The organism is Pseudomonas sp. LBUM1666 (assembly GCF_059695775.1).
On record NZ_CP166789.1, the window covers coordinates 760,001 to 1,221,373 of the forward strand.

The 461,373-nt window shown below is 58.6% G+C and carries 403 protein-coding genes, 4 tRNA genes, 2 rRNA genes, 1 other RNA gene and 11 pseudogenes (2 of these 421 only partly in view); 231 read left to right on the top strand and 190 right to left on the bottom strand.

Annotated features, from left to right (window positions below; translation table 11 throughout):
• From ACA056_RS03310 to recD, 5 genes are all read left to right on the top strand, one after another.
• A 23S ribosomal RNA gene (locus ACA056_RS03310) occupies positions 1 to 1,817 on the top strand (it extends 1,075 nt beyond the left edge of the window).
• Positions 1,818 to 1,971: 154 nt separating this feature from the next.
• Positions 1,972 to 2,087 (top strand): 5S ribosomal RNA (gene rrf, locus ACA056_RS03315).
• A 163-nt stretch (positions 2,088 to 2,250) separates the two neighbouring features.
• The gene (gene recC, locus ACA056_RS03320; protein WP_497270481.1) at positions 2,251 to 5,703 is read left to right on the top strand and encodes an exodeoxyribonuclease V subunit gamma; all 3,453 of its coding nucleotides are present in this window, start codon (positions 2,251 to 2,253) and stop codon (positions 5,701 to 5,703) included.
• Positions 5,700 to 9,386 (top strand): exodeoxyribonuclease V subunit beta, encoded by a 3,687-nt coding sequence (gene recB / locus ACA056_RS03325; protein WP_497270483.1) that lies wholly within the window; start codon positions 5,700 to 5,702, stop codon positions 9,384 to 9,386. The genes recC and recB overlap by 4 nt, the downstream gene beginning before the upstream one ends.
• Positions 9,383 to 11,485, top strand: coding sequence for an exodeoxyribonuclease V subunit alpha (gene recD / locus ACA056_RS03330; protein WP_497270485.1), 2,103 nt, complete (start codon positions 9,383 to 9,385; stop codon positions 11,483 to 11,485). The genes recB and recD overlap by 4 nt, the downstream gene beginning before the upstream one ends.
• Here the strand turns inward: recD and ACA056_RS03335 are convergent.
• Positions 11,482 to 12,429, bottom strand: coding sequence for a LysR family transcriptional regulator (locus ACA056_RS03335; RefSeq protein WP_123365149.1), 948 nt, complete (start codon positions 12,427 to 12,429; stop codon positions 11,482 to 11,484). The two genes, recD and ACA056_RS03335, sit on opposite strands and share 4 nt — an antisense overlap.
• 163 nt (positions 12,430 to 12,592) lie before the next feature.
• Between ACA056_RS03335 and ACA056_RS03340 the strand changes: the two genes are divergently transcribed.
• Positions 12,593 to 14,119, top strand: a complete 1,527-nt coding sequence (locus tag ACA056_RS03340) for a CoA-acylating methylmalonate-semialdehyde dehydrogenase (RefSeq protein ID WP_046055588.1) — start codon at positions 12,593 to 12,595, stop codon at positions 14,117 to 14,119.
• Between the two features lie 10 nt (positions 14,120 to 14,129).
• Positions 14,130 to 15,017, top strand: coding sequence for a 3-hydroxyisobutyrate dehydrogenase (gene mmsB, locus ACA056_RS03345; RefSeq protein WP_497270488.1), 888 nt, complete (start codon positions 14,130 to 14,132; stop codon positions 15,015 to 15,017).
• A 170-nt stretch (positions 15,018 to 15,187) separates the two neighbouring features.
• Here mmsB and ACA056_RS03350 read toward each other — a convergent pair whose 3' ends face one another.
• The 4 genes from ACA056_RS03350 to ACA056_RS03365 form a co-directional block, all read right to left on the bottom strand.
• Positions 15,188 to 15,532, bottom strand: coding sequence for a cupin domain-containing protein (locus ACA056_RS03350; protein ID WP_007946320.1), 345 nt, complete (start codon positions 15,530 to 15,532; stop codon positions 15,188 to 15,190).
• Positions 15,533 to 15,641: 109 nt separating this feature from the next.
• Positions 15,642 to 16,013: a MerR family transcriptional regulator gene (locus ACA056_RS03355; RefSeq protein ID WP_150658680.1), complete on the bottom strand. Its 372-nt coding sequence runs from the start codon at positions 16,011 to 16,013 to the stop codon at positions 15,642 to 15,644.
• A gap of 46 nt (positions 16,014 to 16,059) precedes the next feature.
• On the bottom strand, positions 16,060 to 16,635 hold the full coding sequence (locus ACA056_RS03360; protein ID WP_497270491.1) for an NAD(P)H-dependent oxidoreductase: 576 nt from the start codon (positions 16,633 to 16,635) through the stop codon (positions 16,060 to 16,062).
• Between the two features lie 45 nt (positions 16,636 to 16,680).
• On the bottom strand, positions 16,681 to 17,565 hold the full coding sequence (locus tag ACA056_RS03365; protein ID WP_497270493.1) for a LysR family transcriptional regulator: 885 nt from the start codon (positions 17,563 to 17,565) through the stop codon (positions 16,681 to 16,683).
• A gap of 223 nt (positions 17,566 to 17,788) precedes the next feature.
• Here ACA056_RS03365 and ACA056_RS03370 point away from each other — a divergent pair, with 223 nt between their 5' ends.
• Positions 17,789 to 18,553, top strand: coding sequence for a sulfite exporter TauE/SafE family protein (locus tag ACA056_RS03370; RefSeq protein WP_497270495.1), 765 nt, complete (start codon positions 17,789 to 17,791; stop codon positions 18,551 to 18,553).
• On the opposite strand, the gene ACA056_RS03375 is transcribed toward ACA056_RS03370, so the two are convergent.
• Positions 18,543 to 18,857, bottom strand: coding sequence for a putative quinol monooxygenase (locus tag ACA056_RS03375; RefSeq protein WP_008149093.1), 315 nt, complete (start codon positions 18,855 to 18,857; stop codon positions 18,543 to 18,545). The genes ACA056_RS03370 and ACA056_RS03375 overlap by 11 nt on opposite strands.
• Before the next feature lie 160 nt (positions 18,858 to 19,017).
• Between ACA056_RS03375 and mdaB the strand changes: the two genes are divergently transcribed.
• From mdaB to ACA056_RS03415, 8 genes are all read left to right on the top strand, one after another.
• A complete protein-coding gene (gene mdaB, locus ACA056_RS03380; RefSeq protein WP_223433126.1) occupies positions 19,018 to 19,608 on the top strand; it encodes an NADPH:quinone oxidoreductase MdaB in 591 nt (196 codons plus the stop codon).
• Between the two features lie 57 nt (positions 19,609 to 19,665).
• Positions 19,666 to 20,577, top strand: coding sequence for a LysR substrate-binding domain-containing protein (locus ACA056_RS03385; RefSeq protein ID WP_497270498.1), 912 nt, complete (start codon positions 19,666 to 19,668; stop codon positions 20,575 to 20,577).
• A 103-nt stretch (positions 20,578 to 20,680) separates the two neighbouring features.
• Positions 20,681 to 21,574, top strand: a complete 894-nt coding sequence (locus ACA056_RS03390) for an NAD-dependent epimerase/dehydratase family protein (RefSeq protein ID WP_497270500.1) — start codon at positions 20,681 to 20,683, stop codon at positions 21,572 to 21,574.
• A 208-nt stretch (positions 21,575 to 21,782) separates the two neighbouring features.
• On the top strand, positions 21,783 to 23,228 hold the full coding sequence (locus ACA056_RS03395; RefSeq protein WP_497270502.1) for a SulP family inorganic anion transporter: 1,446 nt from the start codon (positions 21,783 to 21,785) through the stop codon (positions 23,226 to 23,228).
• Between the two features lie 185 nt (positions 23,229 to 23,413).
• Positions 23,414 to 24,763: a GntP family permease gene (locus tag ACA056_RS03400; RefSeq protein ID WP_497270504.1), complete on the top strand. Its 1,350-nt coding sequence runs from the start codon at positions 23,414 to 23,416 to the stop codon at positions 24,761 to 24,763.
• 15 nt (positions 24,764 to 24,778) lie between these two features.
• The gene (locus ACA056_RS03405) at positions 24,779 to 25,639 is read left to right on the top strand and encodes a MurR/RpiR family transcriptional regulator (RefSeq protein WP_008149080.1); all 861 of its coding nucleotides are present in this window, start codon (positions 24,779 to 24,781) and stop codon (positions 25,637 to 25,639) included.
• A gap of 1 nt (position 25,640) precedes the next feature.
• Entirely contained in the window at positions 25,641 to 27,098 is a 1,458-nt protein-coding gene (locus ACA056_RS03410; RefSeq protein WP_497270506.1) for an N-acyl-D-amino-acid deacylase family protein, read from the top strand.
• A gap of 120 nt (positions 27,099 to 27,218) precedes the next feature.
• Positions 27,219 to 27,587, top strand: a complete 369-nt coding sequence (locus ACA056_RS03415) for a glyoxalase superfamily protein (protein ID WP_415758021.1) — start codon at positions 27,219 to 27,221, stop codon at positions 27,585 to 27,587.
• Positions 27,588 to 27,752: 165 nt separating this feature from the next.
• Here ACA056_RS03415 and ACA056_RS03420 read toward each other — a convergent pair whose 3' ends face one another.
• Both ACA056_RS03420 and ACA056_RS03425 read right to left on the bottom strand, forming a co-directional pair.
• Positions 27,753 to 28,616: a methyl-accepting chemotaxis protein gene (locus ACA056_RS03420; RefSeq protein ID WP_497273487.1), complete on the bottom strand. Its 864-nt coding sequence runs from the start codon at positions 28,614 to 28,616 to the stop codon at positions 27,753 to 27,755.
• Positions 28,617 to 28,658: 42 nt separating this feature from the next.
• Positions 28,659 to 29,672 (bottom strand): annotated as a pseudogene (locus ACA056_RS03425) (methyl-accepting chemotaxis protein); the annotation flags it as partial.
• 261 nt (positions 29,673 to 29,933) lie between these two features.
• On the opposite strand from ACA056_RS03425, the gene pmrG reads away from it, so the two are divergent.
• A complete protein-coding gene (pmrG, locus tag ACA056_RS03430; RefSeq protein WP_497270509.1) occupies positions 29,934 to 30,605 on the top strand; it encodes a lipopolysaccharide core heptose(II)-phosphate phosphatase PmrG in 672 nt (223 codons plus the stop codon).
• 26 nt (positions 30,606 to 30,631) lie between these two features.
• Complete coding sequence (locus tag ACA056_RS03435) at positions 30,632 to 31,468, top strand: phosphatase PAP2 family protein (RefSeq protein ID WP_497270511.1); 837 nt, start codon at positions 30,632 to 30,634, stop codon at positions 31,466 to 31,468.
• On the opposite strand, the gene rimJ is transcribed toward ACA056_RS03435, so the two are convergent.
• From rimJ to ACA056_RS03455, 4 genes are read right to left on the bottom strand one after another with little or no spacing between them, the layout of a single operon-like run.
• Complete coding sequence (rimJ, locus tag ACA056_RS03440; RefSeq protein ID WP_497270513.1) at positions 31,381 to 31,983, bottom strand: ribosomal protein S5-alanine N-acetyltransferase; 603 nt, start codon at positions 31,981 to 31,983, stop codon at positions 31,381 to 31,383. The genes ACA056_RS03435 and rimJ overlap by 88 nt on opposite strands.
• A gap of 57 nt (positions 31,984 to 32,040) precedes the next feature.
• On the bottom strand, positions 32,041 to 33,063 hold the full coding sequence (locus ACA056_RS03445) for a sensor histidine kinase (RefSeq protein WP_497270515.1): 1,023 nt from the start codon (positions 33,061 to 33,063) through the stop codon (positions 32,041 to 32,043).
• A gap of 9 nt (positions 33,064 to 33,072) precedes the next feature.
• The gene (locus ACA056_RS03450) at positions 33,073 to 34,533 is read right to left on the bottom strand and encodes an ATPase domain-containing protein (protein WP_497270517.1); all 1,461 of its coding nucleotides are present in this window, start codon (positions 34,531 to 34,533) and stop codon (positions 33,073 to 33,075) included.
• Positions 34,530 to 34,967, bottom strand: a complete 438-nt coding sequence (locus ACA056_RS03455) for a hypothetical protein (protein ID WP_497270519.1) — start codon at positions 34,965 to 34,967, stop codon at positions 34,530 to 34,532. Before ACA056_RS03455 ends, ACA056_RS03450 begins: the two co-directional genes overlap by 4 nt.
• Positions 34,968 to 35,160: 193 nt before the next feature.
• Between ACA056_RS03455 and ACA056_RS03460 the strand changes: the two genes are divergently transcribed.
• A complete protein-coding gene (locus tag ACA056_RS03460) occupies positions 35,161 to 35,751 on the top strand; it encodes a GNAT family N-acetyltransferase (protein WP_497270521.1) in 591 nt (196 codons plus the stop codon).
• 94 nt (positions 35,752 to 35,845) lie between these two features.
• Here the strand turns inward: ACA056_RS03460 and ACA056_RS03465 are convergent, their stop codons facing one another.
• A complete protein-coding gene (locus ACA056_RS03465) occupies positions 35,846 to 37,252 on the bottom strand; it encodes a DUF2252 domain-containing protein (RefSeq protein ID WP_497270523.1) in 1,407 nt (468 codons plus the stop codon).
• Between the two features lie 187 nt (positions 37,253 to 37,439).
• Between ACA056_RS03465 and abiEi the strand changes: the two genes are divergently transcribed.
• The gene (gene abiEi, locus ACA056_RS03470) at positions 37,440 to 38,009 is read left to right on the top strand and encodes a type IV toxin-antitoxin system AbiEi family antitoxin (protein WP_497270525.1); all 570 of its coding nucleotides are present in this window, start codon (positions 37,440 to 37,442) and stop codon (positions 38,007 to 38,009) included.
• Positions 37,996 to 38,898, top strand: a complete 903-nt coding sequence (locus tag ACA056_RS03475; protein WP_497270527.1) for a nucleotidyl transferase AbiEii/AbiGii toxin family protein — start codon at positions 37,996 to 37,998, stop codon at positions 38,896 to 38,898. Before abiEi ends, ACA056_RS03475 begins: the two co-directional genes overlap by 14 nt.
• Positions 38,899 to 39,153: 255 nt before the next feature.
• Here the strand turns inward: ACA056_RS03475 and ACA056_RS03480 are convergent, their stop codons facing one another.
• The 4 genes and pseudogenes from ACA056_RS03480 to ACA056_RS03495 all read right to left on the bottom strand — a co-directional run bounded on the left by ACA056_RS03480 (position 39,154) and on the right by ACA056_RS03495 (position 41,413).
• Positions 39,154 to 40,074, bottom strand: coding sequence for a hypothetical protein (locus ACA056_RS03480; protein ID WP_497270529.1), 921 nt, complete (start codon positions 40,072 to 40,074; stop codon positions 39,154 to 39,156).
• Between the two features lie 136 nt (positions 40,075 to 40,210).
• Positions 40,211 to 40,538: pseudogene (locus ACA056_RS03485) on the bottom strand (hypothetical protein).
• Between the two features lie 107 nt (positions 40,539 to 40,645).
• Positions 40,646 to 41,039: a transfer-messenger RNA gene (ssrA, locus tag ACA056_RS03490) on the bottom strand.
• Positions 41,040 to 41,134: 95 nt separating this feature from the next.
• Positions 41,135 to 41,413: a PA2433 domain-containing protein gene (locus tag ACA056_RS03495; RefSeq protein ID WP_309675962.1), complete on the bottom strand. Its 279-nt coding sequence runs from the start codon at positions 41,411 to 41,413 to the stop codon at positions 41,135 to 41,137.
• A 285-nt stretch (positions 41,414 to 41,698) separates the two neighbouring features.
• Between ACA056_RS03495 and ACA056_RS03500 the strand changes: the two genes are divergently transcribed.
• Positions 41,699 to 42,313, top strand: coding sequence for a transposase domain-containing protein (locus tag ACA056_RS03500; RefSeq protein ID WP_497270531.1), 615 nt, complete (start codon positions 41,699 to 41,701; stop codon positions 42,311 to 42,313).
• A gap of 267 nt (positions 42,314 to 42,580) precedes the next feature.
• Here the strand turns inward: ACA056_RS03500 and ACA056_RS03505 are convergent, their stop codons facing one another.
• The 6 genes from ACA056_RS03505 to ACA056_RS03530 form a co-directional block, all read right to left on the bottom strand.
• Entirely contained in the window at positions 42,581 to 42,856 is a 276-nt protein-coding gene (locus tag ACA056_RS03505) for a PA2433 domain-containing protein (protein WP_497270533.1), read from the bottom strand.
• Positions 42,857 to 43,061: 205 nt separating this feature from the next.
• Complete coding sequence (locus ACA056_RS03510; RefSeq protein WP_497270535.1) at positions 43,062 to 45,872, bottom strand: FAD-binding and (Fe-S)-binding domain-containing protein; 2,811 nt, start codon at positions 45,870 to 45,872, stop codon at positions 43,062 to 43,064.
• Positions 45,869 to 46,540 (bottom strand): LutC/YkgG family protein, encoded by a 672-nt coding sequence (locus ACA056_RS03515; RefSeq protein WP_497270537.1) that lies wholly within the window; start codon positions 46,538 to 46,540, stop codon positions 45,869 to 45,871. Before ACA056_RS03515 ends, ACA056_RS03510 begins: the two co-directional genes overlap by 4 nt.
• Positions 46,540 to 47,994, bottom strand: coding sequence for a LutB/LldF family L-lactate oxidation iron-sulfur protein (locus ACA056_RS03520; RefSeq protein ID WP_497270539.1), 1,455 nt, complete (start codon positions 47,992 to 47,994; stop codon positions 46,540 to 46,542). Before ACA056_RS03520 ends, ACA056_RS03515 begins: the two co-directional genes overlap by 1 nt.
• Positions 47,991 to 48,815 carry a (Fe-S)-binding protein gene (locus tag ACA056_RS03525; RefSeq protein ID WP_497270541.1) on the bottom strand — a complete coding sequence of 275 codons (825 nt, stop codon included), beginning with the start codon at positions 48,813 to 48,815 and terminating at the stop codon, positions 47,991 to 47,993. The genes ACA056_RS03520 and ACA056_RS03525 overlap by 4 nt, the downstream gene beginning before the upstream one ends.
• 151 nt (positions 48,816 to 48,966) lie before the next feature.
• Positions 48,967 to 50,661: a lactate permease LctP family transporter gene (locus ACA056_RS03530; protein ID WP_497270543.1), complete on the bottom strand. Its 1,695-nt coding sequence runs from the start codon at positions 50,659 to 50,661 to the stop codon at positions 48,967 to 48,969.
• A gap of 262 nt (positions 50,662 to 50,923) precedes the next feature.
• Here ACA056_RS03530 and ACA056_RS03535 point away from each other — a divergent pair, with 262 nt between their 5' ends.
• Positions 50,924 to 51,691: a GntR family transcriptional regulator gene (locus tag ACA056_RS03535; protein WP_008149047.1), complete on the top strand. Its 768-nt coding sequence runs from the start codon at positions 50,924 to 50,926 to the stop codon at positions 51,689 to 51,691.
• Between the two features lie 56 nt (positions 51,692 to 51,747).
• Here ACA056_RS03535 and smpB read toward each other — a convergent pair whose 3' ends face one another.
• Entirely contained in the window at positions 51,748 to 52,230 is a 483-nt protein-coding gene (smpB, locus tag ACA056_RS03540; protein ID WP_008149046.1) for an SsrA-binding protein SmpB, read from the bottom strand.
• Between the two features lie 118 nt (positions 52,231 to 52,348).
• Here smpB and ACA056_RS03545 point away from each other — a divergent pair, with 118 nt between their 5' ends.
• Genes ACA056_RS03545 through ACA056_RS03555 form a run of 3 tightly spaced genes read left to right on the top strand, consistent with a single transcriptional unit; the run spans position 52,349 to position 54,501 of the window.
• Complete coding sequence (locus ACA056_RS03545) at positions 52,349 to 53,752, top strand: sodium-dependent transporter (protein WP_497270546.1); 1,404 nt, start codon at positions 52,349 to 52,351, stop codon at positions 53,750 to 53,752.
• Positions 53,753 to 53,759: 7 nt separating this feature from the next.
• Positions 53,760 to 54,194: a type II toxin-antitoxin system RatA family toxin gene (locus tag ACA056_RS03550; RefSeq protein WP_497270548.1), complete on the top strand. Its 435-nt coding sequence runs from the start codon at positions 53,760 to 53,762 to the stop codon at positions 54,192 to 54,194.
• The gene (locus tag ACA056_RS03555) at positions 54,187 to 54,501 is read left to right on the top strand and encodes an RnfH family protein (RefSeq protein ID WP_489265678.1); all 315 of its coding nucleotides are present in this window, start codon (positions 54,187 to 54,189) and stop codon (positions 54,499 to 54,501) included. The genes ACA056_RS03550 and ACA056_RS03555 overlap by 8 nt, the downstream gene beginning before the upstream one ends.
• A gap of 61 nt (positions 54,502 to 54,562) precedes the next feature.
• On the opposite strand, the gene ACA056_RS03560 is transcribed toward ACA056_RS03555, so the two are convergent.
• Positions 54,563 to 55,090 (bottom strand): outer membrane protein assembly factor BamE, encoded by a 528-nt coding sequence (locus ACA056_RS03560; protein WP_008149042.1) that lies wholly within the window; start codon positions 55,088 to 55,090, stop codon positions 54,563 to 54,565.
• A 97-nt stretch (positions 55,091 to 55,187) separates the two neighbouring features.
• On the opposite strand from ACA056_RS03560, the gene fur reads away from it, so the two are divergent.
• Positions 55,188 to 55,592, top strand: a complete 405-nt coding sequence (gene fur, locus ACA056_RS03565; protein ID WP_003197684.1) for a ferric iron uptake transcriptional regulator — start codon at positions 55,188 to 55,190, stop codon at positions 55,590 to 55,592.
• Positions 55,593 to 55,667: 75 nt separating this feature from the next.
• On the opposite strand, the gene recN is transcribed toward fur, so the two are convergent.
• On the bottom strand, positions 55,668 to 57,341 hold the full coding sequence (recN, locus tag ACA056_RS03570) for a DNA repair protein RecN (protein ID WP_461961405.1): 1,674 nt from the start codon (positions 57,339 to 57,341) through the stop codon (positions 55,668 to 55,670).
• A 241-nt stretch (positions 57,342 to 57,582) separates the two neighbouring features.
• Here recN and grpE point away from each other — a divergent pair, with 241 nt between their 5' ends.
• From grpE to ACA056_RS03610, 8 genes are all read left to right on the top strand, one after another.
• Positions 57,583 to 58,149 carry a nucleotide exchange factor GrpE gene (gene grpE / locus ACA056_RS03575; protein ID WP_033058135.1) on the top strand — a complete coding sequence of 189 codons (567 nt, stop codon included), beginning with the start codon at positions 57,583 to 57,585 and terminating at the stop codon, positions 58,147 to 58,149.
• 102 nt (positions 58,150 to 58,251) lie between these two features.
• Positions 58,252 to 60,168, top strand: a complete 1,917-nt coding sequence (gene dnaK / locus ACA056_RS03580; protein ID WP_008149038.1) for a molecular chaperone DnaK — start codon at positions 58,252 to 58,254, stop codon at positions 60,166 to 60,168.
• Between the two features lie 297 nt (positions 60,169 to 60,465).
• Complete coding sequence (gene dnaJ, locus ACA056_RS03585) at positions 60,466 to 61,590, top strand: molecular chaperone DnaJ (protein ID WP_008149037.1); 1,125 nt, start codon at positions 60,466 to 60,468, stop codon at positions 61,588 to 61,590.
• Between the two features lie 9 nt (positions 61,591 to 61,599).
• Complete coding sequence (gene dapB, locus ACA056_RS03590) at positions 61,600 to 62,406, top strand: 4-hydroxy-tetrahydrodipicolinate reductase (RefSeq protein WP_497270553.1); 807 nt, start codon at positions 61,600 to 61,602, stop codon at positions 62,404 to 62,406.
• A 259-nt stretch (positions 62,407 to 62,665) separates the two neighbouring features.
• Positions 62,666 to 63,802 (top strand): glutamine-hydrolyzing carbamoyl-phosphate synthase small subunit, encoded by a 1,137-nt coding sequence (carA, locus tag ACA056_RS03595; RefSeq protein WP_046045784.1) that lies wholly within the window; start codon positions 62,666 to 62,668, stop codon positions 63,800 to 63,802.
• 119 nt (positions 63,803 to 63,921) lie between these two features.
• Entirely contained in the window at positions 63,922 to 67,143 is a 3,222-nt protein-coding gene (gene carB, locus ACA056_RS03600) for a carbamoyl-phosphate synthase large subunit (RefSeq protein ID WP_415773201.1), read from the top strand.
• On the top strand, positions 67,140 to 67,616 hold the full coding sequence (greA, locus tag ACA056_RS03605; RefSeq protein WP_046045786.1) for a transcription elongation factor GreA: 477 nt from the start codon (positions 67,140 to 67,142) through the stop codon (positions 67,614 to 67,616). Before carB ends, greA begins: the two co-directional genes overlap by 4 nt.
• Positions 67,617 to 67,644: 28 nt before the next feature.
• A complete protein-coding gene (locus ACA056_RS03610) occupies positions 67,645 to 68,049 on the top strand; it encodes an MFS transporter (protein ID WP_497270556.1) in 405 nt (134 codons plus the stop codon).
• Between the two features lie 9 nt (positions 68,050 to 68,058).
• Here ACA056_RS03610 and ACA056_RS03615 read toward each other — a convergent pair whose 3' ends face one another.
• Positions 68,059 to 68,367 (bottom strand): YhbY family RNA-binding protein, encoded by a 309-nt coding sequence (locus ACA056_RS03615; protein WP_429528765.1) that lies wholly within the window; start codon positions 68,365 to 68,367, stop codon positions 68,059 to 68,061.
• 101 nt (positions 68,368 to 68,468) lie between these two features.
• Here ACA056_RS03615 and rlmE point away from each other — a divergent pair, with 101 nt between their 5' ends.
• The 17 genes from rlmE (at position 68,469) to ACA056_RS03700 (ending at position 84,428) form a co-directional block, all read left to right on the top strand.
• Positions 68,469 to 69,098: a 23S rRNA (uridine(2552)-2'-O)-methyltransferase RlmE gene (gene rlmE / locus ACA056_RS03620; RefSeq protein ID WP_007900501.1), complete on the top strand. Its 630-nt coding sequence runs from the start codon at positions 68,469 to 68,471 to the stop codon at positions 69,096 to 69,098.
• 202 nt (positions 69,099 to 69,300) lie between these two features.
• Positions 69,301 to 71,211 (top strand): ATP-dependent zinc metalloprotease FtsH, encoded by a 1,911-nt coding sequence (gene ftsH, locus ACA056_RS03625; RefSeq protein ID WP_033053619.1) that lies wholly within the window; start codon positions 69,301 to 69,303, stop codon positions 71,209 to 71,211.
• An 8-nt stretch (positions 71,212 to 71,219) separates the two neighbouring features.
• Positions 71,220 to 72,071 carry a dihydropteroate synthase gene (folP, locus tag ACA056_RS03630; RefSeq protein WP_497270559.1) on the top strand — a complete coding sequence of 284 codons (852 nt, stop codon included), beginning with the start codon at positions 71,220 to 71,222 and terminating at the stop codon, positions 72,069 to 72,071.
• 16 nt (positions 72,072 to 72,087) lie between these two features.
• Positions 72,088 to 73,425 (top strand): phosphoglucosamine mutase, encoded by a 1,338-nt coding sequence (glmM, locus tag ACA056_RS03635; protein ID WP_497270561.1) that lies wholly within the window; start codon positions 72,088 to 72,090, stop codon positions 73,423 to 73,425.
• 66 nt (positions 73,426 to 73,491) lie between these two features.
• Positions 73,492 to 74,247, top strand: coding sequence for a triose-phosphate isomerase (gene tpiA, locus ACA056_RS03640; protein ID WP_497270563.1), 756 nt, complete (start codon positions 73,492 to 73,494; stop codon positions 74,245 to 74,247).
• Positions 74,248 to 74,251: 4 nt separating this feature from the next.
• A complete protein-coding gene (secG, locus tag ACA056_RS03645) occupies positions 74,252 to 74,635 on the top strand; it encodes a preprotein translocase subunit SecG (protein WP_017336473.1) in 384 nt (127 codons plus the stop codon).
• A 22-nt stretch (positions 74,636 to 74,657) separates the two neighbouring features.
• A tRNA-Leu gene (locus ACA056_RS03650) sits at positions 74,658 to 74,743 on the top strand.
• Between the two features lie 96 nt (positions 74,744 to 74,839).
• Positions 74,840 to 74,916, top strand: a tRNA-Met gene (locus ACA056_RS03655).
• A 138-nt stretch (positions 74,917 to 75,054) separates the two neighbouring features.
• On the top strand, positions 75,055 to 75,513 hold the full coding sequence (rimP, locus tag ACA056_RS03660; protein ID WP_010463487.1) for a ribosome maturation factor RimP: 459 nt from the start codon (positions 75,055 to 75,057) through the stop codon (positions 75,511 to 75,513).
• 47 nt (positions 75,514 to 75,560) lie between these two features.
• Positions 75,561 to 77,042 carry a transcription termination factor NusA gene (gene nusA / locus ACA056_RS03665; RefSeq protein WP_008024459.1) on the top strand — a complete coding sequence of 494 codons (1,482 nt, stop codon included), beginning with the start codon at positions 75,561 to 75,563 and terminating at the stop codon, positions 77,040 to 77,042.
• 27 nt (positions 77,043 to 77,069) lie between these two features.
• Entirely contained in the window at positions 77,070 to 79,601 is a 2,532-nt protein-coding gene (gene infB / locus ACA056_RS03670; RefSeq protein WP_497270566.1) for a translation initiation factor IF-2, read from the top strand.
• 159 nt (positions 79,602 to 79,760) lie between these two features.
• On the top strand, positions 79,761 to 80,162 hold the full coding sequence (gene rbfA, locus ACA056_RS03675; RefSeq protein ID WP_008149016.1) for a 30S ribosome-binding factor RbfA: 402 nt from the start codon (positions 79,761 to 79,763) through the stop codon (positions 80,160 to 80,162).
• A 3-nt stretch (positions 80,163 to 80,165) separates the two neighbouring features.
• Entirely contained in the window at positions 80,166 to 81,083 is a 918-nt protein-coding gene (gene truB, locus ACA056_RS03680) for a tRNA pseudouridine(55) synthase TruB (RefSeq protein ID WP_497270568.1), read from the top strand.
• Between the two features lie 117 nt (positions 81,084 to 81,200).
• Complete coding sequence (gene rpsO / locus ACA056_RS03685; protein ID WP_140681637.1) at positions 81,201 to 81,470, top strand: 30S ribosomal protein S15; 270 nt, start codon at positions 81,201 to 81,203, stop codon at positions 81,468 to 81,470.
• Positions 81,471 to 81,667: 197 nt separating this feature from the next.
• The gene (gene pnp, locus ACA056_RS03690) at positions 81,668 to 83,773 is read left to right on the top strand and encodes a polyribonucleotide nucleotidyltransferase (protein WP_007942868.1); all 2,106 of its coding nucleotides are present in this window, start codon (positions 81,668 to 81,670) and stop codon (positions 83,771 to 83,773) included.
• 139 nt (positions 83,774 to 83,912) lie between these two features.
• Positions 83,913 to 83,985: transfer RNA gene (locus ACA056_RS03695), tRNA-Thr, on the top strand.
• Between the two features lie 137 nt (positions 83,986 to 84,122).
• Positions 84,123 to 84,428, top strand: a complete 306-nt coding sequence (locus tag ACA056_RS03700; protein WP_111450461.1) for a DUF6388 family protein — start codon at positions 84,123 to 84,125, stop codon at positions 84,426 to 84,428.
• Between the two features lie 50 nt (positions 84,429 to 84,478).
• Here ACA056_RS03700 and nadC read toward each other — a convergent pair whose 3' ends face one another.
• Positions 84,479 to 85,327, bottom strand: a complete 849-nt coding sequence (gene nadC, locus ACA056_RS03705; protein ID WP_497270571.1) for a carboxylating nicotinate-nucleotide diphosphorylase — start codon at positions 85,325 to 85,327, stop codon at positions 84,479 to 84,481.
• Between the two features lie 283 nt (positions 85,328 to 85,610).
• On the opposite strand from nadC, the gene ACA056_RS03710 reads away from it, so the two are divergent.
• The 4 genes from ACA056_RS03710 to ACA056_RS03725 all read left to right on the top strand — a co-directional run bounded on the left by ACA056_RS03710 (position 85,611) and on the right by ACA056_RS03725 (position 91,605).
• Positions 85,611 to 87,821: a DUF1631 domain-containing protein gene (locus tag ACA056_RS03710; RefSeq protein ID WP_497270573.1), complete on the top strand. Its 2,211-nt coding sequence runs from the start codon at positions 85,611 to 85,613 to the stop codon at positions 87,819 to 87,821.
• Between the two features lie 64 nt (positions 87,822 to 87,885).
• Positions 87,886 to 88,446 carry a 1,6-anhydro-N-acetylmuramyl-L-alanine amidase AmpD gene (gene ampD, locus ACA056_RS03715; RefSeq protein WP_008149001.1) on the top strand — a complete coding sequence of 187 codons (561 nt, stop codon included), beginning with the start codon at positions 87,886 to 87,888 and terminating at the stop codon, positions 88,444 to 88,446.
• Entirely contained in the window at positions 88,443 to 89,279 is an 837-nt protein-coding gene (gene ampE / locus ACA056_RS03720; protein ID WP_497270575.1) for a regulatory signaling modulator protein AmpE, read from the top strand. Before ampD ends, ampE begins: the two co-directional genes overlap by 4 nt.
• A gap of 295 nt (positions 89,280 to 89,574) precedes the next feature.
• Positions 89,575 to 91,605 carry a methyl-accepting chemotaxis protein gene (locus tag ACA056_RS03725; protein WP_497270577.1) on the top strand — a complete coding sequence of 677 codons (2,031 nt, stop codon included), beginning with the start codon at positions 89,575 to 89,577 and terminating at the stop codon, positions 91,603 to 91,605.
• Between the two features lie 128 nt (positions 91,606 to 91,733).
• Here ACA056_RS03725 and ACA056_RS03730 read toward each other — a convergent pair whose 3' ends face one another.
• The gene (locus ACA056_RS03730) at positions 91,734 to 92,510 is read right to left on the bottom strand and encodes a TatD family hydrolase (protein ID WP_497270579.1); all 777 of its coding nucleotides are present in this window, start codon (positions 92,508 to 92,510) and stop codon (positions 91,734 to 91,736) included.
• A gap of 3 nt (positions 92,511 to 92,513) precedes the next feature.
• On the bottom strand, positions 92,514 to 93,509 hold the full coding sequence (cra, locus tag ACA056_RS03735; protein WP_497270581.1) for a catabolite repressor/activator: 996 nt from the start codon (positions 93,507 to 93,509) through the stop codon (positions 92,514 to 92,516).
• 301 nt (positions 93,510 to 93,810) lie between these two features.
• Here cra and ptsP (ACA056_RS03740) point away from each other — a divergent pair, with 301 nt between their 5' ends.
• The 4 genes from ptsP (ACA056_RS03740) (at position 93,811) to ACA056_RS03755 (ending at position 101,089) form a co-directional block, all read left to right on the top strand.
• On the top strand, positions 93,811 to 96,672 hold the full coding sequence (gene ptsP / locus ACA056_RS03740) for a phosphoenolpyruvate--protein phosphotransferase (RefSeq protein WP_497270583.1): 2,862 nt from the start codon (positions 93,811 to 93,813) through the stop codon (positions 96,670 to 96,672).
• Positions 96,672 to 97,613: a 1-phosphofructokinase gene (gene pfkB / locus ACA056_RS03745; RefSeq protein WP_497270585.1), complete on the top strand. Its 942-nt coding sequence runs from the start codon at positions 96,672 to 96,674 to the stop codon at positions 97,611 to 97,613. Before ptsP (ACA056_RS03740) ends, pfkB begins: the two co-directional genes overlap by 1 nt.
• An 11-nt stretch (positions 97,614 to 97,624) precedes the next feature.
• Positions 97,625 to 99,364, top strand: a complete 1,740-nt coding sequence (locus ACA056_RS03750) for a PTS fructose-like transporter subunit IIB (protein ID WP_497270587.1) — start codon at positions 97,625 to 97,627, stop codon at positions 99,362 to 99,364.
• A gap of 183 nt (positions 99,365 to 99,547) precedes the next feature.
• The gene (locus ACA056_RS03755; RefSeq protein WP_497270589.1) at positions 99,548 to 101,089 is read left to right on the top strand and encodes an alkaline phosphatase D family protein; all 1,542 of its coding nucleotides are present in this window, start codon (positions 99,548 to 99,550) and stop codon (positions 101,087 to 101,089) included.
• Between the two features lie 184 nt (positions 101,090 to 101,273).
• Here the strand turns inward: ACA056_RS03755 and ACA056_RS03760 are convergent, their stop codons facing one another.
• From ACA056_RS03760 to ACA056_RS03770, 3 genes are all read right to left on the bottom strand, one after another.
• Entirely contained in the window at positions 101,274 to 101,639 is a 366-nt protein-coding gene (locus tag ACA056_RS03760; RefSeq protein WP_497270591.1) for an endonuclease domain-containing protein, read from the bottom strand.
• Positions 101,640 to 101,868: 229 nt separating this feature from the next.
• On the bottom strand, positions 101,869 to 104,397 hold the full coding sequence (locus ACA056_RS03765; RefSeq protein ID WP_497270593.1) for a PepSY domain-containing protein: 2,529 nt from the start codon (positions 104,395 to 104,397) through the stop codon (positions 101,869 to 101,871).
• Between the two features lie 132 nt (positions 104,398 to 104,529).
• On the bottom strand, positions 104,530 to 106,791 hold the full coding sequence (locus ACA056_RS03770; RefSeq protein WP_497270595.1) for a TonB-dependent receptor: 2,262 nt from the start codon (positions 106,789 to 106,791) through the stop codon (positions 104,530 to 104,532).
• A 207-nt stretch (positions 106,792 to 106,998) separates the two neighbouring features.
• Here ACA056_RS03770 and ACA056_RS03775 point away from each other — a divergent pair, with 207 nt between their 5' ends.
• Genes ACA056_RS03775 through ACA056_RS03790 form a run of 4 tightly spaced genes read left to right on the top strand, consistent with a single transcriptional unit; the run spans position 106,999 to position 109,057 of the window.
• Entirely contained in the window at positions 106,999 to 107,679 is a 681-nt protein-coding gene (locus ACA056_RS03775) for a Fe2+-dependent dioxygenase (RefSeq protein ID WP_497270597.1), read from the top strand.
• Positions 107,676 to 108,461, top strand: a complete 786-nt coding sequence (locus ACA056_RS03780) for a tetratricopeptide repeat protein (RefSeq protein WP_497270599.1) — start codon at positions 107,676 to 107,678, stop codon at positions 108,459 to 108,461. Before ACA056_RS03775 ends, ACA056_RS03780 begins: the two co-directional genes overlap by 4 nt.
• Positions 108,462 to 108,518: 57 nt before the next feature.
• A complete protein-coding gene (locus ACA056_RS03785) occupies positions 108,519 to 108,782 on the top strand; it encodes a CopG family ribbon-helix-helix protein (protein ID WP_095055156.1) in 264 nt (87 codons plus the stop codon).
• A complete protein-coding gene (locus tag ACA056_RS03790) occupies positions 108,782 to 109,057 on the top strand; it encodes a type II toxin-antitoxin system RelE/ParE family toxin (RefSeq protein WP_497270601.1) in 276 nt (91 codons plus the stop codon). The genes ACA056_RS03785 and ACA056_RS03790 overlap by 1 nt, the downstream gene beginning before the upstream one ends.
• An 80-nt stretch (positions 109,058 to 109,137) precedes the next feature.
• Here ACA056_RS03790 and ACA056_RS03795 read toward each other — a convergent pair whose 3' ends face one another.
• The 5 genes from ACA056_RS03795 to ACA056_RS03815 all read right to left on the bottom strand — a co-directional run bounded on the left by ACA056_RS03795 (position 109,138) and on the right by ACA056_RS03815 (position 114,130).
• The gene (locus tag ACA056_RS03795) at positions 109,138 to 110,301 is read right to left on the bottom strand and encodes a type III PLP-dependent enzyme (protein ID WP_059403206.1); all 1,164 of its coding nucleotides are present in this window, start codon (positions 110,299 to 110,301) and stop codon (positions 109,138 to 109,140) included.
• Between the two features lie 366 nt (positions 110,302 to 110,667).
• A complete protein-coding gene (locus ACA056_RS03800; RefSeq protein ID WP_497270603.1) occupies positions 110,668 to 111,837 on the bottom strand; it encodes an osmoprotectant ABC transporter ATP-binding protein OsmV in 1,170 nt (389 codons plus the stop codon).
• A complete protein-coding gene (locus ACA056_RS03805; protein ID WP_008148960.1) occupies positions 111,834 to 112,487 on the bottom strand; it encodes an ABC transporter permease in 654 nt (217 codons plus the stop codon). Before ACA056_RS03805 ends, ACA056_RS03800 begins: the two co-directional genes overlap by 4 nt.
• 12 nt (positions 112,488 to 112,499) lie before the next feature.
• Positions 112,500 to 113,393, bottom strand: coding sequence for a glycine betaine ABC transporter substrate-binding protein (locus ACA056_RS03810; protein WP_497270606.1), 894 nt, complete (start codon positions 113,391 to 113,393; stop codon positions 112,500 to 112,502).
• 20 nt (positions 113,394 to 113,413) lie between these two features.
• The gene (locus ACA056_RS03815; RefSeq protein ID WP_008148956.1) at positions 113,414 to 114,130 is read right to left on the bottom strand and encodes an ABC transporter permease; all 717 of its coding nucleotides are present in this window, start codon (positions 114,128 to 114,130) and stop codon (positions 113,414 to 113,416) included.
• 363 nt (positions 114,131 to 114,493) lie between these two features.
• Here ACA056_RS03815 and ACA056_RS03820 point away from each other — a divergent pair, with 363 nt between their 5' ends.
• Both ACA056_RS03820 and ACA056_RS03825 read left to right on the top strand, forming a co-directional pair.
• Positions 114,494 to 116,077, top strand: coding sequence for a peptide chain release factor 3 (locus ACA056_RS03820; RefSeq protein WP_201194379.1), 1,584 nt, complete (start codon positions 114,494 to 114,496; stop codon positions 116,075 to 116,077).
• A gap of 279 nt (positions 116,078 to 116,356) precedes the next feature.
• Positions 116,357 to 116,602, top strand: a complete 246-nt coding sequence (locus tag ACA056_RS03825) for a hypothetical protein (RefSeq protein WP_497270609.1) — start codon at positions 116,357 to 116,359, stop codon at positions 116,600 to 116,602.
• A gap of 84 nt (positions 116,603 to 116,686) precedes the next feature.
• Here the strand turns inward: ACA056_RS03825 and ACA056_RS03830 are convergent.
• From ACA056_RS03830 to ACA056_RS03875, 10 genes and pseudogenes are all read right to left on the bottom strand, one after another.
• Positions 116,687 to 117,181, bottom strand: a pseudogene (locus ACA056_RS03830) (oligopeptide/dipeptide ABC transporter ATP-binding protein); the annotation flags it as partial.
• 857 nt (positions 117,182 to 118,038) lie between these two features.
• On the bottom strand, positions 118,039 to 119,019 hold the full coding sequence (locus ACA056_RS03835; protein ID WP_497270611.1) for a peptide ABC transporter ATP-binding protein: 981 nt from the start codon (positions 119,017 to 119,019) through the stop codon (positions 118,039 to 118,041).
• On the bottom strand, positions 119,019 to 119,987 hold the full coding sequence (locus tag ACA056_RS03840; RefSeq protein ID WP_497270613.1) for an ABC transporter ATP-binding protein: 969 nt from the start codon (positions 119,985 to 119,987) through the stop codon (positions 119,019 to 119,021). The genes ACA056_RS03835 and ACA056_RS03840 overlap by 1 nt, the downstream gene beginning before the upstream one ends.
• 10 nt (positions 119,988 to 119,997) lie before the next feature.
• Complete coding sequence (locus ACA056_RS03845; RefSeq protein ID WP_150658847.1) at positions 119,998 to 120,909, bottom strand: ABC transporter permease subunit; 912 nt, start codon at positions 120,907 to 120,909, stop codon at positions 119,998 to 120,000.
• Between the two features lie 13 nt (positions 120,910 to 120,922).
• On the bottom strand, positions 120,923 to 121,933 hold the full coding sequence (locus ACA056_RS03850; protein WP_007900379.1) for an ABC transporter permease subunit: 1,011 nt from the start codon (positions 121,931 to 121,933) through the stop codon (positions 120,923 to 120,925).
• Positions 121,934 to 122,005: 72 nt separating this feature from the next.
• Positions 122,006 to 123,601 carry an ABC transporter substrate-binding protein gene (locus tag ACA056_RS03855; protein ID WP_497270616.1) on the bottom strand — a complete coding sequence of 532 codons (1,596 nt, stop codon included), beginning with the start codon at positions 123,599 to 123,601 and terminating at the stop codon, positions 122,006 to 122,008.
• 80 nt (positions 123,602 to 123,681) lie between these two features.
• Positions 123,682 to 125,055 carry an OprD family porin gene (locus tag ACA056_RS03860; protein ID WP_497270618.1) on the bottom strand — a complete coding sequence of 458 codons (1,374 nt, stop codon included), beginning with the start codon at positions 125,053 to 125,055 and terminating at the stop codon, positions 123,682 to 123,684.
• Positions 125,056 to 125,228: 173 nt separating this feature from the next.
• Complete coding sequence (locus ACA056_RS03865; RefSeq protein ID WP_497270620.1) at positions 125,229 to 126,830, bottom strand: ABC transporter substrate-binding protein; 1,602 nt, start codon at positions 126,828 to 126,830, stop codon at positions 125,229 to 125,231.
• Between the two features lie 309 nt (positions 126,831 to 127,139).
• Positions 127,140 to 128,765 carry an ABC transporter substrate-binding protein gene (locus ACA056_RS03870; protein ID WP_497270622.1) on the bottom strand — a complete coding sequence of 542 codons (1,626 nt, stop codon included), beginning with the start codon at positions 128,763 to 128,765 and terminating at the stop codon, positions 127,140 to 127,142.
• 730 nt (positions 128,766 to 129,495) lie between these two features.
• A complete protein-coding gene (locus ACA056_RS03875; RefSeq protein WP_497270624.1) occupies positions 129,496 to 130,212 on the bottom strand; it encodes an SIMPL domain-containing protein in 717 nt (238 codons plus the stop codon).
• 209 nt (positions 130,213 to 130,421) lie between these two features.
• Here ACA056_RS03875 and ACA056_RS03880 point away from each other — a divergent pair, with 209 nt between their 5' ends.
• The 4 genes from ACA056_RS03880 to ACA056_RS03895 all read left to right on the top strand — a co-directional run bounded on the left by ACA056_RS03880 (position 130,422) and on the right by ACA056_RS03895 (position 135,013).
• On the top strand, positions 130,422 to 131,684 hold the full coding sequence (locus ACA056_RS03880) for an ATP-binding protein (RefSeq protein WP_095129467.1): 1,263 nt from the start codon (positions 130,422 to 130,424) through the stop codon (positions 131,682 to 131,684).
• On the top strand, positions 131,677 to 132,243 hold the full coding sequence (locus ACA056_RS03885; protein ID WP_008148925.1) for a response regulator transcription factor: 567 nt from the start codon (positions 131,677 to 131,679) through the stop codon (positions 132,241 to 132,243). Before ACA056_RS03880 ends, ACA056_RS03885 begins: the two co-directional genes overlap by 8 nt.
• A gap of 97 nt (positions 132,244 to 132,340) precedes the next feature.
• Positions 132,341 to 134,068: an ABC transporter ATP-binding protein/permease gene (locus tag ACA056_RS03890; RefSeq protein ID WP_497270627.1), complete on the top strand. Its 1,728-nt coding sequence runs from the start codon at positions 132,341 to 132,343 to the stop codon at positions 134,066 to 134,068.
• A 195-nt stretch (positions 134,069 to 134,263) separates the two neighbouring features.
• Positions 134,264 to 135,013, top strand: coding sequence for a FadR/GntR family transcriptional regulator (locus ACA056_RS03895; RefSeq protein WP_046045828.1), 750 nt, complete (start codon positions 134,264 to 134,266; stop codon positions 135,011 to 135,013).
• On the opposite strand, the gene ACA056_RS03900 is transcribed toward ACA056_RS03895, so the two are convergent.
• From ACA056_RS03900 to ACA056_RS03910, 3 genes are all read right to left on the bottom strand, one after another.
• The gene (locus ACA056_RS03900) at positions 135,010 to 135,234 is read right to left on the bottom strand and encodes a hypothetical protein (RefSeq protein WP_497270629.1); all 225 of its coding nucleotides are present in this window, start codon (positions 135,232 to 135,234) and stop codon (positions 135,010 to 135,012) included. The two genes, ACA056_RS03895 and ACA056_RS03900, sit on opposite strands and share 4 nt — an antisense overlap.
• 167 nt (positions 135,235 to 135,401) lie before the next feature.
• Positions 135,402 to 135,593 carry a hypothetical protein gene (locus ACA056_RS03905; protein WP_056742915.1) on the bottom strand — a complete coding sequence of 64 codons (192 nt, stop codon included), beginning with the start codon at positions 135,591 to 135,593 and terminating at the stop codon, positions 135,402 to 135,404.
• A gap of 14 nt (positions 135,594 to 135,607) precedes the next feature.
• On the bottom strand, positions 135,608 to 136,936 hold the full coding sequence (locus ACA056_RS03910) for a phospholipase (protein ID WP_497270631.1): 1,329 nt from the start codon (positions 136,934 to 136,936) through the stop codon (positions 135,608 to 135,610).
• A gap of 231 nt (positions 136,937 to 137,167) precedes the next feature.
• Here ACA056_RS03910 and kdgD point away from each other — a divergent pair, with 231 nt between their 5' ends.
• From kdgD to ACA056_RS03935, 5 genes are all read left to right on the top strand, one after another.
• Entirely contained in the window at positions 137,168 to 138,079 is a 912-nt protein-coding gene (gene kdgD, locus ACA056_RS03915; protein WP_046045831.1) for a 5-dehydro-4-deoxyglucarate dehydratase, read from the top strand.
• 60 nt (positions 138,080 to 138,139) lie between these two features.
• On the top strand, positions 138,140 to 139,585 hold the full coding sequence (locus tag ACA056_RS03920; protein ID WP_497270633.1) for an aldehyde dehydrogenase family protein: 1,446 nt from the start codon (positions 138,140 to 138,142) through the stop codon (positions 139,583 to 139,585).
• A 197-nt stretch (positions 139,586 to 139,782) separates the two neighbouring features.
• Positions 139,783 to 141,150 (top strand): MFS transporter, encoded by a 1,368-nt coding sequence (locus ACA056_RS03925; protein WP_497270635.1) that lies wholly within the window; start codon positions 139,783 to 139,785, stop codon positions 141,148 to 141,150.
• An 11-nt stretch (positions 141,151 to 141,161) separates the two neighbouring features.
• Complete coding sequence (gene garD, locus ACA056_RS03930; RefSeq protein WP_497270637.1) at positions 141,162 to 142,715, top strand: galactarate dehydratase; 1,554 nt, start codon at positions 141,162 to 141,164, stop codon at positions 142,713 to 142,715.
• A 295-nt stretch (positions 142,716 to 143,010) separates the two neighbouring features.
• Positions 143,011 to 143,952, top strand: a complete 942-nt coding sequence (locus ACA056_RS03935; protein WP_497270639.1) for an AEC family transporter — start codon at positions 143,011 to 143,013, stop codon at positions 143,950 to 143,952.
• A gap of 129 nt (positions 143,953 to 144,081) precedes the next feature.
• On the opposite strand, the gene ACA056_RS03940 is transcribed toward ACA056_RS03935, so the two are convergent.
• The 6 genes from ACA056_RS03940 to gatC form a co-directional block, all read right to left on the bottom strand.
• Positions 144,082 to 144,462, bottom strand: a complete 381-nt coding sequence (locus ACA056_RS03940) for a carboxymuconolactone decarboxylase family protein (RefSeq protein ID WP_134096699.1) — start codon at positions 144,460 to 144,462, stop codon at positions 144,082 to 144,084.
• Entirely contained in the window at positions 144,459 to 145,520 is a 1,062-nt protein-coding gene (locus ACA056_RS03945; RefSeq protein WP_497270642.1) for a calcium/sodium antiporter, read from the bottom strand. Before ACA056_RS03945 ends, ACA056_RS03940 begins: the two co-directional genes overlap by 4 nt.
• Before the next feature lie 50 nt (positions 145,521 to 145,570).
• A complete protein-coding gene (locus tag ACA056_RS03950) occupies positions 145,571 to 145,945 on the bottom strand; it encodes a septal ring lytic transglycosylase RlpA family protein (protein ID WP_497270644.1) in 375 nt (124 codons plus the stop codon).
• A gap of 148 nt (positions 145,946 to 146,093) precedes the next feature.
• On the bottom strand, positions 146,094 to 147,539 hold the full coding sequence (gene gatB, locus ACA056_RS03955; RefSeq protein ID WP_033058030.1) for an Asp-tRNA(Asn)/Glu-tRNA(Gln) amidotransferase subunit GatB: 1,446 nt from the start codon (positions 147,537 to 147,539) through the stop codon (positions 146,094 to 146,096).
• A 10-nt stretch (positions 147,540 to 147,549) separates the two neighbouring features.
• Positions 147,550 to 149,001: an Asp-tRNA(Asn)/Glu-tRNA(Gln) amidotransferase subunit GatA gene (gatA, locus tag ACA056_RS03960; RefSeq protein WP_497270646.1), complete on the bottom strand. Its 1,452-nt coding sequence runs from the start codon at positions 148,999 to 149,001 to the stop codon at positions 147,550 to 147,552.
• Between the two features lie 16 nt (positions 149,002 to 149,017).
• Positions 149,018 to 149,305: an Asp-tRNA(Asn)/Glu-tRNA(Gln) amidotransferase subunit GatC gene (gene gatC, locus ACA056_RS03965; RefSeq protein WP_008026876.1), complete on the bottom strand. Its 288-nt coding sequence runs from the start codon at positions 149,303 to 149,305 to the stop codon at positions 149,018 to 149,020.
• Between the two features lie 214 nt (positions 149,306 to 149,519).
• Between gatC and mreB the strand changes: the two genes are divergently transcribed.
• From mreB to tldD, 8 genes are all read left to right on the top strand, one after another.
• Complete coding sequence (gene mreB, locus ACA056_RS03970; protein ID WP_002555108.1) at positions 149,520 to 150,557, top strand: rod shape-determining protein MreB; 1,038 nt, start codon at positions 149,520 to 149,522, stop codon at positions 150,555 to 150,557.
• A gap of 143 nt (positions 150,558 to 150,700) precedes the next feature.
• A complete protein-coding gene (gene mreC / locus ACA056_RS03975) occupies positions 150,701 to 151,858 on the top strand; it encodes a rod shape-determining protein MreC (protein WP_497273488.1) in 1,158 nt (385 codons plus the stop codon).
• Positions 151,858 to 152,349, top strand: coding sequence for a rod shape-determining protein MreD (mreD, locus tag ACA056_RS03980; RefSeq protein WP_497270649.1), 492 nt, complete (start codon positions 151,858 to 151,860; stop codon positions 152,347 to 152,349). The genes mreC and mreD overlap by 1 nt, the downstream gene beginning before the upstream one ends.
• 44 nt (positions 152,350 to 152,393) lie before the next feature.
• Entirely contained in the window at positions 152,394 to 152,990 is a 597-nt protein-coding gene (locus ACA056_RS03985) for a Maf family protein (RefSeq protein WP_497270651.1), read from the top strand.
• A 57-nt stretch (positions 152,991 to 153,047) separates the two neighbouring features.
• Positions 153,048 to 154,505: a ribonuclease G gene (rng, locus tag ACA056_RS03990; protein WP_033058026.1), complete on the top strand. Its 1,458-nt coding sequence runs from the start codon at positions 153,048 to 153,050 to the stop codon at positions 154,503 to 154,505.
• Positions 154,506 to 154,580: 75 nt separating this feature from the next.
• A complete protein-coding gene (locus ACA056_RS03995; RefSeq protein WP_497270653.1) occupies positions 154,581 to 158,384 on the top strand; it encodes a YhdP family protein in 3,804 nt (1,267 codons plus the stop codon).
• Positions 158,385 to 158,466: 82 nt separating this feature from the next.
• Positions 158,467 to 159,315 carry a carbon-nitrogen hydrolase family protein gene (locus tag ACA056_RS04000; protein ID WP_497270655.1) on the top strand — a complete coding sequence of 283 codons (849 nt, stop codon included), beginning with the start codon at positions 158,467 to 158,469 and terminating at the stop codon, positions 159,313 to 159,315.
• A gap of 18 nt (positions 159,316 to 159,333) precedes the next feature.
• Positions 159,334 to 160,776 (top strand): metalloprotease TldD, encoded by a 1,443-nt coding sequence (gene tldD, locus ACA056_RS04005; protein WP_008148876.1) that lies wholly within the window; start codon positions 159,334 to 159,336, stop codon positions 160,774 to 160,776.
• Between the two features lie 48 nt (positions 160,777 to 160,824).
• On the opposite strand, the gene yjgA is transcribed toward tldD, so the two are convergent.
• Complete coding sequence (gene yjgA, locus ACA056_RS04010; RefSeq protein WP_347803536.1) at positions 160,825 to 161,349, bottom strand: ribosome biogenesis factor YjgA; 525 nt, start codon at positions 161,347 to 161,349, stop codon at positions 160,825 to 160,827.
• Positions 161,350 to 161,457: 108 nt separating this feature from the next.
• Between yjgA and pmbA the strand changes: the two genes are divergently transcribed.
• The 6 genes from pmbA to ACA056_RS04040 all read left to right on the top strand — a co-directional run bounded on the left by pmbA (position 161,458) and on the right by ACA056_RS04040 (position 166,808).
• Positions 161,458 to 162,804 (top strand): metalloprotease PmbA, encoded by a 1,347-nt coding sequence (pmbA, locus tag ACA056_RS04015; RefSeq protein ID WP_046045848.1) that lies wholly within the window; start codon positions 161,458 to 161,460, stop codon positions 162,802 to 162,804.
• A 246-nt stretch (positions 162,805 to 163,050) separates the two neighbouring features.
• On the top strand, positions 163,051 to 163,458 hold the full coding sequence (locus tag ACA056_RS04020) for a FagA protein (protein ID WP_497270658.1): 408 nt from the start codon (positions 163,051 to 163,053) through the stop codon (positions 163,456 to 163,458).
• On the top strand, positions 163,439 to 164,815 hold the full coding sequence (locus tag ACA056_RS04025) for a class II fumarate hydratase (RefSeq protein ID WP_497270660.1): 1,377 nt from the start codon (positions 163,439 to 163,441) through the stop codon (positions 164,813 to 164,815). Before ACA056_RS04020 ends, ACA056_RS04025 begins: the two co-directional genes overlap by 20 nt.
• Positions 164,816 to 164,842: 27 nt before the next feature.
• The gene (locus ACA056_RS04030; RefSeq protein ID WP_497270662.1) at positions 164,843 to 165,271 is read left to right on the top strand and encodes a DUF2753 family protein; all 429 of its coding nucleotides are present in this window, start codon (positions 164,843 to 164,845) and stop codon (positions 165,269 to 165,271) included.
• 1 nt (position 165,272) lies between these two features.
• Complete coding sequence (locus ACA056_RS04035) at positions 165,273 to 165,884, top strand: superoxide dismutase (protein ID WP_415766520.1); 612 nt, start codon at positions 165,273 to 165,275, stop codon at positions 165,882 to 165,884.
• A gap of 30 nt (positions 165,885 to 165,914) precedes the next feature.
• Positions 165,915 to 166,808 (top strand): ZIP family metal transporter, encoded by an 894-nt coding sequence (locus tag ACA056_RS04040; protein WP_497270665.1) that lies wholly within the window; start codon positions 165,915 to 165,917, stop codon positions 166,806 to 166,808.
• Between the two features lie 184 nt (positions 166,809 to 166,992).
• Here the strand turns inward: ACA056_RS04040 and ACA056_RS04045 are convergent, their stop codons facing one another.
• From ACA056_RS04045 to ACA056_RS04090, 10 genes are all read right to left on the bottom strand, one after another.
• Complete coding sequence (locus ACA056_RS04045; protein ID WP_497270667.1) at positions 166,993 to 167,268, bottom strand: HPr family phosphocarrier protein; 276 nt, start codon at positions 167,266 to 167,268, stop codon at positions 166,993 to 166,995.
• A gap of 15 nt (positions 167,269 to 167,283) precedes the next feature.
• A complete protein-coding gene (gene rapZ / locus ACA056_RS04050) occupies positions 167,284 to 168,141 on the bottom strand; it encodes an RNase adapter RapZ (RefSeq protein ID WP_497270669.1) in 858 nt (285 codons plus the stop codon).
• A gap of 2 nt (positions 168,142 to 168,143) precedes the next feature.
• Positions 168,144 to 168,608, bottom strand: coding sequence for a PTS IIA-like nitrogen regulatory protein PtsN (ptsN, locus tag ACA056_RS04055; protein WP_497270671.1), 465 nt, complete (start codon positions 168,606 to 168,608; stop codon positions 168,144 to 168,146).
• Positions 168,609 to 168,620: 12 nt separating this feature from the next.
• The gene (hpf, locus tag ACA056_RS04060) at positions 168,621 to 168,929 is read right to left on the bottom strand and encodes a ribosome hibernation-promoting factor, HPF/YfiA family (RefSeq protein ID WP_007941242.1); all 309 of its coding nucleotides are present in this window, start codon (positions 168,927 to 168,929) and stop codon (positions 168,621 to 168,623) included.
• Positions 168,930 to 169,003: 74 nt separating this feature from the next.
• Complete coding sequence (locus ACA056_RS04065; RefSeq protein ID WP_033053633.1) at positions 169,004 to 170,497, bottom strand: RNA polymerase factor sigma-54; 1,494 nt, start codon at positions 170,495 to 170,497, stop codon at positions 169,004 to 169,006.
• A 184-nt stretch (positions 170,498 to 170,681) separates the two neighbouring features.
• A complete protein-coding gene (gene lptB, locus ACA056_RS04070) occupies positions 170,682 to 171,407 on the bottom strand; it encodes an LPS export ABC transporter ATP-binding protein (protein WP_027924532.1) in 726 nt (241 codons plus the stop codon).
• Positions 171,407 to 171,955 (bottom strand): lipopolysaccharide transport periplasmic protein LptA, encoded by a 549-nt coding sequence (gene lptA / locus ACA056_RS04075; protein ID WP_497270674.1) that lies wholly within the window; start codon positions 171,953 to 171,955, stop codon positions 171,407 to 171,409. The genes lptB and lptA overlap by 1 nt, the downstream gene beginning before the upstream one ends.
• Positions 171,942 to 172,514, bottom strand: a complete 573-nt coding sequence (lptC, locus tag ACA056_RS04080; protein WP_150658803.1) for an LPS export ABC transporter periplasmic protein LptC — start codon at positions 172,512 to 172,514, stop codon at positions 171,942 to 171,944. Before lptC ends, lptA begins: the two co-directional genes overlap by 14 nt.
• Positions 172,515 to 172,521: 7 nt before the next feature.
• Positions 172,522 to 173,046 carry a KdsC family phosphatase gene (locus tag ACA056_RS04085; protein WP_497270676.1) on the bottom strand — a complete coding sequence of 175 codons (525 nt, stop codon included), beginning with the start codon at positions 173,044 to 173,046 and terminating at the stop codon, positions 172,522 to 172,524.
• A complete protein-coding gene (locus ACA056_RS04090; RefSeq protein WP_497270678.1) occupies positions 173,046 to 174,020 on the bottom strand; it encodes a KpsF/GutQ family sugar-phosphate isomerase in 975 nt (324 codons plus the stop codon). Before ACA056_RS04090 ends, ACA056_RS04085 begins: the two co-directional genes overlap by 1 nt.
• Before the next feature lie 276 nt (positions 174,021 to 174,296).
• Between ACA056_RS04090 and ACA056_RS04095 the strand changes: the two genes are divergently transcribed.
• From ACA056_RS04095 to hisC, 10 genes are all read left to right on the top strand, one after another.
• A complete protein-coding gene (locus ACA056_RS04095) occupies positions 174,297 to 175,106 on the top strand; it encodes an ATP-binding cassette domain-containing protein (protein WP_046045860.1) in 810 nt (269 codons plus the stop codon).
• Positions 175,106 to 175,903 (top strand): lipid asymmetry maintenance ABC transporter permease subunit MlaE, encoded by a 798-nt coding sequence (mlaE, locus tag ACA056_RS04100; RefSeq protein ID WP_008150745.1) that lies wholly within the window; start codon positions 175,106 to 175,108, stop codon positions 175,901 to 175,903. The genes ACA056_RS04095 and mlaE overlap by 1 nt, the downstream gene beginning before the upstream one ends.
• The gene (gene mlaD, locus ACA056_RS04105) at positions 175,903 to 176,370 is read left to right on the top strand and encodes an outer membrane lipid asymmetry maintenance protein MlaD (protein WP_046045861.1); all 468 of its coding nucleotides are present in this window, start codon (positions 175,903 to 175,905) and stop codon (positions 176,368 to 176,370) included. The genes mlaE and mlaD overlap by 1 nt, the downstream gene beginning before the upstream one ends.
• 11 nt (positions 176,371 to 176,381) lie before the next feature.
• Positions 176,382 to 177,038: an MlaC/ttg2D family ABC transporter substrate-binding protein gene (locus ACA056_RS04110; protein ID WP_497270681.1), complete on the top strand. Its 657-nt coding sequence runs from the start codon at positions 176,382 to 176,384 to the stop codon at positions 177,036 to 177,038.
• Positions 177,035 to 177,340 (top strand): STAS domain-containing protein, encoded by a 306-nt coding sequence (locus ACA056_RS04115; RefSeq protein WP_497270683.1) that lies wholly within the window; start codon positions 177,035 to 177,037, stop codon positions 177,338 to 177,340. Before ACA056_RS04110 ends, ACA056_RS04115 begins: the two co-directional genes overlap by 4 nt.
• A gap of 113 nt (positions 177,341 to 177,453) precedes the next feature.
• Positions 177,454 to 177,693 (top strand): BolA family protein, encoded by a 240-nt coding sequence (locus ACA056_RS04120; protein WP_007912386.1) that lies wholly within the window; start codon positions 177,454 to 177,456, stop codon positions 177,691 to 177,693.
• Between the two features lie 22 nt (positions 177,694 to 177,715).
• Positions 177,716 to 178,981, top strand: coding sequence for a UDP-N-acetylglucosamine 1-carboxyvinyltransferase (gene murA / locus ACA056_RS04125; RefSeq protein WP_415773255.1), 1,266 nt, complete (start codon positions 177,716 to 177,718; stop codon positions 178,979 to 178,981).
• 143 nt (positions 178,982 to 179,124) lie between these two features.
• Complete coding sequence (gene hisG / locus ACA056_RS04130) at positions 179,125 to 179,760, top strand: ATP phosphoribosyltransferase (RefSeq protein ID WP_007901570.1); 636 nt, start codon at positions 179,125 to 179,127, stop codon at positions 179,758 to 179,760.
• 126 nt (positions 179,761 to 179,886) lie between these two features.
• A complete protein-coding gene (gene hisD, locus ACA056_RS04135; RefSeq protein WP_497270686.1) occupies positions 179,887 to 181,212 on the top strand; it encodes a histidinol dehydrogenase in 1,326 nt (441 codons plus the stop codon).
• Between the two features lie 2 nt (positions 181,213 to 181,214).
• On the top strand, positions 181,215 to 182,267 hold the full coding sequence (gene hisC / locus ACA056_RS04140) for a histidinol-phosphate transaminase (protein ID WP_497270688.1): 1,053 nt from the start codon (positions 181,215 to 181,217) through the stop codon (positions 182,265 to 182,267).
• A gap of 103 nt (positions 182,268 to 182,370) precedes the next feature.
• Here hisC and ACA056_RS04145 read toward each other — a convergent pair whose 3' ends face one another.
• The 3 genes from ACA056_RS04145 to algW all read right to left on the bottom strand — a co-directional run bounded on the left by ACA056_RS04145 (position 182,371) and on the right by algW (position 186,491).
• Complete coding sequence (locus ACA056_RS04145; protein ID WP_497270690.1) at positions 182,371 to 183,102, bottom strand: DUF4198 domain-containing protein; 732 nt, start codon at positions 183,100 to 183,102, stop codon at positions 182,371 to 182,373.
• Positions 183,103 to 183,114: 12 nt separating this feature from the next.
• Entirely contained in the window at positions 183,115 to 185,220 is a 2,106-nt protein-coding gene (locus ACA056_RS04150; RefSeq protein WP_497270692.1) for a TonB-dependent siderophore receptor, read from the bottom strand.
• A 110-nt stretch (positions 185,221 to 185,330) separates the two neighbouring features.
• The gene (gene algW, locus ACA056_RS04155; RefSeq protein WP_497270694.1) at positions 185,331 to 186,491 is read right to left on the bottom strand and encodes a Do family serine endopeptidase AlgW; all 1,161 of its coding nucleotides are present in this window, start codon (positions 186,489 to 186,491) and stop codon (positions 185,331 to 185,333) included.
• Between the two features lie 102 nt (positions 186,492 to 186,593).
• On the opposite strand from algW, the gene ACA056_RS04160 reads away from it, so the two are divergent.
• From ACA056_RS04160 to cysN, 3 genes are all read left to right on the top strand, one after another.
• On the top strand, positions 186,594 to 187,352 hold the full coding sequence (locus ACA056_RS04160; RefSeq protein ID WP_497270696.1) for a Nif3-like dinuclear metal center hexameric protein: 759 nt from the start codon (positions 186,594 to 186,596) through the stop codon (positions 187,350 to 187,352).
• Between the two features lie 251 nt (positions 187,353 to 187,603).
• The gene (gene cysD / locus ACA056_RS04165; protein WP_008008639.1) at positions 187,604 to 188,521 is read left to right on the top strand and encodes a sulfate adenylyltransferase subunit CysD; all 918 of its coding nucleotides are present in this window, start codon (positions 187,604 to 187,606) and stop codon (positions 188,519 to 188,521) included.
• 9 nt (positions 188,522 to 188,530) lie between these two features.
• Positions 188,531 to 190,429, top strand: coding sequence for a sulfate adenylyltransferase subunit CysN (cysN, locus tag ACA056_RS04170; RefSeq protein ID WP_497270698.1), 1,899 nt, complete (start codon positions 188,531 to 188,533; stop codon positions 190,427 to 190,429).
• A gap of 162 nt (positions 190,430 to 190,591) precedes the next feature.
• Here cysN and yihG read toward each other — a convergent pair whose 3' ends face one another.
• The 3 genes from yihG to ACA056_RS04185 all read right to left on the bottom strand — a co-directional run bounded on the left by yihG (position 190,592) and on the right by ACA056_RS04185 (position 194,157).
• The gene (gene yihG, locus ACA056_RS04175) at positions 190,592 to 191,500 is read right to left on the bottom strand and encodes a 1-acylglycerol-3-phosphate O-acyltransferase, YihG family (protein WP_497270700.1); all 909 of its coding nucleotides are present in this window, start codon (positions 191,498 to 191,500) and stop codon (positions 190,592 to 190,594) included.
• Positions 191,501 to 193,600: a phosphate acetyltransferase gene (gene pta, locus ACA056_RS04180; protein WP_497270702.1), complete on the bottom strand. Its 2,100-nt coding sequence runs from the start codon at positions 193,598 to 193,600 to the stop codon at positions 191,501 to 191,503. It lies immediately after the preceding gene.
• A 218-nt stretch (positions 193,601 to 193,818) separates the two neighbouring features.
• Positions 193,819 to 194,157, bottom strand: a complete 339-nt coding sequence (locus ACA056_RS04185) for a DUF3565 domain-containing protein (protein WP_497270704.1) — start codon at positions 194,155 to 194,157, stop codon at positions 193,819 to 193,821.
• On the opposite strand from ACA056_RS04185, the gene ACA056_RS04190 reads away from it, so the two are divergent.
• The 3 genes from ACA056_RS04190 to ACA056_RS04200 all read left to right on the top strand — a co-directional run bounded on the left by ACA056_RS04190 (position 194,126) and on the right by ACA056_RS04200 (position 196,478).
• A complete protein-coding gene (locus ACA056_RS04190; RefSeq protein ID WP_007901600.1) occupies positions 194,126 to 194,611 on the top strand; it encodes an FKBP-type peptidyl-prolyl cis-trans isomerase in 486 nt (161 codons plus the stop codon). The genes ACA056_RS04185 and ACA056_RS04190 overlap by 32 nt on opposite strands.
• Positions 194,612 to 194,735: 124 nt before the next feature.
• Positions 194,736 to 195,218 carry a glutathione peroxidase gene (locus tag ACA056_RS04195; RefSeq protein ID WP_134421995.1) on the top strand — a complete coding sequence of 161 codons (483 nt, stop codon included), beginning with the start codon at positions 194,736 to 194,738 and terminating at the stop codon, positions 195,216 to 195,218.
• A gap of 156 nt (positions 195,219 to 195,374) precedes the next feature.
• Positions 195,375 to 196,478 (top strand): NADH:flavin oxidoreductase, encoded by a 1,104-nt coding sequence (locus tag ACA056_RS04200; RefSeq protein WP_076028629.1) that lies wholly within the window; start codon positions 195,375 to 195,377, stop codon positions 196,476 to 196,478.
• Positions 196,479 to 196,597: 119 nt separating this feature from the next.
• On the opposite strand, the gene ACA056_RS04205 is transcribed toward ACA056_RS04200, so the two are convergent.
• Complete coding sequence (locus ACA056_RS04205) at positions 196,598 to 197,797, bottom strand: glycosyltransferase family 4 protein (RefSeq protein ID WP_497270707.1); 1,200 nt, start codon at positions 197,795 to 197,797, stop codon at positions 196,598 to 196,600.
• 40 nt (positions 197,798 to 197,837) lie between these two features.
• A complete protein-coding gene (gene cysZ, locus ACA056_RS04210) occupies positions 197,838 to 198,590 on the bottom strand; it encodes a sulfate transporter CysZ (RefSeq protein ID WP_415757910.1) in 753 nt (250 codons plus the stop codon).
• Between the two features lie 316 nt (positions 198,591 to 198,906).
• Between cysZ and trxB the strand changes: the two genes are divergently transcribed.
• Positions 198,907 to 199,869, top strand: coding sequence for a thioredoxin-disulfide reductase (gene trxB, locus ACA056_RS04215; protein ID WP_123365291.1), 963 nt, complete (start codon positions 198,907 to 198,909; stop codon positions 199,867 to 199,869).
• A gap of 134 nt (positions 199,870 to 200,003) precedes the next feature.
• Here the strand turns inward: trxB and ACA056_RS04220 are convergent, their stop codons facing one another.
• From ACA056_RS04220 to ACA056_RS04250, 7 genes are all read right to left on the bottom strand, one after another.
• The gene (locus ACA056_RS04220) at positions 200,004 to 201,254 is read right to left on the bottom strand and encodes a 2-aminoadipate transaminase (protein WP_497270710.1); all 1,251 of its coding nucleotides are present in this window, start codon (positions 201,252 to 201,254) and stop codon (positions 200,004 to 200,006) included.
• Between the two features lie 122 nt (positions 201,255 to 201,376).
• Positions 201,377 to 201,715: a HopJ type III effector protein gene (locus tag ACA056_RS04225; protein ID WP_497270712.1), complete on the bottom strand. Its 339-nt coding sequence runs from the start codon at positions 201,713 to 201,715 to the stop codon at positions 201,377 to 201,379.
• Positions 201,708 to 202,004 carry a DUF1244 domain-containing protein gene (locus ACA056_RS04230; protein ID WP_008150700.1) on the bottom strand — a complete coding sequence of 99 codons (297 nt, stop codon included), beginning with the start codon at positions 202,002 to 202,004 and terminating at the stop codon, positions 201,708 to 201,710. The genes ACA056_RS04225 and ACA056_RS04230 overlap by 8 nt, the downstream gene beginning before the upstream one ends.
• A gap of 68 nt (positions 202,005 to 202,072) precedes the next feature.
• On the bottom strand, positions 202,073 to 202,444 hold the full coding sequence (gene folX, locus ACA056_RS04235) for a dihydroneopterin triphosphate 2'-epimerase (protein ID WP_497270714.1): 372 nt from the start codon (positions 202,442 to 202,444) through the stop codon (positions 202,073 to 202,075).
• A gap of 2 nt (positions 202,445 to 202,446) precedes the next feature.
• A complete protein-coding gene (folE, locus tag ACA056_RS04240) occupies positions 202,447 to 203,022 on the bottom strand; it encodes a GTP cyclohydrolase I FolE (protein WP_414908472.1) in 576 nt (191 codons plus the stop codon).
• Between the two features lie 22 nt (positions 203,023 to 203,044).
• Positions 203,045 to 203,755, bottom strand: coding sequence for a dihydromonapterin reductase (folM, locus tag ACA056_RS04245; protein WP_497270716.1), 711 nt, complete (start codon positions 203,753 to 203,755; stop codon positions 203,045 to 203,047).
• 169 nt (positions 203,756 to 203,924) lie between these two features.
• Positions 203,925 to 204,494, bottom strand: coding sequence for an antibiotic biosynthesis monooxygenase (locus ACA056_RS04250; protein WP_497270718.1), 570 nt, complete (start codon positions 204,492 to 204,494; stop codon positions 203,925 to 203,927).
• Positions 204,495 to 204,705: 211 nt separating this feature from the next.
• Between ACA056_RS04250 and ACA056_RS04255 the strand changes: the two genes are divergently transcribed.
• A complete protein-coding gene (locus ACA056_RS04255; protein ID WP_497270720.1) occupies positions 204,706 to 205,665 on the top strand; it encodes a MerR family transcriptional regulator in 960 nt (319 codons plus the stop codon).
• Between the two features lies 1 nt (position 205,666).
• Here the strand turns inward: ACA056_RS04255 and ACA056_RS04260 are convergent, their stop codons facing one another.
• Positions 205,667 to 206,272 carry a hypothetical protein gene (locus ACA056_RS04260; protein ID WP_497270722.1) on the bottom strand — a complete coding sequence of 202 codons (606 nt, stop codon included), beginning with the start codon at positions 206,270 to 206,272 and terminating at the stop codon, positions 205,667 to 205,669.
• 54 nt (positions 206,273 to 206,326) lie between these two features.
• A complete protein-coding gene (locus ACA056_RS04265; RefSeq protein ID WP_497270724.1) occupies positions 206,327 to 206,803 on the bottom strand; it encodes a PAS domain-containing protein in 477 nt (158 codons plus the stop codon).
• 154 nt (positions 206,804 to 206,957) lie between these two features.
• Here ACA056_RS04265 and ACA056_RS04270 point away from each other — a divergent pair, with 154 nt between their 5' ends.
• On the top strand, positions 206,958 to 207,413 hold the full coding sequence (locus ACA056_RS04270; protein WP_497270726.1) for a flavodoxin: 456 nt from the start codon (positions 206,958 to 206,960) through the stop codon (positions 207,411 to 207,413).
• Here ACA056_RS04270 and ACA056_RS04275 read toward each other — a convergent pair.
• A complete protein-coding gene (locus ACA056_RS04275; RefSeq protein ID WP_497270728.1) occupies positions 207,394 to 208,290 on the bottom strand; it encodes a LysR family transcriptional regulator in 897 nt (298 codons plus the stop codon). The two genes, ACA056_RS04270 and ACA056_RS04275, sit on opposite strands and share 20 nt — an antisense overlap.
• A gap of 96 nt (positions 208,291 to 208,386) precedes the next feature.
• Between ACA056_RS04275 and ACA056_RS04280 the strand changes: the two genes are divergently transcribed.
• The 5 genes from ACA056_RS04280 (at position 208,387) to ACA056_RS04300 (ending at position 212,288) form a co-directional block, all read left to right on the top strand.
• Entirely contained in the window at positions 208,387 to 208,773 is a 387-nt protein-coding gene (locus ACA056_RS04280; RefSeq protein ID WP_033057893.1) for a CidA/LrgA family protein, read from the top strand.
• Positions 208,763 to 209,449, top strand: coding sequence for an LrgB family protein (locus ACA056_RS04285; RefSeq protein ID WP_056743013.1), 687 nt, complete (start codon positions 208,763 to 208,765; stop codon positions 209,447 to 209,449). The genes ACA056_RS04280 and ACA056_RS04285 overlap by 11 nt, the downstream gene beginning before the upstream one ends.
• Positions 209,450 to 209,580: 131 nt before the next feature.
• Positions 209,581 to 210,363 carry a class II aldolase/adducin family protein gene (locus ACA056_RS04290; RefSeq protein ID WP_462004040.1) on the top strand — a complete coding sequence of 261 codons (783 nt, stop codon included), beginning with the start codon at positions 209,581 to 209,583 and terminating at the stop codon, positions 210,361 to 210,363.
• Entirely contained in the window at positions 210,363 to 211,265 is a 903-nt protein-coding gene (locus ACA056_RS04295; protein ID WP_497270731.1) for an alpha/beta fold hydrolase, read from the top strand. Before ACA056_RS04290 ends, ACA056_RS04295 begins: the two co-directional genes overlap by 1 nt.
• A gap of 111 nt (positions 211,266 to 211,376) precedes the next feature.
• Entirely contained in the window at positions 211,377 to 212,288 is a 912-nt protein-coding gene (locus ACA056_RS04300) for an SDR family oxidoreductase (protein ID WP_497270733.1), read from the top strand.
• 77 nt (positions 212,289 to 212,365) lie between these two features.
• Here ACA056_RS04300 and ACA056_RS04305 read toward each other — a convergent pair whose 3' ends face one another.
• Positions 212,366 to 213,133 carry an N-acetylmuramoyl-L-alanine amidase gene (locus ACA056_RS04305; protein ID WP_497270735.1) on the bottom strand — a complete coding sequence of 256 codons (768 nt, stop codon included), beginning with the start codon at positions 213,131 to 213,133 and terminating at the stop codon, positions 212,366 to 212,368.
• A 667-nt stretch (positions 213,134 to 213,800) separates the two neighbouring features.
• On the opposite strand from ACA056_RS04305, the gene ACA056_RS04310 reads away from it, so the two are divergent.
• The 4 genes from ACA056_RS04310 (at position 213,801) to ACA056_RS04325 (ending at position 223,360) form a co-directional block, all read left to right on the top strand.
• Positions 213,801 to 215,594 (top strand): DUF1302 domain-containing protein, encoded by a 1,794-nt coding sequence (locus ACA056_RS04310; protein ID WP_497270737.1) that lies wholly within the window; start codon positions 213,801 to 213,803, stop codon positions 215,592 to 215,594.
• A 23-nt stretch (positions 215,595 to 215,617) separates the two neighbouring features.
• Complete coding sequence (locus ACA056_RS04315; protein ID WP_497270739.1) at positions 215,618 to 216,985, top strand: DUF1329 domain-containing protein; 1,368 nt, start codon at positions 215,618 to 215,620, stop codon at positions 216,983 to 216,985.
• 140 nt (positions 216,986 to 217,125) lie between these two features.
• Positions 217,126 to 219,681, top strand: a complete 2,556-nt coding sequence (locus ACA056_RS04320; RefSeq protein WP_497270741.1) for a LuxR C-terminal-related transcriptional regulator — start codon at positions 217,126 to 217,128, stop codon at positions 219,679 to 219,681.
• 163 nt (positions 219,682 to 219,844) lie between these two features.
• Positions 219,845 to 223,360, top strand: a complete 3,516-nt coding sequence (locus tag ACA056_RS04325) for a dermonecrotic toxin domain-containing protein (RefSeq protein WP_497270743.1) — start codon at positions 219,845 to 219,847, stop codon at positions 223,358 to 223,360.
• Positions 223,361 to 223,412: 52 nt separating this feature from the next.
• Here ACA056_RS04325 and ACA056_RS04330 read toward each other — a convergent pair whose 3' ends face one another.
• Entirely contained in the window at positions 223,413 to 224,207 is a 795-nt protein-coding gene (locus ACA056_RS04330) for an IclR family transcriptional regulator (protein WP_497270745.1), read from the bottom strand.
• A gap of 164 nt (positions 224,208 to 224,371) precedes the next feature.
• Between ACA056_RS04330 and hmgA the strand changes: the two genes are divergently transcribed.
• The 3 genes from hmgA to maiA are packed head-to-tail and all read left to right on the top strand — an operon-like array spanning position 224,372 to position 227,632.
• The gene (hmgA, locus tag ACA056_RS04335; RefSeq protein WP_497270747.1) at positions 224,372 to 225,676 is read left to right on the top strand and encodes a homogentisate 1,2-dioxygenase; all 1,305 of its coding nucleotides are present in this window, start codon (positions 224,372 to 224,374) and stop codon (positions 225,674 to 225,676) included.
• A gap of 3 nt (positions 225,677 to 225,679) precedes the next feature.
• On the top strand, positions 225,680 to 226,984 hold the full coding sequence (gene fahA / locus ACA056_RS04340; protein ID WP_497270749.1) for a fumarylacetoacetase: 1,305 nt from the start codon (positions 225,680 to 225,682) through the stop codon (positions 226,982 to 226,984).
• A 12-nt stretch (positions 226,985 to 226,996) separates the two neighbouring features.
• Complete coding sequence (maiA, locus tag ACA056_RS04345; protein WP_497270751.1) at positions 226,997 to 227,632, top strand: maleylacetoacetate isomerase; 636 nt, start codon at positions 226,997 to 226,999, stop codon at positions 227,630 to 227,632.
• Between the two features lie 112 nt (positions 227,633 to 227,744).
• Here the strand turns inward: maiA and ACA056_RS04350 are convergent, their stop codons facing one another.
• Positions 227,745 to 228,548 (bottom strand): SirB1 family protein, encoded by an 804-nt coding sequence (locus tag ACA056_RS04350; RefSeq protein ID WP_497270753.1) that lies wholly within the window; start codon positions 228,546 to 228,548, stop codon positions 227,745 to 227,747.
• A gap of 183 nt (positions 228,549 to 228,731) precedes the next feature.
• Here ACA056_RS04350 and ACA056_RS04355 point away from each other — a divergent pair, with 183 nt between their 5' ends.
• The 6 genes and pseudogenes from ACA056_RS04355 to ACA056_RS04380 all read left to right on the top strand — a co-directional run bounded on the left by ACA056_RS04355 (position 228,732) and on the right by ACA056_RS04380 (position 234,412).
• Positions 228,732 to 229,751, top strand: coding sequence for a Glu/Leu/Phe/Val dehydrogenase family protein (locus tag ACA056_RS04355; protein ID WP_282479929.1), 1,020 nt, complete (start codon positions 228,732 to 228,734; stop codon positions 229,749 to 229,751).
• Between the two features lie 101 nt (positions 229,752 to 229,852).
• Positions 229,853 to 230,947: a pyruvate dehydrogenase (acetyl-transferring) E1 component subunit alpha gene (pdhA, locus tag ACA056_RS04360; RefSeq protein ID WP_497270755.1), complete on the top strand. Its 1,095-nt coding sequence runs from the start codon at positions 229,853 to 229,855 to the stop codon at positions 230,945 to 230,947.
• Positions 230,940 to 231,926, top strand: coding sequence for an alpha-ketoacid dehydrogenase subunit beta (locus tag ACA056_RS04365; RefSeq protein ID WP_497270757.1), 987 nt, complete (start codon positions 230,940 to 230,942; stop codon positions 231,924 to 231,926). Before pdhA ends, ACA056_RS04365 begins: the two co-directional genes overlap by 8 nt.
• A 16-nt stretch (positions 231,927 to 231,942) precedes the next feature.
• A complete protein-coding gene (locus tag ACA056_RS04370) occupies positions 231,943 to 233,043 on the top strand; it encodes a dihydrolipoamide acetyltransferase family protein (protein ID WP_497270759.1) in 1,101 nt (366 codons plus the stop codon).
• Positions 233,044 to 233,530: 487 nt separating this feature from the next.
• Positions 233,531 to 233,750, top strand: a pseudogene (locus ACA056_RS04375) (transposase domain-containing protein); the annotation flags it as partial.
• 56 nt (positions 233,751 to 233,806) lie between these two features.
• Positions 233,807 to 234,412, top strand: coding sequence for a hypothetical protein (locus ACA056_RS04380; protein WP_497270761.1), 606 nt, complete (start codon positions 233,807 to 233,809; stop codon positions 234,410 to 234,412).
• A gap of 282 nt (positions 234,413 to 234,694) precedes the next feature.
• Here ACA056_RS04380 and ACA056_RS04385 read toward each other — a convergent pair.
• A pseudogene (locus ACA056_RS04385) lies at positions 234,695 to 234,949 on the bottom strand (YebG family protein); the annotation flags it as partial.
• Between the two features lie 291 nt (positions 234,950 to 235,240).
• Here ACA056_RS04385 and ACA056_RS04390 point away from each other — a divergent pair.
• Positions 235,241 to 235,741 (top strand): phosphate-starvation-inducible protein PsiE, encoded by a 501-nt coding sequence (locus ACA056_RS04390; RefSeq protein ID WP_283183010.1) that lies wholly within the window; start codon positions 235,241 to 235,243, stop codon positions 235,739 to 235,741.
• On the opposite strand, the gene ACA056_RS04395 is transcribed toward ACA056_RS04390, so the two are convergent.
• The 3 genes from ACA056_RS04395 to ACA056_RS04405 form a co-directional block, all read right to left on the bottom strand.
• Positions 235,738 to 236,055: a DUF3509 domain-containing protein gene (locus ACA056_RS04395; protein WP_497270763.1), complete on the bottom strand. Its 318-nt coding sequence runs from the start codon at positions 236,053 to 236,055 to the stop codon at positions 235,738 to 235,740. The two genes, ACA056_RS04390 and ACA056_RS04395, sit on opposite strands and share 4 nt — an antisense overlap.
• A 217-nt stretch (positions 236,056 to 236,272) precedes the next feature.
• Entirely contained in the window at positions 236,273 to 237,574 is a 1,302-nt protein-coding gene (locus ACA056_RS04400) for a serine/threonine transporter (protein WP_497270765.1), read from the bottom strand.
• Between the two features lie 229 nt (positions 237,575 to 237,803).
• The gene (locus ACA056_RS04405; protein WP_497270767.1) at positions 237,804 to 239,180 is read right to left on the bottom strand and encodes an L-serine ammonia-lyase; all 1,377 of its coding nucleotides are present in this window, start codon (positions 239,178 to 239,180) and stop codon (positions 237,804 to 237,806) included.
• 135 nt (positions 239,181 to 239,315) lie between these two features.
• Between ACA056_RS04405 and ACA056_RS04410 the strand changes: the two genes are divergently transcribed.
• The 8 genes from ACA056_RS04410 (at position 239,316) to ACA056_RS04445 (ending at position 247,575) form a co-directional block, all read left to right on the top strand.
• Positions 239,316 to 240,263: a LysR substrate-binding domain-containing protein gene (locus tag ACA056_RS04410; RefSeq protein ID WP_008150625.1), complete on the top strand. Its 948-nt coding sequence runs from the start codon at positions 239,316 to 239,318 to the stop codon at positions 240,261 to 240,263.
• A gap of 213 nt (positions 240,264 to 240,476) precedes the next feature.
• On the top strand, positions 240,477 to 240,884 hold the full coding sequence (locus ACA056_RS04415) for an HPF/RaiA family ribosome-associated protein (RefSeq protein WP_008150614.1): 408 nt from the start codon (positions 240,477 to 240,479) through the stop codon (positions 240,882 to 240,884).
• A gap of 281 nt (positions 240,885 to 241,165) precedes the next feature.
• Positions 241,166 to 241,471 carry a DUF3649 domain-containing protein gene (locus ACA056_RS04420; RefSeq protein ID WP_497270770.1) on the top strand — a complete coding sequence of 102 codons (306 nt, stop codon included), beginning with the start codon at positions 241,166 to 241,168 and terminating at the stop codon, positions 241,469 to 241,471.
• Positions 241,468 to 243,048, top strand: a complete 1,581-nt coding sequence (locus ACA056_RS04425; protein WP_497270771.1) for a PepSY-associated TM helix domain-containing protein — start codon at positions 241,468 to 241,470, stop codon at positions 243,046 to 243,048. Before ACA056_RS04420 ends, ACA056_RS04425 begins: the two co-directional genes overlap by 4 nt.
• Positions 243,049 to 243,375, top strand: a complete 327-nt coding sequence (locus ACA056_RS04430; protein ID WP_134096652.1) for a DUF3325 domain-containing protein — start codon at positions 243,049 to 243,051, stop codon at positions 243,373 to 243,375.
• A 4-nt stretch (positions 243,376 to 243,379) separates the two neighbouring features.
• Positions 243,380 to 243,943, top strand: coding sequence for an RNA polymerase sigma factor (locus tag ACA056_RS04435; protein WP_095129391.1), 564 nt, complete (start codon positions 243,380 to 243,382; stop codon positions 243,941 to 243,943).
• Positions 243,940 to 244,929 carry a FecR family protein gene (locus tag ACA056_RS04440; RefSeq protein WP_497270773.1) on the top strand — a complete coding sequence of 330 codons (990 nt, stop codon included), beginning with the start codon at positions 243,940 to 243,942 and terminating at the stop codon, positions 244,927 to 244,929. The genes ACA056_RS04435 and ACA056_RS04440 overlap by 4 nt, the downstream gene beginning before the upstream one ends.
• A 216-nt stretch (positions 244,930 to 245,145) precedes the next feature.
• On the top strand, positions 245,146 to 247,575 hold the full coding sequence (locus ACA056_RS04445; protein ID WP_497270775.1) for a TonB-dependent siderophore receptor: 2,430 nt from the start codon (positions 245,146 to 245,148) through the stop codon (positions 247,573 to 247,575).
• A 209-nt stretch (positions 247,576 to 247,784) separates the two neighbouring features.
• On the opposite strand, the gene ACA056_RS04450 is transcribed toward ACA056_RS04445, so the two are convergent.
• Complete coding sequence (locus ACA056_RS04450; RefSeq protein WP_497270777.1) at positions 247,785 to 248,660, bottom strand: helix-turn-helix domain-containing protein; 876 nt, start codon at positions 248,658 to 248,660, stop codon at positions 247,785 to 247,787.
• Between the two features lie 138 nt (positions 248,661 to 248,798).
• Between ACA056_RS04450 and ACA056_RS04455 the strand changes: the two genes are divergently transcribed.
• Entirely contained in the window at positions 248,799 to 249,701 is a 903-nt protein-coding gene (locus ACA056_RS04455; protein WP_497270779.1) for a DMT family transporter, read from the top strand.
• A gap of 27 nt (positions 249,702 to 249,728) precedes the next feature.
• On the opposite strand, the gene ACA056_RS04460 is transcribed toward ACA056_RS04455, so the two are convergent.
• From ACA056_RS04460 to ACA056_RS04470, 3 genes are all read right to left on the bottom strand, one after another.
• Positions 249,729 to 250,238: a DUF2165 family protein gene (locus ACA056_RS04460; protein ID WP_497270781.1), complete on the bottom strand. Its 510-nt coding sequence runs from the start codon at positions 250,236 to 250,238 to the stop codon at positions 249,729 to 249,731.
• Positions 250,239 to 250,378: 140 nt separating this feature from the next.
• Complete coding sequence (locus ACA056_RS04465) at positions 250,379 to 251,353, bottom strand: 2-hydroxyacid dehydrogenase (protein ID WP_497270783.1); 975 nt, start codon at positions 251,351 to 251,353, stop codon at positions 250,379 to 250,381.
• A gap of 143 nt (positions 251,354 to 251,496) precedes the next feature.
• Positions 251,497 to 252,465 (bottom strand): LysR family transcriptional regulator, encoded by a 969-nt coding sequence (locus tag ACA056_RS04470; RefSeq protein ID WP_074873867.1) that lies wholly within the window; start codon positions 252,463 to 252,465, stop codon positions 251,497 to 251,499.
• Positions 252,466 to 252,657: 192 nt separating this feature from the next.
• Here ACA056_RS04470 and ACA056_RS04475 point away from each other — a divergent pair, with 192 nt between their 5' ends.
• The 4 genes from ACA056_RS04475 to ACA056_RS04490 all read left to right on the top strand — a co-directional run bounded on the left by ACA056_RS04475 (position 252,658) and on the right by ACA056_RS04490 (position 257,591).
• On the top strand, positions 252,658 to 254,169 hold the full coding sequence (locus tag ACA056_RS04475; protein WP_497270785.1) for an efflux transporter outer membrane subunit: 1,512 nt from the start codon (positions 252,658 to 252,660) through the stop codon (positions 254,167 to 254,169).
• A 139-nt stretch (positions 254,170 to 254,308) separates the two neighbouring features.
• Positions 254,309 to 256,513 carry an FUSC family protein gene (locus tag ACA056_RS04480; protein ID WP_497270787.1) on the top strand — a complete coding sequence of 735 codons (2,205 nt, stop codon included), beginning with the start codon at positions 254,309 to 254,311 and terminating at the stop codon, positions 256,511 to 256,513.
• Positions 256,503 to 256,703: a DUF1656 domain-containing protein gene (locus ACA056_RS04485; protein WP_007896379.1), complete on the top strand. Its 201-nt coding sequence runs from the start codon at positions 256,503 to 256,505 to the stop codon at positions 256,701 to 256,703. Before ACA056_RS04480 ends, ACA056_RS04485 begins: the two co-directional genes overlap by 11 nt.
• Positions 256,704 to 256,742: 39 nt before the next feature.
• Positions 256,743 to 257,591 (top strand): efflux RND transporter periplasmic adaptor subunit, encoded by an 849-nt coding sequence (locus ACA056_RS04490; protein ID WP_497270790.1) that lies wholly within the window; start codon positions 256,743 to 256,745, stop codon positions 257,589 to 257,591.
• 128 nt (positions 257,592 to 257,719) lie between these two features.
• On the opposite strand, the gene ACA056_RS04495 is transcribed toward ACA056_RS04490, so the two are convergent.
• The 18 genes from ACA056_RS04495 to ACA056_RS04580 form a co-directional block, all read right to left on the bottom strand.
• The gene (locus ACA056_RS04495; RefSeq protein ID WP_497270792.1) at positions 257,720 to 258,118 is read right to left on the bottom strand and encodes a DUF4440 domain-containing protein; all 399 of its coding nucleotides are present in this window, start codon (positions 258,116 to 258,118) and stop codon (positions 257,720 to 257,722) included.
• A 148-nt stretch (positions 258,119 to 258,266) separates the two neighbouring features.
• Entirely contained in the window at positions 258,267 to 259,091 is an 825-nt protein-coding gene (locus ACA056_RS04500; protein WP_497270794.1) for an SDR family oxidoreductase, read from the bottom strand.
• A 29-nt stretch (positions 259,092 to 259,120) separates the two neighbouring features.
• The gene (locus ACA056_RS04505) at positions 259,121 to 259,585 is read right to left on the bottom strand and encodes a multidrug transporter (RefSeq protein WP_497270796.1); all 465 of its coding nucleotides are present in this window, start codon (positions 259,583 to 259,585) and stop codon (positions 259,121 to 259,123) included.
• A gap of 265 nt (positions 259,586 to 259,850) precedes the next feature.
• A complete protein-coding gene (locus ACA056_RS04510; RefSeq protein WP_497270798.1) occupies positions 259,851 to 261,302 on the bottom strand; it encodes a mannose-1-phosphate guanylyltransferase/mannose-6-phosphate isomerase in 1,452 nt (483 codons plus the stop codon).
• 106 nt (positions 261,303 to 261,408) lie between these two features.
• On the bottom strand, positions 261,409 to 262,062 hold the full coding sequence (locus ACA056_RS04515) for an alginate O-acetyltransferase AlgF (protein WP_497270800.1): 654 nt from the start codon (positions 262,060 to 262,062) through the stop codon (positions 261,409 to 261,411).
• 17 nt (positions 262,063 to 262,079) lie between these two features.
• Positions 262,080 to 263,258, bottom strand: a complete 1,179-nt coding sequence (locus ACA056_RS04520; protein WP_497270802.1) for an alginate O-acetyltransferase — start codon at positions 263,256 to 263,258, stop codon at positions 262,080 to 262,082.
• 11 nt (positions 263,259 to 263,269) lie between these two features.
• The gene (locus ACA056_RS04525) at positions 263,270 to 264,835 is read right to left on the bottom strand and encodes an MBOAT family O-acyltransferase (protein ID WP_497270804.1); all 1,566 of its coding nucleotides are present in this window, start codon (positions 264,833 to 264,835) and stop codon (positions 263,270 to 263,272) included.
• Between the two features lie 291 nt (positions 264,836 to 265,126).
• Entirely contained in the window at positions 265,127 to 266,251 is a 1,125-nt protein-coding gene (locus ACA056_RS04530; RefSeq protein WP_497270806.1) for a mannuronate-specific alginate lyase, read from the bottom strand.
• A 7-nt stretch (positions 266,252 to 266,258) separates the two neighbouring features.
• Positions 266,259 to 267,707, bottom strand: coding sequence for an alginate O-acetyltransferase (locus ACA056_RS04535; RefSeq protein WP_497270808.1), 1,449 nt, complete (start codon positions 267,705 to 267,707; stop codon positions 266,259 to 266,261).
• Positions 267,708 to 267,717: 10 nt separating this feature from the next.
• On the bottom strand, positions 267,718 to 269,307 hold the full coding sequence (gene algG, locus ACA056_RS04540) for a mannuronan 5-epimerase AlgG (RefSeq protein ID WP_497270810.1): 1,590 nt from the start codon (positions 269,305 to 269,307) through the stop codon (positions 267,718 to 267,720).
• A 26-nt stretch (positions 269,308 to 269,333) separates the two neighbouring features.
• On the bottom strand, positions 269,334 to 270,821 hold the full coding sequence (locus tag ACA056_RS04545) for an alginate export family protein (protein WP_497270812.1): 1,488 nt from the start codon (positions 270,819 to 270,821) through the stop codon (positions 269,334 to 269,336).
• A complete protein-coding gene (algK, locus tag ACA056_RS04550; protein WP_497270814.1) occupies positions 270,818 to 272,224 on the bottom strand; it encodes an alginate biosynthesis TPR repeat lipoprotein AlgK in 1,407 nt (468 codons plus the stop codon). Before algK ends, ACA056_RS04545 begins: the two co-directional genes overlap by 4 nt.
• A 12-nt stretch (positions 272,225 to 272,236) precedes the next feature.
• A complete protein-coding gene (locus ACA056_RS04555; protein WP_497270816.1) occupies positions 272,237 to 273,406 on the bottom strand; it encodes an alginate biosynthesis protein Alg44 in 1,170 nt (389 codons plus the stop codon).
• Between the two features lie 35 nt (positions 273,407 to 273,441).
• Complete coding sequence (gene alg8, locus ACA056_RS04560; protein WP_497270818.1) at positions 273,442 to 274,923, bottom strand: mannuronan synthase; 1,482 nt, start codon at positions 274,921 to 274,923, stop codon at positions 273,442 to 273,444.
• Positions 274,924 to 275,045: 122 nt separating this feature from the next.
• Entirely contained in the window at positions 275,046 to 276,362 is a 1,317-nt protein-coding gene (locus ACA056_RS04565; RefSeq protein ID WP_497270820.1) for a nucleotide sugar dehydrogenase, read from the bottom strand.
• An 807-nt stretch (positions 276,363 to 277,169) separates the two neighbouring features.
• Positions 277,170 to 277,949, bottom strand: coding sequence for a peroxide stress protein YaaA (gene yaaA, locus ACA056_RS04570; protein ID WP_033061022.1), 780 nt, complete (start codon positions 277,947 to 277,949; stop codon positions 277,170 to 277,172).
• Positions 277,950 to 278,164: 215 nt separating this feature from the next.
• On the bottom strand, positions 278,165 to 279,001 hold the full coding sequence (locus ACA056_RS04575; RefSeq protein WP_497273489.1) for an IS3 family transposase: 837 nt from the start codon (positions 278,999 to 279,001) through the stop codon (positions 278,165 to 278,167).
• Entirely contained in the window at positions 278,998 to 279,306 is a 309-nt protein-coding gene (locus ACA056_RS04580) for a transposase (RefSeq protein ID WP_497266314.1), read from the bottom strand. Before ACA056_RS04580 ends, ACA056_RS04575 begins: the two co-directional genes overlap by 4 nt.
• Positions 279,307 to 279,463: 157 nt before the next feature.
• On the opposite strand from ACA056_RS04580, the gene ACA056_RS04585 reads away from it, so the two are divergent.
• The 14 genes from ACA056_RS04585 to cyoE all read left to right on the top strand — a co-directional run bounded on the left by ACA056_RS04585 (position 279,464) and on the right by cyoE (position 292,441).
• A complete protein-coding gene (locus ACA056_RS04585; RefSeq protein WP_497270822.1) occupies positions 279,464 to 280,588 on the top strand; it encodes a polysaccharide deacetylase family protein in 1,125 nt (374 codons plus the stop codon).
• Positions 280,589 to 280,936: 348 nt separating this feature from the next.
• Positions 280,937 to 282,331: a PhoH family protein gene (locus tag ACA056_RS04590; protein WP_129438280.1), complete on the top strand. Its 1,395-nt coding sequence runs from the start codon at positions 280,937 to 280,939 to the stop codon at positions 282,329 to 282,331.
• Positions 282,332 to 282,537: 206 nt separating this feature from the next.
• Positions 282,538 to 282,846: a transposase gene (locus tag ACA056_RS04595; RefSeq protein WP_231987638.1), complete on the top strand. Its 309-nt coding sequence runs from the start codon at positions 282,538 to 282,540 to the stop codon at positions 282,844 to 282,846.
• A 26-nt stretch (positions 282,847 to 282,872) separates the two neighbouring features.
• Positions 282,873 to 283,679: an IS3 family transposase gene (locus ACA056_RS04600; protein ID WP_403108674.1), complete on the top strand. Its 807-nt coding sequence runs from the start codon at positions 282,873 to 282,875 to the stop codon at positions 283,677 to 283,679.
• 137 nt (positions 283,680 to 283,816) lie between these two features.
• Positions 283,817 to 284,290, top strand: coding sequence for a cyclic pyranopterin monophosphate synthase MoaC (gene moaC, locus ACA056_RS04605; RefSeq protein WP_033061025.1), 474 nt, complete (start codon positions 283,817 to 283,819; stop codon positions 284,288 to 284,290).
• Positions 284,287 to 284,529: a molybdopterin converting factor subunit 1 gene (gene moaD / locus ACA056_RS04610; protein ID WP_415757845.1), complete on the top strand. Its 243-nt coding sequence runs from the start codon at positions 284,287 to 284,289 to the stop codon at positions 284,527 to 284,529. The genes moaC and moaD overlap by 4 nt, the downstream gene beginning before the upstream one ends.
• A gap of 3 nt (positions 284,530 to 284,532) precedes the next feature.
• Complete coding sequence (gene moaE, locus ACA056_RS04615; protein WP_497270825.1) at positions 284,533 to 284,982, top strand: molybdopterin synthase catalytic subunit MoaE; 450 nt, start codon at positions 284,533 to 284,535, stop codon at positions 284,980 to 284,982.
• A gap of 310 nt (positions 284,983 to 285,292) precedes the next feature.
• Positions 285,293 to 286,069, top strand: a complete 777-nt coding sequence (locus ACA056_RS04620; RefSeq protein ID WP_497270827.1) for an ABC transporter substrate-binding protein — start codon at positions 285,293 to 285,295, stop codon at positions 286,067 to 286,069.
• Between the two features lie 190 nt (positions 286,070 to 286,259).
• Positions 286,260 to 286,769, top strand: a complete 510-nt coding sequence (locus ACA056_RS04625; RefSeq protein ID WP_497270829.1) for a disulfide bond formation protein B — start codon at positions 286,260 to 286,262, stop codon at positions 286,767 to 286,769.
• An 828-nt stretch (positions 286,770 to 287,597) separates the two neighbouring features.
• Positions 287,598 to 288,542, top strand: a complete 945-nt coding sequence (gene cyoA, locus ACA056_RS04630; RefSeq protein ID WP_283183047.1) for a ubiquinol oxidase subunit II — start codon at positions 287,598 to 287,600, stop codon at positions 288,540 to 288,542.
• 3 nt (positions 288,543 to 288,545) lie between these two features.
• Positions 288,546 to 290,576 (top strand): cytochrome o ubiquinol oxidase subunit I, encoded by a 2,031-nt coding sequence (gene cyoB, locus ACA056_RS04635; protein ID WP_497270831.1) that lies wholly within the window; start codon positions 288,546 to 288,548, stop codon positions 290,574 to 290,576.
• 3 nt (positions 290,577 to 290,579) lie between these two features.
• Entirely contained in the window at positions 290,580 to 291,206 is a 627-nt protein-coding gene (locus ACA056_RS04640) for a cytochrome o ubiquinol oxidase subunit III (protein WP_074873898.1), read from the top strand.
• Complete coding sequence (gene cyoD / locus ACA056_RS04645; protein WP_497270833.1) at positions 291,207 to 291,542, top strand: cytochrome o ubiquinol oxidase subunit IV; 336 nt, start codon at positions 291,207 to 291,209, stop codon at positions 291,540 to 291,542. It abuts the gene before it with no gap.
• 11 nt (positions 291,543 to 291,553) lie between these two features.
• A complete protein-coding gene (cyoE, locus tag ACA056_RS04650) occupies positions 291,554 to 292,441 on the top strand; it encodes a heme o synthase (protein WP_095132943.1) in 888 nt (295 codons plus the stop codon).
• A gap of 65 nt (positions 292,442 to 292,506) precedes the next feature.
• Here cyoE and ACA056_RS04655 read toward each other — a convergent pair.
• Positions 292,507 to 292,727 (bottom strand): annotated as a pseudogene (locus ACA056_RS04655) (GntR family transcriptional regulator); the annotation flags it as partial.
• Between ACA056_RS04655 and ACA056_RS04660 the strand changes: the two are divergent.
• Together ACA056_RS04660 and ACA056_RS04665 are read left to right on the top strand one after the other, a co-directional pair.
• The gene (locus ACA056_RS04660) at positions 292,711 to 292,902 is read left to right on the top strand and encodes a DUF3077 domain-containing protein (RefSeq protein ID WP_497273490.1); all 192 of its coding nucleotides are present in this window, start codon (positions 292,711 to 292,713) and stop codon (positions 292,900 to 292,902) included. The pseudogene ACA056_RS04655 and the gene ACA056_RS04660 sit on opposite strands and share 17 nt — an antisense overlap.
• Positions 292,903 to 293,009: 107 nt before the next feature.
• Entirely contained in the window at positions 293,010 to 293,504 is a 495-nt protein-coding gene (locus tag ACA056_RS04665) for a RidA family protein (protein ID WP_497270835.1), read from the top strand.
• Between the two features lie 74 nt (positions 293,505 to 293,578).
• Here the strand turns inward: ACA056_RS04665 and ACA056_RS04670 are convergent, their stop codons facing one another.
• From ACA056_RS04670 to ACA056_RS04680, 3 genes are all read right to left on the bottom strand, one after another.
• Positions 293,579 to 294,283 (bottom strand): hypothetical protein, encoded by a 705-nt coding sequence (locus ACA056_RS04670; protein ID WP_497270837.1) that lies wholly within the window; start codon positions 294,281 to 294,283, stop codon positions 293,579 to 293,581.
• A 189-nt stretch (positions 294,284 to 294,472) separates the two neighbouring features.
• The gene (locus ACA056_RS04675; protein WP_497270839.1) at positions 294,473 to 295,990 is read right to left on the bottom strand and encodes a sensor histidine kinase; all 1,518 of its coding nucleotides are present in this window, start codon (positions 295,988 to 295,990) and stop codon (positions 294,473 to 294,475) included.
• The gene (locus tag ACA056_RS04680; protein WP_123365373.1) at positions 295,987 to 296,703 is read right to left on the bottom strand and encodes a response regulator transcription factor; all 717 of its coding nucleotides are present in this window, start codon (positions 296,701 to 296,703) and stop codon (positions 295,987 to 295,989) included. The genes ACA056_RS04675 and ACA056_RS04680 overlap by 4 nt, the downstream gene beginning before the upstream one ends.
• A 151-nt stretch (positions 296,704 to 296,854) precedes the next feature.
• On the opposite strand from ACA056_RS04680, the gene msrB reads away from it, so the two are divergent.
• Complete coding sequence (msrB, locus tag ACA056_RS04685; RefSeq protein WP_497270841.1) at positions 296,855 to 297,376, top strand: peptide-methionine (R)-S-oxide reductase MsrB; 522 nt, start codon at positions 296,855 to 296,857, stop codon at positions 297,374 to 297,376.
• A gap of 40 nt (positions 297,377 to 297,416) precedes the next feature.
• Complete coding sequence (gene msrA / locus ACA056_RS04690) at positions 297,417 to 298,124, top strand: peptide-methionine (S)-S-oxide reductase MsrA (RefSeq protein WP_497270843.1); 708 nt, start codon at positions 297,417 to 297,419, stop codon at positions 298,122 to 298,124.
• A gap of 12 nt (positions 298,125 to 298,136) precedes the next feature.
• On the opposite strand, the gene ACA056_RS04695 is transcribed toward msrA, so the two are convergent.
• The 3 genes from ACA056_RS04695 to ACA056_RS04705 all read right to left on the bottom strand — a co-directional run bounded on the left by ACA056_RS04695 (position 298,137) and on the right by ACA056_RS04705 (position 300,532).
• Entirely contained in the window at positions 298,137 to 298,541 is a 405-nt protein-coding gene (locus tag ACA056_RS04695; protein WP_497270844.1) for a GNAT family N-acetyltransferase, read from the bottom strand.
• On the bottom strand, positions 298,538 to 299,551 hold the full coding sequence (locus tag ACA056_RS04700) for a sensor domain-containing diguanylate cyclase (protein ID WP_497270846.1): 1,014 nt from the start codon (positions 299,549 to 299,551) through the stop codon (positions 298,538 to 298,540). The genes ACA056_RS04695 and ACA056_RS04700 overlap by 4 nt, the downstream gene beginning before the upstream one ends.
• A gap of 75 nt (positions 299,552 to 299,626) precedes the next feature.
• Positions 299,627 to 300,532: a LysR family transcriptional regulator gene (locus ACA056_RS04705; RefSeq protein WP_497270848.1), complete on the bottom strand. Its 906-nt coding sequence runs from the start codon at positions 300,530 to 300,532 to the stop codon at positions 299,627 to 299,629.
• 102 nt (positions 300,533 to 300,634) lie between these two features.
• Here ACA056_RS04705 and ACA056_RS04710 point away from each other — a divergent pair, with 102 nt between their 5' ends.
• Positions 300,635 to 301,810 carry an aspartate aminotransferase family protein gene (locus tag ACA056_RS04710; RefSeq protein ID WP_497270850.1) on the top strand — a complete coding sequence of 392 codons (1,176 nt, stop codon included), beginning with the start codon at positions 300,635 to 300,637 and terminating at the stop codon, positions 301,808 to 301,810.
• A 56-nt stretch (positions 301,811 to 301,866) separates the two neighbouring features.
• On the opposite strand, the gene ACA056_RS04715 is transcribed toward ACA056_RS04710, so the two are convergent.
• The 4 genes from ACA056_RS04715 to ACA056_RS04730 form a co-directional block, all read right to left on the bottom strand.
• Positions 301,867 to 302,370 carry a P-loop NTPase family protein gene (locus ACA056_RS04715; protein WP_497270853.1) on the bottom strand — a complete coding sequence of 168 codons (504 nt, stop codon included), beginning with the start codon at positions 302,368 to 302,370 and terminating at the stop codon, positions 301,867 to 301,869.
• A gap of 35 nt (positions 302,371 to 302,405) precedes the next feature.
• The gene (locus tag ACA056_RS04720; RefSeq protein ID WP_497270855.1) at positions 302,406 to 304,328 is read right to left on the bottom strand and encodes an alkaline phosphatase D family protein; all 1,923 of its coding nucleotides are present in this window, start codon (positions 304,326 to 304,328) and stop codon (positions 302,406 to 302,408) included.
• Between the two features lie 78 nt (positions 304,329 to 304,406).
• Positions 304,407 to 304,670, bottom strand: a complete 264-nt coding sequence (locus ACA056_RS04725) for a hypothetical protein (RefSeq protein ID WP_497270857.1) — start codon at positions 304,668 to 304,670, stop codon at positions 304,407 to 304,409.
• Positions 304,660 to 305,448 (bottom strand): MlaA family lipoprotein, encoded by a 789-nt coding sequence (locus ACA056_RS04730; protein ID WP_497270859.1) that lies wholly within the window; start codon positions 305,446 to 305,448, stop codon positions 304,660 to 304,662. The genes ACA056_RS04725 and ACA056_RS04730 overlap by 11 nt, the downstream gene beginning before the upstream one ends.
• A gap of 167 nt (positions 305,449 to 305,615) precedes the next feature.
• Between ACA056_RS04730 and ACA056_RS04735 the strand changes: the two genes are divergently transcribed.
• Positions 305,616 to 306,326, top strand: coding sequence for a response regulator (locus ACA056_RS04735; protein WP_497270861.1), 711 nt, complete (start codon positions 305,616 to 305,618; stop codon positions 306,324 to 306,326).
• Positions 306,323 to 307,696, top strand: coding sequence for a sensor histidine kinase (locus ACA056_RS04740; protein WP_497270863.1), 1,374 nt, complete (start codon positions 306,323 to 306,325; stop codon positions 307,694 to 307,696). The genes ACA056_RS04735 and ACA056_RS04740 overlap by 4 nt, the downstream gene beginning before the upstream one ends.
• A 133-nt stretch (positions 307,697 to 307,829) precedes the next feature.
• Here ACA056_RS04740 and ACA056_RS04745 read toward each other — a convergent pair whose 3' ends face one another.
• The 4 genes from ACA056_RS04745 to ACA056_RS04760 are packed head-to-tail and all read right to left on the bottom strand — an operon-like array spanning position 307,830 to position 312,962.
• Positions 307,830 to 308,051 (bottom strand): formate dehydrogenase subunit delta, encoded by a 222-nt coding sequence (locus ACA056_RS04745; protein ID WP_497270865.1) that lies wholly within the window; start codon positions 308,049 to 308,051, stop codon positions 307,830 to 307,832.
• A complete protein-coding gene (fdhF, locus tag ACA056_RS04750) occupies positions 308,048 to 310,930 on the bottom strand; it encodes a formate dehydrogenase subunit alpha (protein ID WP_497270867.1) in 2,883 nt (960 codons plus the stop codon). The genes ACA056_RS04745 and fdhF overlap by 4 nt, the downstream gene beginning before the upstream one ends.
• On the bottom strand, positions 310,927 to 312,489 hold the full coding sequence (locus tag ACA056_RS04755; RefSeq protein ID WP_497270869.1) for a formate dehydrogenase beta subunit: 1,563 nt from the start codon (positions 312,487 to 312,489) through the stop codon (positions 310,927 to 310,929). The genes fdhF and ACA056_RS04755 overlap by 4 nt, the downstream gene beginning before the upstream one ends.
• Positions 312,486 to 312,962 (bottom strand): formate dehydrogenase subunit gamma, encoded by a 477-nt coding sequence (locus tag ACA056_RS04760; protein ID WP_497270871.1) that lies wholly within the window; start codon positions 312,960 to 312,962, stop codon positions 312,486 to 312,488. The genes ACA056_RS04755 and ACA056_RS04760 overlap by 4 nt, the downstream gene beginning before the upstream one ends.
• A 416-nt stretch (positions 312,963 to 313,378) precedes the next feature.
• Here ACA056_RS04760 and ACA056_RS04765 point away from each other — a divergent pair, with 416 nt between their 5' ends.
• On the top strand, positions 313,379 to 313,720 hold the full coding sequence (locus ACA056_RS04765) for a potassium channel family protein (RefSeq protein ID WP_497270873.1): 342 nt from the start codon (positions 313,379 to 313,381) through the stop codon (positions 313,718 to 313,720).
• 79 nt (positions 313,721 to 313,799) lie between these two features.
• Here the strand turns inward: ACA056_RS04765 and tnpC (ACA056_RS04770) are convergent.
• Positions 313,800 to 314,455 (bottom strand): annotated as a pseudogene (gene tnpC, locus ACA056_RS04770) (IS66 family transposase); the annotation flags it as partial.
• Between the two features lie 137 nt (positions 314,456 to 314,592).
• On the opposite strand from tnpC (ACA056_RS04770), the pseudogene ACA056_RS04775 reads away from it, so the two are divergent.
• A pseudogene (locus tag ACA056_RS04775) lies at positions 314,593 to 314,717 on the top strand (IS630 family transposase); the annotation flags it as partial.
• 48 nt (positions 314,718 to 314,765) lie between these two features.
• Here ACA056_RS04775 and ACA056_RS04780 read toward each other — a convergent pair.
• From ACA056_RS04780 to ACA056_RS04795, 4 genes and pseudogenes are all read right to left on the bottom strand, one after another.
• Positions 314,766 to 318,509, bottom strand: coding sequence for a hypothetical protein (locus ACA056_RS04780; protein ID WP_497270875.1), 3,744 nt, complete (start codon positions 318,507 to 318,509; stop codon positions 314,766 to 314,768).
• Between the two features lie 444 nt (positions 318,510 to 318,953).
• A pseudogene (locus ACA056_RS04785) lies at positions 318,954 to 319,360 on the bottom strand (transposase); the annotation flags it as partial.
• A 141-nt stretch (positions 319,361 to 319,501) separates the two neighbouring features.
• Entirely contained in the window at positions 319,502 to 319,831 is a 330-nt protein-coding gene (locus tag ACA056_RS04790) for a hypothetical protein (protein WP_497270877.1), read from the bottom strand.
• Between the two features lie 300 nt (positions 319,832 to 320,131).
• Positions 320,132 to 321,043, bottom strand: a complete 912-nt coding sequence (locus tag ACA056_RS04795) for a hypothetical protein (RefSeq protein WP_497270879.1) — start codon at positions 321,041 to 321,043, stop codon at positions 320,132 to 320,134.
• 841 nt (positions 321,044 to 321,884) lie between these two features.
• On the opposite strand from ACA056_RS04795, the gene ACA056_RS04800 reads away from it, so the two are divergent.
• From ACA056_RS04800 to ACA056_RS04815, 4 genes are all read left to right on the top strand, one after another.
• Positions 321,885 to 323,702, top strand: a complete 1,818-nt coding sequence (locus tag ACA056_RS04800; RefSeq protein WP_497270881.1) for an ATP-dependent nuclease — start codon at positions 321,885 to 321,887, stop codon at positions 323,700 to 323,702.
• Entirely contained in the window at positions 323,699 to 325,459 is a 1,761-nt protein-coding gene (locus ACA056_RS04805) for a UvrD-helicase domain-containing protein (protein ID WP_497270883.1), read from the top strand. Before ACA056_RS04800 ends, ACA056_RS04805 begins: the two co-directional genes overlap by 4 nt.
• Before the next feature lie 338 nt (positions 325,460 to 325,797).
• The gene (locus ACA056_RS04810) at positions 325,798 to 327,108 is read left to right on the top strand and encodes an AAA family ATPase (protein WP_497270885.1); all 1,311 of its coding nucleotides are present in this window, start codon (positions 325,798 to 325,800) and stop codon (positions 327,106 to 327,108) included.
• A 4-nt stretch (positions 327,109 to 327,112) separates the two neighbouring features.
• On the top strand, positions 327,113 to 327,997 hold the full coding sequence (locus ACA056_RS04815; RefSeq protein WP_497270887.1) for a DUF4435 domain-containing protein: 885 nt from the start codon (positions 327,113 to 327,115) through the stop codon (positions 327,995 to 327,997).
• Between the two features lie 123 nt (positions 327,998 to 328,120).
• Here the strand turns inward: ACA056_RS04815 and ACA056_RS04820 are convergent, their stop codons facing one another.
• The 15 genes from ACA056_RS04820 to ACA056_RS04890 all read right to left on the bottom strand — a co-directional run bounded on the left by ACA056_RS04820 (position 328,121) and on the right by ACA056_RS04890 (position 340,660).
• Positions 328,121 to 328,309: a hypothetical protein gene (locus tag ACA056_RS04820; RefSeq protein WP_497270889.1), complete on the bottom strand. Its 189-nt coding sequence runs from the start codon at positions 328,307 to 328,309 to the stop codon at positions 328,121 to 328,123.
• Positions 328,310 to 328,373: 64 nt separating this feature from the next.
• Positions 328,374 to 329,216 (bottom strand): chromosome segregation protein SMC, encoded by an 843-nt coding sequence (locus ACA056_RS04825; protein WP_497270891.1) that lies wholly within the window; start codon positions 329,214 to 329,216, stop codon positions 328,374 to 328,376.
• A gap of 85 nt (positions 329,217 to 329,301) precedes the next feature.
• Positions 329,302 to 332,193, bottom strand: a complete 2,892-nt coding sequence (locus ACA056_RS04830; protein ID WP_497270893.1) for a DUF927 domain-containing protein — start codon at positions 332,191 to 332,193, stop codon at positions 329,302 to 329,304.
• On the bottom strand, positions 332,190 to 332,474 hold the full coding sequence (locus tag ACA056_RS04835) for a DUF3077 domain-containing protein (RefSeq protein ID WP_497270895.1): 285 nt from the start codon (positions 332,472 to 332,474) through the stop codon (positions 332,190 to 332,192). The genes ACA056_RS04830 and ACA056_RS04835 overlap by 4 nt, the downstream gene beginning before the upstream one ends.
• The gene (locus ACA056_RS04840; protein ID WP_497270897.1) at positions 332,471 to 332,752 is read right to left on the bottom strand and encodes a hypothetical protein; all 282 of its coding nucleotides are present in this window, start codon (positions 332,750 to 332,752) and stop codon (positions 332,471 to 332,473) included. The genes ACA056_RS04835 and ACA056_RS04840 overlap by 4 nt, the downstream gene beginning before the upstream one ends.
• Positions 332,749 to 332,907, bottom strand: coding sequence for a hypothetical protein (locus ACA056_RS04845; RefSeq protein WP_497270899.1), 159 nt, complete (start codon positions 332,905 to 332,907; stop codon positions 332,749 to 332,751). Before ACA056_RS04845 ends, ACA056_RS04840 begins: the two co-directional genes overlap by 4 nt.
• Before the next feature lie 374 nt (positions 332,908 to 333,281).
• The gene (locus ACA056_RS04850; RefSeq protein ID WP_497270901.1) at positions 333,282 to 333,623 is read right to left on the bottom strand and encodes a hypothetical protein; all 342 of its coding nucleotides are present in this window, start codon (positions 333,621 to 333,623) and stop codon (positions 333,282 to 333,284) included.
• Positions 333,620 to 334,228 (bottom strand): hypothetical protein, encoded by a 609-nt coding sequence (locus ACA056_RS04855; RefSeq protein ID WP_497270903.1) that lies wholly within the window; start codon positions 334,226 to 334,228, stop codon positions 333,620 to 333,622. The genes ACA056_RS04850 and ACA056_RS04855 overlap by 4 nt, the downstream gene beginning before the upstream one ends.
• Positions 334,225 to 334,491 carry a helix-turn-helix transcriptional regulator gene (locus ACA056_RS04860; RefSeq protein ID WP_497270905.1) on the bottom strand — a complete coding sequence of 89 codons (267 nt, stop codon included), beginning with the start codon at positions 334,489 to 334,491 and terminating at the stop codon, positions 334,225 to 334,227. Before ACA056_RS04860 ends, ACA056_RS04855 begins: the two co-directional genes overlap by 4 nt.
• Before the next feature lie 1,272 nt (positions 334,492 to 335,763).
• Entirely contained in the window at positions 335,764 to 337,311 is a 1,548-nt protein-coding gene (tnpC, locus tag ACA056_RS04865; protein ID WP_497270907.1) for an IS66 family transposase, read from the bottom strand.
• An 81-nt stretch (positions 337,312 to 337,392) separates the two neighbouring features.
• Positions 337,393 to 337,728: an IS66 family insertion sequence element accessory protein TnpB gene (gene tnpB / locus ACA056_RS04870; protein WP_497270909.1), complete on the bottom strand. Its 336-nt coding sequence runs from the start codon at positions 337,726 to 337,728 to the stop codon at positions 337,393 to 337,395.
• Entirely contained in the window at positions 337,725 to 338,057 is a 333-nt protein-coding gene (tnpA, locus tag ACA056_RS04875) for an IS66-like element accessory protein TnpA (RefSeq protein ID WP_207203826.1), read from the bottom strand. The genes tnpB and tnpA overlap by 4 nt, the downstream gene beginning before the upstream one ends.
• Positions 338,058 to 338,093: 36 nt before the next feature.
• Positions 338,094 to 338,924: a hypothetical protein gene (locus ACA056_RS04880; protein WP_497270911.1), complete on the bottom strand. Its 831-nt coding sequence runs from the start codon at positions 338,922 to 338,924 to the stop codon at positions 338,094 to 338,096.
• A 244-nt stretch (positions 338,925 to 339,168) separates the two neighbouring features.
• Positions 339,169 to 340,410 carry a tyrosine-type recombinase/integrase gene (locus ACA056_RS04885; RefSeq protein WP_497270913.1) on the bottom strand — a complete coding sequence of 414 codons (1,242 nt, stop codon included), beginning with the start codon at positions 340,408 to 340,410 and terminating at the stop codon, positions 339,169 to 339,171.
• A gap of 165 nt (positions 340,411 to 340,575) precedes the next feature.
• Positions 340,576 to 340,660: transfer RNA gene (locus tag ACA056_RS04890), tRNA-Leu, on the bottom strand.
• Between the two features lie 107 nt (positions 340,661 to 340,767).
• Between ACA056_RS04890 and queA the strand changes: the two genes are divergently transcribed.
• The 6 genes from queA (at position 340,768) to ACA056_RS04920 (ending at position 346,857) form a co-directional block, all read left to right on the top strand.
• Positions 340,768 to 341,817 carry a tRNA preQ1(34) S-adenosylmethionine ribosyltransferase-isomerase QueA gene (gene queA / locus ACA056_RS04895; RefSeq protein WP_497270915.1) on the top strand — a complete coding sequence of 350 codons (1,050 nt, stop codon included), beginning with the start codon at positions 340,768 to 340,770 and terminating at the stop codon, positions 341,815 to 341,817.
• Positions 341,818 to 341,831: 14 nt separating this feature from the next.
• Entirely contained in the window at positions 341,832 to 342,947 is a 1,116-nt protein-coding gene (tgt, locus tag ACA056_RS04900) for a tRNA guanosine(34) transglycosylase Tgt (RefSeq protein ID WP_497273491.1), read from the top strand.
• Positions 342,948 to 342,990: 43 nt separating this feature from the next.
• The gene (gene yajC, locus ACA056_RS04905) at positions 342,991 to 343,326 is read left to right on the top strand and encodes a preprotein translocase subunit YajC (protein ID WP_008147715.1); all 336 of its coding nucleotides are present in this window, start codon (positions 342,991 to 342,993) and stop codon (positions 343,324 to 343,326) included.
• 63 nt (positions 343,327 to 343,389) lie between these two features.
• Positions 343,390 to 345,258, top strand: coding sequence for a protein translocase subunit SecD (gene secD / locus ACA056_RS04910; RefSeq protein WP_497270917.1), 1,869 nt, complete (start codon positions 343,390 to 343,392; stop codon positions 345,256 to 345,258).
• A 9-nt stretch (positions 345,259 to 345,267) separates the two neighbouring features.
• Positions 345,268 to 346,182 (top strand): protein translocase subunit SecF, encoded by a 915-nt coding sequence (gene secF, locus ACA056_RS04915; RefSeq protein ID WP_046046025.1) that lies wholly within the window; start codon positions 345,268 to 345,270, stop codon positions 346,180 to 346,182.
• Positions 346,183 to 346,302: 120 nt separating this feature from the next.
• Positions 346,303 to 346,857, top strand: a complete 555-nt coding sequence (locus ACA056_RS04920; RefSeq protein WP_497270919.1) for a glycine zipper 2TM domain-containing protein — start codon at positions 346,303 to 346,305, stop codon at positions 346,855 to 346,857.
• 251 nt (positions 346,858 to 347,108) lie between these two features.
• Here the strand turns inward: ACA056_RS04920 and suhB are convergent, their stop codons facing one another.
• Positions 347,109 to 347,924 carry a type III secretion system regulator SuhB gene (suhB, locus tag ACA056_RS04925; protein ID WP_008147729.1) on the bottom strand — a complete coding sequence of 272 codons (816 nt, stop codon included), beginning with the start codon at positions 347,922 to 347,924 and terminating at the stop codon, positions 347,109 to 347,111.
• 145 nt (positions 347,925 to 348,069) lie between these two features.
• On the opposite strand from suhB, the gene trmJ reads away from it, so the two are divergent.
• The 21 genes from trmJ (at position 348,070) to ACA056_RS05030 (ending at position 366,794) form a co-directional block, all read left to right on the top strand.
• A complete protein-coding gene (trmJ, locus tag ACA056_RS04930; RefSeq protein WP_347803668.1) occupies positions 348,070 to 348,840 on the top strand; it encodes a tRNA (cytosine(32)/uridine(32)-2'-O)-methyltransferase TrmJ in 771 nt (256 codons plus the stop codon).
• A gap of 2 nt (positions 348,841 to 348,842) precedes the next feature.
• Positions 348,843 to 349,619 (top strand): serine O-acetyltransferase, encoded by a 777-nt coding sequence (gene cysE, locus ACA056_RS04935; RefSeq protein ID WP_347803669.1) that lies wholly within the window; start codon positions 348,843 to 348,845, stop codon positions 349,617 to 349,619.
• Positions 349,620 to 349,788: 169 nt separating this feature from the next.
• Positions 349,789 to 350,280: a Fe-S cluster assembly transcriptional regulator IscR gene (gene iscR, locus ACA056_RS04940; protein WP_007974010.1), complete on the top strand. Its 492-nt coding sequence runs from the start codon at positions 349,789 to 349,791 to the stop codon at positions 350,278 to 350,280.
• Positions 350,281 to 350,330: 50 nt separating this feature from the next.
• Positions 350,331 to 351,545, top strand: coding sequence for an IscS subfamily cysteine desulfurase (locus tag ACA056_RS04945; protein WP_497270923.1), 1,215 nt, complete (start codon positions 350,331 to 350,333; stop codon positions 351,543 to 351,545).
• Between the two features lie 84 nt (positions 351,546 to 351,629).
• The gene (iscU, locus tag ACA056_RS04950) at positions 351,630 to 352,016 is read left to right on the top strand and encodes a Fe-S cluster assembly scaffold IscU (RefSeq protein ID WP_003443374.1); all 387 of its coding nucleotides are present in this window, start codon (positions 351,630 to 351,632) and stop codon (positions 352,014 to 352,016) included.
• 34 nt (positions 352,017 to 352,050) lie between these two features.
• Complete coding sequence (gene iscA / locus ACA056_RS04955) at positions 352,051 to 352,374, top strand: iron-sulfur cluster assembly protein IscA (protein ID WP_007903589.1); 324 nt, start codon at positions 352,051 to 352,053, stop codon at positions 352,372 to 352,374.
• A gap of 8 nt (positions 352,375 to 352,382) precedes the next feature.
• Entirely contained in the window at positions 352,383 to 352,904 is a 522-nt protein-coding gene (hscB, locus tag ACA056_RS04960; protein WP_008070981.1) for a co-chaperone HscB, read from the top strand.
• Between the two features lie 51 nt (positions 352,905 to 352,955).
• Complete coding sequence (gene hscA, locus ACA056_RS04965) at positions 352,956 to 354,818, top strand: Fe-S protein assembly chaperone HscA (protein WP_497270926.1); 1,863 nt, start codon at positions 352,956 to 352,958, stop codon at positions 354,816 to 354,818.
• A gap of 2 nt (positions 354,819 to 354,820) precedes the next feature.
• Complete coding sequence (gene fdx / locus ACA056_RS04970) at positions 354,821 to 355,162, top strand: ISC system 2Fe-2S type ferredoxin (RefSeq protein ID WP_415757793.1); 342 nt, start codon at positions 354,821 to 354,823, stop codon at positions 355,160 to 355,162.
• Between the two features lie 14 nt (positions 355,163 to 355,176).
• On the top strand, positions 355,177 to 355,377 hold the full coding sequence (gene iscX / locus ACA056_RS04975) for a Fe-S cluster assembly protein IscX (RefSeq protein WP_497270928.1): 201 nt from the start codon (positions 355,177 to 355,179) through the stop codon (positions 355,375 to 355,377).
• Positions 355,378 to 355,469: 92 nt separating this feature from the next.
• On the top strand, positions 355,470 to 355,895 hold the full coding sequence (ndk, locus tag ACA056_RS04980) for a nucleoside-diphosphate kinase (protein WP_007916882.1): 426 nt from the start codon (positions 355,470 to 355,472) through the stop codon (positions 355,893 to 355,895).
• Between the two features lie 28 nt (positions 355,896 to 355,923).
• On the top strand, positions 355,924 to 357,072 hold the full coding sequence (gene rlmN, locus ACA056_RS04985; protein WP_059403385.1) for a dual-specificity RNA methyltransferase RlmN: 1,149 nt from the start codon (positions 355,924 to 355,926) through the stop codon (positions 357,070 to 357,072).
• Between the two features lie 12 nt (positions 357,073 to 357,084).
• Positions 357,085 to 357,843 (top strand): type IV pilus biogenesis/stability protein PilW, encoded by a 759-nt coding sequence (pilW, locus tag ACA056_RS04990; RefSeq protein ID WP_046046033.1) that lies wholly within the window; start codon positions 357,085 to 357,087, stop codon positions 357,841 to 357,843.
• Positions 357,843 to 358,868, top strand: coding sequence for a RodZ domain-containing protein (locus ACA056_RS04995; RefSeq protein ID WP_497270931.1), 1,026 nt, complete (start codon positions 357,843 to 357,845; stop codon positions 358,866 to 358,868). The genes pilW and ACA056_RS04995 overlap by 1 nt, the downstream gene beginning before the upstream one ends.
• Before the next feature lie 3 nt (positions 358,869 to 358,871).
• On the top strand, positions 358,872 to 359,981 hold the full coding sequence (gene ispG, locus ACA056_RS05000) for a flavodoxin-dependent (E)-4-hydroxy-3-methylbut-2-enyl-diphosphate synthase (RefSeq protein ID WP_149418278.1): 1,110 nt from the start codon (positions 358,872 to 358,874) through the stop codon (positions 359,979 to 359,981).
• Between the two features lie 37 nt (positions 359,982 to 360,018).
• Complete coding sequence (hisS, locus tag ACA056_RS05005) at positions 360,019 to 361,308, top strand: histidine--tRNA ligase (RefSeq protein ID WP_497270933.1); 1,290 nt, start codon at positions 360,019 to 360,021, stop codon at positions 361,306 to 361,308.
• 40 nt (positions 361,309 to 361,348) lie between these two features.
• Complete coding sequence (locus ACA056_RS05010) at positions 361,349 to 361,990, top strand: tetratricopeptide repeat protein (RefSeq protein ID WP_497270935.1); 642 nt, start codon at positions 361,349 to 361,351, stop codon at positions 361,988 to 361,990.
• Positions 361,983 to 363,134 (top strand): outer membrane protein assembly factor BamB, encoded by a 1,152-nt coding sequence (gene bamB / locus ACA056_RS05015; protein ID WP_497270937.1) that lies wholly within the window; start codon positions 361,983 to 361,985, stop codon positions 363,132 to 363,134. The genes ACA056_RS05010 and bamB overlap by 8 nt, the downstream gene beginning before the upstream one ends.
• Positions 363,135 to 363,273: 139 nt before the next feature.
• Positions 363,274 to 364,743 (top strand): ribosome biogenesis GTPase Der, encoded by a 1,470-nt coding sequence (der, locus tag ACA056_RS05020; RefSeq protein ID WP_309675049.1) that lies wholly within the window; start codon positions 363,274 to 363,276, stop codon positions 364,741 to 364,743.
• A 123-nt stretch (positions 364,744 to 364,866) separates the two neighbouring features.
• Complete coding sequence (locus ACA056_RS05025; RefSeq protein ID WP_497270940.1) at positions 364,867 to 366,015, top strand: pyridoxal phosphate-dependent aminotransferase; 1,149 nt, start codon at positions 364,867 to 364,869, stop codon at positions 366,013 to 366,015.
• Positions 366,003 to 366,794, top strand: a complete 792-nt coding sequence (locus ACA056_RS05030; protein ID WP_497270942.1) for an amidohydrolase — start codon at positions 366,003 to 366,005, stop codon at positions 366,792 to 366,794. The genes ACA056_RS05025 and ACA056_RS05030 overlap by 13 nt, the downstream gene beginning before the upstream one ends.
• A 141-nt stretch (positions 366,795 to 366,935) precedes the next feature.
• On the opposite strand, the gene leuA is transcribed toward ACA056_RS05030, so the two are convergent.
• The gene (leuA, locus tag ACA056_RS05035; RefSeq protein ID WP_008147766.1) at positions 366,936 to 368,615 is read right to left on the bottom strand and encodes a 2-isopropylmalate synthase; all 1,680 of its coding nucleotides are present in this window, start codon (positions 368,613 to 368,615) and stop codon (positions 366,936 to 366,938) included.
• Positions 368,616 to 369,011: 396 nt separating this feature from the next.
• Here leuA and ACA056_RS05040 point away from each other — a divergent pair, with 396 nt between their 5' ends.
• Positions 369,012 to 369,368 (top strand): hypothetical protein, encoded by a 357-nt coding sequence (locus tag ACA056_RS05040; RefSeq protein ID WP_497270944.1) that lies wholly within the window; start codon positions 369,012 to 369,014, stop codon positions 369,366 to 369,368.
• A 139-nt stretch (positions 369,369 to 369,507) separates the two neighbouring features.
• Here ACA056_RS05040 and ACA056_RS05045 read toward each other — a convergent pair whose 3' ends face one another.
• The 3 genes from ACA056_RS05045 to ACA056_RS05055 are packed head-to-tail and all read right to left on the bottom strand — an operon-like array spanning position 369,508 to position 372,651.
• On the bottom strand, positions 369,508 to 370,329 hold the full coding sequence (locus ACA056_RS05045) for a peptidoglycan DD-metalloendopeptidase family protein (protein ID WP_348131208.1): 822 nt from the start codon (positions 370,327 to 370,329) through the stop codon (positions 369,508 to 369,510).
• Positions 370,330 to 370,332: 3 nt separating this feature from the next.
• Positions 370,333 to 371,712 carry an exodeoxyribonuclease VII large subunit gene (xseA, locus tag ACA056_RS05050; RefSeq protein WP_033061484.1) on the bottom strand — a complete coding sequence of 460 codons (1,380 nt, stop codon included), beginning with the start codon at positions 371,710 to 371,712 and terminating at the stop codon, positions 370,333 to 370,335.
• Positions 371,713 to 371,739: 27 nt separating this feature from the next.
• Complete coding sequence (locus tag ACA056_RS05055; RefSeq protein WP_497270947.1) at positions 371,740 to 372,651, bottom strand: LysR family transcriptional regulator; 912 nt, start codon at positions 372,649 to 372,651, stop codon at positions 371,740 to 371,742.
• A 100-nt stretch (positions 372,652 to 372,751) separates the two neighbouring features.
• Between ACA056_RS05055 and ACA056_RS05060 the strand changes: the two genes are divergently transcribed.
• The 4 genes from ACA056_RS05060 to guaA all read left to right on the top strand — a co-directional run bounded on the left by ACA056_RS05060 (position 372,752) and on the right by guaA (position 377,503).
• Entirely contained in the window at positions 372,752 to 373,519 is a 768-nt protein-coding gene (locus ACA056_RS05060; protein ID WP_497270949.1) for a sulfite exporter TauE/SafE family protein, read from the top strand.
• A gap of 176 nt (positions 373,520 to 373,695) precedes the next feature.
• Positions 373,696 to 374,244 carry a sugar ABC transporter ATPase gene (locus ACA056_RS05065; RefSeq protein WP_497270951.1) on the top strand — a complete coding sequence of 183 codons (549 nt, stop codon included), beginning with the start codon at positions 373,696 to 373,698 and terminating at the stop codon, positions 374,242 to 374,244.
• A gap of 117 nt (positions 374,245 to 374,361) precedes the next feature.
• Positions 374,362 to 375,831, top strand: coding sequence for an IMP dehydrogenase (guaB, locus tag ACA056_RS05070; protein ID WP_123368331.1), 1,470 nt, complete (start codon positions 374,362 to 374,364; stop codon positions 375,829 to 375,831).
• Between the two features lie 94 nt (positions 375,832 to 375,925).
• Positions 375,926 to 377,503 (top strand): glutamine-hydrolyzing GMP synthase, encoded by a 1,578-nt coding sequence (guaA, locus tag ACA056_RS05075; RefSeq protein WP_046046047.1) that lies wholly within the window; start codon positions 375,926 to 375,928, stop codon positions 377,501 to 377,503.
• A 79-nt stretch (positions 377,504 to 377,582) separates the two neighbouring features.
• Here guaA and ACA056_RS05080 read toward each other — a convergent pair whose 3' ends face one another.
• Both ACA056_RS05080 and treR read right to left on the bottom strand, forming a co-directional pair.
• On the bottom strand, positions 377,583 to 380,642 hold the full coding sequence (locus ACA056_RS05080) for a membrane-targeted effector domain-containing toxin (RefSeq protein WP_497270953.1): 3,060 nt from the start codon (positions 380,640 to 380,642) through the stop codon (positions 377,583 to 377,585).
• Between the two features lie 137 nt (positions 380,643 to 380,779).
• Positions 380,780 to 381,484, bottom strand: coding sequence for a trehalose operon repressor (gene treR / locus ACA056_RS05085; protein WP_415773386.1), 705 nt, complete (start codon positions 381,482 to 381,484; stop codon positions 380,780 to 380,782).
• Between the two features lie 237 nt (positions 381,485 to 381,721).
• On the opposite strand from treR, the gene treP reads away from it, so the two are divergent.
• The 7 genes from treP (at position 381,722) to tadA (ending at position 391,334) form a co-directional block, all read left to right on the top strand.
• Complete coding sequence (treP, locus tag ACA056_RS05090) at positions 381,722 to 383,164, top strand: PTS system trehalose-specific EIIBC component (RefSeq protein ID WP_497270955.1); 1,443 nt, start codon at positions 381,722 to 381,724, stop codon at positions 383,162 to 383,164.
• Positions 383,165 to 383,296: 132 nt separating this feature from the next.
• Positions 383,297 to 384,946: an alpha,alpha-phosphotrehalase gene (gene treC, locus ACA056_RS05095; protein WP_497270957.1), complete on the top strand. Its 1,650-nt coding sequence runs from the start codon at positions 383,297 to 383,299 to the stop codon at positions 384,944 to 384,946.
• Positions 384,947 to 385,041: 95 nt separating this feature from the next.
• Positions 385,042 to 386,265 (top strand): maltoporin, encoded by a 1,224-nt coding sequence (locus tag ACA056_RS05100; protein ID WP_497270959.1) that lies wholly within the window; start codon positions 385,042 to 385,044, stop codon positions 386,263 to 386,265.
• A 62-nt stretch (positions 386,266 to 386,327) separates the two neighbouring features.
• Entirely contained in the window at positions 386,328 to 388,856 is a 2,529-nt protein-coding gene (ptsP, locus tag ACA056_RS05105) for a phosphoenolpyruvate--protein phosphotransferase (protein WP_497270961.1), read from the top strand.
• Positions 388,857 to 388,858: 2 nt separating this feature from the next.
• Complete coding sequence (locus ACA056_RS05110) at positions 388,859 to 389,158, top strand: PTS sugar transporter subunit IIB (protein WP_497270963.1); 300 nt, start codon at positions 388,859 to 388,861, stop codon at positions 389,156 to 389,158.
• A gap of 302 nt (positions 389,159 to 389,460) precedes the next feature.
• A complete protein-coding gene (locus tag ACA056_RS05115; protein ID WP_497270965.1) occupies positions 389,461 to 390,837 on the top strand; it encodes a multicopper oxidase family protein in 1,377 nt (458 codons plus the stop codon).
• The gene (tadA, locus tag ACA056_RS05120; RefSeq protein WP_497270967.1) at positions 390,837 to 391,334 is read left to right on the top strand and encodes a tRNA adenosine(34) deaminase TadA; all 498 of its coding nucleotides are present in this window, start codon (positions 390,837 to 390,839) and stop codon (positions 391,332 to 391,334) included. Before ACA056_RS05115 ends, tadA begins: the two co-directional genes overlap by 1 nt.
• A gap of 131 nt (positions 391,335 to 391,465) precedes the next feature.
• Here tadA and cmoB read toward each other — a convergent pair whose 3' ends face one another.
• The 10 genes from cmoB to ACA056_RS05170 all read right to left on the bottom strand — a co-directional run bounded on the left by cmoB (position 391,466) and on the right by ACA056_RS05170 (position 404,649).
• Positions 391,466 to 392,422 carry a tRNA 5-methoxyuridine(34)/uridine 5-oxyacetic acid(34) synthase CmoB gene (gene cmoB, locus ACA056_RS05125; protein ID WP_497270968.1) on the bottom strand — a complete coding sequence of 319 codons (957 nt, stop codon included), beginning with the start codon at positions 392,420 to 392,422 and terminating at the stop codon, positions 391,466 to 391,468.
• Positions 392,419 to 393,198 (bottom strand): carboxy-S-adenosyl-L-methionine synthase CmoA, encoded by a 780-nt coding sequence (gene cmoA, locus ACA056_RS05130; RefSeq protein ID WP_497270970.1) that lies wholly within the window; start codon positions 393,196 to 393,198, stop codon positions 392,419 to 392,421. The genes cmoB and cmoA overlap by 4 nt, the downstream gene beginning before the upstream one ends.
• Before the next feature lie 170 nt (positions 393,199 to 393,368).
• Positions 393,369 to 393,857, bottom strand: a complete 489-nt coding sequence (locus ACA056_RS05135) for a hypothetical protein (RefSeq protein WP_497270972.1) — start codon at positions 393,855 to 393,857, stop codon at positions 393,369 to 393,371.
• Positions 393,858 to 394,012: 155 nt separating this feature from the next.
• A complete protein-coding gene (locus ACA056_RS05140; RefSeq protein ID WP_497273492.1) occupies positions 394,013 to 394,654 on the bottom strand; it encodes a lysoplasmalogenase in 642 nt (213 codons plus the stop codon).
• Between the two features lie 2 nt (positions 394,655 to 394,656).
• The gene (locus tag ACA056_RS05145; protein ID WP_497270974.1) at positions 394,657 to 395,049 is read right to left on the bottom strand and encodes a protease inhibitor I42 family protein; all 393 of its coding nucleotides are present in this window, start codon (positions 395,047 to 395,049) and stop codon (positions 394,657 to 394,659) included.
• 149 nt (positions 395,050 to 395,198) lie between these two features.
• Positions 395,199 to 395,627: a hypothetical protein gene (locus ACA056_RS05150; protein ID WP_497270976.1), complete on the bottom strand. Its 429-nt coding sequence runs from the start codon at positions 395,625 to 395,627 to the stop codon at positions 395,199 to 395,201.
• A 182-nt stretch (positions 395,628 to 395,809) separates the two neighbouring features.
• Positions 395,810 to 398,227, bottom strand: a complete 2,418-nt coding sequence (lon, locus tag ACA056_RS05155; RefSeq protein ID WP_497270978.1) for an endopeptidase La — start codon at positions 398,225 to 398,227, stop codon at positions 395,810 to 395,812.
• A gap of 262 nt (positions 398,228 to 398,489) precedes the next feature.
• Positions 398,490 to 400,027, bottom strand: a protein-coding gene (locus ACA056_RS05160) for an IS3 family transposase (RefSeq protein ID WP_497266439.1) whose coding sequence is annotated in 2 segments (ribosomal slippage) — positions 398,490 to 399,559 and positions 399,559 to 400,027 — 1,539 coding nt in all. Because the reading frame shifts where the segments join, the coding sequence is not laid out codon by codon here.
• 613 nt (positions 400,028 to 400,640) lie between these two features.
• Complete coding sequence (locus ACA056_RS05165; RefSeq protein ID WP_497270980.1) at positions 400,641 to 403,052, bottom strand: glucose/quinate/shikimate family membrane-bound PQQ-dependent dehydrogenase; 2,412 nt, start codon at positions 403,050 to 403,052, stop codon at positions 400,641 to 400,643.
• Positions 403,053 to 403,266: 214 nt separating this feature from the next.
• Positions 403,267 to 404,649, bottom strand: coding sequence for a carbohydrate porin (locus tag ACA056_RS05170; protein WP_497270982.1), 1,383 nt, complete (start codon positions 404,647 to 404,649; stop codon positions 403,267 to 403,269).
• Between the two features lie 468 nt (positions 404,650 to 405,117).
• Here ACA056_RS05170 and ACA056_RS05175 point away from each other — a divergent pair, with 468 nt between their 5' ends.
• The 3 genes from ACA056_RS05175 (at position 405,118) to ACA056_RS05185 (ending at position 407,182) form a co-directional block, all read left to right on the top strand.
• Positions 405,118 to 406,113 carry an IS110 family RNA-guided transposase gene (locus tag ACA056_RS05175; RefSeq protein ID WP_497265786.1) on the top strand — a complete coding sequence of 332 codons (996 nt, stop codon included), beginning with the start codon at positions 405,118 to 405,120 and terminating at the stop codon, positions 406,111 to 406,113.
• Positions 406,114 to 406,292: 179 nt separating this feature from the next.
• Entirely contained in the window at positions 406,293 to 406,523 is a 231-nt protein-coding gene (locus ACA056_RS05180) for a VF530 family protein (protein WP_007944895.1), read from the top strand.
• Positions 406,524 to 406,525: 2 nt separating this feature from the next.
• Positions 406,526 to 407,182, top strand: coding sequence for a Pr6Pr family membrane protein (locus ACA056_RS05185; RefSeq protein WP_497270985.1), 657 nt, complete (start codon positions 406,526 to 406,528; stop codon positions 407,180 to 407,182).
• Between the two features lie 146 nt (positions 407,183 to 407,328).
• Here the strand turns inward: ACA056_RS05185 and ACA056_RS05190 are convergent, their stop codons facing one another.
• Both ACA056_RS05190 and ACA056_RS05195 read right to left on the bottom strand, forming a co-directional pair.
• Positions 407,329 to 408,114: a siderophore-interacting protein gene (locus ACA056_RS05190; RefSeq protein WP_497270987.1), complete on the bottom strand. Its 786-nt coding sequence runs from the start codon at positions 408,112 to 408,114 to the stop codon at positions 407,329 to 407,331.
• Positions 408,111 to 408,689: a PadR family transcriptional regulator gene (locus tag ACA056_RS05195; protein WP_497270989.1), complete on the bottom strand. Its 579-nt coding sequence runs from the start codon at positions 408,687 to 408,689 to the stop codon at positions 408,111 to 408,113. The genes ACA056_RS05190 and ACA056_RS05195 overlap by 4 nt, the downstream gene beginning before the upstream one ends.
• Before the next feature lie 506 nt (positions 408,690 to 409,195).
• On the opposite strand from ACA056_RS05195, the gene ACA056_RS05200 reads away from it, so the two are divergent.
• The 7 genes from ACA056_RS05200 (at position 409,196) to ACA056_RS05230 (ending at position 417,446) form a co-directional block, all read left to right on the top strand.
• Positions 409,196 to 409,678 carry a CS1 type fimbrial major subunit gene (locus ACA056_RS05200; protein WP_497270991.1) on the top strand — a complete coding sequence of 161 codons (483 nt, stop codon included), beginning with the start codon at positions 409,196 to 409,198 and terminating at the stop codon, positions 409,676 to 409,678.
• A 107-nt stretch (positions 409,679 to 409,785) separates the two neighbouring features.
• The gene (locus ACA056_RS05205; RefSeq protein WP_497270993.1) at positions 409,786 to 412,308 is read left to right on the top strand and encodes a CS1-pili formation C-terminal domain-containing protein; all 2,523 of its coding nucleotides are present in this window, start codon (positions 409,786 to 409,788) and stop codon (positions 412,306 to 412,308) included.
• 15 nt (positions 412,309 to 412,323) lie between these two features.
• A complete protein-coding gene (locus tag ACA056_RS05210) occupies positions 412,324 to 413,550 on the top strand; it encodes a hypothetical protein (RefSeq protein ID WP_497270995.1) in 1,227 nt (408 codons plus the stop codon).
• 89 nt (positions 413,551 to 413,639) lie between these two features.
• Positions 413,640 to 414,920 (top strand): hypothetical protein, encoded by a 1,281-nt coding sequence (locus ACA056_RS05215; protein WP_497270997.1) that lies wholly within the window; start codon positions 413,640 to 413,642, stop codon positions 414,918 to 414,920.
• A gap of 53 nt (positions 414,921 to 414,973) precedes the next feature.
• Positions 414,974 to 415,714 (top strand): molecular chaperone, encoded by a 741-nt coding sequence (locus ACA056_RS05220; protein ID WP_497270999.1) that lies wholly within the window; start codon positions 414,974 to 414,976, stop codon positions 415,712 to 415,714.
• Between the two features lie 23 nt (positions 415,715 to 415,737).
• A complete protein-coding gene (locus ACA056_RS05225) occupies positions 415,738 to 416,205 on the top strand; it encodes a CS1 type fimbrial major subunit (RefSeq protein ID WP_497271001.1) in 468 nt (155 codons plus the stop codon).
• Positions 416,202 to 417,446 (top strand): hypothetical protein, encoded by a 1,245-nt coding sequence (locus tag ACA056_RS05230; protein WP_497271003.1) that lies wholly within the window; start codon positions 416,202 to 416,204, stop codon positions 417,444 to 417,446. Before ACA056_RS05225 ends, ACA056_RS05230 begins: the two co-directional genes overlap by 4 nt.
• Here ACA056_RS05230 and ACA056_RS05235 read toward each other — a convergent pair.
• Positions 417,443 to 420,556, bottom strand: coding sequence for a transglycosylase domain-containing protein (locus ACA056_RS05235; RefSeq protein WP_497271005.1), 3,114 nt, complete (start codon positions 420,554 to 420,556; stop codon positions 417,443 to 417,445). The genes ACA056_RS05230 and ACA056_RS05235 overlap by 4 nt on opposite strands.
• Before the next feature lie 327 nt (positions 420,557 to 420,883).
• Entirely contained in the window at positions 420,884 to 421,342 is a 459-nt protein-coding gene (locus tag ACA056_RS05240) for an REP-associated tyrosine transposase (protein ID WP_497271007.1), read from the bottom strand.
• A 639-nt stretch (positions 421,343 to 421,981) separates the two neighbouring features.
• Between ACA056_RS05240 and ACA056_RS05245 the strand changes: the two genes are divergently transcribed.
• Complete coding sequence (locus ACA056_RS05245; RefSeq protein WP_497271009.1) at positions 421,982 to 423,400, top strand: amino acid permease; 1,419 nt, start codon at positions 421,982 to 421,984, stop codon at positions 423,398 to 423,400.
• A 54-nt stretch (positions 423,401 to 423,454) separates the two neighbouring features.
• On the opposite strand, the gene ACA056_RS05250 is transcribed toward ACA056_RS05245, so the two are convergent.
• On the bottom strand, positions 423,455 to 424,579 hold the full coding sequence (locus ACA056_RS05250; protein WP_497271011.1) for an OpgC family protein: 1,125 nt from the start codon (positions 424,577 to 424,579) through the stop codon (positions 423,455 to 423,457).
• A 239-nt stretch (positions 424,580 to 424,818) separates the two neighbouring features.
• On the opposite strand from ACA056_RS05250, the gene ACA056_RS05255 reads away from it, so the two are divergent.
• From ACA056_RS05255 to ACA056_RS05270, 4 genes are all read left to right on the top strand, one after another.
• Positions 424,819 to 425,193: a GtrA family protein gene (locus ACA056_RS05255; RefSeq protein ID WP_497271013.1), complete on the top strand. Its 375-nt coding sequence runs from the start codon at positions 424,819 to 424,821 to the stop codon at positions 425,191 to 425,193.
• On the top strand, positions 425,190 to 426,131 hold the full coding sequence (locus ACA056_RS05260; protein WP_497271015.1) for a glycosyltransferase family 2 protein: 942 nt from the start codon (positions 425,190 to 425,192) through the stop codon (positions 426,129 to 426,131). Before ACA056_RS05255 ends, ACA056_RS05260 begins: the two co-directional genes overlap by 4 nt.
• A 1-nt stretch (position 426,132) precedes the next feature.
• Entirely contained in the window at positions 426,133 to 427,647 is a 1,515-nt protein-coding gene (locus tag ACA056_RS05265; RefSeq protein WP_497271017.1) for a glucosyltransferase domain-containing protein, read from the top strand.
• Positions 427,648 to 427,774: 127 nt separating this feature from the next.
• Complete coding sequence (locus ACA056_RS05270; RefSeq protein ID WP_497271019.1) at positions 427,775 to 428,149, top strand: GtrA family protein; 375 nt, start codon at positions 427,775 to 427,777, stop codon at positions 428,147 to 428,149.
• Positions 428,150 to 428,205: 56 nt separating this feature from the next.
• On the opposite strand, the gene ACA056_RS05275 is transcribed toward ACA056_RS05270, so the two are convergent.
• The 3 genes from ACA056_RS05275 to ACA056_RS05285 form a co-directional block, all read right to left on the bottom strand.
• Entirely contained in the window at positions 428,206 to 428,490 is a 285-nt protein-coding gene (locus ACA056_RS05275) for a putative quinol monooxygenase (RefSeq protein WP_497271021.1), read from the bottom strand.
• 57 nt (positions 428,491 to 428,547) lie between these two features.
• Complete coding sequence (locus tag ACA056_RS05280; protein ID WP_497271023.1) at positions 428,548 to 430,167, bottom strand: FMN-binding glutamate synthase family protein; 1,620 nt, start codon at positions 430,165 to 430,167, stop codon at positions 428,548 to 428,550.
• 178 nt (positions 430,168 to 430,345) lie between these two features.
• The gene (locus ACA056_RS05285) at positions 430,346 to 431,146 is read right to left on the bottom strand and encodes a helix-turn-helix transcriptional regulator (RefSeq protein ID WP_008147857.1); all 801 of its coding nucleotides are present in this window, start codon (positions 431,144 to 431,146) and stop codon (positions 430,346 to 430,348) included.
• 125 nt (positions 431,147 to 431,271) lie between these two features.
• On the opposite strand from ACA056_RS05285, the gene ACA056_RS05290 reads away from it, so the two are divergent.
• Both ACA056_RS05290 and ACA056_RS05295 read left to right on the top strand, forming a co-directional pair.
• Complete coding sequence (locus ACA056_RS05290) at positions 431,272 to 432,093, top strand: carbon-nitrogen hydrolase family protein (RefSeq protein ID WP_497271025.1); 822 nt, start codon at positions 431,272 to 431,274, stop codon at positions 432,091 to 432,093.
• Between the two features lie 273 nt (positions 432,094 to 432,366).
• Complete coding sequence (locus tag ACA056_RS05295) at positions 432,367 to 433,692, top strand: APC family permease (RefSeq protein WP_497271027.1); 1,326 nt, start codon at positions 432,367 to 432,369, stop codon at positions 433,690 to 433,692.
• A gap of 11 nt (positions 433,693 to 433,703) precedes the next feature.
• Here the strand turns inward: ACA056_RS05295 and ACA056_RS05300 are convergent, their stop codons facing one another.
• From ACA056_RS05300 to ACA056_RS05325, 6 genes and pseudogenes are all read right to left on the bottom strand, one after another.
• Entirely contained in the window at positions 433,704 to 434,390 is a 687-nt protein-coding gene (locus tag ACA056_RS05300) for an ATP-binding protein (RefSeq protein WP_497273493.1), read from the bottom strand.
• 57 nt (positions 434,391 to 434,447) lie between these two features.
• A pseudogene (locus ACA056_RS05305) lies at positions 434,448 to 434,534 on the bottom strand (hypothetical protein); the annotation flags it as partial.
• A 590-nt stretch (positions 434,535 to 435,124) separates the two neighbouring features.
• Positions 435,125 to 436,936, bottom strand: coding sequence for a DAHL domain-containing sensor histidine kinase (locus ACA056_RS05310; RefSeq protein WP_497271029.1), 1,812 nt, complete (start codon positions 436,934 to 436,936; stop codon positions 435,125 to 435,127).
• Positions 436,933 to 437,892 carry a cytochrome-c peroxidase gene (locus ACA056_RS05315; RefSeq protein ID WP_497271031.1) on the bottom strand — a complete coding sequence of 320 codons (960 nt, stop codon included), beginning with the start codon at positions 437,890 to 437,892 and terminating at the stop codon, positions 436,933 to 436,935. The genes ACA056_RS05310 and ACA056_RS05315 overlap by 4 nt, the downstream gene beginning before the upstream one ends.
• Positions 437,893 to 437,936: 44 nt before the next feature.
• The gene (locus ACA056_RS05320) at positions 437,937 to 439,826 is read right to left on the bottom strand and encodes a putative bifunctional diguanylate cyclase/phosphodiesterase (protein WP_497271033.1); all 1,890 of its coding nucleotides are present in this window, start codon (positions 439,824 to 439,826) and stop codon (positions 437,937 to 437,939) included.
• Positions 439,823 to 442,129, bottom strand: a complete 2,307-nt coding sequence (locus ACA056_RS05325) for an EAL domain-containing protein (protein WP_497271035.1) — start codon at positions 442,127 to 442,129, stop codon at positions 439,823 to 439,825. The genes ACA056_RS05320 and ACA056_RS05325 overlap by 4 nt, the downstream gene beginning before the upstream one ends.
• Before the next feature lie 259 nt (positions 442,130 to 442,388).
• On the opposite strand from ACA056_RS05325, the gene nosR reads away from it, so the two are divergent.
• The 4 genes from nosR (at position 442,389) to ACA056_RS05345 (ending at position 445,540) form a co-directional block, all read left to right on the top strand.
• Positions 442,389 to 443,741 carry a response regulator c-di-GMP phosphodiesterase, NosR family gene (gene nosR / locus ACA056_RS05330; protein ID WP_497271037.1) on the top strand — a complete coding sequence of 451 codons (1,353 nt, stop codon included), beginning with the start codon at positions 442,389 to 442,391 and terminating at the stop codon, positions 443,739 to 443,741.
• Positions 443,742 to 443,939: 198 nt separating this feature from the next.
• A complete protein-coding gene (locus ACA056_RS05335; RefSeq protein ID WP_497271039.1) occupies positions 443,940 to 444,374 on the top strand; it encodes an NUDIX hydrolase in 435 nt (144 codons plus the stop codon).
• Positions 444,375 to 444,398: 24 nt separating this feature from the next.
• A complete protein-coding gene (locus tag ACA056_RS05340) occupies positions 444,399 to 445,037 on the top strand; it encodes a LysE family translocator (protein WP_497271041.1) in 639 nt (212 codons plus the stop codon).
• Positions 445,038 to 445,039: 2 nt separating this feature from the next.
• Positions 445,040 to 445,540 (top strand): GNAT family N-acetyltransferase, encoded by a 501-nt coding sequence (locus tag ACA056_RS05345; protein ID WP_497271043.1) that lies wholly within the window; start codon positions 445,040 to 445,042, stop codon positions 445,538 to 445,540.
• On the opposite strand, the gene metR is transcribed toward ACA056_RS05345, so the two are convergent.
• Positions 445,537 to 446,454 carry a transcriptional regulator MetR gene (metR, locus tag ACA056_RS05350; protein ID WP_131060908.1) on the bottom strand — a complete coding sequence of 306 codons (918 nt, stop codon included), beginning with the start codon at positions 446,452 to 446,454 and terminating at the stop codon, positions 445,537 to 445,539. The two genes, ACA056_RS05345 and metR, sit on opposite strands and share 4 nt — an antisense overlap.
• A gap of 119 nt (positions 446,455 to 446,573) precedes the next feature.
• Between metR and metE the strand changes: the two genes are divergently transcribed.
• Together metE and ACA056_RS05360 are read left to right on the top strand one after the other, a co-directional pair.
• Positions 446,574 to 448,886, top strand: a complete 2,313-nt coding sequence (metE, locus tag ACA056_RS05355; RefSeq protein WP_497271045.1) for a 5-methyltetrahydropteroyltriglutamate--homocysteine S-methyltransferase — start codon at positions 446,574 to 446,576, stop codon at positions 448,884 to 448,886.
• A 248-nt stretch (positions 448,887 to 449,134) separates the two neighbouring features.
• Positions 449,135 to 450,169 (top strand): alpha/beta fold hydrolase, encoded by a 1,035-nt coding sequence (locus ACA056_RS05360; RefSeq protein ID WP_497271047.1) that lies wholly within the window; start codon positions 449,135 to 449,137, stop codon positions 450,167 to 450,169.
• Positions 450,170 to 450,295: 126 nt separating this feature from the next.
• Here the strand turns inward: ACA056_RS05360 and ACA056_RS05365 are convergent, their stop codons facing one another.
• Positions 450,296 to 453,229, bottom strand: a complete 2,934-nt coding sequence (locus ACA056_RS05365; RefSeq protein WP_497271049.1) for a carboxypeptidase-like regulatory domain-containing protein — start codon at positions 453,227 to 453,229, stop codon at positions 450,296 to 450,298.
• Between the two features lie 34 nt (positions 453,230 to 453,263).
• Entirely contained in the window at positions 453,264 to 454,376 is a 1,113-nt protein-coding gene (locus tag ACA056_RS05370) for a hypothetical protein (RefSeq protein WP_497271051.1), read from the bottom strand.
• A 147-nt stretch (positions 454,377 to 454,523) separates the two neighbouring features.
• Here ACA056_RS05370 and ACA056_RS05375 point away from each other — a divergent pair.
• Positions 454,524 to 454,730, top strand: a pseudogene (locus ACA056_RS05375) (hypothetical protein); the annotation flags it as partial.
• Positions 454,731 to 454,816: 86 nt separating this feature from the next.
• Complete coding sequence (locus tag ACA056_RS05380; RefSeq protein ID WP_497271053.1) at positions 454,817 to 455,485, top strand: DsbA family oxidoreductase; 669 nt, start codon at positions 454,817 to 454,819, stop codon at positions 455,483 to 455,485.
• Between the two features lie 224 nt (positions 455,486 to 455,709).
• On the opposite strand, the gene ACA056_RS05385 is transcribed toward ACA056_RS05380, so the two are convergent.
• The 6 genes from ACA056_RS05385 to ACA056_RS05410 all read right to left on the bottom strand — a co-directional run.
• Positions 455,710 to 456,039 (bottom strand): GlpM family protein, encoded by a 330-nt coding sequence (locus ACA056_RS05385; RefSeq protein ID WP_177327890.1) that lies wholly within the window; start codon positions 456,037 to 456,039, stop codon positions 455,710 to 455,712.
• Between the two features lie 8 nt (positions 456,040 to 456,047).
• On the bottom strand, positions 456,048 to 457,376 hold the full coding sequence (aauR, locus tag ACA056_RS05390; protein WP_008155247.1) for a two-component response regulator AauR: 1,329 nt from the start codon (positions 457,374 to 457,376) through the stop codon (positions 456,048 to 456,050).
• Entirely contained in the window at positions 457,373 to 459,274 is a 1,902-nt protein-coding gene (gene aauS / locus ACA056_RS05395; RefSeq protein WP_497271054.1) for a two-component sensor histidine kinase AauS, read from the bottom strand. Before aauS ends, aauR begins: the two co-directional genes overlap by 4 nt.
• Before the next feature lie 235 nt (positions 459,275 to 459,509).
• The gene (locus ACA056_RS05400; protein ID WP_109634476.1) at positions 459,510 to 460,244 is read right to left on the bottom strand and encodes an amino acid ABC transporter ATP-binding protein; all 735 of its coding nucleotides are present in this window, start codon (positions 460,242 to 460,244) and stop codon (positions 459,510 to 459,512) included.
• Positions 460,241 to 460,912, bottom strand: coding sequence for an amino acid ABC transporter permease (locus tag ACA056_RS05405; protein ID WP_461979602.1), 672 nt, complete (start codon positions 460,910 to 460,912; stop codon positions 460,241 to 460,243). Before ACA056_RS05405 ends, ACA056_RS05400 begins: the two co-directional genes overlap by 4 nt.
• Positions 460,912 to 461,373: the 3' portion of an amino acid ABC transporter permease gene (locus ACA056_RS05410; protein ID WP_497271056.1), read on the bottom strand. The gene runs 285 nt beyond the window's last position; only the last 462 of its 747 coding nucleotides appear in the window; the start codon falls outside the window, past its right edge; it ends in the stop codon at positions 460,912 to 460,914. The genes ACA056_RS05405 and ACA056_RS05410 overlap by 1 nt, the downstream gene beginning before the upstream one ends.

Here is a 461,373-nt window from a genome sequence, read left to right on the forward strand (position 1 = left end):
AAGAAAGCGTAATAGCTCACTAGTCGAGTCGGCCTGCGCGGAAGATGTAACGGGGCTCAAACCATACACCGAAGCTACGGGTATCACTTAGGTGATGCGGTAGAGGAGCGTTCTGTAAGCCTGTGAAGGTGAGTTGAGAAGCTTGCTGGAGGTATCAGAAGTGCGAATGCTGACATGAGTAACGACAATGGGTGTGAAAAACACCCACGCCGAAAGACCAAGGTTTCCTGCGCAACGTTAATCGACGCAGGGTTAGTCGGTCCCTAAGGCGAGGCTGAAAAGCGTAGTCGATGGAAAACAGGTTAATATTCCTGTACTTCTGGTTATTGCGATGGAGGGACGGAGAAGGCTAGGCCAGCTTGGCGTTGGTTGTCCAAGTTTAAGGTGGTAGGCTGGAATCTTAGGTAAATCCGGGATTCTAAGGCCGAGAGCTGATGACGAGTTACCCTTTGGGTGACGAAGTGGTTGATGCCATGCTTCCAAGAAAAGCTTCTAAGCTTCAGGTAACCAGGAACCGTACCCCAAACCGACACAGGTGGTTGGGTAGAGAATACCAAGGCGCTTGAGAGAACTCGGGTGAAGGAACTAGGCAAAATGGCACCGTAACTTCGGGAGAAGGTGCGCCGGTGAGGGTGAAGCATTTACTGCGTAAGCCCATGCCGGTCGAAGATACCAGGCCGCTGCGACTGTTTATTAAAAACACAGCACTCTGCAAACACGAAAGTGGACGTATAGGGTGTGACGCCTGCCCGGTGCCGGAAGGTTAATTGATGGGGTTAGCTAACGCGAAGCTCTTGATCGAAGCCCCGGTAAACGGCGGCCGTAACTATAACGGTCCTAAGGTAGCGAAATTCCTTGTCGGGTAAGTTCCGACCTGCACGAATGGCGTAACGATGGCGGCGCTGTCTCCACCCGAGACTCAGTGAAATTGAAATCGCTGTGAAGATGCAGTGTATCCGCGGCTAGACGGAAAGACCCCGTGAACCTTTACTATAGCTTTGCACTGGACTTTGAATTTGCTTGTGTAGGATAGGTGGGAGGCTTTGAAGCGTGGACGCCAGTTCGCGTGGAGCCAACCTTGAAATACCACCCTGGCAACTTTGAGGTTCTAACTCAGGTCCGTTATCCGGATCGAGGACAGTGTATGGTGGGTAGTTTGACTGGGGCGGTCTCCTCCTAAAGAGTAACGGAGGAGTACGAAGGTGCGCTCAGACCGGTCGGAAATCGGTCGTAGAGTATAAAGGCAAAAGCGCGCTTGACTGCGAGACAGACACGTCGAGCAGGTACGAAAGTAGGTCTTAGTGATCCGGTGGTTCTGTATGGAAGGGCCATCGCTCAACGGATAAAAGGTACTCCGGGGATAACAGGCTGATACCGCCCAAGAGTTCATATCGACGGCGGTGTTTGGCACCTCGATGTCGGCTCATCACATCCTGGGGCTGAAGCCGGTCCCAAGGGTATGGCTGTTCGCCATTTAAAGTGGTACGCGAGCTGGGTTTAGAACGTCGTGAGACAGTTCGGTCCCTATCTGCCGTGGACGTTTGAGATTTGAGAGGGGCTGCTCCTAGTACGAGAGGACCGGAGTGGACGAACCTCTGGTGTTCCGGTTGTCACGCCAGTGGCATTGCCGGGTAGCTATGTTCGGAATAGATAACCGCTGAAAGCATCTAAGCGGGAAACTAGCCTCAAGATGAGATCTCACTGGGACCTTGAGTCCCCTGAAGGGCCGTCGAAGACTACGACGTTGATAGGTTGGGTGTGTAAGCGCTGTGAGGCGTTGAGCTAACCAATACTAATTGCCCGTGAGGCTTGACCATATAACACCCAAGCAATTTGCTGACCTGAAGAGGCACAAGATTGCGGTGTGTGAAGACGACACAAGTCGAAAATTCGCAACGCAACACACAAATCTATCGCATACCCATTCGCTGGCGCGTGATCCGCAAGGAGAACGAGCTGGCTACCGAATTTCTTGACGACCATAGAGCATTGGAACCACCTGATCCCATCCCGAACTCAGCAGTGAAACGATGCATCGCCGATGGTAGTGTGGGGTTTCCCCATGTGAGAGTAGGTCATCGTCAAGATTAAATTCCGAAACCCCTATCTGCGTATGCAGGTAGGGGTTTTGTTTTGTCCGCAGGAAAGTTCGCACAGCATTACCGGACGGCTCCCGGCTCCCGGCTGTCACCGTCTCCCGACAATGCTAAGGTTCGGCCCTAGCTTTTGTATTTTCCCAAGGAAGCCTTTATGCCGGACGCGACGTCCCTCAGTGCTGGTTTTATGGTGGTTCACGGCAACCGCCTGGACGAGTTGCGCAGCCTGGTGGTCAGCTGGATGCGGCGTTACCCGTTGGCTCCCTTGGAAAATGAAATTGCCCTGGTTCAGAGCAACGGCATCGCCCAATGGCTGAAGCTGGCACTGGCAGAAGACCCTGAAGACGATGATATGGGCGGCTGCGGAATTGCAGCAGCCATCGACGTGCAGTTACCAGGTAGCTTCATGTGGCAGCTCTATCGTATGGTGCTTGGGCGTGACGAAATCCCGGTCAAATCCCTGCTCGATAAAGCTCCCTTGACCTGGCGTCTGATGCGCCTGCTTCCGCAGTTGATCAACCAACCGCACTTCGAACCCCTGCAGCGCTTCCTTACGAATGACACAGACTTACGTAAACGCTATCAATTGGCGGAGCGACTGGCGGACCTGTTCGACCAATATCAGGTGTACAGGGCCGATTGGCTCGAAGACTGGGCAGAAGGTCGTCATCAATTACGAAATGGCAGAGGCGAAACCAAGCCTCTGACCCCGGCAAACTGCTGGCAGGCAGAGTTGTGGCGTGCGCTGTTGCTGGATGTGGGTGAACAAGGTATGGCGCAAAGCCGAGCCGGCGTCCATCAGCGGTTTATCGAGCGCATCAACAGCCTCGACGTCGCCCCCAGCGGATTGCCTTCACGGGTGATCGTTTTCGGGATTTCTTCACTGCCCGCTCAAGCCCTGGAAGCACTGGCGGGGCTGGCCCGGTTCAGCCAGGTTCTGCTCTGCGTGCACAATCCGTGTCGTCACCATTGGGCAGACATCGTCGCCGATAAAGACCTGTTGCGGCATCAATACAAGCGTCAGGCTCGCAAGAGCGGAATGCCGGTTGTGCTCGACCCGCAAACCCTTCACCAGCATGCCCATCCACTACTGGCGGCATGGGGCAAGCAGGGGCGGGACTACATCAATCTGCTCGACAGCTACGACGATCCCAACAGCTATCGCTCGGCATTCCGCGATGGCCGTATCGACCTGTTCAGCGATAGCCTGCCGCAGAACATGCTCAATCAATTGCAGGACGACATTCTTGAGTTGCGTCCCTTGAACGAGACTCGCGAGCGCTGGCCAGCGGTCGATCCGGCAAAGGACGAGTCGATCCGTTTTCACATTGCCCATAGCGCCCAGCGCGAAGTGGAGATCCTCCACGACCAGTTGCTCGCACGCTTCAGTGCTGATCCGGAATTAAGGCCTCGCGATGTGATCGTGATGGTTCCGGACATCGACAGCTACGCACCGCATATTCGTGCGGTATTTTCCCAGCTTGAACGTCACGATCAGCGTTTCATCCCCTTCACACTCGCCGATCAAGGCCAACGTGGCCGTGATCCGCTACTGATTGCTATCGAGCATCTGCTCAAACTGCCCGACAGCCGTTTCCCAGTGAGCGAGATCCTCGATCTGCTGGATGTTCCTGCACTACGCGCTCGCTTCGGTGTAGAGGAACGTGATCTGCCGACCCTGCACCGTTGGATCGAAGGCGCAGGCATCCGCTGGGGCATGAATGCCGAGCAGCGCGCGGGTCTCGGTTTGCCGCTGGAGCTGGAACAAAACAGTTGGCGTTTCGGCCTGCGACGGATGCTGCTCGGTTATGCCGTGGGCAGTGCCAATGCCTGCGAGGGTATCGAGCCCTACGACGAGATCGGTGGTCTGGATGCCGCGCTCATTGGGCCTTTGGTCGCGCTGCTGGATGCATTGGAGATTGCCCATCAGGAACTCTCTCAACCCGCTGCGCCCAAACAATGGGGCTTTCGATTGCACGCACTGGTTCAGTTGTTCTTCCTGGCCAGTAACGAGCATGACGACTACGTGTTGGCCCAACTCGAAGAGCTGCGTGAAACCTGGCTTGAGACCTGCGAGTCAGTTGGCTTGCATGATGAACTGCCGTTGACCGTCGTCCGTGAAGCCTGGCTTGCCGGTCTAGATCAAGGTCGCTTATCCCAGCGTTTTCTGGCCGGTGCGGTTAACTTCTGCACCTTGATGCCCATGCGAGCGATCCCGTTCAAACTGGTCTGCCTGCTGGGCATGAATGACGGGGACTACCCGCGCGCGCAACCGCCACTGGACTTCGACCTCATGGGCAGTGATTACCGTCCTGGTGATCGCTCCCGACGCGAAGATGACCGCTATCTACTGTTGGAAGCCCTGTTGTCGGCACGTGACCAACTCTATATCAGCTGGGTCGGTCGCAGCATTCGCGATAACAGTGAGCGCCCCGCGTCGGTACTGATTGGCCAATTGCGAGATCATCTGGCCAGCGGCTGGCGACTGCATGATGTCGACGAAGATCTGCTTGAGGCCATCACTCAGGAACATCCACTCCAGCCCTTTAGCGCCCGCTACTTCCATGAAGGCGATGACCTGTTCAGCTACGCGAATGAATGGCAGGTGCTGCATCAAACCATTGGGCCGTCGACTGATACCGAGGTCCTTGATCCCTACGTTCAGGAGGAGCCGCTGAGTCTCGGTCAACTGCAGGACTTCCTGCGTAATCCTGTGCGACATTTCTTCAGTCAACGACTGAAGGTGTACTTCGAAGCGGCTGAAGTGCCCTTGGCGGACGAAGAGCCATTTGTACTCGACGCGTTGCAACGTTACAGCCTCAGCGACAGCTTGCTCGAAGCGGCGTTGGGACATCTGGATAGCACCGACCAGATACTGGAAGCACAGGCAAAACGTCTGCAAAACAGTGGGCTTCTGCCCATGGCCGGATTCGGCGAATGCCTTCAGCGAGAGTTGATCGAACCGTTGCCGGATCTGTTGCAGCGTTACCAACAGCTTTTGGCGTTATGGCCAACGCCGCTCACCAACGCTCTGCCAGTGAATCTGGAGTTGCAGGGGCTGCGCCTGGAAGGTTGGCTCAACGGCCTGCATCAGCGTGCGGACGGTGGTTTGCTATCAGTCACTACAATCCCCAACAGCATCGGCTCAATCAAGTCGCGCAAATGGCATCGCCTGACACGGCCATGGGTCAATCATCTGGTTGCCTGCGCCAGCGGCATGGCGATGACCACCGCGTTGGTGGCCAGTGACGACAGTTTGCTGCTCGGTCCGATGGCGGAGGATGCAGCGTTGCGGATTCTGGGCGACCTGTTAATGGCTTGGCAAACCGGCATGCGTCAACCACTGCCGATTGCGGTGAAGACCGGCTTCGCATGGCTTGGTCAAACGGATCCGGTGAAAGCCCAAGCCGCAGCCCGCAAGGCCTATGAAGGCGATGGCCTGACCACCGACGGCGAGCGTCGCGAAAGCCCGGCACTCGCCCGGCAGTTCGCCGACTTCGACTCGCTTACCGCAGACGAAACGTTTCCGGATTGGTGCAACGCGTTGTACCGGCCGCTGCTTGAAGCGCCTTGGCGTTCATTGAGCAGCGAGGAGGCGCGCGCATGACCATAAAACCTCTGGCCTTGGCATTTCCCCTGCGCGGCAGCCAACTGATCGAAGCGAGCGCCGGGACCGGCAAGACCTTCACCATTTCCGCGCTTTATCTGCGCCTGGTCCTTGGCCACGGCGCAGAGTCGAGCGGCTTCGGACGTGAACTGTTGCCGCCGCAAATCCTTGTTGTGACGTTCACCGATGCGGCAACCAAAGAATTACGCGAACGTATCCGCACACGTCTTGCTGAAGCAGCGCGATTTTTTCGCGATGAAACACCGGCGCCCGATAGCCTTATCGCGGAGCTTCGTGAGGAGTACCTTCCCGAGCAGTGGTCCGGATGCGCGAACCGCCTGGACATCGCCGCGCAGTGGATGGACGAAGCAGCAGTTTCAACTATCCACAGTTGGTGCCAGCGCATGTTGCGCGAACACGCGTTCGACAGTGGCAGTCTGTTTACACAGACCCTGGAAACTGATCACAGCGATTTGCTGGGCGAAGTCCTGCGCGATTACTGGCGACTGTTTTGCTACCCGATGCAAGGTGATGCGCTGAACTGGGTGCGCGGTAACTGGGGCGGCCCAGCGGCTTTACTGCCGCGAGTGCGTGGTTTGTTCGCCAGTGAGCGAGACAGCGTTGAAGGTAAAGAGCCTGCCGAGCTGATCTCGGAGTGTCTGCAAGAGCGACGGGCAGCCTTGCTCGAACTCAAGATGCCCTGGCGTCAGTGGGCAGACGAATTGCTTGCCATCTGTCACCAGGGTGTTGCGAGCAAGAGCGTCGACGGTCGCAAGATGCAGGCGCGTTATTTCGAACCCTGGTTCGAAAAGATCAGGGCCTGGGCTGAAGACGAATCCCTTGAGCAACTGGATATCGGCACCGGATTCACGCGCCTGACTCCCGAGGGTATGGCTGAAGCCTGGAAAGGCGAAGTACCCCGTCATCCTGGGCTGGATGCCATGCCTGGCCTCAAGGCCAGTCTCGATGGATTGCCGACTCCTGATGCTGCCGTGCTGCAACACGCCGCCCAGTGGGTCGGTGCACGGTTCGAGGAAGAAAAACGTCGCCGTGCAGAGATGGGCTTCGATGACATGCTGTTGCGCCTCGATGCAGCGTTGCAGTCCGATGGCGGTGAGCGGCTGGCGACCCTGATTCGTGAGCAGTTTCCGGTGGCGTTGATCGATGAATTCCAGGACACCGACCCGGTGCAGTACCGGATCTTCGAGAGCATCTATCGCATCGAAGACAACAATCCCGAATGCGGTCTGTTCCTGATCGGCGACCCCAAGCAAGCGATCTACGCGTTCCGCGGTGCCGACATCTACACCTACTTGCGTGCCCGCCAGGCCACCGCTGGCCGATTGCATACCCTGGGTACGAATTTCCGTTCCAGCCATGGCATGGTCCGAGCGGTCAACCATGTGTTCGAGCGTGCCGAGTCTCGCGAGACCGGGCGAGGAGCGTTCCTGTTTCGTGAAAAGAACGGTGAGAACCCGGTACCGTTCCTGCCCGTCGAATCCCAAGGGCGCAAAGAAGTTCTGCACATCGACGGCCAGGTCGTGCCCGCCCTGAACATCTGGCACCTGTCCGCCGATCAGCCGCAGTCCGGCGCGGTGTACCGACAACAACTCGCCGCCGCCTGCGCCAGTGAAATCACCGCTTTGCTCAATGGCGGCCAACAAGGTCGCGCGGGATTCATACAGGACGGCAAGGACTTCAGGGGGCTGCTGCCAGCGGATATCGCGATCCTGGTCCGCGACGGTAAAGAGGCCCAGGCTGTGCGCGGCGAACTCTCCGCCCGTGGCGTGCGCAGCGTCTATCTGTCGGACAAGGACTCGGTGTTCGCTGCCCAGGAAGCCCACGATCTGCTCACCTGGCTCAAGGCTTGTGCCGAGCCGGATGTCGAGCGCCCGCTGCGGGCCGCGTTGGCCTGCATCACGCTGAACCTGTCACTGGCTGAACTGGAGCGGCTCAATCAGGACGAGCTGGCCTGGGAAGCGCGGGTCATGCAGTTCCGCCATTATCGCGAGCTCTGGCGCAAGCAGGGCGTGTTGCCCATGCTGCGACGATTGCTGCATGACTTCCAGCTACCTCAGACATTGATCGTGCGCAGTGACGGCGAGCGGGTGCTGACCAATTTGCTGCACTTGTCCGAATTGCTGCAACAGGCAGCCGCCGAACTCGATGGTGAGCAAGCGCTGATCCGTCATTTGTCCGAGCATCTGGCGTTGTCCGGTCAGGCCGGCGAAGAGCAGATCCTGCGTCTGGAGAGTGACGAACAACTGGTCAAAGTCGTGACCATTCACAAATCCAAGGGGCTTGAGTATCCCTTGGTGTTCCTGCCATTCATTTGCTCGGCGAAACCGGTGGATGGCAGTCGTCTGCCGCTGCATTACCACGACGAAAGCGGCAAGGCTCAAGTGACCTTGAGGCCGACGGCCGAGTTGATTGTTCAGGCGGATGATGAGCGTCTTGCCGAGGATCTGCGCTTGCTTTACGTAGCCCTGACCCGGGCGCAACACGCCTGCTGGCTCGGAGTGACGGATCTCAAACGCGGCAGTAACAACAGCTCGGTGCTGCATCTTTCAGCATTGGGTTATCTGCTGGGCGGCGGAGCGCCATTGGCCGAGTCGGCAGGCTTGAAGCGTTGGCTGGAAGACCTGCAGCAGGACTGTCCTGCGCTGAGCTACGGTGAAATGCCTGAAGTGACTGCCGAGCACTACCATCCGCCACACAACGATGCGACGTTGCTTGCTCCGCTGATCCCCAAACGCAAGGCCAGCGAAAACTGGTGGATTGCCTCCTACAGTGCCCTGCGCATTGGCGAAAGCATGAGCGTGGGCACTGATGAAGCGCCGGAGAGCCCGCAGGCGCAAAAGCTATTCGACGACGAACGCCTCGATCCGCAAGCACCACGAGAAGTGGTGGCCGGTGGTGCTGACATCCATCGATTCCCTCGTGGTCCGAACCCCGGCACCTTTCTCCATGGTTTGCTCGAATGGGCCGGTGACGAAGGTTTTGCCGCCACGCCGCAAGCGGTGGAAGACGCCATTGCCCGTCGTTGCAATCGTCGTGGTTGGGAGGGCTGGATAACTGCCCTGAGCGATTGGTTGCAGCATCTGCTTACGTCCCCGCTGCATATCGGCGGCGGGCAGGCCCCCGTGGTATTCGAGCAATTGACCCAGTACCGAGTCGAGATGGAATTCTGGTTCGCCAGTCATAAGGTCGATGTGCTCAAGCTCGATGAACTGGTGCGTCAATACACCCACAACGGCGTGGCCCGGGTGGCTGCCGAGCCGGTGTTGCTTAATGGGATGTTCAAAGGCTTCATCGACCTGACGTTCGAGCACGACGGCCGCTACTACGTCGCCGACTACAAATCCAACTGGCTGGGCGTTGATGACGCGGCCTACACCGAGCAGGCCATGGAGCAGTCGATTCTAGACAACCGTTACGACCTGCAATACGTGCTGTATCTGTTGGCCCTGCATCGCCAGCTCAAGGCGCGACTTGCCGATTACGATTACGACCGGCATGTCGGTGGTGCGCTGTACCTGTTCCTGCGCGGTACGCGCGCGTCCAGCCAGGGCGTGTATTTCGCCCGTCCTCCAAGAGCGCTGATCGAGCGTCTGGACCGGCTGTTCCAGGGCAAGCCAGAGCCCAAGGCCGAACCCGACTGGGTACAGGGAGTTTTGCTATGAGTCGCACCTTCGCTGATTTGCTGCCCACTTCGTTGACTGCCGAAAGCCTGGCGGATCTGGCACCGTTGAGTCGCGCCGATGACTTGCTGTTGTTGCTGACGCGCTGGGTCGAGCGCGGCTGGCTGCGAGCGCTGGACAAAGCCTTCGTCGCTTTTCTTCATGATCTCGCTCCCGGCGATGATCCACTGGTGCTGCTGGCCGCTGCGTTGGCCAGTCATCAACTGGGCCACGGTCATGTGTGCCTGGATGTGTTCGAGACGCTCAAGGAACCGGACTTCGCCCTGTCGCTACCACCGGAAGGTGATGTGCAAAGTGGCGCGATGTTGTTGCCGTCGCAATTGCTTGAGGCGCTGGACGGTGCCCATTGGTGCAAGGTCCTGGCCTCCAGCAGTCTGGTCGCTTTGGCGGTCGACGGCCGCGAGGCGGCGGAGCATCGGCCATTGGTGTTATCGGGAAAACGCCTGTACTTGCGTCGTTACTGGGCTTACGAACGGCGTATCGACACCTCGCTGCGTCAACGCCTGGTCGAACACGAATCCACGCCGGATGATTTGTCCCAACGCCTCACCCGTTTGTTCGGCCCAGCCCAGCCCGGCGAAGTGATTGACTGGCAGAAACTCGCCTGTGCTCTCGCAACCCGCAGCGCATTCAGCATCGTTACCGGTGGCCCGGGGACCGGCAAGACGACGACGGTCGTGCGTTTGCTGGCGTTGCTCCAGGCGCCGGCAGTGGAGGCGGGCAAGCCGTTGCGCATTCGTCTCGCGGCACCCACCGGCAAGGCTGCAGCCCGACTGACGGAGTCCATCAGTCAGCAGGTCAGAACCCTGGAAGTCGATGAAACCGTACGCGTGAAGATCCCGTCAGACGTCACCACCGTGCACCGTCTGCTCGGCAGTCGTCCCGGTACTCGACACTTCCGACACCACGCAGGTAATCGCTTGCCGCTGGATGTCTTGGTGGTGGACGAAGCCTCGATGATCGATCTGGAGATGATGGCCAACCTGCTCGATGCGTTGCCGGCCCATGCCCGTCTGGTGCTGCTCGGCGACAAGGATCAACTGGCATCGGTGGAGGCCGGCGCCGTGCTGGGCGACCTGTGCCGCGACGCCGAGGCCGGTTGGTACAGTCCACAGACTCGCCTGTGGCTGCAAGCGGTCAGTGGTGAAAGCCTGGATGCCAGCGGTTTGCAGGAAGACACCCAGGGCACTCATCCCCTGGCCCAGCAAGTTGTGATGCTGCGTCATTCACGCCGGTTCGGCGAGGGCAGCGGCATCGGCCAACTGGCTCGTTGGGTCAACCAGCAGCAACCTGAGGAAGCCCGCAAGTTGTTGGCGGCTCGAAGCCATGACGACGTGTTTTCCCTGCCCCTCAAGGGGGAGCAGGACCGGGCACTGGAACGCTTGCTGCTTGAGGGCCATGGCGATGGACCGCAGGGTTATCGGCATTACCTGAGTCTCTTGCGCAGCCTGCGGCCACCGCTCGACAGCACGCTTGATGATCCCTGCTGGACCGATTGGGCCCGGCAGGTGTTGCAAGCCTTCGACGCCTTCCAATTGTTGTGCGCCGTACGCAAAGGGCCGTGGGGCGTGGAAGGTTTGAATCAACGCGTGACCGCCGCGCTGCTTAAAGCCCGGCTGATCGACAGCGACCAGCAGTGGTACGAAGGTCGGCCGGTGCTGATGACCCGCAATGACTATGGTCTGGGTTTGATGAACGGCGACATCGGCATTGCCCTCAGGCTACCGGAACGTGATGGGCCTGAGGCAGGGAAGCAGGTGTTGCGTGTGGCTTTCCCGCGTAATGATGGTCAGGGCGGCGTACGTTTTGTACTGCCGAGCCGGCTCAATGATGTCGAAACCGTGTACGCGATGACGGTGCACAAATCCCAGGGCTCGGAATTTGCCCATACGGCGTTGATTCTGCCGGATGCCCTGAACCCTGTACTCACCAAGGAATTGATCTATACCGGGATTACCCGGGCCAAAAACTGGTTCACCCTGATCGAGCCGCGTCCCGGCTTATTCGAAGAGGCGGTGCGGCGCAAGGTCAAGCGCTTGAGCGGGTTGATGCTGGAGTTGGATGAGGTGAGCGCCGACTAATCGGCGAACAGCATCTCCCGACTTTCGCCCATCAACAGACTCTGATTCTGCTCAGTGACCGAACGGATGTAATCCCACAACAGGGTAATCCGCTTGAGCTTGCGCAGGTCCTCGCGGCAGTACATCCAGAACTGCCGTGTGATGTTGATCTCTTCCGGTAACACCGGCAGTAACCGCGGATCCTGGGCCGCCAGAAAGCACGGCAGAATCGCCAGCGACCGCCCTTGCTGCGCGGCCACGAATTGCGCAATCACACTGGTGCTGCGCAGGTTGGCACTGGCGCCGGGCAACACGTTCGCCAGGTACAACAGCTCCGAACTGAACGCCAGGTCGTCGACGTAACTAATGAATGAATGCTTACCCAAGTCCGCCGGGCGGCGGATCGGTGGGTGCTTGTCGAGATAATCCTGAGTCGCGTAGAGCTGTAATTTGTAGTCGCAGAGTTTGCAGCAGACGTACGGACCATGCTCCGGGCGTTCCAGGGCGATGACGATGTCCGCCTCGCGCTTGGACAGGCTGATGAAGTGCGGCAGCGGCAGGATGTCCACGGAGATCGCCGGGTAGGCGTCGACGAAATGGCTCAGCTGCGGAGTGATGAAAAAGCTGCCGAAGCCTTCGGTGCAACCCATGCGCACATGCCCGGATAATGCGACCCCGGACCCGGAAACCTGCTCGCAGGCCATGTGCAGCGTGCTTTCAATCGACTCGGCGTAACCGAGCAACCGTTGGCCTTCGGCGGTCAGAACAAAACCGCTGGTCCGGGATTTCTCGAACAACAAAGTGCCCAACGCCGCTTCCAGCGAGCTGATGCGCCGCGATACGGTGGTGTAGTCGACCGCCAGGCGCTTCGCCGCGGTGCTGGCCTTGCGGGTGCGGGCGACTTCAAGGAAAAACTTGAGGTCATCCCAGTTCAACGAGCCTAAGGACGTGATGTTTTTTTGCATGATGGACCGGCTTTTATGTGCGTTCTTATTAGAAGTTTGCACATCTATACTCCAAAAACAGTCCGACAACCAATTCGCGACACACGCCTCATCTCAAGGCGACATTCTCGCCTTGGCTCCCTAGATAGCTCTCTAAATAAGAACAACGTCCCGGAGACCCAACATGAACGCATCGCTCACGCCAAACGAAACCACTGTCCAAACGGTAAAGCTGTTGATCGACGGCGAGTGGGTCGAGTCCCAGACCACCGAGTGGCACGACATCGTCAACCCGGCGACCCAGCAAGTGCTGGCGAAAGTGCCGTTCGCGACCGCGCAGGAAGTCGACGCGGCGATCAGCGCCGCTCATCGCGCCTTCCAGACCTGGAAGCTGACGCCGATCGGCGCGCGGATGCGCATCATGCTCAAGCTCCAGGCGTTAATTCGCGAACACTCCAAGCGCATCGCCGTGGTGCTGAGCAACGAGCAAGGCAAAACCATCGCCGACGCTGAAGGCGATATCTTCCGCGGCCTGGAAGTGGTCGAACACGCCTGCTCCATCGGTAGCCTGCAAATGGGCGAGTTCGCCGAGAACGTTGCTGGCGGCGTCGATACCTACACCCTGCGTCAGCCAATCGGCGTTTGCGCCGGCATCACGCCGTTCAACTTCCCTGCGATGATTCCGCTGTGGATGTTCCCGATGGCCATCGCCTGCGGCAACACCTTCGTGCTCAAACCGTCCGAACAGGACCCGATGTCGACCATGCTGCTGGTGGAACTGGCGATCGAGGCCGGTGTTCCGGCGGGCGTGCTCAACGTCGTTCATGGCGGTAAAGACGTGGTGGATGCGCTCTGCACCCACAAGGACATCAAGGCTGTTTCCTTCGTCGGTTCGACCGCCGTCGGCACTCACGTCTACGACCTGGCCGGTAAACACGGCAAGCGCGTGCAATCGATGATGGGCGCGAAGAACCACGCCGTTGTGCTGCCGGATGCCAACCGCGAACAAGCGCTCAACGCGTTGGTCGGTGCCGGTTTCGGTGCAGCCGGGCAACGCTGCATGGCCACATCCGTCGTGGTGCTGGTGGGCGCGGCCAAGCAATGGCTGCCAGACCTGAAGGCGCTGGCGCAGAAACTCAAAGTGAATGCCGGCAGTGAGCCGGGCACTGATGTCGGTCCGGTGATTTCCAAAAAGGCCAAGGCGCGGATTCTGGATCTGATCGAGAGCGGCATCAAGGAAGGCGCCAAGCTGGAACTGGACGGTCGCGAGATCACGGTTCCAGGCTTCGAGAAGGGCAACTTTGTCGGCCCGACCCTGTTCTCCGGCGTAACCCCCGAGATGCAGATCTACACCCAGGAAATCTTCGGTCCGGTGCTGGTGGTGCTGGAAGTCGATACCCTTGATGAGGCCATCGCACTGGTCAACGCCAATCCGTTCGGCAACGGCACGGGCCTGTTCACCCAAAGCGGTGCGGCGGCGCGTAAATTCCAGACGGAAATCGACGTCGGCCAGGTTGGCATCAACATCCCGATTCCGGTGCCGGTTCCGTTTTTCAGCTTCACCGGTTCGCGCGGGTCCAAACTCGGCGACCTCGGTCCGTATGGCAAGCAAGTGGTGCAGTTCTACACTCAGACCAAGACTGTCACCAGTCGCTGGTTCGATGACAACAGCGTCAACGACGGTGTGAACACCACCATCAACTTGCGTTAAGGAGCCGGACATGAAAATCGCTTTTATCGGTCTCGGCAACATGGGCGCGCCGATGGCGCGCAACCTGATCAAGGCCGGCCATTCGCTACGGCTGGTCGACCTGAACAAAACCGTTCTGGCGGAGCTGGAGCAACTGGGCGGCAGCATCAGCGCTTCGGCACGTGAAGCCGCTCAAGGCGCAGAACTGGTGATCACCATGCTGCCCGCCGCTGTGCATGTGCGCAGCGTGTGGCTGGGTGAAGACGGCGTGCTGGCGGGGATTGGCAAGGGCGTTCCGGCAGTCGATTGCAGCACCATCGATCCGCAGACGGCGCGTGAAGTTGCTGCGGCTGCGGCCAAGCAAGGCGTGGCCATGGCGGATGCACCTGTGTCGGGCGGTACTGGCGGTGCGGCAGCCGGGACCCTGACGTTTATGGTCGGCGCTACCCCTGAGCTGTTCGCCACCCTGCAACCAGTGCTGGCGCAAATGGGCCGCAACATCGTCCATTGCGGTGAAGTCGGCACCGGGCAAATTGCCAAGATCTGCAACAACTTGCTGCTGGCGATCTCCATGGTCGGTGTCAGCGAAGCCATGGCGCTGGGCGATGCTCTCGGGATCGACACAACAGTGTTGGCCGGGATCATCAACAGTTCCACCGGCCGTTGCTGGAGTTCGGAGATGTACAACCCGTGGCCGGGTATCGTCGAAACGGCGCCGGCCTCGCGCGGCTATACCGGCGGTTTCGGTGCCGAACTGATGCTCAAGGATCTGGGGCTGGCCACGGAAGCGGCGCGTCAAGCGCACCAACCGGTGGTGCTCGGCGCGGTGGCCCAGCAGTTGTATCAGGCGATGAGCCAGCGTGGGGAAGGTGGCAAGGACTTCTCGGCGATCATCAACAGCTATCGCAAACCTCAGTAATAGGGCTGGAAACCTGTGGGAGCGAGCCTGCTCGCGAATAGGGAATAACATTCAACAGGGATGTTGATTGAGCCACCGCTTTCGCGAGCAGGCTCGCTCCCACAATGGCTGCATGTTCCTATCGACATTTACCGGGAGATCACGTCGGGTGATCTCCCGGTTTTTTTGCCTCAGGCAAACACGAAATATTTGCGCACGGTTTCAACCACTTCCCACGTGCCTTTCATGCCCGGCTCAATGACGAAAATATCACCGGCGCGCAGATGGATCGGCTCCTTTCCCTCTGGGGTGATGATGCAGTACCCCTCGCGGAAATCGCAGTATTCCCACTTCACGTATTCCACATACCACTTGCCCGGCGTGCAGATCCAGGTGCCCATGATTTTGCTGCCGTCTTCGCTGGTGTAGGCGTTGAGGTTGACGGTGTGCGGGTCGCCTTCGAGTTTTTCCCATTTGCAGGCGTCGAGCACCGGCAGTGGGTGGGTATCGCGAAGAACGGTAATAGGTGCGGTCATGTGGACTCCGGGGCAGTGGACTAGAGAACTGAAGTCGCACCCTATAGCGCCCGTCCACCGGTCAGTTGTCTGTGCTCGACATTGAGCTGTCCAGAAACGCGCATAACCCTCAAAGACTGTTCAGCGGGCAATCGAACCGGCTCTGTTCGAGGCTGGCTTCGAACTCGACCAATTGCGAATGTTGCTGCGACAGCGCAGCGATCCGCTCGCTGATTTCCTGCTTCTTGGCGGCGATGACCTGATGGGCCAGTTCCCACGGCATTTGCGGCCCTTGATGTCCGGCGAAGATCGACTGCAATTCCTTGAGCCTGAAACCCAGCTGCTGCGCGCACTTGATGAAGATCAGCAGGTCAACGCTTTGCTGGTCGTAGACGCGGTATTTTCCCAGCCGCTGAGCGGCAGGCAGCAGGCCGATCGACTCGTAATGGCGGATGCTCTTGATCGTGGTTCCGGAGCGTTGCGCGGCTTGGCCGATGTACATGGAAAGTCCCTTTTCGCCGTGGTAGCCCGGTGCATTATCGGCAGACTCAGCGGCTGGCGATAGCCTGGGCCTGCAGCAACCAGGTTTCACGCTGATCAGCGCTGGAACCGAGAATCGGGCCGAACGTGAGCGTTCGCTGAGGTTCGATGCCGCAGAAGGCCAAGGTGGTTTTGCGTACCTGATGCAGTCCAGGCATGCGATAGACCCAGCGGTAATACCAGGGTGGCGTGTCCATGGTCACCAGCAAATGCGCGCTGCGGCCGTGCAGGAGTTTGTCGGGGAAGGCTTTGCCTTCGCGGTATTTGAACGCGAAACCCGGCAGGAACACTCGATCGAAAAAGCCCTTGAGCAATGCAGGAATTCCGCCCCACCAGATCGGATAAACCAGCGTCAGGTGCTCGGCCCATAGGATGTCGGTCTGCGCCTGACGCAAATCGGCTTCCAGCGGCTGGATCTGTTGATAACCTTCACGCAGCACCGGGTCAAAGTCCATTGCGCCCAGAAACAACTGGCGCACCTCATGCCCGGCGCGCACCGCTGACTGGGCGTAACGCTCGGCGAGTGCGCCGCAGAAACTGTTGCTCGCCGGATGACCCAGAATCACCAGAATTCGTTTGCCCATCGTCTCTGTCCTTGAAGATGAAAACTCAAGGGTAAAGTCTGCCCCTCAGGGGAGAGTCAAGGCGTGCAGCAAGGCCTTGGCATAACCTGGCAGCGTCTCAAAGTCCCGCGCACAGAGCAGGAGTTTGCGTTGAGCCCAAGATTCTTGCAGGGCGAGACTCTTGAAGGATTGTTCACCACGCCAGCGCTCAACCGCCGCGAGGGGCACGATCGCCAGCCCGGCCCCCCGAGCGACCATGCGCATCACACCCTCAAAGCCGTCGGCGCGGATGCGGATTTGCATGCGCGACCCGGTGTGCAGCGCCTGCTCCTCCAGGTACACCGCCAACGCGCTGTTGGCGTTCAGACCGACATAGTCGTGGTGCAAGGTGTCGCTGAAGCTCACGACATCTGCGTGTGCCAAAGGATGGTCGCGGGGCATGATCAGAACCAGCGGATCGTCGCGAAACGGGCGAGTCTGCAGGTCATCGGTGTCCACCGCGTCAGAGACGATGCCCAGGTCTGCTGCACCTTGGCGCAAGGCGTGGGTGATGCGCGCACTGGGCAGTTCTTGCAGATCGATGTCGAGGTTGGGGTGGTCGCGAAGAAAGTCCGCGAGCAACTCCGGCAGGTATTCGGTGATCGCCGTGGTATTGCACAACAGTCGGACCTGGCCTTTGACGCCATTAGCGTATTCGGCCAGGTCCTGCTGCATGCGTTCAGCCTGTTGCAGCAGGACGCGGGCATGTTGCGCCAACGCCTTGCCAGCAGGTGTGGGCGTGACGCCGCGACGACCGCGGTCCAGGAATTCGATACCCAACGAAGCCTCCATGGCGCGGATGCGCGCACTCGCCGCCGCCAGGGACAGATGACTGCGAGCCGCGCCGGCGGTGATGTTGCCGCTGTCGAGGATGTTCAGATAGAGGCGCAGGTCGGTCAGGTCGAAGTGCATCGCAACAAGCCCGGAATATTTGTTGTCTGAAAGGGCGCTTTCGCGAGCAGGCTCGCTCCCACAGTAGACCGAGTCAGCCCGGACGACGCGGTCACCTGTGGGAGCGAGCCTGCTCGCGAAGGCGTCAGTAAAAACGACGAAGCCTTCAGCCTCTTGTTAAACAATAGGCTGCCTCAGTATATGGCAGATTTTCAAGCAGCCAATCCAGGCCCACGATAGCGCCATGAATACTCTCGCCGCGTTCTATCAAAACCTCGGTTTGGCCCTTTCCTTGATGGTCATCGCGACCTTTCTGCTGGCCGGCATGATCAAGGGCGTGATTGGCCTCGGTCTGCCGACCATCGCAATGGGCCTGCTCGGTCTGGCTATGGCGCCGTCACAGGCTGCCGCGCTGCTGATCATCCCCGCAACGCTCACCAATGTCTGGCAACTGGCATTCGGCGGGCATCTGCGGGGGTTGATCAAACGGTTGTGGCCGATGTTGCTGGCGATTTTCATCGGCACCGGAGCCGGCACGTTGTGGATCGGCATGGCCGGTGGTCATTGGGTCGTGCGGGGATTGGGCGCGGCGCTGTTGCTCTATGCGTTGAGCGGGTTGTTTCTGCCGACCTTGCGTGTCGGCCCTCACACCGAGCGTTGGCTCGGTCCGCTTGGCGGCCTGTTGACGGGCGTCATCACCTCGGCCACCGGCGTCTTCGTGATTCCGGCAGTGCCTTATCTGCAAGCCTTGGGCTTGAGCAAGGATGAACTGGTGCAGGCGCTGGGTCTGTCGTTCACCGTCTCGACCCTGGCCCTGGCCGCCGGCCTGTTATGGCGCGGCGCACTCGGCGGTGGCGAGTTAAGTGCGTCGTTGCTGGCGCTGATCCCGGCGGTGCTCGGCATGTTGCTGGGGCAATGGCTGCGCCAGCGGATCAGCGCCGTGCTGTTCAAGCGCGTGTTCTTCATCGGCCTGGGCGTGCTCGGCGGCCACTTGTTGATCAGCGGGTAGCGGAGGACGGGCTGAGCATGTCGATGGCGCGGATATCGAAATCCCGTTCCAGGTACTCATCGCGCTGCTCGAGGAATTGCTTCATGTGCGGCAGGTTCGAGTGCACGTCCAAGTGAGCCTGGGACTGCCAGATCTCGTAGAAGATAAACAGCGTCGGGTCCTGTTTGTCGCGCAACATGTGGTACTCGATGCAACCGGGTTCGGCGCGGCTCGCTTCCACATAACCGCTGAAAAACGCTTCAAAGGCGTCAGATTTTTCCGGGCGGGTCTTGGCGTGCAGGATGAAGCCTTGCATTTCACTCATCAGAAATCTCCTCAAGTTCAGAATCGGCGCAAGTTTATGGCAACAATCGCCTGTCGATTCGTGCGTATTGGTCAAATGAATTTTGTGAATTCAGCGCTTATTCCGCGCGAGGCAGATCGCTACTCTGCCGCCATCGAATTCCAACCTTCCGAGACTTCCCATGAAAAAAGTCCTGTTGCTCAATGGCGGCAAAAAATTTGCCCACTCCGATGGCCGCTACAACGCCACCCTGCATGAAGCCGCGCTGAGCGTGCTGGATCGCGGCGGCGTCGACGTGAAAGCCACCTTCATCGACGAGGGTTACGACGTCGCCGAAGAAGTCGCCAAATTCCTCTGGGCCGACGTGATCATTTATCAGATGCCCGGCTGGTGGATGGGCGCGCCCTGGACCGTCAAGAAGTACATCGACGAAGTGTTCACCGAAGGCCACGGCAGCCTGTACGCCAGTGACGGCCGCACCCGTTCCGATGCCTCGCAAAAGTACGGCAGCGGTGGTCTGTTGCAGGGCAAGCAATACATGTTGTCCCTGACCTGGAACGCGCCGCAGCAAGCCTTCGACGACCCGACCGATTTCTTCGAAGCCAAGGGCGTGGACGCGGTGTACTTCCCGTTCCACAAGGCCAATGAATTCCTCGGCATGACCGGTTTACCGACCTTCCTGGCGGTCGATGTGATGAAGCGTCCAAATGTCGAAGCCGATGTGGCGCGCTATGAGCAGCATTTGACCGAGGTGTTCGGTCTGCCGGCGTAAGGTTCCTTTTGCCCCGCATCCAGCTACTATCAAGCCTGTTTTGAATGAGGGGCATCCGTGAAAGCCAGATCCGATGAGTTGCAGATTTTCGTCTGCGTGATTGAGTGCGGATCGATTTCCGCTGCGGCCGAACAGGTCGGGCAAACGCCTTCAGCGGTCAGCCGTACGCTGTCGCGGCTGGAGGCGAAACTCGATACCACGCTGATCAACCGCACCACGCGGCGCATGGACCTGACCGAAGAGGGCAAGTACTTCTTCGAGCACGCCAAGCTGATTCTCGATCAGATGGACGAGCTCGAAGAGCGCCTGACCTCACGTCAGCAAACGCCGTCCGGGCGTCTGCGGATCAACGCCGCATCGCCGTTCATGCTGCACGCCATCGTGCCGTACATCGACGAGTTCCGCCGGCTCTATCCGGACATCCAGCTGGAGCTCAACAGCAACGATTTGATCATCGATTTGCTCGAGCAAAGCACCGACATCGCCATTCGTATCGGGACGCTGGCCGACTCGACTTTGCATGCCCGCTCCCTGGGATGCAGTCCGCTGCACATCGTCGCCAGCCCGGCGTATCTTGAAATACACGGCATACCGGCTGAAGTGGCGGATTTGTCCGGGCACACGCTGCTGGGCTTTACCCACAACGAAGGCCTTAACCAATGGCCGTTGCGTTATGTGCATGGTGATCGCTGGCCGATTCAGGCTTCAATCAGCGCCTCCAGCGGCGAGACGATCAGACATCTGGCGCTGGAAGGTCAGGGCATTGCCTGTCTGTCGCATTTCATGACGATTGATGACATCCGCGCCGGACGTTTGCAGGTGCTGCTGGCGGATTTCAACAGCGGCTATCGCCAGCCGATTAACGCGGTGTACTACCGTAACTCGCAACTTGCGCTACGGATTCAATGCTTCCTGGACTTCATCCAGGGCAAATTGGCGGCTTACGCGAACGCGGATTTCAAGGGCTGATTCGTGACCCCTGCGCAAGAGTGAATTGGGCAACGCTGTCTGTTTCCACAAGCATCGGTCCTCGATACTGGCTGCATCACTTATTAACGCAGGGAGATTCTCCATGAACGTATTCATTACCGGCGCCGCGGGTTTTATCGGCGGCTCCATTGCCACGGGTCTGGTCCGCGCCGGCCACAAGGTCACCGGCCTGGTTCGCAGTACCGAACAAGCCAATGAACTGAGTGCTCTGGGCATCACCCCGGTGCTCGGCACGCTTGACGACAGCGCACTACTGGCCGAGCAGGCCCGCGCTGCCGATGCCGTGATCAACGCCGCCAGCAGCGACCATCGCGGTGCGGTTGATGCTTTGCTCGATGCACTTCGCGGTTCCAACAAAGTGTTCCTGCACACCAGCGGTTCAAGCATTGTTGGCGATGCGTCGGGCGGCAAATCCAGCGACGTTATCTATTTCGAAGACAACCTGCCGGCACCTACCGTCGACAAGGCGGCGCGCGTGGCCATCGACAACCTGATCCTCGCCGCAGCGAAGGACGGGGTGAACTCGGCAGTGATCTGCAACACCCTGATCTACGGCCACAGCCTGGGTGTGAATCGTGACAGCGTGCAACTGCCGCGTTTGCTGAAACAGGCGCGTAAAAGTGGTGTGGTCCGGCATGTCGGTACCGGCCAGAACATCTGGTCCAACGTGCACATCGAAGACGTGGTTTCCCTGTACCTGCTGGCGCTGACCAACAACGTACCGGGCACCTTCTACTTCGTCGAAAGCGGTGAAGCGTCGTTCATCGACATGACCACTGCGATTGCCCAAGCGCTGAATCTGGGTGAGCCACAAGACTGGCCGCTGAAAGATGCCGAAGCCGAGTGGGGTTATGAAATGGCCAACTATGGCCTGGGCTCCAACAGCCGGGTTCGCGGCAAGCATGCGCGTGAGTTGCTGGGCTGGGCGCCGAAGCGGACATCGGTGATTGAATGGATTCGTGACGAGATGGTTTGAGTTCACTCTAAACCGAGTCATCGTTCATCGCGAGCAAGCTCGCTCCCACAGTGGATCTTCGTCGTACACAAAATCTGTGTCGGGTGGAGATCAAATGTGGGAGCGAGATTGCTCGCGATTGCGTTTCCGGTGCCCCAACAACTGGCCGGGCCGCCCTCAATTCCGTAACATCCGCCCCCTCTTTTCCCGCCTGTATTTTAGGTCAGCCATGAAACCCCAACGTCTGCGCGCCGATACCCTGGCCGGACTCACCACGTCTTTCGCCCTGCTACCCGAATGCATCGCCTTCGCGCTAGTTGCTCACCTCAATCCATTGATGGGGCTTTACGGCGCTTTCATCATTTGCACTTTGACCGCGCTCTTCGGCGGCCGGCCGGGAATGGTGTCTGGCGCTGCCGGATCGATGGCCGTGGTGATCGTCGCGCTGGTGGTGCAGCACGACGTGCAGTATTTGCTGGCCACGGTGCTGCTGGGTGGGTTGATCATGCTGGCGTTCGGGTTGCTGAAACTGGGCAAGCTGGTGCGCATGGTGCCGCACCCGGTGATGCTCGGCTTCGTCAACGGCCTGGCGATCATCATTGCCCTGGCGCAGTTGGAACACTTCAAGAGCGGTGACGTCTGGCTCAGCGGCACGCCGCTGTACCTGATGGCAGGGCTGGTTGCCGTAACGATGGCCATCGTCTACGTGCTGCCGCGCCTGACACGCGCCGTGCCGCCAGCGCTGGTGGCGATTCTGGGTGTTGGTTTGGCGGTTTATCTGCTCGGTCTGCCGACCCGCACCTTGGGTGACATGGCGCACATCGCCGGTGGCTTGCCGACCTTTGCGCTGCCAGACATCCCCTGGAGCCTGGAAACCCTGCGCATCATCGCTCCCTACGCGATATTGATGGCGTTGGTCGGTCTGCTGGAAACCCTGCTGACCCTGAACCTCACCGATGAAATCACTGAGAGCCGTGGCTACCCGGATCGCGAATGCGTGGCGCTGGGCGCGGCCAACATGGTCTCCGGTGTGTTTGGCGGCATGGGCGGCTGCGCCATGATCGGCCAGACCGTGATCAACCTCAGCTCTGGCGGTCGCGGTCGGCTGTCCGGTGTAGTGGCCGGAGTGATGATTTTGCTGTTCATCCTCTTCCTCTCGCCGCTGATCGAGCGCATTCCGCTGGCCGCATTGGTCGGGGTGATGTTCGTGGTGTCGCAGCAGACCTTCGCCTGGGCCTCGCTTCGGGTGTTGAACAAAGTGCCGCTGAACGACGTTTTGGTGATCATCGCGGTAACGGTGATTACGGTGTTCACCGATCTGGCCACCGCCGTGCTCTGCGGGATCATCATTGCGGCGCTCAACTTTGCTTGGCAGCAGGCCCGCCAGCTTTACGCCGACAGTCATCTGGAGACCGACGGCAGCAAGCTTTACCGCGTGCATGGCACCTTGTTCTTTGCCTCAACCACGGCCTTCCTCCGACAGTTCGATCACGCCAACGACCCGGTCCAGGTGACTCTGGACTGTCGCCACCTGAGCTTCGTCGACTACTCGGCCATCGCCGCGCTGAATGCGCTGCGAGAGCGCTACACCAAGGCCGGCAAGCACCTGCGCGTGCTGCACTTGTCCGAACGCTGCAAAAAGCTGCTCAAACGCGCTCGCGTAAATCACGACTGACGCCCAGCCGGCAGGTGTGATGAAAATCCGCCTGCCCGATTTTCATATCCGGCGACCGCTCATACCTCTGCGCGACAACCCTTATCCCTCCACGAAAATTACTTTCACCTCGTTTGAAAATCACACCTCGAAATGTTTTATGAGTTTCACAACCCATTCGACGTGACCCTTTCGAGGAGTACCGCATGACACCGTCCTTCGGCTATTGGCTGCTGGTTTACGCCGCCATCGCCATCATCGCGCTGATCGTTCTGATCGCCCGTTACCGACTCAATCCGTTCATTGTCATCACCCTGGTGTCCATCGGCCTGGCGCTGCTGGCCGGGATGCCACCGTCGGGCGTGGTGGGGGCGTACGAAGCGGGCGTCGGCAAGACGCTGGGCCATATCGCGCTGGTGGTCGCGCTGGGCACGATGCTCGGCAAGATGATGGCCGAGTCCGGCGGCGCCGAGCAGATGGCGCGTACGCTGATTGATCGCTTCGGTGAGAAAAATGCCCACTGGGCGATGGTTTGCATCGCTTTCCTTGTAGGACTGCCGCTGTTCTTCGAGGTCGGTTTTGTACTGCTGGTGCCGATTGCTTTCACCGTGGCGCGGCGCGTGGGCGTTTCGATTCTGATGGTCGGTTTACCGATGGTCGCCGGGCTCTCGGTGGTCCACGCCCTGGTGCCGCCACACCCGGCGGCGATGCTGGCGGTGCAGGCTTATCAGGCATCGGTGGGGCAGACCTTGCTCTACGCGATCCTGATCGGGATTCCGACCGCGATCATCGCCGGTCCCCTGTACGCCAAGTTCATCGTGCCGCGCATTCAACTGCCGGACGATAATCCGATGGAGCGTCAGTTCCTTGAGCGCGAACCGCGCGACAGCCTGCCGGGTTTCGGCATCACCATGGCGACCATTCTGCTGCCCGTGGTGCTGATGCTGGTCGGTGGCTGGGCCAATCTGATTTCCACGCCGGGCAGCGGCTTCAATCAGTTTCTGTTGTTCATCGGCAATTCGGTGATCGCCTTGCTGCTGGCGACCTTGCTGAGCTTCTGGACGCTTGGCCTGGCCCAAGGCTTCAACCGCGAATCGATCCTCAAATTCACCAACGAATGCCTGGCACCGACCGCCAGCATCACCTTGCTGGTCGGCGCGGGCGGTGGCTTGAACCGGATTCTGGTGGACGCTGGCGTCACCGACCAGATCGTCAGCCTGGCCCAGGTATTCCACCTGTCGCCGCTGTTGATGGGTTGGTTGTTCGCTGCACTGATGCGCATCGCCACCGGTTCTGCCACGGTGGCCATGACCACCGCGTCGGGTATCGTCGCGCCGGTGGCCATTGGTCTGGGTTATCCCCATCCGGAGCTGTTGGTGCTGGCGACGGGCGCGGGGTCGGTTATCTTTTCCCACGTCAATGACGGCGGCTTCTGGTTGATCAAGGAATACTTCAACATGACCGTCGCCCAGACTTTCAAGACCTGGACAGTGCTGGAGACCATTATCTCGGTCGTCGCCTTCGGTCTGACCGTGGGTCTTTCTTATCTGCTTTAGCCGGAGCCGCCTGCCATGGACATCCTCTACCAGATCCGCGCCCGTCAGGATTCCTTCAGCGCGGGCGAAGGACGCATCGCTCGGCTGATGCTCGACGACGTAGGATTTGCCTCCGCCGCCAGCCTCGATGAACTGGCGCTGAGAGCGGAAGTCAGCACCGCCACGCTCTCGCGTTTTGCGCGCACCGTTGGCTGTCGGGACTTGCGCGACCTGCGCCTGCAACTGGCCCAGGCCAGCGGCGTTGGCAGTCGGTTCCTCGACCCGGCGGGCACGCCCGAGCAGTCGGCGTTTTATGGGCAGATCGTTGGCGATATCGAATCGACCCTGCGCCAGCATCTGTCGGCGTTCGACGAGTCGCGTTTCGCCGATGCGGTGAAACTGCTGGGCAAGGCGCGGATGATTCATGCGTTCGGCATGGGCGGTTGCTCGACTTTGTGCAGCGATGAACTGCAAGTGCGGCTGGTGCGGTTCGGCTACCCGATTGCGGTGTGCCACGACCCGGTGATGATGCGTGTCACCGCCGCCAGCCTTGATGCCGAACGCGCAGTCATTGCCTGTTCGCTGACCGGCATCACCCCCGAACTGCTCGAGGCCGTCGAGCTGGCGCGCAGCTACGGTGCGAGAATTCTTGCCATCACACGGGCCGACTCGCCGCTGGCGCAATTGGCTGATGTGCTGCTGCCGCTGCAAGGCGTCGAAACCTCCTTCATCTACAAACCCACGGCGGCGCGCTACGGCATGTTGCTCGCCATCGACGTGCTCGCCACCGAGCTGGCGCTGGCCAATCCTGAAGACAATCAAGAGCGTCTGCGGCGGATCAAACTCGCCCTCGACGATTACCGCGGCGGCGACGATCACCTGCCGCTGGGAGACTGACATGATGTACGACACGCTGATCCGCAACGCCCTGATTATCGACGGCAGCAACGTGCCCGGTTATCCCGCCGACGTGGCGATTCTGAACGGCCGCATCGAGCGTATCGGCAACTTGCACGATTCCAACGCCACCGAAGAAATTGACGCCGCCGGCCGCGTATTGGCGCCAGGTTTCATCGACGTGCACACCCACGACGACACCGTGGTGATCCGCCAGCCGCAAATGCTGCCCAAGCTCAGCCAGGGCGTGACCACAGTGATTGTCGGCAACTGCGGGATCAGCGCTTCGCCGGTGAGTTTGCGCGGCGATCCTCCCGACCCGATGAACCTGCTCGGCACCGCAGCCGCGTTCGTTTATCCGAGGTTCAGCGACTACCGAGCAGCCGTCGAAGCGGCAAACACCACGCTGAACGTGGCCGCACTGGTCGGCCACACGGCGCTGCGCAGCAACCACCTCGATGACCTGTTTCGCACTGCCACTGCGGATGAAATTTGCGCGATGCGCGAGCAACTGCGCGACAGTCTTGAGGCCGGCGCGTTGGGCTTATCAACCGGTTTGGCCTACGCCAGCGCGTTCTCGGCTTCCACCGATGAAGTGATGCAACTGACCGAAGAGCTGACCGCCTTCGGCGCGGTCTACACCACCCATTTGCGCAGCGAATTCGAGCCGGTGCTGGAGGCCATGGATGAGGCGTTCCAGATCGGTCGTCATGCGAAAACACCGGTGATCATTTCCCACCTCAAATGTGCCGGCGCCGGTAACTGGGGGCGCAGTCCGCAACTGCTAGCGTCCCTCGAACACGCGGCGAAAACCCACCCGGTAGGCTGCGACTGTTATCCCTACGCGGCGAGTTCATCGACGCTGGACCTCAAGCAAGTCACCGACGCACATCGCATCACCATCACCTGGTCAACGCCGCACCCTGAAGTGGGGGGCCGGGATCTGATGGACATCGCCGCCGAGTGGGGCGTGCCGCTAGTTGATGCCGCTCGACACCTGCAACCGGCCGGCGCGGTGTATTACGGAATGGACGAGGCGGACGTACGAAGAATCCTCGCGCATCCGCTGTCGATGGTCGGCTCTGACGGATTGCCGGAAGACCCGTTTCCGCATCCACGCTTGTGGGGCGCATTCCCACGCGTGCTCGGACATTTCAGTCGCGACGTGGGGCTGTTTCCACTGCACACCGCCGTGCACAAGATGACCGGGTTGTCGGCGGCGCGATTTGGCTTGAAGGAGCGTGGCGAAATCCGTGAAGGACATTGGGCGGATCTGGTGTTGTTCGATCCTGTGACGATTCGTGATGTGGCGGATTTCAATGATCCGCAACGGGCGGCGGAAGGTATCGATGGGGTTTGGGTCAACGGTGTCTTGAGTTACAGCGAAGGCCAGGCGAACGGAAGACGGGAAGGGCGGTTTCTGGCACGGCAAGGGGACTTGCGTGATGGATTTCAGTAAACATTCCGAGTGCTGCGTCACAGTGATGGCACATTGAGACTAAAGAAAGCCATTGCCAAGCCGAAGCGCTGACATCTCGCCCGACTACACTCTGGGCCTTATCAGTCTGGGAGCAACTCCATGAGCTTCGGCAAAACCACCCCGATCCTGCGGATTTTCGATGAAATCAAGGCCGTGGAGTTCTACGTCGACTTCCTGGGATTCAAGATCGACTGGCAGCATCGTTTCGAGCCCAACTTTCCGTTGTACCTGCAGGTTTCCCGTGGTGAATGCGTATTGCACTTGTCCGAGCACCACGGCGACAGCACACCGGGATCGGCATTGCGGATTGAAACTGATGAGTTGGAAGTGTTCCAGCAGCAGTTGCTGGCTAAGGAATATCAGTTCGCGCACCCACAGATCCAGGCCATGCCTTGGGGCAGCCAGGACATGACGATCAGCGATCCGTTCGGCAATCGGTTGGTGTTTACCAATGCGATCAGTGTTTGAGAATGGGGTTAACAGCGAATCTCTCGGTTGTTTGTTAGATAGCCATCGCGAGCAAGCTCGCTCCCACAATGGTTTGCGTCGTTCCACGGTTAAGTGGTCGACGCCGATCAAATGTGGGAGCGAGCTTGCTCGCGATTGGTTCTTTCATTCACCGCAAGGTAAGCGTCAAACCCGGAAGTGGCTCACCATCTGCTGCAACTGACTGCCCAACCGCGCCAGTTCAACACTGGAAGCAGCCGTTTCGTCGCTGGCGGCGGCGGTCTGTTCGGACGCGTCGCGCACGTTGATGATGCTGCGGCTGATCTCTTCGGCCACGGCGCTTTGCTGCTCGGCGGCGGCGGCGATCTGCTGGTTCATCGACTGGATGTTGGACACCGTGCGGGTGATGTTTTCCAGTGACACACCAGCCTTGCGAGTCAGCGCGACACTGCTGTCGGTCAGGGCGCGACTGTTGTTCATCACGGCGGACACTTGTTGTGTGCCGTTCTGCAGACCGGCCACCAGGCCTTCGATTTCTTCGGTGGACTTCTGAGTGCGCTGAGCCAGGCCACGGACTTCGTCGGCAACCACGGCAAAACCACGACCGGCTTCTCCGGCACGGGCCGCTTCGATGGCGGCGTTGAGCGCCAGCAGGTTGGTCTGTTCGGCCACGGCCTTGATCACGTCCATGACGCTGCCGATCTTGTCGCTTTCCTGTTGCAGCACGCTCATGGCTTCGGTCGAGCGCGCCACTTCGGTGGCCAGACGTTCGATCTGGGCGATTGCTTCGTTGACCACCTTGTCGCCTTCGCGTGCTTCGCCGTCAGCAGCGGCGGCGGCCTGAGAGGCTTCTTCGGCGTTGCGCGCGACTTCCTGCACGGTGGCGGTCATCTCGTGCATGGCGGTCGCCACTTGATCGGTTTCGATCTTCTGGCTGTTAACGCCGGCGCTGGTTTGCTCGGTCACGGCGGACAGTTCTTCGGCAGCGCTGGCGATCTGGGTGACGCCGTCGCGGATGCCGCTGATCAAGTCGCGCAGGGTCACACCCATGCGAGCGATGCCTTGTTGCAACACGCCGAGTTCGTCGCGGCGAGTCACTTTGACGTCCTGGGACAGGTCGCCGCTGGCGATGCGTTCAACCACGGCCAAAGTGTCACGCAGCGGGCCGGTAATCTGACGGGTGATGATCACGGCAGCAATGATGCCCACCAGCAACGCCAGCAAGGTGCTAATCAGTTGCAGGGTGCGAGCCTGGGCGCTTTCGGCGTCACGACGGTCGAGCTGGATCTGATACAGCTGATCGCTCAGGGTCACGATGGCGGCGCCCTGCTCGGTCATTTCCTTGCGCGCCTGCACCGCATCGCTGTTGGCCGCTTTATAAGCCTGCAAGGCGCTGCGGTAGTTGGTCAGTGCGGTTTCCAGCTGACGCAGGGCGTCTTGTTGAGTATCGGCGAAATGCACGTTGAGGGGTTTCAGGCTGGCGATGGCCACGTCCAGTTGGCCGATGGCTTTTTGCTCGGTCTCGGCGTTGGTGGTCGCGGTGTAGCCGCGCACTTCGTAGCGGGCCAGCAAGAAGGCTTCCTTGGCCGCCGTGATCGCCTGGAATTGTTCGACGCGTTGGTCGCTCAGAGGCATTTGCTGCACGTGGGTGTTGATGGCGTTGATCAGCGTGTTCGCGGTGTCGGCATTGGCGCCCATGGTGTCGCGCGCGCTGTTACCGGTGCGGTAGGCGCTGCGCATTTTATTCAGGGACATCTTGTAGGCGTCGATGACGGCGCCCTGCTCTTTGAGCAGTTTGAGGTTTTCCGGGCTCTTGAATTTCGCCAGCAGCGCTTGTTGCTGAGCGGAGAACGCCTCGAGCGTGGTCTGGACGTTCTGTGCGGCGGTTTCGTCGCCGTTGGTCAGCATGTATTGCAGGCGAACCACACGCAGCTTGGTCAGGCCGGCATTGAGCTGGGTGATGTCGCTCATCCAGTTGCTGCGGTCAATCAACCCGCCCAGGCTTGTCCAGCCGGTCAGGGCGAGGACGCAGGTCAGGGCCAGGACCAGACCGAATCCCAGGCCCAGCTTCATGTTCACGCTGATATTGCCGAACCAGCTATTCATCAATAGTCCTCCAGGAACGTTGTGCTTCTTGATCGTCGGTTGGCTGGAAGATTGTTGTTTTTGGTCGCCAGCAAGGTGTGTTGCAGGTGTATATCGGCAGCAATTGCGAGAGCTGAATGGTTTCTGTAGGACAGATGTGTAACAAGGCCTTTGTGCAGGTCTTAAGCTTTTTTTCACATGACTTTCACCAGCTGCCGACGCCAGCCTCTCTACCCTCGCGGCATCGAATGAAATTGATGCGTGCCGGCGAGGCGGCTTGATGTGGAATTGAGACTGAGTCTGTTCGGGGTAAAACGCTCGATTGATTTGAGCCGTTTTGCCCGCTATCGCAATGCGGCTGTCGTGCTCGCCTCGGCGCTGTTGGTCATTCCGCTGACGGTGTGGCTGTTGCATCCGGCCGCTGTACCGGACCTGGCCCACGGTAATGTGGCCGGCGCCCGGGCGTTGGCGGCCGGTTGGGCCAAGGGCGACGTGATCGTGCTGGTGCGTCACGTCGAACGCTGCGATCACTCCAGCGCAGCCTGCCTGAACGGTAACGATGGCATTACCGATCGCTCTCGCAGCGTCGCGGTGAGTGTTGGTGCGCAGTTCGAACAACTGGGGCTGAACAAGGCTGATATCTACAACAGCCCCATGATCCGTACAGCGCAGACCGCTGGCTACATGTTCAACAAGGTCGGGGTCGGTGAAGAATGGTTGATCAATTGCAAGGGCACGATGCTGCGTGACGCTTTGGCGCACAAGGTGGCCGGGCGAAACCTGATTCTGGTGACTCACAGCGAATGCATGTCGCAACTTGAGAAAGACCTCAAGTTGCCGGCCTCTACCCTCGGTTATGGCGCGTCTTTGTTTATCTCGGCCGAAACGCCTCAGGCACCACGGATGCTCGGTTTCATCGAAGCCTCGGACTGGCGCTCGGTGACCGCCGAATGAATTCACTTTCTGGATCAGGACGCACAATGCTGATTTCTTCCCGCTACCGCTTTTACTGGGTGAACTTCGGCATTCCGCTGGCCTGTGCGGTCGTGGTTTTCCTGCTGTTCGACCTGACCAAAATCGACATCGCGTTCAATGATCTTTTTTATGACCCGGTCACGCAGACGTTTCCGCTGGATCATGTGCATCTGTTCGAAAAAATCACCCATAAATGGGCGCGGATCATCCCGAACTGGACCGGAGAGTTAGCGATCGTCGGCGCCTTGTTGTCGTTTCTCTGGCCGCGTCTGAAGGCCGAAAAGCATTCGAAAATCATCGCATTCCTGGAAAAAATCAAAGTCGCACCGGTGCTTAGGTTTGCGAGCAAGCACCGTCGGGACTTTCTCTATGTTGTGTTCGCGTTCTCCATCAGCACCGGTGTGATCCACTACCTCAAGGGGCACACCAGCGTGTACTGCCCGGTCGAAACGACCCAGTACGGCGGGAAAATCGAGCACAAGGAGTGGTATGAGAATTTTGATCTGCTGAAAGTCGCGGGGGCAGGTCGCTGCTGGCCAGGCGGCCATGCCTCGGGCGGCTTCACCATGCTGGCGTTGTACTTCGTGGCGCGTCGTTACCGCTGGCGCTATTCCAAAGCGGTGATGTACGGCTCGCTGCTGCTCGGTTTCGTCTACGGCACGACGCGGGTTCTGCAAGGCTGGCACTACATGTCCCACACCTTTTGGGCCGGGATTTTCGTATGGCTGGCGTGTTTGCTGACAGCGCTGGCGTTCTATGGGCGAGCGCGGTTGGAGCAACCGTTGGACCAGCGCTGTTCCGGTGCTTCAAAGCGATCATTGATCAGCGCCGTCAGCACATGATCCTGCCAGCGCCCGGCGATACTCAGGTAGGCCTTGGCGTAGCCCTCACGTTCAAATCCCAGGCGCTCCAGCAGCCGCGCACTGCGTTCATTGCCGGGGATGTAATTGGCCATGATCCGGTGCAGCTTCTGCTCATCGAACATGAAGCCGATTCCCGCTTCCAGTGCTTCCTGCATCAAGCCCCGGCCTTGATGAGATTCGTCGATGTGGTAACCGAGATAGCAGGCCTGAAACGCCCCGCGAGTAATGCCGCTGAAGTTGCAGGCGCCGATCATCTGGCCGTTGTCCGGATCCAGCAACGCGAAATGCACCGCCAGACCGGCCTGGAAAGCGCTGGCTTGCACCTCAAGGCGTGGGCGGATGTTTTCAGGGCTGTGGTAATCGGCGGGGCGAATCGGCGACCACCGGGCGAGATGCCTCAGGTTGCGCCGGTAGAAGTCGCTTTCCAGGGCCGCCTGTTCAGGGTCTAGCACTGCCAGCGTCAAGCGTTTACAGGGCAGGGACAACAGCGGCATAGGGCGCTCCGGTTCGCGGGGATCGTCGCGCAAGCATTGTGTGGCCAGCGGGAAAACTCAAATCGCCAGCGGCAATGTCACGATGAAAGTGCTGCCTTTGCCGTCGCCGTCGCTCATGCCGATCACCGTGCCGCCATGGGCTTCCACCAGTTCGCGAACCACCGTCAGGCCAATGCCAAGGCCTGCACCGTTGAAGCCGACGGCGTGAACATCCTGCACAAAGGGCTCAAAGATAAACGGCAGCGCCTTGGCGGAAATACCGATGCCGTTATCGCAAATGCTCATCTCCAGCACGTCGGCTTCAGCGGTCACCGACAGCGTGACATTGCCGTGCACCGGTGTGTATTTGGCCGCGTTGCCCAGCAGGTTGCCGAGAATCTGCGAGAGGCGCACCGGGTCACCATTCACCGACAATGCGCACTCGGGCAGTTCAGCGGTGAAGTGCAAATGGTGATCAATCATCACCGGGCTGCACACTTCGATGGCCTGATGGATGATCTGCACCATGTCCACGATGCGGCAATCGAGGCGTAACTTGCCGGTGCTGGCGCGGGACACGTCGAGTAAATCGTCCACCAGCCGCGACATGTGCTGCACCTGGCCTTCGATCAGCGCCTGCATGCGCGGCAGTTCCTCACTGGGCACGCGCACCAGGCGGCCGGCGATCATGCTGATGGGCGTCAGCGGGTTGCGCAGTTCGTGGGCCACCAGGGTGAGGATGTTGCGTTGTTGTTCCAGGGTGTGTTCGGCCGTGGCTTGCAGGTCTTGCGCGCTCAGGGCCGCGATCACCAATTGCGCGTTGGCTTCACGCATCTCCAGGAACAGTCGTTGTTCTTCCTGCGTGCGTTTTGGTGTTTCTGCATCGGACTGCGCCAGCAAGATCGCCAGTACCAATTGCTGATTGGCCTCGATCAGTTGCTCGACCTGCTGGCTATCGACCAGCCGGGTGTTGGCGTCGCTCAGCTCTTTTTGCAGCGCCGCCAGCACCGCCCGCGCTTCAACAGTCTTCTGGCCGAGCAGGAACAGTTCGCGAGCGGCGGTGGCCATCGCTTGCTCGTTCTTGCCATTGGCCTCACTCATGATTTTTACTCATCCGTCGTCTTTGCTCAAACGCTGCCGGGTAGGCCGGCCACCGAGTAAGCCTTCCTGGTCTGGCAACATCTCGCCGATTTGCAGGCCGTTCTCGTCGATGTGGTACTGGCGCAACTCATCGGAATGGGCGCTGGCCCGCACCTTGACCACGGCCATGATGCGCAGCAAACGGCTCTGCACTTCAATGTAGCGCTGAACGATGATTGCGTCGGTGAGAAATGCCGTGCCGTAAGGGCTGAAACGCAGGTCGGTGTAGCGGTCTTCCAGCTCTGAGGTCATCAACACGCTGACCCCGGCGCTCGTCAAAGCAGTGACCATGCGCGACAGCGACTCGCGAAAGTCTTCGCGGAAGGTCGGCGCCAGCGCCAGTTCGAAGCCCGACAACGAATCGATCACCACGCGGGTGGCTTTCAGTCGGCTGATCTCGCTGAGCAGCAACTGGACGATTTCGTCGATGGACAGGTCCGGGGCGCGGCTGTCCACCAGACTGACCTGTCCGCTCTGGATCAGCCCCGCAAGGGTGGCGTTCTGGGAGTGATTAGGCCGTTGTTCAAACACCGCGATCACACCGGTTTCACCATTTCTCGCGCCTTCGGCCAGGAAGGTGGACGCCAGAATGCTTTTGCCCGAGCCCGATGGCCCGGCCACCAGCAAGGAGTAACCACGAGGCAGACCGCCGCCGAGCATCTCGTCGAGCTGCGGCACACCCATTTTCAGGCGTTTGATCGGGAACTCCAGCGGCGCTTCACCCGGGTTGAATGCCGCTGGTGCAAAGACCTTGATCCCCGACGTCGCGATGCGGAAGGTGTGCAGTCCCGGCAGCGTCGGCTGGCCGCGCATCTTCATGATTTCCATCTTGCGCACCATGGAATTGCGCTGAACGCTCTGGCGCAGCCAGATCAGGCCATCGGCCACGGTGAAAATCGGGTTGGTATCGGTTTCGGTGAAGTATTCGCCAATCAGGAAGGTCGTCGCCTGCCAGGTGGTCATCAACATGCCCAGTTGCTGAACGAACTGCGGCAGATTGTTGTTGGGGTTGTCCTGGGTCTGGCTGGCCAGCACTACCGAACGGAACGAGTCGACGAACACCAGCGACGGAGAGTGAGCCTCTACCTCGCAAACGATACGCCGTAGCACTTCATCCAGATTCCCGGCCAGGGTGTCGTCAGCCAGGTTGACGTAGCGGATCGACTGGTTGATCGCTTCGCTGTCGAAAAAGTCGAATTGCTGCTGATAACGCAGCATCTTCAGCGGCGGCTCGCCGAGCACGGTAAAGAACAGCGCCGGGCGTTCGGGTGTCGCCAGGGCGAACATCATCTGATGCGCCAGGGTGGTTTTGCCACAGCCAGGCGGACCTGCGATCAGGTTGAACGAAAACTCCGGCAAACCTCCGCCCAGCACCTCGTCCAGTCCTGGCACGCCGGTGGCCAGGCGGTTGATAGTCACTTTGGTGCTCATGGCGAAATTTCCTGCGAAGGGGTGTCGCTCAAAGAAGGTTCCCACACGCCACGAAGCAAACGTGCGGTGAGCGAGGGCCCGATCAGCGTGGTCAGCAGCTCGTAAAACGTGGTCAACAACACGTCACCGAAAAACAGCGCATCGGTTTCGCTTTGCTCGACGAGTACGGACTTGAGGGAAGTCAGATCCAGGGAGGCCGCCTGCACACTGTCATAGGTGCCGGTCAGGCGCGGATGCCTGGAGGCGCACAGATGAAGGCTGCGGCGATAAAGCGCGACAACCCCTTGCTGGCCAATGATGGGCGTGAGGGCTGCGTCCATATCCTGCAATATTGATGCGATCGCTTGCGCGACTGTTGCAATGTCAGCGTTGGGGCCAACGCGGTGCACCAGAGAAGCTACGATCTGGCGGCTCTCTTCGCTTAGCGTGGACATGGCTAACTGATATCTGGTGGACAGTGTTTGATGGTACACCCTATGGAGGTGTCGGGAGTGATTTGCGTCAGGGGATTGCGGCAGGGCCTGGCTCTTACTAGCGCATGGCTCTATAAAGACCCCCAGTTTGCTGCACAAACAAGGAAACATCGTTTTTTTTGGCGAACATGGAATTTTACTTCAAGGACGATGCATGGAACTTTCGTTACCCCTGCAATTGCACTCAATGAACTTGAGGGCGCCCGACCCCAGCCTGTGTAAACCGCTTCAGGAGGCCCTGAATGCCAGTTATGTCGCCCACTGCGAGTTTCTGCCGTGGGCCAGGCCCCACACGTCCGAGGACGAAGCACGCGCGTTTTTGCTGCGGGCGGCCGATGATTTCAACAGCGAAACAGGCGAGCGGCGCCTGTTTATCGTGGCCGATGACGGGCAGGCGGTCATTGGCTGTATTGGGTTGAAACCCCGCCGACGCAATCGCTATGTCGTGGGTTACTGGGCCAATACGGAGTACTCGGGGAAAGGTTACATGCGACGGGCGCTTGAGCTATTAGTCAAAAGCCTGCCCGGTTGTACGTTTTACCTGACGACCTCCTCGGCCAATGGGGCGAGTCAGCACCTGGCCGAAGCGTCCGGGTTTGAACTGATCCGAATGGCCAGGCAAGCTCGGCATTCGGAACGCCATGGCATCCAGGACACGTGTTTGTATCGTTTGAAGCTTCCGCAGGAAACAAAACAGCAGGCAAAAAAAAGCCCGCGGGAGGGCGGGCAAACCGTAGTTTCTTGAATGAGCGAGCGCAATGTACCCGTTGGTGAGAGGTCGTGGGGTGAAGAAAAATTCATGTCGATGAGTGCCCGCTGCTTCACGCCCTGAGACATGCCTAAGGCAAATGATCCGCCGCAAAGTCCGCTTCCGAGCGCGCCCGCAGACGGCCCTTGCGGCAGGCTTGCTGGAATCGTTCGAAGTCGCGCTCATTCTGCGCGGTGTAGCTTTGCGCATACTTGAACAACGCGTCGGCCAGCGCATCGCTTTTGCCGATGTAGCCGCTGATGTGTGCGGCGTTCCCGGACGATTTGGCGTGAGCGCGGGCCAACGCGCGACCACAAACGCGTCCGTAGGCGGCGAAGGTGTCCGCATCGAACGTCTCGAGTTCAGCCGAGACTTTCATGTCGCGCAACTGGCGCACATAGAAGTGTCGACCGCTGGGGCCGGTGGTCCAGCCGAGGAACAGGTCACTGGCCGATTGCATCAACCGTTGGCCATCGACCACGCGCTGACCGTTATGCCGCACCCGCGATTTAGTCTTCACATAATCGGCAAGCACCGAACGACGTGCCTCCTTGAACTGCAGGAACAGCGGGAATTCCTGATCATCAGTCAGCAGGGTCACCAGGCAACGAGTCCCGACGCTGCCCACACCGACCACTTTGAACGCCATGTCCTGAACGTGAAAACGCGCCAACAGTTCACGACGGTCGGCTTGCAGTGTGCCGGGATAGTCGCGCATGAACGCGTCGTAAAGCGGACGCCAGTCCGACAGGCGCAGCCAGTCGTCGTCGGCATCCAGCAGCGTGGTGTTTTCGTGTAAATGGAAAATTTCCGGCAGGTCATCGCGAATGATCAGTCGGCCATGTGCGTCACGTTCACTGATTTTCGGTAGCAGTTCAGCATGGGTGCGACGTTCAGCTTTTTCGATGGCGCGCTCTACATGCTCCAGTGTCGCTTTGCTCGCCTGCTGCCGCAGATCGCGGTAACTGATGGACTCGTACCAGGTTTCCATGGCGCTTTGTTCGGCGCATTCGAGCATGGTCTGCTGGTAGGCGCCGACCACCTGGCGGCAGACAGTTTCTTCGACCGTGTCGCCATGGCGCAGGTCGCGCGCTGCCACCACGAAACTTGCCACCAGCCGTTTCAAGTCCCACTCCCAAGGGCCGGGATGGGCTTCGTCGAAGTCGTTGACGCTGAACAGCAGATTGCGTTCCGGCGTTGCAAAACCGCCGAAGTTCATCAGGTGACTGTCGCCGCAGATGGGCGATATCAGGCCCATGCTGGATGTTCCGGCCAGGTCGTGGGCGTGCAGCAGCGCGTTGCCGCGATAGAAGGTGAACGGCGAGACCAGCATGCGGCCGTAGCGCAACTCGACCAGTGACTTGATGCGGCCTTCACTGGACGTTTTGATCAGCGGCACCGGGTCGCGATTTATTTTTCCCATGGCCGCCTGCGAACCGCGGGAGCAGTTCTTGCGAGCGTCCTTGCCTTGCTTCAAGCGGTCTTTGAGGGTGGGCATGTGGGTTCTTTTGGTCGGGAGGCATGCGGATTGAGTGTAGAAGGGCTTCGCGTCGTTATCCGAGGAATGTATGGCGATTGGGTCATTGAAAGTGGGAGCTTGACGGTACGCGGGGAAAAGACCATTGGCTTTTGAATGGCTCTACAGTAAGTTACATTAAGTGAAACTTTCTGTTGAGTAATTGCTCATGCAGCCACACTCGAAATCCACCCAGCCGATGGGGCGTCTCCTCCGGAAACTGAGCCACCTGGCCAGTGATGAGCGCTATCTGTACACCCCGGACGATCTCAGGGCTTTGGTACCAGATATTTCCGAAGGAGCCTATAAAACATTGTTGAGTCGTGCGGCTTCTGACGGTCATCTGACACGAGTGTGCCGAGGGCTCTACTTGTTTGACGCGGTCAAACCGTCTAGTGGGCTGGTGCTGTTTCACGCGGCCGCCCGGCTGCGTGCCATGCAGTTCAATTACATCAGCCTTGAAACGGCGTTGAGTGATTGCGGGGTCATCTCGCAAATCCCCATCAACTGGATCACGCTGATGTCATCCGGGCGCAGCAGCACTATTTCATGCGGCCACTGGGGCACCATCGAGTTCGTACACACACGCCAGAAGCCTCAGGACCTCGTTGGCCAGGTTCACTATGACGCTCGTTGCCGGCTATGGCGTGCGACACCGCAACAAGCATTGCGAGACATGAAGGCAGCGAAACGAAATATGGACTTGATCGATTGGAGCGTTGCCAATGAGTTTGTTTGATGAGCTTGTAAATGAAGCATTAAAAAACAAACAGGATCTCGCGCCCTTGCGGGTCGTCGTGGAAAAGGAATTACTGCATCACGACATCATGCTGGCGCTGAGTTCGGCCGGTATGCTCGCCAAACTTACCTTCATCGGCGACACCTGTTTGCGCACCTGCTACGGGTCCAACCGTTTGAGCGAGGACCTGGATTTTACCGGGGGCGCAGATTTCAATCGCGAGAGCCTGACTGAGCTCGCCCAAGTATTAGTCACCACACTAAAAACCAAATATGGTCTTGAGGTCGAAGTCGGTGAGCCAGTTCGTGAGGAGGGAAATGTCGATACCTGGAAGTTAAAGGTCCAAACCCGGGCAGGCCGCAAGGATCTACCGGCACAGCGCATTAATATCGATGTGTGTTCCATTCCAAGTTATCAGCCGCAGCCTATGCAGTTGCTTAATCCTTATGGTGTCGACATGGGCACGAGTGGCCTGATTTTACAGGCTGAAACTCGCGAAGAAATTTATGCCGACAAGATCGTGGCTTTTGCTCTGTGTCCCAACCGAATCAAGAACCGTGATCTCTGGGATATGGTTTGGCTGCGTCAGCTGGGCATAACGCCACAACTGGATTTGATCGCGATGAAGCTGGGCGATCATCACTGCGAGCAGGATGATTTCTTGAGGCAGTTCAAAGAGCGTTCCGCACAGCTTGAGGCCGATCCGAAAGTTGTCATTGAGTTTCGCAAGGAAATGAGTCGGTTTCTACCGGGTGAGTTGGTAGCGCAAACCGTGAATGAGCCTGCGTTCTGGACATTCTTGGTTGGTCATATACGTGATTTGTATGTGACGACAGAGAAAGCGCTGAGCGGCCATGAAAGCGTTCAGGGCTCGGGCTTCAAAATGTAATACCGCAGGAATAGGTGGTGGCAGTCAAAAAAATGGGCGAACTCAATGAGGTCGCCCATTTTGATTTCCTACACCGAAACTTGCATCTGCAATCGCCGCCCCACTACAGCCATCAAACCACAGCCATCGCGCAGCGATGTCACCAGCACCCGCGCCAGTTCATGGAAGACGATACGTTTCGCGGGAAATTTCCTAGGACTGGATTTCCATGCTTGCCGCAGAGCCAACGGGAGCCACTTCGCCAACGAGCACCCTTCAATAGTCAGTCGTCCCCAAAGCCCTCAAAACCCACCCGGCCTCACCAGGCATCAACGTGTACTGAACCTGCCGAATTTTTCCCGTCCTGCCCGCATCGGCATCCGTGCTGTCATAAACCGGGAACCGCTGCACCAACGCATTTTCCACCACCGCAAACTCATCCTCGCCCTGGTAGCCCACCGCTGTTTTAGGGTTCTCGCTGACAGGTGGCAGATAAACCTCGCTCAGCGACTTCTTGCGGTTGGCAGCGTAAGCAATGAGCTCGCCCGGCATCCCGCGTCCCGGTGACCTGATGAAGACGTAAATCTCTGGAGAGCCATTGCGATCAAGGTCGGCGACCTCCGCTCGGACGAGGGTGCCGGTGAGGGGGCGTACGATCGCTGAGTTATCGATTTCCAGACCTTGGGGTGCAATGCGTAGAGCACGATTTCCATCGACCGACACGCTCGTCACGTGAAAGCCAATGCCCTGCAATTCAAGTGTCTGGTCGAACGGCTGGTTGCTATCCGTCGCATCACCCGAGAGGCTTAATGAAAGGCTGTAGTTGGCCACTTCATTGCGCCGTGCGGCGTTGCGCATCAGGTACACCTGAACCGTATATTCGCCATCGGCGGGCAGTGGTCCCAGAAAGTGATTGCCCATGATCGATCCGTTAAACAACGCATAGTTCGCACCTTTCGCGGTGATGTTGAAGTAGGCAGAGGCGTTGGAAGACTTGAAGTCTACGGTCATCATTTGGCCGGCCTTCGCGTTTAGACGGTACTGCGCGGTGAGCGGGCCTTTGATGGATCGGGCGAACCTGGCGGTGTCGGAGTCCTTTTTGAAGGTGACCTGCTCGACACGAGGAGCGATCTCTGTGGCGGCGTGTACAGGCACAGAAACCATGGCGGCCAGAACGGCTGCGATCCATACGTTCATTTTGATCTTCCTGAGTGCGTTGGTTGCTCAAACGGTTGCAGGTAAACCCCGCAGCATAGGTCCTGTTGCGTTGAATCGCCGACCCATACGTTGATTACAGCTCACTCGATTTGAGCGTGTGCTTGAAATGATGCTTCTAAAGCCTGACACCCAACTCTCCTGTCCGATCCAGCGATGACCCCACCGTCAGATCCGTAATCAACGTCGGCTGCAACCCCGCATCAAACAACGCAAACCCTGCCGCCAGGCAGCAGGTCTCGGTCTGAAGGCCGCAGACGTGGTGCGGGGTGCCAGCCGAGTGTCTTGGATTCGTCGTGGCGCTCGACCGTGGCGACGCTGGGCAGCGTACCGATGAGTGTCTGAATACAATCGATGAGCCATTGGGGTGGGGCGAAGCTGGGCTGGACGTCGATGATGAGGAGGGCTTGGCCGCGGGTGTTTTGTGGTGGTCTTGCGAGCCTCATCGCGGGCAGGCCTGCTCTTGCGGGAGATGGCGATGTTGCCTGCAAAAATGACCATACCCCAGATGTAACAAAACCCGCACTTGGCGGGTTTTGTTTTGCTTCGTATTTGGTGGAGCCGGGGGGATTTGAACCCCCGTCCGCCAGTACTCCGCTGTCGGTACTACATGCGTAGCCGTGTCTATTAAGTTAACCCTCAGCGACCCGACGGGCAGGGTGCTTTGGGCGAGTTGTGTAAGTTTTAGCCGCTTCGTCCACAACGTACTGCACGGCGATTCTGTTCTATATGACAATCACTTTGGGTTTACAGACATCCCCTGATGATTGCTGGACCCGAAGGTACCAGGAGGGAAGGGCTAAGGCTGCTTACGCAGCGAGAGCGTATTCCCCGTAGGTTTCGTCATTGGCAACTATAGAAAGTTGCAACAGTGGATTTACGAGTTCTGTTACCAACTCGGCATGCACCTAAAGTTTCGCAACCGGCGTCGAATCCTAAACGGCCCCGAGCCTGTTGCTCGGTGAATCAAAGTGAGCAACAAGCCTGCGCAGTGTACGCCAACGTGGCTCAGAAGGCCAACCCGAAGGTTGGCCACCGCAGATTATGGGTTGGCTTGGTTGCTCTGATTGTTCGCGAGTGCCAATGCCTGGGTGGCCTCGGTGACGCATTTTTTGTCGTCCCCGGAGGCTTTTGAAGCTTCGGCGCTGGACAGCAGCCTTTTGATCTCCATTGTGGTGTTTGCGGAGGTCGCTGGCAGTGAAGTCACTTTGTTTTTTAGCTCTTGTAGCTTGCTCGTACAAAGGTCGTTGTCCGCAGCAAATACGGGAGAGGCCAACATTGCAGCAGAAATGAACAGACCAGCGAGTGCGGTACGTTTCATGGATATCTCCTTGAACTGATGGTCTCGGTGCTGCCGTATGAGCGGGCGGCTCGGGCGATTCCGAAAAATAAGCCACGATTGATGGGGGCCTATCTAAAAAGACTACGACGCCACGCAGAAATTCGTTTTTTCAGAAAAGCTATGAAAAAACTATTTGATAGTCGATAGGAGCAGTGGCACTAAAAAGGGGGGCAATTGCCTAATGCCGATCAGTTAAGCCTTCTCGCTTGATCTTTGACCGCAAGAAATCAAAATCCGATGCCTGTACTGGCATCGGATTTTTTTATGCGTCTCGCTCGGGCACTGGAACTGACTCACAGCATCGCCTCTACCCCCAACGCCATCGAGGGATTGGATTCCTTGCTCGATCCTTCTTTGGTCGAGCAGGCGCTTGAACAGGCCGGTGTGGCGACGCTGCCCAAACGCCGTTTGCCGCTGGAAATGATGCTCTGGCGCGTGATCTCCATGGCGTTCTTCCGGCGCATATCGGCCTGGGATGTGGTCAGTCGCATGAACATCATGCTGCCGGGCCAACGTCCGTTGGTGGCGCCCAGCGCGGTAGTCCAGGCCCGCCAGAGATTAGGCAGCGAAGCTGTACGACAAGTCTTCGATCTGACCCAGAAAAGCTGGCATGAGGCAGTCGGTCATCCGACTTGGGCCGGTCTGCGTTTGTTGGGCGTCGATGGCGTTGTCTGGCGCACGCCCGACACGCCGGAAAATCGGGCGCGCTATGACTCCGCCAGCAACCAGCATGGCGATACCGGTTTTCCTCAGGTGCGCAGGGTCTGCCAAATGGAGTTGACCAGCCATTTGCTGATTGGCAGCGCGTTTGACGGCTATCGCAGCAACGAAATGAAACTGGCGGAGCAACTGTCGAAACCACCCCCGATCACTCGCTGACGCTGTTTGATCGTGGTTTTTACTCGTTAGGTTTACTGCATCAGTGGCAGCAAGCAGGCATCGAGCGCCACTGGCTGATGCCGCTGAAAAAAGGCTCGCAGTACGAGGTAATCCAGCGGCCGAGCTTCATGCTTCAGCGCTGCACTACGTGCTGCCGCATCGGCCCGGAGCCTGTTGCTCTGTGATTCAAAGTGAGCAACAAGCCTGCGCTGTGTACGCGACCGCAGTGGATAAGGCCAACCCGAAGGTTGGCCTGGTCAGACGGGATTACTTGTTGGTTGGGTTGCGGAGTTGAATTTTCTCCAGCAAACCGGTAGTTATTCCAATGCACCCCTTGTCGTCCCCTTTGGCTTGGGCTGTTTTTGCTTTGTCCAGGCCGGCTTTTATGTTGTCCTCGGCGTTTTCTGATGTGGCGGGATCAGAATCCAGTGTCTGCTGAATTTGGTTTATGTTTTGTTTGCAAAGGTCTTTATCTGCCGCAAACACCGGCGAGGCCAACAGTGCGGCGGTGATGAACAATCCAGCAATTGCAGAGTGCTTCATGGGTATCTCCTTGCGCATGAGGGCTCGGTGCTGCCGGTGGAGTAGGCTGCTGGCCGAGGTGGTTATAAGCCCGTTCACAGGGCCTAGCTAAATGACTATAGCCGCATGCTGGAGTTCGGTTTTTTTTTGAAGGAATGTCGAGAAGATTGGCGCAACAGCAGTGCAAAAAAAGGGGCGAAATCGCCCCATTTTCACCCAAGTACCCTCAAGCCGGGCGCACTTGCGTCACACGATCCACCAGGTAAACCAGACCGTGATAGTCGATCCCGCCATGTTGGCTCAGGCCGATTTCGCAGGTGCGGCTGGTGGAAATGCCTTCTCCGCAGAACTGCACGGCGTCTTTCAGGCTGCGCAGTGAGTGAGCGTTCAGTTCGGGGGTGGTGAAGCCCTTGTCACCGGCAAACCCGCAGCAATGAATGCCTTCGGGGATGACCACGCTTTTGCTGCATTTACGCACCAGATCGATCAGCGCCTGACTCTCGCCAAGGTGCTGGGTGCTACAAGTGACGTGCACCGCGATCGGCGTGTCCTGAGGCGTGAAGTCAAGGCGATCCATCAGGTGAGTGCGGATGAAACGCACCGGGTCGTACAGGTCCAGTCGAACATCGCCAAGGTCCTGAACCAGGCGCAAGGTGCAGGGGCTGGTGTCGCAATAGATTGGATCGAGTCCACCACGACTGGCGTGGAGCAATGCGCCGATCAACTCCTGGCGTTTGTGTTCGGCTTGTTCGGCATAGCCCTTGGAAGCGAACGGCTGGCCGCAGCAGAGGTTGTCCAGGTTGTCCGGAAACACCACCTGATAACCGGCTTTTTCCAGCAGGCCACGGGTTTTGTCATACAGCGACATTTGTTCCTTGTCGCCAGCCGCCGGTCCCATGGCGCGTGAGACGCAGGCAGCCAGGTACACCACTCGCGGGCGCTCATCAGTCGACGCCGGGCTGAAGCGGATTGCCCGTTCAGGCTGCGGCATGGCGCTGGTCCACTGTGGGATTTGCCCTTTGGTCAGTCGGGTCAGCGTAGCGGAAAGTTTTGCCAGTCGCGGAGCGCCCAGCAGCATCCGCGCACCGTTGGCCACGTGCAGGGTGAAACGCGCGCCTCGCAGCGCGGTGGCGAAATTACCTTCCAGCCAATTGGCAGTTTTTGTATGAGTTGCCTTACGACTGCGGAGCTTTTTCACCAGCTCGCCGGTGTTGATTCCTACAGGGCAACGTTGTGCGCAGAGGCCGGTGGCGGCGCAGGTGTCGATGCCTTGGTATTCGTACGCGGCTTCGAGTTCGGTGGTGTCCACGCCAGCGCGTTTCTTTGCCTGAATGTCACGCCAGATCACGATGCGCTGGCGCGGGCTCAGGGTAAGGCCTTTCGACGGGCAGACCGGTTCACAGAAACCGCACTCGATGCACTTATCCACAATCTCATCGGCGGCCGGCAACGGCTTCAGGTGCTTGAGGTGGATCTGCGGATCCTCGCTGAGCACCACGTCCGGGTTGAGAATGCCGTTGGGGTCGAGCAGGCGTTTAAGCTGCCACATCAACTGGTAGGCATCGCTGCCCCATTCCAGTTCGACAAAGGGTGCCATGTTGCGCCCGGTGCCGTGTTCGGCTTTCAGCGAACCGCCGAACTCCACCGCTACCAGTTGCGCCACGTCGTCCATGAACGCCTGATAGCGTGCGACTTCTTCCGGGTTGTTGAAGCCTTGGGTGAAGACGAAATGCAGATTGCCTTCCAGCGCGTGTCCGAAAAGGATCGCTTCGTCGTAGTGATGTTTGTCGAACAGCTCGATCAGGCGATTTACGCCGATGGCCAGTTGCTCAACCGGGAAGGTGACATCTTCGATGATCACCGTGGTGCCGGTTTTGCGCACGGCGCCCACGGCGGGGAAGGTGTCTTTGCGGATCGCCCAGAGCCGAGCGTTTTCCACCGGGTCTTCGGTGAAGTCGACTTGTTGTTCCACCGGGAAAGAAGTCAACGACGCCATAATGTGCGCCAGTTGTTCCTGTAGCAAAGTGGACGATGCGGCGCGGGATTCGATCAGCAAGGCGCAGGCATTGTTCGACAGCTGTTGTACGAAAGCGGGCATGCCGGGTTTGTCCTGCACCGAACGCAGACTGCGCCGGTCCAGCAGTTCGACGGCCGACACCGGTTGGCTTTTCAGCACGGTGACGGCGTTGCAGCAGGTCTCCACGTCCGGAAATACGATCAGCGCCGAAGCCTTGTTCGGATGGTCGATCACCGTGTCGTAAGTTACCGCGCTGATGAAACCGAGGGTGCCTTCGGAGCCCACCAGCAAGTGGCTCAAGATATCCACAGGCTCGTCGAAATCCACCAGCGCATTGAGTGACAGCCCGGTGGTATTTTTCAGACGGTATTTGTGGCGAATTCTCGCCGCCAGCTCGGCATTGGCACGGGTTTCGCGGCCCAACGTTGCCAGGCGTTCAAGCAGCGTAGCGTGGCTCTCACGAAATGCCGCAACACTCGCCGCATCTTCGGTATCGAGACGGCTGCCGTCGGCCAGCACCAGACGAATGCCAGCCAACGTGTGATAGGTGTTTTGCGCCGTGCCGCAGCACATGCCGCTGGCATTATTGGCGACGATGCCACCGATTTTACAGGCATTGATCGACGCCGGGTCCGGACCGATCTTGCGCCCGAACGGTGCCAGCCATGCGTTGGCCTGTGCGCCGATCACACCCGGTTGCAGACGGATTTGCTTGCCTTGGCCACGGATCTCGCGACCGTTCCAGTTATCCCCCAGGACGATCAACACCGAGTCACTGATGGCCTGGCCGGACAGGCTGGTGCCGGCGGCGCGGAAGGTCACCGGGACTAGATCCCGCTGCGCCAGTTTCAGCAGCGCGACTACTTCATCTTCCGACTCGACACGAATCACCAGTTTTGGAATCAGCCGGTAGAAACTGGCGTCAGTGCCAAAGGCCAACGTCGACAGCGGATCGTCGAAACGTCGCTCCTGAGGAATCAGTTGCTGCGCATCTCGCAGGAAAGCGGTGGGTAGATTCATTGGTCCTCCAGGATCATGACCACGAGGTCTTTCGGACCGTGAGCGCCGTAGGCCAGGACCTGCTCGATATCGGCGGTTTTCGACGGGCCGGACACCAGCAGGGCGTTGGTCGGCATGCCTTGGGCCCACTCGAATTCCTGCTGCACCTGATAGAAGTTGTCGCGGATTTCACTGGCTTTGAGCAGGGCGAAATGCACTGGCGGCACCAGGCTCATCAGGCGCGGTTCTTCCCGCGTCGGCCAGAGAATCAGGCTACCTGTGGCGGCGATTGCACCGAGGGTGCCGGTCAGGCTGGCCGGCGTGTCGTTGAACAATTCGGTCTTCCATTCTTCAACCGGACGGTCGTAGGATTTGAGCGTTGGCAGATCAGGATTTTCCGCCCAGTGCTGAGTGACGCGTTGCCCGTGAGGCGTAGTCGGTGCGATCAACAAGCTCGGCAACTGACGGTCCCGCAACAACTGAGCAAGCAACGAAGGCCAGCCTTCGCCGGACGTCAGATGGATTTCGGTGTGCACCGCTTCCATCAGTTTGCGCAGCTGCGGGATGCGTTGCTCGGCGGTGTACGTGTAGGGCGCTGTCACCAGTTCGACGTCGAACTCGTCAGGCACTGGGGTGGTGCCCGTCAGACTTTTCCGTAACTTGGCGAGGATATTTTGCTTGGCGCTCATCAGCGATCTCCCTGTTTGGCCAGATGCTCGCGGGCCATGTCATGCAGTGAGCGGGCAGCGGGTTTCGGTGCGCTGTGGTTTTGCGTCCAGGGGCCGACGTTGCTAGGTGCCAGTGCTCGCAAGCGAGTAGCGAAGAAGCCGAACATTCGATAAAGCGTGGGTGAACTGTTGAGCTTCGCCCAGGCATTCCAGATAAACCGTTCCTTACGCGAGTACTTGCTGCCCTGGCCGCGCATCACTTGATGAGGGCTGTCCGGGGCTTTGACGTTCTCTTCCCGTAGGCGACGCAGCAGCGCCGGAATCGGAATTTTTACCGGACAGACTTCACCGCAGGCGCCACACAGCGACGAGGCGCTCGGGTGGTCCGGGACTTTCGCCAGACCGACCATGTGCGGGGTGATGATTTTTCCGATAGGCCCAGGGTAAACCTCCCCATAGGCGTGACCGCCGATTCGAGTGTAGACCGGGCAATGATTCATACAGGCGCCGCAGCGGATGCAGTTCAGGGTCTGGCGCAATTCGCTGTCGGCGAAGGCCTGGCTGCGACCATTGTCGAGCAATACCAGGTGCACTTCCTGAGGGCCGTCGAGTTCATGCTCCTTGCGCGGGCCGGAGATCATGTTGACGTAGGTGGTGATCGGTTGGCCGAGGGCTGAACGGGTCAGCAGTGATAGCAACGGCACCACATCGCGCAGGTTTTCCACGACTTTTTCGATGCCGGTGACGGCGATGTGCACCGGCGGCACCGTGGTGGTCATGCGTCCGTTGCCTTCGTTTTCCACCAGCAGCAAGGTGCCGGTTTCGGCCACGGCGAAGTTGACGCCGGAGACGCCGATGTCCGTTTCGAAGAATTTCTGCCGCAAGACTTTGCGACCGATCTGAATGAGTTGGTCAACGTCCTTGGTGTATTCCACGCCAAGTTTGTCGTGGAACAAGGACGCGACCTGACCGGCATTCTTGTGGATCGCCGGCATAATAATGTGTGAAGGCTTCTCGTGGTCGAGCTGGACGATGTACTCGCCCATGTCCGATTCCAGGCATTCAATGCCCTGTTCAGCGAGGAAATGATTCATTTCCATCTCTTCGCTGACCATCGATTTGCCCTTGATCACTTGCCGCCCCTCGTGAGCGCGGATGATCGACAAGACGATGCCATTGGCCTCGTCCACCGTTTCCGCCCAGTGCACTGTCACACCGTTGCGGGTCAGGTTCTGTTCAAGCTGCTCGAGCAGGTCGGGCAACTTGGATAAAGCACGGGCACGGACAGCATTGCCCAGCACTCGCAAATGTTCTCTTTCGTGGGCATCGCTGAAGGACGCTGCCCGTTTTGTCATCAGCGAATCCATCGCAGTGCGAAAGTTGTTTCGCAGTTGCTTGTCATCCAACGCCTTGTGAGCCCGGGTGCGAAAATCTTCTTCCACGGCAACCGTAGGAATAATCGCGGAAGCGTTCATAGAACACCTCCGGTTCGCTGCCAAAGGAAGCTGGCCAGGTGTTGGCCGCGCAGCGCTTCCTTCTGTTTCTCCAGCGAGCCATTGATGTTCATCAGGCAACCGCAGTCGGCACTCAGTACCTTGTGCGCGCCGGATTCCTTCAACGAGCGGGTCTTGTCAGCCACCATCGCGCCGGAAATGTCTGGCATACGGACGCTGAAAGTCCCACCGAAGCCACAGCATTCACTTTCGTGGCTGTGGTCGACTCGCTCCACGTTACGGAGCTGCGCCAACAACTCGCGGCCATGCAAGTGGGTGTTCATCTCACGGCGTGCCGAGCACGACGTGTGCAACGCTACTTTGACTGGTTCGCCGCTGTCCTTGAGCTGCACCTTGCAGACAAACAACAGAAACTCGGCCAGTTCATAAGTCCGGGCAGCCAGCGCCTGAACCTGTTTCAGCGTGTCCGGCTCGTCCTTGAACAAGTCGGCGTAGTGTTCGCGCAACATCCCGGCACACGATCCCGATGGCACCACCACCGGATAGTCCCCGGCAAATTGCGCCAGTTGCGAGCGTGCAACGGTCCTCGCCTGATCGGTGTAACCCGAGGTGTAGGCCGGTTGCCCGCAGCAGCTTTGCCCCTGTGGATACTCGACACGAATGCCTTCGCGTTCCAGCAAGTGAATCGCGTCCATCCCGGCTTCGGGGTAGAACAAATCCACCACGCAAGTTCCGAACAGGTAAACCCGTGACGGTTTCTCGCTGGGGTATTGCCGAGGCTCTGGCAGTGGCGGGGCGACGCGGGTCGCATTCGGCACGGCGTTGTAAAAAAGCTCGCTCATCAGGCGTGTCTCCGGGTGGTCCCGGTTATCCGTCTGTTGAGGCAGCTGAATATAGAGAGGCAAGCTTTCAGCAGCCTTACAGACCGGGTTGTGAATAGCTGACGCCGGAATCGTGATCCGGCGTCGGTTTTTGCTTTTTATCGTGTAGTACTTAGTGCACCAGCATGCCGGTGAACCAGTAGGCTTGGGCGTAGGTGATCAGGCCAACGATCGTTGCAAAGAACAGGCTGTGCTTGAGGGTGAAGCGGAACAGGTCCGATTCCTTGCCCACCAGACCGGTTGCGGCGCAGGCCACAGCGATCGATTGAGGCGAGATCATCTTGCCGGTCACGCCACCGCTGGTGTTCGCGGCCACCAGTAAGGTGTCGCTGACGCCGATCTGGTGCGCGGTGGTCGCTTGCAACGAACTGAACAGCGCGTTGGACGAGGTATCGGAACCGGTCAGGAACACACCCAGCCAGCCGAGGAACGGCGAGAAGAACGGGAATGCTGCGCCGGTGCCTGCCAGAACCAGCGCCATGGTCGAGGACATGCCCGAGTAGTTAGTGACGAAGGCAAAGGCGAGCACCATACCGATGGACAGAATCGGCCAGCGCAGTTCGAAGAAGGTCTCCTTTAAAGTGGTCAGACCAGTTCTGGCATTGATATTCAGCACCAGCATCGAGATCAGCGCCGAGAAGAAAATCGCTGTACCGGTCGCGGAAATCGGGTCGAGTTTGAACACCGCCGGGATAGCGGTCGGGGCGGTCACGATCGGTGCAACCTTGATCACCAATTGATCGAGGTGCGGGATGGCGATGTTAAACACCCAGCTGTACATCGAGCCGCCAGCGGCGAACATTGCCTTGAACGGTTTCAATGTCCAGATGGTGACCAGCACGGTGAGAATCAGGAATGGTGACCAGGCTTTGAGAATTTCACCGAAGCTGTACGGCGAAGCCACGGTGCTGCGCGGCTGGCCGAAACCGCCAGCGCTGGCGCTCACCACGGAAGCCGAGACGGCACCGACGATATGTTGGCCTGCGGCGCGTTTCGGTTGCCAGACTTTCAGGAACAGCGTCAGGGAAATCAGGCTGGCCAGGGCCGAGGTGATATCCGGCAGTTCCGGGCCGATGAAGTTCGACGTGAAGTATTGGGTGATGGCAAAGCTCAAACCGGCTACCAGTGCTGCCGGCCAGGTTTCCCGCACGCCGCGCAGGCCATCCATCATGAACACCAGCCAGAACGGCACGAACAGTGACAGCAACGGCAGTTGGCGACCCGTCATGGCGCCGATCTTGAAGGCGTCGATACCGGTGACTTGGCCGGCAACGATGATCGGAATCCCCAGGGCGCCGAAGGCAACCGGTGCGGTGTTGGCGATCAGGCACAGGCCCGCGGCGTACAACGGGTTGAAGCCCAGCCCTACAAGCAGAGCGGCAGTAATCGCTACCGGCGCACCGAAACCGGCTGCACCTTCCAGGAACGCACCGAAGCAGAAGCCGATCAGCAGCACTTGCAGGCGCTGGTCGTCGGTGATCGACAACACCGAGCTGCGGATCACTTCGAACTGACCACTCTTGACCGTCAGTTTGTAGAGGAACACCGCGGCTACGATGATCCAGGCAATCGGCCACAGGCCGTAGGCGAAGCCATAGCCGGCGGCGGCGAAGGCCATGTCGACCGGCATCTGGAAGGCGAAGATCGCCACGGCAATGGACAAGGCCAGCGTAATGCTGCCGGCCACGTGCCCTTTGAGTCGGAACACGGCCAATGCCAGGAAGAAAAACACGATGGGGATAACGGCCGCGAGCGCGGACACGCCGAGACTGCCGAGCGGGGAATAGAGCTGTTGCCAGGTTTGCATATGGGGTGGCCCCTAATTGTTGTTGGTCAGGCACTGGTCAGCGTTTTTGGATAATTGGTAATACCAATTTACAATCGCTGTTGGCTAGAGTAAAAGCCTTGTAAGCGGCGTGTCAATTTGCCGCCCTAAAACTTTTGTCGAATGCGCGGTGAAGAAGTCATCTGATCCGCTCGACAAAATGCCGTCTGACAGGTGCTGGTGCAGCCCTGATAGGCCAGAATAGAGACCCCGGCGAGCCGTCGGGATCGTGGAGAAATGAGTTATGGGGTTTGATCAAATTCGTCAGCGCCGTTTGTCTGACGATATTGTCGAGCAGCTCGAGGGGATGATTCTCGAGGGCACGCTGAAGGCGGGTGAGCGCTTGCCGGCCGAACGTGCGTTGGCCGAGCAGTTTGGCGTGTCACGCCCTTCGTTGCGCGAAGCGATTCAGAAGCTGGCGGCCAAGGGCTTGCTGGTCAGTCGCCAGGGTGGCGGCAATTATGTGGTGGAGTCGCTGGGGTCAACCTTCAGCGATCCGCTGCTGCATCTGCTGGAAAGCAACCCTGAAGCGCAGCGCGATCTGCTGGAATTTCGTCACACCCTGGAAGCCTCCTGCGCCTATTACGCAGCCATGCGTGCTACGGACGTTGATCGCGAGCGATTGACCGCGGCCTTCAACGAATTGCAGGACTGCTATACGCGTCACGACGAGGTGAGCCGGGCGGAAGAGGGGGCGGCGGATGCGAAATTCCACCTGGCAATTGCTGAAGCCAGTCACAACGCGGTGTTGCTGCACACCATTCGCGGGTTGTTCGATCTGCTCAAGCGTAACGTGGTGACCAACATCGGTGGTATGTACAAGCAGCGTACGGAAACCCGCGACATGCTGATCACACAGCACCGGGAGTTGTACCTGGCGATTATTGAAGGAAGGGCCGAGCAGGCGCGGGAAGTCTCCAGCCGACACATTTTGTATGTGCAGGAAGTGCTGGAAGAAGTGCGTCAGGAAGTACAGCGCATGGCTCGGGCGGAGCGGCGCAAGGGGATGTAGTCAGTAGGTTTGATCGTTCCCACGCAGAGCGTGGGAGCGATCATCAGGCCGAAAGATTAATCTTCCTTGCCCTTGTTGCGCACCGCACGCTGCAACTCGCGACCGGCGTCGCGTTCGCGTTCGGTATCACGCTTGTCGTATTCCTTCTTGCCCTTGCCCAGAGCGATCTCGCACTTGACCATGTGCTTGCTCCAGTACCAGGACAGGCACACGCAGGCGTAACCTTTTTGCTGCACGGCCGTGGCCAGCTTTTCCAGCTCGCGCCGGTTGAGCAGCAATTTTCGGGTGCGGGTCGGATCAGCGATGACGTGGGTGCTGGCGGTCATCAGTGGCGTAATGTGGCTGCCGAGCAACCAGGCTTCGCCATCCTTGAGCAGGACGTAACTGTCAACCAGTTGCAGCTTGCTTGCCCGCAGGCTTTTTACTTCCCAGCCGGCCAGGACCAGACCAGCCTCGAACTTGTGCTCGATGAAGTAATCGTGTCGCGCCTTTTTGTTTTGCGCGATGGTCCCTGTTGGGTGTTTCTTCTGTTTAGCCATAGGGGCGGCATTATAGGGAGTTGCACGCGAGTCGGCTACGGTATCGCTACGTGCTTGAGCAGGTTGATTGAATCCCGGACAATGCGGCCTCTTTTTTGAACGCTTGGGCGTGATAACGATGTCGACAGACAAGGTTTCTGTCCACGGCAGTTGGGCTAGCCGCTGGGTCTTCATACTCGCCGCGACCGGTTCGGCCGTGGGTCTGGGTAGTATCTGGAAATTCCCGTACATGGTCGGCGTTTATGGCGGCGGCGCCTTCGTGCTGATGTTCCTGGCCTGTATCGCGCTGATCGGTGTGCCGGTCATGCTGGCCGAAACCCTGATCGGCCGCCGTGCACGGCAGAGCCCGGCCAACGCCCTGAAGGTATTGGCGCTGGAAGCCGGGCACTCGGGTAAATGGTCCTGGGGCGCATTCGCCGGGATGATCACGGCATTGCTGATCCTGTCTTTCTATAGTGTGGTTGGCGGCTGGTCGCTGGATTACATCATCGACATGGGCCGTGGCGACTTCCAGGGTGCAACGCCCGACCAGGTCGGCGCGTACTTTGGCAATGTCATTGCTGATCCGTGGCGCCTGACACTTTGGCACACGATTTTCATGCTGCTATCGGCCGTGGTGATCGCCAAAGGCGTGGTTGCAGGGTTGGAGCGCAGCTTGCGGATCATGATGCCGCTGCTGTTTGTGATGGTGATTGTTCTGCTGGGTTACAGCATGACTACCGGGCATTTCATGGAAGGCGTGCATTTCATGTTCGACTTCCACCCGGAAAAAGTACTCGACGGCTTGCTGCCCGCCATGGGGCACGCGTTTTTTTCCCTGAGCGTGGGCGTCGGTTCGATCATGATTTACGGCGCTTATATGCCAAAGAACTCGTCGATTTCAGGCACCATCGTCGGCGTGGCACTGCTCGATACCTTCGTTTCCCTGGTGGCCGGTCTGGCATTGTTTCCGATTGTGTTTGCCGCGGGCCTGAACCCGAGCGAGGGCCCTGGCCTGATGTTCGTAAGCCTGCCATTTGCATTTGGTAACGTAGCGTTTGGCCAGTTGATGGGCGTAGTGTTCTTCGTGCTCGTAGCGATTGCAGCCTGGAGTTCGGCGATTTCCCTGCTTGAGCCGATGGTGGCTTACCTGGTCGAGCGCACGAAAGTCAGCCGCGCCTGGGTTACTTTTTGGCTGGCCTTCATTTGCTGGTTTGTTGGTCTGGGCACGGTGTTCTCCTTCAATATCTGGAAGGAGGCCAAATTTTTCGTGAACGAAGGCGGGATGTTCCATCTCTATCAATGGGGTGCGGCCGGTGGCCTGGACTTCTTTGGTGTGATCGATTTCTTCACCTCGCGGATCATGTTGCCACTCGGTGGTTTGTGTTTCGTGGTGTTTGCAGGCTGGGTGATGGGGCGTGAAGCGGTACGCGACGAATTGTCGATCCGCAACCCTGTGTTGTTCGCCCTGTCCCTGTTCTTGATGCGCTATGTGGCGCCCATCGGCATTCTCGTAGTGTTTGCCGCCCAGCTGTGGAAGTGACGCTGACATGACGACACACATTCAACGTTCGGCCCTGCTGCCGTACCCGGCACAAGCGCTGTATGACCTGGTCAACGACGTGGCCCGTTATCCGGAATTCCTGCCGTGGTGCTCATCGGCCGAAGTCTTGGAGAGTTCTCCTGAGCATATGCGCGCTAGCGTCGGCGTGGCCAAGGGCGGTCTCAGCCAGCATTTCGTAACGCGCAACATACTGGTGCCTGGGCATTCGATCGAGATGAACCTCGAGGAAGGCCCGTTCAATCAATTGCATGGCGTCTGGGTGTTCAAGCCGTTGGGCGAGAAAGCCTGCAAGATCAGCCTGGACCTGTCGTTCGATTACGCCGGGCCGATTATCCGCGCGACCCTGGGGCCGTTGTTCAATCAGGCGGCCAATACGCTGGTGGATGCCTTCTGCCAGCGCGCCAAGCAGATGCATGGTTGAGGCCGTGATCGACGTTGAGGTGGTGTATGCCGCCATTGACCGTCAGGTGCTCCTGTCAGTGTCGGTACCGGCAGGAACAACCGTGCGGGCGGCTTTGTTGATGTCAGGTGTCGGCGAGGCGTTTTCCGAGCTGGATCTGGCCAGTTGCCCGGTGGGGATCTTCGGTAAAGTGATCGCTGATCCGGACAAGCATCCTGTCCAGGCTGGAGATCGCATCGAGATATACCGGCCATTGCTGGCTGATCCGAAAGAAGTTCGTCGGTTGCGCGCAGCCAAGGCTGCTGAGGCCAAAACCCGGAATCAGTGATTCGCTCAAATGCTGGACAATAAAAAACCCGGACATGCCGGGTTTTTTATTGCGTCGCAAATTATTGCGGCGAGGTTTCCAGAGGTTCTGGAGTCGGGACTGGAACGGTTTCTACACCGTCGACATCCTTCTGGATCTGGTCCAGCAACGAACCTGGCTTGACCGGTTTTTCTGGTTTCGGCTTCTCGGCGTTTTCTGCAGGCGCAGCAACTGTAGTGCCGCTGTCCTTGCCGAGAATGGCTTCGTCGCGGCTCACGCCTGGCATGAAATCACCAGAGAGGCTGACAAGTTGGTCATTTGGGTTGAAGATAACGCTAATGCGTTCCTGTTGGCGTTCACCGCCACCCGGTTGCAGGCTGTACAGATAATCCCAGCGATCGGCATGGAACGTGTCGGTCAACAGAGGGTTGCCCATGATAAACCGTACTTGCTTGCGGGTCATTCCCGGGCGTAACTGGTCTATCATGTCCTGCGTGACGACATTGCCCTGCTGGATGTCGATTTTGTAAACCCCGGGGAATGAACAACCGGCGAGTGCGAGCAGTCCCACAAAGGTGAAACTGGTTAGCAAGAGCTTGGTGTTTTGCATCGGTGGGCGACTTCCACTATCTTGGCTGGGACAACGTAAACGCCGATCATACCCGCATTAAGAGAAGCTGCGAAGCAGCATCGCGAGAAAGCTGACCATGGTTGAAAATAGCGAACTACGCAAAGCCGGCCTCAAAGTGACCCTTCCACGGGTCAAAATTCTGCAAATGCTCGATTCCGCCGAGCAACGCCACATGAGTGCCGAGGACGTCTACAAGGCGCTGATGGAGGCTGGTGAGGACGTCGGTCTGGCCACGGTTTACCGTGTCCTGACCCAGTTCGAGGCAGCTGGCCTTGTGGTGCGGCACAACTTCGACGGGGGCCACGCGGTCTTCGAGCTGGACGACGGCAAGCATCACGACCATATGGTCAACGTCGAGACCAGTGAAGTGATCGAATTCTTCGACGAAGAAATCGAGCGACTGCAGAAGGCAATCGTCGACAAGTATGGCTTCGAGATGGTTGATCACAACCTTGTGCTGTACGTACGCAAGAAAAAGTAAGCATGTCGCGCGAACTTAAGGTTCGCGAAACGAGCGAAGGCGACCCCAGGGTCGCCTTCGTGCTTTCTGCCGGTCTTAAATTTTCGCGGTGACGACCATTTTCCTGGCGTGAGCCAGGGATTCCTTGGTGAGGTCGATGCCTCCCAGCATCCGTGCCACTTCTTCGACACGATCGTTCTTGCTCAGCTTGGAGACAGCTGTGTGAGTGGCATCTTCGCCACGCACTTTGTGTACGAATAGATGTTGATGTCCCTGCGCTGCTACTTGCGGCAAGTGAGTTACCGTCAATACCTGTCCGCGCTCCCCAAGTCGACGCAGCAATTGGCCCACGATTTCGGCGGTCGGGCCGCCGATGCCTACGTCCACTTCGTCGAACACCAGGGTCGGTACGCGGGAGGTCTGCGCGGTGATCACTTGAATCGCCAGGCTGATCCGTGACAATTCGCCGCCGGATGCCACTTTTGCCAGGGCTTTCAGCGGTTGCCCTGGGTTGGCGCTCACGAGCAGTTCTACCTGCTCAAGTCCATTTGGCAGGAGTTCATCGCTGCCGTTGGGGCGCAGCTCGATAGTGAAGCGCCCACCAGGCATGCCCAGTCGCTGGATTTCCTGCTCCACGGCGCTGGCCAGGCTGTTCGATGCCTGATGGCGCAAATCGCTCAGCTCACGAGCCTTTTCCTGATAATGACGGGCATAGGAGGCCAGTTCATCGCTCAGTCGCTCGATGGATTCGTCGTTGGCATTCAGGGTTTCGATTTCATCCAGCAAGCGCTGCTGCATCTCGGCCACTTCGGTCGGCTGGATGCGGTGTTTGCGCGCCATGGTATAGATCGCATCAAGGCGTTCCTCCAGGTACTGAAGGCGCGCTGGATCGGCATCGAAGTTATCAAGGAAGCGGTTCAGTTCTCCCACGGCTTCTTCGACCTGGATCTGTGCACTGGTCAGCAGGCTGCTGGCTTCACCCAGGGCCCCAATCGAATTGTTGACGCTCGAAAGGCGATTGAGGCTGGCAGTGAGGGCGTTCAGCACATTCCCGGAATCACTTTCGCTGCATTGTTCGACCACTTGCCGGCAAATGCCCAGCAGGGTTTCGGCGTTGGTCAGGTTCTTGTGTTCCTGTTCCAGCTGCTCCAGCTCGTTTTCGCCGAGGCCGAGGTTTTCCAGCTCTTCGAGTTGATAACTGAGCAATTGATGGCGAGCGCGCTGCTCATCGCCGGAATTGGAAAGGCGTTCCAGCTCCTGGCGGGTCTGGCGCCAGCGTTGGGCGGCCAGGTGTACCTGGCGGGCAAGGTCCGTTGCACCAGCGTACTCGTCGAGCAGGCGGCGGTGCGTGTCGGTCTTGAGCAGGGATTGATGTTCATGTTGGCTGTGGATATCAATCAGCAGTTCACCCAGGGCTTTGAGGTCGCCGAGGGGGCAGGGCGTGCCGTTGATGTAGCCCCGCGAGCGCCCTTCAGCGGTGATCACCCGGCGCAGAATGCACGGGCCGTCGCTCTCCAGGTCACGCTCGGCCAGCCAAGCACTGGCTTCTGGAATATCGACCAGATCGAAGGTTGCCAGGATATCGGCCTTGTCGGCGCCGGGGCGGACCACGCCGCTGTCGGCGCGATCGCCCAGGGTCAGGCCGAGGGCGTCGAGCATGATCGACTTGCCGGCGCCGGTTTCTCCAGTGATCACGCTCATCCCGCGATCGAGTTCGAGATCGAGATGTTCAACGATGGCGTAGTTATGTACGGACAGGTGCACCAGCATAAAGGCCGCTCCCAGGCTTTAGGTCTGGTTATTTATACAGTGTTTTGTTTCTGGCTGACAATGCCATCCCTTAGCTCGATTTGCTTGATCCGACGAAATCCTTAGTGCGCCCGGGAATGACAATGCAGTTGTTTTTTGTAGGGTTAATAAATAAGCGCCCCTTGAAGCTGAATTTTGCGGCCCCATATAGCTGGGCAGAAGCGCGAGTTGAGCTCGCGGACGATATTGAAAGGAGAAATCTATGGCTGACGAACAGACAGTGGATACGCAAAATCTAGACGCCGATCAGGCTGCCCAGGATTCGGGTGATGAACTGGCGGCTCGTGTTCAAGTGCTCGAAGAGCAATTGGCTGGTGCTCATGATCAGGCTTTGCGTGTAGCGGCTGATCTGCAGAACGTCCGCCGTCGCGCCGAGCAGGATGTCGAAAAGGCACACAAATTCGCACTGGAGAAATTCGCCGGTGACTTGTTGCCGATCATCGACAGCCTGGAGCGTGGTCTGGAGTTGTCCAGCCCGGACGACGAAAGCATTCGTCCAATGCGCGAAGGCATCGAGCTGACCCTGAAAATGTTCCAGGACACCCTGAAACGTTATCAGCTGGAAGCGATCGATCCGCATGGCGAACCGTTCAACGCCGTTCAGCATCAGGCAATGGCCATGCAGGAAAGCGCCGACGTCGAGCCGAACAGCGTGCTCAAGGTGTTCCAGAAGGGCTATCAGCTCAACGGTCGCCTGCTGCGCCCGGCCATGGTCGTGGTCAGCAAGGCTCCGGCACCGGTTTCGCCTTCGATTGACGAGCAGGCTTGAAATTAGCCGCAAGGCCCCCATTTAGAAGTCAAGCGTTTAAGTGCTACCGCAGTTAGCCACCACTGCTGCGGCAACCAAATCCAAAGTTTCGGGAGAGTGAACATGGGCAAAATTATCGGTATTGACCTGGGGACTACCAACTCCTGCGTCTCCGTGCTTGAAAACGGCGTAGCCAAAGTTATTGAAAACGCTGAAGGCACGCGTACCACGCCGTCGATCATCGCTTACGCCAACGATGGTGAAATCCTCGTTGGTCAATCGGCCAAGCGTCAGGCTGTGACCAATCCGCACAACACCCTGTATGCGGTGAAGCGTCTGATCGGTCGTAAGTTCGACGAAGAAGTCGTACAGAAAGACATCAAGATGGTCCCGTACAAAATCGCCAAGGCTGATAACGGCGATGCGTGGGTTGAAGTGAACGGCCAGAAAATGTCGCCGCCACAAATCTCGGCTGAAATTCTGAAGAAAATGAAGAAGACCGCCGAAGACTACCTCGGCGAGCCAGTGACCGAAGCGGTGATCACTGTTCCGGCCTACTTCAACGACAGCCAGCGTCAAGCCACCAAAGACGCCGGCCGCATCGCGGGCCTGGACGTAAAACGTATCATCAACGAACCAACCGCAGCCGCTCTGGCTTACGGTATGGACAAGGCGAAGGGCGATCACACCGTGATCGTTTACGACTTGGGCGGCGGTACTTTCGACGTTTCCGTGATCGAAATCGCTGAAGTCGATGGCGAGCACCAGTTCGAAGTATTGGCCACCAACGGTGACACGTTCCTGGGTGGTGAAGACTTTGACATTCGTCTGATCGACTACCTCGTTGACGAATTCAAGAAAGAAAGCGGCATGAACCTTAAAGGTGACCCGCTGGCCATGCAGCGCCTGAAAGAAGCCGCTGAAAAAGCCAAGATCGAACTGTCTTCGAGCAATTCGACCGACGTGAACCTGCCGTACATCACTGCAGACGCCACCGGTCCTAAGCACTTGAACGTGAAAATCTCCCGCGCCAAGCTCGAAGCGCTGGTAGAAGACCTGGTTCAACGCACCATCGAACCTTGCCGCATCGCTCTGAAAGACTCCGGTATCGACATTGGCGCGATCAATGACGTGATCCTGGTCGGCGGTCAGACCCGTATGCCACTGGTTCAGAAGCTGGTAACCGAGTTCTTCGGTAAAGAAGCACGTAAAGACGTGAACCCCGACGAAGCTGTTGCCATGGGTGCTGCTATCCAGGGCGCAGTATTGGCCGGTGACGTGAAAGACGTTCTGCTGCTGGACGTTAGCCCGCTGACCCTGGGTATCGAAACCATGGGTGGCGTGATGACCGCGCTGATCGAGAAAAACACCACGATTCCTACCAAGAAATCGCAAGTGTTCTCGACTGCCGACGACAACCAGGGCGCTGTGACCATTCACGTGCTGCAAGGTGAGCGTAAGCAAGCCGCTCAGAACAAGTCTTTGGGCAAGTTCGACCTGGCCGAGATTCCACCAGCACCACGTGGCGTGCCACAAATCGAAGTGACCTTCGACATCGACGCCAACGGCATTCTGCACGTAGGCGCCAAAGACAAGGCTACCGGCAAGACTCAGTCGATCGTGATCAAGGCCAACTCCGGTCTGTCCGAGGAAGAGATTCAGCAGATGATTCGCGATGCTGAAGCCAACGTCGACGCAGATCGCCAGTTCGAAGAGCTGGCAACCGCTCGCAACCAGGGCGATGCGCTGGTTCACTCGACTCGCAAAATGGTCGCAGACGCTGGCGATAAAGTGACTGCTGAAGAGAAGACTGCAATCGAAGCTGCTGTTGTTGCCCTGGAAGCCGCTGTCAAAGGCGACGACAAGGCCGCGATCGAAGCCAAGGTTGAAGAGCTGTCGAAAGTCTCCGCTCCAGTGGCGCAGAAGATGTACGCCGAGCAGGCTCAACCTGCTGAAGGTGCTGCACCGCAAGGCGAATCGGCTGAGAAGGCTGACGACGTCGTCGACGCTGAGTTCGAAGAAGTCAAAGACCACAAGTAAGTTGTTGGTCGGCCGGTTGACTGCCTTTAGGCAGTGACTGGTAGGATGTCGCCGCGCGGGGGCTTGCTCCCGCGTTGGCGTGTCTGGAGTTAGCGAATTTTTACAGCATGCGACAAGGCTCGTGTGTTGGCGGTATGGCCGGGAATGCTCCTGCTTTTCGAGCCGAAAGTACCGCATCGAATCAAAGACCAGGATCGTTGAATTGACGTGAGTTGGGTCCGGGCCTGTATTGGGGCTCAACGAGTTTGGCAAGGCTCAGGAGAGGTTTGCCGAACGTCCTTAAGAGTGCAAAGACTTATGGCAAAGCGTGACTATTACGAAGTATTGGGTGTTGAGCGCGGCTCAAGCGAAGCAGACCTGAAAAAGGCCTACCGTCGCCTGGCGATGAAGCACCACCCGGACCGTAATCCCGATGACAAAGCGTCGGAAGATATGTTCAAGGAGGCCAACGAGGCCTACGAAGTCCTGTCCGATTCCAGCAAGCGCGCGGCCTACGACCAGTACGGTCATGCCGGTGTCGATCCGAGCATGGGCGGCGGCGGTGCCGGGTTTGGCGGTCAGAACTTCTCCGACATCTTTGGTGATGTCTTCAGTGATTTCTTCGGCGGCGGTCGCGGCGGTTCTCGTGGCGGCGCTCAGCGCGGCAGCGACCTGCGCTACACCCTGGAACTGAATCTGGAAGAAGCGGTGCGCGGTACAACCGTGAATATCCGTGTTCCGACATTGGTCAACTGCAAGCCGTGCGACGGTTCGGGTGCCAAGAAAGGCTCCTCGCCGATCACTTGCCCGACTTGCGGCGGTATCGGTCAAGTCCGTATGCAGCAGGGCTTTTTCTCGGTACAGCAGACGTGCCCGCGCTGCCATGGCCAGGGCAAGATCATTTCCGATCCGTGCGACTCGTGCGACGGTCAAGGTCGTGTCGAAGAGTACAAAACCCTCTCGGTGAAAGTGCCGGCCGGTGTCGATACCGGTGACCGCATTCGTCTGTCCGGCGAAGGCGAGGCGGGGGCTCAGGGTGGTCCGACTGGCGACCTGTACGTGGTGATCAACGTGCGTGAGCACGCGATCTTCCAGCGCGACGGCAAGCACCTGTTCTGCGAAGTGCCAATCAGCTTTGTCGATGCTGCGCTGGGTGGTGAGCTGGAGATTCCGACCCTTGATGGTCGAGTCAAACTGAAAATCCCTGAAGGGACTCAGACCGGCAAGCAGTTCCGTGTTCGCGGCAAGGGCGTTGCGCCAGTGCGCGGCGGCGGTGCTGGTGACTTGATGTGCCGAGTGGCGGTCGAAACCCCTGTCAATCTGGGACGTCGTCAGCGCGAACTGCTGGAAGAATTCCGTAGCTCGCTGGCAGATGACAACAGCCATTCGCCTAAAACCACTGGTTGGTTCGAAGGCGTGAAGCGCTTCTTCGGCGATTTGTAAGGAGTCGGCATGCGACGTATAGCTGTGATGGGCGCTGCCGGGCGCATGGGCAAGATTCTGGTCGAGGCGGTGCAGCAACGCGCGCCGCTGACCGGGCTGACGGCAGCCATCGTGCGCCCCGGCAGTACGCTGATTGGCGTGGATGCTGGTGAACTGGCCTCGCTGGGGCGTATCGGCGTTCCACTGTCCGGCAATCTGGACGCGGTGGCTGATGAATTCGACGTGCTGATCGACTTTACGCTCCCGGAAGTCATGCTGAAAAACCTGGCGTTCTGCCGTAAGGCGGGCAAGGCCATGGTGATCGGCACGACAGGGCTGGACGCCGCACAGAAGCAGTTGCTGGCCGAGGCCGGCAAGGATATTCCGATCGTGTTCGCGGCCAATTTCAGTGTCGGTGTAAACCTGTCGCTGAAGCTGCTCGACATGGCTGCTCGTGTGCTGGGTGATGAGGCGGATATCGAGATCATCGAGGCTCATCATCGGCACAAGATCGATGCGCCTTCAGGTACGGCTCTGCGCATGGGCGAAGTCATCGCAAATGCCCTGGATCGTGATCTGCAGAAGGTTGCGGTGTATGGGCGTGAAGGCCATACCGGTGCTCGCGAGCGTGAAACGATCGGATTTGCCACTGTTCGCGGTGGTGATGTAGTCGGCGATCATACGGTTCTGTTCGCCTGTGAGGGTGAGCGACTGGAGATCACGCATAAAGCTTCCAGTCGCATGACCTTCGCCAAGGGCGCGGTACGTGCTGCGTTGTGGTTGGGCGGTCGTGAGCCGGGTCTTTACGACATGCAAGACGTACTCGAACTGCGTTAAGATGCGCCCGAAATCGGGTTCAAATAGTATGTTTGAGCCCGGTTTTACTCCGTCAAGCGACGTCCTGTCGCATTCCCCGGCCTTTAAGGCTCATTGATGGTAGACCAAAAATGCCTTTTTCTGTAAGCTACAGCTTTAGTGTGTCCACTAAAAGCGCGCAGAATTATTCGGTGAAGAAGCGGGGTGACGTGTCCATACGTCACTCCGCTTTTTTACAACCTGCGATCGCCCTTTCAGGCTTTATTTACGGGAGGTCTTCTTGACTAAGCCAGCCATACTCGCCCTTGCTGATGGCAGCATTTTTCGCGGCGAAGCCATTGGAGCCGACGGTCAAACCGTTGGTGAGGTGGTGTTCAACACCGCAATGACCGGCTATCAGGAAATTCTTACCGATCCTTCCTACGCCCAACAGATTGTTACCCTGACTTACCCGCACATCGGCAACACCGGCACCACGCCGGAAGACGCCGAGTCCGACCGCGTCTGGTCCGCGGGTCTGGTTATCCGTGACCTGCCACTGGTTGCGAGCAACTGGCGTAACACGATGTCTCTGTCCGACTACCTGAAAGCCAACAACGTTGTGGCAATCGCCGGTATTGACACTCGCCGCCTGACGCGCATCCTGCGTGAAAAAGGCGCGCAGAACGGCTGCATCATGGCCGGTGACAACATTTCCGAAGAAGCCGCCATCGCCGCAGCTCAGGGTTTCCCTGGCCTCAAAGGCATGGACCTGGCAAAAGTCGTCAGCACCAAAGAGAAATACGAGTGGCGCTCGACTGTCTGGGATTTGAAAACCGACAGCCACGCGACCATCGAAGCCTCTGAGCTGCCGTACCACGTGGTTGCCTACGACTACGGCGTCAAACTGAACATCCTGCGCATGCTGGTCGAGCGCGGTTGTCGCGTGACCGTGGTGCCGGCACAGACACCCGCTGCTGAAGCGCTGGCATTGAAGCCGGACGGCGTGTTCCTGTCCAACGGCCCTGGCGATCCGGAGCCTTGCGACTACGCGATCCAGGCGATCAAGGATGTGCTGGAAACCGAAATTCCGGTCTTCGGTATCTGCCTTGGTCACCAACTGCTGGCCCTGGCCTCCGGTGCCAAGACCCTGAAAATGGGTCACGGCCACCACGGTGCCAACCACCCGGTCCAGGATCTGGATACTGGTGTGGTGATGATCACCAGCCAGAACCACGGTTTTGCGGTAGACGAAACGACCCTGCCAGCCAACGTCCGCGCGATCCACAAATCGCTGTTCGACGGCACCCTGCAAGGTATCGAGCGTACCGACAAGAGCGCCTTCAGCTTCCAGGGTCACCCGGAAGCCAGCCCTGGCCCGAACGACGTAGCACCACTGTTTGATCGCTTCATCAACGAAATGGCCAAGCGACGCTGATCGCTCGCCTTGATGTAGCAAAGCTTGAGGGCGGTCCCGACACACGGTGGCCCCCTCAAGTCTTCAAAGATTGAACAAGACGGCTTGCCGACTGACCTGCGGATTTGAGTGACAAACCCATGCCAAAACGTACAGACATTAAAAGCATCCTGATTCTCGGCGCTGGCCCGATCGTGATCGGCCAGGCCTGCGAATTCGACTACTCCGGCGCCCAGGCCTGTAAAGCCCTGCGCGAGGAGGGTTACCGCGTCATCCTGGTGAACTCCAACCCAGCGACCATCATGACCGACCCGGACATGGCTGACGCCACGTACATCGAGCCGATCAAGTGGCAGACCGTTGCCAAGATCATCGAGAAAGAGCGTCCGGACGCGCTGCTGCCGACCATGGGTGGCCAGACCGCTCTGAACTGCGCACTGGATCTGGAGCGCGAAGGCGTTCTGGAGAAGTTCGGCGTAGAGATGATCGGCGCCAACGCTGACACCATCGACAAGGCTGAAGACCGTTCGCGCTTCGACAAGGCGATGAAATCCATCGGCCTGGACTGCCCGCGTTCGGGTATCGCCCACAGCATGGAAGAGGCCAACGCGGTCCTCGAAAAGCTCGGCTTCCCGTGCATCATCCGTCCGTCCTTCACCATGGGCGGCACCGGTGGCGGTATCGCTTACAACCGTGAAGAGTTCGAAGAAATCTGCGCCCGCGGCCTCGACCTGTCGCCGACCAAAGAGCTGCTGATCGACGAATCCCTGATCGGCTGGAAAGAATACGAGATGGAGGTTGTCCGCGATAAGAAGGACAACTGCATCATCGTCTGCTCCATCGAAAACTTTGACCCGATGGGCGTGCACACCGGTGACTCGATCACCGTTGCTCCGGCACAAACCCTGACGGACAAGGAATACCAGATCATGCGTAACGCCTCGTTGGCGGTACTGCGTGAGATCGGCGTGGAAACCGGCGGCTCCAACGTTCAGTTTGGCATCTGCCCCGACACTGGCCGTATGGTCGTGATCGAGATGAACCCGCGAGTATCCCGCTCTTCGGCACTGGCCTCGAAAGCCACTGGTTTCCCGATTGCGCGTATCGCTGCCAAGCTGGCGATCGGCTACACCCTGGACGAGCTGCAGAACGAAATTACCGGCGGCGCTACTCCTGCATCCTTCGAGCCGTCCATCGACTACGTCGTGACCAAGCTGCCACGCTTCGCCTTCGAGAAATTCCCGAAAGCCGACGCGCGCCTGACCACTCAAATGAAGTCGGTCGGTGAAGTCATGGCAATTGGCCGGACTTTCCAGGAATCCCTGCAGAAAGCCCTGCGCGGTCTGGAAGTGGGCGTTTGCGGTCTGGACGAGAAGCTCGACCTGAGCAATCCGGAAAGCATGAGCGTGCTTAAGCGCGAACTGACCGTGCCGGGTGCCGAGCGTATCTGGTACGTGGCTGACGCCTTCCGCGCCGGCCTGTCGGTCGAAGACATCTTCGGCATGAACATGATTGACCCGTGGTTCCTGGTGCAGATCGAAGATCTGATCAAGGAAGAAGAGAAGGTCAAGACCCTGGGTCTGGCCAGCATCGACCGCGACTTGATGTTCCGCCTCAAGCGCAAAGGCTTCTCCGACATGCGTCTGGCCAAGTTGCTGGGCGTAACCGAGAAGGCTCTGCGTCGCCACCGTCACAAGCTGGAGATCTTCCCGGTCTACAAGCGCGTTGACACCTGCGCGGCCGAGTTCGCCACCGACACCGCTTACCTCTACTCGACGTACGAGGAAGAGTGCGAAGCCGCGCCGTCGGGCCGCGACAAGATCATGATCCTCGGCGGCGGTCCTAACCGTATCGGCCAGGGCATCGAGTTCGACTACTGCTGTGTGCACGCGGCGCTGGCCCTGCGCGAAGACGGTTACGAGACCATCATGGTCAACTGCAACCCGGAAACCGTTTCCACCGACTACGACACCTCCGATCGCCTGTACTTCGAACCAGTGACCCTGGAAGACGTACTGGAAATCTGCCGAGTCGAGAAGCCTAAAGGCGTGATCGTCCAGTACGGCGGCCAGACCCCGCTGAAACTGGCTCGTGCCCTGGAAGAAGCCGGTGTGCCGATCATCGGCACCAGCCCTGACGCCATCGACCGTGCTGAAGACCGCGAGCGCTTCCAGCAGATGGTCGAGCGCCTGAACCTGCGTCAGCCGCCAAACGCCACCGTGCGCAGCGAAGACGAAGCGATTCGTGCCGCTGCCAAGATCGGTTATCCGCTGGTGGTTCGTCCGTCCTACGTACTGGGCGGCCGCGCGATGGAAATCGTTTACGAAGAAGAAGAGCTCAAGCGCTACCTGCGTGATGCGGTGAAAGTGTCCAACGACAGCCCGGTGCTGCTCGACCACTTCCTCAACTGCGCCATCGAAATGGACGTGGATGCGGTCTGCGACGGCACCGACGTGGTGATCGGCGCGATCATGCAGCACATCGAGCAGGCTGGCGTTCATTCCGGTGACTCCGCGTGCTCCCTGCCGCCGTACTCGCTGCCTGCGCATATCCAGGACGAGATGCGCGAACAGGTCAAGAAAATGGCCCTGGAGCTGGGCGTTGTCGGCCTGATGAACGTTCAGTTGGCGCTGCAAGGCGAAGACATCTACGTCATCGAAGTCAACCCGCGCGCTTCCCGTACCGTACCGTTCGTGTCCAAGTGCATCGGTGTTTCCCTGGCAATGATCGCGGCTCGCGTGATGGCCGGTAAAACCCTGAAGGAAATCGGTTTCACCAAAGAAATCATTCCGAACTTCTACAGTGTGAAAGAGGCGGTCTTCCCCTTCGCCAAATTCCCTGGTGTGGACCCGATCCTGGGCCCAGAGATGAAGTCCACTGGTGAAGTGATGGGCGTGGGCGACACCTTCGGCGAAGCGTTTGCCAAAGCCCAAATGGGCGCCAGCGAAGTGCTGCCGACTGGCGGTACCGCCTTCATCAGCGTGCGTGATGACGACAAACCACTGGTTGCAGGCGTGGCCCGTGATCTGATCAACTTGGGCTTCGAAGTGGTTGCCACTGCCGGTACTGCCAAGCTGATCGAAGCCGCAGGCCTGAAAGTGCGTCGTGTGAACAAGGTGACCGAAGGTCGTCCGCACGTGGTCGACATGATCAAGAATGACGAAGTCACCCTGATCATCAACACCACCGAAGGTCGTCAGTCGATCGCTGATTCGTACTCCATTCGTCGTAATGCCTTGCAGCACAAGATCTACTGCACCACCACCATTGCTGCTGGCGAAGCCATCTGCGAAGCGCTGAAGTTCGGTCCCGAGAAGACCGTGCGCCGCTTGCAGGATCTACACGCAGGATTGAAGGCATGATCAAATACCCAATGACCGTCAAGGGCGCAAAAGCCCTGGAAGAAGAACACGCTCATCTGACCAAGGTCGTCCGTCCGAAGCTCAGCCAGGACATCGGTACGGCTCGCGAGTTGGGTGACTTGAAAGAAAACGCCGAGTACCACGCTGCTCGCGAGCAGCAAGGTATGGTCGAGGCGCGGATCCGCGACATCGAAGGCCGCATGCAAAACGCGGTGATCATCGATGTCACGACCATTCCTCACACCGGCAAAGTGATCTTCGGCACCACCGTTGAAATCGCCAACGTCGAGACGGATGAAAGCGTCACTTACCACATCGTTGGTGAGGATGAGGCTGACTTCAAGCTCGGCAAGATTTCGGTCGGTTCGCCATTGGCCCGCGCCTTGATTGCCAAGGAAGAGGGTGATGTGGTTGCCGTGAAAACGCCTGGCGGCGTTATCGAGTACGAGATTGTCGAAGTTCGCCACATCTAAGCGCAGGCGCCCACTACTTGCGGGCGCCATGCTTTGGCAACTGACTCAGGTGTTGTGGGTTGGTGGTCTGTGGCTGTTGCACATCGGTCTGCTGCCGGTGCTGGGCAAAATTGGCCTGGCGCCGCTGCTGATCGACGAAATCGCAGGCATGCTTGATGCGCTGATGGTGGGGTTCGCCGCGGCGTGTGTGATTTTTCAGGCTTTGGTGCTGGTTCAGGCCGAGGGCCTTGCCAGTCTATGGCGCGATATTCGCGGGCAACTGCTGCTGATGGCGCTGTATGCGTGTGCGATGTATGTCGCGGTGCGTATCGGCTGGCCGGATGCCGTGCGTTGGCAGGTGTTCAGCTATCTTGTTCTGGGCTTTTCCGGGCTGGTGCTGGTGTTGCAGCCGGTGCCTGGATGGAGTGGCAGGGTGCGCGAAGCACACCCTTGACCCTTGTCATCACTTGAAGCGATGGATGTTCGACAGCTGCTTGTTGACGCTGAAGTTCTTGCGGTAAATCAGTGCCATCTTGCCGATGACCTGAACCAGGTCCGCTTTGCCGACCTTGCACAGTTCTGCAATGTTCGCCAGGCGCGACTCGCGATCGAGGATGTTGAGCTTGATTTTAATCAGCTCGTGATCCGCCAAAGCGCGTTCAAGTTCGGCTAACACACCTTCAGTCAAACCGTTGTCAGCCACAGTCAAAACTGGTTTCAGATGGTGGCCAATGGATTTGTACTGTTTCTTCTGCTCTTGAGTGAGCGGCATAATCTGACCCTTTAGTCTGGATTCTGTAAAATGGCGGCCATTTTACCCGAGGGTTCGTGGATCCGCCCAATTAATCACGACCCTTATCATCGAGGTGCCCAATGGCGCGTTCCAAGACAAGCCTTGGTTGGCTGAAAAGACATGTCAATGATCCCTATGTGAAGCAGGCGCAGAAGGATGGTTACCGCTCGCGTGCGAGTTACAAGCTTCTGGAGGTCCAGGAGAAATACAAGCTGATCCGTCCGGGTATGAGCGTTGTCGACCTGGGTGCGGCGCCCGGCGGCTGGTCGCAGGTCACTAGTCGGCTGATCGGTGGTCAGGGGCGTCTGATCGCCTCGGACATCCTGGAAATGGACAGCATTCCGGACGTGACTTTCATCCAGGGTGACTTCACCCAGGACGAAGTGCTCGCTCAGATCCTTGAAGCCGTGGGTAATTCGCAGGTGGACCTTGTGATTTCCGATATGGCCCCCAATATGAGTGGTACGCCTGAGGTGGACATGCCAAAAGCCATGTTCTTATGTGAGCTGGCTCTTGATCTGGCGGCTCGGATACTCAAGCCGGGTGGTAATTTCGTGATCAAGGTGTTTCAGGGCGAAGGGTTTGATGCTTATGTGAAGGACGCTCGTCAGAAATTCGACAAGGTCCAGATGATCAAGCCCGACTCTTCCCGTGGCAGTTCCCGCGAGCAATACATGCTGGCTTGGGGCTACCGCGGCCGTAGTGAGTAAATCGAGGTTTTTTTGCGGGTCGATAGGATTTTCGTATTTCGCCCTGTGGGGAATAGCGAATATTGTGTAGAAAGTGTTTCACAAAGGGTTACAGACGGCGCCTGCCAGAGCCGTAGGTAATGTAGTAAGTTAGGCCGGTGAATATCATGCGAAGCGCGCGCCATTAGCGGAGCTTGCTTCAGAGGGTAGTTAATTGAACGATATGGCAAAGAATCTGATCCTGTGGTTGATCATCGCGGCTGTCCTGGTGACAGTGATGAACAACTTCTCCAGCCCTAACGAGCCGCAGACCCTCAACTATTCCGACTTCATCCAGCAGGTCAAGGATGGAAAGGTCGAGCGCGTAGCGGTTGACGGCTACGTGATTACCGGCAAACGCAACGATGGCGACAGCTTCAAGACCATTCGTCCGGCAATCCAGGACAACGGTCTGATCGGCGACCTCGTGGACAACCATGTCGTAGTCGAAGGCAAACAGCCTGAACAGCAAAGCATCTGGACTCAGCTCCTGGTTGCAAGCTTCCCGATCCTGGTGATCATCGCCGTGTTCATGTTCTTCATGCGGCAGATGCAGGGCGGCGCCGGTGGCAAGGGCGGACCAATGAGCTTCGGTAAGAGCAAGGCGCGCCTGCTCTCCGAAGATCAGGTGAAAACCACCTTGGGTGACGTTGCCGGTTGTGACGAAGCCAAGGAAGAAGTCGGCGAGTTGGTCGAGTTCCTGCGTGATCCGGGCAAGTTCCAGCGTCTGGGCGGCCGCATTCCACGCGGCGTGCTGATGGTGGGACCTCCAGGTACCGGTAAAACATTGCTGGCCAAAGCGATTGCCGGCGAAGCAAAAGTACCGTTCTTCACCATTTCCGGTTCCGATTTTGTCGAAATGTTCGTCGGTGTCGGTGCCAGCCGTGTTCGTGACATGTTCGAGCAGGCCAAGAAGCACGCGCCATGCATCATCTTCATCGATGAAATCGACGCCGTCGGTCGCCACCGTGGTGCCGGTATGGGCGGCGGTCATGACGAGCGCGAGCAGACTCTCAACCAGTTGCTGGTAGAGATGGACGGCTTCGAAATGAACGACGGCATCATCGTCATCGCTGCAACCAACCGTCCGGACGTACTGGACCCTGCGTTGCTGCGTCCGGGCCGTTTCGACCGTCAGGTTGTCGTCGGTCTGCCGGATATCCGTGGTCGCGAACAGATTCTCAAGGTTCACATGCGAAAAGTGCCAATGGGTGACGATGTCGCTCCGGCCGTGATCGCTCGTGGTACCCCTGGTTTCTCTGGTGCCGACCTGGCTAACCTGGTGAACGAAGCGTCGTTGTTCGCGGCCCGTGCCGGCAAACGCATCGTCGAGATGAAAGAGTTCGAATTGGCCAAAGACAAGATCATGATGGGCGCCGAGCGCAAATCCATGGTCATGTCCGAGAAAGAGAAGCAGAACACCGCTTACCACGAGGCAGGTCACGCTATTGTTGGCCGCGTTGTGCCTGAGCATGACCCGGTCTACAAGGTGTCGATCATCCCGCGCGGTCGTGCGCTGGGTGTAACCATGTTCCTGCCGGAAGAAGATCGCTACAGCCTGTCCAAGCGTGCATTGATCAGTCAGATCTGCTCGTTGTACGGCGGCCGTATTGCTGAAGAAATGACCCTGGGCTTCGACGGCGTCACCACTGGTGCGTCAAACGACATCATGCGTGCCAGCCAGATTGCACGAAACATGGTGACCAAGTGGGGCTTGTCGGAAAAACTCGGCCCGTTGATGTACGCAGAAGAAGAGGGCGAAGTGTTCCTCGGTCGCGGCGGTGGCGGTCAGGGTGCAAGCTTCTCCGGTGAGACAGCCAAGCTGATCGACTCCGAAGTGCGCAGCATCATTGATCAGTGCTACGGCACGGCCAAGCAGATCCTCACCGATAACCGTGACAAGCTCGACGCCATGGCTGATGCCTTGATGAAGTACGAAACGATCGATGCTGATCAGATCGACGACATCATGGCGGGTCGTACGCCTCGCGAACCTCGCGACTGGTCAGGCGGCACCGGTACCTCCGGAACTCCTCCGGTGGCACAGGATCCGCGTCCGGAAACACCGATCGGCGGTCCGGCTGCTGACGTTTAAGGTTTGAAATGACTTCTGTTCAGTCCTCGACCCGGTTGCCTTGCGGCAACCGGGTTCTTGATTTGTCCCTGACGCACGTCATGGGTATTCTCAATGTCACTCCCGATTCCTTCTCTGACGGCGGCCAATATAGTCAGCTCGATGCGGCCTTGCGCCACGCTGAGGCTATGGTGGCGGCCGGCGCGACGTTGATCGATGTCGGTGGCGAATCGACCCGGCCGGGTGCCAGGGTGGTTTCACCGCTGGAAGAGCTTGAGCGCGTAGCTCCGGTCGTCGAGCGAATACACCGCGAGCTGGATGTCATTATCTCGGTCGACACTTCCACGCCAGCTGTCATGCGCGAAGCCGCACGACTTGGCGCGGGGTTGATCAATGACGTGCGTTCGCTGCGGCGCGATGGCGCTCTGGATGCGGCCGCGGCCACTGGCCTGCCGGTCTGTCTGATGCATATGCTCGGTGAGCCGGGAGACATGCAGGACAATCCGCAATATCAGGACGTCACGAAAGAGGTGGGCGAGTTTCTCGCCGAGCGCATGGCTCAGTGTGCGTCGGTAGGAATTACAGCGGACCGGATCATCCTTGATCCGGGCTTTGGCTTCGCAAAAACCTTGCAGCACAATCTAAGCTTGTTCAAACATATGGAGGCCCTGCATGCCTTGGGGCGGCCCCTGTTGGTCGGGGTTTCGCGAAAGAGCATGATAGGTCAGGCATTGAATCGTCCGGTTGGAGAGCGTCTGCATGGTGGTCTGGCACTCGCAGCGCTGGCTTCGGTCAAGGGGGCGCGTATATTGCGCGTCCATGATGTGGCCGAAACCGTCGATGTGGTGCGAATGATCGCCGCAGTAGAATCAGCGGAATAAGAATGATGGAGCACTTATGACTAAGAAATACTTTGGTACCGACGGCATTCGTGGTCGGGTTGGCGAATATCCGATTACTCCTGACTTCATGCTCAAGCTCGGCTGGGCTGCTGGTATGGCGTTCCGCAAAATGGGCGCCTGCAAGGTATTGGTGGGCAAGGACACCCGGATCTCCGGCTATATGTTCGAATCTGCGCTCGAGGCCGGGCTCACTTCGGCAGGTGCTGATGTCATGCTCCTGGGCCCGATGCCGACACCGGCCATCGCCTACCTGACGCGTACCTTCCAGGCCGAAGCGGGCATCGTGATCAGTGCCTCGCACAACCCTCACGATGACAATGGCATCAAGTTTTTCTCCGGGAAGGGCACCAAGCTTCCTGATGAAGTCGAGCATATGATCGAAGAGTTGCTCGACACCCCGATGACCGTGGTTGAGTCGAGCAAGATCGGCAAGGTATCGCGCATTAACGATGCTTCAGGCCGCTATATCGAATTCTGCAAAAGCAGCGTCCCGACTGGCACCAGCTTCGCGGGCCTGAAGATCGTGATCGACTGCGCCCACGGCGCGACCTACAAGGTGGCGCCTAGTGTATTCCGTGAGCTGGGGGCTGATGTCGTTGTACTTTCTGCTCATCCTAACGGCCTGAACATCAATGAAAATTGCGGTTCGACCCATATGGGTCCGCTGCAAGCTGCTGTATTGGCCGAGCATGCTGATTTGGGTATCGCCTTTGACGGTGATGGTGACCGGGTTCAGATGGTTGATCATACCGGTGCTGTTGTCGACGGTGATGAGTTGTTGTTTATCATTGCTCGCGACCTGCATGAGCAGGGCAAGTTGCAGGGCGGTGTGGTCGGTACGCTGATGAGTAACCTGGGGTTGGAATTGGCCCTGGCGGATCTGGCAATTCCTTTTGTGCGGGCCAATGTTGGCGACCGTTACGTAATCTCCGAGTTGCTGGAGCGCAATTGGCTGGTGGGTGGTGAAAATTCGGGGCACATCGTCTGCTTCAACCACACCACCACCGGTGACGCGATCATTGCCGCATTGCAGGTATTGATGGCGCTGAAGACCCGCTCCGAGGGGCTGGCGCAATCGCGTCAGGCGCTGCGCAAGTGCCCTCAGGTGCTGATCAATGTACGATTCGGCGGTGGTGCGAGCCCTCTTGATCATCCGTCCGTCAAAGAGGCAAGTGAGCGTGTTACCAAGGCTATGGCTGGTCGTGGGCGCGTGCTGTTGCGCAAGTCCGGGACGGAGCCGTTGGTGCGGGTCATGGTCGAAGGTGAGGATGAAACACAGGTTCGCGGCTACGCCGAAGAGCTGGCAAAACTGGTTACTGAAGTTTCTGCCTGATTTCGGCTTGCCAGCCATGATTGTGTTGGGTAACATCTGCGCCCACTTTGACCGACGAGGTACAGCATGCGTCGCCCTATGGTAGCTGGTAACTGGAAGATGCACGGTACCCGCGCCAGCGTCGCTGAGCTGATCAATGGCCTTCGTCATCTGGCCTTGCCGAGCGATGTTGATGTAGCGGTATTCCCGCCTTGCTTGCATATCAATCAAGTGATTGATGGCTTGAAGGAAAAGTCGATTTCGGTCGGCTCGCAGAACTCTGCGGTGGAATCCATGCAAGGTGCGTTGACCGGTGAAGTTGCGCCGAGTCAGTTGGTGGATGCAGGTTGTTCCCTGGTGCTTGTCGGGCACTCCGAGCGCCGCCAGATAATGGGTGAGCATGACGGAATGCTGATTCGCAAGTTCGCAGCGGCACAGGCATGTGGCTTGATTCCGGTGTTGTGCGTAGGGGAAACCCTTGAAGAGCGCGAAGCTGGAAAAACTCTTGAGGTTGTCGGGCGTCAGCTAGGCAGTATCATAGAGGAGCTCGGTGTTGGTGCTTTTGCAAAGGCAGTAATCGCTTACGAGCCGGTCTGGGCTATTGGTACCGGGCTGACTGCTTCGCCGCAACAGGCGCAGGATGTGCATGCAGCCATTCGCGCTCAGTTGGCGGCAGAGAATTCTGAGGTCGCGCAAGGTGTGCGGCTTCTATACGGCGGCAGCGTGAAGGCGGCCAATGCGGTCGAACTGTTCGGCATGCCGGATATCGATGGGGGGCTCATTGGTGGAGCGTCCCTGAATGCAGATGAGTTCGGTGCGATTTGTCGCGCCGCGGGAAACTGAAAAAATGCTGGAAACAGTCGTAGTCGTTTTTCATCTGCTGGGTGCATTGGGCGTAGTTGCTCTGGTATTGCTGCAGCAGGGTAAAGGTGCGGATGCTGGCGCGTCTTTCGGAGCAGGTGCTTCAAATACTGTGTTCGGAAGCCAAGGTTCCTCTACCTTTCTTAGTAAGTTTACTGCTATACTTGCCGCCGGTTTCTTCATAACCAGCTTAGGGTTAGGTTACTTTGCTAAAGAGAAGGCTCACCAGCTGACTCAAGTAGGTTTGCCAAACCCAGCGGTATTGGAAGTTCCAAAGCAACAACCGGCTTCTGATGATGTACCGGTGCTTCAAGAGCAAAAGTCGGCTACTCCAGCGACTGACGTACCTCCAGCTCAAGAGCAAAAGTAAGAAGGGTTTCAAACGTAGTATTGCCGAGGTGGTGGAATTGGTAGACACGCAACCTTGAGGTGGTTGTGCCCATAGGGTGTAGGGGTTCGAGTCCCCTTCTCGGTACCAATTATCAGGAGAGCCCGCTGTTGCGGGCTTTCTTGTAGGTGGAAGGTTACATTGACCCTGTCAGGGATCGGTCGTATACTTCCGCCCCAGCTTTGTCGCGGGGTGGAGCAGTCTGGTAGCTCGTCGGGCTCATAACCCGAAGGTCGTCGGTTCAAATCCGGCCCCCGCAACCAGTTTAAGGAGCCCCTTTTAAGGGGCTTTTTGTTAGCTGGACACTTTCAACGCCGCTGTTCGACGGCGTTTCAAGGATGGGCGTTTCGCCCATTTTTTTATTTTGCACAGCATGCACATACATGCACGAGGGGGTTCAGGTGTCGAGCAAGCTAGAAGAGTTGCAGGCCTTGCTGGCCCCGGTGGTCGTGGCCCTAGGCTATGAATGCTGGGGTATTGAGTTTTCGGCTCAAGGTCGCCACTCAATGTTGCGCGTTTATATCGATAAAGAGGGCGGCGTGCTGGTGGACGATTGTGCCATTGTCAGTCGTCAGATCAGCGGTGTTCTGGATGTTGAAGATCCAATCGCCGTTGAATACACCCTTGAAGTTTCCTCGCCTGGCATGGAACGCCCGCTGTTCACTATTGAGCAGTTTGCAAAATTTGCCGGTGAACAAGTGAAGATCAAGCTGCGCTCGCCTTTTGAAGGCCGACGCAACTTTCAGGGCCTTCTGCGCGGTGTAGAAGAGCAGGACGTCGTGGTGCAGGTAGAAGACCATGAGTTCCTGTTGCCGATCGATATGATCGACAAGGCCAACATTATTCCCAGTTTTGACTGAGACGCGGATCCCGCGGATCCAATGGCTTGCGAAAGGCGAGGCGTACGATGAGCAAAGAAGTACTGCTGGTTGTTGAGTCGGTATCCAATGAAAAGGGCGTACCGGCAAACGTAATTTTTGAAGCGCTGGAGCTGGCTCTGGCCACTGCTACCAAAAAACGTTTCGAGGACGAAGTCGATCTGCGTGTGGAAATCAATCGCCACACCGGTGCTTACGAGACATTCCGTCGCTGGACTGTCGTCGAAGAAGCAGACCTGGACGATCCGGCCATCGAAACCTGGCCGAGCAAGGTTGCAGAAACGCATCCTGGTGCTCAGGTTGGTGATGTAGTCGAAGAAAAGATCGAGTCCATTGAGTTCGGCCGCATCGCTGCACAGACTGCCAAGCAAGTCATCGTGCAGAAAGTTCGCGAAGCCGAGCGCGCTCAAGTCGTTGATGCCTATCGCGAGCGCCTGGGAGAAATCATCTCCGGCACCGTGAAGAAAGTGACCCGCGACAACGTGATCGTCGACCTGGGTAACAACGCCGAAGCGTTGCTGGCTCGTGAAGACATCATTTCTCGCGAAACCTTCCGGGTTGGCGTGCGTCTGCGTGCGCTGCTCAAGGAAATCCGCACCGAGAACCGCGGCCCGCAGTTGATCCTGTCGCGTACTGCGCCGGAAATGCTGATCGAGTTGTTCCGCATCGAAGTGCCGGAAATCGCTGAAGGCCTGATCGAAGTAATGGCTGCGTCCCGTGATCCGGGTTCGCGCGCCAAGATCGCGGTCCGCTCCAAGGACAAACGCATCGACCCGCAAGGCGCTTGCATCGGTATGCGCGGTTCGCGCGTCCAGGCAGTGTCGGGTGAGTTGGGCGGTGAGCGTGTGGACATCGTCCTGTGGGACGACAACCCGGCTCAGTTTGTGATCAATGCAATGTCGCCGGCTGAAGTGGCGGCAATTATCGTTGACGAAGATGCCCATGCAATGGACATCGCCGTTGGCGCAGACAATCTGGCTCAGGCCATCGGTCGGGGTGGTCAGAACGTGCGTCTGGCTAGCCAGTTGACTGGCTGGACCCTGAACGTGATGACCGAATCGGACATCCAGGCTAAGCAGCAAGCAGAAACCGGCGACATCCTGCGCAACTTCATCGACGAGCTGGAAGTCGACGAAGACCTGGCACAGGTGCTGGTAGATGAAGGCTTTACCAGCCTGGAAGAGATTGCCTACGTACCGTTGGAAGAAATGCTCAACATCGACGGCTTTGACGAAGAAACCGTCAACGAGCTTCGCGCTCGCGCCAAGGATCGTTTGTTGACCAAAGCCATCGCTACTGAGGAAAAGCTGGCAGACGCCCATCCGGCCGAAGACCTGCTCTCGCTTGAGGGTATGGACAAGGATTTGGCGATGGAACTGGCGGTGCGCGGCGTAATTACCCGCGAAGACCTGGCCGAGCAGTCTATTGACGATCTGCTCGACATCGACGGCATTGACGATGATCGTGCCGGCAAGTTGATCATGGCCGCCCGAGCCCACTGGTTCGAGTAATTAGGCGCGGCCTGAGGAGAGAAGTGCATGACGCAAGTCACGGTGAAACAACTGGCCGATGAGGTCAAAACACCGGTAGAGCGCCTGTTGCAGCAGATGCGTGAGGCAGGTCTGCCGCACACCGCCGCCGATGAAGGTGTGAGCGATAGTGAGAAGCAGTCTTTGCTGACTCACTTGAAGAGCAGCCACAAGGCGAAAGTGGAAGAACCGCGCAAGATTACATTGCAGCGCAAAACCACCAGCACCCTGCGTGTTGCTGGCAGCAAAAGCATCAGCGTTGAAGTACGCAAGAAGAAAGTCTTCGTACAGCGCAGCCCGGAAGAAATCGAAGCCGAGCGCAAACGCGAACTGGAAGAACGTCGCGCAGTCGAAAATGCTGCACGTCAGAAGGCTGAAGAAGAAGCCAAGCGTCGCGCCGAAGAAGAAGCGCGTCGCCAGCCTGCTGCTGCGCAATCCGCTACTAACGACGCCGTTGCAGCACCTGCTGCAGTTGCCGAGCCAGTACGTGAAAGCGCGCCGGTTGTGGCGGCTGCACCAGCGCCGTCTGCCGACGTTCGTAACAAGCCGAACGAACAGCGCCGTCCGGATAAACCACGTGCCGACGATAACAATCGTCGCAGCGGTGGCGGCGACGGCGAGCGCAAAAACGCTCCGCATCGTGCCTCGGTCAAAGAGAAAGCGCCTGCTCCACGCGTTGCCCCACGTACTACCGACGAAGAAAGCGATAGCTTCCGTCGTGGTGGTCGCGGCAAGGCCAAGCTGAAAAAACGCAACGCCCACGGTTTCCAGAGCCCAACCGGCCCTGTCGTGCGTGATGTGCAGATCGGCGAGACCATCACTGTTGGCGATCTCGCGAATCAGATGTCGGTCAAGGCTGCTGAAATCATCAAGTTCATGTTCAAACTGGGTACTCCAGCGACCATCAACCAGGTGCTTGATCAGGAAACTGCTCAACTGGTAGCCGAAGAACTGGGCCACAAAGTGACCCTGGTCAGCGACACCGCCCTGGAAGATTCCCTGGCCGAGTCCCTGAAGTTTGAAGGTGAGACGTTCTCCCGTGCGCCAGTCGTGACCGTAATGGGCCACGTTGACCACGGTAAGACGTCGCTGCTCGACTATATCCGTCGTGCCAAGGTAGCTGCTGGCGAAGCCGGCGGTATCACCCAGCACATCGGTGCGTACCACGTTGAAACTGATCGCGGCATGGTCACTTTCCTCGACACCCCTGGTCACGCCGCGTTTACCGCAATGCGTGCCCGTGGTGCCAAGGCGACTGACATCGTGATCCTGGTCGTTGCAGCGGACGACGGCGTGATGCCGCAGACCATTGAAGCGGTCCAGCACGCAAAGGCTGCCGGTGTTCCACTGGTTGTTGCCGTGAACAAAATCGACAAGCCGGGCGCTGATCTTGATCGCATCCGTAGCGAACTGTCGGTTCACGGCGTGACTTCGGAAGAGTGGGGCGGCGACACCCCGTTCGTATCGGTTTCGGCGAAAGTCGGTACTGGCGTGGACGAGTTGCTCGAAGCTGTTCTGCTGCAAGCTGAAGTTCTGGAACTGAAAGCGACTCCTTCGGCTCCTGGCCGTGGCGTCGTGGTTGAATCGCGTCTCGACAAAGGTCGTGGCCCGGTTGCTACCGTTCTGGTTCAAGACGGTACCCTGCGCCAAGGCGACATGGTGCTGGTCGGTTCGAACTATGGCCGTGTACGTGCCATGCTCGACGAGAACGGCAAGCCAATCAAGGAAGCTGGTCCTTCCATCCCTGTCGAGATCCTCGGCCTGGACGGTACCCCGGACGCTGGCGACGAGATGAGCGTGCTGTCGGACGAGAAGAAAGCCCGTGAAGTGGCTCTGTTCCGTCAAGGCAAGTTCCGCGAAGTCAAACTGGCTCGCGCTCACGCCGGCAAGCTGGAAAACATCTTCGAAAACATGGGTCAGGCAGAGAAGAAGACGCTCAACATCGTCCTCAAATCCGACGTCCGTGGTTCGCTGGAAGCGTTGAACGGTGCCTTGAACGGCCTGGGTAACGACGAAGTGCAAGTGCGTGTTGTCGGTGGCGGTGTCGGTGGTATCACCGAGTCCGACGCCAACCTGGCACTGGCCTCCAACGCTGTACTGTTCGGCTTCAACGTGCGTGCCGATGCTGGCGCTCGCAAGATCGTCGAGCAGGAAGGTCTGGATATGCGTTACTACAACGTGATCTACGACATCATCGAAGACGTCAAGAAAGCCCTCACCGGTATGCTGGGCAGCGATGTTCGCGAGAACATCCTGGGTACTGCTGAAGTGCGTGACGTGTTCCGTTCGCCGAAGTTTGGCGCGATCGCCGGTTGCATGGTTATCGAAGGTGTTGTTCACCGTAACCGTCCAATCCGTGTACTGCGTGAAGACATCGTTATCTTCGAAGGCGAGCTGGAATCCCTGCGTCGCTTCAAGGATGACGCTTCCGAAGTACGTGCCGGCATGGAATGCGGTATCGGCGTCAAGAGCTACAACGACGTCAAAGCTGGCGACAAGATCGAAGTCTACGAGAAGGTACAGGTTGCTCGCAGCCTCTAACTCGCGCACTTCAAGGGCCACGGCGAGCCGCCGCATGCAAGTGCGCGGCACGGCGTCAGGACTCTAAACGCAACGCCCGGTCTGGCTTTTGTCAGGCCGGGCGTTTGCCGCTTTCAGACCCCACGGGTTTCACCGTGTGGCAGTAACAGGTAACAAGACATGGCAAAAGAGTATAGCCGTACCCAACGTATCGGCGATCAGATGCAGCGTGAGCTGGCACAGCTGATCCGTCGTGAAGTCAAAGACCCGCGCGTCGGCCTGGTCACCATTACCGCTGTTGAAGTCAGTCGTGACGTCGGTCACGCCAAGATCTTCATCACCGTGATGGGGCAGGACAACGCCGAAGACATCGCGCAAAGCATCAAGGTGCTCAACTCTGCCGCCGGCTTCCTGCGCATGCAGTTGGCCCGCGAAATGAAGTTGCGCAGCGTTCCACAGCTGCACTTCCACTACGACGAAAGCGTCGTGCGTGGCGCGCATCTGTCGGCCCTGATCGAGCGTGCGGTGGCTGAAGACAATCAGCACCCGGTTGCGGCAGAAGCCGAAGACACCAAGGAGTAATCGGTGGCTCAGGTCAAACGTATCCGTCGTAATGTCAGCGGCATCATCCTGCTCGACAAGCCGCTGGGGTTCACCTCCAACGCAGCGTTGCAGAAGGTCCGCTGGCTGCTGAACGCCGAGAAGGCCGGGCACACCGGCAGTCTCGATCCGCTGGCCACCGGCGTGCTGCCGTTGTGCTTCGGTGAGGCCACCAAGTTTTCGCAATACCTGCTCGATTCTGACAAGGCTTATGAAACCCTGGCGCAACTGGGCAAGACCACCACCACGGCCGATGCCGAGGGTGATGTTTTGCTGGAGCGCCCGGTGACCGTTGGTCGCGCCGATGTCGAAGCAGTACTGCCGAAATTTCGTGGGCAAATCAGTCAGATACCGCCCATGTACTCGGCGCTCAAACGTGATGGCCAGCCGTTGTACAAGCTGGCCCGAGCAGGTGAAGTAGTGGAGCGCGAACCGCGTTCTGTTACTATTACGCGCTTGGAATTACTGGCCTTTGAAGGTGATACTGCGCGGCTTGCAGTGGATTGCACCAAAGGTACCTATATCCGCACCCTGGTGGAGGATATCGGTGAGCAACTCGGTTGTGGCGCATACGTTGCTGAATTGCGACGTACCCAGGCCGGACCTTTCACGCTGGCCCAGACAGTCACGCTGGAAGAGTTGGAAGCGGTACATGCCGAAGGAGGCAACGAAGCGGTCGACCGCTTTTTGATGCCCTCGGACAGCGGCCTGCTGGATTGGCCACTGTTGCAGTTCTCGGAGCACAGCTCGTTCTACTGGCTTAACGGCCAACCGGTACGAGCCCCGGATGCACCGAAGTTCGGCATGGTACGGGTACAGGATCACAATGGTCGCTTCATCGGTATCGGTGAAGTGAGCGAAGACGGGCGCATCGCGCCACGTCGACTAATTCGGTCAGAATGACCGGACGAGGGTGGCTGTTAACAGGCACGGTCACTCCTCATTTTTAGATACAGGGATTTGTCCCTGGCCTGTTGAAGCTGTTTCTTTGAAACAGTTTCCTGATAAAAGGATTGCCTCATGGCTCTCGACGTTCAAGAAAAAGCTCAAATCGTAGCTGACTACCAGCAAGCTGTTGGTGACACTGGTTCGCCAGAAGTGCAAGTTGCACTGCTGACCCACAACATCAACAAGCTGCAAGGTCACTTCAAGATCAACGGTAAAGATCACCACTCCCGTCGTGGTCTGATCCGCATGGTAAACCAGCGTCGTAAGCTGCTGGACTACCTGAAAGGCAAGGATCTGGGTCGTTACCAGGCTCTGATCGGTCGCCTGGGTCTGCGTCGCTAATAAGCGATTGCGCTAGAGGTTGGTTGTCTGTCGTACGTCAGTGGGTTTCCCGCTGGCGCATGGCAGGCTCCCAGCCTCAAGTTTTATCTGGATGCCTGCTTTACCTGGACAATGACAGTCGGGCCGATTCCCGGCGTTGCCCAAGAATTTCGCAAGAAGACAAGTTCCCCAAGAGCCACAAAAGAAGGTAGGACACCGTGAACCCGGTAATCAAAAAATTCCAGTTCGGTCAGTCGACCGTTACCCTCGAGACTGGCCGTATCGCCCGTCAGGCCTCCGGCGCAGTATTGGTCACCGTTGACGACGACGTCAGCGTGTTGGTGACTGTGGTCGGCGCCAAACAAGCCGATCCAGGCAAGGGCTTCTTCCCTCTGTCTGTTCACTACCAGGAAAAAACTTACGCTGCCGGTAAGATCCCTGGCGGTTTCTTCAAGCGTGAAGGCCGTCCTTCCGAGAAAGAAACCCTGACTTCCCGACTGATCGACCGTCCGATCCGTCCGCTGTTCCCAGAAGGCTTCATGAACGAAGTGCAGGTTGTCTGCACCGTCGTTTCCACCAGCAAGAAGACCGATCCGGACATCGCTGCGATGATCGGTACCTCGGCTGCGCTGGCGATCTCCGGCATTCCTTTCGATGGCCCGATCGGCGCTGCCCGCGTTGCGTTCCACGAAAGCACCGGCTACCTGCTGAACCCGACTTACGAACAACAGAAAGCTTCGAGCCTGGACATGGTCGTTGCCGGTACTTCGGAAGCCGTGTTGATGGTTGAATCGGAAGCCAAAGAGCTGACCGAAGACCAGATGCTGGGCGCGGTACTGTTTGCTCACGACGAGTTCCAGGTGGTGATCAACGCCGTCAAAGAACTGGCCGCTGAAGCTGCCAAGCCGACCTGGACCTGGGCTCCACAGCCAGAAGCCACCGCTCTGCTGGGCGCTATCCGTGCCGAGTTCGGCGACGCGATCTCCCAGGCTTACACCATCACCATCAAGGCCGACCGTTACGCTCGCCTGGGTGAGTTGAAAGACCAGGTTGTTGCCAAGCTGTCCGGTGAAGAAGGCCAGCCTTCTTCCAGCGAAGTCAAAGCAGCATTCGGCGAAATCGAATACCGCACCGTTCGCGAAAACATCGTCAATGGCAAGCCACGTATCGACGGCCGCGACACCAAGACCGTACGTCCGCTGAACATCGAAGTTGGTGTTCTGCCCAAGACCCACGGTTCGGCTCTGTTCACCCGTGGCGAAACCCAGGCTCTGGTTGTTGCAACACTGGGCACCGCCCGTGACGCACAGCTGCTGGACACCCTGGAAGGCGAGAAAAAAGACCCGTTCATGCTGCACTACAACTTCCCTCCGTTCTCGGTAGGTGAGTGTGGTCGCATGGGTGGCGCTGGTCGTCGCGAAATCGGTCACGGCCGTCTGGCCCGTCGTTCGATTGCAGCCATGCTGCCTGCTGCCGACGTGTTCCCGTACACCATCCGTGTTGTGTCGGAAATCACCGAGTCCAACGGTTCGAGCTCCATGGCTTCGGTCTGCGGCGCGTCCCTGGCTCTGATGGATGCTGGCGTTCCGATGAAGGCACCAGTTGCCGGTATCGCCATGGGCCTGGTTAAAGAAGGCGAGAAGTTCGCCATCCTGACCGACATCCTGGGTGACGAAGACCACTTGGGCGACATGGACTTCAAAGTAGCCGGTACCGCCAAAGGTGTGACCGCGCTGCAGATGGACATCAAGATCAAAGGCATCACCGAAGAAATCATGGAAATCGCTCTGGGCCAAGCCCTGGAAGCGCGCCTGAACATCCTCGGTCAGATGAACCAGATCATTGGTCAGTCCCGCACCGAACTGTCGGAAAATGCTCCGACCATGATCGCGATGAAAATCGACACCGACAAAATCCGTGATGTCATCGGTAAAGGCGGCGCGACCATTCGTGCGATCTGTGAAGAGACCAAGGCTTCGATCGACATCGAAGACGACGGCTCGATCAAGATCTTCGGCGAAACCAAGGAAGCTGCTGAAGCTGCACGTCAGCGCGTTCTGGGCATCACCGCAGAAGCTGAAATCGGCAAGATCTACGTCGGTAAGGTTGAGCGCATCGTCGACTTCGGCGCATTCGTCAACATCCTGCCGGGCAAGGACGGTCTGGTTCACATCTCCATGTTGAGCGACGCTCGCGTTGAGAAAGTGACCGACATCCTGAAAGAAGGCCAGGAAGTGGAAGTACTGGTACTGGACGTGGACAACCGCGGCCGTATCAAGCTGTCCATCAAAGACGTAGCAGCAGCCAAGGCTTCGGGCGTTTAATCACTCCCCACGCCTGACCGCTTCAACGTTATAAAAAATGCCCCACAGTGAAAGCTGCGGGGCATTTTTTTGCCTGCGAAAAAATGAGACGAGCCATGAAGTTGCCTGACCCCAAAGTCAGTGCTAGGTTTAGCCCACTGCCCGTGTAGCTCAGTTGGTAGAGCAGCGCACTCGTAACGCGAAGGTCGCAGGTTCGATTCCTGTCTCGGGCACGAGCGACACGTTGTTTTCAGATGATCCCGAATGGTTCTGAAGGCCAGACAAACCGGGCTTCGAACGGTTTTTTTGCGTCAGAGAGATCCTTGATGATCCAGATCCATCTTCCATTCCCCAGATCAAAGAGAACGCCATGACCGTTAAAGAATTGACCCAAGAAGCCAGACACGCAGAAGCGCTGAAGAAGTACTTGCTGGATTCGCCCCAGCTAGCCGAAGAGATCAAGGACTTGCCCGCCGACGATCAGAAAGACCAGATCCAGTGGGCATTCGAGGATGAGGCAGAGTCTCAGGGCTTGCAGCCGTGGGAGCTGACGCTCAAGTACACCTCAACCCCTGAAGAGTTCGAGGCTGCGCGCCTTGTTCTGCACAAGGAGGCTGCCGAGGTGTTGGGCGTCGAGTGGGAAGAGTACTGCGAGATGAATAATCTGGTGGTCTGATAAAAGCGCCAGCCTCGCGAGGCTGGCGTTTTTCATTCACACAGGCGTTATCAAAGGCTCAGACGCATCGACAGATCGACAGCCTTCACATCCTTGGTCATCGCACCAATCGAGATGTAATCAACCCCGGTTTCGGCGATCGGTAGCAGCGTGCTTTCGTTGATACCGCCGCTGGCCTCCAGTTTCGCCTTGCCGCCGTTCAGGCGCACGGCTTCGCGCATGTCATCCAGACTCAACTCATCGAGCATGACGATGTCAGCATCGGCCGCCAGGGCTTCCTTCAGCTCCTCCAGGCTTTCCACTTCGATCTCCACCGGTTTGCCTGGGGCAATCTTGTGCGCGGCTTTGATGGCTTCCGGGATGCCACCGCAGGCGGCAATATGGTTTTCCTTGATCAGGAAGGCGTCGTACAGGCCGATGCGGTGGTTATGGCACCCGCCGCAGGTCACGGCGTACTTCTGCGCCAGACGCAGCCCCGGCAAGGTTTTACGAGTGTCGAGCAACTTCACCTGAGTCTTGGCAACGTAATCAGCCAGGTACTGCGCGCGTGTGGCCACGCCAGAAAGCAACTGCAGGAAGTTCAGTGCACTGCGTTCGCCCGTCAGTAGCGAGCGCGCCGGGCCTTCGAGGTGGAACAGCACCTGATTGGGTTTCACCCGCTCGCCATCGCGCACCTCCCAGTGCACCGCAACACGTGGGTCCAGCTGCCGAAACACTGCATCAACCCAGGCTGTGCCGCAGATAACGGCAGCGTCGCGGGTGATGATCGTGGCTTTGGCCAGGCGTTCGGCTGGGATCAGCTGTGCGGTGATGTCGCCGCTGCCGATGTCTTCGAGCAACGCACGGCGCACGTTGGCTTCGATTTCGGCGGTCAAATCGGCGAGACGTAGATTCGGCATAACGGACTCCACAAACAAAGTGGCCCGATTATAGGGCCATGGCGCTGGGCAACCCAAGGCATCAGAGGCGTTTCCATCGCTCTGAAACCTGCATTTGGTCGATTCGCCTGAGCAATCGGCACTAAGTCGGCGTCTGTCATAAGCGTCTATTTCAATGGGAAACGCAGAGTCTGCTGGTAGAGGGGACATCTTTTGCAAGATAATCCGCCTTGCTTTTGACGTCATGGCTTTGACGTGGATTTGGATTGACGACTTCGAAGACTCACCGTTTCAGGAGGCCTGAATGCACAACGACGGGAATGTAGTGCCTTTGCACAAGGTTGCTACCGACCAGGCGACTCACTCGCCGCTCGCCCGCCTGCCTGTGATTCTGCTTCAGGTTCGCGACAAGGCCGCCCAACAGCTCAGGCATGGTTTGCAGGAACTATTCGATAACGCCGACGACACGCTGTTCGAAATGGCCGACCGGGCCCGCAATGACGTCGAACAGAACCTCTTCTTCGAAGCCATGCGCGACTTGCGCCTCAAGCGCAAAAACATCGAACGCGGTTTTCTCGAACAATTCTTCGCGGCTTTTGTCAGCCTCACCCAGTACGAAATCACTCAGTCTGCCTCGCCCCAGGCGTTGGTCTTCGACGCTTCGGTGGCGCTGCCCGATGACGACATGGAGCGTAGCGTGGCGGTGGAGGCGATGGTCAGCAAAGTGCTGAACCGCGACGGATTCGCCCTGGACCAACTGACCGCCCGACTCAGCGCACTGCTGGGCAGGGAACTGCTCGATCTGCACAACCCCATGGGGCCGGCGATGCTCTGCGAGTACTTTTTGCAGGCCGGGCGCAACCTGGGGGTAGAGATCAAGGTCAAGCTGATCATCCTCAAACTGTTCGAGCGCTATGTGCTCAGGGATGCCAATCAGCTCTACGCCGAAGCCAATCAGTTGCTGGTCGCCACCGGTGTGCTGCCCGACCTTAAGCCCGCCCCTGCGCGTCGGGTCATGGATCGTGCGGCGGCCAGCGTCGGAGCTGAATCCGCGCCGGCCAACACTCGCGTCGGTGGCCCGCCGATCGACGACAGTGTGCAGGAAGTCTTCGCGGCGTTGCAGGAGTTGCTGTTTCACGTGCGTGGAAGTGTCGCGCCAACCCTTGAAGCCAGTGCCCAGACACAGCCGATTTCCACCCGCGACCTGCTGCGCCTGCTCTCGCACTTGCAGCAATACGTGCCAGCGCCGGCAGCCCAGGACGACTTCGATCTGCGAAACCAGCTCGAACAACTGCTGACCCGGGTTAGCGTCAAAAGTGGCAAGTCACGCGTGGTCGGGGTGGCTGACGAAGACGTGATCAACCTGATCGCCATGCTCTTCGAATGCATCCTCGATGACCGCAACCTGCCGGACTCGCTCAAGGCGTTGATCGGCCGTTTGCAGATACCGATGCTGAAAGTGGCGGTGCTCGACAAGAGCTTCTTCAGCCGCAGCAGTCACCCGGCCCGACGCCTGCTCAATGAAATCGCCACCGCAGCCATGGGCTGGGGCGAGTGCGATGACCATGAGCGCGACAGCCTGTATCTGCGTATCGAACAAGTGGTGCAACGGTTGCTGAACGATTTTGTCGATGATCCGGCGGTCTTTTCCGAATTGCTCGCGGATTTTCTCGCCTTCACCAGCGACGAGCGCCGTCGCAGTGAACTGCTGGAGCAACGTACCCGTGACGCCGAAGAAGGCCGCGCCAGGACTGAACTGGCCCGTCAGCACGTCGAAGAGGTACTAAATCAGGCCTTGTTGGGCAAAGTATTGCCGCAGCGGGTGGTGGCGTTTGTCCAGGAAGCGTGGAGCCAGGTGCTGCTGCTGACCTGTCTCAAACACGGCGATCAGTCGACCGAGTGGCACGCCGATGTGCAGTCCATGGAGCAATTGATCTGGAGCGTGCAACGTCATGATGAATCCGATGCGAGCCTGCGCTTGTTGGCGCTGGTGCCTGGATTGCTCAAGTCGTTGCGCGACGGGCTGAGCAGTTCGGCCTTCGATCCGTTCGCCACCAGCGAATTTTTCAGTGAGCTGGAAGCCTTGCACGTTCAGCTGTTCGAACGTCCTGGGACAATGTTTGAACGGCCTGTCGATACTCCGGTAATGGTCCAAGTGCTGCAGGAAATCGTCCTGCGAACCGCGGACGAAGGGCCGGTCGAAACGGCGTCAGTGCGCTTGCCGGAGGACGATGCCGGTCTGCTTCAGGTCGATCAACTGCGGTTGGGGTGCTGGGTCGAGTTTCAGGAAGACGAGGAAAACACCCTTCGCTGTAAGCTCGCGGCGATCATTGAAGCCACCGGCAAGTACATTTTCGTCAATCGCACCGGGATGAAAGTGCTGGAGCGCAGCCGCACCGGTCTGGCGCTGGAATTCCGTCGTGGCGCGGTGCGCGCGCTGGACGACACCTTGCTGTTCGACCGGGCGCTGGAGTCGGTGATCGGCAACCTGCGGCGCCTCAATCGCGGCAAGTGATCGCGCCCCGAGGGTCTATCGCGGCATACTGGGCGCCTACACAGTCGTCGTTGAAGGAACCTGTATGCAGTTGGACCCCGCGAGCGGTTGGTGTCAGGGCGTAGATATTTGCCCCTCGCCCAACTTCAATGCGCGCCCCTCGGACGAAATTTCCCTGCTGGTGATCCACAACATCAGTCTGCCGCCTGCGCAATTCGCCACCGGCAAGGTGCAGGAATTTTTCCAGAATCGTCTGGATGTCACGGAGCATCCCTACTTTGAAGGGATCGCCGACCTGCGTGTGTCTGCGCACTTTCTGATCGAACGTGACGGCACCGTCACTCAGTTTGTCTCTTGTCTTGAGCGTGCCTGGCATGCCGGCGTCTCGAGTTTCGAAGGGCGGGAAACCTGTAACGATTTTTCCGTGGGCATTGAACTTGAAGGCACGGATGATCTGCCGTTCACCGACGCTCAGTATCAAGCGTTGACGACCCTGACCCGGCAGCTGCAAAGCGCGTTCACGGCCATCACCGCACAGCGCATTTGCGGGCATAGCGACATCGCACCCGGGCGTAAAACCGATCCTGGGCCTGCGTTCGACTGGGCACGCTATCGCGCCGCCCTGGCTAAAGAGGAACAACAATGAGTTTTCTGGTGTTGCTGTTGGCGGTCTGGATCGAGAAGTTCTCGGCCCTGCGTCATCGGATTCAGCGCGATGGTGGATGGGTTCGTGAGCTGAACAAGCTTGAGGTCAGTCCGCGTCTGGCGAAAAGTCCGTGGCTGATCCTGGTCATACTGGTGTTGTTGCCAGTGGCACTGCTGGGTTTGCTGCTGCTGGTACTGGACCCGGTGGCTTACGGTCTGCTGGCGTTGCCGGTGCATCTGCTGGTGGTGATTTACAGTCTCGGCCGCGGTGATCTGCTGGCCGGTCTCGGGCCGTTTCGCGATGCCTGGCGCCGGGAAGACCTGCAAGCGGCCGCTCATGTAGCGGACCGCGATGTGGGTATCTGCGCCGATAGCGGCGAACAACTGCTGGAACGGGTCGAAGGGCATCTGCTGTGGGAGGCTTATCAGAGCTTTTTCGCGGTGATTTTCTGGTATTTCCTGCTGGGTCCGGTCGCAGCCCTGAGCTATCGACTGCTGGCCCTGGCCGAAGAACACGGGCAGAACCCGGCCGTGGTCCTGCGCGCAGCACAACTGCGTCACGCGTTCGACTGGGTGCCGGTGCGCTTGTTGGCGGCGAGTTTTGCGTTGGTCGGCAACTTTGTCGCGGTCGGCCGAGTGATGCTGCACGAACTGCTGAACTGGAACATCAGCGCCGCGCAATTGATCGAGAAGGTCGGGCTGGTGGCCGGTGAAATTCCAGCGCCGGTGGTCGGGCCCGACGGCATCAACAGCCTCGACCGGATCTGGGAACTGCTGCTGCGCGCGGCGGTGCTCTGGTACGCAGGTTTTGCGTTGTGGACAGTCCTTCCTTAGCTCTGAAGTGGACTCCATTGTGGCGAGGGGGCTTGCCCCCGTTGGGTCGCGAAGCGGCCCCCAGCGTTCGTTCATACAGACCGAGTTCTCTGGATTTACGACTGCTTCGCAGCCGAACGGGGGCAAGCCCCCTCGCCACAGGGATATCAATCGTCCCAAGTGCGCATCCCTCCGTTAACCTTAAGTTACAAAACCTCCCGCCGATTTAAGCTATACAGAGACAGCGCCGAATAGTGGCTATCTGCTGTCGACCCGCGCCTGCCAATAAAAATAAGAAATCAAAGGGAGACTTCCAGTGAAGAGCTTGCTCTATCCCGCCGTCGCGCTGATGAATCGCCTGAGCTTTGGCATGAAGTTCAGCTTGATCAGCGTGCTGTTCCTTGTGCCGATGCTGGTGACTAACTTCTATCTGGTGCGCGATTCTTATCGAGAATTCCAGGGCACACGGGTCGAGCTGCAGAGCCTTGATCTACTGGGCAGCAGCCTGACGTTACGGCGCGATCTGGAAACCCTGAACAACCTGGTGCAGATCAACGTCACCCTCGGTCAGTCCGGCAAGGCCGGCAATGTCGAGTCGCAGATCACTACCCTGGGGCAAAGTGTGCTGACCCGTTTGCAAGGGCTGACGGCGATGACCGCTGACCCGGAGCAGATCACGGTTTTCGATGCTAAACGCGATGAAATGATCGCCGCGTTCAAGGCCCAGCAAGCGGAAAACTCCCTGCAAAGCAAAAGCGCGATGATCGGCAAGTTGCTCGGCAACGCGCAGATTTTCAGCCAGATCATCGCCAGTCAGGCCGGCCTCAGCCGCGACACTCAGAGCGACATGCGCCAACTGAGCGAACTCATCACCAATGTCACGCCGCCCGTGACCCAGCTTCTGGGTGAAGGTCGGGCGATGGGCTCTTTTTCGCTGGGGCAGGGTTTTCTCAACTCGGCATCGAGTACCCGTTTTGATGAGTTGCTGGCGCAGATCGAAAAACTGCAGGCCGAATATGCCCTGAAGTTGCAGGACGCGCTGGGCTCAAGCAAAGCGGCTCGGGAAACCCTGGCCGCTCAGGCCGATAGCAGCAAGGCGTCGTTGAAAAAGGCCAGTGAACTGTTCGAAGAGCAGGTGGTGATGGCCGACACGCTGGATGCGCCGTGGCAGGGCTTTTACGATCAGGTCACGGGCCTGATGGACCAGACCTACCAACTCAATGAAGCCACCTTGGAGTTTCTCGACACCCAACTGCAACAGCGACTGGAGCAGAACCGCACCCATATGGTCTTGCAGGCCGTGGCGCTGTCGGTGGTGTTTGTGTTGATTTTTTACCTCTATGGCGGCTTCTACGCCTCGACCCGCACCACCCTCAAGCGTCTTGGCGCGGTGATGGATAAGGTCGCGGCCGGCGACATGACGGTGACCTTCAGCGCCAACAGCCGCGATGAACTGGGCGAGTTGGGCGAGGTGTTCAACGGCACCGTGAAGAAAATCCACGACCTGATCGAGCGGGTCGGCCAGACCGTCAGTGAGGTCGAGCGCCAGGCCGGGCAGGTGGAGAACGTTTCCGCTCAAAGCAACCAGGCGGTGGCGGGACAGCGCACGCAGATCGAGCAGGTCGCCACGGCCATGAACCAGATGTCGGCCACGTCCCTTGAGGTAGCACGCAGTGCCGCGGCAGCGGTCAGCAGCGCCCATAGCGTCAACGACGAGACCATCAGCGGGCGCGGGCTGGTGGCGTCTCAGCAAGGCAGCATCGCAGCCCTTGCCACTGAGATCGATCAGTCGGTGCTGGTGATCAATCAATTGGCCAGCGACAGCCAGTCCATCAGTCGCGTGCTGGAGGTGATCAAGAGCATCGCCGAACAGACCAACCTTCTGGCCCTCAACGCCGCCATTGAAGCCGCTCGGGCCGGTGAACAGGGGCGTGGTTTTGCGGTGGTGGCGGACGAGGTCCGGACACTGGCCAAGCGCACTCAGCAATCGACCGAGGAAATCGAGCAGATGATCGCCAAGCTGCACAGCGGTGTCGGCGCTGCTGTGAAGGCGATGGGTACCAGTCATCAGATGGCCAACGGCACGGTGGGGCAGTCGGAAAAGGTTCAGCAAGCGCTGGAAAACATCCTCGGTGCCGTCGGCATGATCGTCGATCAGAACCAGCAAATCGCCGCCGCGGTAGAGCAGCAGACCGCCGTAGCCCATGACATCGACCAGAATATTGTCGAGATCAACCGCGCCGGTGAGCGTACCGCCGAAGGTGCACACCAGACCGAGGACGCCAGTCGCGCGTTGTCGGCTCAGGTGGTGGAGTTGAAGCAGCTGATCAGCGCGTTCCGGGTTTAAAGCCTGGAACCGGTTCCCCTGTGGGAGCGAGCTTGCTCGCGATGGCTGCCTGGCAGTCGATATTGATGTCGCCTGACACACCGCTATCGCGAGCAAGCTCGCTCCCACAGGGGATGTGCGGCGATTGACTACCAGTTGAACAGCTCACAAGCATTGGCAGTGCTGGCGGCGGCCAATTGCTCAGGGCTGATCGCCATGATCCCGGCCAGTGCCGAGCAGATCGCCGGCAGATGCGCCGGGCTGTTGCGTTGGCCGGGGAACATGGCGGGCGCCATGTCCGGGGAATCGGTTTCCAGTACCACCGATTCAAGCGGCAATTCGGCCAGCACACGATGCATGCGCAGGGCCTGAGGCCAGGTCGCGGCACCGCCCAGGCCCAGTTTGAAACCGAGCTTGATGTACTCGCGAGCCTCTTCCTTGCTGCCGGCGAAGGCATGAATGATCCCCGCGCGTTTCAACTTCAACCGTTTGAGCGTGGCAATCACCGCCGCATGACTGCGTCGCACATGAATCAGCGCTGGCAGATTGAAGTCAGCCGCCAGTTGCAGCTGCGCATCGAACAGTACCTGTTGACGTTCACGGTCCAGGGTTTCGATAAAGTAATCCAGACCGATCTCGCCCACCGCGCACAACTGTCGATGACCCGCCAACCGAGTCAGCCAATCACCCAGGTCGTGTAAATCTTCAGGGCGATGATCATCCAGATACACCGGATGCAAACCGAACGCCGCATACAGGTCGGGATCGCTTTGCACCAGATCCCAGACGCGCTGCCAGTTGCCCTGATAAACCCCCAGCACCACCATCCGCCGCACGCCGAGTGCGCGGCTCTCGGCCAACAACGCCGTGCGATCCTCGTCGAAGTCGGGAAAATCCAGATGAGTGTGGCTGTCGATCAGCTCCACGGTTCAGTCCTGGCGAATACGCTGCTTGAAGGTCCGCGCGATGGCCTGCACGCCGGGTTGGTAATCCGATTGCTCGATGGCGGCCAAGGCCAGTTCCAGTGCTTTGTCGGCGATGAGCTGATGCTGCTGGGCCATGGCGTTGACCGGCAGCGGCAGGAAATCCAACAGCTGCGTGTCGCCGAATGTACCGAGGCGCAGCGGACGGGTTTTGAGCGGGAAGTCGTGCAAGGCATCGAATACGCCCTGAAGCAGCACGTAGGACGTGGTCACCAACGCATCCGGCAAATGGCCCAGGCGCTGTAGCAGTTCTTCCATCAACTGTTTGCCGCACTCACGGCTGAACGATTCGCCGTGCTCGATCAGCACCTCGCCTTTGAACCCGTCCAACGCATCTTTGAAACCGCCCGCCCGCTCCTGGCTGATGCTCAGTTCGGGGCGTGCGCCGATCAGTGCGATCTGCTTGGGCAGCGGGTCCAGTAGACTGCGGGTCAGTTGCAGGCTGGCCTCGCGGTCATCACTGATCACCGAACAGAAATGCTCAGGCTCCATGACCCGGTCGATCGCGATGATCGGAATGCCCTTGGCCTGCAATTGGCGATAGCTGTCATCGCCGGCCGGCAGGCAACTGGCAACGATCAATGCATCGCAGCGCCGGGCCCGGAACAGTTTCAGCAATTGCCGTTCGCTGTCCGGTGCATCGTCGGAACTGGCGATCAGCAGCTGATAGCCGCGAGCCCGGGCGCCTTGTTCCAGCAGTTTGGCGATTCGCGCGTAACTGGGGTTTTCCAGGTCCGGCAGAATGAAACCCAAGGTGCGGGTGTGCCGACTGCGCAGCCCGGCGGCCTGAGGATTGGGCGTAAAGCCATGTTGTTCGACGACCGCGCGCACGCGCTCGACGGTGGCACTGCTGATACGTTGTTGTTCTGCCTTGCCATTGATGACATAGCTGGCGGTGGTAACGGACACACCGGCCAACTGGGCGATATCACTGAGTTTCAACCCGGGTTTTCCTTGTTTTTTCGAGCTTGCCTCGACATTTTCGCCAATCCTACCCGATTAAGGCAGACGACCATCGTCGCGACGCATCCGACAATCGGACTTCAAGGATGAGACATTATCGAGTAACGTGCCAATCATTCTAGATTAAACGTTTCAGCAGGCGTATTTTCTACGTTATAGGCTCCTTTGCCGGTTCTGCCGCGAAACCGCCAAAACTGCCCCTGAAAAGGTGTGCCTAAGAGCCTAAGCTGAATCATTCAAAACAATACCTGGCGTCACAAGACGCCAAAAAGGAGAAAGCATGCTCGAGCTCACCATAGAGCAGATATCCATGGGCCAGTCGGCTGTGGATAAGTCCGCAGCGTTGCACCTGCTGGCGCAGCATCTGGTCACCGATGGCCTGGTGGCCGAGGGTTATCTCGCCGGGTTGCAGGCGCGCGAAGCCCAGGGCTCGACCTTTCTCGGTCAAGGTATTGCCATCCCCCACGGTACGCCGGAAACCCGCGATCTGGTGTTCACCACCGGCGTGCGGCTGATGCAGTTCCCTGAAGGCGTGGACTGGGGCGACGGTCAGATCGTCTACCTGGCGATTGGTATTGCGGCCAAATCCGACGAACACCTGCGTCTGTTGCAACTGCTGACCCGAGCCCTCGGCGAAACCGACCTCGGCCAGGCGCTGCGCCGCGCCAGTTCCGCCGAAGCCTTGCTGAAACTGTTGCAAGGCGCGCCGCAAGAATTGGCGCTGGATGCACAGATGATCGGCCTCGGTGTGTCCGCCGATGACTTCGAAGAGCTGGTCTGGCGCGGTGCACGTTTGCTGCGTCAGGCCGACTGTGTGAGCAATGGTTTCTCGGCCGTGTTGCAACAAGTCGATGCGCTGCCATTGGGCGATGGCCTGTGGTGGTTGCACAGCGAGCAAACGGTCAAGCGTCCGGGCCTGGCCTTCGTCACGCCGGACAAACCCATGCGTTACCTCGGCCAGCCGCTCAGCGGTCTGTTCTGCTTGGCCAGCCTCGGTGAAGCCCATCAAGCCTTGCTCGAACGCCTTTGTGCGTTGCTGATCGAAGGTCGCGGCCACGAATTGGGGCGCGCCACCAGCAGCCGTAAAGTCCTCGAAGTCCTTGGCGGTGAGCTGCCGGCCGATTGGCCGAGCGCTCGCATCGCGCTGGCCAATGCGCACGGCTTGCACGCGCGTCCGGCGAAGATTCTCGCGCAACTGGCGAAAAGTTTTGAAGGTGAAATCCGCGTACGCATCGTCGATGGTCAGGACAGCGCCGTGTCGGTGAAGAGCTTGAGCAAACTGCTCAGCCTCGGCGCCCGTCGCGGCCAGGTGCTGGAATTTGTCGCCGAACCGAGCATCGCCGCCGATGCCTTGCCAGCCTTGCTGGCCGCCATCGAAGAAGGCCTCGGTGAAGAAGTCGAGCCGCTGCCAGCCGTGAGCCAACAGCGCGAAGTGATCGCCGATGTGGCCGAAGTGGTCCTCGCGCCAGCCTCCGGCAGTCTGGTTCAGGCCATCGCCGCCGCACCGGGCATCGCCATCGGCCCGGCGCACATTCAAGTGCTGCAAACCATTGATTACCCGCTGCGCGGTGAGTCTGCCGCGATCGAGCGAGAGCGTCTCCAGCAGGCGTTGGCGGACGTGCGTCGCGACATCGAAGGCTTGATCGAACGCAGCAAGTCCAAGGCCATTCGCGAGATTTTCATCACCCACCAGGAAATGCTCGACGACCCGGAATTGACCGACGAAGTCGACACCCGTCTCAAGCAAGGCGAAAGCGCCGAAGCGGCGTGGATGGCGGTGATTGAAGCGGCGGCCAAACAACAGGAATCGCTGCAGGACGCCTTACTCGCCGAGCGCGCCGCCGACTTGCGTGATATCGGCCGTCGAGTGTTGGCGCAACTGAGTGGCGTCGAAACCCCGAGCGAGCCGGAGCAACCGTACATTCTGGTGATGGATGAAGTCGGTCCATCCGATGTCGCCCGCCTGGATCCGGCACGCGTCGCCGGCATCCTCACCGCCCGTGGCGGCGCCACTGCACACAGTGCAATTGTCGCCCGAGCCCTTGGTATTCCGGCACTGGTCGGCGCCGGCCCGGCGGTGTTGCTGCTGGCGCCGGGCACGCCGTTGCTGATCGATGGTCAGCGCGGCCGCCTGCACGTGGACGCCGACGCGGCGACCTTGCAGCGCGCCACCGAAGAGCGCGACACCCGCGAGCAACGTTTGAAAGCGGCCGCCGAACAACGTCATCAACCGGCACTGACCACTGACGGCCATGCAGTCGAAGTGTTCGCCAACATCGGCGAAAGCGCCGGCGTGACCAGCGCGGTGGAGCAGGGCGCCGAAGGCATTGGCCTGCTGCGCACCGAACTGATTTTCATGGCCCACTCGCAAGCGCCGGACGAGGCGACCCAGGAAGTCGAATACCGTCGAGTTCTCGATGGCCTGGCCGGTCGGCCGCTGGTGGTGCGCACCCTCGACGTTGGCGGTGACAAACCGCTGCCGTATTGGCCGATCGCCAAAGAAGAAAACCCGTTCCTCGGCGTGCGCGGTATTCGCCTGACCCTGCAACGTCCGCACATCATGGAAGCGCAATTGCGCGCGTTGCTGCGTGCGGCGGACAACCGTCCACTGCGGATCATGTTTCCCATGGTCGGCAGTGTCGATGAATGGCGCCAGGCCCGGGACATGACCGAACGTCTGCGTCTGGAAATTCCGGTTGCCGACCTGCAACTGGGGATCATGATTGAAGTGCCGTCGGCTGCATTGCTGGCGCCGGTGCTGGCCAAAGAGGTCGACTTCTTCAGCGTCGGCACCAATGACCTGACCCAATACACCCTGGCCATCGACCGCGGTCATCCGACCTTGTCGGCCCAGGCTGACGGCTTGCACCCGGCGGTGCTGCAACTGATCGACATCACCGTGCGTGCGGCGCATGCCAACGGCAAGTGGGTCGGCGTGTGCGGCGAGTTGGCGGCCGATCCGCTGGCGGTGCCGGTGCTGGTCGGTCTGGGTGTGGATGAGCTCAGTGTGTCGGGTCGCAGCATTGCCGAGGTCAAGGCGCGGGTTCGCGAACTCAGCCTGGCCCAGACCCAAATCCTTGCCCAACAGGCCCTGGCCGTGGGCAGCGCCAATGAAGTGCGCGCATTAGTGGAGGCCCTGTAATGGCCAAGATCCTGACCCTGACCCTCAACCCGGCGCTGGACCTCACGGTCCAGTTGCCGCTACTTGTCCCCGGCCAAGTCAACCGTAGCGACGAGATGCACACACATGCCGCCGGTAAAGGCGTGAACGTGGCACAAGTGCTGGCGGACCTCGGGCATCAGCTCACGGTCAGCGGTTTCCTCGGGGAGGACAACCTTCAAGCGTTCGAAACCCTATTCGCCAAACGCGGTTTTGTCGACGCATTCATCCGTGTTCCGGGTGAGACTCGCAGCAACATCAAACTGGCGGAAAGCGATGGGCGCATCACCGACATCAACGGTCCCGGACCCTTGGTGAGTGAAGCCGCGCAGCAGGCGTTGCTTGATCGACTTGATCAGATTGCACCCGGTCATGACGCGGTCGTCGTTGCCGGCAGCCTGCCTCAAGGCATCAGTCCGCAGTGGTTGCAGGCGTTGATTGTGCGTTTGAAAAATCTCGGTCTGAACGTGGCGCTGGACACCAGTGGCGAAGCCTTGCGGGCCGCGCTCAATGCCGGTCCGTGGCTGATCAAGCCGAATACCGAAGAACTGGCCGATGTGCTGGGCTGCGAGGTGGTTTCGGTGGCGGCGCAAGCGCAAGCCGCGAGCCGCTTACACGCTCAAGGCATCGAGCACGTGGTGATCTCCGACGGCGCCGATGGCGTGAACTGGTTCAGTGTCGGCTCTGCGATGCATGCCACGCCGCCCAAGGTCAGCGTCGTCAGCACCGTGGGCGCAGGCGATTCGTTACTGGCCGGCATGCTCCACGGTTTGCTCAGCGCCGACACGCCTGAACAGACCTTGCGCACCGCCACGGCGATTGCCGCGATGGCGGTCACCCAGATCGGTTTTGGTATTGGCGACGCCACGCAGTTGGCGCGGCTCGAACAGGGCGTGCGTATGCGCACCCTGACAGAACAATAAGAGGGTTTGTCATGAAGTTAGCCATTGTTACGGCCTGCCCGAACGGCATGGTCACCAGTGTGCTGTGCGCCCGTTTGCTCGATGCAGCGGCCCAGCGTCAGGGCTGGAGCACCAGTGTCGAAGTCAATGATGCCGCGCACCCGGAACGTCAACTATCGGCGGCCACGATCGAGGCGGCCGAGTGGGTATTGCTGGTGACCAGCGCGCCGGTGGATATGTCGCGATTCGTCGGCAAGCGGGTGTTCCAGAGTACTCCGGCGCAAGCCCTGCAAGATGTTGAAGCGGTGTTGCGTCGCGGTGCTGAAGAGGCTCAGGTTTACGTCGCCCCCGAAGCCGTGGCCGAGCCTGCCGCCCTCGTAAAAAACGCCCCGCGTTTGGTCGCGATTACCGCGTGTCCGACCGGCGTCGCTCACACCTTCATGGCCGCTGAAGCCTTGCAGCAAGCGGCCAAGCGTCTGGGCTACGATCTGCAAGTGGAAACCCAGGGCTCGGTCGGTGCGCGCAATCCGTTGAGTGCAGCGGCGATTGCCGATGCGGACGTAGTGCTGCTGGCCTGCGATATCGAAGTCGCCACCGAGCGTTTCGCCGGCAAGAAGATTTACCGTTGCGGCACCGGCATCGCCCTCAAACAAGCCGAAGCGACGCTGAACAAAGCGTTGGCCGAAGGCACGCAAGAAACCGCATCGACTGGCGCCAAAGGCCCGGCCAAGCAAGAGAAAAGTGGCGTCTACAAACACCTGCTGACCGGCGTGTCGTTCATGCTGCCGATGGTGGTGGCGGGCGGTCTGATGATCGCCTTGTCGTTCGTGTTCGGCATCACTGCGTTCAAGGAACCGGGCACGCTCGCGGCGGCGCTGATGCAGATCGGCGGCGAGACCGCGTTCAAGTTGATGGTGCCGCTGTTGGCGGGTTACATCGCCTACTCGATCGCCGACCGTCCGGGCCTGGCGCCGGGGATGATTGGCGGCCTGCTGGCAAGCACCCTGGGCGCCGGTTTTATCGGCGGGATCATTGCCGGTTTCATCGCCGGTTACGCGGCGCAGGCGATCAATCGTTATGCACGCTTGCCGCAAAGTCTTGAGGCGCTGAAACCGATCCTGATCATCCCGTTGCTGGCGAGTTTGTTCACCGGTCTGGTGATGATCTACGTGGTGGGCAAGCCGGTGGCCGGGATGCTCGAAGGCCTCACGCACTTCCTCGACAGCATGGGCACCACCAACGCGATTCTGCTCGGTGTATTGCTGGGCGGGATGATGTGCGTCGACCTTGGCGGGCCGATCAACAAAGCCGCGTATGCGTTCTCGGTGGGGCTGCTGGCGTCGCAAAGTTATGCACCAATGGCCGCGACCATGGCGGCCGGCATGGTGCCGCCGATTGGCTTGGGCATCGCTACGTTTATTGCGCGGCGCAAGTTTGCTCAGGCTGAACGCGAAGCCGGTAAAGCGGCGTTGGTGTTGGGGCTGTGCTTCATCTCCGAAGGCGCGATTCCGTTTGCCGCGAAAGACCCGCTGCGGGTAATCCCGGCGAGCATTGCCGGTGGTGCACTGACCGGTGCGTTGTCGATGTATTTCGGCTGCAAACTGATGGCGCCGCACGGCGGATTGTTCGTGCTGGCGATCCCGAATGCGATCAACCATGCGCTGTTGTATCTGCTGGCGATTGTCGCCGGGAGTTTGCTGACGGCAGTGGCGTATGCGGTGCTCAAGCGGCCGGAAGTCGTTGAGCTGGCAATAGAGCCTGTCAGCGCCTGACACCTACCCCTGTGGGAGCGAGCTTGCTCGCGATGGCGGTGTATCAGCCACCATTTTCGGTGAATGTTAAACCGTAATCGCGAGCAAGCTCGCTCCCACAGGGATTTGCGGTGTTGGCTGATTTCTGTGTCATGTCTGAGTCATCCAGCCGTGTTTAAGTTTTTCCTTTTCAGGGAGAACACCATGAGCGAATTCGACCTCGGCCGCCGTCGTGTCATACAAGCCGTCGGTGCCGGGCTGTTGTTGCCAGGCCTGGCGCCGGCGGTCATTGCCTCGGTCAAGGATCGGCCGCAACTCACCGATGGCGTGCAGTCCGGCGATGTGCTGGGCGACCGGGCGATGATCTGGAGCCGATGTGATCGCCCGGCGCGGATGGTGGTGGAATGGGACACCCGTAGCCTGTTCAGTAACCCTCGTCGTTTTGTCTCGCCATTAGCCGATTCCAATACCGATTTCACTGCCCGCGTCGAACTCACTGGCCTGCCCGCCGACCAGGCGATTTTCTACCGCGTGCACTTCGAAGACGCCCAGAGCGGCGTCACTAGCGAACCGTGGTTCGGCCATCTGCGCAGCGTGCCGCAAACCCGTCGCGACCTCCGTTTCGTCTGGAGTGGCGACACCGCCGGTCAGGGCTTCGGCATCAACCCGGACATCGGCGGCATGCGCATCTACGAAGCGATGCGTTTGCGCCTGCCAGACTTCTTTATCCACAGCGGCGACACCATCTATGCCGACGGTCCCATACCTGCGCAGCTCACAACAGAGAGCGGCCGCGTGTGGCGCAACATCACCACTGAAGCCAAGAGCAAAGTCGCCGAAACCCTCGACGACTATCGAGGCAATTACCGTTACAACCTGATGGACGAAAACATCCGCCGCTTCAACGCCGAGGTCCCGCAGATCTGGCAGTGGGACGATCATGAAGTGGTGAACAACTGGTCGCCGGGCAAACAGTTGGATGATCGCTACAAGAGCAAAGATATCCACAGCCTGGTCGGTCGCGCGCGTCAGGCCTGGCTCGAATACGCACCGGTGCGGTTGCAGAGTGCGGATGGCGGCGGGCGAATTTATCGCAAGCTCGGTTATGGTCCGTTGCTCGATGTGTTCGTGCTTGATATGCGCAGCTATCGCGGGGCGAATGACGACAACCTGGGTGCCGCTAAACCGTTTCTCGGACGTGAACAGCTGGACTGGCTGAAGGCTTCGTTGAAAGCCTCCAGTGCGCAATGGAAAGTCATTGCCGCCGACATGCCCATCGGCCTGGGCGTATCGGACGGTGAAAGCAGCCCCGGTGTGGCGCGCTGGGAAGCCGTGGCCAATGGCGATCCAGGGCCGGCCCAGGGGCGTGAACTGGAAATCGCCGAATTGTTGGGTTTTCTGCGGGCGCAGCAGGTGCGCAATTTTGTCTGGCTGACGGCGGACGTGCATTACTGCGCCGCGCATCATTACCACCCGGACCGTGCGGCGTTTCAGGATTTCGAACCGTTCTGGGAGTTTGTCGCCGGGCCTTTGAATGCGGGGAGTTTCGGGCCTGATTCGCTGGATAAGACCTTTGGTCCCGAGGTGGTGTTCGAGAAAGCACCACCGGCACAGAACACCTCGCCGTTTGCCGGGTTTCAGTTTTTTGGTGAGGTGAATATTGATGGGCAGACGGGGGAGATGAGTGTGGTGTTGCGGGATCTGGATGGGGTTGGGGTGTTTGAGCGGAAGTTGCAGCCAGTCTGATAGATCCACCCCTCACTCCAGCCCTCTCCCCACGGGGGAGAGGGGGGAAGGGGGTCGATCTTCACCGTTTTTGAAGCCTGAGTTCGACGCGGAATTTCAGGTCGCAGAATGTCTAAAGAAACTCACGGTCAGTCCCCTCTCCCTCCGGGAGAGGGTTAGGGTGAGGGGGGATTCGGGATCAGAATCACGACGTTCGATCCGCGGAAAATCTCAGGATCTGCTCAAGCACTTCACTCATCCGCTCAATTACCTCCAGATTGCTAAACCGCACAACCTCAATACCTTGCTGCTGAAGGTAAAGCGTTCGACGCTGGTCATGTATTTTTGCCGCCGTCTCGTAATGCTGACCACCATCCAGTTCGATGGCCAACTTCAGTTCCACGCAATAAAAATCCAGGATGTACGGCGGGCATGGAAACTGCCGACGGAATTTCAGATTGGCGATTTGCCGAGAACGAAGTTTTTGCCAGAGCAGCAGTTCGCAGTCAGTTTGGTTGGTGCGTAGATGGCGGGCGAATTGGCGTTGGTTGAGGGTGGGGCGGGTGGGCATGCTTCACGTCCGTGTGAAGGGGGATGGAGGTTTTACTGTAGCTGAGGTTTTGCGATTCATCTTGAAATCGACCTCTCACCCCAGCCCTCTCCCCAGAGGGGAGAGGGGGCTAATCGGGGGATTTTCAGAGCCTGAGTTCGACGCGGAATTTCAGGTCGCAAAATTTCTAAAGAAACCCACGGTCAGTCCCCTCGCCCCTTGGGGAGAGGGCTAGGGTGAGGGGGCTCTTTCAGTAGACGTCGCGGCGGTAGCGACCTTGCTCGATCAGGCGATCAACCTCCGCAATCCCAAGCACTTCGTTAAGCACGTGATCCACCCCCGACGCCATTCCCTGCAAGCTGCCGCAGATGTAAATGACCGCACCCTCAGCCAGCCACTTCTTCAACTCACCCGCCGACTCCCGCAGTCGATCCTGCACATAAATCTTCTCGGCCTGATCCCGCGAGAACGCCAGGTCCAGCCGCTCCAGATCGCCCGAAATCAACCATTCTTCCAGCTCGTCGCGACACAGATAGTCATGCTCGCGATTGCGTTCGCCGAACAACAGCCAATGACGTTGCTGCCCATCGGCGATCCGCGCCTTGAGCAAACTGCGCAGCCCGGCCAGGCCGGTGCCATTGCCCAGCAGGATCATCGGTACCGGTTCGGCCGGCAGGTGGAAACCGCTGTTGCGCCGCACGCGCAAACTGATGGTGCCGCCCACCGGGGCGTGTTCGGTCAGCCAGCCGGAGCCGACGCCCAGGCTGCCGTCAGGATGCAGCTCCTGACGCACGATCAGTTCGAGGATGCCATCGGCGGCGATCGAGGCGATGGAGTATTCGCGCATGGCCAAGGGCACCAGCGCATCCACCAGCGCCTGGGCATGCAGGCCGACCAGGTGAGTTCTGTTTTCGGGCAGTTGTCGACTGGCTAGGGCTTGCTCCAGAGGTTGCGACAGGCCATCGAGCGCAACCGTGGCCCGACCGTCAATGCCCAGGCCATCGAGGAAATGTTCGATCGCCCACGGACAATTGCGCGGCAACACTTCCACCAGGTCACCGGCCAGCCAGCTGCTGGTGGTGGGGGCGGTGAGGCCGAGCAAGTAAACGCCCGAACCGCTGCTGTCAGGGTTGAGTAACTCACGGCGGGTCAGCGTCCAGTTGTCATAGCGGGGAGCTTGCCAGGCGTCCACGGGCGCCTGTCCGGTCAGCAGACCCAGTTGCTGCTGCCAGTGACGCAAGGCGTAAGGGTCGCCGCTGTCGACCTCCACCGGCGCGAACAGGGTCTTGCCGCCGTGCTGGCCCAGCCACGTGTGCAAGCGTCGGGCGAACCCGCAGAAGTGCTGATACTGCCGATCACCGAGGCCGAGCACGGCGTAGTTCAGGCTTTCCAGGCTCAACGTCCGGGCCAGCACTTTGCGTTCAAAACCCCGGGCGCTGTCCGGCGCTTCACCGTCGCCGAAGGTGCTGACCACGAACAACGCATTGCTGGAATCACGCAAGTCTTGCTCGCTGACGTCCGCCAGCGGCTGAACCTTCACCGGCAGCCCCGCAGCCTGCAATTGCCCGGCGGTCTGCCACGCCAGTTGCTCGGCAAAGCCGCTCTGGCTGGCGAAACCGATCAACCATTTGGGGGCATCGCTACCCGGTTGTGCGAGGCCTTTGCGGGCATCCTTGATTTGCTTTTTCTTGCGTCGGCGATCGAGGTACAACAACCAGCCAGTGACGAAAAACAGCGGCATCGTCAGCGCACTAATCGTCAGGATAATCCGCCCGATGATTCCGAAATAGCTGCCGACGTGCAGCGCGTAAATGCTGGTCAGCAGTTGCGCCTTGAGGCTCTTGTCGCTGTAGCGATCATGCCGCGCGACGATGCCGGTCGCCGGGTCCAGCGTGATCTGATTCAGTGCGCGGTCGTGAGGTGAGGTGTTCAACAGGTAGAACACGGTGGCCGGCTGCCCGGCCACGGGCGGCATACGGATGTTGTAGGCACTCAGTGCCGGGCCGGCAGCGCTGTAGATGCTGCTCCACATCACTGCGTAATCGGCGGTGGGCGCCGGGCCGCTCGGTGCAGGGCCGCGACCGCTGCGGACGCGCTCGTTCTGTGGTGAGTCGGAAAGCAATCGGGTCAGGCCCTTGTTGTACCACTCATAGGACCAGGACAACCCGGTGAGCGCTGCCAGGAGGTAAAACACCAGGCACCAGGTACCGGCCACCGAGTGCAAATCCCAGTTGAAGCTGCGGCCCTTTTTCTTCCAGTCGAGGGTCAGCCAGGCGCGCCAGCTTTTCCACTGACGCGGCCAGCGCAGGTAAAGACCGGACAGGCAGAAGAACACCAGGATCAGCGTGCACGCGCCGGTGATTTGCCGACCGCTATCGCCCATGGCGAGGAAGCGGTGCAGTTGCAGCATCAGGCCGAAAAAGTCCTGGCCGGTGGCGTCGCCCATGAACTCGGCGGTGTACGGGTCGAAGTAGCGCATTTCGCCGCGGCGCTCACCCGGTGGCGGGGTAAAGGACACCCGCGCGGCGATGCCGCTGTCGGTCTCGACCCAGAGCATCGCGACTTTCTTGCCGGATGCGCCCTCGATCTTCTCCACCAGCTCAACGGGCGGCAGGACGCCAGCGACCTGCTTCTCGACCTGCAGCACAGAGGGGTTCAGTGCGCGCAGGATTTCATCCTGAAACGACACCGTCGCCCCGGTGATGCCCATCAGGGCCAGGACCAGTCCGGCGCTGATGCCGAAAAACCAGTGCAACTGGAACAGGGTTTTCTTCAACACGTCGCTCGCCTTGTTCGTTCGGAAATAATCATCACGGCGCGCATTATGCCGTGGGTTGTCGAGAAACATTCTTTATTACGCACAAAAGCCCCGTTCACCTGGATGAACGGGGCCTTGGTCTTCACGCTTCTATCAGAAGTGGAAGTTGGCGCTCAGCAGGGCGGTACGACCCGCCGCCACGTGGGCGTAGTGGTTCTGCAGTATCTGATCGAAGTAACGCTTGTCGGTCAGGTTCTGCACGTTGAGTTGCAGGTCGACGTTCTTGGTCAGGCGATAGCTGGCCATCGCGTCGTAGCGCCAGTAGGACGGGATTTCCACCGAGTTGGCGACGTTACCGAACTGCGAGTCGACGAACGTGGTGCCGGCGCCGACGGTCAACTTGTCCGGCACCAGGTCGTAGGTCGACCAGAACGTGAAGTTGTTCCGTGGGGTGCTTGGCATGTGGTTGCCTTCATCGGCGGCGAGGGTGGTTTTGACCACTTCGCTTTCCATGTAGGTGTAGCCGCCGAAGACCCTCCAGTTACGGGTCAGCTTGCCGCTGTAGCTCAGTTCCACACCATTGACCTGCTGTTCGCCGTCCAGCACTTGCGTGGTGCCACCGTCCGGATCGTTGATACGCGCGTTGGTTTTTTCGGTGCGGAACAGTGCGGCGGTCAGCGACAGGTCGTCACCGAAGAAGTCCCACTTGGTGCCGATCTCGTAGTTGCGGTTCTTTTCCGGGTCCAGGTCGGTGTTGTTCGCCGCCAGTTCCAGGCCACCGTTGCCGCTGGTTTCACCGGACGGGTTGCTGGAGGTGGAATAGGCCGCATAGATGCTGCCGTTAGGCAACACGTTGTAGACCACGCCGATCTGGTAGTTGACCAGGTCGCTGGTGTTCTCACGGGAGAAGTCGTTCGCTGGAGCGGTGCTGCTAGCGTTGGCGTGGCCGCTGGATTGGACCTGGTAGTTGTCGTAACGCAGGCCCAGGTTCAGGGACCATTGTTCGTTGAACTTCAGCGTGTCGAACACGTAGGCCGCAGCGGTTTTGGTGTCGGTGTCGGTGAACGCGGCACTGTCGGTGATCGAGCCGTTCCAGTTATCCCCAGGCGTCGGGTTTTGCAGACTGGTGCAGTCGCCGGAGTTGAAGAGGGCGCGGTTGCAGCGGGTGCCGCTGGCGGTCGAGGTCAGGATGTACGGGCGGTTGTGGGTGTCTTGATAGGAAAACTCAAGACCGGTGACCAGGCTGTGCTCGATGGCGCCGGTGTTGAACCTGGCGCTCAGGTCGGTCTGGTTGATCCAGCCGCTGGACGTCGAGTTACGGCTTTTCGCGCCGCGATACACGCTGCCAAGCGCCGCGTTGCCCTTGCTGTCGTCCGGGTTGGTGACGATGTAGTCGAGCGTCGAACGGGACATGCGGAAGCTGTTCGAAACGGTCAGGTCATCATTCAGATCGTGTTCGATCGTGATGGTGCCGCTGTCATTACTGGTCTGGCGATAGTCGCGACTGGTGAGGCCGTAGAAGTTGTCGCGATCGACATGCACAGGTTTATCGACGTTGTACTTGCTGCGGTTGGGGCTCAAGGTCAATGGGAGGCCGTAGTCGGGCATGTCGTCGGTTTCGACGTGGTAGTAGCCGACGGTCAGGCGGGTGTCGGTACCCAGGCCGAACGCGAAGGAAGGTGCCACGCCCCAACGGCTGACGTCCACGGCATCACGGCCGGCGACGTTGGCTTCGTGCTTCATCAGGTTCAGGCGGAAGGCCGAGGTGTCGGTCATCTGCTGGTTCAGGTCGAGGGTGGTGCGCTTGGTCTGGTCCGAGCCCCAGGTGAAACCGCCGTTATAAGAATTGCCCAGTTTGGCGGTCTTGCTCACCAGGTTCAGGCTGCCACCGGTGGAACCGGCGCCGGTGAAGGCTGATCCCGGGCCCTTGCTGACTTCGATCGATTCTACGTTGAAGATCTCGCGGCTCTGGGAGGCCGGGTCGCGCATGCCGTCGATGAACACGTCGCTTTCCGCGTTGAAGCCGCGAATGATCGGGCGATCGCCGGCCGGGTTGCCGCCTTCACCGGCACCGAACGTGATACCCGGTGTGGTCCGCAGCGCGTCGACCAGGCTGGTGGCGCCCGTGTCGCGAATCACTTGTTGCGGAATCACGGTGACGCTTTTCGGCGTTTCACGCAGCGGCGCGGTGTATTTCTTGTTGGCCGAGGTATCAGTCTTGTAGGAGGTCTCGTCCTGGGCTTCGCCGGTGACAGCGGTAGCGCCCAGGGAAATCACGTTGCTCGGTGCTTTTTCCTCGGTCTGTTCAGCCGCGAAAGCCATGTGGCCCGCAGAGCTGGCAGTGATCGCCACGCCAATTGCAGACGCGAGCAAGCGCGGTGAACTGACCGGTAATTGTAATTGTTGGCGTGACATGAGAATTCCCCTCCCCAAGGATTTGAGGCCGCGGAATATAGGGTAAACAGGTATTTGTATCAATTGCGAAACGTTACTATTCGCGAGGAATTTACATTCTTTACAATTTACCCTTACGGTTTTTGGTGTTTCGTTCGTCATGGGGGGTTTTACACGGGCAATAAGAATCAATACCATTGCCGCCTCTTTGTCTTCAGGTGTCATCCCATGCTGCTGCACATTCCCGGCGTGTTCGCGAAAGAAGAAGTGCAGCGCATCCGCGAGGCCCTGGAGCAGGCAGATTGGGCTGACGGCAAGATCACCGCCGGCTACCAGTCGGCCAAAGCCAAGCACAATCTGCAGCTGCCTGAAGGTCATCCGCTGGCCAAGGAAGTCGGCGCGGCGATGCTGGAACGGCTGTGGAAACATCCGCTGTTCATGTCGGCGGCGTTACCGCACAAGGTTTTCCCCCCGTTGCTGAACTGTTACACGGCCGGCGGCAGTTTCGATTTTCACATCGACAACGCCGTGCGCCAGCCCAAGGGCAGCATCGAACGGGTGCGCACCGATTTGTCGGCCACTCTGTTTTTCAGCGAACCGGACGATTACGACGGCGGCGAACTGGAAATCCAGGACACCTTCGGCACCCAACGGGTGAAGTTACCGGCCGGCGATATGGTTCTGTACCCCGGCACCAGCCTGCACAAGGTCAACGCCGTGACGCGCGGCACTCGCTACGCCTCGTTCTTCTGGACCCAAAGCCTGGTCCGCGAAGACAGCCAGCGCGCCTTGCTGTTCGAGATGGACGGGGCGATCCAGCAGCTGACCCAAGACATGCCCGACCACCCTTCGCTGATTCGCCTCACTGGCACTTATCACAACCTGTTGCGTCGCTGGGTTGAGGTATGAGTTATCAACTGCGCCGCGAGGAAGTGCTCGACGGTGACCGGCTCAAAGCCATGCTGGAAGAAAGTCCTGCACGTGCCGCCCAGGCGATTCTGATCGCCGCCCGCGAAGGTGTACTCGATGCTCAGGCGTTGCTCGGGCAGATTCTGCTGGACGGGCAGGGTATCGAGCAGGATCAGCCGCTGGCCGTGCGCTGGTTCGAGATCGCCGCCCAGGGCGGACACTTGATGGCGCGCAACATGCTCGGTCGTTGTCATGAACATGGCTGGGGTTGCGTTGCCGATGCTTCGATGGCCGCAGGGCATTATCGTGTTGCCGCTGAAGCCGGACTGGATTGGGCGATGTACAACTACGCCAATCTGTTGGCCACTGGACGCGGGGTGATCGAGGATCAGGTGCAAGCACTGAATCTGTATCGGCTGGCAGCTGAATTGGGCCACGCGAAGTCGATGAACCTGCTGGGGCGTTATCTGGAAGAGGGGCGGTTTTGCCCGGCAGATCCGCAAGCTGCCCGTGACTGGTATCGACGCTCGGCGGTCGGCGGGGATTTTCGTGGGCAGTTCAGTTATGCAGCGGTGTTGGCGGATGAGGAAAACATCGACGAAGCCTTGGTCTGGCTGCGTAAGGCCCTAGACGGCGGGAATCTGAACTTTTTGCGCGTGGCGAGCAAAGCACTGCTTAACGCAGATAATCTACAAATTCGGGAAATGGCAACCCTCTATCATCAACTCGTCGTTCAGATGAGCGATGAACGGAGCGTATCAGGGGTTGTTGAGTTGGTTTAAATCACTATGATTGAAAACTAATCAAATCTCGTCAAATTGCTTCCTGGAGACTAAATCATGGCTGCAACCAAAGTCCTGACTGCCCATGTACCCATGGAGCTTGCTGATAAAGTCGATCAGATGGCTGCGAGGATGGAGCGCTCACGGGGCTGGATCGTGAAGCAGGCGCTTGCCGACTGGGTAGATCTGGAAGAAGAACGAAGCCGACTTACCCGCGAGGCAATGGCTGACGTTGATGCTGGGCGGGTGATCGATCATCAGTCTGTCCAGGCTTGGGCAGACAGTTTGAGTACCGATAAGCCGTTGCCGGTACCTTACTGATGGAGTTGAAGTGGACGAGCAAAGCGTTATCGGATCTCGCACGACTTTTTGAGTTTCTTGCGGTGGTCAATCGTCCTGCGGCAGCGCGTACTGTGCAATCTCTCACTCAGGCCCCCACATCCTTGCTCAGCAATCCGCGAATCGGAGAGCGAGTCGACGAGTTCGCGCCGCGAGATGTGCGACGACTTTTGGTCGGTCATTATGAGATGCGGTATGAGATTCAAGGCTCCACGCTCTACATCCTTCGTCTGTGGCATGTACGAGAAGACCGATAACAGCTGCCCCGACAGCCTGGAACGTCAGACACAAAAAAGCCCATGACACGTCATGGGCTTTTTGATTTCTGCGTGCAGTTTTACACGTAAAACGACTTCAGCGGCGGGAAGCCATTGAACTCTACCGCGCTGTAACTGGTGGTATACGCACCGGTCGACAACCAGTACAAACGATCACCAATCGCCAGGTTCAGCGGTAAACCGTACTTGTAGTTTTCGTACATGATGTCGGCGCTGTCGCAGGTCGGGCCGGCGATGACCACTTCTTCCATCTCGCCTTTCTTCTCGGTCCAGATCGGGAACTTGATGGCTTCGTCCATGGTTTCGATCAGGCCGGAGAACTTGCCCACATCCGTGTACACCCATCGCTCTACCGCGGTACGGGATTTACGGGCGACCAGCACCACTTCGCTGACCAGGATGCCGGCGTTGGCGATCAACGAACGGCCTGGTTCCAGGATGATTTCCGGCAGTTCGTCACCGAAGTCTTCCTTGAGGAAACGGATGATTTCTTCAGCGTAGGTTTCCAGGCTGTTGGTGCGGGTGATGTAGTTGGCCGGGAAGCCACCGCCCATGTTGATCAGCTTCAGGTGAATGCCGTCTTCTTCTTTCAGGCGTTCGAAGATCACTTTGACCTTGGCAATCGCCGCGTCCCAGACGCTGATGTCGCGCTGTTGCGAGCCGACGTGGAACGAGATGCCGTACGGCACCAGGCCCAGGTCGCGAGCGAGGATCAGCAGGTCCATGGCCATGTCGGTCTGGCAGCCGAATTTGCGCGACAAAGGCCAGTCAGCGGTGGTCGAGCCTTCGGTGAGGATGCGCACGTAGACTTTCGAGCCCGGCGCTGCCTTGGCGATGTTGCGCAGGTCGGCTTCGGAGTCGGTGGCATACAGACGCACGCCCTTCTCGTAGAAGTAACGAATGTCTTTGGATTTCTTGATGGTGTTGCCGTAGCTGATGCGATCCGGGCCGACGCCCTGGTTCATCACTTTGTCGAGCTCGTAGATCGAAGCGATGTCGAAGTTCGAGCCTTTCTCTTTGAGCAGGTCGATGATTTCGACGGCCGGGTTGGCCTTGACCGCGTAGTAGACCTTGGCGAAATCGAAACCGGCGCGCAGGTCGTCATAGGCCTGGCTGATCATCGCGGTGTCGATCACCACGAACGGGGTTTCTTGTTTGTCGGCGAAGGCCTTCATTTTGTTGAAGGTATCGCGCGCGAAATAGTCTTCGACGTTGATCGACATGCTGGGAACTCCTACTGGCAAACTGAAATTAACAATGGGTGCAAATGAACGTCCTCCGTATCCCCACTTTGGTTCGCCTACTTCCCAAGGCATGTCGCCGAAAGCAAAAAGGCCATGGGAAGCGGTGCTTTCCCTTGGCCTTGCTGTCTCGTCGTCAGTACTTGAGCCGGATGGATCGTTTCCAGCATGGACGTTCGGCGCGAACTTTAGGGCGTGAGGCGCTTGAGATCAACAAAAAATGTCGCGTTTTTGCACGCATCCGTCGTGCGGTCCCGGACAGCTACTGATGTAACCGACCTGCATGACAGTGTGATGTTCCCTTCAATGATCGTTCCCACGCAGAGTGGGAACGATCAGTAGGAGGCGTCAGGCCGTTGCGGCCTGTTCAGCCACTTCAGCAGGCGAAACAATACTGGTCTTGCCCCCACGGGACTTGCCGGAGCTCAAATACTCGGCAATCGATTCCTGAGTCACTTCACCCAGGAACACCCGATCCGCATCCATCACCGGCAACCACGAGCGGTTGAACTCGTACATGCGCGACAGCAGGATGCGCAAATGTTCGTCATAAACGGCGGTGGCGTTGAACTCGCGCAGGTATTGCGCGCAAGTACCGGTCTGACGGTGCAGGTCGCGACGTCGTACATAGCCGAGCGCCTTGTTCTCACCATCAGTGACCACCACATAACGACGGTCCAGTTCGTCCATCAACTCCAGGGCCTCGGCCACCGGGGTTTCCGGGCTCACCGACGGCGCGTTGTCCGCTGCATCTTCGGCTTTCACCAACAACAGACGCTTGAGGGTGCTGTCCTGGCCGACGAAGTTGCTGACAAAGTCATCTGCCGGGTGCGCAAGCAAGGTGTCCGGATGGTCGATCTGCAACAGCTTGCCCGCACGGAAAATCGCGATCTTATCGCCCAGCTTGATGGCTTCGTCGATGTCGTGGCTGACCATGATCACGGTCTTGTTCAGCGCGCGCTGCATTTCGAAGAACTCGTTCTGGATCATCTCGCGGTTGATCGGGTCGACCGCGCCGAACGGCTCATCCATCAGCAACAACGGCGCATCCGCCGCCAACGCACGAATCACGCCGATCCGCTGCTGTTGACCACCGGACAATTCACGCGGGTAGCGAGTCAGGTATTGCTTGGGTTCAAGCTTGATCATGCTCATTAATTCGCGGGCGCGATCGTGGCATTTCTGTTTGTCCCAGCCCAGCAGGCGCGGGACGATGGTGATGTTTTCCTCGATGGTCATGTTCGGGAACAGACCGATCTGCTGGATCACATAACCGATGTTGCGGCGCAGGGTCACGGCGTCGAGGTCGGTGGTGTCTTCGCCGTTGATCAGGATCTTGCCGGAGGTCGGCTTGATCAGGCGGTTGATCATTTTCAGCGTGGTGCTTTTGCCGCAACCCGATGGCCCGAGGAACACACAGATCTCGCCTTCATTGACGGTCAGGCTTACCGAGTCCACGGCTTTCACATCTTTGCCGTTGCTTTGGAAGGTCTTGCTGAGGTTTTGAAGTTCGATCATTTCAGGAGTCCTTTTGGAGTCAGCGTGCGTTGCAGCCATTGCAGAAGCAGGTCGGCGAAGATGGCCAGGAGACTGACCAGCACGGCGCCGACGATCAGCATCGACATGTCGCTGCGGCTGATTGAAGCGAGAATAAGTACACCGAGGCCACCGGCGCCGATGGTGGCGGCGATGGTCATGACACCAATGTTCATGACCACGGCGGTGCGCACACCGGCGAGGATCACCGGCACCGCGATCGGCAGCTCGACCATGCGCAGGCGCTGGCCGAAGGTCATGCCGATGCCGCGGGCGGCTTCGCGGATGCCGGGGTCGACGCCGGTCAGGGCGAGGTAGGTGTTACGCATGATCGGCAGCAGCGAGTACAGAAACACCGCGGTGATCGCCGGCATCGGGCCCAGGCCCTGGCCAAATTTGGAGTAGAACGGCAGCAGCAGGCCGAACAGTGCAATCGACGGCACCGTCAGCAGCACCGTGGCGCTGGCTTGCAAAGGGCCGGCGAGTGTCGGGAAGCGTGTCATCAGTATGCCCAGCGGCACGCCGACCAGAATCGCCAGGGTCACGGCAATGCCGACCAGGGTGATGTGCTGCCCGGTCAGTTGCAGGACCAACGGCCAGTCGAGATGGGAAAAGGCGTTCAGAAATTCCATGTCTTTTCCTCCTTATTTGATTGGATGCTGGCGCAGGAAATCGGCGGCAACGGATGAAGGGCTTTCGTGATCGACATCGACCCGCGCGTTGAGCTGGCGCATGGTGACGTCGTCGAACAGTTCGGCCAGCGGCTTGAGTTCTTCGGCGAGTTTCGGATGGGCGTCGAGATAGACCTGACGCACTACAGGCGCTGCGGTGTAGTCCGGGAAGTAATGCTTGTCGTCTTCCAGCAGTTTCAGCTTGAAGGCGTTCAAACGACCGTCCGTGGTGTAGACCAGACCGGCAAACACCTGACCATTGCGCAGGGCGGTGTAGACCAGCCCGGCGTCCATCTGGCGGATGTTTTTGCGGTTCAGGTTCATGCCGTAGAGGTTCACCATGCCGTCCAGACCATCGGAGCGGTTGGCGAACTCGGTGTCCAGCGCCACCAGGTGATTGGTCTTCGCCTCAGCCTGCAGCACCGTGTTCAGCTCGCTGATGGTGTTGATCTGCGGATACGCCTTTGCGGTGTTTTCCGGCAGGGCCAGGGCGTAGGTGTTGCTGAACTTCGACGGGGTGAGCCAGACCAGGCCTTTTTTCGCGTCGAGTTCTTTCACCTTGGCGTAGGACTGAGCGCTGTCGAGCTTGTCAGTGATGTGGTTGTAAGCCACCAGCGACACGCCGGTGTATTCCCACATCAAATCCAGCTGACCACTTTCGTGGGCGCTACGGGCCAGGGTGCTGCCCAGACCGCCGGTCACCTGGGTGTCGTAACCCTTGGTGTTCAGGTACTGGGACGTGATTTCCGCGAGCAGGGTTTGTTCGGTGAACACCCGGGCGCCGATGCGGATCACCGGTTTTTCTGCGGCTTGGGCGATTCCTGCGAACAGCAGGGCGCAGCCTAAAAATAAGCATACTTTTTTCATGAATATTCCTTTGCCGAGGCTTAAGACGGGCGGAGGCCGCGTTCGAGCCAGAGGCGGCTGGCGAGTGTCACCAGACCGTCGAGCAGCAAGGCCAGCAGGGCGGTGCAGGCCGCGCCGAGCAGCAGTTGCGGCTGATTGTTCAGGGCGATGCCAGGGAAAATCAGGCTGCCCAGACTGTTGGCGCCGATCAGGAACGCCAGCGGTGCTGTACCGACGTTGATCGCCAGCGCCACGCGCACGCCACCGATGATGATCGGCACGGCGTTTGGCAGTTCGACCCGCCACAACACCTGAGTCGGTGTCATGCCGATGCCGACGGCCGCTTCCTTGAGCGATCCCTGGACGTTTTTCAGGCCTTCATAGGTGTTGCGCACAATCGGCAACAACGAGGCGAGGAACAGGGCGAAAATCGCAGGGCCGCTGCCGATGCCGAGGATCCCCAGGGCGATGGCCAGTACGGCAAGAGGCGGCACGGTGTTGCCGATGTTGAAGATCTGCATGAAGCGTTCAGCGCGGCCCACCATGGTCGGGCGGCTGAGGAAGATACCGGCGGGTATGCCCACAACAAGGGCGGCTAGCATGGAAGCGAGGACGAGAATCAAATGGGCTTGCAGGTAAAACAACAAATCGTCGCGGTAATGTTCGATCGTGTTGATGCCAATCCAGTGGACCAGCAGGGCCAGAAGGGCGACGACAACCGCACCTCCTATCAGCCCTTTGCCATAGCGAATAGCCACAGGCAGACTCCTTTTTCTTTGTCGGCGAACGCAGTCCCGTGGGGCATGCCATTCCTGGCTGCCGGGATTATCAACGTTCGCGAGAAGCAGCTCTTCATGCTGATAAAACCGCATGAGATCGAGCCATAAGCGCAGCCTCGTCAGGCTAACTTGCAGGTTTTTCAAACCCTGCTACGAGAGCTGTAACAGGGGAGTGGACGCCTCCACCTTTTAAAAGGTTCCATAATTAACAGCATTTAGCCACCCTTGATCACCCTTCGGGCCCGTCAATTGCCATTGGCGACAGGGCGAGCGGTGGTCCGTAAGGCTCGGTTTGCGCTATACTCGCCGCCCTTTTTTGAATCACCTGCCAGGCGATTTCCCATGACCAAACAGGCCGCCGAAGTCGCGAAACGCCGCACTTTCGCCATTATTTCCCACCCCGATGCCGGTAAAACCACCATCACCGAGAAGCTCTTGCTGATGGGCAAGGCGATTGCGATTGCTGGCACGGTGAAATCTCGCAAATCCGACCGCCATGCCACCTCCGACTGGATGGAAATGGAAAAACAACGGGGAATTTCCATTACCACGTCGGTCATGCAGTTCCCGTATCGCGACCACATGATCAACCTGCTCGACACCCCGGGCCACGAAGACTTCTCCGAAGATACCTACCGCACCCTGACGGCGGTTGACTCTGCATTGATGGTTCTCGACGGCGGTAAGGGTGTAGAGCCACGAACCATCGCGCTGATGGACGTCTGCCGTCTGCGTGACACGCCGATTGTCAGCTTTATCAACAAACTCGACCGTGACATCCGCGACCCGATCGAACTGCTCGACGAAATCGAAGCGGTCCTGAAGATCAAGGCGGCGCCGATCACCTGGCCGATCGGTTGCTACCGCGATTTCAAGGGCGTTTATCACCTCGCCGACGACTACATCATCGTGTACACCGCTGGCCACGGCCACGAGCGCACCGATGTGAAAATCATCGAGAAGCTCGACTCCGATGAAGCCCGCGCACACTTGGGCGACGAGTACGATCGCTTCGTCGATCAGTTGGAACTGGTGCAGGGCGCCTGTCACGAATTCAATCAACAGGAATTCCTCGACGGCCAACTGACCCCGGTGTTCTTCGGTACTGCACTGGGCAACTTCGGTGTCGATCACGTGCTCGACGCCGTGGTCAACTGGGCGCCGAAACCCCTGGCCCGTGTCGCCAACGAACGTACCGTGGAACCGGTTGAAGAGAAATTCGCCGGCTTCGTGTTCAAGATCCAGGCGAACATGGACCCCAAACACCGCGACCGTATCGCCTTCATGCGTATCTGCTCCGGCAAGTACGAAAAAGGCATGAAGATGCGCCACGTGCGCACCGGCAAAGACGTGCGGATCGGCGATGCGCTGACCTTCTTCTCCTCCGAGCGTGAGCAACTGGAAGAAGCGTTTGCCGGCGACATCATCGGCTTGCACAACCACGGCACCATCCAGATCGGCGACACCTTTACCGAAGGCGAAGTCCTGGGCTTCACCGGTATCCCGCACTTTGCCCCGGAACTGTTCCGTCGCGTGCGCCTGCGCGATCCGCTGAAATCCAAGCAACTGCGTCAGGGTCTGCAGCAACTGGCGGAAGAGGGCGCGACCCAAGTGTTCTTCCCGACGCGCAGCAACGACATCATCCTCGGCGCTGTCGGTGTGCTGCAGTTCGATGTGGTCGCCAGTCGTTTGAAAGAGGAATACAAGGTCGAGTGCTCTTATGAGCCGATTACGGTCTATTCCGCGCGCTGGATCGATTGCAGCGATAAGAAGAAGCTCGAAGAATTCCAGGTCAAGGCTGTGGAAAACCTCGCCATCGATGGCGGCGGTCACCTGACCTACCTGGCCCCGACGCGGGTGAACCTGGCTCTGATGGAAGAGCGCTGGCCGGACGTGAAATTCCGTGCGACGCGTGAGCATCATTAAGCGCTGAGCTGAGAAACCGGAAACCCCGATGCGTGAGCCTCGGGTTTTTTTTGTGCCCGACGCAAGCCCCTGTGGGAGCGAGCAAGCTCGCTCCCACAGGGGCTTCGTCAGTCTCGAAATAACCATTCGTCCTAACCCCTATTCAAAACCAATCTCCCCACAAACGGCATTCCGTCCATTCGTTAGCGTCCTATCTGGAGAACCTGGCTGATCGGAACTAAATTTCACTTGGCGCCAGTCAGGCACTTCAGTTTCACCTGCGAAAGGATGGAATCGGCTATGAACAGGTTGCTACGCGTTGTATTGCTATTGAAGGTGTTGGTGATGCTGTCTCTCGGCAGTACGGCGGCCTTGGCCGAGTGTGAGGATCACGATACGCAGGCGTTGAGCGGGCAGGGTGGGCACGGCGAACTGATGATCGCCCAATCCGAATCGGAGCCCGGTAATCAGGGGCAGGGCGGCAGCGCAGACGATGACGACTCGACCACCGATGAACCGGACACCGACGAAGATGAAGGGGCTTAAATGACAGCCAAAAGAAAACCCCTTCTGCCGGACTGATGCGCAGCCCGGGCAGAAGAGGTTCGGTTAACTCTACAAAAGCGCGCCTCAGTGACACAGGCGCGTTTTTTTATGCCGCGCCGTCGAGAAAAACTGCTCGGCGTAGTGGCAAGCCACCTGGCGGCTGTCGAGCAGGCGCAGGGCCGGCTCTTCGGTGCTGCAGCGCTCGGTCGCGTATGGGCAGCGCTTGTGGAACGCACAGCCGGACGGCGGGTTCAGCGGGTTGGGCAATTCGCCGACGATCTTGATTTTCGGCTTGTTCGGATCCGGGTGAATGGTCGGGGTGGCCGACAGCAGCGCCTGGGTGTACGGGTGCAGAGGACGCTCGTAGATGTCGTTCTTCGGGCCCATTTCCACAGATCCGCTGGCGCTGACCGCCAGAGAACATGTGCGGATAACGCTGGTGGTGCTCAGGACGCAAACCGATCTGCTTCATCATCGCCTGAACTTTTCACGGCGTTCGGCCGCAGAAAACTTGGTGTCTATCAGCAAGGGTTCGGCCAGTTGATCGCCGATTTTCTGCTGTGGGTTGAGCGAGGTGTAAGACATTACTTATTAATACACTGACTAGGATGCGGACAGGGAGTTGATCCATATACCGATATAACAGCCGTAATGCTAATGACAAAAACAACTATTAAACTGTCATTTCTAACAGGTTATATTTCTGCATTTGTACTGTGTAATTTGACCCTGATCAAACGTCACTCGCAGACAGCACATTAACTATGCAGGAGCATCATTATGTCAGTGCACAACGAGTCACCACACCGTCAGTTCTCAGACCCGAAGACAAGTTCAAGTAAGGCCACTGGGACGCTGACCGGCACAATTACCAACCTTGCTAACGGGACTACATACCCAGCGCTGGCTAATTTTTATCGACGATTTGGTGGGACTTCTCGTTATCCTGGTATAGATATATCGGGTTTCGATCCTGAAGGAATTGGGGAGTCTTTCCAGATTTCTGTACAATTCGATACTGCCGAACCACCTTCCGGAACCTACACGGTGGGCAGTCCTGGCTGGGGAGGGTGTTCGTACTCTCGGTGGCCAGACGAAGAGTTTTTGTTTGCGGCGTCGGGAAAATTACAGCTGTTAAACTTTGAAAGTTCGAGCCATCTCGAGGGTGAGCTTATATTTGATACTAGAGTCGGTTCTGAAGGACGGCAGTATAGGGTTAATGTGAAATTCAATATTATTGGGTGGTAGCGTTGCGTGCCGCTGTTTATGGCGAAATAGTTAATAAAAATGAGGGGCATTAAAGTTGATGCCTTTCACTTACCGGCTGGTCGATCCCTTATGAAGAAACCCCCTCCTCCCGGTCTGATGCGCAGCCCGGGAAGAAGAGGTTCGGTTAACTCTACAAAAGCGCGCCTCAGTGACACAGGCGCGTTTTTTTATGCCGCGCCGTCGAGGAATTGCTCGGCGTAGTGGCAAGCCACCTGACGGCTGTCGAGCAGACGCAGTGCCGGCTCTTCAGTGCTGCAACGCTCGGTCGCGTACGGGCAGCGCTTGTGGAACGCGCAGCCGGACGGCGGGTTCAGCGGGTTGGGCAATTCGCCGACGATCTTGATTTTCGGCTTGTTCGGATCCGGGTGAATGGTCGGGGTGGCCGACAGCAACGCCTGGGTGTACGGGTGCAGAGGACGCTCGTAGATGTCGTTCTTCGGGCCCATTTCCACCGGGCGGCCGAGGTACATCACCATCACGTCATCGGCGACGTGTTGCACCACCGCCAGGTTGTGAGAGATGAACACGTACGCGGTGTTGAACTCTTGCTGCAAGTCCATGAACAGGTTCAGCACCTGCGCCTGAATCGACACGTCCAGCGCCGAAGTCGGTTCGTCCGCCACCAGCACTTTCGGTTGCAGCATCATTGCGCGAGCGAGGGCGATCCGCTGGCGCTGGCCGCCGGAGAACATGTGCGGATAACGCTGGTAGTGCTCGGGACGCAAGCCCACTTGCTTCATCATCGCCTGAACTTTCTCGCGACGTTCGGCCGCGCTCAGGCTGGTGTTGATCAGCAATGGCTCGGCCAGTTGATCACCGACTTTCTGCCGTGGGTTCAACGACGCGTAAGGGCTCTGGAACACCATCTGCACGTCTTTGCGCAGTTGCTTGCGCTGAGCCTTGTCGGCGCCGGTGACTTCCTGCCCGGCGATTTTCAAGGAGCCGGAGGACGGCTCTTCGATCAGGGTCAGGGCACGGGCCAGGGTGGATTTTCCGCAACCCGATTCGCCGACGACAGCGAGGGTCTTGCCGGCTTCCAGTTCGAACGACACACCGTTCAGGGCGCGCACGGTCGCATGGCCCTTGAACAGGCCGCGGGACACTTCGTAGTGACGGGTCAGGTCGCGGGCGGTAAGTACGACGGCCATTACGCCACCTCCTGATTCAGCGGGTAGAAGCAGCGGGCGAGGCTGTTGCTTTTCGGGTCAAGGGTCGGACGCTGCACGCGGCAGTTGTCCTGCACGTACGGGCAACGCGGCGACAGCAGGCAACCCTGCGGACGGTCATAACGACCGGGAACGATGCCCGGCAGCGTGGCCAGGCGGGTGGCGCCCAGGCTGTGTTCCGGAATCGCCTTGAGCAGCGCTTCGCTGTACGGGTGTGCCGGAATGTCGAACAGCTGGGGCACTTGACCGACTTCGACCGCTTGCCCGGCGTACATCACGCACACGCGCTGGGCGGTTTCGGCCACGACCGCTAGGTCGTGAGTGATCAGCACCAGGCCCATGTTCTGCTCTTTCTGCAACGCCAGCAGCAGGTCCATGATCTGCGCCTGGATCGTTACGTCCAGGGCAGTGGTCGGTTCGTCGGCGATCAGCAATTTCGGTTCGCCGGCAATCGCCATGGCGATCGCGACACGCTGGCTCATACCGCCGGACAGTTGATGCGGATAGGCATCCATACGGCTGGCGGCGCCCGGGATTTCAACTTTTTCCAGCAACTCGATAGCGCGTGCGCGGGCTTGCTTGCCGGACATTTTCAGGTGCAGGCGCAGCACTTCTTCGATCTGGAAACCGACGGTGTAGCTCGGGTTCAGCGCGGTCATCGGGTCCTGGAAGACCATGGCCAGGTCTTTGCCGACAATCTGCCGACGCTGACGGTTGCTCAGTTTGAGCATGTTCTTGCCGTCGAAATTCAGCGCGTCGGCGGTGACGATCCCCGGATGTTCGATCAGGCCCATCAGCGCCATCATGGTCACGGACTTGCCGGAACCCGATTCGCCAACGATGGCCAGAACTTCGCCCTTGTCCACGGTAATGTCGAGACCGTCGACCACCGGAACAGCGTTCTTGTCGCCGAAGCGAACGTTGAGATTCTTGATTTCTAACAGTGACATTTGAATCTCCTCAGGCGGCGTTCTTGAGTTTCGGGTCCAGCGCATCGCGCAGGCCGTCGCCCATCAAGTTGATTGCCAGCACGCTGAGCAAAATGGTCAAACCAGGCAGACTTACCACCCACCAGGCGCGTTCGATGTAGTCGCGAGCCGAAGCCAGCATGGTGCCCCACTCAGGGGTTGGCGGTTGTACGCCAAGGCCGAGGAAGCCCAGTGCTGCGGCATCGAGAATCGCCGAAGAGAAACTCAAGGTGGCCTGAACGATCAGTGGCGCCATGCAGTTAGGCAGCACGGTGACGAACATCAGGCGTGGCAGACCGGCACCGGCCAGGCGCGCGGCGGTCACGTAGTCGCGGTTCAATTCGCCCATCACCGCGGCGCGGGTCAGACGAACATAGGACGGCAACGAAACCACGGCGATGGCAATAATGGTGTTGATCAGGCCAGGGCCGAGGATGGCGACAATCGCCACTGCCAGCAGCAGGGACGGCAGGGCCAGCATGATGTCCATCAGACGCATGATGGTCGGGCCGAGCAAGCGCGGGAAGAACCCGGCGAACAGACCCAAAAGGATGCCCGGAATCAGCGACATCACCACCGACGACAAGCCGATCAGCAGGGACAGGCGCGAACCGTGGATCAGCCGCGACAGCAGGTCGCGACCCAGTTCATCGGTGCCGAGCAGGAACTGGATTTGCCCACCTTCCAGCCAGGACGGCGGGGTCAGCAGGAAGTCGCGGTACTGCTCGCTCGGGTTATGCGGCGCGACCCAAGGGGCGAACAGGGCGCAGAAAATCACCAGCAGCATGAACATCAGGCCGGCGACGGCGCCTTTGTTCTTGGAGAACGCTTGCCAGAATTCTTTGTACGGGGACGGATACAGCAGGCTTTGATCGACTGCTACCGCTGGAATTGAAGTGGTCATGGTCATAATGATCTCAGCGCTGGTGACGAATGCGTGGGTTGGCAAAGCCGTAGAGGATGTCCACCACGAAGTTGACCAGAATCACCAGGCAGGCGATTAACAGGATGCCGTTTTGCACCACGGGATAGTCCCGTGCGCCAATGGCTTCGATCAGCCATTTGCCGATGCCGGGCCAGGAGAAGATGGTTTCGGTCAGGACCGCACCGGCCAGCAATGTGCCGACTTGCAGGCCGACCACGGTCAATACCGGAATCAGCGCGTTACGCAGACCGTGAACGAACACCACGCGCGACGGCGACAGGCCTTTGGCGCGGGCGGTACGGATGTAGTCTTCACGCAGCACTTCGAGCATCGAAGAGCGGGTCATCCGCGCGATCACCGCCAGCGGAATGGTGCCGAGCACAATGGCCGGCAGAATCAGGTGATGCAGCGCATCGAAGAACGCACCGACGTCATCGGCCAGCAGCGTGTCGATAAGCATGAAGCCGGTGCGCGGCTCGATGTCATAGAGCAGGTCGATCCGCCCGGACACCGGGGTCCAGCCCAGGGACACCGAGAAGAACATGATCAGGATCAGGCCCCACCAGAAGATCGGCATCGAGTATCCCGCCAGGGAGATGCCCATCACCCCGTGGTCGAACAGGGATCCTCGCTTGAGTGCCGCGATCACCCCGGCCAGCAGGCCCAGGATGCCAGCGAACAACAGGGCGGCCATGGACAGTTCCAGGGTCGCGGGGAATAGAGAGCTGAACTCGGTCCAGACACTTTCACGGGTACGCAGGGATTCGCCAAGGTCGCCGTGGGCCAACTTGCCGATGTAGTCCAGGTACTGGGCATACAGCGGTTTGTTCAGGCCAAGGCGTTCCATTGCCTGAGCGTGCATTTCGGGGTCGACCCGACGTTCGCCCATCATCACTTCCACGGGGTCGCCAGGAATCATGCGAATCAACGCGAAAGTCAGCAAGGTGATGCCGAAGAATGTGGGGATCAATAACCCCAATCGGCGGGCAATAAAACTAAACATCTTGTGTGGTACCTCATCAGCCGGTTAGGCGTGCCCGGCATTCCTGGGTCAGGAATGCCGGTAGTTTCTTATCTACTTCACCTGAGTGGTGGCGAAGTTGTTAGTCGTCAAAGGGCTCTGGTGGAAACCCTCGACGTTTTTACGCATGGCGGTGAACATTTTCGGATAAGCCATTGGAATCCACGGCTGGTCTTTGTCGAAAACGTCCAGCGCTTGTTCATAAATTGCCGCCCGTGCAGCCGGTTCAGTGCCGCCGCGGGCCTTGTCGATCAATGCTTGAAACTCCTTGTTGCACCAGCGGGCGTAGTTTTCGCCGTTTTGTGCTGCGTCGCAACTCAGGTTTGGCGTCAGGAAGTTATCCGGGTCGCCGTTGTCGCCGGCCCAGCCTGCCGACACCATGTCGTGTTCGCCATTCTTGGCGCGTTTGAGCATTTCGCCCCATTCCATGACGCGGATGTCGAGCTTGAGCCCGATCTGTGCCAGGTCCGATTGCATCATTTGCGCACCGAGCAGCGGATTAGGGTTGGTCGGGCCGCCGCCGTTGCGAGTGAACAGGGTGATCACAGTGCCTTCCGGTACCCCGGCTTCCTTGAGCAGTTCGCGGGCCTTGGCGAGGTCACGCGGCGGATTTTTCAGGTTGTCGTTAAAGCCTAGCAGGGTCGGTGGATAAGGCCCGGTGCCGATCACCGCGTTGCCTTTGCCATACAGGCTGTTGACGTAGGTCTGCTTGTCGAAAGCGATGTTGATCGCTTGACGCACGCGTACGTCGCTCATGTATTTGCGAGTGGTATTCATCGCGGTGTAGCTGGTGGTCATCGCGGCCAGCTCATCGACCTTCAGGTTCGGGTCGGCCTTGATGCTCGGGACGTCATCGGGTTTAGGGTACAGCGCGATCTGGCACTCGTTGGCCTTGAGCTTTTGCAGGCGCACGTTGTTGTCGGTGGTGATCGCGAATATCAGTGTGTCGGCCGGCGGCTTGCCGCGGAAGTACTCAGGGTTGGCCTTGAAGCGTACCTGCGCGTCTTTGTTATAGCGGGTGAAAATAAACGGGCCCGTGCCGATCGGCTTGCTGTTGAGGTCGGCCGTTTTGTCGGCCTTGAGCAGTTGATCGGCATATTCGGCGGAGTAGATCGCCGAAAACGGCATGGCGATGTCGGCCAGGAACGGTGCTTCACGACGCGTGAGGGTGAACACGATGGTGTTGTCGTCGGTTTTTTCGACGCTTTTGAGCAGGTCCTTGAAGCCCATGCTTTCAAAGTACGGGAAGCCCACGCTCGACTTGTTGTGCCACGGGTGTTTCGGGTCCAGCTGACGCTGGAAGCTCCAAAGCACATCGTCGGCGTTCAAGTCGCGGGTCGGCTTGAAGTAATCGGTGGTGTGAAACTTGATGCCTTTACGCAGGTGAAAGGTGTAGCTCAGGCCGTCCTCGCTGATTTCCCAGGACTGCGCCAGTGCAGGAACCACTTCAGTGGTACCGGGCTTGAAATCCACCAGGCGATTGAACACTGTTTCGGCCACTGCATCGGCCGTGACTGCAGTTGTGTACTGAACGATATCGAAACCTTCCGGACTGGCTTCGGAGCAAACCACCAAGGGTTTGGCCGAGGCGCCAACAGCGGCACTCAGCAACGCGGCCGCGATGGCCGCACGTAGGGGAAGCATTTTCATTAAAGAACCCTCTGCAATCGGTTAGAAGGACAAAAGCCGAACGGCTGATTCGTCACTGAATCAGCCGTTCGGCAGGTGCATTACAGAATGTTGAACGGGATGGTGGTCACGAGACGGAACTCGTTGATCTTGCCGTCGAGTTGATTTCGGCTGGAACGGTGCTGGGTGTAGGTCGCGCGAATTGCGGTCGCTTTCAGTGGGCCACTTTGAACGGCGTAGGAAGTTCCAACACCCGTTTCATAGTGGTTCTCGTCGTCCAGGCCTTTCACGTCATAGGCGGTGCCGGTGTAGTGAGTACCGTCAATGCCCCAGCCGCGAGCGCGGTAGACGTTGAACTTCAGGCCAGGTACGCCGTACTCGGCCATGTTGATGCCGTAGGCAACCTGGAAGGACTTCTCGTTCGGGCCGTTGAAGTCGGACAACAGGGAGTTGGCCAGGTAAATGCCGTTGGTTTCGTGCAGGTAGTCGAAGTACTCGTTACCGTTAACTTCCTGGTACGAGAAGGTGAGGCTGTGAGCCTGATGAGTCAGGCCCAGCGACAGGGAGTAGGTGTCGTTGTCGATCTCCCCCATCTTCTTTTTGCCTTCATCGACGGTTTTGTAGTAGTTCAGGCCGGTGGTCAGGCTCAGCACCGAGCTGTCGCCCAGTTCATGAGTTGCGCCGAAGTAGTACTGGTTCCAGAAGTCTTCGACGTTGGCAGCATAAAGGCTGGTTTTCAGGCTTTTCAGCGGCTGGTAGTTCAGGCCGGCAGTGTGGACGTGATCAGTTTCAGCGGTGTTGTCGGTGTACTCGGAACGGAATTTCGACAGGCTCTGCTCGGTACGTGGCGATACGCGGTCGAAAGTGCCGAGGTCGAACGACAGATTGTCGAATTCTTCGCTGTGCAAACTCACACCTTCGAAGCTCGAAGGCAGCGGACGGTTGCCGATCACGTCGACAATCGGCGTGCTGAAATTCTGGCGGCCGGCTGTCAGGGTGGTGTTGGAGATACGGGCCTTGACGTTGGCCAGGCCCAGTTTGCTCCACTGGTCTACGGCGTCGCCGTTGTTTTCGGCCAGGGTACGGTTGCCACCGTTGGCGATGTCTTTGCGGCTGCGGTCCAGAACCAGCGCGTTGTAGGCCGCGACTTCAGTGCTGAAACCTACAGTCCCTTGGGTAAAGCCCGAGGTGTAGTTGAGGATGGTGCCCTGGACCCAGTTGATACGGCGCGAGGTGTTTTGGAATTCGCCGTGCTTCTGGTAGCGGAAGTTGCCACGCTTCAGTTGTTCGTTGGCATACCAGTTACGGGTAGTACCCGACAGGCTCTGACCATCGATGAAGCCTTTGGCGTCCGATTGGGCGCTGGTGCTTGCCAGCTGGGTCGGAACGAAGTCTTGGCTGACGCTCTCGGCATGGGCCCCCGCGGTGATGCTGCTAATGGCCAAAGCCAATAAAGCGGTGCTGCTCAGTTTCATGGGTGAAGCTCCTTTCTTTCTTTTTTTTAATGCCGGTCTTTTTTGGTGATCCGGCTATTTGGTTTAGAACTCATACAAGGCATCGCAAACGTTTGCTGTAGGCCGGATTGACGAATTACGGCAATACGCTTGCGTGAGGGCGGAATCCGCCCCCAGCGTTTCTGGCTAATCGGTTATTTTTCTATGCTGACGCCCGAGAACACGTTACGACCGAAAGGACTCACCTTGAATCCTTCGATTTTGGCGCTCAACGGCTGGTTAACCGTCGAGTGGGCGACTGGCGTAATCGGCACCTGCTGCTTGAGGTACTGTTGCGCCTGTTTGTAGAGCACGGTGCGCTGGTCGCGGTCGGTGACGACCTTGGCCTGCTTGATCAGCTTGTCGTAAGCCGGATCACACCACATGGAGTAGTTATTGCCACCAATGGCGTCGCAGCTGTAAAGCGTGCCGAGCCAGTTGTCCGGGTCCCCGTTGTCACCGGTCCAGCCGATCAGGCTGACGTCGTGTTCGCCGTTCTTGGTGCGCTTGATGTACTCGCCCCATTCATAGCTGACGATCTTCACTTTGAGGCCGATTTTTGCCCAGTCCGCCTGAAGCATTTCGGCCATCAATTTGGCGTTGGGGTTGTAAGGGCGCTGAACGGGCATCGCCCACAAAGTAATTTCAGTGCCTTCCTTCACGCCGGCAGCCTTGAGCAGTTCCTTGGCTTTTTCCGGGTTGTAGGCGGCGTCTTTGATGGTCTCGTCGTAGGACCATTGGGTCGGTGGCATGGCGTTGACCGCCAGTTGACCGGCACCTTGATAGACGGCGTTGAGAATCCCTTGCTTGTTCACCGCCATGTCCAGCGCCTGGCGCACTTCGAGCTGGTCGAAAGGCTTGTGGCGCACGTTATAGGCAATGTAACCGAGGTTGAAGCCGGGCTTCTCGATGAGCTTGAGCGTCGGGTCGTTCTTCAGCGCGGTCACGTCGGCAGGGCGCGGGTGCAGGGTGATCTGGCACTCGTTGGCCTTGAGCTTCTGCACCCGCACCGAGGCGTCGGTGTTGATGGCGAAAATCAGGTTCTCAAGCTTGACCCGGCTCGGGTCCCAGTACTGCTTGTTGCCGCTGTAACGGATGTTGGAATCTTTCTGATAGCTCTTGAACACGAACGGCCCGGTGCCGATCGGCTTCTGGTTGATGTCGCTCGGCTTGCCCTCGGCCAGCAGTTTGTCGGCGTATTCGGCGGACAGGATGGCGGCGAAGCTCATGGCGATGTTCTGGATGAACGCGGCGTCCACGCTGTTGAGCGTCATCACCACGGTCAAAGGCCCGGTCTTCTCGACCTTGGCGATGTTCTTGTTGAGGCTCATCCCGTTGAAATACGGGAACTCGGTCGGATAAGCCTTACGGAAAGGTTGCTGCGGATCGAGCATGCGATTGAACGTGAACAGCACGTCATCGGCGTTGAAATCACGGGTCGGCGTGAAGTATTTGGTGGTGTGAAATTTCACCCCTTCGCGCAGGTGAAAAGTGTACTTGAGGCCGTCTTCGGAAATATCCCAGCGAGTGGCCAGGCCAGGTACGACGTTGGTGGCGCCTTTTTCGAACTCTGCCAGTCGGTTGTACAACGGCTCGGCGGCGTCGTTATCGGTCGCGGTCGTGTACTGCGCAGTGTCGAAGCCAGCCGGGCTGCCTTCGGAGCAGAACACCAGGCTGTTATTGGCGGCCTGGCTGATGGAAGTGGCGGCCAATAGGCCAGTGCCCAGCAATGCGGATAAAACCAAGGTATGGCGCATGACGCTCCCTTTTCTCGTTCTCTAAGTGTTTTTCAATGACCCGCCGCCTCGTCCGGGGACGTGGAGGCATCACTGATCTCAAACCATGACAGGCAGCAATAACCGAAAGCCCACGCACGAACTGGTCAGATCCCGACGGTATGGGCCGTGGGTCTGGCAGTAAATGCGTAGAGTCCTAAAGACTCGTAGGAAATGGCAACGCGTCCGACGCCGCTGCTGTAATACTCAGCGGAATTGGATGTAGGTGGTTTCCTACTTTCTCGGCAGATAAAGCAACGGCGACGTCAAAAACGTCGCCGTTGCAAAACCTTATTTGCTGACGCTGACGCCGTAGAAGGAGTTCAAGCCAAACGGGCTGATCTTGAAGTCCTGCACGTTGTCGCGCATGGGTTGGAACACCGTCGAGTGAGCGATAGGTGTCATTGGAACGGCATCTTTGAGGACGTGTTGCGCCTGTTTGTACAGTTCGGTGCGCTTGGACTGATCGGTCGTACGCTTGGCTTCTTTCACGATGCCGTCAAACTTCTTGTCGCACCACTTGGAGAAGTTGTTGCCTTGCAGCGAGTCGCAGCCGAACAGCACGTTCAGCCAGTTGTCCGGGTCACCGTTGTCGCCGCTCCAGCCAATCAGCATCGCGCCGTTTTCGCCGCCTTTGGAGCGCTTGATGTACTCGCCCCACTCGTAGGTCACGATCTTGGCCTTGATACCGACCTTGGCCCAGTCGGACTGCAGCATTTCAGCCATCAGTTTGGCGTTCGGGTTGTACGGACGCTGCACCGGCATCGCCCACAGGTTGATCTCGGTGCCTTCCTTGACGCCGGCTTCCTTGAGCAGCTCTTTGGCTTTCTCAGGGTTGTACGGCGCATCCTTGATGGTGGTGTCGTAAGACCACTGGGTTGGCGGCATGGCGTTGACGGCCAGTTGACCAGCACCTTGGTAAACGGAGTCGATGATCTGCTGTTTGTTGACGGCCATGTCCAGTGCCTGACGCACTTTCAGTTGAGCCATCGGGTTTGGCTGATCGCTGCCCTTGATCTTGTCCATCACGTTGTAGGCGATGTAACCCAGGTTGAAACCAGCCTGGTTAGGCACCTTCAAAGTCTTGTCTTCTTGCAGCGCCTTCAGGTCGGCCGGACGTGGGAACAGAGTGATCTGGCACTCGTTCTTCTTCAGCTTCTGGATACGTACCGACGGGTCGGTGGTGATGGCGAAGATCAGGTTGTCGATCTTGACGTCGTCAGGCTTCCAGTAGTCCTTGTTCCCGGTGTAGCGGATGTTGGAGTCTTTCTGGTAGCTCTTGAACACGAACGGACCAGTGCCGACCGGCTTCTGGTTGATGTCGGCGGCTTTGCCTTCTTTCAGCAGCTGGGCAGCGTACTCGGCAGACTGGATCGAGGCGAAGCTCATGGCCATGTTCTGGATGAACGCGGCGTCGACTTCTTTCAGGGTGAACTTGACAGTTTTGTCGTCGACTTTATCGATCTTGGTGATGTTGGTGTCCATCCCCATGTCGGTGAAGTACGGGAATTCGGTTGGGTACGCTTTGCGGAACGGGTCGTTCTTGTCAATCATGCGATTGAAGGTGAACAGCACGTCGTCGGCGTTGAACTCACGAGTCGGCTTGAAGTACGGGGTGGTGTGGAACTTGACGCCTTCACGCAGGTGGAAGGTGTAAGTCAGGCCATCATCGGAGATGTCCCATTTGGTCGCCAAACCAGGAATAACGGCGGTGCCGCCGCGCTCGAACTGAGTCAGACGGTTGAACATGGTTTCTGCAGAGGCGTCGAAGTCGGTTCCGGTGGTGTACTGACCAGGATCAAAACCGGCCGGGCTCCCTTCGGAGCAAAACACCAGGTTAGTCGCCGCTTGGGCGAAAGGTGCGCTAGCTAACAAGCCTGCGCCGACTAAAAACGGAATGACCGCGTGTTTAAGCATGGTGGCCTCATGATTTGTTGTCATTTTTGGAATTAGAGGACGACCTCGTGAGTCGTGCCTGCGGATACTTATGCAGGGGCCATACCCAATGCAAGATCCAGAGCGGCTACGGGCCTTAAACAGTGGCACGAACGTACCTTAATGTCGCATTTGTATAAACTCAGGCGCATTTGACCGTTTGCGCAGGTTTTTTTCAGTGCATATGGCGCACCTGCGCGGGGCGATCTGGACGTCTTGCGCACCCGATTGGAGCGCGGTGTTACTTATTTATACCCATCATTGAGGGGTGTGAATGGGGAGGGCGGGCGTGAATGAGATTGAGTTCTAATTTGATGGCTAGGTGTTTGTTGTTTAAAGGGTTGTTGTGTCTGCGGGGACAGATTGTTCCGTTACTGTTTGTCAGTGGACATCTGGGGGTAATGCTTTGGATTTGGGATTTGGTGAGGGGCTGCGTGGGCGTGTTGGTGGTACCGGGGGTGCAACCTTTGCTGCTTGCGGTAGCGCTTTTGGCTTTTTTCCAGGTGTTGAGTGTCTCCCACAGGGTGCAATGTTGTTCACGAATTCGGCGTACGAGACGATTCAACTGTGTGAGCGGGCTTGGTCCGGGCGGCGTTCCGACGATGGCGTCGGTTCACTCTCCACACCTCTAACGGGTCCGATTTGGCTTTGCGCAGGCAATAAAAAACGGCGATCACTTCGGTGATCGCCGTTTTGTGTACGGGTTATCGAATCAAGGCATCAACACTTCAATCGACCCATCCGCCGTCATGCTCACCTGGCTGGTGCCCGCCTCAACTTCCGGCGTAACCGGCGCACCGTCCATGCTCGCCGCTTTCATCATCATCGGCCCACGCATGTACGGTTGTGGATAACCGTTGCTGTTCAAGTTCAGGTTAACGATTTTGTACCCCTTGCCGCCCAACGCATCGGTAGCCAATTGCGCACGGGCTTTAAATGCGGAGACAGCGTCTTTAAGCAGCGCATCTTCACTGGCCTTGCGGGTTGGCGTCGCAATGGCGAAGTCCATGCCGCCCATTTTCAGGTCGGTGAGCAGTTCGCCGGTCAGTTTCGACAGCGCGGCGAAGTCCGGGCTTTCCAGGCGCAGTTCGGCGCGTTCGCGCCAGCCGGTGATTTTCTGGCCCTTGGTGTCGTAGATCGGGTAACTGTTGCGGCTGCCCTGGCGCAGGGTGACTTCCTTGACCTGTTTGGCCTGGGCCAGCGCTTTGTTCATGGTGGTGCTGACGTCGGCGGCGAGTTTGGCCGGGTCGGTGTTTTGTTCTTCGGTGTAGAGGGTCACGATCATCAGGTCGCGGGCCACTTCCTGACTGACTTCGGCGCGCAGGGCGATCTGGTTGTAATGAAGTTCGTCGGCGGCCAGGGCCGGGAGGCTGGCGACGGTGCCAACGCTAAGGGCAAGAAGGGCGGCGCTGCGGCTGAAACTGTGCATGAAAACTCCTTGGACGGTGCGCAGGGGTTAAGGTCCGAGCCTGCGTGAAACCATCAGACTCTAGCTTTTATGATCCGGTTCGCACAGTTACAACTTCTATTCAGATGATCCGGTCCGACCCTGTGGCCGTTTGCCGCACTTTTGCCTGCCAGCCTCCGTGCTTGGTTATACTCCGTGCGATCCGCCTGGAGCGCTCATCAGGAGAGCTCATGCTCGCCCCCGTTCAAATCACTTCCGCTACTCGCCAGAATCTCTGGCGGCTGACGTTCATCCGTACATTGGTGTTGGCCGCTCAGGCCGGTTCCGTGGGCCTGGCCTACTGGCTCGACTTACTGCCGCTGCCTTGGTTTCAACTGGCCGCGACCCTCGGTTGCTCGATGCTGCTGTGCGCGTTCACGGCTATTCGCTTGCGCACCTCATGGCCGGTTACCGAACTCGAATACGCCGTGCAACTGGCCTGCGACCTGTTTATCCACAGTGCCTTGCTGTATTTCTCCGGCGGCTCGACCAACCCCTTCGTCTCTTATTACCTAGTGCCGCTGACCATCGCCGCCGTGACGTTGCCGTGGCGTTATTCGGTGATTCTGTCCGGTATCGCGTTGACGATGTACACCCTGCTGCTGGCGCGCTTCTACCCGCTGCAAACCTTCCCGATCGCTCGGGAAAACCTGCAGGTTTACGGGATGTGGCTGAGTTTCGCCCTGGCCGCGGCGGTTATCACCTTCTTCGCCGCGCGCATGGCCGAAGAGCTGCGCCGTCAGGAAGAACTGCGCGCCATCCGTCGCGAAGAGGGCCTGCGTGATCAGCAACTGCTGGCCGTCGCTACCCAGGCCGCCGGTGCTGCCCATGAACTGGGCACGCCGCTGGCGACCATGAGCGTGTTGCTCAAGGAAATGCGTCAGGACCATCACGACCCGATGTTGCAGGACGACCTGAGCGTGCTGCAGGATCAGGTCAAACTCTGCAAGGAAACCTTGCAGCAACTGGTGCGCGCCGCCGAGGCCAATCGCCGTTTGGCGGTGGAAATGCAGGATGTCACCGACTGGCTCGACGAAGCCCTGAATCGCTGGCACCTGATGCGCCCGGAAGCCAGTTATCGCTTCCAGCGACTGGGCCAAGGCACCGTGCCGCGCATGGCGCCGCCACCAGACCTGACCCAGGCGCTGCTGAATTTGCTCAACAATGCCGCCGACGCTTGCCCCGAAGGGTTGCAAGTGACGCTGGACTGGAATGCCGAGGACTTGACCATCAGCATCCGCGACCACGGCGCCGGTGTGCCGCTGGCCATCGCCGAGCAGATCGGCAAGCCGTTTTTTACCACCAAGGGCAAAGGTTTCGGCCTGGGCCTGTTTTTGAGCAAGGCCAGCGTGACACGCGCCGGCGGCTCAGTGAAACTCTACAGTCATGAGGAAGGCGGCACGCTCACCGAGCTGCGCCTGCCCCGTGTCGCCCGAGGAGACGAACATGAGTGACGAGATCCAAGTCGAAGGCGAAGGCGAAGAACTGCCGCATTTGCTGCTGGTAGACGACGACGCAACTTTTACCCGGGTGATGGCCCGTGCCATGGCCCGTCGCGGTTTTCGCGTCAGCACCGCCGGTTCCGCCGAAGAAGGCCTGACCATCGCTCAGGCCGACCTGCCAGACTACGCCGCACTGGACCTGAAAATGGACGGTGATTCCGGCCTGGTGCTGTTGCCCAAGCTCCTTGAGCTGGACCCGGAAATGCGCGTGGTGATCCTCACCGGTTACTCGAGCATTGCCACCGCCGTCGAGGCGATCAAGCGCGGCGCCTGCAATTACCTGTGCAAACCGGCGGATGCCGATGACGTGCTGGCCGCGCTGCTCTCCGAGCATGCCGACCTCGACACGCTGGTGCCGGAAAACCCGATGTCGGTGGATCGCCTGCAGTGGGAACACATCCAGCGCGTGCTGACCGAACACGAAGGCAACATCTCCGCCACTGCCCGCGCCCTGGGCATGCACCGCCGCACGCTGCAGCGCAAACTGCAGAAGCGTCCCGTTCGTCGCTGAACCTGCGCTGAACGAATGCGGGCCGCTCCTCGCGACAAACCGAACCGATCCTCTATGATCGGTTCGTGTGTGTTCTTTTCTTTATCGAGCCTTATCCATGAATCAGAACGCTGAATATTCCGCGGTCAACGATACTGTGCGCGGGCAGTTTTTTCGCAAAGTCTGGGCGATGACCACGCCTTACTGGCGCAGTGAAGAGAAGGGCAAAGCCTGGACGTTGCTGATCGCCGTGATTGCGCTGTCGCTGTTCAGCGTGGCGATTTCGGTATGGGTCAACAGCTGGTACAAGGACTTCTACAACGCCTTGCAGAAAAAGGACGAAGCGGCTTTCTGGCAGCTGATCCTGTATTTCTGCGGCATCGCGGCGGTTGCGATTCTTGGCGCGGTGTATCGGCTCTACCTGACGCAGATGCTGACGATTCGCTGGCGCGCCTGGCTCACCGAGAAGCACTTCACCCGTTGGCTCGACAACAAGAATTACTACCAGCTGGAGCAGGGCGGTTACACCGATAACCCGGACCAGCGGATTTCCGAAGACCTCAATAAATTCACCACCAACACGTTGGGCCTGGGGCTCGGGTTGATTCGCAACATCGTCAGCCTCGTATCGTTCTCGATCATTCTGTGGGGCGTTTCGGGCAGTATCGAAGTGTTCGGTTTCACGATTCCCGGTTACATGTTCTGGTGTGCGCTGGTTTACGCCGCCGTCGCCAGTTGGCTGACGCATTTGATTGGCCGCCGCCTGATCGGCCTTAACAACAACCAGCAACGCTTCGAAGCCGACCTGCGTTTCTCCATGGTGCGGGTTCGCGAAAATGCCGAAAGCATTGCGTTGTACAACGGCGAGCCGAATGAGAACCGCCGCTTGAGCAGCCGCTTCGGGATGGTTTGGCACAACTATTGGGACATCATGAAAGTGTCCAAGCGCCTGACCTTCTTTACTTCCGGTTATGAGCAGATTGCAGTCATCTTTCCGTTCATGGTCGCCGCGCCGCGTTACTTCACCGGCAAGATCGAACTGGGTGAGCTGATGCAAATCAACTCGGCGTTCGCTAACGTCCAGGATAACTTCAGCTGGTTCATCACTGCGTACCAGGACCTCGCCGAATGGCGCGCTACTTGTGATCGTCTGCTGAGTTTCCGTCAGGCTATGACCGACAACGAAGAGCGTGCGCCGGCCATCGATGTGCAAAACCAGGGCTCGGCGTTGAAGGTGCATAACCTTGGCCTCGATCTGGCTGACGGTCGTCACCTGCTGAGCAACGCCGACATGACCGTGGAGGAAGGCGAGCGCGTCATGCTCAGCGGCCGTTCCGGCAGCGGCAAGTCCACCTTGCTGCGGGCGATGGGGCATTTGTGGCCGGCTGGTCACGGCAGTATTCGTCTGCCTGCGGCGCGTTATTTGTTCCTGCCGCAAAAACCCTATCTGCCGATTGGCACGTTGCGTGAAGCGCTGAGTTATCCACAGTCTGGCGATACGTATCCGCACGAGCGCTACGTTCATGTACTGGAAACCTGCCGTTTGCCGCACCTCGTTGCCCGTCTTGATGAAGCCAATCACTGGCAGCGCCTGTTGTCGCCGGGTGAGCAGCAACGTCTGGCGTTTGCCCGTGCGCTGCTGTATGCACCGCAATGGCTGTACATGGACGAAGCGACCTCGGCGATGGACGAGGAGGACGAAGCGTCGCTGTATCAGGCCTTGATCGATGAGATACCGGGATTGAGCATTGTCAGCGTCGGGCATCGCAGCAGCCTGAAGCGCTTTCATCCACGGCATGTTCGTATCGAGAATGGGCACCTGGTGGATCAGACCGTGACCGCATAAACCCCACAACCCCTCCTGTGGGAGCGAGCCTGCTCGCGAAAGCGGTCTGACATTCAGGCTTGGGGTGTCTGACACTCCGCTTTCGCGAGCAGGCTCGCTCCCACAAGGGGAATGGTGTTCACCCCGACGGTGATCGTACAACCGCGTTGAGCTATGATGCGGTTTCAGCCGCAACTTTCGAGAAAGACGTTCACCATGGAAAACCCGATCGACGCACCACGCCTCCCTCGCAAGCGCCGCAGCCTCGCTCAGGAACTGGTGACGGTGCTGTCTGAGCAGATCCGCGACGGTCACCTCAAGCGTGGCGACAAGTTGCCCACCGAGTCGGCGATCATGGATGCCCATGGCGTCAGCCGCACCGTGGTGCGCGAAGCGATTTCCCGTTTGCAGGCGGCAGGGCAAGTGGAAACCCGCCACGGCATCGGCACCTTCGTGCTCGATACCCCGAGCCCGAGTGGCTTCCGTATCGACCCGGCGACCGTGGTCACGCTGCGAGATGTACTGGCGATTCTGGAACTGCGCATCAGCCTCGAAGTGGAATCCGCCGGCCTCGCCGCGCAACGCCGCAGCCCCGAGCAGCTGGCGTTGATGCGCGCGGCGCTGGACGCGTTGAATGAAAGTGTTTCCCATGCCAGCGATGCCGTGGCGTCCGACTTCCAGTTCCACCTGCAAATCGCCCTGGCGACCGGCAACCGCTATTTCACCGACATCATGACCCACCTGGGCACCAGCATCATTCCGCGTACGCGCCTCAATTCCGCGCGCCTGGCCCATGACGACCAACAGCACTACATGAATCGTCTGAGCCGTGAGCACGAAGAGATTTACGATGCGATTGCGCGCCAGGATTCGGATGCGGCGCGGGCGGCGATGCGGTTGCATCTGACGAATAGCCGGGAGCGGCTGCGCCATGCGCATGAAGAGGCGGAGGCGCAGCGCGGCTAGGGGTAAGGATTTTCTACCTCGACCGTTTTGTAATCGACATACTCAACGGTGTTGTTCAGCAACACCTTGAATATCTTCAGTTTGATTTTCCAGTACTGACCGGGCAGTGTTTCAAACTCGACGATGTTGTCCACGCTCACATTCAGGTCAAAATCTGATGGCAGCTCTAGAGCTGCATTTTTTGTTTTGGCCGGAAAGTTAAACCGGTGGATTGTGCTCATGAAGTATTCGCCTATGCAGTGATTGACTGCCCGATTAAGCCTCGGAGGCAGAGGGTTCGAAACTGTAAGAAATACCAGTTTCGATGAACGGTCAGTGTCAGTCTGCACCTTCCGCTGTGATGTAGAACGTTCCCACGCAGAGCGTGAGAACGATCAGGTGCGGGGAATCAGCCAGTCCTGAGAATAGAACGATCCACCCTCACGGCCCACTCAGAAGCCCCAGCCTTGGCATCGAATGCCACATGCCCATGCTCATCAACCACCGCCCGAGCAATCGGCACTCCTTTGGCCAACAACTCCAACGGCGCGCCCTTCAGCGATTGCCCCGAAGCCAATTCCAGTTTCAATTTGATAGTCATCATCGATCTCCTTATCAGGCAATGTTGCCAGTGGGTTTGTAATCCTTGAGCAGCAAATAAGTGCTCCAGCCCCACCAGTCATCGACGGTGGCATTGTCGTTCAGGTTGTTGACGTCCTTGCGCCGCAGCACCTTGTTGCCCTCGATCCTGAACAGCGGCGAGAAGTTGGTCGCCAGGTTCAGTACCGCTTGCAGATCAGGCATCTTTTTCAAGGCGCCGAATTGGCCGGGTGACGGGGCGATGCCACTTAGATAAGCCGCGAACACTTCATCCGCAGACACCTGAACCGCTTGATTCACTTGCGCGAGATTGGCGCTGGAGAGGGCGTCGAAGTAACGTTTGTCCCCATACGCGCGCCATTGATCGCCGGTGCCGTTGCGCACATTGAGGCCGAACTTGCTGTCTTCGTCGTGCATGAAGCGCGTGATCAACGAACCCAGATCGCTGGGCGTGACCACCGCTGCCAATTGTTTGCGCGGCACTCGCAGGTGGCCGGCGGAAAACAGGTCAGTCAGGTAATGATCGGCAAAAGCGTTCATCGCATAGGCCAGCTCCAGCTGCTTCTCATCGCCGCTGGTGTGGGCCAGCACGGCTTGTTGCACTGCTGCGGTGTGCCCGGCGATATAGGCCAGCAGCGCCCATTCGGCGAAGTGATCGGCATTGTTGGCGGCCAGTTTCAGGTAGCGGCCGAATGGAAACAGCGCCGAGACGACACTGCCGCCGCCGGTGATCCTGTTCCACTCTTCCGATAACGTATCACCGAGGGCGTCATAAGCCTCGTGAGGTTGTTTACCGTCCTTGATCGCCTGCTTGATCGCCTGCTTGATCGCGGCGATTTCCTTTTGCATCACGCCGAGAATCAACTTGGCCTCAGCGTTAGAAGCAGGCAGCACGGCCAGCGAGTTGAAGGCATTGGTAAAACGCTGGATTCGGTCTGCGGCTGTCGCGCCTTCGCTGATCGGTTGATCGGGAACTCCATAGAAATCACCCCCCAGCGCAACGACCTGGCCGTAGGTCAGTGCCAGCCCATTGGGTAAATGCAGCTCTACCTGTGAGGCCGGGATAGCGGGCGCATCCTTGACGAAACGCAGCAGCGTGCTGTCGCCGATGGCGGTGTGTTCGCCACCCTCGAACCTCAGCTGTGGCCTGCCTTTCAGGGCCTTGCCGGAGGCAGTGGGCAGAGGCGTGGGAAGGGGAGTCGTAGAGCTGTGATGATCAGCAATCTGCAAGACCACGTGCAGGTTATCCCCGATGAGGGGGATGCCATGCTCGGTAAAAAGATCATCCAGTTCGGCAATGACCTGTTTCGGTTTTTCCTTCGGTTGTGCGTGTAGACCTGACATTTCTATCTCCTTGATATGTCGTCGGTACGATCAAAATAACTGTATGCATATACAGCTGCCTGAATCATAGATGAGAAATTTCCTACGTCAAGAAAATACCTTTCCGATCCAAATTCTGCGGTTGGCGATGAAATGCAGTTGACGGCTATTATTTAAGTTGTACGATGACATACAACTTCGGCGCAGGCTGAACGGTTTTCTCACATACGTTGCTACCAGGGTGTTCGAATAATGAATCCACAAGAACTGAAGTCCATCCTCTCTTCCGGTCTGCTGTCTTTCCCGGTTACCGATTTCAATGCTCAGGGCGACTTCCATCGCGCGGGCTACATCAAGCGTCTCGAATGGCTGGCCCCATACGGCGCCTCGGCATTGTTCGCCGCGGGCGGCACCGGTGAGTTCTTCTCTCTGGCGGCCAGCGAATATTCGGAAATCATCAAGACTGCCGTCGACACTTGCGAAACCAGCGTGCCAATTCTGGCCGGCGTTGGTGGTTCGACTCGTCAAGCCATCGAATACGCACAGGAAGCCGAGCGTCTGGGCGCCAAAGGCTTGTTGCTGCTGCCGCACTACCTGACCGAAGCCAGCCAGGACGGCGTTGCCGCCCACGTTGAAGCCGTGTGCAAATCGGTGAAAATCGGCGTGGTGGTTTACAACCGCAACGTCTGCCGCCTGACCGCGCCGCTGCTGGAACGTCTGGCCGAGCGCTGCCCGAACCTGATCGGCTACAAGGATGGCCTGGGCGATATCGAGTTGATGGTGTCGATCCGTCGCCGCCTCGGTGATCGCTTCAGCTACCTGGGTGGTTTGCCGACCGCCGAAGTCTACGCCGCTGCTTACAAGGCCCTGGGCGTACCGGTTTACTCCTCGGCGGTGTTCAACTTCATCCCGAAAACCGCGATGGATTTCTACCACGCCATTGCCCGCGAAGATCACGCCACCGTTGGCAAGATCATCGACGACTTCTTCCTGCCGTACCTGGACATCCGTAACCGCAAAGCCGGTTACGCGGTGAGCATCGTCAAGGCCGGGGCAAAAATTGTCGGCTATGACGCAGGTCCTGTACGTGCGCCGCTGACCGATCTGACGGGCGAAGAGTACGAAATGCTCGCCGCGCTGATCGACAAGCAAGGTGCGCAGTAACAACCCTATTAAACAAGGCCGCTGAGTGATCAGCGGCTTTTTGCGTGAGGAGAACATCTCGTGGCAGATGCAAAGCGTTTCGATAACTACATCGGTGGCCAATGGGTTGCCGGCGCCGACTACTCCACCAACATCAACCCGTCGGAGTTGACCGATACCATCGGCGAATACGCCAAGGCCGATCTGGCCCAGGTTCACGCCGCCATCGACGCTGCTCGCGCCGCGTTCCCGGCCTGGTCCGCGTCGGGCATCCAGGCTCGCCACGATTCGCTGGATAAAGTCGGCACTGAAATCCTCGCTCGCCGTGAAGAACTCGGCACCTTGCTGGCCCGGGAAGAGGGCAAGACCCTGCCCGAAGCCATCGGCGAAGTGACCCGCGCCGGTAACATCTTCAAGTTCTTCGCCGGTGAATGCCTGCGCCTGTCCGGCGACTACCTGCCGTCCGTGCGTCCGGGTGTGAACGTTGAAGTGACTCGCGAAGCGCTGGGCGTGGTCGGTCTGATCACACCATGGAACTTCCCGATCGCGATCCCCGCGTGGAAAATCGCCCCGGCCCTGGCCTATGGCAACTGCGTCGTGCTGAAACCGGCCGATCTGGTGCCGGGTTGCGCCTGGGCGCTGGCCGAAATCATCTCCCGCGCAGGTTTCCCCGCCGGCGTGTTCAACCTGGTAATGGGCAGCGGTCGAGTGGTTGGCGATGCGCTGGTTCAGAGCCCGAAAGTCGACGGCATCAGCTTCACCGGTTCCGTGGGCGTCGGTCGCCAGATCGCCGTTAACTGTGTGTCGCGTCAGGCCAAGGTTCAGCTGGAAATGGGCGGCAAGAACCCGCAGATCATTCTCGACGACGCCGACCTCAAGCAAGCGGTCGAGCTGTCAGTACAGAGCGCGTTCTACTCCACCGGCCAGCGTTGCACTGCCTCGAGCCGCTTCATCGTCACTGCCGGGATTCACGACAAGTTCGTCGAAGCCGTGGCTGAGCGCATGAAGTCGATCAAGGTCGGTCATGCGTTGAAAACCGGCACCGACATTGGCCCTGTCGTCTCGCAAGCGCAGCTTGAACAGGACATGAAGTACATCGACATTGGTCAGTCCGAAGGTGCACGTCTGGTCAGCGGCGGCGGTCTGGTGACCTGCGATACCGAAGGCTACTACCTTGCGCCAACCCTGTTTGCCGACAGCGAAGCTGCGATGCGTATCAGCCGCGAAGAGATCTTCGGCCCGGTGGCCAACGTGGTTCGCGTCGCGGATTACGAGGCCGCGCTGGCCATGGCCAACGACACCGAATTCGGTCTGTCGGCGGGCATCGCCACCACGTCGTTGAAGTACGCCAACCACTTCAAACGCCACTCCCAGGCCGGGATGGTGATGGTCAACCTGCCAACTGCCGGCGTGGATTACCACGTGCCGTTTGGTGGGCGTAAAGGTTCATCCTATGGGTCCCGCGAGCAAGGTCGCTACGCGCAAGAGTTCTACACGGTCGTGAAAACGTCCTACATAGGATCGTAACCCGCTGCACCGCGGTATCGGCATCGATACCGCAACCCCTGCTGGACTGTAGGAGCTGTCGAGTGAAACGAGGCTGCGATCTTTGTTTTTAAGATAAAAAGATCGCAGCCTCGTTTCACTCGACAGCTCCTACAGCCCTACAGGGGGCACACCAAGCTTCACCCGCGCATAAAAATAATCAGTGGGAGTACATCTACATGCAAGCGACCAAGCCGACCCACGTCCGCTATTTGATTTTGCTCATGCTTTTTCTGGTGACCACGATCAACTATGCCGACCGGGCTACCATCGCCATCGCGGGCTCCAGCCTGCAAAAAGACCTCGGCATCGACGCGGTCACCCTCGGTTACATCTTCTCTGCATTCGGTTGGGCCTACGTGGCCGGGCAAATTCCCGGTGGCTGGCTGCTGGACCGTTTCGGCTCGAAAAAAATCTACGCGCTCAGCATTTTCACCTGGTCGCTGTTCACCGTGCTGCAGGGTTATGTCGGTGAGTTCGGCATGTCCACGGCGGTGGTTGCATTGTTCATGCTGCGCTTCCTGGTGGGCCTGGCCGAAGCGCCATCCTTCCCCGGTAACGCGCGCATCGTTGCGGCCTGGTTTCCGACCGCTGAACGCGGTACGGCGTCTGCGATTTTCAACTCGGCGCAATACTTCGCCACCGTGTTGTTTGCGCCGCTGATGGGCTGGATCGTCTACAGCTTCGGCTGGCAGCACGTGTTCATCGTCATGGGCGTGATCGGCATCATCTTCTCGGGGATCTGGCTGAAGGTGATCTACAGCCCGCGCCAGCATCCGATGATCAACGACGCCGAGTTCAAGCACATCGCCGACAACGGCGGCATGGTCGACATGGACCAGGACAAAGGCAAAGGCACCAAGGTTGACGGCCCGAAGTGGGACTACATTCGCCAGTTGCTGACCAACCGCATGATGCTTGGCGTGTATCTGGGCCAGTACTGCATCAACGGCATCACCTACTTCTTCCTGACCTGGTTCCCGGTGTACCTGGTGCAAGAGCGCGGCATGACCATCCTCAAGGCCGGTTTCATTGCCTCGTTGCCGGCGATCTGCGGCTTCATTGGCGGCGTGCTCGGCGGGGTGATTTCCGACTACCTGCTGCGCAAAGGCCATTCCCTGACCTTCGCCCGCAAGGCGCCGATCATTGCTGGCTTGCTGGTCTCCAGCAGCATCGTGGCCTGCAACTACGTTGACGTTGAATGGATGGTCGTCGGCTTCATGGCCCTGGCATTCTTCGGCAAAGGCGTGGGTGCGCTGGGTTGGGCCGTGGTGTCTGACACCTCGCCCAAACAGATCGCCGGTCTCAGCGGTGGCTTGTTCAACACCTTCGGCAACATCGCTTCGATCACGACTCCGATTGTCATCGGTTACATCATCAGCTCCACCGGCTCGTTCAAATGGGCGCTGGTGTTTGTCGGTTGCAACGCACTGGTCGCAGTGTTCAGTTACCTGGTGATCGTCGGTCCGATCAAGCGTGTGGTGCTCAAAGAGCCGCCCGTCAGCGGTCCTGAAACCAATAACAAATTGTCTCAAGCGCATTCCTGAGGAGCGGCGTCATGCAGTTGATTGAACATTCCGACTCGCCGCGCTACATCCGCCTGCACGAGCGGGACAACGTAGTAATTGTGGTCAATGACCAAGGCGTGCCGGCCGGCACCGAGTTTCCGGACGGGCTGGTCACCGTGGACTTCGTGCCACAGAGCCACAAGGTCACCCTGGAAGACATTCCCGAGGGCGGCCAGGTGATTCGTTACGGCCAGACCATCGGCTACGCGTTGCAGCCGATTCCGCGTGGTAGCTGGGTCAAGGAAGATCAACTGCGCATGCCCACCGCGCCACCACTGGACAGCTTGCCGCTGTCCACCGAAGTGCCGGCGGCGCAGGCACCGCTGGAAGGCTTCACATTCGAGGGCTATCGCAACGCCGACGGCACCGTCGGCACGCGCAACATTCTGGGGATTACCACGACTGTTCAGTGCGTCACCGGCGTGCTGGACCATGCGGTCAAGCGCATCAAGGATGAATTGCTGCCGCTATATCCGAATGTCGATGACGTGGTGGCGTTGACCCACAGTTACGGCTGTGGCGTGGCGATTACCGCGACTGACGCGTACATCCCGATCCGTACCGTGCGCAACCTGGCGCGCAACCCGAACCTGGGTGGCGAGGCGCTGGTGATCAGCCTGGGCTGCGAGAAATTGCAGGCCGGGCAGGTGATGCACGAGAACGACAGCTCGGTGGATTTGAGTGATCCGTGGTTGTACCGCTTGCAGGATTCGAGTCACGGTTTCACCGAGATGATCGAGCAGATCATGGCGTTGGCCGAAACCCGTTTGAAGAAGCTCAATCAGCGTCGCCGGGAAACCGTGCCGGCGTCTGAGCTGATTCTGGGCATGCAGTGCGGCGGCAGCGATGCGTTTTCCGGCATCACCGCCAACCCGGCGCTGGGCTATGCCTCGGACCTTTTATTGCGCGCGGGGGCGACGGTGATGTTTTCCGAAGTCACCGAAGTGCGCGATGCGATTTATTTGCTGACTTCACGTGCGGAAACTGAGGAAGTCGCTCAGGAACTGGTGCGCGAGATGGACTGGTACGACCGTTACCTGGCCAAGGGCGAAGCGGATCGCAGCGCCAACACCACGCCGGGCAACAAGAAAGGCGGGTTGTCGAACATTGTCGAGAAGTCGTTGGGCTCGATCGTCAAATCAGGCAGCAGCGCGATCAACGGGGTGCTGGGCCCTGGCGAGCGCTTCAAGCGCAAAGGGCTGATCTTCTGTGCGACCCCTGCCAGTGATTTTGTCTGCGGGACGTTGCAATTGGCGGCGGGGATGAACCTGCACGTGTTCACTACCGGGCGTGGCACGCCTTACGGGTTGGCCATGGCGCCGGTGGTGAAGGTGTCGACCCGGACCGAGCTGGCGCAGCGTTGGCCGGATTTGATCGACATCGATGCCGGACGGATTGCGACCGGGCGGGCCTCGATTGAGGACCTTGGCTGGGAGTTGTTTCACTACTATCTGGATGTGGCCAGCGGCAAGAAGCAGACCTGGGCTGAGAAGCACAAGCTGCATAACGACATTACGTTGTTTAACCCGGCGCCGATTACTTGAGTTAGGTGTTGGATTCAAAGTCCACCCCTCACCCCAACCCTCTCCCCAGAGGGGAGAGGGGGAAAGGGAGCAAATCTCCATGCTTTTCAAGTCCTGAGTTCGGCTCGGACTTTCAGGTCGATGTAACTTGAACAATCACCTCGGTCAGTCCCCTCTACCCCTTGGGGCGGTCCGACGTTTCGGGAGGGTTAGGGTGAGGGGTGTTTTTCCCAGACGCCCACATCAATGCGGCTTTAGCGCCATGGGTGGCTTATCATTAGCCCCCTAACGACGCTCACCCAAGGTTACCCCCGGCATGCTGGCTATCTTCCTCGAAACCCTGAACATCACCGCGCCGGTGTTTGCCATGCTGTTTCTGGGTGTGCTGCTCAAGCGCATCGACTGGATCAACGACAACTTCATCCACACTGCGTCGGCCCTGGTGTTCAACGTCACCATGCCAGCGTTGTTGTTTCTGGGCATCCTGCATGCCGACCTGCACGCCGCGTTGCAACCGGCACTGCTGATCTATTTCTCGCTGGCGACGCTGGTGTGTTTCGCCATCGCCTGGGGCTGGGCGATCTGGAAGTGCCCGCGGGAAGACCGGGGGATTTACACCCAAGGCGCCTTTCGCGGCAACAACGGGGTGATCGGCCTGGCGCTGGCAGCGAGCATGTACGGCGACTACGGGATTTCCCTCGGGGCGATTCTCGCGGCGTTGGTGATCCTGTTCTACAACACGCTCTCGACCATTGTGCTGGCGGTGTACAGCCCGGTGATCAAGTCCGACCCCTGGAGCATCTGCAAAAGCGTGATGGTCAATCCGCTGATCATCAGCGTGTTTGCCGCGGCGCCGTTTGCCTACTTCAAGATCAGCTTGCCGGGATGGCTGGAGACGTCCGGTCAATACCTGGCGCAAACCACCTTGCCGTTGGCGCTGATCTGCATTGGCGGCACGCTGTCGCTGGCGGCACTGCGCAAAAGCGGCAACATGGCGTTGAGCTCAAGCCTGGTGAAGATGATCGGCCTGCCGGTGCTGGCGACGCTGGGTGCGTGGCTCTGGGGCTTTCGTGGTGCGGAGTTGGGGATTCTGTTCCTGTACTTCGGCAGCCCGACCGCCGCGGCCAGTTTTGTCATGGCCCGTCAGGCCAATGGCAATCATGAACTGGCGGCAGCGATCATCGTGATCACCACGTTGATGGCGGCGGTCACCACCAACCTCGGGATCTTCCTGTTGCAGTGGGGCGGGTGGATCTAGTCGAAGGTTTTGTGCTGTTCTTCAGGGCCTCATCGCGAGCAAGCTCGCTCCCACATTTGGAATGCATTCCCCTGTGGGAGCGAGCTTGCTCGCGATGGCGGCGGAACAGACACCACAACTGTTGAATAATTATTCCGGCTTCTGATAGCTATCAATCACTTCTTGTGCCGCCCGAAACGCATCGATGGCCGCCGGGACACCGGCATACACCGCGCAATGCAGCAGCGCTTCGCGAATCTCTTCCACGGTGCAGCCATTGTTCAGCGCGCCACGCACGTGACCTTTCAATTCCTGCGGGCACTTCAACGCGGTCAGCGCGGCGAGGGTGATCAGGCTGCGGGTTTTCAATGGCAAACCTTCGCGGTTCCAGACGCCGCCCCAGGCGTGCTCGTTGACGAAATCCTGCAGCGGTTGCGTGAACTCGGTGGCATTGCCCAGCGCGCGGTCGACGAAGGCGTCGCCCATCACTTGGCGGCGGACTTCAACCCCAGGCTTTTTATCATCGGTCATGGCAATTCCTTATTGTGGTGTTGGCGGCGCCAGGCGCGCAGCGACGTGAACAGCAAAAACGCCACCAGAGCCGGCAGGGCAAAAAACAGCATCAGGTGTTCAAGCTTACCGGCCAGCGGCATGCCGGTGGTGAACGACACCACATGCAGACCGTAAGCCAGATACAAACCCAAAAACATCAGACCTTCGGCGCGGGTCACCCGGTAACCGGAATAGAACACCGGCAGACACAACACCGCGACGCCGAGCATCACCGGCAAGTCGAAGTCCAGGGCGTTGGGTGATACCGACAGCGGCGATGGCGCGATCAACGCGGTGACGCCCAGCACGCCCAAGAGGTTGAACAGGTTGCTGCCGATCACGTTGCCCACGGCGATGTCGCGTTGACCGCGCAAGGCGGCGATCAATGAGGTGGCCAGTTCCGGCAGGGAGGTGCTGACGGCGACGATGGTCAGACCGATGATCCGCTCCGACAACCCCAGATCGGTCGCGACCGAAACCGCAGCGCCCAACAGCAAGTGCCCGGCGTAGACCAGCATCGCCAATCCCGCGACGATCATCAGCAGACTGCTGAACCATGGCGCTTGCGGGACTTCGTGGGTCGTCGATTGCGGGCGGGTCGAGTGCCGCGACTGGCGCAGCAGCAGGCCCAGATACAGCGCCATCGCCGCGAGCAGCATCACGCCATCGGCGCGGGTCAGTTCTTCGTTCCACGCCAATACGAACACCAGCAGGCTGGCGCCGATCATCAGCGGGATATCCAGGCGCACCAGTTGCCGTGAAACCCGCAGTGGGATGATCAGCGCCGAGAGCCCGAGTGTGACGAGGATGTTGAAGATGCTACTGCCGATCACGCTGCCGACGGCGATGTCGGCGTTCTGCGCCAGGGTCGCTTGCAGGCTGACCGCCATCTGCGGTGCGCTGCTGCCGAGGGCGACGATGGTCAGGCCGATAATCAGCGGTCGTACATGCAGGCGCGCGGCGAGGCGCACGGCGGCGCGCACCATCAGCTCGGCGCCGGCGATCAGCAACAGCAAGCCGCTGAGCAATTCAATCACGCTGATCAGGGGTAAATCGGCAAGTCCGAAAATGGTCAGCGCTCCGTCTATCAGTCGTCGAGGGCTTGCACGCGAACCTTCGCGGTGCCACTGCGCAGCATGCCCAACTGTTCGGCCGCTTCACGTGACACATCGATCAGGCGCCCACGAGAGTACGGCCCGCGGTCGTTGATGCGCACTACGCAGGACCTGTCGTTATTCAGGTTGGTAATCTTCACCCGGGTGCCGAACGGCAACTGGCGATGGGCGGCGGTCAGGGAATTCTTGTTGAAACGCTCGCCACTGGCGGTGCGTTTGCCATGGTGTTTAGCGCCGTAGTACGAGGCAACGCCGGTCTTGTCGTAGCCGTGTGGATCGATGGCATCGGTGCTGGCGCAACCGACCAGCAGAGAGAGCAGGGCACAGGTACTGAGGAAGCGTTTCATTCGAAGGTTTCCACATACAAATGTGGGAGCGAGCTTGCTCGCGATAGCGGCTCGGCATTCAACACTGAGTTGACTGTCCGGACGCTATCGCGAGCAAGCTCGCTCCCACAGGGATCAGAGCCAGTTTTGAGTGCTGGCTCCATTCTCATCAGCCTTCGAGCTTGCTTTTCAGCAGTTCGTTAACCTGTTGCGGGTTGGCCTTGCCTTTGGAGGCTTTCATGGCCTGGCCGACGAAGAAGCCGAACATCTTGCCGCGTTTGGCTTCGTCTGCCGCGCGGTATTGTTCAACCTGCTCGGCGTTGGCCGCGAGCATCTCGTCCAGCACTGCAGAGATGGCGCCCGTGTCGGTTACTTGCTTCAAGCCGCGCTTGTCGATGATCTCGTCCGCGCTGCCTTCGCCGTTGGCCATGGCTTCAAACACGACCTTGGCGATTTTGCCGGAGATGGTGTTGTCGGTGATGCGCAGCAGCATGCCGCCCAGTTGCTCGGCGGAAACCGGCGACTGATCGATGTCCAGGCCCTGTTTGTTCAACAGGCTGCCCAATTCAACCATCACCCAGTTGGCCGCCAGCTTGGCGTCGCCGCCGATGCTCACGACTTTCTCGAAGTAATCGGCTTGCTCGCGGCTGGTGGCCAGGACGCTGGCGTCGTAGACCGACAGACCGAACTGCGCCTGGAAGCGTTCGCGTTTCTGCGGTGGCAATTCCGGCAGGGTGGCGCGCACGTCGTCGAGGAACGAGTTCTCGATGACCACCGGCAGCAAGTCCGGATCGGGGAAGTAACGGTAGTCGTTGGCTTCCTCTTTGCTGCGCATCGGACGGGTTTCGTCCTTGTTCGGATCGTACAGACGGGTCTGCTGGATCACCCTGCCGCCGTCTTCGATCAGTTCGATCTGACGCTGCACTTCGGTGTTGATCGCCTTCTCGATGAAGCGGAACGAGTTGACGTTCTTGATCTCGCAGCGCGTGCCGAATTCAACCTGGCCTTTCGGACGGATCGACACGTTGCAGTCGCAACGCAGCGAACCTTCGGCCATGTTGCCGTCGCAAATGCCCAGGTAGCGGACCAGCGCGTGGACAGCCTTGACGTAAGCCACGGCTTCCTTGGCGCTGCGCATGTCCGGCTCGGAAACGATTTCCAGCAGCGGTGTGCCGGCACGGTTCAGGTCGATGCCGGTGGCGCCGCTGAATTCTTCGTGCAGACTTTTACCGGCGTCTTCTTCCAGGTGCGCGCGGGTGATGCCGACGCGCTTGACCGTGCCGTCTTCCAGCGCGATGTCCAAGTGGCCTTTGCCAACGATCGGCAATTCCATCTGGCTGATCTGGTAGCCCTTCGGCAGGTCCGGGTAGAAATAGTTTTTACGGGCGAACACGTTGTGCTGGCCGATCTCGGCATCAATTGCCAGACCGAACATCACCGCCATGCGCACCGCTTCCTGGTTCAGCACCGGCAATACGCCGGGCATACCGAGGTCAACCAGGCTGGCCTGGGTGTTCGGCTCGGAACCGAATGTGGTGGAGCTACCGGAAAAGATTTTCGACCGAGTGGTGAGCTGGGTATGAATCTCCAGCCCGATCACGACTTCCCATTGCATGTGTTTCTCCTCAGAAGCCGGTTGGGGTGCGGGTGTGCCAGTCAGTGTTCAACTGATACTGGTGGGCAACGTTCAACAGGCGACCTTCCTGGAAATACGGGGCGAGCAATTGCACGCCGACCGGCAGGCCGTCGACAAAACCGGCCGGCATCGACAAGCCCGGCAGACCGGCGAGGTTGGCGGTGATGGTGTAGACGTCTTCCAGGTACGCAGCAACCGGGTCGCTGCTCTTGGCGCCAAGCTTCCAGGCCGGGTTTGGCGTGGTTGGGCCGAGGATGATGTCGACCTCATTGAAGGCCGCCATGAAGTCGTTCTTCACCAAACGGCGAATCTTCTGCGCCTTCAGGTAGTAGGCGTCGTAGTAGCCGGCTGACAGCGCGTAGGCGCCGACCATGATCCGGCGCTGCACTTCCGGGCCGAAACCTTCGCCACGGGAGCGCTTGTACAGGTCTTCGAGGTTCTTTGGATCTGCGCAGCGATGGCCGAAACGCACGCCGTCGAAACGCGACAGGTTGGAAGAGGCTTCTGCCGGAGCGATCACGTAGTACGCAGGGATCGCGTGTTGCATGTTCGGCAGGCTGATTTCCTTGATCACGGCACCGAGCTTTTCCAGCTCCTTGATGCTGTTGTGGATCAGCTCGGCAATGCGCGGGTCGAGACCGGCGCTGAAATATTCCTTCGGCACACCGATGCGCAGGCCTTTCAGCGAATCGTTGAGGCTGGCGCTGTAATCCGGCACGGGCTCGTCGATGCTGGTGGAGTCTTGCGGGTCGAAACCGGCCATGCCTTGCAGCAGGATCGCGCAGTCTTCGGCGGTGCGGGCCAGAGGGCCGCCCTGATCGAGGCTGGAGGCGTAGGCGATCATGCCCCAGCGTGAAACGCGACCGTACGTCGGTTTCAGACCGGTCAGGTTGGTAAACGCGGCCGGCTGGCGGATCGAGCCGCCGGTGTCGGTCGCCGTGGCGGCCGGCAACAGACGAGCGGCAACGGCCGCGGCCGAACCACCGGACGAACCGCCGGGCACGTGTTCCAGGTTCCACGGGTTTTTCACTGCGCCGTAGTAGCTCGACTCGTTGGCGGAACCCATGGCGAATTCGTCCATGTTGGTCTTGCCCAGCGTCACGGCACCAGCGGCGGCCAGCTTGGCAACGACCGTGGCGTCGTACGGCGCTTTAAAGTTGTCGAGCATCTTCGAGCCGCAGCTGGTGCGGATGCCTTGGGTGCAGAACAGGTCTTTGTGGGCGATCGGCGCACCGAGCAGGGCGCCGCTCTCACCATTGGCGCGGCGTGCGTCAGCGGCTTTCGCCTGCTGGAGCGCCAGGTCTTCGGTGAGGCTGATGAAACTGTTGAGCTGTGGATCGAGCTGGGCGATGCGCGCCAGCAAGACTTTGGTCAGCTCTTCGGAGGAAAACTTTTTATCGGCGAGTCCGCGGGCGATCTCGGCCAGAGTCAATTGATGCATTGCAGGCTCTTTCCCTTTAGTCGATGACTTTCGGAACCAGGTACAGGCCGTTTTCGACCGCTGGTGCGATGGACTGATAGGCCTCGCGATGATTGGTCTCGGTCACGACGTCTGCACGCAGGCGCTGGCTGGCTTCCAGTGGGTGGGCGAGCGGCTCGATACCGTCGGTATTGACCGCCTGCATTTCGTCGACCAGCCCCAGAATGCTGTTCAGGGCCGAAGTGATGTGTGGAAGATCGGCATCATTAAGGCCAAGACAGGCCAGATGAGCGATTTTTTCCACGTCGGAGCGTTCAAGCGTCATGGGATTCTCCAGTGGAAGGAAAACAGAACGGATGCTATCCGTGTGTTAGATTGTCGGAACACTACCGCATTTCTACGGTCATAAGGCCGCGATTGTGGGGGTTGGTGCACAGAAAAGCGGCCAATTTAACATATTGGCGCCTTGCCCAAAATCCCTGTCGTTGTTAGAGTTTGCCGCACTTTTTTACCCACGCGTTGCCTAGGGTCCTTTCCCCATGTTCAAGAAACTGCGTGGCATGTTTTCCAGCGATCTTTCCATTGACCTGGGCACTGCCAACACCCTTATTTACGTGCGCGAGCGCGGTATCGTCCTGAATGAGCCCTCGGTTGTGGCTATTCGGACACACGGTAACCAGAAAAGTGTCGTTGCTGTCGGCACCGAGGCCAAGCGCATGCTCGGCCGTACGCCGGGCAACATTGCTGCCATTCGTCCGATGAAGGATGGCGTGATCGCCGACTTCAGCGTTTGCGAAAAGATGCTGCAGTACTTTATCAACAAGGTTCACGAAAACAGCTTCCTGCAGCCTAGCCCTCGTGTGTTGATCTGCGTTCCGTGCAAATCCACCCAGGTTGAGCGTCGTGCCATCCGTGAATCGGCCCTCGGTGCCGGTGCCCGTGAAGTATTCCTGATCGAAGAGCCAATGGCTGCTGCGATCGGTGCCGGCCTGCCGGTTGAAGAAGCTCGCGGCTCGATGGTTGTCGATATCGGTGGTGGTACCACTGAAATCGCACTGATCTCCCTGAACGGTGTGGTTTACGCTGAATCCGTACGGGTTGGCGGCGACCGCTTCGACGAAGCGATCATCACTTACGTGCGTCGCAACTACGGCAGCCTGATCGGCGAATCCACTGCCGAGCGCATCAAGCAGGAAATCGGTACTGCCTACCCGGGTGGCGAAGTTCGCGAAGTCGACGTTCGCGGCCGTAACCTGGCCGAAGGCGTTCCACGCGCATTCACCCTGAACTCCAATGAAGTGCTGGAAGCTCTGCAAGAGTCTCTGGCAACCATCGTTCAGGCTGTGAAAAGTGCGCTGGAGCAATCGCCTCCGGAACTGGCTTCCGACATCGCCGAGCGTGGTCTGGTACTGACCGGTGGTGGTGCCTTGCTGCGTGACCTCGACAAGTTGCTGGCCCAGGAAACCGGTCTGCCGGTAATCGTTGCCGAAGACCCTCTGACCTGTGTTGCTCGCGGCGGTGGCCGTGCGTTGGAAATGATGGATAAACACACCATGGACCTGCTGTCGAGCGAGTGATCTCGCCCTACGCATCTATGCTGTTGAGCGCGCAGGCAGCACTTTGCAGTGCTGCCTGTTGGCGTTTATCTTCTGTCAGTCTGCATCCAGGCCGGTTTGATGCCGTATGAATAAAGAGAACATTTGCCTGGGAGGAGCGGCTTATTAAACCGCTTTTCACCAAAGGGCCTTCACTGGGCGTGCGCTTGTTGGTGCTGGTCGTGCTATCGGTCGCGCTGATGGTGGTCGATGCCCGCTTCACACTGCTCAAGCCAGTGCGTAGCCAAATGTCGCTGGTGCTGATGCAGTCTTACTGGATCACCGACCTGCCGCAGCGGCTATGGCAGGGTGTGGCCAGCCAATTTGGCAGCCGTACCGAACTCGTCGCCGAAAACGAAAAACTCAAAACCGAAAACCTGTTGTTGCAGGGCCGCATGCAAAAGCTTGCCGCCCTCACCGAGCAGAACGTTCGGCTGCGCGAGTTGCTCAACTCCTCCGCGCTGGTCAACGAGAAGGTCGAAGTGGCCGAGCTGATCGGCATGGACCCGAACCCCTTCACCCACCGCATCATCATCAATAAAGGTGAGCGCGACGGTGTTGTCCTCGGTCAGCCGGTGCTCGATGCCCGCGGCCTGATGGGCCAGGTGGTCGAGTTGATGCCGTACACCTCTCGTGTGCTGTTGCTGACCGACACCACTCACAGCATTCCGGTGCAGGTGAACCGCAACGGTCTGCGGGCGATTGCCAGCGGCACCGGCAATCCGGAACGCCTGGAGCTGCGTCATGTGGCCGATACCGCCGACATTAAAGAAGGCGATCTGCTGGTCAGCTCGGGTCTGGGGCAGCGGTTCCCGGCGGGTTACCCAGTGGCGACGGTCAAGGAAGTGATTCACGATTCCGGTCAACCGTTCGCTATTGTGCGCGCCGTGCCAACCGCCGCCTTGAACCGCAGCCGTTACCTGTTGCTGGTGTTCACCGACGGCCGCACAGCCGAAGAGCGCGCCAACGAAGCTGCCCAGGCTCAAGAAGCCTTGGACCAGCACGGCGGTGGACCGATCATTCCAGCGACAGTACCGAAACCTGCCATCGTCCCGGCTGCTGTTGCCGCGCCCGTGACTCCGGTTGCACCGGCGACTGCCCCTGCTGCCACAACCCCGCCCAAACCTGTGGCAACTCATCCCGCTCCTGCGAAACCTGCCGCCAGCAAGCCGCCCGCGACGCAACCTGCGGCCGCTAAACCGCCGGCCACGCCACCCGCTGCCGTGAAGCCGGCAGCCAAACCGCCTGTCTCTGCGCCGGCTACCACTGGGGGACGAGAATAATGGTTGGTGCTACTGCCTCCCGAAATGACTGGATGGTCTGGCTGACATTCGCCATAGGCATGCTGCTCAGCGTTTCGCCGCTGCCACAATTCATGGAAATCCTCCGTCCGCTGTGGCTGGCCCTGTTGCTGGCGTTCTGGGCGTTGGCCATGCCGCAGAAAGTCGGGATGGTCACCGCGTGGTGCCTGGGCCTGGCCGAAGACGTGCTTTATGGCACGCTGCTGGGCCAGAACGCATTGATCCTGACGCTGATCACGTACCTGGTGCTGGCGCTGCAACAACGCCTGCGCATGTTCCCGATGTGGCAACAGAGCCTGGTGATCCTGGTGATCTTCGGCCTCGCGCAGCTTGTTCAACTATGGCTCAGCGCCCTGACCGGCAATCGTCAGCCGACGCTGGCGCTGGTCTTGCCGGCACTGGTCAGCGCATTGCTCTGGCCATGGGTCAGCTACGGTTTGCGCGGTTTGCGTCGACGCTACAAAATCAATTAATTCGGTCAGGCATTTGCCCGCACCTCGACAAGGGAGATGTCTTGATGAAATTGTTGTACCTCGCCTCAGGCTCGCCGCGTCGGCGTGAACTGCTCACGCAGATCGGCGTGCCGTTCTCCGCCATCAGCGCGGACATCGATGAAACCCCTTTTGAAGATGAATCCCCGTCGGCCTATGTCGAGCGCCTGGCGCGTGGCAAAGCCGAGGCTGGGCGCGGGACTGTCGTGTCCGACGCAGATTTTTGCGTGCTGGGCGCCGATACCGCCGTGGTGCTGGACGGAAAAATTCTTGGCAAGCCGGTTGATGAAGCCGAGGCATGCGCCATGCTTATGATGTTGTCCGGGTGTGAACATGAAGTCCTGACGGCGATTGCGGTGCGAGAGGGTGAGCGTTGCGAGTCTCGGGTCGTGCGCAGTCTGGTGCGTTTTCGCAACATCAGTCGCGATGAAGCGATAGCCTACTGGGCCAGCGGCGAACCGCAGGACAAGGCCGGCGGCTACGGCATTCAAGGGCTCGGCGCGGTGTTCGTCGCCGGGCTCAATGGCAGTTACTCGGCGGTGGTCGGGTTACCGCTGTGCGAAACCGCTGAGCTGCTTGGCCATTTCGGCATACCCTGTTGGCAAACCCTTAACGCGCGTTGAGCGTCGTACTGACAAGATGCGGCCATTATCGTGAACATGCCTGAACGAGACCCTGCCATGAGTGAAGAGATCCTGATCAACATCACGCCGATGGAATCGCGCGTGGCGGTGGTTGAAAACGGTGTCCTGCAAGAGGTCCACGTCGAGCGTACGCAAAAGCGCGGGATCGTCGGCAACATCTATAAAGGCAAAGTCGTGCGGGTATTGCCGGGCATGCAAGCGGCATTCGTCGACATTGGTCTGGACCGCGCGGCGTTCATTCACGCCTCGGAAATTTCCCTGCGCGAAGGCCCGGCGGTCGAGAGCATCAGCGCTCTGGTTCACGAGGGGCAGAGCCTGGTGGTGCAAGTCACCAAGGATCCGATCGGTTCAAAAGGCGCACGCCTGACGACTCAGTTGTCGATTCCATCGCGTTATCTGGTGTACATGCCGCGCACCGCGCACGTTGGCATTTCGTTGAAGATCGAAGACGAAGCCGAGCGCGAACGTCTCAAACAAGTGGTCACCGATTGCGTGGCCAAAGAAGGCATCCAGGAGGCCGGTGGCTTCATCCTGCGTACCGCTGCCGAAGGTGCCGGTGCCGATGAAATCCTCATGGACATCCGCTACCTGCGCCGGCTTTGGGATCAAATCAACGAACAGATCAAAACCATCAGCGCGCCGAGTGTGATCTACGAAGACCTCGGCCTGGCGCTGCGCACCTTGCGTGATCTGGTGAGTCCGAAGATCGAGAAGATCCGCATCGACTCCCGGGAAACCTTCCAGAAAACCACACAGTTCGTCGCCGAGCTGATGCCAGAAATCGCCGATCGTCTGGAGCATTACCCGGGCGAACGGCCGATCTTCGACCTGTACGGCGTCGAAGACGAAATCCAGAAGGCCCTGGAGCGCAAAGTCCCGCTGAAGTCTGGCGGTTATCTGGTGGTCGATCCGGCGGAAGCCATGAGCACCATCGACGTCAACACCGGGGCGTTCGTCGGTCATCGCAACCTCGAAGAAACCATTTTCAAGACCAACCTCGAAGCCGCGACCGCCATCGCTCGTCAGCTGCGCCTGCGCAATCTGGGCGGGATCATCATCATCGACTTCATCGACATGGAAGATGAAGAACACCAGCGTCAGGTGCTGCGCACTCTCGAGAAGCAACTGGAGCGCGATCACGCCAAGACCAACATCATCGGCATCACCGAGTTGGGCCTGGTGCAGATGACTCGCAAGCGCACCCGTGAAAGTCTCGAACAAGTGTTGTGCGAACCGTGCAGCAGCTGCCAGGGCCGCGGCAAGCTCAAGACGCCGGAAACCGTTTGCTACGAGATTTTCCGCGAAATCCTCCGAGAAGCTCGCGCCTATCAGGCGGAAGGCTATCGTGTATTGGCAAACCAGAAAGTGGTCGACCGTTTGCTCGATGAAGAATCGGGCAATGTCGCCGAGCTCGAAGGTTTTATCGGACGCACCATCCGGTTCCAGGTGGAAACCATGTATTCCCAGGAACAATACGACGTGGTGCTGCTCTGAATCGCTGTATTTCAACCCTGTTAGAACGGCTGGCCTCAGCTTTTTGCAGCATTTTTGCCATGGGAGCCAACTGACATGGAACGTCTGACACGCATTTTGGCCGCACTGACCCGCTGGGGTCTGGGGCTGTGTGCGTTGGTGTTGGTGTTGTTGGCGTTATACGTCAGCCTCGGCCGAGAGCTGACCCCGCTGGTGGCCGAGTACCGTACCGAAGTCGAAGCCAAAGCCAGTGCTGCCTTGGGCATGCCGCTGAATATCGGCGAACTGGAAGGTAACTGGAGCGGCTTTGCTCCGATTATGCTGGCTCACGACGTGATGGTCGGCGAGGGCGCCAATGCCCTGCGTCTGGATCAGGTGCGCGCGGTACCGGATCTTTGGGCCAGTCTGATGGCTCGTGAAGTGCGCATCGCTCACCTGGAACTCAGCGGCCTGAAGATCAGCCTCAAGGAAAGCGAGGACGGTCATTGGGCGCTGGAAGGCTTGCCGGTGCAGCAGGATCAGCCGCTGGATCCTGAGCAATTGCTCAATCGCATGCAGATGGTTCAGCAACTGTCGGTACTCGATAGCCAGGTCACTTTGCAGCCACTGCAAGAGCAGCCGCTGACCCTGACTTACGTCGGGCTGAATCTGAAAACCGGCGTCTCCCGCCAGCGACTCGACGCCCGTTTGACCCTGCCCGACGGACAACCGGTGGCCATCAGTCTGCGTACCCGTCTGCGCGCCAGCGAATGGAAAGACGGCGAGGCCGAAGCTTATTTGAGCCTGCCGCAAAGCGACTGGTCGAAATGGTTGCCTGAGCGCTTGACCCAACAATGGAATTTCTCCGAGTTCAAGGCCGGCGGCGAGCTTTGGGTGAACTGGAACAAGGGCGCCCTGCAGAGTGCGGCGATTCGCTTGAACGCGCCGCAACTCAAGGGCGCGTACGGCGAGCGCAAGCCGATCCAGATCAACAATCTGGCGCTCAATGGCTATTTTCAGCGCAGCTCCGAAGGCATGCTGGTAACCCTGGATTCGCTGGCCATGAACCTTGGCGAGACCCGTTGGGAATCGCATCTGCAACTCAAACAAAACGCGGCGACCGACAAGACTGAAGAGCTTTGGCATCTGCAAGCCGACCGCCTCGATCTCACCCCGATCACCCCGATACTGAATGCCTTGGGGCCGCTGCCCGAAGGCATTGCCACCGCCGTCGAGCGACTCAAAGTGACCGGCGGCCTGCGCAACGTGCTGATCGACTTCCGGCCTAATGCCACCGACGACAGCAAGTTCAGCTTTGCCGCCAACCTGGACCGGGTCGGCTTCGATGCCTATCGCGGCGCTCCGGCGGCACGAAATGTCAGTGGCAGCATCAGCGGTGATCTGGGCGGTGGTGAGCTGCGCATGGACAGCAAGGATTTTTCCCTGCACCTGGACCCGATCTTCGCCAAGCCATGGCAGTACATTCAGGCCAATGCCCGACTGACCTGGAAACTCGATAAAGAAGCCTTCACCTTGATCGCGCCGTACCTGAAGGTGCTGGGCGAAGAAGGCAAGATTGCTGGCGACTTTCTGATCCGCCTGCATTTCGACCACACCCAGGAAGACTACATGGACCTGCGGGTCGGTCTGGTGGACGGCGACGGGCGTTACACCGCCAAGTACTTGCCGACAATGCTCAGCCCTGGGCTGGACGAATGGCTGCGTACGGCAATTCTCAAAGGTGCGGTGGACGAAGGCTTCTTCCAGTACCAGGGTTCGCTGAACCACGGTGCCGCCGAGACTGCCCGCAGCATCAGCCTGTTCTTCAAGGTTCACGATGCCGAACTGGCCTTCCAGCCAGGCTGGCCACATGTCAGCAAAGTCACGGGTGACGTGTTTGTTGAAGACAGTGGTGTGCGGATCCTGGCCAGCAAGGGGCAGTTGCTCAATACCCAGGTCAGCGACATTTACGTCAATATTCCTCATGTGCCATCGGGGCAAAACGTCCATCTGTTCCTCGACGGTGGATTCGCTGGCGGGTTGGGTGATGGCCTGAAAATTCTCCAGGAAGCGCCGATCGGCACCGCAGCCACCTTTGCCGGTTGGGAAGGCGAGGGCGATTTGCGGGGCAAACTGAAACTGGACATTCCATTGGTCAAAGGCGAGCAGCCGAAGATCCTCGTCGACTTCAAGACCGCCAAGGCCCGTCTGAAACTGGCCGAGCCAACCCTGGAGCTGACTCAGCTCAAGGGCGATTTCCGTTTCGACAGCGCCAAGGGTTTGAGCGGGCAAAACATCACCGCGCGCGCCTTTGATAAACCGGTTACCGCACAGATTTTCGCCGATGGCAGTCCCGGCAACCTCAAGACTCGCGTCGCCGCCTCGGGCCAGGTCGAGGTCAAGAAACTGACTGACTGGCTGAGTGTTACGCAGTCGTTGCCAGTGTCCGGTGTGATCCCTTATCAGCTGCAACTGAACCTTGATGGGGCCGACAGTCAATTGATGGTCAGCTCCAACCTCAAGGGCGTAGCAATCGATTTGCCGGCGCCGTTCGGCATGGCGCCCGACGTCGGCCGCGACACCACGTTCCGCATGACCCTGCAGGGAGCGGAGCGGCGCTACTGGGTCAACTACGGTGAGCTGGCGAACTTCACGTTTGCGGCACCGCCCGGCAATTTTGCCGACGGTCGTGGCGAGTTGTTCCTGGGTGGCGGTAATGCCGTGCTACCCGGCGCCAAAGGCCTGCGGGTGCGCGGTGTGCTGTCGGAACTGGACGTTGGCCCTTGGAAGGACCTGGTAGACAAATACGCCGGACAGGATCCGGGCGGCAACGCCAAACAGTTGCTCAGCAGCGCGGATTTCAAGATTGGCAAGCTCAGCGGTGTTGGCACTACGCTCGATCAGGCTTCCGTACAGTTGAATCGCAAACCTGCCGCGTGGGCCTTGCAACTCGACAGTCAGCAGGTCAAGGGCAGCGCCAGCATCCCCGATGCGAAAGCCGCGCCGGTTGCGATCAATCTGCAATACGTGCGTTTGCCGGCGCCAGACCCGACGGTCCTGGCCGACGAAAACTCGCCAGATCCGCTGGCCTCGGTGGATCCGACGAAGATCCCGGCACTGGATATCACCATCAATCAGCTGTTCCAGGGCAAGGACCTCGTCGGGGCCTGGTATCTGAAAGTCCGTCCGACCGCCAAGGGCATTGCGTTTAATACGCTGGATCTGGGCCTCAAGGGCATCCTCCTGCAGGGCAGCGGCGGTTGGGAAGGCGTGCCCGGTTCCAGCAGCAGTTGGTACAAGGGCCGGATCAGCGGCAAGAATCTTGCCGATGTACTGAAGGGCTGGGGCTTTGCTCCGAGTGTCACCAGCGAAGATTTTCATATGGATGTCGATGGTCGCTGGCCCGGTTCGCCGGCCTGGCTGGCCACCAAGCGTTTCTCTGGAACCCTCGATGCTTCGCTGAATAAAGGCCAGTTCGTTGAAGTTGAGGGCAGCGCCCAGGCGTTGCGCGTGTTTGGCTTGCTGAACTTCAACTCCATCGGCCGCCGGCTGCGTCTGGACTTCTCCGACCTGTTCGGCAAAGGCTTGAGTTACGACCGGGTCAAAGGCCTGCTGGTCGCGACCAACGGCGTATACGTGACGCGTGAGCCGATCCTGTTGACCGGTCCGTCGAGCAACATCGAACTCAACGGGACGCTAGACCTGGTGGGCGATAAGGTCGATGCCAAGTTGCTGGTGACGTTGCCTGTGACCAATAACCTGCCGATTGCCGCGCTGATCGTCGGTGCACCGGCTATCGGTGGCGCGCTGTTCCTGATCGATAAGCTGATCGGTGACCGTGTGGCGCGTTTCGCCAGCGTCCAATACACCGTCAAGGGACCGTGGAAAGAGCCGAAAATTACCTTCGACAAGCCTTTTTGACAAACTTTTTGAAAACGCACTCCCCAAGCCTATGGAGTAGCATGGCGGCCTGCCCTTATAAAAAGCGATGAAGGAGCGCGCCATGTCTGTAGCGGTGATTCAAATGGTCAGCCAGAGTGATGTGCTGGCCAATCTGGCCCAGGCCCGTCGGCTGCTCGAGCAAGCGGCGACCAGTGGTGCGCAGCTTGCCGTACTGCCGGAAAACTTCGCCGCCATGGGCCGTCGCGACACTGCCGACATCGGTCGCGCCGAGGCATTGGGCGAAGGCCCGATCCTGCCATGGTTGAAACAGACCGCCCGCGACCTCAAGTTATGGATAGTGGCCGGTACATTGCCGTTGCCGCCGGTGGATCAACCGACGGCCAAAGTGCATGCCTGCTCGCTGCTGGTGGATGACCACGGCGAAACCGTTGCACGGTATGACAAGTTGCACCTTTTCGACGTCGATGTGGCGGACAATCGCGGGCGTTATCGCGAATCCGATGACTATGCTTATGGCAGTGGGGTAGTCGTGGCGGACACGCCCGTCGGTCGAGTCGGGCTGACGGTGTGTTACGACCTGCGCTTCCCGGAGTTGTACAGCGAATTACGCGCTGCCGGGGCGGAGTTGATTACCGCGCCGTCGGCCTTTACCGCGGTGACCGGCGCGGCGCATTGGGAGGTATTGATTCGCGCGCGGGCCATCGAAACTCAATGTTATGTGCTCGCGGCTGCCCAGGGTGGGACGCATCCGGGGCCGCGGGAAACCTTTGGCCATGCCGCGATTATCGACCCGTGGGGACGTGTGCTGGCGCAACAGGATCAAGGCGAGGCCGTGCTGCTGGCCGAACGCGATAGCAGCGAACAGGCGTCCATCAGGGCGCGGATGCCGGTGTCCAGTCACCGGCGCTTTTTCTCGCAGGGCGCCCGGCGACCTGCCTCAGAACGATGAATTTAAGGCGTAAAGCATATGAGCGAGTTGTTGTCCTCAGTCAGTGAACATCTCCTGGCGCCCGGCGGCGTAACAATCGAGAGCCTGCAAGGTGTCCTCGGCGATCTGGCCGGCCCGGGCATTGATGCTGCCGACCTGTATTTCCAGGGGCAGATTTCCGAGTCCTGGGCGCTGGAAGACGGGATCGTCAAGGAAGGCAGCTTCAATCTCGACCAAGGTGTCGGCGTGCGAGCGCAATCGGGTGAGAAAACCGGTTTTGCCTACAGCAATGCCATTACTCTCGAAGCCCTCGGTGCCGCAGCCCGTGCGGCGCGTTCGATCTCCCGCGCCGGTCAGAACGGCACGGTGCAAGCCTTCACGACTCAGGATGTCGCCCAGTTGTACGGGCCGGACAACCCGCTGGAAGTGATGACCCGTGCCGAGAAGGTCGAATTGCTCAAGCGTATCGACGTCGCGACTCGCGCCCTCGACCCGCGTATCCAGCAAGTCACCGTGAGCATGGCTGGCGTCTGGGAGCGAATCCTCGTGGCTTCCACCGACGGCGGTCTGGCCGCCGATGTACGGCCGTTGGTGCGCTTCAACGTCAGCGTGATCGTCGAGCAGAACGGTCGCCGTGAGCGCGGCGGTCATGGTGGTGGCGGTCGTACCGATTACCGTTATTTCCTCAGCGATGACCGCGCCATGAGCTATGCCCGTGAAGCGCTGCGTCAGGCGTTGGTGAATCTGGAAGCCATTCCTGCGCCGGCCGGTACGTTGCCGGTGGTACTGGGTTCGGGCTGGTCCGGCGTATTGCTGCACGAAGCGGTCGGCCACGGTCTGGAAGGCGACTTCAACCGCAAGGGCAGTTCGGCCTACAGCGGGCGCATGGGCGAGATGGTTGCGTCCAAGCTTTGCACCATCGTTGATGACGGCACGCTAGCCGGGCGTCGCGGTTCCCTGAGCGTCGATGATGAAGGCACCCCGACCGAGTGCACGACACTGATCGAAAACGGCGTACTCAAAGGCTATATGCAGGACAAGCTCAACGCCCGTCTGATGGGCGTGGCCCGTACCGGTAACGGTCGCCGTGAATCCTACGCGCACCTGCCGATGCCGCGCATGACCAACACCTACATGCTGGCGGGCGAAAGCGACCCTGCAGAAATCATCGCCTCGGTGAAGCGCGGCATCTACTGCGCCAACCTCGGCGGCGGTCAGGTGGACATCACCAGCGGCAAATTCGTGTTCTCCACCAGCGAGGCGTACCTGATCGAAGACGGTAAGATTACGGCCCCGGTCAAAGGCGCGACGTTGATCGGCAACGGGCCGGAAGCCATGAGCAAAGTGTCGATGGTCGGTAACGACCTGGCGCTGGACAGCGGCGTGGGGACGTGTGGCAAGGATGGGCAGTCGGTGCCGGTGGGTGTCGGCCAGCCAACGCTGAAAATCGATGCGATCACTGTGGGTGGCACAGGATCTTGAGGGATGGAGCTTCGGGTGAACCGCGTAGCGACTCACCCGATTCGAGATTTAACGCAGACCGCGTTGAGTCTCGTCCAGCTCACGGATGTACTTGAAGATTTTACGGCTCGATGCCGGTGGCTTGTTGGTCGCCAGTTCGTGCTGGGCCTGACGGATCAGGGAGCGCAATTGCTGACGATCAGCCTCCGGGTAGTCGACCACGAACTTCTCCAGGACCGCATCGTCGCCCGCGATCAAGCGATCGCGCCAGCGTTCCAGGCCATGGAAACGTTCGTTGTACTGCCGGGTGGAGGCATCGAGTTGATCGAGCAACGTCAGAATGGCGTCAGTGTCCTGATCGCGCATCAGTTTGCCGATGAACATAAGGTGCCGTTTACGCGCGATATTCGCGGTGTGCTTGGAGGCATCGCCCAAAGCCCGGCGCAAAGCGTCGGTCAACGGCAGTTTTGCCAGCAAGTCAGGCTTGAGCGTTGTAAGGCGCTCGCCAAGGTCAACCAGAGCATGAAGCTCGCGTTTAACCTGGGATTTGCTTTTTTCTCCCGTATCGAGGGAGTCGTCGTAAGAATCAACCATGGTGGCCGTCCGCAAAGAAACGCCGCCATGATAACCAGTCGGGGGCCGCTTGTCCGGCCCGGTCGCTCGAAGGCCCCAGCCGAAAGCAGAATTTGAGTGGAGAACAGCATGAGTGCAGTTGAAAGCGTCGGCCCACAAGCGTTGCCGGCACTGCAAGAACAAGTCGAGCAGATCATCGCTGAAGCCAAGCGTCAGGGTGCCAGTGCCTGTGAAGTGGCGGTGTCCCTGGAGCAGGGCCTGTCGACCTCGGTGCGTCAGCGTGAAGTCGAAACCGTCGAATTCAACCGCGATCAGGGCTTCGGCATCACCTTGTACGTTGGCCAGCGCAAGGGCTCGGCCAGCACGTCCGCCAGCGGTCCGGAGGCGATTCGCGAAACCGTCGCCGCCGCACTCGCCATCGCCAAGCACACCTCGGAAGACGAAGCTTCGGGGCTGGCAGACGCCGCGCTGATGGCCAAGGATCTGCAGGACTTCGACCTGTTCCACCAATGGGACATCACCCCGGAGCAAGCCATCGAGCAGGCCCTGGCCTGTGAAGCGGCGGCGTTTGCCACCGACAGCCGGATCAAGAACGCCGACGGCACCACCCTCAGCACCCACCAGGGCTGCCGTGTTTATGGTAACAGCCATGGTTTTATCGGCGGCTACGCGTCGACCCGGCACAGCCTGAGCTGCGTGATGATCGCCGAGGCCGACGGCCAGATGCAGCGCGATTACTGGTACGACGTGAACCGTCAGGGCAATTTGCTGGCCTCTCCGGAGAGCATCGGTCAACGTGCCGCGCAACGGGCGGCGAGCCGTCTGGGCGCGCGTCCGGTACCGACCTGCGAAGTGCCGGTGCTGTTTTCCGCGGAACTGGCCGGCGGTTTGTTCGGCAGTTTCCTCTCGGCGATTTCCGGCGGCAGTCTGTATCGCAAATCCTCGTTCCTTGAAGGCACGCTGGGGCAGAAACTGTTCCCGGAATGGCTGACCATCGATGAGCGTCCGCACCTGATGCGGGCCATGGGCAGTTCGGCGTTCGATGGTGATGGTTTGGCCACTTACGCCAAACCGTTCGTCGAAAAGGGCGAGTTGGTCTCGTACATTCTCGGCACGTACTCCGGCCGTAAGCTCGGGATGCCGAGCACCGCCAACGCTGGTGGTGTGCACAACCTGTTCGTCACCCATGGCGACGAAGACCAGGCAGCCTTGCTGCGTCGCATGGGGCGCGGCCTGCTGGTGACTGAATTGATGGGCCAGGGCCTGAACATGGTCACTGGCGATTATTCCCGTGGCGCGGCGGGTTACTGGGTCGAGAATGGTGAAATCCAGTTTGCGGTCCAGGAAGTCACCATCGCCGGCAACATGCGTGACATGTTCAAACAGATCGTTGCGGTGGGTAATGACCTGGAATTGCGCAGCAACATTCGCACAGGTTCGGTGCTGATCGAGCGGATGACGGTAGCCGGCAGCTAACGCTTAACCGTTACACAAAAAGGCGCGCCACCCATCAGGTGGCGCGCCTTTTTTTATGCGCCATGCACCGTCCCTGTGGGAGCGAGCTTGCTCGCGATGGCGGTTTAACATTCAACATTGATTTTGACTGACACGACGCTATCGCGAGCAAGCTCGCTCCCACAATGACCCTATGCATTTCATTGGGGTTGTTTTGGTTATCATTATCATCTAATAATAAATCTCATTACCGAATGAGCCCGGATTATGAGTTCTGCCTTGCACGAGCAGCCTTACCTCGAAAGCTGGCGCTGGATGAGTCGCCAGATTCGTTGCGCGATAGACCCTGACGAGCCTCGCCTGATCGAACATTACCTGGCCGAAGGCCGGTATCTCGTCTGCTGCACCGCATCGTCTCCCTGGACCATCGCCGAAACTTCATTCCGTCTGCTACTCGATACTGCCGCCGATGTCGCGCTGCCCTGGCACTGGCGAACCCTTTGTCTGGACCAGGCTTGGCGGCCGTTGCGCGATCTGGAACGCCTCTCATTGTGCAAATGCCGCCTCAAGCGCTGGCAGAGCTACACCTGGCAACTGGCGACCTGCGAGTTGCAGCCTTCCATTCCCCTTATCGAACTGGTGCAAGGATTTACAGATGACCAAGACTCGTATTGAGCGCGACAGCATGGGCGAGCTTCAAGTGCCGGTGGACGCCCTCTACGGCGCACAGACCCAGCGTGCGGTAGACAACTTCCCCATCAGCGGCAAACCGATGCCTGTGCAGTTCATCCGTGCGCTGATCCTGGCCAAGGCTGCCGCTGCCCGAGCCAACGTCGAGCTCGAACAAATCAGCGAATCCCAGGGCAAAGCCATCGTCGATGCGGCACTGGGCCTGCTTCAAAGCGACTTCATGCAGCATTTTCCGGTGGATATCTTCCAGACCGGTTCCGGCACCAGTTCGAACATGAACGCCAATGAAGTGATCGCCACCCTGGCCAGCCGCCTGCTCGGCGAACCGGTGAACCCCAACGATCACCTCAATTGCGGCCAAAGCAGCAACGACATCATCCCGACCACCATCCACGTCAGTGCTGCGTTAGCGTTGCACGAGCAATTGTTGCCGGCGCTGGTGCGTCTGGTTCAGGTGATCGAGCGCAAGGCCGAAGAGGTCCATCACCACGTCAAAACCGGCCGCACTCACTTGATGGACGCCATGCCGGTGCGCATGAGCCAGGTGCTCAACGGTTGGGCGCAGCAGCTCAAGGCCAACATCGGTCATCTGCAGGATCTGCTGCCGAGTCTGCAATCCCTGGCTCAGGGCGGCACGGCAGTGGGCACTGGAATCAACGCTCATCCGCAATTCGCGGCGCGTTTCTGTGAACAACTGAGCAAGCTGACCCAAGTGCAATTCCAACCGGGTGAGGATCTGTTTGCGCTGATCGGCTCTCAGGACACGGCGGTCAGTGTTTCCGGTCAGCTCAAGGCCACGGCCGTTTCGCTGATGAAAATCGCCAACGACCTGCGCTGGATGAACTCCGGCCCGCTTGCCGGTCTTGGTGAAATCGAGCTCGAAGCCTTGCAGCCGGGTTCTTCGATCATGCCTGGCAAGGTCAATCCGGTGATCCCGGAAGCGACCGCCATGGTCGCCGCTCAGGTCATCGGCAATGACACGGTTATCACCATCGCCGGTCAGTCGGGCAATTTCGAGCTGAACGTGATGCTGCCGATCATCGCGCAGAACCTGCTGAGCAGCATCGAGTTGCTGGCCAACTCCAGCCATCTGCTGGGTGAAAAGGCCATCGCCAGCTTCAAGGTCAACGAAGCCAGGCTCAAGGAAGCGCTGTCGCGTAACCCGATCCTGGTCACCGCACTCAACCCGATCATTGGTTACCAAAAAGCTGCAGAGATCGCCAAGAAGGCCTATCAACAGGGCCGTCCGGTGATCGATGTCGCTCTGGAACACACCGACCTGACACGCAGCCAGCTTGAGGTTTTGCTGGACCCGGAAAAACTCACCGCAGGCGGCGTGTAACCACCGCAACCGCTTTGGAGGCTCACCATGGAGCACTGGAAACGCACGATCGAAAGGGCTAATCGCTGTTTCATGCTGGGCGAACTGGTCGATGCCCGCGAGGCTTACTTGCAAGCATTGGCCCTGGCCCAGGTGTTGTTCGAGCGCTGGGCGGATGCCGACGAAGCGGTGGCGGCCTGCGTGATTTCCCACCACAACCTGGCGGATCTGCATTTGCGTCTGAACCAGCCTGAGGAGAGCGCCGAGTACCTGTGCGCCATCCATCAGCGATTGTTGCAGACCATGCAGGACCCACGACTGGCGCCGGCCCTGCGTGAAGCAGCGTTGCGCCAGAGCAGTAAAACCTACGTCGAGCTGCTGAATTTCATCAGCGAACACGGCGAATACCCGCGTACGCATCGATTGCTGCACATCGATGCTGCCTCGCCTGCGTCCCTACATCATGGAGTTCATTGAAATGGCTTTTACCTTGCCTGCCTTGCCCTACGCCTACGACGCCCTGGAACCGCACATCGATGCGCAGACCATGGAAATCCACTATACCAAGCATCACCAGACCTACATCAACAACCTCAACGCTGCGGTGGAAGGCACCGAGTTTGCCGAGTGGCCGGTGGAGAAACTGGTGTCAGCTGTCCAGCAACTGCCGGAGAAGCTGCGCGCGGCGGTGATCAATCAGGGCGGCGGGCATGCCAACCATTCTTTGTTCTGGGAAGTGATGGCGCCCAACGGCGGCGGCAATCCTGAAGGCTCCTTGGCTGAGGCGATCGATGAGCAACTGGGCGGTCTGAGCAGTTTCAAGGAGGCCTTCACCAAAGCCGCGCTGACTCGTTTCGGCAGCGGCTGGGCGTGGCTCAGTGTGACGCCGCAAAAGACGCTGGTCGTTGAAAGCAGCGGCAATCAGGACAGTCCATTGATGAACGGCAATACGCCAATCCTCGGCCTGGATGTCTGGGAGCACGCGTATTACCTGCAATACCAGAACCGTCGCCCGGAATACATCAACGCGTTCTACAACGTGATCAATTGGCCTGAAGTCGCTGCGCGCTATCAGGCTGCACTGGTTTAAGACTTCTGCAAAAACACTCCAAGGCTGGCTATGGGCACTGAAACACTGGCGATCGGAAGTGGACGACTATTTCGTTACGCATTCGGATCGCTGTTACTGCTGGCAGGCATCACGTTATTGGTTGCCCAAGGCTTGGCGTGGCTGGACCTCGAGCCGAAACTGCTGCGCGCGCTGCAAGGCGGGGCGATCTGCGCTTTGGGCACTGCCTTGGGAGCGGTGCCCGTGTTGGTGATTCGACGGATGCCCCAGACGGTCAGCGATACGCTGCTCGGCTTCGGGGCCGGGGTAATGCTCGCGGCGACAGCGTTTTCGTTGATCGTTCCGGGGATCTCTGCCGCTGAAAACCTGGGGCTGACGCCTTGGGCGGCCAGCGGCCTGATCAGTTTCGGCATCATGTTGGGTGCGTTTGGATTGTTCCTGGTTGATCGCAAGGTGTCAGGTGCGTCGCCGGAAACGCTCGTAGGCACGCTGGAGCGACCGGTCATCCCGCCGCGAATCTGGTTGTTTGTGTTTGCGATCATTGCCCACAACATCCCCGAAGGCATGGCGGTCGGTGTGTCGGCGGGGGGTGGCATGCCTGACGCCGATAGCCTGGCCATGGGCATCGCGTTGCAGGACGTGCCGGAAGGTCTGGTGATCGCGCTGGTGCTGGCCGGGGCAGGGATGTCGCGGGTCAAGGCGTTCCTGATTGGTGCTGCGTCAGGTCTGGTCGAGCCGGTCTTCGCGTTGTTGTGCGCCTGGCTAGTGAGCCTGGCCGAATTGTTGTTGCCCTTGGGGTTGGCACTGGCGGCCGGGGCAATGTTGCTGGTGGTCACCCATGAAGTCATCCCCGAGTCGCGCCGCAATGGTCACGACAAGCTTGCAAGTCTTGGGTTGCTAATCGGGTTTTGCTTGATGATGGTGATGGATACCGCATTGGCTTAGCGGCTGAGCACGAACTTTGTAGCAGTTGGCGAAGCCTGCGTTCGGCTCGGTCCGCGCTCGGGCGCAGCAGTCGTGAACTCAACACACGCGGTTTATCTGAAGCCCGCAAATACCGAAATGACGACTGCTTCGTCCGAACGCGGCCCGAACCGAACGCAGCCTTCGGCAGCTGCTAGGGCGAGGATTATTCGCCTTCGCCGAAGTAGTCATTGATCAAATTCACCAATGCCTGCAGCGCCTCATCAGCTTGTTCACCTTCGGTGCTCAGGTGGATTTTGGTGCCCTTGCCCGCAGCGAGCATCATCATTGCCATGATGCTTTTTCCGTCGACCGTGGACTCCGGCGTGCGTCCTACTCTGATCGAGCAATCCTTGAACTCACCGGCGACGCCAACGAATTTTGCAGAAGCGCGGGCATGCAGGCCCAGCTTGTTGATGATTTCAATTTCCAGAGCAGGCATCGCGGTGTGAATCCTTTAGCTGAGGTCGCGGTGGCGAACCTGGACGTTCTTCAGGGTTTTTTGCAGGGCCTGGCCCAGACGTTCGGTCAGGTAGACGGAGCGGTGATGCCCGCCGGTGCAGCCAATGGCAATGGTGACATAAGCGCGGTTGCTGGCGGCAAAGCGGGGTAGCCACTTGAACAAGTAGGTGCAGATGTCCTGGAACATCTCTTCGACGTCCGGCTGTGCCGCCAGGTAATCGACAACCGGTTGGTCGAGCCCGGATTGATCGCGCAACTCTGGCTTCCAGTAAGGGTTCGGCAGGCAGCGCACGTCGAACACCAGATCAGCGTCCACCGGCATGCCACGCTTGAAGCCGAAAGACTCCACCAGGAACGCCGTACCGGGTTCCGGCTGGTTCAGCAGGCGCAGCTTGATGGTATCTCGCAGCTGATACAGGTTCAGGTTGGTGGTGTTTACTTTGAGATCGGCGAGGTCGGCAATCGGCCCGAGCAGGGCGGTTTCATCGTTGATGGCCTCGGCCAGCGAGCGATTGGCATTGCTCAGCGGGTGACGACGGCGGGTTTCCGAGAAACGTTTGAGCAAGGTTTCTTCGTCGGCGTCCAGATAAAGCACATCACACTTGATATGCCGGCTGCGCACTTCTTCCAGCAATTCGGGAAACCGCGACAAGTGACTCGGCAAGTTGCGCGCATCGATGGATACGGCAACCAGCGGTTGTGCCAGCTCGGTGTGAATCAACGCGCGTTCGGCCAGTTCCGGCAGCAGACCGGCGGGCAGGTTGTCGATGCAGTAGTAGCCGTTGTCCTCGAGAACATCGAGTGCGGTACTTTTACCTGAGCCGGAGCGGCCACTGACGATGATCAAGCGCATGATTAATGACCGTTTTGCTCGTCCAGGACAACCTGATACAAGGCTTCATTGCTCGGGGCGCTGCGCAGTTTTTCGCGCACTTCCTTGCGGTCGAGCATGCTGGCGATCTGGCGCAGTAACTCCAGGTGCGCATCGGTAGCGGCTTCCGGGACCAGCAGAACGAACAACAGGTCAACCGGGGCACCGTCGATGGCGTCGAAATCAATGGGTGCGTCAAGGTGCATCAGGGCGCTGATGGGCGAGGAGCAGCCCTTCAGGCGGCAGTGGGGAATGGCGATGCCGTTGCCAAAACCGGTTGAGCCGAGTTTTTCACGGGCAATCAGAGCCTCGAAGACATCTTGCATCTCCAGATCCGGCACTTCTTTGTGGATAAGGTTGGCAATTTGCTCGAGGGCTTTCTTTTTACTGCCGCCCGGCACGTTCACGAGGGAACGGCCGGGGGTCAGGATGCTTTCAAGTCGGATCATGGGTTGGGAGTGTTAACGACCGGTCGCGCCCTGGAGGAGGCTTTGGGTCTTTTCCTTATGCTTTTTGAGTTGTTTATCCAGCTTGTCGGTCAGTGCGTCGATCGCCGCGTACATATCGGTATGCTCCGCGTTTGCGACCACTTCATTGCCGGGAATATGCAGCGTGGCTTCGATTTTCTGCTTGAGCTTTTCGACCGTCATCGTGACTTGCACGTTGGTGATCTTGTCGAAATGCCTCTCTAATCGTTCGAGTTTTTCGCCGATGTAGGTGCGAAGAGGTTCGGTCACTTCCAGTTGGTGTCCACTGATGTTGACTTGCATACAGCTTCTCCTTCGTTGCCAGTGCATAAAGCGGCAGGCAGAAATGCCTGCCACTGGAACGCTGTGGCGTGGCTCTACATCAACCGCTTGCGTTCGCTCGAAGGCGCGATCCCTAAGGATTCGCGGTACTTGGCGACGGTGCGGCGAGCCACCTGAATGCCTTGTGCCTCCAGTAAACCAGCGATCTTGCTGTCACTCAACGGCTTTTTCTGATTTTCCGCGGCAACCAGTTTTTTGATGATCGCGCGGATCGCCGTGGACGAGCATTCACCGCCCTCGGAGGTGCTGACGTGGCTGGAGAAAAAGTATTTCAGTTCATATATGCCCCGTGGGGTATGCATGAATTTCTGCGTGGTCACCCGTGAAATCGTCGACTCGTGCATGCCCACCGCTTCAGCGATGTCATGCAGGACCAGCGGTTTCATGGCTTCGTCGCCGTATTCAAGAAAACCGCGCTGATGCTCGACGATCTGAGTGGCTACTTTCATCAGGGTTTCGTTGCGGCTTTGCAGGCTCTTGATGAACCAGCGGGCTTCTTGCAACTGATTGCGCATGAAGGTGTTGTCGGCGCTGGTGTCGGCGCGGCGCACGAAACCGGCGTATTGAGCGTTGACCCGCAGTCGTGGCACGGATTCCTGGTTCAGCTCCACCAGCCAGCGCTCGTTGTCCTTGCGTACGATCACGTCGGGAACGACGTATTCGGCTTCGCTGGACTCGATTTGCGAGCCTGGGCGCGGGTTGAGGCTCTGCACCAGTTCAATCACTTGGCGCAGTTCGTCTTCCTTGAGCTTCATCCGACGCATCAGCTGGCTGTAATCGCGGCTGCCGAGCAGGTCGATGTAATCGGTGACCAGGCGTTTGGCCTCGACCAGCCAAGGCGTCTTGGCGGGCAACTGACGCAATTGCAGCAGCAGGCATTCGCCCAGGTTGCGGGCGCCGATGCCTGCGGGTTCGAATTGCTGGATGCGGTGCAGGACGGCTTCGATTTCGTCCAGTTCGATGTCCAGCTCCGGGTCGAAGGCTTCGAGAATCTCCTCGAGGGTTTCGTCCAGGTAGCCCTGATTGTTGATGCAGTCGATCAGGGTCACGGCGATCAGGCGATCGGTGTCGGACATCGGGGCCAGGTTCAGTTGCCACAGCAGGTGGCTTTGCAGGCTTTCGCCGGCCGATGTCCGGGTGGTGAAGTCCCACTCGTCGTCATCGTTGCTCGGCAGGCTGCTGGCGCTGGTCTGGTAGACGTCTTCCCACGCGGTATCGACGGGCAGTTCGTTGGGGATGCGCTCGTTCCAGTCGCCTTCCTCGAGGTTATCAACCGTCGGGGCGGTTTCCTGGTAGGAGGGTTCCTGAATGTCAGCGTTGGGTTGCTGTTCGGCTTTGTCGGCCAAGGGGTCGGCGTTATCGAAGTCGTCGCCTTCTTCCTGGCGTTCGAGCATCGGATTGGACTCCAGGGCCTCCTGGATTTCCTGTTGCAGGTCCAGGGTCGACAATTGGAGCAGGCGGATGGCCTGTTGCAGCTGCGGTGTCATCGTCAGCTGCTGGCCCATTCTCAAGACTAGCGATGGTTTCATGGCAGGGGCTTAACACCTTATTCGCCGGCGCACATGCGCCATCCACTACAGGGCGCCGGAGCGCCAAACATAAGCAAATTATATGCCCGAAACTGCAGCGTTTGCCTAGAGCGCTGTAACAATAAAAAAATGTTGATTTTTTATCGAGACAAGCGCCCGAGCAACCAGCCAGACACCTCAGTGCTTACAGGCGGAACTCATGGCCCAGATACACTTCCTTGACCAGGTCGTTGGCCAGGATGGTGGCAGAGTCACCTTCGGCGATCAGCTGGCCATCGTTGACGATGTAGGCGGTTTCGCAGATATCCAGGGTTTCACGGACGTTGTGGTCAGTGATCAGCACGCCAATGCCCTTGGCCTTGAGGTGATAGATGATCTGCTTGATGTCGCCCACCGAAATCGGGTCCACGCCGGCGAAAGGTTCGTCGAGCAGGATGAATTTCGGGTTGGTGGCCAGTGCCCGGGCGATTTCCACGCGGCGGCGTTCACCACCGGACAGGCTCATGCCGAGATTGTCGCGGATGTGGCTGATGTGGAATTCCTGCAGCAGGCTTTCCAGCTCTTTGCGACGACCGGCCTTGTCGAGTTCCTTGCGGGTCTCGAGGATCGCCATGATGTTGTCGGCTACCGAGAGTTTGCGGAAGATCGATGCCTCTTGCGGAAGATAGCCGATGCCGGCCTTCGCACGACCGTGCATAGGCTGGTGGCTGACATCCAGGTCGTCAATCAGTACGCGGCCCTGATCGGCCTGTACCAGGCCGACAATCATGTAAAAGCAGGTGGTCTTGCCGGCGCCGTTAGGACCCAGCAGGCCGACGATCTGACCGCTGTCGATCGACAGGCTGACGTCGCGCACGACCTGGCGGCTCTTGTAGCTCTTGGCCAGATGCTGAGCTTTCAGAGTTGCCATTACTGGGCCTTTTTCTCGTCGGTTTTCGGCTTGGGCTGGATCACCATGTCGATGCGCGGACGCGACTCGGTGACCTTGTTGCCCGTGGCGCGACCGGCGCTCGCCAGTTTTTTCACCGTGTCGTAGACGATTTTCTCGCCTTGGGTGACGTTGTTGTCCTTGTCGATGACTTTGGCACGATCGATCAATACAACGCGGTTTTGCGAGGCGTGGTACTGGATGGTCACTCCGTAGCCCTGAACCGGCTTGGTGTCGCCAGCCGTCTGCATCTGCTCGAAGTAGGCCAGATTGCCCACCGAAGTCACCACGTCGATGTCGCCGGCCGGGGTGCGGGTGATGGTTACAGTATTGCCTTTAACAATCATCGAGCCCTGGGTAATGATCACGTCACCTTTATAGGTGGCAATACCATTCTTGTCGTCCAGTTGGGCATCGTCGGCCTGGATGCGGATAGGCTGCTCTTGATCGTTCGGCAGAGCCCAGGCGCTCACGCTTCCCAGTGCTGCGCTCAGACCGAGCAAAATAGGGAGGGTTTTAACGAGCCTCATACTGTCCTCTTACGTTCGATAGCAGGTGTATCCTGCTTTCTTTCAAATACGCTTTCATTCCCTTGCCAGTCGACACACCACCAGCGCCGTCGATTCTAACGGGTTGCTCGGTCTGCGCATATTGCTGCTGCGGGAACACTGTCATGCGGGTGGTGGTAATCAGGGTCTTGCGGTTTTTCTCGTCGAAGCGCGTGATGCGCACCGAGTCAATCAGTTCGACCTGAGTGCCGTCGGGATTCACTTCGCCGTGCTCGCTCTGGACATGCCACGGAAACTCGGTGCCGCGGAACATGTTCAGGTCGGGATTGGTCAACAGCGTCACTTCGGTGGCTTTCAGGTGTTCAACCTTGTCGGACGTCATTTCGTATTGCAGTTTGCCGTCCGGCAGGTATTGCACGCTGTGGGCGTTGATCGCGTAATAGTCGATCGCAGTTTCATCGATCTTTGCCACCGGCTGGTCGAGGAAGCGTTCCGGGCTGATGTTCCAGTAGCCGACCGCGGCGAATATCGCTGCGATGCAGCCGAACACCAGGAATTTGCGAATCTTTTTGCTCAGCATAGTTGGCTCACAGGTACGCGGCGTTTGCCGCATCAAGGCGGCCCTGCGCGCGCAGGATCAATTCGCAGAATTCGCGAGCGGCACCCTCGCCACCGCGGGCGTGGGTGATGCCGTGGGCGTGTTCACGGACGAAACTGGCAGCGTTTGCCACCGCCATGCCCAGGCCGACGCGGCGAATCACTGGCAGGTCCGGCAGGTCGTCGCCGAGATAGGCGACTTGTTCATAGCTTAGGTTGAGTTGGGCAAGAAGCTCGTCGAGCACCACCAGTTTGTCTTCGCGCCCCTGGTACACGTGTGGAATACCGAGGTTCTTCGCTCGTCGCTCGACCACCGGGGTCTTGCGGCCGCTGATGATAGCCGTCTGCACGCCGGCTGCCATCAACATCTTGATGCCTTGGCCGTCGAGGGTGTTGAACGTCTTGAATTCGCTGCCGTCTTCGAGGAAGTACAGGCGTCCGTCGGTCAGTACGCCATCGACGTCAAAAACCGCCAGTTTGATGTTCTTGCCGCGTTGCAGCAGGTCGGTGCTCATCACATTACTCCTGCGCGCAGCAGATCGGACAGGTTGAAGGCGCCGATCGGACGGTCCTCCTTGTCCACCACTACCAGCGCGTTGATTCGATGGTCTTCCATGATTTTCAGGGCTTCGGCTGCCAGCATATCGGCCCGGGCGGTCTTGCCATGAACAGTCATGACCTCGTCGATGGTCGTATGGTGGATGTCGATGGTCCGGTCAAGGGTGCGGCGCAAGTCGCCGTCGGTGAAGATCCCGGCCAGTTTGCCGTCGGGCTCCACAATCGCGGTCATGCCAAGGCCCTTGCGGGTCATTTCCATCAAGGCGTCCTTGAGTAGCGTGCCACGTTGCACCTGGGGCAGTTCTGCGCCGGCGTGCATGACGGTTTCCACTTTCAGCAGCAGGCGTCGGCCAAGCGCGCCGCCGGGGTGGGAAAAGGCGAAATCTTCAGCGGTAAAACCGCGGGCTTCCAGCAGCGCAACGGCCAGGGCGTCGCCCATGACCAGCGCGGCAGTGGTCGACGAGGTCGGTGCCAGGTTGAGCGGACAGGCTTCGTGCTCGACGTGCACGTTGAGGTTGACCTCGGCAGCCTTCGCCAGCGGTGAATCAGGGTTGCCGGTCATGCTGATCAATTGAATGCCCAGGCGCTTGATCAGCGGCAGCAGGGTGACGATTTCATTGGTGGAGCCGGAGTTTGAAAGCGCCAGGATGATGTCGTCGCGGGTGATCATGCCCATATCGCCGTGGCTGGCTTCGGCCGGGTGCACGAAAAAAGCCGTGGTGCCGGTGCTGGCCAGGGTGGCGGCGATCTTGTTGCCGATGTGCCCCGATTTGCCCATGCCGACCACGACCACGCGCCCTTTGCTGGCCAGAATCATCTCGCAAGCGCGTACGAAATCTGCGTCGATACGGGGCAACAAGCCTTGTACGGCTTCCAGTTCGAGGCGGATGGTGCGTTGTGCTGATTGAATCAGGTCGCTGGATTGGCTCATGTCAGAAATCGTATAGCCTGATGAAAAGGCGGCGATTATAACGGTAATGATCGAAACCCTCACGCAAGTTCGTCGCGCTTCGTCATTCCCTGTTACCGAATACCCCTAAATAGAAGCTTTTACCCCGTCATGTTCCTCAACATGGCCCGGCTTGGGCCTTGGGCGCTTGGCCTTTGCAGTGATATAGTTCGCCGCCAGTTCGGCCTGCCCGGGAGGTATGTGCTTTCGCCAGAAAGCCAGGCGTCCGAGTGAGAGGCTGCATCGCAAGGAGTTTAGATGAGTGCCGATAAAGCCTACGCGGTCGAGCTGAAGGGACTGACCTTCAAGCGCGGAACGCGCAGCATTTTCAATAACGTCGATATACGTATCCCGCGCGGCAAGGTCACCGGCATCATGGGGCCTTCCGGGTGTGGCAAAACTACGCTATTGCGGCTGATGGGCGCACAGTTGCGGCCCACCAAAGGCGAAGTCTGGGTCAATGGACAGAACCTGCCGAAACTGTCGCGCAGTGATCTGTTCGATGCGCGAAAGCACATGGGCGTGCTGTTTCAGAGTGGTGCACTGTTCACCGATCTCGATGTGTTCGAGAACGTCGCCTTTCCGCTACGCGTTCATACCGAACTGCCGGAAGAAATGATCCGGGACATTGTCCTGCTCAAATTGCAGGCTGTGGGCTTGCGTGGCGCCATCGACCTGATGCCTGACGAGTTGTCCGGCGGCATGAAACGTCGTGTCGCTCTGGCCCGGGCGATTGCCCTCGATCCGCAAATCCTCATGTATGACGAGCCCTTTGTCGGCCAGGACCCCATCGCCATGGGTGTGCTGGTGCGTCTGATCCGCCTGCTCAACGATGCGCTGGGCATCACCAGTATCGTGGTCTCCCACGACCTGGCCGAGACCGCGAGCATCGCCGATTACATCTATGTCGTCGGCGAAGGCCAGGTGTTGGGGCAGGGCACTCCCGAGGAGCTGATGAACTCGCAGGAGCCACGCATCCGTCAATTCATGACAGGCGAGCCTGACGGTCCGGTCGCCTATCACTTTCCAGCGACGGATTACCGCGCAGATCTTCTGGGGAAGCGTTGATGCGCAAGATTTCACTAATAGAACGGGTTCGCCGGTTCGGCCACTCTGGCATTGACGTGCTGGGGGTGTTCGGCCGTTCGGCGATATTCCTGTTTCATGCCTTGCTTGGCCGTGGCGGCATTGGCGGCGGTTTTGGCTTGCTGATCAAGCAACTGCATTCGGTGGGCGTAATGTCCCTGGTGATCATCGTGGTCTCCGGGGTATTCATCGGCATGGTGCTGGCGCTGCAAGGCTTCAATATTCTATCCAGCTACGGTTCGGAGCAGGCGGTTGGCCAGATGGTTGCGCTGACGCTGTTGCGTGAACTGGGCCCCGTGGTTACGGCATTGTTGTTCGCCGGGCGCGCCGGTTCGGCATTGACTGCCGAAATCGGCAACATGAAGTCCACCGAGCAGTTGTCCAGTCTGGAAATGATTGGTGTCGACCCGCTCAAGTACATCATTGCCCCGCGCCTATGGGCCGGCTTCATTTCCCTGCCGGTGCTGGCGATGATCTTCAGCGTGGTGGGCATCTGGGGTGGTTCGTGGGTGGCTGTCGACTGGCTGGGTGTCTATGAAGGTTCCTATTGGTCCAACATGCAGAACAGCGTGACCTTTGCAGACGATGTGCTCAACGGCATCATCAAAAGCATCGTTTTCGCCTTTGTCGTGACCTGGATCGCCGTATTCCAAGGCTATGACTGCGAGCCCACTTCCGAGGGGATCAGTCGTGCCACTACCAAGACCGTGGTGTATGCCTCTTTGGCTGTACTCGGCCTGGACTTTATTCTGACCGCCTTGATGTTTGGAGATTTCTGATGCAAAACCGCACCCTGGAAATCGGTGTCGGCCTTTTCTTGCTGGCTGGCATCCTGGCTTTGCTGTTGCTGGCGTTGCGGGTGAGTGGCCTGTCCCCGAGCGCAACCACCGACACTTATAAACTTTATGCGTATTTCGACAATATCGCCGGTTTGACTGTCAGAGCTAAAGTGACCATGGCCGGTGTGACCATCGGCAAGGTCACGGCAATCGATCTGGATCGCGACAGTTTCACCGGTCGAGTGACCATGCAGCTGGAAAAACGCGTAGATAACCTGCCGACTGACTCCACTGCATCTATCCTGACCGCTGGCCTGTTGGGCGAGAAGTACATCGGTCTCAGCGTGGGCGGCGAAGAAGGCTTGCTCAAGGATGGTGGAACCATCCACGACACGCAGTCGTCGCTGGTACTCGAAGACCTGATCGGTAAATTTCTGCTCAATACCGTTAGTAAAGACGCCAAATGAGGAGCTTTTGAATGATCTCTAACTTGCGACGTGGCCTGTTGGTATTACTCGCGGCCCTGCCGTTGATGGCTAACGCCGTGGCAGCGCCCTCAGCGCACGATATCGTGCAGGACACCACCAATCGGTTACTTGCCGATCTGTCGGCCAATAAAGAGAAGTACAAGCAAGACCCGCAAGACTTCTATGCGGCGCTGAACACCATCGTCGGACCTGTTGTGGATGCCGAGGGTATTTCCAAGAGCATCATGACGGTCAAATATTCGCGCAAAGCCACGCCTGCGCAAATGAAGACCTTTGAAGAAAACTTCAAAAAGGGTCTGTTCCAGTTCTATGGCAACGCTTTGCTCGAATACAACAATCAGGGGATCGTCGTCGACCCTGCCAAGGATGAGTCGGGAGACCGTACAAGCGTTGCCATGACGGTCAAAGGCACCAACGGCGCGATTTATCCTGTGTCTTACACGCTCGAAAAGATCAATGGCGAGTGGAAGCTGCGCAACGTGATCATCAACGGCATCAACATCGGCAAGCTGTTCCGTGATCAGTTCGCTGATGCGATGCAGCGCAATGGCAACGATCTGGACAAGACCATCAATGGTTGGGCCGGGGAAGTCGCCAAAGCCAAGGAAGCCAGTCAGAAGCAAACACCCGAGACGCAAGCCCAATGAGTGTGTCGGCCATTCGCATGAGCGAATCCGGCGAGCTGACGCTTAGCGGCATGCTGGATTACCGCACTGGCCCCGGTTTGCGCAAGCAGGGGCAGGCGCTGATCAAATCCAGCAATGCCGCTGCACTGGTGGTCGATTGCTCGGCAGTGTTGAAGTCCAGCAGTGTCGGCTTGTCGCTGCTGCTGTGCTTCATGCGTGATGCAGAGGCGGCCGGCAAGGCGCTGAGCATCCGCGGGATGCCAGAAGACATGCGCGAAATCGCTCAGGTCAGCGAATTGACCGAGCTGTTGGCGCATCCCTAACCGCATCTATAAAGAAGCCCCCCGTCAGAGTCCTGCTTCGCGGGGTTCGCAGGCGCGGGGCTTTTTTGTATGATGTCCGACCCGCGCGCACAGGGCGCCGATTGAGGTTGAGCATGCAGGCCGTAGAAGTGAAGAGCTTCCTTGAAGGAAAGCTGCCAGGAACCCTAGTAGAAGTCGAGGGCGAAGGCTGCAACTTTCAGCTGAACGTGATTAGCGATGAACTGGCGGCGTTGAGCCCGGTGAAGCGTCAGCAGCAGATCTATGCCCATTTGAACCCATGGATCACCGATGGCAGCATCCATGCGGTCACTATGAAATTTTTCAGCAGCGCGGCTTGGGCCGAGCGCACCTGAGCCCAAGGGCGTCGAGATTCTTATGGATAAATTGATTATTACCGGTGGCGTTCGTCTTGATGGCGAAATCCGCATCTCCGGGGCAAAGAACTCTGCCCTGCCGATCCTGGCTGCAACCTTGCTGTGCGATGGCCCGGTGACCGTGGCCAACCTGCCGCACCTGCACGACATCACCACCATGATCGAGCTGTTCGGTCGTATGGGCATCGAGCCGGTGATCGACGAGAAACTCAGCGTCGAAATCGACCCGCGCACCATCAAGACCCTGATCGCTCCGTACGAACTGGTGAAAACCATGCGTGCGTCGATCCTGGTGCTGGGCCCGATGGTTGCCCGTTTCGGTGAAGCCGAAGTCGCACTGCCTGGCGGTTGCGCCATTGGTTCGCGTCCGGTTGACCTGCACATCCGTGGCCTCGAAGCCATGGGCGCGGTCATCGACGTTGAAGGCGGCTACATCAAGGCCAAGGCGCCTGAAGGTGGCCTGCGCGGTGCGCACTTCTTCTTCGACACCGTCAGTGTGACCGGTACCGAAAACATCATGATGGCGGCCGCTCTGGCCAAGGGTCGCAGCGTTCTGGCAAACGCCGCTCGCGAGCCTGAAGTCATCGACCTGGCGAACTTCCTGAACGCCATGGGCGCCAAGATCACTGGCGCCGGCACTGACACCATCACCATCGATGGCGTCGAGCGTCTGCACCCGACCACTTACAAGGTGATGCCTGACCGTATCGAGACCGGCACTTACCTGGTCGCAGCTGCTGTGACCGGCGGTCGTGTGAAGGTCAAGGACACCGATCCGACCATCCTCGAAGCCGTTCTTGAGAAACTCAAGGAATCGGGTGCTGAAATCACCTGTGGCGAAGACTGGATCGAGCTGAACATGCACGGCAAGCGGCCAAAAGCCGTTAACGTGCGCACCGCTCCATACCCGGCGTTCCCGACCGACATGCAAGCGCAGTTCATCTCCCTCAACGCCATTGCCGAAGGTACTGGCGCTGTGATCGAGACGATCTTCGAAAACCGCTTCATGCACGTTTACGAACTGCACCGCATGGGCGCTCACATCCAGGTCGAAGGCAACACCGCCATCGTTACCGGCATCGAAAAGCTCAAGGGCGCGCCAGTCATGGCCACCGACCTGCGTGCTTCGGCCAGCCTGGTGATCTCGGCGTTGATCGCTGAAGGTGACACCTTGATCGACCGCATCTACCACATCGACCGTGGTTACGAGTGCATCGAAGAGAAACTGCAGATGCTCGGCGCCAAGATCCGCCGCGTACCGGGCTAGTTTCTGCTGCATGGGCGCAGGGACGCGCCCGTTGGTTTCGTTTAAAGTCGAGGGTAGTCTTTTCATTAGAGAGACGCCCTCGATGTGTGTCCGGCGCCATTTGCGACCGGGCATCAGTAGCCTGATAAGGACTGACGTTTCCCATGTTGACCATCGCACTGTCCAAGGGCCGCATCCTTGACGACACCCTGCCGCTTCTTGCTGAAGCGGGCATCGTGCCGACCGAGAATCCGGACAAGAGCCGCAAGCTGATCATCCCCACGACCCAGGCCGATGTACGTCTGCTGATCGTGCGCGCCACCGATGTGCCGACTTACGTCGAACATGGTGCCGCTGACCTGGGCGTCGCCGGTAAAGATGTGCTGATGGAATACGGCGGCCAGGGTTTGTACGAGCCGTTGGACCTGCGAATTGCCCTCTGCAAGCTGATGACCGCCGGCCGTGTCGGCGATGTCGAGCCCAAGGGCCGCCTGCGTGTGGCGACCAAGTTCGTCAACGTTGCCAAGCGCTACTACGCCGAACAGGGCCGTCAGGTCGACATCATCAAGCTCTATGGCTCGATGGAACTGGCGCCGCTGATCGGTCTGGCAGACAAGATCATCGACGTGGTCGACACCGGCAACACCCTGCGCGCCAATGGTCTGGAACCCCAGGATTTCATTGCCGACATCAGCTCCCGGCTGATCGTGAACAAAGCTTCGATGAAAATGCAGCACGCCCGTATCCAGGCGTTGATCGACACCCTGCGCAAGGCAGTGGAGTCTCGACACCGCGGCTGACTCACCCGCGCGGCCATAAACCGCGCCCGTCTATCCGCCTCATAGCCAGAATTCTCAGGTGCCCAAGCGGAAACGACTGCTAAGTTAGGGCGCCTGAGTTTTTGCCAATTCTATGAGGCTCTCGCTATGACCGCACCGACTGCAATTCGCCGACTCAACGCTGCTGACCCGGATTTCGCACATCATCTGGATCATCTGCTGAGCTGGGAAAGTGTGTCTGACGACTCGGTCAATCAGCGGGTGCTGGACATCATCAAGGCCGTGCGCGAGCGTGGCGATGCGGCGCTGGTGGAATTCACCCAGAAGTTCGACGGCCTGCAGGTCGCGTCCATGGCGGAACTGATCCTGCCTCGTGAGCGCCTGGAACTGGCCCTGACCCGAATCACCGTGCCTCAGCGTGAAGCGCTGGAAAAAGCCGCGTCCCGAGTACGCAGCTACCACGAGAAACAGAAACAGGATTCCTGGAGCTACACCGAAGCCGACGGCACCGTGCTGGGCCAAAAGGTCACGCCGCTCGATCGCGCCGGCCTGTATGTACCGGGCGGCAAGGCGTCTTATCCGTCCTCGGTACTGATGAACGCGATTCCGGCCAAGGTGGCCGGTGTCACCGAAGTGGTCATGGTGGTGCCGACGCCTCGTGGCGAAATCAACGAGTTGGTGCTGGCCGCAGCCTGCATCGCCGGCGTCGACCGCGTGTTCACCATCGGCGGCGCTCAAGCGGTCGCCGCGCTGGCTTACGGCACCGAAAGCGTGCCGAAGGTCGACAAGGTGGTCGGTCCGGGCAACATCTACGTCGCCACCGCCAAGCGCCACGTGTTCGGCCAGGTCGGCATCGACATGATCGCCGGCCCATCCGAAATCCTCGTGGTCTGCGACGGGCTGACTGATCCGGACTGGATCGCCATGGATCTGTTCTCCCAGGCCGAGCACGACGAAGACGCCCAGGCGATTCTGGTCAGCCCGGACGCCGAGTTCCTCGACAAGGTCGCCGCCAGCATCGCCAAACTGCTGCCGACCATGGAGCGCGCCGAGATCATCGAAACGTCGATCAATGGCCGTGGTGCGCTGATCAAGGTCCGCGACATGGACCAAGCCATCGAAGTGGCCAACCGCATCGCGCCGGAACACCTTGAGTTGTCCGTTGCTGATCCGCAGGCCTGGCTGCCGAAGATTCGCCACGCTGGCGCGATCTTCATGGGCCGTCACACCTCCGAAGCCTTGGGCGACTACTGCGCCGGTCCGAACCACGTGTTGCCAACCTCCGGCACCGCGCGTTTCTCTTCGCCGCTGGGTGTGTACGACTTCCAGAAACGTTCGTCGATCATCTTCTGCTCCGAGCAGGGTGCGTCGGAACTGGGCAAAACCGCTTCCGTGCTGGCCCGTGGCGAGTCGCTGACCGCCCATGCCCGCAGTGCCGAATACCGCATCATTGACGACAAGCAGGGGAACTGAAGATGAGTAAATTCTGGAGCCCGTTCGTCAAGAACCTGGTGCCTTACGTGCCGGGCGAGCAGCCGAAACTGGCGAAGTTGGTGAAGCTCAACACCAACGAAAACCCGTACGGTCCATCACCAAAAGCCTTCGCGGCGATGCAGACCGAACTGAACGACAATTTGCGTCTGTACCCGGACCCCAACAGCGATCTGCTGAAGAACGCCGTGGCCACGTATTACGGCGTGCAAAGCAACCAAGTGTTCCTCGGCAACGGTTCCGATGAAGTCCTGGCGCACATCTTTCACGGTTTGCTGCAACATGATAATCCGGTCCTGTTCCCGGACATCAGCTACAGCTTCTATCCGGTTTACTGCGGGTTGTACGGCATTGCCTTCGACGCGGTGCCGCTGGACGAGCAGTTCCAGATCAACCCGGCGGACTACGCCAAGCCGAACGGCGGGATCATCTTCCCGAATCCGAACGCACCGACTGGCTGCCTGTTGGCGCTGGATGCCGTGGAGCAAATCCTCAAGGCCAGCCCGGATTCGGTAGTCGTGGTGGATGAGGCTTACATCGATTTCGGCGGTGAGACGGCGATCAGCCTGGTGGATCGTTACCCGAACCTGCTGGTGACCCAGACCCTGTCCAAGTCCCGTTCACTGGCCGGCCTGCGGGTAGGGCTGGCGGTGGGGCATCCGGACCTGATCGAGGCGCTGGAGCGGATCAAGAACAGCTTCAACTCCTATCCGCTGGATCGTCTGGCGAATGTCGGTGCAGCCGCAGCGTTCGAAGATCGTGAGTACTTCGACAAGACCTGCCGGTTGGTCATCGAGAATCGTGAAAAGGTCGTTGCGCAATTGGAAGCGAAGGGCTTTGAAGTGTTGCCGTCGGCGGCGAACTTCATTTTCGCCCGTCATCCGAAACACGATGCGGCGGGGCTGGCGGCGAAGTTGCGCGAGCAGGGTGTGATCGTTCGGCACTTCAAGCAGGAGCGGATTGCCCAGTTCCTGCGGATTTCGATTGGCACGCCGGAGCAGAATCAGGCGTTGATCGACGGCCTGGGCGATCTCTAAAGCATCCCCCGATCCTGTGGGAGCGAGCTTGCTCGCGATGAGGCCATAACATTCAACATCATCGTTGACTGTTAAACCGCTATCGCGAGCAAGGGTTGGTGGGTTACTCGTGATGCGGTTCGCCAAGGAAGGTCAGCGACGTGAACAGCCCGCGCGTCGCCACATCCGGGTTGTCCTTCAGATGAATCTCCATCTGCGCCGCAATTACATTCAACCCTTCATTACGCACCAATACTTGTGCCCGACCTTCTGCGTCGGTTTCGGTGCTCAAGGTATTCGGTGCGCTGCGATAGTCGCCCACCAGCTTCACGCCCGCCGCCGGCTTACCGTCCAATAGCACTCGAACCGGCAACGACTTGCCCGGCCCAACGGTCAGCGGATCAACCTCCGGCAGAATCAGCAGTTTCATCTGATCAAGCTTCGGCAGTTTCGCCCCCGGCTGGTATATCGCCAGGCTGTACTTGAAGGTCTGGGTCGACTCAATGGCCCCTGGCACTTTGCTGCGTCCTTCGTTGATCCATTTCTTGTCCGCCGTTTGCGACCACATGCCATTGTTCAGCGCCACCGCCATCACCGCCGGCAGTTTCAGCGGTTGCAGACGGGCATGATCGGCCAGGCGTTGCACGTTCACCGGGATCATTTTTCCGCCGACGTCATAAGCCCATGCTCCACTGATTTTCTGCGCCTTGAAGGCGTTATCTTCGGCGCCGTGGCCGTAGATGACTTCGATGTTGCCACGACGTTGTTCGGTCCAGAGACCGTGGGCCGAGACTTGGCTGGCACATAACAGACCGAGCAGCAGGCCGGGTAGCGTCAGGGATTTGAGATGTTGCATGGTGACGTCCTTTTACAGGTTGAGTGTCAGGCTGACGGTGAAATTGCGCGGCTCGCCGGGGTTGACCCAGTAGTTGCTGTAGGAGCGCTCGAAGTATTTCTCGTCGAAAAGGTTGTTCAGGTTCAGGCCCACGGTGACGTTTTCACTGGCCTTGTAATGGGCCAGCAGGTCGACGGTGTGGTAGGCCGGCAGTTCGAAATCGCTGCCGGCTTCACCCGAGCGATCACCGACATAGGTGAACGCTGCACCAAGGTCCGAACCGCGCAAGTGGCCGTCCTGAAATTCATAAACGCCCAACAGACTGCCGCTGCGTTTGGCCACGCCGAGAATTCGGCTGCCGGTGGGAATCAGCTTGTCGCCTTGGGTGACTTCGGCGTCGATGTAAGCGAAAGCACCGATCATTCGCACGGCATCGGTCACTTGCCCGGTGACTTGCAGGTCGACACCGTGGCTGCGGGCCTTGCCCATGGCGCGGCTGGAATCGGTGCTCGGATCGAGCGCCAGGACGTTTTCCTTTTCGATATGAAAGGCGGCGAGGGTGGTGCTCAAGCGGTCGTCGAACAGTTCGCTCTTGATCCCGACTTCATAACCGACGCCTTCTTCCGGGTCGAAGGATTTGCCGGTGGCGTCCAGCCCGTTGTTCGGTTTGAACGAGGTGGAGGCGTTGGCGAACACCCCCACTTCGGGCGTCATTTGGTAGAGCAGGCCGGCCCGTTGGGTCAAGGCATCGTGGCGCTGGCGGCTGGTCGCGTTGCGGCTGTGATCGTCGATGTTTTGTTCGAAATGTTCGAAGCGCGCACCGATCATGCCGCGCAGTTTGTCGGTGAAAACGATCTGGTCTTGAAGGTTCAGTGCCTGGCTTTCGACATGCTCGAAGAGATCGGTCCCGGAGCGTGCGCCATTGGGTTTCGGCTGGCCGTATATCGGTCGATAGATATCGATGGCGTACGGGCCACCGGCAATGGTCGTGACCCGTTCGTTCTTGCGGAAATTCTCGTATTCGCTGCCGATCAGCAGTTCGTGTTGCCAACTGCCGATGTCGAACAAACCACGCAATTCGAGTTGGGTGATGCTGTCATGCCAGTTGGTATCGCGCTCGCGGTAGCGACGGTTGACGGTGTGGCCGTCGGCGTTCAATGGACGATTTTCGGACGCGAAGCCCCAGAGTTTGCCTTCCTTGTAATGACTGGCGAGGCGCAGTTTCCAGCGGTCGTTGAGCTGATGTTCGAGGGCGGCTTGCAGCAGATTGTTGTGGTTGTCGATGTTGCCGTCGTTGGGTTCGCCAAGGAAGGTCGAACGGGAGACGCCGCTCCATTTATTGTTCGGCGCGACGATACCGCGATCGAATGTCGAGCTGTGGCGAATGAATTCGCTCTCCACCAACAGGCTGGTGTCCGGGTTCAGTTGCCAACTGAAGGACGGCGCAACGAACACACGCTGGCTGTCGACATGATCGCGGAAGCTGTGGTTGTCCTCGACGGCCAGGTTCACCCGGGACAGAACGTTGCCGTCATCATCCAGCGGTGTGTTGACGTCCACGGCGGTGCGATAGCGATCCCAGCTGCCGGCGCTGGTTTGCAGTGTGGTGAAGGCTTCGGGCTGGGGTTTTTTGGTGACGATGTTCACCGTACCGCCCGGATCGCCACGACCATAGAGGCTGGCGGCCGGGCCTTTGAGCACTTCGATGCGTTCGATGTTGGCCACGTCCGGAGTGCTCGGATAGCCACGGTTGGCGCTGAAACCGTCCTTGTAAAACTCCGAAGTGGTGAAGCCGCGCACGCTGTATTCGTAAAGCGTCAGGCCGCCGAAGTTGTTCTGCTTCGATACGCCACCGGCAAAATCCAGCGCGCGCTCGACGCTGGTGCTGCCCAGATCCTGGAGCACACTGACGGGAATCACACTGATCGATTGCGGGATATCGCGAATCGCCGTGTCGGTCTTGGTTGCGCTGGAAGAGCGCGTGGCGCGGTAACCCTTGACCGGGCCGGTGGGGGATTCGTACTCGGAGGTGACGCTGATGACGTCCAGTTCAACGGTTTGCGATTCTTCGGCGAAGACCGGATCCCCCAGCAAACCGAGGGCCAGGCCTGCGAGGGAAGCCATTGTTCGAGACGACATGTTATGTTGTTCCAATAGTGATATTGAAACAATATAACATGACCAATGAGAATGTCTGCTGTTAACAGCTTCGGAGTTATGGAGCTGCTGAGGGCGCAGCTCCTACCGGCTTACTCTCCTTCTTTTTCCTTGATCGGCGCGGGTGGCGGACGCAAACCGATCTCGGCGGTGAGCTTGAGCTCTTTGCCGTTGCGCATCACCTGGATCGTGACCTTGTCGGTCGGTTTGATCCGAGCGACCTGGTTCATCGAACGACGACCATCGCCGGCCGGTTCGCCGTCGATGCTGAGGATCACGTCACCCAGTTGCAGGCCGGCCTTCTGCGCCGGGCCGTCACGGAAAATCCCCGCGACCACAATGCCCGGGCGCCCCGACAGGCCAAACGATTCCGCCAGTTCCTGGCTCAACGGCTGCACCTCGATACCGAGCCAGCCGCGAATCACCTGGCCGTGTTCGATAATCGACTTCATCACTTCCATGGCCAGTTTCACCGGGATCGCGAAACCGATGCCCTGCGAACCGCCGGACTTGGAGAAGATCGCCGTGTTGATGCCGGTCAGGTTGCCGTTGGCATCCACCAGCGCACCGCCGGAGTTGCCGGGGTTGATCGCCGCGTCGGTCTGGATGAAGTCTTCGTAGTTGTTCAGGCCCAGTTGATTGCGCCCGGTAGCGCTGATGATGCCCATGGTCACGGTCTGGCCGACGCCGAACGGGTTGCCGATAGCCAGGGCCACGTCGCCGATGCGGATGTTGTCGGAGCGCCCGACAGTGATCGATGGAAGATTCTTCAAGTCGATCTTCAGGACCGCGAGGTCGGTTTCCGGGTCGCTGCCGATCACCCGGGCCAGGGTTTCACGACCGTCCTTGAGCGCCACCACGATCTGGTCGGCACCGGTGGTCACGTGGTTGTTGGTCAGCAGGTAACCTTCCGGGCTCATGATCACGCCGGAGCCGAGGCTCGACTCCATGCGCTTCTGTTTGGGCGAGTTGTCGCCGAAGAAGCGGCGGAACTGCGGATCCTCGAACAGCGGATGGTTCGGTTTGTTGATGACTTTGGTGGTGTACAGATTGACCACCGACGGCGCGGCCGTGGTGACCGCGTCGGCATAGGACACGGGGCCTTGTTGCATGGTGGTGGTTTGCGGGGCTTGCTGCATGTTGACGTCGAGGCTCGGGAGCCCGACCCACTGCGGGTAACGCTGGATTATCAATAGAGCGATAAGCACGCCAGCCAACAGCGGCCAGCCGGAAAAACGCAGCGCCTTGAGCATTAAGCACGTCCTGAGAGGTTGCAGGCGGTATGAGACCGCCCATAATGTCGCGCATTATACGAGGCGAAGCGTGCCTCTGAACGGGATATTTAGGAGTCTTTTATGGCCGTCGCCTTGAGCACCCTGGTCGAAGAAGCCGACCGTTACCTTAACAGTGCAAAGATTGCCGATTACTGCCCCAACGGGTTGCAGGTCGAAGGCAGTCCGCAGGTCATGCGCATTGTCAGTGGCGTCACCGCCAGCCAGGCGTTGCTCGACGCTGCTGTGGAAGCCAGCGCCGATCTGGTGCTGGTGCATCACGGCTATTTCTGGAAAGGCGAGAATCCGTGCATCACCGGCATGAAGCAGCGTCGGTTGAAAACCCTGCTCAAGCACGATATCAGCCTGTTGTCCTACCATCTGCCGCTGGATCTGCACCCGGAAGTCGGCAATAACGTGCAGCTGGCGCGTCAGCTCGATATCACTGTGGAAGGCCCATTGGATCCGGACAATCTCAAAGTTGTCGGCCTGGTCGGTTCATTGAGCGAGCCGGTGACGGCCCGCGATTTTGCCCGTCGCGTACAAGAAGTCATGGGGCGCGAGCCGTTGCTGATTGAAGGCAGCGAGATGATTCGCCGCGTTGGCTGGTGCACCGGTGGCGGTCAGGGTTACATCGATCAGGCCGTGCTGGCTGGCGTCGACTTGTACCTCAGCGGTGAGGCGTCCGAGCAGACCTTCCACAGCGCCCGGGAAAACGACATCAGCTTCATCGCCGCCGGCCATCACGCCACCGAGCGCTATGGCGTGCAGGCACTCGGGGATTATCTGGCGCGACGGTTTGCCCTTGAGCACATCTTCATCGATTGCCCCAATCCCATCTGAATCACCTCCCCTGTCCACTGTGGGAGCGAGCCTGCTCGCGATGGCTGCGTCACATTCGACATTGATGTGACTGACACACCGCTATCGCGAGCAGGCTCACTCCCACAGGACCCAGTACACCCGAACAGGCAGGTATATTCATATACCCTTTCGATCTAGTCGGCGTCCTGATTAGAAGAGGTCGCTGTGCTAGGATTCCCCGCTCGAACACGGCCCGCTGGCCGTCCATAAGATCGTTTTCGTGAGTAGCCATGGTCGACAAACTGACGCATCTGAAACAGCTGGAGGCCGAAAGCATCCACATCATCCGCGAGGTCGCCGCCGAGTTCGATAACCCGGTGATGCTGTACTCCGTCGGTAAAGACTCCGCCGTGATGCTGCACCTTGCGCGCAAGGCATTCTTCCCGGGCAAACTGCCGTTCCCGGTGATGCACGTCGACACCCAGTGGAAGTTCAAGGAAATGTACGCGTTCCGCGACCGCATGGTCGAAGAACTGGGCCTGGACCTGCTGGTGCACGTGAATCCCGAGGGTGTTGCGCAGGGTATCAACCCGCTCACCCACGGCAGCGCCAAGCACACCGATATCATGAAAACCGAAGGCCTCAAGCAGGCCCTCGACAAGTACGGTTTCGATGCCGCTTTCGGTGGTGCCCGTCGTGACGAAGAGAAATCCCGTGCCAAAGAGCGCGTGTATTCCTTCCGCGATACCAAGCACCGCTGGGACCCGAAAAACCAGCGTCCCGAGTTGTGGAACGTCTACAACGGCAAGGTCAACAAGGGCGAATCGATCCGTGTTTTCCCGTTGTCGAACTGGACCGAACTGGACATCTGGCAGTACATCTACCTCGAAGGCATCCCGATTGTGCCGCTGTATTTCGCCGCCGAGCGCGACGTTATCGAGATGAATGGCACCTGGATCATGATCGACGACGAACGCCTGCTCAATCACCTGAGCGATGAAGACAAAGCGCGCATCGTCAAGAAGAAGGTCCGCTTCCGTACGCTCGGCGACTACCCGCTGACCGGTGCGGTCGAGTCCGAGGCTACCAGCCTGACCGACATCATTCAGGAAATGCTCCTGACGCGAACTTCCGAACGCCAGGGCCGGGTCATCGATCACGATGGCGCAGGCTCGATGGAAGAAAAGAAACGTCAGGGTTATTTCTAAGGAGTTGTCATGTCGCACGTATCTGATTTGATCAGCGAGGACATCCTCGCCTACCTGGGCCAGCACGAACGCAAGGAAATGCTGCGCTTTCTGACCTGTGGCAACGTCGACGACGGCAAGAGCACCCTGATCGGGCGCTTGCTGCACGACTCCAAAATGATCTACGAAGATCACCTGGAAGCCATTACCCGCGACTCGAAAAAAGTCGGCACCACCGGCGATGACATCGACCTGGCATTGCTGGTCGACGGCCTGCAGGCCGAGCGTGAGCAGGGCATCACCATCGATGTCGCTTACCGTTATTTCTCCACCGCCAAACGCAAATTCATCATCGCCGACACCCCTGGCCATGAGCAGTACACCCGCAACATGGCCACCGGTGCGTCCACCTGTGACCTGGCGATCATCCTGGTCGACGCCCGTTACGGTGTGCAGACCCAGACCCGTCGCCACAGCTTCATTGCCTCGTTGCTGGGCATCAAGCACATCGTTGTCGCGATCAACAAGATGGACCTCAACGGCTTCGACGAAACAGTCTTCGAGTCGATCAAGGCCGATTATCTGAAGTTCGCCGAAGGCATCGCCTTCAAGCCGACCACCATGGCCTTCGTGCCGATGTCGGCGCTCAAGGGCGACAACGTGGTGAACAAGTCCGAGCGCTCGCCGTGGTACACCGGCCAGTCGCTGATGGAAATTCTTGAAACCGTCGAAATCGCCAGCGACCGCAACTACACCGACCTGCGTTTCCCTGTGCAGTACGTCAACCGTCCGAACCTGAACTTCCGTGGTTTCGCCGGTACGCTGGCCAGCGGCGTCGTGCACAAGGGCGACGAAGTCGTTGTGCTGCCGTCGGGCAAGAGCAGCCGCGTGAAATCCATCGTCACCTTCGAAGGTGAGCTGGAGCACGCCGGTCCTGGTCAAGCGGTGACGCTGACCATGGAAGACGAGATCGACATCTCCCGCGGCGACTTGCTGGTGCACGCCGACAACCAGCCGCAAGTGACTGACGCCTTCGACGCCATGCTGGTGTGGATGGCCGAAGAGCCGATGCTGCCGGGCAAGAAATACGACATCAAGCGCGCCACGAGTTACGTGCCGGGTTCGATCACCAGCATCGTCAACCGCGTTGACGTGAACACCCTGGAAGAAGGTCCGGCCAGTTCGTTGAACCTGAACGAGATCGGCAGGGTCAAGGTCAGCCTCGACGCCGCCATCGCGCTGGACGGTTACGCGAGCAACCGCACCACTGGTTCGTTTATCGTCATCGATCGTCTGACCAATGGCACCGTCGCGGCCGGCATGATCATCGCTCAGCCGTTGAGCCATGGCACCAGCACGCATCACGGCAAACTGGCGCACGTCGCCACCGAAGAACGCGCTCAGCGCTTCGGCCAGCAACCGGCCACCGTGTTGTTCAGCGGCTTGTCGGGCGCCGGCAAAAGCACTCTGGCTTACGCCGTTGAACGCAAACTGTTCGACATGGGCCGCGCGGTGTTTGTACTCGATGGCCAGAACCTGCGTCACGACCTGAACAAAGGTCTGCCACAGGATCGCGCCGGGCGTACCGAGAACTGGCGTCGTGCGGCGCACGTTGCGCGTCAGTTCAACGAAGCGGGTCTGCTGACACTGGCAGCTTTCGTTGCGCCGAGTGCCGAAGGTCGTGAGCAGGCCAGGGAACTGATCGGCAAGGAGCGTCTGCTGACGGTCTACGTCCAGGCCTCGCCGACGGTCTGCGCCGAGCGTGACCCTCAAGGCCTGTACGCGGCGGCCGGGGATAACATCCCGGGCGATTCCTTCCCGTACGACGTGCCGCTGGACGCCGACCTCGTGGTCGATACCCAGTCGCTGTCGCTGGAAGAAAGCGTCAAGCAAGTGCTGGATCTGCTGCGTAAGCGCGGCGCGATCTAAGCGTTAGCCGTTAATAAAAAACCCGCCGATGAGTGATCATCGGCGGGTTTTTTTGTGTCCTTGAGTCAGCCATCGCGAGCAAGCTCGCTCCCACAGGTTCAGTGTCCACCGAAGATCCACTGTGGGAGCGAGCTTGCTCGCGATGAGGCCAGTACAGGCACCTCAAGACTTGGCGGGATACTCGCGGTGCATCTGCGCAAGCAACGCGTCCTTGTCCTGCCACAACTGGTTGATCCAGCCCTGAAACTGCAAGCGATATTCGCCGTCCTGATCGTAGTTCTTGCCAATGAATTGCGGCGGAATCTTCAACTCCTGAAAATGCACCACCACATCCTTCACGTTCCCACAGAGCAAATCCCAATAACCGGGACGCCCGGCCGGGTAGTGAATGGTCACGTTGACGATGGCTTCCAGCTGCTCCCCCATGGCATCCAGCACAAATGCAATGCCGCCAGCCTTCGGTTTGAGCAAGTGACGGAACGGCGATTTCTGCTGGGCATGCTTGCCTTCGGTGAAACGCGTGCCTTCGACGAAGTTGAAAATCCCCACCGGGTTATGGCGGAACTTGTCGCAGGTCTTGCGGGTGGTTTCCAGGTCTTTGCCTTTCTTCTCCGGGTGCTTTTCCAGGTAGGCCTTGGAGTAGCGCTTCATGAACGGAAAGCCGAGCGCCCACCACGCCAGACCAATCACCGGTACCCAGATCAGTTCCTGTTTGAGGAAGAACTTCAGCGGACGAATCTTCCGGTTCAGCACGTATTGCAACACCATGATGTCGACCCAGCTCTGGTGGTTGCTGGTGATCAAATACGAGTGCTGATAGTCCAGACCTTCCAGGCCGCTGAGTTTCCAGCGCGTGTGTCCGAGCAAGTCCATCCAGGCCTTGTTGTTGCTGATCCAGGCTTCGTGGATATGACTCATCAGCCAATCGGTAAAACGCTGGGCGGCGGGGAAGGGCAATAGCAGTTTGAAAATCGCGACGATGAACAGCGGTGTGCAGCAGGCAATCGTGTTCAGTGCCAACAGCAGCGAGGCAATTACGCCTCGCAGGGGGGCAGGTAGAGAATCCAGCATTTAGAGATCCAAAGGTCGGTTGGCAGCTTGAATCGCGGTCAACGCGATGGTGTAGACGATGTCGTCGACTTGCGCGCCGCGCGGCAGGTCGTTCACCGGTTTGCGCAGGCCTTGCAGCATCGGCCCGAGGCTGACGCAGTCGGCGCTGCGCTGCACGGCTTTGTGGGTGGTGTTGCCGGTGTTCAGGTCGGGGAACACGAACACTGTGGCGCGCCCGGCGACCTGGCTGTTCGGCGCCAGTTGCCGGGCGACGGTTTCATTGGCGGCGGCGTCGTACTGCAATGGGCCGTCGATCAGCAGCGAGTTTTGTTGTTCGTGGGCGAGCAATGTCGCTTCGCGCACCTTCTCGACTTCTTCGCCGCTGGCCGATTCACCGCTGGAGTAGCTGATCATCGCCACGCGCGGGGTGATGCCGAAGGCGGCTGCCGAGTCGGCGCTTTGCAGCGCGATCTCGGCCAGTTCGCTGGCGCTCGGGTGCGGGTTCATTACGCAGTCGCCGTAGACCAGCACTTCCTCGGGGAAGAGCATGAAGAACACCGACGATACCAACGTGCAACCCGGCGCCGTTTTAATAAGCTGCAGGGCCGGGCGGATGGTGTTGGCGGTGGAGTGAATGACCCCGGACACCAGGCCGTCGACTTCATCCAGCGCCAGCATCATGGTGCCGATCACCACGGTGTCTTCCAGTTGCTGCTCGGCCATCGGCGCGTTGAGGCTTTTGGTTTTGCGCAGGGCAACCATCGGCTCGACGTAGCGCTCGCGAATCAGGTCCGGGTCGAGAATCTCCAGCCCTGGCGGCAACTCGATATCGTGAGCACGTGCGACGGCTTCGACGTCTTCCGGTTTCGCCAGCAACACGCAACGGGCGATACCACGCGCCTGACAGATCGCTGCGGCTTGCACGGTCAACGGCTCGCTTCCTTCGGGCAGGACGATGCGTTTGTTGGCAGCCTGGGCGCGCTGGATCAATTGATAACGGAACACGGCGGGCGACAGGCGCATTTCCCGTGGCGTGCCGCAGCGCTGGTGCAGCCACTTGGCGTCGAGGTGGCTGGCGACGAAGTCGGTGATGATCTCCGCGCGCTCGCGGTCGTCGATCGGGATTTCCTTGTTCAAACCGTTCAACTGGTTGGCAGTCTCGTAGGAACCGGTGCTCACCGACAACACCGGCAGGCCAGCCTGCAACGCGCCACGACAGAGGTCCATGATGCGCGGGTCGGGCAGGGTGTCGCTGGTCAGCAACAGGCCGGCCAGCGGCACGCCGTTCATGGCCGCGAGGCTGACGGCGAGGATGATGTCGTCGCGATCACCGGGGGTTACCACCAACACGCCGGGCTTGAGCAGCTCCACGGTGTTGCGCATGGTGCGGGCGCAGATGATGATTTTGGTCATGCGCCGGGTCTCGTAATCACCGGCATTGAGAATTTGCGCGCCCATCAGATCGGCGACGTCGCGAGTGCGCGGGGCGTTCAATTCCGGCTGGAACGGGATGCAACCCAACAGGCGGAAATCGCCACTGCGCAGCAATGGCGAATGCTCTTTCAAGCGCGAGGCAAAGGCCTCCATGCTCTCGTCGGTTTTGACTTTGTTGAGGATCACTCCGAGGACTTTCGGGTCTTTCGGACCGCCGAACAATTGCGCCTGCAATTCCACTCGGCCGGAGAGTTCGGTCAGCACTTCGTTTTCCGGTGCCGAGACCAGGATCACTTCGGCGTCGAGGCTTTTCGCCAAATGCAGATTGACCCGCGCGGCGTAGCTGGCGCTGCGGGTCGGAACCATGCCTTCTACGATTAGCACGTCTTTGCCGACGGCAGCCTGCTGATAGAGGGTGATGATTTCTTCGAGCAACTCGTCCAGCTGACCGTCGCCGAGCATGCGCTCGACGTGCGCCAGACCAAGCGGCTGAGGCGGTTTCAAACCGTGAGTGCGCGCCACCAGTTCAGTGGACCGTTCAGGCCCGGTGTCGCCCGGATGCGGCTGGGCAATCGGTTTGAAAAAGCCGACTTTGAGGCCAGCCCGCTCAAGGGTACGCACCAGCCCGAGGCTGATGGAGGTCAGACCCACACCAAAATCGGTGGGCGCGATAAAAAAAGTTTGCATGCGAATTCTCTGGAGGTGCATGTGGGCAGCCCGTGTGGCCTTTGCTGTCAGTCAAATTCGGCGCCTGAAATCCATATCCTGCGTTGCTGTTCCTCCCCATAGCGAGCTATGACTCGTCACAGCGCCTTGGCTATGGACTTCAGGCATCCGAATTTGATCTGACGCAAAGGCCGTACGGGCCGCCAGGCGATCATCTATGTCTGACGATCTACCGAATTTCAGTCGCCAAGGTTAGCGCTAACCGAGCCTTGTGCGCACCAACCGCAATCAAAGGGCTGGCCTATTTTTTCAGTACGTTGCGTGGAGTCCAGGACCCAGGCGCGCGATTGCCACGGTGGCTGGTGGCGCAGGTGCTGGGTGTGACCGCAGGAAAGCTCGGCCACCCAGTGCCCGTCCTCATCTTGATGGAAGCCTGTGACCGTCGAGCCTTTCGCCGTCACCCGTCTGTCCGGGTTGTGTTCGCTTTCGGGCGATTGCTTCGCTAAACTTGGCCATTCTTCATTCTTTTGCAAAAGGTCTCGCCCCATGCTGATCGCCGCCAATAAGGCTGTCTCCATCGACTATACCCTGACCAACGACGCTGGTGAGGTCATCGACAGCTCCGCCGGCGGCGCGCCGCTGGTCTACCTGCAAGGCGCAGGTAACATCATCCCGGGCCTGGAAAAGGCACTGGAAGGCAAAGCGGTCGGCGACGAGCTGACCGTAGCCGTTGAACCTGAAGATGCCTACGGCGAATACGCTGCCGAACTGGTCAGCACGTTGAGCCGCAGCATGTTCGAAGGCGTCGACGAACTGGAAGTGGGTATGCAGTTCCACGCATCCGCTCCGGACGGCCAGATGCAGATCGTCACCATTCGCGATCTGGACGGCGACGATGTCACCGTCGACGGCAACCACCCGTTGGCCGGTCAGCGCCTGAATTTCCAGGTCAAGATCATCGACATCCGTGACGCCAGCCAGGAAGAAATCGCTCATGGTCACGTCCATGGCGAAGGTGGCCATCACCACTGATTTTCTGCGCTAAGCTCAGAGAACTGGAGAGGCGCCCGAGGGGCGCCTTTTTTAGTCCGCGGCTGTCCTTGGTGACACCGCCAAGTGGCTGTTTCGAGAAGAACACGGGAATTTGGAGTTCGTCATGAGTGCTTTTCACGACCTTAAATTGACAGCCCTGGATGGACAGGAGCTACCGCTGGCGCCTTTCAAGGGGCGTGTCGTGCTGGTGGTCAACGTTGCCTCCAAATGCGGCTTGACCCCACAGTACGCGGCGCTGGAAAACCTCTACCAGCAATACAAGGACAAGGGCTTCAGCGTACTGGGCCTGCCGTGCAACCAGTTTGCCGGGCAGGAACCGGGTACCGAGCAAGAGATCCAGGAGTTTTGCAGCCTCAACTACGGCGTGAGTTTTCCGTTGTCCAGCAAGCTGGAAGTCAACGGTCATGATCGTCATCAGCTGTACCGTCTGCTGGCGGGCGAGGGTGCTGAATTTCCCGGTGACATTACCTGGAACTTCGAAAAATTCCTGCTGGGCAAGGATGGTCGCGTGCTGGCGCGGTTCTCGCCGCGCACGGCGCCGGATGATCCGTCTGTCGTTCATGCGATCGAAAAAGCGCTGAGCTGAACCAAAAAAATCGCAGCCACCGAGCTGCGATTTTTTATGCCTGCCTTTTTAACCTTAATCACCGCAATCAATAGTGCTGTGCATCGCTTGCCGCTCCGCATATTATCGCCGTCATAAAACTTCTGTCCCGTCGATACTGTTTTCGTGGAGCGTCCCATGCCCGTCAAAGCCCTGTTCAAACCGTTCCACCTCGGCACCCTCGAACTGCCGACCCGCGTCGTCATGGCGCCGATGACCCGTTCGTTTTCGCCGGGTGGCGTTCCCAATTCCAAAGTGATCGAGTACTACCGTCGTCGCGCCGCTGCGGGTGTTGGCCTGATCATCACCGAAGGCACCACCGTCGGCCACAAGGCTTCCAACGGCTACCCGAACGTGCCGCATTTCTACGGTGAAGCAGCGCTGGCCGGCTGGAAGAAAGTGGTCGACGCGGTTCATGCTGAAGGCGGCAAGATCGTTCCGCAGCTGTGGCATGTCGGCAGCGTGCGCCGCATCGGCACCGAGCCGGATGCCAGCGTGCCGGGTTACGGTCCGTCGGAGAAATTGAAGGACGGTCAGGTCGTGGTTCACGGCATGACCCAGCAAGATATCCAGGACGTGATCGCCGCATTTGCCCAGGCCGCCAAAGATGCCCAGAGCATCGGCATGGACGGCGTGGAAATTCACGGTGCCCACGGCTACCTCGTGGACCAGTTTTTCTGGGAAGGCAGCAACCAGCGCACCGACGAATACGGCGGCAGCCTGGCTAACCGTTCGCGTTTTGCCATTGAACTGATCCAGGCGGTGCGTGCTGCGGTCGGCGAAGGCTTCCCGATTATTTTCCGTTTCTCTCAATGGAAGCAGCAGGATTACACCGCGCGTCTGGTGCAAACCCCGGAGGCACTGGGTGAATTCCTCAAGCCGCTGTCCGACGCCGGCGTGGATATTTTCCACTGCTCGACGCGTCGTTTCTGGGAGCCGGAGTTCGACGGTTCCGAGCTGAACCTGGCCGGTTGGACCCGTAAGCTCACCGGTAAACCGACCATCACCGTGGGCAGCGTCGGCCTGGACGGCGAGTTCCTGCAGTTCATGGTCAACACCGACAAGATCGCGCAGCCGGCCAGTCTGGAAAAACTGCTGGAGCGTTTGAACAATGATGAGTTCGATCTGGTGGCGGTAGGACGTGCGTTGCTGGTGGACCCGGACTGGGCGCAGAAAGTGCGTGACGGCCGTGAAGAAGACATCCTGCCGTTCAGCCGTGAGGCGTTGATGACCCTGGTTTAAGCGGCGACTGGAAGGACGCCATCGCGAGCAAGCTCGCTCCCACAGTGGTTCTGCGTCGTACACAAATCCAGTGTGGGAGCGAGCTTGCTCGCGATGGCTGACTCAAAACCACCGAAGATTCAGGGTAAAGTCGGCGCATTCGGAACCAACTGCTCTCTGAAACAAGCCCCGCGCAACTGCCCTTCAAATTGCTCGATAATCGCTGCCCAGCCCTGACGACTCGCATGTTGGCGCGCATTGAGCCGCACGCAGCGCAAGGTTTCGCGTTCCTCCAGCAGCCAGCACGCCGCATCGCAAAACGCCTCTTCGTCCCCCGGCATCGCCAGTACGCCGTTGTAACCATGGCGAATGTGCTGAGCCGCTGCTGCCTGATCGTAGGCCACCACCCCCAAACCCGAAGCCAGTGCCTCAAGCACCACGTTGCCGAAAGTTTCGGTCAGGCTTGGAAACAGAAACACATCCCCCGACGCATAGTGACTGGCCAAGGCTTCGCCGCGTTGTGAGCCACAGAAAATCGCTTCGGGCAGTTCTTTCTCCAGAACCACTCGTTGCGGGCCGTCGCCGATCACGATCAGCTTCAGGTTTTTCTGTGGATAAGTCATACGCAGCCTTTCGAAACTGCGCTTGAGCAAGCCGAGATTTTTCTCCGGTGCCAGGCGACCTACATGGATGACGGCAATGTCACTGTCGGCCAAACCCCACTGTTCGCGTAGCGACGTCAGCCGCTTGGTCGGGTGAAACAACTGGCTGTCGACCCCACGCGACAGCAACGCCAGGCGCTCGAAATGCCGGCGCTCCAGTTCCATTCTTTGACTCACGCTCGGCACCAGGGTCAGCGTCGAACGATTGTGAAACCAGCGCAGGTAGTGGGTCAGCAATCGCGTCAGCAGTCCAAGCCCATACTGACTGGAGTACTGCTGGAAATTGGTGTGGAAACCACTGACCACCGAAATCCCCAAGCGTCGTGCCGCGCGCAACGCCGACAATCCCAGCGGTCCTTCCGTGGCGATGTACAGCACGTCCGGCCGATGACGCTTCCAGCGCCGCAGCAGCTTGTGCATCGACGACTGACCCCATTGCAAGCCGGGATAACCCGGTAACGGCCAGCCCCGACACAGCAACAACGCATCGTCGCTGCCCAACTGCTGATCGCAACCCTGACGCGGTCGCACCAATTCCACCTGATGCCCGCGCGCGCGCAAGCCGTCGTACAAGCGGCCGAGGGTATTGGCCACTCCGTTGATTTCGGGAGGGAAGGTTTCGGTGATCAGAGTGATATGCAGAGCTGTCGTCATGACCTCAGTGTCGACTGAGGCCATGTCGTCAGTGTGACGGTGGGATGATGAATTTGTGACCGAATCAGCGCTGGACCACCAGGTTTTCCGCGCCGCGTTCACGCACCCAGAACAAGGTCGCACCCGCCACGGCGGCCGGCATCATCAGGATGTTGACCACCGGAATCAGCAGCACCAGATAAACACTGCCGCCGAAACTCATGCTCTGCCAGCGCTTCTCGCGCAGCCAGGCGAGCATCTCGTTCCAGCCGAGTTTGTGGTTGTCCGCCGGGTAGTCGATGTACTGGATCGCCATCATCCACACCCCGAACAGCAGCCACAGCGGCGCAGCGATGATGTTCACCACCGGGATGAACGAGAGGATGAACAACCCGATGGCGCGCGGCAGGAAGTAGCCGAGCTTTCGCATTTCCCGGGCCAGGGTGCGGGGGATCATTTCGATCAGTTCGCCCCAACTGAAGGACGGGAAGTCGTCAGTGCCGCGCACAACGACTTCGACTTTTTCCGCCAGGAAGCCATTGAATGGTGCAGCGATGATGTTGGCGAGCATGGTGAAGGTGAAGAACACCATCAACACCACCAGCACCACGAACAACGGCCAGAGGACATAACTGAGAAAGCTCAGCCAGTCGGGCAGGGACGGCATCAATGTATCGACCCACAGGCTGAATTGATGGCTGGCCAGATAGATCAATCCGACGAACAGCACCAGGTTGATCACCAGGGGCAACAGCACAAACAAACGCAGGCTTGGACTCAGGACCAGCTTGAGGCCTTCGCGCAGGTATTGCGGGCCGGACAGAACGGGGGCGGGCATAACGTGCTCCGAGCAAAGGGGAAACGCGCCGACCTTACCGGCTTTGCCTGACGGGTGAAAGCGCGGTAGCAGCATCGACATTAACTGTAACAAAGGCGCCTATGTATCCATGGTGATGGGATAGAGACCGCCTATGAGCTGGATTGTTAAACCGTATTTCCTTAATCTTCGCCCCCTCGATACGCTGCACCCCATACTTTTTACAGGACTGTCGAGCTCAAGCCTTCCCCAAGTGCTTTCAACGGTCCTTTTTTATTCCCGCCGGCAACCCGGCGTTCCGCGCCAGATGTTTAGGGCCGGTCAACAGGAGCAGGTCATGTCTGAAGTCCGTCATTCGCGAGTGATTATTCTCGGTTCCGGCCCTGCCGGTTACAGCGCCGCGGTGTATGCCGCCCGTGCCAACCTCAAGCCTCTGCTGATCACCGGCATGCAAGCCGGCGGTCAACTGACCACCACCACCGAAGTCGATAACTGGCCTGGCGACGTCCACGGCCTGACCGGCCCGGCGCTGATGGACCGCATGAAAGAGCACGCCGAGCGCTTTGAAACCGAAATCGTCTTCGATCACATCAATGCCGTGGACTTCGCTGCCAAGCCGTACACCCTGACCGGCGACAGCGCGACCTACACCTGCGACGCCCTGATCATCGCCACCGGCGCCAGCGCTCGTTACCTGGGTCTGCCGTCGGAAGAAGCGTTCATGGGCAAAGGTGTTTCGGCCTGCGCGACTTGCGATGGTTTCTTCTACCGCAACAAGCCAGTGGCTGTGGTCGGTGGCGGCAACACCGCTGTTGAAGAGGCGCTGTACCTGGCCAACATCGCCAGCAAGGTCACCCTGATCCACCGTCGCGAAACCTTCCGCGCCGAGAAGATCCTGATCGACAAGCTGAATGCCCGGGTTGCCGAAGGCAAAATCGTCTTGAAGCTGAACTCGACTCTGGACGAAGTCCTGGGCGACAACATGGGCGTGACCGGTGCCCGCCTGAAGAACAACGACGGCAGCTTCGACGAGCTGACAGTCGACGGCGTGTTCATCGCCATCGGCCACACCCCGAACACGTCGTTGTTCGAAGGTCAGCTGACGTTGAAAGACGGCTACCTGGTTGTGCAGGGCGGCCGTGACGGCAATGCCACTGCCACCAGCCTCGAAGGTATCTTTGCTGCCGGTGACGTGGCTGATCACGTTTACCGTCAGGCCATCACCTCGGCCGGCGCCGGTTGCATGGCGGCACTGGACGCCGAGCGCTACCTCGACGATCTGCAGAACGCTTCGTTCTGATTTCGTAGCGATGAAAAAACCGGCCTTGGCCGGTTTTTTTGTGCCGCGATTTAGTGGTCGATCAAAAAACCTGTGGGGGCGAGCCTGCTCGCTCCCACAGGTTTGGGCAGTGTCCTGGGCCAGGACCGGTTTTTTCAGGCCAGCTTCATCAGGCAGGCTTCAAGAATATCCAGCCCTTCTTCCAGCACCGCCGCCTCAGTGGTCAACGGCGCCAGAAGCCGGATGATGTGTCGCGATTTGCCGCTTGGCATCAGCAGCAAACCGGCGTCTCGTGCCAACGCCAGCAGCTGCGTCAACTGCGCCGATGCCGGTGTGCCGTCGGTATTGAGCAGCTCGATGCCGCGCATCGCGCCAACGCCGGTCAGGCGGCCCAGAAACGGGGAAAGCTTGTTGGCGCGCCAGGCCTCGTAGCGGCTGACGATGGCTTCTTCCTGTTGCGAGCCCCAGGCGTGCAGGTTCGCATCGGTCATCTCGTCCAGGGTTGCCAGTGCCGCGGCGCAGGCAATCGGGTTGCCTGAATAGGTGCCGCCCAGTCCGCCCTTGGGCAAGGTGTCGAGCAGCGACTTGCGCCCGACCACCGCACCCAGCGGCACGCCGCCGGCAATACTTTTGCCCAGCAGGATCAAATCCGGCTCAATGCCCAGTCGCGAGAAGGCAAAACGCTCACCAGTGCGACCGAAGCCGGACTGGATTTCATCAGCAATCAGTAAGATGTTTTTTTCATCACAGAAGCGGCGCAGCGCCTGGGCGAACTCCACGTCCAGCGCCAGGAAACCCGCTTCGCCCTGCACCGGTTCGACGATAAAACAGGCGACGTCGTCGACGTCGATCTCGACGCTGAAAAGGCGGTCCATGGCCTTCAATGCCTCAGCGCAGGTCACACCGTTGTCTTTGCTCGGGTATGGCAAGTGAAACACCGGACCGGGCAGCACACCGACCTTCTGTTTGTAAGGCGCGACTTTGCCGTTGAGGTTGAGCGTGGCGAGGGTGCGGCCATGGAAGGCGCCGTCGAAGGCGATGACGGCCGTGCGACCGGTGGCGCCACGCACGATCTTCAGGGCGTTTTCCGCCGCTTCCGCACCGCTGTTGGTGAGCATGCCGCTGACCGGGTAGTCCACCGGAATAAACGCGGTGAGACGATCCATCAGTTCGATGTAGGGCGCATGCGGAGCGGCGTTGAACGCGTAGTGGGTCAGGCGCGTGGCTTGTTCGCGAATGGCCACGACGATGCGCGGATGGCAATGGCCGAGGTTCAAAACACCGATGCCGCCGACGAAGTCGATGTAGCGTTTGCCTTCGGTGTCCCAGACCTCGGCATTTTTACCGTGGCTGAGCGTGACGGGATGAACGATGTTGATCGACTGGCTGATGGTTTCGCTGCTCATGGATGACCGACTCTGAAGAAGGGATGCTTCTTTTTATCTAAGCCGTGAGCAGCGGTGCCCGGCAAACGAAATAAAGTTGCCGGGTCAATCTTAAAAGTCGGGATGTGTTTGGAGGTGTTGAATCAGCGGCGAGTCAGCGGCTGTTGAGTGAACTTCACACCGGCCAATCCATGAGCAATCAGCGCACGAATATTGCCGTGATCGCTGCCCTCAGGCGTCGCCACCACCGAACGGTAATGCTCGCCGAACGCCAACAGCGCTTCTTCATCGCTCAAGCCTTCCAGCAGTGCCAGACCCAGGGTCTTGCACGAGCCTTCATTCTGCCCGGCTGCGTTTTCCACGCCGCCGTTGTTGAAAGCCTGAGGCTGATAGTCGTAGCCGGCGGCGATGAAGGCCAGGGTGTCGGCAAAAACGTGTTCGCCGCTCTTGAGGCTAGTGCGCAGGGTGTTCAAATCACTCATTGGGTTTTCCTTTGGCAAACGCCGCTTGTTGTTCGGCGTTGGCTTCTTGCTGGTATTGGGCTTTCCACTCGGCGTACGGCATGCCGTAAACCACTTCGCGGGCGTCATCGAGGCTGACCTCGATCTGGCGTTCATCGGCAGCGGCCTTGTACCACTTGGACAAGCAGTTACGGCAGAAACCGGAGAGGTTCATCAGGTCGATGTTCTGCACGTCCTTGCGGCTGTCCAGGTGGGCGACCAGCCGGCGAAAGGCGGCGGCTTCGAGTTCCAGGCGTTGTTGATCGGTCATGGCGGGCTCTGTGCAATCAATTCGTGGCGCGGATGATAAAAGTCTGACGAACAATGCGCCAGACGCGGTCAGCGGCTCGCGGCCAGGGTAATCGACACCGACTCGGCGAAACGCAGGGCGTGGGGCTTGTCGACTTCGACCTCGGCGTACAACACCAACTCGTTGGCCATGACCAGGTCGAGAATTTCCTGAGTCAGGCGCTCGAGCAAAGCGAAGCGATTGCCCTCCACGTGGGCGATGATCGCCTTGGTGATGGTGCGGTAATTCAGCGCGTGATCGATGTCGTTGTCACGCACCGCTTCCTGAGCGGCATACAGGATGGTCAGGTTGATCAGCACATCCTGCTTGTTGAGGATTTCATCCTCGTTGATCCCGATGAAGGTCCGCAGGCACAGGTCCTTGACCCGGATGCGTGCCGTTCCTGGTTGAAGTTGTGGCATTGCTACTTGCTCCGTCCAATCAATTGCAGGAACTCCTGGCGGGTATTGCTCGACTCGCGGAAGGCGCCGAGCATCACCGAGGTGTTCATGGTCGAATTCTGTTTCTCGACGCCGCGCATCATCATGCACATGTGCCTGGCTTCGATGACCACCGCGACACCGGCCGCGTCGGTCACCTGTTGCACCGCCTCGGCGATCTGCCGGGTGAGGTTTTCCTGGATCTGCAGGCGACGGGCGAACATGTCCACCAGTCGCGCAATCTTCGACAGGCCCAGCACTTTGCCCGTTGGAATATAAGCCACATGCGCCTTGCCGATGAAGGGCAGCATGTGATGTTCGCAGAGCGAGTACAGCTCGATGTTGTCGACGATGATCATTTCATCGTTGTCGGACGCGAACAGCGCGCCGTTGACGATTTCTTCGACGCTTTGCTCGTAACCATGGCAGAGGTACTGCATGGCTTTTGCCGCGCGAGCCGGGGTGTCTTGCAGGCCCTCGCGGTCAGGGTTTTCACCGAGGCCGATGAGGATCTCGCGATAGCTCTGGGACAGGGCGTTCTGGGGCAGGGATAACGTCATGGAACATCCTCGCGGGGGCCGCTTATTTGATGTGCCGTCCGCCGTTGACGGTCAGGGTCGTGCCGGTGACATAAGGGTTGTCGAGCAAATAGCGCAGGCTCTGGTAGATCACTTCGCAGCCGGGTTCGATACCCAGCGCGGACTTGGCCAGTGCCTTGGCGCGGTACGCCGCGTCGTCGTCGGGGTTGAACATTAGCAGGGCTGGCGCGATACCGTTGACCTTGATTGTCGGCGCGTATTTCGCGGCGAAGGACAGGGTGAGGCTGTCGAGCCCGGCTTTGCTGGCGCAGTAGCCAATGTGCTTGCTGCTGCCTCTGCGGGTCACGTCATCGCTGATGTGCACGATGTCGGCGGGGCTTGAGCGTTGCAGCAAGTCGACACAATGCAGATTGATCAGGTAGGGCGCCAGCATGTGGACGTTGAACATGCGGGTGAAGGCTGCGGCGTCGGTGTCCGGGGTTTCGGCCAGCCATTCGGAGGCGTTATGGACAATCGCCCGCAGGCTGTCGGTGTGGTTTTTCAGTTCGCTGATGAACGCGAAGATTCCGGCTTCAGTGGAGAAGTCGGCAAACACCGCGGTCGCCCCCAGGTCGCGCAGGGTTTGCACGCCGGGGCGTTCACTGCGGTAGCTGAAGATCACCGGCTGGCCATCCTCGAGCAAACGCTGCGCACAGTGCAGGCCGACACGTTGGCCGGCACCGGTGATGAGGATTGGAGCTACGAAAGAGGTCATGAACGGCTCGCGTCGCGGTAAGAGCAAAACTATACCAGCGCACGGCGGCATTCACCTATCGTGGGGCTTTCCCTGTGGGAGCGAGCCTGCTCGCGATGGCGGTATTACAGCCAACAAAGATGTTGAATGTTATGGCCTCATCGCGAGCAGGCTCGCTCCCACATGGAAATTAGTGGTTTTGAGGAGTGGGTGCGGCGGGCAGGGGCCGTTGCGGTGTGGTGTTCAGCCAGCTGGCCAGCAGGCGGGTCGACAGCGGAATGAAGAAGTAGACCATCAGCGGGGTCAGGCACAAGGTGCTGATGAACACCCGGCTCAGCAGACCCATGTCATTCAGCAACGGCCCGAGGACAAAGTTGAACAGCAGGGAAACCGGGAAGAATGCCAGCCAGATCGCCACGGCCTGTTTCCAGCGTGGTGGGCGCTGGCCGGCTGCGCCGAACCAGCCTTCGATGCCGCTGACACGATGTTCCGTTGGATGGGCAAACAAGTCACTGCCACGTGCCAGCCATGCGGTGCGCGATACAGAATGCTCCCAGGCATGCAGCGTCTGCCCGTCGGCGAAGCGGAAGATAATCTGGAATTCGTCATCGTTGGGTGGCGGAGCGAGCACACCAGAACCGAGATAGCCGGGAAAATCGGTGGCCAGTTGTTCGCCTTCGTGCAACCAGGCGATCAGGTCTTGATAGCGCCCATCGGCGACGCGGCGCGCAACCATCAGCGTGACGGGTGAGGTAGACATTGTGTATCTCCGTATGACAATCGCGTCACTCCGGATAGGAGTTTCGCCAGGCGCAGCGCCGGGGTGGTGGGCTGCGTCTTGGAACAAGCAAGGATTATTCCTGATTCTGCCTGGAACGTCAGTGACATTCGTCGCCATCAACGTCTTGAAGGGTATGGGGGCGGGGGAGGTGGAATGGGATCCAATTTATACATGGACGTAGACCTATAAAATGCCTGTGCTGACTGACGTTTTCCCTGGGTTGCAGCCCGGTCTTCCTCTCGAGCAGGAAGAACTGTTTCCGATACGCGAAGTGGCGCGCCTGACCGGGGTCAACCCGGTCACGCTACGCGCATGGGAACGCCGCTATGGGCTGATACAGCCAGCGCGCACCGAAAGTGGGCATCGTCTGTATTCGATGACCGATATCGATCGGGTCCGCAGTATCCTTGGCTGGATCGAACGCGGCGTTGCTGTCAGTAAAGTCGGCAAGATACTGGCCAGGATTGCGCCGCTTCAGGCGCTGTCGCACATCATCCCGAATGAACTCGTGCAAGCTGACTACACGCAATGGCAGCAGCAAGTTCAGGCCGCGGTGAATGCCTTTGACGAGGTTCAACTGGAGCAGGTCTATGGACAGATCTTTTCCAGTTATCCCCTGACTGTCGTGTTTCAGGACATTTTGCTTCCGCTCTGGAAGCAATTGCTGCGGCGCCAGGAAGCGTTCAGTCAGAGCAGCGAGTGGCTTTTTCTGGATGGTTTTCTGCGTTCTCGAGTGTTGCAACGCCTGCTGCTGGTGCGTGTCATGCAGCCGCGACGGGTGATTGTCTGCGCCTTGAACGATCAGTGTCGTGAACTCGAAGTGCTGGTAACGGCGCTGTTTCTGAGCAGTGTCGATTCGGCTATTCAAGTGTTGGCTATCGGTCAGCCATTCGACGAATTGACCCTGGTCTGCGAGCGGATCAAGGCTCAGGCGCTGGTGCTGTTTTCCAATCAGGCGCCTGTGCCCGAGTTGCCACGGCGATTGAAGCGCCTGGCCTTGAGCCTGGATTGTCAGTTGATGCTGGCGGGAGATGCATCCAATCTGGTGCAGGAGAACCTGGCTGGCTCGTCGATTGGATGTCTGGGTAACGAGGGATTGGTGATGCGTCAGCGTCTGAAACAGTTCCTGACAGGCAACCTGGACACTTGAATCAGAGATGCATGGCCGGATGCGTCAGCCGATGCTGTTGAAGGATGTACTGGCGCAGACGCTCGGTTTCGTCCTTGTCACCCTGATTCAACTGATAGGCAAAGAAGCCGTTCTCGGTTTCTTTCTCGAAGGTGCCGCGCAACGCGATGCGCTCGTAGCCAGACGGGCTGAACCACAAGGCGAAATGTTTGGGCGGTTTGGTCTTGTTGCGAACTTCCAGCAAGACCCCTTTGAACGACACTTCGTGCACCCACATCGTACCGGGCCGGCCATTGGCATTTTCCAACGCTACCGGTTCTTCGAGTACCAGGCGCCATGGCCGGACCATCGGTCCGTCTTCATAGATGCTGGGGACACCAAGGCGTAAATGCATCGCGTGAAACTCGTCTTCCACCAGGTGCAGCGGGAAAGTCATTTGCTGATTTTCGAAGTTGGCCTGGATGGTGACTTGCTCATGAGCGGCAAGGCGCGTGAGCAAGTCACGGATCTGTGAACCACCGTTGACGAGCAGGCTCGACGTCGCATCCCGCATATTGAGTTGCGGGTTGTGTTGCATGGTCTGGATAAAATCCAGCTCATCCTGAGTCAGGAGTGCGTCGCGTTGCATGATCTGCTCGACAGAAATAGTTACAAAGTCACTGGTGATTGTAGTTAATGACAATCAATTCTTCGTTTTGTTTTCGCCGTTCGTCGCTTTTAGTGCGGCAAGCTCGGCCTGGACCTCAGCCAATTGCGCCTCCAGCTGGGCAACTCGCTGCTGCGCCTTCACCTGAATAGTGACGTCTTTCTGCACACCAACGAAATAAGTCTGTCCGTCATTCGGGTTCTTCACCGTCGAAAGGGACAACTCGTTCCAGAACGGCGTGCCGTCCTTGCGATAATTCCTGAGGATTTCCCGGCAGGAACCGCCACTGCTCAAGGCCTCGCGAATCAACGGGAGAGCTTCCTGGTCGCGGTCCCCGGACTGAAGGAAACGGCAATCCTGGTAGAGGATTTCTTCGCTGGTGTAACCCGTCAGGCGTTCGAATGCCGGGTTGACGTAAATCAGGATGTTGTCCTGCTCGACTTCCTTTTCGGCAATCACGATGCCGTCGTTGGAAGCGTTGATCACCATTTGCAGCAGTTGGGCGTTAATCATCGGAGAGTCCTTTCCAATTTGATTGAGCGCTGCATTCTAGAAGAACACTGAATACTGTCTACAGGCCATCAGCGTTAATTGAGAGTCAATCGCAGCTTTTTTGCCACGGCTGTTAATATCCCCCGTCTTTTTACTCAGCTTCAGGATCAGATTGATGAAAGTCGCCATCCTTTCCGGCTCGGTGTACGGCACGGCTGAAGAAGTCGCCCGCCACGCCGCTAATATTTTGAAAACCGCAGGTTTCGAAACCTTTCACAACCCGCGTGCGAGCCTCGCCGATGTTCAGGCCTTTGGCCCCGAAGCCTTCCTGGCGGTGACCTCGACCACCGGCATGGGCGAGTTGCCGGACAACCTGCAACCGTTGTATTTCGCCATTCGTGACCAGTTGCCTGCTGCCTGGCGTGGCTTGCCGGGCGTCGTGATTGGTCTGGGCGATGCGAGCTACGGCGACACGTTTTGCGGCGGCGGCGAGCAAATGCGCGAATTGTTCGGCGAATTGGGCCTACGCGAAGTCCTGCCCATGCTGCGCCTGGACGCCAGCGAAAGCGTGACGCCGGAAACCGACGCCGAGCCTTGGCTGGCGGAGTTGGTCAGCGCTCTGCGGGGCTGACCGGTCGCTCGCGTAGTAAGGCGAGCCAGGCTTGCGCGGCTTTTGACAAGTACGCGCCCTGACGCCAGATGAAGGCGATATCCCAGCGCAGATAATCCGGTGCGTTCAAGGTCAGGCGCACCACGCCTGGCCGCACCAGCCCGCGTGCCACCACGCGCGGCAAGAGCACCACACCTTGACCGGCAGCCACCAGCGCCGCAAGAAAGTCAGCCTGGCCGCTGCGACCGCCTTCCTTCGGCGTAAACCCCAGCTGCTGGCAGGCTTGCAGCAAACGGTCGTTGAGCACGAAGCTGCGCTGGTACAACAGGAATGGCGTGTCGGCCAACTCCTCCAGCCCAATCACCGTCTTCGACGCCAGCGGATGATCGGCCGGCAGCAGGGCGTCCAGCGGTTCGTCGCAGAAAGGCTGGAAGGCGAACTGCGGATCCCTCGTCAACAGGCTGCCACCCAGTTCCAGCTCACCACTCAAAACGGCCTGTTCGATGTTCAGGCTACCGCCCTCAAGCAATTGAATGCTGATGTTGGGGTAGCGTCGCCGGTACTCGGCGAACAGTCCGGCGAACAGCGCGTCGCTGCCCAGTAGCGGCAATCCCAGACGCAATTCCCCGCGGGCCAGTTGGCTCAAGTCATCCAGCTCACTGAGCAGTTCGTTGCGCAGCCGCAACATGCCTTCGGCCCGTAGAAGGACCACGCTGCCGGCGGCCGTCAGGCGCAGCTGCGAACCCTGCCGTTCGAGCAACGCAGTGCCGAGGCTCTGTTCCAGCTGAGCGACCTGTTTGCTCACCGCCGATTGACTGATGTGCAAAGTCTTGGCGGCCTGAGTAAAGCCACCCTGATGCATGACCTCGACGAAACTGCGTAGCTGTTTGAATTCCATCTGCCTGATTCCATTTTGGAATGGCTTCGAGTCTAACAATTCGCTTCGGGTATAGCAGCCCGCTCCGTAAAATGAGCACCTGTGAGGACCGAAGACATGAACGCATCAACCTTAAAAAGCTTGGCTCGACTGGCGACCGAATTAGCGGTGCTGCTGGCCATCTATCTGCTCGGCTGCCAGATGGCCGTGTGGTTTGCCTGGCCGATTCCCGGTGGTGTCATCGGCATGGTGCTGTTGCTGCTGGCGTTCGCTTTGGGTGTGGTCAAACCGGCAGCGCTGCAAATGGGCGCCGGCCTGTTGATGGCCGAGATGCTGTTGTTCTTCATTCCGGCGCTCATGAGCCTGCTCGATTACGGCGGCCTGCTGCGCAGCGATGGTTGGCGAATTTTGCTGGTGATCGGCGTCAGCACGCTGATGGTGATGCTGGTGACCGCATTTACCGTAGAACTGGTGGTGCGGTTGAGGAGGTCTCGTGAAGCTTGAGCTGATGCCGATGTTCTGGCTGGCCTTCACGCTGCTGGCTTATTTATTCAGCCGCTGGATTTACCGTCGCACTGGGCGCTATGTACTGTCGCCACTGATTCTGGTCCCGGCTCTTTTGTTGGCGCTCGCCGTGCCGCTGCACACCGCGTATGCCGAATACTCGAGCAACACCCATTGGCTGATGCTGGTGCTGGGGCCGGTTACCGTCGCGTTTGCAGTGCCGATCTGGCAACAGCGGCAGATGCTGATGCGGCATTGGTCGGCGTTATTGCTTGGGATGCTGGCGGGCAGCGCGGCGTCTATCGGCAGTTCGTTCGGGTTGGCCAAGGCGCTGGCGCTGGACAGTTCGGTGACGATGTCGCTGGTGCCGCGTTCGATCACCACGCCTTTTGCCATGCCGCTGGCCCAGGACCTGGGCGGCGTACCGGAACTGACCGCGGTATTTGTGATGTTCACCGGGGTGTTCGGGGCGATGCTCGGTGGCATTTTGCTCAAGTGGTTGCCCCTGCGCAGTGCCTTGGCTAGAGGGGCGCTGTTTGGTGTCGGCGCGCACGGTGCAGGGGTCAGTCGAGCGCATGAAGTGGGGGGCGAAGAGGGCTCGGTGGCGGGGTTAGTCATGGTTCTGACGGGGTTGCTGAATCTGTTCGCCGCACCCTTGTTGGCGGCAGTACTTTGACATGGATCCACGTTCATTGGCGTACTGACTCGCTAGGCCATCAAGCTGGCTGCCAATGCAACTACACGAAGCTCGGGGGCTGGCTAGACTGATTCACGTGAGCAAAATAATAAGAACAGGAGTTCCTTGTCGTGAGCGTAACCCCCGTCCAATCGCCACACAGTGTCAAAGACCAAGTCAGTGCCGCCGAGTGGCAGACCCGCGTCGATCTTGCCGCCTGTTATCGTCTGGTCGCCCTGCATGGCTGGGATGACCTGATTTTTACCCACATCTCGGCCAAGGTCCCCGGTACCGAAGACTTTCTGATCAACCCGTTCGGGCTGATGTTCCACGAGATAACCGCGTCCAGCCTGGTCAAGGTCGATCAGGCCGGCAACAAGCTGATGGACAGCCCTTACGAGATCAACCCCGCCGGTTACACCATCCATAGCGCGGTGCACGAGGTTCGTCACGATGTCGTCTGCGTGCTGCACACCCATACAGCGGCGGGTGTCGCGGTGTCGGCGCAGAAACAAGGCATTTTGCCGATCAGCCAACAATCATTGTTTGTCCTGTCCAGCCTGGCTTATCACGCCTACGAAGGTGTTGCGCTTAACCATGAAGAGAAGGCGCGACTGCAAGCCGACCTCGGCGAAAACAATTTCCTGATGCTGCACAACCACGGTCTGCTGACCTGCGGCGCGACCATCGCCGATACGTTCCTGATGATGTTTACCTTCCAGCGCGCCTGCGATATCCAGGTGCTGGCGCAGAACGGTGGCGCGGAGTTGATCGCCATCGAACCGCAGATTCTGGCGGGCGCGAAGGCAATGATCGCCGGCGTTACCAAAAGTGCTCAAGGGATGGGCGGCGCACTGGCCTGGCCAGCATTGCTGCGCAAACTCGATAAACAAGACCCGGGTTATAAACTCTAATGGCACTCGCCGAGATCCCTCTGTGTGTCTGGCGCAAACGCGGCCAGACGTTCATCTTCCGTGGCCAGACCATCCGATACTGGACGGCCGGGCAGGGTGAGCCACTGTTGCTCATTCATGGCTTCCCGACCGCCAGTTGGGACTGGCATTTCCTGTGGCAGCCGCTGACCCAGCGCTATCGGGTGATTGCCTGCGACATGCTCGGCTTTGGCGACTCAGCCAAACCGGTGGACCACGAATACAGCCTGCTGGAGCAGGCCGATCTGCAACAGGCCTTGCTGGAACATGTGAAGGTCGAGCAGCCGGTGCACCTGTTGGCCCACGATTATGGCGACAGCGTGGCTCAGGAACTGTTGGCCCGGCATTACGAAGCGCGCATCCATATCGCCAGCTGTGTGTTCCTTAATGGCGGCCTCTTTCCTGAAACCCATCGTCCGGTACTGATGCAAAAACTCCTGCTCAGCCCTTTGGGCTGGATGATCGGGCGAGCCTTTTCCCGTGACGGCCTGGTGAAGAGTTTCCGGCAGGTCTTCGGTCCGCAGAGCCGTCCCTCCGAGAGTGAAATGGATGATTTCTGGAGCCTGATCGAGAGCAATCACGGGCCACGGATCATGCACAAATTGATCGCCTACATCCCTGAGCGGCGTGCCCAGCGCGAGCGTTGGGTCAGCGCGATGCAGCGTGGTGAAGTGCCGTTGCGGGTGATCGATGGTGAGGTCGATCCGATTTCCGGCGCGCACATGGTCGAGCGTTATCGGGAGCTGATCCCGAACCCGGACACGGTCTTGTTGCCCGGTATTGGCCACTACCCTCAAACCGAGGCACCGGGGCAGGTGCTCAAGCATTATCTGGAGTTTCGCGATCAGCTGGTTTCACCGCCGCGCAAGGTTGCCTGTTCCTGATTATCCCCCTGCCTTATCGCGCACCATTCAGCCTCACCCCAGTTCATTGTGACCCGCATCGCCGTGCCTGACACTCGGACTTATTGTCCCTTGGCCTGCTGGAGTCCCCCAATGAATGAGTCTGTGCGCTTCGAAGATAAAGTCGTGATCATCACGGGTGCAGGCGGCGGCCTGGGCCGGGCCCACGCGCTGCTGTTCGCCAAACAAGGCGCCAAAGTGCTGGTCAACGATCTCGGCGGCTCGGCTCAGGGCGAAGGCGCAAACGCTTCGGCGGCAGACCGGGTTGTGGCCGAAATTCGCGAGGCCGGTGGTATCGCCGAGGCCAACCATGACTCCGTCACCGACGGCGACAAAATCGTTCAGAACGCCTTGGACACCTTCGGTCGTGTCGATGTCGTGGTCAACAACGCCGGGATCCTGCGGGACAAAACCTTCCACAAAATGGAAGACGGCGACTGGGACTTGGTTTACCGCGTTCACGTCGAAGGCGCCTACAAAGTCACCCGCGCCGCCTGGCCGCACCTGCGCGAGCAAAACTACGGCCGCATCATCTTCACCGCTTCGACCTCGGGCATTTACGGCAACTTCGGTCAGTCCAACTACGGCATGGCCAAACTCGGCCTCTACGGCCTGACCCGCACACTGGCCATCGAAGGCCGCAAGAACAACATCCTGGTCAACGCCATCGCCCCCACCGGCGGCACCCGCATGACCGAAGGCCTGATCCCGCCGCAAGTCTTTGAACAACTCAAACCGGAACTGGTCAGCCCGCTGGTGGTGTACCTCGCCAGCGAGAACTGCCAGGAAACCTCCGGGCTGTTTGAAGTCGGTGGCGGCTGGATGGGCAAGGTGCGCTGGGAACGAAGCCTCGGCGCGGGGTTTGATCCTCGGGTGGGTTTCTCGCCCGAAGATGTTGCGACGCATTGGCAGCAGATCTGCGACTTTGAAGGCGCGGTGCATCCGCAGGATAACCTTGAAGCGCTGAAGGAAATGATGGGGAATTTGCAGAAGTATTCGATTTAATGGAAACCAGCAAGGTCATCGTTCTTGACCTTGCTGGTTCTTAATAGTCGGCCCCGACATCTGGTTTGCAGCGGTCCTCAAGGAAAATACTTGTGAACCAATGCCGCCAGATTCGCTGCTGTTTGCGCATCCATGATCCCGTCGTACGTTTCCGGGCGAAAGTGCAGCTGAAAGGCCCGAACCAGTTGTGTGAAGCCTTGTTCAGTTGACGCGCCGGAAACGTCATACCCGTAAGTCTTGAACAGTTTGAGCAAGTCGCTTCGGGCTGGAATGCCGGTCTCGTTGTATTGCTGCAGATAGGTATCTCGGGTGGCATCGTCGAACCAGGCGCCGATGCCTTTCAAATAAAGAGCATGCCAGGGGAATTTAGGCCCTGGGTCACTCTTGCGGCCGACCGCAATATCCGAGTGCCCCAGAACAAGGGTCGGGCTGATATCCGGGTAACGTTCAAGGATGTTCAACGCCAGCTCTTCAATGGCGGCAATTTGTTCTGGCTGATACGGCGGAAAATTGAAAACCCCTTGGCTAAACGTTGCAAGGTTGACGATTTCAACGCCGATAGACGTGTCGTTCAGATTGCTTCGATTGCCCCAGGTACTGACGCCCGCATGCCTCGCGCGCTTGGTTTCGTCGACGAGACTGAATACTTCCTGCCCGGTATAACCTGCTTTCAAGTAGCTCGGATCGGTGATGTCGGGAACCAGATAGTGGGTGCTGACATTCGGGCCGGTGAGTGCATTGACCGAACTGGAGAAGTTGCCGGCTGTGTAGTGAAAAATCAGAAAGCGTACGCGGGTGTTGAAACTTTTGGTGGAGCGGTACTTGTTGTAGTCAATGGGTTTCATGAAAAGATTGCTCGCAATTAATTAGATTAGAGTCAGCGTGCAAAAGAACGGCTGACCTGTTTTTAACCTTAATCGCGAGGGCGCTTCGCGTGATTACAGAACTATGTAGTCACTTTCTGAGAGGTGCGTAGGTAATAAAAAATTAGAGTGGATTAAGTAATGGGCACCACGTTTACTTCATACAACTCTTCACCACCGTCACAAACCACCGCCCATAAAAAAGGCCGCTGCATACGCAGCGGCCAAAGTAAGACGATTGATCAAGGAGCAATAAATCAACGTCAGTGAACACAGGGCGATGAGTCGAATATCTTCAATTCATCTGAAATCTGTCGCTAATGGCATGGACGGGCCACCGCCATTGCTTCGTGCTTTCCGGCCGTTTGCCGTGAAAGCCCGGCAAGAATAAGCGCTTGAGCCAAAAGGAAAAATAGCAATTCACGACATGAACTGTTGCAGCATGAGTAACAGTCGCCCCAAGCCCCGCCCACACGTCATGCGCAGCGCTGATAACCCCCCATCCAGCCCATCCATAACCCGCGCAAAACGCCGTCCCATGCGGGCATTCATCCTTTGGAGGTACATCGCGAATACCTCCTTGGTGCGCTTATCGCTCCCAACCTGCGGCAGTAGGGTGGGGCCTTCTGTCACTCACCGGGGAAGACGCATGACAAAAACAACAATGCGCGCCATCTTCACGCCGCAAGCGCTGGCCGCTGCGGTTGCCTTGGGTTGCTGCGCCCAGGCGCAGGCTGTTTCATTCAACATTGGGGAAATCGAGGGGACCTTTGATTCTTCGCTGTCCGTCGGCGCGAGCTGGGGCATGCGCGATGCCGACAAATCCCTGGTGGGCATCGTCAATGGCGGGACCGGCCAGTCTTCGACCGGGGATGACGGGCGGCTGAACTTCAAGAAGGGCGAAACCTTCTCCAAGATCTTCAAGGGTATTCATGACCTCGAATTGAAGTACGGCGACACCGGGGTGTTCGTGCGTGGAAAGTACTGGTACGACTTCGAACTCAAGGACGAAAGCCGTCCGTTCAAGGACATCAGCGACAGCAACCGCAAGGAAGGCGCCAAGTCCTCCGGGGCGCAACTGCTTGACGCCTTTGTCTATCACAACTATTCCATCGCCGATCTGCCGGGCACTGTGCGCGCCGGCAAGCAGGTGGTGAGTTGGGGTGAAAGTACCTTCATCGGCAACTCGATCAACAGCATCAACCCGATCGACGTTTCAGCGTTCCGCCGTCCTGGCGCCGAAATCAAGGAAGGCCTGATTCCGGTGAACATGCTGTTCGCCTCCCAGAGCCTGACCGACCAACTCTCGGTGGAAGGTTTCTATCAACTGGAGTGGGACCAGACCGTCGTCGACAACTGCGGCACCTTCTTCGGCAACGACGTGGTGGCAGATGGCTGCAACAAGAATTACACGGTTGCCAGCCCGGCGATCGCACCGTTGCAACCGATCGCTGCAGCGTTTGGCCAAGGCTTCGAGGTCAGCCAGGAAGGTGTGATCGTACCGCGCGGTGGTGACCGTGACGCCCGCGATTCCGGGCAGTGGGGGACAGCGCTGCGCTGGCTCGGCGACGACACCGAGTACGGCCTGTACTTCATGAACTATCACAGCCGTAGCCCGACGGTCGGCACCACCACTGCCGGCCTGACAACGCTGGCACGGATCCCGGCCATCGTCGGTGCCGCCAACAGAATCGCGCCCGGCACCGGGTCGGCACTGGCTCAGAGCGTGATGCTCGGACGCGGCCAGTATTACCTTGAGTACCCGGAAGACATTCGTCTCTACGGCGCGAGCTTCTCCACCACCTTACCCACCGGCACTGCATGGACCGGCGAGATCAGCTATCGCCCCAACGCTCCGGTGCAAGTCAACACCAACGACCTGACCCTGGCCTTGCTCAACCCGATCGCAGGCGGCGCGGCATCGCCTATCGCCACCACGCCAGGTGCCGACAACAAAGGCTACCGCCGCAAGGAAGTGACGCAGGTCCAGAGCACCCTGACGCACTTCTTCGACCAAGTGCTGGGCGCTCAGCGGCTGACCCTGGTTGGCGAAGCTGCGGTGGTGCACGTCGGTGGCCTGGAGTCGCGATCCGAATTGCGTTATGGCCGTGACTCGGTCTACGGCCAGTACGGTTTTGGCGGCGATACCGACGGTTTCGTCACCTCGACCTCCTGGGGCTACCGCGCCCGGGCGATCCTCGATTACGCCAACGTGATCGGCGGGATCAACCTCAAACCCAACCTGTCCTGGTCCCACGACGTCGCCGGCTATGGCCCCAACGGCCTGTTCAACGAAGGCGCCAAGGCGGTCAGCGTCGGCGTCGATGCCGACTACCGCAACACCTATACCGCGAGCCTCAGTTACACCGACTTCTTCGGCGGTGACTACAACACCCTGGAAGACCGCGACTTCCTGGCGCTGAGCTTCGGCGTGAACTTCTGATCTGGCTGAGAAGGATGATTTTAATGCGCAAGATGATTCTGCAATGCGGCGCCCTGGCCTTGAGTCTGCTGGCTGCCAACGTGATGGCGGCGGTCTCGCCTGAAGAGGCCAACAAGCTTGGCACCAGCCTCACGCCGCTGGGCGCCGAGAAGGCCGGCAACGCCGATGGCTCGATCCCGGCCTGGACTGGCGGCATCCCGAAAAATGCTGGCACGGTGGACAGTAAAGGCTTCCTGGCTGACCCGTTCGCCAGCGAGAAACCACTGTTTACCATCACGGCCGCGACGGTCGACAAGTACAAAGACAAGTTATCGGAAGGTCAGGTGGCGATGTTCAAGCGCTACCCGGAAACCTACAAGATCCCGGTCTACACGACCCATCGCACCGTGGCCCTGCCGCCGGAAATTTACGAGTCGGCCAAACGCAGCGCACTGAACGTGAACAGCATCAACGACGGTAACGGCCTGGCCAACTTCACCGGCAACCGTTACTACGCCTTCCCGATTCCGAAGGCCGGCGTCGAGGTGCTGTGGAACCACATTACCCGCTATCACGGCGGTAACCTGCGCCGCATCATCACTCAGGTGACCCCGCAAACGAACGGCAGCTACACACCGATCCGCTTCGAGGAAGAGATCGCCGTACCACAATTGATGAAGGAACTGGACCCGGAAAAAGCCGCCAACGTGCTGACCTTCTTCAAGCAATCGGTGACGGCACCTGCGCGTCTAGCGGGTAACGTGCTGCTGGTACACGAAACTCTCGATCAGGTGAAAGAGCCGCGTCTGGCGTGGATCTACAACGCCGGCCAACGCCGTGTGCGTCGCGCACCGCAAGTGGCTTATGACGGGCCGGGTACTGCCGCTGACGGCCTGCGCACGTCCGACAACTTCGACATGTTCTCCGGTGCACCGGATCGCTACGACTGGAAACTGGTCGGCAAGAAGGAAATGTACATTCCCTACAACAGCTACAAACTCGACTCGCCGAGCCTCAAGTACGACGACATCGTCAAGGCCGGGCACATCAACCAGGACCTGACCCGTTATGAGTTGCACCGGGTCTGGGAAGTGATCGGTACGGTCAAGCCGAGCGAACGGCACATCTACGCCAAACGCCACATGTACCTCGACGAAGACAGCTGGCAAGTGGCGCTGGCGGACCACTACGACGGTCGCGGTCAGTTGTGGCGAGTAGCCGAGGGTCACGCTCAGTACTACTACGATCACCAGACCCCGGCCTACACCCTCGAAGCGCTCTACGACATCATTGCCGGCCGATACATTGCCCTGGGAATGAAGAACGAAGAGAAGCACAGTTTCGAATTCGGCTTCGAAGCCAAGGCTGCCGACTACACGCCATCGGCCTTGCGCGCCGAGGGCGTTCGGTAAGGGTTTTGATACATCGACAGTACAAAAGGCGACCGGTTGGTCGCCTTTTTTATGGCTGCCAATCAGCGTGCTGAATACTTCTCAACAAGCGGGTTGGAGAGGACTAGGGTTGCCGGACAATTATAAAAAGGCACGCCGCAATGACCGCCATGATCCCGTGTCTGGACCGTTCTGGATTCCTGCCCCGTCTGTCCACTCATCACCAGTCACGGGCTCGCTTGACCGAGCCGTTACTGGCCTCCACGGCACGGGTGAAATTACTCTGCGCGCCGGCCGGCAGTGGCAAGACAGCGCTGCTCGCCGAATGCCTGTTGCAGGCACCGCCGCAGTGCCGGGTGTGTTGGTTGCCATTGTCTGGCGTGGTGTTGAGCGCGGCGGATTTTCGTCATCGTCTGGCAGAGACGTTCGGGTTGGCCTCCTCAGGCGAATCCGAGTTGCTGGGGTATCTGTCACGATTGCAGACGCCAACCTGGCTGTTTCTCGATGACTATTGCCGCGCCTCGAACCCCGAATTAGACCTGCTGCTGGATCGCATGCTGGCGGTCAGCAGCCCGATGTTGACCTGGTGGCTGGGCACCCGCCGCCGGCCGCAATGCAACTGGCCGCGGTTGCTGCTTGATGATGAGTTGTTCGAGTGCGAGCGCGCCACGCTGGCCTTCAGTCACGCTGAAGTCGCGTCGCTGTTGCGCCACCTGCCATCGGCCGATGCCAATACCATTGCCAGCAAGATTATCCAGCGCAGTGGCGGCTGGTGCGCCGCTGTGCGTGTTGCGTTGCTGCAAAAATGCGACTGGTCGCGCAACGACACGCTTCACGGCAGGCTAGATACATTGCTCGACTACCTCGAGCATGAACTGTTCACCAGCCTGACCCCGGAGCTGACGGAGGCCTGGCGAGTACTCGCCCATTTGCCGCGATTCAACGCAAAACTGTGCGATCACCTGTTTGGCGCGGGCGAAGGCGCGCAATACCTGAAGACGTTGCTGGAGCTGGGATGCTTTATCGAGCCTTGGCAGGACTCGGCGGACTGGCTGCAGATTTTTCCGCCCCTCACCCATTTGATGCGTAATGAGCAATGGCCGGCAGGACGCTCCTGGCATCGCCGTGCCTGTCAGTGGTTCGCCGCAGAGCTGGACTGGAAAGCTGCCTTCGAACAAGCGTTGCTGGCGGAAGAGTTCGAGGTCGCAGTCAGCCTGTTGCAGCACTTCAGTTTCGAGCACCTGTTCGAAGAGCAGACGGTGGTGCTGTTGTTGCGTTTGCATGAGCAACAGGGCGAGGAGCTGATGCTCGGGTCGTCGCAACTGGTCGGGTTGATCACCGCAGCCTTGCTGTTTGCCGGGCGATTTGAGCAGGCGGCCGATTGCATCGAACATCTGTCTCGATTCACCCCTCAACCATCGGCGTTCCTTCAACGGCAATTGATTGCGCGCTGGCAGGCCCAGCAAGGCTGGCTACTGCATTTGCAGGGGCACATGGAGGGTTCGCGCGCGCATTTTCTCGAAGCGCTGACCGTACTCGCTCCTGAACTCTGGCCCGTGCGCTTGATGTGCCTGTCGGGTTTGACGCAACAGGCCTTGCTGCGAGGTGAGCTCGATGTCGCGCAGGCCATCAACCGCGATGCGTTGTGCCTGGCGCGAGCACAAGGCTCGCTGGTGTTCGAAGGGCTGGTGGAGCTTGATCACGCACAATTGCTGGAGCAGCGCGGCGCCCCCCGGCGTGCTGACAGCCTGCTCGCCAACATCCACGAGCTGCTAAGTCAGCGTTCTGAACGGCCTGTCCCGTTACTGGGGCGAATTGCGCTGCGTCGTGGTGGGTTGGCCCTTTGCCAGGGACAAGATGAGCGCGCGGCCGAATTTTTTCAGGCCGGGCTTGAGGACTGCATGCGTAGCCACGACAAGCGCGTGCTTTACGGCTTCCTCGGTCAAGCACAACTGGCAGCCAATCAGGGTGACTATGGGCAAGCCTTTGTGCGGCTGTGCGATGCCGAGCGATTGATGCAACAGCGGCAGATTCCGGACACCGTTTACAGGGGCGCCCTGCTGCAAGTCAGCAGTCATTTCTGGCTCCAGCAAGGGCGCCCCGAACTCGCTCATGAAGCGTTGACTCGTGTATTGCGCCACTATCGCGGACCGCACGCACGTCAAGCGCCACCAGCGACGATGGAGCTGATACCGCGTATCGAGTACCTGCTGGTTCTGGCGGAGGTACATCTGCAACGAGCGCTTGAGCCGCTGACGCTGCTCAAGCAGTTTTCAGATCGTGCAGAAGCAGGCGGCGCGCAGGGGCTCGAAGCCGAGTTGCACCTGGCGATTGCGGAAGTAGCTTTTGTTCAGGGCGACTTTGCTTTGGCCAGAGAGGCTCTTGAGCAAGGTCTGGAACTCGTTCGTCGTTGCAACTTGCCGCTTTTATTGAGCCAGCTTCGTCTGCGGCAGCCGAGTCTGTTAGCGGAACTGGGGATGATCGCCTGCATAGCAGAACAAACTGATGCAATGAGTGACGATAACCCGCTTAGTCTGCGAGAGACACAGGTGTTGACATTAATTGCGTCTGGCAATTCGAATCAGCAGATCGCCGAACAACTTTTTATTTCATTGCATACGGTAAAAACTCACGTACGGCGAATTCACGGAAAATTAGGTGTGGAACGCAGAACTCATGCTGTTGCCAAAGCCCGATTGTTGGGTTTGTGGAAGTAGAGTGCTGAGGAGGAGCGGATGTTAATACTGTAACTTTAAAGTACTACATAAGTTGAAAGTAAATCTGGCTTTATTTGTTGGTGGTGTCTGATTTAGCTTGATTGCAGGTGGGTGAGGTTAAAAGCTTTACTCCTGTAATTAAATAATTCAGAGAAAATTGGTTATGGATGATCAGAAGATTTTAAGTTCGCAGTTTAAATTGGCTGAAGTAAGTGAGGCTGTTAAGCAGTTATCTAGTCAGTTGGCGAATGCACCTTCGTTCAAAGGATTGCTTCAGGAATGTGTGTTGAAGGAACTTCAGCGGCTGGATCCGGAAGTGTATGTCAGTAGGGTGTTTATCAATCGGCGCGACAGTGCTTCGGCGTCTGCCAGTGAGCCAACAGGTTTGTTAAATGACGTATTGATGGAGTGTCTGTTACGTGGGCGTGCACCTGTTTATAACGCTGCTGAGTATGGTGTATACGACTGGCGTGACTCGACGGCTGAAGAGGACCGCCACCCTCTTCTGGATATCGTAACGGTTGGCAAACTGATCACAGAACTACTCCTGAATCTGCCGGAAAAGTACGCTGCGGTTATTGACCGGTATTGGTCTGCCTCTCAGGGTTCCGACGCCAGAGGGCGACCCTTGTCTACGCGTAAAAGCATATTGCGAACTCTCTATGTCAGGCTTTTCTGGCGCGAGTTGGCCGTCATGGCAGCGGAGGGTGGTTTGACACCGGACGACGAAATGAAAGTCAATGAGTTGACCAGCCCTCTGCTTCCCAGCGCGTTTTATGGTGTCTCGGTTCAGTTGCACAAAGGAGGCTTCGCGGCATTGGCTTCGACCTTCGTCATGCGCCTGGATGGTCAGTCGTTGGGGGCGATTATCCCGGCGACTGACAGTGCAGTGATTCTTTATACACCGAGTCGAGGTGTAGAGAAGTTCGCTACTTCGTGGGCACTGCATGAGGCACTCAAGAAGCGTCTGAGTGAGCCGGACCATCGGGCAGAGCTCCTGAAAGGTCTTTCGTCCGATGACGTAGATCAGGTCAGCAATAGTCCTGATATTCGTTATTTGAGAATTGATGAAGATGTATTTTCGGCTTGCATCAATGCCGCGCTGAAGAAGCAAAGGACCAATATCGTTGGTCAACTGCGGGAAATGAACGGTTCACGTTCGGATAACGAAAAAACGGTGCAGGAAATTGGCTCAATGCTGCATCTGGAAGAGATGGCCAAGGATGCCAAAGGTCGTGCCGCCGTTTTCATTAAGTTGATTTCGAGAAATGCCCGGCCAGGATGGTTGAAGGAGAGTTATGAAACTAATCAAGAAATTTATGCGTCTCTTGAGAAGGTATTGCTTGAAAGCGAGGTGAAGCTTCATGAAGCGACTAAAGGTGCTTCAACGTTTAAAAACTATGTTCACGGAATTGTAGAAGATTTCATTTCGCCAGGTGCAGATGAACGTATTGATCCAGACACCATCTTTGTGAGCGTTCGGCATACTGTTAAATTAGCGGACGGAAAAAAAATAGAGCACAGTGAGCGAAAAACGCTGACTCAGGCTTTCATGTACGGTGCTCATGATCAAGAGGGGCAGTATGTGGTGGTTGTAGAGGAGTTCTATAAAAATCCAAGGTTAAGTCCTTCTAATATTGTGCGAGCGATCCAGTCGTTAAATCTTCGTGTGGCGTATAACATGGCGAGACAACGGGTTTATTCACAGGATCACGTCGTCGAATCGATGCGGGAGCGCTTGGGGCGAAAGACCGCCTTGACAATGTTTGGCGCCATCTTGCAAAAACACGTTCCCCCGGTCGCTCAGGACATAGTGCAGCGTTACAACTTCGGCGATCCGTCGGTAGAGGCAACTGGGCTTGCGCTGCAGGCTAGATTCAAGCCGATGAAAGATTTGATGGTGTATCGGAGGAAAAGTGCCGATGTCGATAGAAGCACTCATGTACTTTATGCACCGGGTTTTCCGACGGGGCAGGAGTGGTTTCAGTTTCCTGATTTGAAAAGCTTACAACATCAAATTGGTCGTTGGGCTTTTGACAAAGAAGGGCAGACCTATTTGAGGGGGAAGGGATATTCAAGTGAAAGAGAAGAGTTGGAGAAACTTTATCACGTAGGAGAACCGAGCTTGATGTTACAAGAGTGGTGGTGGTCCTCGATCCAACTGACACAGTGGATCGAAGAGGGTCCATTAAAAGGGAGTGTCCAGAATATAATTAGCTGGGAGGCGGACGAGGTGGAAGTCGCTACGCCGCGGTGGTACAGGAACTCGAATGTGGCTGATCAGCTTCTGTTGAATCGCTTAAATGCAGACTTCAAGGCGATTTATCAGATTTCCAAAGACAAGCTTGATATTGAGCCATTCCATAAATTCGCTCGAAGCCTGGTGATGAAGACGCTGAACGAGTACCTGAGTCGCTCCGGCGCTCATCCGGAAATTGATCCTGATGAGGTGTGGGTGAAGTTTCACGCTGATTCGAAAATCAGTTTGACCAACTTGTTCATCCAGTGGCAGTTGTGGCGCAGTGATATCTCGATCTTTGAAAGATTTGTCTTCGGTACCATTCCTTTTGGCGGAAAAATTGTCGATCTCAAGGAACAGTTAAGGACAGCAACGTTCTGGACTTTTTCCAATCAACCTATTGCGGCGCTGAATGCAAAAGTAATTAATGCCCTCATTGATCTGATGCCAGGTGAAAAATACATTGAGTATCTTCGGGCCAAATTCCTGAGCGCCCCTGACGCAGATTTGAAGGTGAGCCTTTATCGCAAGCTCAAACAAAATGAAATGCTCAGGTCGGCACACACGCAGAAAATGAAAGGTGAGATGTCGCAGGTGCAGTTCAATTGGTTGAAGGGGTTGATTGACGGTTTTGATCGAGACATCCCTCGTGAGAGTTACATCATCTCAGGCGGTAAGCCGGGTATGGGGGTATACGAATTTACGCTTGAAGGTCGCAAACTGGAGGGCGCCTATGTCTTCGGTCGTAGGGTTAACGGTCGTGAAGAATTCATTATCTATATACCAGATACCCCCGATGGCAAAGACTTCTTTCCTGTCGAAGAGTTAGCCGCCCGATTGAAGAGCTTCCGTTATTGCCAGCATATTTTGAAATTGGCGCGTCTGGAACATAGAAATGTCATAGAAAACAAAATAAGCCGTTACAGTCATTGGAATGATCCGATCTCGTCTACGCCTGTGCTGGAGAATAGCTATCCGGTGTTGGCTTTCAAGCAGGAATACGGGTCCATGATTGGACGCTTTATTGCCGATGTGGATTATCAGACGACAAGCCCGTCCGAAGCGATATGGCAGGAAGCAAAAATCCTGATTGATTTGGCACTCGATGTGGTGTCGTTGTTAATCCCGCCAGTTGGCATTGTGGTGAGCGTGCTGCGAATCACTCACACAGTCGTCCTGGGAATAGTTGCTTCCAGCGAGGGGGATGACAAGGCAGCCAATGCCTATTTTGCCTCTGCCTGGAGAGCGGCTATTATTCTGTACATCGGTAAAGTCGCTTCGGTAGGAGCTCCTGTTAATGCTGTTGGCCTACTGTCCAGCATCAAGGATATTGCCGACCTCGTCTCGACTGTAAGCGGGGTCCCGGTAGGCATCAGCTATATAACGGCAGTCGCCGTTCCACCACACGACGTGCAGAGCACGACTCGATTGATAGGTTAATGCAGTGATCAATAGGCCTGGCAAAGCCCAGGCGTCGAACTAAAACTGCATTTCAACAATGGATGGGAGATGTCTCATACCCCATCCGCCAACTAACGGCCCGCGTCGCAGCCAACAACCGCTGCGCCGCCGGGCCGTTTTCATCGGCGTGAAACAATGACGCCGGGCCGACAATGGTCATCACCGCAGCAACATGCCCGACAGCATTGAACACCGGCGCCGACAAAGCATCGACCCCCGGCATCAGCAAGCCATGCACATGATGCAGACCGCGTTCGCGAATCTGTTCGCATAAGGTCGCATAGGCCCGATCGTCTGCCAGCGCGTGAGTACTGCCGCTTTGCAATTCCTGCTCACGCAAGTCCACGGTTTCACGCTTCGGCAGATAGGCGCCGAACACCAGGCCTGTGGACGAGCTTAACAGCGGCAACACCGAGCCCAATTGCGTCACCACCGTCACTGCACGTACCGCCGGTTCAATATGCACCACGGTCGCGCCCTGATTGCCCCAAACCGCTATAAAGCAGGTCTCGTTCAACTCATCACGCAATTCGGCCAGGGGCAGGGCGCCGACTTTCAGGACGTCCATACTGTTGAGTGCGGCGAGTCCGACGCGCAAGGCTTCGCGCCCCAGGCCGTAATGGTTGGTGGCAGCATTCTGTTCAGCAAAACCGCTGGCAATCAGCGCCTGCAAATAGCGGTGAACCTTGCTCGCCGGCATCTGCACGTGTTCGGCCAGACGCGACAACGAGGTCGATGGCGACAACTCGGCCAAGGCTTTGAGGATGTCAGTGCCGACCTCGGCCGAGCGGACTTTCTGTTTATCGTTGCTGCGCGGCGTTTCCATGGAGGCGGTCTGATCCCGGGACGAATGGGCGTCTTTATAGCTTGACGGTCAATACCAATCAAATTACGTTAAGCGTAATCGAATTACGATAAAAATAACCCGGGCGTGCCGAGACCTCTTGAATGGAGCGACAGGCCATGCCTACTTCCTGTTCAGGAGGCTCCATGAACCTCGATTCAACGGCGCCCGAGCTGGCTTATCAGTCCGGCTTCGGCAACGAATTCAGCAGCGAAGCGTTGCCCGGCGCACTGCCCGTCGGCCAGAACTCCCCGCAAAAAGCCCCGTACGGCCTCTACACCGAACTGTTCTCCGGCACGGCATTCACCATGCCGCGCAGCGAAGCGCGGCGCACGTGGATGTACCGCATTCAGCCGTCGGCCAATCACCCGTCGTTCGTCAAACTGGATCGGCAGCTAGCCGGCGGTGCGTTGGGTGAAGTGACCCCCAACCGTCTGCGCTGGAATCCGCTGGACATCCCGACCGAGCCAACCGATTTCATCGACGGGCTGGTTAGCATGGCCGCCAACTCGGGCGCGGAAAAACCGGCCGGGATCAGCATCTATAGCTACCGCGCCAACCGCTCCATGGAGCGCGTGTTTTTCAACGCCGATGGCGAACTGCTTCTGGTGCCGGAACTGGGGCGCTTGCGCATCGCGACCGAATTGGGCGTGCTGGAACTGGAGCCACTGGAAATCGCCGTGCTGCCGCGCGGTCTGAAATTTCGCGTCGAACTGCTCGACCCGCAAGCTCGCGGCTATATCGCCGAAAACCACGGTGCGCCGCTGCGGCTGCCGGACTTGGGGCCTATCGGCAGCAACGGTCTGGCCAACGCTCGGGACTTCCTGACGCCGGTCGCGCATTACGAAAACCTCAAGCAACCAACCACCCTGGTGCAGAAATTTCTCGGCCAGTTGTGGGGCTGCGAGCTCGATCATTCGCCACTGAACGTGGTCGCCTGGCACGGCAATAACGTGCCGTACAAATATGACCTGCGCCGTTTCAACACCATCGGCACGGTCAGTTTCGACCATCCGGACCCGTCGATTTTCACCGTCCTGACGTCGCCGACCAGCGTCCCCGGTCTGGCCAATCTCGACTTCGTGATCTTCCCGCCACGCTGGATGGTCGCCGAGAAAACCTTCCGGCCACCGTGGTTCCACCGCAACCTGATGAACGAATTCATGGGCCTGATCAAGGGCGAGTACGACGCCAAGGCCGAAGGCTTCGTGCCCGGCGGTGCGTCCTTGCACAGTTGCATGAGCGCCCACGGCCCGGATGGCGAAACCTGCACCAAGGCGATCAACGCCGAACTCGCGCCAGCGAAAATCGACAACACCATGGCGTTCATGTTCGAGACCAGCCAGGTGCTGCGCCCGAGCCGCTTCGCCCTGGATTGCCCGCAACTGCAAAACAACTACGATGCCTGCTGGGCCACGCTGCCCGCCACTTTCGACCCGACCCGGAGATAACCCATGACTCAGACTTCCATCACTCGTAGCTGGGTTGCCTCCGCCAACGGCCATGCTGATTTCCCTCTGCAGAACCTGCCGCTGGGCGTGTTCAGCGTGAAGGGTTCGGCACCGCGCAGTGGCGTGGCCATTGGCGAGCATATCTTTGATCTGGAGGCCGCACTCGATGCCGGCCTGTTCGATGGCGTCGCAAAAACTGCAGTCGAAGCCACCCGTGGCGGTCAGCTGAACGCGTTCTTCGAACTGGGTCGTGACGCTCGCGTTGCCCTGCGCGAACGTCTGCTGGAACTGTTCAAAGAAGGCAGCACCCTGCACGGCAAGATCGAAGCCCAAGGCGCAAAACTGCTGCCACTGGCGGCGAATTGCGAGATGCACCTGCCAGCAAAAATCAACGATTACACCGACTTCTACGTTGGCATCGAGCACGCGCAGAACGTCGGCAAACTGTTCCGTCCGGACAACCCATTGCTGCCGAACTATAAGTACGTGCCGATCGGTTATCACGGCCGCGCTTCGACCATTCGTCCGTCCGGCACCGACGTTCGCCGTCCAAAAGGCCAGACCCTGCCAGCCGGTCAGACCGAGCCGACGTTTGGTCCGTGCGCACGTCTGGATTACGAACTGGAGTTGGGCATCTGGATCGGCCAGGGCAATGAAATGGGTGACTCGATCGCCATCGGTGACGCTGCCGATCACATCGCCGGTTACTGCCTGCTCAACGACTGGTCGGCGCGTGACATTCAGGCTTGGGAATACCAACCGCTGGGGCCGTTCCTGTCCAAGAGTTTCATCACCAGCATCTCGCCTTGGGTGGTGACTGCCGAAGCGCTGGAGCCGTTCCGTCGCGCTCAGCCGGCACGTCCGGAAGGCGATCCGCAGCCGCTGCCGTACCTGTTCGACAAGCGCGATCAAGCGGCGGGTGCCTTCGACATCGAACTGGAAGTGCTGTTGCTCACCGAAGGCCTGCGCGAGCAAAAACTGCCGGCCCATCGCCTGACCCTCAGCAACACCCAACATATGTACTGGACCGTGGCGCAAATGGTCGCGCACCACAGCGTCAACGGCTGCCAGTTGCAGGCCGGTGACCTGTTCGGTTCGGGCACCTTGTCGGGGCCGGAGAACGGTCAGTTCGGTAGCCTGCTGGAAATCACCGAGGGCGGTAAAAAGCCGATCGAACTCGCGTCCGGCGAAGTGCGTAAGTTCCTTGAGGACGGCGACGAAATCATCCTGCGGGCTCGCTGCACCCGCGAGGGTTTTGCCTCCATCGGTTTCGGCGAATGCCGCGGCAAAGTGCTGCCGGCGCGCTAAGAGGATCGGGTCATGGAACTCTATACCTACTACCGTTCGACTTCGTCCTATCGGGTGCGCATTGCGTTGGCGCTCAAGGGGTTGGATTACCAGGCGCTGCCGATTAACCTGATCGCACCGCCAGGTGGCGAACATCGACAGCCGCCGTATCTCGCCATCAATCCGCAAGGCCGGGTGCCGGCCTTGCGCACTGACGAAGGCGAACTGCTGATCCAGTCACCGGCGATCATCGAGTACCTGGAGGAACGTTATCCACAGGTGTCGCTGCTCTCCAAAGACCTCGCCGCTCGCGCCCATGAGCGTGGTGTAGCGGCGGTGATTGGTTGCGACGTGCATCCGCTGCACAACGTCAGTGTGCTCAACAAGCTGCGGCAGTTGGGGCACGATGAACCGCAAGTGGTGGAGTGGATCGGGCACTGGATCAGCCAAGGATTGGCGACGGTGGAGCAGTTGATCGGCGATGAGGGTTATTGCTTTGGTCCGACGCCTGGGCTGGCGGATGTTTACCTGATCCCGCAGCTGTACGCGGCCGAGCGCTTCAGCATTTCACTTGAGGCCTATCCACGGATTCGTCGAGTGGCGGCGTTGGCGGCGACGCATCCGGCGTTCATCAAGGCGCATCCGGCGAACCAGCCAGACACTCCTTAACACCTCACACCGAACCAATGTGGGAGCGGGCTTGCTCGCGAAGAGGGTGTGTCAGTCGACATCAATGCAGCTGACACATCGCTTTCGCGAGCAAGCCCGCTCCCACAAGGGATCAATGGACGATGGAGTTAGGCGGCAGGTGCCCTAATCGTTCAGTCAGGCGAATCCGCTGAATCGGGTCGTCACTAAGCAGCAGGGCATGCTCCAGGTCAAAGCGCTCGGCGTTCGGGCAGTCCAGCCGTTGATAGAGGCTGGCCCGGGCCAGGTAGTCGGAGGCGCTGGCGTTGCCCAGTTCCAGCACTCGTTCGGCGTCGATCAGGGCGCCGATGTAGTCATCGATGGAAAGGTGTAACTGTCGCAGGTTGCGCGACAGCCGCTGTAGCATTTGCACCGGCTCGGCGGTGAGCAAATGCTCGGCGCCAAGCTTCATGTTCGGGCCGTACTGGCGTTGCAGCAGTTCCCGGCAATCGTTGGGGTACAACCGACGTCCGCCGCATGGGTCGAGCAGGTGATCGGCGCCCGGTACCCGCAGCAGGAAATGCCCGGGGAAGTTGACTCCTGCCATGGGAATTTCCAGACCTTTGGCCAGTTCCAGGGCAATCAATCCCAGACTCAGCGGCTGCCCGCGTCTGCGTTCCAGCACTTTATTGACCAGCGCGACTTGCGGACGCAATGGCGTGGAGTCGTCCTGAGCGAATCCCAGGTCATTCATTCGCCGTAACAACGGCTGGGCCAACTCGCTCACCGGCAACATCGGCAAGCCATAACTGACCCGTTGTTGCAGGTCCTTGAAGTCTTTCAGCACCGCCTCGGGATTGACCTCACTGTCGTGTTCGGCGGCAATCCACAGCGCCGCCTCGAACAGCGCGGGCGGTGAACGTTGCAGACAGTCGAAAAAACGTTGGCGGGGGGTCATCAAAATCTCCGGGTAATGCCTCGTTTTAGCCCCGTCTCCGCCATTCGTCCAGTGCCGAACATAGGCGGTTACAGGTTATGTCCGAAAGTCTGCATGGCGGCGTCGCTTATTCCGGTGCGCTTCTGCAATTTTCGGGCGCAAGCCTATACTGGCGACTACAAGAAGTGATTCGGGAGCCCTACGATGTTCGCTCTCATGCAAAGCACTCGCCTTGAATCCCTGCATCTGAGCGTTGACTCGGTCACCGGGTTGAAGGCGGTCATTGCCATTCATAACAGCCGTCTGGGACCTGCCCTGGGCGGGTGTCGTTACCTTGCCTATCCCAGCGACGAGTCCGCCGTCGAGGATGCGGTGCGCCTCGCCCAAGGCATGAGTTACAAGGCGGCGCTGGCCGGCCTGGCTCAGGGCGGCGGCGTGGCGGTGATTGTTCGCCCGGTCCATGTGGAAAACCGCGCCGCGCTATTCGAAGCCTTCGGGCGCTGCATCAATCAGCTCGACGGCCGCTACATCACCGCCATCGACAGTGGCACCTCGGTGGCGGACATGGATTGCATCGCCCAACAAACCCAGCACGTCACCAGCACCACCTCGGCGGGCGACCCTGCACCGCACGCGGCGATGGGCGTGTTCACCGGTATTCGTGCCACCGCCATGGCCCGGCTGGGCAGCGATAACCTCGAAGGCCTGCGAGTGGCGATTCAAGGGCTCGGCAACGTTGGTTATGCCCTCGCCGAACAGCTGCATGCTGCCGGTGCCGAACTGCTGGTCAGCGACATCGATCACGGCAAGGTCCAACTGGCGATGGAGCAACTCGGCGCCCATCCGATCGCCAACGACGCGCTGCTCAGCACCCCTTGCGACATTCTCGCGCCCTGCGGCCTCGGTGGCGTGCTCAACAGCCACAGCGTGACGCAATTGCGCTGCGCGGCGGTCGCCGGTTCGGCGAACAACCAACTGACCCATCTGGAAGTCGCCGATCAACTGGAGCGGCGAGGCATTTTGTATGCGCCGGATTACGTGATTAATTCCGGCGGACTGATCTACGTCTCGCTCAAGCACCGTGGCGAAGAGCTCACGACCATCACCGCGCACCTGTCGAAAATCAGCTCCCGGCTGACCGAAGTCTTCGCCCATGCCCAAGCGGAAAAACGTTCGCCGGCGCGGGTGGCTGACGAGTTGGCGGAGAAAGTGCTGTATCGATGAAGGAGTGAGGGCCTATCCGGCAGACTTGCTCCCAAGGCCTGGCGCCACAAACGTCAGGCTGGACTGACGCACGCTGACACGGCGTGCCAGGAGCCCCTGTGATGCCTCACAAGGTTGAGCTGCCTTACACCCGATTTTTATCCCCTGACGGCCAATTGCTCGGCGAACTTCCTGCCTGGGCCGATGATTTCAATTTGCTGACGCGCCTTTATCGGCAGATGGTCCTGACCCGCCTTTTCGATCAGAAAGCCGTCGCCCTGCAACGCACCGGGCGCATCGGCACTTATGCGCCGACATTGGGCCAGGAAGCCATTGGCGTCGCCGTCGGCAGCGTGATGCACACCGAAGACGTGCTGATTCCGTATTACCGTGATACCGCCGTGCAGTTGATGCGCGGGGTGCGCATGGAAGAAATTCTCCTGTACTGGGGCGGCGACGAACGCGGCAGCGACTTTGCCGAACCGGCGGCGGCCCAGGATTTCCCGATCTGTGTGCCGATTGCCACCCAGGCCCTGCATGCCTGCGGCGTCGCCAGCGCCTTTAAAATCCGCGGCGAGCATCGGGTCGCCGTCACCACCTGCGGTGACGGCGCTACCAGCAAAGGCGACTTCCTAGAAGCCCTCAACGTTGCGGGTGCCTGGCAGTTGCCGGTGGTGTTCGTGGTCAACAACAACCAATGGGCGATCTCGGTGCCACGGCGAATCCAGTGCGGCGCCCCGACCCTGGCACAGAAAGCGATCGGTGCCGGATTCCACGGTGAGCAGGTCGACGGCAATGACATGCTCGCGGTTTACGACCGAGTACAAGTGGCCCTCGAAAGGGCGCGTCACGGTAAAGGCCCGGTGTTGCTGGAATGCCTGAGCTATCGCCTCGGCGACCACACCACCGCCGACGATGCCACACGCTACCGGCCGGCAGACGAGGTCAAGCAAGCCTGGCTCGAAGAACCGGTCAAACGCCTGCAACGTTTCATGGTTGGGCAGGGCGTGTGGGACGAAGGTCGCGAACAGGCGCTGATCAGCGAGTGTCAGGGGCTGGTGCAGCGCGCTGTGGATAACTTCGAGGCGACGGGTATTCAGGCGCCCGAGTCGGTCATGGATCACGTCTACGCCCAATGGCCGGCGTCCCTCGCCGGGCAACGTGAAGAGTTGCTCGAAAGGGCGGCGCGCCGCGCGGGAGATTCGAGCCATGAGTAACGGCAAAGTCACGTTGCTGGACGCGGTGAATCTCGCGCTGCATCGGGCAATGAGCGAAGACGAGAACGTCATCGTCCTCGGTGAAGATGTCGGGGTGAACGGCGGCGTGTTTCGCGCTACCCAAGGGCTGCGCGACAGCTTTGGCTTCAAGCGAGTCATCGACTCGCCGCTGGCCGAAACCATGCTCGGCGGACTGGTGGTCGGCATGGCCGCTCAGGGCCTGAAACCGGTGGTGGAAATTCAGTTCATGGGTTTCATCTACGCCGCCATGGAACACCTGGTGTCCCACGCCAGCCGCATGCGCAATCGCACGCGCGGGCGGATCACGTGCCCGATGGTCATGCGCACGCCGATGGGCGCGGGGATTCGCGCGCCAGAACATCACAGCGAAAGTACCGAAGCACTGTTCGCGCACATTCCGGGTCTGCGGGTGGTGATCCCGTCATCGCCCGCCCGGGCCTATGGTTTGTTGCTGGCGGCCATTGATGACCCTGATCCGGTGGTGTTTCTCGAACCCACCCGACTCTATCGCATGAACCCGCAAACGCTGGTGGATGACGGTAAACGCCTGCCGCTGGACAGCTGTTTCACCCTGCGCGAAGGCAGCGACATCACGCTGATCAGCTGGGGCGCCAGCGTGATGGAAACCCTGCAAGCCGCCAGCGCATTGGCCGAGCGAGGTGTCTCGGTGGAAGTGATTGATGTCGCGAGTATCAAACCGCTAGACCTCGACACGATGGAAGCCTCGGTGCGCAAGACTGGTCGCTGTGTGATCGTCCACGAGGCACCGCGCTCCTGCGGCGTCGGCGCGGAAATCGCCGCGAGCCTCTACGAGCGGGTGTTGCTGGAATTGCAGGCGCCGATCCAGCGGGTTACCGCGCCGGACATTCCGCCGCCGCTGTATCGACTGGAGTCGCTCTATATGCCGAACGTCGAGGACATTTTGCTGGCCTGCGACAACGTTCTTCACTTTGCCTGAACCCAAGGAGGCTGCGATGAAATATTTCAAACTGCCGGATCTGGGCGAAGGTTTGCAGGAGGCGGAAATCGTCCGCTGGCACGTCGCGGTCGGCGATAACGTCAAGGCCGACCAACTGCTGGTGTCGGTAGAAACTGCCAAGGCCCTGGTGGATATCCCTGCACCCTATGACGGCGTTGTGGCAAAACTCTACGGCAGCGAGGGCGACATCATTCACGTCGGTGAACCGTTGCTCGGTTACGAAGGTGAAGCCGACGCGGGCACTGTGGTCGGGCTGCTCGAAGGCGGCGGCAGCAGTCAGGAGGATTCGTTTTTTATCGGTGCCGCACCTTCGACTCGCGAGCATCTGGCGACCCGTGCTACGCCGGCCGTGCGGCAATTGGCCCGGCAACTCGGCGTGGAGTTGAGCGGGTTGTCGGGCTCCGGTCACGAGGGGCTGATCACCCGTACGGATGTGGAAAACGCGGCTCAAACTGAACTGGATCGCTTCGGCGGCGAACGGTTGCGCGGTGTGCGGCGCAGCATGGCGCTGAACATGGCCCGGTCCCATGCCGAAGTCGTGCCGGTGACGATTTTCGGTGATGCTGACCTGCATCGCTGGGGTCAGGCCCGCGAACCGCTGATTCGTCTCGCCAAAGCGATGGCGGCTGCGTGCGCCGTGGAGCCGGTGCTCAACAGCGCCTTCGACGGCAAAACCCTGTCGCTCAAACAACACGAACGGCTCGATCTGGGCATCGCCGTGGACACCCCGGACGGCTTGTTCGTGCCAGTGCTGCGTGATGTCGGTCATCGCACCCCGGCGGACTTGAAGGACGGCGTCATGCGATTAAGGGCCGACGTGCAGGCGCGATCGATTCCACCCAAGGAAATGATGGGGGCGACCCTGACGTTGTCGAATTTCGGCACCTTGTTCGGCCGCTACGCCAACCCGGTGGTGGTGCCGCCGCAAGTGGCAATCCTCGCCGCTGGCGCGATCCGTGACGAACCGGTGGCGGTCGATGGCGCGGTGGTGGTGCATCCGGTCCTGCCGCTGTCCCTGACTTTCGATCATCGCGTGGTGACCGGCGGCGAGGCTGCGCGGTTCTTCAAGGCCTTGGTCGAGGCGCTGGAACGTTAGTATCCGGCCAAATCACCTTCCGAACTCCAGCTTTAAGGGCGATGGTGTCCGCGTATTTTAAGCGGACGCGATCACCCTTATCGCGAGGGTTTTCATGCGCCTACGAAGCTCTTATCTCAAATCGTTCAAGGGCCAGGTTGTTCAGGATTGACTGCAACCCGGAGCAACCATCTCCAACGCTGCCATCAGCCACGGCATCAATGCCAACGTCATTCGCAAGTGGATGCCGCTCCACCGGGGTCAGCCAGCAGCATCGCTGCCGGCTTTTGCGGCATTCGGCATGCCCCGAAGTCAAAGTGGATAGCGAGCAGCTTCAGGCCTTATGCTGGGGCTGCCCTAGGCAGCGAGACGGTGCGGTCGGCTCGATCACAGTGCTTTGACGCCTTCCGGTAGCCCATCGGTTTATCGCCGCTGATCGCCTGCTCTGGCACAATCAGCGGCATGACGTCCTCACCCAACCTCGACCAGATGACTCCGGAACAGCTGAATCCGGCCGTGGGCACTTGGGCGCTCGAACTGGTTGTTTGCCGGGTCGTTACGCAGCGGCAAACGGGCGGCGGCGATCATGAGCCTGATCCAGTCGGCGCGGATGAATGGGTATGACCCGTATGCCTATCTTAAAGATGTGCTGATGCGGCTGCCGACACAGCGAGCAAGTGAGATCAGGGCAACTGCTGCCGCATCAGGTGGCGGCAGAAACCACGTAATCCCCCGATGCTTTGGGACTTACAAGGATGGCGCAATTAACGGAGTAGTCATAACGATGATTTTGGTTGTGGAGGGTATCAGCGCCAGTGGGAAAACCACTTGGTGCGCTAAGCATGGAGGGCAACATGTCATTCCTGAAAACGGCCGTTTTGAAAACGAGCCGGATCGGATAAAGGATCCAGTCGGAGCAGCAACTTTTTGGGCAGAGCGAAACGTGGATCGCTGGCAAACGGCGCTGGCCATGGAAGACATTTCTTCGTGGGCTTTGTGTGACAGTGACCCTCTCAAGCTCCACTACATTTGGAGTCTTTGGCAGATCGGCGAGGCGAGCGAACACGACTGGCGAATAGAGTTGGACGCCACAAGAGAAACGATCGCACAAGGACGTATTGGCTTTGCTGACTGTTACATTGTTGGCCGCATAGATCCTCAGCTCGCGCGCGAACGAGCCAAAGCAGACACCACCCGCCGACGGAGTAGATTCGAGCTACACGTGCGCCTCCAACAAGCTCTGCTGACCTGGTACTCAGCTATGAATGAAGCGCTTCCCGGCAAAGTGCGATTCGGGTTTCCTTCAAAAATGCCCACCGTAGAAAACCTTGATGGAAGATATTCGGTAACGGCCTTTGATCAAATGATCGCATCGCTCCCCAAAAAATAATCAGCCCTCTTGCCGACAGGGATTTGAGAGGCTGATGCAGAGAACGTGAATTGACGTGAAAGCAATGTATAGGCGTATTAGCCAGCCGCTTACGCTGGAACAACTCGAAGCCTGACTTTTTGCAGGCATGAAAAAGGCCCTGAGTCTTTTGACTCAGGGCCTATTCAATTCGGGCGTTGCTTACTTGGCAGCCTTGGGGGCTTTAGCCGGCTTGGTCGGCTCAGCGCTCGCGACTTCAACAGGTGAAGGCGCCTCAACAGGTGCAGCCTTTTCCACGACTTCTGCAGGCGCATTCAGCAGTTCGGACAACGCGTCCGGCTGGCTCTTGAACGCCTTGGCGAACACATCGCGGTTCTTCGCCATGTAGATCCCGGCTTCTTCCACTTGCTGTTCGGTCAGGGACGGAACGGCTTTTTGCAACACTTCAGCCAGCAATTCGGCCAGTTCGAGCATTTTGTCATGACGGTCAGCTTCGGCTTTATCCATGAACAAGCGCTCCAGATCTCGGCTGCTGCGGTATACCACTTCGACGGCCATTCACCACCTCACATGCCTTCACATTAAGTTGTCTTATTCGACTACTGTATTTATATACAGCGAAAAGGATAAGCGAATCCCTGCGCTTTGGGTAGTGGCTTTTTAATGTAGACCGAAATCAGGGTTTGTCAGCCCGATCAGCACCCACCGGGTGCGACCAAACGCCACGGAGCGCGTTTTAGAGCATCTCGCCATCATGTTGCAGGCGCCTCTGGCCTTTTTTCTGCATGCAGAACAACCGTCACGTCAAACCCGCATCATCCGCTCGAACCGAGCTAAGGAAGAATCATCGTGAAAATCAACTGGGCCGAGAACCTGCGGCAGAACGTGCATCAACTGGCCGAGTCCCTGGGCAACCTGTTCGTCGAGACCTTCCACTACCTGGCGCTGTTCGCCATCGGTGCCGTCACCGCGTGGGCGGCGGTGATGGAATTTCTGGGGATGATCGAAGAAGGGCACATCAAGATCGATGACATCTTGCTGCTGTTCATCTACCTGGAACTGGGGGCGATGGTCGGGATTTACTTCAAGACCAATCACATGCCGGTGCGTTTCCTGATCTACGTGGCGATCACTGCGCTGACGCGGCTGCTGATCTCCAACGTCTCGCACCACAATCCGCCAGATATCGGCATCATCTACCTGTGCGGCGGGATTCTGCTGCTGGCGTTTGCGATTCTGGTGGTGCGTTACGCTTCGTCGCAATTCCCTTCGGTGAAGATCGAACACCCGCAACGCAAAATCGGTGCGGGTTCCGGTGAGCATCCTGAAGTCGAGAAGGGCGAGATTTAAAGCCGCATGGCTGGCCGGCTGTGACCCTTGACGCGTGGCGGCGGCAGGCTGTGATTGTCGCCGTCGGTCATGGCTTCGAGGATGGCCACGGCGCTGTGGCCCTGTTCGATGGCGATGCCGAATTGAATGCTTTGCACCAGGCGTTTGAGGCGCTGGGGGTCATTGCGTTGTTCGGCGCTGATCATCCGTTTGGCGACCACGTGACCGCTGTTGGACAGGGTCAGCATGATGCTGCCATCCAGACCCTGAATGCTCAGGTTGATCTGATAATCCGGTGCAAAAGCATCGGTAATGAGCTGAAAAGGGTTGTCCATGATGCGTTACCGCCTGATTGAACGTGCAGTTGTTGACCCGCCGTGATCGGGATTAGTTCGCAACACCAGACCACCGGCACGTTGCTCGCTGAGGTTTTCAACAGTCCTTTTGCCTCTGGAGTGTCATAGCAAGGGGCATGCCGGAAAAATTGTCGAACAATAGACGCGGCAAAAAAGAGGCGGGCACTGTGGCCCGCCTTCTTTTTGCCTGCCCGTTTCAGGGCATGAATGAGTAGATGATCGCAGACAGTGCAATCAAACCGATCAACACCACAAACACGTTCGAGACCTGACCCGAATACTGGCGCAAGGCCGGCACGCGGCGGATGGCGTACATCGGCATCAGGAACAATAGGCACGCGATGATTGGCCCACCGAGGGTTTCGATCATGCCGAGGATGCTCGGGTTGAACGTCGCCACGGCCCAGCAGCTGAGGATCATGAACAGCGCAGTCACGCGGTTCAGCCAGCTCGCTGACATCACCCGGCCACGGCCGCGCAGGCTTTTCACGATCAGCCCCTGAAAGCCTTCACTGGCGCCGATGTAATGGCCGAGGAAGGACTTGGTGATCGCCACCAGCGCAATCAGCGGCGCAGCGTATGCGATGACCGGCGTCTGGAAGTGGTTGGCCAGGTACGACAGGATCGAGATGTTCTGCGCCTTGGCAGCCGCCAAATCAGCCGGGGACAGGGCCAGCACGCAGCTGAAGCAGAAGAACATCACCGTCACCACCATCATCGCGTGGGCGATGGCGAGGATGCCGCTGCTTTTGCGTTCGGCCTGTTCGCCGTAACGCTGTTTCTGATCGACGGAGAAGGCGGAGATGATCGGCGAATGGTTGAACGAAAACACCATCACCGGGATCGCCAGCCACAACGTCTTGAAGAACAGCGGCATCGGCATGCCTTCGCTAGCGGTGGCGAAGAACGCGCCGTTCCAGTTCGGGATCAGGCTCAAACCGAGCAGCAGCAACGCCGCGACAAACGGGTAAACCAGCACGCTCATGCATTTGACGATGACGCCCTGACCGCAACGGACGATCGCCATCAGACCGAGGATCAGCACCAGCGACAGAATCGCCCGCGGTGGCGGGGCGATGTGCAACTGATGCTCCATGAAGCTGCTCAAGGTGTTGGTCAGCGCCACGCTGTACACCAGCAGAATCGGGAAGATCGCGAAGAAATACAGCAGCGTGATCAGCTTGCCGGCACCGATGCCGAAGTGTTCTTCCACCACTTCGGTGATGTCCCCGGAACGCCCGGACAACACGAAGCGGGTCAGGCCGCGGTGGGCGAAGAAGGTCATCGGAAACGCCAGCACTGCCAGAATCAGCAGCGGCCAGAAGCCACCCACGCCGGCGTTGATCGGCAGGAATAGCGTGCCGGCGCCGATGGCCGTGCCATAAAGGCCAAGCATCCAGGTGGTGTCGTGTTTACTCCAGCCTTTGTGGGTTATTTCGCTATTGCGTGTCAGGTCTACAGCAGGATTATCGGCAGCAGGTGTACGTACATCGGTCATCGTTTGGCCTCGTTATTGTTCTTGCTAGGGCTCACGTGTTCCGGACGGTCAGGCAGGCAGTTTGAAAACTACTGCGCGCTGGGCGACTTCGTCGCTACGCAGGCAATACTGCGTTAAAAACAGGCGCGGACTGCTCATTTACAACCCGTAAACTCCGCGTCCTTGCCTGTTTTTGCCTTGTCTTGCCTTCGCTCGCTACGTTTTCAAACTACCTGCTTCGGAGTGCTCCTCAGCACTCCACCCAGCTAACAGCCAGGCCGCCCCGTGAAGTCTCTTTGTATTTGTCGTGCATGTCGGCGCCGGTATCGCGCATGGTGCGGATCACCCGGTCCAGGGAAATGAAGTGTTTACCGTCGCCGCGCAGGGCCATTTGCGTAGCGTTGATCGCCTTCACGGCGGCGATGGCGTTGCGCTCGATGCACGGCACTTGCACCAGGCCGCCGACCGGGTCGCAGGTCAGGCCGAGGTTGTGTTCCAGGCCGATTTCGGCGGCGTTTTCCAGTTGCTCGGGCGTGGCGCCGAGCACGTCCGCCAGCCCTGCGGCGGCCATGGCGCAGGCGGAGCCAACTTCGCCCTGACAGCCAACTTCGGCTCCGGAGATAGACGCGTTTTTCTTGCAGAGGATTCCTACGGCCGCAGCGCCCAAAAAGAACGCCACTACGTCATCGTCCGACGCGTCCGGGTTGAATTTCATGTAGTAATGCAGCACCGCCGGAATGATCCCCGCTGCGCCGTTGGTCGGTGCCGTGACCATGCGCCCGCCCGCTGCGTTTTCTTCGTTCACGGCGAGGGCAAACAGGTTGACCCACTCCATGGCCGACAGCGTGGAGGTGATGACATTCGGCTTGCCGATTTCCAGCAGGCTGCGGTGCAATTTCGCCGCGCGACGCGGAACATTCAGACCGCCGGGCAGGATGCCTTCATGGCGCAGCCCTTGCTCAACGCATTCGCGCATCACCGACCAAATGTGCAGTAGGCCCTGACGGATTTCGGCTTCGCTGCGCCAGGCCAATTCATTGGCCATCATCAACTCGGAAACGCGCAGACCGTGCAGGTTGCAGAGCTTGAGTAGTTCGGCGGCGCTGGAAAAATCGTACGGCAGCACCACATCGCTGGTGGGCGCGATGCCGGACTCGGCTTCGGCCGCTTCGATGATGAAACCGCCGCCAATCGAGTAGTACGTTTGCTCCGACAACTCGCCGGTTTCGCCGAAGGCTGTCAGGGACATGGCGTTGGGGTGGTAGGGCAGGCTCTCGTCGAGCAGCAGGAGATCGCGTTGCCAGTTGAAGGCGATGGTCGCTTTGCCTGCCAGAGACAGTTCGCCGGTTTCGCGCAGGGTCTGGATTCGGCTGTCGATGCTGGTCGGGTCGATGCTGTCCGGCCACTCGCCCATCAGGCCCATGACGCAGGCGCGGTCGGTGGCGTGACCGACGCCGGTCGCCGACAGCGAGCCATAAAGTCGGATTTCTACTCGCCGTACGTCGGCCAGCAATTGATGGTCAATCAGGGCTTGGGCGAAGGTCGCGGCGGCGCGCATCGGGCCGACGGTATGGGAACTGGACGGACCGATGCCGACTTTGAAGAGATCGAAAACACTGATAGCCATGCTAAAGCCTATACAAGCAATGGAAGAGAAATCGCTGCCATTTTTGTAGGACAAGCGCAATGTCGGCGATACTGCCTACCTCGGTCCTACGTGACCAACGAAACTTCCTAAGACAGCCTTTAGCAGGACTAAACAATGAGTCGCCAATTGCACGCCCAGACTTACGTCTGGCTGCACGTGTTTTCCTGTGCCGCGCGGCACTTGTCGTTCACCCGATGCGCCGAAGAACTGCACATCACGCCGGGTGCGGTCAGTCAGCAAATCCGACAGCTGGAAGAGCGACTGGGCTTTCGTCTGTTTCATCGTCGCGCTCGCGGCGTGGAATTGAGCGCTGAAGGCCAGCGACTGGCCATCACGGTCAACGAGGCTTACGGCAGCATCGATGCGGAATTGCGACGACTGGACGCCGGAATGATCAGCGGGATTTTGCGGGTGCGCTCGATTCCATCCTTCCTGAGCAAGTGGCTGACCCCCCGTCTGCCGCGCTTGCAGCAGCGCTTTCCGGACATTCAATTGCGCCTGGTGGCCGAGGACAGCAGCGTGCCATTGCACGAAGGCGACTTCGATTTGGCTATCGACCTGAATGACGGCAGCTATCCCGGTTTGTTATCCACAACCTTGCTCGATGAACAGATATTCCCGGTTTGTGCCCCAAGCCTGCTGCGCGGCCGGCCGCCACTGCATGGCCCGGCGGACCTGATGCATTTCCCGTTGCTGCACGACATTACCGCCTGGCGCGGCAGTTACGAGTACGCGGAATGGGAGTTTTACCTCAACGCCATCGGCTTCGAAGGTGCGGACGTGCGGCGCGGGCACACCTTCAATCGCAATCACCTGACCATCGAAGCGGCGATTGCCGGCATGGGCGTGGCGATTGCGCGGCGAACCTTGCTGAATGACGAGCTGGAGCGAGGGACGTTGATCGTGCCGTTTGGCCTGGCGGTGCCCAATCACAAGCGTTACGTGCTGCTCTATGCGCCAGGGGCGCTGAGCCATCCGGGCGTGCGTGCGGTGCATGACTGGCTGGTGGAGGAGGCGGGGATATTTCGAAGCCTGCATCCGCTGGCGGAGCGGCAGATGTGAGCAATTGTGACAAAAGAGTCAGGCGACCCAACTCCCGACCTTAACAGCGCTTTTGCTCCTTGTCCGGCTTTTTTTGCGTACGAAAATTTATCTTTTTTTAGGGGTTGAATTGTTCTGCGAGCAGACCGATTGTGTAAGTAAGAGGTCACGGTGATGACGCCCAAGGGCCAGCCGATGTGCCTCTCGCGAGCTAGCTGAAATAAGGGATGAACTATGCAAATCCAAGTCAACAGCGATAACCATATTCAAAGCAGCATCCGACTGGAGGAGTGGGTACGTACTACCATTGAGAGCACGCTCGAACGTTATGAAGAGGACCTGACACGCGTCGAGGTTCATCTGCGGGACGAGAACGGCGACAAGCCCGGTCCCCATGACATGCGCTGTCAGCTGGAAGCGCGGCCAAAAGGCCACCAACCGATTTCTGTCACCCATAAAGCCGCAAACCTGGAACTGGCGATCGACGGTGCGGCCGAAAAACTTGAACATGCGCTTGAACACCTGTTCGGCAAACTGCGGGGCAAACCACGTGCCGCTGTCGTGCCGTTCGAGAGAGTCGCAGCCGATGCGCTGCTGGAAGACGAATTTCTTGAGAACGAACAGGCTGCGCAAAACGGTTGAAGCCTGATTAATTTTTTACCTTTCCACTACTGAAAACGGGCCTGCTTATGCAGGCCCGTTTTGGTTTGTGCTGATCGTTCCCACCCTCTGCGTGGGAATGCAGCCCGGGACGCAGAGCGTCCAATGAGGCATTCCTTTGCTGCGCGTGGGAACGCTCATTTGGACTGCCGTAACAACGATCCCGTCGGATCTCTTTTGCACATGAGAATATTTATCATTAGTATTGCGACCTTGTTGGCTCCGTGACATTCACGAGGCCTCACCCGTTTCAAGGTCGAAACATGAAAGGCAAAATCACCGCGCTCCCCGTTTCCTACCGACTGGCCGTCACTTCCCGAGTGCTGGCCGCTGTGCTGGGGGGTTACCTCGTCGCGGCATTGGCCAGTGTCAGCCTGACAATGTGGCTGCCCTTGGCTCGCGGCGAAGCGGTGGTCACCGGGATGATGACCTCGTTTCTGGTGTATCTGGTCGCCGTACTTTGGTGCTTTGCCTGTCGCAGTGCGTGGCAAGCCTGGTTCGGATTGATCGTGCCGAGCGTGGTTTTGACCGCTGTGTCGGGGCTGGCCTACTGGATGGGCCACTCATGAAGGAGGGCTTTCGACAGGCCATGGCCTGGCTGCACACCTGGGCCGGGTTGATCTTCGGCTGGCTGCTGTTCGCGATTTTCCTGACCGGCACGCTCGCCTATTTCAAGGATGAGATCAGCCACTGGATGCAGCCGGAAATTCCCGCCCGTTCGGTGTCCTCCGAAGCCAGTCTGACCCTGGCCCAGCACTACCTTGAGCAGCACGCCGCGGGCGCCTCGCGATGGCTCATCGATTTACCGGATGCTCGCGAACCCGGGCTGTCGGTGAGGTGGCAGCAAGCACCGGCCAAGCCCGGCACGCGCGGTCAATTCATCGAAAAACGCCTCGATCCGCAAACCGGCGCAGAAGTGCAGGGCCGGGACACCCGCGGTGGCGAGTTCTTTTACCGCTTCCACTTTCAGTTGCAGATGCCCTATCCGTGGGGTCGCTGGCTGTCGACCATCGCAGCGATGGTGATGTTCGTCGCGCTGATCAGCGGGATCATCACCCACAAGAAAATCTTCAAGGAATTCTTCACCTTCCGCCCGCGCAAGGGCCAGCGTTCCTGGCTCGACGGGCACAACGCGGTGGGCGTTTTGGTGTTGCCATTTCATTTGATGATCACTTACAGCAGCCTGGTGATTTTCATGTCGATGGTGATGCCGGCGAGCATCCTTGCCGCGTACAAAGGTGATGTCGAGGCGTTTTACGATGAGGTATTTCCGGCGTCCAATACGCCCGACATGGCAGGCAAACCGGGCCAGTTGGCGCCGTTGGCACCGCTGCTGGAACGGGCCAGCGAGCAGTGGTCGGGCGGGCGAACCGGGTGGCTGACGGTGAACAATCCGGGTGATGCGAATGCCTCGGTCATTCTTGCGCGTGACGGCGCCGACCGAGTGGTCCACGACTTTGGCAGCGCTGTGACATTCAACGGCGTGACCGGGCAGCTACTCAGCACGACGCCAAAGCAAGCACTACCCATGGCGATTGCCGGTAGTTTCTATGGCTTGCACATGGGCCATTTCGCCGGCCCGGTGTTGCGCTGGCTGTACTTCATTTGTGGCTTGGCCGGCACCGCGATGATCGGTACCGGGCTGGTGATCTGGCTCGGCAAGCGTCAGCTCAAACATGTGAAGAGCGGTGTGATGCCGTTTGAGTTGCGACTGGTGGAAGTCCTGAACATCGCCAGCATGTCGGGGTTGATGGTCGCGGTGGCGGCGTTCTTCTGGGCCAATCGATTGCTGCCGGTCGGAATGGCCGGGCGGGCGGATTGGGAAGTGAACAGCTTCTTCATCGTCTGGGGCTTGAGTGTGTTGCACGCCATGGTCCGCCGTGGTCGCGCAGCGTGGGTCGAACAGTTGGCGCTGGCGGCGTTGCTGTTCTGTGCGGTGCCGCTGCTGAACGCGTTGACCACGCCTTATCACTTGGGCGTCACCCTGACGCAGGGCGATTGGGCCATGGCCGGTTTCGATCTGACGTGCCTGGGCAGTGGTCTGTTTTTCGCGTGGGCTGCGTGGAAAATGCAGCGCGCGGGGCAGCCTGGAATCGTCACCCGACCGCGGGCGAAATCGATAATGCTTGAGCAAGAGGCGCACTGAATGTTCCTGGCCTTGTTGCTGTGCTATGGCGGTTTCACCGCGCTCTGTTTATCGATGGATCGGCATCACGCCGAACTGTTGGGGCGCAAGCCCTCGGCCCGTCGTCGCCAAGGGATGAAACTCAGTGGCTGGCTGTTGCTGGCGTTATCACTGTGGGCCGCGGTGTCGTCGACGGGTTGGGGGCTTGGATTGGTGGAGTGGTTTGCAGTATTGATGCTCAGCGCTTTGCTGCTGGTGTTGTTGATGCCGTATCGCCCGCGCCTGGCCCTGGTGTTGGCCGGTTTGAGTCTGCTCGCCAGCCCCGTTGCCGTGTTTGCAAAGGGCTGACCTGATGATCACCAGCCCCCCGGAATCCCATGACGACGAACATCGCGGTGCGCGTGCGCATTTCCTGCAGGTGTTTCTTTCCCAGCGTTCGCAAATGGAAGCGCTGGTGAGCCGCCGAGTCGGGTGTCGGGCGACGGCCGCGGATCTGGTGCAGGACTTGTTCCTGCGCTTCTGGCGTCGACCGCTGGTGCAGGTCGAAGAGCTCAGCACTTATCTGTTGCGCTGCGCCGGCAACATCGCCATCGACCATTTGCGCAGCGAAGGCACGCGGGTGCGGGTCAACGAGGGCTGGATGCCGGACCAACCGGACAGTCACGGCAGCGAACCGCAAGCGGCGTTGGAGGCGGGCAACGACTTGCGTCACGTTGAAGCGGCGTTGCGTGCGCTGCCTGAGCGCACGCGGCAGATTTTTTTGCTCAACCGTATTCACGGGCGCAAATACGCCGAGATCGCGAAGGCCATGGGTTTGTCCCAAAGCGCCGTGGAAAAACATATGATGCGCGCCCTCGAGGCTTGCAAGGCCAGCCTGCGGGAGCCCGAACCGCGCACGCCAGGGAAAGCACCGTGAACAACACCGAACGCGTCACCCCGACGCCTGCTCAGGAACAGGCGGCCTTCGCCTGGCTGAGTCTGTTGCATGATCAGCCCAGCAGCGGCGATCAGGCCACCTTCAGCCATTGGCTACAGGCCGACCCTGCCCATGCCGAGGCTTACGCCCAGGCGCAAGTGGTGTGGGAGTTGACCGAAACACCGGCCCGAACGTTGGCCGATGAAGACGCGTTTGCCTTGCAGGGTTACCTCAACGCCATGAATCGCTCGCGCCGTACCAGCGTTCGGCGTTGGTCCGGTGCGTTGGCGATGGCGGCGTGCATGGTGCTGATGATCGGCTTCGGCGCTGGCTGGCAACCGTCGCGCTGGGTCGATGATCTGGGGGCGGACTATGTGTCGGCGCCGGGGGAGATTCGCACCGTCACGTTGGCGGATCAGTCGCAAGTCACCCTGGATGCTGACAGTGCGATTGCGGTGGATTTCAGTCGTGGCGAGCGGCACGTTCAGTTGCGGCGCGGCGCTGGATTTTTCAGCGTGACCCACACCGGCGATCCGTTTGTGGTGGACGCTGAAAAAGGCCAGGCGCGGGTGCTGGGGACTCAGTTCGAAGTGCGTCTGCAACCGCACGGCGCGCAGGTCACGGTGTTGTCCGGGCGGGTTGGTGTGACGGCGGACAAGCACGCCGCGCAGCAAATCCTGACGGCGGGCCAGCAAGTGGCGTATAGCGATGGCCTGGCGGAAAAACTCCACAGCGTCGACAGCGAAGCGCAATTGGCGTGGCGTCAGGGTTGGCTCAATTACTACAAGGCGACACTCGCCGAGGTGGTGCAAGACCTGGGGCGTTATTACCCGGGACGGATTGTGCTGCTCAACGATGAACTCGCGGCGCGGCGGGTCAGTGGCAGCTTTCCGAGCAAGGATCCGCAAGCGGTGTTGAGTTCGTTGCAGGGCGTGTTGGGATTTGAGCAACACAAGGTTCTGGGGCATCTGATTATTTTGCGTTGAGGCTGCTGGCCTCTTCGCGAGCAGGCTCGCTCCCACATTTGAAATGCATTCCCCTGTGGGAGCGAGCTTGCTCGCGATAGCGTCAGATCAAACACCACATCACTCCCGAGAAAAATATTTTCAGAATTCTGGTGAGGTAAACCCCGACGCCATTCGTGTAGTGACTGAAACTGCGAGTCATTCGCATCCGTAGTGGTTCTACACAGGTCATGAGCAATGAAGTCCAGGGCAAAATCGGGTTCGGTCAAACAATGGTTGGGTACGTGTGCCTTGAGCTTTTCGGCGTTGGCATTGCTGCCGTTGAGTATGGCGGTGGCGACTGAGGCCGGCAGTGCCCGACAGAATGCGCAGTTCAGCTTCGCAATGGCCGCCAAACCGCTGCCCCAAGCCTTGAGCGACTTCAGCCGGATCACTGGCACCAGCGTGGTCTACACCGATGAGGCACCGTACGGCATCAACGCTCCGGCGGTCAGCGGGCAGATGAGTGCCGAGCAGGCGATGCAGCGTTTGCTCAGCGGTTCGGGGTTCACCTTCCGTCGCACCGACGGCCACACGTTGGTGCTGGAGCCGTTGCCCACCGAGGGTGCCTTGAACCTGGGCGCGACCACCATCACCTCGGTGGCCGATCAGTCCATGAGTTATCAGCCGCCGCCCACCAGTTCGGTGATGCGCTCATCGGCCTTGCTTCAGGAAATCCCGCAGACCGTCAACGTGATCCCGGCTCAGGTCATTCGCGATCAGGCGCCGCGCAATCTGGATGACGCGCTGGCCAACGTCAGCGGCATTACTCAAGGCAACACACTGGCGAGCACTCAGGACTCGGTGATGACTCGCGGCTTCGGCGACAACCGCAACGGCTCGATCATGCGCGACGGCATGCCGATCGTGCAGGGCCGTGGTCTCAACGCCACCGTGGATCGGGTCGAAGTGCTCAAGGGCCCGGCCTCGCTTCTTTATGGCATTCAAGACCCGGGCGGCGTGGTCAACATGGTCAGCAAGAAACCCGAGCTTGAGCAGTACAACGCGTTGAGCCTGCGTGGCTCGACCTATGGCGACGGCAAAAACGGCAGCGGTGGCGGCCTCGACAGCACCGGCGCGTTGGGTGATTCCGGGTTGGCCTATCGCATGGTCCTGGACCACGAAGACGAAGATTACTGGCGCAACTTCGGTACTCACCGCGAGACATTGGTAGCACCGTCACTGGCCTGGTTCGGCGAAAGCACCAAGCTGCTGTTCTCCTATGAACACCGCGAGTTTCTGACCCCGTTCGACCGCGGCACGATCATCGACCCGCGTGACAACCATCCGCTGGACATCTCCCGCGAGCGTCGCCTCGACGAGCCGTTCAACAACATGGAAGGCCGCTCGGACCTGTATCACTTCGAGGCCGATCACGAGCTCAACGACAACTGGAAAGCCCACTTCGGCTACAGCTGGAATCGCGAAACCTACGATGCCAGCCAGGTGCGCATCACCGCCGTCGACACCAATAAAGGCACCCTGACTCGCAGCATGGACGGCACCCAGAACGCGATCAGCACCGACCGCTTCACCACCGCCAGCCTTGAAGGTAATGTCCAGCTCGCGGGGATGAAACATGACCTGGTGTTCGGCGTCGATGACGAATACCGCAAGATCTACCGCGAAGACCTGATCCGTCAGAAAAGCCTGAGCACCTTCAGCTACATCAACCCGGTTTACGGTCGCGAAGTCGCCGGCACCACGGTCAGCCCGGCCGACAGCGCGCAGACCGACGAACTGCGCAGCGATTCGGTGTTCTTCCAGGACTCGATCCACCTGACCGATCAATGGATTTTCGTCGCTGGCGGGCGCTTCCAGGAATACGACCAGTACGCCGGCAAAGGCGTGCCGTTCCAAGCCAACACCGACAGCAACGGCCAGAAATGGGTGCCTCGCGCCGGTCTGGTGTATCGCTACACCGATGAACTGTCGTTCTACGGCAGCTACACCGAGTCGTTCAAACCCAACTCGACCATTGCGCCGTTGAGCGGCAGCAGCACCGTGCTGGACGGCAGCATTGCGCCGGAAGAAGCCAAGTCCTGGGAAATCGGCGCCAAGCTCGACATGCCGGGCCGCGTCACCGGTAACGTCGCGCTGTTCGACATCAAAAAACGCAACGTGCTGGTGGCCAACTCCGAAGGTCCGGTGACGATTTACAGCGCCGCCGGTGAAGTGCGTTCCCGTGGTCTGGAAGTGGACCTGAGCGGGCAGCTGACTGATCGCTGGAGCATGATCGGCAGCTATGCCTACACCGACGCCGAAGTCACCGAAGACCCGATCTACAAAGGCAAAAAACTGCAAAACGTCGCCAAGAACAGCGGTTCGTTGTCGGCGGTCTACGACTTTGGCACCCTCGTCGGTGGCGATCAGCTACGGGTCGGCGCAGGGGCGCGGTATGTCGGGGAGCGAGCGGGTAACGCCGTGAACGATTTCGACCTGCCGAGCTACACCGTGGCCGATGCGTTCGCCACTTACGACACCAAAGTCGAAGGGCAGAAGGTCAAGTTCCAGCTCAACGTGAAGAACCTGTTTGACCGCACCTACTACACCTCGGCGGCGAGCCGGTTCTTTGTGTCGATGGGGGATTCGCGGCAGATTTCGTTGTCGAGCACGTTGGAGTTCTAGGAAGAGTTGAAGATCGACCCCTCACCCCAGCCCTCTCCCCACGGGGGAGAGGGGGAAAGGGAGCAGATCTCCAAGCCTTTCAAAGCCTGAGTTCGACTTGATCTTTCAAGTCGATGTAGCTCTAGCAACACCTCGGTCAGTCCCCTCGCCCCTGGGGGAGAGGGTTAGGGTGAGGGGGGATTTCAATGACACCCCACCCCACAAAAAACCTACCGCAAAAACGCCTGCCGATACTCGCCGGGCGTTCCACCCAATGCCTGACGAAACCGATTGGTGAAATGACTCGCACTGGCAAACCCGCACGCCAACGCAATCTCCCCCAACGGCTGCGACGTCGAACGCAACAACTCCCGCGCCCGGCTCAGTCGCCGCGCCAACACATACTGATGCGGCGGCAACCCAAAGCTCTCGCGAAACATCCGCGCAAAGTGGTATTCGGATAGCGCACACAACGCCGCCAACTGCCCCAGGCTGATGGCCTCGGCCAATTGGTTGTCGATGAACTCCACCAACTGCCGTCGCTGATGCGCAGCCAACCCCCCTTTAAGCCGCAAGCCCTCACGCATTCCAACCTGGCCGAGCAGTACGTGGCTGAGCATTTCATGGGCCAGGCTGCTGGTGAGCACGCGTTCGCCGGGCTCGTCCCAGTTGAGTGTGAGCATTTGCCGAAAGCGTTGGGCTTGTGCCGGGTCGTCCAGAAAGGTGGCTTCGCGCAGCTGCAGCTCGCGAGGTTCGCGGTCCAGCAACGTGACGCAGCCGAGGGCAAATTGTTCGGGGCTGAAATACACGTGGGCCAGGCGAATGTCGCCGTTGATCACCCAGCCCGATTGATGCTCGGCCGGCAGAATGCACAGCTTGTCGGGGCTGCCCTTGGTGCCGGGTTGGTCGCGGCGAAAGGTGCCGGTGCCGCCGGCGATGTAACAGGACAGGGTGTGATGACTCGGCGCTTCGTAATCCTGGGCATCGTGATGGTTGCTCCACAAGGCTGCAGCCATGCCGTCACCGAGCTCGGCGCTGTGCTCGAGGCGAGCATTGGGCGAGCGGTTGAGGGCTTGAAAGACTTGCAGGGTTTCCAGTGCAGGCATGATGGCTTCTCTCCGACGCCTTGCATCCTACTCCGTAGCCGTTCGGCTGCCAGCCTGTGGCCCGACAAAAGCGCAAGTTTATGCAAGTGCGAAAGGCCTTGGCGCAGGACACTGAAGGCCTATTCAGGAGTCTTTGCCATGAACCTTTCGTTGTATCTGCTGACCGTGCTGATCTGGGGCACCACCTGGATTGCCTTGAAATGGCAATTGGGCGTGGTGGCGATTCCGGTGTCGATCGTCTATCGCTTCGGCCTCGCAGCGTTGGTGCTGTTCGTGATGCTGCTGCTGACTCGCCGCCTGCAAGTGATGAACCGTCGCGGGCATCTGATTTGCCTGGCGCAGGGGTTGTGCCTGTTCTGCATCAATTTCATGTGTTTTCTGACTGCCAGCCAGTGGATACCCAGTGGCCTGGTCGCGGTGGTGTTTTCCACCGCCACGTTGTGGAACGCACTCAATGCACGCGTGTTCTTCGGCCAGAAAGTCGCTCGCAATGTGCTGATGGGCGGTGCGCTGGGGCTGCTTGGGCTTGGCCTGTTGTTCTGGCCTGAGGTGGCGGGCCACACCGCGAGCCCGCAAACCTTGCTCGGTTTGGGCCTGGCATTGCTCGGGACACTGTGCTTCTCGGCGGGCAACATGCTGTCGAGCCTGCAACAGAAAGCGGGGCTCAAACCGCTAACCACCAACGCCTGGGGCATGGCCTATGGCGCGGCCATGCTGTCGGCGTGGTGCCTGGTCAAAGGCATCCCTTTCGACATGGAATGGAACACGCGCTACATCGGCTCGCTGCTGTACCTGGTGATTCCGGGTTCGGTGATCGGTTTCACGGCCTACCTGACGTTGGTCGGGCGGATGGGGCCGGAACGCGCAGCCTATTGCACCGTACTGTTCCCCGTCGTGGCGCTGAACGTGTCGGCGTTTGCCGAAGGCTATCAATGGACCGCGCCCGCCTTGGTGGGTTTGGTACTGGTGATGCTGGGCAATGTGCTGGTGTTTCGTAAGTCCAGGGCGCCGATGGTGCAAGGGAACGGCAAGCTGGCGTGAAGGTTTGGTTAATCGAGCGCTGGAACTTCAGCGTTCGATTTTGAGCACGATGTAAATCAGCAGTGGAAACATGAAGTCCACGATGTGTCGAGCCCAATCCTTGGCGTTCCAGATTGCTGATTCATCCATGTTGAACCATTCGGTGCCGATCACTTGCAGGCAGATGTAATAGACAAAAAGGCCAATCAATAATCCGATGATCGCAAACTTCTTCGCTTCGTGAAAAACGGCGGCAGGTGAATTGATGTTTCGATAAAGATGGTAAGCGCCCAGCAAGCAGAAAGCTGTGTAAATAACTTCCAACGTGATAATTAACCAATAAATTCGGTGGTGGAGCATGGGCGAGGTGATTGCTCTGTAGCTCAGGTTCAGGTTTTCTCGGGTGGTGTCCATGCTGAGAATATGGCCGACGTATTCGTAATTGGATGGGTAGTCGGTAAAGTTGCTGTACATCACCATCAAGCCAAAGAAGCTTATATAGGTCATTAGTATTGCTTTGCTGTATCTAATCAGTTTGTCGGTCGTAAGGTGGTTCAATGTAGGTGCTCTCCATAACTAAGGTCTGTAAGTTAGACTAAGTAATGGGGAGTCTATAGTGAGTATCTTTTTTTTAGCGCTTAACTGAATTTCAAGGTGTGTAGGTCACGGGCAGGCGGTTAAACACCTGCCCGTTTTAGTTAGCCTTTCCAGACGTGTGGGTTCACCAGATCTTGCGGTCGCTCACCGAGTAAAGCGCTGCGCAAGTTAGCCAAAGCACGGTTGGCCATGGCTTCGCGGGTTTCATGAGTGGCCGAGCCGATGTGCGGCAACGTCACCGCATTTTTCAGTTGGAACAGGGGGGACTCGACCAGCGGTTCTTTCTCATAAACGTCCAGCCCGGCACCGCGAATCCTGTTGTTTTGCAGGGCTTCGATCAGGGCAGGTTCGTCCACCACCGGACCGCGGGCAATGTTCACCAGGATTGCACCCGGCTTCATCAACGCCAGTTCGCGATGGCTGATCAGGTGTCTGGTTTTTTCGCTGAGCGGCACCACCAGGCAAACGAAATCAGCTTCGGCCAGCAGTTGATCAAGGCTTCGGAACTGCGCGCCGAGTTCTTGCTCCAGTTCGGTCTTGCGGCTGTTGCCGCTGTAGACGATCGGCATGTTGAAGCCCAGCCGTCCGCGACGGGCAATGGCCGCGCCGATGTTGCCCATGCCGACGATGCCCAGGGTCTTGCCATGCACATCGCAACCGAACAATGGCGCCCCGACGGTGGCTTGCCACTGGCCGGCCTTGGTCCAGGCGTCTAGTTCAGCAACGCGGCGGGCACTGCTCATCAGCAGGGCGAAGGCCAGGTCGGCGGTGCTTTCGGTGAGGACATCGGGGGTGTTGGTGAGCATGATCCCGCGTTCGTTGAAGAAGGCGACGTCGTAGTTGTCGTAGCCGACCGACACGCTGGAGACGACTTCCAGTTTGGCGGCTTTTTCCAGCTGTGCGCGACCGAGTTTGCGACCGACGCCGATCAGGCCATGGGCGTGAGGCAGGGCTTCGTTGAATTGGGCGTTGATGTCGCCGTTTTTCGGGTTTGGCACGATAACGTCGAAGTCTTGCTGCAGGCGTTCGATCATTTCGGGGGTGACGCGGCTGAAGGCGAGGACGGTCTTTTTCATGGGAGGAGGGCTCTCGGGCGCAGGTGAATGCCAAGCACGCTAACATTCTTCCTTGTTGTTGTGCGAGTGCCCGGATTGCCGGGGGTACGCCGTTGATCATTCCCTCGCAGAGCGTGGGAACGATCAATCAGGTGGGTTGGAAATCAGTTCGCCACCCGAACCCCGCCCATGCTCCCGCTCAACTCATACGCCACCAATTCCGCCTGATGTGCCGCCAAAATCTCTGGCAACGACCCGCGCAAGTACTCGACCCACGTCTTGATCTTCGCATCCAGGTACTGCCGTGACGGGTAGATCGCATACAGATTCAATTCCTGCGACCGGTAGTTCGGCATCACCCGCACCAGCGTACCGTTGCGCAACCCTTCAATCGCCGCATACACCGGCAACACGCCAACCCCCATGCCGCTGATGATTGCGGTCTTCATCGCATCGGCGGAGTTCACCAGAAACGGTGAGCTATTGATCGTCACCATTTCCTGGCCTTCCGGGCCGTCGAAAGTCCATTTCTCCAGCGGAATCACCGGGCTTACCAAACGCAGGCACGCGTGGTTCAGCAAATCGCTGGGCTTGTGCGCGCAGCCGTTGGCTTTCACATAGGCCGGCGAGGCGCAAACGATGCTGTAGGTGATGCCCAAACGCTGGGAGACGAAGCCCGAGTCCGGCAGTTCGCTGGCGAGCACGATGGACACGTCATAGCCCTCGTCGAGCAGGTCTGGCACGCGGTTGGCCATGGTCAGGTCGAAGGTCACGTCGGGGTGGGTCTTGCGGTAGCGGGCGATCGCGTCGATCACGAAGTGCTGACCGATGCCGGTCATGGTGTGCACCTTGAGCTGCCCGGCCGGGCGGGCGTGGGCGTCGCTGGCTTCGGCTTCGGCTTCTTCGACGTAGGCCAGGATCTGCTCGCAGCGCAATAGATAGCGTTTGCCGGCCTCGGTCAGGGCGATGCGTCGGGTGGTGCGGTTGAGCAGGCGGGTTTGCAGGTGGGCTTCCAGGTTGGAGACCGCGCGCGAAACGTTGGCCGTGGTGGTGTCGAGTTGCACGGCGGCGGCGGTGAAGCTGCCGGCCTCGGCCACGTAACTGAAGGCGCGCATGTTTTGCAAAGTGTCCATGGGGTGCTCTCTAAGCGAATGGCAAATTGTGACACGAAGTTGCTGATTTTTTACAGGCGACTAAAGATGGACCAAGGGATTATCGCGTTAACGGTAACAAAGATTCACAGGATTCCCAGCTTATCGCCAACAAAGCCGACCCATAGAATTGCTCACCTCAGGAACAACTCCCCACCTCAGGAAATCGCAGCAGTGCCGCGTCGCATCAACAGAGCGCTTCAGACGCTCAGTGTTTTGGCTTTAACCCTGGCAATCAGCGGCTGCATCGGTACCGGAGGTATTGCCCCGCAGGGCAAGGCGCTGGAGGCCGATTCACTGGCCACCGACGAAGCCATCCAGAACGCTGCACAGGACGCTCACTGGACCACCGCGCAATGGTGGCAGGCCTATGGCGACCCGCAATTGAACCGCTGGATCGACCTCGCCCTGCAAGGCAGCCCGACCATGGCCATGGCGGCGGCGCGAGTGCGTCAGGCCAAATCCATGGCCGGAATCGCCGAGTCCGCCGAGTCGCTGCAGATCAATGGCGAATCCACCCTCAAACGCCACAACTGGCCCACCGATCAGTTCTACGGGCCCGGCGAATTGGCGAACACCACCACCTGGGACAACAACGCCGCGCTGGGCTTCAGCTACGCCCTCGACCTTTGGGGGCGCGAAAGCAACGCCACCCAGCGTGCCGTGGACATGGCTCACATGACGGCCGCCGAAGCGCGTCTGGCCCAGCTCGAATTGCAGAACAACATCGTGCGCGCCTACATCGAGCTGTCGTTGCATTACGCACAACGGGACATCGTCGCTGCGACCTTGAAACAGCAGCAGCAAATTCTCGATCTCGCGCAGAAGCGTCTGAACGGCGGCATTGGCACTCATTTCGAAGTCAGTCAGGCTGAAACGCCGTTGCCCGAAACCCACCGTCAGATCGATGCGCTGGACGAAGAAATCGCCCTCAGCCGCAACCAGCTCGCGGCCCTTGCGGGCAAAGGCCCGGGGGAGGGCGCGCAGTTGCAGCGGCCAACGTTGTCGTTAGGCGCAGCGCTGAAGTTGCCGTCGTCCTTGCCCGCGCAACTGCTCGGCCAACGCCCGGACGTGGTCGCCAGTCGTTGGCAAGTGGCGGCCCAGGCGCGCGGTATTGATGTCGCGCACGCCGGTTTCTACCCCAACGTCGATCTGGTCGGCAGCCTCGGCTACATGGCCACCGGCGGCGGGGCGCTGGAGTTTTTGACCGGCAAGAAGCTCAACTACAGCGTCGGCCCGGCCATCTCGTTGCCGATCTTCGACGGCGGGCGGTTACGCTCGGAGCTGGGCGAAGCCTCGGCCGGTTATGACATCGCCGTGGCCAAGTACAACCAGACGTTGGTCAACGCGCTGAAAAACATCTCCGACCAGTTGATCCGCCGCGAATCCATGGACAAGCAGCAAACCTTCGCCGCCGAGTCGGTGGCCACAGCCCAGAAGACTTACGACATTGCGATGATCGCCTACCAGCGCGGGCTCACCGACTACCTCAACGTGCTTAACGCCCAGACGCTGTTGTTCAAACAGCAACAAGTGCAGCAGCAGGTTCAGGCCGCACGCCTCAGCGCTCACGCTGAACTGGTGACGGCGCTGGGCGGTGGGCTAGGCGCGGGTAACGATGCGCCGAAAGACAGCCAGACCCAGGCGCCGAAAACCCCGGCCCTTCTTCAGAGTAATTCGAAGTGAACACGGACCCTGTGGGAGTGAGCCTGCTCGCGATGAGGGCGTGTCAGTCAATGCATGTGTCGCCTGACACTCCGCCATCGCGAGCAGGCTCGCTCCTACAGGGGCTGCGTCTTAATCGAATCTCAGTGAGCAGGATTTCATGACTCCCTTGCCCGCACCTTTGCGCTGGCTGTATTCCCTTGAATGGCGCCGGGGTTTCTTCGACTGGGCGCGCAGCGATGGCGTGACCTGGGTCTACATTTTCAAGGTGTTGTTCGCCGCGTTTCTGACCCTGTGGCTGGCCATGCGTCTGGAGTTGCCGCAGCCGCGCACGGCGATGATCACCGTGTTCATCGTCATGCAGCCGCAAAGCGGCCATGTCTTCGCCAAGAGTTTCTATCGCTTTCTCGGCACCCTGGCCGGGTCGGCGGTGATGGTTGCGCTGATTGCCTTGTTTGCGCAGAACACTGAATTGTTCCTCGGTTCGCTGGCGATCTGGGTGGGCATCTGTTCGGCGGGCGCGGCGCGCTATCGCAACTTCCGCGCTTACGGGTTCGTGCTCGCCGGTTACACCGCCGCAATGGTCGGTTTGCCTGCCTTGGCGCACCCGGATGGCGCATTTATGGCGGCGGTCTGGCGGGTGCTGGAAATCTCCATGGGAATTATTTGCTCCACGCTGGTCAGCGCCGCGATCCTGCCGCAATCCGCCAGCGCCGCCATGCGCAACGCCTTGTATCAGCGCTTCGGTGTGTTCGCGCTATTCGTCACCGATGGCTTGCGTGGTCGCAGCAAACGGGAGGCTTTCGAGGCGAGCAACGTGCGCTTCATCGCCGAGGCCGTGGGGCTGGAAGGGTTGCGCAGCGTCACTGTGTTTGAAGACCCGCACATGCGTCGGCGCAACGGTCGGCTCAGTCGACTGAACAGCGAATTCATGGGCATCACCACCCGTTTCAACGCCTTGCACCAGTTGCTCGAACGCTTGCGCAGCAGCGGCACCGATCACGTGGTCGCGGCGATCAAACCAGGTTTACAGGATCTCGCCGAACTGCTCGACGGCTTCAGCGGCCGTGCCCTGACCAACGCTGATGCAGGGCGTCTGGTCATCGCGTTGACCGCCTATAAAGAAGGTTTGCCGGCGCGGGTTCGCAGCCTGCGGGCGATCTTCCAGGAGGGCGACCCGAGCGACGCCGAGCAGTTGGACTTTCATACCGCGTATGAGCTGCTCTATCGCTTTGTCGACGACTTGCACAGTTATGCACAGACCCACGCGTCCCTGGCCGATCACAGTCATGCGCGCGAACAATGGGATGAGCCATTCACCCCGCAAACCAACTGGATGGCGTCGGCCGCCTCGGGGATTCGCGCGGCGTTCATTCTGGTGGTGCTGGGCAGCTATTGGGTCGCCACCGCGTGGCCGAGCGGTGCGACGATGACGCTGATCGCCGCCGCTACCGTGGGCCTTTCAGCGGCGACACCGAATCCAACACGCATGGCCTTTCAGATGGCTTGCGGGACGCTCCTCGGGGCCCTGATCGGCTTCGTCGAGATGTTTTTCATCTTCCCCTGGATCGACGGTTTTCCGTTGCTCTGCGTGATGCTCGCACCGGTGATCGTGCTGGGTTCATTCCTGACTTCGCGGCCGCAATATGCCGGCGTAGGGCTCGGCCTGCTGATCTTTTTCAGCACGGGTTCGGTGCCGGATAACCTCACCGTTTACAACCCTTACGCCTTTATCAACGACTACATCGCCATGGTGCTTGGCATGCTGGTGTGCGCGGCGGCCGGGGCGATCATTCTGCCGCCCAACAGCCGCTGGTTGTGGCGTCGACTGGAGCAGGATTTGCGTGGCCAGGTGGTGTACGCCATCAGCGGCAAACTCAAGGGCCTGGCGTCGAGTTTCGAAAGCAGCACCCGCGACTTGCTGCACCAGGCCTACGGTCTCGCGGCGGGGCAGCCGCAGGTGCAACGGGACTTGCTGCGCTGGATGTTCGTGGTGCTGGAAGTCGGCCACGCGATCATCGAGTTGCGCAAAGAACAAGCGATCCTGCCGGTGCATACGGCATACGCCGAATCCCAACCGTGGCGCCAGGCAATCCGCGTGATGGGCCGCTCGCTGGTACGGCTGTTTCTGCAACCGAGCCAGAGCAATCTGGAGCGTGGATTGATCGCCGTCGATCATGCGATCAGCCGCGTGCAAGCCACCGACGAGCCTTTCGCGCCGCACTTCGACACCTCGGCCCTGCGTCGGGTGAAGAGCTATTTGCACTTCATCCGCACTTCGTTGCTGGACCCGCAATCACCGCTCACCGGCTACATAAATGCCAACGCCACCGCCAAGCCCCAAGGACTTGAACATGCCTCGTGAAATCGCCTTCCACGGCGTGTACATGCCGACCATGACCCTGATGTTTTTCATCGCGGCGGCGCTGGCCTGGGCACTCGATCGGTTCCTGTCCGGGTTCGATCTGTACCGCTTCTTCTGGCACCCGGCGCTGCTGCGCCTGAGTCTGTTTACCTGTCTGTTCGGTGCCCTGGCGCTGACTGTTTACCGTTGACTCTCTACCACTGACTCTCTATCACTGAAGAAGGCCCTGATGAAAAAGCTTTTCAGCCTGCTCGCCACCCTGCTGGTGCTGGCCCTTGCGATGTGGATCGGCCGGACCCTGTGGGTGCATTACATGGACACCCCGTGGACCCGCGACGGCCGGGTGCGCGCCGACATCATCAACGTCGCCGCCGACGTCACTGGGGAAGTGGTGGACGTGCCGGTGCGCGACAATCAACAGGTGAAGAAGGGTGATTTGCTGATGCGGATAGACCCCGAGCACTACCGCATTGCGGTCAAACAGGCGCAGGCGATGGTGGCCTCACGCAAGTCGACGTGGGAGATGCGCAAGGTCAACGCCCACCGCCGCGCCGACATGGACAACCTGGTGATCTCCAGGGAAAACCGCGACGACGCCAGCAACATCGCCGACTCGGCCCTGGCCGATTACCAGCATGCTCAGGCACAGCTCGAAGCCGCCGAACTGAACCTCAAACGCACCGAGGTCCGCGCCGCCGTGGACGGTTACGTGACCAACCTCAATGTGCATCGCGGCGATTACGCGCGCATCGGTGAAGCGAAAATGGCCGTGGTCGACATGAACTCTTTCTGGGTCTACGGCTTCTTCGAAGAAACCAAATTGCCCCACGTGCGGGTCGGCGATAAAGCCGACATGCAGCTGATGAGTGGGGAAGTGTTAAAGGGGCATGTGGAAAGCATTTCTCGCGGCATCTACGACCGTGATAACCCGCAGAGTCGCGAGCTGATTGCGGATGTGAACCCGACCTTTAACTGGGTGCGTTTGGCGCAGCGGGTGCCGGTGCGGATTCACATTGATGAAGTGCCGGAGGGTGTGCTGTTGGCTGCGGGGATTACTTGCACCGTGGTTGTTAACTGACCGTTAGACCGAGTCGCGCCCATCGCGAGCAGGCTCGCTCCCACATTGACCGAGTTCGAACGCTGATTCGGTGAACGACGCAAATCCCCTGTGGGAGCGAGCCTGCTCGCGATGGGCGCGACTCAGGTTCACTCCTTGCAAAACGTCTCATGCAAATGCAGCCAAATGAGCTTGCCATCGGCCTGCTTCTCAAACACCACCGTTGATCGGCGATCAGAGTGCAAGCCGGTCGCATCGGTCTGCTGCTCGCGATAACTCACAGTCGCTCCACCGTCGTACAAAGCGATGCCGCGCAACTCGCTGAGCTCAATTCTGAACCCGAGCTTCTTCCCGCCCGCCATCTGGAACAATTGGCTCAACGCGTCGAAATCCAGCACCCGCCCCAACGGCGAGATCATGGAAAACTGCGGTGAAAAACGCGTCAGCAACTGTTCAAGCGCCGGCTCGTCTTGCTCCTCGGCCAGCCACTGCTCGATGGCGACGTGGGCCTGGATGACTTCGTCGAAGTACTCGGTGTAGTCGGTCATGGAAGTGTTTCCTGAAAGTTTTCTGTGTTAGTTCTGACGCCATCGCGAGCAGGCTCGCTCCCACAGTTATCACGGGTGTGAATGCTATCTATGGCACCCAGTAGAACCCTGTGGGAGCGAGCCTGCTCGCGATGGGGTCGACCCGGTCTCAGAGCTGCCCGCGCAACCCGAACCGCTTCATCAACCCCGCCTCCAGCAGCCCTTTGGGCAACAACCCCGCCAGCAACGGCAACGCCCGGCTGCCATTGCCCAGACGAATCAGGCGCGGTGGTTTGCTCTGCTGCACGGCCTTGAGCAAACCGACGGCAAATTCACTGGCCGGGGTCGGGTTGTCCTGGGAGGCTTTGGCCCGTGCGCGAATGCCTTCACGCAGCGGAAACCACGGCGATTGTTCGGTAATCAACTGCTCCGCCTCATGGCCGGCATTCTTGGCAAAACTGGAAGCGATGGCGCCCGGCTGGACTTCCATGACACGTACGCCAAACGGCGCCAGTTCCATGCGCAACGCATCGGTCAAGGCATGCACCGCCGCTTTCGAGGCGCAGTAGGCGCCGGCGAATGGCGTGACCAAAACCCCGGACACGCTGCCGATGTTCACCACCAGACCCTTGGCGTGACGCAGCACCGGGAACAGGGCGCGGGTGACGCCGACGATGGCGAACACATTGGTTTCGAATTGCCGCTGCATGGCCGGCACACCGCCGTCGAGCAACGGCCCCATGGCGCCATAACCGGCATTGTTGATCAGCACGTCGAGGCCGCCATGTTGCAGGTTGATGCGCTCGCTCAAGTGTTCGAGTGCTGCCCCGTCGTTGACGTCCAGCTGCACGGCGGTGAAGCCGGCAGCGGCCAGCGCCGCCACGTCTTCTGTCTTGCGGGCGCTGGCCCAGACGTCGTATCCGGCATTTTTGAAAACATCAGCGAGGGCGCGGCCTATGCCGCTGGAGCAACCGGTAATTAACGCAACAGGCATGGCGCGGTCCTTGTGCAAGAAGAAGGGAATTAGTCGGAGAAACTACCCTGCAAACGCTCTGCGCGAAACTCCAGTGTTTGCGGGCGATAACCAGGGCGCAGTGGCGGCAGCGGCAAACAGTCTTCCCAGTTCGCGCCGGCCTGCAGTTCACCGGGGCCGCGATAGCGCGGGGCGGCGTATTGATTGTCGGCCAGATTCACCGTGTCGCCCGGGGCATAGGCTGCGATGCGCCAGCGCAGTTCGGTCAGCGGCACGTCGTTGCCGTTGTTCATTTTCAGTTGCAACGGCCGGTCTGCCGGGCAGTGTTCGGGTGCATAAGTGATGCGCAACTCAAGGCGCGCCAGTTGCTTGACCTCGCGGTTATCCATCCAGATCACCCACGTTGCCACCACACCCAATCCGATGGCGGCTGCCACGGAGACGGGCAAGGCTTTTGCCGGGTAGCGCAGCAAAAGGATCAGCCAGGTAATGACCAGTAGGACGCCGATGAACATGACGCAAACCTCGGGAGGGGAGAGGGTCATCCTACCTAAGCGTGGGTGCGATTGGCGATGGGCTTGATTGTTGTTAATGGAAGTGATGGCCTCATCGCGAGCAAGCTCGCTCCCACAGTTGATCGCATTTCAATGTGGGAGCGAGCTTGCTCGCGATGGGGCCCTGTCAGGCAGCGAAAATCCAGACAAAAAAAGCCCCCACCCAACCCGCTGCGGAAAGGGAAACGCAGCGGGTTGGACGGGGGCTTCTTGTGTTACAGATCAATCACTGCGCGATGGTTTTCACCGACACGCCGCGTTCGATCGGGGTGGAGCGACCGTAGATATCTTCAAACCGCTCGATATCGTCTTCGCCCAGGTAGCTGCCCGATTGCACTTCGATGATTTCCAGCGAGATCTTGCCCGGATTGCGCAAGCGGTGGACCGAGGCGATCGGGATGTAGGTCGACTGGTTTTCGGTGAGCAGGAACACGTTTTCGTCGCAGGTCACTTCAGCCGTGCCGCTGACCACGATCCAGTGTTCGGCGCGGTGATGGTGCATCTGCAGCGACAGGCATGCGCCCGGTTTGACCGAGATGCGCTTGACCTGGAAGCGGCCGCCCATGTCCACCGAGTCGTAGGAGCCCCACGGACGATAGACTTCGCAGTGGGTCTGGGTTTCGCTGCGGCCCTGCTCGTTGAGGGTGTTGACCATCTGTTTCACGCCTTGGACCTTGTCCTTGTGGGCGATCATCATGGCGTCCTTGGTTTCGACGACCACGATGTTTTCCAGGCCGATCACCGACACCAGTTTGCCGTTGCCGTGGATCATGCAGTTTTTGCTGTCCTGAATGACCACATCGCCTTTGGTGACGTTGCCGTTGGCGTCTTTTTCATTCACTTCCCACAACGACGCCCAGCAGCCGACATCGCTCCAGCCCGCGGTCAGCGGTACAACGCAGGCGCGCTGGGTTTTTTCCATCACCGAGTAGTCGATGGAATTGTCCGGGCAGCAAGCGAAGGTGGCGGAGTCGATGTCGACCGTGTCGGCATCCTGCTCGCTGCGTTCCAGGGTCAGCACGCAGGTGTCGTAGATGTCCGGATCGTGTTTTTTCAGCTCTTCAAGGAAACGGCTGGCACGGAACAGGAACATGCCGCTGTTCCAGAAGTAACCGCCGGACTCGACGAACTCGGTGGCGCGCTTCACGTCCGGTTTTTCGACGAAGTGCGAGACGCGGCTGACGCCTTCGGGCAGCAGCGAATCATTGGTCGACTTGATGTAGCCATAGCCGGTTTCCGGTTTGGTGGCCGGTACGCCGAACAGCACCATTTCGCCGTTTTCTGCAGCGACGGTGGCCAGGGCCAGCGCGCGTTGCAGGGCTTTCTGATCTTCCAGCACGTGGTCAGCCGGCAGCACCAGCATCAACTCGTCGCGACCTTCGTTGACCAGCATCAGTGCAGTCAAGGCCACGGCCGGCGCGGTGTTGCGGCCGAACGGTTCCATCAGGATGCGCTGAACGTCCAGTTTACGGGCGCCCAGTTGCTCGTTGACGATGAAACGGTGTTCCTTGTTGCAGACCACGATCGGGGTGTCCATGCCTTCGAACACCAGGCGTTCCAGGGTTTGCTGGAACAGTGTTTGTTCGCCGGTCAGGGCGAGGAATTGCTTAGGAAACTGTTTGCGCGAAAGCGGCCAAAGACGTGAGCCACTACCACCTGACAAGATCACCGGAATCATGTTGTTACTCCTTGAATATCGTATGGGTCAGAGCTACTGCGTTCTGTCGTTTCACTCTTGTTCTTATTCCGTGTCCGGGTAACCCGTGGGCTACCCGGCAAAATGATTAGCGCGTCGAAACCGGGCGTTTTACCCAGACTGGCGCCAGGTTGCTGCCGGTACCGGTGACGTACAGCACGGCGGCTTCACCGCGTTCCAGGGCAACCGGTTTCACGTCGCCGACTTTCTTGTCGCCATCGTATAGCGCCAGGCTGACTTTGACCGGGTTGATTTCACGCTCGCCACGGCCCTTGGCGGCTACGGTCGGGACCACTTCGGTCTTGCCGTCAGCGGTTTTCAGGGTCAGGGCTTTGTCGCTGAGGTTCTGTACGCGAACCAGGGATTTCTGCTTGTTCTTGAACGGCGGCTCTTCGATCAGTTGCGGTGCGCCGCTGGCGTTGTTGACCAGGGTGTAATAGTGATCACCGGCCAGTTTCACCGGCAGGGACTGGCTTCCGACCTTGGCGCTGTAGTCGCCGCCCGGCATGAAGCTGAAGTCAGTGCTGGACAGCGGCGCGACTTCGGCCAGGTTGGTGGTGCCGACGGTGGCGCTGACTTCAGCGTTACCGGCGTTGTAGACACGTACGAAGCTCGAACCTTTTGGTGCGGTCGGGCCGTAGAGTGCGGCGTCGCCAGCGAAGGCGGACATCGACAACACGCTCATGCCTGCAACGAGTGCGAAGGTCTTGGCGAGACGGCGAGGAGTAGTAGTGAAAGTCATGGTAGTACCTCTCTCTTTCAGTTTTGCGCCCGGTCGGGCGTCTCGGATTTAGGGTTGTTTATTGCAACGTTTTGTTGGTTTACGCCGGCAGCTTTGAGCTCTGCGACCCACTGCGGGTCGGCGTCACCGATTTCGTTGTTCACAGGCAGATAACGTTCAGGAAACTCCCAGATCAGCACCTGTGGCGGGCTGTTCTTGAAAGCATCACTTTTCAGATAGGTGAGCATCGGCAGAATCGGGCCATGGCCGTCTTCGGCGTAATTGACCACGTCGCTGTTCAGCGCTTGTTTCAGCGCACCGACGAAGTTCCAGTTGGGGTTGGCGCTGTAGCTGGTGCCGATCAGGGCCACCGGCACTTCAGCGTTGGCGAACAGGGCGTCATCACCGGCCGGCTGGTCTTGCGCCGCGACGGTGTTGCGCTTCTGCAACGGCTCAGGCTTGGGCATCAGGTTTTCGAACAGCGGGTCCAGCGGCAGGAACAACCGCAGGTCGCCCTTGTGAGTCACCTTCTCCGCAGGTTCAGTGACGAAGTGTTGCGGCTCGCCGCTCAGCGGGTATTTGTCGGAAATGGATTTCGCCAAGGTCTCGGCAGCGATTTGCGCGCCTTCCGGGGTCCAGTGAGTGTCGGTGCGCAGGAACACTTGCTGACCGTTCAGTTTGGCTTTCAGCATCGGGCCGAACAGGTCGGGAGCGAGGACCTTGTTGGCCGCCACACGAGCGTGGAAGTCCTCATAGAGGTTGGCGTGGATGCTCGAAGGCTTCACTTCACCCAGGTGTTCCGGATACAGGCGAGTCTTGGCCGGCACGATCGCCATGACCAGTTTCACGCCTTTCGCCTTCAGTTCCTGACGCACGCCTTCAACCAGCGCGTAGTTGCCTTGCAGGTTCAGCTCTTCGTTGACGATCGGGTTGAATTCCTCATCGCTGTACAACCACTGATCGCGGCCGAGCACGACGCCTGGACGACCTTCGTTGAACAGTTTGAAATCCAGCGCAGCCCAAAGGTTGGTGCCCAGGCGCTTGATCGGAAACTCTTCGTCGTAATGCGTTTCCACGGCTTTGGTCCAGCGGCCGTTGAGCACTGTCGTTTCGGCAGAAGTACTGAAGCCGAGGAAACTGCGCGTGGACCACAGGCCCAGGACCAACAGCGTCACCATGAACAGGGCGATGTAGAGGATGCGTAATGAGCGGGTCATAGTCAGATCCCTCAGAACTGGAAGTAAAGGAACGGCGAGAAGCTTTGCGCCGAGAGTTTGAAAATCGAGGCGATGAACAACACCAGTACCAGCGTGCGCATCACGTAACGAGACCAGTCAGCGGTCCAGTAGGCCGGTTGCACAGTCGCTTCAGCACCGACGGTGTAGCCAGGTTCGTGGATGCTGCCCGGGTTGTCGCCCGGTACGGCTTTGATCATTCCAGGCGTAGCGGCAGCCGGGCCATCGGCCTCGACGTTCACAACAGGCTTGGTCTTCTCAGGCGGCAGGTTGCTGTAGAAGTCACGAATGCCGAAGAACGCCAGGGTCATGTAAGCCACCACCAGAGTCGCCACTTGCAGGCCGGTGAGGCTGGCCGCGTTGAGTTCAGACAGTGACCATTCGCCGAAGCTGAACATCGCGCCGTACATACGACCGGCGACGTGCAGGTTTTCCGAGCGGAAGATCACCCAGCCCATGACCACGAGGAGGAAAGTCAGCGCCCAGCGGATCGGGTTTATGCTGCGCGGCGAGGTGTTCAGGCCGAGGGCTTTTTCGATCGCCAGCCACATGCCGTGCCAGGCGCCCCAGACGATGTACGTGATGTTCGCGCCGTGCCACAGACCACCAAGCAGCATGGTCAGGAACAGGTTGCGATAGGTCATCAGCGTACCTTTACGGTTACCGCCCAGCGTGATGTACAGGTAGTCACGCAACCAGGTGGACAGGCTGATGTGCCAGCGACGCCAGAACTCGGTGATCGACTGGCTGATGTACGGCTGTTTGAAGTTTTCCATGAAGCGGAAACCCATCATCAAGCCCAGGCCGATTGCCATGTCGCTGTAACCGGAGAAGTCGAAATACAGCTGCGCGGTGTAGGCCAGCGCGCCGAGCCAGGCATCGCCCGTGGTCGGGTTCTGCAAGGCGAAGCAATGGTCGGCTACGACCGCCAGGGTGTCGGCGATGAAGACCTTCTTGATGAAGCCCTGCATGAATCGCGTCGCACCTTCGGAGAACTTGTCGAGGGTGTGGGTGCGATTGTTGAACTGATCGGCGAGATCGCGGAAGCGCAACACCGGACCGGCGATCAGGTGCGGGAAGATCGCCACGAAAGCGGCAAAGTCGATCAGGTTGCGGGTCGCCGGCGTGTCACCACGGTAGACGTCGATGATGTAGCTGATGGACTCGAAGATGTAGAACGAGATCCCGATCGGCAACAGCACGTGGGTCAGGATGAACGGCGACAGACCGACGGAGGTCATCATCGCGTTGATGCTGTCGACGCCGAAGTTGGCGTACTTGAAGTAGCCGAGAATGCACAGGTCGACGCCCACGCCCAGGAGCAGCCAGCGTTGTGCCGGTTTGGTCCGAACGCCGGCGGCACCGACTTTGAGGCCGATCCAGTAGTTCCACAGGGTGACGGCTGCGAACAGCGCAAGGAAGTCCACACGCCACCAGGCATAGAACACGTAGCTGGCGATGAGCAGCAGCAGGTTGCGATAGCGTATTCCGCTTAAGTAGTACATGCCGAGAAAGATCGGCAAGAACAAAAACAGGAACACGTTGGATGAAAATACCATCCCGGTCTCTCCATGTTTAACCAACAGTCAAGGGCCGCAGCCCCCCCAAACCCCCCACCAAAATCGAGGGGTAAAACGGTGTTTCCTTGAGGGGTGTGGTTGGCCTTTAGACCAACCCCTCACCCCCCGCCCTCTCCCCGGAGGGGAGAGGGAGCCTGATCTCGATGGCTTTCAAAAATTGAGATCGACTCGATATCGCACGTCGCCGAAACTTAAACAGACGCCTCGGTCAGTCCCCTCGCCCCTCCGGGAGGGTTAGGGTGAGGGGCTGGTTCTCAGCCCCACCACAACTCACGAACCTTTTTTGCCTTTTGCATTCGCCGGGTCGTAGACCTTGGTCAAATCACCACCCAGTCGAAAAGTCTTGAACGGCTGCATCTCGTGCTTTTTCTCAAGCACATCCGGCGAGCAGGTGTAGAGCGTGCAGAACGGTTCGAGCCAGGAGAATTTCGAGTCGTCTTTCAGGTCGGTCATGTCCTGTTCCTTGCCGTTCTTCTTCTCGAATTCTTCCGGGTCTTCGACACCCGCGAGCACTCGATCACCCAGGCGTTTCAATGCGCCGTTGTTTTCCTGACGCAAGTCCACACCGTTGACCTGAGCGAAACTGGCGATCATCGCGAGTGGCGGCAGGGCGTAGTTGTGGTAGGCGAGGGCGCGTTGCTGGCGCTTCAGTTCGTTAGGCAGGAAACCCTGGGCGTCAATCTGATTGGCGCCGACCTTGTATTCCTTCACCGCCCAGTCGAACAGGTCGCGGCGGTTGGTGGCGATGGACGTTGCCATCACCGACCAGGCGGACCAGTACGAGTGGTTGTTGGTTTTTTCCAGCGGCAGATTGTCCCAATCGCTGACCACCTGATCAGCCATTTTGCTGAACCAGGCTTCAATCAACTGCGACTCTTGCTGGTGGTTCGCCAACGGATGCGAGTCGGAGAACTTCAGGCGGATATAGGACGACGCCATGCTGCCCAACGCCCATTTGCGCATGGACTTGCCGGTGTGGTTGAAGTCCTTGGACATCAACGCATCGGCCTTGGCCCAGGCGGTCAACCAATTCAGGGTGCATTCCAGCTGTTCCGGACGACCGTCACGCATGTACTGCATTACGCGCTTGCTGGTGCCGCGCTCAATCTTGGTGATGTCGGCCGTGGTGTCGCGGAAGGCTTTTTCCGATGCCTCGTTCAGGGTCGAACGGGCCTTGTCGGAACCTTCGTATTTGCTGCGAAATTGCAGCGAGCCGGTGTACGGCGTCGGCATGGCGTCACAGCCTTCGCTCTTGTCGCCGGTTTTGACTTTTTCAATCGGCGCGAAGTACCCCTGTGGCGGGCGCAGTGGCGCGGCGGCCTGAGTCGCACCGGCAAACATGGCCAGGCTCAACAGGGACGGTGCGATCAATCTTTTCAAAGTTCGGGTTTGCATAGTTGCCTCATTGCCCGGTCTGGGCGGTACGCTGCCCAGCGCCAGGGAACACGTTGCGTTTGCAGATTTTCGCTTCGACTTTCTGTGGCGCGGCACCTGCTTCAGGGCCCTGGATTTCGACGGCCAGCAAATTCTGCGAGGCCCAGTCTTCGTCCGTGCGCAACTCAAAGGCGAAACGCCCGTCGGTATCGGAAGTTTCCGGCTTATCGATCTTGATGTCCTCGTGGCGACCGTTCATGTACCAGAGGGTGGCTTGCAGAGTTTTCACCGACGGATCGGCGAAGCGGATATCAACCTGGTGGCTGCTGTTTTGCAGGTTCAGGTTCTTGCTGTTGACCATCAATTCGTTCTTGCCCGGTTTCAACGTGGTGCTGCCGGTCAGCTGTGCATCCTTTCCTTCGCAACCGTTGTCCAGCAGCGCCATCATCTGGCGGTAGATGGTTTCCTGGTCGAGGCGATAGAGCGGCGAGAATTCCCAGATCAGAATCTTCGGCGGCTTGGTCTGGAACTCTTCGCTGCCCAGGTACTGCAGCATTGAACCTTCCAGGCCACCGCCGGGGAACGCCACGTTGAGGATGTCGGCGCCGATGGCCTCTTCGAGGAAACCGGCGAAGTTGTAGTTCTTGCCACTGTGGCTGGTACCGACCAAGGTGACTTCCGGATTGCCGGAATCACTGAACAGATCGCCATCAGCTGCTTCGCCTTTTGGCTCGGTGGTGAACTGATCCATGTACTGGACCGCGTAGCTGGTGCCACAGAGTTGACCAGCCATGTTGTGTAACGTTCCGGTCTTACCCATGCGACCCGACTTATGGCTCTCGAATTCGCGTTTCGGCACGTCGGCAAAGGCCGGCATTTTCTTGATTTGCTCACCGACGATTTTCGCCGTGCGCTGGGCGCCATACGGCGTCCAGTGTTGGTCGCCCTGGAAGTAGAAATCGTGGGCCGGCAGGGTGTCAGGCAGCGACTCGTTGGTCAGCGGCGACAGGTCCGGCACGGTGTAACCCATGGCGGCGAAACGCCCGAGCATGGTCTTGTAGTTCTTCAGGGCCTTGTCGAAATCGTATTTGGCCTTGTCTTCCGGGTTGAGCTTGTTGCGGTTCACCAGACCACGGGTCGGCTGGTAGACGATGACCAGTTCCACACCTTTGCTCTTGAACGCATCGTGCAGTTCTTTCATGCGTTTGTAGCCGCCGGGGGTGGTGTCGAACTCGGTGCGCAAGTCTTCTTGCGTACGGAACAACCAGTCGCCCTGAGCCTGCACCAGCGTGGTGAAGTTCTGCTGATAGCGCGTGGTGTAGTTTTTCGCGTCGTGGGCGGCCGGGCACAGGCTGCAGCACGGTTCGGCGCTGAAGGCGGGTGCTTTGGCTTCATCGGCACGAGCGCCGGCGCTGGCCGCGAGAATGCCGGCGGTCAGGGCCGACAGGCTGAGTAATTTGATCAAGTGTGGGTGCATAAAATTATCCTCAGTCCCGCATTTCGGTCTGGCGTTCGACAGGGTCGATCAGCACGGCTTTCTGCTGGCGCACCAGCAGGTCGAGAATTTCATCCTGACGCTCGCCAAGAATCCCGTTGAAGCTGATGCCGCTGGATTTGGTCGGGGCGAGCATGGACACGCGATACAACTCGACGCTCAGCGGCGAGTCGATGGACAGCGGTCCGCTGCCGTTGCCGGCCAGTTCGCCGCCGACCACGATCAGGGACACCTGGGCATCGAACGGGTCGAGCTTGATGTCACGGTCGGTGTCGCTCAGGTCCTTGATGTGCCCGTAGACACCGGTCAGGCCGTTGGCCATGGACAGGTTTTCGTAGAGACGGATGTTCACGCTGTTACGAATCCGGATGCCGTGGCGCTTGTTGCTGATCACCTTGTTGCCCCACAACAGGTTGTCGCCACTCTCGTAGAGGGTGATGCCGTCGGTGTGGTTCTTGTAGATCTCGTTGTAGGCGATCAGGTTGTTCGTGCTGTTACGGTCGATCACCAGGCCTGACAACTTGTTGTCGTAGCTGCGGTTGTTGAAGATGAAGCTGTCGTTCACTTCACGGGAAATAATGATCCCGTGCTTCTTCTTGGTTCCGAAGACGGTGTTGTCGGCAATGATCAGGCCGTGGGAACGGTCATGCGGGTCAATGCCGTAGACGATGTTGTCTTTGTAGGTGTTGCCCTTGACCACAAAGTCGCGGGTTTCGTAGCAGTAGAAGCCGTACCACATGTCCGAGAACTCGGAGCCGACGATCCAGCCGCTCGGTTCAGGGCGCTTGAGCACCTTGGCCATGTTCGGCGTGTATTGGGAAATACTCACGCCATAGGACTTACTGTTGGCGTAGCCGAAACTGGCGATCTTGCTGTTGGCGATGTAGGTCTCGGTGCCGCCCCAGGACAGCAGGAACGGACGGAATTCCTTCGGCGACTTGAAAGCCGCCGGGCCGTTTGCCTTCTCGCTCCAGCCAGTGATTTTGGTATCACGCACAAACAACTGGCCGTCGTTGACCAGGAACGAACCGGCCTCTTGGGACAGGCGCAGCTCCTGGGTCTGCTTGTCGATTTCCAGGATGCCTTTCTCACCCACCACGATCGGCAACTTCGCCAGGAACACACCCGGCGAGGTTTCGCTGAAGTACTGCTTGGGTAGCTTCTTGGCCAGATCCTTGAGGTTCATGTAGCCGTCGTCGATGAAAATCGCCTGTGGGATACCGTGCTGACGCACGACCCATTCGGCCATCTTGTTATCACCACCGATAAAGTCCTTCAGGGCGTTTTCCTGCATCATCCGGCGCACGCTGATTTTGCCGGGCTTGGTGCGCACGATTTTCGCGGCGATGGCTTCGGCGGTGTAGCCGGAGGTGTCCGGCAGTTTCGGCTTGGCCAGCTCCAGCGGCGCGGTCGGTGCGCTGCTGACGGTGTAGGTCTTGGCCTGTTGCAACCCTTTTGCAATGGTCGCCGGTTGCCCTTTTTGAACGGGCGCGGCCGGCTCCACTGTGGCGAAGGCTGCCGAGCTGGCCAGCAACATCGCGCCGGCCAGCAAGGTTATCGAGCCTCTCTTCGGACTGTTCATGTCAGGAACTCCCTTAGCGGTTCGCATCAGAAGCGCCAGATCACGTCGACAAACGCGCGGTGCATGTACGAGTCGACGCCTTTGCCATACGCATCGCCGGGCTTGAACACACCGCCACGCAACCGCACCAGGGCCGAAGGCTCATCGATCGATTGGCTCAAGGAGGCGGGCAGCAGGCCTTGCTTGAAGTACTTGGTGACGACCACGTCCATTTCCTGGCCGAGGTCTTTATTGCCATCTTCCAGCGGCAGGGACGTGCTGGAGAGCACGGCGCCGGTCACGTCGTCGGTGTCGTTCTGGACGGCGTTGATGCCGTTGCTGCCGACCGGCTTGTTGCCGTCGACGCGCCAGAATTTGTGGTAGATCACACTGGCGTCGTATTCGTCGTTGAGCATCCACGAACCGAACAAGGTAGCGCTCTGCATGTTGTTCGTTTCGCCACGGAAGGCTTCGCCGAAACGGTGAACCCGCGAGCGAGTACCGGTGTAGTTCGAGCGGTTGCTTTGCAGGCCGTTCTGTTCGTAATCGGCACTGGCACGGGCATAGGCTGCACCGACTTGCCATTGCGGATCGAGGCGCAGACGCACGCCCAGGTCAGTGGCCCAGCCATCAACATCGCCACTGGTTTTGGCTTGTGCCGGTGCGGTGCCCTCGGCGGTCAGCGGGTTGACCGTGTCGCGGTCGCCACTCATGCCGGTGACGCTGCCCCAGTAATTGACGGTGTTGGTGTTGCGCCAGTTGTAGGCATCACTGTCGGCGGTGAGGCCGATCCAGCTGATGTCGCCATTCTCTTTCTTGTCCAGAGAATCGGCGGCAACGCCCGGAGTCGGGTAATCGAGCTTGCCGTCATCGTGAGTGTGGTGACCGCGAATGCCGACCCAGTTGCCCGGGTTCCACTGGTACGCCGCGTCGGCGTAAGCGTGCAGGCGATCCTTGTCCTTGGGCGCGAGTTCTGTGAGGTCGGTGCGGTACTCGCTGAAGCGTTCGGCAACACCGGCGTTGGCGCGCAACAGGGTGGTGTCGAAGGTCCAGTTCAGGGCTTCGATGTTGGTGTCGCGCCATTGGCCATCGTCATTGCGCAGGCGCTGGCGACCGAGCTTGAGAATCTCGCCGGGGTAGGGCGTAAGACCGCTGTAGCCGACCCAGAACTCACGCATCGCCAGGTAGTTTTTCTTGCTCTTGCGATCACCGTTGTCGGTGGCCTGGGTGCCGTCACTGTCGGACTGTTGCAGGGTGTCCGTTTCGATGATGTCGGTGGACGTCACGGCCTGACCCATGGCGTAGCCGCTCCACGCGCCGCTCTCGCCGTAGATCCATGGACGCAAGTCGAGGCCGACGCCGTTGACGTCGCCGCCGCTCGCCGTACCGAGGTCGGTGTCGTCTTCGGACTGGGCGGTGACTTTCACGTCAAGGCCGTAGTTCTTGCTTTCAGTCAGGGCCGCCAGGGTCGGGCACGACCACAGCAGGGCAAATGACAGGCCAATACCGGCCTTAACGAATGGATTCAACTTCATAGGGATTCCTCGCCGTCTTCTTCTTCCAGGGCATGCAGTTCCAGCGTGTTCTGGCTCAAGGCACCACGAACGGCCTGTTCTTGTTTCAACAGGCGTTGGGCCTCGGCGAGCTGGGCAGGCGGCAGTTGGGCTTCGAGTGTTTGCGCAAGCTCGGTGGCTTGCGGGGTGTTCTGGGCTTTGGCCAATTGGCTGAAGACATAAGCGTTAAGCGGGTCGGGCCGGGTGCCCTTGCCTTGGGAGAACAGTTGGGCAATGGCGAAGTCGGCGCTGTTCTGGCCGTTACGCGCAGCCTTGAGCAGGTGATCCAGCGCTTTCTGCGAATAGACCTTGCCCAGGTAACCGCGACGGTAAATCTGGCCGAGGTAGTAATCGGCGGCCACTTCTCTGTCGACGGCTTTCTTGAAATGTTCTTCGGCGACCTTCGCGTCGGCCGGCACCATTTTGCCTTCGTAGTAGAGCTTGCCCAGCAACAGTTCGGCGCGCGGCTGGTCGGCGGCGCGGCCGTTGTCCAGGTACTTCATCATCATGTCTACGTCACCCAGTTCCGGGAAGTCGTAGAGCAGTTGCGCCAGGCTGACCCAGGAAGCGGGGTAGCCGGGTGCGATGCCTTCGAGCAGCGACTGGGCGGTTTTCTCGTCGGTCGTGCCCAGGGATGCATCGCCCAGTACGCGGGCCACGCTGTCCACCCGTTGGGCGGAAACCGCGCCGCGAGCCTGAGCGGCTTGCATTTGCTTGATCAGCTCGGCCTGTTTCTCTGGCTGGGCTTTTTTCTGATAGACCGTGGCCAGTTCGACGTAGCAGATGTCGGTGGTGTTCAACGCGGCTTTGCAGATCGTTTCCACTTCGTCCAGATGCTGGTCGTAAGTGCCCTGGGTGCGATAGAGCAGCACTTGGGCCAGGCCCGCTTCCGGCTTGCCTTCGGCGCGCCATTGGCTGATCTGCTGTTGCGCGTTGACGTTCGGGAAACTGTGCGGGTATTGCAGGTACAGCATCGCCAGCGGGATCAGGGTGTTGCCTTCGCCTGAGGCAGTGGCTTTCTTCAACAGGCCTTCGGCTTCGTGCTGTTCGGCTTCGGTGGAACCGGGTTTGGCCACCAGCAGACGACCCAGGCGAGCCTGAGCTCGCGGCGAGACACTGGCCGCGGCGCGATAAGTCGCCTCAGCTTTCTTGATCTGCGCCGGGTCACGGCTGTCGACCTGGATATCGGCGAGGCCAACCTGTGCTTCGCTGTAGCCCAGGTCTGCCAATTGCTGGTAATTCTGCGCCGCCAGCGTGGTATCACCGCGCTTGAGGGCTTCGTTGGCCAGACGCTGGTCGGGCAGGCCGGCGCATCCGGCCAGGGCAATTGCCATGGCCAGAGTCAGCGGGACTGGCAGGATTCTGAGTGGGCTAGTCACGGGCATGTCCTCTTGTTTTTAACGACCGGCGGCCATGGCTTTGTCGATCAGCCAGTTCAGGTTCGGACCACGGGTGGCGTTGACTTCAACCGGACGACCGGCGAATTTGCTGTCCAGCGGCTCGTCAGGCTTGATCTGCACGCGGATGTCGGACGACAGGTCGGCGCTTTTCAGGCTGGTGCTGCTGATGATCGTGCCGGAACGGGTTTTGTCTTCGCCGGCGATCTGGAAGCTGACCGAGCTGCCTGGCAGCACGTCGCCGAACTGGCGATAGGAGAAGCGTGCTTCAACGTTGGCTTCGCTGTTACGCGGCACCAGTTGGAAGATCACGTCGCCCTTGCTGGCGTACTGACCGTTGGCGACCATTTGCTGCGCCACGGTGCAATCGCACGGCGACGTCAGGGTGCCGGTCATTTGCTTGCCGAACAGTTCTTCAACCTTGGCCGGTTGTAATTGATTGTCGTCAAGATGGCCCTTGAGCACATCGAGCATGCTGGTGCTGAAGGTCGCGAGCGGCGCGCCCTTGGCGGCAACGCCGTCGGGCTTGATCAGGCTCTGCACCGTGCCGTCGCGCGGCATGGTGATGTTCATGCCCGCTACGCTGACCAGACCGGCCTGGGCGTGGCTGACGAAGTACATGCCGTACACCGACTTGAAGATGAAGCCGAATGCCGTCAGACCGACGAGGAAGATCGCGAAGCTGAAGGTCACGGCACGCAGACGACCGAACGGGGTCATGCCGTGGCCGCCATCCTTGACCTTGCGTGCCTTGGTGAAGTTGTCGCGCTGCAGGGTGGCCAGTACTTCACCCATGGTGACGATGTCGCCGGCCAGGTGAGAAGTGATCAGGTGGCGCAGGGTGGAAATGTCCTGAGATTCGAGGTTCTGGAACTGGCAACCGGTACGACCGGTTTCGCGGTCGTGGGAGCGCACCAGTAACTCGACGTCCATGGCCAGGCCGAGGTTATCGATGACGAACTGCAGGCGAGCCTTGTACACGTCGCCGATCTTCAGTGGCAGCTGACCGGCGTTGAAAGCCAGGCCGCCAGCGGAGAGGTCGATGACCCGAGCTTCTACCGGGGTCCGGTCAGGACCGAAGAAGCGCAGCTTGGCCGGAATTTTTACTCGGGCGTGTTGGCGCTGGGCTTCTGATTCATGCACTACGTTGGCGTTGACGGCGGTATTCATATGGACGATTTCCTAGTTAATTCAGGCGAGTTCGGTCAGACCATCATCAGCAGCACAGCAACAAAGATGCTGCCGGCGGAGAAGGTCATGGTCCGAGACGACCAAGTGTTGAACCAACCTTGAAAGCTGGCGAGATCACGGGTCAGGGAAGTGGGCTGGCGAGTCCAGGACTGTTGGTCGAGGCGGAAGAACACGTAGATCTTCACCAGCGCGCCGACGATCTGGTTGTAATAGAGAATCGCCGGGTAGGCCGGGCCGATCGTGTGACCGGACATAGACAGCAGCAGGGTCAGGATCAGGCGCGTAATACCAATCCACAGCAGGTAAACCAGGATGAACGCGGCGCCGTACTTGAAGGTGGCGATGAGCGCGACGGTCAGGCCCAGCAGCGACGTCCACATCGACACACGCTGGTCGAACAGCACCACCGAGGTGAACAGACCGAGACGTTTCATCCCCAGGCCCAAGGCGCGGGAGTTCTGCCGCAGGTTGTTGCCGTACCAGCGGAACATCAGTTTGCGACTGGCCTTGATGAAGCTTTTTTCCGGCGGGTGTTCCACGGTGTGAATGGCGGCGTCTGGCACATAAAACGTGTCGTAGCCCAGGCGCATCAAGCTGAACCAGCTCGACTTGTCATCACCGGTGAGGAACTTGAAGCGACCCAGGCGCCAGTGTTGCAGCGAGTCGCTTTCCACGTCGGCGATGAAGTCCGGGTTGGTCACCACAGTGGCGCGGAATACCGACATCCGCCCGGTCATGGTCAGCACGCGCTTGGACAGGGCCATCGAGCACATGTTGATGTGGCGCTGGGCGAAGCGCAGTTTGTGCCACTCGCTCATGATGTAGCCGCCGCGCACTTCGCAGAACTCGTTGGTGGTCAGGCCGCCGACATTGCCGAACAGCTGGAACCACGGCACGGTCTTGAGCACGGTGCCCTCGGCGAGCACGGTGTCGCCATCAATCACCGCAACCACTGCGCGGTCGTCCGGCAGGTGGCGGGAGATGGCGCGGAAACCGTAGGCCAGGCCATCGCGCTTGCCGGTGCCGGGAATGCGCACGAAGTCGAGCTTGACGCGAGCCGGTGGGTTCATCCGGGCCCAAAGGCTTTTCACCAGCTTCTCATCGGACATTTCCACGATGGAACAGACCATGGTGGTCGGCAGGCCGCAGTCGATCGCTTCGCGAATCACCGAGGCGTAAACCTGGGCGGTGGTCAGCGCGTCGATACGAAAACTGGTGACCATCAGATACACATGGGACGGGTCTGCCGCTTTACCCAGCTTGCGCACTTTGCGCCGCAGGTGCGGGTAGACCACGTACAGAAACAGCATGCCGCGCAGAAAGTGCGTAGCACCCATCGAGTAGCGCCAGATACCGACGATACCGATCAGGAGGATGAAGTCCTTCGACTCGGAGTCGAACGTGGACGCAGGCAACGCCATGGCGATGCCCATCAATAAACTTAGGTAAAACAGCCAACCGGCGACCTGAAGTAGGCCGTGCTTTAGCCTGTGCATAATCTGCATCCGTCTCTATCTCGGGCGAGCCTGTGGGGTGGCCCGATGGGGTTAAGGCAGGCGAAAAAGCCGGGAGGGTTTGCTGGCGATTTGAGCCCTGCAAACCCTCCCGATGCCGCTTGTTACCAGCAGATGCCTTCAGTCCGGCCACTCACGCTGGTGGCTTGGGACATGAAACCAACCAGATCGATCACTTGCTTGCCGTGTGGAGCGTTCTGCGCCAGGGCGCGGAATTTCTCGTCACGGTTGCCAAGGATGATCACGTCGGAGTTGTTGATCACGTCGTCGAAATCGGCGTTGAGCAAGGACGAGACGTGAGGGATCTTCGACTCGATGTAATCCTTGTTCGCACCGTGGACACGGGCGTATTCGACGTTGGTGTCGTAGATGCTCAGGTCGTAGCCCTTGCCGATCAGCATTTCCGCCAGATCAACCAGCGGGCTTTCGCGCAGGTCGTCAGTACCGGCCTTGAAGCTCAGACCCAACAGGGCGACTTTGCGTTTGCCGTGGCTGGTGACGATGTCGAAGGCGTTCTGCACCTGGGACTCGTTACTGCGCATCAGCGAGTTCAGCAGTGGTGCTTCCACGTCCAGGGAACCGGCGCGGTAGGTCAGGGCGCGAACGTCCTTCGGCAGGCAGGAACCGCCGAACGCGAAACCAGGGCGCATGTAGTACTGGGACAGGTTCAGCGTCTTGTCCTGGCAGACCACTTCCATCACTTCGCGACCATCGACGCCGACAGCCTTGGCGATGTTGCCGATCTCGTTGGCGAAGGTCACCTTGGTGGCGTGCCACACGTTGCAGGTGTACTTGATCATCTCGGCCACTGCGATGTCCTTGCGGATGATCGGAGCGTCGAGTTCTTCGTACAGCGATTGCAGAACGTCGCCCGAAGCCTTGTCGAACTCGCCGATGACGGTCATTGGTGGCAGGTCGTAATCGGCGATAGCGGTGCTTTCACGCAGGAACTCAGGGTTCACTGCAACGCCGAAGTCGACACCGGCTTTCTTGCCGGAGCAGTCTTCGAGGATCGGGATCACTACGTTTGCCACAGTGCCTGGCAGTACGGTGCTGCGAACCACGATGGTGTGACGGGTGGTCTTGTCACGCAGGACAAAACCGATCTCGCGGCACACAGCTTCGATGTAGTTCAGTTCCAGGTCGCCGTTCTTCTTGCTCGGCGTGCCGACGCAGATCATCGACAGGTCGGTGTCGCGAATCGCCTCGGCGAAGTTGGTCGTGCCGCGCAATTTGCCCGTCTCGATACCCTTCTGCAGAAGCTCGCCCAGACCCGGTTCAACGATCGGTGATTTACCGGAGTTGATCATATCGATTTTGTCTTTGGCAACATCGACGCCAACGACGTCATGGCCCCGTGCAGACAGGCAACCGGCACATACTGCGCCGACGTAACCCAAACCAAATATGCTGATGCGCATCGCAATTACCTCTGTGTTTATCAAGCCATAACATGGCCGGAGTTAATGGTGTTCAGCGGTCATAGTGCACTCGGAAGTGCGCCTTAAAGGCGTCACAATGCCGCGTGCAGGCATATAAGTTCCGAGTGTCTAAATAAGTGCACTCAAGATGTGCGCAACTAGGCTTTTATTGTTATGGCGTGCCCTGTTATGCAGCAGGTCTTCTAATCAGAAGACATTCGTGCAAAGGTCTTGCGCGCTCAATGCCAGGCCAGAAGCCCGTCAATCAAGCGGTTGGGTGCTCAGGTGAGCACGTTTATAGGGGCGCGGCCTTGGCCTTGTAGGGGATATTTATGATGTTTATCTCCTGTCCTTCATGTGTTGCCCAAATCAGGGATCAGTAAGCAGAAGTTAATGTGACAACTTTGCTATGTGGATCTCTTCTCTGCGTAAGTTATCTCGTACAAGCTCAGAGAGAATGGTTACCGGTGGTATGAGCGACGCAATTGGACATAGTTCCTGTCCGCCCATCGCGAATTCTGAAATTTCTTGAAATATTGAAAAAGATGGCACTGCTTTCATATTGATAGCAACGCCTGTTTCGCCCTTGATATATAGGGTTATTGTCGGATTAGATAGTTATGTGCCACTACCGATAAAAAATTTCAGTGCCACTACTGAAAAAATTCAACAAAGTCGAGTGAAACTAAAGTTAGAAAATTGAGTGATTGATTTTTGACGTCAGTAAAGTGACGGGAGGGGCGGGGAATTGTTGGACGATCGGACGTGGCGCACGACCCGTTAATGAGCCGTGCGCCAACCGGGTGATTACTCGGGGGCGTGATCGCGCAGGAACACCAGATTGTCCGGTTTAGACTGCTCGGCGCTGTAGCGATAACCTTGTACGTCGAACTGCTTGAGGGCTTGCGGGTCGTTGATGCGCTCTTCAATGACGAAGCGACTCATCATGCCGCGGGCCTTTTTCGCGTAGAAGCTGATGATCTTGTACTGGCCGTTCTTCAGATCCTTGAATTCGGTATTGATGATGCGCGCGTTCAGGGCGTTGCGTTTGACCGCCGAGAAGTACTCATTGGAGGCCAGGTTCAGCAGCACGTCATCGCCTTGATCGGCCAGGGCTTCGTTCAGCCATTCGCTGATCCGCGTGCCCCAGAAGGCATACAAGTCCTTGCCACGGGCATTCGCCAGTTTGGTGCCCATCTCCAGTCGATACGGCTGCATCAGGTCCAGTGGGCGCAACAGGCCGTACAGGCCGGACAACATGCGCAAGTGTTGCTGGGCGTAATCGAAATCGGCCTCGCTGAAGGTTTGAGCATTCAACCCGGTGTAGACGTCGCCCTTGAAGGCGAGCAGTGCCTGCTTGGCGTTTTCCGGAGTGAACGCGGGCGTCCAGCTGCCGAAACGCGCGGCGTTGAGCCCGCCGATCTTGTCGGAGACGTGCATCAACTCGCTGATCTGCGCAGGGGCCAGCTCGCGCAATTGCAGGATCAGCTCCTGGGAATGGTCGAGGTATTGTGGCTGGGTGAAGCGCTGGGTCGCCGGCGGTGTTTCGTAATCGAGGGTCTTGGCGGGGGAAATCACCATCAGCATGAAGTCGTCTCCTTTAATCGTGGGGGCGATTCTAGGGGGTTGTCCGTGTTGACTCCAGCTATCAAGTCCATAGGTGATCGGCGGCTAGATGCAAACCCTGTGGGAGCGAGCCTGCTCGCGAATGCGGTGTATCAGTTACCGATGATGCCGATTGACACTCCGCATTCGCGAGCAGGCTGAACTGGTCCAGTAATTTTGGACATTTTTTTCGGTTCTCACGCCGCCAGCTTTTCCGCTGCTACAGGTGAGTGGTAACCGTTGTAACTGTGGCGCCTGACATTGTTGTAGCGCGTCACATAGCGGTTTATATCAACTCGGGCTTCGTGTTCCGAGTTGTAGCCGTCTTCAGGCACCCATTCGGACTTCAAACTTCCAAAAAAACGCTCCATCGGGGCGTTATCCCAGCATTGGCCTTTTCGACTCATGCTTTGCCTAAGCTCGTGCGCCATCAGTTCGTCCCTGAATTTATGGCTGGTGTACTGACATCCCTGGTCAGAATGGAACAGTACGCCTTTGGGTTGCCCTCTCAATTCGACGGCCATTCGCAGTGATTCGCGTGCCAGCGTCGCGTCGGCGACCAGTGAAAACGACCAGCCCACCACTCGTCGCGCAAATAGATCCAGAACGACTGAGAAGTAGAGCCAGCGCTTGCCCAGCTGGATATAGGTGATATCCGCGCACCAAACCTTATTGATATCAGCTACGTAAAACTCACGCTCCAGCTCATGCTCAGCCACCAGCGACTCAACGCCCGATGACTTGTACTTGTGAGGTCTGCGCTGACGGCTAGCGATCCCAGCTTCCTTCATCAAACCGCGGGCCATGTAGCGGCCCACCTGATGGCCGTCACCCCGCAGGTCTTCGGAGAGGGTTCGTGCACCTGCCGAGCCTCTTGATGCCTTGTGGTATTTAATCAAAACAACCTTGAGCGCTTCGCGCTTCGGGTTGGTTTTACCTTGGCGCTGACGCCAGGCGTAATAGCTGCTGCGGTTGACTTCAAACACGCGGCAGCAGTCTGTAATGCCGTACTGCTCGCCCAGCTCACTGATCAGAGGGAATGATCTTTGGAGTCCAAAAGCAGGAGAGCACTGGCCTTTTTTAGGATTTCGATATCCCGGTCTTTCTGCCTCAGCAGGGCTTTGAGTTCCTGGATTTGCTTCTGGTCGGCGGTGATCGCCTTGGTACCCACAAGCGTCGATCCGGCGCGCTCTTTTCGCACCTGATCGACCCAGCGGCGCAAAGCTGTTGGGCCGATATCCAAGCTGGCACAGATCTCGGGAATCGGCTGATCCTCATCGAGCACCATGCTTGCAGCTTTGAGTTTGAACTCACTGGAATAGGATTTTCGCATCATCATGCACACCTCAGATTTGGGCGCCATCATAGCGCCCTATTGATGTGTCCAAATTCATTAGGCCAGATCAGGCTCGCTCCCACAGGAGTTCGGCGGTGCTGCAGGAATGTGGTGACGATCAGCTATAGTGCCGCGCGGGTTTTGTTATGGAGACATCCCATTGCGTATCGTTTTTCTATTCTCGGCCTGGCTGTTGAGCTTCGGTGCCATGGCGGCGCCGGGCGATGTGGCGACGCTTGATCGCAGCACCTGGCCTGAACAGCTCAACAGCCCGACCCTGTTTGATGTGGCGTCACGAGCCGAGATACTCATGTTCGCTCACGTCCTATTGGCCAGCGAATCCCTGGATGAAGTGAGCCTGGCCCAGCGCCTGGGGTTGCGCACGGTCAACCTGGAATCGATCAACAACCTGCGCCAGCGCATGTGGCAGCGGCTGCTGACCAACTACAACTACGCCCAGCAGAGCTGCGATCAGGATGCTTCCTTCTGTTTCCTGGTCGAGGACATGGACACCCTGCGCCAGCAAGCCGCCAAGTTTCAGGTCAGCGATGAGAGCTACTACATAAAGTGGGCCGAGCCAAGCCGACTGTTCCACGCCCATTACCTGGACGAGCAATTACGCAAGGCAGCGCTGTTTCCGCAAACCAGCAGCGAAGTCGATCGTTTTGGCGACTATGAGCGCAACGGCGATAAGATGCATGACCGGCTGTTTTTGCTGACCTTCGACAGTGCCGCCAATACCGCTCCGGATAACACCGCCTGGGCCACGGAATACCTGCGCAAGTCGAACATGAGTGGCACGTTCTTCGTCCTCGGCAAGGACATCCAGGCCCGTCTGGCCGATCGTTCGGTAGCCAGCCTGCAAGCGACGTACTCGAAGCAGTGCATTGGCGCGCAAGGCTGGGAATTTCGCTCCCACAGCCACTGGCAGGACTGGCAGGATTCGGTGCGGCGCAGCGTCGAACTGGTCAAAAGCAAACTGCCGGAAAACTACGTACCGCTGTTTCGCCCTCCCGAGGGCCAGCGTCGCTCGGATGCCGAAGGCTTCTTTAAAGCTCAGGGTTTGCAGGTGGCCCTGTGGGGCATCGATGCCCAGGACGGCGCCGGCAAACTCAAGGGCAACCCGAGCGCACAACGCGTGTTGACCCTGATGCTGCTGTGGCGGCACGGAGTGATCAATTTCAATGTGAAGCAGGATGCGGTGAAAACAGCGATGCCCTGGCTCATCGCGCAAACGGCACAAAGCGGGATCGGTTGGGAGGATTGTCAGGACGCGTTTCGCTGAAACCGTCAAAAGCCCGCAATCATTGGGGCAGAGGGCGGGGCGGGGTAAATTTCGAGAAGATTTCGGTGCAGGCGGACTTCCGACTTTAACGGGGTGATGGCAATCCGCCTAGTGCTATTGGTCACTCTGAAAAATAAACTTCAAAAAAACGTCAAAGTACTTTTTTCTGTCACAGGTTTTGGAGTATTACGAAGACAGACCGCCGAAACCTGCAACACAGGTGGCGTCTTCCAAGACCCAGCTATGGATGCAGTTCACTTGAGTCCCAACAGGTGAATTCGGTGGCCACTTCGAGGCGCAGCACTGTCACGGTATTGCGTCGACTGGCTCCCACAAAGGTGACCGAGTATGGATGATCACGGACGTAGTTCTTCCTCCAACCAGCCAATCCTTTATGTACTCGATACCAACGTATTGATTCACGATCCAAACGCCCTGCTTAACTTCGAAGAACACCACGTCGCCATCCCGATGACCGTGCTTGAGGAGCTCGACAAGCTCAAGAGCGGGCATCACAGTGTGGCTGCAGAATGCCGTCAGGCAATTCGCCTGATCGACAAGACCTTGGGCGATGCCAGCCCCGAAGATGTCGAACTCGGTGTGCCAATCCAGCGCGGCAAGAGTGGGCCCAAGGGTTTGCTGTCAATTTTGATGAGCAAACGTGCCGAGCCAAACATCATTCTGCCCGAGCACTTGAACGACAACATCATCATCAACCAGTTGATCGACCTGCACGCGCGCGAACCAAAACTGCCCGTGGTGCTGGTCACCAAAGACATCAACATGCGGCTCAAGGCCCGGGCGTGCGGGATCGCGGCCGAGGACTACAGCACCGACCAACTGGTCGATGACGTGTCGCTGCTGCCCAACGGTTATCACAACATGACCGGCTCCTTCTGGGATCGTGTGAGGAATGTCGACACCCGTCAGGATCATGGCCGCACCTGGCACCAAGTGCAGTTGATCGACAACCTGCCAGCGGTGCACATCAACGAGTTCATCATCGACGAACAGGGTTTTGTCGGCTGGATCAAGGAGATCGAGGAAGACAAGCTGTTGATTCTCGACCTGCATCAGGAACCCCTGTTGCACCAGGAAGCCTGGGGCCTGAAACCGCGTGACATCTATCAAAGCCTGGCGCTGTACGCCTTGCTCGACCCGGATATCCACCTGGTCAACCTGACCGGGGCAGCAGGTTCGGGTAAAACCATCCTCGCACTGGCGGCGGCGATCGAGCAGACCATGGTCAGCAAACGCTATCGCCGGATCATCGCGACCCGTAGCGTGCAGGGCCTGGACCAGGAGATCGGTTTCCTGCCCGGCACTGAAGCGGAAAAAATGGAGCCTTGGCTGGGCGCCATCACCGACAACCTCGAAGCCTTGCACATGGATGACGAAAACACCCATGGCAGCGTCGATTACATCCTCAGCAAAGTGCCGTTGCAGTTCAAATCCCTCAACTACATCCGAGGCCGCAGCTTTCAGCAGAGTCTGATCCTGATCGATGAATGCCAGAACCTCACGCCGCACCAGATGAAAACCATCATCACCCGTGCCGGCGCCGGTTCCAAAGTGGTGTGCCTGGGTAACCTGGCGCAGATCGACACCCCTTACCTGTCCGCGACCAGCTCCGGGCTGACATACCTGACAGAACGCTTCAAGGATTTCCCCAACGGTGTACACATCACCCTGCAAGGGGTGCCACGTTCGATTCTGGCCGAATACGCCGAATCGCATTTGTAACCTCCACCGAAACCGGGCGACCTCAAAGTCGCCCGGTTTTTTATGCCCCACACATAACCCTGTGGGAGCGAGCTTGCTCGCGATGGCGGCGTGTCAGTCACTATCATCACTCAATGGCAGACCGCTATCGCGAGCAAGCTGATCTGGCCTAATGAATTTGGACACATCAATAGGGCGCTATGATGGCGCCCAAATCTGAGGTGTGCATGATGATGCGAAAATCCTATTCCAGTGAGTTCAAACTCAAAGCTGCAAGCATGGTGCTCGATGAGGATCAGCCGATTCCCGAGATCTGTGCCAGCTTGGATATCGGCCCAACAGCTTTGCGCCGCTGGGTCGAGCAGGTGCGAAAAGAGCGCGCCGGATCGACGCTTGTGGGTACCAAGGCGATCACCGCCGACCAGAAGCAAATCCAGGAACTCAAAGCCCTGCTGAGGCAGAAAGACCGGGATATCGAAATCCTAAAAAAGGCCAGTGCTCTCCTGCTTTTGGACTCCAAAGATCATTCCCTCTGATCAGTGAGCTGGGCGAGCAGTACGGCATTACAGACTGCTGCCGCGTGTTTGAAGTCAACCGCAGCAGCTATTACGCCTGGCGCCAGCGCCAAGGTAAAACCAACCCGAAGCGCGAAGCGCTCAAGGTTGTTTTGATTAAATACCACAAGGCATCAAGAGGCTCGGCAGGTGCACGAACCCTCTCCGAAGATCTGCGGGGTGACGGCCATCAGGTGGGCCGCTACATGGCCCGCGGTTTGATGAAGGAAGCTGGGATCGCTAGCCGTCAGCGCAGACCTCACAAGTACAAGTCATCGGGCGTTGAGTCGCTGGTGGCTGAGCATGAGCTGGAGCGTGAGTTTTACGTAGCTGATATCAATAAGGTTTGGTGCGCGGATATCACCTATATCCAGCTGGGCAAGCGCTGGCTCTACTTCTCAGTCGTTCTGGATCTATTTGCGCGACGAGTGGTGGGCTGGTCGTTTTCACTGGTCGCCGACGCGACGCTGGCACGCGAATCACTGCGAATGGCCGTCGAATTGAGAGGGCAACCCAAAGGCGTACTGTTCCATTCTGACCAGGGATGTCAGTACACCAGCCATAAATTCAGGGACGAACTGATGGCGCACGAGCTTAGGCAAAGCATGAGTCGAAAAGGCCAATGCTGGGATAACGCCCCGATGGAGCGTTTTTTTGGAAGTTTGAAGTCCGAATGGGTGCCTGAAGACGGCTACAACTCGGAACACGAAGCCCGAGTTGATATAAACCGCTATGTGACGCGCTACAACAATGTCAGGCGCCACAGTTACAACGGTTACCACTCACCTGTAGCAGCGGAAAAGCTGGCGGCGTGAGAACCGAAAAAAATGTCCAAAATTACTGGACCAGTTCAAGCTCGCTCCCACAGGGGATATGTGGTGATCCGTTAATCAAACGTGCGGAATTTTGACCCGCAGGTTTACAATCGGTGCTCCTGATCAGGAGTATCCCTGTGCTGACTCATCTCGATTCCCAAGGTCGCGCCAATATGGTCGACGTCACTGAAAAAGCCGTGACGTTCCGTGAAGCAACGGCCCAAGCGCTGGTGCGCATGCTGCCCGAAACCCTGCAGATGATCGTCAGCGGCGGTCACCCCAAGGGTGATGTGTTCGCCGTGGCGCGTATCGCCGGCATTCAGGCCGCGAAGAAAACCAGCGATCTGATCCCTCTGTGCCATCCGCTGCTGCTCACCGGCGTCAAGGTCGAACTCAGCGCCGAAGGCGACGACACCGTGCGCATCGTCGCGCGCTGCAAATTGTCCGGGCAGACCGGCGTAGAGATGGAAGCCCTGACCGCCGCCAGCGTCGCGGCGCTGACTATCTACGATATGTGCAAAGCCGTGGATCGCGGCATGACCATCGAAAGCGTCCGGCTGCTGGAGAAACTCGGTGGCAAGAGCGGGCATTTCCAGGCGGACCAGCCATGAACGTCACCGTAAAATTTTTTGCCCGTTACCGTGAAGCGCTCGGCGTGGACTCGGTGAAGGTCGAAGGCAACTTCGCCACCGTCGACGATGTGCGCGCGCTGCTTGCCCAGCGAGACGGTGCCGATGTGCTGAGCGAACAGAACCTGATGTGCGCCCGCAACGAAGACCTGTGCCAGCTCGATGAGCCGGTGAGCGATGGTGATGAAGTGGCATTTTTCCCGACTGTCACCGGAGGCTGAGCCATGGCGATTCGCGTGCAATCCACGGCGTTCGATCCGGGTGCTGAAGTCAATGCCATGCACGCCGCCAATGTGGGCGTTGGTGCGGTGGTGAGTTTTGTCGGCTATGTTCGCGACTTCAATGACGGACTCGACGTCGCCGGGATGTTCCTTGAGCACTACCCGGGCATGACCGAAAAAGCCCTCGCCAAGATCGCCACAGAGGCCGAGCAGCGCTGGCCGCTGCTCAAACTTGAAGTGCTGCATCGCATCGGCGCCCTGGAACCGGGTGAACCGATCGTCTTCGTCGGCGCCGCCAGCGCCCACCGCCAGGCCGCGTTCGATGCCTGCGCCTTTGTCATGGACTACCTGAAAACCCGCGCACCGTTCTGGAAGAAAGAGCACACCCCTGATGGGGCGCGTTGGGTTGAAGGGCGTGACAGCGATCATGCGGCGGCGGATCGCTGGAAGTAGTAATTCCTGCGGTGTCTGCAATTACGCCTTCGCGAGCAGGCTCGCTCCCACAGTTGATCTTCAGGCACACAAAATGTGTGTACGACAAAGACCCCCTGTGGGAGCGAGCCTGCTCGCGAAGAGGCCATCAGCAACACCTGAAATCCCAATGACCCACCGCCCGACCACCGGCAGGCACATCTTAATTTGCCCCGATTGACGGCTTATACATAAAAGTCCAGTATGGAATTATAAGTACAAAAAAGCGCTTCCCCGTTTCTGCTCTTTCTTCTGTCTTGCCAAACCAACAACAACCCGCGAGAGAACGAACATGAAGAAATTCCCCCTCATCACCGGTCTGGCTCTGAGCCTGTTGGCGTGCAGCAGCCTGTTCGCCGCCGATAAAACCCTGCGCATCGGCATCGAAGCGGCTTATCCACCGTTCGCGTCCAAAACCGATAAAGGTGAGATTGTCGGGTTCGACTACGACATCGGCAATGCCCTGTGCGCGCAGATGAAGGTCAAGTGCGTTTGGGTCGAAGGTGAGTTCGACGGCCTGATTCCTTCCCTTAAAGTGAAGAAAATCGACATGGCGCTGTCGTCCATGACCATCAACGAAGACCGTAAGAAATCCGTGGATTTCACCCACAAGTATTACTTCACCTCATCGCGTCTGGTGATGAAGGACGGAGCGGTCGTGGATGACCAGTACGCCAGCCTCAAGGGCAAGACGGTTGGCGTGCAGCGCGCAACCACCACTGACCGTTACGCCACTGAGGTTTTCGAGCCGAAGGGTATCAACGTCAAGCGTTACGGCAACAACGAAGAAATCTACATGGATCTGGCTGCCGGACGCCTCGATGCCATTTTTGCCGACACCATCCCGCTGAATGACTTCCTGATGATGCCGCGTGGCAAGGGTTATGCCTTTGTCGGGCCAGAGCTCAAGGATCCGAAATACGTGGGCGAGGGCGCCGGGATTGCGGTGCGCAAGGGCAACACGGAGTTGGTCTCCGAGCTGAACACGGCCATCGACGGCATTCGCGCCAGTGGCGAATACCTGAAGATTTCAGAGAAGTACTTCAAGTCTGATATCTACGGCGACTGATCAATCGCTAGCAGGGGCTTTCTCATGAAAGCCTCTGCGCAGTTCCGATTCCTGAAAAACGCTTGAAAGTTAATCCCTTCTTAACCGGCTTGTCGTCTATTCCCCGATACCCCGCTGTGCGCGCCAGACTCTCAAAGGTCAGGGCCAGCGTGTAGACTTCTGGGCAATCGATATTTAGAAGGGAAACGCAATGAGCGAGGAAACGATGCGGTTGGGCCGTGAACGGCGCTATCTGGTGTTGCTGGGCATCATCTGCCTGGGGCTGATCGGTGGTGCGCTGTACATGCAAATTGTTCTGGGCGAGGCGCCATGCCCGCTGTGCATACTGCAACGTTATGCGTTGCTGCTGATCGCGCTCTTCGCGTTCATCGGCGCGGCCATGCGCACCCGCCGCAGCATCACAGTATTTGAAACCCTGGTGGTGATCTGCGCCCTTGCAGGCGTCGGAGTGGCCGGGCATCACGTCTATACCCAGTTCTATCCGGCGGTCAGCTGCGGCATCGATGTACTGCAACCGATAGTCGACGGTTTGCCACTGGCGAAGATCTTCCCGCTGGGCTTCCAGGTCGACGGCTTCTGCTCCACGCCGTACCCGCCGATCCTCGGTCTGTCGCTTGCACAGTGGGCGCTGCTAGCCTTTGTGCTGGTCGTGGTGCTGGTGCCGCTGCTCACTTCGCGTAACCGCAAAACCCAACGCTGAAGTCATCCGCCGCAATCGCTGCCACGCAAAAAAACGCCCCGGCCCTCGTTGAGGGGGCCGGGGCGTTTTGCATTTCAGGGCACAGGTGAAATGACCTTGATGCGCGACAAGTATGGGGGCGACACGTGTGCGACATGTTGTCACATCGGGAGTGTCGCAAGGCATTTCAAGGCGCCGAATTGGTACATGGCTACGCAACAAAATTGGCCTGTTTTAGCGTCCGGCAACCTCAGTCTCAAAAATCCGGAACAGGCAGTTTTAACAGGCCCTGGCGAATTGCCGAAGCCCTTGTCACATGGGGGCTTTGGCAGGGTCGAAGGAGGGCGCAGAGCCTTCGATACTGTCTGAACTGCCTGAGGTAGACCTACAATTTTTGGTGTTTTTGTTGAGAATTAATTTCGATACCATGGCGCGCTTTTGCAAATACCGTTAATGATTGTTGCTGGAATGGATAAAAATTATTTCGGGATGAGACATGGTTTATAAAACGTTACATATCTACAATCGCCCGCACTGAAATCCCGGCACTGCTCACCCTTACTCAGGTGCATGAGCAGAAATAGGGCGTCGAGAGGCCAATTGGCTTCATGCGGCTCCCAGGTGTCGGTGCCTTCCAACTATCCGCACCAAATGGAATTGGTCTGTAACAAGGCCTTTGACCACGAATTCGAATAAGAACGCAACGCTGGCCCAGGATTTGTCGAACAGCGTCTGACGCGCGACGGGCAGCCACTTATTCAATCCAAGAAAAATGCCAACCCTTGGCAGGGTGAAGTGTTGGCGATCAAAACCCAACTGCATTGCGCAAGCTGCTTTAGAGGTCGTGAGATGAGTAAAAACAGGTACCCCAGACTACTAGGCTTATTGCCGCTGATCGGCACGTTGTTGCTGTCAGGCTGCAACATGACCTTGCTCGATCCCAAGGGCCAGGTCGGCCTGGACGAGCGAAACCTGATCATCACCGCAACGCTGCTGATGCTGTTGGTCGTGGTTCCGGTCATCGTCATGACCTTCCTGTTCGCCTGGAAATACCGCGCGTCCAACACCGACGCTGTCTACACGCCGAAATGGTCGCACTCCACCAAGATTGAAATCGCGGTGTGGGCTGTTCCAGTGCTGATCATCATTGCTCTGGGTTATGTCACCTACAAGTCGACCCACGCGCTGGATCCCTACAAGCCGCTGGAATCCGACGTCAAGCCGATCACCATTGAAGTCGTCGCGCTGGACTGGAAGTGGATGTTCATCTATCCGGAGCAAGGCATCGCCACCGTCAACAAGATCGTGTTCCCGGCGCACACGCCGATCAACTTCAAGGTGACTTCGGACTCCGTGATGAACTCGTTCTTCATCCCGGCCCTGGGCGGCCAGATCTACGCGATGGCCGGCATGCAGACCAAACTGCACCTGATCGCCAACCAGAACGCTGAAATGGACGGTATCTCCGCCAACTACAGCGGCGCGGGTTTCACCGGTATGAAGTTCAAAGCTATCGCCACCTCTCAGGAAGATTTCGACGCCTGGGTCAGCGAAGTCAAAAAGGCACCTAAACAGCTTGAAAAAGCTGAATACGAAGCCCTTTCCAAGCCAAGCCAGAACAACCCAGTCGAGCTCTACTCCTCGGTCACGCCAAACCTGTTCCAGATCATCGTCGACAAGTACGAAGGCATGAAACCGGGCAAGCCGATGCACCACGAGAAGAAAGAGCACGAAATGGCCGCCATGGAAGGGATGGACATGAGTTCGCATTCAGCTGCCGGGGCAGAGGAGTAAACGATGTTTGGTAAATTAAGTTGGGAAGCGGTCCCGTTCCACGAACCGATCGTGATGATAACCATCGCCATGATCGCGCTCGGTGGCCTGGCGCTGTTCGCTGCAATCACCTATTTCAAGAAGTGGACCTACCTGTGGTCCGAGTGGCTGACCTCGGTCGACCACAAGAAAATCGGCGTGATGTACATCATCGTTGCCATGGTCATGCTGCTGCGCGGTTTTGCCGACGCCATCATGATGCGTACCCAGTTGGCCATGGCCACCGAGGGTTCGCCTGGCTACCTGCCGCCTGAACACTATGACCAGATCTTCACCGCTCACGGTGTGATCATGATCATCTTCATGGCGATGCCATTCTTCACCGGCCTGATGAACCTTGCAGTGCCGCTGCAGATCGGCGCGCGTGACGTTGCCTATCCGTTCCTGAACTCCCTGAGCTTCTGGCTGCTGGTTTCCGGCGTGGTGCTGATCAACCTGTCCCTGGGCGTCGGCGAATTCGCCAAGACCGGTTGGGTTGCCTATCCGCCGCTGTCTGGCCTGCAATACAGCCCGGGCGTGGGGATGGATTACTACATCTGGGCGCTACAGCTATCCGGGTTGGGTACGACGCTGACGGGGGTCAACTTCCTGGCCACCGTGCTGAAAATGCGTACCCCGGGCATGAAGCTGATGGACATGCCGATCTTCACCTGGACCTGCACCTGGGCCAACGTCCTGATCGTGGCCTCGTTCCCGATCCTGACCGCTACCCTGGCACTGCTGACGCTTGACCGTTACATGGATTTCCACATTTTCACCAATGAACTTGGTGGCAATCCGATGATGTACGTCAACCTGTTCTGGGCCTGGGGTCACCCCGAGGTTTACATCCTGATTCTGCCGGCGTTCGGGATCTTCTCCGAAGTCATCTCGACCTTCACCGGCAAGCGTCTGTTCGGCCACCACTCGATGGTCTACGCCAGCGGCGCGATCTCGATCCTGGGCTTCATGGTCTGGCTGCACCACTTCTTCACCATGGGTTCGGGTGCCAGCGTCAACGCCTTCTTCGGTCTGGCGACGATGCTGATTTCGATCCCGACGGGGGTGAAGCTATTCAATTGGCTGTTCACCATTTACCAAGGGCGTCTGCGTTTCACTAGCCAGGTTCTGTGGACCCTGGGCTTCATGGTGACCTTCGCCATCGGCGGCATGACCGGCGTACTGCTGGCCATTCCGGGTGCGGACTTCGTCCTGCACAACAGCCTGTTCGTGATCGCTCACTTCCACAACGTGATCATCGGCGGCGCGGTATTCGGCTACATCGCAGGCTTCGGCTTCTACTTCCCTAAAGCGTTCGGCTTCAAGCTGCACGAAGGTTGGGGCAAGGCAGCGTTCTGGTTCTGGATCTCGGGCTTCTTCGTCGCGTTCATGCCGCTCTATGCACTGGGTTTCATGGGCATGACCCGTCGTCTGAACGCCACCACCAACCCTGAGTGGGTGCCGTACCTGTACGTCGCCATGTTCGGTGCGGTGATGATCGCGGTCGGTATCGCCTGCCAGCTGATTCAGCTGTATGTCAGCGTGCGTGATCGCAACAAGCCGGAAAATATGTGCGAACACGGCGACCCGTGGAATGCACACACGCTGGAATGGTCGACCTCGTCGCCACCACCGTTCTACAACTTTGCCGTGCTGCCAAAAGCGGAAACCATCGATCCGTTCACTGAAGCCAAGGAAAACGGTACCGCGTACAAGGCTCCGGCCAAGTACGAACCGATCCACATGCCAAACAACACCGCGACCGGTGTGGTCATGGGTGCTCTGTTGACCGTGTTCGGTTTCGCGATGATCTGGCACATCTGGTGGTTGGCCATCGTTGGTCTGGTCGGCACCGTGGTGTATTTCGTGATCCATGCTGCCCGCGATGATCAGGGCTATATGGTGCCGGTCGACGTGATCGAGCGCATCGAAGCCGAGCAGCACAAGCGTCTGGTAGCGGCCGGGAAAGTTCCAGCCACCGCCACCCGTGTTGAAACCTCGTTGGAACAGGCTTAAACCATGTCGAACTTAGTGACCACTGCTGGACACGCCCATGGCACGGACCATGGGCACGACGACCATCACCACGACTCGGGCGAGATGACCGTATTCGGTTTCTGGCTCTACCTGATGACCGACTGCATTCTGTTTGCGTCGATCTTCGCGGCGTACGCGGTACTGGTTAACAACGTAGCAGGTGGCCCGTCGGGCCACGACATCTTCGAACTGCCGTATGTACTGGGCGAAACCGCTCTGCTGCTGTTCAGTTCGATCACCTACGGCTTCGCCATGCTGGCGTTGTTCAAGGGCAAGAAGAACCAGGTGCTGGGCTGGCTGGGCATGACCTTCCTGTTCGGCGCCGGCTTCATCGGCATGGAAATCAACGAGTTTCACGTACTGATTTCCGAGGGCTTCGGTCCTAGCCGCAGCGGCTTCCTGTCCGGGTTCTTCACCCTGGTCGGCACCCACGGTCTGCACGTGACCAGCGGTCTGATCTGGATGGCGATCATGATGTACCAGGTGCAGAAAAACGGCCTGACGGCGACCAACAAGACCCGTCTGAGCTGCTTGAGCCTGTTCTGGCACTTCCTGGACGTGGTGTGGATCTGCGTATTCACCGTTGTTTATCTGATGGGGACTATGTAAATGGCTAACGCTCATTCCCACGGTAGCCACGACGCCGGCCACGGCAGCGTCAAGTCTTACGCTATCGGTTTCATTCTGTCGGTGATCCTGACGGTCATTCCTTTCGGCCTGGTGATGTACCCATCGCTGCCGAAAGCCCTGACCCTGTGGATCGTACTGGCCTTCGCAGTCATCCAGGTGCTCGTGCACCTGGTGTACTTCCTCCACCTGGACCGTTCGGCCGCGCAGCGTAACAACGTGATTGCGTTTGTTTTCGCCGCGATCGTGATTGTCCTGTTGGTAGGCCTGTCGCTGTGGATCATGTTCAGCATCCACTCCAACATGATGGCGCACTGAGGAAAGTCCGGATGTCCTTTAAGCACTTTATCCAAATCACCAAACCGGGGATCATTTTCGGTAACGTGCTTTCTGTGGCGGGCGGATTTTTCCTGGCCTCGAAAGGGCATGTCGATCTGGCCATTTTCCTGGCCGCCATGATCGGCACGTCGCTGGTGGTGGCTTCCGGTTGCGTGTTCAACAACTGCATCGACCGCGACATCGACCTGAAGATGGAACGCACCAAAAACCGGGCGCTGGTCCAGGGCTTGATCTCCCTGAAACTGGCCCTGGCGTTTGCGACCGTCCTGGGTGTTTTCGGCGTTGCGCTGTTGTACAAAGTGGCCAACCCGTTGGCCGCGTTGTTCGCGGTGATCGGCTTTGTCATCTACGTCGGCTTCTACAGCCTGTACCTCAAGCGCAAGTCGGTTCACGGCACGCTGGTGGGCAGTCTGTCGGGCGCCATGCCGCCGGTGATTGGCTACGTGGCTGTGACGAACAGCTTCGACATGGCCGCACTGACGTTGCTGGTGATGTTCAGCCTGTGGCAGATGCCGCATTCCTACGCCATCGCGATCTTCCGCTTCAACGATTACCTGGCCGCATCGATTCCGGTGTTGCCGGTGAAGCGCGGGATTCAAGTGGCCAAGAAGCACATCCTGCTCTACATCCTGGCGTTCCTCGTGGCGACCTTGATGCTGACCTTCAGCGGCTACGCCGGCATGAGCTACCTCGCCGTCGCCGCGGCCATGGGCATGTACTGGTTGTACATGGCCTGGACCGGCTACAAGGCAGTGGATGACACGGTCTGGGCACGCAAGCTGTTCGTGTTCTCGATCTTCACCATTACCGCGTTGAGCGTGATGATGTCGCTGGACTTTAAAGTGCCGAGTGAGCTGTTGCTGACGTACGCGCCTTAAGATTCAGAGGCTGCATTGAAAAGCCCCGCCTTCGAGAGAAGAGCGGGGCTTTTTATTGGGGCATCGGTCTTGGTCGTGGTGCTGGAACGGTACACGTAATGCCCCGAGCCCTGGCGTGAAACCACCAGACCCTTGGCCCGCAGCGGTCCAACGCATCCACCACCGTGGACTTGCCCACGTTCATCAAGTCGGAAAGTTCGCGGATTGGCGGCAGTTTGGCCCCGTGAGGCGGCCCGCCCTGGCTGATCGCCACCGACAATTGGTCGACGATCTGCTGGACCAGCACCTATCACGCTAACCAACCACTATTCCGCATCAACGGCGGCGTCCCGGTTATTCAAGCCCTCTCCCACGCCTTTGATCTGCTCGAAGTCCCGCGCTTGAACAAAAAAGCCCCGCATTTCTTTCGAAGGCGGGGCATTCAGGTGTTCGCTCGTCAGTTCAATCGTTTTCGAATTTAAGGGGCATCAATTTGATCCAAGCTGATTTTCATAGGCCAGCCCCCGAGTCGAGATCTTTGGGCTAATCTGTCAAAAAAACGGATCCAATTTTTGATCGGGGAGGAGAGATGACTGAACACATGACCTGCGATGAACGATTCATCGCACTGGCAAAAGAGCTTGGCTACGATATCTACGGCGAGAATACGGCCGGCGGGCATTACTCGCTGTTGGTGCGGCATCACGATGAGCTTTACATCAGCGGTCTGGTGCCGCGGATGAATGGTGAAATTCAGTATCCGGGCAGGGTAGGCCTGGATCTGACGCTGGCGGATGCACAGAGCGCTGCCAGCATCAGTGCGTTGCGCGGTTTGGCATTGATTGTTGATTCCATCGGTTCGCTGGACAAGATCAAGTCGCTATTGCGCGTCACGGTTTACATAAAGTCCACCGCGGATTTTGTCGATTTGAGCGAAGTGGCCAACGGTGCGTCGGACGTTTTCAGTCATGTACTGGGCGATGCCGGTAAACATACCCGAACCACGATCGGCGTTTATCAACTGCCGAAAGACGCAGCCATTGAAGTTGACATGATCGTGGCGATACGGCCATCAACGCTCTAACGATGAACCTGCAGGCAATAAAAAGGCCCGCGCTGAATCTCAGTGCGGACCTTTTCAGTCATCGATGGCGTGTGTTACTGCGCGGCGATGCTATAGCCATCGAACGCGGTTTGCTGCTGAAGCGCGGTGATGATGTTCTTGCGGTTAACCGCTTGTTCGGCCCCGGCATTGTCCAGGAAGGTCTCGCTTTCCAGCTCCGCTTCTTCGCCTTCGCCGACGAAGGTAAAGCCCAGGAACTCCAGCGCTTCACGGTCAACGTTCAGACGCGAACGCGGGGTGCGTAGCGGCAGCGTGACGCTGATGCCGTCTTTGCTGATGGTGAACACTTCGACATCTTTTTTGGCGCGAGCCGCTTTGCTTTTGCCACTGCTTGGGTTGCTGATGGCCTGGTGGGTCTGGTTCAGCACTTTCAGTGCGAGGCCATAGACCAATTCCTGAAATGCCGGGTCGTCCTTGAAACTGGAGAGAATCCGGCTGATCGGGAATTTGCTGCTCAAGTCTTCCAAGGCTGCAATGTCGGCAGCCTCGGCGTCCTTGAGCTGCTTGAGTTCGCCCATCAATTCGTAGGCTTTATCGTCGTCGAAGCTGTCGTGAGCCTGGCGAATCGCGGCGCGCAGCTCGCGGATCTGGTCGCTTTCCCGGGTGGACTGGAAAGCGTCCAGGATCATCTCGCTGATGGTCTTGGCCTGGGGCACGTGCTGTGAAAGATTGATGGAGTTTTCGTATTCCGCTTTGGACGACAAGGTGACTACGGATTCAGCGGTATTGGAATCGGACATTGAAATTTCACTACTTCTTTTAACTTGGATTGAGGCGAGAAAGCACAGGGCCTTTTCAAGCCGCCTAATCTATTGGACCGAGGCGGCGTTGTCACGGATGAACAGGCGGCTGGTCATCATTTTTGGCACAGCGGCTTTTAACCGGCGGCTATCTGGGGGCGTTTTGCCTGAAGTGTCAGCAGCAGTCGACTATTTCCCCAGCGTATTCAGATTCATCGACCGAACCGCCAATTGCTCAGCCGTTTGCTGATCCACCGCCAACGAAAAGCGGAAGGTCGCGCCGCGGCCGGGAACGTCAATCAGCTGGATCTCGCGGCCATGCAATTGCAGGATCCGGTGCACGATCCGCAACCCCAGTCCGCCATCACGCCGTGCGCCGCCAATGTTGAACGGACGCAGGAACAGACCTTCGCGCAATTCGGCAGCGATGCCGGGGCCGGTGTCGCTGACGGTGACTTCGATAAAAGGTCCTTGAGGGCGCAGGCTGAGCTCGATTTCTCCTCCTTGCGGGGTGTGGCGCAGGGCGTTGTCGAACAGGTTGGTGAGCACCCGCTCGATCAATCCAAGGTCGGCGCAGGCCGCTGAAACATTGGGTGCGAAGGTGGCCTTCAGTTCGACCTGGCGCGCCTCGGCCGTCAGTTCGAATTTCTGGAAGATGTCCTGCACCAGATCGGTCAGCGAGAAACGCTCCAGCACCGGTTGCACGAAGCCATGTTCGAGGCGCACCAGCTCCAGCAGCGATTGCGCCAGACCACCCACCTTGCGGCTTTGATCCAGCGCGATGCCCAGGTAACGGCGGCGGTCGGCGGGTGACAAGGTGGCGTCCTTGAGCGACAAGGTTTCCAGGTAACCGTGCAGCGAGGCCAGAGGCGTGCGCAAGTCGTGGGAGATGTTGGCCACCAGTTCACGGCGTTCTTGATCCTGGCGGGTCAATGAGCGCCATTGCTCGCCGAGGCGTGCCTGCATCTGCCGGAAGGTGGCGTCGAGTATGGCAATTTCATCGTGGCTGGCGGCTTTTTCCACCGGGACGGATGCAGGCGGTGTTACCGGAGCGCCATCAATGTCGAACTGGCTGACGGTTTCGGTCAAACGGCGCAAAGGTCGGGTGATGAGGGCGAATGCCGTGAGACCGGCAATCAGGCACAGCAACGCCACCAGCCCGATGGACAACAGCGCGGTATTCAGGGCGGCGCTGGTGGCGCCGCGTTCGGCGAAGCGGTCGTGCTCTTCGCTCAGCAGCACCACATAGAGATAGCCCACCGGTTTTCCATTGACCTGCAATGGCGCGGCGCTGAACACTTTGCGGCCATCGACGCTGCGCGGATCGTCGCCGAGAACCGGCAGGGCATCGCCCTTGAGCAGACGCTGGATCGGCGCCAGATCGACCCGCTCCCGGCGTATCCGACCCTCCGGCGCAGCACTGCCGACAATCCGGCCCTCGGGGTCGAGCAGATAGACCTCGACACTGGGATTGACCAGCATCAGTTTGCTGAACAGGTCGCGCACGGCGTCGGGCATCAGGCCTTTGGTGTCCATCAGCACGGTGTCATGGGCGATGTGCCGGGCCAGATCCCGCGATAACCCTTGCACCACTTCCAGCTCATGCATCTTGTTGGACCGCACCTGCATCCATGCCGACGTGCCGCAGCACACCAGCAGCAACGCGGCGAACACCAGCGACAGGCGTTGAGTCAGGGTCAGTCTCACGGCTGCTCCTCCCTGGCCGCGAATTTGTAGCCTCGTCCCCACACCGTGAGGATGCGCGCCGGTTGCGCTGGATCGGCCTCGATCTTTGCCCGCAGGCGGTTGATGTGAGTGTTGACGGTGTGCTCGTAGCCTTCATGGCTGTAGCCCCAGACGGCGTTGAGCAGGTCCATGCGCGAGAACACTTTGCCAGGCTGACGGGCGAAGAAATACAACAGGTCGAACTCCCGTGGCGTGAGGTCGAGGCGGCGACCGTCAAGGGACACATCGCGCGTGATCGGGTCGATGGAGAGGCCGTCCGTGATCAGGCTGCCGGCGTCCATTTTCAGGTTGCGGGCCATGGCGTCGACCCGTCGCAACAGCGCTTTGACCCGGGCCACCAGTTCGAGCATGGAAAAGGGTTTGGCCAGGTAATCGTCGGCGCCGAGTTCGAGCCCGAGAATCCGGTGCACTTCGCTGGAGCGCGCACTGGTAATGATGATCGGTGTGTAGCGGGCCATGGCGCGGGCCCGGCGGCAGATTTCCAGGCCGTCGACACCGGGCAGCATCAGGTCGAGGATCAGAGCGTCCCAGCTTCCTTGCTGCAGCAGGCGCATGCCTTCATCGCCGTCGGCGCAGTGCACCACCTCGAACTGCTCATCACGTAGATGAAGGCAGATAAGGTCGGCGATATGCAGGTCGTCCTCGACCACGAGGACGCGTTTGGTCTGTTCCATCAAGCTCAATCCTTCGGCGCAATGAGCGCATTGTGCGGGTTTTCCGGGGCCTGAGTTATCACGAATTGTTTAACTTCTCGTGAGGATTTGGCGATCAACCCAAGCCTAGGCTGTGTTCCATGACAGGCACCTGGAATTTTCGGAGACGACCATGTTTTCACGGCGACAGTTTCTCTTAGCAAGCGGCGGGCTAGGCGCTGCAGCCCTGGTCATCGGTGTATTGCCAAAATTTGCCGCGCGTTCTGCACTGGTCAGTGATGCCAGCGCGGCGGAGGTGTTCGAGGTGACTCACAGCGACAGCGAATGGCGCGCCATGCTCAGCGCCGAGCAGTACGAAATCCTGCGCGAAGAGGGCACCGAACGGGCCTACAGCAGCCCGCTGAACAACGAGCACCGTGAAGGTACTTTTGCCTGTGCCGGTTGCGATCTGCCGCTGTTTTCTTCCGCGACCAAGTTCGACAGCCGCACCGGTTGGCCGAGCTTCTGGGCACCACTGGACAAGGCTGTGGCCACTCGTCAGGACCGCTCCTTCGGGGTGCTGCGCGAAGAAGTCCACTGTCGGCGTTGTGGCGGTCATCTGGGCCATGTCTTCGACGATGGGCCCAAACCCACCGGCTTGCGTTACTGCATGAACGGCCTTGCGATGACTTTTGTGCCGCAGGCGACGACTTGATCCGCGGGTACTCCCTTTCATTCATTCAGGAATCAGCCTCATGAAAACCCTACTCACCTGGCGCCGCACCCTGTTGGGTTTGGCCGCTGCCGGTGTCATTGGCCAATGCCTGGCGTTCTCTTTCGGTGCGGCGGAAGACGCGGTCATCATTCCTCCACCCACCCTCGACGAAACCACCCAGGCCGACAGCGAAAGGGCGGTCTTTGCCGGCGGTTGCTTCTGGGGCGTCCAAGGCGTGTTCCAGCATGTCAAAGGGGTGAAGAAAGCGGTCTCCGGTTACGCCGGCGGTGCAGCCAACACCGCTCAGTACGAGCGGGTCAGCAGTGGCGATACCGGTCATGCGGAATCCGTCGAAGTTACCTTCGACCCCCGTCAGGTCAGCTACGGTACCTTGCTGCAAATCTACTTCTCGGTGGCTCACAACCCTACCGAACTCAACCGTCAGGGACCTGACCGCGGCACTCAGTATCGCTCGGCGCTTTTCCCGGAAAACAGTGAACAGCAACGTGTCGCTCAGGCCTACATCGCTCAGCTCGACGCCGCCCATTCATTCAACAAACCCATTGTCACCACGCTGGAAACCTACAACGGTTTCTACCCGGCGGAGGAGGAACATCAGGACTTTCTGACCGAGCACCCGACCTATCCCTACATCGTGATCAACGATCTACCGAAGGTCGCGCAGCTGAAAAAGCTTTATCCGGATCGGTATCAGGAGAAACCGGTGTTGGTGAAGGCGGGGATGTGAATGGCGGGTTGGCTATTTACGACGCGGGCGCTCCATCGTAATGGTCGACGTTTCAAAACCCAGGCTTGAAAAGAAATCCGAAGCGCCTTCCCGGCCTGCCCGCAGAACCCAGGTCATGTCGGTGTTCTCGCCCATGACATGCTCAACCAGCGCACGCCCGACACCTTCACGTCGATGCTGTCCACAGACAACGACCATCGACAGATAACCGTTTGATAGGCCGTCAGTGATACCTCGGGCAAAACCGATAATTTGGGAGCCCTTCATAGCAAGGGCTGTGCGTTGGGAGTTAGCGATCAACTGCGCAAAATGTTCAGCAGAACCTGTGCGGTGAGCCCATCCGTTTTGCCCCAGAAAAAGGCGTACGGACTCTACTTCCGAGGGCAGTACATCGCGAACATGCAAGGCATTGTTCATCCGGAAATCACATTCTTGCCCGCAATCTTCGACCGATACAGCGCCTGATCGGCCCTGGCCAGCAACCCGGTCTGTTGTTCTTCTTCAAAGCGCTGAACCACGCCAAAACTCATGGTCACTTGAAAGTCCCCCACTGGCAGCAGGCTTGCGAGGCCATGGCGGATACGTTCGGCGAGAGTCCGGGCGTCGGCGAGTGGTGTATTGGGAAGGATCAGGATGAACTCGTCGCCACCCCAACGCGCGAGCAGATCGCCTTCACGTACGCAGTGCTTCACGCTATCGATCACTTGCACCAATGCCGTATCGCCCAGCGCGTGGCCATAGTGATCGTTGATGTTCTTGAAGTCGTCGATGTCCATGGCGATCAGCGACAGCGGTTGTCGAAAGCGTTGGGCGCGGTCGCATTCCTGGGGCAGGGCTTTTTCCAGGCGATAGCGGTTGGCGATCGATGTCAGTGCGTCGGTTTCCGCCAGTTTGCGGTTTTCTTCGAGTTGGATTTGCAGTTGCTGATTGACGCGAGACAACTCTCGGGTGCGTTCTTCAACAATCGCTTCAAGGGATTGGTTGCGCCGTTCAAGCGCTTCGTACAGACGCTTCTTGTCTTCGATGCTGCGGTGCGCGCCGACCATCCGCGCCACCGAGCCGTCGGCATTGCGTGCCAGTACGTAGCCACGGTCTTCGATCCAGGTATAGCTGCCATCCTGCATGCGGCAGCGATACTCTGCCTGATAGCCGGGGGCGCGCTGATTCAAGTAGTCATCGAACAGTGTCATGACCTGCTGGTAATCGTCGGGATGGATCACGTTTTCCCAGGTCAACACGTTGTTATCCAGGGAATGAGGCGGGTAGCCGAGCATCTCGTACCACCCGGGGTTGCGATAGACGAACCCGGTGTTGGCGTTCCAGTCCCAGATCCCATCGCTGACCAATTCCAGAATGGTGTGCAGCATGTCTTCGTTCAAATCCGACAGATTGAACTTCAACGGCTCGATATTCGACGCTTCACCCATCTCCGCACTCCCTGCCGCCCTGATATCTAAGTGACCCGCCTGTCGAGGAGATTAGTCGATGGCGTATTGAGCCGGCTAGTGCTTGCCCCATCTCTGCAAGGCAAAGTCGACGAAACTACGCAGTTTTGGCAAACGGTAGCGATCCTGGGCATACATCAGGTTCATCGGTCGGCTCGGCGGCAAGTAATTCTTCATCAATGCCACCAGTTTTCCGTCCTTGAGATCTTGCTCCATCAACGCATCAGGCAACACCACGATGCCCATACCGGTTCGCGCCGCTTGATGCAGTCCTGCCGAACTGTTGATCAACATCGGTCCATTGACCGCTACCGCCACTTCGCCCTCGGGACCGGTCAGGCGCCAATGTTTTTCCACCGACTGCCAGTCATCCCCGGCCGGATAGGCAAATGACAGACAGTCGTGGTGTTGCAGATCATCAGGTTTCTGCGGTGTGCCTTTGCGCGCCAGGTACTTCGGTGATGCGCACATGGTCAGGCTGTAGTCGAGGAGTGGACGGGCGATCAGGTGGGTCTCCTCGGTATTGCCCAGGCGAAACGCCACGTCGAAACCGTTTTCGAGCAGGTCCGGACGGCGATTGGTGAGGACCACATCCAATTTGACGCGTGGACACAGCAGGGCGAATTCACTCAGGGCCGGTGCCAGTTTTTCGGTACCGAACGTCAGCGGCGCGGTGATGCGCAAGGTGCCACTCGGCTCGTCGAGGGCCTGCTCGGCCAATCGTTCGGAATCGGCCACCAGCCCCAGCACTTCGAGGCAACGCTGGTAATAAGCGGTGCCGAATTCCGTTAACCGCTGGCGTCGCGTCGTACGGTTGAGCAGACGCACACCCAGGCGTTGCTCCAGTGCCCGCAGGTGATTGCCGACCATGGTCGTGGACATTTCGCACTGCAACGCGGCGGCAGTCATGCTGCCGGTTTCCACCACTTTGACGTAAACGGTCATTGCCTGGAACAGATCCATTATCAAGCTCAGCTTTAAAATTATTGAAGTGTTGCAGCGTTTATCTAGCTCAGGTGGCTAACCATACTGCAAAAACACCGACTATTGATGGAGCTTGATGTCATGACCGCCGCCTGCCTGATGACCACTTACCAACCCTTGGCCTTGAGTTTCATCAAGGGTCTGGGCACGCGCCTGTGGGATCAGGCCGGTCGTGAATACCTGGACGCGGTGGCGGGCGTGGCAGTGACCAATGTGGGCCACTCCCACCCCAGAATCGTCTCCGCCATCAGTGAACAGGCTGGCCTGTTGCTGCACACCTCCAATCTTTACAGCATCGATTGGCAGCAGCGGCTGGCGCAGAAACTGACGCGGTTGGCGGGCATGGAGCGGGCGTTCTTCAACAACTCCGGTGCCGAAGCCAACGAGACGGCGCTGAAACTCGCTCGGTTGTATGGCTGGAAAAAAGGCATCGAACAACCGCTGGTGGTGGTCATGGAGAACGCCTTTCACGGCCGCACCCTGGGCACCTTGTCCGCCAGTGATGGCCCGGCCGTGCGCCTGGGCTTCAATGAGTTGCCGGGGGACTTTGTCAAAGTGCCATTCGGCGACCTCAAGGCGCTGGACAAGGTGCAGCAAGCCCACGGCCCGCGCATCGTGGCGATCCTGATGGAGCCGATTCAGGGGGAAAGCGGTGTCCAAATGGCCCCGCCCGGTTACCTGAAAGCCATTCGCGAACTCTGCACTCGGCGCGCGTGGCTGCTGATGCTCGACGAAATCCAGACCGGTATCGGCCGCACCGGCCAGTGGTTTGCCTTTCAGCACGAAGGCATCGTTCCGGACGTCATGACCCTGGCCAAAGGCCTGGGCAACGGCATTCCCATCGGCGCCTGCCTGGCCCGGGGCAAAGCCGCCGACCTCTTCACCCCCGGCAGTCACGGCAGCACCTTCGGCGGCAATCCACTGGCCTGCCGCGTGGGTTGCACCGTGCTGGAGATCATCGAAGAACAAGAGCTGCTGGAAAACGCCAAACTTCAGGGCGAGCGCTTACTGGCCAGATTGCGCATTGAATTGGCGGACGACCCGAACGTATTGGCGATCCGTGGACAGGGTTTAATGATTGGCATCGAACTCAAACAGCCGATTCGCGACTTGACCCTGATCGCCGCGCGGGATCACGGCTTGCTGATCAACGTGACACGGGGCAAAACCATTCGCTTGCTGCCGCCGCTGACGATTGATGAGCGGGAAGTGGAGATGATTGTCAGAGGGGTTTGCCGGGCAGTGAACGCGGCCTGAGACTTAACTCAGTTGATCGTTCCCACGCGGAGCGTGGGAACGATCGACAGTGTGAGTTAGTTGGCTTGTAACACGGTGTTCGCGAATGTTGTGATTTCGGTTCGATCCCTGAGTATGAGTTTCGAACCGCTAAACCCTTCGAACAGACGCTGATGCGCGGCAAATCCACTGGAGTCTTCGCGTGTACGATAGCTGCCGGCCCAGTCGAGCAACGCAATCAACAACTCGTCATTCTTGTCCCGCTGCGCCTCTCGCTGACGAACATTGGCAACACATTCCTCATCTTCAACGCACAGCCAGATCAGTGCTGTCGCCCTGGGCAAGAGTTCGCTGATGATCCAGCCGTAAACGCCTTCGATCACCCAGCGTTCTTCATCTGCCGCGAGCCGTGCCATTCCCAGCGCTTCAGCGCGTGGGCGGGGGATGCTGTGTTCGTCGGACAACCAGTGAATCGAATCGAGTTCGACCCACGGCACTTGCAGGTGCTTGGCCAGTCGTTCGGCCAGCCAGCTTTTGCCGGAACCGGAGTTGCCGATGATCAGGGTTCGGGTGAGGTTCATGAGCGACACCGATCAAATGTGGGAACGATCAGCCTTCAGTCGTCATTCTCAGGCGCAACCATCCGCGTCTTCGGCGAACCGTTTGAGTTGTGCTGATAGATCTCCTGCGGCTGTCCTTTTTCATTAAAGAACACCTGCCCGATCCCCGCCGAATTCCACAGTCGTTCCCCCGCTTCAGCATGTTCCGGGACATGCGGAACAATGCGCATGCGTCGGCGTTTGGTCAGCCAGTTGAGCGGCGAGCGGGGCGAGTAGAGCCAGCGGTTGAGACGGTCGAACCACTCGAGCAGTGCGGGCGGGAACTCGTTTTTGATGCCGCTGCTGGTGATCTGCCAGATGCGCGGGCCGGCCTTGCGGTGTCGGATCAGTACTTCGTAGACGAAGGAATAATGCACATCGCCTGACAGCACCACGTAATTACCGGGTGTACGCGAGTGTCGGAAAATGTTTAGGATCACCTGGGCCGCACCGCGATGGGCCATCCAGTTTTCGGCGTCCACCAGCAGGGGATAACCGCACCAGCTGAAAACGCGCTGCACGGTTTCGATCAGTTTGACGCCGAAGATCGGCGCCGGCGAAACGATGATGGCCGAAGGGTGATCGAGCAGTTCCTGTTGCAGTTCGCTGAGGGCTTCCCAGTCCAGCAAACCCGAAGGCTGCTTGAGGTTCATCTCGCTGCGCCAGCGCCGGGTGCGGGTGTCGAGCACCACGATGGCCGGGCTCGTGGGCAGCACGTAATGCCAGTTCTGAAACGTCAGCAGCTCATCGATCAAGCCGTCCTGAACGTCGCTGTCGAGATAATGGTCCTGCCCTGTGGCACTCAATAAACGGTTTTTTTCCAGCACACCGTCGAATGCATCCGGGTTGTTGCCCCAGCCTTGGCACAGCATGTAAGCAATCAGTGCGTTGCCGATGATGCGCCTGGAGAATGGATGGCCGTAGGCCGTTTCCTCCCATTGCGCGGAAAGATTCCAGTCATCGGTAATATCGTGGTCGTCGAAAATCATCAGGCACGGCAGGTGCGCGAGTGCTCGGGCGACACCTCCAAGGCCGGCCTTGAAGCCATCGATGCGTGTTTGCTCAAGCGCATAACGCTCGCGTCTTTCAGGCGTCAGTGCCGGTGCTTGCGGGGCGATCAATGTCCAGGGTGTCGGCGACCAGACCAGCAGGTACATGGCCATGACTTCGGCGAACGTCACCAGGTGATTATCGGCACTGCTGCTGGTGAAAATCGGCTTACGCGCCCCACCGAAAAATCGCTCGCGCAGGGTTTCGTTGCTCTCCAGCGCCGGTAACAAATCCGCACGATGGTAGTAGCTGGCGGGGTGCTCGTAGAGTTTGGCGCTGTCGCTGACCACTGCGCCTTCGAGGTGCTCTTCGAACAGCCCAAGCCGCTTGATCAAGGCATGGATGGCTCGCAGCATCGGCCCCGCGACATCGTCGGCGTAAACCTGATCGCCACTCATCATCAACAGCGCCGGACGTTTGTGTGCGTCCGGCTCGGCCTCCAGCAAACGATCAACGCACAGCAAACCGTCCGGGGCTGGATGGTGAGGTTTGCGGCAAGAACCGTGCAGCAGATGATCGGCCCGTTTACGCAGGACGAAGTTTGGGCAACGGGCGTCTCCGTACAGCAAGTGCGGGGCCCAATCGGCGATGCCTGTGCCAGCGTCGTCAATCAGCAGGTCGTATTCGATTAACGTGTCGCAGGGCAGGGCGGTGTCCAGCGACACATCGATCAAATGAACAAAGGCCTGGGTGCCCACTGCAATGACCGTGCACTGACTCGCGTCGAGGTGGATAGCGTCGCGATCTTGCAGGCGCAACCTCAGCGACAATGCCCGCGACCCCACCAGCCACATCACCAGCCGCGTGGGCTCCAGACGCCGCAACAGCGGCCCGACCAGGACAGGTGGCAGGGATTGGTGATCGTCAGGCAGTGGCAAAGACATGGACATCCGGGTTCTTGGAACAGAGAAGCGCGGAATGATAACGCAGCTGATGTCAATGAAACGCAACTGGCTCGAATCCGACAGTCAAGGCAACGGCTGGCCGTCCACCCTCTTTACATCCGTCTCGCCATTGGCCACGAGCCAGCGAAACAGCTCAGTCACGGACACCGTGTGGCTACGCTCGATCCATCGCACCAGCGCCGGGCCATAGTGTTCGGTGTAGCGATTGAGCACTAGATGGCGACAGTCCGCTGAAAGGCGCAGGGTAATTTCCCGACAGTGCAGAGTGGCCGGGTCGTGCTGGTTTACCCGTTGCTGCAGAATCAGGTTATTACCTTCAGAAACCATCGGCCGGTGCTCCTGTGCATTGTGGTTTGGTGTTCTGCGGCGAGCCTTGTTTGCCATCGGCCACATAAGCGGCACGATGCTCGGCGACCACGTTGCGTAACGCGCTGTAATAGTCCGGCAGTTTTTGCAGGCTGTCGGTCAGCGGTAGGGCTTCTGCTCGACCATCGACGATGCCGCCGACTGTGCTGATGGTGGACAGCGTGTCCACGGTGTCGCTGTTGCTGCCGAACGGATCGACCACAAAACCGAGCACGCGGCCGACGGCGTCGCGGCTGTTGGAAGTGCCGAGCAATGGCAGTTCGACGATTGGACCGTTGCCGATGCCCCACACGCCGAACGTCTGGCCGAAATCTGCGTCGTGACGCGGGATGCCGGCCATGCCGGAGACGTCGATCAAGCCCACCACACCGACCGTGGTGTTGAGCGCGAAACGCCCCAGTGTATTGGCCGAGCGCATCGGGTTGCCTTGCAGCAGGTCATTGATGAACACCTTGGGCTCGCCAAAGTTCGCCACAAAGTTATGCACACCGGTCTGGAAAAAGTCTGGCGAGTAGCGATAGCCGCGAGCGACCGGCGCCAGGGCATAGTCATCGACCACCCGATTGAACGCGAAGACCCCACGATTGAACGGTTCCGCCGGGTCGTACAGCGAATAGGGGATGTCGGCGCAACTCACATCGGTGGACGGCGGCTGAGTGCTGCAACCCGCCAACCCGGCGGCCAGGACGGCAATCGAGGTGTTGCGGGCCAGCCAGGGAGTACATTTGAAACGCAACATGGACGCAAGTCTCGGGAGGAATTCGCCGAGATGCTGAGCCCCAAGCCTTGCGCAAAGATGTCTGGTTTATTGCGGCGATGACGCTTTATTGCAGGATTGAAATATATGACGCGCTGCCGTGAATGGTTTTAGATGTCGGCTCCATTCGCCCCCTTAAGTGACTTTCGGTGAACAGCCTTTTAATTGTGGACGACGACCTTGAGGTCCTCGATCTGCTGAAAAAATTCTTCGTGCAGCACGGCTACAGCGTCGAGGTCGCCACCGACGGCGCGTCGCTGTGGGCGGCCATCGAGCGCCAGCCGCCAGACCTGATCATTCTTGATGTGATGTTGCCCGGGGACAGCGGGTTGATCCTGTGCCAGCAACTGCGAATTCGGAACGCCATTCCGGTGATCATGCTGACCGCCATGAGTGAACTCAGTGATCGGGTGGTCGGGTTGGAACTGGGCGCCGACGATTACCTGACCAAACCCTTCGACGCCCGTGAGCTGCTGGCCAGAGTGCGCGCCGTGCTGCGTCGAGTGGACGAACGCCGTCCGGTATCGCAGGAACTGCCACGGCCGCTGATCGACTTCGCCGACTGGCACCTGGACGTGACTCGCCGCGAACTGCGCTCGCCGGATAACGTGATGATTCCGCTGTCGGCTGGTGAGTTTGACCTGCTGCTGGTTTTCGTCGAACACCCGCAGCGCATCCTCACCCGCGAGCAATTGCTGGACTTGGCGCGCGGGCATTGCCATGACGCGTTCGATCGCAGCATCGACGTTCAAGTCAGTCGCCTGCGACGCAAACTCGAGTCCGACACCAAGCGGCCGGCGATGATTCGCACCGTGCGTAATGGCGGTTACCTGTTCACGCCCAGTGTGACGCGGCGATGAGCTGGCTGAAGCGGATTCGCGCCCGAGACTGGCCGCAAGATACGGTGGCGCGCTGGATCGCCTTGACGATCATCCTGGCCATGCTCATTTCATTGGCACTCAATGGGCTGTTTATCCAACTGGCCGGCGTGTGGGCACGCCCGCCGCTGACCGAAACCGGCCTGCTGGAAAAAGCCGCCGCCATCAGTCGCGTCATCGAGGCTGCACCGACGCCCCTGCGAAACTCATTGGCGCAAGCTGCCGGCGAGAACGGCTTCACCGTCAGTTGGCACCCTGATCGGCACGGTCTCAATCTGCCGACCGTGGACGATCCGAAGTCCGACATCGGTTCGACCATCCTGCAGCCGATGCTCAGAGCCCCTGACCGGCGCATCGAAGCCTATGAGCCGGCCGATTGGACGGAGCACACGGCGGACGCGCATTACGCGCTGCTGATCGAGTTATCGGATTCGTCATGGCTGATGTTCTCCGCGCCCTCGCGCAGTTGGGGGCTCGACGAAACGCCACGCTACCTGATCGTGATCCTGCTGGTGCTGATCTCCACTGCGCTGGTCGCGCTGATCGCCACCCGGCGCCTCGCCACACCTTTGCAGCACTTCGCCGAAGGCGCCCGTCGCTTCGGCGTGGACTTCCGCGCACCGCCGATCGAACCGCTCGGCCCCCACGAAATCCGCCAGGCCATTCTTGCGTTCAATGCCATGCAGGCGCAGTTGCAACACTTCATCCGTGATCGCACGCAAATGCTCGCCGCCATCTCCCACGACCTGCGCGCGCCCCTGACGCGGATGCGCTTGCGTGGCGAATTCATCGAAGACAGCGAGCAACAGCAGCGGTTGTTTCGTGACGTGGATGAAATGCAGGCGATGATCAACTCGGCGTTGGAGTTCTTCCGCGATGATGCCCGGCTTGAGCCGGCGACCCAGTTTGATCTGGCGGAACTGCTGCAAACGCTGCTGGATGATTACCGGGATCAGGGTTTCGAGATTGCTTTCAGTGGGCCGCTTCGGTGGGTGTATTTCGGGCGACCGTTGGGGCTTAAGCGGGTGATGACCAATCTGCTTGATAACGCGATCAAGTACGGGAGTGAGCCGGCGATTGAACTGATTCCCGGAGCTGGGGAGGTGAGGATCAAAGTACTGGATCGTGGGCCAGGTATACCGGATGTCAGCCTCGAACAAGTGTTCGCACCGTTCTTTCGTATGGAAGGTTCGCGGAACAAAAGCACGGGGGGCGTTGGTTTGGGGTTGTCGGCGGCGCGGGCGATTGTGCTGGAGCACGGAGGCGAGCTGACACTGCGTAATCGGTCGACTGGCGGGTTGGCAGCGTTAGTCGTCTTGCCGGTGCATCCGAATACAAGCCACTACGCATAACCCCTGTGGGAGTGAGCCTGCTCGCGATGCGGTGTGTCAGTCAATAATGATCGTGACTGACACACCGCATCGCGAGCAGGCTCGCTCCTACAGGTTGTTAGCCTGCAGGCCAATTTCAAAGGATCGTGTGAACCTAAGCCTCCCAGCCCGCCCCACTGACCGCCGCCTGCGCCAGTGGGTGCAAGTCTGCCCCTTGATGTTCCGTCTGCCAGGCCAGCAACTCCTTGCGCATGCCGGGCGTCCAGTACATCTGCAGGTGATTACGCACGCCGAGCACGGCCTGTTGCTGGTCCGGTTGGGTGGCGAAGTACTGGGCGATCTGGTTGGCCATTTTGATCAGGTTGGCAGTGCTCATCGGCGCACCTCGGCTTTAGTGCCACGCGCCTGACGACGATCTTTGAGCAAGCGGTCCTGTTCGTCGCTGAATTCCTGATAGCGTTTTTGCCACTCGGAAGGGTGGTAGACGCGGCTGACTTCCACGGCGGTGACCTTGTACTCCGGACAGTTGGTGGCCCAGTCGGAGTTGTCGGTGGTGATGACGTTGGCCCCCGATTCAGGGAAGTGGAAGGTGGTGTACACCACGCCCGGGGCGACCCGTTCGGTGACCCGCGCACGCAGTACGGTCTGTCCGGCGCGGCTGCCGATGCCGACCCAGTCACCTTCGTTGATGCCACGGCTCTCGGCGTCGGTCGGGTGGATTTCCAGACGGTCTTCGTCGTGCCAGGCGACGTTTTCGGTACGCCGTGTCTGAGCGCCGACGTTGTACTGGCTGAGGATGCGCCCGGTGGTCAGCAGAAGCGGATAGCGATTGTTGACCTTTTCCTCGGTGGGCACGTAGCCGGTGAGCATGAAACGCCCCTTGCCGCGCACGAATTCCTCGATGTGCATGGTCGGCGTGCCGTCCGGTGCCGCGGCGTTGCACGGCCATTGCAGGCTGCCGTGGCGATCCAGTTCGGTGTAGCTGACGTTGGTGAACGTCGGCGTCAGGCTGGCGATTTCATCCATGATTTCCGATGGGTGTTTGTAGTTCATCGGGTAGCCCAAGGCGTTGGCCAGAGCCACGGTGCCTTCCCAGTCGGCCTTGCCGCCCAGAGGGTCCATGACTTTGCGCACCCGGGAGATGCGTCGCTCGGCGTTGGTGAAGGTGCCGTCTTTTTCCAGGAACGAGCAGCCCGGCAGGAACACGTGGGCGAACTTGGCGGTTTCGTTGAGGAAAATATCCTGCACCACGATGCATTCCATGGCCGACAGGGCCGCGGTGACGTGTTGGGTATTCGGGTCGCTCTGGGCGATGTCCTCGCCCTGGCAATACAGGCCCTTGAAGCTGCCGCTGAGGGCGGCTTCGAACATGTTGGGAATGCGCAGGCCCGGATCGGGTTGCAGGGTGACATTCCAGGCCTGTTCGAACTGCGTCCGTACCACCTCGTTGGAGATGTGCCGGTAGCCAGGCAGTTCGTGGGGGAAGGAGCCCATGTCGCAGGAGCCCTGAACGTTGTTCTGACCACGCAGCGGGTTCACGCCCACGCCTTCGCGGCCAATGTTGCCAGTGGCCATGGCCAGGTTGGCGATGCCCATGACCGCGGTGCTGCCCTGGCTGTGCTCGGTGACGCCCAGGCCGTAGTAGATCGCCGCGTTGCCGCCGGTCGCATACAAACGGGCGGCGGCACGTATGTCGGCTGGGGTCACGCCGCAGATCTCACCAAGCACTTCCGGCGAGTTTTCCGCGCGGCTGACGAACTCGCGCCAGTGAGCGAAATCAATGTCCTCGCAACGGGCGTCGATAAAGGCCTGGTTGAGCAAGCCTTCGGTGACGATGACATGGGCCAGGGCGTTGAGCATGGCGACGTTGGTGCCTGGGCGCAGGGCCAGGTGCAGTTCGGCGCGGGCATGCACCGAGTCCACCAGATCAATGCGTCGTGGGTCGATGACGATCAGTCGCGCGCCTTCACGCAGGCGGCGTTTGAGCTGGGAGGCGAACACCGGGTGGGCGTCGCTGGGGTTTGCGCCCATCACCAGGATCACATCGGCCTGCATCACTGAGTCGAAACTCTGGGTGCCGGCGGACTCGCCCAGGGTTTGTTTCAGGCCATAGCCGGTCGGCGAGTGGCAGACCCGCGCACAGGTGTCGACGTTGTTGTTGCCGAAGGCGGCGCGCACCAGTTTTTGCACCAGGTAGGTTTCTTCGTTGGTGCAGCGGCTGGAGGTGATGCCACCAATGGAGTCGCGGCCGTATTTTTGCTGCAGTCGGCGGAATTCGCTGGCGGCGTAGGTCACCGCTTCATCCCAGCTGACTTCCTGCCAAGGGTCGTTGATGTGCTGGCGGATCATCGGTTTGGTGATGCGATCCGGGTGGGTGGCGTAGCCCCAGGCAAAGCGTCCTTTGACGCAGGAGTGGCCGTGGTTGGCCTGGCCGTTCTTGTCCGGAACCATGCGCACCAGTTTGTCGCCTTTCATCTCGGCACGGAACGAGCAGCCCACGCCGCAATAGGCACAGGTGGTGATCACGCTGCGTTCGGGCTGACCCAGTTCGACCACGCTTTTTTCCATCAAGGTCGCGGTCGGGCAGGCTTGCACACAGGCGCCGCAGGACACGCACTCCGAGTCGAGGAAGTTCTCACCACCGGCGGCCGCGACCCGGGACTCGAAACCGCGCCCGGTGATGGTCAGAGCAAACGTGCCCTGGGTTTCTTCGCAGGCGCGCACGCAGCGGTTGCAGACGATGCACTTGCTCGGGTCGTAATCGAAATACGGGTTGGACGTGTCCTTCACATCGGCCAGATGGTTGTCGCCTTCATAGCCGTAACGCACCTCCCGCAGGCCAACCTGGCCGGCGACGGTTTGCAGCTCGCAGTTGCCGTTGGCCGAGCAGGTCAGGCAATCCAGCGGGTGATCGGAGATGTACAGCTCCATGACGTTGCGCCGCAGCGTGGCGAGCTTCGGCGTCTGGGTGTGCACGCTCATGCCTTCGGTGACCGGCGTGGTGCAGGACGCCGGGTAGCCGCGCATGCCGTCGATCTCCACCAGGCACATGCGGCAGGAGCCGAAGGCTTCCAGGCTGTCGGTTGCGCACAGTTTGGGAATGGTGGTGCCCAGCAGCGCGGCGGCGCGCATCACCGAGGTGCCTTCGGGCACGCTGATGCTGCGGCCGTCGATATTCAGGGTGACTTGCACCTGACTGTCGCGGGCCGGAGTGCCAAGATCGATATCGGTGTTCGGGTCGAAAAGAGTGATCATTGCTCGGCCTCCGAAGATTGCAGACCGAAGTCGGCGGGGAAGTGCTTGAGAGCGCTGGCGACCGGAAAGGAAACCATGCCGCCCAACGCGCACAGCGAACCGTATTGCAGGGTGTCGCACAGGTCCTTGAGGATGATCACCTGCTCATCGCGACCGCTCTGGTCAGGCGCTGCCAGCAGTCGGTCGATCACCTCCACGCCCCGGGTCGAGCCGATGCGGCAGGGGGTGCATTTGCCACAGGATTCCTCTGCACAGAACTGCATGGCGAAGCGCGCCATATGGGCCATGTCCAGGCTGTCGTCAGCCACCACCACACCGCCGTGCCCAAGCATGGCGCCGATGGCGGCGAAGGCTTCGTAATCCAGCGGTGTGTCGAATTGCGAAGGTGGCACCCAGGCGCCGAGCGGGCCGCCCACCTGCGCGGCCTTCAGCGGCCGGCCACTGGCGGTACCACCGCCGTAGTCTTCCACCAGTTCCCGCAGCGTCAGGCCAAAGGCCCGTTCCACCAGCCCGCCGTGACGAATATTGCCCGCCAGCTGGAAGGGCATCGTGCCGAGGGAGCGGCCCATGCCGTAATCGCGATAAAACTGCGCGCCCTTGGCCAGAATCAGCGGCACCGAGGCCAGGGTCAGCACGTTGTGCACCAGCGTCGGCAAGCCGAACAGGCCCTTCAAGGCGGGGATCGGTGGCTTGGCGCGGACGATCCCGCGCTTGCCTTCGAGAGAGTCCAGCAGCGCGGTTTCCTCACCGCAGATGTAAGCGCCGGCACCGACACGCACTTCCATATCGAAGGCCAGGCCACTGCCGCCGACATTGGCGCCGAGGTAACCGGCGGACCGGGCGATGTCCAGTGCCGTGCGAAGGGTGGCCACGGCTTGTGGATATTCCGAGCGCACATAGATGTAGCCGTAGCTTGCGCCGACAGTGATGCCGGCAATGGCCATGCCTTCGATCAGCAGGAAGGGGTCGCCTTCCATCAACATGCGATCGGCGAAGGTGCCGGAGTCGCCTTCGTCGGCGTTGCACACAATGTACTTCTGCGCAGCCTGGGTGGCGCGCACCGTGCGCCATTTGATCCCGGCCGGGAACGCCGCGCCGCCACGGCCACGCAGGCCTGAATCGAACACGGCGGTCGCGGTCTGCTCGCCGCCCAGCGCGACGGCCTGGGTCAAGCCCTCGAAGCCGCCGTGGGCCCGGTAATCGTCCAGGGACAGCGGCCGGGTGATGCCTGCTCGGGCGAACAGCAAACGTTGTTGAGACTTCAGATACGGCAATTCTTCCACCAGGCCCAAGGCCAGTGGATGGGTGTACGGCTCGCCTTGCAGGGCTTCGAGCACTGACGGCACATCGGCCGCGGTCAGCGGGCCGAAGCCGATACGGCCTTGCGGGCTGTCCACTTCCAGCAGCGGTTCCAGCCAGTACAGGCCGCGCGAGCTGGTGCGTTGCAACTCCAGAGGTACAAAGCGTCCCCGGGCATGGGTGATAAGGGCTACCGCAACCTCTTCGGCACCCACGGCACGGGCCAGCGAATCACAGGACAGATAGAAAGCCGGCATCATGCGTCCTCCCGGCAAGCGTCGAGCAATGCATCCAGACGCTCAGCGCTCAGCCGCGCATGCACCTGACCATCCAACTCCAGGGCGGGCGAACAGGCACAAGCGCCGAGGCAATACACCGGGCGCAAACTGATGCTGCCGTCGGCGCTGCTGCCGTGGTCGTCCAGTTGCAGGCGTTCGCGCAAATGCGCGGCCAACTGCTCGGCACCGCGGCTCTTGCAGGACTCGGCCCGGCACAGACGCAGAATATGCCGGGCCGGCGGTGCGGTGCGGAAGTCATGGTAGAAACTGATCACCCCGCGAACCTCGGCCTGACTCAGGTTCAGCGCGTGGGCAATCTCGGGGATGGCGGCATCGGGGATGTAACCGATGCCCTCCTGAATCTCATGAAGAATCGGCAACAGTGCGCCAGCAGAGCCCTTGTGGCGCTCCAGCACGCTATTGACCATAGGTAATTGCAACATCTCATCAGGCATTCAGCATTCCTCACGGTCACGGACAAACCAGATGGTTGTCGGTCGTCCGAAAGTGTCGGCTGCGGCACTCACACCACGTCACGGTATCGTGGCAATTTCAGGCCGTTGGCCAGGGCACCCTGAGCGGGCATCTTGTTGTGCCCGGCGCGGTCTTTGCCGCACCTCTTAAAGGGCATTAAGGCAGCTTGCCACGCTGCTTTTGGTTTAACTGCACCAAAGCGACGTGTTTGGTTCTTTCTACGACTACCTATTGAGTCTAGAAGAGTGCAGCACGAGGCGTTCGCTCACTGAGTATTTTTCAGGTAATCCTTGAGTGCGATGAGCGGGGCATCGAGCTCGCTTGTGCCAAGCTGAAGGGGTGTTGAAGCGCCGTGCATTCAATTGCCGGTCAGGCTAACCCCCAAGGAGTCCATGACATGAACACCACTCATGCATCGCGCGTCCGTAGAGAGTTCTACAAAGCAGTCAGGTTCTACTTTCACGTTGTCTGGCCAATTTTTTCCGTCCTGCTGTTTTTGATTGTGCTGTTCGGCCTGATCATCAGCTATCTGGAAGGATGGAATCCTTTTGACGGTATCTACTTCGCGTTCGTGACCGGCCTGACCATCGGTTATGGAGAACTCGTCCCCAAACTGGCCGTATCGCGGGTTCTGGCGATTTTGCTGGGATTTAACGGGGTGCTGATGACGGCGATATTTGCGGCGATCAGTATTCGGGCGATTGAGATTGCTGTGCAGGTGACGGAGCAGGGGGAATAGCGGAAGCCGTTGGCTTGGTCGGTTGTGCTCGAGCATTGTTGAGAACTGATCAGTGCAATTGATCGAAGGTGACGGTGTGGCCCGTCTTGCCTTTGGGCTGCACTTTTTGCGCATCGACGAACTTACGCCGTGCATGCGCCCAGCAACCCAGGCGCTCGACACCCAGCTGCGCGCCCACGGCGTTATAGCCGGCGTAATCGTCGGTCATCAGGTAGCCGTAATAATCGGTGAGCAAACGCAATGGCACCTCCTGCGCTAGGCTGGTGGTGTAGTCAAAAAGGATAACTGGCCGCTCAGGCGGGCCGCTGGCTTGAACCCACATCCTGGACTGGCTGGTCGGGTCTCGATCCGGTTCCTTCAGCACTTGTACCCGCGTTTCATCGCAGTGGATCACCGGACTTTCCAGCAAACGGTCGCGCATCAGATTAAGCAGCGGCTGAAAGTGTTCGCAGCACTGGATCACCCAGCGCGCCAGGGTTTGGCGTGGGATGTCGACGTCGTGTCGCCCAAGGACTTTTCGAACCTATACAGCGGCAGACCGTCGACGTATTTAGTGGTCAGCAGCATCGCCAAGACGCTGGGGCTGGCCATGCTTTTTTCGATCAATTGGGCAGGTTTGTCGGCGGTGATTGGCGCGGCTTCACATCCGCGGCAGCCGTAGACCTTGCGGATGTGTTTAATCACACGGATCTGCATCGGCACAATTTCCAGCTGTTCGCTGGTTGCTTCAGCGATGGTGGGGTAGAGGTAGACTTTTTCGACTTTGGCGTCGGGACGCATCATGGGTGTGATCTCCTGATGGGAATCGGGAGCACAGCATCAGGCTTCAACTGGCGGTTTTGAATGTGGGTACGGTGGATCGCTTACCTCCGATTATCACGTTCCTGGCCATGTGCAACGCGCAGCCGACCCGGTATGTCTGGAACGCAAAGGGGCCATGTATCTTGAACAAGATACATGGCCCCGCGAGACAATGGCCTCACGGGCGAATGGGTAAATTACTTAGAGAACAGCACACTATGGAAGTTGGGCAGTCATGAACACGTCAGATCACATTTAACAATACTGGCTCAGCGATTCGTCCCGGTCCTGCTTCACTTAGCATCTGGCGTAACTTAGCGACATTGCTTTGGAATCCCGCCTTGTTGGTTGCCAATTGATCAAGCAATGAAGTCGTCATCATGATTGAGTCAGCATTGGTTGCGGCAGGGTTCCTGATATTGACACCGGGCTTGAACAGCTCCCCGATGTGCGCCCCCATCAAATTACTCGAGCGATCAACAAATTCCCGGCCTTTGGACAGGTTCATAAGTTCCCTGACATCGACATCACCCGGTTTGATCCTGTTCTCCAGTTGTCTGCCGGCATAAGCGTAATCGAAGGTGTGCGGCTTGCCGTGAGAGATTTCATGGAGCAGCGCATCGGACATGGCTGAAGTACTAAAGCCAGTTTCCTTGTAGTAACCACAGATTCGAGAGGTGTACATATTTATGAACTTTTCGTTGTTCGACGGCGCCCCCGCCCATGCCTTGTAGTTAGCCTGCGACAGTGATGCCATCGCCATGTCGTCAGGAAGACTGGACTTGATGTTGATATTGTCAATGGATGTTTTTTGCAGGTCCTTGCTCATGTTTTCGAGCGCAGTTCTGTATGACTTTAAACCGTCGGCTGTGTCAGTGCCCAGAAACGTCTTGGTAATAAACTTAACATCCGATGCCTCTTCGAGATTGTCGAGCATGCTCAACGCGCTCTTCGCCTTGTTTCTCGCGCCTGGCAGCGCATCGATCATCACTGATCGTACGTAGCTCGTGGGGAGCAGTCTCGCTTTCAACGGCAAATGGGCAGCGTCACTAGACAGGAAGTTACTTAGTTTCTTGCCCCAAGGCTTACCGGTGGCGAGATTGAGTGCATACCAACTGTCCTGACGTCTGATGGCCAGAAGGCTGGTCGACTCGGATCCGTTCTCAATTAACTTCCACCTTCCGGGCACAACATCGCTACGGTTGGCTGCTTTAATCAAGTCATAACTTTGCGCACTGCCTGTCAGTCGCCGAACCTGATAAGTGGCTAAGTCAAGCGCATCGGCCCCGTGTTTGCTCAGCTGCATGACGCCTTTTTTGAAAAGGCGTGTACCGCCGTGTACTAGCGACGGTGCGCCGTCGAGCGGATTGAACATAGACACAGCAAAGCTGCTGCTGACTTTGACGATACTCAACACCTTAGAGGTCAGAGACCCGCTTTTGGCCGCGATACTGGCGATCTTGCCACTGACGCCAATCAACCCCCCTATGAGAGCCAATCCATCAAGTATGCAGCCGGTCACGCCGTCGGAAATACGCTCGGTTTCGCCAGAAGAAATATCCTCGATGCACGTTTTGAACGGTACGATCATATCGATCAATGCTGTTTTTAATGCTTCATCTCGCGTTCGTACGCGCTCCATTTTAGTTACACCTTTGGCCGAGCTATAGAGTTCTGCACGCGTGGCAATCGGGTTGAAATTCAAGAGCAAGTAGGCGACTTCATCCACTTGCGGGTTAAAAAATGTCACGGCCCGGCTCGTGGGGATTGGGTTGATGTACTGCTGGGCCGGGACCACATGGCAGAGTTTTTCAACCACCACCCATGAGCGCTCATCGGGACGTGCCGATCTACCCTGAAGATAAGCCTCGACATCTAGCGGCCATTGCAAGGGTTCAACTTTATCATGAGAGGCTGTCATGTCCCCAGTAAACGCCACGCTGGGTGTGGCACTAATAAGGTTGTTGGCAGTCAGCAAATTAACTAAGTCTGGTCGGCAGTGACATTCGCCCTTTAGTGTGAATAACTCATAGGCGCGGATCTGCCCTTTGTATTCACTTGAAATAATAACGCCGTAGCGCCCTTTGATGGCATTTCGCTCTTTTTGTGTTTCATAGTTCCATAATGAATGACCGCTTCTCTGTCGGACGGTGTAGCATTTCAATTGGCCTTGAGTGATGAACAGTCGATCCTGCTCCGGCAAGTGCGACAGGGCGAGCTTTATGCTGGTCGCCAGACCTTTTGTCAACTGTTCGTAATATTGATCGAACGCCTGCTCAAATTGCGGCGCTATGGGTTTTAAATTGTGAAGGTAATTCAGAATCCTGGACGCTTCAGGCTGTTTTCCGTTGAGTTCAAGTTTTGACGAGAGTTTCCCATTCATGACCAGGTCACCGGACATGTGCAAGTCGATGATTGAATGGTGAATATAGTTTCTCCCTTCGAAAATCATCTCAAAGACGTTAGCGAACACTTCCATTCGGAGCGTATCTTTTTCTAAGTAATCGCCCTTGGGAAGTTCTCGATGCAACTCGTTGAGGGTTATCTCTCGCCGACTGGGTAATGGGGCGGCGAGCGCGTCTACAGATTGAGCCAGTGCCTCGGCATAAGCGTTATAACGAGAGAGCGCCCACCTGAGTCTGTCTTCGCCGTACTCTCCTTGCGCGTCATACTTCACAAAGTCATTCATGACAGCCCAATCGAGAATCGGATACATTGCCAGGCTATCAAGGAGCAGTGCGTGGGACTGGTTCAGCGGTGCAATAGCAGAGACCTCCAACAATTCGGAGTAGGTCATCGAGCGCGAAGCCCCGGGTTCGTTTATCTCCACAATGCTTACCGCGCGACACAGCGTAATCCAACCCGGTGTACCAACAAGTACGTCAGACGAAAGGTTTTTTATCAGTAGTTCAGGTGCCGTACCCGCGAGTAAAACATGTACCGCAAGCGGGGCTGCGTAAGGGGTGACTCCTGCGTGGTCAATCAGGTGTTCCTCAATTTCGCAGAGCACGTCTTCGGCCGTGCGCCCCAGGTTGGAGGGTTGATAAAGATCGTAGCCAGCGACCATGTTTCTCTGCTCCCCGGCCGAAGGGTCGAAGTCGATGATGAGGGCGGCCAGGACAAATCGTGCGAGGTGTTCATCATTAGCGGCTTCATCATCAGTAATCATTGGCCAGCCAAGGCGCTCATGTATTTTTCGCCCCAATGCCTTTGCAGGTTCACGTCGCAACACGCTCTGCAATATTTTCTCGGCATTTTCTTTCATTTGTTCACGAGCAATCAGCGATATATTTGTGTAGCTGATGTATTCCAGCAGGCTTCTTTTTCCCGCGGTCAGTTCCTTAATCAACTCTGCGATGAGACGTTTGTCCTCGGATGTTAACCGTAGTGCCGATTCAGTGGGGGCCATCAAGGGCGCCCAATAGTTACCCAGCGGCGGGCTAGGAGGCAGTTGCAATTTTAGAAATGCAATCAGATTTTCCGTCTGCTCGACGCTTACTGGTAGCGGGTATCCGTGAAATTCAAGCCACTGCTCAACGAAGAAGAAGTTGTCCCAGCATACGTAGTCGCCCGTCAACTTCGCCCCTTCAGCGATGACTGACAAATCATTCAGAAGTGTCGATTCGTTTTTGACGTAGGCTGTAATGTCAATAAAGTCGAGTGCACGTGCAACAAAGATGCTGCCCGCGGCGTCAATAAAAACGGGGTTGTAGTCGGGAGCGCCAACCTGTTGCAAGATTGCTGTGAATTCTTCTTTCTTCTTCATTTTTGCCAATATGTGGAAGAAGGGGGCTTGGGTCTCGCAAAGGCTGGAGCCTTCGACAGGTAAAATGAACTGCTGCCGCCAAATGACGGTTATGTTTCTTTTTTGGTCGGCAAGTGCCGAGTGCAATACGTTAATGATTTGTAGTTTTTCACGATCATTGCCTTCTTTGGAAGTTTTAGAGTGATGTAGGTGGTCAGTTGATTGCAAGTTTAATTGGCTCATAAATAGGGTCTGCCTGTTCAGTAGTTTGGAAGTGTTAATATTGTAGTGTTGTGTATGGTGATTTGCTGAGGTAAGTACTGCTGAAGAGTGCGGGTGTTTAATTTAATAAGGAAGGCAAGATGCTTGTCGTATTGTTTCGTGGTGTTGGTGTTGCGGGGTTTATATAGATAAGGCGCTGAAGTTTCTTTGTGTCAGGGATTATGTATGAAGTTGTGTTTGAGGCTACTTGCAGCGTATCTTCTACCCAGTTCCTTACATGAAAGGGATTCTGGCTGCTCATGTAAACTTTGGGCAGCACGCTATTCGATGAGTGGTATGTAAAAAAGCAATGTCAGACGCGTTACCTGGCATTCTGACCGGTTCATCTGATCGGACCTATTGCTGAGTTATTCACTGCCGATAATAGAACGTCAATTGCAGGCTGCGTGTTAGAGCATGCAAGCTCATGTTCGGAGGCAACAGTGATGCGTTGCAAAACTGCAGGTGGCCCTGAGTTTCCCGTACGGTCATCCCTCGGGCTTACAGCGAAATGACCTTGTCGTCAAAACCGGTCCAGCGCGTCTGGTGTCTAGAAGCTAGCTGGGGCTCGAACATTCACTGGCGATCACGGGGAGTTTCCAGCGGTAGCTCGCCAAAGTTGGCCTTGAGCGTTTTGCCGCTATGGCCGTTGCGAGCATTTCCTTCGGCATTGGTAACCGCTGCGCTTTTGTCATGACCCAGGTGCTCGGTCATTTCAGCTTCCAGGGCTCGTTCGACGAGCATCTTGGTGAGCTTTTGAGCAGACCATTTTCGCCGATCAGATCTTCGGGTTTTCGGTAGTTGGCCAACAGGCTGTCGGCCAGCTTTACCAGCTCAGGATCGGGTTTGACTCGTAAAATGCGCTTGGGCTCGGTAATTGAGACTTCTTGGGAAGGGGAGTGTGCGCCTAATGATCGTTTACACAAACCTCAGGACACCCTCGCGTTCGCGCTTTATAGGCCGCCTGCTTTCATTCATTGAATTTCTTTCAGATAATACTTGAGCGCGATGAGCGGGGCATCAAGCTGCTGCATCGTCCGCGCATTGCTGAAATCAGCTGACAACTTGTGTAGTTCGCGCCCCAGCGGCGTCCCAATACCACCCAAAGCCTCCAGCGCCAAACCCACACAATGCGCCACCCTAAACTGAATCCCCTCAACATCCCCCCGACGCACCAACAACCCAAACACCTCCCGCTCATAATCACTCATGATCGGATCATCCCGCAGAATCGGACTTTCACCTTCCGCCTCATAAGCCAGCTTGAGGGCGAAAAGGGCAACGGTTTCCAGTGGCAATTCCATTGTGTGAATCCTTGATTCGTTAGCCGAGCGGTTTGGGTTATAGCGCCTCAAAAGCAGGATCAAAAGATCGCAGCCTTCGGCAGCTCCTAAGGGGTGGCGGGGTGGGTTCACTTTTCTGTAGGCGAAAAAAAAGGCCTTGCAAAGCAAGACCTTTCTTAATTTTGGTGCCCGAGGGAGACTCGCGCAACCTATATAATCCGTGGCTTGCAGAGTGATTGCTCAGTCAGGGATACAAGTAGGGATACACGCTGCTTCCTACTGGCTTCCCTTGGGAGTCATCAAGCGACGGTAAGTCTACTACTAGCGCTTGGGATAAGTAATCGTCCCGAGCAGGCCACAGACCAACCGGTGATCGGTCACGTTGAAGATTGCTGGGTCTTTCTCGTCCTGCTCGCCGATGAAGAAAACCCATGGCCGTTCTTTGCTATTTTTCTTTTTCGCCTCAATACCCTCTTCACGTAGCACGTCGATTTCATTACGCACAACTGTGCGTTTTGCCTTCGACCAACCTTCTCGGCAGACGCGAATCCTGTAAGGCCGGACTAGTTTGGGAGGATCTTTGACCCACTCACCTGCAGACAGGTTGATGTAAAGGTAGTCTCCCTCTTCCTCAGGTTTGCTCCAGTGAAGCTCTGCATAGAAAATCTTTGCTCGAGTGAAGGTTTCTATCCCCTCCCCACGTAGCTTTTTGAACGCGTATTGGTACGTTGTATCGTCGATACCAGGCACTTCAAGCGACAAATCCCGATCATAGGGAAAGTCGATAAACGCTCTGCAGATCGGGCGGATGCTGTTGGCTGAGCGTCGTCCTTTCGGCCTTTCTTCACCTACATCTCCTGAACGGCTTTTGCTGACGCTGGTCGTTTGGGCTGCAGAGGGAGGGAGGTCGACGTCGACTACAGTCCTTTCGTTTCGAAGTTTTAACCGTGCAGGAGATAATGCCGCACTTGTCTCTAACTCTTTGCGGACGCTGCCTGTCTTCCCTTTGGATACTGTTTTCTTTTCCCCCTCGATATCACACCCTTCAAAATGGTCCTTTCCGCGTGCACTTCGAAAATGAGGCCGCTGCAGATTAGTTTTTTGATAGGAAGCGGGGAATACGTCGAGTTTGCAACCTCTACAGATGTAGCCGTAGGTGTCCACCTCCGGCAGAAGCCAGAGGTCCTCAGCTTCAACAATTTCCATGGTTTTTCTATCGCGCGCCGATTCCATAGCCACTCCTTAAGTTGAGCTTTAGCGTACCACCGTGGTGAACGAGCGGAAAATGCCGGGGGCCCCTACGGAAAATCGTTAGGTACGGGGTCGGAAACCCGCGGGATCGTGTTAGCGGAAAGGTTGCCAGCTTAGTGAACAGGTGAACTGGGTGAACTGCGGTTCACCAGTGCATTTGCCCTATCCCTTTGGTGATCGAATCCAACTATTACCAATGCGGTAACGAACCCCTCACTTCTGCGAAATCTATTTCAATTTCAATGCCCGAAATTTCAGTAAGTTGAGGCCCCTGCCGCTACCACGATCCGGCGGGTTTCCGACCCCGTACCTACCAAACATTCCCAGGGGCCCTGGCTATTTCGATACCCCGGTTGATGCATTTCACCTGTTGGTAGACGGCACCTCCCAAGCGTTCTGGCATTCGGCGACCCAGCGTTCGAATTCTGCATCAGTCGATACCAGCCAGTATTGCAGTCGCTGGCGGCGTCATCACTGATGGGGTGTGGGGGCTAGAAAAGACGTGTTACAGGTGTTGCTGGTGTTGCGAGTGATGTTAACTGATTGAATTTGTTGGTTTTTATTTTTGTTACACACCGATCATCCCTTACATGCGTTGGGTGTTACAAGCCAAATAGGTGTTACAAAAGCGTTTACAAATTTGGGTAAACCGTATGCCGCAGTCGGCCAAAAGCAGACACTCAAAGCATCACCTAAACTGGTGCGAATCAGTCGATCTCAAGAATCAGTCTGTGGAATAGCGCCTCCCATTATCGTGGGCTCACCATCTGAACAAATCGATGGCACGATTAGTGGATCAGTGGACTTTTACTGAAGGAATAGTATGAAAGTCGTCAGCCTCAAGATTCAGAATTTTCGCGGTATCAGGTCCGCCCAACTCTTGTTTGATGGTCACACGCTGATGGTTGGCACGAACAACGTCGGCAAAAGTACGATCTGTGAAGCTCTTGATCTCGTTCTCGGGCCTGATCGCCTGAATCGTTTTCCGCCTATCGACGAGTTTGATTTTTATAACAGTATCTACTTAATGCCAGCCGCAGAGATTGGCGGTTCGCCCACACCTATTCCACTTCGAATAGAAGCTGTGCTCATCGAACTCAATGGTGAGATAGGTAACAAGTGCGGTGGAAATGTTGAATTTTGGCATCAGACAGAAAAGCGAATCCTTGGGCCTGGGGAGATAGCGGCTGCTAACCCGCCTGATGTACTCCCATGCCTGCGCATCGAAACCGTGGGGTGCTACGACATCGACGAAGATGAGTTCGTTGCTAGAACGTACTTCTCGCACAGTCCAGATGCTCCGCTTGGCGAATTGACATCAGTTCCTAGACCAATCAAACGCCAATTCGGTTTCCTTTACCTCCGGACCCTCAGAACAGGCTCCAGAGCCCTTAGTCTCGAGCGTGGATCGATGCTGGACATCATATTGCGGGCTAAAGGTATAAGGACGGCCCTTTGGGAAAAGACCATCTCACGACTCAAGAATCTTGATATTGAGCAAGATGCTGCTGAGATTGCACCTGTACTTCGTTCAGTAGAAAAACGCTTGGCTAGGTACATTGCATTGGAGTCACATGGTAATGCCACAAAACTTCACGTATCTGAGTTGACCCGAGAGCATCTACGCAAAACGATGACGTTTTTCCTAGCACTGTCGTCCGATCAGGGTCATGTACCTTTTGCTCACGCTGGTACCGGCACCATCAATACGCTGGTGCTAGCCTTACTCTCATTCATCGCTGATTTAAAGCCTGATACTGTTATCTTCGCAATGGAGGAGCCCGAAATTGCGGTTCCGCCGCATACTCAACGGCGCATTGCCGAGTACTTGGTTACTAAGACAACCCAAGCTTTTGTCACGTCCCATTCGCCGTTCGTGATTGAGAAATTTGAACCGAACCAAACGCTCATGCTAGCCCGCGATGGTGGAGAAGTCTCTTTTCGAAAGGTATCAGACGCGACTGGATTAAAGGATAACGACTACAAACGATTCTCTAGATCGGGGCTTTCCGAATGCATGCTAGGCAGGGCAGCTATTGTGGTCGAAGGCGTAACCGAATTTCATGCACTACCAATCGTCGCACGTCGCATGGAAGAGCATGATCCGACCCTTCAGCCGTTAGATATAGCAGGCGTTGCGTTCTTCGACGCAGATGGGGAGTCGAATATGCCGAAATTTGGCAAGTTTTTTAAAACGCTCGGCCTTCGAGCATTTGCGTTTTATGACCTTGACTACAAAAAGACTCGTAAACCGGAACAGGCCGCAGCACTAGCCGAGAACTATGAAATTAACATTGAGCACGGCTATAAAGGTTTCGAGGTTCTCCTATCTACGGAGGTGCCGGCGGATCGTTTGTGGGCCTTCCTCTGTTCATTGAAAGCCAACGATGAGAACGGAAACGTTGCGGTTCCGGATGAGCGCCCCGACGAGGGTGCAGTCAGGCAGTTAGCGCGGGAGGCGCTGGGAAGTCACAAAGGGGCAGGATGGGCTGGACGGCTGCTTGATAAGTGTGACTATGGAGAACTACCAGTGACCGTCACGAGCTTTCTCGCGAAAGTCTACGCACGCTTCCCACCACCGCCGCCAATCGATGATGGACCGGAAAATGAAGAGGCCCGCGGCGAGTTCCCAGTCGCATGAACCAAGTCCCCGATTCTCGCGAAAACGTGTTGGCTTGCGATGGACATACACTTGTAGTCGGTGGGCCTGGTAGCGGGAAAACGACGGTTGCGCTTCGCAAGGCTGTACTCCGTATAAAACGCGGGATGGAGCCCGGCCAGTCGGTACTTTTTCTGAGTTTCTCTCGTGCGGCAGTCGCGAGAATTCTCAGTGCCGCCAAGTTAGAGTCGGCGAGTGATGAGCGAGATCAACTTTCGATCCAAACATTTCACTCGTTCTTCTGGAGCATACTCAAAGCCCACGGTTATTTGCTTGGCGTACCGTACAAGCTCTCGATCTTATTGCCGCAAGACGAGAAGTCCATCTCGGGCGGAATTGGTGCAGATGATGATGGCTGGGCGGATTGGCAAATTGCTCGTGAGGAACTATTTCGCAAAGAGGGTAAGGTTGCGTTCGATCTCTTTGCTCCCAATACGGTCCAGTTACTGGAGTCGAGTAGCTACCTCCTGACATCTATTGCTCGACGCCATCCGTTGATTATCGTAGATGAAGCGCAAGATACCGGTGAATGGGCGTGGCGATGTATTGAGCTACTTGCGAAGCATTCGCAGGTGCTATGTCTGGCTGACCTTGAACAGCAAATCTTCGATTTTTTACCAGGCGTCGGCCCGGAGAGAATTTCTTCGATCAGAGAGGCACTTGCTCCCCTAGAGGTCGATCTAGGGGGGGAGAATCACCGTAGTCCAGATTCTGAAGTTTTGTTATTCGCAAATGATGTGCTGAAAGGAAATGCGCGGGGAGGTCCCTATAAAGGTGTTTCAACATTTTCGTATAGGCCAGAAAACCCCTCTCCAAACTGGAACCATTTACTTCGCCGCGCGTTGAAAGATTTGTACGACCTAATGATAAACAAGACCGGGGCTCCTCCAGAGTCCATCGCGGTTTTGGTTCCGAATAACCGGAGCGCTTTAAGAATGTCGAATGCACTGAACGCTCTTGGAGCATACGAAGGTAAGTCGATCCGCCATAGGCTCCTATTCGATGAGGCGGAGGCGCTGCTGTCCGCTCGGTTTGCTGCATTTCTTCTTGAGCCTAAAGATATTGCTCAGGTAGAAAACGACATCGCGACTAGCATGGAGCTAATTGCTTCTGCGCGGAGTGCGACAGGACAGGCACGGAAGGAAATCGCAAAACTACGAGAGCAGGCCCTGAAAATTCGTGGGGGCAAATTACTAAGTATCAACATAGTGAAATCGTTACGCGGTTTGATCAATTGGTTGAGCCAGTCGAGTTTCACTGGAGACCCTGCTCAAGATTGGTTAGCTATAAAGCAAGCTCTGCGGAATACAGGACAAGGCGAACTCGTTCGGGTAGCTAGCCAGCTAGATTTTCTAGTCGCATTTAGGCGAGGGCATCGGATTTCTGCGGCTCTCTCGTCAGAATGGTTGCGTGACGGAGCGTATACGCACGCTCGGCAGGCGCTCGACCAAGCGCTAGCGCAAGACCAAATTCTTGACGGAGCGGAATCCATTTCAGGGCTGCAAGTCATGAATTTTCACAAAGCGAAGGGGAAACAATTTGACTGCGTGATAATTGTCAGGGAAGCACGTAGAAGCGATAAGGGCGTTGAGTCGTCATTCGTATGGCGTGACGACATTCCCCCATTCCCCAAAAGTCGTAAGATCCTTCGAGTCGGAATTACCCGGGCACGGCACCACGTGCTTTTAATAAGTCCGCTGTGGCCCGCCTGTCCAATCTTGGAGGGGCATAAGCTCTGAAGATTTTAGGCTGGTTTCGACCGCTTACTGAGTCACGCCCTAGCGTCCTAGACACTCATGGCTGACTGTTTTTTGCCGATTGCTGCCCTTTACGGAGGGCCGCTGTCGGCCAAAAGCAGACTCTCAGATCAGAAGTAATATTGACTCAATATCGGAGGATGGTCGCGTGCCAAGAAACAATGTTGACTCTAAATGCTGCAAAAAACGATATACGGCCTAAAATAATAGCGATAGGCTATTATCTGAGGTTGAATTTGGACCGATCATCCGGATAGGATGTGTGTCGTAACAAATGTTCTCAGGGATTAGTGAAATATTTGCATGGGCGGCGAAGAAAATTGATTATCCACAAGTTTTACGCCACAGGCGTGCATGACATTTTTAACTTTGAGTTGGACTTTCACTCAGATGTTAATTTTTTAATTGGCATCAACGGTAGCGGAAAGACAAGTGCATTGCAGTTATTAGAAGCTGCACTTTCATTCGATCTTGCTGCATTAATTGGAGTTAAGTTTTCAAACCTAATGGTCGATCTGACTGGGGATAATGGGCGATTCATGCTGGAAATTGACTCATCTCCAGAGAGAATTGCTATACGTGTAAACGACGACTCAGTTTATTTTGATAATGCTCGGGTTTTCGGAGAAGACGTAATCGGCCGAAGGGCGAGTCCCTCAATGGCGGAGTTCATTGAAAATCATCGTCTAGAAATGATTAGAAAAGGTGGTCCAATTATTCAGAAGTTCCTAGCTCAAAGTAAGCCTTTGTTTTTAGGATTGGAGCGGAAAATAAGTGGGCAAGACGAATATGTAGCACGGAATCCATATAGAGAGAGCCACGGAAGAATTATTTCTAGAGGAGCAAAAGAGCTACTTGAGGGCTTGGATAGTTGCCAGAAACTGATCGAGCGCGCATATACTAGATACAGGAGGGCTAGTGACAGCCGAATCGACCGCCTGTCTACTGTGATACTGGAATCTACATTCGAGTATTTTGAGTTTGATATCGAAAAACTGAACGAAGCCCAACTGAATCCATACGAAGATCTTCAAGAATTACACGACCGACGTGCCGAAATAGAAAAGTTTGTGAAAGATCTCGGTGGCTCTGACAAGGCCATCACGCAGATAAGTGAATTTTTCTCAAAAATGTTATTGGTTGTAAACCGTCCAGTTGGACGAGACCCACGAGAAGGGTGGAGTCTTGAATGGTTTATGAATATGGCTCAGATCAAGAGAATCAGGGCAATACTTTCCGAGATTGATCGTCAGAAGAAAATGGCAGAAAGGCACTATGCGCCGATCAAAGAGTTTTTGATAGTTGTAAACCGCTTCTTTCAGCCGTCAAAAAAAGATATCGTCATAGACGCGGTTGGAAAGCTCAAGGTGCTGCAGGGTGGCAAATTTATTGATTTGGAAAATCTTTCCTCGGGGGAAAAACAACTAATTATACTTTTGGTGCATTCCCGGTTTGGATCAACAAAGAGCAATTCATTCATCATTGATGAGCCTGAGCTATCTCTGCATATGAGATGGCAAGAGATGTTGGTTGAGGCACTTACTGAGAATAATAAAATCAATCAGTTCATATTTGCCACTCACTCACCTGAGATTGTGGGATTACTGAAAGATAAGTGCATTAGGGTTTGATAACATGGATGCGGACTTGATTCGAAGAAGTAGTGGAAAATTTGCGGCCTCAGTTTTTTATGAGGGGTACAATGACTTCGATGTCTATATTGAAGACACTGCCGAGGGTTATCCAAAAATTTTCTCATTTATGTTATCTAGGCTTTTACCTACTACAGTTACACTTGAGAAAGTCTTCCCGTTAGGTGATAGGAATCAAGTTGTAGAGGCCGCCAGGCGGGAAACTGAGCAAAAAAGCCACCGAAGCTCGGTCTATATAATTGATGGTGATCTTTATTTGCTCGCAGGTGAAACGACGCAGCTGCCGCCAAACGTGATTGTTTTACCTAGATACTGTATCGAAAACTTTTTAATTGATGAGCAAGCGTTTCTTCAAATTATGAACGAAGAAAGCGCTGGCTTAAATTTGGATAAGATAAAGGAAACATTTGATTTCGAAGGTTGGGTGGGGCGTAGTCGTCCAGTTTTGCGAAATTTGTTTGAAGTATTTGCAGTTTCGCATAGATTGAAGTCGGGGATTGCGACCACCTCAAGAGGCTATAAATCAATATGTAAGGGGGAAACTGGCGAAGTCGATGCTGACAAAGTAGCAATCATCATGCAGGAAATTGAGAGCGAACTAGTCCGAAGATATGGCGTTGATGATGTTGAAAGTGCTTATGAGTATGTTAGGAGGAATGTAAATTGCGACAGCTGTTTCCTTAAAACATATGTGTCGGGAAAAGACTTCCTGCTTCCGTTGCTTTTTGTACGGATGCGATTTATTACAAGCAGTAAAACCGCAAACTTATTTATAAAAATTAGGATGTCTAGGTGGTGCTCGCTAGAACCGCTAAATGACTTCGGTCGTCAGGTCATACATATGCTTGGATTGAGCAAGCCCATCTAGTCGGTTAATAACGTTTTCATTCATGGTGCCGAGGTAAGGAGGAAGCCCATCCCATTACTTATAGCTGGAAGCTGGCTACCGAATTTGAACTCAACGGAAGCTTTCGCGAGCTTCCGCTTATCTTTATCGCCGCTTTTTCAGCTTATGCTCGATTAGCCCCATTTCTGCCTTGATCGCAGTGATGGTGAGGTTCTGCATCGCCGTGTTTTTTCCGATTTTAGTATCCACGAGCTTGAGTAGGGCGGTCAGGTGGGCTTTTCTCGCCTTAAGCGTTTCGGATATGGATGAGCTGTTTTGTGTCGTTGTATTCATGGCTTCGATCCTTGGAATGGTTTAAACAGCCCGCGAAGGCAGGCTGTTTCAGGGGCCTCGGCAGTTACATCGAGAGCAGATCGCGCGTGCGATGCTGGATGGCACGGTCTGCCAGTTCGCCCCACCTCCAACTACCGAAGTTTTCACCCTGCTCGGGAATATCGAGCGTCATTAAGGACATCGGGTCGCGGCCAATCATCCGTGCGGCGGCGTACAGCTTGCCGCCTACCTCTAGCAGCGCTTGGGCCGCTTCATTCCACGTTTCCTCCAAGGCGTCGTGAGCGAGCCGTAAGGCGGTGTCCTCAATTTTTTGTTGTTCTACCTGAGCCTCACTGATGTGTCGGTCAACGATGGCCAGCTCTTGCTCCAAGGCGGTGATGATCAGGAGCTGGCGGCGATGTTGTTCGGTGGCGGTAGTGAGGTTTTTCGCGGCTTTCTGAGCGTCGGTGCTAGCTGCTTTTTCGCCGTCGACGTCGCCCCACGCCACGGCCTGTGCGTAAGCGGTAGCCGCCTCAGTCTCAGCCTGCCGTGCGCTGGTAATCTCTTCCTGTGCTTGCTGGCGAATTTCCTCCAGGCGAGTGCTCAGGCTTTGCCGTTTATCGTTAAGCTCCAGCTCATCCGCCATCCAGTTAGCCATGTCGGTAATGTAGCCCTCCATCAGGCTCTCTCGGTTGGCCAGCTTTTCCAGGCGGTCCAGCGTTTGGTCGAGTCGGAAGATCTGATGATCGATCGAGTCGATCTTGATTTGGCGACTGCTGATCTCATGCCTGACGTCGCTCTCTCGGCCGTTGTTAATGACGTCCTCGCTGTGAAGCGCAGCCTCAAAAGGTGGTATTTCCTTTTTGAGCGCCTCCATTTCGATGACTTTATTGGCGCGTGCGTCTTTCAGTTGTTCAATTCGGTTCATGGGTTGTGTCCTAATTATTGGGTTGGGTTCGCAGGGGCTGGCGAGGCCGATTAAGCCGGCTCTACCTCAGTCAGCAGGCTCACCGTCAGGCGGCCTGTGCCTCGCTTTCATCCATTCCCGGTATGGTTTTCACCACGTAGCACCGCTGAGTCCCCATGCCGGGCAAACGGACGGCGCAGGAGGCTTTGCCATCTGGCCCCGGCTCAAGGACGCCCCGACGTATCAGCTCCTTGTTCACGGCATTGAGGTTCATGCCCTTGAAGACTTCGGAGCGCCACGCCTCCGGCAATACGTAGTAGGTGTTGGTGGTGTGCAATGCGTCACCCAGGCCATGCTCCAGCGTCTTGCGAAAACCCAACCGGTCAATGGTGCGTGGACCGTGCTCATCGATCTTCGCGGCGGCCGACTCCCAGCGGGTGAAACGGCTTTCACCGAAGCGCTCGATGACCTGGCGCAACCGTGCGAGGATCGCGTCTCCTTCGAAGTTACCGGCGCCGCCGCGCTCATTCATCCAGGCACTGAGGCACACCCGGGCTGCGGTGGTGGCGGTGCCGTCGGGCCAGCCGGTAATCCCCATCGCGGTGGCCAGCTCGCCGGCCGCGGCGGCCAATCCAAAGCGAGCTGCCGCTCGATGCGCCTGACCGCTCGCCGAGGCGGGGAGCGCCTTGGCGATGAATCCCTCCAAGGTATGGCGCAAGATGGTCGACCAACCAAGCAGCTTGCCGGGTTCGCAGAGGGCAGACAGGAACGCTGTGAGCGGTGTGCCGTAGTACTTGGCCACCCGCGTCTTGAGCGCATCGGAGAGGGCGGCGGCATCATCAAATCCGTTCAGCACATCGAACATACCCAGGCCCTTGCTGGCATCCGCCGGCACGGCGAGCATCCGCACTTCCATGCCGGCTTTTAGCTCTTTGTTGGCTTCGGCCATGTGCTGCGCCAACGTCTTCTCGCCGGTCGACAGAAACAGCAAACGCCACTCCTGCACCTGTCGGCCTGCTTGTCCTCGATCATTGGCGCGAGCCTTGCCGGTGCCGTTGCCGAGCATGTACACCGTTTCACCAATGATGCGTGGGTCGCACATGCCGATTTCATCCAGCACCAGGAGCCCGTCGGAATGCGCGGCGGCGATGGATTCCAAGGCGTTATCCGTGGAGCGCCAGGAACGCACCAGACGCGGCCCGCCGTAGATCGAGGCGGCGACTTGCAGGTGGGTGGTCTTGCCGCCGGAGCTGTCACCGTAGAGGTGAAAGCCACCCGACTCATGGCCGAGCATGTGCAGCAGCGGACCGGCAAACGCCACGCTGGCCACAAACGCCAAGCGGTGATTACCGATGCACAGGGCGCCGATTTGTTCTTGCCACTGCTCCAGGGTGCCAGCTTCGCTGATCGGCGGGAGTTGCGCGCCGGCCTCATAGAAGTGCAGGTGTTCGGCGTGCGAACCGACCTGCTGTTCGGGCAGCAAGAAGGCGCTGTCGTGCCAGCCCAAACGGGTGACAAGACGTGCGCGCTGGGTGCTGTCGAAGCCACCGAGATAACTCTGCAAGTCATTGCGGGCATTGCGCCCCGAGCGACTGCCGGCGAGACGTAAGCCCATGTCCACCAATGGACCGAGCACGTCCTTGCCGAAGTCGCCGGTCATGGTCCGCGCCGGAATGTTCCAGCGTTTTTTCGCCCCATCGGGATCGTCGAACTCGACCAGTAATCCCCAGTTATGCCCCTGCGCATCTCGGGTGCGCGCCAGGATCTCCAGTGGCGAACACACCGGGCGTGCCTCACCATCGTCACCGGAATAAAACACGCCTTCTGCTGTCAGGCGAAAGCCGCCGGGCAGCAGATCGTTTTTGGGCTTCGCAGCACGCTTGGTCGTTGGTTTGGTTTTAACTTCGGGTGGTTCGGCCGGTGCTTTTTCCGGCTCAACACCGAACAGTTCGCCGCTGCGTTCCAGCTCGGCGAAGTGCGCCGCGGTCCAGCCTTTGGCTTGGGCATCAGCCGCGTCGTCGCCGTCATCCCATTGACCACCTTTAACGAAAGCCGGTTGGTCATTCTTGAGGGTGGGCTTGCGCTTGAAGACGTCCAGGGCGATCACGCGCACCGATGCGGTGCCGATCTGTTGCAGTTGTTCGGCGACGGCGTCCATACAGTTTTTGCCACTGGCGTCGTTGTCGGGCCACAACACCACGGACCGACCTTTGAGCAGTGTCAGGTCGGCTTTGTGCCAGGAGTTTGAGCCGTTCGGCCAGCACGTGGACACGTAGTTGGGCAACAGCTCCGCTGCGGCGTCGGCAGCCTTTTCGCCTTCGCAGAGAATCACCGGAACCTCTGCGCGTTGCGCCAGCTCATCCAGGCGCAGCAGTGGACGCGGCTCCGGCAAGCCTTGCCAACGCCATTGCCGCGTTTGACTGTCGGCCCGTTGGCACCAGGTCAAAGGGGCAAACACCTTACGCGGTTTGCCGTCTTCCTCTGGGTCCAAGTCGAAGCGATAGAGCGCCATGACCGGTTGGCCCTGAGCGTCGCGATATATCCAGACTTTGGACGGTGCGCCATGTTGCCGGTGTGTGGCCGGGCACTTGTTCATGGCCTCGGCCGGTATCGGCCGAATGGCAATCCAATCCGGTGTTTTACTTTTGCTGGGACTCGATTTCGATTGAACCTCACCAGCGGTAACGTGCAGCAGATCCGCCAGCTTATTGCAGGCTTCGACGTCGGTACTGCCATCCAGATAGCGCACCAGATCGATCAGGTCGCCGCCTTTGTCACCGGTCGCAAAATCCGCCCAAGTGCCCTTGCTCAAGTTGACCTTGAGCGAGCCGGCACGCTTGTCGGTGCGAGTCGGATTAGGAGCGGTGTATTCCTTGCCGCCGTCGACGCGTTTACCGTTGGGCAGCCAGTGAGCAAGCACACGATCCATGTTCTGCAACGCCACAGCTTTGACTTGAGCGAACGTGGGTCGACGGACGTTGGAAGTAGAGGCAGTCATACGCCACCGCCTTGGGCCAATTGCAACCCACTGGTAACGTCATCGATGATCGCCTTGGCCATCTCACTCAAATAATGCGAAGCCCAGACCATTGAGGCGTTGTCATTCTCCATACCGCTCAGGAAGGTGAGTTTGTTCACGCAATCCATGAGCAGGGATGCTTGTTCAAGCGCTTCTTCGCACGAGATGCCGGCATTGATGCGGAACAATGGCTGGTTCTGAGCGTTGCACTTGGCAAAGGTGGCGCCACCCACCGTATTGATCGCAATGGAAGGGGTCATTGGGCGCCTCCACTCATGGGTGACCGAGTGGAGTTGTCGGCATGCACGGCGAGGGTGCGGATCAGACCCAGCGTCCCTCGAACATCCCACAGCGCCGCCGCGATGACATGGTTGGCCAGACGTGGGCCGTCGCACTCGAACTGATCCTCAAGAAGCAAGAGCACGGAGTTGGCTCGATCCACGGCACAGGTGATGGCGTCAATCGGCACACCGGCTTCGGCGCTTTTGTGGACGCAAAGCAGATCCTCGGGCAGGGAGAAGCTCAGGGCTTGGTTCATTGGGCACCGCCTGCGGCTTCGAGGGCGCGAGCTTTGGCCATATGAACGTTGTAACGGGTGAGACGAGTAGCGAGGCTGGAATTGGCGTGTAAAGCGGCGAGAGCCATTGCACGATGGGCAGCGGCGCGAATTTTGGACGGATTGAGGGCGTGCATGGGTGGAGCTCCTTCTTAAGTAGGAACTGCCACGGTTCGTCGCCAAACGAATTGAGGTGGCAGCTGTGCGCAGGTTGGCGAACCGGGTAAGAAGGAACCCGGCAGACCCGAAGGTCTCCCACGCACAGCCACCATAAAAAGGGAATGCGGGCACAAAAAAAGCGCCTGCAATCGTAATGGGGGCGCCTGTGCGCCTTCTTAAACTCGGGTCGCCAAACCCGGTCGCTGAATTTGCAGCGACGGCCAAAGAGTAACGTCCTGTTTTGCAAAGTGCAACCGTGCGGAGATCTTGCGCATTTCTTTGATGCGGCATAAATTGTGCGGGCATGTAGATTTACCTCAACGCCTCCGGATCGCTCCCGGGGGCGTTTTCGTTAGTGCTGGGTGGTGGCGGGGCGAGCGAGGGTGAGCCATTGCAAGTGGTTCCCTTGGCGAGCCCTTTGCCGCATCTGCTGTAGCGCTTCGGGATTGCGCAGTAGGTTGGGAATCAGCTCGCGAGCGTCGCTAATCACCACATCTGCGGGCGGCTGAACCGCTAACAGCGTCCACTCCAGGTTCTGCCACAGCACGATCAGCACCTGAGCTCCGGCCGAGATCGCCTGATCACGCAGAATGAGCAAACGCTGGCGACCTTTGATCTCGGCGGTAGAAGGCAGAGACGCCTCAAGTACACCGACGAAATCCAAGGCTTGGTGGGGAAGAAAGGTCGGGGTCATGCCGCCTCCCGCACGTTGGCAAACAGCGGTAGCGGCGTTTCGCCTTTGAGCCAAGCCAGGATTTTGCTGTCCTCGACGCACCGTCGGCGATGTTCTACCGCGAGCAGTTCGCGCTGCTGTGCCAGACATCCATCCACATAGCCGGACAGGTCCGAGGTCAACTTCATTTCATGGTGCAAGCGTTCGCTTGCGGATTTTTCCTCGGCAAGGTCCTGCTCAACGATTTGTTGCCACACCGCCGGATCGTTCGCAAATCCGGCCGATTGATCGACCAGCCAGTACGTGACCCAGTCGGTCAAACCCAGCGATTTCAGCACGGCGCGGCGGCCCTCTTTCATCGCGAAATGGCCCGTACCATGGATGCTGGAAAACTCTCGACGTACCGCATTTTTGCGGATCAGTTCAGGCAACTCCCACGGATTGGGTTTAAGCGGAAGGACCAGGCCATCAGGGTTGAAAAAGAAGGCTTCTTGTTCTTCCCCGTTCCAGCTCACGCCCGCGATGGTGCGATGACGCCAGTTGATCGCGCCGGGTTGATAGAGACGAAATCCGATGCTGTAGGAGTCGAGAAATGGTCCTTTGAATGGGCTGTAAATGCGCTTCATGCGGCCACCTGATCACGGGCTTCAATGCGGCCTCGCGCCCAGGCTTGCACCTCAGAAAGCACCCACGCTACGGGCGCTCCGCGTGCGGTGCTGATACTCAGTTTCACGGGGCGCGGAAAGCTACTTTTAGAGCACTGCATAAGCTTGTAGATGGTGGGGCGTGCAAGACCAACGATGGCCATGACTTCCGTGATTCTGATCAAGGTTGTCGCTGGGTCGCGATGAGGAAGGTAATTGACTGTCGAAGCGAGTGGGTTAGTCATAGTCGTGCCTGTAAAGTGAGAGACAGACACAGGTTAGAGAGCAAAAAAAAAGCAAACATGGTTTGCTTTTTTTGCTGGCTATCGGGGTAAGTAACCCCCCTTATGAAGGTATTTCCTGACGGTCGGGATCGAAGCTATTTTGTCTTTTTCAACAATCACTTTAATCAAGTCGGTTCCAGATATTTTTGGGTCCGCTGAAACGTGACGGTCGGCTGCGTTGCATACACGATCAAATCGATTTTTCGGTATGCGTCCGGGCATCCCGTCTTGCACCCTGGGAGAGCAGGAAAACAGAGGTAACACATGGGTCAGTTCGTATAATTACATTAGACGGTGTTTTAACTGATTTCTGTCCCCCAAATTTGGCACTGATTCGAGAGTGTTTTCAGCCACCCTCCATCGGTTTGCCGGAATTCAATTGGCCATGTTTTAGCTTTGGCTTGGCCCCCCTTGCGTGACCAGGCAACCGGAGCCCCATGCTGGTTTGACCAGTGCAGGCGTGAATGAACCTGAATTGGGTCCATGTGCGCCACGACAATATCGCCCTCGGTGCGATATGAGTGCTGATCTGGGTTGTGTCGGGGCGTTAGGGGTGGCGTCCGGGTTGAGATGGTGTGGCGTAGGTGCGTCTACGGTGCTTTCAGTTGAAAGTCGTCGAGAAATAGACGGTGTTTTTTAGGTGCGGATTAGGGCTCGCTGAGTGCTCAGTGGGTGCTTATAAGGGTTGGGTGAGTGTGGTGCGGGGCGTTCCTGGGTTTATATGGATCGGTGATGGTGCCGGTCGGGGCAGAGCGCGCACCCAAAGCACCCAAACTGCCAAGAAGGATGTTGACGGAGGGAAGCCTGCTCGGTTCCCTCCGAAAATAGCTGAGTTGTCCGAGAATTTTGCGGAACAGTTTCGTGTGTCGATCATCACGAGAGGCGACACGTTGCTGCACCTGATTGACCACTACATACGGCGAACCTTCGACAACGGGCGGAGGATGCCGCCTCAAGTTTGCAAAAGGCTATCGACCTCTTCCCCGTTGTTAGCGAAGGGCTTCGCTACCCCGTCAAGGTCACCAGGAGCGCCGGGAAATCTCTACCTTGCGCTCAGAAGCAAAGGTGGTGGCACAGACTCGTTGGCCTGGCTGATGGAAATCGAAACGGGGCAGCTATCCGCATATTGATTCCATTGATTGGCCAGGCGGGTGCAGAACAGATGCTCGATGCGCTGAATAAAGTGCAGGAGGTTTCGGATGAAAGTGCGGCCGGGCATACCGTCTTGCGCAACTAAACCGGTTGCCATCTATGCGGCAGCAGTTCGGCAATCGCACTCGCCCGCTGCGTCGGCAGGCGCGTGAGGACGTCCTTCAAATAAGCATACGGATCATGTCCGTTGAGCCGTGCCGATTGGATCAAGCTCATGATCGCGGCTGCACGTTTGCCACTGCGCAGTGACCCAGCGAACAGCCAATTTTTGCGACCTAACGCCCATGGCCGAATCTGGTTCTCGGCCCAATTATTGTCAATGGGTATGGCACCGTCATCGAGATAGCGCGACAGCGCCGTCCAACGTTTGAGGCTGTAATCCAGAGCCTTGCTAATAGCCGAGCCGTCGTGCACGAGCTGGCGCTGGGCGATCATCCAGGCATGCAAAGCGTCCATCACCGGTACGGCTTTTTCTTGCCGTATTCGGCGGCGTAAATCCGGTTCCAGGTCGCGGACTTCATGCTCTATTTCGTACAGCCGCTGGATGTACCTCAAGGCCTGCTCGGCAAGCTGGCTCTTGTTGGTGGCGTGCAGCTCGAAGAACTTGCGCCGCGCATGAGCCATGCAGCCGATCTCGGTCACGCCGAGTTCAAAGCTGGCCTTGTAGCCGCCAAAATCATCGCAGACCAGCTTGCCCTTCCAGTCTTGCAGGAAGTTGCGGGCGTGTTCTCCGGCGCGGCTAGGGCTGAAGTCGTAAACCACCGCCGCCAATTCCGAGAACTGGCTGGTGGCGTAGGCCCAGACATAGGCTCGATGGGTTTTCTTCGCACCCGGCGTGAGCATCTGCACCGGCGTTTCATCGGCGTGGATTACGCCATGTTCGAGGACAGTATTACGCAGGGCATCGACCAGCGGCTGTAACTGCACGCCACAGTTGCCGACCCATTGCGCCAGGGTCGAACGCGCGATAGCCAAACCGGCTCGACCAAAAATCGATTCCTGGCGATAGAGCGGTAGATGGTCGGCGAACTTCGCGATCATGACGTGGGCCAGCAGCCCCGCGGTCGGGATGCCTTTGTCGATGACCTGCGCCGGAACCGGTGCCTGGATCAGGGTTTCGCACTGATCGCAGACCCACTTGCCACGGATGTGCCGCTCAACGGTGAACACGCCCGGCGTGTAGTCGAGTTTCTCGCTGACATCCTCGCCGATACGCTTGAGAGCGCAGCCGCACTGGCAATGGCTGTTGTCGGGTTCGTGGTGGATCAGAGTGCGCGGAAACTGCGGCGGCAAGGCGGTGCGTTTAGGTTTTTGCCGAACCTCGGTCGAAGCGGGAGCAAGTTTCAGCGCTTCAAGTTCAGCCTCGATGGCCGCAATGTCGGTGTCGATCAGGTCATCGAGCAGGCTGGCTTGATCCGGGCTCAGTTGCTCGCTGCGCTTGGCAAACTTGAAGCGCTTGAGTTGCGCAATCTCGTGGGTCAGCTTCTCGATCACCGTTTGGTCGCGGTGGATCTTCTTACCCATTGTCTCGATTTTCTGATCGAGACTCTCGACACGCTGCATCAACTGCGCCGCCAGAGCACGCAGTTGTTCAGGGTTTAGTTGGTCGAGATTGGGCAGTGAAGTCATGCCGCCGATTTTGCCAGAGCAGGCTAAAACCGACGATAGGCTCATCGGACAATTGCACGGCCTGGGTGGCCATGGCAGGTGTTATACGATGGAAATCGCGCTGCCAGGCCCGACTCTTTGCCAAGGCAAACCCAGCACCAGGGCATGTAGCTGTTCGGCACCCAATTCTATCTGAGAGCCGTGTCGAGAACCCGGCCAGAAGAACTTGCCTTGATGCAGGCGGCGCGCTGCCAGCCAGATACCCAACCCGTCGTGCACCAGCACCTTGATGCGCGTGGCGCGGCGATTGGCAAACAGATAAGCACAGTGCGGCTGCGCCGCACCGAACACTGCAACCACCCGCGCCAGCGCGGTTTCGGTGCCGGCGCGCATGTCCATCGGCTCGGTGGCGAGCCAGATGGAGTCGATGCGGATCATCGCAACAGGTCTCGCAGAAAGGTGGCGCAGGCAGCGGCGCTTTCGGTCGGCCAGTTCACTTTCACGGTGCCGCGCGGGTGTGGGATTTCGAGGCAGATAGTCGATGACGCGGCTTGCGAATTTGCTCCGGCTAACTGCAAGGGCAGCGGAATGAAAGCAGGTTGCAGCGCCATGGCTTTCTGCGTTTGCACTCGAATCCATTTATGGACGAGGTTCGCGTTGAGGCTGTGGCTCAGCGCAACGCTGGCAATCGAGGCCCCGGGCTGGGAGCACTCTTGAATGACCTGGGCCTTGAAGGATTTGGAGTAGGAACGGCGTTGTGGCTGCATGAAAGACCCGCTTAAAAGGCTAGAAATGGTGTCCACTTAAATCAGGTGGACACCATCGCCTTTGGCGTCGGGGTCAGGAAGGTGTGTTGGCCGGACGCATACATTTTTCGCCGCCTGTTGTATATCCGACTCAGGATTACTGTTGCCTTTTCCAGCTATTTTTCCGCGTTGTGATGCTTGAGTGGCAGAAACGTTAGCAAGGACTTTGCGCATAAAGCCGTATGCATTGGAGCCAGGTTGTGAAGCCTCGACGTCTTCGATTTGTCGGTAAAGTGAGGCCAGCATCAATGCCTTATCCGCGCCCGCTTTTAAGAGGGCGAAGTCCTCTCTGCTTCTAATTTCGAACCCGCTGGTTCGATCTCGCGCCTTCTCCACAAGCTTTATGTATTCTTTGTGATCGGTTTGCCGCAGCAACTCGACCAGGTCAACCTCAATGTCATAAACACCAAGCTCCAAGTCGAACAACCAATTTGCAAGGGCTTCAACTGCTTCTACGGCCTGGACGAGTGCGTAGGTCGCTACGAGCTGGGAGTCGCTAACGAGATGATCTATCTTAATCTCACTGCGAATTACCCTCGGTAGGGCTGTCGCTTCAGCAAAGTGAAAGCGCTCTTCGATGAGATCTCGACGAAGAAATAGGGTATTGATCGTCGATTTAGCGCTTTCGGCATATCCGCCATCCTCAAGCCAATAAAACAACGCATGATTGATTAGCTCAAAGCCTGCTTTGAAATGGTCGAAAAAATGATCGTATAACGCTAATTCACTAACGGCTAACTCGATCTCCTCGATATCCATAAGCAGACAAGCTACCTCGACTCCCGCGATCTCTAGCTCTCCAGCTTCTAGGCTAACTTTGCCTTTCATGACGCTGCCCCTTGCCCCCAAGCGGAAGTGGTTAACCCGCGAGGTCCACGGTGGAAAAAAGTCACCAACAGGGCAACATTGGTTCTCATACCGTTACACGGTTTATCCCTGTTACACGGAGTGTATGGAAAACTGAGTTTGCGTGTAACTCTAAAAAAACTTAATATTTTCAGTAGGTTGGCGAGATTCGTTACACGAGTAACACGCGTTACACCGCTTTTGGAGGGGGGGTGGATAAGGAGCCTCATATCACCTTTCCAAATTGGCCTTGCACGACGTTTCCATGCTCAAGACCATCGAGGTAGTCGGCATACCACTGCATCATCTTCACGCGTTGTTCAAGGTATTGAGCCTTGTTGTATATCCCCGAAATGCCTTCCTCTTTATGGGCAAGCTGTGCCTCAACGTGTTCCTTCGGCCAGCCATGTTCTCGGAGCAATGTGCTCGCTGTATGTCGAGTGCCGTGTCCAACTAGGCGACCTTTGTAGCCAATTGTGGCAAAGACCTTGTTGATCGTATTTTCACTTATGGTCGGATTTTTGGCTCCGACCCCGGGGAAGAGCCAACGACTGCGACCGGTTAAGCACTGCAGCTCTTTCAGTGCTGCAACAGCTTGGTGGGGAAGGGGGCATACAAAATCCCGACGCATCTTCATCTTGGCGGCAGGGGTGGTCCAAATGGCTTTCTCAAGGTCAAATTCCTTCCATTCAGCCAAGCGGACCATTCCAGGTCGTGATGCCGTCCATACACAAAGCCATGCAGCAGTGCGGGCTGTCAGCCTGCTCGGGGTGTTTTTGAGTGCTTGGAGGAATTCAGCCAGTTCAGGCTCCAGCAAATGTGGATGCTGCTGAGTCTTAGGAGCTTGGGCTGCAATATCGCGAAGGCGGCTGCCCGGATCGTTTTCAGTCAGGCCCAAGCCGATGGCTCGCCCGAAGATCTGATTTATCCAGGTGCGACACTTTTCCGCTACGTTGTGTGCGTCTCGGGCTTCAATGGATGCCTGGAGTTTTGCGCAGTCGGTACGGGTGATTTCATCTAGAGGCTTGTCTCCCAGTGCCGGGAGTATGTCCTTGTCGAGGTAGGTGCGGATTTTGTTGAGGGTAGAGGGTGCAAGGCCCTTTTCCTCTTTCGCCTTCAGCCAGGCATCAGCAGCAGCTCGAAAGGTTCGGGTTTTGGCCGCATCGAAAGAAGCTTTCGCGGATCGCTTCTGTTCAAGGGGATCGGCACCGCTACTCACTACCTTGCGTAGATCAGCAGCTTTGTCCCGTGCCAACGCACCGCTTACTTCCGGGTATCCCCCGAGCCCCATCCAAGCCCAATTGCCCGCCGGACGTTTGTAGCGGAGCTGCCAAGATTTACCACCATCGGGTTTAACCCTGAAGTAGAGGCCGTTTCCGTCCAGCTCCCTGTATTCCTTTAATTCCGGCTCCAATCCCGCAAGTGTCGTGTCAGCGAGAGGGCGGCGCTTGATGTCTGCGCGCTTCATCCTTGTATCCCAAAGTTCGGTATTTTTCTCAGGATACAAGCAGGGATACAGGGATACAACGGATAAGGGGATACAGTGGTAGATAGCCAGACACAAAAAAACCGGCTCAAGTGGCCGGTTTCTCTGGGTTTGAAAGTCTGGTAGAGACTTTCAGATACTGCTATATGGTGCCCCGAGGGAGACTCGAACTCCCACTTCTTGCGAAAACGGATTTTGAATCCGCCGCGTCTACCAATTCCGCCATCAGGGCTCAATGGCGGCGAAGTATAGAGATGAGATAACCGTCGGTCAATCAGGTACATGGAGAATTTTTGATATTTCCGCTAGACTTCCCGGCCCTGCTAGACGAACCCCATCATGCGCGTTGCTGACTTTACCTTCGAGCTCCCTGATTCGCTGATCGCTCGCCATCCTTTGGCTGAGCGTCGCAACAGTCGCCTGTTGACCCTTGATGGGGTCAGCGGCGCCCTGGCACACCGTCAATTCACTGATTTGCTCGAGCATTTGCGCCCGGGCGATTTGATGGTGTTCAACAATACCCGGGTGATTCCGGCGCGGCTGTTTGGCCAGAAGGCTTCCGGCGGCAAGCTGGAAATTCTGGTGGAGCGGGTGCTCGACAGTCATCGCGTGCTGGCCCATGTGCGTTCCAGCAAGTCACCGAAGCCTGGTTCGAAGATCCTGATCGACGGCGGTGGCGAAGCCGAGATGCTGGCGCGTCACGATGCGTTGTTCGAGTTGGGGTTTGCCGAAGAGGTGTTGCCGCTGCTCGATCGCGTCGGGCACATGCCGTTGCCTCCTTATATAGACCGCCCGGATGAAGGCTCGGACCGCGAGCGTTATCAAACGGTCTACGCCGAGCGTTTGGGCGCGGTAGCGGCGCCGACGGCGGGGCTGCATTTCGATCAGCCGCTGATGGAGGCGATTGCCGCCAAGGGTATCGAGACTGCGTTCGTGACCTTGCACGTCGGCGCTGGCACGTTTCAGCCGGTGCGGGTCGAGAAGCTCGAAGACCACCACATGCACAGCGAATGGCTGGAAGTCGGCCAGGACGTGGTCGATGCCGTCGAAGCCTGCCGCGCTCGCGGTGGTCGGGTGGTGGCGGTGGGGACCACCAGCGTGCGTTCCCTGGAAAGCGCCGCCCGCGATGGCGTGCTCAAGCCGTTCAGTGGCGACACCGACATCTTTATCTACCCGGGCCGGCCGTTTCATGTGGTCGATGCCCTGGTCACCAACTTTCATTTGCCCGAATCCACGCTGTTGATGCTGGTTTCGGCGTTCGCCGGTTATCCCGAAGCCATGGCCGCTTACAAAGCCGCCGTGGAGCATGAATACCGATTTTTCAGCTACGGTGATGCGATGTTTATCACCCGTAACCCCGCACCACGTGGCCCTGAGGAAACAGAATGAGTCGCACCAGTCGCATGTCTTTTGAGCTCCTTGCCACCGATGGCAAGGCTCGTCGCGGTCGTTTGACCTTTCCACGCGGTACCGTCGAGACCCCGGCCTTCATGCCGGTGGGCACGTACGGCACGGTCAAGGGCATGTTGCCGCGGGATATCACCGCCACCGGCGCGGAAATCATTCTGGGTAACACCTTCCACTTGTGGCTGCGTCCTGGCACCGAAGTGATCAAGAAGCACGGCGACCTGCACGATTTCATGCAGTGGAAAGGCCCGATTCTGACCGACTCCGGCGGTTTCCAGGTGTTCAGCCTGGGCGCCATGCGCAAGATCAAGGAGGAGGGCGTGACTTTCGCCTCTCCGGTCGACGGCGCCAAAGTGTTCATGGGCCCGGAAGAGTCGATGCAGGTCCAGCGTGATCTGGGCTCGGACATCGTGATGATTTTCGACGAATGCACGCCTTACCCGGCCGATGAAGACGTTGCGCGGGTGTCGATGGAGCTGTCGTTGCGTTGGGCCAAGCGTTCGAAAGTAGCCCATGGCGATAACACGGCGGCGCTGTTCGGCATCGTGCAGGGCGGCATGCACCAGGATCTGCGCATGCGTTCCCTGGAAGGTCTCGACAATATCGGCTTCGATGGCCTGGCTATCGGCGGTCTGTCGGTGGGCGAGCCGAAACACGAGATGATCAAGGTGCTCGACTACCTGCCAGGTCAGATGCCGGCTGACAAACCTCGTTACCTTATGGGCGTTGGCAAACCGGAAGATCTGGTTGAGGGTGTGCGCCGCGGTGTGGACATGTTCGATTGCGTGATGCCAACCCGTAATGCCCGCAATGGGCATCTGTTCATTGATACAGGCGTGCTGAAGATCCGTAACGCGTTCCATCGCCATGATGATTCGCCGCTGGATCCGACCTGCGATTGCTACACCTGCCAGAACTTCTCCCGTGCTTATCTGCACCATCTGGACAAGTGCGGCGAAATGCTGGGTAGCATGTTGAATACCATCCACAATTTGCGCCATTACCAGGTGCTTATGGCTGGTTTGCGCGAGGCTATTCAACAGGGTACATTGGCCGCCTTTGTCGATGCCTTCTACGCCAAACGCGGGCTTCCTGTTCCGCCTTTGGACTGAGTTTTCTGACCCCAAGATTCAACATTTGCAACTGGAGTGCTAAATGAGCTTTTTTATCTCTAATGCCATGGCTGACGCTGCTGCACCTGCTGCAGGCCCAATGGGCGGCGGCTTTGAGTGGATTTTCCTGGTCGGTTTCCTGGTCATCTTCTACCTGATGATCTGGCGTCCACAGGCCAAGCGCGCCAAAGAGCAGAAAAACCTGCTGAGCAGCCTGCAGAAAGGCGACGAAGTTGTGACCACCGGTGGTATCGCCGGCAAGATCACTAAAGTGGCAGACGACTTCGTTGTTCTGGAAGTTTCCGACACCATCGAAATGAAGTTCCAGAAAGGCGCTATCGCCGCCACGCTGCCAAAAGGCACGCTGAAAGCGATCTAAGTTTCAACTTCTACTCAATCGACGGGGCGCGCAAGGCGCCCCGCGTCATAAGCGGGCGGCGTGATGCTGAACAAATACCCTCTGTGGAAATACATTCTGATCCTGGCGGTGCTAGCGGTCGGTCTGATTTATTCCGCTCCCAATCTATATCCTGATGACCCGGCCATTCAGGTCAGCGGTGCAAGCACTTCGCTGCAGGTCACTCAGGCTGATCTGGATCGTGTGGGCACAGCGCTCAAGGAATCCGGGATCAACGTCAAGGCTGCCACCCTGGCAGCAAACGGCAAGGGCGGTCTGATTCGTCTGACCAAGGCTGAAGATCAGCTGCCTGCCAAGGACGTCGTGCGCAAGGCATTGGGTGATGACTACGTCGTTGCACTGAACCTGGCACAAACCACCCCGCAATGGCTGCGCAGCCTGGCCGCGCACCCGATGAAGCTGGGTCTGGACTTGTCCGGTGGTGTGCACTTCCTGCTGGAAGTGGACATGGACAAAGCGCTCGATGCGCGCCTGAAAGTCTACGAAGGCGACGTCAAGAGCCTGTTGCGTAAAGAGAAGCTGCGCTATCGCAGTCTGCCGCAACTCAACGGTGCCATTCAGCTGGGCTTCACTGATGAAGCAACCCGCGAACAAGCCCGTGCGCTGATCCGCAAGAGCTTCAACGATTTCGACATTGTTCCGGCCGACCTCAATGGCCAACCGGTACTGCGTCTGGCGATGACCCCGGCCAAGCTGGCGGAAATCCGTGAATACTCCATCAAGCAGAACTTGACCACGGTACGTAACCGCGTCAACGAGCTGGGTGTTGCCGAACCGATCGTTCAGCGTCAGGGCGCCAACCGCATCGTGGTTGAGCTGCCGGGCGTGCAGGACACCGCCGAAGCCAAGCGTATCCTCGGCAAGACGGCCAACCTTGAGTTCCGTCTGGCCGCTGAGCCAGGCGCTTCGAAAGCCACTTCCGAAACCTTCGAGTTCCGTGAAGGCAATCGTCCGTCAGCACAGATCGAGCGTGGTTTGATCATCACTGGCGACCAGGTGACTGACGCCAAGGCTGGCTTCGGCGAGCAGGGCACACCAGAAGTGAACATCCGTCTGGATGGCCACGGTGGCGAGCTGATGAGTCGTGCGACTCGCAGCAACGTCGGCCGCAGCATGGCAGTGATCTTTATCGAGCAACGTCCGGTTACCACTTACGTCAAGCAAGTGGTTAATGGCGTCGAGAAAGACGTGCCGGTCCAGACGTTCAAGGAAGAGAAAAAGATCATCAGCCTGGCGACCATTCAGTCGCCGCTGGGTGCTCAGTTCCGCATCACTGGCCTGAACGGCCAGGGCGAGTCGTCCGAACTGGCGCTGCTGTTGCGTGCCGGTGGTCTGGCTGCACCGATGTACTTTGCTGAAGAACGTACCATTGGCCCAAGCCTGGGTGCCGACAACATCATCAAAGGTGTCGATGCATCGCTGTGGGGCATGCTGTTTGTCTCGCTGTTTATCATCGCCATCTACCGCTTCTTCGGCATCATCGCCACCGTCGCTCTGTCGGTGAACATGGTGCTGCTGCTGGCCCTGATGTCGCTGCTGGGTGCAACGCTGACCCTGCCGGGTATCGCCGGTATCGTGTTGACCATGGGTATGGCCGTTGACGCCAACGTTCTGATCTTCTCGCGGATACGTGAAGAGATCGCGGCGGGCATGACCGTACAACGGGCAATCAACGAAGGCTTCGGCCGGGCATTCACCGCGATTCTCGACGCCAACCTGACAACCTTGTTGGTCGGCGGGATTCTCTTTGCGATGGGCACCGGTCCTGTCAAAGGTTTCGCAGTGACCATGTCCCTCGGGATCTTTACCTCGATGTTCACGGCCATCATGGTGACCCGCGCGATGGTCAACCTGATCTTCGGCGGTCGTGACTTCAAGAAGTTGTGGATTTAAGGGGCTGCCATGTTACGTACAATCAACTTCATGGGCGTTCGCAACTTTGCGTTCGGCGTCACATTGTTCCTTACCGCGCTGGCTTTGTTCAGCGTCGCCACCAAGGGCATGAACTGGGGCCTGGACTTCACCGGCGGTACGCTCATCGAGCTGACCTACGAGCGTCCGGCCGATGTCACCAAGGTGCGTGAGCAACTGGTCACTTCGGGTTATCACGAGGCCATCGTGCAGAGCTTCGGTGCGACTACTGATTTGCTGGTGCGCATGCCGGGTGAAGACCCGCAGTTGGGTCATCAAGTGGCAGAAGCGCTGCTGAAAGTCGGCGGCGACAACCCGGCGACGGTCAAACGCGTCGAGTTCGTCGGCCCACAGGTGGGTGAAGAGCTGCGCGACCAGGGCGGCCTCGGCATGCTGATGGCGCTGGGCGGCATCCTGATCTACCTGGCTTTCCGCTTTCAGTGGAAGTTTGCGGTCGGTGCGATCGTTTCGCTGATCCACGACGTGATCGTGACCATCGGCATTCTGTCGTTCTTCCAGATCACCTTCGACCTGACGGTACTGGCGGCGGTACTGGCGATCATTGGTTACTCGCTCAACGACACGATCGTGGTATTCGACCGGGTTCGTGAGAACTTCCGTGTGCTGCGCAAGGCGTCCTTGATCGAGAACATCAACATCTCGACCACGCAAACCCTGCTGCGGACCATGGCAACGTCGATCTCCACTTTGCTGGCGATCGCGGCCCTGTTGTTCTTTGGTGGCGACAACCTGTTCGGCTTCTCCATCGCGCTGTTTATCGGTGTTTTGGCGGGTACTTACTCGTCGATCTACATCGCCAACGTCGTGCTGATCTGGCTGAACCTGAGCACTGAGGATCTGATTCCTACAGTGGCTACCGATAAGGAAGTCGACGACCGCCCATAACGGCTATCGTTTTCCAGCTGTCGGCCGAAAAGGCGCGAGTATTGAACTCGCGCCTTTTTTTATGCTCCAAGGCTGGGAGAAGCGCGGGCTTGTCCCGCATGTGATGGTCAGGAGGTTCATGTGAACAAGTCGTTGCTGGTTGGTGCGGTATTGGGTGCTGTCGGTGTAACTGCCGGGGGTGCTGTTGCCACCTACAAGCTGGTTAATAGCGGCCCTGAGTATGCGCAAGTTCTAGCCGTTGAACCGGTCAAAACGCAAATCAAGACGCCACGTGAAGTGTGCAAGGACGTAGCAGTAACCCGGCAGGCGCCGGTGAAAGATCAACACCAGATCGCCGGTACCGTATTGGGTGCCGTGGCGGGTGGTTTGCTCGGTAATCAGATCGGTGGTGGTACCGGCAAGAAGATTGCCACCGTGGCAGGTGCAGTTGGCGGTGGTTACGCGGGCAACAAGGTCCAGGAAGGTATGCAGAATCGTGATACCTACACCACGACTCAAACGCGCTGTAACACGGTGAATGACATCAGCGACAAGGTTGTAGGGTATGACGTCCGTTATTCACTGGATGGCAAGGAAGGCAAAGTGCGGATGGATCGCGATCCGGGCAACCAGATTCCGGTCGACAAGGAAGGTAAGCTTGTACTCTCGCAGAACGAACCGGCTCCAGCTCAATAATCAGCTGATTGCCAGAATCAAAAAAGAAGCACCTGAAAGGGTGCTTTTTTGGTGCCTGGAGTTTCTGCATCACCGCAAATCCCTGTGGGAGCGAGCTTGCTCGCGATGACGGCGTTACATCCGACATGGATGTGACTGTCAGGCCGCTATCGCGAGCAAGCTCGCTCCCACATTTGTTTTGTGGTGTTTTCGGGATCAAATTCCAGGCATAAAAAAGCACCCCGCAGGGTGCTTTTTTTGTGGCTGCTCGCTTAGCGTTTCAGCGAGGCCGGCAGGTGCGGCTGGATGGCCGTCAGTACTGCTTTGAAGCATTTGGTGTTACCGGCAACGACGTGGCCTTTCTCAAGGAAGTCGTGGCCGCCGGTGAAGTCGCTCACCAGGCCGCCAGCTTCCTGGATCAGCAGGGCGCCTGCAGCCATGTCCCATTCGGACAGGCCCGACTCCCAGAACGCGTCGAAACGGCCAGCCGCTACGTAAGCCAGGTCCAGGCTCGCCGAGCCAGCGCGGCGGATGCCGGCAGTCTGGCCAACCAGGGCGCGGAACATGCCCAGGTAGTTGTCGAGGTTGTCCATCTGGTCATCGCGGAACGGGAAGCCGGTACCCAGCAGGGCGCCGTCCAGGCTGGTGCGGCCGCTGACGCGCAGACGACGACCGTTCAGTTGAGCGCCGCGACCACGGCTGGCGGTGAATTCTTCCTGGCGAACCGGATCCAGAACAACAGCGTGTTCCAGGCGGCCGCGGTATTTGCAGGCGATGCTGACAGCGAAGTGAGGAATGCCGCGCAGGAAGTTGGTGGTGCCGTCCAGTGGATCGATGATCCACAGGTATTCTTCGCCTTCGCCGCTACCAGGGTGCATGCCGGTTTCTTCACCGAGAATGCCGTGGGTAGGGTAGGCCTTGCGCAGCGCGTCGATGATTTTCTGCTCGGCGGCGCGATCCACCTCGGATACGTAATCCTTGGCGTCTTTTTCGTCGACCTTGATGGTATCCAGGCGCTCGATGGAGCGGAAGATCAATTCACTGGCGCTGCGGGCGGCGCGCAGCGCGATATTCAGCATGGGCTGCATGGATGTGTCACCTAAGGTTGTTAAAGAAAGCCGGGCATTCTATCAGAACTTTTCTACAGGTGAAGGTCGGTGTTCGCTTTCATAGCTTAACGGTAGGATGAACTGTAAGATTCGGCTCCCAAATTTGTGTTCGAGAACGCCTCCCGTGCTGCATAACATTCGTGTCGTCCTGGTCAATACCAGCCATCCCGGCAACATCGGCGGGGCTGCGCGTGCCATGAAGAACATGGGCCTGTCGCGGCTGGTGCTGGTCGAACCGCGGTTGTTCCCGCATCACGAAGCCGATGCTCGTGCTTCCGGTGCCGGTGACATCCTTGAAAACGCGCAAGTCGTCGCCACCTTGGAAGATGCCTTGGTCGGCTGCAATCTGGTGCTCGGCACCAGCGCCCGTGACCGTCGCATTCCCTGGCCGTTGCTCGATCCCCGCGAATGCGGTGTGAAAGTGGTCGAGGAAGCAACGCAGGGCGCTGAAATCGCTTTGGTCTTTGGTCGTGAAGATTCCGGCCTGACCAATGAAGAGCTGCAGCGATGTCATTATCACGTGCACATCCCATCAGACCCTGAGTTCAGCTCGCTGAACCTTGGGGCAGCGGTGCAGGTGTTGAGCTATGAAGTGCGTATGTCCTGGCTCGCGGCCCAAGGCCAGCCGAGCAAGGTCGAGAAGGATGAAGTGGCGTCCACCAAAAGTGGTGAGCTGGCGACCATGGATGAGCTGGAGCGATTCTATGAGCACCTGGAGCAAACCCTGGTGGCCATTGAATTCCTCGATCCGGAAAAGCCACGGCACTTGATGGCGCGCCTGCGCCGGTTGTACGGACGCAGCTCGGTCAGCCGGGCGGAAATGAATATATTGCGTGGCATCCTCACGGAAACCCAGAAAGCGGCCCGTGGCGAGCTTCTTAAGCGGAAGGATTAAAAATGTTCGAGCGTTTGCGTGAAGATATCCAGAGTGTTTTCCATCGTGATCCGGCAGCGCGCAACGCCTTTGAAGTTCTGACGTGCTACCCGGGCATGCACGCCATCTGGATTCACCGCCTGTCTTCGGCCCTGTGGGGTATGGGCTGGAAGTGGCTGGCGCGACTGGTGTCGAACTTCGGTCGCTGGTTGACCGGGATTGAGATCCATCCGGGTGCCAAGGTCGGTCGTCGCTTCTTTATCGACCATGGCATGGGCATCGTCATCGGTGAAACCGCTGAGATCGGCAATGACGTCACTCTTTATCAGGGCGTGACTCTGGGTGGCACCAGCTGGAATAAGGGCAAGCGTCACCCGACGCTTGAAGATGGTGTGGTGGTTGGGGCGGGGGCCAAGGTGCTTGGTCCGTTCACGGTTGGCGCCGGAGCCAAGGTCGGTTCCAACGCCGTGGTCACCAAGGCGGTTCCGGCGGGTGCGACGGTGGTCGGAATTCCGGGTCGGATCATCGTCAAGTCTGACGATGAGCAAGATGCCAAGCGTAAGGCCATGGCCGAGAAAATCGGTTTCGATGCCTATGGGGTCGGCGAAGACATGCCTGACCCGGTGGCTCGTGCCATTGGTCAGCTGCTTGATCATCTGCAGGCCGTCGACGGCCGTCTGGAAGGGATGTGCGGTGCGTTGAAGGATCTGGGCAGCAACTATTGCGCCAAGGATCTGCCTGAGTTGCGCGAAGAAGACTTCGCCTGCGTCAAGGATAAGGATGAAAGCAAGGCGAGCTAACTCCGGGCTGGCGCCTTCGCAAGCAATTGCTGGCTGTTCGCGGCCAGCCTTTGCTATGATGCGCGCGCTCTTTTGCGGGTAATCCTGACTAAAGTACTAGGTCTTATAGTTGACTTAAATACTCGGGAATTGCATACTCGCCCCATTCTGAACTCCGTGGTAATTGTCCATGCGACTGACTACAAAAGGCCGATACGCCGTAACCGCCATGCTTGACTTGGCGTTGCACGCGCAGCACGGGCCGGTGTCCCTGGCCGATATCTCCGAGCGCCAAGGCATCTCCCTGTCCTACCTCGAACAGCTCTTCGCCAAATTGCGCCGCAGCAATCTGGTGTCCAGCGTCCGTGGTCCAGGCGGCGGCTATCAGCTGTCGCGCGACATGCAGGGCATCCAGGTCGCCCAGGTTATCGATGCGGTGAACGAATCGGTCGATGCTACCAAATGCCAGGGCCAAGGTGATTGCCATCAAGGCGACACCTGCCTGACCCACCACTTGTGGTGCGATCTGAGCCTGCAGATTCACGAATTTCTGAGCGGTATCAGCTTGGCTGACCTTGTTACTCGCCGTGAGGTACAAGAAGTAGCCCAGCGTCAGGATCAGCGCCGTTGCAACAGCAAGGTGCCACGCCTGGACAAGATTGAAGCGTCCGCCGTCGAATGACAGCCAAAGAGCTAGCGGCACGCCAGCCAGCCTGATTTAGGAGATAGTCCATGAAATTGCCGATTTACCTTGATTACTCTGCGACCACCCCGGTTGATCCGCGTGTAGCGCAAAAAATGAGTGAATGCCTGCTGGTTGACGGAAACTTCGGTAACCCGGCGTCCCGTTCTCACGTGTTCGGCTGGAAAGCTGAAGAGTCCGTCGAAAACGCTCGTCGTCAGGTCGCTGACCTGGTCAACGCCGACCCGCGTGAAATCGTCTGGACCTCCGGTGCCACCGAGTCCGACAACCTGGCAATCAAGGGTGCGGCGCATTTCTATGCCACCAAAGGCAAACACCTGATCACCACCAAGATTGAGCACAAGGCTGTCCTCGACACCATGCGCCAACTGGAGCGTGAAGGCTTCGAAGTCACCTACCTCGAGCCTCGCACTGATGGTTTGGTCACCCCGGAGATGATCGAAGCTGCCCTGCGTGACGACACCATCCTGGTTTCGGTCATGCACGTGAACAACGAAATCGGCACCATCAACGACATCGCAGCCATCGGCGAACTGACCCGCTCCAAGGGCATCCTGTTCCACGTCGATGCTGCTCAGTCCACCGGCAAGGTCGATATCGACCTATCGAAGCTGAAAGTCGACATGATGTCGTTCTCTGCCCACAAAACCTACGGCCCTAAAGGCATCGGCGCACTGTACGTGAGCCGCAAGCCGCGTGTTCGCATCGAAGCGACCATGCACGGCGGCGGTCACGAGCGCGGTATGCGTTCGGGCACCCTGGCGACCCACCAGATCGTCGGCATGGGCGAAGCCTTCCGTGTAGCCAAGGAAGACATGGTTGCCGAGAATATCCGCATCAAGGCCTTGAGTGACCGTTTCTTCAAACAGGTCGAAGGCCTGGAAGAGCTGTACATCAACGGCAGCATGACCGCCCGCGTACCGCACAACCTGAACCTGAGCTTCAACTACGTTGAAGGCGAGTCGCTGATCATGGCGCTCAAGGATCTGGCGGTTTCGTCCGGTTCGGCCTGCACCTCGGCTTCCCTGGAGCCTTCGTACGTACTGCGCGCCCTGGGCCGCAACGACGAACTGGCGCACAGCTCGATTCGCTTCACCTTCGGCCGTTTCACCACCGAAGAAGAAATCGACTACGCCGCGCAGAAAGTCTGCGAGGCCGTTACCAAGCTGCGCACTCTGTCGCCGCTGTGGGACATGTACAAAGACGGTGTCGACATTTCGAAAATCGAGTGGGCGGCACACTGATTTCAAGTCGCCGCAAACCGGCCCTGTGAACCTTCGGGCACAGGGCTTCAAGAGCGACTCTCTGATGAGTGAGGATTAAGAATCATGGCTTACAGCGAAAAGGTCATCGACCACTACGAGAACCCGCGCAACGTCGGCAAGATGGACGCGGAAGACCCTGATGTCGGCACCGGCATGGTCGGCGCCCCAGCGTGCGGCGACGTGATGCGTCTGCAGATCAAGGTCAACGAGCAAGGCATCATCGAAGACGCCAAGTTCAAGACCTACGGTTGCGGTTCGGCTATCGCCTCCAGCTCCCTGGCGACCGAGTGGATGAAAGGCAAGACTCTGGATGAAGCAGAGACCATCAAAAACACTCAGCTGGCTGAAGAACTGGCTCTGCCGCCAGTAAAAATTCACTGCTCCGTACTTGCTGAAGACGCTATCAAAGCGGCCGTTCGCGACTACAAGCAGAAGAAAGGCTTGATCTGACTTTCAAGATTTGGCGACGAGTAAGGAGTCACCGATGGCTATCAGCATGACAGAAGCGGCTGCTCAACACGTGCGACGCTCCCTCAACGGGCGCGGCAAAGGTGAAGGGATTCGTCTGGGTGTTCGCACCACAGGCTGTTCCGGCCTTGCCTACGTGCTGGAGTTTGTCGACGAGGTGGTTGCAGAGGATCAGGTGTTCGAAAGTCACGGCGAGAAAGTGATCATCGACCCGAAAAGCCTGGCCTACCTGGACGGCACCGAACTCGATTTCGTCAAGGAAGGGTTGAACGAAGGCTTCAAGTTCAACAACCCCAACGTGCGCGGTGAATGTGGCTGCGGCGAAAGCTTCAACATCTGAGGCTGCGCGTGGGTACTCCTTGTCATTTCGCTTTATTTGAGCTGAAACCGAGCTTCCGTCTGGATCTCGATCAGTTGGCCACGCGCTACCGTGAGTTGGCGCGCGGTGTTCATCCGGACCGCTTTGCAGACGCTTCCGAGCGCGAGCAGCGGCTGGCGCTAGAGCAATCCGCGAGCCTCAACGAGGCCTACCAGACGCTCAAAAGTCCCCCGAAGCGCGCGCGTTACTTGCTCGCCATGGGCGGTCGCGAGTTGCCGCTGGAGGTCACGGTGCATGATCCGGAGTTTCTTCTGCAGCAGATGGAGCTGCGTGAAGAGCTCGAAGACCTGCAAGACAGCGCCGACCTGGCGGGTGTTGCAGTGTTCAAGCGTCGCCTGAAGACTGCGCAGGATGAACTGAACGAAAGCTTCGCAGCCTGTTGGGACGATGCAGCGCAACGTGAACAGGCCGAACGCCTGATGCGGCGCATGCAGTTCCTCGACAAGCTCACCTACGAAGTGCGCCAGTTAGAAGAGCGCCTCGACGATTAACCCAGTGCCGCTCCGGTCGCACGCCTGATATACAGATAAGTCCTGATAACGATGGCCCTACTGCAGATCGCCGAACCCGGCCAAAGTCCTCAACCGCACCAGCGTCGTCTGGCTGTGGGGATCGACTTGGGCACTACCAATTCGCTGGTCGCTGCATTGCGCAGTGGTCTTTCCGAACCTCTGGCTGACGCTGACGGGCAGGTCATTCTGCCGTCTGCCGTGCGCTATCACGCTGATCGTGTTGAAGTCGGCGAGTCGGCCAAGCTGGCTGCCGCCACCGATCCTTTGAACACCGTGCTGTCGGTCAAGCGCTTGATGGGTCGTGGTCTGTCCGACGTCAAGCAATTGGGCGACCAACTGCCGTACCGCTTCGTCGGCGGCGAGTCGCACATGCCGTTCATCGACACCATTCAGGGCCCGAAAAGCCCCGTTGAAGTCTCCGCCGATATCCTCAAGGTGCTGCGTCAGCGCGCCGAAGCGACATTGGGCGGTGAGCTGGTCGGAGCGGTGATCACCGTTCCGGCCTATTTCGACGATGCTCAACGTCAAGCCACCAAGGATGCGGCCAAACTGGCCGGTCTGAATGTGCTGCGTCTGCTCAACGAGCCGACCGCCGCCGCTGTGGCTTACGGTCTGGATCAACACGCTGAAGGCCTGGTCGCGATTTATGACCTGGGTGGCGGCACCTTCGATATTTCTATTCTGCGCCTGACCGGCGGTGTGTTTGAGGTTTTGGCTACCGGCGGCGACAGCGCGCTGGGCGGCGATGACTTCGACCATGCAATCGCTGGCTGGATCATCGAGAGCGCCGGCCTGTCCGCCGACCTCGATCCGGGTGCGCAACGCAATCTGTTGCAAACCGCTTGTGCGGCCAAAGAAGCCCTGACCAATGCCTCGTCCGTTGAAGTTGCTTATGGCGACTGGAAAGCCGAGCTGACCCGTGAAACCTTCAATGCGCTGATCGAGCCGATGGTTGCTCGCAGCCTGAAAGCCTGTCGCCGCGCTGTGCGTGATTCCGGCATCGAACTGGACGAAGTGCACGCGGTGGTCATGGTGGGCGGTTCGACTCGTGTGCCTCGCGTCCGCGAAGCTGTCGCTGAAGCCTTCGGGCGCGAACCGCTGACCGAAATCGATCCGGATCAAGTGGTGGCCATTGGTGCCGCGATCCAGGCCGATACCCTGGCTGGCAACAAGCGCGATGGCGATGAATTGCTGTTGCTTGACGTGATTCCGTTGTCCCTGGGGCTTGAAACCATGGGCGGACTGATGGAGAAGGTGATTCCTCGCAACACCACCATCCCTGTCGCCCGCGCTCAGGACTTCACGACTTATAAAGATGGCCAGTCGGCCATGGCGATCCATGTATTGCAGGGCGAGCGCGAGCTGATCAGCGACTGCCGCTCCCTGGCACGCTTCGAATTGCGCGGCATTCCAGCGATGGTGGCCGGCGCGGCGAAGATTCGCGTGACCTTCCAGGTCGATGCCGACGGTTTGCTCAGCGTCGCGGCGCGCGAACTGGGTTCGGGCGTTGAGGCTAGCATCCAGGTCAAGCCGTCCTACGGTCTGACGGATGGTGAAATTGCCAAGATGCTCAAGGACTCGTTCCAGCACGCCAACGACGACAAGGTCGCTCGTGTGTTGCGTGAACAGCAGGTCGATGCCCAGCGCCTGATCGAAGCGGTGCAGGGCGCCCTCGATGTCGATGGCGAGCGTTTGCTCGACGCCGAAGAGCGCATGGTCATCGAATTGCAGATGCAGGAACTGACCGAATTGATGAAAGGCACCGATGGTTACGCCATCGAGCAGCAGACCAAGCGTCTGTCGCAAGTGACCGACGCCTTTGCTGCCCGCCGCCTGGACTCGACGGTGAAAGCCGCGCTGGCGGGGCGCAACCTGAATGAGATTGAGGAATAACGATGCCGCAGGTCATTTTTCTGCCACACGATAAGTTTTGTCCGGACGGCATGGTTGTGGAGGCTGAGCCCGGTACATCCATTCTCGAACTGGCCCATGAACACCATATCGAGATGGAAAGCGCCTGTGGCGGCGTCTGCGCCTGCACCACCTGTCACTGCATCATCCGCGAAGGTTTCGACTCGCTGGAAGAGGCGGATGAGCTGGAAGAAGACTTTCTTGATCGTGCTTGGGGTCTGGAGGCGCAATCGCGTCTAGGCTGTCAGGCGATCGTCGGGAATGAAGACCTGACTGTCGAAATTCCGAAATACTCGCTCAACCATGCGGCCGAAGCGCCGCACTGATTCAAGGAACTGAAATGAGTCTGAAATGGGTTGATGTGCTGGAAATCGCGATCCAGCTGGCTGAATCCAAGCCGGATGTGGATCCGCGTTATGTGAACTTCGTCGATCTGCACAAATGGGTGCTGGCATTGCCGGAGTTCAGTGATGATCCGACCCGCGGTGGCGAGAAGGTGCTTGAAGCCATTCAGGCCGCCTGGATCGAAGAATCAGACTGAGTCTGCGCCGTATGCAGTTAGGCAATACCAAAGAACCCGCGTATAATTCGCGGGTTTAATTTTTCGCAAATTACCGTTTCTGGAGTTACACCATGGCTGTTCAACGTACTTTCTCCATCATCAAGCCTGACGCTGTTGCAAAAAACGTTATCGGCGAGATCACCACTCGTTTCGAAAAAGCTGGCCTGCGCGTTGTAGCTTCGAAACTGAAGCAACTGTCCAAAGCTGAAGCTGAAGGCTTCTACGCTGAGCACAGCGCTCGTGGTTTCTTCGGCGACCTGGTTGCTTTCATGATCTCCGGTCCGGTTGTCGTTCAGGTTCTGGAAGGCGAAAACGCTATCGCTCTGAACCGTGAGCTGATGGGCGCTACCAACCCTAAAGAAGCTGCTGCCGGTACCATCCGCGCTGACTTCGCTGACTCCATCGACGCCAACGCTGTACACGGTTCGGACTCCGAAGCCGCTGCTGCTCGCGAAATCTCGTACTTCTTCGCAGCTACTGAAGTAACCACTCGCTAAGCATTGGCTTAAGAGTGAAGGTGAATCCATGACTACATCGACTGTAAAAACCAACCTGCTGGGTCTGACTCAGCTGGAAATGGAAAAATTCTTCGACTCAATCGGGGAGAAGCGTTTCCGTGCCGGTCAGGTAATGAAATGGATTCACCACCTTGGCGTCGATGATTTCGACGCCATGACGAACGTCAGCAAGGCCTTGCGCGACAAGCTCAAGGCTATTGCCGAGGTTCGCGGTCCTGAAGTTGTCAGCGAGGACATCTCCACCGACGGCACCCGTAAGTGGGTGGTGCGCGTGGCGTCCGGCAGCTGCGTCGAGACCGTGTACATTCCCCAGGGCAAGCGCGGCACTTTGTGCGTTTCGTCCCAGGCAGGCTGTGCCCTGGATTGCAGTTTCTGCTCCACCGGCAAGCAAGGTTTCAATAGCAACCTCACTGCTGCCGAAGTCATCGGCCAGGTGTGGATTGCCAATAAATCGTTCGGCAGCATCCCGGCGACCGCCGACCGTGCCATCACCAACGTGGTGATGATGGGCATGGGTGAGCCGCTGCTGAACTTCGACAACGTCGTGGCCGCCATGCATCTGATGATGGATGACCTGGGTTACGGGATCTCCAAGCGCCGCGTAACCCTGTCTACATCGGGTGTGGTGCCGATGATCGATGAGCTGTCCAAGCACATCGACGTCTCCCTGGCGTTGTCCCTGCACGCACCGAACGACGCATTGCGTAACCAATTGGTACCGATCAACAAGAAGTATCCGCTTAAGATGCTGCTCGAGTCGTGCCAGCGCTATATGTCGTCCCTGGGCGAGAAACGTGTGCTGACCATTGAGTACACTTTGCTCAAGGACATCAACGACAAGGTCGAACACGCGGTCGAAATGATCGAGTTGCTCAAGAACATCCCGTGCAAGATCAACCTGATTCCGTTCAACCCGTTCCCGCATTCCGGTTACGAGCGCCCGAGTAACAACGCGATTCGTCGTTTCCAGGATCAGCTTCACCATGCCGGCTTCAATGTCACCGTACGCACCACCCGCGGTGAAGACATCGACGCCGCGTGTGGCCAATTGGTAGGGCAGGTGCTGGATCGCACCCGTCGCAGCGAACGTTATATCGCCGTGCGTGAGTTAAGCGCCGAAAACGATATTGCACAGAACGCTGCGAACAATAATTAAGAGAGGATCTCTATGTCCCTGCGCTTCGCGCTGCTTTTGCTATTGGCCAGCCTGTGTGCTGGTTGTGTCCTGTCGGGCGATTTCAACCCGATGAAGACCAGCAAGGGCCGCGATGAGGCGCGCGTCGCCTATGTGCAGCTGGGCTTGGGATACTTGCAGCAAGGCATGACTGAACGGGCGAAAGTACCGTTGAAGAAAGCTCTGGATCTGGATGACTCGGATCCGGATGCCAACGCTGCGCTGGGTCTGGTATTCCAGGCCGAGATGGAGCCGGAGCTGGCGGATCAGCATTTTCGCAAGGCGCTGTCTTCCCGCCCCAACGATGCGCGAATCCTGAACAACTACGGCAGTTTTCTTTTCGAAGAGAAACGGTACAAAGAAGCGTACGAGCGCTTTGAACAGGCCGCCGCCGATACCTTGTATCCCGAGCGTTCGCGGGTGTTCGAGAACCTCGGTATGACCGCTTCGAAACTGGGGCAGCGTGATCTGGCCCAGCAGCAGCTGGAAAAAGCCCTTCGTTTGAATCGCCAACAGCCACGTGCATTGCTGGAAATGGCTGAGTTGTCCTTCGAAGACAGGCATTATGTGCCCGCGCGTGACTATTACGATCGTTTTAGCCTGCTCACCGAGCAAAATGCACGTAGTCTATTGCTCGGCGTTCGGCTGGCAAAAGTGTTTGATGATCGCGACAAGGCCGCCAGTTTTGGCCTGCAACTAAAACGACTCTATCCCGGTACGCCGGAATATCAGCAATACCTGTCGGAGCAATGATGAAAGCGGCGCATCCCGAAGTTGTAGCAGCGAATCGCGTTAATCCCGGTGAGACTTTGCGCCAGGCCCGCGAAAGCAATGGCTGGTCGCTGGCCGAAGTGGCCCTCAAGCTCAACCTCACCGTCAATTCCCTGAGCAATCTGGAAGCCGGCGCTTTCGACAAGCTGCCAGGGCATACCTTTGCTCGCGGTTATATTCGCGCCTACGCGAAATTGCTCGGCATGGATCAAACCGTACTGGTCCAACAGTTCGACCAATCCACCGGCACCGACTCCCAGGGCAGCAACGTTCATAGCCTGGGACGTATCGAAGAGCCGGTTCGGGTTTCCCACACCATTTTGCGAGTTGTCAGCCTGCTGTTGCTGTTCGCAGTGCTTGGTGGTGGTTTTGTCTGGTGGCAGGATCAAACCTCATTGCGCACCAAAGACTTGACCAGCCTGAGCCCGGAACACGTTGAAGTCGAAGGCGCTGACGGCACCACCCAGATTCATCCGCTGGACGAGCCGGAAGACCAGGCTGTCGCGGAAGGTCAGGTTGAAGGCTCGACGTCGCTGGCATTGCCACAAGCCGAGAACTCCACGGAGGCACCGGCCGAAGCTGAAGCGACCGCGCCTGCTGCGGCTCCTGCTGCGCCAGCGCCTGTTGCACCGGCCCATAGCACCTCGCCAGTTGTCGCGATTCCAGTCGCGCCAGCCCCGACTGCTCCTGTCGTATCCACCCCACCTGCGAGCGCTTCGGTTACTCCGACCATTCCCGCTCCTGCAGCGTCTGCTCCGGTTGCCGGCCAAGGTTCGGTTCAACTGCAATTCACTGCTGATTGCTGGACGCAAGTGACCGATGGCACCGGCAAGGTGTTGTTGAGCGGTCTCAAGCGCAAAGGCGAAAACGTTTCCGTGAGCGGCAAGCCACCGTTTACCGTGCGTCTGGGCTTCGCCCGTGGCGCGCAGGTCAGCTACAACGGGCAGGTGGTTGATGTCGCTCCGTTCACCAGTGGCGAGACTGCTCGCCTGAAGTTGGGTCAATAAGTCATGCACGGCGAATCTCCAATCAAACGTCGCGAATCCCGCAAGATTTGGGTCGGTAACGTGCCTGTTGGCGGCGATGCGCCTATCGCTGTGCAGAGCATGACCAACAGCGACACCAATGACGTGGCCGCCACCGTGGCCCAGATCAATCGTCTGGAAGCTGCTGGCGTCGATATCGTGCGAATTTCCGTGCCCGACATGGATGCCGCTGAAGCGTTCGGCAAGATCAAGCAACTGGTCAAGGTGCCGTTGGTTGCCGACATCCACTTCGACTACAAGATCGCTCTGCGCGTAGCCGAACTGGGCGTTGACTGCCTGCGTATCAACCCGGGCAACATCGGTCGCGAAGACCGCGTGCGTGCGGTAGTCGATGCAGCCCGTGATCGCGGGATTCCGATCCGCATCGGCGTGAACGCCGGTTCCCTGGAAAAAGACCTGCAAAAGAAATACGGCGAGCCGACCCCGGCTGCGCTGGTCGAGTCTGCCCTGCGTCACGTCGAACACCTCGAACGCCTGAATTTCAAGGACTTCAAGGTCAGCGTGAAAGCCTCCGACGTGTTCATGGCCGTCGCCGCTTACCGCTTGCTGGCCAAGGAAATCGTCCAGCCGCTGCACCTGGGCATCACCGAAGCCGGTGGTTTGCGTTCAGGCACGGTGAAATCCGCCGTGGGCCTCGGTATGCTGCTCGCCGAAGGGATTGGCGATACTATTCGCATCTCGTTGGCGGCCGACCCGGTCGAGGAAGTGAAAGTCGGCTACGACATTCTCAAATCCCTGCACCTGCGTTCCCGTGGCATCAACTTCATCGCCTGCCCGAGCTGCTCGCGGCAGAACTTCGATGTGGTCAAAACCATGAACGAGCTGGAAGGGCGCCTCGAAGACCTGCTGGTGCCATTGGATGTTGCGGTCATTGGTTGCGTGGTCAATGGACCGGGCGAAGCCAAGGAAGCCCATATCGGCTTGACCGGCGGCACGCCAAACCTGATTTACATCGACGGTAAGCCGTCGCAGAAACTGACGAATGACAATCTGGTGGATGAGCTTGAACGCTTGATCCGCCAGAAAGCGGCCGAAAAGGTCGAAGCCGACGCTGCCGTTATCGCGCGTGGCTGAGCCCGACTGAAGAGCCGAACGAATTTAAGGATTTATTGTGAGCAAGTCTCTGCAAGCCATACGTGGCATGAACGACATCCTGCCCGAGCAGACTCCCCTGTGGCGTCATTTCGAAGGCACCGTCTCGCGTTTGCTGGATAACTACGGTTACAAGCAGATCCGCATGCCGATCGTCGAGTTCACCGAGCTGTTCAAGCGCTCCATCGGTGAAGTGACCGACATCGTCGAGAAAGAGATGTACACCTTCGACGACCGCAACGGCGACTCCCTGACCCTGCGCCCCGAAGGCACAGCGGCCTGCGTGCGTGCGGTGCTTGAGCACGGCATCACCGGCGGCGGCCAGGTGCAGAAACTCTGGTACATCGGCCCGATGTTCCGCCACGAACGTCCGCAGAAAGGTCGTTATCGCCAGTTCCACCAGATCGGTTGCGAAGTCTTCAACCTCGATGGCCCGGACATCGATGCCGAGCTGATCGTGCTGACCTGGCGCCTGTGGGGCGAGCTGGGCATCCGTGATGCGGTCAAGCTCGAACTCAACAGCCTGGGCACCGCCGAGTCCCGCGGTCTTTATCGCGAAGCGCTGGTCGAGTTCCTTTCGGCCCGCCTGGACAAGCTGGACGAAGACAGCCAGCGCCGCCTGAAAACCAACCCTTTGCGGGTTCTGGATACCAAGAACGCTGACACTCAAGCCGTGTTGGTCGACGCGCCGAAAATGGCTGACTACCTCGACGAAGAATCCCGCGTGCACTTCGAGGGCCTCAAGGCTCGCCTGGACGCCGCCGGCATTCCTTACGTGATCAACCCGAAGCTGGTTCGCGGGCTGGATTACTACAGCAAGACCGTTTTCGAATGGGTCACCGACAAGTTGGGCGCCCAAGGCACCGTGTGCGCCGGTGGCCGCTACGACGGTCTGGTGGAGCAGATGGGCGGCAAGCCGACCCCGGGCGTTGGTTTCGCCATGGGCATCGAGCGCCTGGTGCTGTTGCTTGAAACCCTGGAACAGATCCCGGAAGAGATTTCCCGTCAGGTCGACGTTTACCTCTGCGCCTTCGGTGAAGCTGCCGAGCTGGCCGGTCTGACCCTGAGTGAACGTGTTCGTGATCAATTGCCCAACCTGCGCCTGCAAGTGAATGCCGGCGCCGGCAGCTTCAAAAGCCAGTTCAAGAAAGCCGACAAGAGCGGTGCGTTGTACGCGCTGATCCTCGGTGACGACGAAATGGCCCAGCAAGTGGTAGGTTTCAAACCCCTGCGTGGCCAGGGCGAACAACAAAGTATTGCCTGGGATGCGCTTGCTGCACACCTGGCCACCTGCGTCGTGCAGGGTTGAAGCTGTCAAACAGCCGATTTAGCGATTAAGGAGTATTGGGGTGTCGAGTACCGAAGACGAACAGCTGTCGGATTTGAAGGACTGGTGGACACGCAACGGCAAGCCCCTGGTCACTGGCGGCCTGTTGGCGCTGGTCATCGTGTTCGGCTGGCAGGCTTTTCAGAAGTATCAGAGCAATCAGTCGCAAGGCGCCTCGATGCTCTATCAGCAACTGCTGGAAACCACGCTTACGCCAGACGGCAAGCCTGATGCCGCCCGTGTTGCGGACCTGGCCGGCAAGCTCAACAGCGAGTTCGGCGGTAGCGCTTACGCGCAGTACGGCAGCCTGTTCGTGGCAAAAGTTGCGGTCGACAGCGGCAAGCTGGATGACGCAGCCACCGAACTGAAAGCCATTGTTGCCAAACCGGCCAACCCGGCGCTGGGCGAAATTGCCCGTCAGCGTCTGGCGCAGGTGCTGGCCGCGCAGAACAAGGCCGATGAAGCCCTGAAACTGCTCGAAGGCGATGCCGATAAAGCATTCCTGGCCACTCGCGAAGAACTCAAAGGCGACCTGCTGGTGCAGTTGGGTCGTACCGACGAAGCGAACACGGCGTATCAAAAAGCCAAGGCGGCACTGTCGGATGAAGCGGCAGTGGGTGGCCTACAAATCAAGCTGGACGATCTGGCCAAAGGGGATGCGTGACGTGATTCGTTGGAAACATGCAGCATTGCTGGCTCTGGCCATATTGGCCGCGGGTTGCAGCAGCAACAGCAAAAAAGAACTGCCACCGGCCGAGTTGACCGACTTCAAAGAAGAAGTGGTTCTGCAAAAGCAGTGGAGTCGTTCGATTGGTGACGGTCAGGGCGATTCGTACAACATGCTGGTTCCGGCGATCGATGGCGATACCATCTATGCCGCCGACGTCACCGGTGTGGTGATGGCGATGGATCGCAGCAATGGCGACGTCAAATGGAAGAAAGATCTCGAATTGCCTGTTTCCGGCGCTGTCGGCGTCAGTTACGGTCTGCTCCTGATCGGTACGATCAAGGGTGAAATCGTTGCCCTGGACGCCATCAACGGTGAAGAGAAATGGCGCGCTCGCGTGTCCAGTGAAGTCCTCGCACCGCCGGCCAACAACGGTGATGTCGTTGTCGTTCAGACTCAGGATGACCGTCTGATCGGTCTGGATGCCGCTACCGGCACCCAGCGCTGGTTGTATGACAGTACTCCGGCGGTATTGACCCTGCGCGGCACCAGTGCGCCGATCGTCACCAACCGCCTCGCGGTGGCTGGCCTGTCGACCGGTAAAGTGGTCGCTCTCGATATTTCCAACGGCGTGCCGGTGTGGGAACAACGGGTAGCAATTCCACAGGGTCGTTCGGAACTGGAGCGCGTTGTCGATATCGACGGTGGCCTGCTGCTTTCCGGCGAAACGCTGTACGTCGCCAGCTACCAGGGTCGCGTTGCGGCACTGGACCTGCAAAGCGGTCGTCAGCTTTGGCAGCGTGATGCTTCCAGCTATGCCGGTGTCGCCCAGGGTTTTGGCAACGTCTACGTGAGCCTGTCTTCGGGCACCGTTGAAGGCGTCGACGAACGTTCCACCACAGCTTTGTGGAGCAACGATTCGTTGGCCCGTCGTCAACTGTCGGCTCCGGAAGTGTTCTCCAGCTATGTTGCAGTCGGTGATATGGAAGGTTACCTGCATCTGCTGAGCCAGGTGGACGGTCGTTTCGTCGGCCGCGAGCGCATCGACAGCGACGGCCTGCGTGCCCGTCCGCTGGTGGTGGGTGACACGATTTATCTGTATGGCAACAGTGGCAAGCTGGAAGCCCTGACCATTAAGTAAAGGTTTGACTATGCTTGGGGTTAAACCCCAGGCAGCCCCGTTCCATGGGGTTCGCAGCGCCCTCAAGCGCTGCCCCGAGCACCAGCCGCTGCCTCGCAGCGGCTTTTGTATTTTCTGAAATAACGAAGTGGAGAGCCGCATGGTTCCCGTAATCGCCCTGGTGGGCCGACCGAACGTCGGCAAGTCCACCTTGTTCAACCGCCTGACCAGGACTCGCGACGCCATCGTCGGCGACTTGTCCGGTCTGACCCGTGATCGCCAATACGGTGAGGCCAAGTGGCAAGGGCGTTCCTACATTCTGGTCGACACCGGCGGTATCTCCGGTGACGAGCACGGTATGGACGAAAAAATGGCCGAGCAGTCGCTGCTGGCCATTGAAGAAGCGGATGTCGTTCTGTTCCTGGTAGATGCCAAGGCTGGTTTCACCGCCGCCGACCAGATGATCGCCGAGCATTTGCGCAAGCGTAACAAGCGTTCCTACGTGGTTGCCAACAAGGTCGACAACATCGACCCTGAAATGGCCCGCGCCGAGTTCGCCCCGTTGGGCATGGGCCACGCGATCCCGATCGCCGGTGCTCATGGTCGTGGCATCACCCAGATGCTGGAAATCGCCCTGAGCGACTTCCCGAAAGACGATGACGAGCTGGAAGAAGGCGAGGAAGAGGTCGTTGCCGAAGGCGAGGAAGCCAAGCGCATTCCTGGCCCAAGCGAAAAAGACGGTATCAAGATCGCGATCATTGGCCGTCCGAACGTCGGCAAGTCGACCCTGGTCAACCGCATGCTTGGTGAAGACCGGGTAATCGTCTATGACGAGCCCGGCACCACCCGCGACAGTATCTACATCCCGTTCGAGCGTAACGACGAGAAGTACACGCTGATCGACACCGCTGGTGTGCGCAAGCGCGGCAAGATCCACGAAGAAGTTGAAAAGTTCTCCGTGGTAAAAACCCTGCAAGCGATCAAAGACGCCAACGTGGTGATCTTTGTAATGGACGCCCGCGAAGGCGTGGTCGACCACGACCTCAACCTGCTGGGCTTCGCCATTGAGTCGGGTCGTGCGCTGGTGATCGCGATCAACAAGTGGGACGGCATGACGCCGAGCGAGCGCGACTTCGTGAAGGTCGAGCTGCAACGTCGACTGTTCTTCGTTGACTACGCCGACATCCACTTCATCTCGGCCCTGCACGGCACGGGCGTGGGCAACCTCTACGCTTCCGTACAGAACTCGTTCAAGTCTGCGGTCACCCGCTGGCCAACCAACCGCCTGACCACGATTCTGGAAGATGCGGTCGGTGAGCACGCGCCACCGATGGTCAACAACCGCCGGATCAAGCTGCGTTATGCCCACTTGGGTGGTGCCAACCCGCCGATTATCGTGATTCACGGTAACCAGATCGAGAAGGTGCCGAAGTCTTACGTGCGCTATCTGGAAAACACTTATCGTCGTGTCTTGAAGCTGGTCGGTACGCCGATCCGCATCGAGTTCAAGGGCGGCGAGAACCCGTACGAAGGCAACAAGAATTCGCTGACCGACCGCCAGGTCAACAAGAAGCGTCGGATGATGTCGCACCACAAGAAAGCCGACAAGAAGCGCCGCGACAAGCGTTGATTCAGGTTTTTCCCGTGGAATGAAGAGGGCGCCAATGGCGCCCTTTTTCATGCCTGTCGTTTGGGCTATCCTCGGGCTCTCCCGCGCCGCCGTTAGAGCCGGGTGTAGAGCAGGGAATCACCGATGATCACCAGTAAGCTGCCGAATGTCGGCATCACTATCTTCACTCAGATGTCTCAGCTCGCGGCACAAACCGGGGCGCTGAACCTGTCCCAGGGTTTTCCCGATTTCGACGCCCCGCAGGCCCTGTGCGATGCGGTCGGTCGGCATATCGCCAATGGCCACAACCAGTATTCGCCGATGACCGGCCTTCTTGCATTGCGTCAGCAGATTGCGGCGAAGATCGCCCGCAGCTACGGCGTCAATGTGGATGTCGACCATGAAGTGACAGTCACACCCGGTGCGACTCAAGCGATCTTCTGCGCCATTCAGGCGGTTATCCACAGCGGCGACGAAGTGATCGTATTCGATCCGGCCTACGACAGTTATGAACCTTCGGTTGAGCTGGCCGGTGGTCGTTGCGTGCATGTGCAGTTGGGCCTGAATGACTTTGCCATCGACTTCCAGAAGCTGGGTGAAGCCATTACACCGCGCACGCGGATGATCATCCTCAACACCCCGCATAACCCTAGCGGCGCGCTGATCAGTCGTGCCGAGCTGGATCAACTGGCGGCGTTGATTCGCGACCGCGACATCTATGTCATCAGTGATGAGGTCTACGAACACCTGGTCTTCGACGGCGTGCCTCACGTCAGCGTGCTAAATCACGAAGAGCTGTATCAGCGTGCTTTCGTGGTCAGCTCCTTCGGCAAGACCTATCACGTCACTGGCTGGAAAACCGGTTACGTGGTCGCGCCGCCGGCCCTCACAGCGGAGCTGCGCAAGGTGCACCAATACGTCAGTTTCTGCGGCGTGACGCCGTTGCAATACGCCTTGGCCGATTTCATGGCCGAACACCCGGAACACGTAGAAGAACTGCCGGCTTTCTATCAGGCCAAGCGCGATCTGTTCTGCGATCTGCTAACGCCGTCGCGCTTCAGTTTCACACGAGTGACCGGCACGTATTTCCAGTTGGTCGATTACTCGCAGATCCGCCCGGACCTCAATGATGTCGAGATGGCGTTGTGGATGACCCGCGAACATGGCGTGGCGAGCATCCCGATCTCGGTGTTCTACCAGACCCCACCCGAAGGCCAGCGCCTGGTGCGCCTGTGCTTCGCCAAACGCGAGGAGACCCTGCGTGAAGCAGCGGCAAAACTATGCGTGATCTGAGTGCGCTACCCAATCTGAACATCGCGCTGATCCAGACCTCCCTGGCCTGGCACGATCGTCAGGCCAATCTGGAGCATTTCGAGCCGTTGCTTGAACAGGCTCGCGGCGCTGACCTGATCATTCTGCCGGAGATGTTCACCACCGGTTTTTCCATGGAGTCCGAGACTCTCGCCGAGTCGGAAAATGGTCCGACCAGCAAATGGTTGCGGGTTCAGGCCGCCAAACTCGACGCAGTGATTACCGGCAGTGTGATCGTCCAGGCGGCTGACGGCAGCCATCGCAATCGCCTGTTGTGGGCGCGGCCGGACGGGGAGGTGTGGCACTACGACAAGCGCCATCTGTTCCGCATGGCCGGTGAGCACAACCACTTCACCCCCGGTGAGCGTCAGGTGCAGTTCGAACTCAAGGGTTGGCGCGTGCGGCCGCTGATTTGCTACGACCTGCGCTTCCCGGTCTGGAGCCGCGATGCTCAGGACACCGATCTGCTGCTGTACACCGCCAACTGGCCGGGGGCACGGCGACAGCACTGGAACCGTTTGCTGCCAGCGCGGGCGATCGAAAACCTGTGTTATGTGGCGGCGGTGAACCGGATCGGCACTGACGGTAAAGGCTTTGCGTATACCGGTGATAGCCAGGTGCTGGATTTCCAGGGGGAGACATTGCTCAGTGCAGGCGAAGCCGATGGGGTGTTCCAGGTCGTTTTGAACGCTGCAGATCTTCAGGCTTATCGAACACGCTTTCCAGCGAATCTGGATGCCGATACGTTCGAGTTCACCTGAAATTGTCATTGCCTGGCCTGCCGTCATCGCGAGCAGGCTCGCTCCCACAGTAGATCGTGTGAACCTTATTCAGGACGAGACAAGGCAAACAAAAAGGCCCCGAGGTTCGCACCTCGGGGCCTTTTATGTTTCAGCGAAGGCTTACGCCGCTTTCGCTTCCGGCTGGCTCAGGGAGCGGTTAAGCGCGCTGAACAGGGCCTTGAAGCTGGCGGTGGTGATGTTTTCATCGATACCGACGCCGTGCACCGCACGTTCACCATTCACACGCAGCTCGATGTACGCCGCCGCCTTGGCATTGGTGCCCGAACCGATGGCGTGTTCGTTGTAGTCCATGATTTCAACCGGAATCGGCAGACCGGCCACGAGCGCTTCCAGGGCGCCGTTGCCCTTGCCACGCCAGTGCAGGTTGGTTTCACCCTGACCTTTACCAGACACTTCCACTTCCACGGCGCTGTGACCGTTTTCTTCCTGCAGGCGATGGCTGACCAGCGCGTACGGGGTGTTGGCCTGCAAGTACTCGCTGTGCAGCAGCGCGTGGATCTGCTGAGCCGTCATCTCAAGACCCAGGCGATCGGTTTCACGCTGCACAACCTGGCTGAACTCGATCTGCATGCGACGCGGCAAGCTGATGCCGTATTCCTGTTCCAGCAGGTAAGCGATACCGCCCTTGCCCGACTGGCTGTTGACGCGGATCACCGCCTCGTAGCTGCGGCCGATGTCGGCCGGGTCGATCGGCAAGTACGGTACTTCCCACAGGGCGTCCGGTTTCTGCTGGGCGAAGCCCTTGCGGATGGCGTCCTGGTGGGAGCCGGAGAATGCGGTGTGAACCAGGTCGCCGACGTATGGATGACGTGGGTGCACCTGGATCTGGTTGCATTCTTCGACGACTTTGCGCACGCCGTCGATGTCGGAGAAGTCCAGCTCAGGGTGAATGCCCTGGGTGTAGAGGTTCAGTGCCACGGTCACGAGGTCGACGTTACCGGTACGTTCGCCGTTGCCGAACAGGCAGCCTTCGACACGGTCAGCACCGGCCATCAGACCCAGCTCGGTGGCCGCAACGCCAGTGCCACGGTCGTTGTGGGTGTGCAGGCTGATGATCACGCTGTCACGACGGTTGATGTGACGGCCGAACCATTCGATCTGGTCGGCATAGATATTCGGGGTCGCGCATTCCACGGTCGCAGGCAGGTTGAGAATCACCTTGTGCTCAGGCGTCGGGTTCCAGACTTCGATGACTGCGTCGCAGACTTCTTTGGCGAACTCGAGCTCGGTGGCGCTGAAGGTTTCTGGCGAGTATTCGAAGGTCCACTCGGTGTTTGGCTGCTGGGCGGCATATTTGACGAACAGTTTGGCCGCGTTCACTGCGATGGCCTTGACCCCTTCCTTGTCCTGGTTGAAGACAATGCGACGGAAGGAAGGGGAGGTGGCGTTGTACAGGTGAACGATGGCTTTCTTCGCCCCGCGCAGGGACTCGAAGGTGCGCTCGATCAAGTCTTCACGACCCTGGGTCAGCACCTGAATGGTGGTGTCGTCCGGGATGTGATTGCCTTCGATCAGGGTTCGCACGAAGTCGAAGTCGGTTTGCGAAGCCGCCGGGAACGACGCTTCGATTTCTTTAACGCCGACAGACACCAGGGTTTTCCAGAAACGCAGCTTCTTGACCGCGTCCATTGGCTCGATCAGCGACTGGTTACCATCACGAAGGTCGGAGCTGCACCAGATCGGCGCGGCAGTAATGGTCTTCGACGGCCAGGTGCGGTCCGGGATGTCGATGGTCGGGAACGCGCGGTATTTCGAAGACGGGTCTTTGAGCATGCTCATCGGGAAATCCTTATTGTGTGGGCCGAAAAAAGGCGGCCTGCCGGTGGATCAAATGTTCTGGGGATAAAGCGTAGGACGAGGCACCGCGATTCAGCCTGGCAGTCGTGCACTGACAAGGCACAGGCTGCGGTGCTGGCGAAGCTGAATGAGGGTGTGAGAGGTTTTCATGTCTTCAACCCTAACCGCGAGGGTGAAGGATGGCAAGCGGTCGAAAAAAATTGAGAGGAATCCTCGAAAAGTCGTGGTTATCGAGATTTTATTGCGGTGAACGGTGGTGATTGTTTTTATGTTTGCGCGAGGTTTGAGCGATGCGCAATTGAAAGTTAGCGGCTGCGGCTCGGTCAGGGCGACTATTCTTAAAGACTCAACAGGACTACTGGCAGGCAGGAGTCGGCAATGAACGAGTCGGATTGGAAGCTTTATAGTGCGCTGCGTCCGCTGGCCCATGAGCGGCTATGCATCCGGATCATGGAAGAGGTCGAGCGAACGGTGCTGGATAAAAGCCTGGTGCCTTATGAGCGGATTGAAGCCAGTGAAGAAAGGCTGAAGGCTGGTCAGCAGGAGCTGTATTGGGCGTTTGGTGTCTTCAGTCACTCACGCAGTGAGGCGCCTGCTCACTTGCTGGGGTTGTGTACTCATGAATTGATCACCGCTGAAGAGTTGGCCGGTTTTTCGGAGGAAACTCAGGCGCGGATCAAAGAGTGCTTGGCGCACAGGGAAATCCATGGGATTGAGGACCTTGAGGCGGAATAAGCGGTCGCCTGTGATGCCCTCATCGCGAGCAAGCTCGCTCCCACATTGGATTTCTGGTGAATACAAAATCTGCATTCACGCCGATCAACTGTGGGAGCGAGCTTGCTCGCGATGAGGCCAGCCGCGTCACCGCCTATTGTCAGGGCTGAAATGCACCTATAAAGATAGCCGGATCCACTCGCGCATCATTCAGGCTGACGTTCCAGTGCATATGCGGCCCGGTCGCGCGCCCGGTGGCACCCACTTTCCCAACCACCCCACCACGGGCCAATTGCTGGCCCACCTTCACGTCGATTTTCGACATGTGGCAAAACATGCTGATAAAGCCCTGCCCGTGATCGACGAACACCGTGTTGCCATTGAAGAAGTAGTTGCCGATCAGGATCACCTTGCCGGCAGCCGGAGTCTTGATCGGCGTACCGGCCGGCACGGCGAAGTCCAGGCCGGCGTGAGGATTACGCTCTTCACCGTTGAAGAAGCGGCGCACGCCGAACTTGCTCGATAGCGGGCCGTTGACCGGTTTGTCCAGCAACAGGTTGCTCGGGGTGTTTGGGCTGAAGCTGCGGTAAGCCTGGATCTGTTCGGCCAACTCACCCTCGATGCGCTTGAGATTCTCCGGGTTCGGATTGACCTGCTGCGTGTTCTTCAACGTGATGTGCTGTTCCGGGTATTTCTTGTTACCAACGTTGAAATTTAGAGTGCGACCGCCACTGCTGACCTGCTGAGTGCCCGGTTTAACCGTCAGCGGCACACCGACAATCGCCAGCCAGTTGTTCTGTTCCTTGACCACCAGCACAGGCTTGCCTTGATAACTGGCCTTCGGCGCCTGCGCAGAGGCACCCAGATCCACCACGGCCACGCCGCCCGGCACCGGTTTGTTCAACAGGCGAGTGATGTAACTGTCGGCGTGGGCGTTGAAGGTCAGGCACAGCAACAGCAGCGGAGCTAAAAAACGCGGCATGGATCAATCCAGTAAAGAAAGGGTGACAGGCGTCAGGTGATTGTCTTCGACCCGCACTTGCAGTTCGCCTTCGCCAAGTCTGGCTTTCAGGCGCTGACCATTGTGGGTTTGCGCTGCGTTGCGGATCGCGTTGCCGCGTTCGTCCAGCAGAATGCTGTAGCCACGGCCGAGGGTCGCCAAAGGGCTGACCACATGCAGCGTCTGCATCTGGCTTTGCAGTTGCAGGCGACGGGATTTGAGCCCTTCGCGCATGGCTCGAGGCAGGCGTTCGGCAAGACTGTCGAGGCGCTGACGGAGCATCGCCAGTTGCCGCCCGGGATGTTGCCCGGCGAGGCGGGTTTCCAGGCGGATCAACCGTTCGCGACGGGTATTGAGGCTGCGTTCGAACGCGCGGCGCATGCGCATGTCCAGATCGTCCAGGCGTTGCGCTTGCTGGCGTAGACGTTCACCGGGATGGCGCAGGCGGCGGGACATGCCTTCCAGGCGCAGTCGATCACGCATCAAACGGTCGCGGATACGCATCACCAGCCGTCGATGCAGGCTTTCGACCCGACGGACCAGGTCACTGGAATCCGGCGCGAGCAGTTCGGCGGCGGCGGACGGCGTCGGGGCGCGGACGTCGGCCACGAAGTCGCTGATCGACACGTCGGTTTCATGGCCGACGGCGCTGACAATCGGCGTCACGCAGGCATCCACGGCGCGGGCCACAGCTTCTTCGTTGAAGCACCAGAGGTCTTCCAGCGAGCCGCCGCCACGGGCCAGGATCAACGCATCGAAACCGCGGGCGTCCGCCAGCTTCAGTGCGCGAACGATTTGCGCAGTGGCTTCGCGGCCCTGCACGGCAGTGGGGATCAACGTCAGTTGGATCTGCGGTGCACGACGCCGGAACACGCTGATGATGTCGCGAATCACCGCGCCAGTGGGCGAGCTGATAATGCCGATGCGTTGCGGATGCGCGGGCAGCGGCACTTTGCGCTCGGCGCTGAACAGGCCTTCGGCGCTGAGTTTTTCCTTCAAGGCATCGAAGGCCAGACGCAGGGCGCCGTCACCGGCCGGCTCCACGGTATCGAGGATCAGCTGATAGTCACCACGGCCCTCGAACAGCGAAACCTTGCCGCGGACCTTGACCGCCAGGCCATCCTTCAACGCCTGACGAACCCGCGCCGCGTTCTGCCGGAACAGTGCGCAACGCACCTGGGCACCGCTGTCCTTGAGGGTGAAATACACGTGGCCGGACGCCGGACGGGCGAGGTTGGAGATTTCGCCTTCGACCCAGATGTTGCTGAACACGTCTTCGAGCAACACCCGCGCGCGGCCGTTGAGCTGGCTGACAGTCAGGACTTCACGGTCCAGGCCGAGTCTTGCAAAGGGATCTTTAATCATGGGGCGCAGTTTAAAGGCATTCGAGGATCAATCTCCACGACCTTGCAGCACAGTGCTGAAATGCTCGACAAATTGCTGAACCAGCGCCGTGGAATTCTGCCGGCAGGCAAGGGCGACGGTGCTGTGGCAATCCGGGTCGGCCAGGGGCAGGAAACGAATGTCGGGCGGCGCGATGTCCTGCATCGACTCCGGCAGCAGGGCGATGCCGAATCCGGCCTGGATCAATTGCAGTTGCGTGGTCTTGCGCGACACCACCCGGGCCGCCCGGGGAAAGAAACCCTGACGCATGCACAACTCGGCGGACAGATAACTCAATCCACCGCGTTGGGGATGGGGAATGGAGATAAAGGCTTCGTCCTTCAGTTGCGCCAGATCGATGCCTTGAGCGGACTTATCCACAGCCAGGCGATGATTGGGTGGAACGGCCAGCAGCAAACGTTCACTGTAAAGCGGAACAATCTGCACACCTTCACGCTGACGCAAAACCGGCAGACGCAGCAGGCCGACATCCAGACGACCATCGGCCAACTCTTGCAGCTGCGCTTCGGAGGACAGTTTGACGATGTCCATGGATACGTCGGCCTGCTGCTCCAAATAATCGCTGATACCCCGCAGCAGGCGGCCGCTCATGGGGACGGTGCTGGAGTGACTCAGGCGCAGGGTGCCACGTTGTCCATTGCCGACTTGGGTGGCCATCTCGCTGGCCTTGGCCAATTCGTTCAGCAGGTTTCTGGCTCGCGGCAAGAACGCCTCGCCAGCGGCGGTCAGTCGAGGCTGGCGTGCCGTGCGTTCGAACAAAGGTGTTTGCAGGCGGGTTTCCATGTCCTTGATCTGCCGGCTCAGGGCCGACTGCGCGACGAACAAACGTTGCGCCGCTGCGCTGAAACTGCCGCACTCGGCAATTTCGACGAAATAACGCAATTGACGGGTTGATAGCACAAGACATGCCTTTTTGAGATGAGATGGCGACTTTGAAGATATTAGTCGCAAGACTCGGCGCTGGCTAAAGTCATCACAGGTATTTAATGAAGGCGTGCAGATGAACGTGCTGGAGTTGTTGCACCAATGGCCATTCGGCGCTACGGATTGGCTGGTAATCGCGTTGGGCATTGCCCTGGCCTACATCGTGTTCGGTATTGCCGGTTTCGGCACTGCATTGGTGGCGGGGCCGATTCTGATCCTGTTCATGCCGCTGTCGAAGATCGTGCCGCTGTTGGTGCTGCTGGATTTTGTGGCGGCGTTCGGCAATCTGCTGCCTTCGCGACGGGATGTGGCGAAGCCTGAGTTGCTGCGGCTACTGCCGTGCATGGCGGTGGGCTGCACGTTGGGGGTGATTTTTCTGTTGAACCTGAAATCCGATGTGTTGTTGCTGTTGATGGGGCTGTTTATCAGCGCCTATGCGATTTACAGCTTGTGGGTCAAAACCCGTCCGACGCAATTGTCCGCCGGTTGGGCCGTGCCAATGGGCACGGTGGGCGGGATGTTCGGGGCATTGTTTGGCAGTGGCGGCTTTTTATATGCGATCTATTTGAACAGTCGCCTGCCCAAAGAGGCGGCCCGGGCGACCCAGAGTGCGCTGATCAGTTGCAGCACCGTGGTGCGCTTGAGCCTGTTTGCCGTCGCAGGTGTGTATGCCGAGCTACCCTTGTTGGTATTGGCGCTGTGTTTATTGCCGGCCATGGCATTGGGGCTGTGGATCGGCCGGCGGTTGACCATGAGATTGTCCCGCGAGGCGTTTGTGCGGCTGGTGACCTGGTTGGTGCTGGCCAGCGGAATTGCCTTGATCGGACGATATTTGAGTGCTTGACCGGATTTCGTCAGGTATTAAGCTGCCGGCCGCCCTGACGCCTTCGCGAGCAAGCTCGCTCCCACAGGAGATCGCATCCTACTGGACAACTCGGTCAACTGTGGCAGCGAGCTTGCTCGCGAAGGCGTCATCCGGCACACCGCAGAACTTTCTATTTAACGCAGTAGGCTGCATCCATGAATTCCCAAAGCATCATCGTCCCGAAAATCTCCACACTGCCGGTGCACGAACCCCGGGCCCGGGCGGTCGTGCGTTGGCTGGTGCGCAAGAACATCGTCAAGGAAGAACTGACCACCTGTGGCCGCACCGGCAATCGCATGGCTCATGCCATCGCCGACGGTGCCCGCGCTGTAGTGCTTCACCCTGAAGCGCTGCCATTCGGCGAACCGGTCAATGGCCTGGAAATCATCACCAAGCGCTGCATCTATACGCCGGCCAAGGGTTTCCTTGAAGAGGCGGGCTGTGCCGAGTGCCGCAAGGAAGTCGGCGAAGCGCTGTTCGACAGCCTGGAAGACTGGATGCCGGGGCGCACCGATAACTTCACCTGTCCGGAATGCGGACATGAAGATGACATCAACGGCTTTCTTTTCCTGCAGGAATGCGGCTTTTCAAACCTGGGCTTTATCTTCAACAACTGGGCCGAGGCCGGGTTCAAACAGAGCTTTATCGACGAATTTGCCGATTGGCTCGATCAGCCTGTCAGTTGGGTGAAAGTCGAGCTGTAGGAGACGACAATCCCCGTATATCAGTAATGCTAATAATAGACAGAGTTTTACATTGAACCCGAGGGGGTGTCTGACTATAATGGCGCGCTTCCATTTTCCCGCTCGGGAGCCCCCGCGATGCTGCGTATCAGCCAAGAAGCTCTGACATTCGACGACATTCTCCTAGTGCCTGGTTATTCCGAGGTGCTTCCTAACGAAGTCAGTCTCAAGACCCGCCTAACCCGTGGCATCGAGCTGAATATTCCCCTGGTTTCTGCCGCCATGGACACCGTTACTGAAGCCCGTCTGGCAATTGCCATGGCTCAGGAAGGTGGCATCGGCATTATCCACAAGAACATGACCATCGAGCAGCAAGCTGCCGAAGTGCGCAAGGTCAAGCGTTACGAAGCCGGCGTGGTCAAGGACCCGATCACCATCGAGGCTGACGCCACGGTTCGTGAACTGTTCGAACTGACCCGCATGCACAACATCTCCGGTGTTCCGGTACTGCACGATGGCGACCTGGTCGGCATCGTCACTTCCCGTGACGTACGTTTCGAAAACCGTCTGGACGCCACCGTCCGTGAAGTGATGACGCCTAAAGAGCGTCTGGTCACGGTCAAGGAAGGCGCCGACAAGAACGACGTCCGCGAGTTGTTGCACAAAAACCGCATCGAACGCGTGCTGATCGTCGACGACAAATTTGCCCTCAAAGGCATGATGACTGTCAACGACATCGAAAAAGCCAAGGCTTACCCGCTGGCCAGCAAGGACGACCAAGGTCGTCTGCGTGTTGGCGCTGCTGTCGGTACCGGTAAAGACACCGGTGATCGCGTAGCCGCCCTGGTCAATGCCGGCGTTGACGTGGTGGTGGTCGACACCGCTCACGGTCACTCCAAAGGTGTGATCGACCGCGTTCGCTGGGTCAAACAGAACTTCCCTGAAGTGCAGGTCATCGGCGGCAACATCGCCACCGGCGCTGCCGCCAAGGCCCTGGCCGAAGCCGGCGCTGACGCAGTCAAGGTCGGTATCGGCCCAGGCTCGATCTGCACCACCCGTATCGTCGCCGGTGTCGGCGTCCCGCAAATCAGTGCCATCGCCAACGTCGCCGCTGCCCTTGAAGGCACTGGCGTTCCGTTGATCGCCGACGGCGGCATCCGTTTCTCCGGTGACCTGTCCAAGGCCATCGTTGCCGGTGCTTCCTGCGTGATGATGGGCTCGATGTTCGCCGGTACTGAAGAAGCACCGGGCGAGATCGAACTGTTCCAGGGTCGTTCGTACAAGGCTTACCGCGGCATGGGTTCGCTGGGCGCCATGTCCCAGGCTCAAGGCTCCTCCGACCGCTACTTCCAGGACTCCTCGGCAGGCGCCGAGAAACTGGTTCCGGAAGGGATCGAAGGGCGTGTTCCTTACAAGGGCACACTGAGCGCCATCATCCATCAACTGATGGGCGGCCTGCGTTCCTCGATGGGTTACACCGGCAGTGCCGACATCGAAGAAATGCGCACCAAGCCTGAGTTCGTGCGGATCACCGGCGCTGGCATGGCCGAGTCCCACGTTCACGACGTACAGATCACCAAAGAAGCGCCAAACTACCGCGTAGGTTGAGCCTTTTAGCAAAAAGTTAAGTAACCGGGGCTGTTTTCAGCCCCGAGTTGTTTCTGATTCTCTTCACCCGAATTGCATAGACGAGACTGACCCCATGGCCCTCGACATTCACGCTCACCGCATCCTGATCCTCGACTTCGGTTCCCAGTACACCCAACTGATTGCCCGCCGCGTGCGTGAAATCGGCGTGTACTGCGAACTGCATCCGTTCGACATGGACGACGAAGCGATTCGCGAATTCGCACCGAAGGGGATCATCCTCGCCGGCGGCCCCGAGTCCGTACACGTCGCCGACAGCCCGCGCGCACCGCAAGCCGTCTGGGACCTGGGCGTACCGGTCTTCGGTATCTGCTACGGCATGCAGACCATGGCTGAACAGCTGGGTGGCAAGGTTGAAGGTTCCGAACTGCGTGAGTTCGGTTACGCCCGTGTCGACGTGGTCGGCAAGAGCCGCCTGCTCGACGGCATCGAAGACCACATCGACGCCGACGGCCTGTTCGGCCTCGACGTGTGGATGAGTCACGGTGACAAGGTCACCAAGATGCCTCAGGAATTCCATATCCTGGCCAGCACCCCAAGCTGCCCGATTGCCGGCATGTTCGACGACGCTCGCGGCTACTACGGCGTGCAGTTCCACCCGGAAGTGACTCACACCAAGCAGGGCGGTCGCATCCTCTCGCGCTTCATCCTCGACATCTGCGGCTGCGAAGCCCTGTGGACGCCTTCGAAGATTGCTGAAGACGCCATCGCCAACATTCGCGCCCAGGTCGGCACTGACAACGTACTGCTCGGCTTGTCCGGCGGTGTGGACTCCTCGGTGGTTGCCGCGCTGCTGCACAAAGCCATTGGCGACCAGCTGACCTGCGTCTTCGTCGACAACGGCCTGCTGCGTCTGCACGAAGGCGAGCAAGTGATGGCCATGTTCGCCGAGAACATGGGCGTCAAAGTGATCCGCGCCAATGCTGAAGATCAGTTCCTGAACAACCTGGCCGGCGAGTCCGACCCAGAGAAGAAGCGCAAGATCATCGGCCGTACCTTCATCGACGTATTCGATGCCCAGTCCAACAAACTGGACAACATCAAGTACCTCGCCCAAGGCACCATCTACCCGGACGTGATCGAGTCGGCTGGCGCGAAAAGCGGCAAGGCTCACGTGATCAAGTCGCACCACAACGTGGGCGGCCTGCCGGAAGAAATGAACCTCAAGCTGGTTGAACCCCTGCGCGAGCTGTTCAAGGACGAAGTCCGTCGTCTGGGCCTGGAACTCGGCCTGCCGTACGACATGGTCTACCGTCACCCGTTCCCGGGCCCGGGCCTTGGCGTTCGCATCCTGGGTGAAGTGAAGAAGGAATACGCCGACCTGTTGCGTCGCGCCGACCACATCTTCATCGAAGAGCTGCGCAAGGCCGACTGGTACCACAAAGTCAGCCAGGCGTTCGTGGTGTTCCAGCCGGTGAAATCGGTTGGCGTGGTCGGCGATGGCCGTCGTTACGCCTGGGTCGTTGCCCTGCGTGCCGTGGAAACCATCGATTTCATGACCGCGCGTTGGGCACACCTGCCTTACGAGCTGCTGGAAACTGTCAGTGGCCGGATCATCAATGAAATCGAAGGCATCTCCCGCGTTACTTATGACGTGTCGAGCAAGCCGCCAGCGACGATTGAGTGGGAATAATCCCGCGCAAGTCTTGATGGCTTGATAGCAGGAAACTGAAAAGGCCGTGTGAACACTGTTCACACGGCCTTTTTGCGTTTTAGACGCCGGGTAGTCGGACGGGGGTCATGCCCATTCTGTGCAGCGCTGAACTCAAGGCGTCGGGGGTTTGAAAGCGTCGGCCGTTGATCTGCCAGGCATCCCGTTCGACGTAGTACCCATCTGCATCATGCTTGATGGGCGTTCGAACGAGTTTGCCACGGGTGATGATGCCGTTACTGGTGATGACTCTGTTGGTGAGGGTTCTGCTGCGGTGAACCAGCAATGGTTCGCCGGTACTGGTGCTGAGGGTGTACGTGCCAGGACTGGGTAGCCCATCCTCCAGCCTTTGCGCCAAATTCACGTTTTTCGGCGTCGGGATTTGCAGCAATAAGTCATTTTTGGCAAAACGGGCTGCTCGCCCAGGGCCCGCCTCGTCGGATACCCCCGGGTCGACCTTGATCCCGCCGAGCTCATCCGGGCCCACGCTTTCAATGCGCAGCCCGATGCTGCCTTCAAGTTCGCTGATACCCGCCACGCCGGCATAGGTATTGGCGTGGCTGTTCCCGACCAACGCCACCCAGCGATGCGCGCCTCTGGCGGTCTGGTCGGCGCCGATGACTTGGTGGGCGAAGAAATTCATCATTTTTTGCCGAAAATTGATGTTTGCCCCCTGAATGCCAGTGCTGCGGTAACTGGCGAGGCAGTCGATGGCCTGAACGCGAATATGGTTTTTTTGCGCCGTCCTGACCACCTGCTCAAAGGTGAATTGTTCGCTGGGGTCAGTCGAAAAACCTGCATCAAGGTCCTTGAGGTAGCTTTCCAGATCCTCGGACATCACTCCAGTGCGATTGAACGCATCCAGGTCAGCCTGATGGAAATCGGTCAGCAGATGCTCCATGTACAGGGTTTTGACCTTTTGTTTGCGCAGCACGCTCATGTTCTCGACCAGAAACTGTTTGCTGCCCACGCTGGAGTGATTTTCACCGATGACCAGGCTCTGTGACCGCTTGAAAAGGGTCTTGATGATGTCCTTGAGCTTTGCATTCGCAATGAACGATGGAATGGTCGGCCTGGGTGGCAGCGTCGGTTGCGAATAGAAGGTCACGGCGTCGTCGTGCAGCGTTCGGCGCAGTCTCTTGAAGGCTTCCAGCTCATCGTCCGGATTGTCGGGATTCACAAAACCGTCCTTCAAAGCCCCCTTCGGGGCCATACCCTTGGCCGCCTGTTTGAGGGCTGGCTTGATGTCCTGCGGAACATCGTATGCAGTCGCCGGGGCATCGAAGTCCGGGAGTGGCGGCTCGGCCCTGGCAAACAGATCGGCAAACTTGCCACCTCCCGCCAGGCCGGGACGCGTGAGGGCCGTCCATTCACCCTGTTCATTCAGGCGCACCGGTATGTTGCGAAAAAAGGAGTGGGGATTGGCCGAGTCGACGATTGTCCAGGTCCTCATGTCATTGCTGTAACGCACCAGATAAAAACTGTCACCGATGGCAATGTAATTACCCCCTGTCTGGGGTTGATAAATGCCCTGAAATTTACCTTCGTCACTGACTGGAGAGTCACCGTCGAGAATCTCGTTGGTTTCAAAAGGGGTCAGGATGTCGGCGTCGGTCGGGCCAGGAGCAATGGTTTCGATGGCAGGCAGTGACGCGGTGCCGGTTTCAACGTCTGCGTTCAGCGCTTCCTCGGGCGTGAGGACCTCTTCAGCCTCCAGCACCTCAGCCAGTTCGCTCGCGCCGCGCACAAACGGCAAGTTGAACAGCACCTCCACGCTGCCAAGGATGGCGCCAGCCACAGCAGCCTTGCGTTCAGCCGGGGTGTGGCCGTTGATGGCCTGGTCGATGTGAAGCCCTACATTGGCAATGCCTGAGCCGATGACGACCAGCGCCGCAGGCCATGCGAGGGCGGCCATTGGCCCGAACGTGTGGCTGAAGGCATTGAGATAGCCGATCCACAGTTTCTTCCTGATCTCGCCGTTGGAGTGCAACAGGAAGTGGGCATCGCTGAGCATGCGGTCACGGGTGGAGTGACTCAGGTGCGTAAACGCATCACCGGCAATTTTCTCACCGCGATAATGGAGTAAATGATGGTCCGCGACCTCATAGTCGCCAGGTAACACGTCATACGCATGGATGAGGCCGACATTATCAATGGGCGTTTCTTCGAACGCGTGGATGATCAGGCCAATGCCGGTGAAGTTGGCGAGCTTGTGCCCTAGTGAAGTGGGTCTTTCCTGAAGAATGTCGCGCTCTTCCTGTTTGAAGTGCATGAGCATGCGTTCACGGCCTTCGGCGTCCTTGACCTCATTGATCAGCCATTCGTGCAGCTCCTCGACCTTGTTAAAACAGTGAAATCCTCTGGGTTCGCCCGGAACGTAGAGAATGTTCAGGTCACTGTCGTCAGTGATGCTGAGGATGTCCGTCGACACGAAGTGGTCAATGCAAAACTTGCGAATCGATAAACCGCTGCCCGTTGGTGCCTCGTCCATCAACATTTGTCGGGTGAGTGGCCGGCTCACATTGCCGACGACAGCCCTGAGCACTGTAGTGAAGTGTTCGCGGGTCAGGTGTCCCTTCTCATAGTCGTCGATGGCCTTGGCTATGAAGGTGCACTTGGCCAGTGCGCGGAAATTGGTGCTGTGTTTTTCCCAGAACGTCGCGATGGCCGTCTTGTAACGGTCGCTGAAGTTGATGTCCCAAAAGGCTTTCAGCGCATCCCTGGCGTGTAGGCGAATTTCGTTGGTCTCATCGTAGTTTCCGGCATCCGCACCGACGCGATAGAAGCCGCTGTCAGCGTCCAGCAGGTCAGCGTTGTCCTGGTCGTGAACACTGAAACGCTGCATGACCAGTTGCGGGAAGGTCATCGACTCCCTGGGTGTTTCAAACACATGCTGCCAGCCGGTAAAGGTCTTCGAGCTGCTTTGAGCGGCTTTAAACCGATGCCAGTAGACTTTGTCGGGTTCGATATCCGTGATGTTGTGCTGGACGAGAATGTCTTTGGCGACCTGGTACGCCATGACGTACATGTCGGGGCAATCGGTTACCAGATCAGGGATCAGGGCCTGGAGGGCCTGCGCGTCGGTAGCGTCGGGCAGGGTTATGTCTTGAGTGTCGTCCATGATGCTCGCCTTGAGAGGTTGCTGAGGGGGCGCTCACTATCTCAAGGGGCATCGGTTTCATCTGTAGGGCACTGGGTAGCTGGCGGTGGTCAGTTGCTGACGGAAGACGTAGGAGATGGCAAGTACCAGAATCAGGCTCAGCGCCGTGCAATGTCAGAAAAGTAAAACTTGTCCAGGGTGTGCCGCGATTCGGTGTACTCGAACTGGCGACCGTCCTGCAGGAAGGTCTGGTTGCTGACCACGATCACATGGCTCTGGCCGTCGAGGTCCAGGTGTTGCTGGTCGTCCTTGCTCCGGGGCACCGCTTCGATGGTGCGCTGGGCGTAGGCGATTTGCAGTTGCAGCGTCTGCTCGATGAAGGCGTAGATCGAGTGCTCGGCGATGTCTCGGGACAGGCCGGGAATCACGTCGCTGACGAAATGGTTGATGTCGAGGATCACGCGTTTGCCGTCGATCCGCCGCACTCGCTTGATTCGGGTAATGAGGCTGCCTTCTTCAGCCTGGATGTGTTCGAGCAGAGAACCTTCGAGGGGGATCTGGCTGAACTCGACCACGTCGGTGCTGACATCGTTGCCCAGGCGAGGGTAGGTCTCCTGGAAGCTGACGATGCCGCCCAGCTGAAATTCGATCGGGTTGGTCGACAGCACGAACGTGCCTTTGCCGTGGACCTTCTGAGCGAAACCGCGCTCCTGAAGTTGCTCGATCGCCTTGCGCACGGTGCCGCGGCTGGCCTGATAGCTGTCCATCAGTTCCGTTTCGGAAGGCAACCGCGCGCCGCGTTCCAGACGCTCGGTCGTGATGCTGGCAAGCAGATCGCTGTAGATCTGATTGTATTTACTCATGGGGATGGCTCTGTGCCGCAATGTGCTCAAGGTTTCGAACCTTAAGGGCAGGGTAGGGGTTTGTCCATGCGGCGTTAGGTTTCTTTGACTTTTGAGGTAGGAAATGTCGCCGCCGGTCGGGTTCAGGATAAACAAAATCAAACTCGTCTGTACGAGTTGTTGCTTTAACTCGTACAGACGAGTACTTTTCGTTTCGGCGTGCTGCCAATAACAAAAAACTACAGCGGAAGAACAAGCATGAGCCACGACTATCCGAATATCGCCAGCGAGCTGCTGCAAAGCCTCGGTGGCAGCGACAACCTCGAGCAGGCCGCGCACTGTGTCACACGGCTGCGCCTGGCCCTCAAGGATCCGAGCCTGGTCAACAGCGCCACGCTGAACCAGATCGATCTGGTCAAAGGTTCGTTTTTCACCGGTGGCCTGTTTCAGGTGGTCATCGGTCCCGGCGAAGTGGAAAAGGTCTACGCAGAACTGCGCCGTCAAACCGGTCTCGCAGCTTCAACCATCGCCGACGTTAAACAAAAAAGTGCCGACAAGATCAACGCCATGCAGCGTCTGGTGCGGGTGTTTTCTGATGTTTTCATGCCCATCCTCCCGGCGTTGATCATTGCCGGCCTGCTGATGGGCATCAACAACCTGATCGGCGCCAAGGGCATGTTCATCGAGGGCAAGACCCTGCTGGATGCCTATCCGAAGCTTGACGGGCTCTGGAGCCTGATCAACCTCATGGCCAATACCTCGTTTGTGTTCCTCCCGGCGCTGGTGGGCTGGTCGGCGGCCAAACGGTTTGGCGGCAGTGAAATCCTTGGCATCGTGCTCGGCCTGATGCTGGTTCACCCGGACCTGCTCAATGCCTGGAACTACGGCAAAGCGGTGGCCGGGCTGGATGGGCAGAGCCTGCCGTACTTCGACATCCTCGGGTTGTTCCAGATCGAGAAGGTTGGCTATCAGGGACAGATCTTGCCGATCCTGCTGGCGGCCTACGTGATGAGCGTCATCGAAAAATGGCTGCGGGCACGGGTGCCAAACGCGGTGCAATTGCTGGTGGTGCCGATCACTACCATCGTTGTGACCGGCGTGCTGGCGCTGGCAGTGATCGGCCCGGTGACCCGTCATCTGGGGATTCTTATCACCGAAGGCGTGGTCATGCTGTTCGACCTGGCGCCAATGGTCGGCGGCGCGATTTTCGGTTTGCTCTACGCGCCGCTGGTGATCACCGGTATGCACCACATGTTCCTTGCGGTCGACTTGCAGCTGATCTCCACCCAGGGCGGCACCTTCATCTGGCCGATGATCGTCATGTCTAACCTTGCCCAGGGCAGTGCGGCACTGGCGGTGTTCTACATGACCCGCAACGTGCGGGATAAAAGCATGGCCTCGACCTCGGCGATTTCCGCTTACTTCGGTATCACCGAACCGGCGATGTTCGGGGTCAACTTGCGCTACAAATTTCCGTTTTACGCAGCCCTGATCGGTTCGGCCATGGGTTGCATCTTCCTGTCGCTGAACAAGGTACAGGCCTCGGCGATCGGCGTCGGTGGCTTGCCCGGTTTTATCTCGATCATTCCGCAGTTCATTCCGATGTTCGTGATCGGGATGGTCATTGCCATGGTCGTGCCGTTTGTTCTGACCTGTGGGTTGAGCATGAAGATTGTTCGGCCCGGGTATCGGGTTGCCTGACAGATCGCTATCGCGAGCAAGCTCGCTCCCACAGTTGATCGCATTCCAAATGTGGGAGCGAGCCTGCTCCGGGCGGCGTTCCGACGAAGAGGCCCTCAAGGCCAGTACAAAACTTATTGAAGGAATCCCGTCATGCAAGACTGGCAACGTTCGGTGATCTACCAGATCTACCCGAAGAGTTTTCACAGCCACGCCGGCAACCCCACGGGTGATTTGCTTGGCGTTGTAGCCAAGCTCGATTACCTGCACTGGCTGGGTGTCGATTGCCTGTGGATCACGCCGTTCTTGCGCTCGCCCCAGCGCGATAACGGCTACGACATCAGTGATTACTACGCCATCGACCCGAGTTACGGGACCATGGCCGATTGCGAGTTGCTGATCGCCGAGGCCGCCAAACGCGGGATCAAGCTGATGCTCGATATCGTGGTCAACCACACCTCCATCGAGCACGCCTGGTTCCAGCAGGCCCGCAGCAGCCTCGACAACCCGTACCGGGATTTCTATATCTGGCGCGACCAGCCGAACAACTGGGAATCCAAGTTCGGCGGTTCGGCCTGGGAGTACGAAGCCCAGACCGGTCAGTATTTCCTGCACCTGTTCGATCACACCCAGGCCGACCTGAACTGGGATAACCCAAAGGTGCGCGCCGAAGTCTTCAAGATGATGCGTTTCTGGCGCGACAAGGGCGTAGGTGGTTTCCGTCTGGACGTGATCAACCTGATCTCCAAACCGGCGGACTTCCCCGAGGACAACACCGACGGTCGACGCTTCTACACCGATGGCCCGAACGTCCACGAATACTTGCAGCAAATGCACCGTGAAGTCTTCGAAGGTCATGACCTGATCAACGTCGGCGAGATGTCGTCCACCAGCCTGGAGCACTGCATTCGCTACTCGCGGCCAGACTCGAAAGAATTGTCGATGACCTTCAACTTCCATCACCTGAAGGTCGATTACCCGAACCTGCAGAAGTGGATTCGTGCCGATTTCGACTTCCTTGAACTCAAGCGAATCCTCTCCGATTGGCAAACCGGCATGCAGGCTGGCGGTGGCTGGAATGCGCTGTTCTGGTGTAACCATGACCAGCCACGGGTGGTCTCGCGTTTTGGCCATGACGGCGAATATCGGGTGCTCTCGGCGAAGATGCTCGGCACGGCGCTGCATTTCCTCCAGGGTACGCCGTTCGTGTACCAGGGCGAGGAGCTGGGCATGACCAATCCGGGCTTCGATCACATCGATCAGTACCGCGATGTCGAGACGCTGAACATCTTCCGGCTCAAGCGCGAGGCGGGTGCAAGCGACGCCGACAACATGGCGGCGATCATGCAGAAGTCCCGGGACAACGGCCGTACGCCGATGCACTGGAATGCCGAGCCCAACGCCGGTTTCAGCGCTGGTGCGCCGTGGATCGGGGTGCCGGCCAACGCTGCGCAGATCAACGTCGCCGCCCAACTCGATGACCCGGATTCGGTGCTTCATCACTATCGTCAACTGATCGCCCTGCGCCGCAGTGAAGCGTTGATGTCTGACGGGGTCTACCGGCAACTGTTGCCCGAGCACAGGCAAATCTGGGCGTACGTGCGTGAGGGTAATGGCGAACGGTTGCTGGTGCTGAACAACTTCTACGGCACAACCTGTGAAGTCGTATTGCTAGATGATGTGATCAGCGAGGCGATGACGCAGCGGTTGGTGATCAGCAACTATCCGGACTGTCCGTCGCGCAATTGGCAGGTGTTTTTACGTCCCTTTGAGTCGTTCGTTCTGCACCTGACCAACCACTAAAAAACACTGTTTTAAAACAACACGCAGAACGCTGCGCGGGGGAGTTTTGCGCGCCGATTTTGCCGCTGCACACTATAAAAATAATGGGGTGGCTCTTGAAAACAACAATAAATCGCAGCCTTGCAGTGGCGGGCGTGTGCCTGGCTTTGCCTCTTTCGGCCCAGGCGCTGGAGTTCGCCGGTTACTTGCGCAGCGGCGTCGGGACCTCGGTCAACAGCGGTAAACAGCAGTGTTTCCAGCTGCCGGGCGCGCAGACCAAATACCGCTTGGGCAATGAATGTGAGCAGTACGCCGAACTGGAATTGCGCCAGGATCTTTACACCCTGGATGACGGCTCGGTGCTGAGCGTCGATGGCATGGCGTCGCTGTATAACCAGTACGACAAGGACCTGACGTTCAACGGTGACAACGGCTCGGTGCGCCTGCCGCAGGCGTACGCGCAATGGTCGAACATGCCCAGCCTCAACGGCGGTTCGCTGTGGGCCGGCCGGCGTTACTACAAGCGGAACGATATTCACATTTCCGACTTCTACTATTGGAACCAGAGTGCCACCGGCGGCGGTATCGAGGACGTGCTGATCGGCGATCTGAAATACAGCTACGCCTTCTCGCGCAAGGACAACCTGTATCAGAAGGACTACATCAACCGACACGATTTTAACGTCGCCGGCTTCAACACCAACCCCGGCGGTGCGTTGGAGTTCGGGCTGAGCTACATCGACAAACCCGACAGCCGCGACGCTCACCGTGGCTGGGCGATCACCACCCAGCATGTGCAGAAAGGTTTTCTGGGGGGCAAGAACAAACTGGCCTTCCAGTACGGCGAAGGCCCCGGCACCGGGTTGGGTTATACCGGTAACGTGAAGCTGGACGACAGCAACAAAAGTTACCGGGTGGTGGAGTTCTTCGACTGGCAAGTGACGCCGCGCTTTGGCGGTCAGATTGAGGCGGTCTATCAGAAAGACATTCGCCCGGACGGCGCCGATCAGAACTGGATTTCCCTCGGGGTGCGCCCGACCTATGCGATCACCGAGCAGTTCAAACTGGTGACCGAACTGGGTCACGATCAGGTCGAAGCCACGGGCGGCACGCGCAAGCTGAGCAAGTTCACCTTCGCCCCGACCTGGTCGCCCAAAGGTCCGGAATTCTGGGCACGGCCCGAGGTGCGTCTGTATTACACCTATGCGAGCTGGAACGAGGCGGCCAAACGGGCGGCCAATGAACTGGCGCAGGGTTCGGCGTTGTCCGACACCGGCACCTTCGGCACGGCGCGGCACGGTTCGAATGTCGGATTGCAGGTCGAGTACTGGTGGAAATAAGCGATGCTGTCGGAGCCTCGCGCTCCATCGGCACTTCAAAGAACAAAACAGCAGGTGACGTCATGGCCACACCCCAACAATTGCAACTGCACGCGCCCCTGTCCGGCGTATTGATGCCACTGGACCTTGTGCCCGATCCGGTGTTTTCCAGCCGCTTGATCGGCGATGGCCTGTGCATCGATCCGACTTCAACGACGTTGTGCGCGCCGCTGGCTGGGGTTGTCAGCAATGTGCAGGCCAGTGGACATGCGGTCAGCATCACCGACGAAAATGGTGTGCAGGTGTTGATGCACATTGGCCTCGACACGGTGAACCTGGCGGGGAAGGGGTTCACGCGGTTGGTGGAGGAGGGCCAGCGGGTTGACGTTGGGCAGGCGCTGATCGAGTTCGATGCCGATTTTGTTGCATTGAATGCCCGCAGCCTGCTGACGTTGATGCTGGTGGTCAGCGGTGAGCCGTTCACTTGGCTGACGCCGGAAACGGGTTTGGTAGACAGTGGCCAGCCGCTACTGAGCTTGAATCCCATCGAGCAGACAGCTGATGAGTCGGTGAAGGAAGAGGGCGAAGCACTGTTTTCCAAACCGGTGACACTGGCCAATCCGAACGGTTTGCACGCCCGTCCGGCAGCGGTGTTCGCTCAGGCGGCGAAAGGTTTTTCGGCGAGCATTTACCTGCATAAACAGCAGGAGAGTGCGAACGCGAAATCCCTGGTGGCAATCATGGCGTTGCAAACGGCTCACGGTGACATAGTGCAAGTCAGCGCGGCCGGCCCGGATGCTGAAGCGGCGATCAAGGCACTGGCCGAATTGCTGACCGCCGGGTGTGGCGAGACGGTAGCCGTGATGGCAGAGGTCGAGACGGTTGAAGCTTCATCGCTGAACGTTTTGCGCGGAGTCTGTGCCTCGGCGGGTTCGGCGTTTGGCCAGGTTGTGCAGATCGCCGAGCAGACGCTTGAAGTGAGCGAGTTCGGCGTTGCCCCGCAGGTCGAGCGAGAGCATCTGTCTCGGGCTTTGGCCGCAGCGGCGCTGGCCTTGCAGCAGCTGCGCGACAACGCCACTGGTGACGCCCAGGCAGAGATTTTCAAGGCGCACCAGGAACTGCTTGAAGACCCGAGTCTGCTGGATCAGACCGAGGCGCTGATCATCGAAGGCAAAAGTGCCGGGTTCGCCTGGCGAGCGGCCACCGAATCGGCGGCAACCTTGTTCAAAAGCCTGGGCAATGCCTTGCTGGCGGAGCGGGCGGCGGACCTGGCCGATGTCGGCCAGCGGGTGCTCAAGCTGATCCTCGGTGTACAGGATCAGGCGATGGAGCTGCCTGAAGGGGCGATCCTGATCGCCGAACAACTGACGCCGTCACAGACCGCCGGGCTCGATACCCGCAAGGTACTGGGTTTCGCCACGGTCGGTGGCGGCGCTACCAGCCACGTCGCGATCCTCGCTCGGGCGTCCGGTTTGCCGGCGATCTGCGGGTTGCCCGTTCAGGTGTTGGGGCTGGCCAATGGCACTCAAGTATTGCTCGACGCCGACAAGGGCGAGCTGCATCTGGACCCGGATCTGGCGGCCATCGAGCAGTTGCAAGCCAATCGTCAGCGCCAGCAGAAGCGCCATCAACATGAGTTGGCGCACGCTGCGCTGGCGGCTTGTACCCGCGATGGACACCACTTTGAAGTGACGGCCAACATCGCCTCGCTGGCTGAAGCGGAGCAGGCCATGGCACTGGGAGGCGAGGGCGTCGGATTGCTGCGTTCGGAGTTTCTTTATCTGGATCGCAATCATGCGCCGAGCCATGACGAGCAAACATCAACCTACAGCGCCATCGCCAGGGCGCTCGGGCCGGCGCGCAATCTGGTGGTGCGTACTTTGGATGTCGGCGGTGACAAACCGTTGGCCTACGTGCCGATGGACAGCGAAACCAACCCGTTCCTCGGTATGCGCGGCATTCGTTTGTGTCTGGAGCGCCCGCAGCTGTTGCGCGATCAGTTCAAAGCGATCCTGAGCAGCGCCGGGTTGGCCCGTCTGCACATCATGCTGCCCATGGTCACGCAGCTGTCGGAGTTGCGCCTTGCCCGGCAGCTGCTTGAGGAAGAGGCGCTGGCCTTGGGGCTCACTGAACGGCCGAAACTGGGGATCATGATCGAAGTGCCGGCAGCGGCCCTGATGGCCGATCTGTTTGCACCGGAGGTGGATTTCTTCTCGATCGGCACCAACGACCTGACCCAATACACCCTGGCCATGGACCGCGATCACCCGCGCCTGGCCAGTCAGGCCGACAGTTTTCATCCGTCGGTGCTGCGGCTGATCGCCAGCACCGTAAAGGCCGCCCACGCCCATGGCAAATGGGTCGGTGTGTGTGGCGCCATGGCGTCCGAGACGCTGGCGGTGCCATTGTTGCTGGGACTTGGGGTGGATGAACTGTCGGTGAGCGTGCCGTTGATTCCGGCGATCAAAGCGGCGGTTCGCGAAGTGGATCTGGTGGACTGCCAGGCCTTCGCCCAGCAGGTGCTGGGCCTGGAAAGCGCCGAGCAAGTGCGCGAGGCGTTGCGGCTGTATCACGAGGCGACGGTCGATACTTCACTAGTACTGGAGAACTGAGCATGTTCGAGAAAATGCAGCGGGCGTTCTGGAAAGCGTTGACCCCGGATCTGATCGTGGATGAGCCGAAAGTGGTTGCTCAGCCTGTTTCCGGGCTGGCGCCGGAAATCGTCGCCGCGCTGGGCGGTGTGGATAACCTCAAGGCGCAACAGCCCGTGGCGCTGACCCGGGTTCGGGTGGAGTTGCGGGATGTGGGGCGGATGGATCGGCAGGCTTTAAAGGTGGCCGGGGTGCCGGGCGTGATGATGCTGGACGAAGGCGTTGTGCATTTGTTGATGGGGTTGGTGGTTGCCGGACGTTAGGTGATCAGATTCAAGAGCCACCCCTCACCCCAACCCTCTCCCCACGGGGGAGAGGGGGAGAGGGGGAAAGGGAGCAGATCTTCAAGCTTTTCAAACCTGAGTTCGACTCGATTTTTCAGGTCGATGTAGCTCCAAGAACAACTCGGTCAGTCCCCTCTACCCCTTGGGGAGAGGGCTAGGGTGAGGGGTGGCCTCTGCGGCCATCCGCCGCCCCACCCTTACTGTTTCTCAACCGCAGGTGTATCGTATTCGCCTTTTACAGGCCCACGGGCCTGTCGCTGATACGTGAGGTAGTTGAGTTCATGTCCTTTACCCGTCGCCAAATCCTCGGTGGCCTGGCCGGTCTTGTTGTCGTTGGTGTCGGAGCGGGCGGCGCGTCGCGGTACTGGTTGGGCAAGATGGCCGACGCCGACGCGGGCCACGACTACGAGCTGATCGCCGCACCACTGGACGTTGAACTGGTGGCCGGGCACAAGACTGAAGCCTGGGCGTTCGGCCCGTCGGCGCCGGGCACCGAGTTGCGCGTGCGTCAGGGCGAATGGCTGCGGGTACGTTTCATCAACCACCTGCCGGTCGCCACCACCATTCACTGGCATGGCATTCGCCTGCCGCTGGAAATGGACGGCGTGCCCTACGTCTCGCAGCTTCCAGTGCTGCCGGGCGAATACTTCGACTACAAATTCCGCGTGCCCGACGCCGGCAGCTACTGGTATCACCCACATGTGAACAGCAGCGAAGAACTCGGTCGCGGGCTGGTCGGCCCGTTGATCATCGAAGAGCGCGAGCCTACCGGCTTCAAGTACGAAAAGACTTTGAGCCTCAAGAGCTGGCACGTCGATGAAGAGGGCGCTTTTGTCGCGTTCAGCATTCCTCGCGAAGCGGCCCGTGGTGGCACGGCGGGGCGTCTGTCGACCATCAACGGTGTCTCGCAAGCAGTGATCGAATTGTCCGCCGGGCAGATCACTCGGGTGCGCCTGCTCAACCTCGATAACACCCTGACTTACCGCCTCAATATTCCAGGCGTCGAAGCGCAGATCTACGCGCTGGACGGCAATCCCATTGAGCCACGGCCACTCGGCAAGGAATACTGGCTCGGCCCGGGCATGCGCATTTGTCTGGCGATCAAGGCCCCGCCGGCTGGTGAAGAGCTGTCCCTGCGCAACGGCCCGGTACGACTGGGCACGTTCCGTTCGGTGGCGAACACCGATGTACCGACCGAATGGCCGCCTGCGCTGCCCGCCAACCCGGTGGCCGAGCCTGACCTGGCCAATGCTGAGAAACTCAACTTCAATTTCGAATGGGTAGGCTCGGTGTCGGTGAATGTCGACAATGGCAAGCCGCCGAGCCTGTGGCAGATCAACGGCAAGGCCTGGGACATCACCGACAAAACCTGCGCCGACCGCCCGATTGCCAAGCTCGAGAAGGGCAAGAGCTACATTTTCGAATTGAAAAACATGACTCAGTATCAACACCCGATTCATCTGCACGGCATGAGCTTCAAGGTCATCGCCTCGAACCGGCACAAGGTCATTCCGTACTTCACCGACACTTACCTGTTGGGCAAGAACGAGCGCGCACAAGTGGCGCTGGTGGCGGATAACCCTGGGATCTGGATGTTCCACTGCCATGTGATCGATCACATGGAAACCGGCCTGATGGCCGCTATCGAGGTGGCCTGATGCGTCAGATACGTCCTGCAGTGATCATCGACCGCAGCCGTGACCGTGACTTCATGCGCGAAGCCCTGGCCCTGGCCGCCCAAGGTGCAGTCCTGGGTGAGGTGCCCGTGGGCGCAGTGTTGGTGCAGGACGGTGAAATCATCGGTAGGGGTTTCAACTGCCCGATCAGCGGCAACGACCCGAGTGCTCACGCCGAGATGGTTGCGATCCGCGCTGCCGCGTTGGCCGCCAGCAACTATCGTCTGCCCGGCAGCACGCTGTACGTGACACTTGAGCCGTGCAGCATGTGTGCCGGGCTGATCGTGCATTCGCGGATTGCCCGAGTGGTATACGGCGCGCTGGAGCCCAAGGCCGGGATTGTGCAGAGTCAGGGGCAGTTTTTTACCCAAGGCTTTTTGAATCACCGTGTGTTGTACGAAGGCGGGGTGTTGGCGGAAGAGTGTGGGGCGGTGCTGAGCGAGTTCTTCAAGGCCAGAAGAGCCAAACCTTCAGACTAAATACAGAACCATTGTGGGAGCGAGCCTGCTCGCGATAGCGGACTAACATCCAACATCTTCGTTGGCTGAAAGGCCCTCATCGCGAGCAGGCTCGCTCCCACAGGGGATCTCCGGTGTTTGGGAGATTGGGTTTACTTACGGGCGACGATCACTGCGCGCATCGGCGCCGGCAGCCCTTCAACCGTCTTGCTGTGATCTTGCGGATCAAGGAAATCACTCAGCGACTGATACTTCATCCACTCCGTCCCGCGCTGTTCCTCGACCGTCGTCACGCTCACGTCCACACAGCGAACATCAGTGAACCCGGCCCGGCGTAGCCACAGCTCCAGCGCCGGTACTGACGGCAGGAACCACACGTTACGCATCTGCGCATAACGGTCTTCCGGTACCAGCACCTGCTGCTGATCGCCCTCGATCACCAGCGTCTCCAGCACCAATTCGCCGCCCTTGACCAGGCAATCCTTCAGCGCCAGCAAATGCTCGATCGGCGAGCGGCGGTGATAGAACACCCCCATGGAAAATACTGTGTCGAAGCCTTCCATGTTCGGCGGCAGGTCTTCGAACGGGAACGGCAGGTGCCAGGCATTGGGCTCTGACAGGTAACGCTGCACCGCCTGGAACTGACAGAAGAACAGCCAGTTTGGGTCAACACCAATCACACTGTCGGCCCCGGCACCGAGCATGCGCCACATGTAGTAGCCATTACCGCAGCCGACATCGAGGATGCGTTTACCCTTCAGATCCAGATGCGGCGCGACCCGCGACCATTTCCAGTCCGAACGCCATTCGGTGTCGACGTGCACGCCAAAAAGATCGAACGGCCCTTTGCGCCATGGCGACAAACCCATCAGCGCGGTGCGCATTTGCGCACGGGTTTCGTCATCGCAATCGGTGTCCAGCGTCAGGCCATTGAGCAAATCAACTTCGCTCGGCTGAATCTTCGGCAAAGCGTCCAGCGCACTCTGCCAGCGCTCCAGGTCGCCGTGACCTTTCTCCATTTTCTTGTCGAGTTGCGCTTGCAGGGTGTTGGCCCAATCGGCCAGCGGTGTGCCGGCCAAACGGCGGGCGAGGGGGGACAGATCAATCATGGCAAGGCAATCAACGAGGCAAAGTTAAGACACTGGAACCACGGCACGACTTTCGAGAACCCGGCGGCCAACAGGCGCTCGCGGTGTTCTTCGAGGCTGTCGGGCTTCATGACGTTTTCGATGGCGCTGCGCTTCTGGGCGATTTCCAGCTCGCTGTAGCCGTTGGCTCGTTTGAACGCGACATGCAAGTCAGTGAGCAGCGCGTGTTCTTCGAGGTCGTTGAAGCGCAGCTTCTCCGACAGAATCAGCGCGCCACCGGGCAACAGCGACTGACGGATACGCGAGAGCAACGCCGTGCGCTGTTCCGGAGCGATGAATTGCAGGGTGAAGTTCAGCGCCACCACCGAGGCGGGCTGAAATTCGAGGGCGAGGATGTCACCTTCGATCACTTCCACCGGCAGCAACTCCTGGAACATCGAGTCCTGACCATTGAGGTACTCGCGGCAGCGTTCAACCATCGCCGCAGAGTTATCCACAGCGATGACGCGGCAGCCATCGGTGCGCACATGGCGGCGCAGCGCCTGGGTCACGGCGCCGAGGGACGAACCCAGGTCGTAAAGCACGCTGTTTGGCTGGGCGAACTGCGCGGCGAGCACGCCGAGGTTTTCAACGATGGTCGGATAACCCGGCACCGAGCGCTTGATCATGTCCGGGAACACCCGCACCACGTCCTCGTTAAAGGCGAAGTCGGGCACCTGGGTCAAAGGCTGGGCGAAAAGGCGATCGGGTTCTTTGCTCACGGCGGTTCCAGCGGCGTAGGTGGAAAAGGCCGGCATTTTAGCCAAATTGACGGGGGGATGCTTGGGTTGTCTGATAAAGCGTGACGGATTTGTGAGGTTTCTGACCAGGTGAAGGTCGAGGAACAGGAAGTAGGGAGGAAATGTTAAATGACAACTGAATGACCAAGTCCCAAATGAGACTTGGCCATTCATTATTTAGAGTGTGATTACTCTGACCTAATCAATACGATATAGGTGGCTGTACCAACTACTTTTAGCTCTTCGCCTCCTTCATTTTTACCTGTGAAATCAAAGCTAATTTCGTAGTGCAGCTTCTCCGTAGTGTTCTCAATTGCTTCTACGGTGAAAGAGCCACTTTGGGCTTCATACTCAATATAGTTAGTGTTGCCAGGTTTGGCTCTCGTTTCGAAAAAATACACAGTGGTGAAGGGGGAGTTAGAACCTGTGACTGAATATTTTCCGGATTTAATATTTTTATCAAATATCAGTACCAGACCTTTTTTATTCCTGAGTGAGTAGTCTTGGGTATTTGCGCGAGTGATAAACGCGATTTGATCGCTGGACTCATCAAATTCAACTTCAATAATTTGGCTGTCAAGCTTCACACGGTTGGAAATCGTGGCTTGAGTTACTGCGCTAATGGTGATAATCGGTTCTGCAGCAGCAATCCTGTTTATGTTTCTAAAAAAAATCATAATATTCTTCCCTGCAAACATGTGTGGTTGGGTGACTCCACAGAAATAATAAGTTTTCAGGAAGAACGGGGCTACTGTCATAACTGACAGGTTTTTATCACCTTTTGCGATAGATAATAAGTTTTCCGCTATTAAGAGTGCCCGATAATCCGGTTTTATCTATTGTGCTTTTTCTTGGAAAACGCCGACGCCGTAATCCCCCACTGTCCCAGCCAATAGCTGAGGATGATGACGTAAGGCGCAGTATGGAATGGCGCAACAAATCGGTTGATGCCAATCACGCTGTCCGAAAACACAAACGCCACCGCACCTGCCGCCGCCAGCAGCGCGGAGCGTTTGGGCACGTCAGTGCCGAGCCGGGCCAGTGCGCGCCAGAGCATTGCGCTGATCGCCAGACCGTAGACGATCACCGGGATGAGCAGCGGACCCAGCCCATTGGAAATCAAGATCCCCAACAACACCGCGCCGACGCCCAAAGCGATGATCAGCGGTAACAGCGCCAACCGCCGGCAATCACTCAAGTAGGCTTTCAGATACGCCAGATGCGCGACCAAAAATGCCCCAAGCCCAAACACAAACAAATCCCCGGGCCATGCCAGCAACACATCGCCGAGCAGGGAGAAAATCAATCCAAGGCTGATCCAGCGGCGATATTCGCTGGGCGGTGCGTCATGCAACCAGCCGAGCAAGGCCAAAACCGGCAGCGGCTTGACCAGCAGGCAGAGCAGCGCAGCGTGCACGCTGACGCCGTAGAGAAAGGTCACCGCGCCCATCAGCGCCAGAATCAGCCAGCCCACGATCAGTTGACCGAGATCGCGCAGTCGAAGGTTTCCACCGCCGGTACTTCCGGTGCCCATGGCTGTGAGTAGGTCAGGCGCAAACGGCCCGTGCCCGCGGCGAAGGACTGGAAGCGCCAGGTCGAGAGGCCGGCGCTGCCGACGATCCCCGCGTCTTCCGGATTGCTGTAAACCTCGGGGCTGAGCGCGCGCAATACGCCACCGGCTGAATCCTGGATGGCCCAGCGGTAACCCGTGGTCGGGTTACTTGGCAGGGTCAGGATCAGGTTTTGCCCGCTTTGCAGTTTTACCGGGCATTCGCTTTGTTTTTCCACGGTCACGTTCTGTTTCGGTTGCGTGGCGCACGCGGCCAGCAAGGAGAGGGCGAGGGGGACAAACAGGCGGGTGGGGGACATAAGGTCAGTGGCTCCGGTATTCACGACGAACGGCGAGCATAACTGAATAAAACACTGATGCTAATCGACAACTTTAATCGCCCCTACTGCTGGTCGGGGCGCTGTGGCTGCCGATGAGAGAAAATGCTGGCTTGCAAACAACACCAGACTCATCCAAACATCATTGTAAATGAGCAAGTAACGTTAAAACTTTCGCTGCTGTCCTTTTTGGTGAAGCTTATATCAAAGGCGCAAGAGTAGATGTTGGTGGTACGGTCAAGGTTGAGAAAAACAAAGCCTTCGCCCGGAGTGGCACTAAAAAAATCGTCGTTAAACTTTCCGTCATATTCGACCTTTATATTTTTTGCGGGGAAGTTATGCACACCATTGTCTGGAAGCATCTGTCCATTTTTTATTAGGTGCACCCTAATGTTTCTTGCGGAGTCCGGTTGATCAACAGGGGAGTAAAGCCCTTCCAGGCTCAGTGTTGCTTGTTCATCAGTTATGATTAGTGCCTGGGTTGAGAAGCTGATGTCATTTGGAATGTAAGCTGCTAAAAGACCTTTCCCCCACTTCCCTTCATTTTTGGAGCTACTCATTTTGAATCTCCTGTGTTTAGCGTGTTTGCTTGAATACAGGAGATAGCCTATTCAGGATGGATAGTAATAGGTACTGTCAGAAATGACAGTTGTTTATGTTGATTGGCAATTACGCAGCGTTCAACTATACGAAAAAGTATTGATCGCTATCCATGCTGGAGTGATAACGACCAATTTAAGTGTCAGAACAGAATTTTCGCCACATCCGCAAAACGCTTGGCAAAGTGCACGGTAATCCCTTCTTTCAGATAATCCGGCAGTTCTTCAAAGCTTCCACGGTTTGGCTCCGGCAAGATCAATTCGAAGATCTTCTGCCGCCGTGCCGCAATCACCTTTTCGCGCACGCCGCCAATCGGCAGTACATGCCCGGTCAGCGTCAGTTCGCCGGTCATGGCGATGCCTTTTTTCGGCGCCTGGTTGCGGGCGAGCGAGAGCAGGGCGCTGGCCATGGTCACGCCGGCGCTCGGGCCGTCTTTCGGGGTGGCGCCTTCCGGGACGTGCAGGTGAACGAAGGCTTCGTCGAAGAACTTCGGATCACCGCCGAACGATTTCAGATTGGAACTGACGTAGCTGTAGGCGATTTCCGCCGACTCTTTCATCACGTCGCCCAATTGCCCGGTGAGTTTGAAGCCACGATTCAGGGTGTGAATGCGCGTGGCTTCGATCGGCAAGGTCGCGCCGCCCATGCTGGTCCAGGCCAGCCCGGTGATGACGCCGGTACCGGACAGCACTTGCTCGTTACGGAACACCGGATGCCCGAGTGAGGCTTCGAGGTCTTTCGGACCGATTTTGATCACCGCTTTCGGCTCGTCGATCAGTTTCACCACGGCTTTGCGCACCAGTTTGCCCAGTTCTTTTTCCAAGTGGCGCACCCCGGCTTCACGGGCATATCCGTCGATCAATGCTTTCAACGCGCTGTCGCTGATGCTAAGGCTGCCTTTGGACACGCCGGCTTTTTCCAGTTGTTTCGGCCACAGGTGACGTTTGGCGATGGCGATTTTTTCTTCGGTGATGTAACCCGACAGGCGAATAATTTCCATCCGGTCCAGCAACGGGCCGGGAATCGAGTCCAGGGTGTTGGCGGTGCAGATGAACAGCACTTTCGACAGGTCCAGACGCAAGTCCAGGTAGTGGTCGAGGAATTCGACGTTCTGTTCCGGGTCGAGGGTTTCCAGCAGCGCCGAGGCCGGGTCGCCCTGGTAGCTCTGGCCCATCTTGTCGATCTCGTCGAGCATGATCACCGGATTCATTACTTCGACATCTTTCAACGCATGGACGAGTTTGCCCGGCTGCGCGCCGATGTAGGTGCGGCGATGGCCCTTGATCTCGGCTTCGTCGCGCATGCCACCGAGGCTGAAGCGGTAGAACGGCCGACCGAGGGATTCGGCGATGGATTTGCCGACGCTGGTTTTACCCACGCCCGGCGGACCGACCAGCAACACGATGGAGCCGCTGATCTCGCCTTTGTAGGCCCCGACGGCGAGGAATTCGAGGATGCGGTCTTTGATGTCGTCGAGGCCGGCATGGTGTTTGTCCAACACTTTGCGAGCGTGCTTGAGGTCAAGTTTGTCCTCGCCATATACGCCCCACGGCACCGAGGTCGCCCAGTCGAGGTAGTTGCGGGTGACCGCGTACTCCGGCGAACCGGTTTCGAGGATCGACAGCTTGTTCATTTCCTCTTCGACGCGTTTTTGCGCCTGAGCGGGCAAAACCTTGCCTTCCAGGCGCTGTTCGAACTGCTCGATGTCGGCGCTGCGGTCGTCCTTGGTCAGCCCCAGCTCTTGCTGGATGACCTTGAGTTGCTCCTTGAGGAAGAACTCGCGCTGATGCTCGCCGATCTTGCGGTTAACTTCGGCGGAAATCTCTTTTTGCAGACGCGCGACTTCGACTTCCTTGCGCAGCATAGGCAGGACTTTTTCCATGCGTTTGAGCATGGGCACGCAGTCGAGCACTTCTTGCAGTTCGCTGCCGGTGGCCGAGGTCAGTGCGGCGGCGAAATCGGTCAGCGGCGACGGGTCGTTGGGACTGAAGCGGTTGAGGTAGTTCTTCAGCTCTTCGCTGTACAGCGGGTTGAGCGGCAGCAGTTCCTTGATCGCATTGATCAGCGCCATGCCGTAAGCCTTGACCTCGTCGGTCGGCTCTGTGGGCTGGTGCGGGTATTCGACTTCCACCAGGTATGGCGGGCGATGGTGCTTGAGCCAGGAGCGGATGCGCACGCGAGTCAGGCCCTGGGCGACGAATTGCAGTTTGCCGTTTTCGCGACTGGCGTGGTGCACCTTGACCAGGGTGCCGTAGAGCGGCAGGGCCGAGGTGTCGAAATGACGCGGATCTTCCTGGGGCGTGTCCATGTAGAACAGGGCCAGGGAGTGGTGTTCGGATTTGCTCACCAGGTCGAGGGTTTCGGCCCACGGTTCTTCATTGACGATGACCGGCAGCACTTGGGCCGGGAAGAACGGGCGGTTGTGGATCGGGATGATGTAGACCTTGTCCGGCAGGTTCTGGCCTGGCAGGGCGAGGCCTTTGCCGGTGGAGTGGTGTTCGGCGTTCTCTGGGTCGGCGTATTCGCTGGGGTCTTCGGGGAATTCTTGCTGGTCGCTCATGGGGCACCTGCGCAATTGGGTATGGGTGTTAGATGGGGCGGGTGGGGGGTGGTTTCAATGGCGGGGGATATTTCTGGGTGTGTGTTCAGGGTTTGGACAGGTGCTTTTGACTTGGCGGCCTTTGGGCCGACCATGTTCTGGGTTGATTGTGTACATATCCGTTTCTGCGGTAACGGCGGCTTAGGGTTTCGCCCTTACGGCGACTCACTTTTTTTACAAGCCGGTACGTGTCAAGGTACCTGTCACCTTGTTCCAACTGTTGTTAGCCAGCTGCACCCTTAACCTCAGGGCGCTCTGGGTTTAAATACACCGCATCTGCCAGCTTCCAGTTGCGTGTCCGAGTACTCCAGCGGCTCGGATTAGCGTCCCTGGCGTCTTCATAAAGCACTGCTCTAGCTTGTAATAGAACCGTCGCCTTGCCTTCGTGGCGTTCGTTCGGCGTGACGTATTTCAAGGCGCTGTGGCGGTGATCTTCGTTGTACCACTCGATAAATTTCTGCACCCAAAGCCTTGCTTCAGTGACCGTATCAAATGGTTGATCCGGCCAGAGTGGGCAGTACTTGGCGGTACGGAAAAGCGCCTCGGCATAAGCGTTGTCATTGCTCACCCTCGGCCGGCTGAAGGACGGCTCGACGCCCAGGGCGATCATGCTTTCACGTAATAAAGAGCCTCTCATAACGTGGCCGTTATCCGAGTGCAACACCAACGGACGACCCGCTGTGTGCTCCCGCAAGCATCCCTTTCTGAGCAACTCACACGCGTGTTCGGCACATTCCACCTCATGCACTTCATTAGCGACCAGCTTGCGGCTGTAGACATCCTTGACCATGTACCAGTAGAAAAAACGGCCTTTGACGGTGCTGGGCAGCCAGGTGATATCCCAGCACCACACCTGATTGGGTGCGTCAGCACGGTGCGTCGTCAGTACTCTGCGTTTCGGGGTCTTGGTACGACCACGGCGCACGTTTTGATTGGCGGCTTTTAACACACGGTAAAACGTCGACTCCGAAGCCAGATAAATGCCTTCATCCGCTAGTTTTGGAACGATTTGGTGCGGGGTGAGGCTGGCGTAGCCAGCCTGATTGGCAGCATCAAGCACCGCTTGGCGTTCTGTCTCACTGAGCTTATTAGCCGGAGCTGCCCGTTGAGCCAGCCGTCGTCCGTCACAGTCAGCGTGTCGCCAGCGCTGGACTGTGCGCAGGCTCAGCCCCAACTCATTGCAGGCTCGATATCGACGAGCGCCATTGAGTACCGCGTCTGCAATCAACTTCATGGCTTGCGTACGATCAGAGGCGTCGATCAGTCTTCCTTGTCCTTGCCCCAGATCGCATTGGCTTTTTTTCTGAGATCCAGCAAGGCCACCGCCTCCGCACGTCCGGCATCAGACTGAATCAATTGACGCTCAAGTATTTTGATACGCCGTTGCTCGGCCGTCTTAGAGGTTCGAGAGTTGAGATCAACGACCGGATTGGCGTTTTGGCATGCCATTCGCCACTGTTGGATTTGCTCAGGGTAAATGCCTTTGATTCGGCAATACTGAGAGATCTCCACCTCGCTCAACGGCGCGGTTTCCATGACAGCATTGAATTTATCGGCGCTAGACCATTGGTCACTGGTCTTGCCGTTTCCCGGAACGATCAAGCCTTTATCTCTAGCCATTTGTCTCCAATTTCGCAGTGACTGTGGCGTGAGATTGAGCGCAACGGCAAGTTCTGCCACTGATCGATTGAGGGGCGGCATCATTTGCAAAACGACCCAGTCTTTGAAGTCGTTGTCGTAGCGTTTGCCTAGCTTGGACATCGATATGTACCTTCGCCCTCTTGAATGAACGAGTCAATCAACAAGGGCGACAGGTAGCCTGACACGGAGGGAAACGCCAAAAAAAAGTAAGCAAAAAAAGGCTCGCCCCAAGCGTCCGGCCCCTCGCTTAGGCTCGGCGTTCCTTCGTTCCGGTATCCATCCGGGGACACTGCCCTCCGGTCTGCTTCGCGACGACCTACATGCAGCGTGTTCGACTGCGTCGAACGGCGCTGCGCGCCACTCCCCGGATGAACTCCTCCACTCAGCCTCCCGAAGGGGCGGGTGGATCAAGATCACAAGCTGCAGGCGAGCTAACGCTCGGCCTGTTGAGTGGTGGGGGGCGGGGCGGTGTATGCCGATTTACTGTGGGAGCTGGCTTGTCCGCGAAGGCGGCCTGACAGCCGACCAATTACTCGCAGGTTTACACCAATCCCCTGTGGGAGCGAGCCTGCTCGCGATGACGGAGTGTCAGACGACATCAATGTCGGATGTTAGGCCGCTATCGCGAGCAGGCTCGCTCCCACAGGGGATGTGTTGTGTGGCGGAAAATGCGTCACCCACAAAAAAGGCGACCCCCAACAGGAGTCGCCTTTCCTTTAACCGCCGCTAAAACTTAATCGGACAGTTTGTACGCAATCACGTAGTCACCTTGCTTGGTGCCCAGCGACCCATGACCACCTGCAACAACAAGCACGTATTGCTTGCCGTCCTTGCCGGTGTAGGTCATCGGCGTGGTTTGCGCGCCTGCTGGCAGGCGGCCTTCCCACAACTGCTTACCGTTTTTCACGTCGTAGGCGCGCAGGTACTGGTCGAGGGTGCCGCTCAGGAAACCAACGCCGCCAGCAGTGACGAAGGTACCGCCCAGGCTAGGCACGCCCATGCTCAGCGGGATCGGAACCGGCGAGCTGTCGCGCACGGTGCCGTTTTTGTGTTTCCAGATGATTTTGTTGGTGGTCAGGTCGACCGCTGTCACGTAACCCCAGGCCGGTGTCTGGCACGGCAGGCCCAATGGCGAGAGCAGGGGTTCGAGGATGACGCCGTATGGCGCGCCTTTGTTTGGCTGCACACCTTCGGTTTCGCTTTTACGCGGGCCTTGGGCAGCGATTTCGGCGGCCGGGATCATTTTCGATTTGAACGCCATGTAGTCCGGGTTCATGAAAGCAATCTGACGCACCGGGTCAACCGAGATACCGCCCCAGTCGAACACGCCGAAGTTGCCTGGATAAACGATCGAACCTTGCAGCGATGGCGGCGTGAATGGACCGTCGTAGCGCATGGATTTGAAGTCGATCCGGCAGATCAGTTGGTCGAACGGGGTCACGCCCCACATGTCGCGCTCTTGCAGCGGCGGCGGCATCAGGTTGAGGTCGGACTTCGGTTGGGTCGGCGAGGTGTGATCACCTTCGACAGCGCCTTGTGGCACCGGCACTTCGTTGATCGGCACGATCGGCTTGCCGGTGCTGCGGTCCAGCACGTAGATGCTGCCTTGCTTGGTGGACGCAAGCACCGCCGGCTTCACGCCGTCAGCGGTTTTCAGGTCCATCAGGGTTGGCTGGCCACCGACGTCCATGTCCCACAGGTCATGGTGGGTGAACTGCATGTGCCAGCGCACCTGGCCGGTCGCGATGTCGAGGGCAGTCAGGCCGGCGGCGTGCAATTCCGATTCTGGCGTGCGATCGCCACCGAACTGATCCGGGGTCTGGTTGCCCATCGGCAGGTAAAGCATGCCGAGTTTTTCGTCGACAGCGAACATGGACCACATGTTTGGCGAGTTGCGGGTGTAGACCTCACCTTCGGCAATCGGCGTGGTGTCGTCCGGGTTGCCGCTGTCCCAGTTCCACACCAGTTTGCCGGTGTGTACGTCGAACGCGCGGATCACGCCGCTGGGTTCGTCGGTGGAAACGTTGTCGGTGACGTGGCCGCCGATCACCACCAGGTCTTTAGTGACCGCTGGAGGCGAGGTGGAGTAGTAACCGCCGGCATTGAAGCCGCCGATGTTGGCGCGCAGGTCGACCTGGCCTTTGTCGCCGAAGTCTTCGCACATCTTGCCGGTGTCGGCATCCAGGGCGATCAGACGGGTGTCGGCAGTCGGCAGGAAGATCCGGCGTGGGCACACGTTGCTGACCGGTGCCGGGCTGGCAGTGCCGGTCGGGCTTTGCTCGGACGCGTAAGCGGCGTCATCGTGATACGTCACGCCACGGCAGGTCATGTGCGCCCAACCCTTGAAGTTCGCCGCGTTTTGCGTAGAGAGCTTCGGATCGAAACGCCAGATTTCCTTGCCGGTGTCCGGGTCCAGCGCGATCACCTGGCTGTGCGGCGTGCAGACGTAGAGCATGCCGTTGACTTTCAGCGGGGTGTTTTCGGCAGTGGTTTCGCCCGGGTCGTTCGGCCCAGGAAGGTCGCCGGTGCGGAAGGTCCAGGCCGGAACGAGTTTGTTCGCGTTCTGCGGCGTGATCTGCGCCAGTGGCGAGTAACGATCGCCATGGGCGCTGCGGCCGTAGGAATTCCAGTCACCGTCCGGCATGGCCGGGGCGCTGTTGGTCATGCCCGGCACGCTATCGCGGTCCAGTTGGCCTTTGATTTCACCGGGGTTGGTGAACTGGCTGGCCAGCGCAGCAACGCCCGCCAGCACCACGGCCACGCTCAGTGCGCCGGTGCCCATCGGCGCAGCGCCTTCACGCAGCAGCGGACGGCGGAACCACGGCAGCAACATGACGATGCCCAGCGCAAACAGCATGGCCAGACGCGGCACCAGTTGCCACCAATCGAGGCCGACTTCCCACAAGGCCCAAACGGTGCTGGCGAACAGCACCAGCGCGTACAGGCCCAGCGCAGAGCGGCGGGCAGCAATCAGCAGCCCCCCGGTCAGCGCCAGGCCGATACCGGCCAGCAGGTAATACAGCGAGCCGCCGAGCATGCTCAGCTTGATCCCCCCGGCCAGCATGGCCAGGCCAATTAGCAGAAGCAGGATACCGAGCAGGCTCGGCAGCAGACGGCTTCGACTCAAAGCACCATCAGTGCTCATAGTGTGGTTCTCCGTGACGTTTTAAGTAGTCCCGCGCAAGTTCACTGTAGATGACGATCTGGCGCGGGCATGGTTCAGATAAAAATGGTTCGGTTGACGCGATCCCTGTAGGAGTGAGCCTGCTCGCGATAGCGGTGGGTCAGACAACATCAATGTTGGCTGTGCTGGCCTTATCGCGAGCAGGCTCGCTCCCACAGGGTTTTTGTGGTGTTGGTTAGAACGATGACTGGATTTTTATCCCGCCTATCAGCGCGTCATCGACCTTGTCCACGCCACCGGGGTGGCGGATGTATTGCAGGTTCGGGCGCACGGTCAGCCAGTTCGTGACGTGCACGCCGTAATAGAGTTCGGCGCTGTATTCGGTATCCTGCGGTGGCAGGAAGGATGGGTCGTCGTAGTCGAAGACGGAGCGGGCCTGATTGGTCGCCTCGGCGTTCTTGCGATAGGCCGGGTTGACGTGGACGCGAGCCAGGGCGAAACCGATGTCGTCCTTGGCGCGTGCATCGAACAAGCCTTTATAGACGACGCCAGCCTGGACATAGTTGTCGATGGCGTTGGTCTTCTTGTCGTGCATCGTGCCGTTGGCGAACACGCTCAGGCCGCGGGAGTTGTCGCTGGCGCGGCTGGTCAATTGCTGCTGCACACCCAGCCACACACCGTGTTTGCTCGAAGCGCTGCGGTAAGCCTCGCCACTCAGGGCTGCCGGCTGACCGTTGCTGTCCTTGTAGGCATCAGTGGCCTTCGCATTGCTGTAGTAATAACCGGCGCGGTATTCGCCCGGCAGGCCGTTGAGCTTCGGCGACCAGACCAGTTCCACCGGCAGGATCGCGCCCTGGGTGCCGCTGCCGCTGAGCTTGAAACCGTTGTCGCGATCAAGGTTCGACGGGTTTTGCTCGTAGGCGCCGACCTGCGCGTAGAGCTCCGGTGTCAGGTGATATTTAACGCGCATCGCCCACTGGCTGACCGGCCAGTTGTACCAGATGCCGCCGACCCAGTTGCCCACCTGCGAGCCGCAGAACGCCAGGTTCTGGAAGTCGCAGGGGAAGCTGTTGAAGTCTTCGCCTTCGCCGAAACGGCCGACCTTGATGTCGAGCTTTTGATCGAAGAATTTCTGCTGATACCACATCTGCGTCAGGCGCCAGGTTTGCCCGCGACCCCAGACTTCCTGAGCCGAGGTGAACCCGCCCACGCGCGGATCATTGATGCGGTCGTTGCTGATGTTGTTGCCGTTGCGCTCGGTGATGGTCAGCTGAAACTCGGCGTCGTCCCAGCCCAGTATCTTCTGCAGGTCCAGGTGAGTGCCGAGGCCGAACTGGTCGCTGTAGCGGGCGGTGCGATCGTGGTCGTAGCCGCCGTGCAGATTGCTGCCCATTTCACCGGTGTAATCGACTTTGAAGTCGTAGCCTTTTTCCGAAAGTTCGGTGCGCGTGCCGTTCCAGTCGCCGAGCATCCACGGCGACTCGCTATCGAAGGCCGGGGCGGCCTGGGTGCAAGTGACGAGGCCCAACGCGGAAAATCCGCCGATCAGGTTCAGGGCTTTTCGACGACCAATAGCGTTGCAGACAGCGCTGTCTCGCGGAGTTTGAAGATAAGGCATAGGGGAAGTAATTCTGGGTCTTTTTCTGAGAAGTGAACTGAAGCGGCAGTATGTCGCGGGCAGCGGAAGCGTTTCAGCTTGACGGGCGCAAGGATAATGTCCTGTTACAAATAGAGAAAGCGCTTTTACTGACATGGAGCGTTTCGGATTTGGTAACAGTCAGTGGGAAAAGATCGCAGCCTCGTTTCACTCGACAGCTCCTTGTATGTTGACCTTGATTCCAACGAGAGAGGTTACGCTCAAGGATTCATACAACAGCAAGTGCGTTTCTGGGGGAGGCCGATAGCTCCTGAAGGCAGGATTTGCTCCTGACCTTGTCTGTAGAGAGGCCCCCCCGCCTCATTGCCCACCACGAAGAGTATCGAGAAGCCGACAAGTCGGACTTCGCATTACAAGGTTGCAGTGGCATGAAATTCGAGGTCGGGGGAACCAGGGGCAATCTTACCGAAAGTCAGGGAAGTGAAAAGCATGAATACTCATGTCGGCATAGACATTGGTGCGCGCACGTCTGTCATGGGATGGCGGCAGAGCGGTAAAACATCAGGCCAGTGGGACGTTCAGCACACGCCCAAAGGACGTAAGGCTGCCGTGACAAAGATGTTAGGTCTCAAACCGCTGAGTGTGGTCATGGAGGCCACTGGCATTTACTACCTGGATCTTGCATTGGAGTTGCACGCTGCCGGCCTGCCGGTCTCGGTGATCAACCCCAAAAGCTTCCACAATTTTGCAAAAGTGATGCTGCAAAACAGCAAAACTGACCAGATAGACGCTCAATTGCTGGCTGAATATGGCGAGCGCATGACTCCCAGGCTTTGGGTTCCGCCTACTACCGATCAAATGACGCTGCGTGCGATTGGCCGCCATATCAATCGGCTGATTGGTCATCGAACACGAGCCAAAAACGAATTACACGCGCTACAAGCGACAGAAACGAGTGTGGAGCTGCTGATCGAGGATGAGAAAGAGGCGATTGCAGGGCTGGACACACGGATTGATCGCTTGAAGAAAGCCGCACGTGATGCCATCGCCAAATGCCCGGATCTGAGTTTACAGTTTCGCTGCATGATGGCGGCCCCCGGCGTTGGAGAAGCCTCAGCCATCGCCGCACTGGCTGAGCTGACAACCCTTCCGGTAACGCTTAAATCGGCGCAGGTAAGCCGCTATGCAGGCCTGGATGTCAGGTTGACCCAGTCAGGCACCAGCGTGAACCGGCCAGGGCGAATGTCCAAATGCGGTAATGCTTACTTGCGCGCAGCGATGTTCATGCCGGCGATGACGGCAATCCGTTGTGATGAGAGTGTGAAGGCCTTCTACGAGGCTCTGGTAGCGCGCGGCAAGAAGAAAATGCAGGCCATCGGTGCGGTCATGCGCAAATACCTAACCGGGTTATGGGCATGCATGCGTTCCGGAGAAGAATTTAATACGGCCAAGCTTTTTAGCGAAAAACATCTCGCGAAAGCTTGACCGTGAACAGAGTATCTACAGGTGAACGCATTCCAATGTAGGAGCTGTCGAGTGAAACGAGGCTGCGATCTTTTGCGTTTCACCTACATTTAACTGACCGCACACAGATCGCTTCCCCCCAACGAAGCCCTCGGCTAAGGTGCGCGGCTTCCCATTCTTTCACCGCTCGAAGGCCCGGCATGACCGAACAGAACAACAACCCGCTGCACGGCGTGACGCTGGAGCAAATCCTCAACGCGCTGGTTGAACACTACGAATGGTCGGGGCTGGCCGAGCGCATCGATATCCGCTGTTTCAAGAGTGACCCGAGCATCAAGTCGAGCCTGACATTCCTGCGCAAAACCCCATGGGCACGGGAGAAGGTCGAGCGCTTGTACGTGAAGCTGATGCGCACCAAGCGCCCGGTCTGAACATGGTCAACCCACCGACGCCAGGTTCTGCCGCGAGGCGTCGTTTTGTCGCTGTGGCGGCGGTGCTTGGCTGGGCGGGACTGAGCATTCAGCTGTACCTGATTTTCTACTCACGCTGGACGCTGGCGGCCAGCCTGCTCGGTGGGCTGGTCAGTTTCTTCAGCTATTTCACCGTGCTGAGCAATACGCTCGTGGCGACCGTGCTGACGTGTGAGCTGACGTCCCGCGAGTCGGCCGCGCGACGCTGGTTTTTGCAGCCGTGGGTGAGTAGCGGCATTGCCGTGAGCATCGCCCTGGTCGGCCTGGGGTACAACGTGTTGTTGCGCCATTTATGGCATCCGCAAGGCTGGCAATGGCTGGCCGATGAGCTGATGCATGACGTCATGCCACTGCTGTTTCTGGCTTATTGGTGGTGCTGTGTGCCGAAAGGCACGTTACGACTGCGGCATATCGCGGCGTGGGTGATCTATCCAGTGGTGTACTTCGCGTATTCGTTGTGGCGCGGACATCTGCTGGCGGTTTATCCCTATCCGTTCATTGATGTCGGCAAACTGGGTTATCCACAGGTGTTTGTGAATGCCGGTGGGTTATTGGTGGGGTTTGTGGTGGTTGCGCTGGTGATGATCGGGTTGGATCGTTGGCACGCGGGTCGAAAGTGAGCACTTGTGGCGAGGGGACTTGTCCCCGTTGGGCTGCGCAGCAGCCCCAAATTCTCGGCAGCTGTCGAAGATTTTGGGAGCGCTTCGCACTCCAACGGGGACAAGTCCCCTCGCCACAGGAAACCTGGCAGGCACAAAAGTCGTGGTCAATCTTCGTCGCTGTCATCCAGCCGCCAGTAACCCACGGCTTTGACGGACTGCTCGTTAAGCCCGTGCTCATCCAGCAACACCCGGCGTATCTGCCGCGACACTTTGCTCTCGGTCGCCACCCAGGCGTATAGGTTGCCTCTGGGCACCTGCAGCTGCTTTACGGTGTTCAGCAGGTTATTCCTGCCGCCTTCGCGCAGTACCCAGATCACATTGACCTGCGCCACGCTATCGAGTTTTTGCTGCTCGGCACCGTTCTCCACTTCGATGATCACCAGTGCCTGGCGATTGGCCGCCAGGCCTTCCAGTCGACGAGCAATCGCGGGGATGGCCGTCTCATCGCCAATCAACAGGTAGCTGTCGAAAATGTCCGGCACGATCATCGACCCCCGTGGCCCGCCGATGTGCAGAAACTGGCCGGGTTTGGCCTGTTCGGCCCAGGTCGAGGCGGGGCCGTCACCGTGCAGTACGAAGTCGATGTCCAGTTCCAGTGCGTCGAGGTCGTAACGACGCGGCGTGTAGTCGCGCATCGCCGGCATCGGCCCGTTGTCTTTACCGGCACCGAGCACCAGGGTTTCCAGCGCCGCTTGTTCCGCCGCGTTTTGTGGAAACAGCAGTTTGACGTGGTCGTCCGTGCCGAGGCTGACGAAGCCCGCCAACTCCGGTCCACCCAGCGTGATGCGGCGCATGCGCGGCGTCAGGTCGACCACCCGCAACACTTCCAGACGACGGCGTTTGATCTCGTGGCTGACACGGTGGATGGTTTGCACGATCACTTCAGTCATTCGGCTTGCTCCTGAACGGGTTGAACGACAGGGCCATCGACGATGGCTTTGGCGGTGTTGTTGAGCAGGTCGCGTACCCGCAGGATTTCTTCCGGGCTCCAGCGGCCATGATGCATCTGCAAGGCATGACGCAAGTTGTGCACTGCTTCGTGGATCTCGGCCGGGCGGTCATGGCCGCGCAATGAGCGCTTGCTGACTTCGATGCGCATCCGCACACCATCTAGTGCGATCGCCTGATCGCTTAACGACAGTCGTCCAGCGTCGGTGATGGTGTAGCGTTTTTTTCCGCCCTCGGCGTCGCCCAGGATCATCTCGCTTTCTTCAAGGAAGGTCAGGGTCGGGTAGATCACACCGGGGCTGGGGCTGTAGGCGCCGTCGAACATGCTTTCGATCTGGCGGATCAGGTCATAGCCGTGGCAAGGCTGCTCGGCGATCAGCGCCAGCAGCAGCAGTTTCAGATCGCCTGGGGCGAAAACCCGGGGGCCTCGGCCACCCCGTTCGCGGCCGGGGCCTGGGCGTTTTTCGAAGCCGTCGCGGCCGTCGCTGTGTTCTCTGTGGGAATGATGGTCTCTCATTTTTGCTTGCTCTCGTCGTATTTAGATACAACTTAAGATATATCTTGACGGCAGAGCAAGGCCTTTCGACCAACGGTGCAAGACAGCGCTCGGCAGCGCGTGGGATTTCTTCCCGCGAAAACGTCTGACTATTCCGTGAAGCGTTGGCGGGCAGAAAAAGAAAAAACTGGTATATATCCGCGCAGTCAGGTTTAGTGCTAATTCTCTAAAGCAGTGTTTTCGTCTATTGTTTATTGAGACTGTCATGCGCTTCTTACAGTCATTGTTCCTGTATGGAAAAACCAACTAATCTGTCTGTAGTCTGGTTCTTACGGTCACTCTTCTCCTTTTTCAATTTTTGGCTTTTTTTCGCTGTTTCAAATGCCTTGCGAACTACATGTTCGCAGGACATGTCCTGCTTACTTCATATTTCAATTGGTTGATCATGCCCCGGCGTTGAACGTTCAAGTTAATGACTTGTTCGCACCATTAATGATCTTCTCTATTGAAATAACAGGGACTTAACCATGTTCAAGAAGTTTGCAATCGCCGCCCCTCTGGCTGTTCTGGTTTTCGGTTCGACTGCTGCACTGGCCAAGGATGACGCCAGCAGCACCATCAACATCAAGGCCGATATTCCACCGACGCAGTTTCATGCCCAACCGCGGGATCCGAACTTCGGTCGGGACGAGACCATGATCTTCAACACGGTGAGCGGAGAGCTGAGCACGCTGCGTCAGACCTACGACCTGAAAAACACCGACGGTTCGATCGACGCTTACATCGAAGGCGGCCCCGCCGCGCTGTACAACGGTAGCACCTCGATTCCCCTGACCATCGCCATCGGCGGCGTGGTACTGAGCGCCACGCCAACACCTGTCGCCGCCGACGCGCCATCCAACCCTGGCATGCAGGCCGACATGGTGATCACCGCCGCTAAACCGTCCGCTGGCCAGACCGGCCTGTTCACCGGCAACCCGGTGGTGATGTTCGACGCGGTACCGCGTTGAAGGGCAACCCTTCTGTTCGTTGACTGACACGCCCCGATCGGCCCGTCTACCTGACCGGCCGAGCGGGTTTCAATGTATTTACTGTCCGCAATCAGAGTATCCGGTTCATGTTCCCGATGACGCCCATCGCGGCAGCGCTTGCCTTGCTGTTTTGTTCAGCTGCCCTGGCCGCGCCCACGAACGGTAATTATATGCCGCGCTCTTTACTCGCCCAGGCCAAAGGTTTGCCCGCCGAGTTCGAAGAACACTTCTTTGATGTTCCGCTGGCGGTTCGAGTTGAACGTGATCAACAGTTTTTGGGTGAGGCGATGGTGGTGTTATCCCGTGATGATCGCATCACCTTACTTGAAGTAACCGATGTTCGTGACAGCGACGTGAAAGCCACTGAGCGCGAGGCATTGACCACTTATCTGAAACAAGGCGTGCCACTGGGGGCCTGCACTAACAGTTGCCCGGAAAACCTCTTGGCTGTGCATTACAACCTTGAAAATTCCCTGGTGTCGCTTGTCACCGAAAACGCCGAGCGCAACGACCAGCCGCAGGCCTACTACGAGCAGCCACCGGGCGGCAGCACCGGCCTGATCGTGCGCAATCAACTGAATCTCAACGGCGGGCAGGATCAGGACCTCGGCGGCCGGTATGGCCTGGAGGCTAGCAGCAGCCTCGGCAACTGGACCCAGAGCGTCAACCTGCAACTGGCCCGGCTCGGTGGGCCGGACGATCAGCTCTACCACGCGGTACACGAGCTCTATACCCAGCGCGAACTGCAAGGCCAATTTCTGCGCCTGGGTTACTTCATGCCCAATTCCGAAGGCCTGAGCCGCCAGCCCCGCTCGTTCGGCGCGAGCCCGGACACCGCGGTCGGCGTGATGTACGGCAGTTCCGACAGCCTGGCGATCAACAACCCCAAGCCCAGCGTGTATCCGATTTACGTGACCGCCAACCGCCTCGGCTCGGTGGAGATCTATCGCAATGGCCTGCTGATCAACACGCAACCGGTGCCCGCCGGGTTGCAAACCCTCGATACCCGACCGCTGCCGGGAGGCATTTATGAAGTCGAAGTGCGGCTGATCGAAGACGGTCAGATCACTTCGACCACGCAAGAACTGGTCTACAAACCCAACAACTGGCGCAACCACGACGAACGCTGGCGCTACAACCTGTTCGCCGGGCGCGAAAGCAAGTTGCTAAGCAATTGGCAGGAACAGGCCGAAGGCGACATGACCGCCGGCGCCGCGCTCAACTACCTGCTGCACCCGCGGGTGGTGCTGGGCTTGTCCGGGCGTCAGGTGCGGGATCAGTTGCAATACGGAACGTCCGTGGACTGGACCGTGGCCAACAACGCCAGCCTGTTCGCCAACGTCTATCAGACCGAAGACCACGGCACCGGCCTCGACTTCCAGGGACTATACAGTTACGGCCTGGGCAATGTTGTGGTCAGTCACAATCGCAGCTGGCTCGATACCCGCAACACCTACGAAACCCTGCCCGACGGTACGCGTATTCGCCAGCGCAATGTGTTCAACGGCCAGACCAGCAACTCGTCACTGTCCCTGAGCCATCGCCTGAGCAACCGCACCTCGCTCAATGGCCGGGTGTCCCACAGCGAAGGCAATGTCGAAGGTGTCGGCCTGGACCTGGGCTGGACCCAGCGCGGCAATCTGTTTGGCAACGATGCCAATTGGCGCTTCACCGTGTTCGATCGGCCGGGCAGCACCAGCAGCGGCGACAAGCGTAATCGCGGCGTTGACCTGAGCGTGAGCCTGGCCCTGGGCGGTCCGGGCGAGCAAATTTCCGGCAGCATCGGCTCGCGCACTTCCCGCGATGGCGGGCGCGATAACAACGCCTCGCTGACGTATCGCAAAGACTTGCAGGATTTTATTCTGCAAAGCGTCTCGGCCACCGCGATTGCCGACACCTACGGCCTTGGTGTGTCGGGTACGGCCAATTTCATGACCGACACCGTGCTGGGCGATGCCTTCGTCCAGCGCTCGTCCTTCAGCAGCGACGTCACTGGTGGTTTGAACCTGGACAGCACCTTCGCCGTGGGCGGTCAGAAAATGGTCCTGACCAGCCAGCACCAAGGGCGCGGTGCCGGGATGATCATCGATGTGGAATCCGACGTCGACGCCATCGCCCTGCGCGCCGACGACCTCAGCGGCGGCAGCACCGCTTTGCGTCCGGGTCGCAACTTTGTGCCGATCACCGCCTACAAGAGCGGTTCGGTGAGCTTCGATTTCGAAGGCAACCACGTACCTGCCGCGAGCATTCAACCGGCACGCATGAGCTATCACCTGAACAAGGGCGGCGTGGCCTATCGCAAGGTGCAGGTGATGAAAACCGTGACCGTGCTCGGTCGCCTGCTCGATCCGCAGGGCCAGCCGCTCAAGGGGCATCACATCATCAACCACGCCAGTCGCGGAGTGAGCGAGGTGGACGGGTTCTTCTCCATGGAAATGAACGCCGGCTCACCGACCCTGCAAGTGCGTCGTGGCGATCAGCTGCTGTGCCAGTTCCGTCTCGACCCGAGCAAGGCCCGGCTTGAACAGGACGTGTTGATGATCGGCGACCTGCGTTGCACGCCCGACACCCTGGCAGATGCCACCCTAATCTCCAATGGAGCAGGTTGAGCCATGATCACAAAAATGCAACTGGCGCTGTTAGCGAACACCTTGTGCCTGGTGTTCGCGCACTCTGCAAGTGCTCTGACCCAGGACATCACGGCGGTTTTCAACCCGGATCCGGCGAATCCGTTGAGGAATGAGTTCCTCAACACCACACCGGAAACTGGAATCTGTCCTTGGCACATTCCGGCGAGGTGCAAACAACTGAACATATTCACCATTCGTACCGTCTTTAACGCCGTCACCAAAGGCCCCATCTATCCGAACCCGAAAGATCCGCGGCAAGGGGCGATGTGGAAGGTGCCTTCCGAATGGCGGAACTTGCAAGTGACCCACACGCGCACCGGAGAGGTTGCCGATGTGCAAATGCGTATCGCCGGTATCGGTCACAACTGGAGCATGAATCCCGGTGTTGCTGCATGGGGCTTGCCGGGCGTCAACTGGGATTCGCAATGGCGCAACGCCCCAAGTCCTTGCGAGGGGACTGGTTACATCGCTGCGGGTATCAACTTTGTGTTGTTCTTCTGGCTCGTTCCGGAGGGTGCAGGGGCGTGCAGTCGACAACCGGGGCAGCAGATTAATGGGATGCACTACCGAAACATCGAATATGCCTACGCTCTCAAAACTCCCAATCCTCTTGGCATGTCGTCGGGGCAGTACACCGGCAGCATCAAGTACAGCATCGGCCCTGGTGGGGACTTCGATTTTGGTGACAATATCCAGGCCGATGATGATGCGTTCATCTTTAATTTCACCCTGGATGTGCAACACACCCTCAAGGTCGAAGTGCCTCCGGGTGGCAACAGAGTGGAGTTGGTCCCTCAAGGAGGCTGGCAGGCCTGGCTGCAACGCAACCGCAAACCGGAGCGCTTGTTCCGGGACCAGACTTTCAATATCTCCGCGTCCAGCCGCTTCAAAATGAGCCTCGATTGCCAATACGGCGATGGGGTTAATACCTGCATGTTGTATGAGCCGAACTCCGGGCTCGCGGTGCCTGTGGACGTTGCCGTCAGCCTGCCCAACGGCATGACCGACGGGGCCGGGCAGCCGGTCAACCGGCGCCGGTTGTTGCGTGATGGCAGCGGTACCGAAATCTTTCAACCCGGCCATTACATCGATCGAAAACCGGGGACCCTGCACTTCGAAATCGCCCGTCCGGCCGTTGAGGAAATGCTCGGGCATCCCGACACAACCCCCGCAAAAACCTACGCCGGTAACGTCACGGTTATCTGGGATTCGGAACTGTGATTAGTCCTTTTTTCAAGGTCAGAAAGTCGAGATGTATCGCTGGAGCTTCCGGCTGCTTGATGGTCGAAGTTTCACCGAAGAGTCAGAGTTTGAATAATGAATTGAATTTGATGAGGACAATTATTGCCTCCTGGTTGCTTGGTGTGGCGTTGGGAGGAACTTCACTAATTGTCGAGGCGGCCACAATGAATGTCCGGGCTGAATTCAGCCCGGACGCTGCGAACCCAAGAGATAACAAATTTAAAAACGTCACACCTTCTACCGGTTACTGCGGCTTTCTTCCGGCGGCATGTGAGCATGACAAAATATCCAGTTTCCAAACATCCATTACGTTCAGCTCCAGAGGGCCGATTGTCGGGGGCCACACGGACCCACGACAAGGGGCTATGTTCAAGGCCCCTGCCCAATGGAAAACAATCACGGTTACGAAAGTGGAAGGTGATGGTTCAGCGGGAGAATTCGCGGAAATGAAGGTGCGTATTGCGGGTGTAGGTACTCAGTACAGGCTCAGTGATACTGCCACGAACCTGGTAGGGAGACCGGACTTTGACCAACGTCTTTTATGGGGCGGGGAGGGCTGGAATGTACCGGTTTCTCCATGCAGGCGAACGAGCGTAGCCAGTTATAGTGCAACAGAATATACATCGTTCTGGATTACGCCGGTTGAGGGTACTTGTACTAAAAGAGCCGCTTATACCATTCCCGCTTTCGATTACATTTCTTTCGACTTTGCCTATGCAATTGAAACGCCTGAGCCTTTGAAACTGTCGCAGGGTGTTTACACCGGGAGCATTACTTATCAGATCGGACCGGGTCGCGATTTTGATATGGGCGACATCATGGTGGCCAGTGACGACACGCTCACCCTGAACTTCACCCTGGACGTACAACACACCCTCAAGGTCGAAGTGCCTCCGGGTGGCAACAGAGTGGAGTTGGTACCTCAAGGAGGCTGGCAGGCCTGGCTGCAACGCAACCGCAAACCGGAGCGCTTGTTCCGGGACCAGACTTTCAATATCTCCGCGTCCAGTCGCTTCAAAATGAGCCTCGATTGCCAATACGGCGATGGGGTTAATACCTGCATGTTGTATGAGCCGAACTCCGGGCACGCGGTGCCTGTGGACGTTGCCGTCACCCTGCCCAACGGCATGACCGACGGGGCCGGGCAGCCGGTCAACCGGCGCCGGTTGTTGCGTGATGGCAGCGGTACCGAAATCTTTCAACCCGGCCATTACATCGATCGAAAACCGGGGACCCTGCACTTCGAAATCGCCCGTCCGGCCGTTGAGGAAATGCTCGGGCATCCCGACACAACCCCCGCAAAAACCTACGCCGGTAACGTCACGGTTATCTGGAATTCGGAAATCTGATCATCGCTGCCGGGAGGTTCCCGGGCAGCGTTCAACCTGAGGGATCGAAAGTGATGAAACGTATGTGGGCAGTGTTGGGTGCAGGTTTGTTACCGCTGCTGGCCGAGGCCGGGCCGGCGATCAACGTCGGGGTGGTTTACGACTACCTGGACGGTGACAAAAGCACCTACCTGAAACGGGTTTTCAACGGCGGTGACAGCACTGCCTTCGTCAAGATCAACATTCACGAAATCGTCTATGACGCCGAGGGCAAACCCACGGAACTGCCGATCAAGTCCCAGGCCGACAGCAGCGCCCGGGATGGACTGATGGCCAGCCCGGCGCGGTTGATTGTGCCGGTCAACGGCATGCAGGGTACACGGCTGCTGTTTATGGGTGAGCGCGAGCGTGAACGTTATTTCCGTGTGCGGTTCGTGCCTGTGGTGCCAGAAAAAGAGGACGAATTCGCGGTGTCGAGCGAGGAGCGCGATGAGTACAAAAAAACGATCTCGGCCGGGGTCAATGTGCTGGCCGGTTACGGCACGATTTTCTTCGTGCGGCCCAAGGATGCGCGTTTCAACACGCAGATCGACGACCGTGCCGGCCAGTACGCGCTGAACAACAATGGCAACACCGTGGTGGTAGTCGATGACTTCAAGGACTGCGCCGCCAGCGATGAAAACGATTGCCAGCCGATCACCAAGAACCATGTGCTTCCGGGCAAGGTATTCCGCTTCGAAAAGCAGGCGGGGCGTCAGTACCGTTTCAAACTGGTGGAAGGCGCGGCGCAGAAAAACTATGAGGTGAAAGGGTGAATCGCTCGGGTTTAAAGCGTGGAGTGCAGATTTGGCTGGGTGCCGTTTTGCTGTTGGCCTGCAGTCACGTGCTGGCGGCCCGTGAAGAACAAACCTTTCACGTCTCGGTGACGATCCCCTCCAGCGAGTTTTATGTGTTGCCGGCCAACCCCGGGTTCCTGGAGCGCGAGCAGGTCATGGCGTGGAATCCGGTCAGCGCCGAACTCAGTCCGTTGCGCGAACACTTCGATGTGAAAAACGCCAGTGGCGGTATTTCCGCGCGGTTGGCGGTCGAGCCGTTTCTGTTCAATGGCCGGGAGCGCATTGACCTGGCGGTGCGGTTCAACGGGCAGTTGTTGTCGTTGCTCGAGACGCCGGTGGTGAACGAGCAGCAGGCCCGGGTCGGGCAGCGGGTGCGGCTGGAGATTGCGGCGCTGAAACCGGTTGAGGGTTATATCCCTGGCCAGTATTACGGGACGGTGCAGTTGATGTTTGATGCAGTGAATCCATGAGTGTGAGAAGCGTTATACCTCGAGGCATTGCCGGGGCATTGCTGTATATCGCGCTGTCGGTGCAGGCGCTGGCGGAGGTTATCGAGATTACCGCCTCTTTTACCCCTGATCCGTCCCGGCCACAGGTCAATGAATTCAAGAATACGACGGTCAACAGCGGTTATTGCGCCAACTACCCGTTCGATTGCGCACGATGGAAGATCTTCAGCATCGCCACTGCGATGTCGGTCAATTCCGATCGCCTGATTGCGGCAGGTCACACCAGTCCTCGACAAGGGGCGATGTTCAACATGCCCACGGACTGGAGGGACGTGGACGTCACCGATGAGAAGGGCAACAACAAGGCCGTGGTGCAGGTTCGTATTGCCGGCATTGGTGGCAAATATCGGTTGTCCCGTCGGGCTCAGGAACTGATCGGCGAGGAAATCCAAGCTTATAGCGCCCACAACAAACTGTGGTACAGCGGCGATTGGCTCGGCGCGCCGAGCCCCTGCGACAGTGGGCCCCTTTCGGAGATTGACGATTGGAGCTGGTCGTTTTTCTGGAAGACGCCGGTAGCGGGGGTATGCGCCAAACTGGCGGACTTCGACATCCCCGGGCTGAGCTACGAAAGCGTAGATTTCGCCTATGAATTGCGAACACCCAATCCGCTGAAAATGGCCCCGGGTACTTACACCGGTACGCGGCTGTACACCGTCGCCCCCAATGCCGATTTCGACATGGGCGATGTCATGCAACCCACCACCAGCGCTATCCAGCTGAATTTCACGCTGACGGTGAATCACGTATTGGCGGTGGAGATTCCACCGGGCGGCAACGAGGTGCAACTGGTGCCGGCGGGTGGTTGGCAGGCCTGGTTGCAGCAGGGGCGCAAGCCGAGTCGGTTGCTACGCGATCAGACCTTCAATATCTATGCGTCGACGCCGTTCAAGATGCAATTGAGCTGCGCCATTGACGTGGGCAATACCTGCGGCTTGGAAGATGCGGTGGGCAACCGGGTGCCAGTGAAGGTGGCGGTGAGCTTGCCCCATGGCTTGACGCGTAATGGGCAGCCGGTCGAGCGCCAACCCTTGCGCCTCGACGGCCAGGGCTCCGAGCGTTTCGAGCCGTACCTGTACGTGGCGCGCAAACCCGGCACCCTGCATTTTTCCGTGGAGCAGGACGGCGTCAGGCAGATGCTGGAACTGAGCAGCGCGAAATTCTCCGGCCACGTGACAGTGATCTGGGACTCCGAGGTTTAATCGCTCGCCGTGACGGTCGGTGCCAGACACTCGGTATTGCGCCCCGGTTGCAGGTACGGCGTCAAAATCGGCGCCATGCCCTTGAGTACTTGCACGGGCAGGGCCGAGGTGAACTTGAACGTTTCGGCCGATTGCCCGGGCACGAACGCAGTCATCGTGCCGAAGTGACGATCGCCGATGTAGAACACGAAGGTCGCGGTGCGGTTAATGGATTTCGAACTCAGAACTCGCCCACCCGAACCGAAGGCTTCGATGCGGTTATCGCCCGTACCGGTTTTGCCGCCCATGGCCAACGGTTTGCCATCAGGCGTGATGAAACTGCCGGAGATGCGTTTGGCTGTGCCGGCATCCACCACCTGCGACAACGCTTCGCGCATGGCTGCGGCCACCTCGGAAGGCATCACCCGTTTACCGGCATCCGGGTCATTGATCAGTTTGGTTTCGTACGGCGTGTTCGCTGCAAAATGCAGGCTGTCGATGCGCAGTGTCGGCATGCGCACGCCGTCGTTGAGGATGGTACCGATCAGCTCCGCCAATGCTGCCGGACGGTCGCCGGAACTGCCGATGGCCGTGGCCAGCGACGGCACCAGGTGATCGAACGGATAGCCGACTTTCTGCCAGCGCTGGTGAATGTCGAGGAACGCTTCGATCTCCAGCATGGTGCGAATACGGCTGTCGCGGGCACCCTTGTGACGGCTTTTGAACAGCCAGCTGTAGACTTCCTGGCGTTCGAACTGGCTGGCTTTGACGATCTGGCTGAACTTGGCGTCGGGGTTTTTCAACAAGTAGCCGATCAACCATAGATCCAGCGGGTGAACCTTGGCGATGAAGCCCTGGTCCGGTAGGTCGTAGGCGCCAGGGCCGTAGCTTTCGTAGAGCCGTTGGAGACGTTCGTCGGTCAGTTTTTCGGTGAGCTTGGCGCCTTTCAGGTGCGAGCGCACGAACATGTTGAAGCTTTCCTGACTGGCCTGTGGCAACAGATAACGATGCACCGCGGCCATGCGGATCGGGGTCGGGCGCATGCTGTCGAGAAAGGTCTCGAGCCGCGCCTGGGTGTCTTTGTTCTTGTATTTCTTCCAGAACTTTAGCAGGAACGATGTGCCTTCGCGGTCGGCGAACGAGGCCAGGTATTCCTGGCGGCGAGGGTCGCGGTCGTCCTTGAGCAATTCGGCGCTGCTGTTGGGGCCTGAATACGTGGTGTAGCGCACCAGGTCACGCATCAGCCGAATGAACGGCAGGTTGATCGACTCGCGCAGGGCATCGCGCAGGGTAGGGAGGCGGCCGTTGTCTTCTTTGCGAAAGTTAACGAAAGTGTGCAGCCCGCCACCGGTGAAAAAAGCTTCGCCGGGGCTGGCGGAGTATTTGCGATCCAGCGCAGCGCCGAGCATGCCTGGCAAGTTGCGGTCTTTGTTCTGGATCAGGTAATCGACGGCCCAGCGACTCAGGCGGTCCTGATCAGGGACGTCGACCTTCTTCAGTTCCGGGACGGTCATCGTTGCGTATTTATCGTGCAGCTCGGCGATGATCTGCAAATAGGTGGTCAGCACACGCATCTTGGCGGTGGAGCCCAGTTCCAGCTTGCTGCCTTCATTGATATCGAACGGCTGGTCGGTGCTGTCGGTCTGCACCCGCACCCGCGAGCCGTCCGGGGTCAGTTCGAACAGCGTGAAGCTGTAGCGCACTTGCGTGGTACTGGTGGGGGTCAGCAGGCGTTCGCCCATCAAGCCGATCTGCGCCGCAAACGCAGGGTCGGCCAGATGCTTCAGGTACTCAGTAGCCTGGGTTTGCAACTCGCCTTGCAGGGTGCTGGTGGCGGAAAGATCAAGGCGATCGAGGTCGTACAGCGGACGGTTGAGCAACCCGCCCAGACGACTGCGCGCCACGCTGATGCCCTTGTTGGTTTCGATCGGCTGGATGGTTGGCTGCGTTTGCCAGTCGCGATAGGTCACTTTGCTGGCCAATGCCGCTGCCGCGAGTGGCGCCTCGATCACGCTATTGAGTGCCAGCAGACGAATGTGGCTGTCGGTGAGGTCGGCCAGTTCATCGTGGCCCTTGGTCAGGTAGTGGGAAGGGCGGCGCTGCGCAATCATCAAAGACAGCATCTCACGCAGGGCCAGACCTCTTTCCGACATGCTTTTCGGATCTGTCTCCTTGCTGGCCAGCCGCTCGTTGGCCTGGTTGAAATCGGCGCCGTACCAGACGCGCAAACCTTCGGCCATGCCATGCACTTCACCGTGGCCCGGTACTGCCGACAGGGGCACGCTGTTGAGGTAATCGCGGATCACGTTCTGCCGGGCTTCGAGGGTCTCCGGCCCGGCCTGATAGGCGCGCACACTGGCAGAAATCATCTGACGGATTTTTTCCGCACCCGACACGGTCAGGCCATCGGGCGAATGCCGGTACTTCTCAAGTTGCGTTGCCAGGGTACTGCCGCCCGCCGACTGGCCCGGCAGGTGCATTAACTTGGCGACCTGGGACCACGCCGCCATGCCGAACCGAGGCCAATCCACTGCAGGGTTGGCCCGGGGCTGACGGGGGTCGAGCAGAAAGCGGTTTTCGATGAACAGCAAACTGTTGACCACCACGGGGGGGATCGCCGCGAAGCTTGAATACAGTTGTTGTGGGTATTTGTACTGGTAAAGCGGTGCCGCACGGCAATCGGTGATCGACAATCCAGCCTGGATTTTCTCCGCGTAGGGCACGAAAAAGCCATTGTTGGTGTAGTCCATCAACTTTTGGGAGAACCGGGTCTGGGACGCCACGACGTAGTCACGCTTGATCAGACGCGGCAGGAATTCATCCAGAGAGCTGTAGCCCAGACGCAGGTCGAAAGGACCGGCGCCGGGATAGTGAATGGCATCGCTGGGACCGGGTTTCAGCTCGTAGCTCAGGGTGGCGGCGAATTGGCTGAGTTCCCGGGATTGAAACTTTGACGTGCGCATTTCCTTGGCTGCGGCCAGCCCCAGGACAATCAGAATTATCAGCAACAACAACCAGAACGCCCCCCAGCCGTGCCGGGAACGACGAGGTTTTTCAGGTAAAGGCGCTTCATCCACACGTTCAGTCGGAACCACATTTTCACTCGAATCGGTTTGCCACAAAGCGCCCATAGTCGACTGATCCATTCACGCAGATTGAGAGGACTTGTCTGAAGCTTAGACGGTGGTTGGCCTTGGTGAAAAAATTGTGAATACACAAGTATCGATTTCTCATCGTCAAGTACCTGTGGAAATGGTGAGGGGATTTATGTGGCGAGGGGATTTATCCCCGTTGGAGTGCGAAGCACTCCCCTGTGTCCTTTCAGTCACACCGCATCCACAGGTTTTACGGCTGCTGCGCAACCGAACGGGGATAAATCCCCTCGCCACATAAATCCCCTTCAGCATATAAATCCCCTTCACCACAGGGAGTTCGGTAGCCACAGAAGGGGAGTGACGTTACAACCAGCAGACATCCCAGAGGGGGTAATCACCGATTTTGTCTACGAGCCCTGCTCTCAATGGGTTGGCAACAATGTAACGAGCGAACGGCAGAAGCTCTTCGCCATCACGAATGGTTCGGTCGTGATAGCCGGTTTGCCATAAATAGCCACTTCGGCTGGTCGTTTTGTTCACTGCCTGGGCGCATCGTGCTTTGGTAGCACCGATGACATTCCCTAAATTGTCGTCTTGCAATTGCATCAGCCAATGAAAGTGATCAGGCATAACCACCCAAGCGATTGAATTCACCAGCCCGGAGTCGTGAGCCCGGCGCATTTCTGCGACAAGCAGGCGGCCCAAGCGCCAATCAGAAAATATGGGTTGTCGATCGTGAATAACTGCGGTGATGAGGTAGGCACGATCGTTTTCGGAATTTCTGCCTAAACGCAGGCGATGGGAGTTTGGTTGAGTAGGCAATCCATTGCTTCCTTTCGTGAAAGTCAGGTGACGCTTTCAGGCTAGTGCCCAGTGGTCTGCATTGGCGCTGCGATTGTTGAGTGAAATTTCTGTTTCCTGCGAAGGATCTGGCGAATGAACTCTTGTGGCGAGGGGGCTTGTCGGAACGCCGCATCGCCCCGTTGGACTGCGAAGCAGTCCCATCAGGACATCGCGTGTACCGATTTTACGACTGCTGCGCAGCCGAACGGGGGCAAGCCCCCTCGCCACAAGAGCTCATTCGCCATACGCGGTGGGGAGTCTGAAATGCTGGAACTAGAGCCATCGAGCGGTAAATTCAGCCTATTCAGGGGAATGACGACGCACCATTACCGTGCAATACTCCGCGCCGTTTCATTGGCGAATAATCCTACGTAAGGCAGGTAATGCCCCTCCGTAAACCCGGCTTTTCCCGAGAGTTCTCGCTGAATGTTGTGGTTTATAGAGTGAAAAACCCTGTAGGAAGCTTTTTATACTGCACGCCCCGCTGATCTTGCAGGTTTTGTCCTACAAGACGGGTTTGCCCACGAAGCAGGCCCGGTTTCAGAAAAGCATTGGCTAACCGGTCAGCGCTTCGACACTCGGTGGTCATATCCAATAACAAGACGAGGTTGTACCCCTATGCCAGGCAATCACCTGCCCAATGGCGAGACCGCTCAAGGCGGCCCGCTCAAACGCGAACTCGGCGAACGGCATATTCGCTTGATGGCGCTCGGTGCCTGTATCGGCGTTGGCCTGTTCCTCGGTTCGGCCAAGGCCATCGAGATGGCCGGTCCGGCAATCATGCTGTCCTACATCATCGGCGGTCTGGCGATCCTGGTGATCATGCGCGCCCTCGGCGAGATGGCGGTGCACAACCCGGTCGCCGGCTCCTTCAGCCGTTATGCTCAAGACTACCTCGGCCCCTTGGCGGGCTTCCTGACCGGCTGGAACTACTGGTTCCTGTGGCTGGTGACCTGCGTTGCGGAAATCACCGCGGTGGCGGTGTACATGGGCGTCTGGTTCCCCGATGTGCCGCGCTGGATCTGGGCACTCGCTGCGTTGATCAGCATGGGCTCGATCAACCTGATCGCGGTGAAAGCCTTCGGTGAGTTCGAATTCTGGTTCGCCCTGATCAAGATCGTCACCATCATTGCGATGGTGATCGGCGGTATCGGCGTGATCGCGTTCGGCTTCGGCAACGACGGCGTGGCGCTGGGGGTTTCCAATCTCTGGGCGCATGGCGGCTTCATGCCTAACGGCGTGCAAGGCGTGTTGATGTCCCTGCAAATGGTGATGTTCGCCTACCTCGGCGTCGAGATGATCGGCCTGACCGCCGGTGAAGCGAAGAACCCGCAGAAGACCATTCCCAATGCGATCGGCTCGGTGTTCTGGCGGATTCTGCTGTTCTACGTCGGCGCGCTGTTCGTGATCCTGTCGATCTACCCGTGGAACGAAATCGGCACTCAGGGCAGCCCGTTCGTGATGACCTTCGAGCGCCTGGGCATCAAGACCGCCGCCGGCATCATCAACTTCGTGGTGATCACCGCGGCACTGTCGTCCTGCAACGGCGGCATCTTCAGCACCGGGCGCATGCTGTACAGCCTGGCGCAGAACGGTCAGGCCCCGGCCGGCTTCGCCAAGACCTCGAACAACGGCGTGCCGCGTCGCGCCTTGCTGCTGTCGATCGGTGCCTTGTTGCTGGGTGTGCTGCTCAACTACCTGGTGCCTGAAAAAGTCTTCGTCTGGGTGACGGCGATTGCCACCTTCGGTGCGATCTGGACCTGGGTGATGATCCTGCTGGCCCAGCTCAATTTCCGCAAAGGCCTGAGCGCCAGCGAACGTGCCGGCCTGAAATACAAGATGTGGCTGTACCCGGTCAGCTCGTATCTGGCGTTGGCGTTTTTGGTGCTGGTGGTCGGCCTGATGGCGTACTTCCCGGAGACTCGCGTGGCGCTCTATGTGGGCCCGGCGTTCCTGGTCCTGCTGACGGTGTTGTTCTACGTGTTCAAGCTGCAACCGACCAATGTGTCGCAGGGTGCGGTGCGTTCGGCTTCGTAAGACGTAACGCCTGAAATGAAAAAGCCCCGGTCCATTGGCCGGGGCTTTTGCATTTCAGGCTGTCGCGGTTTGCACTGATCGATTCAGGCGTTTATTGAAATCCAGCCACGCCCCCAGCAACGCCATCACCCCGGCACCCACCAACGCTGTGAAAACCTGCATGGCAAACGCATCGTCGGTCAGGGCGTTGAGCATGTCCGCCAAGGGCGCCAACAGCACGCCGAGGCAGAAAACTTCCAGTGAGTAGCGCCCCATGCGACAGCATTGCTGCGCCAGCCAGTTTTGCGTCCAGCCGTTGCCGGGCAAGAGCCTGGCGGTGACATAAGCCAGCGCCAGGAAGTGCAGCAGCCGGACGGGCGACAGATCGGTCTTGCTGATCGGGTACAGCAGGTTGCTCAGGCTGGCGGGCATCACGGCATCGTGTATTTCCGGCCAGCGCCAGGAGACAGTCATCACGCCGGTCACCACCACGTACACCGCCGCGCTGACAAACAAGGGCTGGCGCAACAGCGGACGAGTGTCGGGTAACCGGGGCCGCTGCCCGTGAATCGCCGCAAAGCCGCCGAGGATAAACAGCAGTTGCCAGGTGACGGGGTTGAAGTACCACACGCCGTCCTTGATGGCCGCGAGGTTCCAGCCAAACCGCGGTGCCAGCAGGTACACCGCCAATGACACCGCTACGACCGCCCACGGCTTGCGCACCAGCAACGGCAGGACCAGTGGCAATCCCGCCAGCAGCACGATGTACAGCGGCAGCGGGTCCATCAGGTTCGGCTTGAAGCGCAGCAGTAACTCATCCGTCAACGCTTGCTGGGGGTTGGTGATGAAGTGATGCAGGCCCATTTCCTCCACCAGATCGCGGGTTTCCACATGGCTGTTGGCGAAGAACACGATGCCCATCAGCATGGCCAGCAGGAAAATGTGCACCACGTAGAGTACCCAGGCGCGCCGCAGAATCTTCACGCAGGCGATCAGGTAGCCATCGCGCGCAAGGATTTTGCCGTAGGCCAAAACGGCCGCGTAGCCGGCGAGAAACACGAATATTTCTGCGGCATCGCTGAAACCGACGTTGCGCAGGGTGATTTGGCCAAGGGGGTTGTGAGGCACGTGATCCCAAAAAATGAAGATCAGTGCCAGGCCGCGAAAAAAGTCGATTCGGTGATCGCGCTCAAACGTCATGACGGCGGGCTCGTGAACGGGTGTTGAGATAAGGAGTAACCGACGGCACCAAAGGTTGCGCGCCGCACATTGGCGGCGCGCAGGGTGGCGTGATTCGCTGGCAATTGCAAAACCGGGATATTACGGGATGTCTCCTGGCAGGGCGGCGGCCCTGACCGCTGGTCTGAAAGGCGCGTACACCTGTGATTTCTGACAGTAGACAGGTTCAAAGTTTTATTACCTGAAACGGGAGAGTCAGCATGAGGCTCTTGTGGAAAGGATTGTCCAGTTACGCGGTGGTCGGGGTCGCCAACACGCTGATCCACTGGCAAATTTTTTTTCTGCTGAGCGTGGGGGCCGACTTCAGTCAGGCTGTCAGCAACCTGGCTGCTTTCTGCGTTGCCGCCTCGTTTTCCTTCTACATGAATGCGCTGTATACCTTCGATACCAAGGCGTCGGTCGGCGGCTATCTTCTATTCTTGGGAACCATGGGGGCGCTGAGTCTGGGCGTCGGCCATGCAGGCGACGTGTGGAGACTTCACGGCCTGCTGACGGTGGCTATCTTTTCGGCATTGAGCCTGGTGCTTGGCTTTCTGTTTTCAAAGTACGTGGTCTTTCGCGAGCGTAGTGCATGAAAGTCTCGTTGATCGTTCCGGTATTCAATGAAGAACAGGCGATCAGCCTGTTTTATCAGGCAGTGCGTCGCGAGTTGAAGCTTGGCCAGGCAGAAGTCGAGATCGTGTTCATCAACGATGGCAGTTCCGACCGGACGGCTGAGGAGGTCAAGGCCTTGGCGCAGGCCGATGAACAGGTCTTGCTGATCAACTTCTCGCGCAACTTCGGCAAGGAACCGGCGTTGTTCGCCGGCCTGGAATATGCCACCGGCGATGCGGTGATTCCCATGGACGTGGATTTGCAGGACCCGATCAGCGTCATCCCGCGGTTGATTGGCGAATGGCAAAAAGGCGCGGATGTGGTGCTCGCCAAACGCCGGGATCGCACCGCCGACAGTTACCTGAAACGCCACAGCGCGTCGCTGTTCTACCGTGTGCTGAACCGTATCGCTTACACCCGCATCGAAGAAAACGTCGGGGATTTCCGGCTGATGGATCGCAAGGTGGTCGACGTGATTCGCGCGCTTCCCGAGCACCAGTTGTTCATGAAAGGCGTGCTGTCGTGGGCCGGGTTCACCACCGTGGTGGTGGAGTACGAGCGCGCTGAGCGAGCGGCGGGCACCAGCAAGTTCAATGGCTGGAAACTCTGGAACCTGGCGCTGGAAGGCGTGACCTCGTTCAGCACGGTGCCGTTGCGCTTATGGACTTACGTCGGTGGCGGTATCTCGATCTTCGCGGTGCTCTACGCGGTGTACATGGTGCTGGACAAGATTTTCTTCGGCAACAGCGTCCCCGGTTACCCGTCGTTGATGACGGCCATTCTGTTTCTCGGCGGCGTACAGCTGATCGGCATCGGCATCCTCGGTGAGTACGTCGGCCGCATCTACATCGAAGCCAAGCATCGGCCGCGCTATGTGGTGAAAGACATCGTCGGCGGCAAAGACCGGCTCGGGATTTAGCATGGGCAGGTTCAGCGACTTTTTCAGCAAGGAACTCGGGCGTCGTCAGGTCTGGCTGTTTTTTCTGTTGGCGACCTTTGTGTATGTGGTGCCGCTGATCCTCGCGGACTATCCGTATATCGATGACAACTGGCGATCGTTGTCAGCCGCGGCCGGTACGGCTTGGGCGGAGCAGGGACGGTTATTCACCGAGCTGTTCTACAACGCGCTGACCTTCGGCGATGCCGCACCGAACATCTTTCCGTTACCGCTATTGATCGCCACGCTGGCCATGGCCGCGGCATTGACCAGCCTGACGTTTCATTACTACCCGCAACCGACGATTGCCTGCTGCCTGGTGCCGTTGCCGCTCTGGTACAACCCGTTCTTTCTACAAAACCTGTCCTATCAATACGACGGCCCCGCCATGGCGTTGAGCGTGGTGGCGGTCATCTACGCGATCACCTTTCGTCATTCCTCGCGCATTGTTCATTGGCTGGTGCCTTCCTTCCTGATTGCCCTGGCGTTGGGGCTCTATCAGGTGAGCCTTAATGTGTTTCTTGGCCTGTGTTGCCTGGAACTGCTCAGGAACGCGAATGACAAGCTGGCCTGGCCGCAGTGGTGCGAGTTGATCGGCTGGAAAATATCGCAGGCCATCCTGGGCTGGTTGATTTACAGCGTCAGTGCTTATCCGTTCATGAGTGGAAATCGCACCTTGTTGTTGAACTGGACGGCGCAGCCCCTGCTGCAACTTCAAATCAACATCGCCCGAGTGCTGGAAAAAGTCGTGCTGCTGTTTCACGGCGGATTTGCCTGGGTGTTCGCCGCACTGCTGCTGTGTGCCATTGCCGGCAGTGTCCGGCTGGGGCTGAACGTGCTGGAGCGTCAGGACACCGGGCTGAAGAAAATCCTGATCGGCCTGGTGTGTTTACTGACATTGCCGGTCGTGACGCTGCTGGTGTCGGGTGTCGCGCTGTTGTTCCGAGACTTCAATGAAGGGGCCAGGACCCTGATGGGCTTCGCGGTCCTGTTGGTGCTGTTGTTCTATTTGAGCCATCTGGTGCTGGCACGAATCCACGAGCGGCTGCCGCTGTTGTTGATGGTTCCACTGCTGGCGATGCTTTCGATTTCGTATGCCTATGGGCGCGTGCTGACGGTGCAGAAAGCCTTCGCGTCCAGCGCGTTGTTAAGTCTTGAACACGACATCACGTCGAATCGACAGCTGCTCGAAGCCAAGCGCATTTACCTGTCAGTGACTTATTCCGATCACTGGCTGCTGGGGGCGGCGGGCTCGTTCAAGCAGATGCCGGTGTTGCACTATCTGCTGAACATCGACTTCTTCATGCTGGCCGAGAACCTGCCGAAAGTGGGCATCACCAACGTGGTGGCGGAGAAGGAGCGACGTAACGCGACCCGGGTGGGTTATCAGGGTTATCCACCGGTGGTGGAGAACCCGTACTACCGGATTTATCTGCTGGGCGATTACGGTTTTATTGTCATGAAAGAGCCCGCCCCGACCACTCAACTTCACTGGTGAAAGGTGTTGATTTGACTGACCGTTTGTCTGGAATACCGGCCTGCCTGTTATTTGTGACAGTAGACCGTTACTAGAGCATCACTTAGTTTGAAAGGCACCTGAAACCGGGCTATTGGCAGGAGCCAGCATGAAAGTTTTATGGAAAGGATTCTCTAGCTACGCGGTGATTGCCGTGGCCAATGCGCTGATCCATTGGCAGATCTTTTATGTGCTCACTGTCGCTGCCGAACTCAGTCAGGCGATCAGCAACCTCGTGTCGTTTTGCGTTGCGGCGTCCTTTTCTTTCTATGTGAATGCGCTTTACACCTTTGAGAGCAAGGCGACGATGCTTGGCTATCTGTTGTTCAGCGCTGTCATGGGTGTCGTGAGCTACGGCGTCGGACGTATTGCCGATCTGTGGCAGGTGCATGGTTTGGTGACGGTGACGTCGTTTTGGCTGTTGAACTTGATAGGCGAGTTCTTCTTTTCCAGGTTTGTGGTGTTTCGTGGATGTGAGTCATGAGGGTTTCTCAGCCTACGATCCCGATGTTTGGGCCGCTTCACGGGTGACGGCAGACGTCAGAACGCATCCATCAGCACGACAATGCAATCCCTGGCCTGGTAAGCATTGATCTGCGGTACCAGCCGCCGAAAGTGCTCAGATTGGCAATGAGCATCCAGCGCCGCCTGATTCGGCCATTGTTCGATGAAGATAAAGTGCCCGGGGTCTTTTTGATCGACGAACAGGTCGTAAGCGATGCAATCGGGCTCCAGTCGAGTCTTCTCGACCAGTTCGGCGTACCACGGGCGAACCGTTTCAATGTATTGGGGTTTGATGAAATCCTGAGCGATGACTTTCAGCATGCTGTCCTTCCTTGGTGTAAAGCCAACCTCCCGATGAGGTTGGCGTTCAAGCGTTGTTTACGCAGCAGCCATCTCATTAGGCTCAAAACTGTCCGCCCGCGCCATCTGCCACATCCGTGAGTAAAACTCGCCATTCACTTCACCGGTCAGCAACTCCCCCGGTTTCAAGAACACATGCAGTTGCGAGAACAGTTTGATCTCGGTCGCCGACATACGTCGTACCAAATGCTTGGCCGACAATTGCGAAGGATGTTCCAACCCGGCAGCGGCAAGCATTTCGGCCAGGGCCTTGAGGGTGTTGCGGTGGAAGTTGAAGACGCGTTGGGCCTTGTCCGGAACCACCAGTGCGCGTTGGCGCAGGGTGTCCTGGGTGGCGACACCGGTCGGGCATTTGTTGGTGTGGCAGCTTTGCGACTGGATGCAACCGATGGCGAACATGAAGCCGCGTGCCGAGTTGGCCCAGTCGGCGCCGATGGCCAGGACGCTGGCGATGTCGAAGGCGCTGACGATCTTGCCGCTGGCGCCGAGTTTGATTTTGTCTCGCAGGTTCAGGCCGACCAGCGTGTTGTGCACGAACAGCAGGCCTTCGCGCATCGGTACACCGATGTGGTCGGTGAACTCCACGGGCGCGGCGCCGGTGCCGCCTTCCTTGCCATCGACCACGATGAAGTCGGGGAGGATGCCGGTTTCCAGCATGGCCTTGGCGATGCCCATGAATTCCCACGGGTGGCCCAGGCAAAACTTGAAGCCCACCGGTTTGCCGCCGGACAGTTCGCGCAGCTGCGCGATGAAGTGCATCAGTTCAATCGGCGTGGAAAACGCGCTGTGCCGAGATGGCGAGATGCAATCTTCGCCCATCAGGATGCCGCGGGTTTCGGCGATTTCCTTGGTGACCTTGTGCTTGGGCAGAATCCCGCCATGACCGGGCTTGGCGCCCTGGCTCATCTTGATTTCGATCATCCGCACTTGGGGTGTCTGCGCTTGAGCCGCGAAGCGTTCAGGGTCGAAGCGCCCGTCAGCGGTGCGGCATCCAAAGTAGCCGCTGCCGAGTTCCCAGGTCAGGTCGCCGCCGTTTTCCCGGTGATAGGCGCTGATGCTGCCTTCGCCGGTGTCGTGGGCGAAGTTGCCGAGTTTCGCCCCCTGGTTCAACGCGCGAATGGCGTTGGCGCTGAGGGAGCCGAAGCTCATGGCCGAGATGTTGAACACGGACGCCGAGTACGGCTGAGTGCACTGCGGGCCGCCGACCATTACCCGGAAACTGCTCGGGTCGCTCAACGGCGCCGGGCGCATGGAGTGGCCGATGAATTCGAAGCCTGACTGATACACATCGATCAACGTGCCGAAGGGTTTGTCGGCGCTTTCGTTTTTTGCGCGCGAATAGACCAGCGAACGCTGGGCCCGGGAGAAGGGCAGGGCGTCGCTGTCGGATTCGAGCAGGTACTGGCGAATTTCCGGGCGAATACCCTCCACCAGATAGCGGATGTTGCCGAGGATCGGGTAATTACGGCGCACCGCGTGAGGGCTTTGCAGCAGATCGAACAGACCCACGAGGCTGAGAATGCCGGTGACGACGGTGATCGGCCAGAGCCAGTCGTGCTCCAGGAAGGGCAGGCTGGCGAGGGTAAACATCACACAGACGGCAAAGAAGGCGTAGCGGCTCAGGAGTGACAGGCTCATACGGGTTCCTTGGGTTCGGACTCAATAGTTTCAACGCAGCAGGCGCATGGATACACACAGATCCCTGTGGGAGTGAGCCTGCTCGTGATTGCGGTGGTTCAGTCGACATCAATGCTGAATGACAGACCGCAATCGCGAGCAGGCTCGCTCCCACAGTAAAAAGTACTCCGCGTTGCAATCAGGCATTTTGTGCCTGGAGAAAAATCGAAAACAGCTCGGACTGGGATTTGATCCCCAGTTTGCTGTACATGTGTTTCTTATGGACTTTCACGGTTTCGACAGAGATTTCCAGCTTGCGGGCGATTTCTTTACTGGAGCAGCCGCTGAGCATCAAGCGCCCGACATCCAGCTCCCGGGCGGTCAATTGCGCGCCTTTGAGTTGCTGCACCGACGCCTCCAGCTGCACGCGCCAGTCGACTTGCGGCGGTGCCGGTGCGAGGGCCACGACTTCGTTGATTTCGTAGGGCAGGCGCTGGCGCAACAGGCCGAGCACCCAGGGCTGGATCAGCGACAGCAAGGCAATCTGCTGGCCGCTGAAACGTTGCTTGCTGCCCAGTGACAGGCACAGTGTGCGGTCGCCTTCGAGTTGGCAATTGAACTGGATTTCATCGGCCACCACATTCAGACGAAAGTAGCGTTGGTAATACTCGGTCAGCTCGAAATGCTCCGGTGCCACTTCCGACAGGCGATAGAGCCCGGTGCGCGACTGCTCGCGACAGGCGATGTAGAACGGATCGAGCAGGTACAAACCGCGCAGATAGTCCTGGAACAACTGATCAGGACTGCCGTCCGCGCCCGGGCATTCGGCGAACACTTGCGGGTGCTGATCGGCGCTGAAAAGCAGCGCCACCCAGCTGTCGAAGGTCACGTACTGATCCAGCAGCCGTACCAGCTGCGTCCAGAAGTTGGGCTTGTCCAGGGCGTCGATCAGTTGCCCGACCGAGCGGTGCCACGCGATGTCGTCTAACGAGAGTGTCATGCCTCTACCCCTATCGGGTTACCCCAGCGGCGTGATTCCCCGGCCGGTGGCTTGCTGCGCATACTGGCGCACAGACACCGACCGGGCAATCTTTCTGCCAGCCTGGTTAAGAACAAGGAATACCCATGAAAGTCGAACTCGCCCAGTTGGCGGGCCGTGACAACGACACGGCTTACAACCTCGAACGCGCTCTGAAGGCGATGGCTGCCTGTGCTGCCGATACGCAGCTGATCGTGTTTCCCGAAACCCACCTGATGGGCTTTCCGTCCCTCGAGGCGTTGGCCGAAACCGCCGAACCGCTGGAGGGTCCAACCGTCAGCGCAGTGCTGGCTGCTGCCCGTGAACGCAACATCGCCGTGGTGATCGGCATGGCCGAGAACGACAACGGCCGCTTCTACAACACCACGCTGCTGATTACCCCCGAAGGTATCGCGCTGAAATACCGCAAGACGCACCTGTGGGCATCGGATCGCGGTGTGTTCGAGGCCGGCGACCGTTACGCCACGTGTGAGTGGAACGGCATTCGGGTCGGCCTGCTGATTTGCTACGACATCGAATTCCCGGAAACAGCCCGGGCCCTGGCGCAATTGGGGGCCGAACTGTTGATCGTCACCAACGGCAACATGGACCCTTACGGCCCGACTCACCGCACCGCGATCATGGCCCGCGCCCAGGAAAACCAGGCGTTTGCGCTGATGGTCAACCGGGTGGAAGAGGGCGATGGCGGGTTGGTGTTTGCGGGCGGCAGTGCGCTGGTGGACCCGCTGGGGACTTTGTTGTTCGAGGCCGGGCGTGAGGAAGGGCAGTTTGCAGTTGAGCTGGACCTGAATCAGCTGACGGCGGCGCGGCAGGATTATCGGTATCTGGATGATCAGCGGCTGCGGTTGCCTGGGGAGATTGTTGAGCATGCTTGTGGATTGCGGGAGCTGCTGATTCCTTCGCGCTAGGAAGTATGCGGGGTGTCAGTTCTAACCACCCCTCACCCTAACCCTCTCCCCAAGGGGTAGAGGGGACTGACCGAGGCAATTCAAAGCGCTACATCGACCTGAAATACCGAGTCGAACTCAGGATCTGAAGCGCATGGAGATCTGCCCCCTTTCCCCCTTTCCCCCTCTCCCCCTTGGGGAGAGGGCTGGGGTGAGGGGTGGCTTTTGAAATAGACGTAAATTTTTGCCGAACTCGGCTCTGCCATAAATCTAATAAATTCGGAGTAGTCGCTCATGGCTCGTTTGCAACGCACCCTGTCATTGGGTTCGGTGGTGCTGTTCGGCATCGCCTACATGACGCCGATCATCGTGCTCGGCACCTTCGGCATCCTCGCGCAATCCACCGCCGGCATGGTCCCGGCCGCTTACCTCGCGGCGCTGGTGGCGATGTTTTTCACCGCCATGAGTTACGGCCGAATGGCCTCGGCGTTCCCGGTCGCTGGCTCGGCCTATAGCTATGTCCGCAAGGCGATCAGCCCGAAACTCGGTTTCATCGCCGGTTGGGCCGTGCTGCTCGATTACCTGTTCCTGCCGATGGCGATCTGGCTGATCGGCGCGGCCTACCTCAACTCCGCGTTCCCGGCCGTGCCGCAGTGGATCTGGGTGCTGGTGTTCATCGGCATCACCAGTGCGATCAACATCGTCGGCCTGAAACTGGCCAACGGCATCAACGCGTTACTGATGCTGGTGCAGTTCCTGGTGCTGATCGCCTTCGTTGCGCTGTGCGTCCATTACGTCGGTGGCGATGCGAGCACGCCGTTGTGGTCGGTCAAACCGTTCTTCAACGGTGACATGCAGATGCCGCTGATCATGAGCGGTGCAGCCATCGCCTGTTATTCATTTCTCGGGTTTGACGCGGTAAGCACCCTGACCGAAGAAACCCGCGACCCGCGCCGCACCATCCCGCGAGCGATCATGCTGATTACCCTGATCGGCGGGTTGATCTTTGTCAGTGTGTCGTACTTCGTGCAGATCGCGCATCCGTCGTTCCAGTTCGACAGCGTCGACTCGGCGGCCTATGAAATTGCCCGCAACATTGGTGGTGACCTGTTCGTGTCGATCTTCCTGATCGGCCTGATCGTCGGCCAGTTCGCGTCGGGTTTGTCGGCTCAGGCCAGCGGCTCGCGGCTGTTGTTCGCCATGGGCCGCGATGGTGTGCTGCCAAAATCGTTCTTCGGCACTTTGCATGAACGCTTTGGCACGCCGGTCAACAGCATCCTGTTGTGCGCCGTGGTCGCGTTGCTGGCGCTGAAACTGGACGTCACCACCTCGACTTCGTTCATCAACTTCGGCGCGTTCCTGGCGTTCAGTCTGGTAAACCTGTCAGTGATCTTTCACTACTGGATCGGCGGTGAGCACAAAGGGCTGCGTGAATTCGTGTTGTTCCTGCTGTTCCCGTTTATCGGTCTGGCAGCGGATTTGTGGCTGATGGTCAGCCTCGATCACCTGGCGATCTATCTGGGCCTGAGCTGGCTGGCCATTGGTGTGGTGTACCTGGCGGTGCTGACTGGCGGATTCCGTCGCCAGCCACCGGAGATGGATTTCCAGGAAGCCACCTAATTGTCTGACTGCTAAAGAGCCTGTGGGAGCAAGCTTGCCAGCTTTGATTGGTGAATCGGCAACTGGACCCGAAACGTGGTCCCCACGCCAACTTCACTGCGCACCGTAATATCCCCCCGATGTTTTTTAACGATGCCATAGGACAGGGACAACCCTAGCCCTGTCCCCTGGCCCACCGGTTTGGTGGTGAAGAACGGGTCGAAGATTTTTTGCAGGCAGTCCGGCGCAATGCCGGCGCCGGTGTCTGCGACCTCGATCCACACCGTTTCCGCTTCAAGCCCGGTGCGCAAGGTGATGGTGCCACGCTCCGGGCCGATGGCCTGAGAGGCGTTGACGATCAGGTTCATGATCACCTGATTGATTTGCGAAGGCAGGCATTCGATGTCGGGTAGGTCCTGATAGTCCTTGAGCACATCGGCCTTGTACTTGAGTTCGTTGGCGACAATGTTCAAGGTCGATTCAATGCCCTGTTGCAGATTGGCCCACTGCCATTCCTGATTGGAGTCCACCCGGGAGAAGTCCTTCAGGTCCTTGACGATCTGCCCGACCCGGTTGATGCCGTCCTTGGATTCCTTGATCAGCAGCGGAATGTCCTCGCGCAGGAACTCCAGCTCGACCCGTTCGCGCAGTTGGTTCAAACGCTCGATGAGTTCGCTGGAGCCGATCGCCTCTTCCGCATCCCGATAGGCGTCGAGCATTTCCTGCAGCTGTTTGAAGTAGCCATCCAGGGTGCCGAGGTTGGAGGAAATAAAGCCGATAGGGTTGTTGATTTCATGGGCGACGCCGGCCGCGAGTTGCCCCAATGACGCGAGTTTTTCCGATTGCACCAATTGGGTTTCCAGCTGTTTGCGCTCGTCGATTTCCCGCTGCAACTCAACGCTGGTTTCTGTGAGCTGCCGGGTTCGGCGCTCGACCATTTGCCCTAAATGGTCCACCTGCACGCTCGCCCGTTCGGTCATGTCCCATTTGGTCAGCAAGGTGTTGGCCATCTGCTGGACTTCAATATTGTCGAACGGCTTTTTCAAAATCAGTAGTCGATCATGGGCCTGCAATCGATCGAGCAATTCATCCCAGGAATAGTCGGAATAGGCGGTGCACACCACTACTTGCAGGCGCGGGTCGGCCTGCCACAAATGTTCGATGGTTTGCGCACCGTCCCAACCCTCGGGCATGCGCATGTCGACAAAAGCCAGGGCGTAGGGGCGGTTTTCCTGCAAGGCCCATTTGAGTTTGCCCAGGCCTTCCTGGCCGCCATAGGCCGAGTCCAGCTCGAACAGCGCCCTGGTTGATTTCACTTCGCTGCCAAACAGCGCGGCCTCCATCTCGTCCAGTTCGACGGTCTGCTCCGGCATGGGCGTGAGGATCTTGCGGAAGTCCACGTGAATGGACGGGGTGTCATCGATCAGCAGAATGCGTCGGTTCGAAAGCTCGCTCATGCTTCCTCCGGTACGGTTTTCAGCGGGATCTGCAACGTGAACAGTGCGCCCTTGCCCGGTCCGTCGCTATGGGCGGTGAGGTGGCCGTTCATTTCGATGGCGGCCAGGGCGCAGCTGTGCAGGCCGAAGCCATGGCCTTCCTTGCGGGTGGTAAACCCGTGGGCAAAGATGCGCGTCATGTTTTCCTCGGCGATGCCTTCGCCGTCGTCCTTGACGCTGACTTGCAGGGTCTTGTCTTCGACGATTTTGACCCCCAGGGTCATTTGCCGCGGGCGATTGCTGAGGTCGGACATGGCGTATTTGGCGTTGCTGATCAGGTTGATCAGGATCAGCAACAACCGGTGTTTGTCGCCCATGACCCGCGGCACATCGCCGTACTCCTTGACCACCTGGACGTGGTGCCGGGTCAGTGCGCCGGAGTTCATGCGCAGAGCGTCCTCCAGCAATTCGCTGATGTGCAGCGGTTCCATCAGGCTGTTGGCGCCCGCGTAGGATTGCTGGGTGGCGACGATGTCCTTGATGTGGTCCACGCTTTTGGTCAGCTGGGCCAGTTCGTCGGTCATGCCTTGTTGTTCCAGGGCTATCGCGTCCACCAGTTGATTCAGGTAACCCGGTAGCAACTTGCCTTTCGCGTCCTCGGTCAGAAAGGTGCCGAGGTCGCCTGGATGTTCGTTGATCAGCTGCATGGCCTTGCCCAGGCCCTGCGCTTTGCTGGCGCGCAGTTTGCGGGTCACCAGGTCGGCCGAAATGTTCACGCTGTTGAGCACGTTGCCGACGTTGTGCAGCACATTGGTGGCGATCTCGGCCATGCCGGCCTGACGCGCGGTGTCGAGCAGTTCGCTCTGGGTATCCTTGAGTTCGCGGGTGCGCTCTTCAACCCGCAGCTCCAGGTCGTCATTGGCGGTTTGCAGGGCTTTGTTGACGCGATTGATCACGGTAAAACTGCGCATCAGATGTATCGCCAGGTACACCAGCAGCAGCACCAGCAGCACCGAAAACACCAGCATGTAGAAGTGATAGCGCTGGTCGACCGCATCGGTCCGCTGCTGGTCGGAGTTGAGCAGGTTGGTGATATCGTCCAGGCGTTCGGCCACGGGAACGGCTTCGATGTTTTCCAGCAACCGATTGACTACGGGTTGTTCGCGCAGGATCAGCGCGATGTGGCTGCTCAGAATATCGATCGGGCTGTGGAACGGCTCCGGCAGTCGCAGTTTGTTCACCCCCAGTTTGCTCAGCCCGAGCAGGATGTCGGCGGCCTTGTCATCGGAAGTGACCTGCGCGAACTCCAGGCTGCTGAGCAGCAAGTCATACGTGTCGGTGGCGATGTTCTGAAGTTGCAGTTGGTCCGCATCCACCAACCGGGCCAGCTGTTCCTGAATGTCGTCCTCGGCGGTGGGCAGGAACGCCAGCGAGTTGCGCAGCACGGCGTTGTGAGATTTGAACTGCTCCACCAACCGGGTCTTTTCCTGAATGGCGGTCAGGTAGGCATCATGGCTGGCGCGCCAGGTAGGCGATTCGGTGCGGCCGTGGTTCGACGCCATGGTGTCGAACCGCTCCCAAAGGGTCGTTATCTCGGTCAGTGGTGAGACCAACGGATCGTAGTTGTGACTGATGGCGATCCTCGCCTTGAGGATTTCGGTTTCCCATTGTGCGTTCAGCTGCTTGATCTGGCCGATCAAGTCACGGGATTCGGCGTAGGTCGTCGTCTGGTTCGAGCTGGACTTGAGGTACAGGAACAGCAGCAACGAAGCCAGCATCACGGCCACGACGCTGAGCAACACCAGGTTGCGGCGGTTAGATGTTTTCATAAAGGCTTGCCTCCCCATTCACCGGTCAGGGTTTTGAGGAATTTAACAATCAGGGTTTTGTCCTCGGCGGAAGGAACACGCCCGAGCTGGAACTTGAACATCACGTCCACCGCGTCTTCGAGAGTCTTGGCCGAGCCGTCGTGAAAGTACGGTGCTGTCACGGCGACATTGCGCAGGCTCGGGACCTTGAACACGTTGCGGTCCTCTTCGTCTTTGGTGACCAGATAGCGGCCCAGGTCGGCTTCGGTGGGGTTGCCACGTTTCAGGAAGTAATCGCCCATGACCCCGAACTTCTGGTACATGTTGCCGCCGATGTTTACCCCTTGGTGGCAGGCGATGCAGCCGTACTCCTTGAAGCGTTGGTAACCGTACTTTTCTTCTCTGGTGAGAATGTCGGTATCGCCCATCAGGTATTGGTCGAAACGCGAGTTGGCACTGATCAGCGTGCGTTCATAGGTGGCCAGGGCATTCTGCACATTGTTCATGGTCACGCCGTCCGGGTAGGCGTTGGCGAACGAGGCGTGATAAGCCGGATCGGCTGTCAGCACCTCCACCACATGCTCCCAGTTACTGCCCATTTCACTGGGGCTTTGCACCACCCCGTGGATCTGGGTTTCCAGGGTGCCGGCGCGGCCGTTCCAGAATTGCCGGAAATTCAGGCTGGAGTTGAACACGCTGGGGGTGTTGATCGTCACTGGAACACCGTTGAACCCGATGGAAAACGCCTTGTTGTCGGCACCGCCGTGTTCCAGTCGATGACAACTGGCGCAGGACAGTGAGTTGTTGACCGACAAGCGTGTCTCGTTGAACAACTGGCGACCGAGTTCGACCTTCAGCGGATTCTGCTGGGGCACCGCCGGCAGTGGTTTGAGCGGTTCATCCAGCGGCGCGGCGCCAGCGCTCAGGCAGAGCCCGAACAACGGCGCCAATAGCAGACGGTGAAAAGAAGGCGACATCTGATGATTCCTTGGCGTAGGGCCTGTGTGTCGTTGCGCATCGTTCACGTGGCTGCGGATGAAGAGGGTTTCACCGACCCCAGATACCGGACGAAGGCGTCCGGCTCCACGGCTTTGCTGAAGTAGAAACCCTGGCCTTCCTCGCATTGATGGGCCTTGAGGAAATCCAGTTGTTCGAGGGTTTCCACCCCTTCGGCAATGATGGTCAGCTTGAGGCTCCGGCCCAGGCTGATGATGGCGCTGACCAGGGCGGCGTCGTTGCTGTCGCTGCTTAAACCGCGAATGAACGACTGGTCGATTTTCAGCACGTCGATGGGAAAACGCCGCAAGTAGCTCAGGCTGGAATAACCGGTGCCGAAGTCATCGATGGCCAGTCGCACGCCCATCACCTTGAGCCGGGTCAGGGCATTTACCGTGGTTTCGACGTTCTGCATCAACACGCCTTCGGTGATTTCCAGCTCCAGCAAGGCCGGTTCCAGACCTGTTTGTTTGAGTGTCTGTTCGATGCCGTCGACAAAGTCCCGCTGACGGAAATCGATGGCCGACATGTTCACCGACATACAGATCTTCGGCAGCCCCGCGGCCTGCCAGGCGCAGGCTTGTCGACACGCCTCGGCCAGCACCCATTTGCTCAACGGCACGATCAAACCGCTGTCTTCGGCCACACTGATGAACTCTGAGGGGTAGACCAGGCCGTGCCCCGGTTTTTGCCAGCGAATCAACGCCTCGGCCCCGACCACCTGGCCACTGCCGAGGTCCAGTTTGGGCTGGTAATGCAGGACAAATTCGTTGCGCTCCAGCGCCAGGCGAATGCCGCTCTCGATGCTTTGCTGATCCCGGGCGCGCTGGTTCATCTCGTCGATGAAAAAACTGAAATCGTTCGGGCCGCTTTCCTTGACGTTGCGCATCGCGGTTTCGGCTTTCTTGATCAGCGCGATGGCATCGAAGCCGTCGTCCGGGTAAATGCTGATGCCCAGGCTGGCGGTCACGCTCAGGTCGTGGCCGGCAATGTGCTGGGGCGCACGGATGGCGTTCAAGAGTTTTTCGGCGATGCCCTTGGTCTGCTGGGGATGGCGGACATCGGCGAGGATCACCACGAATTCATCGGAACCATAGCGGAACACCGAGTCGGACTCTCGCACCGTCGCCACCAGGTTGCGCCCGACCTGTTTAAGCATTTCGTCACCGGCCGGATGGCCCAGGGCATTGTTGATGCGCTTGAAGCGATCGAGGCCCAGAAACATCACGGCCAGTTGTTTGTCATGGCGCCGGGACAGGGCCAGAGACTGGTTCAGCCGGTCACCGAGCAATGTGCTGTTGGGCAGCTCGGTCAGTACGTCGTACTGCAACAGGTGCGACACCTTGAGCAATTCGTGGACCCGCGCCTCAATGGTTTGCTCCAGGCTCAGGACCTTCATCGCCGCGTCCTGTGCCATCTGCCATTTCCAGGTCAGGGCACTGGCCATCTGGCGGATTTCCAGGCTGTCGAAGGGCTTTTTCAGCACCAGCAACTGGTCGCCGAACTCCAGCCGTTCGGCCATGTCTTCCCAGGTGTAATCGGAAAAGGCCGTGCACAACGCGATTTGCAGGTGAGGGTCGGCCTTCCACAGTTGTTCGATGGTTTCCAGGCCGTCCCAGCCCGGTGGCATGCGCATGTCGGTGAACGCCATGGCATAGGGACGACCTTCGGCCCGTGCGCGCTTGACCAGTTCGAGGGCTTCCTGACCTTGATAGGCCGAGTCGAGCTGGAACGTCAGCCGATCAACCTGCAGCGTGCCGAACAAGGCTTCTTCAGCGCCGGCCAGGGTCTGTTCGCCGTCGAGCTCTTCACCTTCGATCTCAGGGCCAAGAATCTTGCGAAAATCCTCATGAATCGAGGGCGTGTCGTCGATGATCAAGATGCGCCGGTTAGTCCGCACGAAAGGCGTTTTCATCCTTTGTCCTCCGTGAAGCGTGGCGGGTTCTCCAGAATCGGCCCGATGTCATGGTTCGGGGGCACGATGCTGCCGGCTTTCAGCAGCTCGGCGGCCTGCTGGCTGCTGACCGCTTTGCTGAAGAAGTAACCCTGGGCGTTCATCGGTGAACCGGTGGCCATCAGCGAGCTGCGCTGCTCCTGGGTTTCGACGCCCTCGGCAATGATGCCGATCCCGACTTCGCGGGCGAAGTTGATGATGGCGCGCAAGGTGTTCGCGCTGGCCGGATCGCGGGCGGCGGTGTCGATGAAGGCCTGAGCGAGTTTCAGGTGATTGACCTGGTAGGTCTTGAGGTAGTCGAACGAGGAGTACTCGGTGCCGAAGTCGTCGATGGCGATCTTCACGCCCAGTTCACGCAGGCGCGGCAGCACATCGTTGTGGGTCCATTTGGTCTGGGCCAGCGTCGCTTCTGTGACGTCGAAGCGCAGGTCCCAAGGGCAGAGTTCCCAGCGTGCGGTGGTGCGCAGCACGTCATAGATCAGTTCGGGACCACTCTTGAGTTGGGCCAGGGACAGCTTGATCGCAATCACCGGCGGCGCCATTCCTTCGTCGCGCCATTGGCGCATTTGCTGGCAGGCGCGATCCAGCACCCAGTGACCGAGCGCGACGATGGTGCCGGTCTTTTCCGCTGCGGGCAGGAACGCCGAGGCTTCCAGTAGACCGCGCTCAGGGTGGTTCCAGCTGACCTGAGCTTCCATGCCGAGGATTTTTCCGCTGCTCAGGTCCACTTCCGGCCAGTAATGCAGTTCGAGTTCCTGGTGTTCAATGGCCGCTCTCAAGTCGCTGGCGATGGTCATGCGTTCGACCACCTCCTGATTGATCTCCTCGGAATGGAAGTGGTACTGGTTGCGACCCTTTTCCTTGGAGCGATACAGCGCCATGTCGGCCTGGGTCAGCAGGCCGTCGGCGCTGGTGCTTTCCGGGGTGCAGCTGCTGATGCCGATACTCACCGAGACCCGCACATCATTGCCGGCCAGGGAGTAGGGCATTACCAGTGTGTCGCGGATCTTGGCGGCCAGGGCTGCGGATTGGGTCGGGTCGCTGACGTCCAGCTGCAAGATCGCGAACTCGTCACCGCCGAGGCGGGCAACCACATCGTTTTCGCGCACACAGGCCTTGATCCGGCGTGCAACCTCTTGCAGCAACAGGTCGCCCACCGGATGGCCGAGGGTATCGTTGATGCGTTTGAAGTGATCCAGGTCCAGGTAAAACATGGCGAACGGTGCTGCCCCCCGACGAGCAGCGGCGAATGCCTGGTGCAATCGCTCGATCAGCGTCGCACGGTTGGCCAGCCCGGTCAGCCCGTCGGTGCGGGCCAGCAGGGCGATTTTCTCTTCGGCCAGTTTGCGTTCGGTGATGTCGATGATGATGCCTTCGACTTCCAGCAAACGGCCTTCATCGTCGCGCACCGGGATGTAGCGGTTTTCGACCCAGCGCCAGGCTCCTTCGCCAGTGCGCATCCGGAACTCGATGGAAGCGCCCGCCGCATGACGGTCCAGCACCCGGGCCATGGCGGTGTCGACCTTGGTTTGATCATCGGGATGGATCAGTTCCTGGGCCCAGTTGGCCGAGGCCACGAGGTTCGCTGCGATGTGACCGTACTTGGTGATGTTGTGCGAGATGTACATCAGCGGAAACGACGGTTCGCCGCGCAATCGATACAGAATGGTGGGGCTGTTCTGCACGATGATGTTGGCGTCGGACAGCTCTCGGGTGCGTTCTTCGACCGCCTGTTCGAGCAGCGACATCTTCAGCTCTGCGTCTTCGGTCATTTGCCACTTGGCAGTCAATGCGCTGGCCATCTGGCGGATTTCGATGGCATCGAAGGGTTTTTTGAGAATCAGCAGGCGATCGCCCAGTTCCAGGCGTTCGTCGATGTCTTCCCAGGAATAGTCGGAATACGCGGTGCAAAGCGCCACTTGCAGCTTGGGATCGACCTGCCACAGCCGTTCGATGGTTTCCAGCCCGTCCCAGCCCGGCGGCATGCGCATGTCGATGAAAGCCATCGCATAAGGCATGTCGTTGGCCAGCGCCGTCTCGACCTTGTCCAGGGCTTCGAGGCCCTGAAACGCCGAGTCGAGTATGAAACTTTGCAGCGATAACGCCGCAGGGGTGCCGAACAGGGCGTTTTCAGCGCTGATCAGACTGTCGTCATCGATCGATGGCGGGCTGAGGATCTTGGCGAAATCCGCATGAATTGAAGCGGTGTCGTCGACGATAAGAATTCGCCGGTTGGTCCGTGCCAACAGCGCATTTATCGACATACGCCAGTACCGGCAGCAGTTTGATGCGGTGTTCTCATAGGGGGCTTCCTTTCCCTGATCACCTGGCCGAACGTACAGATTATGGATCCGAGTTACCTGAGCATAGTCCTCAGTCCAGCACTTCGCGCAACTCAATGAGCTGAATCATTTCCGTTGGCGGGCTGAAAATCATCTAGCCTGTAGCTCAGGCTCCGGCAATAGGGGATGTTTGCCTCGGGACCTGCCACAACGATGTGCCCGTTTCACTTGAGGTGACGCCATGGAAGAGCAACTCCCCACGACTTTGAACGATAAACCCAAGGTGCTGCTGGTCGATGACGAGGAGTCAATCCTCAACAGCCTGCGTCGCCTGTTACGCAGCCAGCCCTACGAGTTGCTGCTGGCCACCAGCGGTGCCCAGGCGCTGGAGATCATGGAGCAACACTCCATTGACCTGGTGATGACCGACGCACGCATGCCCAACATGGACGGCGCCACGCTGCTGGCCCGCATCCATCAGCTTTACCCGACGACCACCCGGATTCTGCTCACCGGCTACGCGGACATGCCGACGATCATCAAAGCGATCAACGAAGGGCAGATTCACCGCTACATCAGTAAACCCTGGAACGACGAGGAAATGCTCCTGACCTTGCGCCAGGCCCTGGCTCATCAACATTCCGAGCGCGAACGCCAGCGTCTGGAGCAGTTGACCCGGTTGCAGAACGACCAGTTGAAGTCGCTCAACATCACCCTGGAAAAACACGTCGCCGCCCGCACCGCCGAACTCCAGCAGACCGCCGACATGCTCGACCTGGCCTACGAAGAGCTCAAGCACAGCTATGTCACCGGCACCGAGGTGTTCTCGCTGCTGGCCAACCTGCGCTTGCCGCCGGCCAAACAGACCAACCGCCAGATCATCGAACTGGTGCGGGTCTACTGCAAACTCCATGGCCTGGACGAGGGCACCAGTCGCGACCTGACCATGGCCGCAGCGCTCTACAACATTGGCAAACTGAGCTGGACCGACAGCATGATGACCGCGCCCGCGGACCTGCTGCACCACAACGATCGGGAGCGCTATCGCGGTTATCCCAAGCAGAGTGAATCGCTGTTGATGACGCTCGACCCGATGAAGGATGCCGCTCGTCTGATTCTTCACCATCAGGAGCGCTGGGACGGCAGCGGTTTCCCCGAACGGCTCAAGGGCGAGGCGATTCCGTTCGGTTCGCGGCTGCTGAAACTGGCGGTGGATTTCATCGAGTTGCAACGCGGGCTGATCCTCGAGCGGCAGATGAACAGCGATGAAGCGCTGGTCTACATCCGCAGCTACGCCGGGCGACTCTACGATCCCGAGTTGGTAGAGGATTTCATTCAGGTCTGTGCCGCGTACCTGAGCGATGTCTCGTTGGCCGATCCGTCGGTCAAGGTGCTGACCACGCGGGAAGTGACGGCGGGCATGATCCTGGCGCGCAACCTCAATGCCGACAACGGCATGCTGCTGCTCAATGCCGGCAAGGTGTTGAATGGGCCGCTGGTGGAGAAGTTGATCGCCTTTGAAGCCATGGAAGGCGCGAAATACAGCATATTTGTGAAGGTGCCAGAGGACGTTGCGGTTCTCGAGGCTAGTTAGGTCCAGGCGCTGTACTCGTCCAATGTGGGAGCGAGCCTGCTCGCGATGAATACAACGCGGTTTTTCAGGTACACCGCATCATCGTTCATCGCGAGCAGGCTCGCTCCCACAGAGGGCTTGGTAGATGTTTTTTTCGGCGTGACGACACACCGAGACTCATGTGATCCTTGCGCCTTTTCCCAAGGACGATCCTGATCCATGACGCTGTCATCCGCTTCTTCACCCCGCCTAATCCGCATCGCCGCTGCCCTGTTGATCGGCCCGGACGGTCGCACTCTGTTGGTCCGCAAGCGCGGCACCGAAGCGTTCATGCAGCCGGGGGGCAAGATCGAAGCCCATGAGCAACCGGTCCACGCGCTGGCCCGTGAACTGGAAGAAGAATTGGGGCTGGTCATCGATCCGGCCCACGCCACTTATCTCGGGCAATTCTCGGCACCGGCCGCCAACGAGCCCGGCTTTACCGTCCAGGCCGAACTCTTTCAGCTGACCATCGATTCAGACGTTTCGCCTGCGGCAGAGATTGAAGAAGTTCGCTGGATCGACCCGGCCACCGACGGCAATGTCACGCTGGCGCCATTGACACGGGACCTGATCCTGCCGTTTTATCGAGCCTCGCTCACCGAAACTGCCTGATTGTTCCCGGACGAAGGACTGCCCATGATTCCGCTTCAAGACTTGCTGATTTTCGCCGCTGCCGCATTGCTGATGGTGCTGACGCCGGGGCCGAACATGATCTACCTGATCTCCCGTTCGATCTGCCAGGGGCGTAAGGCCGGTGTGACGTCGTTGCTCGGCGTGGTCGCGGGGTTTTTCGTGCACCTGTTCGCGGCTGCTGCCGGTTTGACCGCGGTGTTTCTGGCGGTGCCGATGGCCTACGAAGTGCTGAAGTGGGCCGGCGCGCTGTACCTGATGTGGTTGGCCTGGCAAGCCGTCAAACCGGGTGCGCGTTCACCGTTCGAGGCGCAGCAGTTGCCGCCGGACTCGTCGCGCAAACTGATTACCATGGGCTTTCTGACCAGCGCCCTGAACCCGAAGATCGCCGTGTTTTATTTGTCGGTGTTTCCGCAGTTCATCACGCCTGAGCATGGCTCGGTGTTCACTCAAAGCATCACGCTGGGTCTGACTCAGATCAGCGTCAGTTTCGGCGTCAATCTGCTGATCGCGCTGTTCGCAGCCGGCATCGCCTCCTGGTTTGTCAACAACCCGTCCTGGCTGGCGGTGCAGCGCTATTTCATGGGGTTCGTGCTGTCGGCGCTGGCGGTACGACTGATGCTGGAACAACGACGGATGGCTTGAACATGTGGATTGAACGGCTTGATGCCAGTCATGCCCTGGATTATCGGGCGCTGATGCTCGAAGCCTACGACCTGCATCCCCAGGCGTTTACCTCCAGCGTGCGCGAACGCGCCGTGATGCCGTTGAGTTGGTGGGAATCACGCCTGAGCAGCAAGCTGGACGTGGTGTTCGGCGCGTTCGAAGGCGGAGAGTTGGCGGGCATCGTCGGCCTGGCTTTCGAGCCTCGGGAAAAGGCCCGGCACAAGGCGACATTGTTTGGCATGTACGTGTCGGGCAAGGTCCGGCAACGTGGGGTCGGTTATCACCTGGTGCAGGCCGCCCTGGCTGAAGCGCAAGACCATAAAGGTCTGAGGCTGATCCAGCTGACCGTCACCGCCGGCAACGACGCTGCGTTCAACCTGTACCAGCGTTGCGGCTTCATCCAGTTTGGTCTCGAGCCTTTGGCGGTGCGGGTAGGCGAGGACTACTTCGACAAGATCCACATGTGGCGCGAGCTCTGCTAGCGAACGGCGCTGACCCCATCCAGTGTCGAGAACGACGTGTCCTTGGCTGTCAGCAAAAAGTCGCGCATGTACGGCGCATCCAGCATGTCGGCCCGAATCCCGGCGTACAGCGTCGCAAACAAACCTTTCTCGCCCAGCCGCTTGGCCTTCACATAACCCCGTGAGCTGTATTCATGCAGCGCCCAATGGGGCATGCCGCACACGCCGCGACCGCTGGCCACCAATTGCATCATCATCACCGTCAGTTCCGACGTGCGGACCTGCGCCGGTTCGATATCGGCCGGTTCGAGGAAACGGGTGAAGATGTCCAGCCGATCACGTTCCACCGGGTAGGTGATCAGGGTTTCGGTGAGCAAATCTTCCGGAACGATGTAGGCCTTGCTCGCCAACCGGTGCTGGTTGGCCACCGCGAGCATCGCTTCGTAGGTGAACAACGGCACGTAAGTGATTCCGGCCAGTTCCAGCGGATCAGAGGTCACCACCAAATCCAGATCGCCGCGGGCCAGCGCCGGCAATGGGGCGAATGAGAACCCTGAGGCCAGGTCCAGTTCGACTTCCGGCCAGGCATCGCGGAACTGGTCGATGGTCGGCATCAGCCACTGAAAGCAACTGTGGCACTCGATCGCCATGTGCAAACGCCCGGCCGTGCCACCGGCCAGCCGCGCGATGTCGCGCTCGGCACCTCGCAGCAACGGCAGAGTGGCGTCGGCCAGTTGCAGCAGACGCAAACCGGCGCTGGTGAAGCGCACCGGTTTGGTCTTGCGCACGAACAGTGGCATGCCCAGCCGTTCCTCAAGCTCCTTGAACTGATGGGACAGGGCGGACTGCGTCAGGTGCAAGCGGTCGGCCGCATCCACCAGGCTATCGGCTTCGCGCAAGGCGTGCAGGGTCTTCAGGTGACGGATTTCAAGCACCGGGGGCTCCATGAGGAAAACTTGTGATCAACACGAAAAGGTTGAGTTTGTCTCATGTTGGGTTGGGTGTCGACAATAGCGCCATGTTTTACAGCATCTTTTATAGGGAGCAATTTCACATGGCCTTGGCACACACTCTTGGTTTCCCGCGCATCGGCGCTGACCGCGAACTGAAAAAAGCCCTCGAATCCTACTGGAAGGGCGATCTGGATCAGGACGCGCTGAAAAGCGTCGGCCGCCAATTGCGCGCCAACCATTGGCAATTGCAGAAAGACGCCGGCATCGACCTGCTGCCCGTGGGCGACTTCGCCTGGTACGACCAGGTCCTGACCCATTCCCTGACCTTCGGCGTGATCCCCGAGCGTTTCGACAGTGCCAAGGATGAGCGCGGCCTGCCGACCCTCGACACCCTGTTCGCCATGGCCCGTGGTGCCACGACTGCTGGCTGCGGCGGCGAACACAGCAAAGCGCAATACGCTCAGGAACTGACCAAGTGGTTCGACACCAACTACCACTACCTGGTCCCGGAATTCAGCGCTGACCAGAAATTCAAACTGAGCTGGGAACAGTTGTTCGACGAAGTCGACGAGGCGAAGGCTCTGGGCCACAACGTCAAACCGGTGATCATCGGCCCACTGACTTACCTGTGGCTGGGCAAAACCAAAGGCAATGACTTCGACAAACTCGACCTATTGGAACGCCTGCTGCCGATCTACGGCGAAATCCTCGGCCGCCTCGCCGCTCAAGGCGTGGAGTGGGTGCAGATCGACGAGCCGATTCTGACCCTTGACCTGCCACAGGCCTGGAAAAACGCTTTCGAACGCGCCTATCACATCCTTCAATACTCGCCGCTGAAAAAACTGGTGGCGACCTACTTCAGTGGCCTGGAAGACAACCTTGGCCTGGCGGTCGGCCTGCCGGTGCAAGGCCTGCACATCGACGCGGTGCGGGCGCCGGATCAACTCGGCCAGGTGCTGGATCGTCTGCCGACCTACAAGATTCTTTCGGTGGGCCTGGTCAACGGTCGCAACGTCTGGCGCTGTGAACTGGAGCAAGTGCTGGCGCAACTGCAACCGGCCCAGGAACGCTTTGGCGACAACTTGTGGGTCAGCAGTTCCTGCTCGCTGCTGCACAGCCCGGTAGATCTGGATCGCGAAGACAAACTCGACCCTGAACTGAAAAGCTGGCTGGCGTTTGCTGTGCAGAAGTGCGGCGAAATCGCCGTGCTGCGCGATGCCCTGAACGACCCGCAATCACCCAAGGTGCAAGCCGCCCTCGCCGAGAGCCGTGCGATTCAGGCCAGTCGCGCCGAGTCACCGCGTATCCACAAAGCCGAAGTGCAGGCACGGATAAACGCCATCAGTGACAAGGACAGCCAACGCCACTCGCCGTTTGCCAAACGCATTGAGCAACAACGTGCGCGGTTGAAACTGCCGGCATTCCCGACCACCACCATCGGTTCGTTCCCGCAGACTGGCTCGATTCGTCTGGCACGCCAGGCCTTCAAGCAAGGCAAGCTGTCGGCCAACGACTACACCGACGCCATGCACAGCGAAATCCGCCATGCCGTGCAAGTCCAGGAACGCCTGGGGCTGGACGTGCTGGTGCACGGTGAAGCCGAACGCAACGACATGGTCGAGTACTTCGCCGAGCAGCTTGATGGTTATGTTTTCACCCGTTTCGGCTGGGTGCAGAGCTACGGTTCGCGCTGTGTGAAACCGGCGATCATCTACGGTGACCTGAGCCGCCCGAACGCCATGACCGTCGACTGGATCACCTATGCCCAGAGCCTGACCGACAAGGTCATGAAAGGCATGCTCACCGGTCCCGTGACCATGCTGATGTGGTCGTTCCCGCGCGAAGACGTTTCGCGCAAAGTCCAGGCGCAGCAGTTGGCGTTGGCCCTGCGTGATGAAGTGGTCGACCTGGAAACTGCCGGCATCAAGATCGTGCAGATCGACGAAGCCGCGTTCCGCGAAGGCTTGCCGCTGCGTCGGGCGCAATGGCAGGAATACCTCGACTGGGCGGTGGAAGCCTTCCGTTTGAGCGCCTCCGGTGTGCGGGATGAAACCCAGATCCACACCCACATGTGCTACAGCGAATTCAATGACGTGATCCAGTCCATCGCGGCGATGGACGCCGATGTGATCACCATCGAAACCTCGCGTTCGGACATGGAGTTGCTGGAGGCTTTCGAAGCGTTCGATTACCCGAACGACATCGGTCCGGGCGTCTACGACATCCACTCGCCACGGGTGCCGGACACGGCCGAGATGGTCAAGTTGATGAGCAAAGCGGTGAAGCGCATTCCGGCGGAGCGGTTGTGGGTGAACCCGGATTGCGGGTTGAAAACCCGGGCGTGGCCGGAGACTGAGGCGGCGTTGGTCAACATGGTGGCGGCGGCGCGGCAGTTGCGTAGTCAGCTGGCCTAAAGTCCTACGGCGCTCATTCTGGCGCCTTCGCGAGCAGGCTCGCTCCCACATTGGATTTATGTCGATCAGAGATGTTGTGTACGGCATCAATCCTGTGGGAGCGAGCCTGCTCGCGAAGAACGATAACGCGGTCCTGAAAATGACCGTTCAGCACTCTTCATCAAACTGTCACGTAACTGTGGCAGCGCGCTTGAACAAACTTCATCAGACTCGCGCTCTACTGGGGTTCTGCGTTTCGGTGTTTTTTCATGTGTGCACGATTTTTCTCGACAGCGGTTTTCCTGGCCGCGCTGTTGTTTGGCCTGCCGTCCTTGGCGGCGTCTCGTTGCGATATCAATGTTCCGACCAAACGGGTCGATCTGGCACAGGTGAGCCTGGCGTACCAGAGCATCGGCCGTGCGTCGGACCCTGCGCTGTTGCTGGTGATGGGCCTTGGCGGGCAGTTGATTCACTGGCCGGACGAGGTGGTGGTCGCGCTGTGTCAGCAGGGTTTTCGGGTGATTCGTTATGACAATCGCGATGTCGGGCTCTCGACCTGGCGGCAAGCGCCTGTCGACGCCAACCTGACGTTCGAAGTGCTGCGTTACAAACTCGGTTTGCCGGTGTCGGCGCCGTACACCCTTACCGATATGGCTGACGATGCTTTTGGCTTGATGGATGCGTTGCACGTCGAGCAATTCCACGTGCTGGGCGCGAGCATGGGCGGGATGATCGCCCAGCACATGGCGGCGATGGCGCCGCAACGGGTCGAGAGCCTGACCCTGATCATGACCAGTTCCGGGGCCGAAGGCTTGCCGGCGCCGAGTGCGGCGTTGGTGCAACTGTTGTCGCGTCGTGGGGCGCCCAATCGCGAAGTGGCGCTGGAGCAGCAAGCCGATTTGCTGGCGGCGCTAGGCAGCCCGACGGTGAGCGATGATCGGCAAGCGCTACTGCATCAGGCGGCGCAGTCCTATGACCGGGCGTTCAACCCTGAGGGCGTGAAGCGCCAGATCATGGCGATCCTCGCCGAGCGCAGTCGTGTGGCGCTGCTCAATCAACTACGCGTACCGACGCTGGTGGTTCACGGCACTGCTGATCCGTTGCTGCCGGTCATGCACGGTGTGCACCTGGCGGCGCATATCCGCGGCAGCCAGTTGAAGCTGATTCCGGGTTTGGCCCATCGTTTCCAAGAGGCGTTCAAGGCGCCGTTGCTGGCGGCGGTGTTGCCGTACTTGCAGGCCCATCGCGAAGACTCCTCGCATTGGGCGCAGATTGATCCGGTGGCGGCGTCGAACCTGCTCTAGCCGGCTTTTCACGGAGCTGGCGGCGGCGCGGCAGTTACGGAGTCAGTTGGCGTAGTCCACGCACCCAAACGACTTGCGGGCAAGAAAAACCCGCTGGCCGGTTAACGGTCAGCGGGTTTTTATTGCTTAAGACATCTTGCTCAGATCAGCCCATGCCATGTCGTAATCGTTGCCGTTGCCACTGTATTGGCCGCTGTCGAGATAGAGGACTACCTCGGGTGTGGTCGGAGTGAAATACAACTCAAGAGAAATAAAGTTAAAGGAGGTTATCGTCTGATAATTCGATGCGGCACCCGTGTTGGTCCGCAAGCGAAGCACTGGATAATCATAACGGCCATCCATTCGGGCTACGGAAAACCGGTACCGGTAGCTGGCCCCCGGTTGCAGGTTGGAGAACGATTTTTGCAGCACCACACCCTGTGATGAGTACGTATAGGTGTAGTTGTTCAGCGCGTAATAGTTCCTCCCGGCGCCCACGTAAAATGACAAGTCGCGCGAGCTTCCCGCCCCGCCCCAGACCCAGCCTTGCAAAGCCCTTAAATTGAAGTCCGCAGTGTCGCTCAGCAATCCTTGCTGGACGGTGAAAGCGTGCGGCAGCGATTGTTTAGTGCCATCGATCGTGCGTGCAGTGATGACGTGACTGGCCACCGCAAACCCTCGCGAAGGAACTGCCCATGCGCCATTGCTACCGACCGGGAACCGCCCGAGACTGGCGTCGCCATCATAGACGTCGACCTGCTGTCCCGGGGTTGCTGTGCCTTGAATAATGATGTTGCTCTGGTAGTAAGTGGCGCCGTTATTGGGTACCGGGCGGCCACCTGCCGTGACGGAAGTAATGGTCGGTGTCTGCGCTTCCTGCACGGTAAAGGCCCAGATAGCGGAGGGCCGATTGGTACCGGGGGTCCGCACGGTGAAGCTGTATGAGCCCGGCGCCAGGGTGGTGATGGTGTATGACCAGGTGCGCCCGTCGGTGGAGGTCGGTGTGGCGACAATCTCGTCGTAGTTGCGCAGTTCTACGGGGACACTCGCCCCGGCAGGGCCCGTCAGTGTTGCACGGGTGGCAAATGTCTCGCTGTTGCGCGCAATGTCGATGCCGTTGGCGTCTTTGACTGCCGTGATGTCGGGGTTTGGAATCGGCGACCCAATATTCAATAGCAGCCGTTCCGAGACCTGTTGGGTGTGGGTGAAGGGGTTGGTGACGGAATAGACCAGTGCGACGGTATTGTTACGATTGGCCACCAGCTTCTCGAAGGGCACGGTTCGTGTAAGGTCCACGCCCACCATTTCAGGCGTCAGTTGTACGGGCACTGACGACCAGGAGTCTTGCTGGTTGGCCCCGATGAAATCAAGCCTGATGGTGTGCAGGGCGCGCATGGCGGGATAGGGTTTGATGGTGACCCCGGCACCCAGCGGCACATTTTCGGGGATCAATACGCCGTCTTTCGCGTCGTGGACTACCGGTGGCGGTAATTCGCTCAGAATGTCGCCGATTTGCAGCACCAGAATTTCAGAGCTCACGTCTTCAGTGTCAGCGCGTTTGACGGTATAGGAGACCAGTATTCTGGCCCCGTACCAATCTTGAATCTGGTCCTTGGGTATGGTGAACGAGACGTCCCGGTCCACCATATCCTTACTGACAGTGCTGGACGTCGGGTAGAAACTCCCCACGATTTCCTGACCCGGATTGTCTGGGTCGGGAATCATGACGTACCAGTCAACGTAAATGATGTCGTCGAGGACGATGGCGCCCGGCTGGCTTTTCACGATCACGTGGGCCGGGTCGGTGTCCACTGCTATGGAACCACCGGCGGCTTCACGCACCTCAGGTGCTGCCAGCTTCAGGGGCATGCCGATCATTTTGGCGTAGGTCGTGCGTGAATAGAGCGGGGTGGCGGGCGTGGCGGCCTGGGTCAGTCTGTAGTCGACTTTGACGAAACCCCGAGCAATCAGGTGGACCGGGTAATAGGGAATCATGAACTCGTGAGAGCGGGTCTTCACTTCGGCTTTCCATGACATATCCACGGGGACCTGGCGGCCACCAGCGCTGACTCCCCGCCAGCTCAGATCCACCACGTCCCCCGGGACAAAACTGACCTTCGACGAGTAGATGTCGGTTTGCACGTCTTCACCCAGCAGTGCATCGAGGTCGAGCTGTTGTTCGCCATCCGCCTTGTCGATAATCGGGGGTTCGAGCAGCACGAGAGCAGGGTCGAACAGGAAGAAGACCGGAGGCGCATCGGCCGAGCTGTGATTGTCCACCACATCCTTGAGGCGATAAGTGAGCAGCAAAGGATTTACGGGGGGCAGGTTCTTGAGGGCGCTTGCAGGAATCGTGTACTTAATGGGCTGGCCAACCTGGGCGGCAGTGACCAGGGGCACTTTGAATTCCGTATCTCTGCTTCCCCACACGATATAAATGGTGGAGTTCTTGCGCATGTTCTCGTAGGCAGGGATGGTGACGGGCAACCCGCGGTTTTCGTCCAGATAGTCCTTGGTAAGGCCGCTGTCCAGGACGTCCTGCTCCACCTGGATGGGTTGCAGGCCCTGATGGTAAGGCTCCGTCAGGTCCGTATCCGGGCCGCCGGGCAGGGTGGTTTTGATCAGTACCTTCAATGGCGCTGAGCGTTCGTAATCACCCCCGGCATTGCTGATTCTGCGTACGCCGACAAACAGCTCGCACACGCCGTCGGGCAGTTGATCCTGTTTGATGGTCGAGAACAGCCGAGTATCCACCTGAATGGCACTGACTGTGTCACTCACAAGCGTGATCGCCGTCCCCGTCGAGTAGATCGCTTCAATAATCCATTCATCGCCTTGCGACATGCTGAGCCACGGGTCGATCACTGCATTCAGCCCTGTTGGCTGGCCTTTTTCGTCCAGGAACGCGAGTCGATTGATACCACCGTCGACGCCCTCATCCGCTGGCAGGTTGTTGATCAGCCCGGATACCCAGAGCGGATCAATGCGAAAGATTCTGACGTCGCCGGGTTTTGGCAGCGGTGGAAGCAGGTCAATTTGCTGCGCTTTGACGAGGGGGCCGGGTGTGCTGAAAGTGTTCATGGCGGACTACCTCTGAAGAAGTGGGTAATGGACGTCAATTGATTCTGCGGGTGTTGCCGACAATGAATACCTGGACGTATTTCGATACTCGGCGCTCGCCGCTGGCGGTGACTTGCGTATACGCCACGTTGGCAAAACCACCGGCCAGGCGCTGGACCACGGCGTTCGGCACCTTGAATGTCAGCGTTGCCTGGGAGGCGACGGTCAGAGAGTCGGTGTGCAACTGGATCAGATCGGCATGAGGTTCGCCTCGCCAGTTGAGCTCCACCACATCTGTCGGGGCAAAGGCCGAGGCCGGGGTTGCGACCGTCACGCTGACGGAGTTGGCCCCTAGCGCGGTCATGTAAATGGCGTTGTCCTGATCTGTTCCGGAGACTTGCGGGGCGGGCAGGCGTTGTGCGTGGTCGGCGTCCTGGATGTCGACCATCAACCCGATGGAGTGGTCAGAGGCCATGTTGCCTACCTCGTCTGTTATCCAGTACTGAAGCAAGGTCTGGCCACTACCGTCGGCCTTGATCATCTCTTTGGAAATCGTGAGTTCGACCGATTGACCAATCTCGGATTTTAAAACCCGGTGTTCGATGTGCCAGCCGACATACTGAAACGCTACGGTATCGTTGTGGCGCATGCCTTGCCAGGGCGCCACGGTGACAGTGACGTCCTGTGTGCCGTCGATGACCGACGGAGCAATGACGGGGGCGCGCAACAACCTGTGGCCCGGGTACTCCGGTTGTGGGTCGCGCCCCCCGGGAAGTTCGGTTTTGACGAACACCCTAAGATGTCCCGACTCCACGCGATTGACTCGGTAGAACCAGGTACTGAAACCCTCGGGAATGTCATTGACCTGGATTATTCTCAAGAGCGGCTCGCCGTTATAGTCACTTGGCACTGTGAACCAGGTGATCGGCAGGGCGGACGCGGCCGGGTGGTGAATGAACACTTCCACCCGGTCACCGACGAAGACTTGTGTGGGGGGAATAATGATCGCCATGCCGTTGATGTCGCCTCGGGCCAACGCGCGGTTGATACCGACGTCTGCGCCTTCGATTACCGTGAGGGCTTCGGGTATATCAATTCTGCTTTCGCCTACGGTCGAGGTGGCAAACCGGGCCGGGCTATTCTCCACCAGTACTTCGTCAATACTCATGATGTGCTCTCGCGGCGGTGTGGGTAGTAATCCCAAGATTCGGGACGTATGAGTAGCTGATTAAGGGTTTTGACGGAGAGATTGGCTACTGTCAGAGTTGACAGGTAAGTGCTGTTTTCAGACGAGCGGTACTGACCAACCCGAGAGCTCTCACGATGCAGTGCGCCGAACCGTGAAGTGGCGCTGGAGCAACAGGCCGGTCTGCTGGCAGCGCTGGGCAGCCCGCAGGTGAGCGACGATTGTCAGGTTCTGTTGCATCTGGCGGGGGGGGGGGGACCGTACTTGCAGTCGCACCGCGAAGACACTTCGCATTGGGCGCAGATTGATCCGGTGGTTGAACACAACCTCTTGTAACCCACCGATCAAATGTGGGAGCAAGCTCGGCCTCGTCGGGTGTATCGTTCGAACTTTCCGGCGCGTTCCAGTCTGCGAGGTGTGTGATGAGTACCCCCCTGAAAATCGATTTCGTCAGCGACGTGTCCTGCCCCTGGTGCGTCGTCGGCCTCTATGGCCTGACCCGGGCCCTGGATTTTCTGGGCGACGAGGTGCAGGCCGAGATCCGTTTTCAGCCGTTCGAACTGAACCCGAAGATGGGGCCTGAAGGGCAGAACATCACCGAGCACATCACCGAGAAGTACGGCTCGACGCCCGAACAATCCCAGAAGAATCGCGAGATGATCCGCGCGCGCGGCGCCGAGGTCGGGTTTGCGTTTCGCACGGACGGCAACAGTCGCATCTACAACACCTTCGATGCCCACCGCTTGCTGTTCTGGGCGGGACTGGAAGGGTTGCAGTTCAATCTGAAAGAGGCACTGTTCAAGGCGTATTTCACCGAGGGTGGCAATCCGTCGGATCATGGGCAGTTGGCGCAGATCGCCGAAAGCGTGGGGCTGGATCGGTCGCGAGCCGAGGCGATTCTGGCGTCGGACGAGTTCGCCAAAGAGGTTCTCGAAGAAGAGCAGTTGTGGCTGTCGCGAGGCGTCAGTTCGGTGCCGACCGTTGTTTTCAACGGGCAGTACGCCGTCACTGGCGGGCAGCCGGTGGAAACGTTTGTGGGGGCGATTCGGCAGATCATGAGTGAAGCGAAAGGCGGGACGGTTAATGGCTGAGTTTTAGCGGTAGTTTCTAGAGTCACCCCTCACCCTAACCCTCTCCCCAGGGGGTAGAGGGGACTGACCGAGTTGTACTTGGAGCTACATCGACCTGAAATACCGAGTCGAGCTCAGGTTTGAAAAGCACAATGATCGGCTCCCTTTCCCCCTCTCCCCTGTGGGGCGGTCCGACGTTTCGGGAGGGCTGGGGTGAGGGGTGGTTCTAAAACCGATCACATCAGTCAGCCGTGAAGACGAACCCAAACCGAAACCAACACCGTAGCCGCCATCAACCAAGCCACCGCTGCCACTGCGAGCGAAGCCTCCAGCCGCATCCGGTCCACCATCACATACAACGTCGCCAGGTAGATGAAGTAAGGAATGATCGACCACATCCCAAACACGATGGTGGTCTTCAAATCCTCCAGCGAACGGCCCTTGCCGACGATGTAATGAGCAATCAGCGCAAAGGTCGGAAACAGCGGCACCAATCCTGCGATGTAATAGTTTTTGGTCTTGGCCAGTGCGGCGAGAATCACCACCACGGCCGCGCCCAGGGTTGCTTTGAGAATCAGGTCCATCAGTGGCTCAGCCCGTACTTCTTCACTTTGTCGAACAACGTGGTCTTGGCCATCCCGAGTTCCAGACTGGCCTGGGTCAGGTTGCCGCCGCTGCGCTGCAGGGCGTCGCTCAGCAGGTTGCGTTCAAAAGCTTCTACCGCTTCAGCGAAGGCCAGGCCCTGATTGCTGCCGCTGGCGCCGGATTTCTTGAAGGCCGGCAGGCCGAGGGCAAAACGCTCGGCGACGTTGCGCAGTTCACGCACGTTGCCCGGCCAGTCGTGGCTCATCAGGTTCGACAGGGTCTGGTTGTCCAGGTCCGGTACGGCACGGTCAAAGCGCAGGGACGACTGCTGCAGAAAGTGTTCGAACAATTGCAGGATGTCTTCGCGGCGCTCACGCAGCGGCGGTAACTCGAGAGTCACCACGTTCAAGCGGTAATACAGGTCGCTACGAAACTCGCCAGCCTTGCTCGACTCATCCAGATCGGACTTGGTCGCCGCGATCACCCGGCAATCCACCGCCACGCTCTGGTTCGAGCCGAGGCGTTCGAGGGTGCGTTCCTGCAACACCCGCAGCAGTTTGATTTGCAGTGGCAGCGGCATGCTTTCCACTTCGTCAAGGAACAGCGTGCCGCCATCGGCGTGTTCGATCTTGCCGATCCGCCGCTTGCCGGCGCCGGTAAAGGCGTTGGCTTCATGGCCGAAGATTTCGCTTTCGAACAGGTTTTCCGGCAGACCACCGCAGTTCAGCGCGACGAACTGCTTGGTGTGCCGCCGACTGAAGTCGTGCAGGCAACGCGCAACCAACTCTTTACCGGTGCCGGTCTCGCCTTCGATCAACACGTTGGCCGACGTATCGGCGACGTTGGCGATCAATTCCCGCAGGTTCTGCATGGCGGGCGAGCGGCCGATGATCCGGCCTTCGAGGGAATCCCGTTCCGCCAGTTGCCGACGCAACGAAGAGACTTCCCGCGCCAAGCTGCGTTGCTCCAGCGCACGGCGCGCCACATCGACCAGACGTTCGGGGGAGAAAGGTTTCTCCATGAAGTCATAGGCGCCTTTCTGCATCGCGCCGACGGCCATGGAGATGTCGCCGTGACCGGTAATCAGCACCACCGGCAGGCTGCGATCGCGGGCCTTGAGACGGGTCAGCAATTCCAGGCCATCGATACCCGGCAGGCGGATGTCGCTGATGACGATGCCGGCGAAGTTGTCGCCGACCCGCTCCAGCGCTTCTTCGGCGCTGCCGACGCCCACGCAAGGAATGTCTTCCAGGGTCAGCGCCTGTTGGCAGCCGAGCAGCACATGGGGGTCGTCTTCGACGATCAGCACACTAAGGTCGTTGTTCATATTGGCTCGGCGTGAGTGGGGCTTACCAACGGTAAACTTAGGACGAAGGTGGTACCACCGCTGGCCGGGTGCTCGACACCCAGGTGCCCGCCGGTAGCGGCGGCCAGGCTGGCGGAAAGGGTCAGGCCAAGGCCCAGGCCCTGTTCGCCGGGTTTGGTGGTGAAGAACGGTTCGAATAGATGTTTGCGTGCTTCGGCGTCGATGCCATGGCCGTTGTCGCGCACGCGGAGGCGGTATTTGCCATCGAACTCTTCGCCTTCGAGCCACAGTTCTGGCAGCGGCTGTGCCTGCATGGCGTCGAGGGCGTTGCCGATCAGGTTGACCAGAATCTGCTCCAGGCGCGTCTGGTCGATCTGCACCTGCACATCGGCGAAGTCTCGGTGCAGTTGCAGATGAGCGCTTTCCACGCGACCACCGAGCAGCTGCAAGGCTGCATCCACCGCTTTGCCGAAGCTGGCCTGACCTTTGTCGTCACCGCGGCGAGCGAACGAACGCAGGCTGGCGGTGATCCGGCCCATGCGGTCGATCAGTTCGTTGATGGTCTTGAGGTTGGTGCTGGCAACGTCCAATTGACCGCGTTCCAGAAACCGCACGGTGTTGCCGGATAAGGTCCGCAGCGCCGCCAGTGGCTGGTTCAATTCGTGGGCGATGCTGGTGGACATCTGGCCGATGGCCGCGAGTTTACCGGCCTGCACCAGTTCATCCTGGGCGCGGCGTAGGGTCTCTTCGGCCACACGCCGTTCGCGGATCTGGCCCTTGAGCCGTTCGTTGCTGGCGCGCAGATCAGTGGTGCGTTCGGTAATCCGACGCTCCAGTTGATTGTTGGCTTCCTGCAAGGCTTCCCGGGCGGCCAGGCGCGTGGCAATGACCTTGCGCCGCTCGTTCCAGGCGATCAGCAGGAACGCCACGAGGGCAAATGCCACCGCCACCAGAATTCCCTGATTGATCGCTTCGCGCCGCAAATCCTGCAACGGTGTCAGCAGGGTGAAATTCCATGGTGTGTCGCTCAGCGGACGGGTTTGCGACAGGTAGCTGATGTCCTCTTCATCTGATTCCACTTCGCTGTTGGCGGGGAAGGTCAGTTTTTCCTCGCCTTCGGCCAGTTGTTCGCGGGCCAGCGGTTGCAGTTCATTCAGTGGGAACCAATAGTACTGAAGGCTGCGAGCGAGTTTTTCTTTCGTTTCGTCGCTCAACGGAACAACCGATTTCAGGCGCCGTGCCGGATCGCTTGAAAGAATGATGATGCCGTTCTCGTCGCTGACGAAAGCTTCCAGTCGCGCGCGCTGCCAGCGTTCTTCCATGGCTTCGAGGCGGACCTTGACCACTGCGACGCCGATGATCTTGCCGTGTTCTTCCAGGCCATGAGCCAGGTAATAACCGGGCTCGCCGTTGGTGCTGCCGATGCCGTAGAAACGCCCCGACTGACCGCGCACGGCATTCTGGAAATAGGCGCGGAAGGACAGGTCTTCGCCCAGGTAACTGTCGACATCGCGCCAGTTACTGGTGGCCATGACACGGCCGGTGGTGTCCATCACATAGATAGCCCGACTGCGGCTGCGCCGGTTCAGGCCTTCGAGGTATTCATTGACCGTCTGACGGTGTTCTGGCGACGGGTCGGCCAACAGCTTCGAAACGCTGGATTCGAGTTCCAGCAGGCTGGGCAGGTAGGTGTACTTGCTGATCTCGCTCTCGACGGCGCGGGCGTGCAGTTCGAGCTGACGCTGGCCGTTCTCGCTGAGGCTGCGAATCCCGTAGTGTTCACTGACCCAGAAGCCGAGGTAACCCAATCCGATCATCAGGGCGATGACCAGCGGCGGCAGGAACAGATGGCGAATCAGACGGGGTTTCACGGCGAGTGATGGCGGCGCGGCGCGATAGAGAGTGGGGTCGCATTTCATCACAGATGCCTTGGGTCAACCACAACGCAAATCTCAAGACCACCACCGCCCCCTGTGGGAGCGGGCCTGTGGCGAGGGGGCTTGCCCCCGTTCGGCTGCGAAGCAGTCGCAAACCCATTGCATGCGGTTCGACTTTGCAATGCCGGGGCCGCTCGCGACCCAACGGGGCGGTGCGGCGTTCCGACAAGCCCCCTCGCCACAAAAGCCCGCTCCCACATTGGGAGTGGTGCGGTGCTTAGTGCTGCAGAATCTTGTTAAGGAAGTGCTGTGTACGCTCGGCGCGGTGGGTGATGTCGCCGAAGAAGTCCTCTTTCTTGCAGTCTTCGATGATTTTGCCCTGGTCCATGAAGATCACCCGGTCCGCCACTTTGCGGGCGAAGCCCATTTCGTGGGTCACGCACATCATGGTCATGCCTTCGTGGGCCAGTTGCACCATTACGTCGAGTACTTCGTTGACCATTTCAGGGTCCAGCGCCGAGGTCGGTTCGTCGAACAGCATGACAATCGGGTCCATCGCCAGCGCACGGGCAATCGCCACACGCTGTTGCTGACCACCGGAGAGCTGGCCCGGATGCTTATGCGCATGGGCAGACAGCCCGACGCGCTCAAGCAGTTGCAGGCCTTTCTTGGTAGCTTCTTCCTTGCTGCGGCCCAACACCTTGATCTGCGCGATGGTCAGGTTTTCGGTGATGGTCAGGTGCGGGAACAGTTCGAAATGCTGGAACACCATGCCGACGCGCGAGCGCAGTTTCGGCAGGTTGGTCTTCGGGTCGGCGATGGACGTGCCATCGACCACCACGTCGCCTTTCTGGAACGGTTCCAGGGCGTTGACGCATTTGATCAGGGTGGATTTGCCGGAGCCGGACGGCCCGCACACCACGATCACTTCGCCTTTTTTGACCTCGGTGCTGCAGTCAGTCAGTACCTGGAAGTCGCCATACCACTTGTTGACATTCTTGATAGAGATCATACGGCAAACCTTTTTTGCAGACGCTTGACCAGCAGCGAGGCGGCAAAGCTGATTGTGAAGTACGTGAGACCCGCGAAGATCAGGAACTCATTGGAGCGACCGATGATGTCGCCACTGGCACGGGAGGCATTGAGGAAGTCCACCAGGCCGACCGCGTAGACCAGCGAAGTGTCCTGGAACAGGATGATGCTCTGTTGCAGCAGCAACGGGGTCATCTTGCGGAACGCTTGCGGCAGGATGATCAAGCGCATCATCTGGCCGTACGTCATGCCCAAGGCCTGGGCAGCACCCATCTGGCCCTTGGGAATCGACTGCACGCCGGCCCGGACGATTTCGCAGAAGTACGCCGCTTCGAACATCATGAAGGCCACGATGCAGGAGGCGAACGCGCCGATCGGGGTGTCTTCGCCGGTGATCCAGCGCAGCACGAACGGCACTGCCAGGTAGAACCAGGTGATGACCAGCAGCAGCGGGATCGAACGGAAGTAGTTAACGTAGGCGCCGGCGATGTTCGACAGCCATTTGCTGTGAGACAGGCGCATCAGGGCCAGGATTGTGCCAAGGATGATCCCGCCGACGACGCCCAGCGCCATCAGTTGCAGGGTCATGACCATGCCGTTCCACAGGCCCGGCAGGGACGGGATGATGCCCGAGAAGTCGAATTCCATCATTTACCCCCTACGGAGATCAGGCCCGGTACGGCGACTTTCTTCTCGACCCCACGCATCAGCAGCATCAGGCTCATGTTCAGGGTGAAGTAGATCAGGGTGGCCAGGGTGAAGGCTTCGAACAGATTGGCGGAGAACTCGGCGGTCTGTTTGGTCTGCGCGAGCAGCTCCATCAGGCCAATCAGCGACGCCACGGAGGAGTTCTTGAACACGTTCAGGAATTCCGAGGTCAGCGGCGGAATGATGATCCGGTAGGCCTGGGGCAGCAGCACGTTCCAGTAGATTTGCGGCAGCTTGAAGCCCATGGCGCGAGCGGCCGCTTCCTGGCCGCGAGGCAGCGCCTGGATGCCCGTACGCACTTGTTCGCACACGCGGGCGGCGGTGAACAGGCCCAGACAGACGACGACGCTGAGGAAAGCCGAGGTGGTCGGGTTCAGATCCTGTTTGTACCAGTCCTGCAG

Bases quoted from the DNA above. Each gene is read 5' to 3' on its own strand.
- recC (WP_497270481.1), top strand. From the start codon at position 2,251: ATGCCGGACGCGACGTCCCTCAGTGCTGGTTTTATGGTGGTTCACGGC.
- recB (WP_497270483.1), top strand. From the start codon at position 5,700: ATGACCATAAAACCTCTGGCCTTGGCATTTCCCCTGCGCGGCAGCCAA.
- recD (WP_497270485.1), top strand. From the start codon at position 9,383: ATGAGTCGCACCTTCGCTGATTTGCTGCCCACTTCGTTGACTGCCGAA.
- ACA056_RS03335 (WP_123365149.1), bottom strand. From the start codon at position 12,429: ATGCAAAAAAACATCACGTCCTTAGGCTCGTTGAACTGGGATGACCTC.
- ACA056_RS03340 (WP_046055588.1), top strand. From the start codon at position 12,593: ATGAACGCATCGCTCACGCCAAACGAAACCACTGTCCAAACGGTAAAG.
- mmsB (WP_497270488.1), top strand. From the start codon at position 14,130: ATGAAAATCGCTTTTATCGGTCTCGGCAACATGGGCGCGCCGATGGCG.
- ACA056_RS03350 (WP_007946320.1), bottom strand. From the start codon at position 15,532: ATGACCGCACCTATTACCGTTCTTCGCGATACCCACCCACTGCCGGTG.
- ACA056_RS03355 (WP_150658680.1), bottom strand. From the start codon at position 16,013: ATGTACATCGGCCAAGCCGCGCAACGCTCCGGAACCACGATCAAGAGC.
- ACA056_RS03360 (WP_497270491.1), bottom strand. From the start codon at position 16,635: ATGGGCAAACGAATTCTGGTGATTCTGGGTCATCCGGCGAGCAACAGT.
- ACA056_RS03365 (WP_497270493.1), bottom strand. From the start codon at position 17,565: ATGCACTTCGACCTGACCGACCTGCGCCTCTATCTGAACATCCTCGAC.
- ACA056_RS03370 (WP_497270495.1), top strand. From the start codon at position 17,789: ATGAATACTCTCGCCGCGTTCTATCAAAACCTCGGTTTGGCCCTTTCC.
- ACA056_RS03375 (WP_008149093.1), bottom strand. From the start codon at position 18,857: ATGAGTGAAATGCAAGGCTTCATCCTGCACGCCAAGACCCGCCCGGAA.
- mdaB (WP_223433126.1), top strand. From the start codon at position 19,018: ATGAAAAAAGTCCTGTTGCTCAATGGCGGCAAAAAATTTGCCCACTCC.
- ACA056_RS03390 (WP_497270500.1), top strand. From the start codon at position 20,681: ATGAACGTATTCATTACCGGCGCCGCGGGTTTTATCGGCGGCTCCATT.
- ACA056_RS03395 (WP_497270502.1), top strand. From the start codon at position 21,783: ATGAAACCCCAACGTCTGCGCGCCGATACCCTGGCCGGACTCACCACG.
- ACA056_RS03400 (WP_497270504.1), top strand. From the start codon at position 23,414: ATGACACCGTCCTTCGGCTATTGGCTGCTGGTTTACGCCGCCATCGCC.
- ACA056_RS03405 (WP_008149080.1), top strand. From the start codon at position 24,779: ATGGACATCCTCTACCAGATCCGCGCCCGTCAGGATTCCTTCAGCGCG.
- ACA056_RS03410 (WP_497270506.1), top strand. From the start codon at position 25,641: ATGATGTACGACACGCTGATCCGCAACGCCCTGATTATCGACGGCAGC.
- ACA056_RS03415 (WP_415758021.1), top strand. From the start codon at position 27,219: ATGAGCTTCGGCAAAACCACCCCGATCCTGCGGATTTTCGATGAAATC.
- ACA056_RS03420 (WP_497273487.1), bottom strand. From the start codon at position 28,616: ATGGGTGTGACCCTGCGCGACTTGATCAGCGGCATCCGCGACGGCGTC.
- ACA056_RS03435 (WP_497270511.1), top strand. From the start codon at position 30,632: ATGCTGATTTCTTCCCGCTACCGCTTTTACTGGGTGAACTTCGGCATT.
- rimJ (WP_497270513.1), bottom strand. From the start codon at position 31,983: ATGCCGCTGTTGTCCCTGCCCTGTAAACGCTTGACGCTGGCAGTGCTA.
- ACA056_RS03445 (WP_497270515.1), bottom strand. From the start codon at position 33,063: ATGAGTGAGGCCAATGGCAAGAACGAGCAAGCGATGGCCACCGCCGCT.
- ACA056_RS03450 (WP_497270517.1), bottom strand. From the start codon at position 34,533: ATGAGCACCAAAGTGACTATCAACCGCCTGGCCACCGGCGTGCCAGGA.
- ACA056_RS03455 (WP_497270519.1), bottom strand. From the start codon at position 34,967: ATGTCCACGCTAAGCGAAGAGAGCCGCCAGATCGTAGCTTCTCTGGTG.
- ACA056_RS03460 (WP_497270521.1), top strand. From the start codon at position 35,161: ATGGAACTTTCGTTACCCCTGCAATTGCACTCAATGAACTTGAGGGCG.
- ACA056_RS03465 (WP_497270523.1), bottom strand. From the start codon at position 37,252: ATGCCCACCCTCAAAGACCGCTTGAAGCAAGGCAAGGACGCTCGCAAG.
- abiEi (WP_497270525.1), top strand. From the start codon at position 37,440: ATGCAGCCACACTCGAAATCCACCCAGCCGATGGGGCGTCTCCTCCGG.
- ACA056_RS03475 (WP_497270527.1), top strand. From the start codon at position 37,996: ATGAGTTTGTTTGATGAGCTTGTAAATGAAGCATTAAAAAACAAACAG.
- ACA056_RS03480 (WP_497270529.1), bottom strand. From the start codon at position 40,074: ATGAACGTATGGATCGCAGCCGTTCTGGCCGCCATGGTTTCTGTGCCT.
- ACA056_RS03495 (WP_309675962.1), bottom strand. From the start codon at position 41,413: ATGAAACGTACCGCACTCGCTGGTCTGTTCATTTCTGCTGCAATGTTG.
- ACA056_RS03500 (WP_497270531.1), top strand. From the start codon at position 41,699: ATGCGTCTCGCTCGGGCACTGGAACTGACTCACAGCATCGCCTCTACC.
- ACA056_RS03505 (WP_497270533.1), bottom strand. From the start codon at position 42,856: ATGAAGCACTCTGCAATTGCTGGATTGTTCATCACCGCCGCACTGTTG.
- ACA056_RS03510 (WP_497270535.1), bottom strand. From the start codon at position 45,872: ATGAATCTACCCACCGCTTTCCTGCGAGATGCGCAGCAACTGATTCCT.
- ACA056_RS03515 (WP_497270537.1), bottom strand. From the start codon at position 46,540: ATGAGCGCCAAGCAAAATATCCTCGCCAAGTTACGGAAAAGTCTGACG.
- ACA056_RS03520 (WP_497270539.1), bottom strand. From the start codon at position 47,994: ATGAACGCTTCCGCGATTATTCCTACGGTTGCCGTGGAAGAAGATTTT.
- ACA056_RS03525 (WP_497270541.1), bottom strand. From the start codon at position 48,815: ATGAGCGAGCTTTTTTACAACGCCGTGCCGAATGCGACCCGCGTCGCC.
- ACA056_RS03530 (WP_497270543.1), bottom strand. From the start codon at position 50,661: ATGCAAACCTGGCAACAGCTCTATTCCCCGCTCGGCAGTCTCGGCGTG.
- ACA056_RS03535 (WP_008149047.1), top strand. From the start codon at position 50,924: ATGGGGTTTGATCAAATTCGTCAGCGCCGTTTGTCTGACGATATTGTC.
- smpB (WP_008149046.1), bottom strand. From the start codon at position 52,230: ATGGCTAAACAGAAGAAACACCCAACAGGGACCATCGCGCAAAACAAA.
- ACA056_RS03545 (WP_497270546.1), top strand. From the start codon at position 52,349: ATGTCGACAGACAAGGTTTCTGTCCACGGCAGTTGGGCTAGCCGCTGG.
- ACA056_RS03550 (WP_497270548.1), top strand. From the start codon at position 53,760: ATGACGACACACATTCAACGTTCGGCCCTGCTGCCGTACCCGGCACAA.
- ACA056_RS03555 (WP_489265678.1), top strand. From the start codon at position 54,187: ATGGTTGAGGCCGTGATCGACGTTGAGGTGGTGTATGCCGCCATTGAC.
- ACA056_RS03560 (WP_008149042.1), bottom strand. From the start codon at position 55,090: ATGCAAAACACCAAGCTCTTGCTAACCAGTTTCACCTTTGTGGGACTG.
- fur (WP_003197684.1), top strand. From the start codon at position 55,188: ATGGTTGAAAATAGCGAACTACGCAAAGCCGGCCTCAAAGTGACCCTT.
- recN (WP_461961405.1), bottom strand. From the start codon at position 57,341: ATGCTGGTGCACCTGTCCGTACATAACTACGCCATCGTTGAACATCTC.
- grpE (WP_033058135.1), top strand. From the start codon at position 57,583: ATGGCTGACGAACAGACAGTGGATACGCAAAATCTAGACGCCGATCAG.
- dnaK (WP_008149038.1), top strand. From the start codon at position 58,252: ATGGGCAAAATTATCGGTATTGACCTGGGGACTACCAACTCCTGCGTC.
- dnaJ (WP_008149037.1), top strand. From the start codon at position 60,466: ATGGCAAAGCGTGACTATTACGAAGTATTGGGTGTTGAGCGCGGCTCA.
- dapB (WP_497270553.1), top strand. From the start codon at position 61,600: ATGCGACGTATAGCTGTGATGGGCGCTGCCGGGCGCATGGGCAAGATT.
- carB (WP_415773201.1), top strand. From the start codon at position 63,922: ATGCCAAAACGTACAGACATTAAAAGCATCCTGATTCTCGGCGCTGGC.
- greA (WP_046045786.1), top strand. From the start codon at position 67,140: ATGATCAAATACCCAATGACCGTCAAGGGCGCAAAAGCCCTGGAAGAA.
- ACA056_RS03610 (WP_497270556.1), top strand. From the start codon at position 67,645: ATGCTTTGGCAACTGACTCAGGTGTTGTGGGTTGGTGGTCTGTGGCTG.
- ACA056_RS03615 (WP_429528765.1), bottom strand. From the start codon at position 68,367: ATGCCGCTCACTCAAGAGCAGAAGAAACAGTACAAATCCATTGGCCAC.
- rlmE (WP_007900501.1), top strand. From the start codon at position 68,469: ATGGCGCGTTCCAAGACAAGCCTTGGTTGGCTGAAAAGACATGTCAAT.
- ftsH (WP_033053619.1), top strand. From the start codon at position 69,301: ATGGCAAAGAATCTGATCCTGTGGTTGATCATCGCGGCTGTCCTGGTG.
- folP (WP_497270559.1), top strand. From the start codon at position 71,220: ATGACTTCTGTTCAGTCCTCGACCCGGTTGCCTTGCGGCAACCGGGTT.
- glmM (WP_497270561.1), top strand. From the start codon at position 72,088: ATGACTAAGAAATACTTTGGTACCGACGGCATTCGTGGTCGGGTTGGC.
- tpiA (WP_497270563.1), top strand. From the start codon at position 73,492: ATGCGTCGCCCTATGGTAGCTGGTAACTGGAAGATGCACGGTACCCGC.
- secG (WP_017336473.1), top strand. From the start codon at position 74,252: ATGCTGGAAACAGTCGTAGTCGTTTTTCATCTGCTGGGTGCATTGGGC.
- nusA (WP_008024459.1), top strand. From the start codon at position 75,561: ATGAGCAAAGAAGTACTGCTGGTTGTTGAGTCGGTATCCAATGAAAAG.
- infB (WP_497270566.1), top strand. From the start codon at position 77,070: ATGACGCAAGTCACGGTGAAACAACTGGCCGATGAGGTCAAAACACCG.
- rbfA (WP_008149016.1), top strand. From the start codon at position 79,761: ATGGCAAAAGAGTATAGCCGTACCCAACGTATCGGCGATCAGATGCAG.
- rpsO (WP_140681637.1), top strand. From the start codon at position 81,201: ATGGCTCTCGACGTTCAAGAAAAAGCTCAAATCGTAGCTGACTACCAG.
- ACA056_RS03700 (WP_111450461.1), top strand. From the start codon at position 84,123: ATGACCGTTAAAGAATTGACCCAAGAAGCCAGACACGCAGAAGCGCTG.
- nadC (WP_497270571.1), bottom strand. From the start codon at position 85,327: ATGCCGAATCTACGTCTCGCCGATTTGACCGCCGAAATCGAAGCCAAC.
- ACA056_RS03710 (WP_497270573.1), top strand. From the start codon at position 85,611: ATGCACAACGACGGGAATGTAGTGCCTTTGCACAAGGTTGCTACCGAC.
- ampD (WP_008149001.1), top strand. From the start codon at position 87,886: ATGCAGTTGGACCCCGCGAGCGGTTGGTGTCAGGGCGTAGATATTTGC.
- ampE (WP_497270575.1), top strand. From the start codon at position 88,443: ATGAGTTTTCTGGTGTTGCTGTTGGCGGTCTGGATCGAGAAGTTCTCG.
- ptsP (WP_497270583.1), top strand. From the start codon at position 93,811: ATGCTCGAGCTCACCATAGAGCAGATATCCATGGGCCAGTCGGCTGTG.
- pfkB (WP_497270585.1), top strand. From the start codon at position 96,672: ATGGCCAAGATCCTGACCCTGACCCTCAACCCGGCGCTGGACCTCACG.
- ACA056_RS03750 (WP_497270587.1), top strand. From the start codon at position 97,625: ATGAAGTTAGCCATTGTTACGGCCTGCCCGAACGGCATGGTCACCAGT.
- ACA056_RS03755 (WP_497270589.1), top strand. From the start codon at position 99,548: ATGAGCGAATTCGACCTCGGCCGCCGTCGTGTCATACAAGCCGTCGGT.
- ACA056_RS03760 (WP_497270591.1), bottom strand. From the start codon at position 101,639: ATGCCCACCCGCCCCACCCTCAACCAACGCCAATTCGCCCGCCATCTA.
- ACA056_RS03770 (WP_497270595.1), bottom strand. From the start codon at position 106,791: ATGTCACGCCAACAATTACAATTACCGGTCAGTTCACCGCGCTTGCTC.
- ACA056_RS03775 (WP_497270597.1), top strand. From the start codon at position 106,999: ATGCTGCTGCACATTCCCGGCGTGTTCGCGAAAGAAGAAGTGCAGCGC.
- ACA056_RS03780 (WP_497270599.1), top strand. From the start codon at position 107,676: ATGAGTTATCAACTGCGCCGCGAGGAAGTGCTCGACGGTGACCGGCTC.
- ACA056_RS03785 (WP_095055156.1), top strand. From the start codon at position 108,519: ATGGCTGCAACCAAAGTCCTGACTGCCCATGTACCCATGGAGCTTGCT.
- ACA056_RS03790 (WP_497270601.1), top strand. From the start codon at position 108,782: ATGGAGTTGAAGTGGACGAGCAAAGCGTTATCGGATCTCGCACGACTT.
- ACA056_RS03795 (WP_059403206.1), bottom strand. From the start codon at position 110,301: ATGTCGATCAACGTCGAAGACTATTTCGCGCGCGATACCTTCAACAAA.
- ACA056_RS03800 (WP_497270603.1), bottom strand. From the start codon at position 111,837: ATGATCGAACTTCAAAACCTCAGCAAGACCTTCCAAAGCAACGGCAAA.
- ACA056_RS03805 (WP_008148960.1), bottom strand. From the start codon at position 112,487: ATGGAATTTCTGAACGCCTTTTCCCATCTCGACTGGCCGTTGGTCCTG.
- ACA056_RS03810 (WP_497270606.1), bottom strand. From the start codon at position 113,393: ATGAAAAAAGTATGCTTATTTTTAGGCTGCGCCCTGCTGTTCGCAGGA.
- ACA056_RS03820 (WP_201194379.1), top strand. From the start codon at position 114,494: ATGACCAAACAGGCCGCCGAAGTCGCGAAACGCCGCACTTTCGCCATT.
- ACA056_RS03825 (WP_497270609.1), top strand. From the start codon at position 116,357: ATGAACAGGTTGCTACGCGTTGTATTGCTATTGAAGGTGTTGGTGATG.
- ACA056_RS03835 (WP_497270611.1), bottom strand. From the start codon at position 119,019: ATGGCCGTCGTACTTACCGCCCGCGACCTGACCCGTCACTACGAAGTG.
- ACA056_RS03840 (WP_497270613.1), bottom strand. From the start codon at position 119,987: ATGTCACTGTTAGAAATCAAGAATCTCAACGTTCGCTTCGGCGACAAG.
- ACA056_RS03845 (WP_150658847.1), bottom strand. From the start codon at position 120,909: ATGACCACTTCAATTCCAGCGGTAGCAGTCGATCAAAGCCTGCTGTAT.
- ACA056_RS03850 (WP_007900379.1), bottom strand. From the start codon at position 121,933: ATGTTTAGTTTTATTGCCCGCCGATTGGGGTTATTGATCCCCACATTC.
- ACA056_RS03855 (WP_497270616.1), bottom strand. From the start codon at position 123,601: ATGAAAATGCTTCCCCTACGTGCGGCCATCGCGGCCGCGTTGCTGAGT.
- ACA056_RS03860 (WP_497270618.1), bottom strand. From the start codon at position 125,055: ATGAAACTGAGCAGCACCGCTTTATTGGCTTTGGCCATTAGCAGCATC.
- ACA056_RS03865 (WP_497270620.1), bottom strand. From the start codon at position 126,830: ATGCGCCATACCTTGGTTTTATCCGCATTGCTGGGCACTGGCCTATTG.
- ACA056_RS03870 (WP_497270622.1), bottom strand. From the start codon at position 128,765: ATGCTTAAACACGCGGTCATTCCGTTTTTAGTCGGCGCAGGCTTGTTA.
- ACA056_RS03875 (WP_497270624.1), bottom strand. From the start codon at position 130,212: ATGCACAGTTTCAGCCGCAGCGCCGCCCTTCTTGCCCTTAGCGTTGGC.
- ACA056_RS03880 (WP_095129467.1), top strand. From the start codon at position 130,422: ATGCTCGCCCCCGTTCAAATCACTTCCGCTACTCGCCAGAATCTCTGG.
- ACA056_RS03885 (WP_008148925.1), top strand. From the start codon at position 131,677: ATGAGTGACGAGATCCAAGTCGAAGGCGAAGGCGAAGAACTGCCGCAT.
- ACA056_RS03890 (WP_497270627.1), top strand. From the start codon at position 132,341: ATGAATCAGAACGCTGAATATTCCGCGGTCAACGATACTGTGCGCGGG.
- ACA056_RS03895 (WP_046045828.1), top strand. From the start codon at position 134,264: ATGGAAAACCCGATCGACGCACCACGCCTCCCTCGCAAGCGCCGCAGC.
- ACA056_RS03900 (WP_497270629.1), bottom strand. From the start codon at position 135,234: ATGAGCACAATCCACCGGTTTAACTTTCCGGCCAAAACAAAAAATGCA.
- ACA056_RS03905 (WP_056742915.1), bottom strand. From the start codon at position 135,593: ATGACTATCAAATTGAAACTGGAATTGGCTTCGGGGCAATCGCTGAAG.
- ACA056_RS03910 (WP_497270631.1), bottom strand. From the start codon at position 136,936: ATGTCAGGTCTACACGCACAACCGAAGGAAAAACCGAAACAGGTCATT.
- kdgD (WP_046045831.1), top strand. From the start codon at position 137,168: ATGAATCCACAAGAACTGAAGTCCATCCTCTCTTCCGGTCTGCTGTCT.
- ACA056_RS03925 (WP_497270635.1), top strand. From the start codon at position 139,783: ATGCAAGCGACCAAGCCGACCCACGTCCGCTATTTGATTTTGCTCATG.
- garD (WP_497270637.1), top strand. From the start codon at position 141,162: ATGCAGTTGATTGAACATTCCGACTCGCCGCGCTACATCCGCCTGCAC.
- ACA056_RS03935 (WP_497270639.1), top strand. From the start codon at position 143,011: ATGCTGGCTATCTTCCTCGAAACCCTGAACATCACCGCGCCGGTGTTT.
- ACA056_RS03940 (WP_134096699.1), bottom strand. From the start codon at position 144,462: ATGACCGATGATAAAAAGCCTGGGGTTGAAGTCCGCCGCCAAGTGATG.
- ACA056_RS03950 (WP_497270644.1), bottom strand. From the start codon at position 145,945: ATGAAACGCTTCCTCAGTACCTGTGCCCTGCTCTCTCTGCTGGTCGGT.
- gatB (WP_033058030.1), bottom strand. From the start codon at position 147,539: ATGCAATGGGAAGTCGTGATCGGGCTGGAGATTCATACCCAGCTCACC.
- gatA (WP_497270646.1), bottom strand. From the start codon at position 149,001: ATGCATCAATTGACTCTGGCCGAGATCGCCCGCGGACTCGCCGATAAA.
- gatC (WP_008026876.1), bottom strand. From the start codon at position 149,305: ATGACGCTTGAACGCTCCGACGTGGAAAAAATCGCTCATCTGGCCTGT.
- mreB (WP_002555108.1), top strand. From the start codon at position 149,520: ATGTTCAAGAAACTGCGTGGCATGTTTTCCAGCGATCTTTCCATTGAC.
- mreD (WP_497270649.1), top strand. From the start codon at position 151,858: ATGGTTGGTGCTACTGCCTCCCGAAATGACTGGATGGTCTGGCTGACA.
- ACA056_RS03985 (WP_497270651.1), top strand. From the start codon at position 152,394: ATGAAATTGTTGTACCTCGCCTCAGGCTCGCCGCGTCGGCGTGAACTG.
- rng (WP_033058026.1), top strand. From the start codon at position 153,048: ATGAGTGAAGAGATCCTGATCAACATCACGCCGATGGAATCGCGCGTG.
- ACA056_RS03995 (WP_497270653.1), top strand. From the start codon at position 154,581: ATGGAACGTCTGACACGCATTTTGGCCGCACTGACCCGCTGGGGTCTG.
- ACA056_RS04000 (WP_497270655.1), top strand. From the start codon at position 158,467: ATGTCTGTAGCGGTGATTCAAATGGTCAGCCAGAGTGATGTGCTGGCC.
- tldD (WP_008148876.1), top strand. From the start codon at position 159,334: ATGAGCGAGTTGTTGTCCTCAGTCAGTGAACATCTCCTGGCGCCCGGC.
- yjgA (WP_347803536.1), bottom strand. From the start codon at position 161,349: ATGGTTGATTCTTACGACGACTCCCTCGATACGGGAGAAAAAAGCAAA.
- pmbA (WP_046045848.1), top strand. From the start codon at position 161,458: ATGAGTGCAGTTGAAAGCGTCGGCCCACAAGCGTTGCCGGCACTGCAA.
- ACA056_RS04020 (WP_497270658.1), top strand. From the start codon at position 163,051: ATGAGTTCTGCCTTGCACGAGCAGCCTTACCTCGAAAGCTGGCGCTGG.
- ACA056_RS04025 (WP_497270660.1), top strand. From the start codon at position 163,439: ATGACCAAGACTCGTATTGAGCGCGACAGCATGGGCGAGCTTCAAGTG.
- ACA056_RS04030 (WP_497270662.1), top strand. From the start codon at position 164,843: ATGGAGCACTGGAAACGCACGATCGAAAGGGCTAATCGCTGTTTCATG.
- ACA056_RS04035 (WP_415766520.1), top strand. From the start codon at position 165,273: ATGGCTTTTACCTTGCCTGCCTTGCCCTACGCCTACGACGCCCTGGAA.
- ACA056_RS04040 (WP_497270665.1), top strand. From the start codon at position 165,915: ATGGGCACTGAAACACTGGCGATCGGAAGTGGACGACTATTTCGTTAC.
- ACA056_RS04045 (WP_497270667.1), bottom strand. From the start codon at position 167,268: ATGCCTGCTCTGGAAATTGAAATCATCAACAAGCTGGGCCTGCATGCC.
- rapZ (WP_497270669.1), bottom strand. From the start codon at position 168,141: ATGCGCTTGATCATCGTCAGTGGCCGCTCCGGCTCAGGTAAAAGTACC.
- ptsN (WP_497270671.1), bottom strand. From the start codon at position 168,608: ATGATCCGACTTGAAAGCATCCTGACCCCCGGCCGTTCCCTCGTGAAC.
- hpf (WP_007941242.1), bottom strand. From the start codon at position 168,929: ATGCAAGTCAACATCAGTGGACACCAACTGGAAGTGACCGAACCTCTT.
- ACA056_RS04065 (WP_033053633.1), bottom strand. From the start codon at position 170,497: ATGAAACCATCGCTAGTCTTGAGAATGGGCCAGCAGCTGACGATGACA.
- lptB (WP_027924532.1), bottom strand. From the start codon at position 171,407: ATGGCAACTCTGAAAGCTCAGCATCTGGCCAAGAGCTACAAGAGCCGC.
- lptA (WP_497270674.1), bottom strand. From the start codon at position 171,955: ATGAGGCTCGTTAAAACCCTCCCTATTTTGCTCGGTCTGAGCGCAGCA.
- lptC (WP_150658803.1), bottom strand. From the start codon at position 172,514: ATGCTGAGCAAAAAGATTCGCAAATTCCTGGTGTTCGGCTGCATCGCA.
- ACA056_RS04085 (WP_497270676.1), bottom strand. From the start codon at position 173,046: ATGAGCACCGACCTGCTGCAACGCGGCAAGAACATCAAACTGGCGGTT.
- ACA056_RS04090 (WP_497270678.1), bottom strand. From the start codon at position 174,020: ATGAGCCAATCCAGCGACCTGATTCAATCAGCACAACGCACCATCCGC.
- ACA056_RS04095 (WP_046045860.1), top strand. From the start codon at position 174,297: ATGAGTGCCGATAAAGCCTACGCGGTCGAGCTGAAGGGACTGACCTTC.
- mlaE (WP_008150745.1), top strand. From the start codon at position 175,106: ATGCGCAAGATTTCACTAATAGAACGGGTTCGCCGGTTCGGCCACTCT.
- mlaD (WP_046045861.1), top strand. From the start codon at position 175,903: ATGCAAAACCGCACCCTGGAAATCGGTGTCGGCCTTTTCTTGCTGGCT.
- ACA056_RS04110 (WP_497270681.1), top strand. From the start codon at position 176,382: ATGATCTCTAACTTGCGACGTGGCCTGTTGGTATTACTCGCGGCCCTG.
- ACA056_RS04115 (WP_497270683.1), top strand. From the start codon at position 177,035: ATGAGTGTGTCGGCCATTCGCATGAGCGAATCCGGCGAGCTGACGCTT.
- ACA056_RS04120 (WP_007912386.1), top strand. From the start codon at position 177,454: ATGCAGGCCGTAGAAGTGAAGAGCTTCCTTGAAGGAAAGCTGCCAGGA.
- murA (WP_415773255.1), top strand. From the start codon at position 177,716: ATGGATAAATTGATTATTACCGGTGGCGTTCGTCTTGATGGCGAAATC.
- hisG (WP_007901570.1), top strand. From the start codon at position 179,125: ATGTTGACCATCGCACTGTCCAAGGGCCGCATCCTTGACGACACCCTG.
- hisD (WP_497270686.1), top strand. From the start codon at position 179,887: ATGACCGCACCGACTGCAATTCGCCGACTCAACGCTGCTGACCCGGAT.
- hisC (WP_497270688.1), top strand. From the start codon at position 181,215: ATGAGTAAATTCTGGAGCCCGTTCGTCAAGAACCTGGTGCCTTACGTG.
- ACA056_RS04145 (WP_497270690.1), bottom strand. From the start codon at position 183,102: ATGCAACATCTCAAATCCCTGACGCTACCCGGCCTGCTGCTCGGTCTG.
- ACA056_RS04150 (WP_497270692.1), bottom strand. From the start codon at position 185,220: ATGTCGTCTCGAACAATGGCTTCCCTCGCAGGCCTGGCCCTCGGTTTG.
- algW (WP_497270694.1), bottom strand. From the start codon at position 186,491: ATGCTCAAGGCGCTGCGTTTTTCCGGCTGGCCGCTGTTGGCTGGCGTG.
- ACA056_RS04160 (WP_497270696.1), top strand. From the start codon at position 186,594: ATGGCCGTCGCCTTGAGCACCCTGGTCGAAGAAGCCGACCGTTACCTT.
- cysD (WP_008008639.1), top strand. From the start codon at position 187,604: ATGGTCGACAAACTGACGCATCTGAAACAGCTGGAGGCCGAAAGCATC.
- cysN (WP_497270698.1), top strand. From the start codon at position 188,531: ATGTCGCACGTATCTGATTTGATCAGCGAGGACATCCTCGCCTACCTG.
- yihG (WP_497270700.1), bottom strand. From the start codon at position 191,500: ATGCTGGATTCTCTACCTGCCCCCCTGCGAGGCGTAATTGCCTCGCTG.
- pta (WP_497270702.1), bottom strand. From the start codon at position 193,600: ATGCAAACTTTTTTTATCGCGCCCACCGATTTTGGTGTGGGTCTGACC.
- ACA056_RS04190 (WP_007901600.1), top strand. From the start codon at position 194,126: ATGCTGATCGCCGCCAATAAGGCTGTCTCCATCGACTATACCCTGACC.
- ACA056_RS04185 (WP_497270704.1), bottom strand. From the start codon at position 194,157: ATGGAGACAGCCTTATTGGCGGCGATCAGCATGGGGCGAGACCTTTTG.
- ACA056_RS04195 (WP_134421995.1), top strand. From the start codon at position 194,736: ATGAGTGCTTTTCACGACCTTAAATTGACAGCCCTGGATGGACAGGAG.
- ACA056_RS04200 (WP_076028629.1), top strand. From the start codon at position 195,375: ATGCCCGTCAAAGCCCTGTTCAAACCGTTCCACCTCGGCACCCTCGAA.
- ACA056_RS04205 (WP_497270707.1), bottom strand. From the start codon at position 197,797: ATGGCCTCAGTCGACACTGAGGTCATGACGACAGCTCTGCATATCACT.
- cysZ (WP_415757910.1), bottom strand. From the start codon at position 198,590: ATGCCCGCCCCCGTTCTGTCCGGCCCGCAATACCTGCGCGAAGGCCTC.
- trxB (WP_123365291.1), top strand. From the start codon at position 198,907: ATGTCTGAAGTCCGTCATTCGCGAGTGATTATTCTCGGTTCCGGCCCT.
- ACA056_RS04220 (WP_497270710.1), bottom strand. From the start codon at position 201,254: ATGAGCAGCGAAACCATCAGCCAGTCGATCAACATCGTTCATCCCGTC.
- ACA056_RS04225 (WP_497270712.1), bottom strand. From the start codon at position 201,715: ATGAGTGATTTGAACACCCTGCGCACTAGCCTCAAGAGCGGCGAACAC.
- ACA056_RS04230 (WP_008150700.1), bottom strand. From the start codon at position 202,004: ATGACCGATCAACAACGCCTGGAACTCGAAGCCGCCGCCTTTCGCCGG.
- folX (WP_497270714.1), bottom strand. From the start codon at position 202,444: ATGCCACAACTTCAACCAGGAACGGCACGCATCCGGGTCAAGGACCTG.
- folE (WP_414908472.1), bottom strand. From the start codon at position 203,022: ATGACGTTATCCCTGCCCCAGAACGCCCTGTCCCAGAGCTATCGCGAG.
- folM (WP_497270716.1), bottom strand. From the start codon at position 203,755: ATGACCTCTTTCGTAGCTCCAATCCTCATCACCGGTGCCGGCCAACGT.
- ACA056_RS04250 (WP_497270718.1), bottom strand. From the start codon at position 204,494: ATGTCTACCTCACCCGTCACGCTGATGGTTGCGCGCCGCGTCGCCGAT.
- ACA056_RS04255 (WP_497270720.1), top strand. From the start codon at position 204,706: ATGCCTGTGCTGACTGACGTTTTCCCTGGGTTGCAGCCCGGTCTTCCT.
- ACA056_RS04260 (WP_497270722.1), bottom strand. From the start codon at position 206,272: ATGCAACGCGACGCACTCCTGACTCAGGATGAGCTGGATTTTATCCAG.
- ACA056_RS04265 (WP_497270724.1), bottom strand. From the start codon at position 206,803: ATGATTAACGCCCAACTGCTGCAAATGGTGATCAACGCTTCCAACGAC.
- ACA056_RS04270 (WP_497270726.1), top strand. From the start codon at position 206,958: ATGAAAGTCGCCATCCTTTCCGGCTCGGTGTACGGCACGGCTGAAGAA.
- ACA056_RS04275 (WP_497270728.1), bottom strand. From the start codon at position 208,290: ATGGAATTCAAACAGCTACGCAGTTTCGTCGAGGTCATGCATCAGGGT.
- ACA056_RS04280 (WP_033057893.1), top strand. From the start codon at position 208,387: ATGAACGCATCAACCTTAAAAAGCTTGGCTCGACTGGCGACCGAATTA.
- ACA056_RS04295 (WP_497270731.1), top strand. From the start codon at position 210,363: ATGGCACTCGCCGAGATCCCTCTGTGTGTCTGGCGCAAACGCGGCCAG.
- ACA056_RS04300 (WP_497270733.1), top strand. From the start codon at position 211,377: ATGAATGAGTCTGTGCGCTTCGAAGATAAAGTCGTGATCATCACGGGT.
- ACA056_RS04305 (WP_497270735.1), bottom strand. From the start codon at position 213,133: ATGAAACCCATTGACTACAACAAGTACCGCTCCACCAAAAGTTTCAAC.
- ACA056_RS04310 (WP_497270737.1), top strand. From the start codon at position 213,801: ATGACAAAAACAACAATGCGCGCCATCTTCACGCCGCAAGCGCTGGCC.
- ACA056_RS04315 (WP_497270739.1), top strand. From the start codon at position 215,618: ATGCGCAAGATGATTCTGCAATGCGGCGCCCTGGCCTTGAGTCTGCTG.
- ACA056_RS04320 (WP_497270741.1), top strand. From the start codon at position 217,126: ATGACCGCCATGATCCCGTGTCTGGACCGTTCTGGATTCCTGCCCCGT.
- ACA056_RS04325 (WP_497270743.1), top strand. From the start codon at position 219,845: ATGGATGATCAGAAGATTTTAAGTTCGCAGTTTAAATTGGCTGAAGTA.
- ACA056_RS04330 (WP_497270745.1), bottom strand. From the start codon at position 224,207: ATGGAAACGCCGCGCAGCAACGATAAACAGAAAGTCCGCTCGGCCGAG.
- hmgA (WP_497270747.1), top strand. From the start codon at position 224,372: ATGAACCTCGATTCAACGGCGCCCGAGCTGGCTTATCAGTCCGGCTTC.
- fahA (WP_497270749.1), top strand. From the start codon at position 225,680: ATGACTCAGACTTCCATCACTCGTAGCTGGGTTGCCTCCGCCAACGGC.
- maiA (WP_497270751.1), top strand. From the start codon at position 226,997: ATGGAACTCTATACCTACTACCGTTCGACTTCGTCCTATCGGGTGCGC.
- ACA056_RS04350 (WP_497270753.1), bottom strand. From the start codon at position 228,548: ATGACCCCCCGCCAACGTTTTTTCGACTGTCTGCAACGTTCACCGCCC.
- ACA056_RS04355 (WP_282479929.1), top strand. From the start codon at position 228,732: ATGTTCGCTCTCATGCAAAGCACTCGCCTTGAATCCCTGCATCTGAGC.
- pdhA (WP_497270755.1), top strand. From the start codon at position 229,853: ATGCCTCACAAGGTTGAGCTGCCTTACACCCGATTTTTATCCCCTGAC.
- ACA056_RS04365 (WP_497270757.1), top strand. From the start codon at position 230,940: ATGAGTAACGGCAAAGTCACGTTGCTGGACGCGGTGAATCTCGCGCTG.
- ACA056_RS04370 (WP_497270759.1), top strand. From the start codon at position 231,943: ATGAAATATTTCAAACTGCCGGATCTGGGCGAAGGTTTGCAGGAGGCG.
- ACA056_RS04380 (WP_497270761.1), top strand. From the start codon at position 233,807: ATGATTTTGGTTGTGGAGGGTATCAGCGCCAGTGGGAAAACCACTTGG.
- ACA056_RS04395 (WP_497270763.1), bottom strand. From the start codon at position 236,055: ATGGACAACCCTTTTCAGCTCATTACCGATGCTTTTGCACCGGATTAT.
- ACA056_RS04400 (WP_497270765.1), bottom strand. From the start codon at position 237,574: ATGACCGATGTACGTACACCTGCTGCCGATAATCCTGCTGTAGACCTG.
- ACA056_RS04405 (WP_497270767.1), bottom strand. From the start codon at position 239,180: ATGGCTATCAGTGTTTTCGATCTCTTCAAAGTCGGCATCGGTCCGTCC.
- ACA056_RS04410 (WP_008150625.1), top strand. From the start codon at position 239,316: ATGAGTCGCCAATTGCACGCCCAGACTTACGTCTGGCTGCACGTGTTT.
- ACA056_RS04415 (WP_008150614.1), top strand. From the start codon at position 240,477: ATGCAAATCCAAGTCAACAGCGATAACCATATTCAAAGCAGCATCCGA.
- ACA056_RS04420 (WP_497270770.1), top strand. From the start codon at position 241,166: ATGAAAGGCAAAATCACCGCGCTCCCCGTTTCCTACCGACTGGCCGTC.
- ACA056_RS04425 (WP_497270771.1), top strand. From the start codon at position 241,468: ATGAAGGAGGGCTTTCGACAGGCCATGGCCTGGCTGCACACCTGGGCC.
- ACA056_RS04430 (WP_134096652.1), top strand. From the start codon at position 243,049: ATGTTCCTGGCCTTGTTGCTGTGCTATGGCGGTTTCACCGCGCTCTGT.
- ACA056_RS04435 (WP_095129391.1), top strand. From the start codon at position 243,380: ATGATCACCAGCCCCCCGGAATCCCATGACGACGAACATCGCGGTGCG.
- ACA056_RS04445 (WP_497270775.1), top strand. From the start codon at position 245,146: ATGAAGTCCAGGGCAAAATCGGGTTCGGTCAAACAATGGTTGGGTACG.
- ACA056_RS04450 (WP_497270777.1), bottom strand. From the start codon at position 248,660: ATGCCTGCACTGGAAACCCTGCAAGTCTTTCAAGCCCTCAACCGCTCG.
- ACA056_RS04455 (WP_497270779.1), top strand. From the start codon at position 248,799: ATGAACCTTTCGTTGTATCTGCTGACCGTGCTGATCTGGGGCACCACC.
- ACA056_RS04465 (WP_497270783.1), bottom strand. From the start codon at position 251,353: ATGAAAAAGACCGTCCTCGCCTTCAGCCGCGTCACCCCCGAAATGATC.
- ACA056_RS04470 (WP_074873867.1), bottom strand. From the start codon at position 252,465: ATGGACACTTTGCAAAACATGCGCGCCTTCAGTTACGTGGCCGAGGCC.
- ACA056_RS04480 (WP_497270787.1), top strand. From the start codon at position 254,309: ATGACTCCCTTGCCCGCACCTTTGCGCTGGCTGTATTCCCTTGAATGG.
- ACA056_RS04485 (WP_007896379.1), top strand. From the start codon at position 256,503: ATGCCTCGTGAAATCGCCTTCCACGGCGTGTACATGCCGACCATGACC.
- ACA056_RS04490 (WP_497270790.1), top strand. From the start codon at position 256,743: ATGAAAAAGCTTTTCAGCCTGCTCGCCACCCTGCTGGTGCTGGCCCTT.
- ACA056_RS04495 (WP_497270792.1), bottom strand. From the start codon at position 258,118: ATGACCGACTACACCGAGTACTTCGACGAAGTCATCCAGGCCCACGTC.
- ACA056_RS04500 (WP_497270794.1), bottom strand. From the start codon at position 259,091: ATGCCTGTTGCGTTAATTACCGGTTGCTCCAGCGGCATAGGCCGCGCC.
- ACA056_RS04505 (WP_497270796.1), bottom strand. From the start codon at position 259,585: ATGTTCATCGGCGTCCTACTGGTCATTACCTGGCTGATCCTTTTGCTG.
- ACA056_RS04510 (WP_497270798.1), bottom strand. From the start codon at position 261,302: ATGATTCCGGTGATCTTGTCAGGTGGTAGTGGCTCACGTCTTTGGCCG.
- ACA056_RS04515 (WP_497270800.1), bottom strand. From the start codon at position 262,062: ATGACTTTCACTACTACTCCTCGCCGTCTCGCCAAGACCTTCGCACTC.
- ACA056_RS04520 (WP_497270802.1), bottom strand. From the start codon at position 263,258: ATGACCCGCTCATTACGCATCCTCTACATCGCCCTGTTCATGGTGACG.
- ACA056_RS04525 (WP_497270804.1), bottom strand. From the start codon at position 264,835: ATGGTATTTTCATCCAACGTGTTCCTGTTTTTGTTCTTGCCGATCTTT.
- ACA056_RS04530 (WP_497270806.1), bottom strand. From the start codon at position 266,251: ATGCAAACCCGAACTTTGAAAAGATTGATCGCACCGTCCCTGTTGAGC.
- ACA056_RS04535 (WP_497270808.1), bottom strand. From the start codon at position 267,707: ATGCACCCACACTTGATCAAATTACTCAGCCTGTCGGCCCTGACCGCC.
- algG (WP_497270810.1), bottom strand. From the start codon at position 269,307: ATGAACAGTCCGAAGAGAGGCTCGATAACCTTGCTGGCCGGCGCGATG.
- ACA056_RS04545 (WP_497270812.1), bottom strand. From the start codon at position 270,821: ATGAAGTTGAATCCATTCGTTAAGGCCGGTATTGGCCTGTCATTTGCC.
- algK (WP_497270814.1), bottom strand. From the start codon at position 272,224: ATGCCCGTGACTAGCCCACTCAGAATCCTGCCAGTCCCGCTGACTCTG.
- ACA056_RS04555 (WP_497270816.1), bottom strand. From the start codon at position 273,406: ATGAATACCGCCGTCAACGCCAACGTAGTGCATGAATCAGAAGCCCAG.
- alg8 (WP_497270818.1), bottom strand. From the start codon at position 274,923: ATGCACAGGCTAAAGCACGGCCTACTTCAGGTCGCCGGTTGGCTGTTT.
- ACA056_RS04565 (WP_497270820.1), bottom strand. From the start codon at position 276,362: ATGCGCATCAGCATATTTGGTTTGGGTTACGTCGGCGCAGTATGTGCC.
- yaaA (WP_033061022.1), bottom strand. From the start codon at position 277,949: ATGCTGATGGTGATTTCCCCCGCCAAGACCCTCGATTACGAAACACCG.
- ACA056_RS04580 (WP_497266314.1), bottom strand. From the start codon at position 279,306: ATGATGATGCGAAAATCCTATTCCAGTGAGTTCAAACTCAAAGCTGCA.
- ACA056_RS04590 (WP_129438280.1), top strand. From the start codon at position 280,937: ATGGATGATCACGGACGTAGTTCTTCCTCCAACCAGCCAATCCTTTAT.
- ACA056_RS04595 (WP_231987638.1), top strand. From the start codon at position 282,538: ATGATGATGCGAAAATCCTATTCCAGTGAGTTCAAACTCAAAGCTGCA.
- moaD (WP_415757845.1), top strand. From the start codon at position 284,287: ATGAACGTCACCGTAAAATTTTTTGCCCGTTACCGTGAAGCGCTCGGC.
- moaE (WP_497270825.1), top strand. From the start codon at position 284,533: ATGGCGATTCGCGTGCAATCCACGGCGTTCGATCCGGGTGCTGAAGTC.
- ACA056_RS04620 (WP_497270827.1), top strand. From the start codon at position 285,293: ATGAAGAAATTCCCCCTCATCACCGGTCTGGCTCTGAGCCTGTTGGCG.
- ACA056_RS04625 (WP_497270829.1), top strand. From the start codon at position 286,260: ATGAGCGAGGAAACGATGCGGTTGGGCCGTGAACGGCGCTATCTGGTG.
- cyoA (WP_283183047.1), top strand. From the start codon at position 287,598: ATGAGTAAAAACAGGTACCCCAGACTACTAGGCTTATTGCCGCTGATC.
- cyoB (WP_497270831.1), top strand. From the start codon at position 288,546: ATGTTTGGTAAATTAAGTTGGGAAGCGGTCCCGTTCCACGAACCGATC.
- ACA056_RS04640 (WP_074873898.1), top strand. From the start codon at position 290,580: ATGTCGAACTTAGTGACCACTGCTGGACACGCCCATGGCACGGACCAT.
- cyoD (WP_497270833.1), top strand. From the start codon at position 291,207: ATGGCTAACGCTCATTCCCACGGTAGCCACGACGCCGGCCACGGCAGC.
- cyoE (WP_095132943.1), top strand. From the start codon at position 291,554: ATGTCCTTTAAGCACTTTATCCAAATCACCAAACCGGGGATCATTTTC.
- ACA056_RS04665 (WP_497270835.1), top strand. From the start codon at position 293,010: ATGACTGAACACATGACCTGCGATGAACGATTCATCGCACTGGCAAAA.
- ACA056_RS04670 (WP_497270837.1), bottom strand. From the start codon at position 294,283: ATGTCCGATTCCAATACCGCTGAATCCGTAGTCACCTTGTCGTCCAAA.
- ACA056_RS04680 (WP_123365373.1), bottom strand. From the start codon at position 296,703: ATGGAACAGACCAAACGCGTCCTCGTGGTCGAGGACGACCTGCATATC.
- msrB (WP_497270841.1), top strand. From the start codon at position 296,855: ATGTTTTCACGGCGACAGTTTCTCTTAGCAAGCGGCGGGCTAGGCGCT.
- msrA (WP_497270843.1), top strand. From the start codon at position 297,417: ATGAAAACCCTACTCACCTGGCGCCGCACCCTGTTGGGTTTGGCCGCT.
- ACA056_RS04695 (WP_497270844.1), bottom strand. From the start codon at position 298,541: ATGAACAATGCCTTGCATGTTCGCGATGTACTGCCCTCGGAAGTAGAG.
- ACA056_RS04700 (WP_497270846.1), bottom strand. From the start codon at position 299,551: ATGGGTGAAGCGTCGAATATCGAGCCGTTGAAGTTCAATCTGTCGGAT.
- ACA056_RS04705 (WP_497270848.1), bottom strand. From the start codon at position 300,532: ATGGATCTGTTCCAGGCAATGACCGTTTACGTCAAAGTGGTGGAAACC.
- ACA056_RS04710 (WP_497270850.1), top strand. From the start codon at position 300,635: ATGACCGCCGCCTGCCTGATGACCACTTACCAACCCTTGGCCTTGAGT.
- ACA056_RS04715 (WP_497270853.1), bottom strand. From the start codon at position 302,370: ATGAACCTCACCCGAACCCTGATCATCGGCAACTCCGGTTCCGGCAAA.
- ACA056_RS04720 (WP_497270855.1), bottom strand. From the start codon at position 304,328: ATGTCCATGTCTTTGCCACTGCCTGACGATCACCAATCCCTGCCACCT.
- ACA056_RS04725 (WP_497270857.1), bottom strand. From the start codon at position 304,670: ATGGTTTCTGAAGGTAATAACCTGATTCTGCAGCAACGGGTAAACCAG.
- ACA056_RS04730 (WP_497270859.1), bottom strand. From the start codon at position 305,448: ATGTTGCGTTTCAAATGTACTCCCTGGCTGGCCCGCAACACCTCGATT.
- ACA056_RS04740 (WP_497270863.1), top strand. From the start codon at position 306,323: ATGAGCTGGCTGAAGCGGATTCGCGCCCGAGACTGGCCGCAAGATACG.
- ACA056_RS04745 (WP_497270865.1), bottom strand. From the start codon at position 308,051: ATGAGCACTGCCAACCTGATCAAAATGGCCAACCAGATCGCCCAGTAC.
- fdhF (WP_497270867.1), bottom strand. From the start codon at position 310,930: ATGATCACTCTTTTCGACCCGAACACCGATATCGATCTTGGCACTCCG.
- ACA056_RS04755 (WP_497270869.1), bottom strand. From the start codon at position 312,489: ATGATGCCGGCTTTCTATCTGTCCTGTGATTCGCTGGCCCGTGCCGTG.
- ACA056_RS04760 (WP_497270871.1), bottom strand. From the start codon at position 312,962: ATGCCTGATGAGATGTTGCAATTACCTATGGTCAATAGCGTGCTGGAG.
- ACA056_RS04765 (WP_497270873.1), top strand. From the start codon at position 313,379: ATGAACACCACTCATGCATCGCGCGTCCGTAGAGAGTTCTACAAAGCA.
- ACA056_RS04780 (WP_497270875.1), bottom strand. From the start codon at position 318,509: ATGAGCCAATTAAACTTGCAATCAACTGACCACCTACATCACTCTAAA.
- ACA056_RS04790 (WP_497270877.1), bottom strand. From the start codon at position 319,831: ATGGAATTGCCACTGGAAACCGTTGCCCTTTTCGCCCTCAAGCTGGCT.
- ACA056_RS04795 (WP_497270879.1), bottom strand. From the start codon at position 321,043: ATGGAATCGGCGCGCGATAGAAAAACCATGGAAATTGTTGAAGCTGAG.
- ACA056_RS04800 (WP_497270881.1), top strand. From the start codon at position 321,885: ATGAAAGTCGTCAGCCTCAAGATTCAGAATTTTCGCGGTATCAGGTCC.
- ACA056_RS04805 (WP_497270883.1), top strand. From the start codon at position 323,699: ATGAACCAAGTCCCCGATTCTCGCGAAAACGTGTTGGCTTGCGATGGA.
- ACA056_RS04815 (WP_497270887.1), top strand. From the start codon at position 327,113: ATGGATGCGGACTTGATTCGAAGAAGTAGTGGAAAATTTGCGGCCTCA.
- ACA056_RS04820 (WP_497270889.1), bottom strand. From the start codon at position 328,309: ATGAATACAACGACACAAAACAGCTCATCCATATCCGAAACGCTTAAG.
- ACA056_RS04825 (WP_497270891.1), bottom strand. From the start codon at position 329,216: ATGAACCGAATTGAACAACTGAAAGACGCACGCGCCAATAAAGTCATC.
- ACA056_RS04830 (WP_497270893.1), bottom strand. From the start codon at position 332,193: ATGACTGCCTCTACTTCCAACGTCCGTCGACCCACGTTCGCTCAAGTC.
- ACA056_RS04835 (WP_497270895.1), bottom strand. From the start codon at position 332,474: ATGACCCCTTCCATTGCGATCAATACGGTGGGTGGCGCCACCTTTGCC.
- ACA056_RS04840 (WP_497270897.1), bottom strand. From the start codon at position 332,752: ATGAACCAAGCCCTGAGCTTCTCCCTGCCCGAGGATCTGCTTTGCGTC.
- ACA056_RS04845 (WP_497270899.1), bottom strand. From the start codon at position 332,907: ATGCACGCCCTCAATCCGTCCAAAATTCGCGCCGCTGCCCATCGTGCA.
- ACA056_RS04850 (WP_497270901.1), bottom strand. From the start codon at position 333,623: ATGACCCCGACCTTTCTTCCCCACCAAGCCTTGGATTTCGTCGGTGTA.
- ACA056_RS04855 (WP_497270903.1), bottom strand. From the start codon at position 334,228: ATGAAGCGCATTTACAGCCCATTCAAAGGACCATTTCTCGACTCCTAC.
- ACA056_RS04860 (WP_497270905.1), bottom strand. From the start codon at position 334,491: ATGACTAACCCACTCGCTTCGACAGTCAATTACCTTCCTCATCGCGAC.
- tnpC (WP_497270907.1), bottom strand. From the start codon at position 337,311: ATGACTTCACTGCCCAATCTCGACCAACTAAACCCTGAACAACTGCGT.
- tnpB (WP_497270909.1), bottom strand. From the start codon at position 337,728: ATGATCCGCATCGACTCCATCTGGCTCGCCACCGAGCCGATGGACATG.
- tnpA (WP_207203826.1), bottom strand. From the start codon at position 338,057: ATGCAGCCACAACGCCGTTCCTACTCCAAATCCTTCAAGGCCCAGGTC.
- ACA056_RS04880 (WP_497270911.1), bottom strand. From the start codon at position 338,924: ATGAAAGGCAAAGTTAGCCTAGAAGCTGGAGAGCTAGAGATCGCGGGA.
- ACA056_RS04885 (WP_497270913.1), bottom strand. From the start codon at position 340,410: ATGAAGCGCGCAGACATCAAGCGCCGCCCTCTCGCTGACACGACACTT.
- queA (WP_497270915.1), top strand. From the start codon at position 340,768: ATGCGCGTTGCTGACTTTACCTTCGAGCTCCCTGATTCGCTGATCGCT.
- tgt (WP_497273491.1), top strand. From the start codon at position 341,832: ATGTCTTTTGAGCTCCTTGCCACCGATGGCAAGGCTCGTCGCGGTCGT.
- yajC (WP_008147715.1), top strand. From the start codon at position 342,991: ATGAGCTTTTTTATCTCTAATGCCATGGCTGACGCTGCTGCACCTGCT.
- secD (WP_497270917.1), top strand. From the start codon at position 343,390: ATGCTGAACAAATACCCTCTGTGGAAATACATTCTGATCCTGGCGGTG.
- secF (WP_046046025.1), top strand. From the start codon at position 345,268: ATGTTACGTACAATCAACTTCATGGGCGTTCGCAACTTTGCGTTCGGC.
- suhB (WP_008147729.1), bottom strand. From the start codon at position 347,924: ATGCAGCCCATGCTGAATATCGCGCTGCGCGCCGCCCGCAGCGCCAGT.
- cysE (WP_347803669.1), top strand. From the start codon at position 348,843: ATGTTCGAGCGTTTGCGTGAAGATATCCAGAGTGTTTTCCATCGTGAT.
- iscR (WP_007974010.1), top strand. From the start codon at position 349,789: ATGCGACTGACTACAAAAGGCCGATACGCCGTAACCGCCATGCTTGAC.
- ACA056_RS04945 (WP_497270923.1), top strand. From the start codon at position 350,331: ATGAAATTGCCGATTTACCTTGATTACTCTGCGACCACCCCGGTTGAT.
- iscU (WP_003443374.1), top strand. From the start codon at position 351,630: ATGGCTTACAGCGAAAAGGTCATCGACCACTACGAGAACCCGCGCAAC.
- iscA (WP_007903589.1), top strand. From the start codon at position 352,051: ATGGCTATCAGCATGACAGAAGCGGCTGCTCAACACGTGCGACGCTCC.
- hscA (WP_497270926.1), top strand. From the start codon at position 352,956: ATGGCCCTACTGCAGATCGCCGAACCCGGCCAAAGTCCTCAACCGCAC.
- fdx (WP_415757793.1), top strand. From the start codon at position 354,821: ATGCCGCAGGTCATTTTTCTGCCACACGATAAGTTTTGTCCGGACGGC.
- iscX (WP_497270928.1), top strand. From the start codon at position 355,177: ATGAGTCTGAAATGGGTTGATGTGCTGGAAATCGCGATCCAGCTGGCT.
- ndk (WP_007916882.1), top strand. From the start codon at position 355,470: ATGGCTGTTCAACGTACTTTCTCCATCATCAAGCCTGACGCTGTTGCA.
- rlmN (WP_059403385.1), top strand. From the start codon at position 355,924: ATGACTACATCGACTGTAAAAACCAACCTGCTGGGTCTGACTCAGCTG.
- pilW (WP_046046033.1), top strand. From the start codon at position 357,085: ATGTCCCTGCGCTTCGCGCTGCTTTTGCTATTGGCCAGCCTGTGTGCT.
- ACA056_RS04995 (WP_497270931.1), top strand. From the start codon at position 357,843: ATGAAAGCGGCGCATCCCGAAGTTGTAGCAGCGAATCGCGTTAATCCC.
- ispG (WP_149418278.1), top strand. From the start codon at position 358,872: ATGCACGGCGAATCTCCAATCAAACGTCGCGAATCCCGCAAGATTTGG.
- bamB (WP_497270937.1), top strand. From the start codon at position 361,983: ATGCGTGACGTGATTCGTTGGAAACATGCAGCATTGCTGGCTCTGGCC.
- der (WP_309675049.1), top strand. From the start codon at position 363,274: ATGGTTCCCGTAATCGCCCTGGTGGGCCGACCGAACGTCGGCAAGTCC.
- ACA056_RS05025 (WP_497270940.1), top strand. From the start codon at position 364,867: ATGATCACCAGTAAGCTGCCGAATGTCGGCATCACTATCTTCACTCAG.
- ACA056_RS05030 (WP_497270942.1), top strand. From the start codon at position 366,003: ATGCGTGATCTGAGTGCGCTACCCAATCTGAACATCGCGCTGATCCAG.
- leuA (WP_008147766.1), bottom strand. From the start codon at position 368,615: ATGAGCATGCTCAAAGACCCGTCTTCGAAATACCGCGCGTTCCCGACC.
- ACA056_RS05040 (WP_497270944.1), top strand. From the start codon at position 369,012: ATGAACGAGTCGGATTGGAAGCTTTATAGTGCGCTGCGTCCGCTGGCC.
- ACA056_RS05045 (WP_348131208.1), bottom strand. From the start codon at position 370,329: ATGCCGCGTTTTTTAGCTCCGCTGCTGTTGCTGTGCCTGACCTTCAAC.
- xseA (WP_033061484.1), bottom strand. From the start codon at position 371,712: ATGATTAAAGATCCCTTTGCAAGACTCGGCCTGGACCGTGAAGTCCTG.
- ACA056_RS05060 (WP_497270949.1), top strand. From the start codon at position 372,752: ATGAACGTGCTGGAGTTGTTGCACCAATGGCCATTCGGCGCTACGGAT.
- ACA056_RS05065 (WP_497270951.1), top strand. From the start codon at position 373,696: ATGAATTCCCAAAGCATCATCGTCCCGAAAATCTCCACACTGCCGGTG.
- guaB (WP_123368331.1), top strand. From the start codon at position 374,362: ATGCTGCGTATCAGCCAAGAAGCTCTGACATTCGACGACATTCTCCTA.
- guaA (WP_046046047.1), top strand. From the start codon at position 375,926: ATGGCCCTCGACATTCACGCTCACCGCATCCTGATCCTCGACTTCGGT.
- ACA056_RS05080 (WP_497270953.1), bottom strand. From the start codon at position 380,642: ATGGACGACACTCAAGACATAACCCTGCCCGACGCTACCGACGCGCAG.
- treR (WP_415773386.1), bottom strand. From the start codon at position 381,484: ATGAGTAAATACAATCAGATCTACAGCGATCTGCTTGCCAGCATCACG.
- treP (WP_497270955.1), top strand. From the start codon at position 381,722: ATGAGCCACGACTATCCGAATATCGCCAGCGAGCTGCTGCAAAGCCTC.
- treC (WP_497270957.1), top strand. From the start codon at position 383,297: ATGCAAGACTGGCAACGTTCGGTGATCTACCAGATCTACCCGAAGAGT.
- ptsP (WP_497270961.1), top strand. From the start codon at position 386,328: ATGGCCACACCCCAACAATTGCAACTGCACGCGCCCCTGTCCGGCGTA.
- ACA056_RS05110 (WP_497270963.1), top strand. From the start codon at position 388,859: ATGTTCGAGAAAATGCAGCGGGCGTTCTGGAAAGCGTTGACCCCGGAT.
- ACA056_RS05115 (WP_497270965.1), top strand. From the start codon at position 389,461: ATGTCCTTTACCCGTCGCCAAATCCTCGGTGGCCTGGCCGGTCTTGTT.
- tadA (WP_497270967.1), top strand. From the start codon at position 390,837: ATGCGTCAGATACGTCCTGCAGTGATCATCGACCGCAGCCGTGACCGT.
- cmoB (WP_497270968.1), bottom strand. From the start codon at position 392,422: ATGATTGATCTGTCCCCCCTCGCCCGCCGTTTGGCCGGCACACCGCTG.
- cmoA (WP_497270970.1), bottom strand. From the start codon at position 393,198: ATGCCGGCCTTTTCCACCTACGCCGCTGGAACCGCCGTGAGCAAAGAA.
- ACA056_RS05135 (WP_497270972.1), bottom strand. From the start codon at position 393,857: ATGATTTTTTTTAGAAACATAAACAGGATTGCTGCTGCAGAACCGATT.
- ACA056_RS05145 (WP_497270974.1), bottom strand. From the start codon at position 395,049: ATGTCCCCCACCCGCCTGTTTGTCCCCCTCGCCCTCTCCTTGCTGGCC.
- ACA056_RS05150 (WP_497270976.1), bottom strand. From the start codon at position 395,627: ATGAGTAGCTCCAAAAATGAAGGGAAGTGGGGGAAAGGTCTTTTAGCA.
- lon (WP_497270978.1), bottom strand. From the start codon at position 398,227: ATGAGCGACCAGCAAGAATTCCCCGAAGACCCCAGCGAATACGCCGAC.
- ACA056_RS05165 (WP_497270980.1), bottom strand. From the start codon at position 403,052: ATGAGCACTGATGGTGCTTTGAGTCGAAGCCGTCTGCTGCCGAGCCTG.
- ACA056_RS05170 (WP_497270982.1), bottom strand. From the start codon at position 404,649: ATGCCTTATCTTCAAACTCCGCGAGACAGCGCTGTCTGCAACGCTATT.
- ACA056_RS05175 (WP_497265786.1), top strand. From the start codon at position 405,118: ATGAATACTCATGTCGGCATAGACATTGGTGCGCGCACGTCTGTCATG.
- ACA056_RS05180 (WP_007944895.1), top strand. From the start codon at position 406,293: ATGACCGAACAGAACAACAACCCGCTGCACGGCGTGACGCTGGAGCAA.
- ACA056_RS05185 (WP_497270985.1), top strand. From the start codon at position 406,526: ATGGTCAACCCACCGACGCCAGGTTCTGCCGCGAGGCGTCGTTTTGTC.
- ACA056_RS05190 (WP_497270987.1), bottom strand. From the start codon at position 408,114: ATGACTGAAGTGATCGTGCAAACCATCCACCGTGTCAGCCACGAGATC.
- ACA056_RS05195 (WP_497270989.1), bottom strand. From the start codon at position 408,689: ATGAGAGACCATCATTCCCACAGAGAACACAGCGACGGCCGCGACGGC.
- ACA056_RS05200 (WP_497270991.1), top strand. From the start codon at position 409,196: ATGTTCAAGAAGTTTGCAATCGCCGCCCCTCTGGCTGTTCTGGTTTTC.
- ACA056_RS05205 (WP_497270993.1), top strand. From the start codon at position 409,786: ATGTTCCCGATGACGCCCATCGCGGCAGCGCTTGCCTTGCTGTTTTGT.
- ACA056_RS05210 (WP_497270995.1), top strand. From the start codon at position 412,324: ATGCAACTGGCGCTGTTAGCGAACACCTTGTGCCTGGTGTTCGCGCAC.
- ACA056_RS05220 (WP_497270999.1), top strand. From the start codon at position 414,974: ATGAAACGTATGTGGGCAGTGTTGGGTGCAGGTTTGTTACCGCTGCTG.
- ACA056_RS05230 (WP_497271003.1), top strand. From the start codon at position 416,202: ATGAGTGTGAGAAGCGTTATACCTCGAGGCATTGCCGGGGCATTGCTG.
- ACA056_RS05235 (WP_497271005.1), bottom strand. From the start codon at position 420,556: ATGGGCGCTTTGTGGCAAACCGATTCGAGTGAAAATGTGGTTCCGACT.
- ACA056_RS05245 (WP_497271009.1), top strand. From the start codon at position 421,982: ATGCCAGGCAATCACCTGCCCAATGGCGAGACCGCTCAAGGCGGCCCG.
- ACA056_RS05250 (WP_497271011.1), bottom strand. From the start codon at position 424,579: ATGACGTTTGAGCGCGATCACCGAATCGACTTTTTTCGCGGCCTGGCA.
- ACA056_RS05255 (WP_497271013.1), top strand. From the start codon at position 424,819: ATGAGGCTCTTGTGGAAAGGATTGTCCAGTTACGCGGTGGTCGGGGTC.
- ACA056_RS05260 (WP_497271015.1), top strand. From the start codon at position 425,190: ATGAAAGTCTCGTTGATCGTTCCGGTATTCAATGAAGAACAGGCGATC.
- ACA056_RS05265 (WP_497271017.1), top strand. From the start codon at position 426,133: ATGGGCAGGTTCAGCGACTTTTTCAGCAAGGAACTCGGGCGTCGTCAG.
- ACA056_RS05270 (WP_497271019.1), top strand. From the start codon at position 427,775: ATGAAAGTTTTATGGAAAGGATTCTCTAGCTACGCGGTGATTGCCGTG.
- ACA056_RS05275 (WP_497271021.1), bottom strand. From the start codon at position 428,490: ATGCTGAAAGTCATCGCTCAGGATTTCATCAAACCCCAATACATTGAA.
- ACA056_RS05280 (WP_497271023.1), bottom strand. From the start codon at position 430,167: ATGAGCCTGTCACTCCTGAGCCGCTACGCCTTCTTTGCCGTCTGTGTG.
- ACA056_RS05285 (WP_008147857.1), bottom strand. From the start codon at position 431,146: ATGACACTCTCGTTAGACGACATCGCGTGGCACCGCTCGGTCGGGCAA.
- ACA056_RS05290 (WP_497271025.1), top strand. From the start codon at position 431,272: ATGAAAGTCGAACTCGCCCAGTTGGCGGGCCGTGACAACGACACGGCT.
- ACA056_RS05295 (WP_497271027.1), top strand. From the start codon at position 432,367: ATGGCTCGTTTGCAACGCACCCTGTCATTGGGTTCGGTGGTGCTGTTC.
- ACA056_RS05300 (WP_497273493.1), bottom strand. From the start codon at position 434,390: ATGCTCGACGCCTATCGGGATGCGGAAGAGGCGATCGGCTCCAGCGAA.
- ACA056_RS05310 (WP_497271029.1), bottom strand. From the start codon at position 436,936: ATGAAAACATCTAACCGCCGCAACCTGGTGTTGCTCAGCGTCGTGGCC.
- ACA056_RS05315 (WP_497271031.1), bottom strand. From the start codon at position 437,892: ATGTCGCCTTCTTTTCACCGTCTGCTATTGGCGCCGTTGTTCGGGCTC.
- ACA056_RS05320 (WP_497271033.1), bottom strand. From the start codon at position 439,826: ATGAAAACGCCTTTCGTGCGGACTAACCGGCGCATCTTGATCATCGAC.
- ACA056_RS05325 (WP_497271035.1), bottom strand. From the start codon at position 442,129: ATGTCGATAAATGCGCTGTTGGCACGGACCAACCGGCGAATTCTTATC.
- nosR (WP_497271037.1), top strand. From the start codon at position 442,389: ATGGAAGAGCAACTCCCCACGACTTTGAACGATAAACCCAAGGTGCTG.
- ACA056_RS05335 (WP_497271039.1), top strand. From the start codon at position 443,940: ATGACGCTGTCATCCGCTTCTTCACCCCGCCTAATCCGCATCGCCGCT.
- ACA056_RS05340 (WP_497271041.1), top strand. From the start codon at position 444,399: ATGATTCCGCTTCAAGACTTGCTGATTTTCGCCGCTGCCGCATTGCTG.
- ACA056_RS05345 (WP_497271043.1), top strand. From the start codon at position 445,040: ATGTGGATTGAACGGCTTGATGCCAGTCATGCCCTGGATTATCGGGCG.
- metE (WP_497271045.1), top strand. From the start codon at position 446,574: ATGGCCTTGGCACACACTCTTGGTTTCCCGCGCATCGGCGCTGACCGC.
- ACA056_RS05360 (WP_497271047.1), top strand. From the start codon at position 449,135: ATGTGTGCACGATTTTTCTCGACAGCGGTTTTCCTGGCCGCGCTGTTG.
- ACA056_RS05365 (WP_497271049.1), bottom strand. From the start codon at position 453,229: ATGAACACTTTCAGCACACCCGGCCCCCTCGTCAAAGCGCAGCAAATT.
- ACA056_RS05370 (WP_497271051.1), bottom strand. From the start codon at position 454,376: ATGAGTATTGACGAAGTACTGGTGGAGAATAGCCCGGCCCGGTTTGCC.
- ACA056_RS05380 (WP_497271053.1), top strand. From the start codon at position 454,817: ATGAGTACCCCCCTGAAAATCGATTTCGTCAGCGACGTGTCCTGCCCC.
- aauR (WP_008155247.1), bottom strand. From the start codon at position 457,376: ATGAACAACGACCTTAGTGTGCTGATCGTCGAAGACGACCCCCATGTG.
- aauS (WP_497271054.1), bottom strand. From the start codon at position 459,274: ATGAAATGCGACCCCACTCTCTATCGCGCCGCGCCGCCATCACTCGCC.
- ACA056_RS05400 (WP_109634476.1), bottom strand. From the start codon at position 460,244: ATGATCTCTATCAAGAATGTCAACAAGTGGTATGGCGACTTCCAGGTA.
- ACA056_RS05405 (WP_461979602.1), bottom strand. From the start codon at position 460,912: ATGGAATTCGACTTCTCGGGCATCATCCCGTCCCTGCCGGGCCTGTGG.